We start from the raw sequence: 461,373 nt of genomic DNA on the forward strand, positions 1-461,373 counted from the left end.
TATTGTCCATCGCTAAGGTACGCTCGTTCGTTTGTGGAACGACATTTTGTTGCTTAGCGATATCTGCGAAATTATCTTTGTTCACTGCCGTAAAGAATGTGTTTGCTTTTGCATAAGCAGCATCCGTGGTTTCTTTACCTGCAACAATAGCTTTATCAACGATCGCTAATTTAGCAATCTTTGAGTTGCCTACTTGCTTCTCAATTTTTAATACGTGTACTCCGTAGCTTGAATTGACAACAACAACATCACCAGCTTTACCGCCAAATGCAGCTTCCTCAAATTCAGGAATCATTCTTCCACGTGTGAAAGTACCTAGCTCGCCACCGTTGTTTTTGCTTCCTGGATCTACACTGAATTCAACCGCTAATGCAGCCATATTGCCACCATTAACGATTAAGTTTTTGATAGAGTCTGCTTTCTTTAATGCCTTGTCAACTCCACCTTCAGTAGCTGGGTTCAATAAGATATGGCTTGCAGTTACGGAATCAGGACTGAATTTTGTGTCAATGACTTTCGCAATTTCGTAAACGCCCTGAGACAAGTATGGACCAATAGTAGTACCTGCAGCTACATTAAATGCCGTAGAATCTAAAGCAGGGCTCAATTGACCTTTGCTGTAATATTTAACGGGGTATTTGTTGTCTGAGTTTAAAGAAACAAATGATGAATCCATCGTCGACGCCTGCAACTCTGTTTTCAATTTCTGAATGTTCGCTAACACCGTTGCTGTATCTGCAGCATTCGGACTTGCATTGAATAATACGTATTCAATCGATCTTGTCTCTTCTGCGTTTTTGAACGCTTTTTTGTTCTTATCGTAGTACTCTTTATAATCTGCGTCTGTCAATTTGATCTCCGCATCGTTTACTGAAGCGTAGTCTAACATCACATATTTGAAATTCGCTAATTTATTACGTGAGTTGTAATCGTACTCCGCTTCTAACGAAGTCGTGTAAATACTGTTGTTTACAAGATTAGAATATTTCTCGTTCAAACGCTCGTTTTTAACCGACTCAAGCAAGGCATTCCATTGTTGGCTAACCTCAGGATTTGTCTTCGCTTGCTCAATTACCGAGTTGATATAAGCTGCATCAACTTTACCAGTCTCTGGATTCGCAAACTGTTGTAAAATCTGTTGAGATGGGTTGTTACCAAAGATTAAGCTATTTAATTCCGCTTTGCCAACTTCAATTCCAATTTTTTCAATCTCTTGTTTCAATAACTCCTGCGAAATAAACTGATTCCAAACTTGCTGAACCGCAAATCCACGCATCTGTGGAGTTACACTACCGCCCATTTGTTGTTGATACATCGCATTTGCTTGATCTACCTGCTGGTTAAACGCGTTATAATCAACACCTTCCCCATTAACACTACCTACTTCAGATTGACTGCTACGCCAAAATGGAGTACCCATGTTGATGATATCCCCTAGTAAGAACGCAACGATTGCTAAACCGATAACGAAAATGACTAAGCCCGCTCGGTTTCGCAAATAGCTCATTAATCCCATAACTGTATTCTAAATTTTATTAAATGCTTAATTTTTTGATTAATCCTGTTTTTCTAAAACAAGGCGCAAGATACAATTTTTATGAAAAAAATTGTAATAATTTATTAAACCGCGCGTTCTAATTTTTCTGTGCACAATTGCTTCAAAACCTGCTAGTTCCCAAAGCCTGGAAACTGTTGGTTCGAGTTCATGTAATATAGACCGGTTGAGCCCTGGAATTCCACATTGTTGAAATCCGCATCCGAAGTAAATGAGGTACCCTGCATATGACCACGACCATCCGTAAACTCAATGCTGATAGGAAGCGTGTTGTAGTATTTAGCGTTCTTCTCATCATAAAATAGCTCCTCCGTTTTGACTACAGAGCCGTTTTCCATCGTTAAGACCACGTTGTTGCGAAACTCAATCAACCCACTCTCCGCATATTGCTTGGCATAGTTCGAAGTGATGCGCTGATTCTCTTTGGCAAACTCGTCAAAGAAGATAATCTTGACGCCTTTTTTGAATTCATAATCCCCTTGGTTGCGTCCTGTCGTATCATGATAAACACGCATCTCTGGTGCTGTAAGCTCGGCTTTTACCCGCGCAGAGTCGCTGTAGATAACCGTTACATGTTTGGAGATATCCACAGCTTCCTCCTTCTTCATGTTGGCCATGCGGTCAATATCTTTCATGTCATTTTCGCACGCAAATGACAAGATTGCCCCTAGCAATACAATTGTTAGGGGCAAAATCCGTAATTCCTTTATCTTAATGCAAGATGTATGCATAATGTTAATCGTAACTTCTTCTTAGGAACCAAGCGTCATTGACCGTGAATCCTAAGTTAATATTGATATATCGTTCGCGAATAAGGTTATGTTGCAAGGTGCCTTGCTGCCCAAACTCGGCAGAAATATTGACGCTGGAAAACGTCCGACCAAAGTTGGTCTCCGACAAAGGTAAGCCAAGGCCCACAGTTACCGCCATATCTGTTAAACGATGATTGTCAACCGAGATATGACTCTTATTATATCGGAATCCTAAGCGGTAATCAATAACATTCCAGTATTTTAAAGATGTTGCATCAGGCTTGAACTGACCACCAACCGCAACGCCGATATTTTTTCCTAACTTCTGTTCGCCATCACGCGTCTGGAAGTCAGACCAGTCTGCATATTTAAAATCAGCACCTACCATCCAGTTTACCCCTTTGGAGAAAGTGAAACCAACATTATGCTTCATCGGTAAGTTAAGTTTGCCATCCCGAATCACATTGAATGCAGAGGTGTCGATTGCAACCTGTTCGCCATCGGAAGACTGATCTGTTTGGGTCAAGGTTACCATTCGTGTGGTCTTATTGCTAATCTGATTATTCAAGGAACCCGAATAACCAATCGTGAAATTCATCTTATTACCTAAGGCTTTGAAGTATTGAGCACCGTAGTCAATAGAAGCACCGCGAATACGACGCGTATCCGTTTGTACTGTATTGTAGTAATCCGCCCCATATGGGAACTCGATCATCGCTTTATCATATAAATTTCCGAAAAGGAAACCAACGTTAGCACCAATGCTTAAGCCCTTGATCGGGGAAACTCCATACCCAAAGTAAGCCTTATTTACGCCGCCTTCACCAACCAGACTTGATTGGTAATTTACATTTTCGAACTGACGAATTGCCGATGAATTGTAGCCTACATCCGAGAAAGGCATTAACCCAAAGGATAAACCTCCGGCTTTTGCCAATGGAATACCGATAGTGATATGGCTGAAGGCAAAGTCAGCCGTATTATCTTTTGCTCCGTTTTTCTCTAATTGCGTCACATTGCCGTAAAGACCCGCGTCTAGAATCGTGCGTGTAAAGGCAGAATAACTCGCTGGGTTGGCGATGTTTAAGCTTGGAAGACCACCCACATAACGGACACCGGTAGACAGACCGCCCATGGCGCGTGTTTGTGGCAACAGGTCTTCACGCATCTGTCCAAGACCAAATTGTGAATACGGTGAATGGGAAGTGGATGACTGTGCGGAACTTTGCAAACTACACAGCAATAGTGAGCTTACGCCCAAGATACTCAGCAGTCGCGAATATGAAAAAATTGGCTTAAAATGTTTCAACATATTTATTTGATTCATCGATTTGAAGAACACATTTCCGATCTTTTAATGGACCAAAACGATGAGGTTAATTCTTCTGTAATGGCTGTATTCTCTTGAATTTTCGCTACAAAACTATCTATTTTTTAAATATGACGTCAATTTTAGTTGTTAAAAAAGGTTAAACAACTAAACGACAACGGTTTAGAAAAACTGAAAATAGAGAATCGTTAATAAGATTACAGCATACAGTGATTCATAAAACCATCTCGTCTTGGCATGTGTAAAAAAATAGGCGAGATAGATTGATAAAGGTGGAACACAAAGTAAAAAATGATTCACCGAGCGTTCCTGATTTAAATAAAACGATCCGAATATTAAAAGGATCATGAAAAATAACAATTGGAAACTCTTACGCACCTGAACAACACTTTTGAAAAAGTTGTCCTTTAAAATAAATAAGAAACCAATTAAAGATAAAACGATAGGAATGAGTACGAAATAATCATAAACATCCATCCCTAAGCGTGTCGGGAATGGATAGGTAAAAGGAATGAAAATCTGAAAGAACTCATCCATACGCTCCAACCAATAGTAGGCAACGGCTAATAGAAAATATACCAATATGACGCCCATCAGCGGAGTAATCCACTCTCGCCATGAAAAAGGACGGAAAATAACCAAACTGATCCAGATCAGGAGCAACATCACAATGAACGGAAAGTATATGATACTACCGAGTGCAACGAGCAGGCCTAGGTCAAACATGATGCCCTTGACATCGCCTTGCTTGTAGATGTTGAAAAGCTTATACAACATCCAGATCGTAATAAAATTACAGATTAGGGTAGGCGAAAGGACCAAAAATGGAATGAAGAGACTCACCAGAGTCATGAACATCAGGGCGGTCAGGAAGTTCGGTTTGCCCAACAAATTGAAATGGTTGACAACCCTATTGAGGTTGAACGCCTGCAATACCGTCAGTAGCAAGGTGATAATGACATTGATTTGAGGAGACAGGTTTTGACCGACCTCCAAACCAATCAAATTGGCAATTGCCGGTTCAAATAAAACCGGAGTCAAACGGTCGGGCAAATGCAGATAAACTCCTAAACATAAGACCGTACCAACCAGGGAAACTAAAAAAATATTTAGCCCCGATAATGTCCTATGTTGGTTAATCAGCATCGACAGCGCGCCTACTTATCTTTTTCTAACTTGCTAACCTTACGGTCTAAAATAAATAGATAGACAGCAACAGCTGAGAAAATAACCAGGATTACCAACACCACCACATAAATCTTTCCTTCGGAGCGTAGCGTGTCGGCCATTTCCACTTTATTTTGAGCAAAAATGGTAGAGATACCCGCAAAAAGGGCCATCACAAATAGGATAAACTTTTTCATGTATTAAAACGAATTCTTTTTGTCTTCAATTATTCGAACTCTGTAGCGCAGTGTCGTAATCCACACACCAATCAGAATCCAACCAACAACAGCGGTATAGAACACCGGACGCATATAGTTGTCCATATCTAAGTCGCCAAAGGTAGAGTTGCCGCCACTTCCAGGGTGTAATGAGTCGGTCAACTTTGGCAAAATATAAATCAATACAAACATGATTGGAAACGCAAAAATGTTGTAAATCGCAGAAATTTTAGCGCGCTTTTGTTCTTCCTCTAATGCATTGCGCAATACCAGATAGGCCAGGTACATTAAGGTTGCAATTGCAGAACCATTTAGTTTAGGGTCGTTAGGCCAAGGAGCACCCCAGGTAATATTCGCCCACAACATACCTGTCAATAATCCACAAGTACAAAACAAAATACCGGTATTTACGGCCTCAACAGCAAGAAAATCATACTCACGCTTACCACTGTTCAAATACTTAATACTGTAGATAACCGAAATCAGGTACAGAGAAATCATGGTAAACCACATTGGTACGTGGAAATACACATTTCGGATAGTCTCATTAAGGATAGGGAGAACAGGAACAGGACCCAAGAGCCCGCCAACAATGGCTGCTGCTATCATAAAAACGGCAAGGATTTTCCACCAACTTTTTCGCATAGCTATATAAAAATCAATCTCGCCAAAGGTACGGAAATAACAACAAAGAAACGGCAATTGTCACTATATTAATTGCTAGCAAAACGCCTATATCCTTCCAACTGGCGTCGAATGTTCCCCCGATAACACCCTGTTGCGAAAGGTTGATCAAAACAATCAATAAGGGAATAATGACCGGGAAACTCAGGATTGCCATAATCGTACTGTTATTGCCTGCTTTTGCACTGATACCGGCTACCATCGTGAAAACGGTCGCAAAACTGATGCTGCCCAAGAATATGCTCAACATATAAATGCCCCAATGTCCAACCGCATTCGAAAAAATAAGATTATAAACAATAAAAGCTATACTGGAGAGTAAGACCATCACCAAGGTATTGTAGACAATCTTGGCTAATATAATAGCCTTGGGGCTAACGATAGAATAATAGTATAGTTGTCGAGGGCCAGTTTCCTGTAGAAAGCTGCGGCTCATGGCATTGATCGCCGCAAACAGCAAAATTATCCAGAACAAGGTGTTCCAAATAGGAGAATCCACGGATTTGAATGATTGATAACATACAAAAACCGTGGATACTACATAAAGTAAGATGCTATTGATTGCGTATTTGGAACGCCATTCCAATAAGACATCTTTGTATATTAAGGTCTTGACTTGTGTAAACAGATTCATTGTGTACAAAGATACAAATCAATCTGTTGAGGCAAGACTGTGCGCCGATTTAATTAAGCGTTTTTAATCTCTGACTTCGCTTTATCAGCAACATCTTCCGCTTTATTAGCTAAACCATGTGCCGCATCTGATGCTTTGCTCGCCCACTCGTTAGCTTTCGACGATGCTTTATCTAAAGCGCTCTTTCCTGCGTCTTTAGCGCGTTCTCTCAAACCCTCTAAATCTTCTTTCGCTGATTTCGCAAATTTCTGAGCACGCTTCGCTTCTTTCTTCGACAGATCTTTGATCGATTTCGTTAAACTTTTAATGCCGTCGTTTGCACGATCTAATTGTTTTTTGCCGTCCTCTGTTCCTAGTAAATAGTAAGCTGCAGTACCAACTGCTAATCCTAATAGGGCAAATGCCACTAGTCCGTTTCTATTTTTTTCCATGATTATATCAATTAATATCCTATTTAATAAATAAATGTATCGATTATAGACATAACAAGCAAAAAGCCAAAATGTTTAGGCTTTTTAGAAATTAACAAAAATTAACTTTCTACCGATTGTAAGGACTGCAGATTGTATAAATGATGATAAAGGCCACAGCCCCTTCCCATAAGCTCTAGGTGGGTGCCCGAATCGGAGATGATGCCGTCTTCCACGACGATAATCATATCCGCATCACGTATTGTTGAAAGTCTATGTGCAATAATGACTGAAGTACGGTTTTTCATCAATTCTTCCAAAGCGAGTTGCACAAGTCGCTCAGATTCAGAGTCTAATGACGAGGTCGCCTCGTCTAATATTAAGATCGCAGGATCTTTTAATAGTGCTCTGGCAATGGCGATCCGTTGTCTTTGTCCTCCGGAAAGCTTGACGCCGCGTTCTCCGACAACCGTATCATAACCCTCCGGGAAGTCCATGATAAACTGGTGTGCGTTGGCGCGTTGGGCCGCAGCAATGATATCATCGCCGTCAGCATGTAGGTTGCCATAGCTTATATTTTCACGAATCGTCCCTCCAAACAAAAGTACATCTTGTGGAACTATAGCTACTTGATTACGGACATCCGTCAATGCTAACTTGTTCGATGGGATGCCATCGTAATAAATAGTCCCGCCTTTTGGCTGATAGAATTGTAAAATTAAAGACGCAATAGTCGATTTCCCGGTACCACTAGGTCCAACAATCGCGAGCTTCTTGCCTGATTTCACGTGGAATGAAATATCCTTTAATATTTCAATATCTGGACGAGTCGGGTATGCAAAACTAACCTGGTCGAAAACAATGTCGCCAGTAATGACTTGCTTGATATCTTTATCGCTCTCGTCTACCCGTATATCTTCTTGTTTTTCGTTCAAAATTTCTAACACACGTTCACTAGCGCCTAATGATCGTTGTATGCTCGCATACAGTTCAGGGAATGATCCCATCGAACCTGCAACGAACATCGAATAAAGTATATAGGTCGTCAGATCACCAACAGAAATTTCTTGAGAAGCGACTAAGGATGCCCCATACCAGATCACGAGAATAACGGCTCCGAAAATACAGAAGATGATGAACGAAGCAAATAAACCCCGAAAGGTCGCGCCGCGGATAGCTAAACCCACCGCTTTATTGAGTTTATGACCGTAACGTTGTGATTCAAAATACTCGTTCACAAAAGCCTTCACATTGGATATGCCCAGAAGCGTTTCTTGAACAATCGCATTCGAATCGGCAAGCTCATCTTGCGATTCTTTCGAGAGTTTGCGAATAAACCGTCCAAAAATCAAAGCCGCAACAATGATGATCGGAAGGATGCTGAGGTTCATTAAGGCTAGTTTCGGAGAAACCAATACCAAAAGCACTACACCGAAACCTAAACTGATCGTTTGGCGAAGTATTTCCGCCAAGGTAGTGGTCATGGTATCCTGAATCTGCGAAAGGTCAGACGATAAGCGGCTATTTAGTTCTCCAACACGGCGGTTGGCGAAGAAATCAATAGGAAGCGTAATCAACTTATGGTACGTATCTTTCCGAATGTTGGCTAAAGCTTTTTCAGCAATTTCCACAAATAAACGAATGCGGAAGAACGACATAATGGATTGAAAGGCGAGGATTCCCATGGCAACCGATCCAATATACATCACGCTCGCCGGCAACCAAGGGTAAGTTTGTCGACCTTGCGCTGCATCAATCATAGCGCCCAACAAAGCCGGGAAAGTAAGCATGGTTAAACTCGAGAGAATCAAAAACACCATACCTATCAAAAATTTCCATTTGAAAGGCTTTATATAAGAAAAAATCTTGATCGCTTTTTTGAGAATTTCTTTACTTAGCTTCGGCTTGGGTAAATCCTCCGAACGCGAGTCTCCACTATTCAATCTCGGTCTGGCCATGAATATTTAAAAATTACTGTAGTGGCAAAAGTACTTATATAAATAAGTCTTCTTATCACTATTCCGTCAATTTTTCGCCTTTTCGCTTTTTGTATTGTGAAAATAGCAAAATACTCAGTACAACGACCGCCAGAATTGCGAAGTAGAGAAGCGTCGTATTGCTCGTATCGTCTTTTTGCTCACTATTCAATTCTTCCCGAAGCTTTTCATTTTCGTCTTGAAGTTTAGTAATCGTCTTCATGTAGGCAGAAACCTGATTATCGTATTGCGATGCCAACTGTTGATAACGCTCAGTTTGCGCATCTTTTAAGTCGAGGAGCTTTCGCGTTTCGATAAAGATGTTGTTATCGTTCAATACTAAAGCACGTAGAATGTCGATAGATTTTTGCATATCGCCTTTGGTTTTGAACAAACCAAAAACACCTGTTTTCTTCTCGAGTGAGGCAGAATATTCACCAAACTTTGCCGTACGCTCATCCAATAGCTTGTTGACCCGTTGTCGTTGCGACTCATAGGACAATGAGTCGGTCTTGCGAAGAATAGAATCTTGCGCGGCAAAACTGGACGAATAGGTAAAAAGATAGGCTAAAATGTAAATAAATATGTGTGTAAGTTTCATGAACTTTAATTTAAAGAGTTAAAACGCAGATTAGAACCTTTTGGTATAAAGTAAGCTATTTTCCAATCCATATCAAAGAAGACAAGGCTTCTTTTGCTTTGTGATTAATTATGTTTCAATCAAAGCCTTTTCATTCCCATATCAAAGCCGTTCCCCAGCGGTTATGATTGGGTTATATATTGGGTTTGTATTGGGTTTGAAAGGGCTTTATGCTGTAGAAGTCTAGTCTCTCCCTTCAAGTGGATCTATTTATGTTCTGTGTATTCGTTGATTGAAACTGTTAACTGTAGCGTATTCTTTTTTCGTTGCGTTCTATCATGAACTAATCAATTAATTAATCTTATGGAAATGAGAAATCTGAGGGTCTTCGTGCTTTTTATGCTCGGTACTTTACTCTGCCTGAGTTGTGATAAAATCAGAACCGAAGGCGAGTATCTCCGAAAAATACCGATCTACAGTACGCTAGGCGAGCAACGCAAAATGAATATAGAAATTCAAAAGCCTATTGAGTTTAACAGGACCGGTAAAATCTATAGCTATAAAGACTACCTTTTCATCATGGAATTGCAAAAGGGTATTCATATCTATAACAATGCGAATCCAAACAAGCCTGTAGCCATTGGTTTATTGCCGGTGTTGGGAAATATGGATATCGCGGTAAAGGATGATGTGCTCTATGCCGATAGTTATTTTGATCTATTATCCTTTGATATTAAAGATGCGACCAAGCCAAAATTGATCGATCGTCAGCGCGATCGTTTTTCACGTTCTACATTTGCTTTTGGCATCCTTTCCAGTAATGTGAATTCAGACGAGTTGAAGATTATCGTTGATTACAAAGATAGCCTGGTGACGGAAGAATATATAGGGACTTATTATCCACAACCGGGATTGGACATGGATGGGAATTCGTTTTCGGAAGGAGGTTCGGGTACGGGCGGTTCTATGGCGAGATTTACGGTTGCTAAGGACCATTTATTTTTGCTGGACGTGAAGAATCTGCATTTGTTGGATATTACCAATCCATCCAAACCAAGATACCTCAAGGACATTGAGCTTTTTCCCGGCGTGGAAACACTCTTCCCTTACAAAGACAAGCTCTTCGTGGGGTCGACAACTGGGATGGTTATTTTTGATATCAGCAATCCTGCACAACCTGAAAAATTATCGACCTACAGCCATGTGCGCGCATGTGACCCGGTCGTGGTCGACGATAATTATGCCTATGTCACCCTGCGAACGGGTAATACCTGTGGCGGATCTAATAATCAATTGGAAGTTATCGATATCAAAGACCCGAAGAAGCCGCAGCTTGTTAGCGAGCATCGCATGAGCAATCCACATGGTTTGGCATTGGTAGGGAAATACCTTTATATCTGTGATGGTTGGGACGGTTTAAAGAGTTTTGAGGCGGAAGATGTGATGAAGATTGGAGAAAAAGGGTTGGAGCAACTGAAGCTTGGCTTAGCCTATGATATTATACCGGGGCCGAAATCCTTGATCGTTGTCAACAGTACTGCGGTCGAACAATTTGACTATAGCGATCCGAAGAAGTTAAAGAAATTAAGCAGCATTAACAGATCAAATCTCAACTAATTATGAAGAAGGCAATTTTCCTTATTTGCTTTTTATTAACGCAAATCAGCTTTTCCTATGGACAGCTTCGTTATACCAATCATCATGAAGTCGGGCTATTGACTTATGCGACCTCCATAGGCGAGAGCGGATTTTCAGTATTAACCAATCATGGTGTGACCCTCAATCCTAAGGTCTCGCTGTTGTTGGGTACGGGGGTAGAATATTATCCATATGACAGATTTCGATACGACGTTTGGACTGTGCCGCTAACCGCTGGGGTCCGTTATTTAACTAATCCTGAGGAGCGCAGTTCTTTTGTCGTGGCGGCGGATCTAGGCTATGGATTTGCCTTTTCAAAAGATGATGAGTCATCCAATGAAATTAGCAGCGGCGGTATCAAAGTAAATCCTATGTTGGGTTGGCGCTGGAAATTGGGCCAAAAAAGAAGCTGGTTACAGGCGGGTATAGGCTATCAATTTCAGTCTATTAAACTGAAGGCAGGGGCTGTCACAGGGCGAACGCCCGCGTCTGATGTAATCTTAGGTTATATCCCTGATCAGACGATATCAGAGAAAACAAGTGTCGATATGCAACGTATTGTGCTGCGTGTGGGGTTTGGATTTTAAGTAATTGGATTTTTTGATAAGAAATAATTTGCACGGGCACTGATGATGAATAGATAGAGTTTTGTTAACTGATGTTTTATGACATTTTAACGATAATAAATAAGCATTTAAAGAAAAATAATTAATTTTAGAGTTTTATATTTAATAAAAAATACAAAATGAAATTATTTAAGTACTTATTTATTGTTCCCGTTACGCTGTTCCTGTCAACAGCATTTGTAGGTTGTTCAAAAGAAGTGGGGCTAAGAACCCCGCCTAGCTTTGAAAATACTAATTTGGTATTCAATTCAGCGGCAAAAGATACGATATTGCTCGCAAGCAATGATGTTGATTGGTTTTTTGCAGATTTATATGTTAACCATAAGATGCTGGATTTTTCGGAGGTCAAATCCTATACCAAGGATATCCCGAAGAAAGCAGACAATAAGCTTGATTTTGTCTATAAATTCGAGAATGATTGGTTTTCCATAGAAAAACTAGATAACCGGAAAATCCGTGTCTTACTAAAAGAAAACCAAGGCGAGCTTTCGCGCGCGATGAGTTTCGTAGCCTCTGTAGGCAATGCTACTAAGAAAATTGAGATTGTACAGAAGCCCAAATAAAGGCAACAGATTTTGTTGATCGCAGCTGGGCTAGGTTAACGTTTATCGAGAAACTCGATTAAGATCGTCTCATCCTGATGCAGACCTAATAATTGTGCTGCATGCCCTTTATTGATGGCGATCTCCAGGAAGTTGGATATTCCAAAAAGACAGAGTTTTTCCCCTTCGGAAACTTCGTTGTAATGCCAGCTCATCTTGGAGATCGTTTCATTACGTTTGAAACGCAAGATAAACTCGCGACCTTCCTGCACCTTGTTGAACAGCTCTTTACTGATATTGCTAATCACATTGCCAAAGGAGTCAATATAACTGACATGCCCTTTGATGCTGTTCTGGTTGTAGACCGGTTGGAAGGTTACTTTCTGCATCGCGTTATTGATTGGCATGCCAATGCCCGAGAGTCTACCGCCATTGGCAATATGACAAGCAGCTTTAGTCATGATATCCGCTAATGGGAAGTGCAGATAACGCAGGTCCTGCATGATATTGATTTCCACCATTTCATCAGCGCGATCTTCCCCAAGAATAATACTGAGAATGCCATTGTCGGCACCTACGAAGAATTGCCCTTTGTAGGCCATCGCTAAATAGCGTGCGCCTTCCTGAAAGACGGTGTCTACGCCGATCAGGTGAACTGTTCTATTCGGGAAATAAGGATAGGCATTATTAATAACAAAAGCGGCGTGCTGTATGCTGAATGAAGGAATATCATGAGAGATATCGACAATCCGCACATCCGGCAATTGCGATATAATACTGCCCTTTAGCGCAGCTTGGTAAAAATCGCGATGTCCTAAATCTGTGGTTAACGTAATTACTCCCATTTGTTTTTTCAGACCCTCTGAAGAGAAATGTACTAAGTTTTATTTTATTTATAAAATACAAAAGTAGGAAAAGTAAACTGATTGCTAAATCCTATTTGAATTTATCGCCGCAAATGCTTTTAATTCTGCACAATTAGTTTGTATTTTTGAGTCAATAATCGAATAGTTTGCTTGAGAAATTTGAATAATTGGTATCTTTAAGGAGATACTAACATTGGTAGACATATTTATTCTAGAACATTAATAGCGATAAAATTTGAGCGAATTAGAAATTAACTTAGATGGTGTTAATTTAGCGACACTGTGGGGAGCACAAAATGAGAATTTTGAGTTCATCAAAAAAACATTTCCAAAGTTGCGCCTCGTGGCACGTGGAGATAGCTTAAAAGTACTAGGCGAAGAAAATGAAAGGAATAAATTCCAAAAGATATTCGAATCGATCCACGCCCATGTCAATCAGTTTCAATCACTTTCCTTATTAGAATTAGAGGGGCTTTTAGGCAGCGTTGCTACGCCTAGTACGTCGGTGATTGCGACGAAAGAGGAGGGCGAGGCTACATCGGGAGCTTTTAAAGGAGAGCCTATCGTTTATGGCCCGAATGGTCTGATTGTTAGAGCGCGGACACCAAACCAACGCAGGATGGTCGATAGTATCAATAAGAACGATATCTTATTTGCAATCGGTCCGGCCGGTACGGGTAAAACCTATACAGCGGTGGCTCTAGCAGTTCGAGCGCTTCGCAACAAGGAAATCAAGCGGATTATCCTGACACGTCCGGCGGTAGAAGCAGGGGAGAATCTTGGATTTTTACCTGGTGATTTGAAGGAAAAAGTTGACCCGTATTTACGACCTTTGTACGACGCCTTGGACGATATGATTCCGGCGGAGAAATTGAAGGGCTACCTGGAGAACAGAACGATTGAGATTGCTCCTTTAGCATTTATGCGCGGACGTACCTTGGATAATTGCTTCGTGATCCTGGATGAGGCACAGAATGCGACCGAAATGCAGCTCAAGATGTTCTTGACACGTATGGGGCCTACAGCAAAATTTATCGTAACGGGTGACATGACGCAGGTCGATCTGCCGAAAAAGAACCAGTCGGGATTGGTGAATGCGGTAAAGATTTTAGATAGTATCGAGGGTATCGATATTATTTACCTAAGTGGTTCGGATGTCGTTCGCCATAAATTGGTGAAACGTATTCTGGAAGCTTATGGAGATATTTAATTTGAAGATTAGCGCGTGAAGAACGCATTTGATATGAATACAATAAAAGAAACAAATTTCAACTTTGACAAGCAGACAGCCTTTTATAGAGGCAAGGTAAGAGATGTTTACAGTATCGCCGATGATTATTTGGTGATGGTTGCATCGGATAGAATTTCGGCATTTGATGTGGTCCTTCCGAGAGCAATTCCTTATAAAGGACAGGTCTTGAACCAGATTGCGTCGAAGTTTTTACAAGCGACTTCTGATATATTACCCAACTGGGTCGTTTCTGTGCCAGATGAGAATGTGACGATTGGGAAGCGTTGTGAGCCTTTCAAAGTAGAAATGGTGATCCGTGGTTATGTTTCGGGGCATCTTTGGAGAACCTATCGCGACGGTGGGCGTGAGCTTTGTGGCGTGAAATTGCCGGAGGGACTGCGCGAGAACGATAAATTGCCGGAGCCGATTATTACGCCGACGACAAAAGCTGCCGTTGGCCATGATATGGATATTTCTAGAGAAGAAATCATCGCGCAAGGAATAGTATCCGAAGCGGATTATACGCAATTGGAAAAATACGCGCGGGCATTATTCCAACGCGGAACTGAAATCGCCAAAGAGCGTGGATTGATCTTAGTCGATACAAAATATGAATTTGGTAAGCATGATGGTGAGATCTATTTGATCGACGAAATTCATACGCCAGATTCATCGCGTTATTTCTATGCTGAAGGCTATGAGGAGCGTCAGGAAAAAGCCGAAGCACAGAAGCAGCTGTCGAAGGAGTTCGTTCGCCAATGGTTAATCGAGAATGGTTTCCAGGGGAAAGAGGGTCAAAATGTACCTGAAATGACAGATGAAATTGTAAATTCGATTTCAGAACGCTATATTGAGCTTTTTGAGCACATCACAGGCGAGAAGTTTGTTTATCCGGGACAAGGAGATGTTTTGGATCGCGTACAACGCAATGTGGAGTCGGCTCTAAAAACCTTAACATACTAACATTGAAATATTATGAAATTTACGGTAGATAAGCATGAGCGATATGTGGTGATTGAACCTCTTCAAGAAAAGTTGGATGGGAATGCTGCCGCAAGTTTAAAAGGGGAGTTTATGCTTCGCAACACTGGAGGACAGCGTAACATTGTCTTAGACATGAATCAGGTAAAGGAGACTGATGAAGCGGGTATTCGCACGGGGCTGCTAGCACGCAGACTGTGTAAATCGCTTGGCGGGCTTTTTATCTTGACGAACCTGAACGATGGTGTGAAAGAGTTTATAAAATCGCTAGGTTTGGATAAGTACTTTATCATTACGACGGACCTGGAAAAGGCCAAGGATTTGATCTTTGGAAACGAGATTCGCCTAGACCTCAAGCAGGAGCTGAATTAAGATGATCCGTTTTGAGGTTTTAATACTTGGTAACAGCTCAGCAACGCCCATTTATGAGCGTCATCCGACCTCGCAAGTCATTAATTACAACGAGCAATTGTTTTTAATTGATTGCGGTGAAGGTACGCAGATGCAGCTGACGCGTTATGGTATTAAAAGCAATCGCATCAATCATATTTTTATCAGCCATTTACATGGTGACCATTACCTGGGCTTAGTGGGGCTATTGTCCTCTATGCATTTGGTAGGCCGGAAATCGGACTTGCATATCTATGGGCCTGCGCCCTTGGAAGAAATTCTAAATCTGCATTTCAAGTATTCGGAGACGGTTATCCGTTACAATATTATTTTTCATACCACCAACCCGGAACAAGAAGAGGTAATCTATGAGTCGAGAATGCTATCGATTACCTCTTTTCCGTTGGTACATCGAATCCCTTGCACTGGTTTTCGATTTACTGAAGGTAAGCGCAATGCTATTCTTCGCGCGGATTTGGTGGAAGATTTAGGCATCCCAGCACCTTATTATTCTGCGTTGAAGCGTGGAATTGATTATGTGGATCCACAGGGGAAGGTCTACCCGGCATCTGAACTTACTTTTCCGGCACCAGCATCGCGTAGCTATGCTTTCTGTTCCGATACCATTCGACATCCTATCTACCTGAAGACCATACATGGCGTAGATCTGCTCTACCATGAGTCGACGTTCTTACATGAGATGGTCGATCGTGCAAAGGAGACCTTCCATACCACGAGCTTGGAGGCCGCGGAAATTGCCCATGAGGTGGGAGCGAAGAAATTGCTGCTCGGGCATTACTCCGCGAGATATAAAACATTGACGCCCTTGTTGGAAGAAGCACAATCAGTTTTCCCGGCAACGGAGCTTTCAACCGAAGGTAAATGGTTTTTAGTCTAGTGATTTAATTAATTTTTCCTCATATTTACAGCTCTAATTTTTTATAAACATTAACATGTCGTTCAACTTAAACGCGCTGCTTAGGGACAATATCAGAAAATTGGTTCCCTATTCATCTGCTAGAGATGAGTTTAAAGGTGAAGCCTCGGTTTGGCTTGATGCAAATGAAAATGCTTTTGGATCGCCACTACCGCATGATTACAACCGTTATCCTGACCCTTTACAACATCAACTCAAACATAAACTTTCGAAGATAAAAGGCGTTCCGACCGAGAATATATTCCTTGGAAATGGTTCCGATGAAGCGATTGATATTCTCTATCGTGCTTTTTGTACGCCGAAATTGGACAATGTGATATTGGTACCTCCGACCTATGGTATGTATGAGGTTTCTGCCAATATCAACGATGTGGAAGTTAGAAAAGTAAACTTAACGAAAGATTATCAGCTGGATCTGGACGGTATAGCAGAAGCAATCGACCAACATACAAAGTTGATCTTTATCTGCTCGCCGAATAACCCTACCGGAAACAGTATCAACGCACAGGATATTGAAACGATACTTGTGAATTTTACTGGTATCGTGGTGGTAGACGAGGCCTATATCAATTATTCTAAACAAAAGTCTTTTACAAAGGCCTTACCCGAATTTCAAAACTTAGTCATCTTGCAAACGCTATCAAAGGCTTGGGGGTTGGCGGCACTGCGTTTGGGTTTAGCCTTTGCCAGCAAAGAGATTATCGACGTTTTCAATAAAATTAAACCACCTTACAATATCAACCAAGCTACACAGGATCTAGTGTTAGAGGCGCTGGAAGGGGTAGATATCATTAACGAATGGATTAAAGCAACGGTTGCTGAACGGGAGATATTGGTATCTAAGCTGTCAGCGCTGGAACAAGTTGAACATATTACACCTTCGGATGCTAATTTTGTTTTGGTGAAATTAGCGGAACCGCGCGCTTTATACAGTAACCTGGTAGAGCAGGGCATCATTGTTCGCGATCGTTCGAAAGTGGAGTTATGTGAGGGCTGCCTACGTGTGACGGTGGGTACAAAACTAGAAAACGAACGGTTATTAGAAGCAATCCAAACCTTTTACTATAAATAATAATGGCTGATCAATTAAAGCGTGTTCTTTTTATCGATAGAGATGGAACCTTGATTCTGGAACCTGAAGATGAGCAAATCGACTCTTTTCAGAAACTAAAGTTTTATCCCGGTGCACTTCAATATTTACCTCGTATTGCTAAGGAACTTGATTTTGACCTGGTATTGGTTTCGAATCAAGACGGCTTAGGTACAGATTCACATCCGGAAGATAAGTTTCTGCCGGTACATTCTTTTGTGATCGAGACTTTTAAAGGTGAAGGTGTCGAATTCGTAAAGGAGCATATCGATAAGACTTTTCCTCATGAAAATGCAGCAACAAGAAAACCAGGAGTTGGGATGTTGACTGAATATTTCGATGAGGCTGCATACGATCTAAAAAACTCATTTGTTATTGGTGACCGCGTTAATGATGTAAAATTAGCACAGAACCTAGGGGCTAAAGCAATCTGGCTTCGTAATAATGATGAGTTGGGGAAATTAGAGAACCATGTTTTCGAGAATGATGCCATTGCCTTGGAAACGAAGGACTGGAAGTCTATCTACGAGTTTCTAAAGCTAGGTACGCGCGTTGCGGAGCATCATCGCAAAACGAATGAAACAGATATTTATATCAAAGTTAACTTAGATGGTTCGGGGAAATCGGATATTGATACCGGTTTGCCGTTCTTCGACCATATGTTAGATCAACTGGCACGTCATGGTGCGCTTGACTTAACGATCAAGGCAAAGGGAGATCTGCATATCGATGAGCACCATACCATTGAAGATACCGGTATTGCGCTTGGCGAGATTTTCTTGAAAGTACTAGGCGATAAACGTGGTATCGAGCGCTATGCTTATACATTACCGATGGATGATTGCTTGGCACAAGTAGCATTGGACTTCGGTGGTCGCAACTGGATTGTATGGGACGCGGAATTCAAACGTGAGAAAATTGGGGATATGCCGACAGAGATGTTCTTCCATTTCTTTAAGTCTTTTTCTGATGCTTCGAAGTCTAATTTGAACATTCAGGCCAGCGGTGATAATGAGCACCACAAAATTGAGGCTATTTTTAAAGCCCTTGCTAAAACAATAAAGAAAGCCGTTCGTCGCGATGCTGAGAATATGCAGCTGCCGAGCACGAAAGGCGTATTATAAGATTTTTTGAGCCGCTGAGGCTAGAGGAAAGCGTATGATTGGGATTGTAAATTACGAAGCTGGCAATATTTTTTCTATTACTGCAGCTTTAAAGCGCCTGAATATAGCGTACGGGATGGTGAATACTCCGGAGGAACTGGAGCAATATGAAAAGATTATTATTCCCGGCGTAGGTCATGCGGGTGCTGCAATGGCGAAGCTTGAGGCACGCGGAATGGTGGAGCCTATCCGACAATTGAGGAAGCCCGTCCTGGGAATTTGTGTTGGGATGCAATTGCTAACTGACTTTTCGGAAGAGGGAAACTCTAATTTAGTGGGGATTATCCCGCTCAAGACGTTACATTTTGAGGAAAGGATTCAGCAAAAAGTACCGCATATGGGCTGGAACAGCATCGAATTTGAAAATACTTGCCCTCTTTTTCAAGACATTCCGAATAATTCCTATTTTTATTTTGTGCACTCTTACTTCATAGAGTATGATGCAACCTATACCATAGCTCGATGTGATTATGGATTACCATTTTCTGCAGCAATTTCCAAGGATAATTTCTGGGCGGTACAATTTCACCCCGAAAAATCAGGGACTGCAGGAGAGCAACTTTTGATTAACTTTGCTAAGTTTTAACCGAAATTAACGAATATGTATATAATACCTGCAATTGATGTGTTGGACAAAAAGGTTGTCCGCTTAAGAGAAGGAAACTACGACGACGTAACGACATACCCTATTTCATTAGAGGAACAAATCGAGAAATACCATGCTAATGGTACCGAGATTGTTCATATTATCGACCTGAATGGCGCAAAAGGCGACTTCAGCAATCAAGCTTACTTGTTCGATATTATCCGTAGAACGGAAATGAAAGTACAGTATGGTGGTGGTGTTCGTAGCATCGAAAAGGTGAAAGAATTGGTGGATGCAGGTGTTTACCGTGTAATCGTTGGAACACAAGCAATCACTAATCCGACTTTCTTGGAAGAACTGAGCAAGTTGAATGAGGGACGCGTTAAATATGCGGATCACATCGTTATTGCAATCGACGTATTGGATGAGGTTATCAAATACTCAGGTTGGTTGGAAAGCTCACCAATCAAATTGGTAGCATACATCGACAAATGCTTAAGCCTAGGTTTCTACCGTTTCCTATGTACGGATATTTCAAAAGACGGCAAACTAGGTGGTGCAGGAGTAGAGTTATACCAAAAACTATTGGATCACTCGCCTATCATTAAATTGATCGGTTCGGGAGGTATTAGCTCGATGGCGGATATTGAAGCGCTAAATGCTTTGGGAAGAATGGAGTCTGTGGTTGTGGGTAAAGCAATTTATGAAGAACGCATTACGATTGAAGAGATCAAAGACTGGAACTTAAAAGCGCTAATTAATTTCTAGCATGCTTGCAAAGCGTATAATTCCCTGTTTAGATGTAAAGGATGGTCGCACCGTAAAAGGAGTCAACTTTGTTGATCTTCGGGATGCGGGTGACCCTGTAGAGCTCGCTTGGCAATACTCGCAACAAGGCGCGGACGAATTAGTATTCCTGGATATCACAGCAACACATGAGCGCCGGAAAACGACCGTTGATTTGGTAAGAGCGGTTGCTTCGCAGATCAATATTCCATTTACAATTGGCGGAGGTATCAACGAGCTTAAAGATGCGGACATACTATTGAACGCAGGAGCGGATAAAATCTCGATTAACTCAGCTGCGGTTAGAAATCCAAAGCTCATCGATGAGTTGGCGGCTACCTTTGGCGTACAGTTCGTTGTCGTTGCGGTGGATACACGCTTTGTAAATGATAAGAATTATGTGCATTTACGAGGGGGTAGAGACATTACCGATATAGAGACCGAAAACTGGATCAAAGAGGCTGAAAGCAGAGGGGCTGGGGAGATCTTGTTGACATCCATGGATCATGACGGCACCAAGAATGGTTTTGATATCCATTTACTTGATAAAATAAATAAGCAGATACGTATTCCTTTAATCGCTTCTGGAGGCGCAGGGAATCAACAGCATTTTGTTGATGTATTTGAAAAGGCGCAGGTGGATGCTGCACTAGCGGCTTCCGTATTCCACTACGGCGAAATACTAATTCCAGAATTGAAACAAACCTTACAGGAAAATCAAATACCTGTAAGACTATAAGCTATTTGTAGGATGACAATAGATTTTAATAAAGGCGACGGTTTAGTGCCTGTTGTAATTCAAGATGATCAAACACTGGAAGTGTTGATGTTGGGTTACATGAATGAAGAAGCTTGGAATAAGACCCAGGCAGAAAATAAAGTAACCTTTTATTCAAGAAGCAAGAATAGACTTTGGACAAAAGGTGAAGAGAGCGGCAACTTTTTGGAAGTGGTAAGCTCACATATCGATTGTGATCATGATACTTTATTAATTAAAGTCCATCCTGCAGGACCTACTTGTCATACCGGAAGCAGAAGCTGTTTCAATACCGAATACAATCAGAACTTCCTTCTTAAGCTAGAAGCTATCGTAAAGGACCGTTTTGACTTCCCTAGCGAAGAATCTTATGTAAATAGACTTCGTAGTAAAGGAATTAATAAGATCGCTCAAAAGGTCGGAGAAGAAGCCGTGGAGACCGTGATTGCTGCACTTAATGAAACCGAGCACGACTTTATCAACGAATCTTCAGATTTACTTTTCCACTTAATCGTGCTATTGCGCGAAAAAGGAATCAGCCTGAAAGATATCGCCAAGAATTTAGAAGGAAGGCATTAGGGGGTCTAGATATTAGACATTAGATTTTAGATATCAGAGTATGGAGCCGATTAGGCTCCTTTTTTTTGCTGTCCTGAAGGGGAGGTTTTTGAGTCTTTGTTTTTGCTCTTTTGTCTTGAACCAGGAAAAAAAGGATGAAAGGATGAGCAGGATCTGGCGTCATAGGTCTTTATACTAAGTACTAACTACTAGCTACTATTTTGAAAGGATGAGCAGGATCTGACATCATAGGTCTTTGTACAAAGTACTAACTACTATTTTGAAAGGATTCACAGGCTCTGGCGTCATAGGTCTTTATACTAAGTACTAAGTACTAACTACTATTTCCCGGTTCAAAGACGGTCTAATGTCTAAAATCTGATATCTACTGTCTAAAATAAAAAAAGCCCTTTTCAGGGCTGTTTTTATTTTAAATTGCTTTCGTCTTCTCAGCTAACCAAGTTTTCTCTTCTTCGGAAAGGCTTGGGCTTAGTTGATCGAATACCCAACTATTGTACTGGTTCAACCAGTCGATATGTTTTTGATCAAGAATTGTTTTATCGACTAAGTCTGTAGCGATATAACATACGGTTAATGTTTCGAAGTCCATAAACTCACCGAAGTAATTAGATTCGACTACTTTGGAGTGTACCAGGTTTTCGATACGGATTCCGTATTGTCCTTCGCGATACAAACCAGGCTCGATGGAGGTAATCATGCCTGCTTCAATAGGAATGTCGATAGCGGCGGCATTGAATACATGCGGGCCTTCGTGAACATTCAAGAAGAAACCAACGCCATGACCTGTACCGTGTCCGTAGTTGCGAAGTTTGCTCCACAATGGATGTCTTGTAATTGCATCGATTTGGTAACCGCGCGTACCTTTCGGGAAAATGGCGGTAGAACCTTCGATGGTCCCTTTTAACACCAAAGTATAGTCTATACGTTCTTCGGCTGTGATGTTACCCAGCGATACCACGCGTGTTATATCTGTTGTACCGTCAAGGTACTGACCTCCAGAATCTACCAATAATAGTCCCTCTGGTTTCAAGGTTGCATTGCTTTCATCGGTTGCTTTATAGTGTGGCAAAGCGCCGTGCTCTAAATATCCGGCAATCGTATCGAATGAAATATCCACAAAGCCGTCTAATTCTGAACGGAATTGTTGCAAGCGCTCGGCAATGGAAATTTCGCTTAAATTTCCTGAAGCGACATTCTCTTCTAACCATTTAAAGAACTTCGTTAGGGCAACACCATCTTTGCGCATTGCATTGCGCGTGTGCTCCAATTCTGTTTCGTTCTTTACAGCCTTCAATAAGGTTGAAGGGTTCATATCCTCGATAATTTTTACGCTATCCGGAACGGCATCATAGATCGCGAAACAGGTGCGCTTTGGATCCAATAATATATTCTCGCTCTTTACATGACGGATTGCTTCGAAAGCCTTTTCATAATCTTCCACTGTAACACCGGATGCATTCAAGCTGGCTGCATCGACCTCTGATAACTTACCTGATTGGATATACAATGTATTTCTATTTCCGTCGATCAAAAGGAAGCCCAATACAACAGGATTGCACTTTACGTCGTTCCCCCGGATGTTCAATATCCAAGCTAAGTCGTCTAGGGATGATACGAAATGTGTGGTCGTACGCTTTGCTTTTAGCTTTTCGCGGATTGCCGTTAATTTATCTTTTGTGCTTTGACCGGTTGTAGCGAAGTCGAGCAGGTATGCCTTGGCCGTAGGCAATTCCGGACGTCCTTCCCAGACATCTGCAAGGATATCGATATGACCATCCACTTGAATACCTAAAGGAAGCAATTCCTCTTGCACAGCTTGTGCTACAGCAACTGCTGCAAGGTTACCGTCGAAAGCGACTACTTGTCCTTTTTGCAACTTATTCGCTAGCCAGCCTACATATTCAGGTTTTCCTTGCGCTTGTAATTTAACCAATTCGAAACCTGTACCCGCTAGTTGTTCGTTTGCCTGTACAAAATAACGAGAGTCTGTCCATAGACCTGCAAAGTCTTGTGTAATCACAAGTGTGCCTGCCGAACCGGTAAAGCCGGAAGTCCATGCTATACATTTGTAACGATCTGGAAGATATTCGCTGATATGCGGGTCAGAGGAAGGAATAATATAGGCATCTACACCCTTTTCTTTCATCACTTGGCGGATGGAAGCTAATTTTTCGATGTATTTCATTATGTTATTTTTAATAATCTGTGCAAGTTATAAAAACTATAGTAATTAAAAGTTTTACTTCATCATAGAATTGAAATTTTACAAGAATTATGTACTACTTGTGGACTATAATGCGATATTTGCTTCCTATGAGAAGATTTTTTTCTTGTCTTTGTTTATCAGCACTTTTAGTAGTTGGAGGAATTGAAACTACTTTTGCGCAAGAGGCGAAGACAAAAATTCAAAATGCTTATCAGCAATTTAAAAATGGGCCCTCTTTGACCAATGGGGTTGCGGCACTAACGGTAATCAATTCCAAAACCGGACAAATTGTATTTGAGGAGAATAGCAAAATTGGTCTTCCCACCGCTTCTACCTTGAAGGTGATGACGTCCATAACGGCTTTAGACCTGCTAGGGCCCGACTATACTTTCCCGACGCACCTATATTATACCGGAGCCGTTGATTCCATCGGTACCCTGAATGGCAATCTGATCATTGAAGGCTTAGGCGACCCAACCTTGGGTAGCGAGCGCTATCCGACGCATAATGCTGAAACTGTTTTAAATAAATGGAAAGCGGCGATTAAGGCGCTCGGCATTAAACAAATCAATGGTCTTGTGATTGCAGATGATAAGTTTTACAAGGGCAATCAAGTTCCGGGGACCTGGATGTGGACGGATATGGGCAACTACTACGGTGCGGGCGTATCGGCTTTGAACTGGAAAGAAAATGCTTATGATGTTGATTTCTCTGTGAGTCGCCCAGGTGCTGCCGCAAGTATAAAATCGCATAATATTCCGCCATTCTATCAGGTTATCAACGAAGTAACTACGGGATCAAATGGCTCTGGAGATAATGTTTATGGTTATTCGGCACCTTATTCCAAGGTTATCTATCTACGTGGAACATATGGCGCTGATCTGAAAAAGACAATCGAGCTTTCTACTCCAGACCCTGCGTTAAGCTTAGTTTATGATTTATCGAAGGCATTAACAGCTGATTCTATTGTCGTAGCAGACAGTATGATTACGACAGCAACCTTGTTGAAAAACGCGGGAATTAGCAATTGGGACGCCAATAAACAGAAGATATTAACCATTCAATCGCCTAAGCTCATCGAGATTGTACATTGGTTCAACCAAAAAAGCATTAATTTATATGGCGAGGCGATATTGAAAGCGATCGGCGGAATCTCAGCAAATAAATATGAGACCGAGGATGCGGCGACATTAGTAGCTAAATATTGGGAGAATAAGTTGAAATTGCCTGTTGGTGAGATCAAAACCTACGATGGTTCGGGATTATCTCCTCAAAATCGGGTAACGAGCAACGCTCTAGCACGCGTCATGCAATATGCACAGGGCAGACCTTGGTTTGCAGATTTCAAGAAAGGTCTTCCAACGATCAATGGCATGACTATGAAAAGCGGTACCATCGGGGGGACTTTGGGCTATACCGGCTACCAAACAGCGGCCGATGGCACGAGCTATACCTTCTCCCTATTAATAAACAACTACCACGGAGGAGCCGGACGCATGCGTCAGCAGATGTTTAAATTATTGGATGTATTAAAATAGAGAACAACAACCTACTAGAATAGTAAATTTAGAAACGTTATGAACAATAACAACAGAAAAAAGGACGCTCTGCAATACCATGCGATGGGACGTCCCGGAAAGATTGCAGTCGTTCCGACAAAACCACACAGTTCACAGAGAGATTTATCATTGGCATATTCACCAGGTGTTGCTGAGCCTTGTTTAGCAATTGCAGAAAACAGTGAAGATGCATACAAATACACAGCGAAAGGTAACCTTGTTGCTGTAATCAGTAACGGTACTGCCGTTTTAGGATTAGGTGATATCGGCGCGCAAGCGGGTAAACCGGTGATGGAAGGTAAAGGTCTATTATTTAAGATCTTTGCTGATATCGACGTGTTTGACATTGAATTGGACACGAAGAATGTTGATGAATTTGTAAATATTGTAAAAGCATTGGAGCCAACATTTGGCGGTATCAACCTGGAAGATATTAAAGCTCCGGAGTGTTTTGAAATTGAGCGTCGCCTGAAGGCGGAGATGAACATTCCTGTGATGCATGATGACCAACACGGTACAGCGATCATCTCGGGCGCAGCATTGATTAATGCTTGTGAATTGCAAGGTAAGAATATTTCGGAGGTAAAGATCGTGGTAAACGGTGCTGGAGCAGCTGCTATTTCATGTACAGCGATGTATGTAGCGGTTGGGGCTAGCAAAGAAAATATTGTCATGTTGGATAGCAAAGGTGTTATCCGTACTGACAGAGAGGGCTTAGATGCTACAAAAGCAGAATGGGCAACGGACCGTGATATCCATACCTTAGAAGATGCGGTAAAAAACAGCGATGTATTTATCGGCTTATCAAAGGCAGATGTGTTGACTGCTGAGATGTTGAAATCGATGGCTCCGAAACCAATCGTATTGGCGATGGCCAATCCTAATCCGGAGATTGCTTATGAGCTAGCAGTAGAGACTCGCGATGATTTAATTATGGGTACAGGTCGTTCTGACTTCCCGAACCAAGTAAACAATGTATTGGGATTCCCTTACATCTTCCGCGGCGCCTTAGACGTACGTGCTACAGCAATCAACGAAGCGATGAAGATTGCGGCAGTAAAAGCGATTGCTGAATTAGCGAAGCAACCGGTTCCTGAAGAAGTTAACATTGCATACAATGTAAATAACATTCGCTTCGGAGCAGACTACGTTATCCCTAAGCCTACTGACCCTCGTTTGATTACAGAAGTTTCTATCGCTGTAGCAAAAGCAGCTATTGAATCTGGTGTTGCCCGCAAAGTTATTGAAGATTGGGAGGCATACCGCGAGGAGCTTCACAAACGTTTAGGAAAAGAAGACCGTTTGATCAGAAACTTGACAGCGAAAGCGAAAAACAACCCAAAAAGAGTTGTATTTGCGGAAGCAGATAATTACAAATCCTTACGTGCGGCTCAGATTGTGAAAGAAGAAGGAATCGCATTCCCTATTCTGTTGGGTAATGAGCAAAAAATTAAAGGTTTGATTGAGGAATATGCGTTCGAATTAGATGGTGTGGAGATTATCGACCCGCTAGCAGAAACTAAATCAGAGCGATTTGAGAAATATGCCGACCATCTTTACAGCAAGAGACAACGTCGCGGTATCAATAAATTGGATTCTCGTAAGTTGATGACCAACAGAAACTACTTTGCAGCGAGTATGGTAGAATTTGGCGATGCCGATACTTTAATCTCAGGATTAACGAGAAACTACGCTTCGACGATTCGTCCGGCATTGCAGGTTATTGGTGCTAAACCAGGATCTCGCGTGGCAGGTATGTATATTATGATGACCTCAAGAGGGCCATTATTCTTCGGTGATACGACGGTGAATGAGAACCCGAATGCGCAGGAGCTTGCGGAGATCAGCGTATTATTAGATGCTGCAGTAAAACGTTTCAACGTGAAACCTCGTCTAGCGATGCTATCGTATTCGAACTTTGGTTCGAATGATGGCGCTATCTCTGATAAAGTTCGTGATGCGGTAAAAATCTTACACAAAGAACATCCGGAGATTGTTGCAGATGGCGAAGTTCAAGCAAACTTTGCATTGAACAGTGAAATGCTTGCGGATAACTTCCCATTCTCGACATTGAACGGTGCGCCTGCAAATACGTTGGTATTCCCGAACTTAGAATCAGGAAACATTGCTTACAAACTATTGCAGTCTGTTGGAAATGCGGAGGCTGTGGGTCCTATCCTGTTGGGTATGAACAAACCAGTACACGTATTGCAATTAGACAGCTCGGTTCGTGAGATTGTTAATATGGTTACTATTGCTGTTGTGGATGCTATTGAGCATCAGGCAATGAACAAATAAACTTTCGAGATGTACGAATATTTTAAAGGAAAACTAGTATTCAAAGCGCCTACCCATGTTGTTATCGAGGTAGGCGGAATTGGGTACTACGTGCATATTTCATTGACCACTTTTAGCCAGATTAAGGATCAGGAAGATTGCAAGCTCTTTATCTCTTTCCAGGTTCGTGAGGACTCACAAACGCTTTTCGGATTTGCGACAGAGGCGGAGCGCCATCTCTTCCATCATTTGATATCGGTATCTGGTATCGGCCCGAATACCGGACGCATGATGTTATCTTCAATTACCCCTGAGGAAATTCAGCAAGCGATTGTTGCCGGGCAGGTTAATGTTATTCAAAAGATTAAAGGCATCGGTCCGAAGACCGCTCAGCGCGTTATTCTTGAGCTCCAAGATAAGCTTAAGAAACAAGGCCCTGATGCATTAATCCCATTGGTTGTGAGCAAACCTTCTTCAGTAGAAGAAGCATTGACAGCCTTAGTTATGTTAGGTTTTCCTAAGCAACAGGCAGAGAAGGCACTTCAGGTCATTACGACAACAGACCCTGATCTTACTGTTGAACAACTTATTAAAGCAGCTTTAAAAAGGCTGTAATACAAAGGAGGAAGTTTCTATTCCTCCTTTAATTCTATTTTCTTTTCAGCACTTCAAAAATACGTTCAGAACATGGCAGAAGATTTATCGATCGCACAGGGTAGCAAGGAGGATCAATATCTTTCCTTAATTCCACAGATAAAGGGCCTCATCAGTGGGGAAACGAATCAGGTTGCTAATATGGCCAATATTGCGGCCGCTTTAAAAGAGCAGTTTAACTTCTTTTGGGTTGGCTTTTACCTGGTGGAAGGCGAGCAGCTTGTTTTAGGTCCCTTTCAGGGTCCGGTGGCTTGTACACGTATTGCTTACAACAAAGGAGTCTGTGGTACAGCATGGGCAAAGCGAGAAACCCTGGTTGTGCCGAATGTGGAAGAGTTTCCGGGCCACATTGCATGCAGTTCTTTGTCGAAATCAGAAATTGTTGTTCCTATCCTCCGAGATGGAAATTGCATTGGCGTATTGGATGTAGATAGTGCCGAATTAAACACATTTGATGAAACGGATGTAAAATATCTTCCACAAATAATAAAATATTTCGTAGAGAACATTATTTAAGTATATTTGTTCAACAAACGTACAGACCAACACTAACTAAGTATTAACATGCATGGAGTTCGGAACCTAGCTCTATTTAACCTGATTATTGTCAGTTTGAATTTCATCTGGATTTTGATCATAGATGCGAATTCCTTTTTTGGGGTTTCACTCTTTCGTGCGTTCAATTTATTCCCGACTCATCTTACGCCTGCAGACTTTACTTTTAAAGCTTGGTTAATCATTGCCATGACGATGATCATAGTGACCGCATTGATGTATCGCGAAACGGGCAACGAACATTTAAATATGCGTACAGTTCGCAAAGTAATGCGCATAGATTATATGTTGATCCTCAACCAGGTATTCTGTGGCATGAGTATGGTGTTGAAGTTGAATCAATACATGATTCTCTCTGTACTGTTTACCATTGCTTGTATCATTAGCTTATTGATTATCAACAATCGAATGGAGATCGAGAAATTGACTGCTAACTCCTTTACCAAATATTTTATTCGATTGGCTTTCGGTATGTACACCGGCTGGTTACTGTTCGTATTTACATTTAATATTGTCTCGACCTTCGTGAAAGCCGGTGTGATTCAGTCCGAAACGCAACAGTATGTGGTCGATGTCACTATATTAACTATAACCTTCGGTATGGCGATGTATTACTCTTTTAAGAAGATGCTTCCAACCGTTTCTGTTGCTTTTACATGGGGGATTTTCGGTGTGATATACCAGAATTTAAATCAACCTGCCTATGATGAGCATAATATTCTTATTATTCTGTACATCTTGTTTGGCTTGGGGACATTAATTTCCATGTACAACTTTTACCGTTGTAATGTCAAAAGGGCATCGAATAACCTGGCAGCACAAGCTAGCTCAACTTCCATACCTTAACCAACTTATCGTCGGAGACGGTGAAAATCCTATCCTTATTCCAGATCATTGCGTTGATAGACAAATGGTGTGAATCATAGAAACGATCTCTTGACACATTTTTTAAGAGTGTGAGGTCTTTTTCTTTCCAGATTTTCCAGGTCTTATCACGACTTGCTGTAGCAAAAATATCATCATGTCCGCCGTTATCAATACTATAGACAGTAAACATATGCGGGGTAATCTGCTGTATGGTATCTAAGTTATTGGATTCCAGCTTGAAGAGTTGGGCATCGCGACCGCCGGAGATGATATGGTTATTCATATAAATTAAGCTGGTGACCGGCATGCTATGAATCTGCTTTTTAATGCGCTCTTGATAGTCATCGGCTTGGTAAACATGGATTACACCGTTTTTATCACCGAATGCGAGTTGCTGCTGATCGTTGGATACCGCAATCGTGCGAACCGTAGTTTCTGCGATTTTAAACCTGTATAAGAGTTGGTAAGTGCGCAGGTCCCAAACATAAGCGTATCCTTCCTCACCAATCGCGATCATCTCTTGCTTATCCATTAGAATCTGGATTGAGAAGACTGCGCCATGCTCCGTCTTCCAATTGGCCACTAAGGTCTGATCAGTGCTGTCCAATAGCAATACCTGTCCTGAACGCATGCCGATAGCTAATAGATTCGTATTGGGAATCGCTTTCAGTACATACACTGATGAACCGACTTTACATAGAAGCTTTTGGAATGCCATCTTTTCCAAATCCCAAATAACGACACCCTTGTCATTTCCAGCCGTGTAGAGTAGCTGGGAATTATTCGGCTGCGCAAGTGTGAAAATCGGATTTTGATGACCTGCTAAAGTGGCTTCTAAGGTGATTTCGATATTGTTCTGCATGGTACACAAAGATACATGGAATATGCTTAATAGTAGTTAGTATTTAGATATTAGACATTAGACAGTAGATTTTAGACATGATCCTGCTGATCCTTGTATCCTTCCTTTCCTGGTTCAAAGACAATACGCCTATTTAGGTCTAACTAATAACTACTCGTCTGAACCAGGAAAGGAAGGATTTTAGGATGATCATGATCCAGTATTGCGTCAGATTTCGGTATGCACAACATCATACATGATCCTGCCAATCCTCAAATCCTTTCTTTCCTGGTTCAAGACAGCAAAAAAAAGGAGACTAATCGGCTCCAATACTCTAATATCTATTGTCTAAAATCTAAACAAATAAAAACCGTCTTTGATTATCTCAAAGACGGTTCTAAAAAACTTTGTACTAAAAGCTTACTTGATGATATCACGTAAACCTAATGCTTTAATGATAGCACGGTATCTTTCGATATCTTTTTTGTACAGATAAGCTAATAATGAACGACGCTTACCTACTAATTTTTGTAGAGAACGTTGTGTGTTAAAATCTTTTCTGTTGTTTTTTAAGTGCCCAGTTAAGTGAGCAATTCTCTTAGTGAATAAAGCTACTTGTCCTTCTGCAGAACCAGTGTTTGCTGCTGCACCTGCAAATTCTGCGAAGATATCAGCTTTGTACTCTTTACTTAAATACATTTCTTGAATAATATTGAAGCGTTAAAAAATTTATTAATTGGTCGCAAAGATAGTGTCTCCAATTGGATTGTTAAAATTTATTTTCGAGAATTTATTCAAAAACAGGGTTTTAGGCCTATTAAACTTTGATATAGATTTTCTTTTTATCTAACCAGTAACAGATTACCCACATAAATACAAGGAATACTAGGGAATATGCGAAAGATCCCAATTCTGGTGGACCTGGTATTTGAGCGCATATGTTCTTATAGAACCAGGATAAAGGACTGGAGAATATCGCTTCGCCGGCTTCATTTGTACCTGCAGGTATGCGTATCAAGCCTAATGCTTTCGGGAGTAAACCACTCAACACGAAAATGAACAATGGGTTCTTTCCGAATACATCGAAGAACTGCGTGAGCTTATTTTTTACGCCCTGGACTTCAATGTACCAAATCATCCCTCCAATGGTCATGATACCTAGTCCCGTTGTGTAAAGCACATAAGAGCTAGTCCATATCTTTTTATTGATCGGAAAACCTAAAGACCAGGTCCAAGCTAAAACCACTAGGATAAAACCAGTAACGAATAAACCTGACAGCAGTTTGAAATGCGGCTCCTTGCTTGCCGGTACTTTCGTCCACAGCCAATCAACTGATCCTTGATTTTTGATAAAGACACCCGCTAAGTAGCCAAATACTACTTGAATGATCGCAGGAAGTGTACTCATTAGTCCCTCAGGGTCGAAAGGAATTCCTTCGCCTTTGTACATATGCGCAACACCTAGAATGGCTTTGTCGTAGTCCGTTCCGAACCAGGTTTCTAATGAATAAGGATCGCCCGTACCTAAGAATGCACACATGCCCCAATAAGCAAATAAAATGACCGCGGATATGTAAATCAGATTTCTAGGTTTGAAGTAATAGGCTAGGACAGAAGCGAAGAAGTAGGCAATGGCAATGCGTTGTAAAACCCCTAAAATACGTACGCCTTTTTCAGGATCCGTGCTGCTTACCCATTCTCTAAATTGTAAGGCTCCATCTGCCCATTGTACAAATGGGAACCAGTTTAATCCCAATCCGATCAGGAAAATAAGAATTGTTCTTTTAATAACCTTTTTCCAAAAAACGCCATCACCAGCTTCCTGTAAGCGAGGTATCACAAATGACATCGCATTTCCGACAGCGAATAAGAAGAAGGGGAAGACTAAATCTGTTGGTGTACAACCGTGCCAAGGCGCGTGCTTTAAGGGGGCAAACATATGGGACCATGTTCCCGGATTGTTCACCATGATCATCAGGGCGACCGTCGCACCCCGAAAGACATCTAATGAGTAGTAACGTTGTTTCATAGTAATAAATTGAAACTAAGTTACAATTTATAGCGGTATTGAAAACGCGTTAGCTAAGATATTGGAAAGGTTGGTGAATATTTCAGAAATTAGACATCCTAATCTAGCAGACTCAAAGTAAGTTATATTAACTTTTTAAATATTTTAAAAAGTATTTGTATGTTTTCTAAAAATTAATTTAACTTTACCCCAATATTACCAAGTTGGAAAAGCTTAAATTATCGATAATCAAGCGATTATATTTTGCGAAGGCGCAATCGATTGCTGAACTCAGTGCAGCAGTAGGTAAGAGTGTGCCTAACATCACCAACTCGATAAACCAATTGATCGATTCAGATTTGGTAATTCAAAACGGTCTGGCACCATCTACGGGAGGACGACGTGCGGCAAGTTTTGCGTTAAATGCCAAGGCACTGCCATTTATCTTATCGGTTGCGATTGATCAATTCTACAGCTCGGCGGTTATCCTTGATTTTGCGAATAGACCACAGACAAAAATATTGACGGAGCAAATCTTGTTACAGAACGAAGATGCCTTCATTAAAATTTGTAGCCTGATTGCTAAAACCTTACAGCAAGTTGACCAAGCCTCTGTCTTTGTTATCGGAATCACATTGCCTGGTTTCGTCGATGGATTTGAAGGACTCAACAATTCTTTCGATAAAAGTTCGCCGTTCTATAAGATTCGCGAAAATATTGAAAAAGAGTTCGGCATTCGCACGGAGGTTGAGAATGATTCCACAGCGATTGCAATCGCAGAGCATAACTTCGGCAAAGGGGTGGATGCTCGAGACGTCCTGGTCGTAAATTTGAATTGGGGTGTGGGTTTAGGGATGATTATCGACAATGATCTCTACCGTGGCCACAGTGGATATGCGGGAGAGTTTAGTCATATACCTTTATCCGATCAGGCAAAGTTGTGTTCTTGTGGCAAGAAGGGCTGTTTAGAAGTGGAAGCTTCCTTGGTGGCGGCAAGAGACTTTGCTAATGATATGTTGAAAGCAGGGGAAGAATCGGTATTGCAAGCTACTTATTTACAACAGGGCTATATTACGGGAGATGAGTTGTTGGCGGCAGCAAATGCGGGAGACCAACTAGCGATAAAAGCGGTACGGAGAATCGGTTATATGCTAGGAAAGGGTATAGCAACCCTTATCCATATCATCAATCCTGAGAAAATCATTATTTCGGGTCGCGGTGCTAAAGCAAAACGGGTCCTGTTGCCAGAGATCCAAAGCGCGCTGCATGAATTTGCGATTCCGCGACTTTCCAAAAACACGAGATTGGAGTTTTCGGACACCGCGAACGTACAATTATTAGGTGGCGGCTGTGTTGCTGTGGCCAATTTGGATAAACTTATTTTAAAAGCAATTAACAGAATTATAAATTAAAATCATCAACAATGAGCAATTTTTACTTAAAATGTTGCAGTCTATCGTTAGTAATGTTATTAAGCATTACGACGATTTTCGCACAACAAGCTGTTACAGGAAGAGTAACAGATGGTAATACAGGAGTTGCCGGCGTTAGCGTTACGGTAGTGGGAACTACACGTGGGGGACAAACCGACGCCAATGGTAACTATTCTGTAGACGCTAATAATGGCGAGAAACTACGTTTTTCTATCGTTGGTTATACCACGCAGACGATTACGGTGTCCTCGAGAACACATAATGTGACACTGCAGGCAGACGATACGTCGATTGATGAGGTTGTCGTAACGGCGATGGGTATCAAGCGTGAAAAGAAATCCCTTGGTTATTCTTTTCAGGAGGTAAAAGGCGAGCAGCTGACGGATGCGAAAGAAACAAATATCTCAAATGCTTTAGTGGGTAAAGTGGCCGGTTTACAGGTGATCAAAGGTTCGGCAGGTCCTGCTTCTTCAACAAAGATTACTTTACGCGGTAATAACTCCTTAGCAGGCGATAACCAACCATTAATTATCGTAGATGGTGTTCCGATGAACAATTTCTTAGGTTCAAAAGGTGGTAATGGTTTAGCAAATAACGACTTCTGGAACCCAGGTACCGATATGGGTAATGGTTTAGGGGATATCAACCCGGAAGACATCGAAAGCATGTCGGTGTTGAAGAGTGGTGCTGCCTCAGCGTTATACGGTTCACGTGCGGGTAACGGCGCGATTGTTATCACGACTAAATCGGGTAGAGCACAGAAAGGCACAGGAATTACTTATTCATCAACATTAGGATTAGAAACTTTGTTCACTTTGCCAAAACTGCAAAATTCCTTTGCTCAAGGTAAAGATGGTGTTTTTGATAATTTGCAATTATATAGCTGGGGTCCGGAAATGGGATCTACGTACCAAGCTTATAATAATATCGAAGATTTCTTTAAGACAGGCGTGAATCATACGCAGAATATTTCATTCCAACAACAATATGAAAATACAAGCGTGTATACCTCTGCAACGTATTTGAATGATCAAAGCAAGATTCCTGGATCTAGTTTAGAGCGTTTAAACTTGATGTCAAGAGTGACTTCTAATTTCGGCGAAAACAAACGTTGGAGCACAGATGTCAAAGTACAATACATGAACAACAATGCGGTAAACCGTCCTACATCTGGCCAGAACAATGGAAATGCCTATAGCACCTTGTTCACCATGCCTAGATCATTAAGTATTTTGGATTACAAAAACCCATTGACGAACACCGGAAAGATGTACTGGTACGGGACGACGAACTCGATCAACCCTTACTGGTTAGCGGAATACCAGCAAAATAACGACGTTAGAAATCGTTATATGATGAATGCAAATATCAAGTATAAGCTAACAGATTGGTTAGACGCGGAAGCACGTACAGGTATGGATTCATACGTGACGCGTTTTGATAACCGTACATATGGCGGTAGTCCTATGGCTGCAAACGGTAAATATGCAAACGGTAAAACAGAGTTTGCTGAGCGTAACTATACATTAGCATTACATGCTAGAAAAGATGAGTTAGGTGGTAGCAAATGGGGATTGTCAGGATCCTTATTCGGTCAGATCATGAAATCGAACGAGACGATGTTGAATGTGAATGCTGGTGAGCTTGAGGTTCCAAACTTCTTCTCCGTACAAAACGGTGTGGGTAACCCGGCGGTTGATCAGTTGAACAACAGAAAACAAATCAATTCGATTTATGCTACGGCAGAGGTTAACTACGATGGTTTCTGGTTCTTGACATTAACAGGTCGTGAAGATTGGTCATCGACATTAGCAGATCCTTTCTTCTATCCATCGGTTAGTACATCCTTAGTAATTTCTGACATGATCAGAAAAAGAGGGGGCAACCTTCCTGAATTTATCAGCTTCTTAAAAGTGAGAGGGTCTTATGCTGAGGTAGGAAATGATACAAGACCTTATCAATTATACAACAGCTATGCGGTTGGGAAAGATCCAAATGGCAATGCGGTTGGTAGCTATGACGAAGTGAAATTCAACCCTGCTTTAGTTAATGAATTGATTAAAGCGTTAGAATTTGGTTTTGATACGAGATTATTCAACAGCCGCTTAGGTTTAGATTTTGCTTGGTATAAAAACAATGCTACAAATCAAATCATTGAGGTTCCTATGGATCCAATGAGTGGTTTCAGAGCAGAATTGATCAATGCTGGTAATATTCAAAATACAGGTTTTGAGATTGCCTTAGATGGTCAAATCTTACAGTCTGACGCAGGTTTAAACTGGAATTCTTCGGTAAACTTTTCGAAGAATACAAACAAGATTATCGAGTTGACTGACGAGATTAAAAACTATACGTTAGGTGGGTTTGATAATCTTGCAGTTCGCGCAAATGCTGGCGAGCTATATGGAAATATCTACGGTACAAAATACCGTCGTGTGGAAGATACGGCAAGCCCATTTTACGGACAAAAGATTTTAGATGCTAATGGATTACCACAAACGACAGATGCCGTATTATTGGGTAACCAAGCACCGAAGGCATTAGTTGGCTGGATCAACAGCTTCTCCTACAAAAATATCGGTTTATCTTTCCAGATTGACGGTCGTTTCGGCGGTGAGTTTTTCTCAGGTACAAACCTGAATTTACAACGTAATGGTGTGGCAGATATCACTGCACCAGGTGGTAAACGCGATAATTTCGTTGTAGATGGCGTGGTTGTAGACGGCGCGAGTTATAAAGAAAATACGAAATCGGTTTCTCAACAACAATACTGGGATCGGGTGACGAATTCAGGTAATCTCGGTATCAGTGAAGAGAATATTTACGACGCGACGAATATTCGTTTAAGAAATATTACGTTGAGCTATAACCTACCATCGTCAATATTGAAAAGCAATGTCTTACAGCGTGCAAAAATTGCATTTACTGTGAACAACGCATGGATGATCAAGAGTTATGCGAATGGAATTGACCCAGAATCTGTATTCTCGATCAACTCCAATGCGACAGGATTTGAGAATTTCTCGACTCCAACGTCAAGATCATTTTTCATTAACCTAACATTAGGATTTTAATTTTAAGAGCAAAGACACATGAAAAATATTATATCAAAAGCGGGATTGTTTTTTGCACTTGCGGCAAGCGTAACGTCGTGTTCGGATTTTGAGGAGATGAACACTCCCCCTCTGAAAGTAAATGAGGATCAGGTACAAGTAGAATATTTGTTTAACGATGCATTAATTGGTGCACAACAAGATCCCAATATTGCCGAGCGAATTTTTGTGCTGTATTGGAAAACTGCGGCAAGACAACACTTGTCAAACGGTATTGCTGTCTGTACGCATAATGACGGTTGGTCCAATGAATATTGGGGCAGAGGATATGGTGCGAAATGGTTAACCAGTATCAACAAAGCTATCAAAGTCGGAGAGGAGCGCATTGCTGCAAATACGGCCGAGCCATATTTAAACAATATGGTTCAGATTTCTAGAATTTGGAGAGCTTATCTACTCAGTGAATTGTCTGACAACTTCGGTCCGGTTCCCTTAGAAGGTTTTGAAGGTACCAACCCGAAATATAATACCGTTGAAGAAGTTTATACTTTTATCTTGAATGACTTGAAAGATGCGGTGTCAAAATTAGATGCGAATAATCCGGTTCCTAATACCAAGACCAAGTTTGATAACGCTTATGGCTTTAAGGTTGATAACTGGACGAAATATGGAAACTCTTTGCGTATGCGTTTTGCGATGCGTATCGCTGAGGTCGCTCCTGAAAAAGCAAAGGCAGAATTTGAAAGTGCAGCAGCCGGTGGCAACTACATTAAAAATGCAGGCGAGATGTTCGCTATTCAAGAGAAACCAGGATGGGATCCACTTTCTGGTGTCATGAGCCGCGAATGGAACGGACAAGTGCTTTCAGCAACCTTAAATAATCTATATTTAGGTTTAGGCGGTATCAAGTCGCAAGATCAACTAGCAGCAAGCTTCCACACTGCGATTAAGCCTGCAGACTATGTAGGAAAGCGTATGTTAGAGCATTATTCGGTAAAGACGAACGACCCTTCTGCAGGATACTTTTTCGATGGACTTCCTCATACGATCGATCCACGTGCTTACAAAACATTCTACATTCCTGGAGATGTTTCTAGTAGTACTTGGTCAAACTATCCATCTTGGACCAACGATGCTAAGGAGACTGAGGTGACCATGAAACGCGCGTCTGGCGATATTAAGTTAAACACAAAAAATACGTGGAGCACAACTGCAATCGGTGATTTTGGCGCTTTGGGTACAGCAAACGGTATTCGTTCAGTGCAGATTGGCAAAATTCCTGGCTTATCTCAGGCATTTAGAGCAAGTGGTTCAAAACGTGTATTCTTTGCAGCATGGGAATCCTATTTCTTATTAGCAGAAGCGGCATTGAAAGGCTGGTCTGTAGGTACAACAGCGCAAGCTGCATATGAGAATGGAGTAAAATCAAGCTTTGAGTATTGGGGTGTTTCCCAACATGCTGCTGCTTACTTAGCATCTGAGGATTATAACCGCGTTGGTACGTCCGCTAAATTTACACATACTGCAGAGCCTGGGAATTCGCATAACATGACTTATGTTGATGGCTATACGAATGCTACAGGAACAGCGAGCATTGCTTATCCGGCCAATACGATCTATAAAAATGGTACTGTACGTAACGATGCTTTAACGAAGATTATTACGCAAAAATATATTGCTAATATGCCATGGTTGCCATTAGAGGCATGGAGCGATCACCGAAGATTGGGATTGCCGTTCTTCGAAAATCCAGCTGTTGAAAATCCATTAACAAATCTTCCGGATTTAAATAGTGGAAACTTCATGACAAACCGTGTTAGATTCTTCCCGCAACGTATTCCTTTCCCTTCGGTATTTAGAGAATCGTCGCCCGAAGGTTATGCGCAAGCAGTAACAGCGCTTGGTGCTGAAGACAAAGCATTAACACCACTTTGGTGGGCTAAGAAAAACTAATCTCAGTTTTATACCATATTGAATTCCTATAGGGCATCGCCCTATAGGAATTTATCGTTTTTAACAGTTCGCATGACTGAAATTCTAGCGATAGACTATGCGAATTATTATATTTGAACAGCTCATAAAATCCGATATTTTACACTATAATTCATGAGAAAATTAAGCCTATTTTTTTTATTTATCATTTACACGTTATTTACCCATGCACAGACGGATAAGGCTCAATGGTTAGCGGATGCCCGTTATGGTATGTTTATTCACTGGGGGCTTTATAGTGCTACCGAGGGGATTTGGAAGGGCGAGCGCTTGCGCCACCCGAATAACTATGCGGAGTGGATCCGTTATAGAAATCGGATTGGGGAGGCTGAATATGGAGCTTTAGCAAAGCGATTTGATTGGGAAAAAATCAATCCGGAAGAGTGGGTTTTGCTGGCGAAGAAGGCCGGCATGAAATATATTATCATCACGTCGAAACATCACGATGGTGTTGCGCTATGGGATACAAAGGTAGGTTCTTATTCTTTACCGAAATTGAGTGGAAGCGGGCGAGATGTGATTAAGGAAATAGCAGATGCCTGTCGAAAACACGATATGAAATTGGGATTTTATTATTCCCACTGGATCGATTGGCAACATCCGTATGCTTGGAACCATAATCAAGAAGTAACTGGGCGCGTGACTGACGCACAGTATAATCAGTACTGGCAGGAGAAAGTGATTCCCCAAGTACGTGAGCTTTTGACAAATTACGGTGATATTGCGCTGATGTGGTTTGATATGTGGATTCCCTATCAGCAGAGTATCATCAAGAAGGAACAGTTGGATCAATTGGCGAGCATGATACATCAACTGCAGCCAAAGTGCTTAATCAATTCGCGCTTAGGGCTTCCAATCAGCGATGAAAACGTGGATTTTGAGACGCTTGGAGATAATGTATTTGGGGAAGCTTATACGGATCATATTTGGGAAACGCCGGGTACTATTGCGCATTCCTGGGGTTTTAATGCTCTAGAGAACGAATGGAAATCCACCAACCAACTATTCCAATCTTTGATTAACAACGTAAGCTTGAATGGATCATATACCTTAAACATCGGGCCTCGAGCAGATGGTTCTGTGCCTTTTGAAGGTGTAGAACGTTTGGAAACGATTGGTAAGTGGTTAGCGCAATACGGCGAAGCTTTATATGCTAACAAAGGATTGAAGCTAAGAAGTTCGCAACATGATTGGGGGCGAATTACGCAAGATCAAAGTGGGACGAACTTATATCTTCATGTTTATAACTGGCCGTTAGACAAAAAACTTCGCGTTTCCGGATTGTTAGGAAAACCGGTGCGGGCAACGCTTTTGAGCTCCGCCGAGCCGCTTGATTTAAAGGTTGAGCAGTTCGGGCCTTTGATGCATATTCAGCTTCCCGAAACACAAGCAGATCCATACGTTTCGGTAGTAAAAATGAGTTTCGATGAAATCCATTTAGATGAGCAAGTTGTGGGCGAATCTACTTTTGGCGGCTTTGCATTGAATGCAAGAAATCTTGTAACTCCGGGAGTTGAAATGAAAGCATTTGATGGTACCCGACCGGATTATTTAATGTTAAAGGAGCATCAGGACATTGCATGGAAAGTTTATCTACCAAAAGCCGGGAGATATAAATTGACTTCGAACATCCATAATGGACATGGGAAGGAAAGCACGTTAAAAATCGCTGTACAACGCTTGACTTTAGAAGCGAGTGCTGCCGCTAAGCGATATCGTCAAGACTTTTCTGTTTCGGCCAAACCCAATGGAAAAGTAACAGTTGAGCCGAATGAGAATTGGTATGTTGAAGAGTTTTTGGATCAAGAGGTTGGGACTTTCAACGCGGATCGTGCTGGATATTATGAAGTGCACTTCTCTGCGAGTTCCCCTATTTGGTTTAACAAGATATGGATTGAATCGATAAAATAATATCCGATTAGGAAACTTCTCCTTTGCAGCTGTAAAAAATAAGCCACTACTAGGTTTAGGGAGGAAATTTTAATTACCTTTGTGCGATTAAAAAGGTCAAAATTAAATTGATGCATTCTATTTGAGGCAACTGCATCACAACGAAAACACAATGAGTTATAACGAACACAAAGTAACAATTGAGATGGGCGGCGGACTTGCTCCTATCGAATTGTCTACCGGAAAGTTAGCGAAGCAAGCTGACGGATCGGTGGTATTAAAGCAAGGAAACACGATGTTATTGGCAACGGTTGTTTCATCCAAAGAAGCTAAGGCGGGGGTTGATTTCCTTCCTTTATCTGTAGATTACCAAGAAAAATATGCGGCTACCGGCCGTATCCCAGGCGGTTTCTTACGCCGTGAAGCTAGACTTTCAGATTATGAAGTTTTAATTTCAAGATTAATAGATAGAGCGTTACGTCCATTATTCCCAGATACTTACCATGCAGATACACAGGTTATGGTGAGTTTGATTTCTGCGGATAAGGAGATCATGCCAGATGCATTAGCAGGATTGGCTGCTTCTGCAGCGATCGCAGTATCTGATATTCCATTCAATGGTCCTATTTCAGAAGTTCGCGTGGCGAAGGTAGATGGTCAATTAGTGATCAATCCAACGGTTTCCGTTTTGGAGAATGCGAGCTTAGAGTTTATCGTTGCGGGATCTGCACAAGATATCGTGATGGTGGAAGGCGAAGCGAAAGAGATTTCTGAAGCAGAGATGGTTGAAGCGATTGCTTTTGCGCACGAAGCAATTAAAAAGCAAGTTGCAGGACAAGTAGAATTAAGCAGATTAGTAGGTTCGGAAACCAAACGCGAGTTTGTTCATGAGCCTTCGAACCCTGAGTTAAGAGAAGCTGTTTATGCAGCGACTTATGATAAAGTTTATGAGGTAGCGAAATCAGGATCGACGAAGCACGAACGTACAGAGCGATTTGCCGAAATTGGTGAAGAGTTTTTTGCCACTCAAGGTGAGGAAATCGACGACGATACTGCTTTCTTGTTAAAGAAATACTACCACGACGTTCAATACGATGCTGTACGTAATTTAGTATTGGACGAAGGAATTCGTTTAGATGGCCGTGATGTTCGTACCGTACGTCCGATTTGGTCTGAGGTTGATTATTTGCCGGCTGCACACGGTTCTGCTGTGTTTACACGTGGTGAAACGCAATCATTAACTTCCGTAACTTTAGGAGCTAAAGATGATGAGCAAATGATTGATGGAGCATTTTTCCATGGTTATAACAAGTTCATTTTGCACTATAATTTCCCAGGATTCTCTACAGGTGAAGTAAGACCGAACAGAGGTCCAGGTCGTCGTGAAGTTGGACATGGTAACTTAGCGATGCGTTCATTGAAACAAGTATTGCCAACAGGTGAAGATAATCCTTACACAATCCGTGTAGTTTCAGATATTTTAGAATCTAATGGTTCTTCGTCTATGGCTACTGTTTGTGCTGGTACTTTAGCATTGATGGATGCAGGTGTTAAAATTGCAGCTCCAGTTTCTGGTATTGCCATGGGATTGATCACGGATGAGAAGACTGGTAAATACGCAATTTTATCAGATATCTTGGGTGATGAAGACCACTTAGGTGATATGGACTTTAAAGTTACAGGTACGCAAAAAGGTATCGTTGGATGTCAAATGGACTTGAAGATCAACGGTTTGAAATGGGAAGTGTTGACTCAAGCCTTAGATCAAGCTAAAGAGGCTCGCTTACACATCTTAGGCGAGATGGCTAAGACTATCCAAACGCCTCGTGAAGATTACAAACCTCACGCTCCACGCATTGTTCAAATTACGATCGATAAGGAATTTATCGGTGCTGTGATTGGCCCTGGTGGTAAAGTGATTCAAGAAATGCAACGTGAAACAGGTGCTACGATTTCAATCGAAGAGGTTGATAACAAAGGTATTGTTCAGTTCTTCGCAGAAAATAAAGATTCGATCGATGCAGCAATGGCGCGTGTGAAAGCGATCGTTACGAAACCTGAGATTGGTGAAGTATATGAAGGTAAAGTGAAGTCTATCATGGCATTCGGTGCTTTCGTTGAAATTTTACCAGGTAAAGATGGTTTATTGCACATCTCTGAGATTGACTGGAAGCGTCTAGAAACCATGGACGGCGTATTTAAAGAAGGGGATATGGTAACCGTTAAGTTATTAGATATTGATAAACAGGGTAAGATGAAGCTTTCTCGTAAAGCCTTATTACCTCGCCCTCCAAGAGAAGATAAGCCAAAGCAAGAGCAAAAGCCAGCGACTGATGCGTCGGCAACAGATGCTCCTCAAGCTTAATTGACTTGATAAGATAAAAAAGCCATCCAAACGGATGGCTTTTTTATTTATAAAAATGATCAGGTTTTTAATTCATTATATTTGCTTCTCCACTCGCTGGAGTACATCCCTCGCTCATTCAGGAACATTTACGTGAGTTTGAAGCGGAGGAATATTGATATAAACAATGCGGAATTAGTAGAATAGACCATTAAAGAAATATAATCGGAAAAATAAGCATAAAGAAAGGGTGCCAATTTGACACCCTTGCTTTATGCTTATTTTTATAACATCATTACACCGGGTATCTCTGCTACCTTTTTGTAATATTCTATCACCTCATCAGCAGAGTTTACAAAATTTTCTATGCTGATTGATGTGTATTTTCCACCTGAAGAACTTTTTTCGGAAAACTTCGCTGATGAATGGGTAAATAATGCTTTAACCTGTTCGCCCTGATCCGAGTCCGTTTTAACGATAAACTTAAAGGTATAGATTGAAGGAAATTGTTCAACCTCTATTAATTTTTCCCTAAAGTTTTTGTAGAAATCTTGACCGTTATTTCCGTCCTGAATATCTTTTATGTTAATGTTGTTGAAATCACTCATTATGTTTTTCTCCTTTCCCTTATTGTTATCAAAATGTGTACCTAAGGTTAAAACATGACAATTTGTGATATGTTCTAATTTTCCATCGATGTTGCTTGATCTCTACGCTTGTTGCCGAACTTTTTATTTGGCGTGGGCGACATTTCGAATACCAGGTCGCCACCTTTCATCATTTCGGAATGCGTAATATAGGATTTTGTGTATTTCTTCCCATCTAATCGGATAGACCTAATGTAGATATTCTTTTTGCTGTTGTTTTTAGCGCTTATGCGAAATAGTTTTCCACTAGGCATCTGGATTGTTGCTGCATCTAAAACAGGGCTCCCAAAGATGTATTCGCCATTGACAGGGCTTGCAGGGTATAATCCCATCATGGACCATACTGCCCACGCACTCATCTGTCCGGCATCTTCATTTCCAGCATAGCCGTCTGGTCGATCATGGTACATAGAATCTATAATAGCTCTTACTTTTTCTTGGGTCTTCCAAGGTTTGCCGATATAACTATACATATAAGCAATATGGTGGCTTGGTTCATTGCCATGGGCATATTGTCCTATAAATCCGGAAGCATCGGGCGACTGGTTTTCTCCGGTCATATGTGATGGCGCCGCAAATAGCTTATCCAACATCTTATCCAAGCCGTCCTTTTTGGGGAATAGATTTGCTAGGCCTCGCACATCGTGCGGAACAAAAAAGGAATGTTGCCAAGCATTTCCTTCTATATACTGACTTTTATCGAAATCATGTTCTGAGTAGAAAGGGTCGAATGGTTCTATGAATTTTCCATCTTTCTTTTTAGCGCGCATAAATCCAGATTGTGGGTCGAAATGATTAACATAACTTTTCGCGCGCTTCGTGAATTTTTTATAATCCTCTTGTTTACCTAATTTTTTAGCAACTAAGGAAATGCAATAATCGTCAAATGCGTATTCCAGTGTCTTAGTTACCGAGCCACCATTGACATCTTGAGGAACATAGCCATACTCGATATAAGCAGGAACCTCTCGGATAGACTGATGGGCACTTGCTAACATCGCTTGATATGCGCGTTCTTGATCAATCCCTGGCCAATCTTTCAGGATCGCATCAGCAATCACGGGAATCGCATGATAGCCAGTCATTGTATTGGTTTCGAAAGTGCTCAGATCCCAAACAGGAAGCAAACCGTTTTCATCGTAAAACGCAAGCATGCTGTTAATAATGTCGGTATATCGTTCGGGTTGCGTGATGGTAAATAGCGGTTTTAACGCTCTGAACGTATCCCATAGTGAGAATAAGGTATAACGCTGGCCGTTATTTGGCATCTTGTGTTGTTCTCCTTTATAGTTCTTGTAAGCGCCGTCCTGGTCTGAGTACAGTGTTGGGGAAATCGCTGTATGATATAACGCAGTGTAGAAAATCCTTTTCAAGCGATCGTCCTTGCTTTCCACTTCAATCTTTCCTAATTCTTTCTCCCATTTCTGTTCGGCTTGGGTTTTCACCTGCTCAAATGACCAATTCGGAATCTCGTTTAGTGCTAATAGTGCTTTCTGTTCATTGCTTGTGGATAGTGCTACCTTCAGTTCGATCTGTTTGCCGCTCGGGAATACGAACTGCGCGTTGACAGCGGGTTCTGCAAGTTTTCCTTGATTTTCTATGCGTAATTTTTTTGCATTGCTTTCTATCCCATTGAGTAGGTATTGCTTGAATGGTGAAGAAAAGCGAACGGCAAAGTAGATATGTTGCTGATTCGCCCATCCATAGGAGTATCGCTTACCGATGACCGTGCTGTCATTTAAAATTTGAATCTCCGTATCGGTTGGTTTATCCCAATTGAAGGCATGATTTAAATCTAAGCGTATTGTGGGTTCTGATGAAGCTGGAAATTGATATTGGTGATAACCAACGCGTTCGGTTGCTGTAAGCCTTGCTTGTATCTGATTGTTTAATTGTACGGCGTAATATCCAGGGCTTGCTTTTTCCTTATCGTGCGAAAATGCAACACGGGTATCGACTTTATAGTTTTTTATTGGTTTCAGCATAGGCATGATGGCGATATCCAACCAGTCGCCTATTCCAGTTCCGCTTAGATGCATATGGCTGAATCCGGCGATAGAATCTGCGGAGATATGGTATCCGCTGACCCAATCCCAACCATTTTTACCGTTGTCCGGAGATAATTGAACTAAAGAGAACGGGACTGTAGCACCAGGAAAGGTATGCCCATGCCCTCCGGTTCCGATAAATGGGTCGACATACTGTGTCAATTTTTGTGCTTCAGCATGGCTAGCTGATATCAGGATTACCGTGCTTAGGAAAATGGATTTTAGTGCCTTAGTATAATGAAAGGTCATAATCTTCGTTATAAATGTGTACTCTATACAAAAGTAGTTTTATTTCTTTAATAAATCCTTTTAGCCTATTTTTTAGCAAATAGTTTAGCAATTGTTTGCTAAACTTTAGCTGAAATTATATATTTGGTAAAATTTCCTATAATCCACTGTTGACCTAGCATGAGAAAGCGTATTTTAATTAGTGATATTGCAAAAACTCTTGGAGTTTCCGTTACGACCGTATCTTTTATTTTGAATGGAAAAGCGAAAGAGAAACGAATTAGTGAAAGTTTAACCAAACGCGTCTTAGAGTACGTCAAGAAGGTAGGGTATAAACCAAATCAATTAGCCCAAAGTTTAAGAACCGGGCAGTCCAAAATATTAGGCTTGATTGTCGAAGATATCTCAAACCCATTTTTTTCGAATATCGCAAAGTACATAGAGCGTATAGCCTATGAAAATGGCTATCACATTATCTACTGTAGTATGGATAATGATCCAACGAAAGCTAAAGAACTGATTCAATTATTTTATGACCGACAGGTCGATGGCTATATCATTACGCCCCCTGAAGGTTTGGAGGATACTTTGAGCAATTTGAACAAGAATAATGTGCCTTTGGTGTTGTTTGACCGCTATGTGGCGCAGTTGGAAACTCATTATGTGGTACTGGATAACTTCAATGGAGCTTTTGAAGCCACCAAACATTTGCTGGATAATCCCAAGAATAAAAAGGTGGGTTTTGTTTCGCTCTACTCTAATCAAACGCAGATGCGCGATCGTTTAGAGGGGTATATGAAGGCAATTGATGATTATCAGCAGCAGGCGTACATCAAGAAAGTTCGTTTAGATGAGGATGAAGAAACCGCAGTTGAGCAACTGTATGAATTTATTCATGATAATAACCTAGATGCTGTTTTGTTTGCGACCAATTATTTGGCAATTGATGGTTTGAAAGCTGTTAAAGAGAATGGCATTAAGCTGCCTAATATGGTTGCTTTTGATGACCATACATTGTTCAAATTGCATGATCCCGATATTTCTGTGGTGACTCAGGACACCGTAGCGATAGCGAACGAGCTCATACACACTTTGTTGAATGAAATCAAAGGAAAAAATAAGGAATTACAAAAAATTGTAATCCCTTGTGAGCTTCTTGTCAGAGGTTCATCGGCTATTGTTGAGGAGCCGCAGGAACAAACTTCATTGAAATAGAGTTTACACAATGCCTCGTGTTTTTGGCGGTGAAACCTTCGCCCTCAAAAACATGACCGAGGTGTGCTCCACACTTGGCGCATAGAATTTCTGTTCTACGTCCGTCGGCATCGACCTCTCTTTTTACAGCGCCTGGTATTTCATCGTCAAAACTCGGCCAGCCACAATGTGACTCAAATTTATCTTCAGACGTGTATAAAGGGGCGTCGCAGCGTCGGCAGATATACGTTCCTTTTGCTTTGTTATCCAGAAGTTCGCCGGTAAATGGTCGCTCTGTTCCTTTATGAAGAATGACATATTCTTCTTCAGGCGTTAATTTGTTGTATTTCGTTTCGTCATTCATAGTCGTATGTGTATACTTCGATTGTGATTGGGCACAACTTGTAAATAAAAAAAAGAGAAAGAAGAAATTTATCCATTTCATAGTCATACTAAGTTAACAATAAAAAGCTGGTATAAAATCACATTATTGTTATATTTAGGGCACTTTATGACGATTCTATGATATCTATTTAGAATGATTATAAATTGATAAATTACGTCATCAGATTGTCAGGGATTGCTTAATAAGTTATACTTTTGTGCATTGTTTTGTACGCTTCTGTGTACATACTCTAAGTGTCAACAATTAATTATTACACATAAAATAGTATAAAGTGCTAAATATGAGAAATATCTCATCCGTTTTGGGAAGACTTGCGAAGTCAATATCGATCAGTTTGGTATTGTTATTTGCCGTTACAACAACCTCGCAAGCACAGGATGCCGCGAATGGTGCTGCTCTCTTCAAATCGAACGCTTGTAACTCTTGTCACGCTGTTGGTAAGAAAATTACAGGTCCAGATTTAAAGGGTTTATCTGAGCGTCGTGAAGAGGCTTGGATTGTTAAGTGGATTCATAATCCACAAGGAATGGTTGATTCAGGAGATGAGCAAGCTGTTGCATTGAAGGCTGAGTACCCGACAATGATGGCTCCTTACGCTCATTTGTCGGAGACTGATATTAAGGATATCATCGCCTTTTTGAAAGCAGAGGAAGTTAAGTTAGCTGAGAAGGCTGCGAAAGCTCCAGCTGGTGGTGCTGCTGCTAGCAGTGATGCCAGTGGAATGATGATCATTGGCTTAGTTGCATTGTTCGTTGTTGCTGTTGCGGTAATCTTTGCTTTAAACCGTGTTACAAAAACTTTAGAGAAGGTAATTGCTGCTAACCAAGCGACAATTGCTGCTGCACAAGCTCAACATGAAGAGGCTGGCGAAAGCGGTTCTGCTAAGTTTGCGAAAGCATTCTTGAAGAACAAAAAGCTAGTGTTCTTTGTGGTGTTGATGGTTGTCGGTTTGTTAGGCGTTGCGGGTTGGAAAGCGATGTGGAACGTGGGTGTACATGAAGGTTATAAGCCAGTACAACCTATTAAGTTCTCTCACCAAATTCACGCGGGTGTTAACCAAATTGAGTGTCAATATTGTCACGGTGGTGCGTTCAAATCTAAGAATGCTTCGATTCCATCAGCAAACGTTTGTATGAACTGTCACAACACAGTAACTGCATCTGATCACTACGATGGCGAGATTTCACCAGAGATTTTGAAGATCTATCGTGCGGTTGATTTTGATCCAGAGACTAAGACTTACGGAAATAATCCTCGTCCTATCGAATGGGTTAGAATTCATAACTTACCTGACTTTGCATATTTCAACCACTCACAACACGTAGTTGTTGCAGGTGTTGAGTGTCAAACATGTCACGGTCCGATCCAAGATATGGAAGAAGTTTATCAATATTCTCCTTTAACAATGAAATGGTGTGTTGACTGTCACAAAACGACAGAGGTAAATGCGGATAACGCATATTACGATCAATTGATCAAAGCACATGAGAAATTGAAAAAAGGAGAGAAGATGACTGCTGCAATGATCGGTGGATTAGAGTGTGGTAAGTGTCACTATTAATAGAGTTTAATTAGAAATACGGAATCTTATATATAGCTTAAATGGAAAGCAATAAAAAATATTGGAAAGGTTTAGAAGAGTTAAATCAGACTCCAGCTTTTGTAGAAGGAAGCAAAGGGGAGTTTGCTGAGCCTATTCCCGTAGAAGATGTGTTAAATGAAGCAGGTTTAAGTACAAAAACTCCACGTCGTGACTTTTTGAAGGCATTGGGCTTTGGGTTAGGTGCTGTAACTTTAGCGGCATGTAACCGTACGCCGATTCATAAGGCTGTACCTTATGTAATCAAGCCGGAGGAGGTTACTCCAGGTATCCCTAACTTTTACGCATCATCCTTCAATGGTCAGAGTGTAATCGTTAGAACTCGCGAGGGACGTCCAATCTCTTTAGAGGCTAATAAAAATTCAGTTGGCTTAAATCAAGGTACTGACGCGCAAACTGCAGCTTCTGTACTTGAATTATATGATATGTCCAAACTACAAAATCCGCAAATTGGCGGTAAGGATGTAGAATGGTCTCAGTTGGATAAAGCTGTTGTTGATGCTTTGAACAAAGCGCAAGGTGCTGGTAAGCAAATTACCATTGTTGCTAACACAGTAAATAGTCCTTCGACATTAGCTGCTATCGCTGCTTTAGCTGCGAAATACCCTTCAACTAACTTAGTTCAGGTTGATGCTGTTTCTTACAGCGGTATTATCGAAGCAAATAGAACAGCATTTGGTAAAGCAGTTATTCCTTCATACCACTTTGATAAAGCACAGGTTGTTGTTTCGGTAGCAGCTGACTTTTTAGGATCGTGGGTAGCAGGAGAAGAGCACACACAAGATTATATTAAAAACCGTGACCATAAATCGTTGAAAGGCGGAAAAATGTCACGTCATATTCAATTCGAATCAGGTCTATCGATGACAGGTTCGAATGCTGATGCGCGTGTTGCGATTAAGCCATCGGAAGAAGGCGCTGTTTTAATTTCGTTGTACAACGAGATTACAGGACAGTCTGTCTCTGGTGGTACAAATAATGCGAAAGCAAAAAAAGTAATTACTTTAGCTGCGAAAGAATTAGTTGCTGCTAGAGGTGCTGCTTTAGTTGTTGCGGGATCAAATGATACTAACGTTCAATTGTTAGTAAATGCGATCAACTCGGCATTAGGCGCATACGGAGCGATTATCGATTTAGATAATTACTCAAAACAATATCAAGGTTCGGATGCTGCTTTCCAACAGTTCTTAACTGCTGCTAAAGCGGGTCAAGTTGGTGTTGCTTTCTTCTTAAATAGCAACCCAGTTTATGATTATTTCAAAGTTGATGATGTAAAGGCTGCGATCGCGAAAATCGATTATTCGGTATCTTTCGCGGATAGAGCAGACGAGACAGCATCGGAGCTGAAGGCAATTGCTCCTAACTGTACTTTCTTAGAAGCATGGGGTGACTCATCTGCGAAAGAAGGTTTATTTACGATCGTTCAACCTACCATCAATCCTGTATTTAACACACGTCAAGCAGAACAGTCATTGTTAGTTTGGGCTGGTGTTAATAAGCCAATCCACGATTTCGTGAAAGAGTACTGGGAAGCTAATATCTTAGCAGGTACAGGAAAAACATGGAAAGACGTTTTACAACAAGGTTTCGTATTTAAAGGAACTACGACAGGATCATCATACAGCGCTGCTGTAGATGCAAATGCTGTAGCTGCGGCAATTGCGAACGATAGCAAACGCATCGCTGGTGGAGTAGAATTGAAATTATATGAGTCTACTACATTAAGAGACGGACGTTATGCAAATAACGCATACTTACAAGAGTTGCCAGATCCAGTTTCGAAAGTAACTTGGGATAACTATGCAGCTATCAACCCTCAGGATGCTGAAGAACTAGGTGTTAAAGAAACAGGAAAAGTGACTGTTGAAGCTAATGGTTACAAAGTAGATTTACCTGTTGTATTGCAACCTGGTCAAGCTAAAGGCACAGTTTCTATTGCTGTAGGTTATGGTCGTACGAAAGTTGGTAAAGCGGGTAATAACGTAGGTGTGAATGCTTATCCTTTCGCAAGTTTAGTGAATGGTACAGTTCAATTTACAGCTAAAGCTACTGTTTCTAAAGCATCAGGAATCTACGAATTAGCACAAACGCAAACTCACCACACGATCGAAGGTCGTAATATCATTCGCGAAACTTCATTCGCTAAATACTTAAAAGATCCAAACTCAGAATCAGGCCGTTTTGCCGATACGCACCAAACTTATGACTTATGGAACAAGTTTGAGCAACCAGGTCACCGTTGGGTGATGGCAATCGACTTGAACGCTTGTACAGGTTGTGGGTCATGTATCGTAGCATGTAACGTTGAAAACAACATTCCAGTTGTTGGTCGTGACGAGGTTCGCCGTCGTCGTGAGATGCACTGGTTGCGTATTGACCGTTACTACACGATCAACAGTGGTGAAGCGAAGCTTACAAAAGAGAAAGAAATTGCGAAAGCAGACGGTTTGGATTACGAAGATGTAACTGTTGTTCATCAACCGATGTTGTGTCAACACTGTGAGCATGCTCCATGTGAGACTGTATGTCCGGTACTAGCGACTGTTCACTCTTCAGAAGGTCTTAACCATATGGCTTACAACCGTTGTTTCGGTACTCGTTACTGTGCAAACAACTGTCCATATAAAGTACGTCGTTTTAACTGGTTTAACTACTGGAATGATTCACGCTTTGACAACTACTTGAATAATGAATTTACACAATTAGTATTGAATCCAGATGTAACGACACGTTCTCGTGGGGTTATGGAGAAATGTTCAATGTGTATCCAACGTATTCAAGCTGGTAAATTGAAAGCTAAGATCGAAAATCGTAAAGTTAAGGACGGAGATATTCAAATGGCTTGTCAAGCAGCATGTTCGGCAAATGCGATTATCTTTGGAGATGCTAACGATCCAGAATCAGAAGTTTCAAAAGCACTACGTAACGAGCGTGTTTATTACGTACTAGAAGAAATCAACGTGCAACCAAATATTGGTTACATGACTAAGGTAAGAAACACATTTGAAGCGTAATTTATTCAATACTGAAATAAAATAACTATGTCATCGCATAACGAATCAATATTAAGAGAACCATTAGTAACCGGCAAGAATATCACGTATGCAAAAGTTACAGATGATATCTTGCTACCGGTTGAAAATAAACCGAACAAAGCTTGGTGGATTGGCTTTACAGTAGCTGTCCTTGGAGCAATGTTATGGGTAGTAAGTGTTGGATACACTTTCTGGACAGGTATCGGCGCCTGGGGTTTGAACAAAACCGTAGGTTGGGCTTGGGATATCACCGACTTCGTATGGTGGGTGGGTATTGGTCACGCCGGAACCCTGATTTCCGCAGTACTATTACTTTTCCGTCAAAACTGGCGTAACTCCATTAACCGCTCGGCAGAGGCGATGACAATCTTTGCCGTGATCTGTGCCGCAACTTACGTTGTTGCTCACATGGGACGCCCTTGGTTAGCATACTGGATTTTCCCATTGCCAAACCAATTCGGATCTTTATGGGTAAACTTTAACTCACCATTGGTATGGGACGCATTTGCGATCTCTACATACTTCACAGTTTCCTTAGTGTTCTGGTACTGTGGTTTATTACCGGATATCGCGTCAGTTCGTGACCGTGCTTCTGGTTTAAAACGTAGAATTTATTCAATCCTTTCTTTTGGATGGAATGGTTCAGTAAAGACATGGCAGCGTTTTGAGATCGTTTCATTGATCTTAGCTGGTATCTCTACACCTCTTGTACTTTCAGTACACACCATCGTATCCATGGACTTTGCAACTTCGGTAATTCCAGGATGGCACACCACGATCTTCCCTCCATACTTCGTTGCTGGAGCGATTTTCTCAGGTTTCGCGATGGTACAAACTTTATTGTTAATCCTTCGTAAGGTAATGAACTTTGAGGACTACATCACGATGTTCCACATTGAAGCGATGAATAAAATCATCATGACAACAGGATCTATCGTAGGTATTGCATACTTAACAGAGTTATTTATTGCATGGTACTCAGGTTCTGAATATGAAATGTATGCATTCGCAAACCGTGTTGCTGGTCCTTATGCTTGGGCTTACTGGGCGATGATGACTTGTAACGTGATTTCACCACAATTATTCTGGTTCAAGAAAATCAGAACAAGTATTCCAATCTCTTGGGTATTATCTATTGTGGTAAACATCGGTATGTGGTTTGAGCGTTTCGTAATTATCGTTACTTCCTTACACCGTGACTACCTTCCATCATCATGGGCAATGTTCTACCCAACTTGGGTTGATGTGGGTATTTTCGTAGGATCAATTGGTTTATTCTTCACTTTATTCTTGTTGTTCCTTCGTTTCTTACCAGGTATTGCTATCGCAGAGGTTAAGTTGTTGTTGAAGAGCGCGAGTTTACAACAGAAAACTAAACTTGTTCAAGAAGGTGCATTCCCTGAGGATCAAGTTGAGTTCTTCAGAAACTCTTTGGAGAAATACGATACAGTTACAGAAGAGGATATTAAAGAATTACGTAAAAAATAGTAGCAATGAGCAATACAAAATATATACTAGGTAGTTTTGCGGATCCTGATGAAATGATGCACGGGATTGACAAGTTGCAAGCAAATAACATTAGCATTTATGATTGTTTTACACCAATGCCGATTCACGGTATTGAAGCTAAATTAGGCGTAAAACCATCACGTTTACCGATTGCTGCATTTTTATTCGGTGCAACAGGTACAATTTTAGGTTTCAGTTTATTGTTTTACACAATGGCTTACGACTGGCCGATGAACATTGGTGGTAAACCATCATTGCCATTGCCAAACTTTGTTCCGGTTACATTTGAGGTTACAATCTTAATCTGTGCGCTAGGAATGGTTGCTACATTCTTCTATCGCAATCACTTATTCCCAGGACGTGCTCCACGTGTGATGGATCTTCGTGCAACGGATGACAGATTTATTATTGCAGTTGATGCTCGTGAAAATACTGATCATGCGTTGATCGATAGTCTATTGAAAGAAGCAGGAGCAGTAGAAGTTAAATACAATGAAAGAAAATATGTTAGCTATGAATAAGAAGAATTTTCTTGGAACTGTATGTGTTGCTGCTGCTTTAGCTGCAGTAGTTTCTGCCTGCGGAGATGGTACGACACGCAGTACAGGCTTAGAATTCTCGAGAAATATGTATGATCCAATTGCATTCAATCCGGATCAGCCAAATGATAATTTTAAAAATAAGCAGACAGCGCAATTACCTCCGGCGAGTACTACGCCAATAGGTTTCGAGCGTTTTGATTATCCGAATACAGTTGAAGGGTATGAGTTAGCTGGAGCAGAGGTTAAAAACCCTTTGTTAGTTACTCAAGCGCATTTAGCTGAAGGGGAGACCTTGTTTTTAACTTACTGTGCTGTTTGTCATGGTAAGGATGGAGCAGGAGATGGCCCTATTACTAAAGATAGATCAGTTACTGATTCTAGAGGTACTAGAGCGTTAGAGAATTTCCCTCCGCCGCCATCATACCATCAGTCTGCTGGAGTTCCATCTTCAAGAGGTGGCAAAATGTCAGAATTAACGGACGGTAAGATTTACCACACCATTACTTATGGTTATAACTCAATGGGAGCACATGCTTCACAATTGACACCAGAAGAGCGTTGGAAAGTGGTTATGTACGTTCATGAATTACAAAAAAAATAATTAACATCGATATTATAAATGGGAACTCACAATCATCATCACGATTATAATTTCAGCGAGCAATTTCAATTCGCCGGCATCGCTAAGGTGTTGAGCTTGGTTGCGATCGTTGTAGGAATTGCCGCAATTGCACTTGGCTTACTTTCCAGTGACCACATCATGGTTGAGCGTACATATGCCAATTTATTATTGATGGGCTATTATTTTACGTGTGTATGTGCAGCCGGAGCATTCTTCGTTGCATTGCAATTAGTAACTCAATCAGGCTGGTCTGCTGGATTAATTCGTATCCCTCAGGCAATGGCTAGTATTTTACCTATCGCTTCAATCCTATTATTAGTGATTGTAGCTTTGGGACTAACTACACATAACCTTTATCATCACTGGCATGCAGATGGATTAACAGATCCTAGCAGCCCTAACTATGATAAGTTAGTTGCCGGTAAAGCAGCTTTCTTGAATGTTCCTGGATTTTTGATCCGTCAGATCATCTTCATGGGAAGCTACAGTATTTTCGCCTTCATCTTAGCTAAACTTTCATACAACGAAGATTTACAAGGTGGGTTAAATTCTTACAAAAAAGGATTTAAGTTATCGGCTATCTTCTTAGTAATTTTCGGTTTCACTACACCAATTTGGTCTTTTGACACGATCATGTCTTTAGAGGCTCACTGGTTCTCGACCATGTTCGGTTGGTATAATTTCGCAGCAATGTGGGTAAGTGGAATCGCTGCTATCGTTATCATCCTTGTTTTGGTTAAGAAGGCAGGTTACATGGCATGGGTTAATGAAAATCACTTACACGATTTAGGTAAGTTAATGTTCGGTTTCTCTATCTTTTGGTGTTACGTTTGGTTTGCTCAGTTCATGTTGATTTGGTATTCGAATATTCCTGAAGAGACAGTTTATTTCTATAAACGTTGGGAACCTGAGTACAAACCTTGGTTTTGGTTGAGCATTATTATTAACTTTGTGGCGCCATTATTATTATTGGTGGATAGAGATGCTAAGCGTAAAGGTAATGTGATGTTGTTCGTAGCGATCATGTTGTTATGTGGTCACTGGTTAGATTACTACATTATGATTATGCCTGGTACAGTTGAATCACACAGAGGATTTGGTTTTGTAGAGATTGGTACTGCTATTGGATTTGTTGGATTGTTTACTTTCTTAGTGATGTCTAAATTGAGTAAGCATGCATTAGCTCCGAAGCATCATCCGCTTCTTGATGAAAGTTTACATCATCAGATTTAATAAAAGATAAAGTTGGGATAACGTTCAAACGTCTTATAAAAAAATGAAGTTTACATTAAATAACAGATTCAAGTCCTTAATTGGAGGTTTATTAGCGATCAACTTGATGTTGGCTACGCCTCTATTTGCTTCCATTCAGGACACGGCTACCGTTGCTACACAAACTGAGCAAGCAGCTGTAGCTGCTCCGGCAGACTCTGCGGCAACTGCAGTTGTAGATTCGGCGGCAGCTCCGGCGGCGACTGATTCAACGACTGTAGCAGCAGCATCTAGTTCTTCATCGTCTAGCTCTGCGGCAGCAGCTCCACAAGAAGAAAAGAAAATTGATCCACAGGTTTACAAAAACTTGTTGTATTATGTTTTCATTTTATTAATTGCCTGTGCGGTTGTAGGGGTAGTTTTTAAAGTACTTTCCATTTATTCATTGACAAAGAAGGTTAATGGTAAATACAATCCATTAGCAAACAATACTTTACAAGCGGTTTTACTGTTTGTTTTCCTGATCGCCTTTTTAGCATTTACCTATTACTCATATGCAGTATGGGGAAGCTGGGCATGGAGAGAGGCAGTAACGGAACACGGTAAGGATATTGATAGAATGTTCATTATTACGACAGTTATTATTACGATCGTTTTAGTGTTAGTTCACATCTTATTATTGACATTCAGCTTAATCTATAGGATGCGTGCGAAACGTACGGCGTATTACTATCCGCACAATGATGCTATCGAAAGATTATGGACAATTGTTCCTGCTGTTGTTTTAACCATCTTAGTATTATTCGGTTTCTTCACTTGGAGATCAATTACGAATATTCCTGAGGATCTTAAGAAATCAGCTTTACAAGTTGAGGTTTTAGGAGAGCAATTCCAATGGACAGTTCGTTATCCAGGTAATGACGGTGTAATTGGTAAACGTAATTATAAATTGACGACTCCAACGAACTCTTATGGTATTGATTTCAATGATAAAAGTTCTTGGGATGATGTTAAAGGTGATGAAATCGTAATTCCGGTAAATAAGCCTGTTCGTTTCCACATCTTGTCAAAAGATATCATTCACTCTTTCTATATTCCTGATTTCCGTGTACAAATTAATGCGGTTCCAGGTATGACGAATTACTTCCAATTTACTCCAACGGTAACTACAGAAGAGATGCGTGATCGTCAGAATGATCCAGCTTACGACTATTATATGTTGTGTGCTAAGATCTGTGGAAGTAGCCATTATAACATGAAGAAAAAGGTTATCGTGGTTTCTGAAGCAGAATATAAAGAATGGTTAAGCAAACAAGCTAAGTTCTTTACAGAAGATCTTCAAAAAGAATTCGCACAAAAAGAAGACAATACAATTAAGGAGAGCCGTATTGCAGCTTCATTAAATTAATAGAACAGAGAGAATTTATATTAGAATATGTCAACTACAGTTATATCGCACGACGCAGCTCATCACGGTCATGATCACCATCATGAGACGTTCTTGACGAAGTATGTCTTCAGTCAGGATCACAAGATGATTGCAAAGCAATTTTTGATCACAGGTATTGTGATGGCAGTATTTGCCATGCTTTTGTCGATCTTATTCCGTATTCAACTTGCATGGCCAGACGCTGAATTCCCTATCTTGGAGGTTTTCTTAGGCAAATGGGCTGAAGGTGGTCGTATTAGACCCGACTTCTTCCTTTCCTTGGTTACTATCCACGGTACGATGATGGTATTCTTCGTATTAACGGCAGGTTTGTCGGGTACATTCAGTAACTTATTAATCCCTTACCAATTAGGGGCACGTGATATGGCATCGCCATTAATGAACATGCTTTCTTATTGGTTCTTCTTTGTTGCCTGTGTGATCATGGTAGCTTCTTTCTTCGTTGAAAGTGGTCCAGCATCTGCAGGATGGACAATTTATCCGCCACTATCTGCTGTTCCTACAGCGATCCCTGGTTCTGGATTGGGTATGACCTTATGGTTAATCAGTATGACCTTATTCATTGCATCTCAGGTATTAGGTGGTGTAAACTACATCAGTACGGTATTAAACATGCGTACAAAAGGAATGGAATTATGGAAAATGCCTTTAACGATTTGGGCGTTCTTCTTAACTGCAATCGTAGGTTTATTATCATTCCCAGTATTAGTATCTGCAGTAGTATTATTATTCTTTGACCGTTCGGTTGGTACTTCATTCTATTTATCAGACTTAGTAGTTGGTGGTAACATTCTTCCTAACGAAGGTGGTTCTCCAATCTTATTCCAACACTTATTCTGGTTCTTAGGTCACCCAGAAGTATATATCGTTGTTATGCCTGCATTAGGTTTAACATCAGAAGTAATTTCTACAAACTCACGTAAACCTATCTTCGGTTACCACGCGATGGTTTACTCTTTAGTAGGTATTACTGTATTGTCATTTATCGTATGGGGTCACCACATGTTCGTTACGGGTATGAGTCCTTTCTTAGGAGGGGTATTCATGATCACGACGTTGATTATTGCGGTTCCTTCGGCGGTAAAAGCATTTAACTATATCGCTACGCTATGGCGTGGTAATATCCGTTTTACTCCAGCGATGATGTTTGCTATCGGTATGGTATCATTCTTCGTATCTGGTGGTTTAACAGGTTTATACTTAGGTAATGCTGCCTTAGACATCAACTTACACGACACTTACTTCGTTGTTGCTCACTTCCACTTGGTAATGGGTTCTGCATCGATCTTCGGTATGTTGTGTGGTGTTTACCATTGGTATCCAAAAATGTTCGGTCGTATGATGGACGAGCGTTTGGGTTATTTCCACTTCTGGTTAACATTCATTGGTGCTTACTTAGTATTCTTCCCGATGCACTTTATGGGTATCGACGGTGTTCCTCGTCGTTACTACGCTTTCACTGAGTTCCCTTTCATGGAGAAATGGGTATCAGTTAATATTTTGGTTACTTGGGCTGCGATTGTTTCGGCTGTCGGTCAGATCGCTTTCTTGTGGAACTTCTTCTCATCAATCTGGTGTGGAAAACGTGCTCCTCAGAACCCTTGGAATGCAAACACATTAGAATGGACGACACCTGTAGAACATATCCACGGAAACTGGCCAGGAGAAATCCCTACAGTATACCGTTGGCCGTATGACTACAGTAAGCCAGGTCATGACGCTGACTTTATTCCTCAGAACGTTCCACATTCTCAAACGATGAGTTCTAACTTGATCCACGATTGGGAAGGTAATGAAGAAGGAATTGCTGCTCAGCGTGCTTATGACAAAGAGCATAACAGAGAAACAGAAGGGTAGGGTAAAACCTACCTCTCTTTTATACGATAAAATTTTGTAAAGGGAGGGATATTGATGTTCCCATCAGCTGAGAGGCGTTTTATTCGCACAACAAAGATCACAATCTTCGTTCTTTTTTTAGTGATTACAGCAGGCGGAATTGTTCGGAGTACAGGTTCAGGAATGGGCTGTCCGGACTGGCCGAAGTGTTTTAACCGCATTATTCCACCTACAGATATTTCTCAATTGCCTTCAGGTTATGAGCAACATTATGTAGAGGGACGCGTTAAGAAGAACACACGTTTTGCCAATATGATTGAGTTCTTTGGTTACAAGGATTTAGCAGATCAAATTCGTCATGATGAAACTATTCTTCAACATGAGGAGTTCAATCCTGTGAAGACTTGGACAGAATACATCAATCGACTGACAGGCGTTGTTGCGGGATTTTGTTTGTTGTTTTCAGCTATCTTTTCTTTTACCTATTGGAAAAAGAAAAAGTCCATCACAGTATGGAGCGTTCTTAATCTTATTGTCGTTGTTATACAAGCTTGGTTAGGCTCTATAGTAGTTTCTACTAACCTTACTCCTTGGGTAATTACGGTGCATATGTTGCTCGCTATTGTTATTGTTTGTATAAGTATTCATACTTATTTCCTTGCAGTGACGCTACGTGATAAGTCTCTTCTGCACGCTAATTCCCGAGACCGAAGTATTTTTATTCTCTCGGTTGTTTCCATCATTCTTCTGGTAGTTCAGGTTGTTTATGGAACGGAAGTAAGAGAAGCCATTGACCATTTAAACGCACAGCAAATACAACGTGATTCATGGATCGAATCGATAGGTGCTAACTATCATATTCACCGTGTGCTGGCTTACGTTACACTTGCCATTACGGCGTATTTGTTTTTCAAAACTAGATCCGTATATGTGAAAGCGACTCAGCAATATCGTTTTGCGCTGATTGCCTTTGCGTTGGTTTGTATACAAATGTTAACAGGAATTATTTTAGCAAGGTTTCATGTTCCTGCCGTTGCACAGACTGTGCATCTCGTAGTAGCGACGTTGTTCTTCGGAGCACAATATTATTTAATGCTACTCGTGAGTAAGCCAAAGCAAGATGCTATAAGCAATACCACGGTTTAGGATTTATTTTGATTATGAAGGAATTTATTTCGGATTTTAACAAACTTGTTAAGTTAAGGCTTACTTTAACTGTAGTCTTTTCAGCATCGATTTCTTTTTTGATTGGTGCAACACAACAAGGAGATATAATCTGGTTTAATTGGGCATTGCTAACTGTTGGAGGTTTTCTGGTAACTGGTGCTGCGAATGGGTTCAATGAAATCATTGAGAAAGATTTAGATAAATTGATGGAGCGCACAATGGATCGACCGTTGCCTGCTGGAAGAATGACTACAGGGCAAGCGTTGGTTTTGAGTGTGTTTATGGGAATTGCTGGTACATTGGTATTGGTGAATTTAAACTTCATCGCTGGACTGATCTCCGTTTTTTCGATTTTCTTATACGCATTTGTTTATACGCCATTAAAGCAGAAATCACCAATTGCGGTTTGGGTTGGAGCGATTCCAGGCGCATTGCCACCACTGATCGGATATTATGCCGCTTTCGAATCCTCAGGATTTGGTTTAGCATATGCCGCAGTTAGTGAGAAAGCAGTCGTTATCACACCGCTAGTTTTATTTGCTATTCAGTTTTTTTGGCAGTTTCCGCATTTTTGGGCAATTGCTTGGGTAGCAGATGACGATTATAAGCGCGCAGGCTTTAGATTGTTGCCAACAACGAGAAAAGATAAAGGATCCGCATGGATGATCTTTATTTCTGCAGCATTAATGATCCCGGTAGGCTTCTTGCCGATGTACTTCGGTTTCGGAGGATGGGTCTTTACGATAGTGTCATTAATTGGCGCATTGATGTTCACCTGGTATGGTCTCCAACATCTTAAAAAAATGGAAATTAGTACCGCTAAGCGAATTATGTTTACATCGTTTGCTTATTTACCGATCACACAATTGGTCTTATTACTAGATTTTAAACCTTTTTAAGTTTAAATGGAATTGAATTTAACGATGGATAATCAGAGTTTGTTAAGTGAAGAAGCAGTTAAGTCAAGAAAAGCCAAAAAGTTTAACTTATGGCTTGGAATGATTGGCATGTTTATGATGTTTGCAGCTCTTTCCAGCGGTTTTATAGTTTACACGGCGAGTGGAGTGGATAAAGGAATTAAAACAATTCTCCCTTACGCGTTTATCTATAGTACTGCGGCTATTGTGCTTAGTAGTTTAACTATGCACCTAGCATATAACGCAGTGAAAGCACAAAACTTCGCAAAGCAAAAGCTATTCTTAGGAATTACGATTGCATTAGGGGTAGTTTTCTTTTTCTTACAAGTAGACGCATGGTCCGCTTTAACAGAAAGAAACATCACTTTTGTGAATTCAAATGCTTCACAATCGTTTATTTATGTGTTTACAGGGTTACACCTGGCGCACATTATTGCTGGAATATTGGTATTGGTGAGATGTCTTTTTGGTGTGCTAAAAAACATCCCTTATATCAACAATCTATTCCGGATGGAAATTGCCTCGATTTTCTGGCATTTTCTAGATCTATTATGGATATATATTTATGTTTTCTTACTTTTGAATCAATAACACTAAACAATGAGTACAACAGTATCGCAATTGGATAAGGTAAAAGAGGGCCCTTGGAGCGGAGGTAAATCTCCATGGAATTTGGAGTATGGAAAAATCATGATGTGGTTTTTCTTAGTATCGGATGCATTTACATTTTCTGCATTCCTAATCTATTATGGTGCTCAAAAGTTCGCTCAACCTACTTGGATTGATGCAGATAAGATCTTCCAATCTATCCCAGGAATCGCTGAATCAGGTCAACCTTTAGTATTCGTAGGTATCATGACCTTTATCTTGATTATGTCTTCTGTGACGATGGTATTAGCTGTAGAAGCTGGACACCGTAATTCTAAACATGAAGTCGTAAAATGGATGTTATGGACTATCTTAGGTGGTTTGTGTTTCATCGGCTGTCAAGCTATTGAGTGGTCGCACTTACACCATCAAGGTTTTTGGTTCGGTCGTAACCCAGCAACAGGCTTAACAGATCCTGACGCAATTGTCAATGCATTACAGCCTTATTTCACCAAAGAGATATCTTACACCGCTGCATTGCAATTCTCTAACTTGTTCTTTACGATCACTGGTTTCCACGGATTCCACGTATCGATTGGTATCTTGTTAAATATCATCGTATTGTCGATGACATTAAACAATACTTTCGAAAGAAGAGGATCTTACTTAATGGTAGAGAAAGTTGGTCTTTACTGGCACTTTGTAGACTTAGTTTGGGTATTCGTATTTACCTTCTTCTACTTAATCTAATTTTTTGGTCTAATATTAATAACAAAGATATAATGAGTAATCACGATCATATTGCTGCACACGATGCGCACGGACATGAAGAGGGAATGGATAAAAAACGTATCTGGTCCGTATTCTTTATCTTATTAGCATTAACTGCGTTAGAATTCTTAATCGCATTAGGTTTTGTACATCACTGGGGGATTCTTCAAAAAGGAACTTTAGTAAATGTGATTTACATTGCATTAACATTAGTAAAAGCATTTTATATTGTTGCTTTCTTCATGCACTTGAAATTTGAGAAGTCCGGATTTATAGTTTGCTGTAGCATAGTGTTTTTATTTATTGTGTATTTCATCATCTTGCTTCTTACAGAAGGTGATTTCTTACACGGTGCAATGACTCACCAACCTATTTTCCCTCATAAATAAGAAAGCTTGTAATGAGTAAAAGTACTCGTTCTAAGAACATATCAAAATTAATAATCCTGGCACTTGTACTATTTGTGCCAGGATTTTTATATATACTGGTTAATAATATGGGCTCGAATGAGTACGTAAGATTACCGGTGTTTGGTGAAAAAAGCCTCTCTGGCAAAATGAACCGAGTGATGGGACGTGAAATTCCCGACACTGTTTTTCACCAAGTCAAACCACTGAATTTATTGGACTTGAATGGCAATGATGTTCCCTTTCTTCAATCGGACACCATCATCTCTGTCGCCCATCTATTCTATTCTCGTGATTCGGCACTTTCGAAACAGTTGATTCACGACTTGAGCAGTATCGCTGAGCGTTTCAAAAACAATCCTAAAGTTCGCCTTTACTCTATTAGTGTAGACCCGCGCGACACGAAGGATGATTTAGAACGTGTTATTGCGCCATATAAAAAAATTGCCAACCCGAACTGGTTCGTCGTATTCAAGCCAAAGGAAGATATCCTGAGCTATGCACGTGAGCAATTGCTGATCGAAGGGATGATCAATCCGAGCGATAGCAGCAGTTATGTCATTGGGAGTAATTTTGTTCTTTTGGATTCAAAGCGTCGTATCCGTGGTATCTATGATATCAGTTTAAAAACAGAGACTGCTCGTTTGGAAGATGAAATTAAAGTTCAGTTGGTTGAAGAAATCAGAAATAACCCCCTTAAAGTAGAAAGGAAGTAATATGGCAATGACCGAAGAAGAAAAAAAATATAAGGGAATTATCTGGACGCTGTCCATTATTATTCCTTTAGCTGTTGCAGCGTTGTTTGGTGTTAATTTAAAGCGTATGGGTTTCGATGTGGAGCCTTTAGGGTTCTTGCCTCCAATCTACGCAACCATTAACGGTATCACCGCAGTGTTTTTAGTCATTGCAGTTGCTGCCATCAAACGTGGGAATGCAAAACTTCACGAAAATTTAATCAAACTATGTATGGTTTGTTCGGCACTGTTCTTAGTGATGTATGTCGCCTATCATATGACTTCGGAGTCGACGAAATTTCTTGGCGAAGGAGCTATTCGCTATGTATATTATTTCATTCTGATTACACACATCGTTTTGTCGGTAATTATTATCCCATTCGTATTGTTTACCTTTGTGAGAGGTATAGCTGGGGCCTATGAACGCCATAAAAAGCTTGCCCGCATTACATATCCAATGTGGTTATATGTTGCTGTAACTGGTGTTATTGTCTATTTGATGATTTCACCGTATTATACACATTAAGAAAGGGGACCCTTATGAAGAAGGTTTGGATTTATCAAGCTGATCGTTTCTTTACGCAGCCAGAGCTGGAAACTGCACAGGCACAATTAAGAGACTTTGTAGCAGAATGGACTGCCCACGGTAGTCAATTGGCAGGAAATGCGGAAATAAAGCATAATCTTTTTATCATCCTGACGGTAGATGAAGAATTGGCACAGGCGACAGGCTGTTCGATCGACAAGTCTGTTCATATGCTTAAAAAGCTGGAGGCTGATCTTCAAATCGATCTTTTCAACCGCATGTTAATGGCATATCGCGATGTCGATGGCAATATTCAACTGGTTTCGCGCGATGTATTTGATGCCCTTTATAAGGAAGGTGTAATCAACGAAGATACAATTGTCTATAACAATTTAATTCAATCTGCCGATGAGCTGACAACAAAATGGGAGGTCCCGTTTAAAGATAGTTGGCATGCTACAGTTTTTAAGAAATAAAAAGAAAGCCTCTCCATTGGAGAGGCTTTCTTTTTCTATTTTTTATCGACGCTCAATCGTCCCGGCCCCATGATCGCAAAAGCAACATAAACCGCTAAGAATTCAATGGCATGTGATGCGCCAGAAAGGCCATCTCCCTTGCTCAGATGCATAATAGCAGCGATCAGCATCGTAAATGCTAACAGTGAAGAAGCAGGACGAGTCCAAAGTCCTAAAATCAATAAAAATGAACCTACAGTTTCTGTAAATCCGGCAGAAAAACCCCATACCGTAGGTAGAAAGTTAATCCCAATTGCTTGCATAGATTGACCTATCTTCGTCCATCCCTCAACACCCCCCATTAGTTTTGGAATCCCGTGAAATGCAATCATCGTTGTACCGATAACTACCCGGATAATTAATAAGCCAATGTCAGTTTTTGAATTACGCATGTTTTTACTCGTTTAATGATAAAATGTGAATCCAATATACTGATTTTTTGCAGCTAATACTGCTGGGGTGTATTAGAATAGTACATTTTGACGTATCTTTGTACGATACATAGCAGTATAATTTTTTAATCTTAATCAGCTGTTTACATTGGATATTTTTAATAAACAACGCTATACCATTACCTCGGCATTACCTTATGCTAATGGTCCATTACATATTGGCCACCTTGCAGGAGCCTACATTCCCGGAGATATTTTCGTTCGTTTCCTACGTTTAAACAATAAGGATGTTGTTTATGTCTGCGGTTCTGACGAGCACGGGGCGGCGATTACCATCAAAGCAAAAAAAGAAGGCGTAACTCCGCAGCAGATTATCGATAAGTACAATCAGCAGATTAAAGAGAGTTTTGAAGAATTCGGAATCTCTTTCAATATCTATCACCGTACATCGGAGCCAATTCACCATGAGCTTTCACAAGAGTTCTTTTTGAACCTTTATGAAAAAGGAGAGTTTATTGAGCGTTTCTCAGAGCAATACTACGATGAAGAATATCATCAATTCTTAGCCGATCGCTATATTGTAGGAACTTGTCCTCATTGTGGAAATGACGGCGCCTACGGCGACCAATGCGAGAAATGCGGTACTTCGCTTAATCCAACAGATTTAATTAATCCTAAGTCGACTTTGAGCGGTAAAACACCGATTCTAAAGGCAACTAAACACTGGTATTTGCCTTTAGACAAATATCAACCTTGGTTAGAGAAATGGTTAATCGAAGGCAAGAAAAATGTGTTGAAGTCGAATGTATTTGGTCAATGTCAATCTTGGTTGAAATCCGGCTTACAGCCACGTTCGATGACCCGCGATTTGGATTGGGGCGTTGATGTTCCGTTGGAAGAAGCAGAAGGCAAGAAACTTTACGTTTGGCTAGATGCTCCAATTGGCTATATCTCCGCAACCAAGCAATGGGCAATCGATGAAGGTAAAAACTGGGAGCTATACTGGAAAAAGCAAGCTAATCCAGCAGATGAATCGACTTTGATCCACTTTATCGGTAAAGACAATATCGTTTTCCACTGTATTATTTTCCCTGCCATCTTACATGCGCATGGGGAATACATATTGCCAGAGAATGTACCGGCAAACGAGTTCTTGAACCTAGAAGGCGATAAGCTTTCTACCTCTCGTAATCATGCCGTTTGGTTGCATGAATATTTGCAGGAATTCCCAGGAAAGCAAGATGAGCTTCGTTATATGTTGACTTCTATTCTTCCAGAAACTTCAGATAGTGAATTCACATGGAAAGACTTCCAGGCACGTGTGAATAACGAGCTAGTTGCAATCTTTGGAAACTTCGTGAACCGTGTCATGGTTCTTTCGCATAAATATTTCGACGGACAAGTTTTGATGGGATCTCCATTAACTGCTGCCGATGAAGAAGTATTGAAAGAATTGGCGACTTTCCCTGACTTGATCAAACAATCCCTTTCGCAATACCGCTTCCGCGAAGCATTAGCACAGTTTATGAATGCGGCGCGTTTAGGAAATAAATATTTAGCGGATGAAGAACCATGGAAAGTAATTAAAACTGCTGAAGAACGCGTTAAGACAGTGTTATTTGTCGCAGGACAGATCGTGGCCAACCTGGCTGTATTAGGACAACCTTTCTTGCCATTCACCAGTGCGAAGATTTTTGAAATGTTGAATCTTCCACAAAGCGACTGGGATACTGCAGGAAAAGCAAATCTACTGTCGTCCGGACATAAATTAGACGAAACACAGTTGTTGTTTGAGAAAATCACCGATGAGCAAGTGGAGTTCCAGTTGAATAAACTAGCACAAGCGAAGGCATCAAATGCGTTAGCAGCACCAAAAGCAGCTCAAAAAGCAAATGTCTCTTTTGACGACTTCGTAAAGATGGATATCCGTGTCGGCCGAATTTTGACTGCTGAAAAAGTAGCGAAAACAAAGAAATTGCTGAAATTAACCATCGATACAGGTATCGACAAACGTACTGTCGTATCAGGAATCGCAGAATTCTTCCAACCGGAAGAAATTGTCGGCAAACAAGTGTCTATTCTTGTGAACTTGGAGCCTAGAGAAATCAAAGGAATTCAGTCACAAGGAATGATCTTGATGGCAGAAGACGCAGACGGTCGTTTAGACTTTGTAAATCCAACATCAGAAATATCAGTAGGAAGCGGAATCCGTTAGAAATCCACTCTGCTGCGACATAAAAAATGGCAGTCCAAACGGACTGCCTTTTTTATGTCGCAGCAGAGTGGATAGTATTTAGTAGTTAGTACTTAGTAGTTAGACCTATGGCGGCTATTATACTAGACAATTAGATGTTAGACCTCAGATATTAGACCCGATCCTGCCAATCCTTTTATCCTTCCTTTCTTGGTTCAGAAATAGTATTTAGTAGTTAGTACTTAGTAGTTAGACCCGATCCCGCCAATCCTTAAATCCTTCCTTTCTTGTTTCATAAATAGTATTTAGTAGTTAGTACTTAGTAGTTAGACCCGATCCTGCCAATCCTTAAATCCTTCCTTTCCTGGTTCAGACAAATGCAATGCCGCCATAGGTCTTTATACTAACTACTAACTACTAACTACTACAACGTTAAATTTTGTTAATTGAATCTGCCCAAGACACGAAAGGCATAGCAATTGCGTTTATGTATTAAAGCAAAAGTAAAAGAGTAAAAATTTCATAATTTAGGTTAATAATTGGTTTGGTAAAAATCCTGAGGTTCCCCGCCTCAGGATTTTTTTATGTTATTAACCTTCTTTCGAAAGGCTTTTATCAATCGCTAGGAAGATCAGGAAGAAGATAGCCGAAGGCACTACCCAACCTAATTCGTATGCGAAAAACGGTATCTTATCCAGGATTGCTAATGTGGAGTCATTCAGCATTCCTAAGTATTTCAAAAGATTGAACGCTGCGATAATGGTGGAAGCTATTAAAGCTCCTACGTAGGGCAGTTTATGTTTAACAAATGGCCCGAAAAATACGGTATAGAGTACTAACGTAATCACGATAGGATATACGAAGATCAATACCGGATAGGCAAATGAAATAATATTGTCTACGCCTGTGATGGATAGCAAGCAGGATAAGACACAACAAGTCGTCACGAGAACTTTATAGGACAGTTTGTTGTTGGTCAGTTGTGAGAAGAATGTCCCAACCGCAGATGTCAGTGCAATGGCTGTCGTTAGACAAGCCAATGCGATACTTAATGCAATCGCAATCATGCCATAATGGCCTAAAACGGACTTGGATATATGAATCAAGAGTTCCGAACGCTTCATGTTCAGATCGGTTATTCCAGAGGTCGCGCCTAATTGTATAAGCCCACCATAGATTAGGAAGAGGCAGATTGCAGCCAATAGGCCAGCAGCAATAACCACCTGGTTTTTAGATTTTACGCTATTATATCCCTTCGTTCTTGCAGCAGCGATGATAATGCCTGCAAAAATTACTGAAGCCAGCACATCTAAAGTTTGGTAGCCTTCAGTGAATCCTAACGTAAATGACTCGCCTGTATTTAAAGACTGAACATTATAGTCTGCAATCGGCGAAAATACGCCAATGGCAATAAGCCCCAGCAAGAGCACCAGCAATACCGGTGTAAGGATATTTCCAATGATATCTACCACTTTCGAAGGTTTGATTGTTAATACCCAGGTCACGGCGAAAAATATGATAGACGTCCAGATAGGACTACTATTCGGAAACGAAGGCAATACACCGACTTCATACGTCGTTGCGGCCGTTCGTGGAATGGCAATCATCGGACCAATACAAAGCATAATAACACTCCCTAAAATAGGGGCTATTCCTTTGTTTATCCTGTTTCCTAAATCGTTGAACGTATCGCCAGAATTGACGATGGACAGGATTCCGAAAAAGGGTAGTAAAATGCCGGTTAATCCGAAGGCGAGTATGGTTATCCAAACGTGGTTTCCCACTTGTAGGCCGATAAATAGGGGTAATAAAAGATTGCCAGCTCCAAAAAACATGGCAAATAAAGCAAATCCGATGGTAATGATATCTCCGGTCTTTTTCAAAATAGGGGTTTAAGTAAAAAATAAATCAACTAATTGTCTCGCTTCCTTCACGTCATGTACCCGCAGCAGCTGAACGCCACGCTCGAGCAGGAGCGTATTTAAGGCAGTTGTACCCGTTAAAACTTGATCCGCTGTGGTATTCAGTTTTTTGTAAATCATAGATTTTCGCGAAACTCCGCCTAAGATAGGTAATCCAAAGTAATGAAGCTCATCAACGCGTAATAATAGTTCGTAATTCTGAGAAATGGTCTTTGCAAATCCATATCCAGGATCCAGAATAATGTCTTTAAGGCCTAGAGCACGGAGTGTAGCAATGCGCTCGCCAAGGAAATAGGCAACCTCATTCACAACGTCTGCATAATCTGTCAGGCTTTGCATCGTCTGAGGTGTTCCGCGCATATGCATCAGGATATACGGCACCTGCAGTCGAGCAACAGTTTCAAACATAGCCTCATCCAGCGTGCCGCCAGAAACATCATTGATGATATGGGCGCCCGCTTGAATGCAGGCTTCCGCTACGTCCGCACGGAAGGTGTCGATGGAAAGAATGGCTTCGGGGTATTTTGAAGCAATAGCCTCAATGATCGGAACAGCACGTTGTATTTCTTCAGTAGCGTCAATAGCTTTCGCTCCGGGACGCGTAGAATAGGCGCCAATATCAATAATATCGGCACCCTCATCCAATATTTGCTGCGCCCGGATCAAGGCTGCCTCGACCTGTATGTACTTTCCGCCATCATAAAAACTATCGGGCGTAAGATTCAGTATCCCCATAATTTTTGGACGATCGAAAGTCATTAAACGACCCTTGAGGTTGATGCTTTGAGCAGGAGAGGTATGGAAAATCGGCATATAGATCAGGCAAATAATGAAATAAGTGAATTCAATAAATCGCGCTTTTATAGGTATAATTGCGTAGGAGCCCTTTTGTTAAAGGGCTCCTACGATGTATTTAGAACAACTTGTTAATTGCTCATTTAGCAAATGATAAAACTGGACTCAATTATTCGAGCAGTTTATTTTACAACAAGAACGCCGTCTGCCACCACAGAGATGTCTTGTTTTGGCTTATTGATCTTGGCAATCTCTTCTTTGCTTTTTCCCATGTCTTCAGCATAGTGTTTTTGCCATTCAACAGTTGTTTCTTTTACCTTAGCTTTTCCTTCGATAACTACCGTTTTTCCGATCAAATCTTCAGGAACAAAGTATGCGTAGTCTGTGAAACGAACCATAATTGGATCTTGATCACCTTCTCTTTTCAACGTCAGAAAACATCCTTTCTTCTTACATACCTGTACCACTTGACCTTCGATCTTACCGTCGAATGTTTTGCTTTTTGCTAAGTTAGACTCCAACTTCTTCACAGAAACTGCGCCGCTTTTGTCGATTTTCTTACCATAGTTTACTCCAACTTTAGCAGGTTGGATTTTGCTTTGCGCATGGCTCATGCCAATGAACGCGAAAACACAAACTAGCAATGTAATTAACTTTTTCATATCTATTTTCGAATAAATTCAAACTTCCCGCTGGCATCAATCTTCATAATCGTAGAAGCCTGATGTTTGCTCATATCCATTTGACCATACTGTACAACGTAGTCAACCCCATCTTTGATCTCTTCAGAAATCTCCGAAAAGTTTTGCGCAGTCGCCTCGCCCGAGATATTCGCAGAGGTAGAAACGATTGGTTTTCTAAAACGTTGAATCAGCTCCTCGCAAAAGGTATGCTGAACCACCCGAATACCGATACTGCCGTCTTCAGCAACAACATTGGGCGCTAAGTTCTTCGCCTTGTTATAAATAATGGTCAATGGTTTGTCCGCAACTTCAATCAATTGATAAGCGACTTCTGGTACCTCCTGCACATAAGCCTCGAGCTGATAATCATTCCCTAAAAGAACAATCATACTCTTTCCTTTATCGCGACCTTTCAATGCGAAGATCTTCTCAACGGCTTCTGGATTCGTCGCATCGCAGCCTATACCCCAGATCGTATCAGTTGGATATAAGATGAGTCCGCCAGCCTTTAAAGTTTCTAAGGCTTGCTTCATATCATCTTTGTCGTACGGAATTCTCATTTCTTATACTCCAAATCTATTAAACTGCTACGTTGTGATCACGTAGTGCATCGTTTAACGATGTTTTCTTATCTGTTGACTCTTTACGCTGTCCGATGATCAATGCGCAAGGAACTTGATATTCGCCTGCTGGGAATTTCTTCGTATAAGAACCTGGGATGACAACCGAACGCGCCGGAACATAGCCTTTATATTCTTTCGGCTCCGGTCCAGAAACGTCGATAATTTTTGTTGATGCAGTCAACACAACGTTTGCTCCTAATACAGCTTCCTCCTCAACACGAACACCTTCGACAACAATGGCTCTGGAACCAACAAAAACGTTGTCTTCAATGATAACCGGTGCTGCTTGCACAGGTTCTAAAACACCACCAATACCAACACCGCCGCTTAAGTGTACATTCTTACCAATCTGCGCACAAGAACCTACAGTAGCCCAAGTGTCAACCATCGTTCCTTCACCGACATATGCACCAATATTAACATAGGAAGGCATCATGATTACTCCTTTAGACAAGTAAGCTCCATAACGAGCAGAAGCACCAGGAACAACGCGCACACCGAGTTCTTTGTAGTTAGTTTTTAACTTCATTTTATCGTGATACACAAAAGGCTCATTTTTGATAACCTCCATATTGCGAATCGGGAAGTATAAAATAACGGCTTTCTTGATCCAATCATTAACGAACCAAGTTTCGCCCATCGGCTCCGCAACGCGTAGTTCACCTTTATCTAAGTGTTGAATAACAAACTCAACAGCTTCATAATACTCTTTATATTCTAATAATTGTCTATTTTCCCAAGCTTCTTCAACTAGTTTCTTAAGGATTGTGCAGTCGATCATAACGATTATAAACTAAATTTTGTTAATCACAAATATGGAGATTTTTGCTGATATGTCGGCCAAAAACAGGCTAAAATTAAGAAGATATGTATATTTTTGTTAAATGGCAGAAGCAGAAAAATTAAGGATCGATAAGTATTTGTGGGCGATTCGTATTTTCAAGACACGTAGTTTAGCTACAGAGGCTTGCAAAGCTGGTCGGGTGAAATTGAATGGACAAAATGTGAAGCCTTCTTATGTCGTTAAAGTCGGTGAGACCTACCAAATACAGAAGGGCATTGAGCGCAAGGTTATCTTGGTGACAGGTTTGTTAGAACGTCGTGTGGATGCCAAGACTGCCGTGCAATTCTACGAAGACCATACACCAGTCGAGGAAACCTATGCTTTCAAATCAACTTTCCATGCCCCAGTATTGAAGCGCGATCGAGGAACAGGAAGACCAACGAAGAAAGACCGTCGTGAGATCGATGATCTGAAAAGCGATTGGTGGGATAACGAAAATGAAGAGTAGACCTAACAGATCAAACGCAATCTACTTCTATAGCTGTCTTTTGATGGTTATATGCTATTCTCATGCCTTCTCTCAAAATAGAATTCAACAGTTTCCCTTGGACTCAATCGAGCGCGAGCTCAACAAAACCTTAAGCCGGAAGACCGCCTATGATAGCGAAAAGGTTGGAAGGCTAAATGCATTAAAATTACAACTAAAGCGCGCAGAAACAGATCGCGAACGCTATGCGCTTCAGAAAACACTATTTGAGGCCTACCAGTCTTATCAGATAGATTCTGCCATTCGTTATGTATCTGCGAATGAGCAGCTTGCCCATCGTTTAAACGACTCCAAGTTACAATACGAGTCCTTAATCCAATTGGCAGGCCTTTATTCCTATGCCGGTCGTTTTATCGAGTCCAGTGATATCCTTAAAGCAATACCCCGAGCAAACCTTTCGGCTGATCAACTAAGCGACTACTTTAGAACTTATTCTGATTTCTATTCGCACTATGGTCAAAGCACTAATTTTCATGAGTACTTCTACCAGAGCGGACGATATAGAGACTCTTTGGTAACCACCCTGCCTACGGACTCTTATGAATACCGGTTGACTGCAGCAACGAAGAACCTCTTCGGAAATAACGTCGAAACCGCGGAAAAGCAGTTGAAGGGGCTCTTATCCGAATTGGACGAAACCAATAGAGAACGAGCCGTCGTTGCCTATCTGATTGGACTGATTTATAAACAGCGGAACGAACTGGATGGGCAAATCTACTATTTCGGATTGTCCGCCCTCACCGATATTAAGAATAGCATTCGCGATAATGCCTCCTTACAAAGCCTTGCTTTGGCTTATTTTGAAAAGGATAATATTGACATGGCTTATATTTTTATCCAAAAAGCCATGGAAGATGCGATATTCTGTAATGTTCGCTTCAGAACCGTTGAAAATTCCTCCTTCTATCCGATTATTAATTCGGCTTTTCAAGAGAAAGAAGCCCAGCGCAAGGATGAGCTCAAGACTTTTTTATATATCATCTCCGTACTCTCCATCTTGCTCTTCGTTGTCTTTGTAATCGTTTATCTGCAAATGAAACGCCTAAAGGTTGTCCGAAAAGATCTCAAAAAGGTAAATGAAGAGCTATTTAGCTTAAACGAACAATTATTGGGGACCAATAGAGACTTGCAGGAGGCCAATCACTTGAAAGAAGAATACATGGCTCAGTTTTTTGAGATCTGTTCTTCCTATATTGATAAGCTCGATTCCAGCCGGAAAGGTATGCTGAAGAAATTATCCAATAAACAGTATGATGAAATTAGTAAAGAACTCAAGTCGCCAAACTTTATAAAAGGAGAGCTGGAAGATTTGTATCACAACTTTGATATTATATTCTTAAACCTATACCCAACCTTTATTCAAGATTTCAATAAGTTGCTCAAAGAAGATGAAAGAATTGTGCTGAAGCAAGATGAATTACTGAATTCTGAACTTCGAATATTTGCATTAATCCGTCTTGGGATTTCCGACTCGACCAAGATTGCTCGCTTCCTTCGGTATTCTCTGCGGACGGTTTATAACTACCGCGTAAAGGTTCGGAACAAAGTCGAAGGATCAAAAGAAGACTTCGAAGAAAGCATCAAAAGCATCGGAAATCTTAACCTTTAGCCCTAAAATAGGGTTACTTTTATCCGCTTCAATTTATCGATAACTAGCTGTAATTTAACATGTTAATATTAGAACGTGTTACTTTTTTGTTTTGCCTGTTTTGAAATGGGTTAAAGTTGCACAGTTGCTTTCTACATTTGTCTTAGAGGAGACTCTACCTAAGTTATTTTAATTCAACAAACAATTATAAATCCTATGAGGCTTTTTACAAAAGTAACATTTGGTCTATTTCTGATCTTGTATGCAATGCTAGGATCCTTGGCTTTCGGTCAGGCGAGCAATACGATTCAAGGTCGAGTAATAGATGCAACAACCCAGGAGCCTATCGCTGGGGCAACGGTTGCTGTCATTGGGGGGGAAATCCGATCTTCATCAGATGCTGAGGGACGATTCTCATTGACAGGCGTACCGAACAACGCAAGACTACGCGTATCTTATATAGGATATGATAATAAGGAAGTCATTGCACAAAGCGGAAACATGACCATCAGCATGAGCGCATCGACCAATGCATTGGAAGATGTAGTCGTTATCGGTTATGGCTCTGTAAAACGTAAAGATGTCACGACTGCAATTGCATCGGTATCGTTAGAAGATATCAACGAACGCCCAATTGTTAATGCGGCACAAGCTATTCAAGGGCGTGCGGCAGGGGTTACTGTCACACAACCTAGTGGTGCACCGGGAGGCGGGACAGCAATTCGTATTCGCGGTACTACCTCTTTTAACGGTAGTAATAACCCAACTTATGTTGTAGACGGAGTGCCTGTCGACAATATAGATTTCTTAGCTCCAACGGACATTGCGGATATGCAAATCCTTAAAGATGCCTCATCTGCGGCTATTTACGGTTCGATGGGAGCTAATGGGGTGGTACTGATCACGACAAAAAAAGGTCGCGTTGGAGATGCTAAAATTGGATTAAACCTACAGACTACACAAAATAAAATTACCAGTAAGATCGATCCGCTGAATACCGCGCAATATAAAGAATTGATGGATGAGATCGGTTTAGTGGATCTCCCTGTAAATCTTACCGATCAAACAGACTGGTTTAATGAAGCGTTCCGTAAAGGTGTTACCCAGAACTATCAGGTTTCTGTATCTGATGGTACCGACAAGCTGAAATATTTTCTATCCGGAGGTTATCTGAATGAAAAAGGGATCTTAAATACCGCTTTCTTCAGACGTTATAGCTTCCGCGCGAACATTGAGAACGATATCCGTAAATGGTTAACGGTTAATGCGAACTTCTCCTATACCGACAACAACCGCAATGGGGTTTCGGAAGGATTGGGCGCTAACCGCGGTGGTACAGTATTATCGGTAATCAATACGCCAACCTACGCACCTATTTGGGACCCTTATGAACCGAATCGCTATTTCAACCAATTCTATGGTATCAATAACATCACAAGCCCATTGGAAAATATGGCTAGAAGCAAGAATAATCGCGATCGTGAAAACCGTTTATTAGCTGCTGGTAGTGCGGTAGTGAAATTTATGCCTGAATTGCAATTCAGAACTTCTTTCGCCTTCGACAGAAGAAACGGATTGAATACGCAGTTCTTAGATCCATACTCTACGGCATGGGGCAGAGAGAATCGCGGTTTAGCATTCGACGGCCGTAATATGAATACCGTGTTGACTTTTGATAATGTATTAACGTTTAACAAATCATTCAACCAACATAATCTGGAAGCTATGGTGGGAAGCTCTTGGGTAAGCTCGGACTATACCAACAGCTATATCAACGCATCACACTTCCGTGATGATATTATACAAACCTTAAACGCTGCCAACAAGATTATCTGGGACAACACCGGTTCTGGTGCGTCAGACTGGGCAACGATGTCGTACTTCAGCCGCCTGTCTTACAACTATGATGGTAAATACCTCGTGACGGCAAACTTCCGTGGAGATGGCTCATCCAAGCTAAGTCCGGAAAACAGATGGAAATATTTCCCTTCTTTCTCTGCCGCATGGCGCTTATCGTCCGAAGAGTTTATGCAGGATGTATCTTGGATCAACGACTTAAAAATTCGCGGAGGCTGGGGTAAAACGGGTAATCAATCTGGAATCGGAGATTATTCCTACCTGATGCAATACAATATACGCCGAATCGAATGGTGGTTAGAGAACCAACAAAATGCTTTGGCGACCATTAGTCCAGCAAATTTAAGAACACGCGATTTAACCTGGGAGACCACCACACAAACCAACATAGGTTTAGACTTTACGGCTTTCCAACAACGCTTGACCGTGAATATGGACTATTACTACAAGTACACGACTGATATGTTGACTTACATCAGCCTTCCTGAAGGACAATCCTTTGCTAACACAATCCGCCGTAATGAAGCAGAGATGAGCAATCGTGGTTTTGAGGTCAATGTGAATAGCAAAAATTTGGTAGGCGACTTTAAATGGAATACCAACTTCAATATTTCTTTCAACAAGAATAGATTAGAACATTTAGACTTTCAACAGATTTACGATGCTGCGAGAACATCGGACGTAGTCAATGCCAATGTGGTACGTAATACGCCGGGACGCTCAATGAGTAATTTCTACGGCTATATCAGTGATGGCGTTGATCCGGAAACTGGCGAGCTAAAATACCGCGATTTAAACAACGATGGTCGTCTTTCGGTGTCCGATCGTACTTTCATCGGCGACCCAAATCCGAAGTTTACTTACGGTTTAACGAATGACCTTTCTTACAAGGGATTCAACCTAAGTTTATTTATACAAGGTTCTCAAGGCAATGATATCTTCAACGCTTCACGTATGGAAACGGAAGGTATGTACGATGGCAAGAACCAAACGACCGCAGTTTTACAGCGTTGGAGAGTGCCCGGACAGATTACGGAAGTGCCAAAAGCAAATTTCAATATGTTGAACTCGACCTATTTTGTGGAAGACGGAAGCTACCTACGCCTGAAAAACGTGTCGCTTTCTTACAATATTAAGTCGGAGGTATTGAGCAGAGCAGGAATCAACAAGCTGCAGCCTTTCGTGTCCGCGACTAATTTATTCACCCTGACGAAATATAAAGGATTCGATCCTGAAGTAAATCAATGGGGAAATAACGGCGCGATCCAAGGTATTGATTGGGGAACATATCCGCAGAGCAAATCTTTTGTTGTAGGATTAAGCATGGAGTTTTAAGATTTAAACTGGCTAATGATGAAAAGAAATTTCAAATATATACTGTTGATGCTTGGTGCAGTAGGCTTGATGGCTAGCTGTTCATTAGACAAGGATCCCTTAGGAGACTTCTCTGATGTAACCGAAGGTATCAACGAAGAAGGGAAAACAGTCGTATTCAAGGATAAGGCTGCGGTGGATAACCAGATGACCACCATCTATAACCAATTGCGGGATAGACAAGAGCACTGGTATATGGATCAGTTACTGATTGCTGAAGCTCATTCTGATAATGCTTATGCCGGTACGACAGGGGCAGAGGTCGTTCCCTTTGAGAATAATGGCATTGAGGGTTCTAACTCGGTAATCGAGCGTGATTGGCGACGTTTTATGGAAGATATCGGTCGGGCAAATGTCTTGATCGTCAATATTGACTCAGTAACCGATCAGTCGTTAACAACGACGCTCCGCAATCAGTATAAAGCTGAGGCAAAGATATTCCGCGCAATGATCATGTTTGATATGGTGAGGTTATGGGGCAATATACCCGTAACAACGACGGTAGGAGGCGACATTACGGAGGAAACATTGGAAGATGTTTATGATGATTACTTCCCGGAACAAAAAACAGAGAAAGAAGCCTATGAGCAAATCGTGAAAGACTTGACCGAGGCAATTCCTTATGCGCCATCTAACAATAGCAGCGATAAAACAAAGCTTTCCAAATCAGTGGCAAAAGCGGTGTTAGCAAAAGTCTATGCCGAGAAGCCTCTACGTGACTATAGCAAGGTAATTCAGTATGCAGATGATCTTGCCGCGGATGGTTTCGATTTGGAAGCCGACTACACTGATTTATTTGGCGTAGTAGAGGGCTCCGCCGATCCTAAAAAGCGAAACACAAGAGAAGCAATCTTAGAAGCGCACTACTCGCAGGGTAATGGAAACTGGGTGACCTGGATGTTCGGACGTGATTTATCAAATTGGGATAGCAACTTTACCTGGGCAAAATGGGTAACTCCATCGCGCGACTTGATTAAAGCTTTCCAAACAGAGAACGATCAAATCCGTTATAGCGAATCTATCGTCTATTATCAAACCAGCTGGAGCAATTACTATCCATCGAGCAATTACCCATTTATGTACAAAACACGCTCAGCATTCAGCAATATCATTAAATACCGTTACGCCGATATTCTTTTATTGAAAGCAGAAGCTCTAATTATGGGAAGTACGGCTAATCTGGCAGCAGCAGCGGAGATTATCGACAAAGTAAGAGCACGTGTTAAGCTTCCAAAGTTGAGCAGCAGCGTTCGTGGGAACAAAGATGCTATGTTAGAAGCTTTACTGAAAGAAAGACGTTTAGAGCTAGCATTTGAAGGGCAGCGCTGGTATGATCTGGTGCGCTTGGACAAAGTAGAGTCGGTGATGAACAGTGTTTTTGCGAAAGATTCAGGTCGTAAAGCACAGGTATATCCTTTCAATGAGAACTCATATAAGATGCCTATTCCACAGGCAATTATCGATCAGAATCCTAAAATTAATCAAAACCCAGGTTATTAAAATTGTGAATTATGCTTAATATCAAGAAACTATTATTATTCGGAACCATATATAGCTCTGTGTTGACGGCTTGTGGAAATGATGCCATTAACGTAACACCCGAGCCGCCGACAGGCCCACAATCGGGAGATGTAAAAATTTACACCACAACGGCATCGCTAAGCCAGGATTTCCAAAAAACCTATGTGGACTTCAGCAAAACATCGAATATGTCGCCAAAGACAATCAAGTTAGTTGAGGGAACAAAGTTCCAAACGATGGATGGCTTTGGTTCAGCAATTACAGGGTCAACAGCCTACAACCTGTTGAAAATGACGGCAGCAGATCGTACGAAGTTCTTAACAGAGACCTTCTCTCCAACGGAGGGCATGGGACAAAGTTACATCCGTATTGCGATTGGCTGTTCAGATTTCTCATTGAGCGAGTACACCTTGAACGATAAACCAGGTATTGCGAATTTCGCATTGCAGGAAGAAGAGCTGAAATATGTGATCCCGGTACTGAAAGAGATTTTGGCAATCAACCCAAGCTTAAAGATCATGGGCTCCCCATGGACCGCTCCTTTATGGATGAAGGTGAATAACCTCGCGGATCTTGCTCCCTACGAATCATGGACCGGTGGGCACTTGAACCCGAAATATTATCAGGATTACGGAACATACTTCGTCAAATGGATTCAGGCAATGGCAGCAGAGGGTATTAAAATCTATTCGATTACGCCTCAGAACGAGCCTTTGAATCATAAGAACTCCGCTTCTATGGTTATGTTCTGGCCAGAGCAACTTGCTTTCGTTAAAACGGCATTGGGACCGAAATTAAAAGCGGCAGGATTGGAAACTAAAATTTATGCATTCGACCATAACTACAATTATGATGATATGGCCGATCAGCAGGATTATCCAGTAAAGATCTATGAAGATGCGGTAGCAGCAGCCTTCTTTGCAGGAGCGGCTTACCACAACTATGGTGGCGATAAAAAAGAATTATTGGATATCCACGCGAAAGCTCCAAATAAGGAACTGATCTTTACCGAAACATCCATCGGGACTTGGAATGATGGCAACAACCTGGCGAAGCGCCTAACAGAGGATATGCGCGAGGTTGCTTTAGGTACAGTAAACAACTGGGCTAAAGGTGTCATCGTTTGGAACTTGATGCTGGATACCGATAAGGGGCCAAACCGTGAAGGCGGATGCCAAACTTGTTATGGCGCGGTTGATATCAGCAAGCATGACTATAAAACTATACGCAAAAATTCACACTACTATATCATAGGGCATCTGTCATCAGTTGTTAAACCGGGGGCGGTTAGAATAGGAACAGAGGGATACACGGCCAATGGCCTGGTATACTCAGCGTTCAAAAACACTGATGGCAGCTATGCCTTTGTTTTGTTGAATGACACAGGCGAGGCAAGTCGCGTCACCCTGAATGATGGTAAGAATCATTTCAGCTATGAAGCACCTGCAAGCTCTGTTGTATCTTATACTTGGAAGCCATGAGAAAACTAGTCAATTATTCCTATTTATTGATGCTCCTTTCCATCCTCGTGGGATGTAAAGAAGAGTTCATTGTGCCTACTGGGGGTGGTAGTCCAACGATTGAAATTGTTTCTAAACCGAATGCCGCATTCTTTGCAGATAGCATTAGCTATAAAGTGAAGGTTGCGGATCAAGGTGTCGATCTATCGACCTTGAAAGTCGAGCTTTTATACAGCGAGGATGTGGTAGCAAGCCAGACGATCCGCACCAAAGAATATGGAGAATATCAAGGTAAGCTATTTGCCCCATTCTTAAAGAATGTGGCCAACGGTACGGCAACGTTACGTTTCACCGCGCAGAATGTGGAACTTACAAAAACGGAAGTGCTGGCCGATCTACCTTTGACGCGACCGGAATTTCCTTTCCTGAACTTAATTGTTGAAGGTAAAACCTACAAAATGCTGCGTAAGTCGGCAAATCAGTATGAGGTATCCGATAAGTTCGCAACGAAAGTAAATGGATATATCGAAGCACCTGCCTTTGGAGCGAACGGTAATACGGTGCAATTTGGCTGGGATGGCGAAGCGATCACGCAAGGCGTAACAGCTAATATTCCATTCACTAATATCATTGAGGGTGTATATCCAATAAGCTTCAATACCATGACTTATCAAGGAAGTCCATTTGTTGCCTATAAATTGAACGGCGAGGATATGACGATGGTTGCGGAAGATGTTTATAGCATCGATATGGATATGGACAAAGATCAGGAACTTGTTTTTGAAGGTCTTCAAGGCTTAGATACCTGGTGGGTTGACCGAGATTTCTTACGTAAAGAAAGCGATAAATTCCTTTTCAACGCTATCAAAGGAAGATACCGTATCACCGCAGATTTGAAGAAGAAGTACTTTATCGTCGAGGCGATGAACGGAAGTAACCTGGCTTCGCTGAATGCTGACGGCACTGGTGCAATCTGGATTATTGGTGAAGGAATCGGTAAACCGAGTGTAGCATCCAATGAAGTGGGTTGGAATACGGATAAAGCACTTTGTTTAGCGCCTATCGGTGGCAAGAAATACCGCGTAACGGTGGTTGCCGGAACATCAATCAGAGCAAACTCGATCAACTTTAAATTCTTCCATCAAAAAGGATGGGGTGGCGAGTTTAAAAATACCGATATCTCCACAAAAAGTGATATTATCTTCATCGGAAATGGCAGTAATGGACGCGACCCAGGGAACTTTGGTATTGTCAATGGCAAGCAACTCGAAGCCGGCGCAACCTATGTATTCGAAGTCGACCTATCACAGGGCAACAGCAAAGCTGTATTAACCGTAAACAAACAACAATAGTAATATATTAAACTACGGGGGTTAATTCTCCAACCAAGAAGCTGTCCGAAAGGGCAGCTTTTTTTGGGTAGTATTTAGTAGTTAGTATTTAGTAGTTAGACCTATGGCAGGAGTGAGATTTTAGACAAAATCAAACGTCTCCCATCCCCATCATAGGTCTTAATACTAACTACTAAATACTAACTACTATATACCAACTACTACTCAATCCCCTTGTAAAGCCCTTTCAAACCCAATGTAGAACCCAATCAAACCCGCTTGGGAGCGGCTTTGATTTGGGTATGCATAGGTTAAAGAAGGGTTGTCATATCATTTAGGTCCCTGCTGCTATTTATTCGTGTTTATATAAAAAAAACTACTAATTTCGAGTTAAATAAACAAGATATGAAAATACGTTCAGCCTTTTCGGCGATTTTAATCTTAGGAATTATGACCTTTTCTTCCGCTAGTTTTGCACAGCAAAAAGCAACAAAATATATCATGGTTATCCATGGTGGTGCTGGAACGATCTTAAAGAAAAACATGACCGATTCGCTTGAGAAAGCCTATATCGCAGTTTTGACGCAGGCTTTGGAGACGGGCTACAAACAATTGGCGGCAGGAAAATCGAGTTTAGATGCGGTGGAAGCCACGGTTCATGTGATGGAAGATTCGCCCTTATTTAATGCGGGGAAGGGTGCCGTATTTACGAACCAGGGCAAGAATGAAATGGACGCATCGATTATGGAAGGAGCGACCTTGAAAGCTGGTGCTGTCGCGGGGGTTACTACGATTAAGAACCCGATATCAGCGGCGCGTGCCGTGATGGAGAAGTCAGAACATGTGATGATGGTTGGCGCAGGGGCGGAGGAGTTCGCGAAGCGCGTGGGTTTGACGATTGTCGATCCTTCGTATTTCTGGACAAAATCGCGCTATGACGCTTTACAGAATATCTTGAAACGCGATGCGGAGAAGACAGAGTTAGATCATTCAAATCCACAAACATCCATCGCTCCCTTCGTCAAGGATGAGAAATTTGGCACTGTGGGTGCTGTTGCCTTGGATAAACAAGGCAATCTAGCCGCGGCGACTTCGACGGGCGGAATGACCAACAAGAAATTTGGACGCGTCGGTGACTCCCCGATTATTGGGGCGGGCACCTATGCGGATAATAATAGCGTTGCAGTGTCCTGTACAGGCTGGGGTGAGTTCTTTATTCGTGCAAATGCGGCCTATGATGTCGCTGCCAGAATGAAATATGGGAAAGCTTCGTTGAAAGATGCTTCGCAACAAGTCATCGATCGTATTGGTCAGATGGGGGGTGATGGTGGATTGATCGCCTTGGATAAAAAAGGTCAGGTGGCTATGCCATTTAATACCGAAGGCATGTATCGCGGAACGGTGACTGAAGACGGAAAGATTACTGTAGAGATTTACAAATAGAAAAAGAAATCCCTGAGTTGCTTACTCAGGGATTTTATAGTAGTTGATATAGCGAACAATACTGTTTGCTCTCCGGTTGATATAGGCCGAAGGTCTTCTTGCATCCCACTTTTGTGGACTTGGTAAAATAGCAATAATAAGCGCTGCTTCCTTTTTCGTTAAGCTTTTGCCCGATTTATGGAAGTAGTATTGTGCAGCAGCCTCAGCGCCATAAACACCTTGGCCCATCTCAATAACATTTAAATACACTTCCAGTATTCGCTTCTTACTCCAAAACAGCTCAATCAAGCCTGTAAAGTATGTTTCTAATCCCTTCCGTAGCCATGAGCGCTCCGGCCACAGAAAAACGTTTTTCGCGGTTTGCTGGCTGATGGTACTGCCGCCACGTAATTTTTTGCCTTCTTGATTTCTCTCGAATGCCTTTTTGATTGCGTCGGTATCAAAACCATTATGTGTCATGAAATGTGCATCCTCGCCAGCAATTGCTGCCCGCTTCAGGTTATCGGACATATCTTCATAAGCAAGCCATTTCCTGTCAATCTTCCATTCTTTACCGGCTTCCTTGCGCTCAAAACCGCGTTGAAGCATTAAATAGGTGATTGGCGGGTTGATAAAGCGTAGGGCAATCACCCAGAGTATGGTAATCGCAAAAAAAGCTAAAATACCTTTCAACACCCAACTTAAGATTTTCTTGGATAAGGAGGCATTGGATTTTGGTTTGCTTTGCTTTCTCTTGTTTGTATTCGTAGCTCGCTTAATAGCCATCTGCACTAATTTTGATGCAAAGCTAATAGGTATTTTTTAATTTCCATGTCATAAACAACAATCTTCCCGCATTTCCATTTACATCCGGCAACTCTTGACTCTGCCGAAAACAAGAAATATGCTTGCAACGGTGTAAAGACGTGAATCTAAAATCTAGTGTCTTACATCTAAAATCTGATATCTAATATCTCATTGTCTCACGTTTGGCAAATCGGGCTAATTCTGCTATTTTTACAGCTTAGAAAAAACAGAGAATACCTTGGCAAAAGAAAAGAAGCAAACCCCTTTAATGCAGCAATATAATACGATTAAGGCGAAGTATCCTGGCGCATTATTGTTGTTTAGAGTGGGCGATTTTTACGAGACATTTGGAGAGGATGCGATGAAAGCGGCCAAAATATTGGGAATCGTTTTAACGAAGCGTGGGAATGGCTCGGAATCGGAGACTGCTTTGGCGGGGTTTCCGCATCACTCTTTGGAGACCTATCTACCAAAGTTAGTACGTGCGGGGCAGCGCGTTGCCATTTGTGATCAATTGGAAGACCCCAAGCAGACCAAGACCATTGTGAAGCGTGGTGTGACGGAGCTGGTGACGCCTGGTGTGTCCTACAACGAAAACATCGTTCAACAGAAATCGAATAATTATTTGGCTTCGCTGTTTATCGATAAGCAGAGCATCGGTATCTCTTTTCTGGATATTTCAACGGGTGAGTTTTTAGTAGCACAGGGCAATTTCGGCTATATCGACAAGTTACTTCAAGGCTTTAAACCGACAGAGATTATCCTTCCAAAAAAACAATACAAAGAATTTGTAGAACATTTTGGCTCGAGCTATTATACTTATACGCTCGACGAATGGCCATATACTGGCGATTATGCGACGGAATGTTTGTTGAAGCATTTTGAAGTCAACTCAATGAAAGGTTTCGGAATCGATCGACTACCGGTTGGTATTGTTGCAGCGGGCGTTGCTTTACATTATCTGAATGAAACAGAGCACCGTAATCTACAGCATATATCCAATATCTCCAGGATTGAGGAGGATCGGTATATGTGGCTGGATCGCTTTACTATCCGCAATCTGGAGCTTATCGGTTCGCAGAATGAAAATGCAACTACGCTTTCGGACGTTTTAGATGAAACCTCCTCACCAATGGGGGCACGTTTGCTGAAACGTTGGATCGTAATGCCGCTCAAAGATGTGAAATCTATCAATGAGCGTCTGCAGGTGGTTGAATATTTTCATAAGCACCGCGAATTGCGGGAGCAATTGATTGGCGAGATCAAGCAGGTCGGCGATTTAGAACGATTGATCAGTAAGATTGGTTTGCAGAAAGCCAACCCACGTGAGATTAGCCAGTTGAAGCGTGCGCTGTATGCGGTAGAGAAATTAAAGACATTATGTGATGTTCCGGCATCTGAGTCCTTGCGTGTCATCTCGGAGCAATTGAATCCTTGTGTTCTGATAAGAGAGAAGATTGAGTCGACCATACAGGCAGAACCTCCTGTAGCGCTGAATAAGGGTAATGTAATCGCTGATGGCGTCGATGCAGACCTCGATAAATTGCGCAAGGTGGCTTTCGGAGGCAAGGATTATCTCCTGGAAATCCAAAAGCGCGAATCGGAAGCGACAGGAATTCCATCGTTGAAAATAGCCTTCAACAATGTGTTCGGTTATTATTTAGAAGTTACAAATACCCATAAAGACAAAGTTCCTGAGGGCTGGATCAGAAAGCAGACCTTAGTGAATGCAGAGCGATACATCACCGAGGAGCTTAAAGAATATGAAGAACAGATTCTAGGTGCGGAAGAGAAGATCCAGCAAATAGAAAATAGGTTATACGGTGAACTCTTGATTTCCATTGCGGAATATATCAAGCCGATTCAGCTGAATGCCCAATTGATTGCGAAACTGGATGTGTTATTGAACTTTGCGACCATCGCGGAGAAGAATTTCTACGTGAAACCGGAAGTCAATAATGGCAAATCCCTCGACATTAAGGGGGGAAGGCATCCCGTTATTGAGAAGAATTTGCCGATTGGCGAGGATTACATCACCAACGATACTTACCTGGATCCGGAGACACAGCAGATTATCATCATCACCGGACCTAATATGGCGGGTAAGTCTGCCTTATTGAGACAAACGGGATTAATTGTGTTGATGGCGCAAATTGGATCATTCGTTCCTGCGAAAGAAGCGGAGCTAGGAGTCGTCGATAAAATCTTTACGCGTGTTGGCGCGTCGGATAACCTGTCTTCGGGTGAGTCGACCTTTATGGTGGAGATGAACGAGACGGCTAGCATCATGAACAACCTCTCGGACCGCAGTTTGATCTTGTTGGACGAGATTGGTCGTGGAACTAGTACTTACGATGGTATTTCTATTGCCTGGGCAATTGCAGAATATTTGCATTCGCATCCGGCAGCGCGAGCAAAAACTTTGTTTGCAACGCACTATCATGAATTGAATGAGCTTTGCAATTCCATGCCTCGCATCAAGAATTACAACGTCAGCGTGAAGGAAGTGAACAATAAGGTCATCTTCTTGCGTAAGCTGATTCCGGGTGGGTCGGAGCACAGCTTCGGTATTCACGTAGCGAAGTTAGCAGGTATGCCACCGAAACTTATCGGGCGTGCGAGTGAGATTTTGAAACGTTTGGAACAGGAGCGTACCGGTGGGGAGAAGATTAAAGATAGCATGAGGAAGATTCAGAAGCAGGCTTATCAATTGCAGATGTTTGCGATTGATGATCCCGTTTTGGAGAAGATTCGCGATATGCTGAACAATCTGGATGTCAATACGCTGACACCGGTAGAAGCGTTGATGAAGTTGGATGAAATTCAGCGCTTGCTGAAAAATTAAGCAATAGATCGATGGGGAGCATTTTCCAATTCAAGCAGTTTGCGGTAGATCAGCAGGATTGCCCCATGCGAATCAATACGGATGGCGTTATCTTGGGTGCTCATGCGTATGCAGATTCCCCAAAACATATTTTAGACATCGGAACGGGAACCGGTGTGATCGCTTTGATGTTGGCGCAGCGATTCGAGCAAGCAACAGTTACCGGAGTGGAGATCGATGAACTAGCGGCGCATACCGCGCTGGAGAACTTTAAGGCTTCGCCTTTTGTCGATCGTTTGGAATTGGTGAACTCGGATATTTTCCTTTGGACTCCCGCTATATCATACGATCTGATTGTTTCGAATCCACCTTTTTATATCAATTCCCTTCATAATCCAGACGCCAGACGTAAAACGGCCAAACATACGGATGTCACTTTCTTCGAAGGACTATTGGATTTTGTTGCATTACATTTAAACTCGACCGGAAAACTGCAGATCATCGTGCCTGTGGAGCTGAAAGACTTTTTGGTCAGCATGGCAGCGTCGAAGGGATTACACTTGCTAGAGGAGCTTAAAATACGTTCATTCGACGACGCAGAGCCGATTCGCTTAATCTTAAGTTTTACCAAGATGCAGGGGGTAGACTTTGCATCGGAAGGTTTTGTGATATATAAGGATCGCGGCCAGCATTCGGAAGCATACAGACAATTGTTGAAACCTTTCTTTTTAGCCTTTTAGAAATGAAAATCGGACTGATATCGGATACCCATAACTACCTGGACCCGGCAGTATTTACCTATTTCGAGCATTGCGACGAGATATGGCATGCTGGTGATTTCGGAAGTATGGAGGTCATAGAGCAACTGCGCGGTTTCAAGCCTTTGCGTGGTGTATTCGGTAATATAGACGATAAGCCTATTCGACTGGAATATCCGGAACACTTACGCTTCATGTGTGAGGATGTTGATGTTTGGATGACGCATATTGGAGGCTATCCCGGGAAATACTCTCCTTTGGTTCGCGAAGAGATCAGGAAAAACCCACCCAAGCTTTTTATTTGTGGGCATTCGCATATCCTCAAGGTTCAATTTGATCAGAAACTTGGCTTATTGCATCTTAATCCTGGTGCCGCCGGGAAACAAGGCTGGCATCAAGTCAGAACGCTGATGCGTTTTGATATCAATGGCGATAAGATTGAGAATTTGGAAGTGATCGAGTTGAATCCGCGCTACTAAACCTATAAGCTATCGCGAACCTCAATTAAGAAGCTCTTTAGTTTTTCTAGGGAATCCACCACACGCTGGTTTTCTTTCGCCTCGTTCTTATTGCTGCGTAAGAAGTCGCGCGCACCTTGAAGGGTGTACCCTTTATCTTTTACTAAATTAAAGATGATCTTTAGGTTAGAGATATCATTCTGTGTGAACAGGCGATTTCCTTTTTTATTCTTCTTCGGTTGTAGGATATCAAACTCACGCTCATAGAATCGGATTTGTGAAGCATTAACACCGAACATTTCAGTTACCTCTCCCATTGTATAATACAATTTATTTATTTCTCGATCTTTATAAGGCATGTGTTTCCGCGTTGATGATATTAACAAATATACAACCTAGTTTTGAAATTCAAAAAAAGCAAGCCTTTTATAAAGTTGGTACCTATTTTGTAAATTTAACGGCATGAAAGGTAAGGTGATTGTCAGCAGCTTTTGGACCCGTTTTTTTTCCTTCGGAAAAGCACAGGCAATTACGATATTCCCCTTCATCTTTCTGCGATATCGTATCGATAAAGCGGATAAGATCCTTATAAACCACGAAAGGATACATCTTATCCAAGCCCTCGAGCTCCTCGTAATCCCTTTCTATATCTGGTATCTCAGCGAGTTTTTATATCGCTATATTCAACATCGAGACTTTAATACGGCTTATTTCCATATTTCCTTCGAACGCGAAGCATATAGCAATCAACATGATATGGACTACCTGAAGAATAGAAAGCGATTTGGGTTTTGGAAATATTCGTAGTAGGTAGACGATGTTAGACATTAGATGTGAGATTTTAGGCGCGTGTCTTGAACCAAGAAAAAAAGGATGCAAGGATGGTCAGGATCGGGGCGCTATAGGTCTAACTACTAAATACTAACTACTAAATACTATTTTTAATGTCTAACCTAAAACCTAAACGGCGAAACCGGTAATCCTCTGCTATTAAATAAATTAGGCATAGCCGTTTCCGAGAATCCGAACTTGACAGATACGGGATTCTTTACTTCCTTGGATTGCACGATAAGTTTGTCGCCTTTGATGGTTCCCTTTGCAGGATAGTATTTATTATCGGCTCCGGCGATTTCCAGTTCGGTGATATCACCTTTAGATTTTAGCCCGCCTTCGGCGTAATAGAAGGAGATCTCGATATTACTTCCTTTGACTTCGTGGGATTTGTAAATTGGCGATTTATAGTTTTTGATGGGTTTGTCGTAGACCTCCGCTAAGGTCATATCGGATAGGCGTTTTGCGACCTCTTTCTTTTGGTTCGGGTGGATGTTCTTGACATCGTCGACGAGGTCAGTGATCACAACCATTCCGGTTTTTTGGAGTTCTAGGGCAGTTTTTGCCTGTAGCTCGCGCAGTAGGGCACCTTTAGGTTCGTTCTTACTATTGTAAGCGTAAGGGGCGATTTGAACGAAATAAAAAGGGAAGTCCTTGTTCCACGCATTTCTCCAGGAAGTTACTAGGGCTTTCATAAGCTTATCATAGCTAGGGTAGTAGCCGACATTGCTTTCGCCCTGATACCAATAGGCTGCAGTGAGGTTGTATCCGGCATAGGGATGGATCATGCTGTTCCATAAAACGCCACCTTCGTGCGGACGATAAGGGTTTACATCCTGCATTTTTGCATATTTCAATAGGAAAGGGTCATTGATGATGAGGTGGTTTGGAGTCCACACTTCGGCACCTGTTCCTCCCCAACTTGCATTGATGACGCCAATAGGAACGTTCAATTCCTTATTGAGCTCCTTGGCGATAAAGTATCCGATGGCAGAAAAGGGTTTCAATGTTTCAGCGCTGAGGGTAGTCCAGCTATTGTTGATATCCTCTTGTGGGTAGTTTGCTGCGATGCGGCTAACCTGCAACAGACGAATATTGGGATTATTGGCTGTAGGTAGCTCATCCATTATTTCCTTGAGGTTCTGGTTTCCGCCCCATTCCATATTGGATTGTCCGGAACATAGAAATACATCGCCCAATAAAATATCGTTAAGGCTGATGGTCTCGTTGTTTGAGATGACTTTTAACTGGTATGGTCCGCCGGCTTGACCTTCCGGAAGTTTAACCGACCACTTGCCATTGTAATCTACTTTAGTGGATACGGTGTCTGTAAACCATGATCCGATGACTTTAACAGGTCGATTCGCCCCTCCCCATCCCCAGAAGTTGATTTCTGTATTACGTTGAAGGACCATATGGTCGGATAGGAAGTGCGGGAGGCGAAGTTGTGCTACAGCGGTTTGCAACATGGCAATGCTGGCAATGAAGCCCAGGCGTAGTGATTTTAGTTTCATTGGCTTTGTTATAGGTTTAAGATATAAAAGTAAGAAATGTGCTGGATTAGCTGTCCTGTGCTATCAGGATATCTTGAAGGTCGCCGATTTTTAGAAAGCGGAATTGCTGAGCAGCCTGTAGGAAGCGTTTGTTCGCTATGTTTGTAAAGCAACAAAGCCGTCTATTCAGACGGCTTTGCGATATTTTTTATAATTTTTGCTTACTTCACTAGTTTCAAGAAAGTACCAACTTTATCTTTCAATTGTCTTCTATCAACAATAAAGTCTAAGAATCCGTGTTCCAATACAAACTCTGAAGTTTGGAATCCTTTAGGAAGGTCTTTCTTAATGGTTTCTTTGATGACACGTGGTCCTGCGAAACCAATCAGCGCGCCTGGTTCTGCGATATTGATATCACCTAACATGGCATATGATGCAGTTACACCTCCTGTTGTTGGGTCTGTCAATAAACAGATGTAAGGAAGCTTTGCTTGTGCTAATAGTGCTAGTTTTGCAGATGTTTTTGCCATTTGCATCAATGAGAATGCGGCTTCCATCATACGTGCCCCACCAGATTTCGAGATCAGCATAAATGGTAATTTATGCTCGATACAGTAATCTATAGAGCGTGCAATTTTCTCACCTACTACCGATCCCATGGAACCTCCGATGAAGGAGAAGTCCATACAGGCTACAACAATTTCTTGTCCGTCCAATTTTCCTACAGCCGAGCGTAAAGCGTCATTAAGGCCAGTTTTTGCTTGGCTTTCTACAAGACGGTCTTTGTACGGTTTTGAATCGACGAAGTTCAAAGGGTCGCCCGCTTTAAGATTTGGGAAAAGCTCTGTGTATTCGTTGTTATCAAATAATATAGAGAAATAGGCGGTAGAACCTATACGGATATGGTAATCGCAGTAATGGCAGACAAACTTATTTTCTACCTGCTCAACGTTTAAAAGGGGCTTTTTGCAATTTGGACATTTGTTCCACATGCCATCAGGAGCCTCTTTTTTGTTTTCTGTAGCAGTTTGAATTCCTGCTTTGTTTCGTTTAAACCAACTCATAGACTATTGTTAATCGGATTACAAATAAACAAAAAATATCTAATATGTAGAGGGTGAAATCGAAATGAAGGATGGGGTGGGTAGGTTATAAATAAAAAATGGGCAAGCCCCCTTTATCGCACCGCTCAACCAAATACCCTTGCTTTGTTCCCAACCTGGGGGAGTCAATGGGAGCTGGTCGTAAAGGACTTACCCACGGCAAAATTAACAAATTTTTAATGTTTCCGAAAACATATTTGCATCGCCGACTTATCCTGCTGACTGTCAGTCAGGAAAATTTACATTTTATCGTTATGATATTCGCCTTTGAGGGCATAATATCCAAATATTCCCAACCCGCAGGAGATAATTGGGGTCAGAATAAAGAGGATAATGATACCGAAAACGACATCTTCCTGTTGTCCGGAAACAATTTTTGGGATGCCAAATTTGGCAATACAGAAATATGCGGTCAGAACTGCAAGGACTATCCAAACGATTCCTAATAGTTTTTTTAGTGTTTCCATGTTAATCAAGATCTTTAGCTACCATGTTTTTGTTAATATACAACGCTCCGATAATAAAGCAGACTGCCGATATAATGATCGGATACCATAACCCCTCGAGATAGAAGGTGGGGTCGTTTGATAGTTTGGCATTGCTGGCTAAGTAGGTTGAAACGGCCGGCAGGAGTCCTCCAAATATTCCGTTTCCGATGTGGTATGGCAGGGACATGGAGGTGTAGCGGATTTTCACCGGGAATATTTCGACTAAGAAAGCTGCAATGGGTCCATAGACCAAAGTAATATAGATTACCTGGATAAAGATCAGAAATATGAGATAGAAATAATTAGTGCCTTCAATATGCACGGTATTTTTCACGACTGTATTCACACCTTCACTGTTATTGCGTTCCACACCATCCTGAAAGAAATGCGCTATTTCTGTTGTTTTTAAAACGGTTCCATCGCTGTATTTTGTTACGCTTGTTGTCGTTTTATCATATCCACCTTCTGTTGGCACTTGAACCGGCTCTGAAACGGTCGCCGGGCCAAGTTCTGTTTTCGTTTTCAGGTTAGTGACTTGATACATGGCTTCGTATATGGGGCGATAAGTCAAGACCGCGAGCAACATTCCGGTTAGCATGACCCATTTTCGACCTACACGGTCTGAGAGCTTACCAAAGACCACAAAGAATGGAGTAGCAAAGAGCAGGGCAATTCCCAGTATCATGTCTGCTTGGTCTGAATCCAGGCTCATGACGGTCTTCATATAACTCATGGAGTAGAACTGTCCCGTGTACCAAACAACACCTTGACCCATCGCGGCACCAAATAACGCAAGCAATACGAATTTAAGGTTGTATTTGTTTCCAAAGCTTTCCTGAAGAGGGTTTTTAGACGTCTTTCCTTCGGATTTCGCTTTTTGGAACTCTGGCGATTCATCCATGTTTTTACGAATTAAGTAAGACACATAGACCATCAGGATGGATAAGAGGAATGGGACACGCCATCCCCAGGTGTCAAACTGTGCCTCGGTGAGGAATGCGCGGGTTACCAGGATTACGACAAGGGATATAAAGAGTCCGAAGGTTGCGGTTGTTTGAATCCAGGAAGTCCAATAGCCACGCTCTCCTTTGGGGGCATGTTCTGCAACATAGGTCGCAGCTCCTCCATATTCTCCGCCTAGAGCGAGGCCTTGTAATAGCCTCAAGACGAGTACAATGGCAGGTGCAAAGTAGCCTATGCTATCATAGCTGGGAATACAGCCGATGAGGAAAGTGGCACCACCCATCAGCACCAGAGTGACCATAAAGGTGTATTTACGGCCGATCATGTCGCCGAGCCTACCAAAGAATAATGCGCCGAATGGCCTCACGACAAAGCCGGCGGCAAAGGTCGCTAGGGTGGATAGGAACGCTGCTGTGGGATTGTCTGATGGAAAAAACTTCGTCGATATGACGATGGATAAACTTCCGAAAATGAAAAAGTCATACCATTCGATGAGGGTTCCTAAGGAGGACGCACCGATGACTTTCCAGATTCCTTTCTTACTTACTTGTTCTTGCATTTTAGTTTAGGTTTATTAGGTATTATTTGTTGTTAGTTGTTTTTGTACACTTTTCCGGGGAGAGCGACGATATGTCCGGCCATTTCCATTTCGAGGAGCACGATAGCGAGTTTGCTTTGTGGCCAATCGCTATGAAAGGCTATCTCATCGACACTGGCCTCATCGCTTTCGCGGAGAAACTCATGGACGATGCGTTGATCCTCGGAGAGATCGGGCAGTAAGGAGAGTTGTATGCCTTTGTCCTTGTTGCCTTCCTGGTTATGCCATTGCATCAGATCGAGCAGGTCCTGACTATTTCGAATGAGGTGTGCCTGGTTATTTTTGATAAGCTGGTTGCATCCTGCAGAGTACAATTGATCTACCGCGCCTGGGTAAGCACAGACATCGCGATTATAGTCGTTTGCCAGCCCTGCAGTAATCAAGGCTCCTCCTTTCTCTCCTGCCTCAACCACAACCGTGACATCCGCCAGACCTGCAATAATGCGATTGCGCATGGGGAAGTTGTTTTTATCGGGGATGGTGTTGAAGGTAAATTCGGTTAGTAATGCACCATGATGGATAATTTCACGGGAAACATCACGATGATGGGCAGGGTAGATTCTACTCAAGCCATGTCCTAATACCGCAATGTTGCAGATATTGCGATGTATGCAGCCCATATGGGCCATTACATCGACCCCCATGGCAAGACCGCTTACGACCAAAGCATCTAAATCGCTAATGCCGTCCAGTAGCTCATCGATGATGCGCTTGCCATAATGTGTGGCGTTTCGGGTTCCGACAATACTGACTATTTTTTGTTTGTTGTAATCGGCATGGCCATAGCTATAAAGCACCAATGGGGCATCCTCACAGTGCCTTAAGCGTTGCGGATAGGCTTTGTCTTCTAACCAAAGTAAATCAATGCCGTGTTTCTCGATATGATAGAGTTCATCCTCCGCCTCCTTAAAGACGGCCTTCGATTGGATCTGCTGAATTACAGCGCTACTAAGTCCGGGGATAGATTTTAGTTCTTGGGTTGAGCTGGCGAAAAGGTCTGCTACATTGCCGAAATAAGCCAACAGAAGTCGGCTATATTTAGGGCCAATGCCCTTGATTTTGGTCAAAGCAATCTTTTCTATTGCACTCATAAACGGTTAGTTCTGTTAAAGATAATTAATCAGGTTCCCTTCTGCAAGCCTCTTATTGAATTTTATAATTAACTTTGTTTTGTATTAAATAGTTGATTATGGAGTTACAAGAGCCTTTTGATATAGAAGTAGGAGAGATTACCTACTCGGTTTTCCCTGATGAGAAAGACACTTATACGGTTTTTAAAGACGGGAAAGAGTATGTGCAGATTATTAAAGATACTGACACTACTTGGCTAAAGCTGAACCCAGAGACGGGATTGCCGATGTTTGGGATGGATGAGGAGATTAACCTGATCGGAACAGCGATTAGCAAGAACTTAGGATAGTTTTTTGAGCTCAATCTTGCAGCTTTTCATAAGTTCCATTGTTCTTCCTGGAACACGGGATCTGTAGGAAACGTCTTTGATTAAATCAAGTTTCTTTTCAATATAGATCCCTGATAATAACTTCGGGGTATTATCCTGATTGCTATTGGATTTATTGTTTTTCATTTCGTTCTATATCTAAGTTTATCTAAATATGAACAAAAAGACGTTAAGTTCTTTTTAAGAAAAACTTTTATTCAGCCTCAGAAACTCTAACAGTAATTAATAGTCTTGATGGAGTTTGAAAACAGCATCTTTCATAAAAGCAGAAGTCCTAACAGGACTTACATAGGCACATAGACCACATACTTTGTATCAAAGAATTCGTCTTTAAAGTATGCAGAAAGCGGATGTAATTCGGCTTTCACCCTAGCTTCTTTGATCTCTTCTTTTAAGTCTCCACCTTTCAGGTATAATATTCCATTCGGAATACCATTCTTATCTTGTTTTTCGAACTTATTTCTAATCCAAGGAATAAATTCAGCAAGTCTTGTTACGGCTCTGGAAACCACGAAATCGTATTTGTAGTCAATCTGTTCTGCACGCATGTGGTCTGCTTCGACATTCGTTAGTCCAATAGCCTCAGCGACTTCACGTACCACCTTAATTTTCTTGCCAATCGAATCGACCAGGTGAAACTCAACATGTGGAAACATAATGGCTAAGGGGATACCCGGGAATCCACCACCTGTACCCACATCTAAAACACGCGTTCCTGGCGTAAATTCAGTGACGAACTTGGCAATGCCTAGCGAGTGCAACACATGCTTTAGGTATAAACTTTCAATATCTTTTCTGGAAACAACATTGATTTGGTCATTCCAAAATGGATATACTTCCGCGAGTTTAGCAAATTGCTCTTTCTGAGTTTCCGTAAGGTGTGGAAAATGCTGATAGATTATGTCGACTGTTGGATTCACGTTTTTTCAATTTGGTATTATTTCCAACTCACCTGCTGCTTGGAACGATTGAACAGGCCGTTGAAACATATGTAAAAATAATAATATATATCTAGTATAGGTAGCCATATCAGAATGTCCAATACGGCGAGTTTCTTATAGATTGAATAGAACACGAGGAACTGACAGATCAGGCGAAGCAGATAGGCGCTAAGGCTGATATACCACAGACTCGGAAATAAGGCAACACAGACGAATAACGCGATATAAAACAGCAGCGCCGTAATCAGTTGGGTGGCCAGCATGCGCTTGTGCCTGCCTTTGTAAAGTACTGAGGCTCCTGCGTGTCTTGCTTTCTGTTTGTAATAGCTCTTCCAAGTGAGTTTCGGAGCGGAATAAACATGCGCGTCCGGGTGTATGGCAATATCTACGTTGGATTTGGTTGCATTCTGATTGATAAATAAATCATCATCGCCCGACTTGATATGCATATGTGCATTGAAGCCTTTACCTTTGAAAAACAATGCCTTTTTATAGGCTAGGTTTCTTCCCACTCCCATATAAGCGTTCCTTTTGAGAGCATAAGACAGATAGCTCATAGCCGTATGCGTGGTTTCAAAACGAATAAGCTTGTTCAAGAAGCCTTTATGCTTAAAGTATGGGGAATAGCCCAATACGATTTCTTTATGATCCTGGAAAGCACCTGCCATCTCTTTTATCCAATTCGGACTGTTCGGCTGGCAATCCGCATCGCACATGAGTAAGGTTTCATGTTTAGCGCCTTTTATGCCCATTGTCAGAGCAAACTTCTTGCTGTGCTTCAATTGCACATGTTCCTTAATCTCCACTACCCGCAAATGTGGATACTGCGCACAGAAATCCTTTAATATCCACTTGCTATCATCTTCGGAACAATCATCAACAACGATGACCTCAAAGTCCGGGTAATCTTGCTCCAATATGCTCGGAAGGTATTCTTTGAGATTTTCTTGCTCGTTATGAGCACAGATGATAAGCGACACGGCAGGATATGCTTCTTTATCTTGATAAGATTTGACGCGATATCGCGCTAGTTTGCTGTAAACAAATAGAATGTAATAGAGCTGGAATAACAGGAGGATCGCTAAAATTCCGAGAGGAAAGTAGCTCATTATGATGTTTATGTACAATTCGGTGTCCATAGAATAGCGACAAAGATACGGTATATCCCTGCAATTCTGTCGCCTGTATGTTAATAAATGCGAATTAAATGAGGCAAATGCATCACGCTCGAAATTTTATAGTATTTTTGCGCTTGATTAAGGATTAGTATGAAATTTACGCTTCAAGCACAAGATAAACTCTCGAGAGCCAGGGCAGGAGAGATCGAGACCGCCCATGGAACAATAAAAACACCGATTTTCATGCCAGTTGGTACTGCTGGAACTGTCAAAGCGGTGCATCAGCACGAGCTTGTCAATGACATCCAAGCACAGATTATCTTGGGGAATACTTACCATTTGTATTTACGCCCGGGATTAGATGTTTTGAATAAGGCTGGCGGTTTACATAAGTTTATTAACTGGAACAGACCCATCTTAACAGATTCTGGAGGCTATCAAGTTTACTCTTTAACTGAAGTTCGTAAAATCCGCGAGGAAGGCGTGACTTTTCGATCGCATATCGACGGCTCCAAGCATTTATTCACTCCGGAGAATGTCATGGATACTCAGCGCGTCATCGGTGCTGATATTATTATGGCTTTCGATGAATGTACTCCGTATCCTTGCGACTACCGCTATGCTCGTCGTTCCTTGGATATGACACACCGTTGGTTAAAACGTTGTTGCGATCGCTTTGATTCTACAGAACCGCTATATGGTTATGATCAAACCCTTTTCCCTATTGTTCAAGGTTCGGTATATAAAGATCTTCGTGAGAAGTCTGCAGAGACCATTGCTTCTTTCAACAGAGAAGGGAATGCAATCGGTGGACTTTCGGTGGGAGAGCCTGCAGAGGAGATGTATGCCATGACGGAAGTCGTAACGAATATCCTCCCTAAAGAAAAACCACGTTATTTAATGGGTGTCGGAACTCCTGTCAATATTCTGGAGAATATTGCACTGGGTATTGACATGTTCGACTGCGTTATGCCAACTAGAAATGCGCGTAATGGGATGCTATTTACGCAGAATGGCATAATCAATATTAAAAACGAGAAGTGGAAAGACGACTTTAGTCCGATTGAAGCAGAGAGTGATCTACTAGTCGATCAGATTCATACAAAAGCATACCTTCGTCACTTAATCCGCTCTCAGGAAATCTTAGGAGCGCAGATTGCTTCGCTTCATAACTTGCATTTCTACCTCTGGTTAGTCGATCAAGCACGTGAGAAAATTATTGATGGCACGTTCTATGATTGGAAAAATAAAATGGTTAAGATCTTAGGCCAACGCTTGTAATATTGTAATGAACATCATTGATCGTTATATCATAAAGAAGTATCTGTCAACATTTGCGTTTACAGTAGCCATCTTTTGTGTGGTTATTGTGATCTTCGATGTTTCAGAGAAGATTGATGATTTCAACAAGTATAAGGCGCCGATGTCACGTGTATTTCTTGAATATTATGCACTCGGTAGCTTGCCTTTCTTTATCAATATGCTTACGCCACTGTTTAATTTCATTGCGGTAATCTTCTTTACATCGAAGATGGCAGATCAAACAGAAATTGTTCCGATCCTTAGCGGCGGTATGAGCTTCAATCGAATGCTTCGCCCGTATATGTTTTGCGCGGGACTAATCTTTGCGCTGACACTAGTTTCCAATATCTACATTATTCCCTTTACCAATACCATCAAAGTAAATTTCGAGAATGTATATGTCAAGCCGGATAAAATCAGCACCTCATCTACCTCTACCCACATGCAAATCGACTCCAATACCTATGTGTATATGGGCTCTTTCGATACGCAAGGGAAAGTAGGCTATAACTTCTCGCTGGAACGATTTGATGGAGACAAGATGGTAGAGAAGCTCATGGCGGATCGGATATCTTGGGATTCTGTTGCTAACAAATGGAGTGTACATGCTTATACCAATCGTATTATCGATGGGTTTAAGGAAACAATGGAATCTGGAGAGAAGAGAGATACCACATTAGATATGCGACCTCAGGATTTCGAAGTATATGAAAATATCTTCACCACGATGAATCAGCTCGACTTGGAAGAGCGGATCGCCAAGGAAGAGATTCGAGGAACTGGCATGATGAACGATCTGTTGTTGGAGAAGTATAAGCGTCTGATCAACCCTTTTTCAGCCTTTATTTTGACCCTTATTGGTGTTTCCTTGTCATCGAAAAAGGTTCGTGGAGGGATTGGATTAAGCTTAGGACTTGGTATCGGGCTAAGCTGCGTCTATATTGTTCTTGAGCGTTTCTCGAGTATGTTCTCCTTAAAAGGCGGGCTAGATCCACTAATTTCCGTATTAATACCAAACGTTATTTTCTTATTACTGAGCTTTTATCTTCTGAAAAAGGCCCCTAAATAATTTCTTAGGATATGTCAAAGTTGGCAATCAATCGCAATATCTTGATATTGCATTTCACTGTATTGATTTGGGGATTCACTGGTGTACTAGGTGAACTGATTTCTGTATCAGCTTTACATCTCGTTTGGTATAGAGTACTGATTGCTGCTATCTCCCTATGGGTTTACTTCCTGCTTACTAAAAAGCCAATTCTGGTCACCAAATCCCAGTTGTTTCAATACCTAGCCGTAGGAATGCTTGTAGGATTGCATTGGGTGCTGTTCTTCCATGCGATCAAGATTTCCACCGTCTCGGTTACACTGGTTACCCTGTCATCCGTTACGTTGTTTACAGCGATTCTCGAACCTATGATAAATCGAAAGAAGATATCGATCGCTGATATCCTCATCGGGCTTGTTATTATTTTCGGAATCTATCTCATCTTTAAATTCGAATTTCAATACTTTTGGGGGATAGTCTTTGGCCTTTCATGTGCCTTCTGTGCGAGTATATTCTCTATATTCAATGCGCGGATGGTAAAAAAAGGGAGCCCGACTTCGATCACCTTTTATGAAATGATCGGCGCATTGATAGGAGTTTCTATCATCATGCTCCTATCCGGACAGTTTGACGAGCAAATGATCTTAAGCCAGTCGGATTTGATGTATTTATTAGTCCTTGGGGTTGGATGCACGGCAATTGCTTATGTGCTTGGAGTTGCCGTTATGAGAGAACTATCGGCCTTTACAGTAGCACTGACAACGAATATGGAGCCTGTTTACGGAATTATCCTCGCCTTACTGATCTTTGGACAAAAAGAAGCGATGAGCACTGGGTTTTACTTCGGAGCAATTATTGTTCTTTTGGCAGTGTTCATTTATCCTTATCTGAAAACCAAGCTGAAATTTTAGAGCTTTCCCCCATTCCTTTTTTACCGATGCTATTAAGAATATCGACGAATTCGGGAGAGGTTCTTGCAAAACTAATTCCCAGCTCCGAATATTTTCTACTGCACTTTAAATTATTTAATTTTTCTTAACTCAATTCGAGTGTCGATGTAATGCTACAATTAGTTAATAATATCGTCACACCCACCCAACGAAATCGATTTCGTAATCTTTTATTCTTGGCGGGTAAGTGATTTCGCTGTATCTTTTTCAAAAAATTTACAAGAGTGGTTTTTTAGGGTTAAAAAAATAAGTAAAGACTGCCCTTGTAACTTGATATCTACTGCTGTTGCTGGATCTACGCTGGATAAATTAAATGACTTATGTCATTTTTCCACAATTAATAGTTTCGATAAATAGTTTCCAGACAATTAATAACAGTAATATTACCATTGCTCGCTAAAACTTGCACGAAAGTTGCAATTAGTTTAAGAGAGTTTTAAAATGCAAAATGTAAAAACGGTTAATTTTTAAATCAACGGTTTTTATTCGATAGAATCTCTAACTATTAATTTTCAAAACGAGAAATGAGGCTGCTTTTCACACAAGCAGCCTCTCTTTTTAAGTGCTTTTCCCGTTCTGTCATCGCCGAATAAATATTCCATTGATTTTTGTATTGTATCACCAAGATGTTTGATTAAATCGTAACTTTGTACCTTTACAAAAAGCTGAAATAATAAGTTGCCGAGAGGGTAACGAATCAATAGAATAATATGGCAAATATCGTAGCAATTGTTGGAAGACCGAATGTTGGTAAATCTACCTTATACAATCGATTAACAGAAAGTCGTAAGGCTATCGTGGATGACTTCAGTGGAGTAACCCGCGATCGTCATTATGGACAAGCCGAGTGGATCGGCAAGAAATTTACAGTAATAGATACTGGTGGTTTTGTACATGGTTCTGACGACGTATTTGAAGCGGCAATTCGTGAGCAAGTGCATATTGCTATCGAAGAAGCTTCTGTCATCTTGTTTGTCGTTGATGTAACAACGGGAATAACAGACTTGGATGATGAGATTGCCGATATCCTACGCCGTAGTAAGAAGCCGGTATACATTGTTGCTAACAAAGTAGACAGTGCAAAGCAGGCCAATGACTCGGCCGAGTTCTATTCTTTCGGTCTTGGCGAACCTTATGATATTTCATCGATGACCGGATCTGGAACAGGTGAGTTATTGGATGAGGTGGTTAGCCATTTCGAAGTGGAAGATGAAGAAGAGTCCACTCTACCTAAGTTCACCATTGTTGGTCGTCCGAACGTGGGCAAATCATCTTTAACGAATGCACTATTAGGTAAAGAGCGGAACATCGTGACGCCGATTGCAGGAACTACACGTGATGCCATCCGCATTCATTATAATCAATTCGGACATGAATTCTTATTAGTTGATACCGCTGGTCTTCGCCGTAAGTCGAAGGTGAATGAGAACATCGAGTTCTATTCCGTAATGCGCACAATTAAAGCTTTAGAGGATTCTGATGTTGTTATCTTGATGATCGATGCCAAGGATGGCATTGAAGCACAGGATATCAATATCTTCCACCTAGCAGAGAAAAACAAAAAAGGTATTGTTATTCTTGTTAACAAATGGGATACCATTGAGAAAGATCATAAAACAGCGAAGCAGTTCGAGGATACGATCCGTAAAAAGATCGCTCCTTTCTCCGATGTTCCTATCTTATTTACTTCCGTAACAGAGAAGCAACGTATCTTCAAGACCGTTGAGACTGCGATGGAAGTGTATAACAACAAGACCAAGAAAATCCCTACGTCGAAACTAAACGACGTGATGTTGGATATCATCGAGAACTTTCCTCCACCATCCACCAAAGGGAAATACATCAAGATCAAGTATGTAACACAGTTGCCAGGCAGATCTCCAATGTTTGCTTTCTTCTGTAATCTACCTCAGTATATCAAAGATCCATATAAGCGCTTTGTTGAAAACAAACTGCGCGAGAACTTTGATTTCTCAGGTGTTCCTATTCAAATATTCTTTAGACAAAAATAAGCTACCGTCAATCGCTATGCAGCACAACTTAGTATTGTACAATACCCTGACTCGTAAGAAGGAGAAATTCGAACCTATACATCCCAACTTGGTTGGTATGTATGTTTGTGGTCCAACGGTTTACAGTGATGTACATTTAGGGAACTGTAGAACCTTCGTGTCGTTTGATCTTATCTTTCGCTACCTGCTTCATCTAGGGTATAAAGTGCGTTATGTACGCAATATCACTGACGCAGGGCACTTAGAAGGTGACAATGATGAGGGCGATGATAAGTTTGCAAAGAAAGCGAAGTTAGAACAGCTGGAGCCAATGGAAATTGTACAAAAGTACACCATAGGCTTTCACGATGTCTTGCGCTTATTCAACACCTTACCTCCGAGTATTGAACCAACAGCGACCGGACATATTTCCGAGCAGATCGAAATGGTTCAACAGATCATAGCGAATGGATATGCTTATGAGGTGGATGGAACGGTTTATTTTGATGTTGAAAAATACGTTAAAGAACATAACTATACGATCCTAACGAATCGTAATCTAGAAGATCTATTAAATAATACACGCGAGCTGGGCGGACAAGACGAAAAACGTGGTCGCCTCGACTTTGCATTATGGATTAAGGCTAAACCGGAACATATTATGCGCTGGCCTTCGCCTTGGGGCGTAGGATTCCCAGGTTGGCATATCGAATGTTCGGCCATGAGCAGAAAATACTTAGGCGATCAGTTCGATATACATGGCGGTGGAATGGACTTGGCCGCTACTCACCATACCAACGAAATCGCACAATCGCAGGCTTGTAACCATACGACACCAGCGAAATACTGGATGCATACGAATATGCTTACCGTGAATGGAGCGAGAATGTCGAAATCCGCAGGCAATGGATTTCTACCGGGCGAGCTCTTTACAGGAGACCATCCTTTATTGCAAAGAGGCTATTCGCCAATGGCGGTACGCTTCTTCATGCTGCAAGCTCACTACAGAAGCACCTTAGACTTTTCAAATGAGGCTTTGGACGCTGCTGATAAAGGCTTCAAGCGCTTAATGACAGCAATTAGCTTACTCGATAAGATTACGGTATCCGCTAAATCTAACTTCGCGGATCTGAAGGCAATCAAAGAGAAATGCTACGCAGCGATGGACGATGACTTCAATAGCCCTGTGCTTATCGCGGAATTATTTGAAGTGGTTCGTATCATCAACTCGATCTATGATGGTAAACTAACAATCAATCAGGCTGATCTTGAAGACTTGAAAAGCTTTGTTCATGCCTTCGTATTCGATATCCTAGGATTGAAGGATGATCAATTAGAAAACACAGACAACGTCGATGATTTGATGCAGATCATTATTGATTTGCGTAATGACGCCAAGAAGAATAAAGACTTTGTTACCTCAGATCGAATTCGCGAACACCTAACTGCGATTGGTATTCAACTGAAAGACAGTAAGGATGGTACACTTTGGAATAAGATTTGATTACTAAGGTAAAATTTGTACAATGATTAAAAAAAAGGCCTTTACTGTATTAACAACAGCATTAATAGCCTTATCAAGTTATGGTCAGTTACCAGACAAGATAGGGGGACTGTTAACAGTAGATCGAACGGCAGCAAATCTTTCAAAAACAGTAAATCCACACACCGGATTAAAATACATGGTAGACAAAGAGTCTACTTTCTTTGTGCCATCTCCGGTAAATGCGGTTAACTATTTAGATAATCGTCCGAATATTCCAGATGTACTGACCTGGAATCCCAACTTCGTATTGGTATCCCGAAGTTTAGATTGGGGTGTAACGTCAGGTCCCTTGGAGTTTCAAAAAGTAGGGGCGATCAAACGCTATGGCCAGTACCTAACGGTATGGAGAAGAGATAAGAAAGGTAACTGGAAGGCTCATATCCGTGCGGAAGTAGAAAACTTCGGAAAAGGGAAAGCAAGTCCTTTAGAATATTACGAACCAGATGATAAAACTTATCTTAAGCATCGCTCAGATAAACGCTTAGCACAGCGTGAAGAAGTCGTATTGCAAACGGATGAGTTGTTCTCGACGATCTTAAAAGCGGATACCAGAACCGGTTACAACGAGTTTATGGCAGACGACGCTCGCTTCTACTTTCCTTGGCAAGCAGAAATCGAAGGCAGAGACAAGATTCTCGCGTTCCTGAAGAAAGAGCGCATCGAGATCGATACGGATCCTACAGGAGTCGGGCGTGCCTACAGTGGCGAATTCGCCTATACCAACGGCACGGCGACCGTCGGTATGAAAGATAAGGTTGTGAAGTTTAACTACGTACGTATCTGGCAATTGAAAGAAGACTTCCAATGGAAAGTAATTTTAGAAATGATGTTCGAAAGATAATCGACAACAGATAAAAAAAGAAAAGCGAACCAATCGGTTCGCTTTTCTTTTTTTATGCTTTCAGGCGTTTACTTCGCTGCGATATCATTATCGGTAGGAGTAAGCCATACTTTCAATTCTTCACACTGATGGAAATCATCGCTGACGTGTACAAAGGTTGCCTTGGTCTTTTTCTCGAACCATTCGCTTAGCTTTCTACGCGTCTTATCCTCTTGCGCAGCCTCTTGTATCTTCGCGAAATCTTGCTCTAAACTAGCTTTATGCGGCGGTATACGCGTCTTTAAGTAGTTGAATTTATAGGCCACTTGTCCCGTTCTATCGGTAAACTGGAAGGGCTTTGAGTATTCGCCAGGTTGTAATGGATCAATCGCTACGAATAATTCCTTCTCCAACATATCCACCGGGATTAGTGTCGTTCTGGATTGGGACTGTTCGTTGATCACCATACCACCGTTGAATTTTGTCTCTTTATTATCAGAGTATAAAGATGCAGCGGTATGGAATGGAAGCTTGCCGGACGACACTTTCTCATAGATACTGTCGATCTTCGCTTTCGTACGCTCTAAGCTCGCTGTGGTTGGCTTTGTTTTGATCAAGACGTGTCTTACATTCACCTCTTCACCACGGCGCTCTAATACCTGTAAAAAGTGAAATCCAAACTGTGTCTCAAATACGGGTGAAACTTCACCTTCTTTTAATTTGAAGGCCATTGCCGAGAATTCCTTCACATAGGCATCACGGGTTGCGAAACCTAACTCACCACCATAAGGGGCAGAACCATCTTCAGAGTAGAAACGTGCAACCGTACCGAAGTCGGTTCCATCAATTACTTGCTTTCTATAACCCTCCGCTTTCTCACGGAATACATTTTTCTCTTCTTTCGTCAATACCGGGTTTACGACGATCTCGCCAATCTCCACCTCTGTATTGAAACTTGGTAAGCTATCCTGGTTCAAGCCCTCGAAATAGCGTTTTACCTCTTGTGGTGTAATCGTGATTTTCTGAACGATCGTTCCTTGAAGCTTGTTAGCCTTCAATTGTTCAGAAAGAATTGGTCTCATCTCTTCTTTGTACTGTAACAAAGAACGTTTCAAGAAGCCTTCTAAGCGTTCCTGACTTCCCGCACGACGAACCATTTCGCGCATACGAGCATTCAATTGATCATCAACCTCCGATTCCGTCACTTCGACCGAGTCGATTACCGCTTGCTGCGCAAGCAATTTCGTCATAATCAATTGCTGCAAAGCCGTACACTTGAAATCATCATCCGGTGTCCCGCCGTTCGCAAGATACTGCATGTACTGATTGTCAATGTCGGATTGTAAGATAATGCCCGAGCCCACAGTTGCAACCACACGGTCAATAAGCCTTTCCTGAGCATTCACCCCGATGGAACAAAACGTCAGTAAAAGTGTTATTATAGTAAAAAGGTTCTTCATTCTTTTATAGTCAATCTAGATGAGATAGTCTAGGGGCAAAATTATTAAATATTATGCCTTTTTTCTACATTTATACCATAATAAATAATATAAAGTAAAAATACTATCCTCACACTGGCGCTAAAATACCTATTTGAAGATAAACTTACTGTGTTTTAACCATATTTAACAGATGAAAAAAACTTGCCTGATCCTACTCATTTCGATAATGACTGCACACTTTACATATGCACAAAATCAACTTGTTCCCCTGTTCGTAGGGACCTATACGTCGAAGGGCGGAAGCAAAGGAATCTCTTCTTATTTGTTCGATCAGGTCACTGGGAATTATGATTTGATAAGTGAAGTGGAAACACCAAACCCATCTTTTTTAGCACGCACAGATAAGTTTTTGGTAGCAGTAAACGAGTTGGGCGACGGTAACCAATCCATCTCATCTTTTAATCTTGCTGATGAGACTTTGACTTTCGAGAATAAAGTTTCCACCAAGGGAGGAGCACCCTGCCACGTGCTATTGGGAGATAAAGGACGCTATGCAGTCGTTTCCAACTACTCCGGCGGTTCTTTAGCGTTATTTAGTATCGATGAGAATGGTCATATATCTGAAATGGACGATTACCGCGAGTTTAAAGGAAGCAGCGTTGATCCGAAACGCCAGAGCAAATCGCATATCCATTCAGCGTTTATGGGGCCTGATAAATCAATCTATGTCTCCGATCTGGGTGCCGATATGATCTATGTCTTTGACGTCGTTAAAGACGGAACAAAGTATCAATTTAAAGAAAAAGAATCAATTGCTGTTACAAAGGGAGGTGGACCCAGACATATTGCATTCCATCCTAAAGGAAAAACCATGTATTCCTTGCAGGAACTGACTGGAGATATCGTGGTTTTTAAGAAAGAAAAGAAGAGCTGGAAGCAATCGCAGATCATCAATATGAATGGTGCCGATTTCAAAGGTCAACATGGCGCTGCAGACTTGAAAATATCGCCTGACGGCAAATTCCTTTACAGTACCAATCGCACTGATGCAAATACCGTCTCGGTCTTTGCCATTAAAAGAGACGGTTCCCTAGAATTGAAACAAGTGATATCTGCCTTAGGGACTGGTCCTAGAAATTTAAATATAACGCCAAACGGGAGGTATGTATTGGTTGCCAATCAATTGACAGATCAAATCGTGGTATTTGCGAGAGATTTAAAATCGGGCTTGCTGCGGGATCACGGTAGAAGAATCGAGCTGTCCAAACCGGTCTGCATTATCTTTTAATCCGTAGCATCTTCGGTATCGGCGATATTGTCTTTTTCTGTCTTATCCGCTTTGCTAGGGTCGCTTTCTAGGATATTCTTCTCATGATTATACATGCCCTGCAGTTGATCGATGACAGTACCTTTCCAAAGTGGGGTGTCCGTCGTGTAAGCTGCACGGCCAATCATATGGGCGGCGATCGGAGCAGTAAGAATCAAAAAGAAAATAATAGCGATAGACTTCGTCGTGACCGATACATCATCAGGGAACATAATGGCCGCGCAGATCAACAATAAACCTACGCCCAAAGTCGATGCCTTGACCGTGACAGACAGGCGGAGATAAAAATCAGGCATCCGAAGGACACCGATCGATGCGAAGAGGATCGACAATGCGCCCACTGTACTTAATACTGCTAAAATAATATCAATCATCGCGTTGTTTTTCTATGTAATACGAAAAGGCGATTGTACCTAAAAAGGCAATAAGCGCCAAAATAATAGCTACGTCCAACAGAACTTCCTGCTCTTGTCGGATACTGTATACCGTGATAATCCCAATACCAATAGTGATGATAAGATCCAGCGCAATCACGCGATCCACTACGGTAGGTCCTTTGAACAAACGGATAAAGACCAGCAAAACCGAAATGGTCAAGATGGGTAAAATCACAAAATCAAAATACGCTTCTAAACTCATCTTATGATCTCTAATAATCTTCGTTCAACCCCTGTTTTTAACTGTCTAATAAATTGCTGTTCATCCTTCAGATACATGACGTGGATGTAAATAGCCTTTTTATCGTCGCTAATGTCGATAATCAGCGTTCCTGGTGTCAGTGAAATAAAAGTCGACAGCAAATTGATCTCAAAATCTGTCTTGGTATTCACCGGATAACGGACGATGCCAGGTTTGAAGAAATACTTCGGTGTAACAACATCATAGGCTACCTGAATATTCGCTTTGAGCAACTCGTAAAGGAAATAGAAAAAGAAGGAAATAATCTTCGGCACCCGATAGAAGTAGCGCTGATCTGTTTCATTCCTGTTCATGATCCACAGCACGCCAAACCCTAATAAATAGCCAAACAAAAAGTTTGAATATAAAAGGGAGCCCGATAGTGCTACCCAAATAAAGGATAGCAATAAGTTCATCAAGAAAAACTTAATCATTTCTCAAAAACTTTATCACCCAATACCGTACGTACGTATGAGCTTGTATCCAACAATTCGTTACTTATGCGATCTACAGCAATGACAATGTTCTCCGCATTTAAGCCGATATATAAAGTTACCGAACATAAAAGTAGAATCGGCATCACCAATAATAGTTTCTTGAAAGGAGGTAGCTCCTTAAACTTATCTTCCATCACGCTCTCATCAGGACATTTCTTCCAAAATACATCCGCCCACATCTTTGCGATGACATACATGGTTACTAAGCTTCCTACAATCAACGCTCCAACAAAGAAATAATGCTTCCCTACGAAAGCTTCCTGAAAAAGGTAGATTTTAGGCCAGAAGCCTGATAATGGCGGAACACCAACCAAAGAAAAAAGCACCAAAGCAATAATCAATGATATCAGCGGATAGGAGGCGTATAATCCACCTAATCGATTCATGTCCATTGTCCCGCGCACCTGACGTATATACCCCGCAATCAAGAACATATTTGTTTTGACCATGATGTCATGGATTAAGTAGAATACTGCGCCCATCAATGCAGCTTTGGTAAACATCGCAATACCGCCTAACATAAAACCGATATGACAGACAATTAAATAAGAAAACAAGCGACGGATATTGGTTTTGATCAGGGCGCCAAAGGCTCCTGTCAAAATGGTTAAAACCGCCATGACCATCAGCAGATTCTTCGTAAACTCATCCGGGATGAACATCAAACTGAACACCCGTAAAATTGCGTAGACCCCGACTTTCGTTAATAAACCACCAAAGGTTGCAGCAACGGCAGAAGGAGGTGTATGATAGGAAGAAGGCAACCAATAATAAAGCGGAAATACCGCAGACTTAATACCAAAACCTAATAGAAAGAAAATCGCCGCAATATCAATTAATGACTGATTATGAAATTCACGAATGCGGATTGAAAGATCAGCCATATTCAATGAGCCGGTGATTCCGTAAAGAATACCGATGCCTGTCAAAAAGAATGTCGAGGCTAGAATATTCATCGCCATATACTTTACAGCACCTTCCAGCTGCGCTTTTCGGCCGCCCAGCGTCATCAACACAAAAGAAGAGATAATGATCACCTCAAACCAAACATACAGGTTGAAGATATCGCCTGTTAAAAACGCCCCATTCAGCCCCATCAATAGGAAATGGAAAATAGGGAAGTAGCCATACAACATCCTTTGGCGTGCAATGCCCACGGATGAAAAAATCGAAACAGCAAATCCGGCAATAGAGGTCAACAAAACCATACTGACCGCCAATAAGTCGGCAACAAAGACAATTCCAAAGGGTGCTTCCCAGTTGGAAGCATTCATGGATAAGGTGCCTTCCGTATAAACCTTCGCAAAAAGACGGATCGCAATCAATAGCCCAATAAAGGCACCTCCAACACTAATAAAGCGCTGCGTTACGGTTTTCCGCCAGGCAATAAGCTGCAGAATAGCCGTGAACAGGTGGATAAAAACAGGAGCTAAAATGTGGTTATCAATCATATATCTTCTTCTTCCGGCGTATTTAAATCATCTAAATCGTCTGAATCAACTAAGGCATAAACCCTTTTCAATAGCACGATCGCAAAAGCCGTTAAAGCGAAACTGATGACAATCGCCGTCAGAATCAAGGATTGCGGAATCGGATCTGCGTAAATATCTTCGAAAACATTGTGGTTCGGGTCAATAACTGGAGGCTTCCCCTTGGTAATGGTTCCTAAAAGGAAGATCAGGATATTCGTACCGTTGCCTAGGAGCATAATTCCTAAGAGCAATTTCACCATACTGCGGCGTAGAATTAAAAAGATTCCCGCAGCATATAAAAAGCCTAAAACAACGACTAATAATAACTCCATATGCTTAGTCCTTGGTTAGTGAAATGGTAAACAATATTGTCAATACCACACCGACAACGACCAGGTAAACTCCGAGGTCGAAGAATAGTGCCGAACCAATGGAGCCAATGACCGGAATTTTCTCCTCAAACCATAGGCCCGTCATGGGGGGGAGACCAAAAAAGGTAGGCGAGATAACAGCCAACGAGGCAACGCCAAGGCCGACAGGAATCAGTGATAAAGGTTTTCTTCCTAATAACTTCATGGTCTCTTCGGTCCCATGCGCAAAACTATGCAGCACAAAGGCAATTGATGCAACCAGGCCCCCAACGAAGCCCCCACCAGGAAAATAATGCCCTCTTAATAATAAAAAGAAAGAGAACAGCAACAAAATCGGTAGCAGATACCGCGTAGCGGTCTGTAAGATAATACTCTTCATAAATTATTCTTTCTCCGACGACTTTAATCTCAATTTTAACAAACTATAAACTCCGACCGCAGCAATACTCAATACCACCGTCTCAAACATCGTATCGATACCCCTAAAGTCTGCCAAGATCACGTTCACCACATTCTTTCCCTTCGCCAGAATATAGGCATTCTCGCCATAAAAATTCGAGGTGTCCTTGGACACAGGTTCGTAGAGCACTTTCAAGGCGATAATCGAAAGGATAGCGCCGAAACCAAGCGCAACGAACATATCTCTGATTTTTTGCCTTGGAGATGCTAGACTCAGGAAAGATGGTAATTTATAGAGAACCAATACAAAAAGTACGGTCGTCAAGGTGTCAATAGTAAATTGCGTCATGGCCAAATCGGGCGCGCTGTAGAATACAAACATCAAACAGATACAATAGCCGATGACACTCATGGAAACAACAGAGGTCAGCCTGGACGGGGTAATAATTACAATCAATAAAGCGCCAAGCAGGATGATAACAACTGCCACCTCATAGATGGTCAGCGGGGAAAGATGGTCGAAATTAATCTGTATAGGGCCGCTGAGCCATAACCTATAGATTAAAAGTGCCTCCGCAAATAAAATAATCTTTGAGTGGTACGATCGAAGATAGCCGTTGTGTATCGTATTGGTGTACCAGGTTGAGAACCTGAATAAATCGTTGCTATACCTTGTTAAGACCGTTTGTGCGGAGAACGCATTCCACTTTTCTACTCGCTTCACTTTTGCCTCACTTGGCTTGTTGATCAGGTAAATTAGCGTACCAACGACTAAGGTAATTCCGCTTAACAATAAAACGGTATTGAAACCATGCCATATCGCCAAGTGCATTGCTGTATCCTGCCCGAAAATGGCGTTGGCAGTTTGATAACTCAGCAAGTCGCCTACAATGCCCGGGAATACACCAAAAAGTACACACAAGATCCCTAGTATCAGTGGTGGAAGCCACATCGAGAGATAAGGCAAATGCAGTTTGCTATATTTCTCCGGCAGTTCGCCAAAGAAGGGTTTGAAACCCGCCATAAAACCTGCAGCGAGCAGACAGATATTCGTCACTAAGGCTAGTCCTGTCAATATCGTGCTCAAATGAGGGACGGCGTGTAAAGTAGACTCATAGATCAGGTCCTTTCCGATAAAGCCAAAAGTCAAAGGCACGCCAGCGCTGGAAAGTGCAGCTAATCCTGCAGCAATACCGACCGGCAAAAGGACCTTCCGTAGCCCCGATAAAACAGTAATATCGCGGGTCCCGGTTTCATGGTCAATAATACCCGTCACAAGGAATAATGTCGCTTTGTATAGTGCATGCACCAGGATGAAAACGCTGGCAGCAATAATCGCTTCCTTCGTCCCGATGCCCAGTAGAAAAACTAATATACCGAGCGCAGAAATCGTCGTATAGGCCAAAATCGACTTGAGGTCGATGCGGAATAAGGAATGTATTGCAGCGAAGAGCATGGTGAACCCACCGACGATCATCAATGGATAAGACCACATCTCCGTACCTCCCAAAATTGGAAAGAAACGCGCAAGCAGGTAGATGCCCGCTTTTACCATCGTCGCAGAGTGCAGATAAGCCGATACCGGCGTCGGTGCCTTCATTGCGCCCGGCAGCCAGAAATGGAATGGGAACTGCGCGGATTTGGTAAAAGCGCCAATAAAAAGAAAACCTAAAATCAAGGGATACAGCTCATGCTCTATAATCATGCTGCGCTGTTCAACCAAAGCAGAGATAGAGTAAGTCCCCGCTATATTGCCGAGCAACACTAAGCCGGCAACCAGGAAGAAACCGCCCATACCGGTTATCGTAAGTGCCGTTAATGCGCTCTTTCTAGATTCCGCCTGCTCATTGTTGAAACCGATCAGGAAAAAGGAACTGATACTCGTGAGCTCCCAAAAAATGAAAAGTAACAGCAGGTTATCCGACAGGACGAGCCCCAGCATTGCCGACATGAATAGTAACAGATAGCCAAAGAAACGATCGAAATAGGGATGTCCCTTGAGATATGTACGCGCATAAAAAAAGATGCCCGTACCGATTCCGGTAATCAGTAGACTAAAAAGCAGGGAAAGACCGTCGAGTCGAAAATCAAAATTTATGTTCAAGGACGGAACCCAGTCTATGTGTTGGATAAATGTACTCCCCGCGGATATCTTAGGAACGTAGCCCAGGTAGTACGCAAATAAACATGCCGGCACAATTGGTAGAATAATACTCCACTTCGATTTGATTTTTTTGCCAAACGGCACAAGAAATAAAGCAGTTATTAAACCAAATAAAATTGTAAAAAGCATGAATTATATTATAGTTAATTTGGGAATTGCCCTAAAAATAGTAAAAAACTACGATTTTTCCATGTAAAATTCAACCTAAAGATCAATTTAACTCGGAAAAGCTTACAATTATTATTAGCTTTAAACAATCAATTACTCGAATTGTTATGAATAATCTACCTAGACTTATGCTAGGCCTCATCCTTGGCCTATTGATTTTTGCGTTGCCAACTTTTGCACAGCAAGCCTACGTAAAACCGAAGCTTTCGAATCCCGAATCTTGGTCCTTTGTCCTCATCCCCGATCCGCAGACCTATATGAAATTCGAACGAAATCTAGGGACTTTTCACACCATGATTTCCTGGATTAAAGAAAATAAGGACTCCTTGAATACGCAGTTTGTCCTATGTACAGGTGATCTAGTCGAGCAAAACGATTTGCTGAACCCGAATGGAAAGCAAGCAAATCAAACCAGCAAACAGCAGTGGACAAGCATCAGCTCGGCTTTCCATCGCCTGAATGGTTTAGTACCTTACGTTCTTGCAACAGGAAACCATGATTACGGACATGTAAGCGCCGAATACCGCGCCACCCAATACGATAAATACTTCTCCCTAGAGCAAAATCCACTAAATGCAGCCGCAATCCGTGAGGTGGGCCCTAATCTGAATGGGGCATCAAGCGCTGTGAACGCGGTTTACGAATTTAAGACCCCACATCAGCAAAAGTTGTTGGTCATGGTTTTAGAGTTCGCTCCGCGCGATGAAGTCGTTGACTGGGCAAAAAAGACCTTAGATCAACCGAAATATGCAGACCATAGCGTTTTCCTCTTAACTCACACCTATCTTAACAGAGATAGCAAGCATATGCCTAGAGAAGGTTACAAGATTGAAGATGCAAATTACGGCGAAGCCCTATTCGAGAAACTCGTAAAACCTTCCAAAAACATTCGTATGGTATTCTCCGGGCATATCGGCGCTCCAGATAACTGGGCCGGCCACCTCGGATTCAGAGAAGACAAGAATGCCGCAGGAAAATCCGTCGTACAAATGGCATTTAACGCCCAAGCAATGGGCGGCGGATGGCATGGAAACGGTGGCGACGGCTGGCTACGCTATCTGGAATTCCTCCCGGACGGCAAAACCGTTAAAGTGAAAACATTCTCACCACTATTCGCTATTTCTCCAGCAACAAGACACCTCGCTTTCGAAAGAAGCGCAACACAGGAGTTTGAGTTTAAACTGTAATAGTATTTAGTAGTTAGTACTTAGTATAAAGACCTTTGGCGCAAATACGCTAATATCTCACATCTAATATCTAAAATCTAATCCCGCCCTAGGTCTAATTACTAACTACTAACTACTAAATACTACCCAATGCATACCCCTATCAAACCCGCTTCCAAGCGGGTTTGATAGGGGTATGCATTGGGTTTAAAAGGGGTTTGAAAGGGCTTTATGCAGAAGCAGACTCGAACAAAAAAAGAGGCTAACCCCTGGTTAGCCTCTGTACTATCTCTTTGTAATTCTTACTTAGGATTGCGATCTGAATTCTTCTGCTCCTTTGATAATCGATTCCACTACGGTTGGATCTTGTAGAGTCGAGGTATCTCCGAGGTTATTTAATTCGCCTTCGGCGATTTTTCTTAGGATTCGGCGCATAATCTTACCGGATCTTGTTTTCGGTAAATCTTGCACAAATTGGATGATATCCGGTTTTGCGATTGCTCCGATAATACGTTGAACAGTCTGCAAGATATCTTGGCGTGTTTTTTCAGCGTCGATATGGTGATTCGCAATGACATAAGCGTAGATGCCTTGTCCTTTTACAGGGTGTGGGTAGCCTACGATTGCTGACTCTACTACGTCGGCGTGCATGTTGATTGCGTTTTCCACTTCGGCGGTACCGATACGGTGTCCGGATACGTTCAATACATCATCCACACGGCCGGTAATGCGGTAATAACCTTCCGGGCTGCGGTAACAACCGTCGCCGGTGAAGTACATATTCTCGTATGTAGAGAAATAAGTTTGCTTACAACGCTCGTGGTCGCCCCATGTCGTGCGTAGCATACCTGGCCAAGGGAACTTGATACATAAGTTGCCCGACACATCATTGCCTTGAATTTCTTCACCGTTTTCATCCATCAAGGTTGGTTGAACGCCCGGCAATGGCAACATGGCATAACCTGGAATTTCAGGTGTAATTCCTGCAATTGGCGTAATTAAGTGACCGCCGTTCTCTGTCTGCCACCAGGTATCGGCAATCGGACATTTGCCCTTGCCAACTTTGTTATGATACCATTCCCACGCTTCTTGGTTGATTGGCTCACCTACGGATCCTAATACGCGAAGTGAAGAAAGGTCTTTATTTTCTACATACTCGTCACCAAATGCCATTAACGAACGTAGCGCTGTTGGTGCGGTATAAATGATATTTACTTTATGCTTATCGACGATATCCCAGTAACGACCAGCGTCAGGGAAAGTCGGGATACCTTCAAACATGAGTGAGGTTGCCCCTTGTGATAATGGACCGTAGACGATGTAACTATGTCCGGTGATCCATCCGATGTCCGCTGTACAGAAATATACTTCACCCGGTTGGTACTGGAAAGTGTTTGCGAAGGTATAGCCGGTATAAACCATATAACCTGCGGTTGTATGCACAACACCCTTTGGCTTACCCGTCGAACCCGAAGTGTACAGGATGAATAATACATCCTCTGCATCCATCTCTTCTGCCGGACAAGCAGGATTTCCTTGTGTTTCCACTTTTTTGATCTCATCTTCCCACCATACATCACGTCCTTTGATCATTGAAATTGGCGTGCGTGAGCGCGTCAATACGATTACTTTTTCTACCGACTTGCATTGCATCAATGCATCATCTACGATCGTTTTAAGTTCCAATACTTTTTTGCCGCGGAAGCCGCCGTCTGCCGTAATCACCAATTTACATTCCGCATCGTTGATACGATCGGCGATTGACTGTGCGGAGAATCCACCGAATACCACCGAGTGGATGGCACCGATACGTGCACAGGCAAGAACAGCAATCACAAGCTCAGGAACCATCGGTAGGTAGATACACACACGGTCGCCTTTGCGGATATTGTTGTTCTTTAATACATTCGCAAACTGCTCTACCTTCTGTAGCAATTGCTTGTACGATAATACACGGTGTGCTTCGCTGGGGTCGTTAGGTTCCCAAATAATAGCCGGCTTATCGCCGTTCAAATAGATATGACGATCTAAACAGTTTTCGGTGATATTTAATTTCCCACCTTCAAACCATTTTATCTTTGGCTCATCGAAATTCCAGTCAAGAACATTCGTCCATTTTCTCTTCCAAAAGAAATTGTCGGCAATCTCTGCCCAGAATGCTTCAGGTTGTTCTACACTCTTCTTATAGGCATCTTGATACGCCTCAAAAGATTTAATTTGAAAACTCATTTTTAATAAAAAAAAATTATAGGTCTACATTATCTTTGTCAGAGTTTTATTATTTTCGGTCAAATTGTTATTAAAAACGAAAAAATAATACCTCTTTAGCACTAATCTACCGATTTTTGTGAAGATTTGCTAATTTTTGTGTTCGTGAATCAAACCGCCTTTATCAATTGTTTGCAAGAAAGAACATTGAAATACGTTAGAGCAACATATCATTTTTTCGTCCATAGCAACCTTCTGATTGCCCTTGCTGCGGTGGCTCAATGCGCGCTAACCTATTACGTGCTGGACTTCGATATTAATCCGGCTATTCTATGGATTGAAGGCTCGACGACGCTCTTGCTATACAATCTCAGTTTATATCTTTCGAAACCGTCCAATCCCCAACAATCGCCATACTTAAGAACCCGTTGGGTTTTTAAATATGAATGGTTATTGTGGTTAAATAGTGTACTGGCAGTTCTGTTGCTTATTTACGCGCTTTTACAAATCCATCCCTATACCTTTTTTTATCTAGCCTTTGTCGGCTTAGTCAGTATGGCCTATGCAGTTCCTTTTGTTCGGATCAATGGGCAACGTCGGGGACTGCGATCAGTGCCCGGGCTTAAGCTCTTCTATATTGCGCTGGTATGGTCGCTCAGTAGTGTTGGTTTGCCTGTGCTGGAGCTTTACGTAGAAGGAGCGACGATTGATTGGTTTACAGCGAATTATCTGGGATTGGTCAAGATTGTCTTTCTTCTGATCTGCACCCTTCCTTTTGACATTCGCGACATGGAGCAGGATAGCTACTATAAACTCAAAACAGTGCCTACCATGCTCGGCGAGCCAGCGGCCATCAATCTTGCCTATATTCTTGGTATTGCCCATTTACTTCTTATCGCTTTCTCCCCCTACAGTATTCCGGTAAAAGCGGGGATGTTACTAACTACGCTGCTGATATTGCTGTTGATGAAATCGGTTGTTTTTACCAGAAAACGAAATTATCACACCGTCTATTTATTGGATTTAGCACTTATTGTGCAGTGGTTTTTGGTGTTTTTGTTTCGCTTAGCCTAGCGTATCCATTGTAATAATTGTTTGAACTTCTCCGAATTTTTGTAATACAAAAATATTTTCCCTTATTTTGTTAAATAATTATTAATAATATCCTAGAATACGTCTATCGTTTTAGCGAATCACTTATTAATGCGGATCTGTATCAGTTTCTAAAGCTGATATAAGCTATGTTTAGTGATTTTTTTATGAATTATGATTGAGATTGACTTATGGAATTTACTGCAGGAGGGAGATGAAGAAGCTTTCGCGCAAGTGTATCAACAGCATGTTGATGCATTATATTCTTATGGTCTCAACTTAGGATACAGTCCGGATGACGTTCAGGATAGTATTCACGATTTATTTGTTAATATATATAATAAACGTGGTCGATACACAGCCGTAAAAAATGTCAAGGTTTATCTGTTCATAGCTTTAAAAAATACCTTATTGAATCGCAGTTCCAAAATGGCGACGGTTTCTCTAAACCCGGAGGAGCATGATAGCGGTGAAGCAAGCGTTGAAGATTATTGGATCGCATCGGAAGCGGAAGGCGACTCGCGTGAACTGCTGAAACGTGGTATTGCGCAATTGAGCAGACGTCAGAAACAGGTGTTATATTTTCGATATTATAAAACCATGAGTTTTAAAGAAATTGCTGAACATCTGCACATCAACCCACAGTCTGCAAAGAACCTTGCCCAGTCTGCGGTCAAGAAATTAAGAGCATTTCTGATGATGATTTTGATTTTAGCCTTCCTCATTGCCTAATATTTTCTGAAACAGTCTGTTTTCAAAGGGCATCAAGTACTTTTCTTTAATGCTGTTCCAAGGGAAATATGATTTTTTTCTTCCTCTAAGTGCCTATCAACGCTGTTTTTAGAAAAAAGATAAAAAAATAACTTTTTTCATGAGTACCTTTTTGCAATTCTCATGTCCTTCCTATACCAGGCCGTAATGACCTTCTATTTATGAACGTTAATAACTATAATAACCATACTACTGAAGCTGATTTGCTTCGCGACGATTTCTTTATCAGGTCGATGCTCGCACCGACGGAAGAAACAGAGCGCTTTTGGCAACAGGTATTATTGGTAAATAATCTATCTGAAGAAGTTTTTGAGGGGGCAAAGCAAAAGCTATTGCAACCTGCCCATAGCATGAATCAGCATGCGAAGGATGCGCTATTTTCTCAGATCACGGAATCTACGCATACGCGCGTTCGTAAAATTTCCTACTATCGTTATGCTGCTGCAGCAATCCTCCTAGTACTCGGTATTTCATTTGCTCTTTTTCGGTATCAATCGAACGAAGTGCCTGTAAAGGAACTTGCAGAGAAGAGCCAAGCTGATACAAGCGGTATCCTATTGGTTACAGGAGATGGGGAAACCGTCAATATTGAGGGGAAAGAAGCAGTGTTAGATTTCTCTAATGCCAATGCGGTAACCGTTAATAAAAAGAAACTTGAGGTTGCGAGAATAAGTCAGGCTGTTCAACATGAAGTGCGTGTGCCGGTTGGCAAGCGTATATCGTTAATCCTTTCCGATGGGACCAAGATGTGGGTGAATGCAGGATCCATTGTTAAATTCCCAAGTCATTTTGATAAGAAGCAACGCGAGGTTTCAGTTGATGGGGAAGTATATGCGGATGTGGTGAAAAACCCGAAAAAACCTTTTGTATTCCATACGAAAGAATTCAATGTACAGGTATTGGGAACAAGTTTAAATATCCACGCCTATTCCGATGACCCGAATCAGCAGGTAACCTTAGTAGAAGGAAAGGTAAAAGTAAAGAGCTCACAAGGGGAGCATTTCTTGAAACCGGATGAGTCGTATTTCGCGGATGGTAAAACGGAAGAGGTACGCGAGGTTGACGTGACATTCTTTACCTCCTGGAAAGATGGCTTTTATCGTTTCAAAGATCAGCAGTTAAAGGATGTGATCCAAAATTTAGAACGCTACTACGGTACCGATATCGAATGCTCACCGAAGATTGCTAAAATGACCTGTTCGGGATATCTGGATCTGAAAGATGATATCAATATGGTTTTGCGTGGGGTAGCCTTTTCGATGGATATCAAATTTAAAAAAGAAGAATCATCATATAAATTATACCAATAAGCCTATGAATAGATAGTGAAATCTGATACTTAATTAACCAAAAAAAAGGCAATACATAAAATGTATTGCCCCCAAAATGCGTTTGCCGCGCATCTTATTTAAATAACTCTGATTAACAAATTTATGAAAGAATTTGAAAAGCTTCGCATTTCTCGATCAAAACAGTATTGCAGAAGCCTAGTATTAAGTTCGCTGCTTTTATTTTACGCAACGAACGAAACATTTGCCTCTCAATTCGACAAGATTGATGCAGCCACGCCGAGAATTACCGTTCATATTGGTAACACCACTCTGGTAGAGGCATTTAAGAAACTTGAAAACCATGGTGTTTTAGTTTTTTATTCTAATAATATTGATAAACCGAACAAATCGGTGAACGTTCATGCCGACAATAAAACACTAAATGAAGTGTTTGATAATTTGTTGGCCGGGACGAACAATACCTATTCTGTTGAAGGACGCCAGGTCTTTGTCAAGCGCAAAGGGGCTGCTGCTACCGGGCTCAGGCAAGGCAACGAAACGGCAAAACAAGAGCTAGAGGCTTCCGGACGTGTGTTCTCGGAGGACGGTAAACCTATTGGTGGTGCTTCGGTAACCGTAGTAGGGACCATGACTTCGGCAGCGACCGACGACAGTGGACATTTTAAAATTAAAGTTCCTAATGGCAAGGCAAAGCTTTCCATTAGTTATGTTGGCTATGAAACGCAACAAGTAAATGCCGGTCTCGACATCCGTGTTAGCTTAACGAAAAAAGAGGATGTGATCGAAGAAGTGGTGGTGACGGGTGTGACGAAGATGGATAGACGTTTATTCACAGGTGCCGCTACGAAGCTGAACGCTGAAGACATGAAGATCGACGGTATGCCCGAGATCAGCCGTTCGCTAGAAGGCCGTGTTGCCGGGGTTTCTGTACAGAACGTTTCGGGAACATTTGGTACAGCGCCAAAGATTCGTGTTCGTGGTGCTACTTCCATTTATGGTAGCTCTAAACCTTTATGGGTTGTGGACGGGGTAATCATGGAAGATGTAACAGAGGTGAGCGCGGACGATCTATCGTCTGGAGATGCGGTTACTCTGATCAGTTCGGCGGTTGCTGGACTGAATGCGGATGACATCGAGAGTTTCCAAATTCTAAAGGATGGATCAGCAACGTCGATTTATGGTGCTCGTGCTATGGCGGGGGTAATCGTTGTAACAACCAAACGTGGTAAAGCCGGCGTTAGCCGTTTAAGCTATACTGGTGAGTACACCAACCGTCAGATTCCTAGCTATGGGGAATTCAATATCATGAACTCGCAAGAGCAAATGGGCGTGTACAAGGAGATGGAAAGCAAAGGTTGGTTGAACTTCGGTGAAACGTACCGTGCACAGAACTCCGGTGTATATGGTCATATGTATAAATTACTGAATACCTACGACGTAAGGACTGGGATGTTCGGCTTAGCAAACACAGAAGAGCAAAAGCTTGCTTATTTACGTGCTGCTGAAATGCGCAATACGGACTGGTTTGATGTGTTGTTCAACAACAACTTAATGCAAAACCATTCCTTGAGTATGACAAACGGTACGGAAAAGTCTACTTACTATGCTTCTATTTCTGCGATGACCGATCCAGGATGGACCAAGCAAAGTAAGACCAACCGCTATACGGCAAACTTGAACATGAGTTATAAGATATTGCCAGATTTGACATTGAATTTAATTTCCAATGCGTCTACACGTCAGCAAAAAGCACCAGGTACTTTAAGTCAAGAGACCGACCCGGTATTTGGTGAGGTGAAGCGTAATTTTGATATCAACCCTTACAATTACGCAATGAATACATCGCGCGCATTGGAGGAAAATACATTCTATACGCGTAACTACGCGCCATTTAACATTCTTCATGAATTAGAGAACAACTACATTGATATCAATGTAACGGGTTTGAAATTCCAGGGAGAGGTGAAATGGAGAGCGATGCCTGGTTTAGAATTTACGGCTTTAGGTGCGTTCAAATATGAGAACAGTTCCCAACAGCACAATATATTGGACGATGCTAACCAAGCTTTAGCGTACCGCGCAATGGGCGACGCAACGATTCGTGATCAGAATAGCTTCTTATATACTGATCCGAATAATCCATACGCACTACCTATTTCGGTTCTTCCTGAAGGAGGTATCTATCGCCGTACGGATTATGGCATGTCGGGGCAGGATTTCCGTGTTTCCGGAGCTTACTCGAAAACTATTGCTGATAAGCACATCATCAATATGAACGTGGGCGGGGAGTACAACTCTTACGATAGAGATCGCTCTTTGTTTACGGGTTGGGGTATGCAGTATGCCCTAGGTGAAATTCCATTCTACGTTTATGAGTTCTTTAAACAAGGGATTGAAGCCGGTACTGACTATTATGCTTTGAACCATACGAGATCACGTAAGGTAGGTTTCTACGCAAACCCAACGTACTCTTATAAGCATAAATATATTCTGACCGGTACGGTTCGTTATGACGGTAGTAACCGTTTAGGATCTGCTAACTCAGCGAGATGGCTACCAACCTGGAATATTGGCGCTTCATGGAATGCGCATGAGGAAGATTTCTTTACGCGCTTGTTCGTACCAACATTTTCACATTTTACCCTTCGTACATCCTACAGTTTAACGGGGGAGAGCGGTGTTGACTTCGTGAACAATGCGAACATGATCATCAACAGTTTCAACCCATGGCGTCCATTCTCGGATATGAAAGAAAGTGGTCTGAAGATCACCGAATTCCCGAATGATAACTTGACCTATGAGAAGAAGCATGAGTTGAATATCGGTGCTGACTTAGGGTTTCTTGACAACCGCATCAACTTTGTGGTGGATGCCTATACGCGTAATAACTTTGACTTGATTGGCCCGATCTACACCGATGGTGTTGCTGGTAAATCGTTGAAGTGGGGTAACGTAGCGGCGATGAAGTCCAAAGGTATCGAGTTCACCCTATCCACACGCAACATTGTTCGTGAGGACTTCAACTGGGCATCTAGCTTTACGATGGCTTGGAACGAGACCAATATTACTCGTTTAGATGCGACATCGCGTGTGGTAGACTTAGTTAAAGGTACGGGATATGTGCAAGAAGGATATCCGGTTAGAGCGATTTTCTCTATTCCATTCGTAGGATTGGACAGAGAGGGTTTGCCGGTGTACATCAATCAAGATGGAATAGAAACCTCTTATGACATCGACTTCCAAGAGAATGCGCCGAATAAGATGAGTTTCTTGAAATACGAAGGTTCAGCCGATCCAAATACGATGGGTTCTTTTGGTAATATCTTCACATATAAAAATTTCCGCTTAAATGTGTTTATGACTTACTCGTTTGGAAATGTGATTCGTTTGGATCAGGTTTTCAGAAACAAGTATGACGATATGCGTGCGATGCCACGTGAGTTTGCGAACCGTTGGACTTTACCTGGCGATGAGGCCTATACAACCATTCCGGCTTTGGTTAACCGTCGTGATTCAGACGATAACCCAGATATGAAGATCGCTTATAATGCCTACAACTTCTCAACGGAGCGTATTGCTGACGGTGGTTTCATTCGTATGAAAGAGATTTCTCTAGGCTATGATTTCCCTAAAGACTGGCTTGGTCCGCGTATGAACAACCTTTCTGTTAAGTTACAAGCGACCAACCCATTCTTAATCTACGCAGATAAGAAGTTAAATGGTCAGGATCCAGAGTTCTTCCGTTCAGGCGGTGTTGCAGCTCCGGTACCAAGACAATACACTTTCACGGTGAGAGTTGGAATATAATCTATAATTGAATATCAAATGAAAAGAATATATAAATTATTATTAGTCTCTGTTTCTACTGTAGCATTCTTAGGTTCTTGTGATAAAACCTTAGATACACCTCCGGATTCAAGAACAGAGCTGGATACGCCCGAAAAGATTCAGAAATTACTGGTCTCTGCCTATCCCGCGGCGTCCACGTATTGGATGAACGAGATGTCTTCGGATAATGCGGATTATAACGGCGACGTATGGTTAGCTTACGACCGCTTTCATGGACAGTCTTTCTTTTGGCAAGATATTACCGAAGCCTCCAATGATAATACCTATGAGATTTGGAGCAAACACTACGGCGCTATTGGTACGGCCAATGCGGTATTAGAGGCGATCGAGAAGCTTGGAAATCCTAGTAACCTAGATGCGGCTCGAGGCGAAGCATTAATCTGTAGAGCCTACAGTCATTTTGTGTTAGTTAACACATTCTCGCATGCTTACAATAAAACGACGAGTCAAACGGATTTAGGGATCCCATATTCGGATAAGATCGAGAAGGAACTGATTACAGAACATGATCGTAGTACTGTTGCGAGAACTTACGAGTTGATTCAACAGGATATCGAAAAAGGACTGCCTTTAATCAGTGATTCGTACTATACACAACCAAAGTTCCACTTTAACATCAAAGCAGCACATGCTTTTGCTGCGCGCTTCTATTTGTATCATAGAGAATATGACAAGGCGATCGCTGCGGCGACAAAAGCTATTGGCACAGCCGGGAATGCAGATTTAAGAGATTGGAATGCGTTGCAGAAACTGAGCAACAATAATTTTATAAAACCCAATGCTTACATCAGTAAAGACGAAAAAGCAAATTACTTATTGATGGACGCGGTTTCAAGCTGGCCATATTGCCATGGTCCTTACCGAGGTGGCGGTCGTTACTCATTCAGTAAGTACATCTCTGATAATGAGGCGAGCACTTCAAATGGGCCTTGGGGCGATTATGCATTGTTGAACTTTAGAGCATTAAACTACGACGCGAATGCGAAGAAGATGGTGGCTTATAAAATCGCCGGCTACTTCGAGTATACCGATGTCATCAACAAGATTGGTTATGTGCATTCTGTACAGGCAATTTTTACAGCTGATGAAACGCTTTTGACGCGTGCAGAAGCTTATGCATTGAAGGGTGATGTGGATAATGCGGCAAAAGATATGTTGACATTTCTAGGGAATTATTCGGTAAAGCGTAATATCACGAAGCAGAGCATCCTAGATTTCTACAAAAACATTGATTATTACAAGTATGATGTTCCTACGCCTAAGAAAGCCTTCAATATTGACTTTTCTTTATCTCAAGATCAAGAGAACATGATTCACGCAATTTTACATAGCCGTCGCGTTCTAACGATGCACGAGGGGCAGCGTTGGAATGATATCAAGCGTTATGGTATCGTCATTTATAGACGCTTAGTCCAAAATAATGAGGTAGGCTTGCTGGATGAATTGAAACCAAATGACCCTCGTCGTGCTTACCAATTACCGAAAGAGATTTTAGGTGCTGGATTACCAGGAAACCCAAGATAATATTATGAAAATGAAGAAATTAAATATACTCTATTTTATTGCTGTACTGGCAGTTCTTGTAACTTCATGTCGAAAGGATGACCCTGTTGACAAAGATAACTCGATCTTCCAGCCTGCAGACCCGGCCACCGTTACGGAGTTCGATAACTGGCTAATCAAGAATATCGCCTATCCATATAACATCGATATTCTATATAAATATAACGATATCAATACCGATCCTCGTTTTATCCTGGTCCCTGCAGATGTTAAGAAGTCGCAATTAGCGATTCAAGTATTGAAGTACGCTTGGTTGGAAGCATACGACGAGGTCTTAGGTGTGGATTTCACCAGACAATATGCTCCTAAGCAATTTATGTTCGTAGGGTCTTCAGCGATTGAAAGCGATAATACGAAAGTAATGGCTACCGCAGAGGGAGGGGTTAAGATTACTATGTACGAGGTGAATACCCTGGAATTGGACGCCGCTAAATTGAATGACGGATATTTCCATATCATCCACCACGAGTTTAGCCACATTTTACACCAAACGAAAAACTACAGCACAGACTACCAAAAGATTTCGGAATCTGATTATATCAAAGATGATTGGTGGTTGACTTCGGATGCTGACGCGAGAAAGAAAGGTTTTGTTTCTGCCTATTCGATGGTGGAGCCGAACGAGGATTTTGCGGAGGTGTATTCGATTTTTATCACTTCGACAGACGCGCAATGGAAATCAATCATCGCACAAGCAGGAACAGAGGGTGCGGAAAAAATCAATAAGAAGCTGAATATCATTCGTGAATATGCGAAGAACTCTTGGGAATTTGATCTTGATGAATTACGCTCCGTAGTACTTCGTCGTTCGGAACGTGTTCCGGGTTTATCGTTTGTTGACTTTAATTAATTGAGAAAATGAAAAACATAAATAAGATATTTCTTGCTTGTGCGCTTGCATTGACCTTTAGTAGCTGTAGCCGTTTCGAAGATCCTATCTTCGATGATTCCTCAGCACAAAGAATGAACGAAGCGTTCGCCGAGTATGATAAGACACTTCAGAGTGCACCATACGGTTGGAGTTTGGATTATTACTACGGTGATTCTAAGAACCCGCTTGGCGGTTATAAGATGCTTGCAAAGTTTAAGGAAGGTAAAGTGGAATTAGCGTCTGAGCTGACTACAAATAAAGTGAACGCGGGGACTTCCCAAACTTCGACTTACAGCTTTGTTTCTGACAATGGTCCAGTTTTGAGTTTTGATAGTTATAATCCTATTCTTCATTATTATTCAGAGGCGTCGCCATCCTCTCCAGATGGATTGGGTGGAGATTATGAATTTATTATGGAGTCCGTAACGGCGGAAAAAATTGTTATGCGCGGCAAGAAATTCGGCAACACAATCGTTATGCGTCCGCTTAATGAGGAGAAGGACTTCGTAGCGTATGTGAATGAAATTAAAGAATTGAAAAATATCTTCAGTAAACTGATGCGTTTTGATGTTCAAACTGCTGCTGGAACTACTGGTGGAGCCATTAACTTGGATCAAAGTAAATGGTACAACACTGAGAATCCGGAGAAAGTAACATATTATGCAGTTTCTGACGAAGGTATTGATTTGCAATTCCCCGTGACTCTAGATGGTAAAGAATACGATAGCTTTATCTTCAATAAGGATACAAAAACCTTTCATGCTAGAGGAAATACCGCTATTACGATTAAAAGCGTCCGCTTGGAATATGCAGATATTCCAGGAAGTTACAAGTTATCTTATATCAGTAATCGTGGTTCAAAGAACGAGATTGTTACTATAAAAGCTAAAGAAGAAGGTAAGTCCTATACATTGACCTCTGAGACGTTTATTCTCCCTATTCAGTTAGATTATGAAAATGGGAACTTAATTTTCAAGCCACAAAATTTAGGTAGAACGCCTGACGGTTCTTCTGGCAACTTGTGGTTGACAGTGGGTTACGAAACGAATCTATTAGGCTATATCAGCCAAACTTACCAAAATACGCCAGAGCACATTATGGGAGGTTTATGGATGCAGGGCACGCGTGAGAAACCATCATTAACGGTTATGTCACAATACACAAAGCCAGGCATTTTTGGAGCATCGCCAATGAAATTTTTAGGCTTACATAAGATCGTTGGAACCACAAAAACATTTTACGATAATAAGGATGGGGTAAACTTCCTTTACAATATTAAACTCGTTAAGCAATAAGAATAATGACGATGAGAAATTTATTAAAATATATTTTCCTTTTAGGAGTCATGGCTACGGTCATGGTATCCTGTAAGAAGGATAATTCTGCGCCTGAATTGTCTGTTGTTGAGACAAAATTAGGAACTGGCCCCCTAGAAAATAAAGGGACCATCCAGCTAAGTTCAGCAGATTACACCGCAACTGTCGAAGATGCATGGTGTAAAATTGAGCAAGATGGAAATATCATTCACATCACAGTTGAACAGAACGATGATAAGACGAATCGCTCAACGCTGATCCACATCACATCGGGTGATGGCAAAATGCTAGTTGTTCCGATTACGCAGAGAGGGCTATTGTTTGATATAAACTCGCCCATTAAAGATTTGAATTATTCATTCAAAGGAGGAGTTAAGAAGATCAATATCATCAGTAACGTGGACTACAAGGTGGAATTTGATCAGGATTGGTTGAGCTATAAAGTAGAAGGCGATACACTCTATATCACTGCGGATAGCTATCAGCCTGCTGACAAAAACACGAAGCGAACAGCGAAAGCGACAATCATCTACGGGACTGATGAGGCGGTTTTAGATTTGACACAGCTGAATATTTTGTCTTACGAAGAATTCCTGGGGCCTGGCCGCTTATCATTTATTGATAACGCTACGGTCAATGAAACTTATCGTAAAACACTGTCAGTAAATATTGTAGAGAAAGTAAATGGTTCTGTGTTTACTGTAGTGACCGGGCCAATAGCAACACTTAGCAACAGATCCATCAAAATCGACGTCACGTATAACCCGGATGGGTCTATTCAGATTAATTCAGGACAATTGCTGTTTGAAGACTACTATGATGAAAGATCGACAGAGATTAACACGAACAAATTAGTTCGAGTTTATGGTATGATGTACAATATCGCTGCTAAGACCTATAGCTCTAATTTCGATCCTTTGTTGAAGGCAATAGCTGAATCTTCAACGACGGGTATGGTTTATAGATTTAATGCGTTTAATAAATGGAACAATGGTTCTCCGCTTGAGATTTTATACAGAGAATACGCTGCAGACGGTATGGCGTTTCCTGCTTATAAGTTGAATACAACAACAATCAGTAGGTTTACCAACATCCCTCCATATGTTTATATGCTTGGGATGCGTTTAGAAAAGTAATTTCATTGTTTAGTTAATAATTGCTTAGAAGCTGCCCCTCGGGGCAGCTTCTTTTTTTTCTGAAAGCGTTTGTTTTCAACGGCCATCAAGAATTTTCATGTTTGTTGGTTTTATGGAAGTATGAAAGATTTTGTGTCTGATTGTTACAAAGGGGCAAGCTGTTTTTCATTTCAGTTGGGTACACAAGAAAGCTGGACTCAAAGTATCATACATTTAATATTTGATTCATATTCTTTGGTATACAACTGAGTTAGTTTTGAAATATAAGAGGGATTAAATTGATGAGAAATAAAAATACACAGCATGCTGTTTGTCGTTCCGGGAGGAGTTGGCAAAACATGTTCTTTGACATCTTGATAGTGTGGGAATTAGGCTGTCTCCGTCCTTTCAAATAGACGGAGATTAAATGGGCTAGCTATAGCGGGAATCGCTTACTTTTTGATGTAAGCGATGATTTTTTCTGCCAAGAAGCTCGATAGCTTGTAATAGCTTTCGAAGGTCCAACCTGCGACATGCGGACTTAATAATACATTGTCGCGGCTAATAAGATCTTTGTACCATGCTTGTTCAGCTAGCGTGGGGAATTTTTCAATGGGCAATACATCGAATGCTGCTCCTAATATTTTGCCTTGATCTAAATATTTCAATACCGCCGGGATCTGCGCTATTCCACCTCGTGCTCCCATCAAAAAGAAGATAGGCTTACGGAAATGGAATAGGTACTCCTCGTCAACCATGCCTTTCGTTTCTCTCGTTAATGGGATGTGGAAGCTTAGTACATCGGCTAGCTTGACCACTTCTTCCATAGAGACTTCGCGGGCATACTGGTCGGAGAAGCCTGTTTTGTATTTGTCATAGGCAATGACCTTGACTTCAAAACCGGATAGTTTCTTTGCCATGGCCTGTCCGTTATGGCCATATCCTATGATCGCGACCGTACGTCCTTTGAGTTCGTAGCCACGGTTTTCTTCCCGCAACCATTTTTCCGAACGAACTTCCTGGTCGCCACGACGTAGGTTGTTCATAAGGGATAGCAACATGCCGATCATGTGCTCGCCGACCGCATCCTTATTTCCGTCGTTAGCACTGAATAAAGCGATGCCTTTGCTGTCGGCATATGCTTCGTCGATATTGTCCATTCCTGCTCCGGAGCGACCAATAAGCTTTAGCTTGCTGCCCAGGTCGATAAAATCGGAGTCCACCTGAAACTTTGAACGGATGACTAAGCCCTCGTATTCGGGAATCAACTGTTCTGCTTCTTCGCGCGTAATTTCAGGTTGATAGTTATAAGGAATCTTCGCTTGGTCTAATTTTTCTAAGAAGACTTCATGAAGGTCATCGACGATTAGAATATTCATTTGCATTAGGTGTTAAGAGTCATGAAATCTTGTTTGAAGAGCTTCTCCAAAGCTTTCTGATTTGCTTTGGCGGGAAGCATTTTCATCATCGTGTTTCGCACGCTGATCATAATGGGGTTTTCCCATTGTGACACTTGTCCGATCATCTTGGAGGTGTCGGTAATATATTTTGTTCGTGCCAGCCTTCTGTGTTCGAAAGACTTGAAGGCCGCAAGGACATCGGTTTTCTTTTTCAGTTCATCTTGCAGCACGACAACATCCTCTAGGGCTTGACATGCGCCCTGTCCCATATTTGGGGTCGTGGCGTGTCCAGCGTCGCCTATCAGCAGGATATTGCCGTAGGCGAGGTTTTTCAATGGAGCTATATCGATGATGTCGCTCCAGATGAGGTCTTCATCGCGTGTATTTGCAAGGAGGGTTGGAATAGGATCGTGGTAGTCTGCAAATTGCTTTTGCAAATCTGCCACGCGGTATTTGCTAAATGCAGGATGATTGCGCGGTCCGTTGATGCAAGCATACCAATAGATGCGGTTATTTACGAGCGGTGTCATCCCGAATCTGCCGTCTTTTCCCCAGGTCTCTGTTCCTAAGCTAAGCTGGATTTCACTGTTGTCGATCGTTGCACGCCAGCAACTGTATCCCGCATAGCGAGGGCTAGAAGTGGGCACTAGCTGTTGACGAAGTGGCGACTTGACACCATCGGCAATGATAAGGTACTTGCATTCGTGCTTGCTGCCATCGGCAAAGGATAATAAGATGCTATCGGATTTTTGTACTAGCTCGATGGCTTGTTTCCCTAGCTGCAAACGCTGAGCTTGCAATTTGCTTAATAGGTAAAGATGTAGATCTGCCCGATGTATGGCGAAGTTCTGCTGTTGATACTTATCAGAAAGCGTGCTAGTATTGGGATTGACGAGGATGTTTCCACGTTGATCTAGTATGGCAAAGGAACCTAGGTAATAGCCTATTTTCTCTACTTCGGGGCGTAGTCCAAGAATTTCGAGGGCTCGCATGGCGTTGGCGGCTAAGCCGAAGCCGGCACCTATTCCTTTTACTTCTTTGGTTTGTTCAAAAAGGCAGAAGTCGCGACCCAGTTGTTCCAGAGCAATGCCAGCCGTTAAGCCGGCCACTCCGCCTCCTACGATCGCAAACTCACTTTTTGTTAGCATATCATTTGGTATTCGAGATTTCGTTTGTTAGCAATTCAAAGTCAGCAACGCTCAGTCGCTCTGCGCGAAGCTCATATAGTGGATTATCGCTCATTTTGTCTTTCGGTACAACAGCGGATAATGCATTCCTCAAGGTCTTGCGACGTTGGTTAAAGCCTGCTTTTACTACACGCCAGAACAGTTTTTCGTCACAGTCCAGGGTTTCGCGATTGTTTCTGACCATGCGCATCACGCCCGAAAGTACTTTAGGCGGCGGGTTAAAAGCTCCTGCTTTGACCGTGAAGAGGTAGGAAACATCGTAATACGCTTGCAGAAATACGGAAAGTATGCCGTATTCTTTGTTGCCTGGCTTTGCCACGCAACGCTCGGCGACTTCTTTTTGAAACATACCCACCATTTCCACAACGCGATTGCGTTCTTCCAATATCTTGAATAGGATCTGTGAAGAGATGTTGTAAGGGAAGTTTCCGATGACAGCCATCTTTGCGTCGAAATACTTGCTGAAATCCAGTTCTAAGAAGTCCCCATGGATCAATCGATCTCCCAATTGAGGGTATTTATCAGCAAGGAATTCAATGGATTCATCATCGACATCGATTAAGAAAGTCTCGTATTGTTCGTTTTGCAGTAAGAAATCGGATAGAACGCCCATTCCTGGCCCTACTTCCAATACCTGTTTAAAGCCTAAACTCGGTGTTAGAGCATCTACAATGCGTTGGGCTGCATTCTTATCATTTAGAAAGTGTTGACCTAGGTGTTTCTTTGCGCGTACTGAACTCATACTGTAAATTTATCAACAAAGATACTATTTTATGTCGGCTACTGTGATAGGTTACAAATAAGTATTTAAATAGGAATAGAAACTGCTCTTTTAGGTTTTTTTGTTATTTTTGACATACTAAAGAGCTATTACGATGAGTGAAAAGTTAAAAATTGGTATTTCGATAGGTGATATTAATGGGATTGGTTTAGAGGTGATTATTAAGTCTTTGCTGGATAATCGCGTACTGGACTTCTTTACACCGATTGTTTATGGAAATACAAAGGTTGCTTCTTTTCACCGTAAAGCGATTGGTGTTAACGACTTTAGCTTTAATGTCATTAACTCTGCAGATCAGGCGAATGCGAAGCGTCCGAACATGATCAACTGCTGGCAGGAGGATGTAAAGATCAGTCTGGGCGAGCAGAACGAGATTGGCGGTAAATACGCGTTCCTTTCGTTGCAAAGAGCGACTGAAGATTTAAAAGCCGGCTTGATCGATGCTTTAGTAACGGCGCCTATCAATAAGCATAATATTCAGCAAGAAGGTTTCCATTTTCCTGGGCATACCGAGTATCTGCAGGCCGCTTTCGGGGCGAAGGATGTGTTGATGTTTATGGTGAGTGAAGATCTTCGCGTAGGTGTAGTGACGGGGCATATTCCGGTAAAGGATGTTGCTGCGGCGATTACGGTAGATAGCATCTTGCATAAGCTACGCATGATGAATGATAGCTTAAAGACGGACTTTTGGATTCAGAAACCGAAGATTGCTGTTCTGGGCTTGAACCCACATGCTGGCGATGACGGATTGATTGGAACAGAAGACCTGGAGATTATCCGTCCTGCGATTGAAAAAGCGAATGAAGAGGGTATTTTCTGTTTTGGACCTTATCCGGCAGATGGCTTCTTTGCGGCAGATGCTTATACGAAGTTTGATGCGGTATTAGCGATGTATCATGACCAAGGACTGATTCCATTTAAGCATATTGCTTCCCGGACGGGAATTAACTTTACTGCTGGATTGCCAGTCGTACGTACCTCTCCGGATCACGGAACCGGATATGATATTGCTGGGCAGAATCTTGCGTCGCATACTTCTTTTGTAGAGGCGATGTTTGAAGCGGTACATATTGTTAATCGCCGTAGAGAGCAGGCTATATTAACGGAGAATCCACTTTCTTTCCGTCGTTTATCGAAAGATAGAGATTAAGAGATCTTTGTTTCCTGCTTATCGCAATAAGCATTTTCTTTTATTTTTCCTTACTTTTGCACTTTGTTGCTATGAGTGAAGATTTAACACATCCCATATTTCCCATTATCAAAGATTTGGCCGAGGAACTACATGTTGCTTGCTATGTCATTGGTGGCTATGTGCGGGATAGATTGATGGGGCGTCCCTTCAAAGATGATGTCGATATATTGGTGCTGGGGAGTGGTATTGAGTTTGCTACGGCCTTGGGCGAAAAACTGCATACGAAGGTTGCTGTTTATAAATCCTTTGGCACGGCGATGTTGATCTATCAAGGGCTTCAGGTCGAGTTTGTGGGTGCTCGTAAAGAGTCTTACCGCTCGGAATCCAGAAAGCCTATTGTGGAAGATGGCACCTTGGCCGACGATCAGAATCGTCGCGACTTCACCATCAATGCGATGGCTTATTCGTTGAATGAGGCTAGCTATGGCGAGCTTGTTGATCCTTTCCAGGGACAAGAAGATATTGCGAATCGTATTATCCGAACGCCCTTAGAACCGGGGATTACCTTCTCAGACGATCCTTTAAGGATGATGCGTGCTATTCGCTTTGCGACTCAATTAAACTTTAAGATTGATGCTGTTGCCCTGAATGCTATTCATGAGCAAGTGGAACGCATTAAGATCATCTCTAAAGAACGCATTGCCGATGAGCTTAATAAGATTATTCTTGCAGAAAAACCTTCTATAGGTTTTAAGTACCTATTCGATACGGGTTTGCTGGAACACATATTTCCTGCAATGCAGCAATTGCATGGCGTTGAATACATTGATGGCAAAGGTCATAAGGACAACTTCTATCACACCTTAGAAGTGTTGGACAATGTTGCTGAACTGTCTGACGACTTGTGGCTGCGCTGGGCGGCAATTATGCATGATATTGCAAAGCCTGCGACGAAGCGTTTTGACAAGAAGAGCGGATGGACCTTCCACGGTCATGAAGATAAGGGGGCGAAAATGGTCCCTAAGCTTTTTGCCGAGCTGAAACTTCCATTGAACGAAAAGATGAAGTTTGTGCAGAAGCTTGTGCTTCTTCATCTGCGACCTATCGTATTGGCGAAGGATATCGTAACGGATTCAGCGGTTAGAAGACTCTTATTCGAGGCGGGAGACGACATCGATGCCTTGATGATGCTATGCCATGCGGACGTAACGACTAAGAACGAGTTTAAGAAAAAGAAGTATCGGGAGAACTTCGAGCTAGTAAAGCAAAAGCTAAAGGATGTGGAAGAGCGAGATCATCTCCGCAACTGGCAGCCTCCTGTCGATGGGGATGACATTATGAAAGCCTTTAATATAGGGCCAGGCAGACATGTCGGCATGATTAAGAATGCCATCCGTGAAGCGATTCTGGAAGGTGAAATCCCAAATACGAGAGACGCTGCTTTTGCGTTTATGATTGAGCGGGGCATAAGCTTAGGACTACAGCAGGTAGAGAAAGCGTAAAAGCAAAAAAATTATTAACTTTAGCGGTTGAATTTAAACCACAGACAACTTTATATAAGAAATGGCAATTTATAGATTTAGAATAACCTTTGAGGATTATGAGGATGTATATAGGGAAATAGATATGCCTTCGAAGAGCACATTCCTAGAATTACACCACGCAATACATACCGCTACAGGTTACGAAGTAGAGCGTTCATCTTCCTTCTATGTGAGTAATGATCAATGGAAAAAAGGAACGGAGATCGCTTATCTACCTAACGACCGTAAGAAAGCTGCCGGCGTATTGGAGATGGAGCTTATCAAAATGAGCAAGTTCATCGATGATCCGCATCAGAAATTCTATTATATCTATAATTTTGACCGCCCATATGATTTCCATGTGGAACTCATCAAAATCCTAAAAGAGGAAGACGGTAAATCCTATCCAGCGATCTTCAAGTCTGTTGGTGAAGTTCCTAAGAACATCACGGCAGCGAACTTCCCTGTGGCAGGTGCGGATGAGGATGACGATGAGGAGTATGTAGATGAATCTGCTGAAGAGTACGGTGTAGACGAGGAGGATGATTACGATATGTTCGACGATGAAGAAGAGGCTGGAGAGGAAGACGGACAAAGCGAAAAAGGCATGAACGACGACTATTAGTCGTAATAAAAATAAAGAACTATTTTGAGGAACTAGCGACTTTCTTTTATAGTTGCTAGTTCCTTAATTTTTAAAAAAGTATTTGTTTTCCCCTGCCAATTTGAAGTGTTCTTCGGTTGCATTTCAAATGGAAAGATAAAACATATTTATACCCCAATTAAAGCATGGAGTTTCCTAAATCCCTGATTGTCGTTGTTGGTCCTACGGCTGTCGGCAAGACGGCAATGGCTATTGCTTTAGCGAAGCATTATCAGACTTCCATTATATCAGCGGATTCCAGACAATTCTATTGGGAGATGAGTATTGGCACAGCCAAGCCCTCAGCTCAGGAACTTCAGGAAGCCACACATTACTTCATCAATTCGCATTCTATTTCAGACGATTACTCGGCTGGCGACTTCGAGAGAGAGGCGCTGTTGCAAGTAGAAAAGCTGTTCGAGGAAAGCGACAAAGTAATCGTCGTGGGAGGCTCCGGCTTATTTGTTCGAGCGCTTTGCGAAGGGTTGGACGATCTTCCGAAAGCTCCAGAAGCGATCAGAGAAGCCTTGAATGCAGCTTTAGAGCGAGATGGATTGGCTGTATTACAAGAACGCCTGCGGGCTATAGATCCAGATAACTATGAGCAGATGGATCATGATAACCCACAACGTGTGGTTCGTGCTTTAGAAGTTTATGAGGCTACTGGAAAGCCTATTTCCTATTATCAGAAAAACCAAAGAAGCAAGCGCAATTTCAATATCATTACGGTTGGATTAAATACCGACCGAGCGGTACTCTACGATAGAATCAACAAGCGTGTTGATTTGATGATGCAAGAAGGTTTGTTGGAGGAGGTGAAGAGCCTCATTCCTTATCGGGCGAAGCCTGCCTTGCTGACGGTAGGATATGCTGAACTCTTCGATTACTTAGACGGCAATATCAGCTTAGCGCAAGCTATCGATAGTATCAAGCAAAACTCGAGGCGCTATGCCAAGCGACAGATCACCTGGTTTAAAAAATATGGCGGTACTACCTGGTTTGAACCCAAGCAGCTGGAAGATATTATCGAATTTATCGATAGCAAGACGAAGAAATAGCAAAAGAGCCCAGCAAGTCTGCGCTATAATTGAACTAGCCTTTTTAGAAAACTAAGACAAACTTTAAGGATATACACAAGTGCTGTTTTATACCTAGCGGCCTGTTAAACTTCCTAAAAACAGGATGTTGATGAGGGACATGTTCTGTTAAAATACTTTATACGATTGTGTAAAAAATTAAGTGAAAAACGATTTCGTAGATTGTGCAATCGATTGAATTCCTTTAGGCTCGATTAAATGTTTATTTTAGAAGATTATAACCCAAATAATCTATGAACAAATTTACTAGCCTGTTTGCGGTCGCAACTGCACTCCTACTAGGTAATCAATGCATCGCCCAATCTCGTGTAGTACAATCTTTTAACGACGATTGGAAGTTCTATAAAGCAAATAACTCCACATTCTTTACCGATTTTGAGAATGGTCAGAAATACTTCGAAAGTCAAAGTCAATGGACGAAGCTTGAGGTGTGGGAAGATGTGACACTCCCACATACCTACAACCGTACGGATATGCAAACCGACCGTAACTTCTTCGAAGGCAAAGCGGTCTATACCAAAACCTTCTCCGTAGATGCTGCCTCGAAAGATAAACGCACATTCATTAAGTTCGAAGGCGTAGGCGCAATTGCTAAGTTATACATCAATGATAATTTTATCGGCGAGCATAAAGGTGGTTACAGCATGTTCACTTACGAGATTACAAATTCAGTGAACTACGATAAACCTAATACCATCACGGTCATTGCCGATAATGCTTCTCGTAAAGATATCATTCCCATAAACCAGTTCTTATTTCCGGTATATGGTGGAATTTACAGACCTGTCCACTTGATTACAACCAACAAAACCAGCTTTGTTGTAACCGATCGTGCTGCCCCGGGAATACAGATTCGCCAGCAGAACGTATCTGCGAAGAATGCTGATATTGAGGTTTCTGCAAAATTGGAAACCAAGGAAAAGACGGCACAAGCGGCAGAGCTATGGGTGGAGATTAGAGATTATGATGGCAAGCTTGTACAAACTGAGAAGCAACCCGTAAAGATTAGTCCTCAGGGAGTAACCTATGTGAAGCAAGCGGTAAAGATGAAATCACCACGCCTTTGGGACGGTATCCGCGATCCTTATCTGTATTCCGTAACGGCAAAAATTATGTCGGGTGGCAAAGAACTGGATGCGGTAAAACAACCCTTAGGAGTTCGTAAAGTAGAGATCAATGGAGGTCAGAATGTGTTGTTGAACGGAAAGCCTTATCCGATGTATGGTGTTTGTAGACATCAGGATCGTGAAGGTTTCGGATCAGCATTGAGTTTTGCACAACATAAAGAGGACATGTTGATGATTAAAGAAATGGGCGCCACGACGATTCGCTTAGCACATTATCAACAATCGCCGGAAATCTATTCTCTTGCTGACACATTAGGTTTCCTCACATGGGCAGAAATCCCATTCGTTAATCGTGTGTCTTACTATGAAAATGACAATGCGAAACAACAGATGACGGAGCTTGTGAAGCAGAATATGAATCACCCCTCTATTTATATCTGGGGAGTTCACAATGAAGTTTATTCTAAAACAGCAGACGAACAAGTTCCGGTGCTTTCGCGCGAACTCAATGATATCGCGAAGACCTTAGACCCTGATCGTTATACAGTAGCCGTTACAGGATACAATGTTGTTGACCGACAAGAAAATTTAACTACGGATGTTCAAGGGATCAACCATTATTTCGGTTGGTACGGTGGCAAGATCGAAGATCTTGGTCCATGGGCTAAAAAAGTACAACAAGACTTCCCGGGATACAAAATCATGCTTTCCGAATACGGAGCAGACGGTAATATGGATATCGGTCAGGAGGAATTGAAGATGCCGGATAACGTAGTTTCGGGGAAGTCATTCCCGGAAAACTATCAGACTGAGACGCATATTCAGCAATGGGCCGCTATTCAGCAGAATCCTATAATCGTGGCCTCTTATGTTTGGAATATGTTCGAATTTGCGGTACCTGCATGGAATCGCGGAGGCGTGAATGCTCGAAACCTGAAAGGGTTAGTGAGCTTCGACCGCAAGCGCAAGAAAGATTCCTTCTACTGGTATAAAGCGAATTGGAATCCAGAGCCGATGATCTACCTAGCGAACAGAAGAGATAATGAGCGGACGAAGGCACAAGGCAAAGTACAGGTGTTCTCCAATCTAAAAGATGTGAAACTAGAAGTCAATGGTAAGAGCTATACAGCTAAACAGGGCGTAAATGATAAGCACTGGGTTGTTGAACAGGTCGATCTGAAGCAAGGTCAAAACACGATCGTTGCTGTTGGAAAAGATGGTTCAAAGGAACTCAGAGATGAGATGGTTTGGAACTTAAAATAAACGAAGGAATGAACGTACTAAAATATTCAATGCTAACCCTTTTAGGAATGGGCTTAGCGTCGGGACAAGTGTCAGCGCAATGGACGGGGCCAAAGCAGAAACCTGCAGAACGTAAAGAAGTGAAATTCGGGCCGATTACTCCAAAGAATCGAACCGATGCAAATATGGAAGCCTTCCGTAATTATGGCTTAGGACAATTTATTCACTGGGGATTGTATGCTATTCCTGGTAATGAGTGGGAGGGAGTTTCTGCGCGCAAAGGAGCGGCAGCATCCGAGTGGATTCGCACATGGTCTGGTCCTAACGCGCCGAAAAATTGGAAAGAAACTTATGACAACCTTTACAAGCAGTTCGATCCAAAATCTTTCGATGCCAAAGCTTGGGCAAAACAGGCTAAAGATATGGGTGCGAAGTATATGATTTTCACCACGAAGCACCATGACGGATTTGCATTATGGCCGACACAGTATTCGGAATATGATGTTATGGCGTCGCCTTATAAAAAGGATATTGTAAAGGAAGTTGTCGATGCTTACACCGCGGAAGGTATTGATGTTTATCTATACTTCTCCGTTTTGGAATGGAATAATCCGGATTACCTGACGAAGGCACCGGTAACTGCCGAAGAAAAAGCGAAGTACAATAAGTTCTTGCAGTACACGAAGAACCAATTAATGGAATTATTGACCAATTATCCACAGATTAAGGGCTTTTGGTTCGACGGTACTTGGGATCAATCCTGGGTACAGTCCTATGAGTTCACCTATAATCTGGAGAAAGAGCTAAGAGAAAAACATCCAGGATTAATCATCGGCTCTCGTTTTCGCAATGATGAATTCGGAAAACGCCATTTTGATAGCAACGGTGATATCTTAGGCGATTACGAGCAAGGATGGGAGCGGAAGCTACCTCAGGCCTACGAATGGCTTGATGGCAACGACTGGGATGCGGTTATGACGATTCCTCCAAATGGTTGGGGCTATATGAAAGACTGGTCTGGATTATATACCAAAACAACAGACGATCTATTGGATATGTTAATGCAGTCCGTTTCGCTGAATGGAAACTTTGTATTGAACTTTGGACCTGATGGCCAAGGAAAGATGCATCCAGGAGAAGATAAGATTGCAAAAGAATTAGGCGCATGGATGAAAGTCAATGGCGAGGCTGTACATGGCGCGCGTCATGCTGACCTTCCAGTCTCGAAGTTAGGATACTATACAGCAAAGGGAAATACACTTTATCTATCCGTATTTAACCGCCCAGTCAATAATATCGCACGCATCGCTGTACCAAAGAACAGCAAACGCGTTCCTATATCTGCTCAGATTTTAGGAAATAAAGCGCAGTTGAAAGTCGTACATTCGGACATAGGCTTGGACTTGGATAAGAATACCTACTATGATGTAATAATTCCTAAAGGGTATAAAAGCGACAGAGCTTTTGTGATCAAAATGGAATTGGGCGAGCCAAGCAAAGCTACAGACAAGCTGATGGATGCTAAAATGTAATAGCTAACATTAAAAATAAACTAAAAAAGCCACCGCTCTTTTTTAGGGCGGTGGCTTTTTTTGTGCTTAAAATATTTTTTTAAGCTAGATAGGCGATGAACATCTATCCAGCTTAACGATGTCTGCGATTTTACTTTGTCACATTGACAACATACCATACTTGTAGGTTGCCCGATTTGATAACAACAGTATCCTTACCTACACTAACGCCAGTTACCAAACCAGCGTTAGAGAATGTAGCGATCTCCGGATGCTTGTTCGAATACGTTGCATCTGTTACGGTTCTGTTGCCAGGTGTAACAGCCAGATTTAATTGCAATGGTGTTCCGATCTTTACCGGAATCTGCATATTGCCTGCCGCATTCACAGCTTCTCTCGCTGTTAAACTCTCGCCAAAGTCTACCTTGTCTTTTTTACAAGAGTAAAGTAAGGACATGCCGATTCCAGCAACGAGGAACAGGCGTGTAATATATTTAGTTTTCATGATCTTTCTATTAATTGATAAACAAATTACTCACCTAACCATCCTGGGTTCTGCTTCAACTGAGTGCCTTCCAATGAAAGTTCAAATAACGGAAGCGGCCAATAGTAACGGTAGTCGGACCAAAGGGCTTTCCCTTGAACAATATTCGGACTTCTTGGATAAGCAATAATAAAGCCTTGAGCATCCACAAATACATCCTTATCAAGTTGTTCTTTTAACGCGATGATTGGCTTTTGTAGTTTGGTGCCATCGTATAATTTTTGTTTTTCGGCAGTAAACTTCATTCCGCGGTAAGGGACAGTCAGGAATTTACCTGCTTTCCATCGCATTAAATCTTCATAGCGACGGTCTTCCAATACCATTTCTACTCGACGCTCACGTCTGATTTCGCGTAGAATAGGTGTTACCTCATAATCTAAAAATTGCGCATTGAGAGCATCCATACGTGGATCTTTCGGAACATTCGCCAATTGTAGACGGCTGTTTGGATAAGCAGCGAAATCAAAACCCGCACGTTGTCTTAGCGCGTTGATCGTACGATCCAGGTCATTTTGCGTCAAGGTACCTAAGATTGCTTTTGCTTCCGCTAACATCAATAATACCTCGCCATAACGAAACTCGATAGCAGTCTGTTGTCCACTTGTGGTTGCATCGTGCTCTTTCTTATCGCCCATCCAGTTTTTAATTGCCATGTATCCGGTAACCGTTGTTCTGTCAGCAACGTTATACGACAATCTAGGATAGGTTATTCCATTCTCCGCAGCACTGGTCAAGTCGTTGTTCACATTGTAAATGGAACGGTTTTCTCCAGGAAAATTAATGGTTTGTTTTAGACGTGGATCTCTGTTCTCCAATTCTGTCCACATACCATCGTAGCCTTTGAATAGGGGATTTGCTGTGTAGCTGCCTTCCGAACCTGATAAATAGATCGGGCGTCCATCAATACATAAGTACTCATCGACTAAACTGCGTGTTGCTCCACCCGCTGGACGTGCGCCGCTGATACTGTTATTCTGCTGCCAATAACGCTGGGTAGCATGCCCAACTTTAACACCGTCATAAACACGCGCTAAAATCGCCTCTTTGTTCTGATCGGCTTCAGGATTGTTCTTAAATGTAAAGAGCTTCCAATATGGATTTGTTCCTGCACTGTACAGTTGATATTTTCCGGAGCTGATGATCTTTTCACAAGCATCAACACATGCCTCTAAGAAAGGCGCTGCGGTACTCTTCAATTGCAATTCGCTATGGTATGTTCTGAACGAACCCTCAAACAGGGCGATTCTTGCTTTCAGGAATAAGGCCATGTTCTGGTTAATACGACCGTCTGCGCGTCCGCTTACCCCCTCCAGTTTGTTGATAGACTGATTGATCGTGTACAACAATGAATCAGCTACCAAAGTCCGCTTGTCGCGCGCCTTGTACAAGTCTTCACTATCGATATTCATGGTGGAGTTGTACCATGGCACATCCCCGAATAATGTTAATTTTCTGTAGTAATCCCAGGATTTGAAAAATAAAGCCTCACCGACATATTTATCAAGCTTTTTAGAATCATTGTTAACCGACGGTAATGCATTTTTATAGTTTTCTAAGAAATAATGAACCGACCGTAGATCTTCCCATACCCAACCCACATCCGTTCCGTTAGTTGGCGTTTTGTATGTTTGGTCTTGGATACTATGTATATTTCCATACTTTACCATATTGTCGGTCATAAAATCACCGGCCAATAAGTGACTACCACCGGTAATGCTTGGACTCAATCTGGCGTCGCCCCAGCCATCAAAATGTCCTTTGATGTAACGTCCATAAAGGTTGTTCAAATACAGCGTTAACTCTGTTTCTGACTGTAAAGAATTACCTACTGAAAGTTCCGTTTCCGGATTCAGGTTCAAGAAGTCTTTCTTGCAGGACTGCAGCAAACTAACCGCCACAACTCCTGATAATATATATTTAAATGTTCTTTTCATGATGTAGAAGATTAAAAGGTAATCTGAGCACCGAAAGCAACCGAACGTTTTTGTGGGTATGTTGATGAAATTTGATCCACATCAAATACATTCGGGATTTCTGAGATTTCAAATAAATTAAATCCAGAAAGCGTAAAGCGCAGGCGGTCTATTTTTAGTTTTTCAGTAAGCGTAGAAGGGAGAGTATATCCTAATACTGCCTGTTTTAAACGTAAGTAAGCGCCATTGATCAGATATTGATCATTAACCGATGGAGCTGCGCCATACATTGGAAATTCTGCATTTGTACGCTCTGGCGTCCATGAACGCTCCAGCATCCAGCGCGATCCAGCGCCTCCGCCCCAGTATGCGGAACTACCCGTCCATACATCACGTTTAATAACCCCTTGCACCAATACATCTAAATCAAAGTTTTTGAATGCTACATTTCCAGTAATACCAAAACGATAGCGTGGCGTAGAATTTCCCAATACGACTCTGTCGCCTGTGTTACCGATCTTATTTAAGCCAGCATCAATTTTTCCGTCAGGAAGACCATCAGGTCCACCGATATCCTGATAGCGCAAGAAACCCGGGTATAAGTTGCCTTGATATGGTCCCGAATAGATCCAATTTCCGTTTGCAGGGTTCTTACCGTTGAAATCCGATTCCTGTAAAATTCCGCCGCTCTTGTAACCCCAAATCTCGCCAATCGTTTTTCCATCATACATAATCTCTCTGTTGTCGGCATTTGTGATGAGTAATCCTGAGTTTCCGGCATAATGCACCACCTTGGTTAAGTAGTCGGATAAATTAACACCGACGCGATAGCGAAGACCGTTGTCTAATGTTTCTTTCCAGCCAATAGCCAACTCCATACCTTTCGTTTCTAAAATTCCAGAGTTCACGTATGGTGCCAGCGTACCTAGCGTATTCGGGAATGTCGCATCTCCTCTCGTCAGAATATCCGTTGTTTTTCTGTTGTAGTACTCAAAAGTCACATCAAGCTTGTTCTGCAGGAATGCTGCATCCACACCAATGTTCCAGGTTCTAGCCTTCTCGAAAGTCAAATGTGGAGAAACTAAATTAGGGGGATTGATGTAGACAATTTGTTGTCCGTTGATTAGGAAAGCTGCACGACCAGATCCTAAAGTCGCTTGAAATGGATAAGCATCTCCTGGTTGGTTGCCTAATTTACCCCAGCTTCCGCGGAGTTTTAGCTCATTCACCCAGTTGCTGAGGCCATCCATAAATGATTCTTTAGAGATTCTCCATCCCGCCGAAAAAGATGGGAAGGCAACGAAACGCTCATCTTTTGTGAATTTTGCATTTCCATCATAACGTAAATTGCTCTCTAGAAAATACTTCTCCGCATAATTATATGCGATTCGACCAAACACGGCTCTTCCCGCTAAGGTCTCGGCATATCGAGTAGTTTCGTTTAAGGTAGGATCTTCTACCGCATTTGGATTCTGAATATTCGCGTTAATCAACCGGCGATACGTGTTCGTGAGCTGCTCATAAGTTGTTTGCTCTTGGTTGTAACCTAATACGGCAGAGAAATTATGCTTTTCTGCCCAGGTTTGCTGATAATCAGCATAGATATTGATCAGGTAATTATCGCGTTTATTATTGTCAAGGTAGGCTCTGTTTTCCTGTGCCTCTGTTTGGTTGGTTCCCAAGCTGCTCCAGGATTCCAGCACTTGCGCCATTTTTGGACTATATCTGTTCAAGCTATAGCTCTGTGGTTGGTAGGCCAAATCGGCTTTCACCTTCAATTTATTTGGAAGAATGATAAATTCTGGCGATGCTAATAAAGACATACGTCTATTCACCGATCTATTTCTTGCACCATAGCTAATCCACGATAGAATATTGTCGGTATACGCATTTGGAAGCGGATCATTTGGTCCGGTCATCAATGGCATATTAATGTTTCGGGCAGGATCCGTCATCATGGCTTCCCAAAGATTGCCTTTGCCACCCACTAAATAAGGAGTTTCGTAATGTGTTTGATCGAAACTTACCTTTCCAAATAAATTAAACCAGCTGGTAATTTTTGCATTGACATTGATCAATGCATTATAACGCTTGAATTCATCGGTGTTAATCTTATACATCCCCGACTGATTTTGCAGACCTGTCGATATATAGTAATTTACCGCTTCGCCACCACCGCTGAAGTTTAAGGTATGCTTCTGCATAGGTGTCCATTTTTTTACTGCCGTTTCATAGGGATTCACATTGCCTACCCAAATAACTCTTCCGCCCTCCTCGTACCAAGCATTCTCAGGCGTCGGGTTATCCAGATATTTTTGGATCATGTTCAATTTGTTCTCTTCAGAATTGCTCACCGAACCATTTGTCCACAATGTACGATCCATCGATGCACGCTGGATTTGATACGAATTTAATACGTCAGGTAATGCAGAAGGGGTGTCAAAGTTGGCGTCGAAGTTGTAAGATATTCTTCCTTTTTGATTGAATTCACCGGTTTTCGTACGAACCAAAATAACGCCGTATGCTGCCTTCGTACCATAAATAGCACCTGCGGAAGCATCTTTGATAAACGACATGTCTTTGATATCGTTTGGATTTAGCTGGTTCAACGCGGCTGTTGTATTTTCAACACCGTCGATAATGACTAGAGGGTCACCATTAACCGTTTCGAATTCTTTTGTATTTGCATTGTAGGCCATTGAGGTTCCACCACGTAAGTTGAAACCCGGAGTCGTATTTGGTGCTCCATTTCCGAAGCTGATGTTCAAGTTGGGAACCAAACCCTGTAAGGCTTGACCAATATTGGCAACCGGACGGTTCTCGAAAGCTTCTTTACCAACGTGTGCAATCGCACCTGTTAGATTAACCTTCTTCTGCGTCCCGAAACCTACGACTACAACTTCCTCAATTTGATCTTCCGCCGCTTGCAAGCTAATGGATGAAGCCTCCATTGCTGGAACCTCTTTTTGTCCAAAACCTATCGAGCTAATAACAAGTATAGAACTGCGCGATGACACCTGTAGCGTAAATGTACCATCAGCCGCACTCTGTGTGGTCTGATTCGTGTTTTTCTCGCGAATCGTTGCTCCTGCAACAGGATTTCCCTGATCGTCAACAATCTTACCCTTGATCTCTTCTTGGAAGCGACTCAGGTAGGAATCATTTAAAAACAGCGGCGATTCCGCGATAAGACTATGACCGATTGTTCTTGTTTCGGCATAGGAGGGAAGGGAACTCATAAATGCTAGGCTATAACATAGGGGTATCCACTTCATCCTGGAATTTGTAAAGAAAATTCGCATGATTCGATGTTTTAAAAGTTATGATAGTTGTACCTATTGGTTATCGATGCGAATGTGACGAAAAAAGAGTCAGGTTGCATCTGAAAATGCAATGCAATCGTTTGAGCAATCTACGAAAACGATGTAAATTTATATACTGGGGATAATCTGTAAAAAAACTATCGGTTGAAAATTGTAACTAATAAAATGTGGGATAGAAAGGAAAGATTTTCCACAAATATTCTTCTACAAAGTAGCTTTTTATGTGTTATGTTGCTGATTTTTAGCGAAATAAAAAATACCTCGAGTATGGTTTGATGAAAATAACAAAGGGGCTTTTTTGTTAAAAAAGCCCCTTTGTTAAAATTCTTTATGACTATGGTAAATTACTTTACAATTAAGTTCCAGCCGTGTGTATCTTCGCTCTTTCCGTAGCGTAAATCGTTCAAGTAAGAAAGGACTTTTAACGAGAACTCTCTGCCTTCAACCGGAGGAAGTGTATAGTCTTGTCCTTCGAATCCGATGCGATCAATATGTGTAATTGTAGCAGCAGTTCCGGCAGCGAAAGCTTCTGTCACTGTTCCAGCTTTGATACCATCGATTAACTCTTGAACCGACACTTTACGTTGCTCAGCTTTGTAACCCCACTCTTCTGCCAATTCCATAATCGTGCGGCGGGTAACACCATGAAGAATCGTATCGCCATGTGGTGTAATAATGCTGTCGCCGATACGGAAAATTAAGTTTGCCGTACCTGCCTCTTCAATGTACTTATGCTCATTGGCATCTGTCCACATAATTTGGTCATAGCCTTCGTTGTTGGCTAATTGTGTTGGGTATAAAGATAAAGCGTAGTTACCTGCGTTTTTCGAGAAACCAACACCACCTTCAGCAGCACGTGTATAATGTGTTTCCACTTTCAAACTGATGGGCTTGCTATAGTACGCACCAACAGGGCAAGTGATGATAATAAACTTATAGGATATTGATGGGTGCACGCCTAAGGCTGCTTCTGTCGCAAACATAAAAGGACGGATGTACAATGCGGTGCCTTCTGTTGATGGGATCCACTCACGATCAACATCCAATAACTTTTTCAAACCGTCCATGAAGATCTCTTCTGGAACTTCCGGCATCTGTAGACGCGCCGCTGATTTATTAAAACGCTCCCAGTTCTTATCTGGACGGAAGATACTTACGGTGCCATCTGCAAACTTATAACCTTTAATACCTTCAAAAATTGCTTGTCCGTAATGTAATGCAGACATGGAAGGGCTCAGGGTTAAATCGCCGTAAGGGACGATAGCCACATCTGTCCATTGTCCGTTCTCATAATTTGCGACCAGCATATGGTCCGACATGATCTGTCCAAATTTTAAGTTGTTGAAATCTACTTGCGAGAGTCTTGATGTTTTTGTTGGCTCTACGCGAATTGAGATTTGTTCTGTCGCGCTCATATCAATTGATTGTTTTTATGCCCGCAAGTTAGCAAAAAAATAAAAGCTAAGCTTTATAACCCGCTAAAATTAATTAGCAAGAAGGCAAGCAAACGATAGCAAATGTTAAGTTAATGTTATGTGTTTCAACATTTAATATGAAGACTCTAACTGTGTTTTTACATTCTGTATGTTTTCCTATGCAATACTGTCTACTGTTTGCTATAGTAAAAAAAACGGGATATCAGTTAAGACCATGCTGGACGCAGATTCCGATTCTCGGTACTGTTATTGCATTCAGAGTACTGAATTTGTGGCAAGCAGTTCACAGATTTTTAACTAAAATATTGAAACAAGTCGTAGAAGTTTATTGATGATGTGGTTGGCTTTGCTGGATAAAAATTGCTTAGTAAAGCAATCCGGTTAAGAAAGAGTACTACAACTTGTCAATCAGTTTTTAAGTCAACCAAAGAAATAACTAATGGAAAGAGAATTAGCAAACATCAGTACGCAAGAGACCAAACAAGTCGGCGTTTTTAAGTTTATCATCGGTTTTATCGTATTCTTGTATAAAACTGCTATCCGCCCGTAAAAGGACGTTTACCCCGAAGAGGGCCTTCCCATCAAGATACTTTTGCGAGCGGAAAGTCTATCAACCTATGACCTGACGAGCATTTACCAATGCTCTTTGTCATCACGCTTATATTTCAAATTTCTTTTATTTGATAGGTTTTTCTTCTGAGCCTGTCCATCTCTAAATTGCAAAAAGAATTTCCTTTTTGTTGCTGTTTCCGTAGTAGCATCAATGTTTTTATCTTTGTATGAAGCTTGCTCGCGGTTTGAACAAGCACAGTTGAACTCTTGTTCAACTTAAAACCCTTTCAAAGCCCTTTCAAACCCAATGTAAAACCCAATCAAACCCGCTCTGAAAGGGCTATGATATGGTTAATAAAAGGCTTTGATTAAAGTATGTTTGCACGAAGGTAACAACGACTACCTTGTCGGTATAGCCGAATACAATAAATACAGAAATTTAGTGTCTCTTAAGAAAGAAGCTTCAAGATAGGGTCAAGGTATTCTCGACTATTTGCTAAACGCGGGACCTTATTCTGCCCGCCCAACTTACCTCTTGATTTCATCCATTGGTAGAAAGTATCTGTTGGGGCGTTGTGAATGACAGGTGCAGATAGAGCCATATTTTTATAGCGCTTGGCATCGTAGTCGGAGTTGATTTCGCGAAGGGTCTGATCTAGTATTTCACAAAACCTGTTGAAATCTTGGGGCTGTTTTTCGAATTCGATAACCCATTCATGCGCACCAGCGCCTTTGTCTTTAAAGTAGACCGGGCCGGCCGTATAGTCTTTGATACTAGCTTCAGTTGCTTTGCAGGCCGCTTCTAAAGCTTGATCGGCATTATCTACAATCACTTCCTCGCCAAATGTATTGATGTATTGTTTCGTGCGTCCGGATATTTGAAAACGATATGGCGATAAGGAAGTGAATTTGATCGTGTCGCCGATTTTGTAGCGCCATAGGCCCGCATTGGTCGTAATGATCAAGGCATAGTTCTTTCCAATCTCTACCTCATGCAGACCCAAGGTTTTTGGATGTTCTTCATGCAGGTTCTCCATCGGTAGAAATTCATAATAGATTCCATAGTCCAACATCAGCAACAGGTCATCCGAGTCTGAGCGATCCTGTAAACCGAAATAGCCTTCTGAAGCGTTATAATTCTCCAGGTAGTACATGTTGTCGGTTGGAATTAGTTTTTTGAATTGCTCACGGTATGGTTTAAAGCTAACACCACCATGGCTATAGAATTCTAGGTTAGGCCATACTTCCAATAGATTCTCCTTGCCTGTTATTTCTAGAATACGATTGGCCATAACCATGTTCCAGGTTGGAACGCCCGCAAGGCTCGTTACGTTTTCTTTCAATGTGATCTGACAGATCTGCTCGATCTTCTCCTCAAAATTAGGATTCAAGGTTACTTCAATATTCGGTGTTCTTTTGAATTCTGCCCAAAAAGGAAGGTTGCGAATCAGGATAGATGATAAATCTCCGTAATAGGAGTCCGGGCTAAAGTTGTTGATCTGCGACGAACCGCCGATTACTACTGATTTTCCTGTAAATATTTTGTTTTCGGGTTTGTTGTGGCAGTAGATGGAAAGCATGTCTTTCCCGCCTTGGTAGTGACACTCTTCGAGGGCTTCGATACTGACCGGAATAAATTTGCTGCGGTCGGCTGTCGTGCCCGAAGATTTCGCAAACCATTTGATATCCGAAGGCCATAGTACATTTTGTTCCCCTTTGATCATCCTGTCGATATATCCTTTCAGACTGTCATAATCTTGGATAGGGACTCTTTCTTTATATTGATCGGGTGTTAGTATGCTGTTGTAGTCATACTTCTTGCCCCATTCCGTTGCTTCCGCTGCAGATATTAGACTTTGGAACCACTCTTCTTGTACGTCGTGCGGATACTTCATGAAAAGGTCGATTTGGTGCATTCGCTTTTTCATAATCCACGTAAAGAGAGAATTTAGTAAGGCCATATGATTTGTAAAAACCTAAATTTAAAACTTTTTACGTCTTAATTCAAAATGTCGACCTAGATAAAACTTGCGTGCAAGCTCATTATTGGCGATTTCCTCGGGTGTTCCTGTCAACATGATCTTTCCTTCCGTCAACAAATAAGCACGATCGGTAATGGATAAGGTTTCCTGTACGTTGTGGTCGGTAATTAGGATTCCGATGTTGCGTGTTTTAAGTTTAGCCACGATGGTTTGGATTTCCTCCACCGCAATGGGGTCTACGCCGGCAAAGGGTTCATCTAAAAGGATAAAATGCGGGTTTGCCGCAAGCGCGCGTGCAATCTCAGTACGGCGTCTTTCACCTCCGGACAATAGGTCGCCTCGGTTCTTGCGAACACGGTGCAGACTAAATTCCGTTAATAGCTCTTCCAGTTTTTCTTTACGTTCTGCTTTATTCGGGTAGTGTATCTCGAGTACCGAAAGGATATTATTCTCTACGGATAACTTCCTAAAGACAGAGGCCTCCTGAGCGAGATAACCGATTCCGCGTTGAGCGCGACGATACATCGGGTCGTCCGTAATTTCTAGATCATCTAAATAGACGTTGCCCTCATTGGGTTTAATCAATCCCACGATCATATAGAAAGAAGTTGTTTTTCCGGCACCATTGGGGCCAAGCAATCCTACAATTTCTCCTTGTTCCACATAGAATGATACGTCGTTAACAACAGTACGTTGCTTATATTTCTTGATTAGATGTTCTGCTTTAAGAATCATGGGCTTAACCTTTCCTTGCAAATATATTTTTAAAATCGAATTGCTTTAATATTTAATTGCAAATTCTTCTTGCCGCGCCAGTTATTTTCCTCTATGCAATAGCATATATCGAATGGCTTTCCTTCATTTATTGCATTGACATGCTCGCCAAGACCGAAGCCAATACATTCGAAGGCGTAGGAATCTTCTTGCTTTACGCTGAACTTAAGATGCGTAGAGCCGACGATATAAGCCGTAGCTGCCGCCGTTACGCGCTTGGTCATGAAAATTGGCGCTTCGTTTTGTGGGCCGAAGGGCTCAAACTGCTTCAATATGCGGTAGAACTTACTGTCAATGTCAATCAGGTTGATGTCTTTTTCGATAAGAACCTCCTGTTGCAACATCTCTGGTTTGATTGTTTTGCTGACAACTTCTTCGAAACGCTCCTGGAATAAGGCAACGTTGCTATGTTGCATGGTGAGTCCGGCAGCATACTTGTGCCCACCGTATTGATCTAGTAGATCGCTGCATTCGCTCAAGGCTTCATATAAGTCAAAACCTATCACAGATCGCGCCGATCCGGCAATATGTCCGTTGGTTTCCGTTAAGATAATCGTCGGGCGGTAATAACGCTCCGTCAGACGCGATGCGACGATACCAATGACGCCCTTATGCCAATCTGATTTATAGAGAACGGTTGTTTTCTTGCTGTGTTGCAATACGTCATTATCCAAAATGGATAATGCTTCTTCCGTAATGCGCAGGTCGAAATCTTTGCGAACATTGTTCTGGTCGTCGATATTGACGGAAAACTCCTTCGCATCCGACAGGGATTTTGCGATCAATAGCTGTACAGCGTCTTTCGCGTGGTCAATTCGCCCGGCAGCATTGATGCGTGGGCCTATCTGAAAAACGATATCATTAACGGAGAACTGTCCTGTTTTGTGCGACGATAGGTTGATTAATGCTTGTAATCCGCAGCTCGCATTGCCATTGAGCTTAATTAAGCCGTAATGTGCAAGAATGCGGTTTTCGCCGGTAATGGGGACAATATCGGAAGCTATACTTACCGCTACGAGATCCAGGTACTGATAGGCAAGCTCCATATCCATGCTGTTCTGCTTTATAAACGCCTGTATGATTTTAAATCCGATACCACAGCCTGAAAGCTCTTTGTAAGGGTATGAGCAATCGGAACGCTTCGGGTCAAGAACAGCGACTGCCTCAGGGAGTTCATCACCCGGTAGGTGGTGGTCGCCAATGATAAAGTCAATGTTCTTGGAATTTGCATAAGCAATCTTATCGTTGGCCTTGATACCGCAGTCTAGTGCAATAATAAGCGAAAATCCGTTGTCATGGGCGTAATCAATTCCAGCGGTCGAGATTCCATACCCCTCTTTGTAACGGTCGGGGATGTAATATTCGATTCTGGAATGGAAATCGCGGAAAAAACTATAGACGACAGCTACGGCGGTTGTACCGTCCACGTCATAGTCACCATAAATCAGGATCTTTTCATTATTGCCGATTGCTTTCTCGATACGGGCAATTGCTATATCCATCCCTTTCATCAGGAACGGGTCGTGCAGATAGTCTAAAGATGGTCTAAAAAAAATGCGTGCCTGCTCAAAAGTTTCAACGTCGCGATTTAATAATAACTCTGCAATAATACTATTGACGCCCAACTCATCCCTCAATTTATTAATCTTTCCGACATCTTTTTTTGGTTTCAGCACCCACCTTTTTTGCATATCTTTGCATTAATTTTAACGTGTAAATATACATTTTATAGCGCTACTAACCTAATAGGAGGGGGGCTATATGTGGGCACACTTACTTAACTCGCAAGTAAACAAATAAATAGATATGGTTAGCGCATATTCCCTTTACGAGGGCTCTTATTCTGTAGATAAATCCAAGAAATTCATTCCGTTTGATCCGAAAAAAGACGATCCGAAGGATCGTCCGGGCTCTTTATTCATCCATGTTCACCCTTTTTTGGTAGAGACCAAAGCGGGTTTAGTTTTGTTAGATACCGGGCTCGGCCGTCGTACAGATGATGATGAATTGATGATTCACGCGAACATCAAAAAGCTGGGTTTTGATATCGAAGACGTACGTTATGTATTGATGTCGCACTTGCATAAGGATCATGCCAATGGGATGGTTGATTTTAAAGATGGGACGAAGCGAGTAGCTTTTCCGAATGCCGAATATGTAATTCAGGAGCAGGAGTGGGAAGCCGCTTTCAGCACGGAGTCGCCTTCCTATCGTACCGATGTTTTTGAAGTGTTGCAGCGTAGTGGGAATCTATTGTTTGTTAATGGTGATGGTCGTTTAAATGATGAGATCCGTTATGAGCTTTCAGGGGGACACTCGGAGTTTCATCAGGTGTTCCATATCGGAACCGGTGAGGAGCATTTCTTCTTCGGTGGGGATGAATTGCCGGAGCCTGAGGAGATTTTCCGCAACTTTATTGCAAAGTATGATTACGATGGTCGTCGTGCGAAGCAATTACGCGAGGAATACTGGGCGGCTGGTGCGCCAGAAGGCTGGGTATTCTTGTTCTATCATTCGAAAAGCATTGCTATCGGGCGTCCCGAGCAGCGCGAAGATGGAACATACAAGATCATCGATGCCACGAAATAAAAGGAGAATTCTTATATTTGGGTGAGCCGTATTTTTAGAAACTTAAGTTTTATTTAAATAGAAAGTTAACATGTCGATAGTTAGAGAAAGTGATCTAATAGGCATTGGGAAGAAATACCAGATTGAGACCGAAGCAGGTGACAATATGGTTGTGGTTATTCATGATGATGGTCGTCGCGAGTTGTATCGCCACGAAGATGAAGACAACGAAACCCACTGTGTAATGACTTTGTCCGATGAGGAATCTAGACAGGTAGCGGGTATTTTAGGGGGATTGTCCTATAAGCCGAAAGCACTTGAAACGATTGAAGTTGCTTTAGACGATTTGCGTATAGAATGGTATAAAGTAGAGTCATCGAATGATGGAGTCAACAAAAGCATCGGAGAACTGGAAGTACGACAGCGTACCGGAGCGTCAATCATTGCCGCTATTCGCGAGGATGAAACCATTATTAACCCAGGTCCAGAATACATTATCCAACCTGGAGCGACACTAGTAATCGCTGGTAAGCTAAAAAATATCAAACTTTTAAAAGAAATCCTTCTGTAATATTCGCCTATGCCTAATACCATTATTATTGAAATTGGAATTGCCGTTTTACTAGTAGCCCTTGTTGGCCTGCTCGCCAACAGACTTCGTTTTTCAGTTATTCCCTTTTTTATTGTAATAGGTATGGTCTTGGGCAATGAGTCCTATCCAGGTTTTGTTGCCGATGGATTGGCGCGTATCGGAAATGAGGGTTTTACCCAAGCGGTCAACTCGGTTTGGAAGTTCTTTACTTTTACTGAAAGTAAACCTTTCATTGATTTTATGGGTAGGCTAGGGGTGTTGTTCTTGCTGTTTTATTTGGGCTTGGAGTTTTCAGTTGGCCGATTGATCAAGTCTGGGAAGTCCATTGTGGCTGGCGGGAGCTTTTATGTGGCTTTAAACTTTGTGTCCGGCCTTTTAGTCGGCTGGATGATGGACTTGCCTTTCAAGGAGACCATGGTACTCTGCGGTATTATGACTAGTTCTTCCACAGCAATTGTCGCGAAGGTGTTAACCGATCTGAAGCGTACTGCCAATCCGGAAACAGAGGTAATCATGGGGATGATCATGTTCGATGATCTTTTCATAGCGATGCATATCTCTTTCCTATCCGGTTTAATCCTGACAGGAAGCAGTTCGTTTTGGGCTGTAGCCGGTACCTCACTATTAGCACTAGGTTTTATACTGACTTTCCTCATTCTCGGGAGAAAACTGATTCCATTTATTGATAAGATACTACAGGAGAAATCTTCTGAATTGTTCATTCTGATCATCTTCAGCTTGCTATTCACGATTGCGGGTTTTTCGGAAACTATCCATGTCGCTGAAGCCATTGGGGCACTAATGGCGGGGTTGGTATTTGCGGATTCCAAGTATTTGAAGAAGATTGAGGGGATGGTATTGCCATTTAAAGATTTCTTTGGTGCCATGTTCTTCTTTAGCTTTGGGCTTTCTATTGATATGTATTCTTTAGGTGGTGCGGTCGGCTGGGCAGCATTTGCGGCTTTGATCACCATTATCGGCAATGTCGCATCGGGTTATTTTGCAACTCGGTTCTCCAATTTGAAGCCTAAGAACTCGGTCGATATCGGATTTACTTTATCGGCGCGTGGTGAGTTTTCCATCATTATGGCAAACATCGGTAAGGCAGGTAAGCTATTGCCGGTGATACAATCCTTCGTGGTGGTCTATGTGTTGATCTTATCAATCGTTTCGCCGCTTCTAACGAAGGAATCCAGAAATATATGGAATAAGCTGTCGGGACAAAAAGAAGCTCCTAAGCGGGCTAAGAAAAAGCTTAGCGACTTAGAAGCTGCTGTGCAGGAATCGTAGGTTTCCTGTTTATCTTAATTTCGCGTTTCGCGAATGTCTTAATCGTCGTATCCGAAACGTTTCAGGTAGTTTTTCTTGCTTCGCCAATCCGGCAATACTTTGACGAACATTTCTAAGAATACTTTTCCTCCGATAAATTCTTCAATATCCTGGCGAGCGTAGGTTCCTACCTTTTTAATCATCGCACCGGCTTTACCGATAATGATGTTCTTTTGAGAGTCACGCTCTACAATAATTTCTGCAGCAATGCGCGTAATCTTTGGCTCTTCTTTAAAAGAAGTGATGATTACTTCGGTACTGTATGGAATCTCTTTGTCGTATAATTTGAATACTTTTTCACGAATAATCTCTGAAACAAAGAAACGCATAGATTTATCGGTCAATTCATCTTTTTCGTAGTAGGCCGCATGCTCCGGTAATTTTTCTTTGATGTATGCCATAACAGACTCAACGTTGTAGCCTAATAAAGCAGAGATCGGGAAGATAACATCGGGATTGATTTTCTCTTTCCAGAATTCAATCTTCGCTTTAACTTCTTCTTCGCTGGATTTATCAACCTTGTTGATGACCACTGCAACGGGTGAGTTGGTATTACGAAGTTTTTCTAAAACGTCGTTTTCATCGTATTTTTCGTTGATGTCTGTAACAAATAAAAGAATGTCGGCGTCGATAATGGATCCCATTACGAAATTCATCATCGATTCTTGTAAGGAATAGTTCGGTTTGATCACTCCGGGGGTGTCTGAAAAGACAATTTGATGGTTTTCATCGTTGACAATTCCGATAATTCGGTGTCTGGTAGTTTGTGCCTTCGGCGTGATAATTGACATCTTTTCTCCCACTAACGCGTTCATTAGGGTAGATTTACCCGCGTTAGGTTTCCCTATTATACTTACGAATCCAGCTTTATGCGACATTATTTTCTTTTTTATTTGTTTTACAAAGAAACAAATAATATCTTTGTGCTCCAATTCGGAGATAATATAATCTGCATCTACGACGCAACGAGGTCAGATTTCATAAAATATATTGCGGGGTGGAGCAGTTGGTAGCTCGTCGGGCTCATAACCCGAAGGTCATCAGTTCGAGTCTGGTCCCCGCTACTAAATGGATTAAGCGCGAGGCTTAATCCAAAGACATTCAAAAATATATTGCGGGGTGGAGCAGTTGGTAGCTCGTCGGGCTCATAACCCGAAGGTCATCAGTTCGAGTCTGGTCCCCGCTACTATTTAAGGTTTCAATCGAAAGATTGGAACCTTTTTTTATTAGATATTAGATGTGAGATATAAAATATTAGAGTATAGCGCCGCATAGGTGCCTTTTTTGTATAGTTGTTTTAGTTTTTATTGGCGACTAAGTTTTTGAAGTAGGAAAGGAAGGGGGGTGTCTTGAACCAAGAAAGGAAGGATGCAAGGATGAGCAGGATGTTTCGTCATGGGTCCTAAGACTAAGTACTGACTATTATTTCTTTCGTCGTTCAAGAAAACCTTTCATGTTTCCATTTAAACAGCAACTAGGAGTAGGTTCTTATTAGGTTTTGGAAACAGACACTTTCAGGAAAAACAGTTGTCACAATGCTTGTGGTACCACTGAGATGAACTTACAACTCGTAATAATCCGTATTTACTTTTCTAGGATAGAAATACCCCTTTATGCAATTTGGATTCCTGATACATAGCTGGATATGGTCTTTCTCACGAAATCCCGCGTTAGGGTACAACTCAGCGCCTTCCCAGAAAACACCTCGCACGCTATCAAACTCCCTTAACAACTCTTCTCTCCGCACTTGATGTATCGTTTGTATTACTGCGCAATCCAATTTGCGAACCATTAGTTCATTCAGTTTTCCAATAGCAATATTTTTAGGGAGTTTGTCCGTTGTAGCTTTTAAAAGCTCAAAACCTGCTTTTAAGATTTTAAGGTTTTCATAATCCAGTAGGTCCAAGCAATTGCCTAGATGAATAATAGCCCCTATTACACACGGATCTTTAATAGGATGTTTCGCTTGCCTAGGATTTGCCTTTAAGTTCTCAGCATACTCAAGTGCTCGCGAAGGACTGTTTTCCCAAAAATACATGCCATTTCCGAGCCAGTCATATTCATTTTTGCTATTTTTGAGTGTTAATTTTTGGTTTATTATCTTTTCAGCAATAGACCGGTCACATCCGTGAAAACCATATACTATTCCTGTTCCTGCGGAATACATAGACTTTTATAATTTTTATCCAGATTTCCGTTCTTATCAATAATTCCCACTTTAGTCAAAAAAATCTTCGAAGACTCCTCGGTTTTTGATACCTTCTTCTTATACTTTTTTAGAATCGCAACAAAAGAATTTGTATCAATTTCTTTCCTATTCACTTTATTGTTCTTCATGATCTAAAATATTATACAACAAATATATGAAAATATCGATTTAAAGCCTAATATTTAGCGTGTTACAGATTTAACCCACCTTCCTTTCCAGCCGATCCTGCCAATCCTTGCATCCTTCCTTTCCTGGTTCAAAGACTAAACGCCAATAAAAAAAGCAACTATACAAAAAAGGCGCCTAAGCGGCGCCATACTCTAATATCTAATTCTAATATCTAATCTAACCTCTAATATCTAGTTCCGATTTCCCCATCAAAAACTCATCTACTTTTCGGGCGCATTCGCGGCCTTCGGAGATTGCCCATACCACTAGGGACTGTCCTCTACGCATATCGCCGGCGGTGAATACGTTGCTGAGGTTTGTTTTATATTCTGCTTCGCTGGCAAGAACATTGCCTCTAGGGTCAAGATCGACGCCTAGTTGTTGTAATAAGCCTTCGTGTTGTGGGTTCAGGAATCCCATGGCTAATGTTACAAGTTCGCAGGGGATTTCACGTTCAGAGCCTTCCACTTCGGCAAATTTCGTAGGACGTCCATTCTCGTCAGTTTCCCAGCTTAAGTCTACCACTTTTGCGGCACGGAGGTTTCCATTTTCATCGCCTAAGAACTCTTTGGTGCTGATACTCCAATGTCTTTGACAGCCTTCCTCGTGCGAGGTTGTAGTTTTTAATAGCATCGGGTAAGTCGGCCATGGCATGGCGTCAGTTCGCGACTGTGGCGGCGTTGGCATTAGTTCAAACTGTGTTACGGATACTGCGCCATGTCGGTTGGAAGTTCCCACACAGTCGGAGCCCGTATCTCCACCTCCAATAACCAGTACGTTTTTGCCTGCCGCGTGAATCTCTTCCACTTCAATAGGCGAGTTGCCGACTCTTTTGTTCTGTTGCTTTAAGAAGTCCATTGCATAATGTACTCCCTTCAGTTCGCGACCAGGAATCTTCAGGTCGCGAGGTATAGTAGACCCTCCAGCAAGAACAATAGCATCATATGCTTTTAGCTCCTGTGCCGGCACATTGTTGCCAACTTCGGCATTGGTTCTGAATTCTATACCCGACTGCTCCATGATTTCGATTCGGCGATCAATGACCGACTTGTCTAGCTTGAAATCAGGGATGCCGTATCGTAATAATCCGCCCACCTTGTCATCACGTTCATACACGACTACATCATGTCCCGCTTTGTTGAGCTGCGCCGCTGCGGCCAAACCTGATGGTCCTGATCCAACTACGGCTACGCGTTTTCCGGTTTTTAAGTAGCTCTTATTCGGTTGTACATAGCCTTTCTTATAGGCGATTTCGATGATATGTTTCTCGATTTCCTCAATGGCAACCGGCGATTTGTTGATCCCTAGTACACATGCTGACTCGCAGGGAGCAGGGCATATACGGCCGGTAAACTCCGGGAAGTTGTTGGTGGAGGAAAGAATTTGATAGGCTTCCTCCCATTTACCATCATAAACAGCATCGTTGAATTCCGGAATTACATTTCCTAGTGGACATCCTGAATGGCAGAATGGTATTCCACAATTCATACAGCGCGCTGCCTGATTATTTAATTGTTCATCCGTGTAAGACTGGACGAACTCTTGATAATTCTGTTTTCTGCTTTCCACAGCATCTTTCTGAGGAAGCGTTCTTTCATATTCTAAAAATCCTGTTGCTTTTCCCATGATAATTTTCCTCCTTGATTATGCTATTACTAACTTTACTTGAATAACTTGTTTATACTCTCTTGGGAATACCTTGATGAACTTGCTCTTTTCCGATGCCCAGTTCGTAAGGATGGTATTCGCTCTTTCGCTCTTCGTTAGTAATATATGTTTCTTCAGCAGGTTGATGATTTCCGTTTCATCTTCTGCTTCCAATGGATCAAGGTCGACCATTTCTTTATTGCAATTTTCGCGGAAATTGCCATTTAAGTCGTATACCCATGCGATACCACCGCTCATTCCGGCAGCGAAATTTCTACCTGTTTCGCCAAGGATAAGCGCTCTTCCACCTGTCATATACTCACAGCCATGGTCTCCGATACCCTCTACGACCGCTGTTGCTCCGGAGTTTCGAACAGCGAAGCGCTCACCTGCACGACCATTAATAAATAGGTGTCCCGAGGTTGCTCCATAGAGCGCGACATTACCAATGATGATGTTCTCATCAGGTACTAAATTGCTTTCAGCAGCAGGGTAAATTGCCAATTGCGCACCAGATAAACCTTTGCCGACGTAATCATTCGCTTCGCCCTCCAACTCAAAGGAGATTCCTTTGGTGTTGAATGCGCCGAAAGATTGACCAGCGGATCCTTTAAATTTAAAGTTGATGCTGTTGTCAGGCAGACCTTCCGACCCATATATTTTTGAAATCTCATTGGATAGCAGAGTACCAATGGTTCTATCCGTATTCTTCACATGGAAGGTTCCGAACACCGGTGTTTTGCTTTCCAACGCGGGTTTTGCTTGGGTAAGTAATCCCCAGTCTAATATCATGCTCATGCCGTGGTCCTGTTCTTCTGTATTGTAAAGGGTTTGTCCACTAGCGTTTGCCGCCACATGTAGGATTCCAGAGAAATCAATTTTGGAGGCTTTCCAATGTGGTAGATCTTCTCTTTTCTTTAAGAATTGCGCTCTACCGACCATTTCATTGATGGTTCGGAATCCTAACTGCGCCATAATTTCGCGCATCTCTTCGGCAAGGAATCTAAATAAGTTCACCACATCTTCCGGTTTTCCGGAGAACAGTTTTCTCAATTCGGGATCTTGTGTTGCTACGCCTACAGGGCAGGTATTGAGGTGACACTTGCGCATCATAATACATCCCCCCGCCACTAATGCTGCTGTTGCTACGCCCCATTCTTCAGCCCCTAAGAGCGTTGCGATAACTAAATCTCTACCGGTTTTCATTTGCCCGTCAGCCTGCAATACGACACGGCTACGGAGTTTATTTTGCACTAAGGTTTGATGTGCTTCAGCGAGTCCGAGTTCCCAAGGGAGGCCTGCATGCTTGATAGAGCTGATGGGGGAAGCACCAGTCCCCCCGTCATAACCAGCGATTAGGATTACGTCAGCATGCGCCTTTGCCACACCTGCGGCAATGGTACCAACGCCGGCCTTGGAAACCAGTTTTACGTTGATACGGGCGTCTCTATTAGCATTTTTCAAATCGAAAATTAGCTGTGCTAAATCTTCGATAGAATAAATATCGTGGTGCGGAGGTGGAGAAATTAAACCCACTCCTGGAGTGGAGTGCCTTACTTTTGCGATCCAATCATCCACTTTATGTCCTGGTAATTGTCCTCCTTCTCCTGGTTTAGCCCCCTGTGCCATTTTGATCTGTATTTCATCGGCCTGGGTCAGGTAGTTTGAGGTCACACCAAAGCGTGCCGAAGCCACCTGTTTAATGGCAGAACGCATGGAATCGCCATTTGGTAATTTCGCGTATCGGATCTCGTCTTCACCACCTTCTCCAGTGTTTGATTTACCGCCGATGCGGTTCATGGCGATAGCCAAGGTGCTGTGTGCCTCATGGGAGATGGAGCCGAAAGACATGGCACCGGTTGCAAATCTTTTCATGATATCGCTTGCCGGTTCTACCTGATCGATAGAAATTGGCGTGCGATGTTTGGCGAACTCCAACAGGCCACGAAGTGTGAACATATGCTCTTTTTGGTTGTTGATTAAGCTCGCGTATTTCTTATAGGTCTCAAAGCTATCTGTGCGACAGGCTTGTTGAAGTAAATGCACGGTTTGTGGGTTCCACAGGTGTCCTTCGCCACGACGTTTCCATTGGTATAAGCCACCCTCAGGAAGTAAAGTCGGCGTCACGCGGCTATGCTCAAATCCGCGCCAGTGTTTTGCAAGCGCTTCTTTGGCGATATCGTCTAGCGTCAATCCTCCAATGCGTGAAACAGCGCCGCAGAAGTACTTATCGACAACAGAAGAGTCAATACCCAACACTTCGAAGATTTGGGCGCCATGGTAGGATTGCAAGGTGGAGATACCCATCTTCGAGAAAATCTTCAATAAACCATTGCAAACCGCTTTAACATAGTTTTTCTTTAGATCATCCCAGGTTAAATCGGTATCTAGTTGCCCTTGCTCGCGCATAGTACGGATGCTAGCCAAGGCCATATAAGGGTTAATCGCCGTAGCGCCGAAAGCCAATAGACAAGCGAAATGGTGAACTTCCCACGCATCACCCGCTTCGACAACTAATCCAACCGCACCGCGGTTTCCAGTTTTGATCAAATGGTGATGAACCGCAGACACAGCAAGTAGGGAAGGGATCGCGCAGTGCTGCGAGTCGATTGCTCGATCCGACAGGATAATAACTTCGAATCCGTCCCTTACAGCATCGTCGGCATAGCGGCAAAGTCTTTCAAGACCGGCTTCTAAAGAACCTGACTTGCCATCGGCACGAAAATAACTTTGTATAGTTTTCGCTTGGAAAACCCCTGTATCAATGGAACGTAGTTTCTCGAGTTCGCTTGAAGTAAGTATAGGATGCTCTAAGGTTACACAGTGGCAGAATTTTTTATCCTCAATCAGTATGTTGCCCGCATTTCCAATAAAGGTCGCTAAGCTCATCACTAAACGCTCGCGAATAGGGTCGATTGGTGGATTGGTCACCTGTGCGAAGAACTGCTTAAAATAGCTGGATATATGTTGCGGCTGGTCGGATAAGACGGCCAAAGGCACATCTGTACCCATAGAACCGATTGGCTCATAGCCTGTTAAAGCCATCGGTGTAAGGATGGTCTCGATATCCTCGCGAGAATAACCGAAGGATTGCTGATACTTAAATACCGATTCTTTGGATAGGTATGTGAATGTAACGCGTGGCTCTGCTAGCTCTTCTAATTTGATTTTATAATTATTGATCCATTCTCCATAGGGTTGCTGGCGAACTAAAGCGCCTTTCACCTCTTCATCTGAACGAATCTTTCCGGCCTCCATATCCACGACGAATATTTTACCAGGCTGTTGTCTTCCTTTTTTAATGATGGTAGCTTCATCGATTGGCAAGGCGCCTGCCTCCGATGCTACAACAACGCGATCGTCGTTGGTGATGGCATAGCGTAGCGGACGAAGGCCGTTGCGATCTAGTGTCGCACCGATTATATTGCCATCGGTAAAACAAAGTGCAGCAGGGCCGTCCCATGGCTCCATTAAGGTTGCATGATACTCATAAAACGCCTTTTTCAAGGGATCCATCTGATCATTTCCATCCCAAGCTTCCGGCACGAGCATCAGCATCACATGTGGAAGGCTTCTGCCACTGTGCAACAATAATTCAACAACGTTATCTAAACAGGCAGAATCCGATTGTCCGCGGTCAACGACCGGCAACAAGATCTCCATCTCCTCATCGGTAAAATATGGAGATGAAAGCGCACGGACACCTGCGTAGAACCAGTTTAAGTTTCCGGTCAAGGTATTGATTTCGCCATTATGAGCAATCATGCGGAAAGGTTGCGCGAGTGACCAAGATGGGAATGTATTGGTTGAGAAACGCGAGTGCACCAGGCCGAAAGCGGATACCACACGCGGATCATGTAAATCTTTAAAGTAAGAACCTACTTGGTAAGTGGTCAACTGACCTTTGTAGACTATTGTTTTGCAAGAAAGTGAGGCAATATAAAGTGGTAGAGGGTAGGCTTGGTGAGTTTTGATTTTCTGGATAATTAAGCGTCGTAGTACATATAATTTCCGTTCAAATTCTTCGGTGTTACCTACGCCCTCGGGTCTTGAAATAAAGAACTGCACGATTTCTGGTTCTGCACTCAAGGCTGTCGGGCCGATCCCGGCACGGTCCACCGATACAGGTCGGTAGCCCAATAGCTCCATGTTTCGTTCGGCTGCAGCTTCGGCGATTACCTGACGGCAGATCGCATTCATTTCCGCTTCCTTTGGAAGGAACAACATACCGACACCATAATAGCCCGGTTCCTGTAGTTGAATGCCCAAATTAATACACTCTTCCCAAAGAAATTCATGTGGTAATTGAATCATGATACCCGCACCGTCTCCCGACTCTGGGTCGCATCCGCATGCCCCGCGGTGCTCCATGTTCTCTAACATTGTTAGTGCATCTTGCACTTGTCGATGTGATTTTTGTCCTTTTATATGGGCTACAAAACCTACCCCACAGGCATCGTGTTCAAACGCTGGATTGTATAGTCCTTCTTGCTGCATCGTGTTGTGAATATTTTATATTTTAACAATAGGTTTGCTAATATACGAATAAAATTAACAGTTTATTGAAAAACTAATAAAAAATAAACGAAAACGTTGAGTATAATATAAAATAATCCGTTTTTATTATTGAAATTGTATTTGATTCGCTAAACTATTGTAAAAATGGAATATCATTCGCTAAATTTGGCGATATAACAAACGAAGTCATGACCATAACCGAAATTGAAATCTATAGACTTAGTATTCCGATGGAGCCCTTTGTGATTGCCACAGGGACAATGGATTACGCCCAGAATACTTTTATTCGTGTAAGAACGGATAGTGAGCACTTCGGTGTTGGGGAATGTTCTGCATTTCCAATGATTGTTGGGGAGACGCAAAATACCTGTATTGCGTTGGCGAAAGATTTTGCGAAAATATGGTTAGGCAAAGATCCTTTACAGATAGCAGAACGGATGGCGGAGCTGCATTTATATATTGCGGGCAACGCGACGATCAAATCGGCTTTTGATATGGCTTTATATGACTTGGCGGCAAAGGCTGCCGGGCTACCTCTTTATCAGTTCCTAGGCGGTAAAGTCCGTGATATCGTTACGGATATCACGTTAGGAATTGCTTCTCCGGAAGAAATGGCTGACAAAGCGTTGAAACTATATGAGGGCGGAGCCGTTGCATTAAAAGTAAAGCTTGGGAAGAAACCTCAGGATGATGTTGCGCGAATCAAAGCGATTCGACAAGCGGTGGGTTTTGATATTCCGATTCGTATCGATGCCAATCAGGGCTGGACGTATGAAGAGGCAGTGGAAGCATTACAAGGTTTAGAGCCGCTTAAAATACAGTTCTGTGAGCAACCGATGCGTACTTACAATGATCATTTGCTAGCTCAATTGCGTAGTGAAACTATAGTGCCTATTATGGCTGATGAATCGGTTTATAATCATCATGATGCGGAGCGTTTATGCCGTACGGATAGTTGTGATTATATCAATATCAAGTTTTCTAAATCATCGGGGATTACAGAGTCGCTGAAAATTCAAGCTGTAGCACAGGAATACAATATCCCATGTATGATCGGGGGGATGTTGGAAAGCCGCTTGGCATTGGCTGCCAAAGCACATTTTGCGTATGCTGCGCCAAACGTGAAGTTTTTTGATCTGGATACCTGCATGGTCGGGCATCTAGAAGATCCCGTGATTGGTGGAATTCAATATGATGGTTATCAGATTCATATTGGAGAGGGCTTAGGAATTGCAGCAGATATGGATCCCGCATTTTTGGAGACTTGTGATAAATGGGTAATCTCTTAAAAACATTCGACTGGAGACAATCTAATAAAATTGCATCATCAAAGATTGACAGATATAAAATTTCAATAAATAAAATATCCTATGTTAAATAATGATACTTGGAGTCTAGGCTTGCCGGAGATCCTCATATTGGCCATTTTGGTTATTATACTGGCGTTTTTCGCTTATATTTTCAAAAAATTGCTACGTAGAAAGTAAATCGTTAGGCTTGGACTGTTTAGGGAATAAATCAGTACCTTTGTCCCCAATATCAGATATAAAAAAACATGAGCACACAACGCGGACCTATCTCTCAATTTATCGAGAAGAATTATCTTCATTTTAACGCGGCTTCTTTAGTAGACGCGGCAAAAGGATATGAAACGCACCTTGCTGAAGGTGGTAAAATGTTGGTTTCTTTAGCAGGAGCAATGAGTACTGCTGAATTGGGTATTTCATTAGCTGAAATGATCCGTCAAGATAAAGTCGCTATCATTTCTTGTACTGGAGCGAATTTGGAAGAAGACGTGATGAATTTAGTAGCACACTCACACTACAAGCGTGTTCCTAACTACCGTGACTTAACTCCTCAGGACGAGTGGGAATTGTTAGAAAACCACTACAACCGTGTAACGGATACTTGTATTCCTGAAGAAGAGGCTTTCAGACGTTTACAATCGCACTTAGAAAAAGCTTGGAAAGACGCAGAAGCAGCAGGCGAGCGTTACTTCCCACACGAATTTTTATACAAAGTAGTATTATCTGGTGATCTAGAGCAATACTATGAAATCGATCCTAAAAACTCATGGATCCTTGCAGCGGCAGAAAAGAATATTCCAATCATCTGTCCAGGATGGGAAGATTCAACCACCGGTAATATCTTCGCATCATACGTTATCAAAGGAGAGTTAAATGTACATACCGTTAAAACGGGTATTGAGTACATGATTTACTTAACAGAATGGTACCGTGCGAACTCAGGTGGTAAAGGTGTAGGATTCTTCCAAATTGGTGGTGGTATCGCTGGTGACTTCCCTATCTGTGTTGTCCCAATGATGTACCAAGATTTAGAATGGCATGATGTTCCTTTCTGGTCATATTTCTGCCAAATCTCGGATTCGACTACTTCTTACGGTTCTTACTCGGGAGCAGTTCCAAATGAGAAAATTACTTGGGGTAAACTAGATACAGAGTCTCCTAAATTTATCGTTGAATCTGATGCAACAATCGTTGCTCCGTTGATCTTTGCTTGGGTATTAGGTCAATAAGATTTTTTACAGAATAATAGGATTATACATTGGGATCGAATTTAACCACAGATAATGTAGCGGCCTTGCAGGCATTAATGTCTGAGACCATCTTTACGATGGGCGAGGAGACCGCATTGCCTGGCGGTTCGATCCATAGCAATCCTAATCAAGATATTCCTCAGGCTGCTACTGAAACAGCAGCTGAGGAATTTATTTTTCAGGGCGATAAATCGACAGGAGTACTTTTTATCCTTCGATATCCTGACTATCCGTACTTCTCGCCAGCAGCAGAGGAGGCGTTCTTAAAAACCATCGGCGCCTTGCAACTCAATGCAAGCAATGTTGCCGTTGTGAATTTGGCCAATCCGCATAACCCGAACGATTGGACCCGTATCATGAAGTTCTTTCAACCAAAGAAGATTACCTTGCTGGGTGTCGAACCTACTTCGCTGAAGCTTCCTACAATCGCACATAACTCTTACATGAAAGGTAAGATTGCTACAGTATTCAATACCTTCAGTTTTGAAGAGATGTTTGCCGATGTACAGAAGAAGAAACTCTTCTGGGGCGAATTCAAAACCTTTATAGGCTCTTAATTTTTGTTTTTTCTGTTATTCCCTTTGCATATTGCTATTTTTGGCAATTATTGATAGACTATGGAATTAATATTCGCGACAAACAACGCACATAAACTGGAAGAGGTTCAACAGATGGTGGGGGAGCAATTCACGCTTAAATCATTGGCAGATATCGGCTGCGAGGATGATATCCCCGAAACTGGAGTTACCTTTCAAGAGAATGCTAAACAAAAGACGGACTATCTGGTTGCCAAATATGGGGTGAACTGCTTTGGAGATGATTCAGGGCTAGAAATCGACGCTCTGAATGGTGAGCCTGGCGTTTACTCCGCACGTTACTCTGGTTCTCGCGATATGGAAAAAAATATAGACTTGGTGCTAGGGCGATTGGGCGACACTGAACAGAGAACAGCGCGTTTTAAGACCGTAATTTCACTCTTCATAAATGGCGAGCAGCACTTTTTCGAAGGCACGGTTGAGGGAAGCATTATTAAAGAGCGAATTGGGACAGAAGGCTTTGGCTATGATCCTATTTTTATCCCTCAGGGTTATGAACATACCTTCGCTGAGATGAGCATGGAGGCGAAAAACAAAATTAGCCACCGAGCGCAAGCTATTGCTAAGCTAGTTGCATTTTTGAAAAGCTAGCCAAAGGCTGAGAATAGCTTTTTTTAAAGCGCGTTGTTCGCAATGTTGCTTTTCTTGGATGGGGATGAAAAAGAAAGAGAAGAACAAGATCTTCGGAAAAATAAAAAGCAACCGTTAATTTTCGGTTGCTTTTTCCAATATCTCTTCCGCCTGTTTGGCTTTCGTTGCTTCTATTGCTTTTGTTTCCTGTTTTGCTTCCCCATTCTTTTCTTCCTTTTCGTCGGCTTCGTCCGGTTCAGAAATGAGGGATTGACCGGCCCGCTTTCTATTTAGCATATCCTCAACAGACTTGGGCCGATCTTCGGGTTTCCATTGGAACCCGGGAAGCACTTCGAGTTCTTGCGTGACTAATTTGAATGGATAAATTTTCTGATCGATCTTTCGAATCGAAACATAATCGATAATCTTATTGTTCTCCATGGTGATTTTAATCCGACTGCTTCGGTCATGGAACATCTCCGTGATGGTATTGGTCTTATCGTTTGTCGAGAAGACTAGATTTTCAGCATTGCCATCGACAAACAGACGCTCGATAGCATTATTAGCAAAAAATGCCGTAATCTTTCTGCCTTTAAGCTGATTGAACTTGAGCGTATCAAGGACAGCATTCACCATAAAAGCATTCTGTTTTAAGAGCGCATTATCCATCTTGCCATTCTTGATCTGCATAAAAATGGTGTCTGCGGAAATTTGAGACCCGTCAGACCAGATCATCGGCTTGCCCATAAAACGGAACATGGAGTCGACCATGCCGTAATAAACGGAGTCTGCCACGGCTTGTAGATCCGATTTGAATACCCTAACATTATAGTTTGCCCGGACGATACGGGTTCTCGCAGTATCGGCAAAGATCTGTGTGGAATCCTTTAATAAAGTGTCCGCGGTTTGAGCGGTTTTCAGTGCATCCGACAGTAAATCATCGTGTTCTGTTCCTGTTGGCATTCCGGCTTTCTTTCGTAGGACGCTGTCGGCTTTTGTCGTGACTTCGATGTTCAGCGAGTCGGGCACTTTTGCTTTTGCAGGCGCCTTCTTCGGAGCTGCAGCCGGCTTAACAGTTTCTGTTTTCTTGAGGATTTTCGGTTCCGCGGTTTCTAGATTCTTTTCTAGAATCGGATCGCCGATACTAAGGCTGTCGGTATCATCGAAAGAGGTTGAGTCATCCACATCGCCATAGTCTACCTCTGTAGATTCCTCAATCTGTCCGCCGTTGCGGTCAAGTTTAAGGTCTAAGGGTTTATAGTCTCTTACAAAAATCACCTTGGAATAAAGTGTGTCTGCGGTCATGTAGGCCGTATCAACTTTAGGAGGCTCTTTCGTCGGGACGACGACCTTGTTTTCTGTAGAGTCAGCCGTATTCTTAACATCGACTTCCTTCAGTTGTTTCTCTTGCGCCTTGAGTTCTTTCTCCTTTTCTTTTTCGAGTTTTCTGATTTCTCGTTTCGAAAGGTTCTTATTGGCCTGTAAGCTGTCTGTATTTAGTGAGTCGGCTTCTTGTTTTGAGGTGTCATTCTGAATGACGTATTTGACTAAAGGCTTGTCCGTCATCAAGATAGATTGGTCCGCTTCGATATATTTTCCATAACCTCCATTCGAATAGAATTTATCAAGCGTGTCCACAAATACGACATTGCGGAAGGCTTCGCCAATTCCTTTGTTGCGGTCATAGAACAGACTATCGCCTTTTAAAAAGCGACTGCCTTCGGTATAAAGGTTGTTTTTATTGAATTTGGCAATCCCAAATGCGGTATTATAAGTTCCTTTTTCGGTGTAGAGGTTTTCTCCTTTACGGCCTTTGATATTCGTTGGACCGAAAAAGAAGGCATCTCTATACATGGTATTATACTGCATGGTATCGGTATAGATGATGACGTTCGGCGATCTTACGACTACTTTATTATTGAAGTAGGCGTCTTTGGAGGTTTCGAAATAATAAGCGTTTTGCGAAGTGATGGTGTCACCCTGACCTTCAATACGGCCACCATTGCGGTATGTTCCACGTTGGCTACGCATGTTGTAGGTGAGGTAATTTGTCGTAAGGGTGGTTTGGCCATCGACCATACGTACATTCTTGGTCAACACGGCTTGCTGTGAAGCCGCATCGTAGTGTAAGTGAGTTCCATAGATCACCGATCCGGAGGTCTGTGTTATTACGATATTACCATGAGCTTCAAAGAATTCACGTCCGATATCGTCTTTATACAAATCCCCGCTATCAGCAGAGAGTGTCGAGCCCTTATGCTCGTAGACAGGATGGTAACTGCGTAATATTTTTTGATTGATAAATCTACTGCTCGAAGAGGATAATAAACGCATTTCGCTGCCGGTTGGGGCAGGCGTAAGTGTTGCTTGTCCATAGCCGGAAACACAGCACAGAAGCGTTAGAAGAATAAATAGGTACCTCACAAGCGCAAAAATATATAAATAATTAGCAAAAAATTGTTAAAGGCTAAATTTTAATCTACAAATCAACATATTGTAGATATTAGCGAAAAGCAGACCAATTTCAGTGAAGAAATTAGCGCTCAAGAAATGGATTGCGTATTTTTGAAATATGGCGACCATCAATAAGTTAAAAAGCTTTATCAAAGAGAAGCAACTGCTGTCTACGGCAGACAAGGTTTTGTTGGCCGTGAGCGGGGGTAAGGACTCGATGTTGATGGCTTGCTTATTTCACGATTTAGGCTATCAGTGCATTGTTGCACATTGTAATTTCCAGTTGCGTGCGGAGGAATCTGATCTGGATGAGGCACTTGTTCGACAGTATGCTGAAGAACTTGGTTACCCTTTCTTCGTAAAGCGTTTCGATACTGAGAAATATGCTAAAAAGCATAAGGAATCAATTCAAATGGCCGCCAGGACGTTACGCTACGCCTGGTTTGAGGAACTGAAGCTTGCAGAGGGCTGTACAGTCATCTGCATAGCCCAGCATCTGAATGACCATATAGAAACAGCCTTATTGAATTTGACGCGTTCTACAGGCTTGCAAGGTTTACTTGGTATATCGCCTCGGCGCGAGGATATCGTTCGACCATTGCTCTGCTTAACGGCAGAGGAGGTGGAGAAAACGGTAGCTGAGTATAATGTTCCGTATCGGGACGATCAGTCAAACTTTTCGACTAAATATGCAAGGAACAAAGTTCGCTTGGAGATTATCCCGAAGTTTGAGGAAATCCAGCCCGAATTTAAAGCTATCATGATTCAGAATATCAAGCATTTTGAGGATAGTTACAGCTTTATTAAAAAGCAGGTCAATGCTATTCGTGAGCAGGTTTTTCAGAAAGAAGAAAATCGCATTCTCATAAACAAGGCGGCATTGGCACCTCATATTAGCGACAGCTATCTTTTGTTTGAACTTTTTAAGCCTTATGATTTCAACAGAGAGATTCTGATTGATTTGCAAGATTGCTTGGATAGAGAGATGGGGCAAGTATTTCAATCCAGTAGCCACGAGCTGCTATTGGATCGCGATAAGCTCATTCTCCGGCCAAGAGCAAGCGTTGGAAAGCTAGAAATCAAAATTGAACAGGGAACTAAGGTTGTCGATCTTGGAAATGCGGAATTGGCCTTGCAACCGGGGAGTATTGATTACCGCAATAAGGAAAAACATCAGGTCGACGTGGATGCCGAGCTTTTAATTTACCCTTTAGTGATCAGGAATTGGCGCGAAGGTGATGTCTTTGTTCCATTTGGCATGATCGGACGAAAAAAGCTGAGTGATTTCTTTATTCAGCAAAAAATAAATCGCTTCGAAAAAGAGCGTGTAGCGATATTGCTGAATGGAAATGGAGAGATCGTTTGGATTATCAACCATCGTCTAGATAATCGCTACAAAGTGACTGAAAATACAAAGAAAGTACTTACTTTAGTGTACAAATAGGAAGTATGGAGGAACAATTACTTTTTAAAGAGAAGCAATATTTAGGCAGAGATATGACATGGATCAGTGTTCGTTTGATCCTCGCCTTGTTCTGCTTCATTGCCTATTATATCAATTTAGAGCATATGCTCTCACGACAGTTATTCTTTATTGTCGGTGGAGGCATCTTAATTGTGTCCATTATTATGCTTTACATGATCAGTTATAGAACCAAGGTTTTTCCAACGCATGTATTGCTGAGTGGCTTATGGACAACGTCTGTGGTTAAAATTGATTTGAGCTCAATCGTCAAAGTGGAAAAGAGACGCTATTCCAGCTTCATCTTCAACAATCCTGTATACAACTTACATAAGAATGGTAAAATCCGTTTTTATTCCGGGGGCAAGGATGCTATCTGGTTAACTGATCGTGATGGGCTGATATATGTGATTGGTTCACAGCATCCCCAAGAGCTATTGAACGCGATTGAAGTGGCTAGAGGCAAATCCTAAAATTTTGTTAACTGATATTTGCCTGACAATAGAATTTAGTTTGAAACCAATATTTTTTTAAATTTGGTAAAAAGCATTAAAAATGACATTTATCTATTTCCTTATATCCATTATTTTATTTTATTACCTTTTTAAGTTTGGTATGCGTTTGCTGATGCCGTTCTTTATGCGTAAGCTGACAGAGCGTTTGATGAATAAACAGCAACAGTATGCTAATGAAGGCCCATTTCAACAGTCGTACGGGGATGCATTTAGAGAATACAATCAACGTGAGACACGTAATGATGGAAAAGTAAAAGTTGAGTTTACTCCTCCAAAGCAAGCTCCCAAAAAGGGTACTGCTACTGCGGGTGAGTTCATTGATTTTGAAGAGGTAAAATAAGATAGAGCAACATAAAAAGCCTATCTTTGTGTTGCTATGTGGCTTAAACACCTTTCGGTACTAAATTTTAAAAACTATACGGAATCTACCTTAGATTTTCTTCCTGATACGAATGCCTTTACAGGACAGAACGGAGCGGGGAAGACGAATCTTCTAGATGCTATACACTATCTTTCGCTCTGTAAATCCTATTTCAATCCTATTGATTCTCAACATATTAAAAAGGGTGAAGATTGGTTTATGGTGCAGGGTGAGTTCGATAGAGAGCTGATGGCCGATCAGGTTTCTTGTAGCCTAAAGCGGAACCAAAAGAAACAGTTCAAAAAGAATAAAAAAGAATATGGTCGCTTGGCAGATCATATCGGACAATTCCCATTGGTGATGATATCACCCAATGATTCGTTTATTATCATGGATGGCAGCGAAGAGCGCCGCAAGTTTATCGATAATGTCATCTCCCAAACAGATAACCATTATTTGGACTATCTAATCAACTACAATAGAATCTTGTTACAGCGAAATACCGTGTTGAAGAACATCAGGGAAACAGGTGTTTTTGACGTGGGTCTGTTGGAGGTTCTCAATCTGCAATTGGTGGAAAGTGGCGAGCGGATATTTGCAAGACGACGAGAGTTTATGGAAGCTTTCCTTCCCGAGTTCCAGCGGTATTATCAATTTCTATCCGAAGATGCCGAACAAGTCAACCTCGTCTATGAGTCCCAGTTGCTGAGCAATGATTTTCTCCATCTTCTAAATACCCAACTGGACAAAGATCGTGCACTGGAGCGCACTACTGTGGGTATCCACAAAGATGATTTGCTATTCAGTATACATGAAGGCATGCCATTGAAGAAGTTTGGTTCTCAGGGGCAGCAGAAGTCCTTCTTAATTGCACTGAAGCTTGCCCAGTATTCTTTCTTAAAGAATAAAAAGCATTTTAAACCACTATTATTATTGGATGATATCTTCGATAAATTGGATGATCATCGCACGAAGAAGCTGATGCAATTGGTATCAGAGGATGAGTTCGGACAGATTTTTCTCACGGATACGGATTCCTCAAGAATCGAGCGTATTTTTAAAGAAATTGAAAAACCTATTCGTATCTTTGAAGTAGAAGGAGGACAGGTTCATGGCGAAATATAGCGACGATGCATTTAGACGAAGTGACGATATCACGATTAAACAAGCCGTAGATAAGTTACTTGATGTATATCGTCTGCGCCGTAAATTCGACGAAACTTCTATTATTTCAGCCTGGCCCGAGTTAATAGGCTCAGCAATCGCCAACCGAACCCAACAGATTTATATTCGCGATAGAAAGTTGTTTGTCAAAGTGGAGTCTGCAGTTATCAAGAATGAGCTAGCCATTATGCGTCGTCAGATTATAGGGCGTGTTAATGAATATGTTGGTCAGGTCGTGATCGAAGAATTCGTTATCCTTTAGTTCTTTTTACACTGTTTTTCGCTAGCTATGAAGTACTATACATCAGCATTGATGGGGTTTATTATTTGGGGCACCTTTGCCTTGGTATTAAAGCCACTCAGCGCGTTCGGAGCACTTGATATCCTTATTCATCGTGTTATTTTTGCGGCAATCTCTATTGTCATTGCTTGTTTCCTATTCAGGAGAAAACAAACCCTAGCCAGTCTTCAGTATATAAAAACTCTCGATAGAAGAGGGAAATCGAAATTGCTTATCAACGTTGTATTTTCAGCCATTTTTCTTGCATTCAATTGGTTTTCATTTATCTATGTGATGAATGCAATCAGCGTCAATGCGACGTCGCTGGCATATTTAATCTGTCCCATATTGACCACAATTCTGGCCAGCATGTTTCTGAACGAAAGGTTGAATAACGGGCAATGGTTAGCTGTTGTATTAGCGGCTATCAGCTGTATTATACTAGCATATGGGCATTTCATGGATCTGTTTTACAGTATGATCATCGCATTATCCTATGCGATTTATCTCATCTTGCAAAAGAATAGCTTCCAAATTGATAAGTTCTTTTCCTTAACTATTCACATTGTCGTGAGTATGTTCCTTCTCCTGCCTTTATTGAGTGTTGTGGATACAACGACAGTCAAAACAAATGAGTTTTATTGGCTTGTGCTGATTATAGCGGTTGGTTATACCATTATCCCTTTGTTCATGAATATCTTTGCATTGAAAGGCTTAGATTCTTCTGTTGTTGGGATTCTAATGTATCTAAACCCGATTATTAGTTTCTTTTTAGCCGTTTTTTATTATCATGAACCGATTAATACACAGCAGATTATTGCATTCTCCATGATCATGTTGGCTATATTAGTATTCAATATCGCTTATATTTACGAGCGGAAGCGGAAATTAGCTGTACAAGCCATAAAACATGAACTTTAAAGAATCGTTGTTTCAAATGTTCGAAGTGTCGGATGCACAGGCCGACTTAATCTTATCTAAGTTCAAGGAGGAACACTTGAACAAGAATGATCTATTCTTATCGGAAGGTAAGCACTGTCAGAAGTTAAGCTTTATAAGCTCAGGCTATTGCCGAGTGTTTAAGATGACGCCAAATAAGGAGGTTACTCAATGGATCGGTGGCAACGGATATTTTATTACAGACTTGGCGTCTTTCCTTTTTGATCAAAAGGCTATTTGGAGTATAGACGCATTAACGCCTGTTACGCTGTGGACACTCAACAAAAAGGATTACTTAACATTAGAAAACGAAATCCCGGATTGGAACGTATTAGAGAAGCGTTTCATCGCTAAGTGCTTTATGACATTAGAGCAACGTATTTTCAATTTCATTGCACTTTCGGCAGAAGAGCGATATCTGCATTACTTTGAGCAACAAAAAGATCTATTCAATCAAGTTCCCTTACAATATATCGCTTCAGTGTTAGGTATGAGTCCTGAAACGCTATCTAGGATTCGAAATAAAAGCTTACAAACAAAACCCTAATTGAAAGAGATTAAATTCTGCACATCTGCTAACAAGACTTCTAAACGTCCAATAGTTGGGCTGCCCTCCTCATATAGGCTTCCAAATGTTTCATTAATCCGATCTTCATACTTACTCGGAGCAAATTCGAAGCGATCAATACGTTTAATCGCTTTTTTTTCGTTTAAAAAATACACTTTATTCTTTGCGAAGATCACTTGATTTAAAGCTGATACCATTCTAAAGATATGTCCGCTAAGATAATACCGATCTCCTGAGGAAATAGCTTTCTTAGCCAGCATCAATGAAAAGTCAGCTTCGAATAAGTAGAATTGAATAACCGAAGCTTGTAGCTTATCCGGATACTGCTGAGCTAATGTTTTAAGATCTCTAAAGCGATGGTCTTTGGCGTATTGTATTTTACTCGATGCTAACTCCCCACGATACATAAAACTTAGGTAAGCGTGTGGATGACCTAAATGATAATTGTTAGAAAATATACCTGCATTTGTTTGATCGATTACATTTTCTACCCGACCTAAATCTCTAAAAATAAGATCTACCGCTTTTCCATCTATTTGCAACCAACCGCCAAAATTTACCCATTGCCCCCAATCGCCTTCTTTTCCTATTAAATGATCTCGATGTTGATCATCGAGTGATTTTGCTATACTATTCAGCTCGTCATAGTCAAGACAATGTGGTCTGTAATATAAACCGATATCAATATCGGAGTCTTGATTAAAGCTCGCTGTTGCTCTGGAACCACCGAGCACTATCCCCTCGATGCAGGCTAAACTTGAAAAGGCTGTAGTTACTTTTCGTAGAATTTTATCTTCCATAGAAATCCTATATTACTATCTAGCATTAATTTACAAAAAAATCTTCTTGATAAATGTCAAGTGGCTTTGGAGATCCTGCCACTAACTTTGAGGTATGAGAGAAATATTAGAAACTCAAGTGATAATCAATGCTCCGGCGGCAGCTGTATGGAAAGTGTTGAGCGATTTTGCAGCGTATCCGCAATGGAGCCCCAGCGTTCGCCAATTTGAAGGAACTCCAGTTGTAGGGAAAAGGACGAAGGTTCTTCTGCAACAACCCGGAGGCACTTCCATCAAGATGAATCCTGTTTTCTTGAAAATAGAGAAAGATAAAGAGTTGCGTTGGAAAGGTAAATTGGGAATCAGCGGAATCTTTGATGGTGAACATTATTTTGTCCTACAAGTCATTTCCGCAGAGCAAACTAAACTAATACAAGGCGAGATATTTTCGGGTATCCTTGTTCCATTCCTAAAGAAGATGATTCATGGAAATACATTAGCAGGCTTTGAGGCCTTCAATGCAGCTTTAAAACAACGAGTAGAGGAGCAGGGACTATAGATATAAATCCAGGTCTCCCTTTCCTTCCCTGATGACCTCAAATTCGCCAGAAGTCACATCAACGACCGTTGAAGCTACGTTGTCACCGAATCCACCATCGATAACTAGATCAACTTTCTCCTGATACTTCTCGTAAATCAGTTCTGGATCCGTTGAGTATTCGATGATTTCATCTTCATCGTGGATGGATGTCGTTACGATCGGATTGCCCAATGCTTTCACGATGTCCCTTACGATATTATTATCAGGGATACGAATACCCACCGTCTTTTTCTTCGAGCTCAAAAGTTTTGGAACCTGCGAGCTGGCATTGAAAATAAAGGTAAATGGACCGGGAAGAGCTTTCTTCAATACACGGAATACTGCTGTATCAAAAGGCTTCGTGTATTGCGAAATATCGGTTAGGTCATAACAAATGAATGAAAGGTTAGACTTATCAGGCTTCAAACCGCGGATAGCACAAACTCTTTCAATAGCTTTCTGATTCGTTATATCGCAGCCCATACCATAAACCGTATCCGTAGGATAGATAATTACTCCACCTTTGCGTAGAATTTCTACCGCCTGATCGATTGATTTGGGATTCGGGTTGTCGTTGTATATTTTTACTAGCATAGCCTTGTCTAATCGTAATGTATTTCTTAGGATAAACAAAAACCGTCAAAATTAGTTTTTTGACGGTTTTTGTGTTTATATACCATGCGGCTTAAAACTCCGCATTATTAGGTGTTCTTGGGAAAGGAATTACGTCACGTATGTTCGTCATTCCCGTTGTAAATAGTACTAAGCGTTCAAAGCCTACTCCAAAACCAGAGTGTGGTACTGAACCAAAGCGACGTGTATCTAAGAACCATTCCATTTCTTCTGTTGGAATACCAACTTCGCCCATTCTGGTGATCAGTTTTTCCAGGTTTTCCTCACGCTGTGATCCACCTACCATCTCTCCGATTCCTGGGAACAAGATATCCATCGCGCGAACGGTATTTCTACCTTCCGCATCTACTGGATTCTGTTTCATATAGAAAGACTTAATTTCTCTAGGATAATCCGTAAGAATTACCGGCTTCTTAAAGTGTTTCTCCACCAAATAACGCTCATGCTCAGACTGTAAGTCTGCTCCCCATCCTTCAATTAAGTATTTAAATTGTTTCTTTTGGTTAGGCTTGCTCTTTTGCAAGATCTCTACCGCTTCTGTATAAGTTACACGTTCGAAATCATTGTCGATGACAAAGTTTAACTTCTCGACTAAGTTTAACTCAGAACGCTCTGCTTGAGGTTTTGATTTCTCTTCTTCCAATAAACGGTTCTTCAAGAATTCAATCTCCTCAGGACAAGTGTCAAGGGCATAACGGATTACATATTTCAATAAGTCTTCCGCTAAATCCATATTATCTTCCAACTCGTAGAATGCCATCTCCGGCTCAATCATCCAGAACTCCGCTAGGTGGCGCGTCGTATTCGAATTCTCAGCACGGAACGTAGGACCGAAGGTGTAGATATTACCGAAGGCCATAGCCGCCAATTCTCCCTCTAACTGGCCAGATACGGTTAAGTTCGTTGCTTTTCCAAAGAAATCTTCTTTAAAATCTATTGCACCAGATTCTGTGCGCGGAGGATTGTTTAAGTCTAGCGTAGTCACTTGGAACATTTCACCAGCACCTTCTGCATCCGAACCTGTAATAATAGGCGTATGCATATAAACGAAATCTCTTTCGTTGAAGAATTTGTGCACAGCGAATGCTAAGGCATTACGAACTTTAAAAACCGCATTGAATGTTCCTGTGCGGAAGCGCAAGTGCGCAATCTCACGTAAGAATTCCAGGCTGTGTTTTTTAGGTTGCAAAGGATATTTCTCTGGATCAGAATCGCCAATAATAGAAACTTCCGTAGCCTTTACCTCTACGCGCTGTCCTTTTCCTTGCGACTCCACTAAAATCCCTTTCACACGTACCGCTGCACCTGTAGTAATACGTTTTAAAATCTCATCTGCTGTATTTTCAAAGTCAACAACAGCTTGTATATTATTGATGGTCGAACCATCGTTGATAGCAATAAATTGATTGTTACGGAAAGTACGAACCCAACCTTTTACGATTACTTCTTTTCCGAATTCCTCCGATTTTAATAAGTCTTTAATTCTAGTATGTTCCATTGTATTGAAAAGAATGATAGTAGGCTAATTTGTAAGCCCTACAAAAATAGCCATTTAATTGATTTATCAGCTATTTCACCCAGCCTTTTTCGATCACTTCCTTCGCATGATAGGTTAGGATCGACGTTGCTCCGGCGCGCTTAAAGCTCAATAGCGTTTCTAAAATAACCTGCTCACTTAGCCAGCCATTAGCGATAGCAGCCTTTAGCATGGCATATTCACCAGAAACGTTATATGCAGCAATTGGCAAATCAAAGTTATCGTGAAGTAGTTTGATGACATCCAAATAGGGAAGACCAGGTTTAACCATTAAGAAGTCTGCACCCTCTTCCATATCCAATTGCGCCTCAATGAGTGCCTCGCGGCTATTTGCCGGATTCATTTGATAAGTTTTCTTATCGCCTTTTTTCGGAGCTGACCCTAAGGCATCGCGGAATGGACCATAATATGCCGACGCATATTTCGCAGTGTAAGACATTAGCGATACATTCGTGAAACCATTCGTATCTAACACATCGCGTAAATAGCCAATACGGCCATCCATCATGTCTGAAGGGGCGATAATATCAGCACCCGACTCTGCATGTGCCAGTGCCATCTTTCCTAATACCTCTAAGGTTTCATCATTTAAGATTTCACCATTCTCCACGATTCCGTCGTGCCCATCGGAGCTGTATGGATCCATCGCCACGTCAGTAACGACACAAGCCTCCGGAAAGCGCTGTTTTACAGCCTCAATAGCGCGTAAATATAATGTTCCCTTGCGGTAACTCTCCGTTGCGTATTTGTCTTTTAAAGACTCTTCAACGGCAGGGAATAGGTCGAATGCCTTCAACCCGATATTCATACAGCTTTCAACCTCACGCAGAAGGTTGTCGACAGAATAACGGTAAATACCAGGCATGGAGGATACTTCAACCTTTTGGTTTTCTCCATCTACAATAAACAAGGGGAAAATCAAGTTGGCAGCAAACAAATGATTCTCTTGGATCATATCTCTTACAACTGCTGATTTTCTGTTTCTTCTAGGACGGTGTATCATGATAATTATTTAAAATGAAAGGGGGCATGCCCCCTTATATATTGTTTTTAATAGTCTAATCCAAATATAGCTTCTGCTAATCCAATTTCATCTGGGGAATATGGTAGGGTATAAGGCAATCCCATTTCGCTGATTACTTTCGCGGTACTGTTTCCGATACAGATGATTTTCTGTCCCGGATCGACTAAGTTTTCACGGAAATAAGCCTCCACATTGCTAGGGCTTGTGAAGATCAATACATCGGCATTGCTCTTGTCTACCTCTTCTTCAATCACCGTTTCATAGATTGGCATATCGATAATCTTCGTATTTTCAGTCAATGCCTTGCGGATCGTCTGCAAAGAGCCTTCAGCACGTGGGAATAATACGGTCTGCCCGTCAACCAATTTCGCAAACTCCGAACCTATTCCTTCCGTATTGATACCCAGGTGATCACCGGTGAAATCAGCGGTTCTATTGAATTTACGTAAGGTCTCCTCAGATCCTCTTCCTAATACCGCAATTTTTGTCTTTTTCAAAATTAGCGGCTCTAATTTGAAGAAGTGCTCAATGGCATTTCTACTGTTGAAGAAAATCCAATCTGCGCGTTTCAGGATAAATGAATCCAGTTTATTGATGGTTGGGAAAATACGGATTAACGAACGATCGTCAACCTCAATACTATGTTTCTTTAATGAACGCGCTAAGTAGGAATTCTCATCCAAATCGCGTGTGATAAAGATTGATGAAGGTAGTTTTCTATCCTTACTGTATTTCGCAAAAATCTTCTCTGCCATACCTTCCGACGTCTCCGATTCAAAGAACACGCGATCCGGGAAGTCTTCGTTATCATCCGCAATGGAAGTCCATGATTGGAATTTTCCATCTACCTTACGGCAGTAGCTGCCCAGCGGCGCATGGCATCCGGCATCAAATAGGTTCAATACCTTACGTTCAACAGCGATTGTTTCGGCAACCTCCGCATCATTGATTCCTTGGAGGATATTGAAAAGCTCTTTGTCGTCTTCACGGATTTGAATAGCCAATACCCCTTGGGCTGGCGCTGGAACTAACATAATTGGAGATAACTCCTCAATATGAAAATCAGAAAGATCCATGTTGATACGGCTGACGCCGGCTTTAGCCAACATAATCGCATCATATTTCTCATCTCTTAATTTCTGAACGCGTGTTTGTAGATTACCACGTAAATCGTCGAACTCTAGGTCAGGACGAATAGAAAGCAACTGTGCTTTACGACGGTTAGAAGAGGTTCCGATGGTCGCCGCATGCTTTACCGAAAGACGTTTGCTGATATCAACACAGTCTTTATGGATAATCAATACTTCCGAAGGATCCTCACGGTCTGATACCGCTGCGATAATCAATCCTGGAGGATTTACAGTAGGAAGATCTTTATGTGAATGCACGGCTAAATCAATTTGTCCGGATAGCAATTCTTCTTCCAATTCTTTCGTAAAGAATCCCTTTCCTTCCAGCTTATCCAAACGTAAATGTTGGATGATATCGCCTTGCGTTTTAATAATTTTTAGTTCGGCTTCAACACCAATCTCTGCTAATCGATCCTTCACAAAGTTAGCTTGCCATAATGCCAATTCACTGCCTCGAGTACCGATGGTAAGTTTTCTATTCACGTTCAAAGATTTACAAATGAATGATTCGGTTGCAAAGTTAAGGAAATAGGGAATTAGTTCCGCCCTTTTAATGTCAGAATACCGAATAATTTATGAAAATTTTAAGACTAATTGCTCTCTGATTCTGCAGATTTCACTAGGATCTCTTTCGCCATTACCATAGGTACTTTGATGTATTTTTTCTCCATGTAATTAATGACTTTATTCAGAATTTCACGAGCTTGAGGGTCAAGTTGTTCTACCTCATTTGCAAACACTTCCGTCATCGCCATCGAACGAATTTCCTTAATCTTTTCAGGAACTTGTTTCATAGCTACTTCAACGCGACGTTGCTTCAAGATAGGTAAGAACTCCTTAATATTCTGTGCGATAATCTCCTCGGCATTCTCCAACTCATCATATCGCTCTTGGATATTCTTCTCCGCAATTTGTTGTAAACTGCTGACTTCGATATAGTGAATAGGATATTTAGCAATAACTGCCGCATCGATATCGTTAGGAACCGCTAAATCTACAATGACTTTTCTATCATCCTCGCCATTCAGCAAAGAAGCGTAAAGTTCTTCGTTAATAATTGCTTCAGGCGCACCTGTACAAGTAATCATAACGTCGAAACCTTTTTTATAATTCTTCAGCTCGCTTAATGGATAAGCCTGTCCCTGCAATTCCTTAGCTAAAGGCTCTGCGTTGGCAACGGTTCTATTGAAGATGGTAAAGTTACTGTATTTATGTTTTCTAAGGTATTTCGCTAAATTTTGATTGGTCTCACCAGAACCGATAACCAGAATTCTTGGGTTTTCTGATAATTTAACCTCACGAAGCTTGCGGTATGCTAGAGAAACAACCGAAATTGGATTACGTGAGATATTGGTGTAGGTATAAACTTCTTTCGCTGTCTTTACCAAGCGATCCATCATTAAACGAAGGAAATCGCCGGTGAAACCTGCAGCTCTGCAGCGATCGTAAGCACGACGGATCTGCGCTAAGATTTCTTTCTCTCCAACAACTAAGCTCTCTAAAGAACATGATGTGCGGAACAAGTGGTTCAATGCATCCAAGCCTTCATATTTATCAACTTGACCCAGATAGCATTGCATACGTTCAGCAGGAACGCAGAAGTTCATTTTGTCTAGAAACTGCACTACAAAATCATCGTTCAGCTCGTGCGCACCATAGAACACAAACTCTACGCGGTTACAAGTACCGATGTAGAAAATTTCCGAGATGTCTAAACTGTTTTTAAGGTTAATAAGGCGGCTATCCAACTCCTCATTGCATATAACCAAATTCCCCAAATCTTTTAGATCGACATGTTTATGGGTAAACGCTATAACTTTTAAATTCTTCAAAGCCTAATATTTCGCCAATAATTTTGTTATGCAAATGTAGATTAAAACAACATGCTAAATGTCAAAAATCTGTCAATACAGTGAATTTAGAACGATTATAAATAGTGTTAAGAAAATGTTAAAATGCTGAAATAAAGCCTATTCTGAATAGTTTTCCTGAAAAATGTGATTACAATCATAAACACGAAAGACAATAAATGACGAACAACACAGTTTTAAACTAAGGATTTGCAACAATTATAGCAGCTAAACCCCTAATAACGGTACTTATTCCCACAGATTTTTCTTATTAAATAAGCTTTAAATGCTCATATTTGTTTAAAATTAGCTTATGAAAGTTCTATTGAAACCACTTGCACTAGTAGGATTCGTCGTTGTTTTCCTATCCTCTATATTTTGTCCATTCTTAAACATTCCGTTGAAGAAAGATTGGAACCTATATCAGGTCGATACCGCTCTGTTTTTAATTACCATGGGTATCCTAGGATTAAATGTGTTACTATTCTTTATGCGCAAATTAAAAGCTTTCCAAATTTCCAGCATTGCTTTGCTTGCCTGGCTGGCATTAGCGCTCGCAGCAGTGTACTTCCAAATTAATAACTATTTCGGGATGAAACTCATCGACGGCTTAATCTCCAAAGCAGTTACGCTAAGCTGGGGATGGATAGTGATCTTTGTAGGGGCAGTCTTGATTTTGCTTAGTGTAAGAACGAAGGATTAGTTTAGACATAAGATATTAGACATCAGATATTAGAGCATGGCGCCGCATAGGCGCCTTTTTTATTGGCGATTATTTCTTTGAGTCAATCAAGGAAGGGTTAAAAGATAGACAGGATGTGGCGTCATAGGTCTTTATACTAAGTACTAACTACTAACTACTATTTCCGATTCATAACATGATAGCTTGGGGATAATAGCTCGATCTGTTCGCGATGGAAGACCTCCTGAATATTTTCTAATAGGTTGCTGTAGATGACAGCCTGCTTGCTTGGCTGTTTGGTGTATGCATTGATGGTATAAGAAATATTATTGTCATTTAGGTTTGTTTGCAAAACAAAGGGTTCCGGTTGCTGTTCAATGTGGACGGTCATAGATGCGGCTTCTATCAATAGGCTATATACTTTTTGCCAAGGTACATCATAACCTATCGTCACACTATAGTGGACAATCAATCCAGGGTTTTCTTTTTTCGCTTGATTTGAATAATTGACGGTTGTGCTGGAAAGTACCATGGAGTTAGGTACCGTAATTTCCTCATTCTTGATGGTCTTGATACGGGTTACGAGCATGGACTTCTCTAAAACATCCCCAACCGCTTCTCCGATCTTCACCCGATCGCCGATCTGAAAGGGACGCATATAAGTGATGACCAAGCCGGCAACAACATTGGCGATGGCGTTGGAGGAACCCAAAGATACCAGTATGCCGATGAATACGGTAACCCCTTGAAATGCTGGTGAGCTTGAACCCGGCAAATAAGGGAAGATCAGTACCAACATAAATGCATAAAGCACAAAACGCAGAATATTAAAGGTTGGTAAGGCCCAATCCGAATGGAAACCATTTAAATGTATGTTTCCTCGCTGCAATTCATGAAAAACATAGCGTGTAAATTTTACCAGATACTTAAAGATAAAGAATATCACTGCTACCCGGAACAGGTTTGGCAGATAATCAATGACAGAGAGCAGAACAATTTTAAGTGGGTTAAGAATCCAGCCTAGAAGCATATCTGTCCAAGACTCTGTTTCTGGAAATATGCTGAAGAGTAATGGTAGCGTGAGATAGATACTGAGCAATAAAATGATGATGTGCAGAATTGCATTTACGCGCAATAAAGCCTGTTCTATGTGCTCTGCTTTTATAATTTTTAGTTTGCGCATTCGGCGGGCAGAAAGCAAACGTTCTTTCCCCATGCTGATCTTGCTTGCCACAAATCTGAAAAAGCGATTGATGAGAAGGACCATGCCGATCATCAGCAGAAGAACAAGCGCCGCAAGGCCGATACGCTTAGCAAGATTAAGGAAGCTGTGTGCCTCGCGCTGCTTGACCACGCTTTCCTTTATTTTACTGATATAAGATTCTGCGAGCTCACTGCTGCTTTTGTTCACCCAAAGGGCATCCAATAGCCCAACACTTATAATGATGTTTTGGCCATTATAAACAATATCATAGCTCTCTTCGTTCTCCAAAACGGTTAATAATTCGGGGTCGAAATTGGGCGCGTCGAATAGCTGATAAATCTTCTGCGATATAGCGGCTGCACGATCTTTCGCGTCGAAAGAGCCTATTCTGGTATATATTGAAAATAAAGTGTCTTGATACAGCATGACCGGATAGCCAGGCGTGGTGCTCTTCAATTTATTAATTTTTGACAAGAGCGATGCTCGCTTTAAGGAGTCCGACTTTCTGGCTCGGCTGTCCATCGTCGGTTCCTCCTTAGCTAATGCTGCTTGCGCACGAATGTCTGCAATGGCTTTTAATAGCTCTGCCTGTGCTGTCGAGTCGCGATCCGATTGTATTTTCGCTTCCTTCAATAGCAGGTCTTCACTGCTCGTATTTAAAGCGATAGAATCCGCAGACTGCGCAAGCGTAGCAAACGAGAAGATGATTATTTGTAAGACACAAAAAGAGATAAAGGTTAATATTCGCATTGTTTTGGCAATAATGAACTGCTAAAATAATGAAAAATATTTCCTATAACGAGTTTTAAAGAAATAATAAGAAAATTATCGCTATTCTATGCTATTTTGGACGATGCGAAATAAAATGTGCTTTCAATTTATCCAAGCCGATATTCTCTTCAATCTTATCCAACTCCCATAACCAGGCTTTATCTGGCAGTACCTCGGATCGTTCTTTCGAGTTGATCAGATCTAAAGCCTTCACTTTGATTGTTTTTTCAATCGGTGGGACTTCGTTGTGCTGACGTCTAGACGTGCGCAAGATCTGAAATTCCAGATTTGGCCATTTATGAATATTAGCGAAATTCGCAGTATAGATCTGATGATATTCGCGGGCGGGAATAATATTGTTGTAGATACCTGTGCATTTATTGCCATTGACCTCCTTCACGGCAACTAAAAGTTCATAGCTTGTTTCATTGGCGATAAAAAACTTCACTAAGCCTTCTTTTTGTTCGCCCGTCAAGGCTAGGAAGATACCTTTGTCAATAAACTTTGTAGTCGTATTGACCTGCTGCGGTTCCTCATCTTCCTCCATACGCATATTGCCATGCACTAAAGTGATCTTATCTTGCATAACGGGTATCTCAAAGCCTGTATCGTCCGTTACCCCGACTAAGCCGTTCGCCATAAAAGCGGTAATATGTCCTTCAATTGGTTCGTCTACGAACCGTACTAAATCGCCTATTTTAAAATTCATCTCAATTTATCTATAGTAGCTATTAATCTGTGTATGTCTTCGAGCTTATTGTATAAATGTAGCCCAATTCGAATGCCTGTTCCACGTGGGAAGCATTTTATGCCTTCTGCCAATAGTTTTGGGTAGAGTGCTTGATCGAGTTGAATATTGATCAAAGCAGAGCGCAGTGGTCGGCGTGCAATTTCCGGTAATAGTAGGTCGCGCTCAGCAAGTAAACTATAGGCCTCATCGCAAAGTGTCGTTATATGTTCGCCGATTGCGTCAAACCCTAATTCTTCGAATAGCAGCAAGGATTCTTTCAGCGTACCTTGGCTCACGGTGTCCACATGTCCTGGCTCGAAAAAAGTGTCCAAAACGCTTTTATTGCTCCAGAAATCAGTGCTGGGTCTGGGAATACCTTTTAGTCCTAGCTCCAATGCCGCTTGTAGTTTTTGGTTCAACAACAAAAAACCGTTACCAAATCCCGAACATAACCATTTATAACCGCTGCAGGATAAGGCATCGATGCCTGAACGGTCGAATGCGAAATCCTCTGTGCCCAAATATTGCGAACCGTCAGCAATGATCCAGATATCAGGATATTCCTCTTTCAAGCGCCTAAAAAATCGTGGGTCTATCTTTAATCCGCTGATATATTGAACGATGCTGATCAATAATACATTGGGTTTATAATCCTCGATTGCTTTCAGGATATTTTCTTCGACCTGCTCATCCGCTTTAACGGTTTTATAGGCTAAGTTTCGTGAAATGATCGGGTAGAGGATTGATGGATACTCGCCCTCCAATGCCAAATAACGGTAATCTTTCGGCAATAAGTCGATGAGCGTAGAATAGCCGAACGAGAAATTTGGCGTCAAATAGACTTTATGTTCAGCGGTGTGAAAAACCCTTGCAATGGTATCCTTTACGGTGCTCAGAAAAGCAGTTTGCTGATCGCGTAGATCCGTATCCACCCGGAAGAATTGCTCTTCCCAAGTTCGTCGCCAGTGCAAGCTGCGTTTCGGAATTAAACCATTCCCCGAACTATTGACATAGCAAATATCTGCAGAAAGGTTAAAGTGTTCGCTGAAAGTCATAGGCATTGATTTCTTGATGTTGTATGATTGCTAAAAACTCTTCCTGCGGAATAAGGGTTGCGCCCATGCTTTCCAAATGTGCTGAATGAACCTGACAGTCGATCAGGGAGATTCCAAAATCTTCCGCTAGACTTATCAAGGCTACCTTCGACGCATTGGACACTTTGGAAAACATGCTTTCGCCGCCAAAAACATTCCCAACTTTAACGCCGTATAAGCCACCTACAAGCTGATCTTGTTCCCATACCTCGACACTATGCGCATAACCATGTTCGTGGAGCGAGATATAGGCGGCTTTCATCTCCGGTAAGATCCATGTTCCTTGCTGACCTTCGCGTACAATCCGAGCGCATTGATCGATCACCTGTTCAAATGCCTAATTATAGGTTACCTGAAATCTCTTGGATCGTAGTACTTGGCGCATACTTTTGGAAATTTTCAAATTTCCCTTCAGTATCACAAAGCGCTCATGTGGCGAATACCAAAGAATGGGTGTGTCTTCGTCATACCAAGGGAAAATACCGTTTTGATAGGCTAATAACAAGCGCTCTTCCGATAAGTCGCCTCCGATGGCTAATAAGCCGTCTTCGTCCGCCAAGCGCGGATGTGGAAAAGCCAATTGTGCTTCATCCAATAAATAAGGCATGCGTTAGGCTAAACTATTCTTCCGGTTGACGAGGCTCCTTGCTGATTTCCTCAAATATTTTGTCCATATGTTCCACGTACTCGTTAGTGTCGTCTAAGAAGAACTCCAAGTTCGGAACAATGCGCGCTTGATTTTTGATGCGTGCGCCAAGTTTATAACGTATCTCGCTAGTTTTTGAACGAATGCTATCAATATCAGCTTTCGCAGTATTTGTGTTCAAAAAACTGAGAAATACGCGAGCAATGGAGAGGTCAGGCGTTACACGCACTTTTGTTACGGTAATAAAGGCACCAGGAGCCCACGAATTCCCCTCTCTCTGAAACATCTCTGCTAAATCTTGCTGAATTACGCCGGCAAATCGTTGCTGTCTTTTACTTTCTGTTCCCATAATGATATTGAATCTGAAAACGTTTCATTACGTTTACAATTACACAAATATAGGGATTTAAAAAAAATGCTTTGTTATCTCCTTTCAATATTATGTAGAGTTTGCCGTAAAGAGACTGGAAGGACAAGGCTTGGTTAGGCTTAGGCAAGAGCTTGATTTGGTCTTGCTTTTAGTAGAGCTAATGTATAACCAAATCATAGCCCTTTCAGAGCGGCTTTGATTGGGTTATACATTGGGTTTACATTGGGTTTGAAAGGGGAGTGAGATGAAGAAGGTAGTATGGAGTGTCGTTGGATATAAGGCGTTAGATTTTTGAGTGTTGTCTGAACCAGGAAAGGAAGGGTTTTTAGGATTATCAGGATCGGATATGCTGTGTGATGAAGGACAGGATCAGCGGTCAGGTAATGTGACATATGATGCATTGTGTTTTTTCTAGGAGATGTTTAGTGAAACGTCTCTACACATTGGCGTCCATTTGGCGCCTATGCAGTTTTGAACTATATAGGCGGGAATCAGATTGGAAAGGAATCAATCCGATGAAATATTATCGTAAGATTATATCTGCACAGGGAGAGGTCACAAAAAAAGTTAATCTATCTATCTATCTATCCAAACAGCGGAAAGTGTTTGGGGTTATATCAATACCCGTAACAAGTCTACTATTGGTTGGGAATGTGAAAAAACAACTATTTGATGAATGTAGCAAGTTTCGGGTTTTCAGACATCTGCTATCTACCGTTTTAATTGGATATTTACTTTTCTTTACTCAACTGGATTTCCAATTGTTTAACCGTAGGCAATTGGCTTTTGAATTCTTTAGGTAATGCCTGTGTAAGTTTGTATTCGCTAATGCCGATCGGTTTTTGAATATCACGCAAAGAATATTCTGCATCCACCTTGTTTTTGTGCTTGCAAAGGATTAATCCGATACTTGGATTGTCCTGCTCGTTCTTAAGTTGGCTATCAATTGCCGAAAGATAGAAATTCAATTTACCTGCATATTCAGGTTTGAATTTGCCCGATTTGAGCTCTACCACGATATAGCTACGTAAATGTAAGTGATAAAAAAGCAAATCAATAAAGTATTCATTGTCGCTAACAATAATTGAATATTGTCTGCCAACAAATGCAAAGCCTTTACCTAATTCCAGTAAAAACTGCGTAATATGTTGCATCATTGCATTTTCGATTTCTCGCTCTAACGCATCATCTTCTAAACCTAAAAAATCGAAATTATAGGGGTTTTTCAGTGTTTCGACCGCCAACTCCGATTGTAGCAGGGGTAAAGTGTTCTGAAAGTTGGTAGTTGCTTTTCCCTTAGTCTGATAATACTTGTTTTTGATCGAAATCTCCAATTGTTCTCTACTCCATCCATTTTCGGCAGTTGCTTTACAATAAAATAATGCTTCTTTGGTGTTTTTGATTTTTGAGATAATAAGACGGTTATGCCCCCACGGAATTTGTGCCACAGGTTGTGGCACAAATTCGGAAACTGTATTATAAAACAAATGCCACTGTCTGATAGCATACAAATTTCGCCTTGAAAAACCGTTGATATCAGGGAAACTCAATTTAAGATCAGTTGATAATTGTTCCAAGACACCATCGCCCCAATTTGCTTCCTGTTGTTTGCTTACAATATCTTTTGCCAAATCCCAATACAACTCGATTAGCTGTGTATTTACACTTACAGCAGCTTTTAGCTGTGCCGATTTGATTTTCCGCTTAATAGCTTCAAGCCATTTGTTGTATTGGTTTGTCTTGATTGCTTGTGACCTAGGCATTTTGAAATAATATATTTTGCTTAAGTAAATTTAACAATAATAGGGATTGCAGGGATCATTGTATTCCCATTAACTTCCTCGTTTTCTGTTTTTCTTATTTTTCTTTATTCGGCCGGCAAATTCCTGTTTTCTGTAGTCTTCGCCATGTGGTTCCGGCAGTAACCCACCCATCGGTCTATCCATAAATCATCGGTTTTAAAAAGAGTATGGGACTCCTCAACTTGATCCTCCCTATTATTTACTAAAATAAAAAAGCAACTCCAAAAGGTTTGCATTTTTTGTGCTCCCGCTGGTACAAAACTCCTAAATAATCCCAGCCTCGTTTATCTAAAAATTAGCGCATAAAAAAAGACTTGTCGTGGGCATAGTGACAAGTCTTCAAATCAAAATTAGTTTATAATTGGATAGAATAATATTTTTCAAGTTTTAAGACTTTTTGGGTCTATCATGTTTAGTATTTCTAGGTGGTTATTAACGTGAGTAGTAACTCACTATTTGTTTTTTCATTCCCCTTTACATCACAAACATAGGGCTTTAATTCAGACCCTACAAGATGTTTTTTAAAAAAAAGTAAGTGGTTACTTAATTTGATTTAACATTTTTTAACTCTAGTTGATTAGTAGATTTTAGGCGAATTCTCTGTTTCATCTTATTAAGTTTTTGTTGTTTTTAGATTAAAAAACGGCGTTTTTGAATATCTCAATGCGATATGTTAAACCTGGGCAGTGTATGGGATTAATTGAAAAACAATGCGAAAAACTACCTGTTTTTGTCTGTTTAATTGGTATTTTTGTTTCTCAAATTATTGATGATGAAGATTTGGCAGAAAAATATTGACGTGGATTCTTTTGTAGAATCCTTTACAGTTGGGCGCGATCGTGAGATGGACTTGCAACTTGCGGGTGCTGATGTTTTGGGTTCTTTGGCGCATACAAAAATGCTAGCAAGCATTGGATTGATGAGCGCGGAGGATCTTGCTGCGGTTCAGCGAGAACTGAAAAATATTTATCAAGAGGTATTGGACGCGGAGTTTCAGATTGAGGATTCGGTAGAGGATGTTCACTCGCAAGTGGAGATGATGCTGACGCAGCGCATCGGTGAGGCGGGGAAGAAAATTCACTCCGGCAGATCGAGAAATGATCAGGTTTTAGTGGACCTTAAGCTGTATTTCCGTTCAGAGATTGAAAGCATCTTTAAGAACACAGAAATTTTGTTTGAGCAATTAATAAGCTTGAGCAATCAATATAAGTCGGTTTTAATGCCAGGATATACGCACTTGCAGATTGCCATGCCGTCCTCTTTTGGATTATGGTTTGGAGCATATGCAGAGAGCTTAGTAGACGATTTACAATTGTTGAAGGCTGCTTGGGCAGTCTGCAATAAAAATCCGCTAGGCTCGGCGGCGGGCTATGGTTCTTCGTTTCCGTTGAACCGCACCATGACCACCCAATTATTAGGGTTCGAGGATTTGAACTATAATGTGGTCTATGCACAAATGGGACGAGGCAAGACGGAAAGGATCTTAGCGCAGGCGATGAGTTCCATTGCAGCGACATTAGCGAAGTTTGCAATGGATGTAACCTTATTCATCAATCAAAACTTTGGCTTTATTTCCTTCCCGGCCCATCTAACAACGGGATCCAGCATTATGCCGCACAAGAAGAACCCGGATGTTTTTGAATTGATTCGCTCTCGCTGCAATAAGATTCAGGCATTGCCAAATGAAATTGCTATGATGACGACCAACCTTCCGGTTGGCTATCATCGCGACTTGCAGTTGTTGAAGGAAAATCTTTTCCCAGCATTCCAATCTTTGAACGATTGCTTGGCGATTGCGACTTACATGCTACAGAATATTACGATCAAGGATAATATATTGGATGACCCAAAATACGATTACCTGTTCAGTGTAGAAGTGGTAAACAATGAGGTATTAAAAGGAGTACCGTTTCGCGAGGCTTATAAGAATATTGGCTTAGCGATTGAAGAGGGTAATTTTAATCCTTCGAAAGAGGTGCAGCATACGCATGAAGGCAGTATCGGCAATCTATGCAATGATCAGATCGAAAGAATGTTTTCGGAAGTCAAGCAGTCCTTCGGTTTTGAGAAGGTTCATCAGGCTTTAGAGGATTTGCTGAAAGCTTAACGGCTTGATAATCTGATAGTGATAATTTATTCTTATTTTTGATTCTAATTGAAAATCGTAATGGGAATAGTTGAGACATCGAGCAAAAAGTTTAAAAAAAATCAGAAGGAATTTTTTGAACTAGCGGATCTTGGGCAACAGATAATTATTAAGCGTGGGAAAAAGCAAGCTTACCTTTTAACTCCTGTTTCTGAAGAAGAGTTATCTTTCGGCCGAGAAATGAGTGAAAGACTCCAATTGTCTGAACAGCAATTTAAAGATGGTGATTTCGTGAGAATAAAATCTCAAAATGAATTGAAAGCTTTTTTAGAAAACCTCTAGATGTACGATCTCATCTTCACCTCTTCGGCAATCTCTGATATTAAATTTTTAAAAAAGACAGATCAAGCGGCGTAAAGGAAGGTTGAGAATTAGAAGAATTGAGGATTCATCCAAGGAGTGGAACTGGTAAACCGAAAATTAAGAAGCATAACCTTGCTAGACTTTATTCAAGGCGAATTACTAAAAAACACAGATTAGTGTATTTAATCAATGATTTAGAAATTTTTGTCCATATAATATCCGCAAAAGGCCATTATGGCGATAAATAAAACTTTCATGTTTCCATTGAAACACCAACAGCGATGAAAGTTCTTGATGGCCTTTGAAAACAGACGCTTTCAAAAAAAAAGGAGGTTTTTAAACCTCCTTTTTTATGCTGAATTTATATCTAATGGTGCTTTGAAATTCCTCACCTGGCTGTAAAATAACAGAAGGGAAGTTGGCATGGTTCGGGCTATCCGGATAATGTTGCGCTTCGAAACAAAGTCCGCCATATCTTAAATACTTGTGCCCTGTTTTTCCTACATCGTCGGCTAAGAAATTCCCTGCATAAAGATGTATTCCCGGTTCTGTCGTAAATACTTCCAATAGTACACCACTTTCTTTCGAATAAGCCGATGCTACGGCAACCGTTGGTGGTTGATTGTTGACAAAGGTGTGGTCAAAGCCGCCTGCATAGCGCAACTGTGCTTCATTACTATCGATATAGTCAACAATTTTTTTGGCTTGTCTAAAATCTAACGCCGTTCCTTCTACCGGGAATATTTCGCCGGTTGGCACCTGGTTTTCATCAATAGGGACAAATTCTTCCGAATTGATGAATATTTCATGGTTCAGGACATCGCCATTCCCTTCTCCGTTGAGGTTGAAGTAGGCATGGTTAGTAAAGTTGATGATCGTCGGGGCGTCAGTTGAAGCTCTGAAATGGATAACTATCTCATTTTCGTTGGTCAGCTCATACGAAACCATGGTTTTTAATTCGCCTGGAAATCCTTCTTCACCATCAGGGGAGATATAATAGAAATCCACCACCTTTTTAAAGCTGACCTGTCTGTCCCACACGCGGTTATGGAAGCCTCCCGGTCCTCCATGTAAACTATTGCTGCCATTATTCTTCGCTAAAGTATATTCCTGCTCATTGAGCGTGAACTTTCCATTTGCAATTCTGTTACAAAAGCGGCCTACGGTAGCACCGTGATAAGGTTCTTGCGCGTTCAGATAGCCGTCCATACTCGAGAATCCGAGCACGACATCGATTAAGTTGCCGAACTTATCGGGCACCAAAGCACTTACCAGTCTGGCACCGTAGTCTGTGAGGGCTACCTGCATGCCTGCTCGGTTGGTAAGTGTGATCAGATGGGTATTCTTACCCTGGATACGGCTTTCAAAATCTTTTTTCTCGGGGAGTTTATAAACAGTCATTTTACGAAGGATTTCTATCCCTAAAGATAGCAATAAAGCGATGTTTAGCCAAAAGAAAAACTTGAGCATTCGCTGTGTATTTCGTAAATTAATGGAAAATAAGCGTAATGAAACCCATATATACTTATTTCATCACGATAGCCATTCTCTTAATGCTGATTGGCTTTTTTTCCGTCTCGCCGGATTCGGCATTTATCATCGAGCCGAAGGTTGGTTGGGTACTTACGGTTCCGTTGAAGGAGACCGTCTTTGCACTTGCATTCTTTGCGATATTATTCAGCGTGCTTTATCGCTATACGGAGCATTTGCTCTATTCACACCGCTGGTCGATTATGCATTTCATCTGTTTTGTATGCCTGTCGCTTAATTTCTATACCTGGAATGCGCTGTCTAATCGTTTTGTTATGCGCTTTGAAGAGCTAAAAGAGAATGCCCAACAGGTGAAGCAATTAGGCGAGATGTTTATGCGTGTCGAGGGTTTTTACAGCATTTCATTTTTCGTTCTTATTTTGATGCAAGGGCTGTATTTGTTGAATTTATCTGTGGGGATGATTTATCAAAAAAGGGGCGATCTGTCCTAAGCTCCCGTTTTTAAAATGTATATTTGCCTAGCAAAATCTGATATTTTTAATGAATTGGAATCAGTTAATATCGGCAAAGCGCTGGGGATATGAGCATCGGGAGCCAAGCGAACATTTTGACGCCCGCTCGGAATTTCAACGCGATTACGATCGCCTAATCTTTTCCTCACCTTTTCGTCGTTTACAAAATAAAACCCAGGTTTTTCCACTTCCTGGTGTGGTGTTCGTTCATAACCGATTGACCCATAGTTTGGAGGTTGCCTCGGTTGGGCGCTCGCTTGGTCGTTTGGTCTACAATCTTTTGAAGAAGAAGCATCCGAACATTGATCAGGAAGCACCATTCTTACAGGAGGTGGGCAATATCATTTCAGCAGCCTGTCTATCGCACGACTTGGGCAATCCTGCCTTCGGTCACTCCGGCGAAGCAGCGATTTCTACGTTCTTCACCGATGGGAAGGGCGTAAAATATCAGGAGATGGTTTCTAAGGAGCAGTGGGCAGACCTGACACATTTTGAAGGGAATGCGAATGCTTTGCGCATTTTGACGCATGCCTTCAACGGGAAGGACCCGAAAGGTTTTGCCTTGACTTATACCAGTCTTGCTTCCATCGTAAAATATCCTTGCGCGGCAATTGATGGCCATGTTAAAGGATCGCATCATCGTAAGAAGTATGGTTTTTTTGATTCAGAGAAAGCAGCTTTCGAGCAGATTGCGGCAGAACTTGGCATCGCCAAAGATCCGCAGAATCCGAAGGGCTATATGCGCCATCCCTTGGTTTATTTGGTAGAAGCGGCAGATGATATCTGTTATAATATCATTGATTTGGAGGATGCACACCATCTGAAGATTTTAGCTTATCAGGAGGTTGAAGATTTGTTGTTGCCTTTATGTGCAGGCGAGGATCTGCGTGCGCGTTTGGATAGCTTAGCCGACACGGCCAGTAAGGTTTCCCTATTGCGAGCAAAAGCAATCAATACATTAATCAATGGCTGTGCGCAAGTATTTGTCGACCGCGAGGAGGATTTTCTCGCCGGCACATTCGACAAAGCTTTGATGGACGCCTTGAATCCGGATATCGTTGCTCATATGCAGAAGATATCTGATATTTCGGTGAAGCGTATTTATAACGCGCCAACCGTCGTACAAATTGAAATAGCAGGTTTTAAAGTGATGAACGCTCTTTTGGAAGAGTTTGTTCCCGCTTACCTTAAAACAAATAAATCCATGTTCGATAAAAAGTTGGTCGCGATGATGCCCGAGCAGTTCCACTCCGAAAAAGAGGATACCTACTCGAAAATCAGAGCAGTGCTCGACTTTGTATCCGGCATGACGGATGTCTATGCCGTAGACTTATATAGGAAGATAAAGGGGATTTCTATAGCCTCGTTGGACTAGTATTTAGTAGTTAGTATTTAGTAGTTAGACCTATGCTGGCTACTATTTCGTTAGCATTTGGTGATTAGTAGTTCTGGGTCTTAATACTAAATACTAACTACTAAATACTACCAAAGTTTCTACAGTAAAATGAAAGTAGTAATAGCAGAGAAACCCTCCGTTGCGCGCGATTTGGCGAGAGTTATGGGCGCCAAGGAGGTTAAAGATGGATATATTGCCGGGAATGGGTATGCTTTTACCTATGCTTTTGGGCATTTGGTGCAGTTGTGTACTCCGCAGGCCTATGGATTTCACAATTGGTCGATGAAGAATCTGCCGATTATTCCGGCGCAGTTTGCGTTGGAGGTGAAGAAGGTCCGTAAGGATGGGAAGCAGATGGATGATGCGGGTGCTTTGAAGCAGCTGAACACCATCAAATGGTTATTGGAGCAGGCAGAAGAGATTATTGTGGCGACGGATGCCGGGCGCGAAGGGGAGTTGATCTTTCGCAATATCTATTATTATTTAAAATCGAATATACCGTTCAAGCGTTTGTGGATTTCTTCGCAAACGGATAAGGCCATTAAGGAAGGTTTTGCCAACCTGAAGGAGGGCACGGAGTACGACAGCTTATATATGTCGGCTCGCTCGCGCTCGGAATCGGATTGGTTGATTGGGATCAATGCTACACAAGCGTTGACCTTAGCTGCTGGCAATAAGGGATTGCTGTCTTTAGGTCGGGTGCAGACGCCTACATTGGCGATGATCTGCTCTCGGTATTTAGAGAACAAGGATTTTAAGCCGCAGGCTTTTTATAAGATACAGGCGGGCTTCGAGAAGGAGGGCATACAGTTTAAGGCGACTTCCAACAAAATCGATAAGAAGGATCTTGCTGAGGAGACGATTGCGAAGATTCAGGTGGGGAGCACTGCGAAGGTCGTAAATGTGGAAGCGAAGGAGACCAAGGAACAGCCACCTTTACTTTTCGATTTGACCTCCTTGCAACAGGACGCGAATAAGAAGTGGGGCTATTCTGCCGATCAGACCTTGAGCATCGCGCAGACCTTGTATGAGAAGAAAGTCATTACTTATCCGCGTACGGGTTCTCGCTATATCGGTGAAGACGTTTTCGAGAAGATCGACGAATTATTCCAGCATCTAGCAGATACCGCGCAGGAGAGCATTGCACTAATCTCTAAGAATTTGATTGGAGCTAGGCTAAACAAGCGTTCTGTGGATGATAAGAAGGTAACAGATCACCATGCGCTATTGGTTACGGATGAGAAACCCGGGCCGATGCCTATGGATCAGCAGAACATCTATAATATGATCGCCAAGCGGATGGTGGAGAGCTTTTCGGAGGTCTGCTTGAAAGATATTACAACGGTGACCATCGATGCTGCCGGCGTGGAATTGATTGCGAAGGGGACTGTTATCCGACAATATGGCTGGCGCTTATCTGCCGATCAGATCGAAGCGCCCGATGAGGATAAGAATACCGATGATCAGGATAATGAGAATGCGCAATTACCAAAGCTTACGGCGGAAGAATTGTTGGAAATATTGACCTTGGAGCTGGCCGAGCGTTTTACGAAAGCAAGGCCAATTCATACGGAGGCTTCCTTGCTGAAGGCGATGGAAACCTCAGGCAAGGAGATTGAAGACGATGAGATGCGTCAGGCGATGAAAGACTGCGGTTTGGGAACTCCTGCAACTCGCGCAGCGACGATCGAGACTTTATTTCAACGGGATTACATCAAGCGGGATAAAAAGAAGCTGATCCCGACGGAGAAAGGATTGGCGGTTTATTACTTAGTGAAAGATCGTTCGATTGCGAAAGTTACGCTGACCGGTAAGTGGGAGCAGAAGCTGGAAGAGATGCGCGCTAATAAGGTGAGCTACGATGTGTTTATGAAGCACATCAAAGATTATACAGTGAAGATTACTTCGGAGTTGATGCAGTTGCGGGTAGCGATAGCGCATGAGGAGTTGAAGCCACAGCAAAAGGGGAAGATTAAATGTCCGAAGTGTTCGGCGGGTCAGGTGCAATTGTATGATAAGGTGGCACAATGCGACCATTATGCTAGAGGCTGTGATTTTAAGATATGGAGAACATTGCACGGGGTATTCCTGGATGAGAAAGAGATGAAGAGTCTTTTGGAGAAGGGGAAGACTTCCGAACTGAAGGGCTTGAAGAATACGGATGGCTCCATGGTGAATGCTTCTTTATTGTTGGAAAATTTTAAAGCGGTTATTGGCTAAGGTCATTCGACCGTAATATGTTTTTTCCTATACTTTTCCAATAATCATTTCTATTAACTTTGCGGGCTATGGCAACAAAACTTTACAATCCTTTTTTAGATTTTAAGTTCGATAATAAAACCTGTTTCTTGACAGGGGAGACATTGCAATCTGAGGATGAGCAGATTCAGGTGTTCCCGATGTGGATGATGCGTGCTTTTGATCTGGAGGAGAAGCCTTTCAAGATGCTTGATGAGAGCTTTAGTACCTATAAAAAGCTGCAGCTTCCCTGTTCTACAAGGGCTGCCGCGGCTATCGCAGCGGTGGATCGTTTGGTTGAGCATGCTGTAGAGCAGGGCTATGAAGCTGTTCGCCAACTCGATCAGGAAGTTTTGTTTCAGTGGATTGGAAAGATACTCTATGGGGTAGTTTTTAATGAAATACAGGCGGGTATCCGTCAGGCAGTAATGACCGGTGAGGAGCTGAATTTCTCGCAAGCCTTAGTTCTGAAATTCAGGAACCTGCATGCCATGCTGCAGTCTATGGTAATCCCAATGGAGTTTGAGCATAAGAATCCATTTACTATTGAGGTTTTCCATGTTGATAATGCCGAAGATACCTTCCTATACCGTGATGAAATCAATACCCTGATTTTCTCCTTGCGGATGAAAGACTTTGGCTTGATTGCTACGCTTCAGGATAACGGAACAAATGCGATTTACCATGAAGAGGCCTTGGCTTTAACAAAGGGTAAGAAGTTGCATCCGGTTCAATTTGAAGAGATCGGTGCCAAGTATTTTTATACGGCCTACTTATTTAACCGATTGCCTGAATACACCTATATGGAGGTTGGCGACAAGGTATATGTAGAGCCGATGCCACTGAACGACTGGACGATGAAGCCGATATTTGATAACTGGCAAGCGAAGACCTATGGTCAGGTTTTGGAGAACTTCTGGAAACCTTGGGGCTATACCTTGTTTGAGATTATAAAGGATCCTGAAAATCCGATGAGTTTTATTAAGGACGGTGAGGGGAAGTTTAATACCGTTGATGATCTTCCTCGTTAATTTTTCGTAAATTTAAAAATGATACATATTATTCTCACTTCCATTGCCTTATTATTTGTTTCCTTGGCATTCGCTCAGGAGCGTGTGGAAAGTGTGGAGATCGACACAAGTATTGTCCGCAATGTGGACAAGGTTCCGGAGTTTGTTGGTGGCGTTTCGGCATGGTCGAGTTTCATAAGCCGAAGCTTTGATGCTTATGACGTTATATCGCAGCTAGACAGCACGGACTATGTTGATTTCGGGATTCGACAAACGGCGATTATGGAATTTACGGTTTGCGAGGATGGATCTATTTGTGATATCCGCGTAGCGAATGAAGATAAAATAAGTCCTGCTTTCGCAAAGGAAGTCTTAAGAGTCATGAAGCGCTCGCCGAAGTGGCATCCAGGATTAAAAAATGAAAAGGCCGTGAGGACAAGAATTCGGCAGAATATCGTTGGAGATTTTGAATTAAAATAAAAAATATACCCTTAGTGATTAGCTAAGGGTATATTTTTTTGTATAGTTGGGATGTTATCCTTTCATTTCCAATTTAAGGAATCTTCCGGTTTCAGAGTTCTTCTGCTTGATCAATCCTTCTGGCGTACCTTGGAACAATACTGTTCCACCGTTCTTTCCACCTTCCGGTCCCATATCGATTACCCAGTCTGCCGCTTTGATGACATCTAGGTTGTGCTCAATGATGAGAATGGAGTTTCCACGGTCTACCAGACGATTAATAACACCCAATAGAACATTGACATCTTCAAAATGCAGCCCCGTAGTAGGTTCGTCCAGGATGTAGAATGTCTTTCCGGTATCTTTCTTCGATAGTTCTGTCGCAAGCTTTACACGCTGCGCTTCACCACCCGATAGGGTTGTAGACGACTGTCCTAAGGTGATATATCCTAATCCGACATCCTGCAAGGTTTTGATCTTGCGGTAAATGGAAGGGATGTTCTCAAAGAAGGTCACGGCGTCGTCTATGCTCATGTCTAATACATCAGCAATCGATTTTCCGCGATAGCGAACTTCTAGGGTTTCCCGGTTATAGCGTTTGCCATGGCAGGTTTCACAAGGAACTTGAACGTCTGGTAGGAAGTTCATTTCAATAATCTTCATACCGGCTCCCTGACAGGTTTCGCAACGTCCGCCTTTCACATTGAAGGAGAAGCGCCCTGGCTTATATCCTCTAATCTTCGATTCAGGAAGCTGCACATATAGTGCTCTGATGTCTGAGAATACGCCGGTATAAGTCGAAGGGTTGGAACGTGGCGTACGTCCAATTGGCGATTGGTCGATTTCAATCACCTTATCGATATGTTCTAATCCTTCAATTTTCTTGTATGGCAGCGGCTTTGCCTTTGCTCTGAAGAAATGATGGTTTAAGATCGGGTAGAGTGTATTGGTGATAACCGATGACTTTCCGGAGCCTGATACGCCTGTTACAAGCACTAATTTGCCTAAAGGTATATCAATATCCACATTCTTTAAGTTGTGCCCTGTGGCGCCCTTTAAAGTCAGGCTATGTCCATTACCTTCGCGACGTTTCTCTGGAACTGTTACTTCTTTCTTGCCATTTAGGTAGGCTGCGGTCAAGGAGTCTGCTTTCAGGATATCTTCGGCAGTACCCTCTGCTACGACTTTACCTCCGTAAAGTCCTGCTGCAGGCCCCATATCGATTACATAATCCGCATTGAGGATCATGTCTTTGTCATGCTCCACAACCAATACCGAGTTTCCGATATCACGTAAGTTCTTTAAAGCATTAATGAGTCTTTCGTTGTCTCTTTGGTGTAAACCGATACTCGGCTCATCGAGGATATACAATACATTCACCAACTGCGAACCAATCTGTGTTGCCAGTCGAATACGCTGGGCTTCACCACCGGATAGACTTTTGGAACTGCGATTAAGTGTCAAGTAGTTCAAGCCTACATCTAACAAGAAGCCTAATCGGGTTCTGATTTCTTTGATGATCTCTGTCGCAATGACGACCTGACGCTCATTTAGTCTTTCTTCTAAGCCATCAAACCAGTCATTTAGGGCAACGATATCTAATGCTGAAAGCTCAGCGATGTTTTTGTTGTCAATCTTAAAATGCAATGATTCCACTTTCAACCGATCGCCATGGCAGGACGGACAAACCACCTGCGTACGGAAGTCTTCTAAAGCGGGACTCTCATCGGAGTATTTTCCGCTCATCTCTTCGAGAAGCTTGAAGATGCCGGCGAATTGAATCTTATACTCACGTGCTCCGTAAGAGCCATAAGACACCGTTAGGGAGATAGGTTCTTCCTCTCCAAAGAGCAACATATCGATGATTTCATCCGACAGCTTTTCTACCGGCGTGGTTAATGAGAAGTCGTATTTCTTAGCCACGGCCTTGAGTACCGCGAAGTTCCAGGACTCACGAAGTGGTCCCAGCGGCACAATAGCACCTTTTTGTATGCTTAATGACTTATCTGGAATGACGATGTTCTTGTCGATCTCGAAGATATAGCCGAGGCCATCGCACTTCGGACAAGCCCCATAGGGAGAGTTGAAGGAGAAGGTATTGGGCTGCGGTTCATCATAAGAGATACCGGATTCCGCATCCATTAAATATCGGCTGAAGAACTGTTCTTTGTTCTCTTTATTGGCAATCTTGATAATACCTTTGGCGGTCTTCAAGGCTTGACCAATCGAGGTGTATAGACGCTTTCTGGAATCTTTTTCAACCAGGATGCGGTCAACGACGATCTCAATATCGTGTATCTTGTAGCGGTCAACCTGCATCTTAGCAACTAAGTCTAAGATTTCTCCATCTACTCGAACCTTCGTATAGCCTTGTTTTCTGATCTGCTCAAAGAGTTCGCGATAATGTCCTTTACGTCCTTTTACCACAGGCGCAAGAATGTAGATTCCTTCGCCATCAAATTCCTTAAGAATACGGTCTGTGATTTCATCGTCAGACATCCGTTCCATCTTCTTCCCCGATACGTAGGAGAATGCCTCACTGACGCGCGCATAGAATAGACGTAGAAAGTCGTAGATCTCCGTAATAGTGCCTACAGTAGAGCGCGGGTTCTTGGAAGTTGTCTTTTGCTCGATCGAGATAACGGGGCTTAAACCAGATATCTTATCGACATCCGGGCGCTCCATTCCTCCTAAGAACTGTCGGCTATATGCAGAGAATGTCTCCATATAACGACGCTGCCCCTCCGCATAGATGGTATCAAAGGCTAGGGATGATTTACCACTGCCACTTAATCCCGTAATTACAACAAGTTGATTTCTCGGAAAGGATACATCTATGTTTTTTAGGTTGTGCTCGCGTGCTCCAAATACTTCAACTTCGCTCTGATCTCCTAGGTCTACTACTTTATGTTGGGCCATTAATATCTCCGTGTTTTGCAAGATGCAAAGTTACAGATTTTTATAGGAAGATTATTAGCAGCCTCCCTTAAATATGAGTTATAAGTGGTTCCCAAAAAAGTATTACCTTTATTTAACAAAACGAAAATACACTTTCAGAAAAATAGAGCCACTTGAAGAAACTAGATGTAAGCAAAAATGAACGCGAGATTATTGAAGATGCTTTGTCACATTGGCAATCGCAGTCGCTGTTGGATGATGATAAAGTTAATCAACTAAAAGATAATCTGGATGATAAGGGATTTGAATGGGGGGTATTGGCGCGTTATGCGTTTTGGGTGGCACTTGCTTCGCTCATATTCTCGGTAGTTTCGCTCTTCTCGGATGATTATCTGAATACCCTCATAGAGAAATTCTATGATACGCCGAATGTTGTTTTTTGCATCGTATTTGCTGGACTGGCGGTGCTTTTCTATATGCTTGGCTTCCGGAATAAGCAAAAGAATCCGGAAAAGACCTTTTCCAATGAAACGCTGATGTTGGCTGGTTCTTTTTCTACAGCAGCCTGTATTGGTTTCCTCGGCCAGATCTTAGACCGGACAGACCATTACTTTACGATTCTTTTCTTGCTCTCTATATTAATTTATGGCTTTCTTTCTGTTAAACTCGGCTCCAAGCTTATTTGGGTTTTCACCCTAGTGGCTCTCGGAATTTGGTTTGCAACAGAAACAGCGCTGCATAGCAATTGGGGATTCAAGTTCTGGGGAATGAACTATCCCCTGCGCTTCACGATCTTCGGGGCGCTACTTACCGCCTTCGCTGTCTTGGCGCAGGATAAGATAAAACCTCTAGCCATGTTTCGTTCTACATCTTATGTGATTGGACTTTTATACACGATGATCGCGCTTTGGCTGCTTTCCATCTTCGGGAATTATAGTGATCTGGAGAAATGGTCTTCCGTTCGACAGTATGAGATCTTCTACTGGGGATTGCTTGGGATAGGAGTGTCCCTAGGGCTCGCGCTATACGGGATGAAAGCAAAGGATAATACATCCAGAGATATTGGATTCGTGTTCTTTATCCTGAACCTTTACACGCGTTTCGTTGAGTATCTATGGGATAACATCAACCGAACAGTATTCTTCTTAATCCTAGCGGTGTCCTTTTGGTTCGTGGGAAGATGGGCGGAGAAAATCTGGAAGAAGAAAGATAGCCGATAAAAAATAAGACGCCATATAGGCGTCTTATTTTTAAAATCTTATGTCTATTGTCTAACGACTATAGGTGGATTACTTCGCCGTAAGCATCAGCTACAGCTTCCATAATCGCTTCACTCATTGTTGGGTGAGGGTGAACCGCCTTCAGTACTTCATGTCCAGTAGTCTCTAATTTACGAGCAACTACAACTTCAGCAATCATTTCAGTCACATTCGCACCGATTAAGTGTGCTCCTAAGAACTCTCCGTATTTCGCGTCGAAGATAACTTTCACAAAGCCATCTTTCGCACCTGCAGCAGATGCTTTACCCGATGCAGAGAATGGGAATTTACCAACTTTAACTTCGTATCCTGCGTCTTTAGCCGCTTTCTCAGTGAAACCAACTGAAGCAATCTCTGGTGAACAGTATGTACATCCAGGGATGTTATTGTAGTCGATTGGGTCTACATGTAGACCTTTGATCTTCTCAACGCAAGTAATACCTTCCGCAGAAGCAACGTGTGCAAGAGCCTGACCTTTTACGATATCACCAATAGCATAAACGCCATCAATGTTTGTTTTATAATAATCATCAACCAGAACACGACCTTTGTCAGTTTTCACACCAACTTCTTCAAGTCCTAGGTTTTCGATGTTAGGCGTAATACCAACAGCAGATAAAACAACCTCAGCTTCGATTACCTCTTCGCCTTTTGCAGTTTTAATATGCACCTTAGAAAGTTCTCCTTTGGTATCTACCGAAGTAACTTCTGATTTAGTTAAGATATTGATACCCGCTTTTTTCAAAGATTTCTCTAATTGTTTTGAGATTTCTTCGTCCTCTACCGGAACAATACGATCCATGAATTCAACAATAGTAACTTGTGTTCCGATTGCATTATAGAAATAAGCAAACTCGACACCAATAGCACCAGAACCAACAACTACGATTGATTTAGGTTGCTTCGGAAGATTCATTGCTTGACGGTAGCCAATGATCTTAGTTCCGTCTTGTGGTAAGTTAGGTAATTCTCTTGAACGAGCACCGGTAGCTAAGATGGTGTGTTTTGCTGTATATTCTTTGGTTGTACCATCCGCAGCTTTAACATCAATTTTACCACCTTTTTTAATTTTAGCAGTACCCATAATCACATCGATTTTGTTCTTTTTCATCAAGAACTGGATACCCTTGCTCATACCGTCAGCGACGCCACGACTTCTTTTAACGATAGCACCAAAATCAGCTTCTCCGCCATTTACTTTGATACCGTATTCTTCTGCATGATTTAAATATTCGAATACTTGCGCACTCTTTAGAAGTGCCTTTGTAGGAATACAACCCCAGTTAAGGCAAATTCCTCCTAATGCTTCACGTTCGATAATGGCCGTTTTGAACCCCAATTGAGAGGCTCTGATGGCAGCTACATATCCACCAGGTCCACTACCAATAACAATAATGTCGTAATTCATAAATATTAAGTGTCGTTATGTTATGCTTATACAATTATCCAAAAATACATATTTTTTATTTAGTCTTTCGTTTTCTTTAGCTTAAATGGTTGGAAAAAGGCATAGAAGTGTCATAAACCAGAAAGATAGGACAGCGCGCTTCGAAAACTCCGCTAAATCAATTAATTTGCGCCAAATTAAGAATTACACTATGTTACGTATCTTTCAACAAGTTGCTCTCTGGGAAGCTATTTCTACTATTTTACTTTTCTTCGTTGCCATGCCTCTAAAATATTTCGCAGGAATTCCTGAAGCTGTACGCGTGGCAGGGTCGATACATGGATTCTTAGTAGTCATCTTTGTTGTTCTTCTAGTAGCTTGTTGGCAGACCTATAACTGGTCATTTGGACGCGTTGTAAAGTACTTCTTCTTAAGCTTAATCCCTATTGTTTCTTTCTGGGTAGAGAAAGATCTTAAGCGTGAAATTCAAGCGCAGAAAGCCGCTTAATCACGTCGATTCACGTCTCTATCAACCCCCATATAAGCATAAGTAATCTCCGTTCTACCATGTGGAACAGGATTTCCCTGTGGGTCAAGATTTACAAAGACCAACTTATCGATTGATAAGATTGTCTTTCTGCTAATCTTATTTCTAACCTCGCAACGCATGGTCAAAGAAGTATTCCCGAAGTTAATTGCTTCGATTCCCAATTCGATGATATCTCCTTGTTTCGCGGAGGATACGAAGTTGATTTCTGAGATAAACTTAGTCACCACATGTGGATTGCCCAACTGTACGATGGCATAAATAACAGCCTCTTCGTCTATCCAACGGAGCAGAGTCCCTCCGAATAGCGATCCGTTAGGGTTTAGGTCTTCAGGTTTAACCCATTTTCTAGTATAAAAGTTCATAGGGCAAATTTAAAACAAAACTTTCATGTCTTCATTGAATAGCGTCAGAAATGAAAGCTCTTGATGGCCATTGAAAACAGACGCTTTCACAAAAAAAGGCAAACCGAAGTTTGCCTTTTCTAAATATTTATTTTCTGCTTAAGCGTGGATCGCTCTATTTGCAGTTGCTGCTAATGCAGCTTCTTTTAATGCCTCTGTAAATGTTGGGTGAGCATGACAGATTCTACCGATATCTTCTGCAGAAGCACGGTATTCCATAGCTACTACCGCTTCAGCGATCATGTCTGCTGCGCGAGGGCCAATCATATGTACACCTAAGATTTCATCTGTATCGGCATCTGCTAATACCTTGATAAATCCATCTGTGTCACCAGATGCTTTCGCACGTCCTGATGCTTTGAATGAGAAGCTTCCTGATTTATATTTCTTACCCGCTTCTTTTAATTGCTCTTCAGTCTGACCAACAGATGCAACTTCTGGCCATGTATAAACGACACCAGGAATTAAGTTGTAATCGATATGAGGTTTTTGACCAACGATGCGCTCTGCAACATAGATACCTTCGTCTTCCGCTTTGTGAGCTAACATCGCACCGCGAACAACATCACCAATTGCATAAACACCTTCTACTGAAGTTTCCATATGCTCATTAACAGTGATTTTATTTCCGCGCTCTTCCGTTTTGATACCGATATTTTCTAAGCCTAAGCCTTCAGTGTAAGCAGTTCTACCAACAGCTACGATGCAGTAATCGCCTTCCAAAACAACCTCTTGGCCTTTGGAATCTTCAGCAGTCACCGTTACTTTCTTGCCTTTTGCAACAGCACCAGTAACTTTGTGGCTCATGAAGAACTCCATACCTAAGTTTTTCTTCAATACGCGTTGTAATTCTTTACCTAATCCGCCATCCATCGTTGCGATGATTGATTTAGCATATTCTACAACGGAAACCTTAGCACCTAGACGCGCATAAACTGATCCTAACTCCAAACCGATTACACCACCACCGATAACGATAAGGTGCTTAGGTACTTCTGTTAAATTCAATGCTTCTGTTGAAGTGATGATACGACTTTTGTCAACTGGCAAGAAAGGTAATGCTGTAGGTTTAGAACCTGTAGCGATAATGATGTTTTTACCTTTGATTTCCTCCGTAGAACCGTCATTCTTTGTAATTTTGATCGTGTTCTTATCCACAAATGAACCAACGCCTTCGAAGCTGTCGATTTTGTTTTTCTTGAATAAGAAAGTAATACCAGCAGTATTTTGAGCAATGACGTCGTTTTTACGAGCAATCATTTTCTTCATATCAATTTTTAGGTTGCTCAAAGAGATACCATGTTGGTCAAAGTTATGAGCCGCATTATGATAGTGCTCCGAAGAGTCTAACAAGGCTTTTGAAGGAATACAACCTACATTTAAACAGGTACCACCAAATGTGCTATATTTTTCGATAACAGCAGTTTTCAAACCAAGTTGAGCACAACGGATAGCGGCAACATATCCACCTGGACCACTACCGATTACAATTACGTCGTATTGCATAGAGTTTTTATTTGTTTAACGGCCTCAAATTTACTATTTATCTATGGAACAAACGAACGTAAATCAATATTTACTATAGCAATCGTATGCATAAACTACGTAGAAATGACAGGCCTACCGAATCCTTAGCTATGGAAATAAAAAAGCCCCGAATAATTCGAGGCTAATTTTATGAATTGCGCTAAATAAGATTATTCAGCTACGATTTTTCCTTGCATGATACCGAAGTGACCAGGGAAACTACATAGGAAAGGATAAACTCCCTTTTCCAACGTGAAAGTGATTTTGTCAGATTCACCTGGACCTAATAATTTCGTGTGTGCTACGATAGAAGTAAGTGATGATTTAGGGATGTACTCACTGTCAGCAGCTGCTGCAGCTTCTCCACCAAACGTAGGGATATCAACACCTGGTTTCAATACGACAAAGTTGTGTCCCATAGACTCTTTAGGCATCGATCCAACGTTTTTCAACGTCAATTCAACAGGCTCACCCGCTTTTACGCGAATTAAGTTAATGTTGTACTGCATTTGATCATTTCCCTCAACTGTCCAAGTTTGTGAAGAGGTTACATTTTCAATTCCTGGTACTGTTTCTTCTGTTGTTGAAGCTGGAGCCTCAGTAGTCGGAGTAGATTCCGTAGAAGTAGCCTCCTCTTTCTTCTCTGCATTATTTCCGCAAGAAGAAACCGCGATAGCTAGAGCTAGTGCAGGAGCTAAAATTAATTTTTTCATAACTAAACATTAAATTTAATATCCCCGAATTTACTATAAATAATTCATACTAACGAGTATAACGTTAGGAAATGAAAGATAATTTAAGAATTAATCTTTGCTGTGACAGAAACAATCTTTTGATACAGTTCAATCGGGTCAAAAGGTTTTCCAATCACTCCATCAGCACCGGCTTGGAAAGCGGCAGCCTGCTCATGCTCCAATACCGAAGCCGAGATCGTGATAATAGGAATACCATGCTTTTCCGGTATGATGTGATTCTTGATTTCTTTAATTGCTTCAAAACCGCTCATAATAGGCATATGGGTATCCATAAGAATCAAGTCATAATGATTTGCCTCTACGTTTTCCAACGCCAAACGGCCATTACGAACGATATCCACCTCACAGTTCCAACTACGTAGCATATGCGCAAGCATAAAGGAGTTCAAATCGTTGTCCTCCGCTACTAGAACGCGCATGTTGCTAAACTTCGGAAAGGTGTTGTAAGAAGGTGCATTGGTCTCACTTTTCTGCTCGTCGTGATCCGATGCCTCAAACCAGCCTTCAAAATAAAACTCCGAACCCTGCCCATACTCGCTCTTCGCGCCAACCTGACCATTTAACAGCTTCGCCAAACGTTTCACAATCGCAAGACCTAGCCCAGTACCGCCGAATTTCTTCGTGATACCATCATCAGCCTGTTCAAACGCCATAAAGATCTTTTCCACAGAATCGGCCTTGATACCAATCCCCGTATCCTTGACGATAAAGCGCAACAAAAAGTTATCTGCATGCTGCTCTAACAGGTTTACCGTGAGTGTAATAGAACCCGTTTCAGTGAATTTTAAACTGTTTGAAATAAAATTGCTGATGATTTGCTGCAAGCGCAGGGAATCGTAGCGAATATATTGAGGAACCCCTTCGTCCACTTCAATCTCGAAATTTAGATTCTTATGGGTCGCTTTTATTTTGAATATTCGATCGATATCCTCAATCATCTTCAGTAAGCTAAAGTCCTCAAATTCGATCTTCAACATTCCCGAGTCAATCTTTGAAAGATCCAGGATATCATTGATAATCAGTAGCAGCGATTGCGAAGCATTATCCAAACGCTTTAGCCAATCACGTTGCTCTGCCGTAAGCTCCGAACTTTTGAACATATGCATGATTCCCATAATGCCGTTGATAGGCGTGCGGATCTCATGACTCATGTTTGCTAGAAAAATCTCTTTCGATTTCCTCGCTTGTACGGCTTCTTCTTTTGTTTTTAATAGCTCTTGCCGAGATAGTTCCAATTCACGGTTCTTCTCCTTCAGCTCTTGTTGTACCAAAATCTGCTGTACAAAAGAACGAACCTTCGCCACGGTAATTTCCGGGTTCAACGGTTTGTAGAGGTAATCAACAGCGCCACTTTCTAGGCCCTGCAATAGGTATTTATCTTCCTTGGAAATCGCAGTAACCATAATAGCCATGATATGGCTCGTCTTGGGGTTGGACTTCAGAATAGAAACAAATTCAAATCCATTGATCTTTGGCATTTGGACATCTACTAGTGCAATAGAGATATCCTCTTTCCAGCAGATTTTCAATGCATCATTGGGGTCGGTTGAGGAGATAAGATTAACATGGTCAACATCTTCCAGTAATGCACTCAAACTGATGATATTTTCTTCCTTATCATCAAGGAGCAAAATGTTGATAGTCTTCATTTTAGCAATCAAGTTAATTTACTAAAATAGTCAATTATTTTAGCATTAGTAAGTGTTATAACATTTTTTGAAACTTTTTGACCGCTGGTCGGCATCGTATCGATTTTTGCCTCTTCTGGCGACTGAACATAACAGGTCGCGCCCAGCTCAGCCAGTCGTTTCAAACCTGCGGCACCGTCGGTATTTGCTCCAGACAACAAGAACGCGGTGCTATTTGTTTTATAGATATCAGCGACCGATTCAAAAAATACATCAATAGAGGGTCTGGAGAATTGAACAGGATCCGAAATATCTAATGAAAACCGAAAATCCGGCTCTACCATTAAATGATAACCCGGGGGCGCGAAATAGATATTGTCGGCCAGGATCGGGAGTTTATCTTTTACGGATGTGACACTCCTGTTCAAGCGGCGCGATAAGCTAGATTCTACTTTCGTTTCGTATTTTGAATTACGATGTAAAACCACCACGATTGCCGACGAAAAGTATGTTGGAAGGTGGTCTAGAATATCCACGATGACTTCGTAAGCCCCCGCAGACCCACCAATCACAATAATATTTTTTGCCAATTCATCCATTCTATTTAATCTTCTGGTAGATGTTAAACTCTTTATCTACCACTTTGAAATTCTTCATAACCTCATGCCGCAACAATGTTTCTTTGGTGCCCAAGCATAGAAAGCCAAACAAGGCGAGCGATTCGTAAAACAAATTCATAACGCGCTCTTGAAGCTTTAAGTCAAAGTAGATCAGTACATTACGGCAGGTAATTAGGTGAAACTCGTTGAATACCTGATCCGTAGCTAGGTTATGTGTCGAAAACAAAATATTTTGTCTAAGATCATGATTGATAATTGCCGCATCATAGCGAGCTGTATAATAAGAAGCAAAATGCTCTTTCGAATCAAACGCATTGAAGTTCTCCGTGTATTCTTTGAATTTCTTCAATGGATAGATTCCTTTTTTCGCAACGTCAAGGACCTTGCTATTGATGTCGGTCCCGTAGATAAACGAGCGATCGCTAAGCCCATGCTCGCGCAACAAGATTGCCAGGGAATAGACCTCCTCACCCGTCGAGCATCCAGCACTCCAAATCTTAATTCTGGGAAAGGTAGATAAATAGGGGATGATGTCGCTGCTCAGTTTATTGTAGAAGCCCGGGTCGCGAAACATCTCCGTCACATTCACCGTCACTTCTTCAATAAAATAGGTTTGAAAGCCCGGCACATTCACCAACGCATTCTTTAAATCGACAATATCCATGTTCTCCAAACCCATAATCCGCTGGATTCTACGCTTCAAGGAGGAACGCGTATAGCCCGATAGATCAAAATCTGAGATGTTTTTCAGTAAGAATATCAGATCTTCAATCTCTGAAAAGCTTATTTCGTGAGAATCCTCTAGCTTAGCCATACTTGCATTAATGATACCAATTTGTCGATATCGATTGGTTTGCTCACGTAATCACTAGCCCCCAAATCAATAGACTTCTCTCTGTCCCCCTTCATTGCCTTCGCAGTAACAGCTATAATCGGTAGATTACTATTCTTTTTCTCTTTTCGTATCAACTGGATCGCCTCATAACCATCCATCTCCGGCATCATGACGTCCATGAGTACAATATCAATATGATTCGCCGGATCGTTCACCATCTCCACAGCTTCGCGACCGTTATTGGCAATCTCAATTTGCATATTGTATTCCTGAAGCGAAGAAGTCAGCGCAAATACATTCCGCATATCGTCGTCCGCAATCAACACACATTTACCCTCCAAATTACTAGCACCATAGTGTTCCGTGTTGGCGATCTTATCCAGATTCCTAACCGGATTGTAAGTCGGTTCTGTCAGTTTGTTTAAGAATAAATTAACTTCATCTGTTAATCGGGTATTCGACTTGCTGGATTTTAAAACCATCGATTGCGTATGGCGCATGATACGCTCCGTCTGTTCCGTCGAAAGATCGTATGCCGTATTGATAATTACCGGAAGTTTCTCGTATTTTTTGTCTGCTTTAATCTTATCAAGCATCTCTAAACCACTTCCGTCCGGCAGCTTGATATCCAGGATAATACAATCGAAGTTCGATTCCTGCTCTAATTTTTTCAGACCCGACTCGATGGTAAACGCTTGGATCACATTGATCTGCTGTTCCGCAAAGGCTTTCTTGATCAGATCGCTTTGGAACTCCTGATCCTCGATCAACAAGATTTTTTTAACCCCTTTGTTCAGGTTTAAATTAATGTTCTCAAAGGCAGATTCTATGCTCGCTTCGCTCACTGGTTTAGACATAAAGCCGATAGCGCCATCTTCTAAAAACTCTTTTTTATCAAAGCTCGCTGCAGACATCATGTGTATAGGGATGTGCTTGGTTTCCTCAGCATTCTTTAACGTGCGCAACACTTCCCAACCATCGGCAATAGGAAGCATGACGTCGAGGATAATAGCATCCGGAAGTTTCGACTTCGCCAGTTGAATACCTGTTTCACCATCATACGCTTGAAGGGTGGTGAAACCATATCCCTCTGCAAAGCTTTTTAATATCTCGGAGAAATTGATGTCGTCTTCAATAATCAAAATAGCCTTTTCGCCGCTAGGCTCCGCATTGCTCGCAGTTTTTTCTTCCGCTGGTTCTGGGATAATCGCTGCCTTTGGCATCTCCACCTCACGAACAGGAACTTCTTCATCTTGAGCTTTAACGGGCTCCTCCGAAGATAGGGAAGAAGGGGCGACATAAGGAATAATCAATGTGAATTTACTTCCTTTATTTGGTTCGCTTTCTAGGACGATACGGCCACCTAAAAGCGAGGCAATTTCTTTAGAAATTGATAATCCTAAGCCGGTGCCACCATACTTGCGACTCGTCGATCCATCCTCCTGACGGAAAGCTTCAAAAATCAAGGTTTGTTTCTCCGCCGAAATACCAATACCAGAGTCGGTAACTGCGAAATATAAGTTATTCTGATTCAAACTGATCTTCAAACTAACCTGTCCATCCCTTTCGGTAAACTTGAAAGCATTGGAAAGGAAATTCTTCGTCACCTGTTCTAAGCGGTATTCATCAGTCACAAATTCAGCAGGTGCTTCCGATATATCCACTACAAAGTCAATCTTCTTATTCTCCGCAATCTCTTTGAACAAGGACTCGATATTATGGGCAAATCCGGAAACCGGTATGATTTCATTGTTCAAATCAACTTTACCCGACTCGATTTTAGCTAAATCGAGCAACTCATTGATTAGTTGGAGCAGGTCAGACCCTGCATTGTAAATAACGGATGAATATTTTATCTGATCTTCCGACAGGTTCTTTTGCTTGTTATCCTGAAGCAACTTTGCCAATATCAGTATACTGTTCAACGGCGTTCTTAATTCATGGCTCATGTTGGCCATAAACTCCGATTTATATTTGCTGGCTTGTTCTACTTCAGAAATTTTCTGCTCCACAACCTGTTGGGCATGCTTCAAATCGACATTACGCTTTTCTAGTTCTGCGGCTTTATCGTTCAGCTCTTTATTTGCTTGCGAAAGCTCTTCCTGCTGTACGCGAAGTTCCTCTTCCGAAGCCTCTAATAAGTTGGTCTTATAAACTAATTCCTCATTTGTTATACGTAGTTCCTCTTGCTGCGCCTCCAGCTCTTCCGTCTGGTGCTGCGTCTCGGCAAGTAAGTCTTCTACGAGACTTTGATCTTGTCTAGATTTGATTGCCGAACCAATCGCACGCCCCGCACGGGTTAGGAAGTTTAGAATATTTTCTTGACGCTCATTGCTGAAGGAACCGAAAACTTCAAGTACACCGATGCAGTACTCTTCAAAGACGATGGGGAAAATGATTACTTTCGCAGGAAGTGCCGAAACGATCCCCGTACCTAATCTAACCTGATTGAGGTCATTAATATCTAATACCTTTGGGTTTTTTGTTTCCGCCACGCTACCCACGATTCCTTCGCCAATCAAGATGTTGTTCAGGAGTTGCTTAGAGTCTAAGCCATATGAATCCTTTAAACTGAGCTCGTAAGAATCAATTTTTCGAATATATATCGCTGCAGCATGTCCTCCCAATACGTCTCTCACGATGGATAAAGCATTGTTGGCAATCTGATGTTCGGAGAGATTTCCATTGACTATATTGTATACTTTTGCCGAATTCTGTAGAACCCAGTTCAGCTCTTCCAATTTGTCTGTCGTCCGTTGAAATTCATCGTTGAGCTTACGCTCTGCCGCCGATGTTTTGCTGAGGTAAGCAGATAGTTTCATGATCTGATAGATCACAAATAGGATAACAATCAGGGAAATAATCCCAAGCACCAAGGTAATGGTACGTGTCGTTTCCAGGTATTGTAATTTCTGCTCTGTCTTTTTGGAGCGTATCGCGATGATTTCATTGGTCAGCATATTGCTTGCCGCCGTAATCATTTCTTGTTCATCTGCCAGATTAATAGAAATCGTGTTTAAGCTATTGCTTGATTTCATCGCACTGCGGCTCAGAATGCTATCGCTCACGGTTTGAATTTTCGCAATACTGTGCGGAACAGTATCAATTAATATGTTTCTGGCAGCCAGCTTGGCGATGGTTGCATTAATGTTCGAGCGCGCACGTTCTCTGGAATAAGCATCGACATGGTGCTCGAGGGAGTTGAATTTTGAAATCTGCTGTATCTCAACTTCCCATTGCTGAAGCAAATAGAATTTCTCCTGCGCCAAGTCCATATATTCTTTCATCGCACCGGTATATTCCTTCTGCTTCGCAGTAAAATACCAATAAGAAAAAATAATGACTAAAGTTGCCACGATGATGCTGATCATAGCTTGTAGTCGGGCAGACCTAAGTTTCAACATGTCTAAAGACATAATATTGTTGTTAAAATGTTAATCGATAAGTACAATGTGTTTTATAGCGTTCTGCTCCAAGGGATTCGACAACTGCAATCATTTTCGTATTGAAGCTTCCAATCCAATTCATTTGTATCTCCTGATATGCATGGGGACCTAATTTAGAAACAGAATTTGCAAAATTCACTATTAAGGCGCTTTCAACACCTCTCCCTTGGTAGTCCGGATGTATTCCAAAAACCATCCCTACCATTGTTGTACACTTTCTTGTTGTTTTTCGGTACAAAAATCGAATTTTTTGGCATATGTTTAAACTTCCCTGGCGTAAAAATTTCACTAACAGTTGGTTTAGGTCGGGTAAATTGATGAAAAAACCTATTGGTTGATCTTTAAAGTAAGAAAACCAAATAATTTTCTTGTCTATAGCCGGACGCATATGCGTAATCAATTGGGCGACTTCAGCTCTGCTCAACGCATTGACGCCGTCAAAGTCCCTCCAAGCGGCATTATAAACTTCCATAAAGTAAGTAACGAGTTCATTCTCCGAAAGTCCGCTGATATCTTCAAAGCGGTAGTTCGGATCTTGTTGAATTCTGCCTGCACGCCGCAGAACTGCAGGGCTAAATGCTGCCGATATTTTCCGGCGATAGGTATATTGCTCGAATAAAACTTCGAAAGAATACTGTTTGAAAAGTAGCTGATAATAAGGAGGATGGTAGAACATGCCATAGACTGGAGGGTAGAACCCCTCAATCAGTAATCCCCACCACTGATCTCTGGTGCCAAAATTAATCGGTCCTTCCATGTGGTTCAAACCATTTGCCTGAAGCCAGGTCTTCGCCTGATCAAAGAGTAAATTGGCAGCTTCCTGCTCATCAATACATTCGAAAAATCCAAAGCCCCCACGGTTCTCTCCTCGTTTCTCATCGAAATGGTAAAATGCAGCAATGCGGCCAATTATATCCCCTTTCGCGTCATATAAATTCCAACGATTGCCGTCGCCCTTCTTAAAAAAGGCATTTTTCGATCGGTCAAAAACCGACTCTATATCGCTATTCAGCGGATGAATATAGTTTTGGTTACCTCGGTTGATAAAGGCCGGTAATTCAAGGAATTGTTTCGAATCAGCGGAATTTATCACCTCCTTTAAATGCATCATCTAAAATCATGATATAACAACTAAATATAGGGAATAAACTGGCATTAAAGCGCGAAAAGCAGAAATAAGAGCCTATTCTTCTAAATAAAATTTATATCTTTAGTAAATTGAAACTTTTATTAATCGACAATTAAATGGATCCAGCAATTCAACTTGTACTCATCATTATCGGAGCGGTAATCGCCATATTCTTCCTTCTTTATTTGCTTCCTGTCAACCTATGGTTTACAGCGCAATTATCCAATGTAAAGATCAGCTTACTGAATCTTGTATTGATGCGCTTAAGGAAAGTGTCACCAGCATTGGTTACCAATGCCATGATTACTTCGACAAAAGCAGGTTTAAAGATTAGCTCCAATGAAATTGAAACCCACTACTTAGCCGGTGGAAATGTAAATAAAGTTATCAAAGCACTCATCTCCGCAGACAAAGCGAATATCCCGCTAGACTTTAAATTAGCGACGGCGATTGACTTAGCTGGTCGTGATGTGTTCGATGCGGTTCAGCTTTCTGTAAACCCGCAGGTTATCAATACGCCTCCAGTAGCCGCAGTAGCCAAGGATGGTATTCAGTTGATCGCAAAAGCGCGTGTTACGGTTCGTGCAAACATCAATCAATTAGTAGGTGGTGCAGGTGAAGAAACAATTCTTGCTCGTGTGGGTGAAGGTATCGTAACGACTATTGGTTCTTCAAGCAATCACAAAGAAGTATTAGAGAACCCAGATAGAATCTCGAAAACAGTACTTTCTAAAGGGCTGGACTCGGGAACAGCGTTCGAAATCCTTTCTATTGATATCGCAGATATCGATATCGGTGAAAACGTAGGAGCAAAACTACAAACCGACCAAGCGGAGGCTGACTTGAAAGTCGCCAATGCAAGGGCAGAAGAGCGCCGTGCGATGGCAGTAGCAACAGAACAAGAGATGCGCGCCAAAGCCCAAGAGGCGAAAGCAAAGGTAATCGAAGCAGAATCGCAAGTACCGATGGCCTTAGCAGAAGCATTTAGAAATGGTAATCTAGGGATCATGGATTATTATAAAATGCAAAACATCCAGGCGGATACCGATATGAGAACCTCAATCGCTAAACCAAACGGTCCAGAGAAAAAATAAGAAATCAAGGAATTCGTTTAAATAATAGCAAGGGCTGTACATTGTAATATGATACAGCCCTCGTTGTTTCTAAAAATATCTACTTTCAAATACCAGCAGGAAATACCTCACTTTGGCTTTTTTTTACCGCTGTTTAGCGTAGTTTGAGTGGGTTTATACAAAAAAATAAACCCTGACGATGGGCGCCAGGGTTTGATACTAACCAATTATAAACCTAAATTATGAAAAGACAATTTTAACTAACAATTCTACTATTCCTTCGAATTGTGATACACAAGGTAAAGCAAGAATTTAATTCCGCAAAGACTTTCCTAAAAAAAGTTTCCCCTGCAACTACTTTCTGACAATTCTCTGATTTATGTGTTTTAACAAATAAAGTTTTGGCATTATTTGATTAATCTTACTTATTAATAACTCTTAAAGTTTGTCTAATTTTGGGGATAAATTAAAAATATGATCTTTCAGAAGTTTACACAGATAAAGGCCGTTGTTTTAGATGTTGATGGTGTATTGACCGATGGCACCTTGCAAGTTACCGAGTCGGGCGAACAGTTACGGACCTTCTATGTGAAGGATGGATATGCCATGCAATTAGCGGAAAAAATGGGACTGATGCTATGGGTGATTTCCGGTGGAAGATCGGAGGGCGTACGATTGCGCCTTCAGGGACTCGGGGTGAAGGAAATACATTTAGGCGTCAGCCAAAAGATGGACGTCTTGAACGAGCTCCTTAGCAAATATGAATTAACAGCCGATCAGCTAATGTACGTTGGAGATGATATGCCAGACTACGAGGTGATGCAAGTTGTCGGAATTGCCGCATGCCCGGTTGATGCTATAGAGGATATTAAAACCATCTCGCATTATATGTCGCCATTTAAGGGTGGGCGAGGAGTGGTACGAGATATCTTAGAGAAGATATTGAAGCTGCAAGGAAAATGGGGCGTTCAAACACATATAAAGAGCGTCTAATGGTACAAGATAAATTAAAAGATATTTCGATCATCTTAGGGTCGAAATCGCCCAGAAGAAAAGAGTTGCTAGCTTCGATGGATATTGCTTTTGAGGTCGAGATCAAGGAAACGGACGAATCCTACGACCCAACACTTTCAGCTGTAGAAATCGTTAAGTATATCGCAGAAACTAAGCTAAGCGCATTTGATCGCGAGCTCTATTTTGATAAGCTTTTAATCTGCGCCGATACCATTGTCGTAGACGAGCAGGGCGATGTCCTCGGAAAACCTGCCGATTTGGAAGAAGCAAAAGCTGTAATTAAACGGCTAGCTGGTAAATCACACCTTGTTTATACGGCAGTAGCCTTAGCCTACCAAGATCAAAAAGTAAGCTTTGTCGAAGAAACAACCGTTTGGTTGAATCAACTCTCCAATGAAGAGGTCGACTATTACGTCGAGCGTTATAAACCGCTAGATAAGGCCGGTTCTTACGGCATCCAAGAATGGATTGGCAGAGTCGGGATCAATAAAATCATTGGCTCCTATGAAAATGTAATCGGACTCCCAACCGCACGGTTACAGCAAGAATTAGCGATAGTATTAGCTTAGACATTAGATATAAGACATTAGATTTTAGACGTTTGAATTGTCTTTGAACCAAGAAAGGAAGGATATAAGGATAAGCAGGATCCTGTTAATCCTAAAATCCTTCCTTTCTTGGTTTAAAGGCAAGATATCCTGCCCATCATCAAGCGCTATAACCCATCCGGCCCACCTTTTTATTGCAAAACGCTAGCAAATCATACATCTAAAGTCTAAAATCTAATACCTAAAAGTCTAATACCTAACGACTACGGCTCACTTCCCTTTCAAACCCAATGTAAACCCAATACAAACCCGTATCAAAGCCGCTCTGGAAGGGCTTTGATACGGGTTAAAATGGGGTGATGAAAGTTTTTAATTGCTTTCAGGTCAGTCGCATTCCTATTTGATATGGTAACGGATACCGGTGTAGAACATACGACCGGTAATTGGTCCCCATACGAGATTGGTATCGAAGTTTTGACCAAAAGGATTGTCGAATGCTAAGATTGGATCTTTCTGGTAGAAGTTTGTTAAGTTCTCTCCTCCGATATAGATATCAAAGTTTTTGTTCTTACCGAATGTGCGGCTAACTTGAGCATTCATCGTTACATAAGCATCTGAGCGTGTGCCGAGTTGGTATTCAACCGGATTGCTTGCGGTACTTGGAAGACGTTTTTTTCCTACCACGTTTAAGGTATAGTCAAATGCCCATCCCGAGTGCAGGTTATAAGCTAAGTTCAAGAACCCACGGTGCTTCGCGTTCATTGGTTTCTCCAGTCTTCCAGACTGATAATCTGTTTGTACGTCTAGTAAACGGTAAGCCATGCGTGCTTCAAAATGTTGAAGTGGCATAAAACGGAACTCCGCTTGAATACTATTGGAGAATGACTTGCCATCTAGGTTATAGAAACTAACCTGACGTGGATCTTCATAGTCGATGACTACTTGGTTTTGGAAACGGTTGTGGAATAACTCTACCGAAATACCCGACTCTCTGCCAAATAATTGAAAATTCTGGTCGAACGTGAATCCGGTATTCCAGGATACCTCAGGCTTTAAGCCATACGCATTGGCGCCGTTGATCAGCCCTGCCATATTGTTGATGCTACGGCTGGAAGCGAAAATACCTAAGTTTTCCGCAAAGATATTCGCTGTGCGCTGTCCTCTTCCCGAGCTTAAGCGAAGGGTTGTGTTAAGAGTCGGCTGATAGCGTAATACGGCGCGTGGCGTAGTAAACCAACCATATAGGTTGTTGTAATCTTGGCGAAGGCCTAAAACAGCGTCGAAATTTTCAGACGGGCTAAAGGTATATTCTGCAAATGCCCCTGCCGTGGTTTCTTTGCGGCCGAAATCGTATTGATAAGCAGTTTGTCCTGCCTGATAGCGCGCCAAATCCTCGTCATAGTTATCATGCTGTACCGACGCTCCGACTTTGTATTTATGGGCAACAGAGCCTAAGATGTCTTGGAACAAAAGGTTAGCATATAGGGATTTCTGCTCATTATCGTATGCGTTTAATCCAAAGAAGCTTTCTTGTTTGAAGCGGCTTGCGGACAACTGAAGCCCGATACTACGGTGTTTGTTTGTCGGGAAAACATAACCCAGTTTACCGAAACCTTCAATACGCTGGTTCTTGAAACCTAGTCCGTATAGGTCCGTACCGTATTTATCGGTCTTCTCGTTGAAATCGATCTGTCCACCGATGCGATCATCATGAAGGAATTTAACGCCGAATTGAGCGATTATACCTTTTCCATTCTCATAATGCCATCTGTTGATTCCGGAGAATAAATTACCAACAGGCATATCACGGAAACCATTATCACTGAAGTTCATGGATTTGTTGTACATGAAGTTGTCATGTAATAATAGGCCAACCGACCATTTCTCATTGATATGATGCGATACATTTAAGTTTACATCCGTACGGCCCATGTTATTCGCATAAGCATTGAAAAATAACTTGTCGGAGTTATGTGGCTTCTTAAGTTCCACATTGATTTGTCCGGCCATATTTTCGAAACCGTTCGCTACAGAACCGATTCCTTTACTGATATTGATGGCTTCGATCCAGGTTCCGGCAATAGAGTTCAAGCCTAGAGGCGCGGAAAATCCGCGAGGTCCTGGTAGACCTTCTACCGTAATTTGCGTATAGATACCGCTAAGACCCAACATCTGGATTTGCTTACTCCCTGTCACCGCATCACTGCTAACGACATCCACCGATGCTGTAGTCGTAAAACTTTCGCTTAGATCACAACATGCGGCCTTGAAAAGTTCCTTGGCGGTCAATGTCTCTATTCTGTTCGGGGTAAGCTTCGAGATGTAGTTAGACTTCTGTTTTCTGGAGATTACGATTTCCTTTAGTACATTGTTTTTCGCTTGGATTACGATAACCTCATGCAGGTTTTTTACCTCTACCGTATCACTTTGCATGCTTGCATGGGAAATAACGAGATGACGGAATGGCTTTTTGTGCATAATTTTAAATACGCCATTCTCATTTGTTTTAACCTTTTTCGCAGGCTCGTCTGCCCAGAATACCGTAACTTCGATAATAGGATTCAGATCACCTTTGTCGTTTTCATTCACTACCACTCCGGTCACTTCGTGATCATGGTCGTGATTATGTCCTCCGTCTTCTTCGGGTTTCATTGCGTGCTCATGCCCTTCATGGTCATGGCCCTCATGATCGTGATCAGCATGGTCGTGTCCTTCATGGCTTTCCTCTTCGTCTTCTCCTAAGCGGTCATACAAACAACACTCGTGGAGTTCCTCATAAACCTTATCATCGGCTTTAAACTCTCCGGCATCATGACCAACGGCCGCAATCTGCTTCTTAATATGGTCGACTTTAACCTTGTTGGTATCTAATTTAACGGTTGCGAGATGGCTGTTTTGGCTCCACTCAATCTCTGTTGCACCAGCATCTTTTCCTGCTTTCTCGATGCGCTTTTTACACATGCCGCAATTGCCGGCAACTTCAAAACTTACAGTCGTAAGTTGGCTTTGAGCAACTAAAATTTGCCCACAAAATAATAGTATGATTAATGGTAATAATCTTCGTAAATGCATAATAAATTTAATATTGAATCAATTTTCCTAATAAATAATCTGGATTGAAATCAATATTAAATCAAATTCTGAAGTTGCAGTTTAGTAGATAAACGGGATTGACATAGGCGAGTTGAGTCCGCTCGCTAGGGATATTCCAATTCAAATCCTGCTCTAGCCATTGTTCTAAATATGGCAATAACCATGGAATGACTACTACTGCGGGTGTGAAGTTGAAAAGTTGTTGAATGGAGGATTGTTGCTGTTCCGACTCGCTTTTTAATTCGACTTGTACGTCCTGACACAGGTCTTTGTCCTTACAACAGCTGGCGTCTTTTTCGCTATGTTCCTGATTGTGATGGTGTTCAATACACATTGGGCACTGATCATGTGATACTTTTTCCTCATCTAATACGGAGATCAAAGTACGTTTTCCACAATGATGCATATAGATTGTTGCTCCTGTACTGCATACAGAATAAATCGTCAAAAGCAATATGGCAACAATTTTCCTCATGTGATGTTTCAAATATAGAAACAAATAAAACATTTGTGGATAAAAAAAATTAAAAATTACTTGCGAAAGAGGAAGTGCGGTTTTATATTAGTCTTACTTTATAGTATAAACCTAATAATATTATGGAACAATTAGCTGCACATCCAAGCTTGCTGTTTATTGGCGTCGGAGGACTTACCTTGGCGGCAGGTGCGGTAATTTTTCTATTTAACAAAGTTCTTAACCGAGTTAACTAGATAAAGAAGGGGATATGCTGAATCCCCTTCTTTTTTGTTCTAATTTATCCCTTTAATAGATTGTATAAATGCGGGTATACGGTCTAAATAATCATCTTCCGCCAATAATTTCACGAAAGCTGTTCCTACAATAGCGCCATTGGCATAACTTGTAGCTTTTGAGAACGTATGTTGATCGTGTATTCCAAAGCCTATGATGAATGGGTTTTTCAAGTCCATATCTTTGATTCGTTGGAAATAGTTTGCTGCTTGATCTTGAATATCCAATTGTTTGCCCGTTGTAGCATTGGAGGATAAAAGATAAATGAAGCTGGTCGATAAATCATCGATCTTTCGGATTCTAGATTCTGAGGTTTGTGGAGTAACTAAAAAGATGTTGCTGATGCCATTCTCCTCAAAAATAGGTCGATAGAGTTCCTCATATTCATACATCGGTAAATCTGGAATGATCGTTCCATTCACACCAACTTCCTTGCATGCCTTACAGAATGCTTCAACGCCAAACTGTATAACGGGATTGACATAGCCCATTAGGAATACCGGGATCTGCACATGCTTTCGCAGGTCTTTGAGCTGCTCGAATAGAACCTTTAAGGTCATTCCGTTTTTTAATGCGACCTCCGAACTATGCTGGATGGTAGGTCCATCCGCAACCGGGTCGGAATAGGGGAATCCAATTTCCAGAAAATCAGCACCTGCAGATTCTAAAGCCTTTGCGATTTCTAGTGTGCTATTTATATGTGGGTATCCTGCTGTAAAGTAAATGGACAATAATCCATTTGCGTGTTTTGTTATTTGCATGGTGTTAAAATCCAAAATATTTCATGTAATTGTCTAAATCCTTGTCGCCGCGGCCCGATAGACAGATAACGACGGTCTCATCACCTTTAAAGTTCATCTTCTCCAGATGGGCGAGTGCGTGCGAGCTTTCGATTGCCGGGATGATACCTTCGAGTTTCGTTAATTGCAGGCCGGCCTGCATCGCTTCATCGTCTGTTGCACTGACGTATGTTCCACGGCCCGACTTGAATAACCAGGCATGCTGCGGGCCTATGCCAGGGTAGTCTAAGCCCGCGGAAATAGAATAAGGTTCGATTACCTGTCCATCCTCCGTTTGCATCAGGATGGAACGGCTACCGTGTAGTACGCCTTCCTGACCAAGAATAGTAGTCGCAGCCGATTCACCACTTTCTACACCATGTCCCGCTGCTTCAACGGCGATCAACTGAACATCTTCGTCGTCCAAGAAATGATAGAACATACCTGCGGCATTGGAACCACCGCCAACACAGGCCATCACAATATCAGGGGTTTCTTTGCCCGTTTTCTCTAATAATTGCTTTTTTGTTTCTTCGGAAATGATGGATTGAAAGCGTGCGACCATATCCGGATAGGGATGCGGTCCGACCACAGACCCAATAATGTAATGCGTATCGACTGGATTGTTTATCCAATCTCTTAAAGCCTCGTTCGTTGCATCTTTCAAGGTTCTGCTCCCCGACTTAGCCGCTACAACAGTAGCTCCCATCATCTTCATGCGGGCAACGTTAGGTGCCTGACGCTCAATATCGATCTCGCCCATGTAAACAACACATTCTAATCCTTTCAACGCACATACCGTCGCGGTAGCAACGCCATGTTGTCCAGCACCCGTTTCGGCGATAATTCGTTTCTTACCGAGCTTTTCTGCTAATAGGATCTGCCCAATCGTGTTATTGATCTTATGCGCGCCGGTATGATTTAGATCTTCGCGTTTTAAAAAGATATTAGCGTTGTATTTTTCCGATAAGCGATTTGCACGGTAAAGAGGAGAGGGACGTCCTACGTAATCTTTTAATAATTGTTCAAACTCCGCTTTAAAACTTGGATCCTCAAGAATCGCTAGGTATTGCTCCTGTAACTCTTCCACATTTGGGTACAGCATCTCCGGGATGTATGCACCACCAAAAGGTCCGTAATATCCTTTGTTATTTACTTGATATTTGCTCATGTTCAATTATTTTCAATGCTTTATTTATTTTATCTAAGTCTTTAAGTCCTGCAGATACTTCAAATTTTGAGTTTAGATCCAGTCCGACCAGTCTTTCATCATCGAATTGGTAGGCCTCAGCCAGGTTTTCTAACGATAACCCCCCACTAAGGAAGTAAGGCTTAGCATAAGGATAAGATTTCAGTTTATCCCAATTGAATGTTTTTCCAGTGCCACCATAGGCCTCGCTCTTGCTGTCAAATAAGAAATAGTCGACAACATCGACGTATTCTTGCGGCTTATCCCATTGGAAGTCATCGTCTACAGCAAAGGCTTTGATCAGTTCTACGCCTAATTTCTTTACGTTTTGACACAACGCCACGGATTCACCGCCATGCAATTGAATAGCATTTAGCTGATGATCATGAATGGTCTGCTTGATTATAGCTAGATCTGCATTAACGAAGACGCCTGTCTTTTTAATAGCCTCTGGAATGGGAAGATCTATAATTTCCGAAACATAGCGTGGCGACTTCTCATAAAAGATATGCCCAATATAGTTTATGGGAAGTTTTACCAGTCCCGCAATATTCTCAGGCTCGCGCATACCGCATACTTTGATGAGGATTTCCTTAGCCATTGATCAGCTGATTAAAACTGTTTAATGCTTTTAACCCCAATAAGGAGGACTCCGCTTCGTAGTAACAATCGCCAAAGCTTTTCTCCGGATGGAAGGTTTTGATTCCGAATGCTGCATTCGCCAATACGGTATTGTTCTGTTCGTCGGTACCTTCGCCTTGGATTATTTTTCTGAAGATCTTCGCAGCATCCTCTACCGTATCGCCGCCCGCAAGATCTGCAGCGTTGATTGGGCTAAAGCCGATTTCCTCGGGGGTATAATAGTTCTCTCCGGCGTTGGTAATGATCTTGAAATCTCCGGTCAACGATATTTCATCATAGCCATCCAAGGCATGCATAATGCTGTATTGCTTGTCGGTTCCTTGATATAGGTATGCATATAAGCGCGCTAATTCTAAGCTAAAGACACCTACCGATTGGAATTTCGGATTGGCAGGGTTTGTCAATGGACCAAGCATATTAAAGAACGTCTTCACGGAGAGTGCCCTGCGGATAGGTGCTACGGTTTTCATTGCCGGATGGAATAATGGTGCATGTAGAAAGCAGATGTTCGATCGCTCCAGTTGCGCTTGCAACTCGTTCTGGTCGTTGGTGAACTGATACCCCAAGTATTCCATCACATTGGACGAGCCACAGCCCGATGAAACCCCGACATTTCCATGCTTTGCAACATGGTAGCCTGCACCTGCTACTACGAAAGATGCCAGGGTGGATATATTGAAAGTGTTTTTTCCATCACCTCCGGTGCCACACATATCAATCAAATCGTATCCTTTGAACTCCACTTTATTGCACAGATCGTACATGGCGTCGCGAAAACCACCCAGCTCCTCCACGCGTATGCTACGCATGCCATAGATTGTCATAAAGGCAGCTATCTGATGGCTATCGTACTTGCCGGTAGCAATATTGGTTAAGATGTCGTATGCTTCCTTTCTTGTAAAGGACTTGTATTCAAATAAATGTGCTAGTATCTCTTTCATAAAATTCAATAAAAAGGGCTTGCCGAAAAGGCAAGCCCGCTATTTTTTGTTTCGCTAAATTAAACTAATAGGTTATTGCCACAACATTATATGCTGTGCCACCACCAAGTTTTATTTGCTACTGCTGTATTCATTAGTTATTGAACAAATATCAACGATACTTTTGAGAATTGCAAGAATTCTATTAAAAAAATGTCTTTTTGTTAATAGGTGACGAAATGAGCCATCTCATTGCCTTTTGATACTAGGGTAAAGGACGCTATTTTTCCGTTTTCAACGTAGATGGAAGTCAACAATCTGTTTTTGTAATAGAGAAAAACCATGTTGTTAATGTTCATGCCTTCCGGGTCGATGTCGCGGACTTCTTTTCGCGGCAGCTCATGGAAAGTTTTATATTGGATCTCATCAACATTCTTCAGCGATAAGTTGATTCTGATTTCCTGTAGGCTAGCCTCCAGGTAGTCATAAAGTTCGTCGTTAGGATGGTTAACAATAACCCTTTCACTAAGGATTACATCCAAAGGGGTGTCAAAGTCGGCTAATTCGTTTATAAAGGTTCTTGCGACATCCATACTCTTGCCGTCGCCAGTGGAGCCTTTAGCCGTTTGTGCCATTGACATAAATGGAAGAATGATTGTTAGTAAAAAAAGTAATTGCTTTCCCATATTCATATTGTTTAAGCTTTGACGACGATTTCTAGAAAAGGATTAAATAAAAAGCGCCCTTTTTGTAAAGGCGCTTTCTATGATGATGTTAATATTCGTCTTCGTTGAAAAAGAAGTCATCTTTAGTAGGATAATCTGGCCAAATCTCCTCGATGTTCTCGTAAGGTTCACCGTCGTCTTCTAAAGCTTGAAGGTTTTCAATTACTTCAACAGGTGCTCCTGAACGAATAGCATAGTCAATTAATTCATCTTTTGTCGCTGGCCATGGAGCGTCTTCTAAATGCGAAGCTAATTCAAGTGTCCAATACATATCTCTTTAATTAAGTTTTACATTTTCGCAAAAATAATATTTAATTTAACTAATGCAAGTAAAATATGTGTAAATCTTTTATTAATAATGTAAACAGCAGGTTGTCAGATAATTAAATACTTAAATAGGAGGTTGAACATTAATATTTGGCGAGATTTTCCAACCAGACTTTATTCATTTTTTCATATACCTCGTTTTCTACCGTGTTAAATTTTGTGTTTTCCGATTCTACATACTGTATGGGCTTCAGTACGGAAATATGAATAGTACCGGGAGCTGATCCGAACGCTCTGCCATCATCCCACATAATCTTCCATGCGTTGTGGATAATCACCGGCAGAATAGCTGTCCGGTTTTCTTGTGCCATTTTAAAGGCGCCGGCCTTGAACTTATGGAGCTTTGGAGGATACTCATCTTCAATCGCACCTTCGGGAAATATCACTAGCGATTTTCCTAAACCCAATAATTCCAAGCCACGCTTAAATGCTTTGAATGAGGATATCTTACTTTCTCGCTTCACAGGAATGTCGATCGACTTAAAGAAGATTCGTGTCACGGGATTCTTCAGCAACTCGATCTTTCCCATAAAAGAGAACTGCTGCGGACAGAGATAGGTAAGTGCTGTAATGTCTAATATAGAGGTATGGTTAGGGCAAAGGATATACGGCCGTGACCAATCGATGGGCTCTTCGTAGTGTATATGAAAACGGATGCCTACTAAATGAACGCTGAGAATGGAGATCCATTTGCGGAACCAAACAATAGCAGCATAGTTTTTAAGTGGATTTCTAGCAAGTAAAAATAGAAGGGGATAAGAGAGGATAAAAAAGAATAATACAGCAAAGAAATAAAGAAGTCTGTGTATTTTTCTGAATAGTAATAACATTATCTGCGATCAGTTAGCCGAAGATAAAAAAAATGCTTCACAAGCGTGAAGCATTTTTATGTTATTTGCTTAACTCAGCATAATATTTATGGAAAAGCGGAATTGTCTCTATACCTTTCAGGTAGTTTTCAATGCCATACTTCTCGTTCGGAGAGTGTAAGTTGTCACTATCTAATCCGAAACCTAATAATACAGTCTTGATTCCTAATTCTTGTTCGAATAATGCGACGATTGGAATAGAACCACCACCACGCGTAGGAACTGGTTTCTTATTGAACGTTTCTTCCAAGGCTTTCTCAGCTGCTTTGTAAGCAATGCTGTCTGTAGGAGTGACTACCGGCTCGCCACCATGATGCGGTTTAACTTCGACTTTAATGTACTCAGGAGCCATGCCTTCGAAGTGCTTTTTGAATAATTCAGTAATACGCTCTGAGTTCTGGTTAGGAACTAGGCGCATAGAAATCTTAGCAAATGCTTTAGAAGGTAATACCGTCTTCGCTCCTTCGCCAATATATCCACCCCAAATACCGTTCACCTCTAAAGTAGGGCGAATACCTGTACGTTCTATTGTTGTATATCCTTTTTCACCCCAAACATCAGCAACGCCTAAGTCTGTTTTGTATTCTTCGATATCGAAAGGAGCTTCATTTAACGCTTTGCGTTCTTCTGCTGTCAATTCAATAACATCATCATAGAATCCTGGGATAGCGATATGGTTGTTCTCATCGTGCAATGAAGCAATCATCTTGGCTAAGATCGTAGCAGGGTTTGCTACAGCACCACCATAAACACCCGAGTGTAAATCGCGGTTAGGGCCTGTTACTTCTACTTCAACATAAGAAAGACCACGTAAGCCTGTTTCTAATGAAGGAGTCTCCAAGCTGATCATCGATGTATCCGAAATAACGATTACATCTGCTTTCAAACGCTCTTTATTCTCGCGAACAAAAATTCCTAAGTTAGCTGAACCTACTTCTTCCTCGCCTTCGATCATGAATTTGATGTTACAAGCTAGCTCATTGTTTTTAACCATGTATTCAAATGCCTTCACGTGCATATAGAATTGGCCTTTATCATCAGCGGCACCACGTGCATAGATTTTACCATCGCGAACCGTAGGTTCGAATGGAGGTGTATCCCACAATTCCAACGGATCTGCGGGCTGCACATCGTAGTGGCCATAAACTAATACAGTTGGTAAAGATGGATCGAAGATCTTCTCTCCATATACAATTGGGTAGCCAGCAGTAGGGCAGACTTCAACATTATCCGCGCCAGCATCTTTTAATTTTTGAGCGACAAACTCTGCAGTGTTTAAGACACCTTCTTTAAATTGTGGATCTGCACTTACAGAGGGAAAGCGCAATAATTCAAATAATTCATCCAAGAAGCGATCCTTATTCGCCTCTACATAGTCTTTGATTTTTTGCATTTCAAATGGTTTTTACAAAGGTAGTGAAATAAAATTTACTAAACCTGTAACTTTTCACTCCGTTATGCTACCAATAGTTGGTGCTAGTGAAGTCTCTTGCTTAGTTACAAACATCTGTTAATCTATGTTAAACTCAAGCAATTGTATGCTATATATCACGTAATTGTGATATTTTCGTAGAACCTAACGAATCACATTATTTTTTTAATATAACTTATGAAATTACTAACCACTGCCTTGCTAACCTTAGTCCTCGGTTTCTTTTCGCTACAGTCGTCGGCTCAAAGCAAAATCTCAGGATCTATTGTGGATGAGTCTGATAAGGCTAAGCTAGCCAACGCTACGGTCATGCTCCTTCAAGCTAAAGACTCCATCCTCGTTGATTTTACCCGGGTAAATGCCGACGGTAAATTCTCCATCAACAATCCTGATAATCAAGATCACTTATTGATTGTGAGTTACCCCAAGTTTGGGGATTACTTCCAGACGATTAAAAAGGGAGCCGGCAATGTTTCGCTAGGGGAAATTGAGCTGCAAAGTGCCGCGAATCTTATTGAGGAAGTCCTGATTAAAGGGAAAATACCGGTGGTAATAAAAGGAGATACGACGGAATATGATGCTTCGAGTTTCGTGACAGAGAAGAATGCCAAGGTGGAAGATTTGCTGAAAGTATTACCAGGTATCTCGGTCGATGCTTCCGGAAAGATTACAGCACAGGGAAAGACGGTGGAAAAAGTGTTAGTCGACGGGGAAGAGTTCTTTGGCGATGATCCAACCTTAGTGACACGTAATATCCGTTCGGATATGGTGGATAAAGTTCAGGTTTATGAGAAGAAATCGGAGCAGGCGGAACGAACGGGCGTAGATGATGGAACCCGCATCCAGACCATCAATGTGAAGCTGAAGGAAGATGCAAAGAACGGCTCTTTCGGGAAGGCGGAACTTGCCGGCGGAGTGGGTGATAAAAAAGAGTATTACATGGGTAAGCTGGCCTACAATAAATTTAAAGGTAGTTTTAAGTTGGGTGCTTATTTAATGGGCTCTACCGACGGAAAATTTAGCCTCAGTTGGCAAGAGCAGGAGAAGTTTAATATGTCGGATACCGAATCAGGAATGACAAGTGATGGTGGATTCTATATGGTGCAGAATGCTGATGAATTTTCGAATTGGGACGGCAAGGGGCATCCGAAGGCCATATCCCTTGGCGCTTCGGTGATGGACGCCTGGAAGGATAAGAAACATAAGCTGAACGCGAGCTACAAATTTGCTAGGATCGAAAATGATGTCTTTGAAAATACTTTAATCCAGAATGCGACCAATGAAGGTATAATTAATACAGATAAAAACCAGAATAGCGGTTCAGATGCAAATAAACACCGTATGAATGCTAAGTACGACTTTGCAATCGACTCCCTTTCCACCTTAACGCTTAAAGTGTCGGCCGATCGCACACACGCGGATCGCTCGACGAATGTCGATGCAAATACTTGGAGAGATGGCACCCTGGCATCTGATAATACAAGTAGTCAGCAAGAATTGTCGAATCGAACGAATTTAACCTACAATGCCTTCTTCACAAGGAAACTCAAGAAAGAAGGACGTTCAATTGCCTTGACTTTTGCGGGCAGCAATGCGGAAAGGAATAACGAATTGCAAGTAATGTCTGAACTTAATAATCGTATTACTTCCCGACGCGATACGGTAGATCAATTTAAAGATGGCAATTCGAAAACAGATAATTTAAACGCATCAATCGTGTATTCAGAGCCGCTATCGAAACGCTGGAGATCCTCGATAGGATACGACTACAGCCAGTCGAAAGCTCACTCCGTATTAAGCTCATTCAACAAGAATGCTGCCGGTGAATACAAGGTGTTTGATAGGGAGTTTAGTAATGATTTCAACTTTGACACGAGGACAAGCGCTGCAAACTTGACCTTCGGTTATAAATCGGATAAGATTGATTTCAATGTCACGAACGTTCTTCGTCATGACGATATGAATATGTTCAATAACTTGGATAATATCGACCTGAAGCGTGATTATTTAAACTATACGCCGAACGCGCGCTTACGTTATGCTTTTACAAAGACCAAAGCATTGGGCTTAAGCTATAGACGCAATACGCAACTGCCTTCTTTGACGCAGATTCAGCCATTGCGCCAGAATACCGATCAGTTGAATCAGACCATTGGTAATGAAAATCTGAAGCCTTCTATCAACAACTCGTTTTCATTAGATGGAGGCACATACGAAATGATGAAAGGTAGATATATGTATCTGGGATCTGGTGTTACGCAGACAAAAAGAGCGATACAGTTGAATGAGACGGTTTTCCCGGATGGATCTAGAATCATGATGTATGATAATTCCGACAAGGATGCTTACTCTGCATATCTATATGGAGGAAGTGGATTTAACGTGATTGCCAAGCAGCAAATTAAAGCAGATATCCATCTAGGGGCTAACTATAGCAGTTCTTATAACTTAATCAGAGATGTTCCGCGTGAAAATTATGAAGGCATTCCTTACGCCGAAAACAAATCAACAACGTATGATTATAATATCCGCTTTGGCTTAGAAAAGAATACCACCAAGGGCGTTGATTTTAGAGTGGGCGCACGACCAGGTTGGCGCGTGATGAAATCTACATTCACACCGGATCGTAATTCGGAAGGTTTCACACTTGAGGGCGACGCAGAAGTGCGCGCGTATTTACCTGGGAAATTCCAACTCTATGCTGATTTAGCTTATACCTATGAGGCACCAACTAAAACTTACGCAGAGAAATTCGAACGCACCATTTTTACACCAGGCGTAAGCAAGAAATTCTTAAAAGGGGAGAACTTGGTTGTCGACTTCTATGTCAACGATATTTTGAACCAAAACAAAGGATTTAGCCGTAGACAAACGGTAAACTCATTTACCCAACAAACGTTTAATACCATTTCCAGATATTTTATGCTAAAAGTAAGCTGGGATTTTACATCAATGAAAGGAGCTGAATAATCATGAAAATGAAACTATATATTGCCATACTATTATTTTTTGTCCTAGGTTTTCAACAAGCGAATGCCCAACATGTTTTCTTCCCGGAACAGGGCGTGATCACCTACGATAAGACAGTACACGTCAAAAATATGATGAAGCGACAAATCAGTATGATGAAAGAATCTGATTTCCAGCGCAAATTTTTCGAAGATATGTTGACAAAGGTGCCGGAAACAGCGGTTCTACAACGCAAGCTTACCTTTTCGGGAAGTGAATCGATGCTGGAGCCTTTGCCAAAGGATCAGCCTGCCATGGTCGCACAGCTATTACGTTTCGGATTCTTGGACTACGGAACGAAAATCTATCAAAACCTCGCGACGAAGCAGACCTCCATGTCGCTGGAAGTAGGAGGCTCCCCAATAGCTATTTCAGACTCCCTAACGAATGTTAAATGGAAGATCACTAATGAGTATCGCAATATCGCGGGATACGATTGTAGGCGCGCAAATGGCGTTACACTAGATTCAGTGTATGTAGTTGCATTCTATACTGATCAAATTCCATTGGCGAGCAGCCCTAGTACGCTGCACGGTCTGCCAGGAATGATCCTGGGACTTGTCGTGCCAGAACAAAATTTCAATATTTATGCTTCCAAAGTCGAAATGACCGGAACCACAGTGACGGACAATCTAATCAAGAAAAAAGGTTCTGCGCTGACCAGAGAACAGACCCGCAGCAAAATGCGCGAGGTACTTGGTCAATGGTTGTCGGAAAAGCAGTTCGGACTATTCTTTGCGGCTATGATGCTGTAGGAGTACTTAGTACTTAGTATTAAGACCTAGGGTGGGATAGATATTAGACAGTAGATTTTAGACATTAGAGTATGGCGCCGATTAGGCGCCTTTTTTTTGCAACGAGAAGTAGTACTTAGTATGCAGATAGTAGATAAAAAAAAACCTGGACCGTATGGATCCAGGTTTTTATTTTGTAAACGGGGTTACTTATTTTTTACCGTCGTTTTTCTTAGCAGTGATCTCGTTACGGATATCTTGTGCTAAAGTTTTGATGTCTTGTAAGCCTTTACGAACGCGAGTTCCTGCAGCTGAATTTCCGTTGTTGAAGAATTTTTCTGCGTCAGCTTCGATTGAAGCTACTAGCTCTTTTAATTTAGTGTAGTTTTCCATTTTTTTAATTAATATAATTTTAGTTTTTCTTAATTAACTCTCTAAGATATCATAAATATACAAAAGGAATGCAAACAAAGCTAATTTCAGCGCTTTTTTTTGTGTTTAAAACCCTTTTGGATAGATATTACTCTACAATTTTTAACTCGTCAATAATGTTTTGCGCACCGGCAAATTTATCGATTACGAACAGAACGTAGCGGATGTCTACAGAGATGGTTCTTTGCAATTTCGGATCAAAGATCACATCTCCAGCCATCGCCTCGATGTTACCATCAAAAGCCAAGCCAATTAATTCGCCTTTTCCATTTAAAACCGGCGATCCTGAGTTACCACCCGTGATATCTTGGTCGCTTAAGAAGTTCACAGGAAGGTACCCTGCTTTATCCGCATAGCGTCCGTAATCCTTCGCTTCGTACAATTCCATTAAGCGTTTTGGAAGATCAAACTCCTCATCGTTTGGTTTGTATTTCGCAATTGTACCTTGCAAAGTCGTGTAGTTATTCACTTTCGCATCGTTATGTTTGTCTTTAGGTAATGCTCTGATTGTACCGTAAGTTAAACGTAATGTGGAGTTTGCGTCTGGATAGTATTTGCCGTTAGGATCCATTTCCAATACTCCTGCGATGTATTTGCGTGAAGCTGCTTGGAAGTCATTTACTAATTTTTCATGCGCTGGAGTGGTCTCGCGGTACTTGTTCATCAGTGCTGTTGAAATCGCTAATAATGGGTCGTTTTCTACCACTTTCGCTTTCGGGTTGGCTAAATAAGCCTCAATTTTTTCTTTTGAAGCGAATACGCTGTTATCGAATGCTTTTTGGATGTCAGCTTGGAAATTACCTCCGTTTTTATCAGCCATCTGACGGATATAAGTAGCAATCTGTCCGCCTTTCGCTGCATAAAGATTCAGCTCATCAGCCAATACATCAACTTCCAATGGCGTGTATACACCTTCGTAGTTATCATTGATATAAGCTTCTAAGCGAGGTTTCATCTCTTTGCGTTTTGCCTCGTTCTCATTTGCATATTGAATTAATGCGCCTCCTAGGCTATATGGTAATGCAGCAAACGTCGATGAACGTAACATCCCCGTCAAATAATTATCATGTCTAGCCTTTTCATTGGTCGCTGCATAATATGCATTGATTGTTGAAATCACATCGCCATATTGCGCTTTATTTGCGGCCTTGTTAGCCCATTTGTTGAATTTCTTCTCTTGTTTTGCTTTAGCGTTTGCTGTTTTGTGCTTGGTCAAAGCATCGATCATCCCTTGTCTGTTTTTCCAATAGTTGGCAACGCCTGAGTATTTCGAAGCATAATTGATGCGAACAGCCGGATCTTGGTCCATGTGTTTTTTCATGGCATCCATACCAGTTTTAGAAGCTTCAACCCATGCTGGGTATGCGTATTTCACGTTTTGATCAATACCCGCAGCATTCATCCAACGATTTGTGCGGCCAGGGTATCCTAAGATCATGGAGAAATCACCTTCTTTAACTCCTTTAATACTGATTGGAAGGAAGTATTTTGGTTTCAACGGAACGTTGTTTTTTGAGTATTCCGCAGGGTTTCCGTCTTTGTCGCCATATACGCGGAAGATCGAGAAGTCCCCAGTATGACGAGGCCATTCCCAGTTATCTGTATCTCCACCGAATTTACCAATGCTGTTTGGAGGCGTACCTACTAAACGAACGTCTGTATAGTCTTGATAAACGAAGTAGTAATACTCATTACCATTGTAGAAAGGTCGAACAGAAACTACGTATTTGCCATTCTCGCTGTTCTCCGCTTGAATCTTAGCAATCTCTTGGTTGATTACTTTTTCACGTTCTTTTTCTGACATCTTATCGTTTACTAAACCTAAGATACGTTTAGAAACATCGTCCATACGAACAAAGAAACGAACAGAAAGCGACTTTGGCTTCAGCTCTTCAGCGTAGTTTTTCGCCCAGAATCCGTTGGTTAAGTAATCGTGCTCCGGAGTAGATAACTCAGCGATAGCATCATAACCACAGTGGTGGTTGGTGAATACTAAGCCCGATCCTGAAACGATTTCTGCGGTACATCCGCCGTTGAATTGCACGATAGCATCTTTTAAGCTGGAGTTATTGATGCTGTAAATTTCTTCTGCAGTAAGTTGTAGACCTTTCTTCTGCATGTCGGCCTCGTTAAGTCGCTTCAGGTGCATTAAAAACCACATGCCCTCGTCAGCGAACGAGAAAGTACTGACGAACGCCAGTACGATTAGTAATCCTATTTTTTTCATATCAACCTTGTTTGTAATTGACAAATTTGCTGGAATTTGCTCGCAAATCAAAATGATTTGTCAGGAAATCCATACATAAGCATGTGCTAGCTTTTACCTATCTTTGCGGTAATGGCATCATTCGAGGACTTTAAATTAAACAGACAGCTATTAAATGCGATAGCAGAAGCTGGCTATACCACAGCTACCGAAATACAGCAAAAAGCAATTACCCCTATCCTTGCCGGGCAAGATGTGATGGGTATTGCACAAACTGGTACCGGGAAAACGGCTGCCTTTGTATTGCCGATGCTGATGAAGCTGAAGTATGCACAAGGCAATGATCCTAGAGCGCTGATTTTGAGCCCAACACGCGAGTTGGCCATGCAGATTGAAGAGCATATCCGTCTTTTTTCGACCTATCTAGATCTACGCACCGTTTTATTGTATGGAGGATTAGGGCCTAAGACACAAAAAGAGCTTCTTGCAAAGGGATGCGATATTATTGTGGCTACACCTGGTCGCTTTCTTGACCTCTACTTGGAGGGCGATATCAATGTGAAATCGTTGAAGTTCTTGGTGCTTGATGAGGCGGATAAGATGATGGATATGGGGTTCATCGGAAAGATTCACCGAATCTTGGAAGTAGTGCCTCGCAAACGTCAAAACCTGTTATTCTCAGCTACAATGAGCGAATTGGTCAGAAAAATTGCCGGAGACTTCTTAGCCTTTCCGACAGTTATTGAAGTCAGCGAGCAGGCAACACCTGCGGCAACCGTTGCTCAGTCTTTGTACTTTGTGCCCAATCTTAAAACTAAGTTAAATCTACTGCAGCACTTCTTCAAAGACGATGAGGCATTTAGCCGTGTCATTGTTTTTTGTAAGACCAAGGTGGTTGCAGACCGTATATTTTCATTCCTCGAGCGTAAGTATGCTCAGGATGAGGTTCGCGTGATCCATGCCAATAAAGGGCAGAATACACGTATCAATTCCATCAATGCATTCAAAGAAGGGAATGTCCGTATTCTCGTGGCTACCGACGTGGCGGCTCGCGGATTGGACGTCTCGCAGGTTTCGCATGTAATCAACTTTGATGTGCCTATTGTTATTGAGGATTATGTACACCGTATCGGTCGTACTGGTCGTGCATTCAATACCGGCGATGCAATTACTTTCTGCAATCCTGCGGAGGAACATAACATCAGAAAGATTGAAAAGCTAATTCGTCAATCTATTCCTGTCTATGATATTCCAGAAGATGTAGTGATCGAAAAGACGCCATTTGATGAGAAACAGGCAATCGCCAGGGAAATTGACAATCAGAAGAAAAAGGATGATCCTGATTTCAAAGGAGCATTCCACGAAAAGAAATACGCTATAAAGGCGGCAAATGCACGTGCTTCGGGCGCTAGACCTAGTAATAGGGGCAAGGCAAAGCCGGGAAAGAAAAGCACGGGTAAACCAGGGAAGAGAAAATGAAACTAACGCCACTCAATATCGCGCTGGCTTGCGTGCTGGTATGGGCGATCTCCGAATTGGGAAATGAAGGGGAGCCTTTATTTTCATGGGTATGGCTTGTCGTACTATCGGTATTGTTGGTGTTTGTAGATATTTTATTCCGCGTTTGGGTTAGAGATATACAACGGTTGTGGGTGATGCAGATAGGCTTCATGATCATCGTTGGCATAGTGACAGTTTTGATAAAAATACAGTTTTAGATATGAAAACAGCAGAAATAAAGCTTAATGTGACGTTGGATGATGCAAACGTGCCTGAGAGTATTCAATGGACCTCTTCAGATGGCGAGAACTCGGAAGAGCTGCCAGCAAAGGCCATGTTCTTAGCATTGTGGGACGCACAATATAAAAATACGCTACGTATTGATTTATGGACCAAAGACATGCCTTACGACGAGATGAAGCGTTTCTTTTATGAGACCTTACAAACTATGGCAGACTCATTTATCCGCTCTTCTGGAGGCGATCCAATGGCAGAAAAAGTAATTGCAGACCTACGCGATTACTGTGCGCATTATGCCGATAAAATGGAAATCTTAGAGCAACAAAACTAAATCTTATAAGCTTCATGAACTATTTTTTAGTAAAATCTGAACCCTTCAAATACAGCTGGGAACAATTTAATAAAGATGGGGAAACCTTCTGGGATGGCGTGCGAAACTATCAGGCTAGAAATAACCTGAAAGCGATGAAAAAAGGCGACTTAGTTCTTTTTTACCATAGCAATGAAGGCAAAGAGGTGGTGGGAATCGCCAAAGTAGTTAAAGAATTCTACCAAGATCCTACAACAGACGATGAACGTTGGGTAGTCGTAGACCTAGCACCCGTAGAAACTTTTAAGAACCCAGTAACCCTGGAAACCGTAAAAGCAGATCCATTACTGCAGGATATTGCCTTAGTAAAACAAGGCCGCTTATCTGTTATGCCGCTAAAAGCTGAAGAGTTCGACCGCTTGGTGGAGCTGGGACAGTAGATATTAGGCATTAGATTTTAGACAGTAGATTTTAGATATTAGAGCATTGTCTGAACCAGGAAAGGAAGGATTTTAGGATATTCAGGATCCTGACAATCCTTACATCCTTCCTTTCTTGGTTCAAGACAATCCAATCATCCTGCCAATCCTTACATCCTTCCTTTCCTGGTATTCAAGAAGATCCAATCATCCTGCCAATCCTTAAATCTTTCCTTTCCTGGGTCAAGACAATCCAATCATCCTGCCAATCCTTAAATCCTTCCTTTTCTGGTTCAAGACAATCCAATCATCCTGACAATCCTTACATCCTTCCTTTCTTGGTTCAAGACAATCCAATCATCCCGCCAATCCTTACATTCTTCCTTTCCTGGTTCAAGACAATCCAATCATCCTGTCAATCCTTAAATCCTTCCCTTCCTGGTTCAAGCCATACGTCTAAAATCTCACATCTAAAATCTCACATCTAATCACTAATCCCCAATATCTGTTTACACATTCAAAACCCTTTCTCGCTCATTGAAAACATTTTATTCTCGTGATTGATTTATCTTTAGGATTAGGTATTTTTAAATGAACTAACTAACCGATTATGATAAGGGCCGCCATATTGGACGATGAAGTAAAGGGCAGCAGCCTTTTACAACACAAGCTTCAGGCGTTTTCTGATGTTTTGGAGGTGGTTTGCATCTTTAATGATCCTAAGCTGGCCTTACTTCAAATACAAGAGTTGAATGCGGACGTCCTATTCCTGGATGTGGAGATGCCAATGATGAATGGCTTTCAGTTCCTGGAGGCAGTAGGACAGTTTGATTTTGAAGTAATTTTCGTAACGGCATACAATATCTATACCTTGGATGCGCTTCGCGCCAATGCCTTAGACTATCTGCTGAAACCTGTTGACCCGGAGGAGCTGACGAAAGCAATCCAAAAATTGCGAAAGCGGATTCAAGGGAAGGAAGCCATGCGGAAGATGGATATACAGGAAGTAAGAAGCGGCTGCTCCCGTATTGCTTTGCCGACCGCCGAGGGTATACATCTTATTAAACGAGAAGATATCCTGAGGATCGAGGCCATGAGCAACTATTCGATATTTTACCTGACTAACCAACCTAAGATCATTGTCTCAAAGACCCTGAAGGAATACGAAAACCTATTAGAAGAAAGGAATTTCCTACGGATCAATCGCAGTGTTATTGTCAATCTGGATTACGTCGTTAAATATAAAAAAGGCGATGGTGGACAGGTGGAGACGATAGACGGTGCTGAACTGGAGGTGTCACCGACTAAAAAGCAAGTATTAATGGAGCGTTTATTTTCATAATAACCTGTATGCGCACAGTAAGACTTATTTTCGGAATAATTTGTTTTGCTGTGCTAACGGCTGGCGACAGCATCGCTCAACAGCGTATCTATAATTATATCCAATTTACAGAGAAGGAGGGGCTACCTAGCGATGTCATTAATGGCCTGGCGCTGGATAGTGCTGGTTTACTTTGGCTGACCAGTAAGCAGGGCTTGTCATACTTCGATGGGGCTCGCTTCACCCATGTTCCTTTCCAACAGGGCACCAGTACCTATTCCAATTACTTGGGGAAAATAGCGATCGATCATAAGAATAGGATATGGATAACAACCAATGATAGAGGCTTGCTGTGCTATGACCGCTCGAAGCCAGTAAACAATTCCTTAAAACAATTTCACGCCCTTGTGGGGCCCGATAGCCTGATTAAAACAAATCTTTATGAGGTCATCCGATCATCGTCAGGCCTAATTTACTTTGCTGGTCAGGAAACCGACTTACAGGTTTTAAACCCAGAGACGGGCAAGGTCACTCAAATCAAGATGTCCGGGATCAACAGCAAGGAACCACTAAGTATTTATAATATTCAGGAAGATCGGCAGGGAAACCTTTGGATAGGGACTCGATATCATGGATTTATCCGTTATAATCCCAAAACGAAGAGTGCAAAGCAGATTGACTTCAAAAATATTGGAGAGAATGGAGCAACAGGTATTTCATTTGTCAATAACAAGGTCTTTTTGGGTTATTATGATTACGATTTGGTTTCTTACGATTCTGAGTCGGGAGCTGTTGAGCATTCGATTTTAGGATTGGGGAAAAACAAAGACTATTACGATAATTTTATTTCTTCCATAGCCTACTGGCCAGAAGAAAATAGCCTGTTGATCGGACATAATATCAAAGGACTGTGGAGTATGAATTTAGATTCGAACAAAGCAGAGCTGATCGCTTGGGATAATTTGATGCCCATCCTTCCTCAGCCCTCACGTATACAAGCTTTGCTACCATCGAAAGATGGTTATTGGGTGGCTACAGGCTCTGGTTTGTTCTATTATGCCAAGCCTTGGAACCGCGTAAATACCTTAATTCCGCTAAAAGCGAATGAAGAACCAATCCTGAAACTCATGCAATGGGATAATGAAGTATGGTATAGAACGGAGCATTCTTTTGGACAGCTCAATGCGGAGTATCACAGGATTTCGAAATACCCAATCCAAAATATACGCGTCAGCATGATGACCGTTCATGCCGATAATCTATATTTCTCTACTTTCGAAGATGGGGTTTATGTGTTTAATCGAGCAACGCGAAAACTGCAAGCCCTCCCGATTCAAGGCGAGCAGAAGAACTTCCGTATTGCCGACTGTAATAATATCATTCCCGATACGATCAACGGCGAGGCTGTACTCTGGATTGGCTCGTGGAATTCCGGCCTTTATAAGTATTCCCTAAAGAACAGGCAGATCGAGCTATTCGACAGAAATGATGGATTGCCAGACCGTAAAGTAACGACGATCGGCAAAGATGCGAAAGGGCGTATTTGGCTGGGAATGGACGGTTTTGGTATACTGCGTTTGCTAAATAAGCAAAGGCCAAGCTTTCAATCTTATGTACAGGGAGATCATGCAGGAGACTTAATGTCCAATACAATATTTGCATTTTACACAGCTCAGAATGGCGATTTCTGGTTTACCAGCGCCAGCTCTGGCATAGGTCGTATTATGGAGAAGGATGGTGAGAAGTTTGAATTTGCGCAGTTCTACGACCGCAATCCTTTCCCTTGGCTATTTGCTGTGGAAATAAAGGAAGATGGCAAGGGATTTATGTGGGTTAAAGCGCTAGACGGCGTCATGCTGTTCGATCAGCAAAAACAGGTATTCCGGCATTTGCTGGAAGGGAAGGGCATATATCCGGCAAAGAACTATCAAACAACGGGCTATTTCCTGGATGCTGAGAAGCTAATCTGGACGACCAACAAAGGGCTTATACTCGGTAATTTGGGCGAAGTACATCAAAACAGCCCTATCCAAGTGAGCCCCATCATCAGTAAGTTCAGTGTGCATAATATCGATCAAAGCTTCCGATTAAACAAGAAGGAGCTGTTGCTCGGTGCAAAAGAGAGCAGTTTCTCCTTTGCATTTTCATCCGATCGCCAAGTATTAGGCTATCCGCTACAATACGCATATCAACTCGTTGGATTCGATCAAGATTGGGTGATAGCAGGATCGGATCTGCAAGCTTTTTACAGCAATCTGCCAGGTGGTCAATACACATTCCGCCTCAAAGTCGCAGACGATTTGGGGAATTGGTCTCCACACATAGCAGAGATTCCCATAACATTAAAATCTTATTGGTATGCCACTTGGTGGTTTAAAACGCTTGTCGCATTGGCGCTGTTAGCTGCCATTACTTTCTTTTTCCTTTACAGGATCCGACAGCAGAAAATAGTAAACAAAATACAGCTCTCCTATAATGAGAAATTGGAAGCGGAATTGGCATTAAAAATCAAGACCATACAGGAGCAAGCGGCAGACATTGAACGCGAGAAGCAGGAGAAGGTCGCCAAAGATTTTAAACAAAAACTCTATGAGAGCGAATTGAAAGCCATACGCTCGCAGATGAATCCACACTTTATCTTTAATGTGCTGAATTCCATTGAGGCCTATGTCGTAGAGAATGATAGTGAGAATGCATCCAAGCTGATACAGAAATTTTCTAGGCTCAGTCGAATTGTTTTAGAGAATTCTCAGTTCTCCATCGTCAGTATCCAATCCGAATTGCAGCTTGTCAAGTTGTACCTGGAGTTGGAAAGATCGCGCTTTGATAATGCATTCGACTTTCGGGTTGATGTCGATCAACAGATCAACGTGGAGGAAACGAAGGTGCCTTCCTTATTAATTCAGCCACTTGTGGAGAATGCCGTGCATCATGGTGTCCGGCATCTGGAAAATCGAAAGGGGAAAATACAGATTAACGTATTTGAAAGCGATAGCGAAGTGATCATCGATATAGTGGATAACGGAATTGGTTTTTCTGAATCAGATCAGCAAAACAAATCCACTTTCAAGAACAGTTCCTTCGGAATTAAAGGCATCGAAGAACGCCTGAAGATGATCAACGATCATTATAGTTCGCCTATCGCGCAACTCCACATCAGCGATCTAAATGTAGAAGAGACAGGCTTCAGAACCTTATTGCATATTATTTTGCCGAAAAGAGGGATAATAGGAGGGGGCTAGCCCCTCTATATCGCATGGTTAAAGAGCTTCACTAAAGTTTTGATTCCTTTCGCATTCTCAGGCTTCAGTTTGCCGCCTAATAATAAGCGAAGTTCGCGACGTTGCAGTGCTTCTTCAAATAGTTTTTTCTCGCTATCCGATTCCGGAATAAGTCCGGGAATAGGTTTTGGTTTACCTTCTTCGTCAATCGACACGAACGTGTAGTATGCTTCGTTAGATTTTACTTTAGTTCCCTCCGGCAGATTCTGAGCGAATATTTCCATACGAACCTCCACCGATGTATTGAAGGCGCGAGTAACCTGTGCTTGTATAGTCACCACTTCGCCTAACTTAATCGAGCGTTTGAAAGATACGTTGTCTACAGATACTGTAACGACCTGGTTTTTGCAATGCTTTTGTGCCGCCATTGCCGAGCAAATGTCCATCCAATAGAGTAGACGACCGCCCATTAAGTTACCAAATGTATTTGTATCGTTGGGAAGCACCAACTCATTCATCTCCGTGTAGGATTCTTTTGCGAATTTATCGTTCATCTTGTTTTTCTAGTTCTTTTATTTGTTGTTCGATACGCTCAAATGTGGCGTGCAAAGGCGTCGGCTGATAACCCAATTCTGCTTTTGCTTTATCTAATACAAACCCAGTTTTACGCGGGCGGTTTGCTGCCTGTCCAATTTCTCCGGCAGTTACTGACCCTACGAGGGTTTTGTCGAGGTTCCAGAAGTCCGCCACTTGCTCTACGACTTCCTTTACCGAGAATAATGTATCGCTCGAAATATGATAAATGCCGGTAGCATTTTTTTCTATAGCTAATAAGCAGGCTGTCGCCAGGTCGTCTACCCAGGTGGGCATCCGCCATTGATCAGAAACAGCTTTGATTGCCTCTCCCGCGGATAATTTGTTCTTCGCCCATAAGACCAGGTTCGAACGTTTTTTATCCGCAATAACACCATAGACTAATATGGTGCGGAGTATTGCGGCTGAACAGCCGGACGCGATGATCTTTTGTTCGGCATCCAGTTTACTTTGCCCATATGCGTTGACCGGGTTGCATGCGTCATCTTCGCTATAAGGACCATGCTGTCCGTCAAAAACAAAATCGGTAGAAAGAAAAGTCAGGTGAATATCCTGCTCCTTGCAATGAGATGCGAGATAGGCAGCAGAGTCCACATTGACCGCTTTACATAAAACAGGATCGCTTTCGCATACCTCAACACTGCTCAATGCGGCGCTGTGAATAATGTGCGTAGGTTGAAATTCATCGATCAAACGGCCTAAGCCTTCCAGATCTGTTAAATTTAATTGCTGAAATCTATAGCCTTCATTTTGCGGATTTCTATTGACAGAAGCGGACGTACAGCAAAGTTCGTAATCCGGATTCTTAAGAATAAACTCCGTTAACTTATGGCCTAAGAAACCATTTGACCCAGTAACTAATATGCGTTTCTTCTCCATCTAGTTTGTCCATTGAAAGTCCATCTTTGGCTGTTTCATCGAATTATCGATCACTTCGATCTCTAATTGCAGGATTGCTTCCAATGATTTATAATCGATCTTAAACTCATCGTCTGTCGGTTTGTGGTAATCCTCATGTCCGCCGGTGTGGAAGAACAATACCGGTATATTCTTACGATAAAAAGAGGTTTGATCGGAACCGCCATTTCCATCTTTGCTCAGGTGGAACTTAATGCTGCTTGTCAATCCGTCGAATATCTTCGGAAAAGCACTGCTCGTGCCGTAACCAATGATTGCCAGCCCGTTCTGTTGCTGATATCTGCCGATCATATCCATGTTCAGCATCCAGTGAATATTGGATAAGGGGATGGTCGGATTTTCCGTAAAATAACGCGAACCGACTAAGCCAAGTTCTTCGGCACCGAAGCCAATAAATAGCATATTGAACGCTTCTTTCTCCTTATTGGTAGCATAATGCCTAGCCAATTCCAATAGCCCGGCCACGCCGGAAGCGTTGTCATCTGCGCCGTTGTGCAATTTGCCAACACCCAATGAGTCGCGACTACCGCCGAACTCCCCATAGCCTAAATGGTCGTAATGTGCACCAACAACGATGGTGTAGGGAGCATCATTATCAAGATATCCGATAATGTTGTCAGACTTCCGGATGGAGTCAGCGAGTTTAACGCGTCTTATCTTCGCATCAAAAGACTGTCGGTATCCATGCTCGCCTTTTGCCTGCAGACCATATTTCTTAAAGTATTTCTCTACATAATCTGCAGCCTTGTGCGATCCGGCACGACCCGTCTCACGCCCCTTCATCTTATCTGATGCCAGAAACTTAATATGTTTTTTCAGATTTTTTGAGTTGACCTGAGCTAGCGCATGCTGCGGTAGACTACAAAAACATAGGCAGATCAATGTAGCATATAGAATTCCAAACATTCTCATGCCGCAAATATACATTAAATGGTAAAACTGTTCGCCCGGATTGGGTTAACTTTCAATTATTTTAACGCTTTTAGTCTTCTACTACTTCGTCGTTAACATCATGTTTTTCAACGTGTTCTTCTTTGAAGTAGCGATTATTGAAGATTAAAATCAAAAATACACCGATAGAGATTGCCGAGTCAGCAACGTTGAAAATCGGACGGAAGAATACAAACTCTTCGCCTGACCATATCGGGAACCAAGTCGGGAATGTCCCTTTCCAAATCGGAAGATGGAACATATCGACTACATAACCATGAAGGAAGGTCGCGTAGCCACCGCCTTCTGGAAATAGCACAGCCTTTTGGTAGGGTGTGCTCTCGCTAAAGATCATTCCGTAAAAAGCACTATCAATAATATTTCCCAAAGCACCCGCAAATATTAATGCAACATTGAGGATAAAACCTCTATTGTATTTATTCTTGACCATATAAACCAAGCCATAACCAATTCCGGCAACAGCGATAATACGGAAAACGCTTAAAAACAATTTGCCATATTCACCGCCAAACTCCATGCCGTAAGCCATGCCTGGATTCTCAATGAATTGGATCATCACTTTATCACCTATGACTTTAAAGCTTTGACCGATAGTCATGTTTAACTTTACCCAAATCTTTGAGATTTGGTCCACTAATAAAATAATCGTAATGAGTAATAAGGGCTTGGAATATCCTTTCATAATGCATAAAAATGGTCTTTGTGAATACAAAGACCATTGGAGCTAATCTTTTGCTTAATATTGTTTGTTCTTTGCCTCAATACTCAATGTTGTATGAGGTACTGCTTTTAATCTTTCTTTCTGGATAAGCTTTCCAGTTTCTCTACAAACCCCGTAAGTCTTGTTCTCAATGCGCACTAATGCCGCCTCCAGGTTGTCCATGAATTTTTTCTGACGTGCAGCTAATTGGTTGATTTGCTCTTTCTCCAAAGTTGCCGAACCGTCCTCTAATGTTTTGTAAGTACCTGCTGTATCGTCCGTTCCGTTTGCATTGCTATTACTTAACGATTTTGTCAATGATGACAACTCCTCACGTGCAATACGTAACTTCTCAAGAATTATTGCTTTGAACTCTTGTAATTCAGCATCGCTGTACCTAGTTTTTTCTGTGTTTCCCATACTTTAAATTTTTTCGATTAATAGCAATAAATTCTTACCATCGATTTCAATAGGTTCCCCTATTGCCAGCGAATTATCGATTTTAAGGGTGTCAGCCAAAATTTCCGTACAAATATACGAGAAATTATTGTCTACAGCTTGTTGAATTTCAGTATTTTGACTTAAGGTAACTGCAATACGGTCGGTAACTTCAAATCCCTTGTCTTTACGCAAGTTTTGAATGCGGTTAATTAGTTCGCGAGCCAAACCTTCGTCTTTCAACTCCGGTGTGATATGAACGTCTAACGCCACTGTTAAACGACCTAAATTGGCCACCTGCCACCCCTCAACATCCTCTGCGATGATTTCGACATCTGCACTGCTAATAACATATTCCGTGCCAGTTAACGCAATATTTCCATTTATTTCAAGCTCGCTAATCTGCTCAGCACTCATCGCCTGAATCGCGGCTGCAACAGTTTTCATGTCTTTACCAACTTTCGCTCCCAGCACCTTGAAATTAGGCTTGATTTTCTTTTTGATGATACCCGTTGTATCGGTAATAAACTCAATATCCTTGATGTTGGTTTCCGAGAGTATCAAATCTTTTACCTTCTCTACCTTCTCTTGGAAAGAACTGTCTAACACTGGAACCATGATTTTGCTTAAGGGTTGACGAACATTGATGCCCGACTTCTTACGCAATGATAACGCTAAAGAAGAGATATCCTGCGCCAATGCCATGCGTTCTTCCAATGCCTTGTCGACTAATTCACTGTGGTAAACAGGAAAGTCTGCCAAGTGTACCGATTCAAACTGCTCTTTGTTGGTTGCTGCATTTAAATCTAAATACAATTGATCGGCAAAGAACGGAGAGATCGGAGAGATCAATTTCGCGATCGTATCCAAACAGGTATATAGCGTTTGGTAGGCCGAAATCTTATCCGTTGAGTATTCACCTTTCCAGAAACGACGGCGACATAGGCGAACATACCAGTTACTCAAATGCTCATCCACAAAATTCTGGATTGCACGTGCAGCCTTCGTCGGTTCGTAGTCCGCGTAATATTCATCCACCTCTTTGCTCAAGCTATTCAACAAGGAGATAATCCATCTATCGATTTCCGGACGCTCGTCAATAGCGATGTCTGGCTCTGCATAGCTGAACTTGTCGATATTCGCATAAAGAGCGAAGAAAGCATAGGTGTTGTATAATGTACCGAAGAACTTACGACGAACTTCGTCTAAGCCTTCTTCGTTAAATTTCAAGTTATCCCATGGTGCAGCATTGCTGATCATATACCAACGCGTCGCATCAGCGGAGTATTTTTCAATCGTTGCAAACGGATCCACACCATTGCCCAAACGTTTGGACATCTTGTTACCATTCTTGTCTAATACCAGACCGTTAGAAACAACGTTTTTGAAGGCTACAGAACCGCGAACCATCGTAGAGATGGCATGCAAGGTGAAGAACCAACCACGTGTTTGATCTACGCCCTCAGCAATAAAATCTGCCGGGAATGCAGAGAAGTATTCTTCTTTGAATGGTAATGCTTCGCCGCGCTCTAATTTATCGTAGTCTAAGCCCCATTGCGCATATGGCATGGCGCCCGAATCGAACCAAACGTCAATCAAATCAGGCTCGCGATAAAGCTTCTGACCACCCTCAGATACCAAGATGATATCATCTACATACGGACGGTGAAGATCTAGCTGATCTGTTCCGAACTTATCCAGATAAGACTGATTCACTGCTTTTTCTTCTGCTGTTAAGGCGTCTGATTGAACGGCAGCTTCTAATAATGCTTTTAATTCTGGCATCGAGCCCACACAGATTTCCTCGTTTTCGTCTTCTGAACGCCAGATTGGAAGCGGAGTACCCCAGTAGCGAGAACGCGAAAGGTTCCAGTCTACGAGGTTTTCAAGCCAGTTTCCAAAACGGCCTGAACCTGTAGCTTCAGGTTTCCAGTTGATTGTTTTATTTAAGGCTACCAACTCGTCTTTCAACGCTGTTGTGCGGATAAACCAGCTATCTAATGGATAGTATAATACCGGTTTGTCCGTACGCCAACAGTGTGGGTAGGTGTGTTCGTATTTCTTAACGTCAAACGCTTTGTTCTCTTCTTTTAGTTTGATAGCGATCAATACATCGGTCGGACGGAAATCCTTATCTGCGCGCTCTTCGGCAGAGTAGTATTCCTCTTTCACAAAACGTCCTGCGAAATCAGTAATCTCTTTCACAAAACGACCGGTACGGTCTACTGTTGGAACATCTTTACCGTTTTCGTCTTTTACCAAAATTGCCGGTACGCCGTTTTCACGCGCAACTTTAAAGTCATCTCCACCATAGGTTGGAGCCGCATGCACGATACCTGTACCGTCCTCCGTAGTCACGAAATCGCCGATAATCACGCGGAATGCTTTGTCCATCAATTCATCTGAAGTGATGTAAGGCATTAACTGATGATAGCGTAATCCTGCTAATTCCTCACCTTTGAACTCTGCAGCAACTTCCCAAGGGATGACTTTATCGCCAAGTTTGTAATCTTGGAAAGAAACCTGCTGTCCTTCAGCTTTGAAATGCTTCGAGATTAGGGCTTTCGCTAAAACAACAGAAACCGGAGCTCCCGTATATTGGTTGAAAGTTTTTATTTTAACATAGTCGATGTTCTTGCCAACAACTAATGCCGTGTTGCTCGGAAGCGTCCATGGTGTCGTTGTCCAAGCGATAAAGGCTACATCCTCGTTCTCGTTATCGACAAGTCGATCCATGATCGGATGGATCTGCGCTTTATCCACGCGGAACTCAGCCACAATAGTGGTGTCCTTTACATCTTTGTATGTGCCGGGTTGGTTCAATTCGTGCGAACTTAAACCTGTTCCTGCAGCAGGCGAATAAGGTTGGATTGTATAGCCCTTGTAAAGTAAGCCTTTTTTGTAAAGGTCTTTCAAAAGGAACCATAAGGTTTCGATGTACTCGTTTTCGTAGGTGATGTAAGGATGCTCCAGGTCAACCCAGTAACCCATCTTTTCAGTAAGGTCGTTCCACACATCGGTGTACTTCATTACCTCCTTGCGGCAGGCATCATTGTACTCCTCAACCGAGATTTTCTTGCCAATATCCTCTTTGGTAATGCCCAAGGTTTTTTCAACAGCCAACTCAATCGGCAGGCCGTGGGTATCCCAACCGCCCTTACGTTTTACCTGAAATCCCTTTAAGGTTTTGTAGCGACAAAAAATATCTTTAATAGCACGCGCCATAACGTGGTGAATGCCTGGCATACCGTTCGCCGAAGGCGGGCCTTCGTAAAATGTGTATGGCTTACTCGCCGGACGGTTCACAATACTTTTCTCAAAGATGTTCTCCGCACCCCAACGTTTCAATACTTCTTTGCCGATTTCTGGTAAGTTTAACTGCTTATATTCCTTGTACATCACGAGTTCTTATTCTATTTTTAAAGGTCGCTAATTTAGTCATTTTAAAGGAAAGGAAAAATAGCAATGAGTAACTCCTGTGTAGTATTTTTTTGCAATAAACATAGATTACGTGTTTTTTAAGCTTTTTCATCTAAGAATTCTAAACGAATGCTCAGTTCGTCGAGACTGCATGCTACTTTGCTCAACTCATAACCCTTACATAACCCTTTCAAAGCCCTTTCATAACCCAATCAAACCCGCTCCCGAGCGGGTTTGATTGGGTTGTACATTGGGTTATTATAGTAGTTGGTATTTAGTAGGTAGTATAAAGACCTATGTCGGAATTAGATGTTATACGGTTGTCTTGTTAAAAACAAAGGTTCAAAACTTCCTTGCATCCGTCCCTTTCTATTTCAAGACAGGGTCTAACTACTAAATACTTACTACTAACCACTAATAAAAAAAGGGCATCCTTTCGGTGCCCTCTAGTTCTAATATCTAAAATCTAATGTCTAATATCTAACGTAGTTACGCAGAGAAGCTGCTTCCGCATCCGCAAGTGCTGGTTGCATTGGGGTTATTGAATGTAAATCCTCTTGCGTCTAGACCGTTTTTAAAGTCGATTTCCATACCGGCAAGGTATAGACCATGTGCTTTGTTCATAAACAAACGGATGCCATGGATTTCATATTCGGTGTCGCCTTCTTTCTTTTGGTCGAAGCCTAATATATAGCTCATTCCCGAACAGCCACCACCTTCAACGCCAACACGAAGTCCGAAATCTTCACTAATTTCTTGTTGGTCGATCAACTTTTTTAGTTCTTTTAGCGCCCCTTCCGTAAGCGTTACTGGCGCTACTGCTGTTAAATTATCTGATGCCATATCCTTTCCTCGTATAAATTGTTTAACAAAATTACATATTTTTAGGCATTATTTAACATTTAGGACATTTTTGACAATCAGGTAACAGTATGAGTTTGAGCCCGGAATTAGTTGATTTTTTTAAATCATTGTTTGTTGTTGCATTTGGTGTTTTCGCAGGTCTGTTGCTTGCTTTTCGGCTAGCCTGGCCTAAAGTGGAGCGCTTTTTTGTGCGACTGAACGTAATGAAACGGCCAAAGGCGGTTGGCAAGGAAACCTTAAGAACCTCGGCTTACGAAAGACTATTGTTATTGGTGCACCGTATGGATGTGCAACAGGTGATGCAGCGTAATTATTCGAATGGATTGTCGGTGGAGCAGTTTCAACAGACTTTAATTGCAGATATTGAGGCGGAGTTTGAACATAACTATACCCAACAACTTTATGTGAGCGATTCGGCTTGGTTAGCGGTTCTGCAATTGAAGAAGTACACGTTGGATTTGATTCGGAATACGGGTGGGAAAGTGAGCTCGGTTGACGCTTTTGTGGAGGAAGTGTTGGCTTATACGAAGCAGAAGGGCGAAAATGTGAACCTGCAAACGCAAGTTTTATTGAAAAAAGAGCTAAATGCTTAGCAATATCATAATAAAGCAAAATATCTGATAAAAGTTAAGTAATTGATAGTCCAATTCTTTGAGATTATCTATATTTGCCGATAATTCTAAATTTGTAAAAATTCCCAAACATGGAAAGAGATCAATCCATTTTTAATCTTATCAACGAGGAACTTAAACGCCAAGAAGAAGGTATTGAGTTAATCGCGTCGGAAAACTTTGTAAGTAAGCAGGTTATGGAAGCTGCTGGTTCAGTATTAACGAACAAATATGCGGAAGGACTTCCAGGAAAACGTTACTATGGTGGTTGTGAAGTTGTCGATAAAATCGAGACTATCGCAATCGATCGCGCTAAAGAATTATTTGGTGCTGAATGGGTAAACGTTCAACCACACTCAGGAGCGCAAGCGAATGCGGCCGTATTCTTAGCAATCTTGAAACCTGGCGATAAGATTTTAGGATTCGACCTTTCTCATGGTGGTCACTTAACGCATGGTTCTCCAGCAAACTTCTCCGGTAAACTTTACCAACCTTTATTCTACGGAGTAAAAGAAGATACTGGATTAATCGATTACGAAAAATTAGAAGAAACTGCGCGCGCAGAAAAACCAAAGGTTATCATCTGTGGTGCGTCAGCATATTCTCGCGATTGGGATTACGCTCGTATCCGTAAGGTAGCTGATGAAATCGGTGCACTGGTTGTTGCTGATATTTCACACCCTGCAGGTTTAATCGCTCGCGGACTATTGAACGATCCAATTCCTCACTGTCATATCGTGACGACTACAACGCACAAGACTTTACGTGGTCCTCGTGGTGGTATGATCATGGTAGGTAAGGACTTCGAAAACCCTTGGGGCATCAAAACTCCAAAAGGTGAGATCCGTACAATTACACAGTTATTAGACTTAGCGGTATTCCCAGGTACGCAAGGTGGTCCATTGGAGCATACGATTGCTGCGAAAGCTATTGCTTATGGTGAAGCGCTTTCTGATGACTATTTGACATACATCAAACAAGTAAAACAAAATGCTGCAACATTAGCGCAGTTCTTTGTAGAGAAAGATTACAAGATTATCTCTGGCGGAACAGACAACCACTTGATGTTGGTTGACCTACGCAATAAAGATATTTCGGGTAAAGAGGCAGAAGCTGTATTGGGCTTAGCTGGTATTACGACGAACAAAAACATGGTTCCATTCGATACACGTTCGCCGTTTGTTACATCGGGTGTTCGTTTCGGAACAGCTGCTATCACGACTCGTGGTATCGGTGAGACTGAAATTGTACAGATTGGTGAACTTATCGATGAGGCCCTAACTAGTAGAAACGATGAAGCTGCGCTAAATCGTATACATGGAAAGGTTAAAGAGATGATGGCTCAATTCCCTTTATATAAATAGTATAAAGCATATTTTACAAGAAAATGGCTCCAAATGATAAATTTGGAGCCATTTTTGTTGATTAGTATAATGTGAAGAAATGTTAAAATCAACCGTAACTTTTTGAATACTCGGAATTTTTAATTCTCTTTGATTTAGTATAAATAATAACAAATCGCCTATCGAAACACGAATACGCTTTATAAAATCATTACAAGTACATAGCAGATACTCTAGCATTTTTGTGGAGGAATAATTATGAAACTATTGAATAAGAAGAGTGACCAACAATTGGTTCAAGCGTACGTTAAAGGCGAAGAAAGAGCAATACAGGTTTTATTAGAACGATATAAAACTAAAATCTATACCTCTATTTACCACCAGGTAAAGGATCAATACCTTGCAGAGGATATCTTTCAAGAGACTTTTATTAAAGTGATCAATACCTTAAAGGCTGGTCGCTACAATGATGAAGGTAAATTCTTGCCTTGGGTGATGCGTATTGCACATAATATGGTGATCGACCATTTCCGCCGCGAGAAAAGAGCCCCTAATATTGTCAATAACGATGGATTCGATATCTTCGAGGTCCTGCAGTTTTCGGATGATAGCGTGGAGACCAAAATGCTGAAAACCCAGCGGGACATTGATCTCAAGAAAATCATACAATTGCTTCCTGATGATCAGAAAGAGGTGTTAATTATGCGCCTGTTCTGTGATATGAGCTTCAAAGATATCGCCGATATCACCGAAGTAAGCATCAATACCGCCTTAGGCAGAATGCGCTACGCATTAACCAACCTACGAAAAATGATCGAAGAGAATAATTTGATGTTTCAATTGAATTAGATACTAGACATAAGATGTTAGATATAAGATTTTAGACTTGGGCGGGTTAACAAGTAGTATTTTGTGGTCTTGTTAATATCATATATGCAGAGTCTAATGTCTTATGTCTAATGTCTCACATCTATTGAAATGCCATTTTGTCTTTATATTCTCTAAAATCAAGGTTTGGAATCAGATTTGATGTGTATTAGTAAATTAGAAAATTAAAGAAATACAATAGATGTACTGGATTATTTTTATTGGAATTATGTTGGTGAGCTGGATAGTCCAGTTCCGTTTCAAGAGTAAGTTTAAGAAGTATTCGGAGATGCCGTTATCGTCGGGATTATCTGGTGCGGAGATCGCGCAAAAGATGTTGAACGAGAATGGTATCAACGATGTGCAGATTATTTCTGTGGAAGGTCAATTAACTGACCACTATAATCCGGGAAATAGAACGGTTAACTTAAGTCCTGAGGTTTATCATGGACGTTCTGTTGCTGCGGCAGCGGTTGCTGCACACGAGTGTGGACATGCCGTGCAACACGCGACAGCCTATAACTGGTTACAGTTCCGTTCGGCAATGGTGCCAATGGTAAGCGTGGCTTCGCGCCTGACTTCATGGGTGTTATTGATCGGTGTGATGATGTTGGCATTTTCAGGTAATTACATTGTGCTTGCCGTTGGGGTAGGAGCATTGTTCTTAACGACGCTATTTAGTTTTATTACACTTCCGGTAGAGTTTGATGCTTCCGCAAGAGCTTTAGCGTGGTTGGATCGTTCGGGTGTAACGCACAATACTGCAGAGCATGATGGCGCAAAAGATGCATTAAAATGGGCAGCGATGACCTATGTGGTGGCAGCTTTGTCAGCTTTAGTGACTCTGTTGTACTACGCTTCAATTTTGTTCGGAAGAAGAGACTAATCCGGTTAGTCAAAGAATATAGCGATGGGATGAAAGCAATTTCATCCCATTTTTTTCGGAATGCTCTGTTTTCATTGGCCCCCGAGGACTTTCGTGCCTGTTGGTGTTTCAATAGAAACATGAAAGTTTTTCTGAACGAGCGGTAAGGGGAGCTCTTCGACAGCATTGCCCTCCATTTCAGGGATTGATGTAACATTAAAGTTTATAGCAGATGGATTTCCTTTCAATAGGATTTTGTACATTTGCACAATTAGCAACAGGATTTCAAGAGATTAAACGATGTTTTCAAATCTACAGGATAAACTAGACAGAGCCTTTAAAGTACTTAAAGGGCAAGGTAATATTACGGAAATTAACGTAGCAGAGACGATGAAGGAAATTCGCAAGGCATTATTGGATGCCGATGTGAATTACAAGACTGCTAAGACTTTTACAGATGACGTTAAACAAAAGGCTTTAGGGCAAAACGTATTAACGAGTATCTCGCCGGGTCAGTTATTGACGAAGATCATGAACGACGAGCTGACCGAATTAATGGGCGGTACAGTTACGGAGCTTGAGATTACAAAGAATCCTACTGTCATTTTGATCGCTGGTTTGAACGGTGCGGGTAAAACAACCTTCTCCGGGAAATTGGCGAACTTCCTGAAAACGCAGAAGAACAAGAAACCTTTATTAGTTGCGGGCGACGTTTATCGTCCTGCCGCTATCGACCAATTGGAGGTGTTAGGCCAACAAGTTGGCGTTCCGGTTTTTGTGAATAGAGAATCTACCGATCCAATCGGTATTGCCGTTGCGGGTGTTGAAGAAGCAAAACGCAATGGACATAATGTAGTCATCATCGATACGGCGGGTCGTTTAGCTATTGACGAAGCGTTAATGCAAGAGATCACAGCGGTTAAGGATGCTACACAACCTCATGAGATTTTATTCGTTGTTGACTCGATGACGGGTCAGGATGCGGTGAATACAGCTAAAGCATTTAACGATCGCTTAGACTTTACGGGTGTTGTATTAACAAAATTAGACGGTGATACGCGTGGTGGTGCTGCGCTTTCGATTAAGTCGGTTGTTAACAAGCCTATTAAGTTTATCGGTACGGGTGAGAAGATGGAAGCATTGGATGTTTTCCACCCAGATCGTATGGCTTCTCGTATTTTAGGGATGGGTGACGTTGTTTCCCTTGTGGAGCGCGCTCAACAGCAATTTGACGAGAAACAAGCAGCTGAGTTACAAAAGAAAATCCGTAAGAATAAATTTGACTTCAACGACTTCAAGTCTCAGATTCAACAGATCAAGAAGATGGGTAATATGAAGGATTTGATGGGAATGATTCCTGGAGTTGGTAAAGCGATCAAAGATGTAGAGATTGATGATGATGCCTTCAAACCTATTGAGGCGATCATCGATTCAATGACTCCTTTTGAGCGTGAAAATCCGGATGCAATCGATCAACGCAGAAGAATGCGTATTGCGAAAGGTTCCGGAACAGACGTTAATGAGGTTAACAAGTTGATGAAGCAATTTGGCGATATGCGTAAGGTGATGAAACAAATGTCGAACCCTGCTATGGCTGCCAAAATGATGAGAAACATGCCTAAGATGCCTGGAAAGCCATTCTAGAAAAAGATAAAAAAGGAGATGCAAGTTTAGGCTCGCTCTCCAGATACAAAAAAGGGCATTCAGCAGGATGCCCTTTTTTATGTTTCTAAAGCCTTCAGGCTACTAAATGCTAGAATTAATTCTTAGTTTTGTAAAATGGACGACCCCGCACAGATATCGGAATATGGCAAAATCCTACTCATGGCAATAGTAGGGATGCTATTGGTATGTGCTACAATCTTTCTGGCGTTCGTCCTTTCGCCTAAAAACCCTAATCCCGTAAAATTAAGTACCTACGAATGTGGAGAGGAAAGTGTTGGAACTTCCTGGATTCAGTTCAATCCTCGTTTCTACGTCATTGCGCTCATCTTTTTGCTTTTTGATGTGGAGCTGATCTTCATATTTCCTTGGGCTACCGTGTTTGGCAATGCGGACTTTATTGTTGCCGATGCACGTTGGGGCTGGTTTACTTTGATCGAGATGGCCATCTTTATTGGTATCTTAATCGTAGGCTTAATCTACGTATGGAAGAGTGGGGATATCAGCTGGATCAAGCCACAGCATAAAACGCCGAGCGTTGCTGTTAATATCCCAAGTGCTGCCTACGACAAGCTGAATCAGCAAACTTATGCTGTGAGGGATTATAAAGAGCCTTTAATTGAAGAAGTAGAAACCGTTGTGAGCACTACAGCTGCAGCGCCTAAAATAGGATTTAAACCTAAATTCAAGAAACCAAGTTCAGAATCATGAGTCTAGACCAACGTCTGCAACAAAATAATGGCGTCATTATCGCTAAGATGGATGATCTATTGAATTGGGCCAGGTTGTCATCCATGTGGCCTATCAGTTTCGGTATTGCATGCTGTGCAATCGAAATGATGGGGGCTATGGCGGCTACTTATGATTTAGACCGCTTAGGCGTTTTTCCACGCCCTTCGCCTAGACAGTCGGATGTGATGATTATCGCAGGAACCGTAACGTTCAAGATGGCAGATCGCATTAGGAAGCTTTATGAGCAGATGCCCGATCCGAAGTATGTGATTTCGATGGGTTCTTGCTCTAACTGTGGAGGACCTTACTGGCAGCATGGTTATCATGTGGTTAAAGGTGTGGATAAGATTATTCCTGTTGATGTGTATGTGCAGGGCTGTCCGCCTAGACCGGAGGCTTTGATTGGAGCGTTCTTAGAATTACAAAAGAAAATTGATGAACAGTCTTTACTGAAAGGGGATATTTTTCCCGTGGCAGTAGAGCAATAGAATAAAATATGGCAAAAGATTTTTATGGGGATTTACGCTTAGGGATTCTAGGTGGCGGACAATTGGGCCGTATGTTGATCCAAGAAGCAATAAATTTTAATGTAAACATCCATGTGCTAGATCCAGATCCTAATGCACCATGTAAGCGTCTTTGCAACCAATTTGAGGTTGGTTCGCTAGCTGACTATGATACTGTGTACAACTTCGGTAAGGATTTGGACATGATTACAATAGAGATCGAGAAAGTTAATGTTGATGCCCTAGAGGCATTGGAATCGGAAGGAGTGATTGTTTATCCGCAAGCGCGTGTAATCCGTTTGATCCAAGATAAGGGATTACAGAAGCAGTTCTTCAAACAGAACGATATCCCGACCTCAGCATTTCAGTTTATATCGAATAAAGATGGCTTAGCGCAATCACATATTCCTCTGCCTTTTATCCAAAAGCTTAGAAAAGATGGATATGACGGAAAAGGCGTAAAGAGAATCAACTCTTCCGCTGATTTTGAAACTGCATTCGAGGAGCCAAGCATCGTAGAAGAGCTGGTTGACTTCGAAAAGGAGATCGCTGTGATTGTTGCTAGAAACGACCGTGGTGATATTTCTACCTTTCCAATGGTGGAGATGGAGTTCAACCCGCAAGCTAATCTCGTGGAGTTCTTGATTTCACCGTCGACTTATTCGGCAGATATCCAGGAAAGGGCAGAGCAAATCGCGAAGAAAATTGCTAATGATTTACAGATTGTCGGCTTGTTAGCTGTAGAGATGTTCTTGACGAAAGAAGGAGAGATTCTTGTGAATGAACTAGCGCCAAGACCTCACAACTCGGGACACCAAACGATTGAAGGGAACTATGTTTCTCAATTCGGGCAGCACTTGCGTGCAATCTTCAATCTTCCTTTAGCCAATACAGGTGCTCGAGGAAATGCCATCATGATTAATCTTCTAGGTGAAGAGGGCTACGAGGGGTTGGCAGAATATGAAGGATTGGAAGAGGCATTGGCAATCGACGGAGTCTATATTCACTTATACGGTAAGAAATATACTAAACCTTTCCGTAAGATGGGACACGTGACGATTGTGCATGAAGATCGTGCAACGGCCATTGATAATGCTCGTAAAGTTCAGAATTTAATTAAAGTTATTGCTTAAAAATAAGATATAATGAGTAATCCAAAGATTGGTATTATCATGGGCAGCAAGTCGGACTTGCCTGTGATGCAAGATGCGGTTGAAGTATTAAAATATTTAGGAGTAGATGCTGAAGTAACGATTGTATCGGCACATCGTACGCCAAAGCGTATGTTTGATTATGCGGAACAAGCAGCGAGTAGAGGCCTTAAAGTTATTATTGCTGGAGCTGGCGGTGCTGCACATCTGCCAGGTATGGTGGCTTCGATTACACACCTTCCAGTTATTGGTGTACCGGTAAAATCATCAAATTCTATTGATGGCTGGGACTCGGTGTTATCTATCCTTCAAATGCCCAACGGTATCCCTGTTGCGACAGTTGCTTTGAATGCTGCAAAGAATGCAGGTATTCTTGCCGCACAGATATTAGGAACGCAGGACGACACAGTTGCGCAGGCGCTCATTAAGTTTAAAGAAGAGTTGAGAGATAAAGTCGAGGAGACTGCGAGGGAAGTAGAACAATTAAAATTTTAAATAGAAAAAGGCGGGTTATCCCGCCTTTTTCTATTTAAATGTCTTTTGCATATAGTCAAAACTCTTCTTGATACTAGCATACTTATCATCCGAGTAAATGTCGTCTTGCTCTATGAAAGCATACTTGAGTCCGCTTTCATTGGCGAAGGATGCTAAGTTCGGAAAGTTAATACTACCTGAACCAACCTCTGTATATCGAATCGTCTTCATAACCTCTTCGAAGTTTAAGGTGTCACGCTTGCCAGTTTTTGCATCGAATTTATTCTGCTCAATAGGATTCGAGAATTGTCTATCCATATCTTTAACATGCCACAGTGGGAAGCGTCCCGGGTACTTTGAAAAATACGTTTGCGGGTTTTCTCCCGCTTTATTAATCCAGTATAAGTCGAGCTCGAAGCATACGAGATCAGGTTCTGTGAAGGCTAGGATAATATCCAATCCTTTCGTGCCATTTCCGAATTCTTTGAATTCCCAGAAGTGGTTGTGATATCCAATTTTAATACCTGCTTTCTTTGCCATCTCGCCTGCCTTATTCAGCTGTTCAGCGATATATTGATAAGCAGCAACATCCAGTTTGTTCAGGTTGTCCATTGGCGGAACTGGAGCTATTACATACTCCTGTCCGAGGTTATGTGCAATCTCGATGTATTTCTCGATATTCTCTTTGTCGTTATGATCTTTACTTAGGTATTTACCCATATCGTAATGACCACTATGTGTGATGAGGTTATTATCATTTAACACCTTCTTGAAATCATCAATGGAGAGCCCCCAGAAGGAGTTGTTCGCGAGATCTACTCCAAAGGTTTCTACATGGGTATATCCAAGCTTAGAAACGTTCTTAAGGACCTCTTTCGGGTCTTTCGCTAGTAAGTCACGAAGTGTAAAAAGTTGAAGTCCTATGTTCTTAAGTGGCGATCCTGGTGCAGTGTTGGTTCCTTTGCAGGAAAAAAGATGAGGGGCAAGAAGTCCTCCCATGACTCCTAAGCTAGCTTGCTTAAGGAAATTACGTCTTGACTGTGTCATACTTACAATAAGTTTGTTGATTGAAGATAAGTATTATTTTAATAAAAACTTCATCTTTCTGTGTAAAGAGGGGTAGGCAGGGTAGTTGTAGTTGGCGATTTAAACCGTACTTTCCATAAAAAAAGAGGGATTCCTTTTTCGGAACCCCTCTTCATATGTGTTAAAGGTGTATCTTAAGACTATACAGTCATGATATCTTTTTCTTTTAATTCAGCAAGTTGATCAACTTTTACAATATATGCATCCGTTAATTTTTGCACTTCGCCTTCACCAGCTTTGATTTCGTCTTCAGAAGCACCGTCATTTTTCAATTTCTTGATTGCTTCGTTCGATTCTTTACGGATGTTACGAACTGTAACACGACCTTTCTCAGCTTCTTCTTTTACTTTTTTCACTAGATCGCGACGACGTTCTTCTGTCAATGGAGGTACCACTAAACGAATGATATTACCGTCGTTTTGAGGATTCAAGCCGATGTTTGAGTCCATAATTGCTTTCTCGATCGCAGAAAGTAAAGATTTTTCCCATGGCTGAATAACGATTGTTCTAGCATCAGTAGTATTGATGTTACTAACTTGCGACAAGGCTGTTGCAGATCCGTAGTAATCTACGAAGATACCATCAAGCATGCCTGGGCTAGCTTTTCCAGCACGTATTTTTGTAAGTTCAGACTCGGTATGCGCGACTGCTTTAATCATTCCTTCTTTGCAATCGTCCAACTGAAGTGAAATTAATTCGTTCATATCTTGAATATAATTTATCGTAAAAAATAGATTAGCTTACAATGGTACCAACGTGCTCGCCATTTGCTAGCTTCATTAGGTTGCCAGGCTTATTCATGTCGAATACGATGATAGGTAAGTTGTTTTCTTGACATAATGTGAAAGCGGTCATGTCCATAACGTTTAATCCTTTTTCATACACTTCTGTGAATGAAATATGATCAAATTTCTGAGCATTTGGGTCTTTCTCAGGATCCGCGGTGTAGATTCCATCGACGCGTGTTCCTTTTAATACAGCATCCGCGTTGATTTCAATAGCGCGTAATGAAGCTGCTGTATCTGTAGTGAAATAAGGGTTACCAGTTCCGGCACCGAAGATAACAATACGTCCTTTTTCTAAGTGACGAACTGCTCTTCTACGAATAAATGGTTCACAAATCTGCTCCATTTTAATCGCCGTTAGTAGACGGGTCTTCATTCCTTCTTTTTCCAAAGCATCTTGCAAAGCCATGCTATTGATAACGGTTGCTAACATGCCCATGTAATCAGCTTGTACACGGTCCATTCCCGCTTTTTCAGCGCTTAAGCCACGGTAAATATTACCACCACCGATTACGATAGCGATTTCCATGCCTAGACTGTGAAGTTCTTGAATGTCTTTTGCGTATTGCTGAACGCGATTAATGTCGATTCCGTAGCTTTGTTCACCCATCAAAGCTTCTCCGCTGAGTTTTAGTAGGATGCGTTTGTATTTCATATTTGATTTTTGGAGTATTTCCAAAAGCCAAAGATAGGATTTTTTAACATCGGTTAAACAGTTTTATTCTGATTTTTTAACGATTTGATTACTTGACGGTAAAACTCCTCGTACTTAGGAACTATTTTACTCAGTTCAAAATCCTGTGCCCTGACTAGAGCATTGGCCTTAAATTCAGCGAGTGTTGCATCGTTTTCAAGAATATGGATCGCATTTTTAGCCATATCATCAATATCGCCGATATCGCTCAGGAAACCGCTGAATCCTTGTTTATTTAACTCCGGCAAACCGCCAGTATTGGATGAAATAACAGGCACTTTACAGGCCATCGCTTCCAATGCCGCGAGTCCGAAGCTCTCCGAACCGGAAGGCATCAGAAACAAATCGGAGATCGATAAGATCTCTTCGATAGCGTCCTGTTTCCCTAAGAAACGGATCACATCGCAGATACCTAGATCGCGGGCTAATTCCTCCGCATTCCGACGCTCCGGGCCATCCCCAACCATCAATAGTTTACTTGGAATAACCTTGTTGACTTTTTCAAAAATTCGCACGACATCTTCCACACGTTTTACTTTCCGGAAATTGGATGTATGGACCAATATACGTTCGTTATTCGGTGCTATCGCTTTCTTGAAATGCTCATGATTCTTATTGCTGAAGCGTTGAAGATCGATAAAGTTAGGTATGACTTGAATATCTTTCGTAACATCAAAGTACTGCAGGGTTTGCTCTTTCAGGTTGTCCGAAACAGTCGTTACACCATCCGATTGATTGATCGAGAAAGTCACCACCGGGCTAAAGCTCTTGTCTTTACCTACTAACGTGATATCCGTACCGTGTAAGGTTGTTACGACGGGAATATCAATCCCATAAGTCTTCAGAATCTGTTTTGCAAGGAAAGCAACCGAGGCATGTGGAATCGCATAATGCACATGCAGAAGATCTAATTTTTCAAAACGAACAACATCCACCATTTTGCTGGCTAGGGCTGTTTCGTAAGGGGGGAAGTCGAACAATGGGTATTGCGCCATAGAGACTTCGTGATAAAAAAGGTTTTCGGAAAAAAAATCCAAGCGGGCAGGTTGGCTATATGTGATGAAATGTACCTGATGCCCTTCGTTGGCTAATGCTTTTCCTAATTCTGTGGCAACCACCCCACTTCCACCAAATGTTGGATAACAGACAATTCCTATCTTCATACGTTTCGTTTTCTTCCATAAAGATAATGATGCTTTTATAAATCCGCAGGAATATTTTCCTGTGAGGTAGAAATATTCTATTTTTATTACAAATGAATGAACAAACAACAAAACTGATCGAAGAGCTTCAATTTAAAACTTCAAGAGCGGGCGGAAAAGGAGGGCAGCATGTCAATAAAGTTTCTTCTAAGGTGATGCTTATCTGGAATGTTGATGCTTCTTCTATTTTTACCGACGAACAAAAGACCTTGCTCAAAGAGCGCCTAGCGAATAGAATCAATAAAGAAGGCGAACTATTGCTCGACTCTTCAAGTGATCGAAGCCAGATTAAGAACAAAGAAATTGTTATTGAACGTTTTCTAAACATCCTAGACGATGCATTAAAGCTCGATAAACCCCGTATTCCGACCAAGATTCCCAAATCGAAAATTATTGCCCGGCTAGATCGTAAAAAGATGCAGTCTGATAAAAAAGCTGATCGGCGCTGGCGGCATGAATAGCATTTTCCACTCTTTCCATATTAAAATTACCCCGCTTGATATAAGCTGTTACAAGCTTAGTGCACCTGTCCTGTGATTTTATAAACCTGACACATAGGTTGTTGCGTGTTTAAACCATTTTTATAACTAATAATTTAGTTGTATAACTAAATTATTAGTTATACCTTAGTCTTATAATCGATTATAGGCAATATTGTCTTTTTATATTTTATCAATACCATTATGAACGAATTAAAAGAACTTACGAAGGCTGAGGAGCAAATCATGCAAGCGCTTTGGGACCGTGACGGGGGATTTGTGAAAGAGATCATCGATATGCTTCCCGAGCCGAAACCTGCTTATAATACTGTTTCAACCATTATTCGGATTCTTGAAACCAAGGGTTTTGTGGATCACGAGTCTTTCGGAAAGAGCCATCGCTACTTCCCGAAGATCCAGAAAGAAGAATACAAGAAGTTAATCACCGGAAAACTCTTGCAAGGCTATTTTGAGAATTCTGCCAGCAGCATGTTGTCTTTTTTTCTAGAAGAAAACGAGCTGGATGTCAAAGACATGGACGAAATCTTGAAATTAATACAAAAGCATAAATCTTAAACCCAACTATTGGAGCCATGCTATACCTAATCCTTTCAAATATAGCGCTGATCGTATTTTTCCTAATCTATTGGTTAGGACTGCGAAAGCTTACATTTTTCCAATGGAACAGATGGTTCCTATTGGGCAGCTTAATCATTGCATATTTAATTCCTTTGGGACTTTATATACAAGTGCCTATGCCGGAAATGATGATTATGGAGATCCCGGAAATCGCGATCGGCACCAATCAGCAAGCTATTGATGCTAATCAGGTATGGGCTAATCATTGGGAAATTCTGAGTATCCAGACCTTACATGCCATGTATTGGCTTGGAGTGGCTATATTCAGCGTTTGGTTCCTCTACCGAGTCGTGGCATTATTGAGGACGATCAGGGAAGGGGCTGCTAAGGGTAGCTTTTCTTTCTTTGGAAAGATTGTGCTGAGCAAGGAACTACAAGATGAGGATTTAAGGCAAGTACGAAATCATGAGCTCGAGCACGTCAAACAGGGACATTCGCTGGATATTATCTTATTAGAAATCTTTAGGCTTTTTAATTGGTTTAATCCAATCTATCCCATATTGATTCGGGAGATGAAATTTGTGCATGAATGTATTGTCGACGAGAAACATGCGGACAATAAAGTTGCCTACGCCGAGCTCTTGCTGGCGCAGGCCATGAATACCAAAAGCGCCTTGTTGCAACACGAGTTTTCCAATAATTCATTATTGAAAAATAGAATCACTATGTTATTTAAAGAAAAAACAGCCTATAAATTTAAGGCAACATACCTTTTAACCCTTCCTGCCAGTTTATTTATGCTTTTCCTTGTGGTAAATTGTAAACAGGAAGAACAGAAAGCAGAGCCAAAAGTGGAAAAGATTACTTTACAGGATGTACCAGAGGAACGGAAATATGAGGGGACACTTATTGACAATCCCGAAATACTAGCGGATTATCCCGGTGGCATCGATAATTTCCGAAAATTTGTACAAGAAACCTATACTTATCCGCAAGCTGCAATTGATGCCGGTGTAAGAGGAAAAGTAGTCGCAAATTTTATCATTGGTTCAGATGGTGAGATCTCTAATATCCTTATTACGGAGGATTTAGGGCATGGAACGGGCGAGGCATTGATCGCTGCGATCGAGAAAGCGGAGAAATGGAAACCTGCTATTCAAGATGGAAAGGCCGTAGCCTCACGCTTTATGATTCCGTTGAGATTAGACCTTTCCCAACAATAAAACTTTATTGGCTTTGCAAATGGTACCTTTTGGTAGGACTTCTTTGCAAAGCCTTTTTAATTTTAAGATCCTCCCTTCAAGAATCTTAGCTCTTGTTGCAATTTCTCGATACGATCGATCAAATTCTGTACGATTTCGATGCCCTGCACATTAAGTTCTAACTCATAATGCCAGTTAGAGAAGCGCTGTATCTGCTGTATTTGCTCCTCTTCAATAAACTCCGTTTCCTCTTCGATGATAATCTCAATCAGGCCATTCTGATGTAATTCCTGAATAAAAGTCCGTTCAATCTTATTCGATCGGCAGATATCAATCACCTTAAATAATGTCTTTTCCATAGCTTACTTTGTTGAGTCTGCAAATTGTTGAACAAGTTTCTTTTGCTCATCCGTCAAATTTGTTGGAAGTTTCACGTGAACCTCAGCGTATAGATCGCCAAACTCACCTTCCTTCTTATAAACAGGATATCCCTTACCCTTTAACCGAATCTTTGCGCCGTTTTGTGTTTCCGCCTTGATCTTTACATTTATCTTGCCGGTCAGCGTATTGACGATAGTCTCTCCACCGAGTAGCGCCGTTGCTAAATCAATCGAGATATTAGTATAAAGATCGTTTCCTCTGCGCTGGAAGTTCGGGTCCCCCTTAATGCTAAACGTAATATACAGGTCGCCATTTGGCCCGCCATTCATTCCCTCGCCGCCTTGCCCTTTCAATCGGATCTTCTGTCCATCTTCTACTCCCGCGGGAATAGTGATACGAATATTTTTTCCGTTGACAGTGAAAGTTTGCTGATGCGTCTGAGAGGCTTGTAGAAGGGTCAATTCTAAGCTTGTGTTATAGTCTTGCCCTCTAAAGCCGGCACTTCTGCGGTTGGAGCCGCGCCCTGAAAAACGGCTACCAAAAAGTTCTTCAAAGAAATCCGAATATTCACCTGTATCATAATTACCGTCGTAGTTGAAATCATAGCCCTGGAAAGGGTTCTGTCTCCCAGCTCCGGCATTAGAACGTCCATATTGCTGCTGCGCCTTTTCATACTCTTCGCCATGTTTCCAGTTTTCACCGTACTGATCATATTTCTTACGCTTTTCTGGATCAGTCAGCACCTCGTTGGCCTCGTTGATTTCTTGGAATTTCTTCTTAGCCTCCTCGTCGTTCGGATTCAAATCAGGATGAAACTTGCGGGCAAGTTTTCTATACGCTTTTTTGATATCGTCCTGGCTGGCTGTTTTATCCAATCCTAATACTTTATAGTAATCTAAAAACGCCATATATCTTTTTGATTTATTTTAAAACTTTCACGATCCCCTAGAAACAGCAACAAGAACAAATCTTCTTGATAGCCATTGAAAACAAACACTTATCAAAACCTTTCATTTTTCCATTGAAACACAAACAAGAATGAAAGCTCTTGATAGCCATTAAAACAAACACTTATCAAAACCTTTCATTTTTCCATTGAAACATAAACAAGAATGAAAGCTCTTGATAGCCATTAAAACAAGCACTTATCAAAAAACAAGCAGTCTGCACAATTGTTTCTATGGGGTCCTATCAAATTTACAACCTTCGTGGGGATTAAAAAAGTCTAAAAATTGAAACAATATAAGATAGCTACTGTTCAATAATAAAAAGCTGAAGCTATGAACACGAATAGACTTTCAAAGGCGATGGAAACATCCCTGATCAAACAGATGACAAAAGAAAACCAAGCCTCACAGATTTATTTGGCGTTGGGGATTTGGGCCGATACAAAAGGTTATGGTGGTATTGCAAATTTTCTTTTCCGTCACGCGCAGGAAGAGCGAAATCATATGATCAAGATTATGATGTACATTTTGGAGCGTGGGGGAGAGCCCAAGGTGGAAGCCGTCGAGGCACCGAGCAAACTGCCGAAAACGATTACCGAGTGTTTTAACATGGTGTTCGAACATGAAGTGGATAATACCAACGCAATTTACAATTTGGTGAATCAGTCGATGGACGAGAAAGATTGGGCGACTTGGAACTTCGCGCAGTGGTTCGTGAAGGAGCAGATTGAAGAAGAAAAACTGGCGCTTCAATTAATCGATAAATTGAAGATTGCCGGTGGTGATCGCGCTTCGGATGAGTCTCTTTTCAATTTGGACAAATTCCTAGAAAATGCACCCGATGAGGTAACATTGGCTAGAGAATCAACTGCTGAAAACCCAGAATAAAAAAGTTCTCTATTAATCTTAATAATGTAGGGTTGGGCGCTTGCGTCCAACCCTATGCTTTTTAAAGACTTTTAAACAAATTTATCAATCTACTGATAAGCTGGATGATAAGATGAGGGTTCATAGCTATTGTTTTTTAACGTTTCGCTCGTTGTAGTAATCCGTATTTCCGGTCAATATAAGTTTCCCGAAGGTTTTTAATCCTAGAGGATGAATAATATTACTGCGACCCTGTAGTTTGATGTTCGCCGTATCGGCAACATAGGATTCTAAGAAATCCAATCGTGCGTTGTTAAGTGTCGCGTCGAAGTGGGCAAATGAAAAGGTTACTAAACGAATGACGGATTCTTCCTTTCCAACCAGTTGGAACTTCGGGTCTAAATACTCTTGAGCGCCTACTTCTCCCCATAATTGGAGATTGCTGCCTTTTCCTACAATTACTTTGTTGAGCCCCTGGAATACGCTGTCTGCCGAAATGATTGACATGGTGCCCTGGATATTGTTAAGCGTAATGGTCTTGCTGGATAAGCTGTCCAAATCAATATCATAATGTTGTGTACTTAGACCGCTTAAGGTGATCGTCATCGTATTTCCTTTGATAACCGGGTTTACGTCTTTTTTATAATAATAATTTGATCTGCTAATCTCGTTCTTCCCTTTGTTCGTGACGCGAACATTAGCGTGGTTGGCCTTATCAGTGCCGTTGATCACAATATGTTCAATATGGTTAAGGGAAACTGGTTTTGCCGTTTCAGGCTCGCTAAAGCGCATCATAAAGGAAGAGATCGGGTCCGCAGGTTCCTTTGATATCTCGTCTTTAATAAGGATAGTACCCGTCAAGGGGCGAAGAACAAAAAAGCAAAGGAATAAGGTTAACCCCGTGGCGATAATTATAATGGTGGACTTTTTCATAATTCTATAGCGTTATATAAGTCGGTTATTTCATCGATTGATATGTTTAACAATTTCGCTGTCTGCAAAAATCGCGGCGCTTCTTGTTCCAAAAAGCTTTCCTTGCGCAGGCGGATAATTCGATCCTGAGCATCCTCTGCAACAAAGAAACCTAAGCCTCTTTTATTGAAGATGATTTCATCCTGTTGCAGTTTTTCATAAGAGCGCATAATGGTATTCGGGTTTACCTCCAAGGTTGCACCCAGGTCACGAACCGATAGGATTTTCTCTCCGGCTACCCATTCCTTTTTCAGGATCTTCTCCATCACCAGATCGATGATCTGTTGATAAATGGGTTTGTCATTTGTAAACTGCATTTAAACCTCCTTCTCTTTTAATAAAAAATAAAAACCCACGTAACAGGCTAATGACGCTAGTAATAAGGCGACAAGCGGGAATAGCTCCACATAAGATTCGTTGTTGATGTAGTAGGTAGTACCCGACCATACCTTTTCGAGAATTAAGGCGCCAATAATAACAGCCAGCGTATAGATGCCGATAAACTTTAAAAGACTATATTTTCTGAAATAAAGCAGCGCATACAGATATATAGGTAATAAGGCAAAAAAGAACCCTCCGAACTTCAATAAGGAATAGTTGATGTTAGCATTGTTTAGAATGCTGTTTTCGCGTATTCCTTCATATAAATAGCCCAATTTATCGAACGCTTCCGTACATACCTCCATATAACGAGTTTGCAAATAAACTTGCATCAAATAGTTCAGCAACATGATGATTAAGAGATTGGACACATAAATGATTGCCGCTGTGAACAAATAGGCTAAATAACGTTGAGCTGGACTCACCGGAAGGGTGAGTTCGTAGGACTTATAGTACAATTTGGATAAGAAAAGTAAATGTATTAGAGGTAAAACCCCTACAAGGATAAGGCTGAGATCATAAAAAGTGTATTTAGCCAACTCCATAGCAGCATTATAGTCTACCGCTCCAGATGGGCTGATCGTATTGTCCAATAAACCGAAAATCTCATTTTCGGATAAGAGGAATACACCAACAAATCCAATCGTCGCTAGTAGCGGAATCGAGAATAATAAATAACGATTTCCTAACAAGATGCTCTTTGTGTATAAAAGGGAGGTTCTCATAATTCTACAGTTTGGTTAGATTGGGTAAAGGCATTAAACAGGAATTCAATATCTAGTTTAGCCTCGCTTGGTATGCTGGTTTTCACCAGATGGACTGCTCCATCAAACTCCTGTTGGCTATAGACAATTTCATCATCCGGCTCTGGCGTTCTTGTGATGCTATATTCTTTTGCTAGGTCAAATAGGCTCGTATCGATAAGAAGCTTTCCTTTATTCAAAATCAGCAGATGATCGAATAGATTATCGACGTCTCTAATTTGGTGAGTAGCGATGACAAAGATCTTATCTGCCGACATTGACTTGGCTAGCAGTTTTCTGAATATTCCCTTCGATGGGATATCCAGCCCATTGCTTGGCTCGTCCATCAGCAGGGCCGACGTATTGCAGGCCAGGGCAAAGGCAAGATGCACTTTGCGATGCTGACCTAGAGACAGTCCTCTTAAACCATTTTCCATCGGAATATTAAAGGACCTCAGGTTGTTGATATATTCCTGATGCTCATATCTTGAATAGAAAGCTCCGTATATCTTTCCGAAAGCTTCTATATTCATATCGGGCAGTTTGCTGCTGTCCGACAAGTAGAATACCTCGTTATAATACGCTGCGGAGCGATCCGAGCTCTTCAAATTGCCGTAAAACACATTCCCCTCTTTCGGCAGTAGTAAACCTACCATCAGCTTTAATAAGGTTGTTTTCCCTTCGCCGTTCAAACCTAAGAGCCCGTAAATATGGCCGGGTTGTAGTGTTGTGCTGATTTCCTCTAGCACCCGCTTCCTCTTTTTATAGGAATAAGATAGTGATTTGATGATTAGCATAATTTAAGTTTTAGTGTATTAATGAACTAATACACTGCAAATGTAGAAATTGATTTTGAAAATACAAGAAGAAGTAGAAAAAAAATGTAGCGAAACAGCTTGTGTTTCAGGATGAAAGGACAGCTCAACGCATCGGCGTCCAGTTAATGCCCTTTAAAGACCATTGTAAAACCAATTCAAACCCAATCCCGAGCGCTTCTGATATGGGTTTGTATTGGGTTTGAAAGGGCTTTGAAAGGGTTTTATGTCGAAGAAGTTTAAAGGAGGTCTTGAACAAAATAAGTTCAATGTATAGACAAAAAAAAGTCCAGCATGTACGCATGCTGGACTTTATAAGATGATAAGAATTTAGCTATCGAGAGTCTAAAGACAATCCAACTGGTGTGGATGCACCATTGCGATAAGAGAATTCGCTATCGGGTTTGTCGTCTCCATTTGCTGTTTTTAAGAAACGAAATACTTTCTTAGCTCCCGGATCGGCAACATAGAGGTATTTGGAGTTTTCTTTAAAATCTAGCGCAACGTCAGATGGGCGTATCAGTCCGGTATTTGCTCCGCTGATGACACGAGTAGGGGTGATATTTCCGCCATTTTTTGCAAGTTCAGAAAAGTTTTCAAATAGCAGGATTCTTCCGCTTGTTGTATTTCCTGACGTTGTATAGTCTGTTAATGCAAGAACATTGTTCACGGTGTCGAGTGACATGCCTTGAATGTTGTGCGTATCTGCGATGCGAAGGGATCTTGTAGGTTTGACATCGTTGAAGAGTGTGTCTGTTCTCCGCGAAATAAGGCCTTCATAGATATCGACACCGCCGTTGTTTCCATTTCTGGATACATAAATAATATTTTTATGTATCGCGATTGCCCATGGTAGTAGATCATCCTTAATTACGAACCTGCGCGATACTTTCATATAGCCAGATCGGTTCTTTGGAATGTCGTATGATATGATGGTCGATGAAGAAACATCTACACCGAATAGTACATCTACGCTTGGGTAATAGACTAAGCCAGTCACTTTATTGGCATGTTTGTTATCGATTTTTCCATTATTCGCTAAGTTGCCTTCGCGGCCGACGGTAAAGATTTGTAAGCTGGTGTCTGAAACAACTTGATTAATGGAGCTCATGAACACGCGTTGCGCAGCGGGGCTGAAAGTAATGGCGTTGCCACCGAACGTCCGCGATTGGAAATCCTGAAAGTTACCATTGACATCGCCAAAATTTGTTGAGTCTGCGCGTTTGATTACGCCAAGGTTAGGTGGGCTGGCAACTTGTGGATTCGTCGTATAATCTGAGAATGAGATATACAGTCTGGAAAAATCTCTATTGACAAAAGGCTCGTCATCATCACGCTCGCAAGCAACAATTCCGATTAGTGTTGTTATCATAGCTAGCGCGAAAATCCATCTTAAGTTCATGTTTCTTTATTTTATTACAAATGTAAAAATTTATCGCTATTCAGGCGCAGTTGGAAGCGTCAAGAAATGTTAATTTGATTAAATAAAGGTATTTATGTAACATTGCATGATTGAATTGAATGCAATGGAGAATAATGAATTTGTAAGGGAGAAGTTGGAATTGCCCAACGAAGGGAAGAAACTATTGCTACATTCCTGCTGTGCACCATGTTCGGGGGAAGTGATGGAAGCGCTGATTGCGTCAGACATCGAATTTACGATCTATTTTTACAACCCCAACATCCATCCACGCAAGGAATATGATTTACGCAAAGACGAGAATATCCGATTTGCGGAGAAGCATAACATTCCCTTTATCGACGCGGACTATGACGTCGACCATTGGTTTGAACTTGCTAAAGGAATGGAAAATGAGCCCGAGCGTGGTATTCGTTGCACGATGTGCTTTGATATGCGCTTTGAGAAGACTGCAGAATATGCGGCAGCGAACGGCTTCGACGTTATTTCAAGTTCCTTAGGAATTTCGCGTTGGAAAACGATGAGTCAAATCAATGACTGCGGTGTTCGTGCAGCATCGCGTTATCCCGATATGGAATACTGGACATTGAACTGGCGTAAAAAGGGAGGTTCGGCACGTATGCTGGAGATCAGCAAGCGCGAACGCTTTTACATGCAGGAATACTGTGGTTGCGCTTATTCCCTTCGCGATACAAATAAGTGGCGTATGGCGAATAATCGCGAGAAAATAGAATTAGGAAAAAACTATTACGAGTAGGGATAAGGATTTTTTAAAATAAATTTCATTTATACTTAATTAATCGTTATTTTTGCAGGCTCAAATGCAGGATTGTGAAGTATCTAAAACAATATAGAATACCATTTTCAGGTCTTTCGACAGGTAAACACAGTTTTGACTTTGAAGTAGATGAGAAGTTCTTTGCTTGTTACGAACATTCCTTAGTGAAGGAAGGAGACCTAAAAGTTGTAGTTGAACTACAGAAACAGGAGAATATGCTGATTGCTAATTTTGATATCAAAGGCAGCATGAAGCTTACTTGTGACGTTTGTTTATCTCAATTTGATGCTCCGATTCATATTCAAGAGCGCGCTCTGATCAAGTTTTCGGAAGAAGATTGGCAAGATGATACCGAAGAGGTTGTTATGCTGTCTAAAAACGACTACGAACTGGATATCGCTCCTTTGCTTTATGAATATATCAATGTTGCTGTTCCGCCTTACACGAAATGTAGTGAGCAGGGCGAAAACATAAACTGCGATCCGGAGATGTTAAATATGATTCAAAACGAGCAAGACGAAGAATCATCAATAGCGGACGATGAGCACATCGATCCACGTTGGGAAGCATTAAAAAATATTAAGAATAACTAAAACGAGAAATACGAGATGGCACATCCAAAACGTAAAACTTCTAAATCTAGAAGAGACAAAAGAAGAACACACTATAAAGCTGAGTTACCTAGCTTAACAGTTTGTAAAGAAACTGGCGCGGTTCATACACCACACCGTGCTTACACAGTAGACGGTAATTTATACTACAACGGTAAATTGATTATCGAAAATACTGCTACTGTCTAACGACATCATTCAGAATAAACATCCCAAAAAAGTGTAATATTTTATATTATTCACTTTACTTTGGGATGTTTTTTGCGTATTATTGAATATTCTAAATAATTACGAATGAAGATTGGATTAGACGTATTGGGGGGAGATTATGCACCGGACTCAAATATTAAAGGTGCTATCGAAGCTCAACAATTGCTAGACGAATCTCAGCGCATAGTGTTATTTGGCGACGAAGAAGCCACCAAAAAAGCTATTGAAGCAGCGGGATCCGACCCCTCAAAATTTGATTATGTTCATGCTCCTGAAAATATCAGCATGCACGAACATCCAACCAAAGCTATCACACAAAAACCCGATTCATCCATTGCAAAGGGCTTTGAACTATTAAAGAACGGTGAGATAGACTCTTTCTCTTCAGCTGGAAATACCGGAGCGATGTTAGTTGGCGCTATGTTCAGTGTCAAGACTATTCCGGGGGTTTTACGCCCCGCAATTGCCACCAACGTTCCTAAATTAAAAGAAGGATTTGGAATCCTGCTTGATGTTGGTGCAAATGCAGACTGCAAACCTGAAATGTTGAACCAATTTGCGCTGCTTGGTAGCTTGTATGCTGAGCATGTATATGGCATCCCGAGCCCCAAAGTTGGATTATTGAACATTGGCGAAGAAGAAGAAAAAGGAAATAACCTAACTGTTGCAACCTACCCATTATTAAAAGCAAACAATAAGATCAATTTTATTGGAAACGCTGAAGGCCGTGACTTGTTCACTGACCATGCAGACGTTGTCGTTTGTGATGGCTATACTGGAAATGTGGTTCTAAAACTTGCGGAGTCGTTTTATGTGGTTACCTTGAAAAAAGGAATGAAAGATCCTTTTTTCGATCGCTTTAACTATGAGCAATATGGAGGAAGCCCTATTTTAGGTGTAAATGCTCCAGTTATTATTGGCCATGGTATATCAACTCCTGAGGCTATTAAAAATATGGTTTTATTGTCAAGAGATATGATTGCTTCTCAATTTATTGAGAAGATCAGATCAGCTTTTAATTAATTGATATGTCGAAAATTCATGCGGCGATAACCGCTGTAAATGGTTATGTTCCGGATTATATCCTTACCAACAAAGAGTTGGAAACCATGGTTGATACCAACGACGAGTGGATTGTAAGCCGCACGGGTATCAGCGAAAGAAGAATTCTTAAAGATCCCAATAAAGCAACTTCTGATTTGGCCGTTCCTGCGGTAAAGGGTCTTTTAGAAAAAAGAGGAATCTCGGCAGAAGATATCGAATTGATTATTTTCTGTACAAGTACACCAGATATGTTATTTCCTGCTACGGCGAATATTCTTGCAGACAAGATTGGAGCAAAGAATGCTTGGGGATATGATCTTCAGGCCGCATGTTCGGGTTTCTTATTTGGATTAACGACCGGTGCTCAGTTCATCGAGTCGGGGAAGCATAAAAAAGTTTTAGTTGTTGGTGGTGATAAGATGTCATCAGTTGTCAACTATGCGGATAGAAATACATGTATCTTATTTGGTGACGGGTGCGGATGCGTGCTTTTAGAACCCGATACGGAAGGAAATGGCATACAGGATTCTATCCTGCGCACGGATGGTTCGGGCGGACAATACCTGAATATCAAGGGTGGTGGTTCCCTACATCCGGCTAGCCACGAAACGGTGGATGCAGGCTTGCACTATGCTTACCAAGAGGGACGCACAGTATTTAAGTTTGCCGTTACAAATATGGCGGATGTTGCTGCCGAAATTATGGATCGTAACAACCTAACTGCGAACGACGTAGCATGGTTAGTTCCACATCAAGCGAACAAGCGTATTATTGATGCGACAGCAGAGCGCGCTGGATTGCCAGAAGAAAAAGTGATGGTGAATATCCAGAAATACGGAAATACAACAAGCGCGACGATTCCTATGTGTTTATGGGAGTGGGAGAGCCAGTTGAAAAAAGGCGATAATTTGATCCTTGCGGCGTTTGGCGGCGGGTTTACTTGGGGCTCCGTTTATTTAAAATGGGCATACTAATCTCCGAGTTTTTATTACCTTTACAGTTAACAATTTTTTTACATTAAATAAACTAACCTACTAGCATATGAGTATGGATATTAAACAAATTCAAGATTTAATCAAATTTGTTTCTAAATCTGGTGTTAATGAAGTTTCTATCGAAGAGAAAGATTTCAAGATCACAATTAAAACAAATCAAGAGCCAACTTACGTTACAGCTTCAGTTCCTGCAGTAGCAGCAGCGGCTCCAGTAGCGGCAGCCCCTGCGGCAGCAGCTCCGATAGCGGCGGCGCCAGTTGCAGCAGCACCAGCAGCAGATGATGAATCGAAGTATATCACGGTTAAATCTCCAATCATTGGTACATTCTACCGTTCTCCAGGTCCAGATAAAGGGGTGTTTGTGAATGTGGGTGATGAAATCGCTCCGGGTAAAGTATTGTGTATTGTCGAAGCAATGAAACTTTTCAACGAGATTGAATCTGAGGTTTCTGGAAAAATCGTGAAAATCTTAGTTAATGATGCACAGCCTGTGGAATACGATCAACCATTATTTTTGGTAGATCCTAGCTAATCGTTAGTCTGCTGTATAGCAGACATTGTTGCTCAGGAAAAAGTATTACATCATTCAGAACTATGTTTAAAAAAATATTAATTGCCAATAGAGGTGAGATCGCATTAAGAATTATCCGTACTTGTAAAGAAATGGGTATTCAGAGTGTTGCGGTATATTCTACTGCAGATCGCGATAGTCTGCACGTTCGCTTTGCAGACGAAGCAGTTTGTATCGGTCCGCCAGCAAGTAAAGATTCCTATTTAAATATCCCTAATATCATTGCAGCTGCAGAATTAACCAATGCAGATGCGATTCACCCAGGCTACGGTTTCCTTTCGGAAAATGCCAAGTTCTCTGCGATCTGTGCAGAATATGGTATCAAGTTTATTGGTGCTACAGCAGAGCAGATTGAGAAAATGGGTGATAAAGCTTCAGCAAAAGAGACGATGAAGCAGGCAGGCGTTCCAACGGTTCCGGGTTCGGATGGTTTGGTGCCTGATGTGAAAACGGGTCTGAAGCTTGCCAACGAAATGACGTATCCAATTATTTTAAAAGCTACTGCCGGTGGTGGTGGTCGTGGTATGCGTATCGTTTGGAAAGATGAAGAGTTTGAACCAGCATGGGATTCGGCTCGTCAAGAAGCTGGTGCCGCATTCGGAAACGACGGCATCTATTTAGAGAAATATGTGGAAGATCCACGTCATATTGAGATCCAGGTCATCGGTGATCAGTATGGTACAGTATGTCACCTTTCTGAGCGTGACTGTTCTATCCAACGTCGTCACCAGAAATTGGTAGAGGAAGCTCCATCTCCATTTATTACGCCAGAGTTGCGTGCTAAAATGGGTGAAGCAGCTATCAAAGGTGCGATGGCAGTAAAATATGAGGGCGCGGGTACTATCGAGTTTTTGGTAGACAAACACCGTAACTTCTACTTTATGGAGATGAATACGCGTATTCAGGTAGAGCACCCTGTAACGGAGGAAGTAATCAACTTCGATTTAATTAAAGAACAAATTAAAGTAGCAGCAGGTATTCCAATTTCAGGAAAGAGCTATGAGCCAACCATGCATGCTATCGAGTGTCGTATCAATGCGGAAGATCCTTTCAATAATTTCCGCCCGTCGCCAGGGAAGATTACGAACTTCCACTCTCCAGGAGGTCATGGCGTTCGTGTAGATACGCACGTATATTCTGGATATACCATCCCTCCGAACTATGATTCGATGATTGCGAAATTAATTTGTGTTGCGCAGACTCGTGAAGAGGCGCTTAACACGATGGAACGCGCATTGAGCGAATTTGTAATCGAGGGTGTGAAAACAACCATTCCACTTCACCTACGTCTAATGCGTGATCCTAACTTTAGAGCTGGTAATTTTACCACTAAATTTATGGAGACTTTCGACCTGACGCAGTATCCTGATGAGGAAGTTGTATAAAATTTATTTTACATAAGCAAAACATGCCATTCTTCTTACGAAGAATGGTATTTTTGTTTTCTTACGAACAATTTACACGTACATAAACTTACATGTCCAAGAATCTAAAATTAATTGAAGCGATAAAGAACAAAGGCAAGAATCTTGAATCCGAGATGTCCTTTTTCGATCATCTTGAGGTGCTTCGTTGGCATATTATCCGTGCAGTAATCGCTGTTACTATTTTTGCGATCTTATCTTTTACCTTTTATGATTTTGTTTTCAACGAAATTATTATGGGTCCAAAGAACCTGGATTTCTGGACGTATCGTATGATGTGTAAAGTGGGGGATGCGTTGAATTTAGCAGGTTTCTGCGTAGAGAAGATTCCGTTCAATATTATCAATACAGAATTGGCCGGGCAGTTTATGCTTCAGATTAACTCCTGTTTATTGATGGCAGTAGCTTTGGGCTTTCCGTATTTGTTATTTGAGGTTTGGCTCTTTATCAAACCGGCATTAACGGATATTGAACGCAAATCGGCTCGTGGTTTCGTATTCTATGCGACTGTTCTGTTTATTATCGGTGCTTTATTTGGTTACTATATCGTTGTTCCTTTATCGGTAAATTTCCTAGCGAACGTATCCTTAAGTGAGGAAATTACGAATCAGATTACGATCGATTCGTACTTGTCGACAATTGCGACATTAACTTTGGGCTGTGGAATTATCTTCCTTCTTCCCATCTTAATATTTATTTTATCGAAGATTGGTATCATGACGCCCGAGTTTATGCGTGCGAGTCGTCGATACGCTATCGTTATCATTTTAGTCATTGCAGCAATCATTACTCCAACGGCAGATATTATTACCCTATTGACGGTAAGTGCGCCGATGTTCATTTTATATGAATTGAGTATTATGGTTTCAGCAAATGTAAAGCGAGCGAAAGAACAAGCAGAAAAAGAATTCTATAACAGTTAATAACATATCATGTCAAAAAAAATTGCAATTGGTGGAGATCATGCTGGTTTTGAATATAAAGCAGCGATCATTGAATTTTTACAGGAATTAGGTTATACCGTTCAAGACTTCGGTACCTATTCTACAGATTCAGTTGATTACCCTGATTTTGCTCACCCAGTAGCGAGCAGCGTAGAGGATCAATCGAATGATATGGGGATCCTGATTTGTGGATCAGCGAACGGGGTTGCTATTACAGCAAACAAACACCAAGGGATTCGTGCAGCGATCTGTTGGTTAGAGGAAATCTCGGCACTAGCACGCCAGCATAACAATGCGAATGTTGTTTGTATCCCAGCACGTTTTATTGACTTGGATCTTGCAAAACGCATTGTAAAAACATTCTTAACGACCGACTTTGAAGGCGGTCGCCATGAGAACCGAGTGAACAAGATTGCTTGTTCTTAACCCATTATTTTAAACGATAGATTATGAGGAAATATTTAGTATTGTCATTCTTGCTACCTGCAATGTTCAGTTGCACGATGGCACAGAATCCTACACAAAGTAAATATGCGGAGCTATTGACCGTGGAGTCAGCGAAAGCACATTTGACGACTTTAACGTCTAAAGAATATGCAGGACGTGGGACGGGTCAAGAGGGAGGTCAAAAAGCAGCAGAATATATCGCCAATACATTTAAAGAACTGGGTTTAAAACCCGCAGTAAATGGTTCATACTTTCAGCCCGTAGCTTTAGAGAAATCGTCGTATGTTGTTGAGCAATTTAAAATCAACAAGCATGAGTTTACAAATGGCAAGGATTTCTTTGTTCAGGGCTCGAATGATTTAGCAAGCTTTGATGCGAACGAGATTGTATTCGTAGGCTATGGTATACAATCGGAGACATACAATGATTTAAAAGGTCTAGATATTGCCGGAAAAGTAGTGATGTTCATCAGCGATGGAGAGCCTACCGATAACAACGGAAACTCGTTGATTACGGGCACCAAGACGCTGTCGGACTGGTCTACGAGCCGCTTTAAGAAGGCTCAAGAATTGATGAAGTTAAAGCCGAAGCTTATTATTGCTACCGGCAAGCAGACATCAGATATGATCGCTCGTTTCGGAGGTCGCTTAACTGGCGGACGCTTTATGTTGCGTTCGGAAGAGAAGAAAAGTCCGTCGACCGGCAACACCGGAACTCCTGTGGTTAACATGACGCTGGAGACTGCCAACGAGGTATTAGCGGCTAAGAAAACTACGGTTGATAAGGCGCTTGCTAAAATCAACAGTACGAAGAAACCGAATTCTTTCGTAGTCAAAGCGGATGTGAAAGCGAAGATGGGCGTGAAGGCGGAAGAGTTCAATGATCCAAACGTATTGGGCGTAATTGAAGGAACAGATAAAAAGGACGAGATCGTTATTATCTCGGGACACTATGATCACGACGGAATTCTTCCTGACGGAACATACTTCCCTGGTGCAGATGATAATGGATCGGGTACTGTGGGGGTATTGGAATTAGCAAAAGCATTCGCTGCAGCTAAGAAAGACGGTCATGGACCTAGAAGAACAATCCTTTTCATGGGCTTTGCAGCTGAAGAAAAAGGCTTATTAGGCTCTAGCTACTATTCAGAACATCCTGTATTCCCATTAGCAAATACGGTTACTTGTTTGAATATGGATATGATCGGTCGTATCGATGACAAGCACTTGGCCGGAAATCATAACTATATCCATGCAATCGGTTCGGATATGTTGAGTAGCGAGTTAAAAGCTATCAACGAGGAAGCCAATAAGACCTATACGCAAATGGAATTAGACTATATGTATGATGATCCGAAGGATCCGATGCGTATTTACTACCGCTCAGATCAATATAACTTAGCGAAGCATGGCATCCCGGTAATCTTCTTTTTCTCAGGCTTGCACCCAGATTACCATACTCCAAACGACACAGTTGACCGTATCGACTTCAATATGATGACGAAACGCGAGAAACTGGTGTTCCACACAGCATGGGAAATCGCAAACCGTGATAATAAGCTTGTCGTTGATAAAAAGCCGGAAGCTTTGTAGTTTTAGATTTTAGATATAAGACATTAGATATTAGAGTAGGGCGCCGATAAGGCGCCTTTTTTTTGAAATAGTAGTAAGTACTAACTACTAGTCAAGCAGTCCCAGCAGCAATTCGATGTCCATACGTTTTTCGGCATTATCGATATGTTCGTATGCAGCGACGAGGTTCCGTAGCACGCGCTTAACGATAGCGAGGTTATCGCAGGGTAGGGTGTATTCTTCGGATAGGGGAAGATTGAGCTGCCTCAGGAAGGCGAATATATCTTCCTCGCGCATAATTTGTCCGCGGTTAAATACATTGATATAAAAGGCAACCTTATCGTTGTCTTGGCTATCCATGAACGCGAGGACAAAATGCTTTGGCAGGTTTACTCCGTAAATTGGGATATCTAATTTTTGGGCGACAAGCGCATAGATACAAGCTATGCTAATTGGATTGCCTTTTTTTGTTTCCAATACCTTGTGGATAAAGGAATTCTGGGGGTCGTGGTAATTGGACGTATTGCCCGACAGTCCGAATTCGCGGAAGATGATATTATTCAGGAGCTTCACCTGTTCCAATGGACTCATGTCGTACATCAAGTGATACCATGCGTTGCGGCGTAGTTCTGCCAGCTGATAGTAAACCTGATCTTCGTTGAGATTGGGATATTGATAGCGGTTTATAATCAGCAGACCCTCTAAAAGATCTTCCTGATTATTTAATTTCCAGAGCTGTAAATCGTTCTTAACCTGATCGAATTGGATCTTATGGATGATATTTTCGATTCGGCTTTGCGAGAGCGGGTCGAACGAGGATTCCCATGAGCTTTCCAATAAAGGAATTACTTCCGGTCCACAGGTGATGAGTTTATGTTCAATTTCCTGAAAGATTCCTTTATCCGGGTCATCCAATAAGGATATAAGTGCCTTTATTTCCTTTTCATTCACAATTAAATTTAAGGAAATAAAGACATATATACAAGAATGGGTTAACGCTTTACGATTTGTCCATCGAGCAGGTCGATTATTCTTTTGCCATATTCGGCATTTTTCTCCGAATGTGTCACCTGAATTATCGTCACACCTTCGTCGTTCAATTGTTTGAACAGTTCCATAATCTCTTCGCCTTGTTTGGAGTTTAGATTCCCTGTAGGCTCATCCGCCAAAAGCAATTTTGGTGATCCTGCTAAGGCACGTGCAATCCCTACAATCTGTTGCTGTCCGCCAGATAGCTGCGCTGGAAACAAGTCTTTCTTGCCAACGATGTTGAAGCGATCCAACATGTCGCTTACTACGGCTTTGCGTTCCGAAGAGGACATGTTTTTATAGATCAGCGGGGTTTCTATGTTTTCATAGACAGTCAGTTCATCGATCAGATGGTAGGACTGGAATACATAGCCTATATGGGATTGAAATAGCTGACTACGCTTCTTAGTTTTCATTGCCAAGACATCTTCACCCATGAAGTAGTAGTTACCTTCATCAGGTTCGTCAAGCATGCCAATCACATTTAAAAGCGTCGATTTCCCCGATCCTGAAGGCCCCATAATCGAGATAAAGTCGCCCTCCTCGATTTCTAGATTGATGTCTTTGAGGACAAAGGATTTTGTACTTCCTAGGTTATACCATTTGAATATATTTTCTAGACGAATCATTTTTTAGTAGTTAGTATTTAGTAATTAGTAGTTAGACCTATGTTTGTTAGTTTGTTTGTATTCTGTTCCCTTTATTCATCGATTTTCGAACATTTGATACTTGCACTTCCACTCTGCTCTAATATCTTATGTCTTAGATCTGACGTCTAAATTATTATTCATCCCTCAGACTATCTACAGGGTTTGCTTTTGCGGCTTTTACCGCGTGGGATCCTATCGTCAGGAAGGACACCAAGAGAGTCATGAGACCTGCTAAAAGGAATACCCACCAGTCCATATTGGTATGATAAGCGAAGTTTCCTAACCATTTATTCATAGCTAGAAACCCTAAAGGTACGGCCAATAGAAACGCAATGCAGATTAAGCCGATAAAATCGCGGGTCAGTATGCCGACAATTTTACCAATGGAGGCTCCCAGAACCTTGCGGATACCGATCTCTTTCACACGTTTCTGGGTTGCATAGGCAGATAATGCGAACAAGCCGATACAAGCAATACTGATGGTGATCAACGCGAAGAGCTGCATGATCTTGGTGGTTTGCTGCTCCTGCTGATATAATTTAGCATAATCATCGTCTAAGAAATGGGACTCGAACGTGCTATTAGGTTTCATTGATTTCCAAACTGCTTCCATATCTGCTAAGGCTTGTTTGGTATCGGCTTGATCCTGTATTTTTACGAATATATTTCCAAAATAGTTGTATTCGGGGAATAATACGACAGGCTTTACCTCATCGCGTAGTGATGCGAAGTTGAAGTTGTCGACCACTGTTTTGATATTTCCCTTGCGACCGTTGAGGACTAGTCTTTTTCCGATTGCCTGTTCTGGCGTCCAGCCTAGGTTCTGTGCTGCAAGCTTATTGATTACAAAGGCTACCGAGCGATTGTCGGATGTATCCCTCGCCTTCAATATATCGGCATCTGTTAAAGTTTCTCCTGCTAACACCGGTATCTCGAACACCGATAAGAAGTCCTTTTCAATGGGAATGGCGGTGATACTCAGTGAGAAATCAGCGGCTTTTCCTTCGGCTTCGGTAATGGTATATCCACCCTGAATATTCACGGGGGAGTCGTAGGACGCCGATACCGATTTTATGGTATTCTTTCCGAGCAACATCGTCTTCAATGTTTCTCTCTCTTGCTGGTTCCACACGTCTCCGTCTAACACGACAATACGTTCTCTGTTCAAACCGGTGTTGGTATTTTGCAGGAACTGCATCTGTTTATAGGCGAAGAAAGTACAGATTACTAAAAAGATAGAAACGGTGTATTGAACGGTTATCAGAATATTTCCGATGTTGAATTTAGATGACCGCGTTGATAGTTTTGCTTTCAGGACTTTTATCGGTCTGTATTGGGCGATCAACCATGCTGGCCAGCCGCTCGCTAATATCGATAGCGTGATGAAGAAAATAATGATTGCGACAAAGAATAGGGGTTCCTTCCATACTTTCAGCTGCATTTCGGAGCCTAGGTATTTAGCGAAAAATGGGAATAAGAAATAGGCAAGTACAAAACCAATCAATAGACTGATAAATACCATTAAACTGCCTTCAAATAGAAACTGTTTGAAGATTGTGTCTTTACGCGCACCTAATACTTTTTTAACTCCGATTTCTTTAGCTCGTTCAGCTGCTTGTGCAAGCGAAAGGTTCATGAAGTTGATGCAGGAGATCAGCAATAGTGCTAGCGCAAGACAGGCGAATACGTAGATGTAGACTATCTGTCCGGAACCCGCAGCCTTAGAATGCAAATGTAGCCTCGGTAGACTTTCCATGCTCATTTTGATGGAATAGCCGTTTGCAAAAGCATCTTTGAACATTTCTTCGATGCGGGTGTTGAATTTCTTTTCTAAGGCGCCAAGTTGACTAGGATCTTTCAATAGCATAAATGTCATATCATTTGCCGATCCCCAGTTTTCTTCTTTATAGCGTTGTAATCCTACATTTGATAAAAGTGCAGAGAATTGGATTTCCGAGTAGGTGGGAGGGTTGTCGATCACTGCCGTTACGATACGATCGGTATCATCAATACGCAGCGTTTTGCCAATGGGATCTGCTTCCTGGAAATATTTGAGGACAAGATCCTTTGTTAGAACAATAGTATTCGGGTTAGCGAGCGCGTTATGAGCGTCTCCAGCGATGATTGGATAATCGAATACCTCTAGGAACTCCCTGTCAACAAACTTCAGCTTGCTTTCCTTCACCCAGTCATTTCCTTTTCTAATCAATGCTGCATCATTATATTGGTATGCCCGTACAGCCTTTTCTACCTCCGGAAACTCACGTATCAATAATGGCGCAACGGCTGTAGGAGTGACGCTGCTTTCTTGGAACTCATTACTTTCTCCCGATTTAAATGCCGCACTCACCAAGGCTATCCGCTCAGAGTTTCCCAAGAACCTGTCGTAGTTAGCCTCATGATAGATATACCCTGCTAATAATAAGAAGCATGTTATGCCTAAGCTAAATCCAAGGATGTTGATCAACGAAAAACCTCTGTTCTTCCTGATGTTTCGGAATGCTGTTTTTAGATACATATTGTTAGATATTAGACATTAGATTATAGACATAAGACACTTGAAGATGGCATTATCAGATTTCAGATAATGCGTATAGTAAATTTTCGCATCAACTTTAAAAACTTAAGTACAATGGCTTTGCCGATATTGTAAAGAATTGGTTCATAGTATTTTTTGTTTTATTCTGTTCCCTTTATTCGTTCAGTTTCGAACAGTCTCAGTCCAATTTCGAACATTTGATACGTGCTCTTCCACTTTGCTCTAATGTCTGATGTCTTAGATCTAAAGTCTATATTATTCATCCCTCAGGCTATCCACCGGATTGACGCGGGCGGCCCTGTAGGTCTGCCAAGCGATGGTAATCATGGCGAACGTCAGTGCGATTAGCCCTGCTAAGGCGGGCATCCACCATTTGATTTCAATACGGAAGGCAAAGCTTTGCAACCATTTGTTCATCGCAATCCAAGCGATTGGTGCAGCGATGAGGAAGGCGATACTGATCAGTATGATAAAGTTTTTGGAGAGCAACAGGATGATATTGCTGATCGATGATCCAAGCACTTTGCGTATGCCGATCTCTTTGATCTTTCCGTTAATCAGGAGCACTGTTAGTGCGAATAGACCCAGACAAGAGATAACGATAGCTACGGACGCTCCTGTAATCACTATTTTTCCAAAGCGGCGATCGTTCTTATAAAGATTCTGTGTATTCTCGTCGAGATAACTTGCCGCAATATTGGCGCGGGGATTTACTTTTTTCCAGATGGATTCTACATTTTCCAGTGTCTTGGTAAGATTATTCGTCTCTACCCTGACAAAGATATATTGCAGGGGAAATATATTGGGATTGACAGACATGGTTAATGGGCCAACTTGTTGTTTTAAGTCTTGGAAGTTGAAGTTGTCGACAATGCCGATGACGGTCGGCGAACCGTCCATTCCCAGTGGTTTCCCTAAAATAGCATCCTCGCTCCCAACAGCTAATGCCATTTCTTTGTTAATAAGCACCGCGTTTGTGTCAGTTCCAAAGCTCTTATCGAAGTCTCTGCCGGCAATTAGCTGTATATCTAAAGTCTTCAAATAATCATAATCTATCCTGAGGAAGTTCGTGATAATCTCTTTCCCTTCATGGTCGAATCCGAACCTACTGGTGGATGTACTGTTATCTCGGCCTTGTCCAAGGTTGATATCCGAGCCGCTGACGCTCTTTGCCCATGGTTGTGCAGCAAGTTCAACCCGCATGCGTTCTAAAGCTTGTTGACCCTCTATACCTCTGCCTATAGGAATGCTGATTACCTCACTCTTGTTAAAACCCAAAGGCTTGTTTGCGAGGTAGTGAAGCTGAAAGCTGATGACAATGGTCGCTATACAAAGGATGATTGCGATGGAAAACTGCAATACCGTCAAGCTGTTTTGCATCGTAGTTGATTTTAATTTCCCGGTGCCTTTAAGACTTTGGATAATATTGGCGCGCGCCATGCGGAGGGCAGGATAGCCGCCCGTAATTAACGTTAATACAAGAAATGCAGCAAGGAATACAGCGACGTTTAATGGGTCGAAGAGCTGTGTAATTTTAAAGTGGTATCCCAGAGTCGCATTGTACTCCGGTAATATAAGTGCTGCCAATAAGATTCCAAGCACTAATCCGATAACACAAATAATAAAAGATTCTACCCATAGCTGTTTGAAAAGTTGGAAGGTAGTTCCTCCGATAGTTTTTCGAGTGCCAATTTCCTTAATACGGCTTAGTGAATTTGCTAAGGAGAGATTGACAAAGTTGGAACCGGCGATAAACAGGATGAGTCCGGATATTAACAGGAGTATCCAGGGAAATGTTGAAGTTTCCACCGATCCATAGGCAACATCGGTCAAGTGCAGATCTGATAGCGGGAGCAAGTGTATATTGATATAGGCGCCGTGTGCATCAGGCTTTGCGCCATCTCTTTTTAGTTTGCTGATTTCATCGCTATAATGTGCTTGGGCAAATCCTCTAGACGCGTCTACGAAATGCTGCTCATCCAGTTTGGAAGATTTAACTTTCACCAATAAGGAATGATCCTTGTGTCCCCACTCATTCATCCGCTCTTGATATTGAGGCGACTTCTCAAAGCGGGCTAAGCTGTTGAATTGTATACTGGAATTTGCCGGAACAGATTTTACCACTGCAGTGACCACGGTGTTTTCCCAAGTGCCGGTTTGGTTAAATTCCAATGATTTACCAAGAACGTCGGTGCTGCCGAACAATGCTGTTGCGGTATTTTCATCTATAACCAAACCATCGAGATGATCGAGAGCCGTTTTATTTCCGTACAACAACTCGAAATCGAACATCGAAAGGAAGGGTTGATCGACATATTTATTGTTGCTTCGGACTTCCTTATCCGCAACTCGCAATAAGATGTTCCCATTGTATAGTCTGCTAACTTCTGCGACCTCAGGAAGCTCCTTTTTCATCAAGGGAGCCAAAGGAGCAGCCACACTTGTGTTATAGTTAGTTCCATTGGCAGTATTTGTCTCCATGTAGACCAGGCCAATTCGGTCAATATCTTTGTGGAAGTTGTCGAAGGATAGCTCGAACATGGCCGTTAAAAACAGAATGGTCGCTGTTGCTATCGCGATAGAGAACCCGAAGATTTGAACAAAAGTCAAAGACTTTGTTTTTAGTATCGTGCGAAAGGCTATTTTTAACATTTGGTTAGTATTTAGTAGTTAGTATTTAGTATTAAGACCTATAGTTGACATCGATTTATTTGAAACTTATTCTTTGTTAACCAGCATAATACCCCGCAGAGGTCTAACGTCTCAAATCTAATATCTCATATCTAAAACATTATTCATCTCTCAAGCTACTCACCGGATTCGCAATCGCCGCTTTGATGGATTGCCAGCTGACGGTCACTATGGTAATTAGGACTGCTAATCCTCCTGTTATGGCGAATACCCACCAGGAAATCCCCGTTCTATAGCTGTAGTCGGCAAGCCAGTTGTTCATGGCATACCAAGCAATAGGAGAAGCGATAAGGAAGGCGATGCTGACTAAGACAATAAACTCTTTTGACAACAGGCTTGTCACTTGCAGAACCGAGGCTCCCAACACTTTGCGGATACCGATCTCTTTCGTTCTGTTCTCTGCCATATATGCCGCGAGCCCAAATAAACCAAGACAAGAAATCAGGATAGTAAGTCCCGCAAAGAGGGTTACTAATTTTCCGGTACGCTCGGCAGAAGCCACTTTGTAAGCATAATCCTCATCCGTGAAATCATAAACAAACTCATAATCCGGATTCAATTTCTTTAAGACCTGTTCAATCTTGTTCAGACTTTCCTTCGTCTCAAATCGATCTGAAAGTTTCATATGTATGGTCGTTGCATAATAAGCACGTGGCCCACAGATCATCATGGGTTCAATCTTATCAACAAAAGGTGATTCAAAGACAAAGTCATTTACAACGCCGACGATCTTATAGTTGGCTTCTTTATAGCCTACGTGGTTGATCAATTTGCCGATCGGATCTTTAATTCGCATCGCTTTAATGGCTGCCTCATTCAATAGAATGGCACTAGTATCTGTTGGGAATTTGTTGACATCAATATCGCGACCTTCGAGGATCTTCAAGCCCATCGTCTTCGCAAAGTCGGCATCCGTTCCAAACTTTACAAATACGGTTTGCTCGTCCTGCTTCGTGCTGCCGTCCCATTCTAAACCCCATTGATCGCTCCATCTTTGTGTTATTGGGCTCAGACTCTTCGTCATCGAACTAACGGCTCCTGTGTTTAATATTTCATTTTTAATCAAGTCATAATTCGAGCGTATCTTTCCTTCAATCGGTACAGCAATCAACTGTTCCCTGTCATATCCCGCATCTCGATCCAAAGCATAGCGTATTTGATTGTAAATAATGATGGTCGAAATAATTAACGTGATAGCGAAGGTGAATTGAATAACAACCAAGACTTTGCGAGCTGAAATTGCACTTCTTGCGGACTTAAACGTTCCTTTCAATACTTTAACCGGATTAAATGAGGATAGGAAAAAGGCTGGATAGCTTCCGGCCAATAGTCCTGTAAACAGGATAAAGGCAATGCTAAATATCCAAAATCCAGGTTCATGTATAGGAACGATCAGTTTCCCGCCGACTAATTGGCTATAGTATGGAATTGCTAAATAAACCATGCCCAATGCGATGATAAAGGACAGAAAACTCAAGAAGACGCTTTCGAAGATAAACTGTGCAATTAAGCCGGTCTTCGTCACGCCTACCACCTTTCGGATTCCCACTTCCTTCGCACGCTTTTCGCTCTTCGCCGTGCTCAAGTTCATAAAGTTGATACAGGCGATCAATAAAATGAAGCCTGCGATGGCTGTAAACATGCGTATCTTATTAATTTCGCCAGCAACGAGCTGCCCATTCACATCCTTATTGTACAAATACTTCTTGTCTATTCGATGCAGGAATGGCTCCGCTGTAATCGGCAGCCCAGCACTTTTGGTGTTGTCCTTTGCCAGGTTCTTAATCTTGCTTTCGAAAGCAGTCTGTGAGGCACCTTCCTTTAATAATACATAGCTTGTTGTTGAAAATGAACCCCAGCTATCATCCTCTGGATTTATGCGCTTGGCGTAAGAACGAGGAATAAGGTATTTGAAACCAAACTTGGTGTTGTTTGGAAGATCTTGGAGCACAGCGGTTACAGTAAACTGCGATGCAGAGTCGACCGTAAGGGTTTTTCCCACTGGGTTCTCATTCCCAAATAAGGTTTTCGCAAAAGAGGCTGTCAGCACGATATCACTAGGGTTTACCAATGCTGTATTCGCGTCGCCTTCCAGTACCGGAAAGCTGAACATGTTCAAAAACACGCTGTCAACAACGGCGCCATATCCTTTTATCTTCTTATCAGCAATAGTGAAAAGATTAGAGCTCCCGTTATAGATAGTTGCCGCTTCGACCTCCGGGTAATCCGATTGCAAAGTCTTGGTCAACACTTTCTGTGTATTGTTGTTAACCCAAGTTTCAATACCATCCGTATCACGATTGTAGACTACATATAGACGATCAGATTTCTCATGGAACTTATCCATGCTGTATTCACGCTGAATCCAAAGTGTGATTAGGATGGCTGCTGCCATACCAATAGAGAGTCCAATAATATTGATTAAAGAGAAGGCTTTGTTCTTTGCGAGATTACGGGCGAGTATTTTAAAGTAATTGCGAATCATCTTTTAGTAGTTAGTATTTAGTACTTAGTATTTAGACCCATATGCCTTATTTTAATTCGGCAACTATTAGATAGCCACTAGGATGCCATTGTTTTAATCTTTTGATAATAAACCGATTAAAGCTTGTGGGGGACTCTGTTAATGTTCGAATTCGAACAGTCTTTGTGCGTATGCGAACAATGTTCTAGCAACCTAAATTTACAGACTTAGAGGTAAAATAATATCTCCTCTTTTGAAATCTCCTCTTGCAAGTCTTCTATAGAATGGCAGGATAATTGCGTTCCACCATTGATACACAACTATAAATAAAACCCTATGAAATCAACAATTAAACTTGCTGTCCTAGCTTTGCTAGCAGTCAGCACGACAGCACTATCGTCATGTAGTAAAGATGAAGAATCAGGACCATCGATTGATGTGGCGACAGGATCATTCAAAGGGACGCTAAAGTCCCGACTTCCAGGAAAAGCATACAACACAACAGCGAATGCTATCGTAACGGTAAGTAAGCAAAATGGTTCAGAGATGAAGATTACCATGCCGTTTCCCGAAGGAGCTTATACGCGCGTAATCAAAGTGGCTAGTATGGATGGAGACATCATGAGCGAAGATCCTCAAGACCCTGCAGGTATTTTTATCTATTATACTGGAACTTCCCAGCTGTCTATAAGCAGTCAACCCTTGGCTGCAGATGCGGTACAGTTTAGCTTTCAAGGGCCGAAGCAGTAGGGGAGAAATTAGATTTAGATATAAGACATTAGATTTAAGACATTAGACGTGTGGCGGTTTTTGAACGAGGAAAGGAAGGGTCAGCGTATTGTTTTGGAAATAAAGAATGCAAGGAAGGGCGGTTGTTTTGAACCAGGAAGGGAAGGATTTTTGGATAAGCAGGATCCTGTCAATCCTTGCATCCTTCCTTTCCTGGTTCAAGACGAATTGTCCCGGTTCAGATGATACCTCAAACAGCAAAAGGCGCTTAATCGGCGCCCTCCTCTAATATCTAAAATCTTATATCTCATCTCTCTACCCGCCCTAGGTCTAAATACTAAGTACTAACTACTAAATACTAACTTACTCATCCCTCAAACTATCTACCGGATTGGTCTTTGCGGCCTTGATTGCCTGATAGCTCACTGTCAGTAGGGCTGCGATTAGGGCGAAGAGTCCACCTAATACAAATGGAATCCATGATAGCTCGATGCGGTAGACAAAGTCTTCCAGCCATTTGTTGCAGGCCCACCAGATGATCGGACTAGCGATGAGGATAGCAAGGATTACCATTTTTACAAAGTCTTTCGACAGCATGCCTACAATTCCCGATACCGTAGCGCCCAAAACTTTGCGGATCCCGATTTCTTTGCTGCGTTGAAAGGCCGTGATAGTCGCAAGTCCGAATAAGCCCAAGCAGCTGATGATAATCGCGATGCCTGTACTGATGTTCGTTAGTTTGTATAGGTTTTGTTCTTTTTTGTACATCGCGAGAATAGACTCGTCGTAGAACTTATAGGCAAAAGTATCTTCAGGGAAAAACTTTGACCAGGTAGACTTCACTTGTTCGATGATTTGCGGCCAATCCTTCCTATTCGACGCGTTTAGTCGGATACCGTAATCCCCTAACCTTTGCTTCGAGTAGAGAAGTGCCAGAGGCTCAATGTTCGTGTAAAAGTCTCTCGTATGGAAGTCTTTCATTACCCCTACAATTCGCTGCTCATAGCCTTTCTGACCAATTATCTCACCTATCGCATCTTGTGGATTCTTAAATCCATATCCTCTAGCTGCGCTTTCATTAATAATATAGCCGTTGGTGGTATCCGATGGTAAAAGGGGAGTTCCTGCAATCAGCTTTAAGTCGTAAAATGAGAGGTACTCCTGATCGATTACTTTCGTGAATATGTTTTGTGAAATAGACTCCAGCTGTCCCTTCGGATAGTAGTTCATGTGAGAAGAACTATAGTCGGGCGATAGCGGAGCAGTTCCCATGGTTACCGCCTCAACACCTGGTATCTGACGTAGTTCATTGCTGAGCGTTATCTTCTTCGTTTCGAAGTTAGGATCTTGGAAAAGCTTGTAAGGTATTTCAGAAAGAATCACAGCGTCTTTGTTGAAACCCATATCTTTCTCCACCAGATATTTCAATTGCTGCCCGACAATCAATGCTCCAACAATAAAAATTTGGGCAATGATAAATTGGAAAACAATAAGTGCCTTCCGAAGATTTATCTTGTTTTGTCCGACAGTAACGGATCCTTTATTTCGAAAAATATCAACAGCATTGACCTTGCTGATAATCCATGAAGGATAAAATCCCGCCAGTACACTTGTCGTTAATAATACGAAAGCAATGAAGGCTATAAAAAGTAAAGGATTGGAGTGGGTCTTGATGTTCTCGGATAGTAAGTCGCCAAGGAATAGCATAGCTAATTGGACCACAAAGGCCGACAAAATGGTCGCTAATCCAACGATAATCGCGGTTTCCGTCATCATCTGCCGCACTAGCGATTTACTGGATCCTCCAAGTGTTTTGCGAATCCCAATTTCTTTGTATCGTTGGGGTAGCTGCGCTGTTGTCAGGTTGATGTAGTTTATACATGCCAACAGAAGCAAGAAAATCCCAATGCCAATCAGACCATAGATCACTTGCAAGCTCGTTTTATCAGCATCCCGTTCGTTCATGTGCGACGCAAAATGCGACTCTTCGATCGGCATGAAGTTGATGCTTCTCGAATATTCATAAGTAGGGTTGGTCTCTGCTTTAAACTCTTCCCATTTATTCTTCACTGTCGCTTGTATCTCCGTTAATGCTTTATCAGCTGCAGCCTTATCCTTAACCAAAATATACACTTTATCCGCGCCGTTGCTGTTTGTCCAATTGGCTAGTCTTTTATCTTCCGCCCTTTCCTGTAAAAGGAGAAATTCTTGACCATTAAATTCAGATGGGAATGGAAGATTCTCTACAATGCCTGAAATCGTTTTCTTCAGGGAATCATTATACACGATGGTCTTCCCTACAATCTCCTGTGGGCTTAAATTGGGGAAGTAATACTTCGCGCGTTTCTCCGTCAAGACCAGTTGAAAAGGGTCGTTCAACGCTGTTCGCTTATCTCCGGCAAGCCACTTGTAAGGTAGCATGTCAAAATAACTGGGAACCGTATTGATTACTGCGGTTTCCATATATTCAGGCTCTTCCTGCTTAGCGTCCTGACCAGCCACAGCAGGTATATCTACCTTCGCAACAAACATCCGAAAGCTAGGAACAACATTTTCAAGATCATCCATTTCCTTCTTCATATGGAAATAGATCGGTCGCGATAAGCCCCCAAACAGTTCATCCTTACCATCTTTCTTAAAATTTGATAACACGCGATAAACATTTTCCTTGTTGGGAATGCCCTGCTCATAACTCAGCTCATAACTTACAAACCGGTAGATTAACCAGCAGGAGCTAATCCCAATCGTTAACCCAAGTATATTCAGAAAACTGAATAGCTTATTTCTTTTTAAGTGGCGAAGAGAGTTAAACATTTTAGTGGTTCTTTTAGTATTAAGTATTTAGTAGTTCTTTTAGTATTAAGTATTTAGTAGTTAGTATTTAGACCTATGGCGGAATATCAGATATTAGACGTCAGACATTAGATATTAGACCCGATCCTGTCAATCCATCATTCATCCCTCAAACTATTCACCGGATTTGCTATGGCGGCTTTTATCGATTGATAGCTAACGGTAAGTATGGCGATTAGAACAGCGCTTATTGCAGTTATTAAAAATATCTCCCAGCTGACGGATATACGGTATGCATAAGTACTCAGGTAGCTGTTCATTGCCCAGTAGGCCAAGGGGAAGGCGACTATGCAAGCGATGATAACGAGCAGCACAAATTCCTTGGAAAGCATGCGTGTTACTGAAAATACCGATGCACCCAATACCTTGCGGATACCGATTTCTTTCGTTCTGTTCTCTGCCATGAAAGCCGATAGCCCGAATAATCCCAAGCAAGAGATAAAGATGGTTAGCCCGGCGAATAATGACGCCAGCTGTCCGGTCTTTTCCGACTCGTTAAACTTTTTCGCATAGTCGTCATCAACGAAGGTATATTCGAAAGGGTAGAGCGGATTGTATTTCTTTAGAATGGCTTCCGTTTTATCTAAGGCCTCACGCGTATGTAAATTCGCTTGGAACTTAATATGCGTGGTTGCTAAATAGCCATTGGCTCCCTCGATGATCAACGGTGCTATAGGATCATAAGGCGACTCTTGTATAAAGTCTTTAATCACACCGATGATTTGGTAAGACTGACTGCCGTCCTTAATAATCTGTCCGATAGGATCCGCAAACCCAATTTCGTTTGCTGCTGCTTCATTGATAATAGCCGCTGCCGAGTCCGTTGGGAATTTGCTGAGGTCAAAATCACGACCTTTCACTAACTCCAGACCGGTTGTTTCTATCAGCTTATCGTCGGCGGCCGTACGATTAAAGATTACTGTATTGTCTTTTGATTTCCCTGCCCACTCAAAACCGTTGCTATTGCTCCAGCGTAAGGTAATGGGCGACATTGTCCGGGTCACACTGCTAGCAATACCTTGTTCCAGTAATTCCTGTTTAATCGATTTGAAATTCTTCTCAAAATCCCCATTTTCGTAGATGAAAATTAAACGCTCTTTATTATAACCAACCTCCCGATCTTGCGCATGTTGTATTTGCTTACGAATCGTGATCGTACTGACGATTAATACAATAGCGATAATAAACTGACTCACGACTAATACCTTTCTTGTACTAAAGCTATTCACCTTGAATACAAACTTGCCTTTAAGTACACGGATTGGTTTGAACGAGGATAAAAAGAAAGCCGGATAGCTGCCTGCTATTAAGCCCGTAAAGATGATGAATGCCACAAAGGCAACCCAGAAAACAATGCTATCATATGGCAATGTTAGTTCCCGATCGACTAATTTCGAATAACTTGGTAGTGCGACGATCACAATAAGCAGCGCGGCAAGTCCTGCAAAAAATGCCAGCAAAATGGACTCCGACAGAAACTGTCTGATCAGGGATGATTTTCCGGCACCCACTACCTTTCGGATACCAACTTCTTTCGCTCTCTTTTCGCTCTGCGCTGTACTCAGATTCATAAAGTTGATACAGGCGATGAGTAGAATAAAGCAAGCAATCAAAAGGAAAATACGCACGGTATCAATTCTACCGCCGGCATTCACACCGTTCTCATATTTATCATACAGATGCATATCTGCCAAAGGTTTGATCAGATTGTCGGCGTTTGTTTCGGTATGCCGTTTCACCAGCCCTTTAATATTCTTGCTTAACAAGTCAACATTCGCTCCTTCTTTCAGTAAGATATAGGTCTGTAATGTATTATTGTTCCATTGCGTGTCGCCAGGGTTCTTGCGGTCATGATATTTCATCGGAAGCAAATAGCTCGTTTTACTGTAGGTGCTATTGGCTGGAAGATCTTTCAATACGGCAGATACGGCGAACTGCTCTTCATTATTGCGTTGAACGAATTTCCCGACAACATCAGTCGAATTGAATAATTTCTTTGCTAATGACTCCGTCAGGACGATGCTGTTCACGTTAGAGAGTGCAGTCTTCGTATCACCAGCGAGAACCTCGAAATCAAAGATGTCAAAGAAGTGCTCATCTGCAAAAACGCCAGCTTCCTTATTCAACTTGTTCTCTCCAACGGAAAGTAAATCATTGCCACCACTTTCTACACGCACGGCATGCTCGATTTCCGGAAATTCCGTTTCCAACGTCCTTGCCATTACGCGAGGGGTCCAAAACCATACTTGTAGCTTATCGCCCCAGTTTGCTCGGTTCCCCACAACATAGGTCCGATCGAGATTACTATATTGACGGTCAAAAGTCACTTCACTCCGAATCCATAACATAATCAGTATCGCGGCCGCCATACCAATAGCTAAACCAATAATATTGATCGCCGTGAATCCTTTATTCTTCTTGAGGTTGCGAAAGGCTATTTTAAACATGGTTTTTAGTATTTGTTTTTTTAGATTTTAGACATTAGATATTAGACATTAGATTGTTGCCTCGTCTTTGAACCAGGAAAGGAAGGATGCAAGTATTGACAGGATCCTGCTAATCCTTAAATCCTTTTTTTCCTGGTTCAGACTAGATATTAGACATCAGACATTAGATATTAGACCCGATCCTGCTAATCCTTAAATCCTTTCTTTCCTGGTTCAGACTAGACATTAGATATTAGACCCGATCCTGTTAATCTTAAAATCCTTCCTTTCCTGGTTCAAGACAACTCTCCTTGCTAGTTTAAATCCAAGGTTTAAGACGCCATTCTAATGTCTAAAATCTTATATCTAAAATCTAACATCTCATATCTAACATCTAATTTCTTACATCTTCCAATATCACTTGTCCGTCGAGCATTCTGATTACGCGATCGGCGAACTTGGCGTCGTATTCCGAGTGTGTTACCATAACGATGGTTGTTCCGGCTTCGTTCAGTTCGGTTAGTAGTTGCATAACGTCATTACCGTTGCTGGAGTCCAGGTTACCTGTGGGCTCATCGGCTAGGATTAGCTTGGGGTTGTTGACTACGGCACGGGCTACGGCAACACGTTGTTGCTGACCGCCGGATAGCTGCTGTGGAAAGTGATTGCGACGGTGCATGATCTGCACTTTTTCCAATACTTCTTCCACACGCTTCTTGCGCTCGGCTGCCGGTACATTGGTGTAAACCAGCGGAAGTTCCACGTTTTCAAAAACCGTCAGCTCGTCGATCAGGTTGAACGACTGGAAGACAAAGCCGATGTTATGCTTGCGTAAATCGGAGCGCTTATTCTCCTTAAATTTTGCGACTTCAATATTGTTAAACAGATAACTGCCTTCGTCTAAATCGTCCAACAGGCCTACTATATTTAAAAGGGTCGACTTTCCACATCCGGAGGGACCCATTACGGCAACAAACTCTCCCTCTTTCACATGTATATTAACATCGTTGAGCGCAATAGTCTCCACCTCTTCGGTGCGATAGAATTTCTGTAGGTTGCTTATCTTGATCATATGGTATCTATAATTTCTTTGTTTATCTTGCATCATTTGCGACCTACTACTTCCATTAGGATGAAGCAGCAGGCACAATGATCTCTACTGTTTTATGCTCAATTCTTGTATCTTATCGTAAGTTTCATAGCTTGAAATAACAACTTTGTCCCCAGGCTTCAAGCCGCCTAGTACCTCGTAATATTCCGGGTTCTGACGACCCAATTGAATATCGGTACGGTATGCTGTATTTCCAGATTTATCCAACTTGAATATCCAGTTTCCGCCAGTCTGCTGGTTAAAGCCACCTTTCGCCAATAACACCGCTTTGGTCTTATCGCTTAATGCCAAACGTATCGGCAGGGTCTGTCCGCGGCGGATACTCTCAGGTCTCGCACCAACAAACTCCATATCGACTAAGAAGCGACCATCTTTTACCTGTGTGTACACTTTTTTGATGCGCAGCTCGTAAGTCTTGTCATCAATGCTAAACTGTCCTTTCAAATCCGGAAAGATGCGGTTGATGTAATGCTCGTCGATTTCTGCACGTACTTTAAAACCTGTCAAGACATCAATCTGCCCTAAGCGCTCGCCTGCAGATTTATTCTGGCCGATCTCCGCATCGAAGGAGGTCAGTTGTCCATCAACCGGAGCCCTTAAAATCAGATCGCCCACTTTCTGGCGCATCAACTGCAAAGCACTCTGCGTACGCTTATACGTCTCGCGATCCTGATTCAGTTTCTGTGCATTCGAAACCTCGTCCTGTCTTACAATCTGATTGGTTAATCCGATACGCTCTTTCTGGTAATTATACTCATTCAACGATTTTTGATATTCTTGCGACCCGATTGCCTTCTCTGCCAATAATTTTTTGTTCAAGGTATAAACACGCTCCGCTTCCTTTAGCGCCTGCTCCACATCCGCCATCTGATTGCGGTTGTTGATGGTAGCCTGCTGTGCGCTAGTCTGCGCAATTTGAGCCTGTGTCAAGAGGTTTAAAACCTGCGTTTCCTGATTGATAAGACTTAATTCCAAATCCGTATTCGAAAGACGCATAATAGGATCTCCTTTTCTCAAATGTGCCCCATCTTCCACATATTTCTCCTCCACACGACCACCAACCGAAGCATCCAGATAAATACTGCTGATAGGCAGTACCGTACCATTAATAGGTATAAACTCTTGAAAGGTATCTTCTTTTACTTCAAAGATAGAAATACGCTCCGCTTCCACATTGAGTTTGCTATTGCCGCTCGTAAAGTAATAACTCGCGCCTATCAAGCCAACCAATGCAACCACGCCACCAACCGTTAAGATCCGCTTCGTATTCCATGTCTTTTGTTTAATTGGTCTGTCCATTTATTTTATTCTTTACGATAAATGCATAGATAAGGTTGTGCCAAAGTTGTAATATGCTGTAAATCAGTATTGTTTTGTGCATGCGCACTTTGCTACTGTTCGCTAGCGAACAGTAGATGTTCGCTTATGTCCAGTTTAGACATTAGATGTAAGATTTTAGATATTAGAGCAGGGCGCCGATTAGGCGCTTATCTTTTTAATGGTTCAAACATAGTATTTAGTAGTTAGTAGTTAGTAGTTAGACCCAAAACGCCAGATCCTGCTCATCCTTAAATCCTTCGTTTCCCGATTCAAAACAATCTCACATCTCGCACCTCATACCACCCACCCATACTGTCCATCCCTGAAATAGGTTGACCACAAAATGGAGGTACTAAATGCAAACAAATTTGCGGTTAATCAGGAAATCACGGGTTTATTCTGATGATTTTAAGCGGGAAATAGTTTCCCTATTTGAGAGTGGGAAGTTGAGTGTTCTACAGTTAGAGCGGCTTTATGGAATAAGTAATCCCACGATCTATAATTGGATCTATAAATTTTCTAACTTTAATGAGAAAGGACAACGTATAATGGAGATGAAATCAAGTAGCACCCACAAAGTAAAAGCCATGGAACAGCGTATCCGTGAACTGGAGCGGATGATCGGCCAGAAGCAGATCAAGATCGATTTCTTGGAGAAGATGATCGACATCGCTGGAGAGGATCTTAAGGTCGATATCAGAAAAAATTTCAACACCCCACCATCGGATGGTTCCGGGAACACGCAGGAAAAATAGATTATTCCCTCAATCAGCTTTATAGAACCGTTGGTATGAGCAAACAGGCGGTGCATCAGCGCGCTGTTCGCCATTCCCGTTATCAGGTTCAATTCGCTGAGCTGATCGAAAAAGCGGATAAAGTGCGTAAGGAACATCCCGGTTGTGGGGTGGAAAAACTGTATTATATGCTCCGTCCGGATTTTGTGGGGAGAGATCGTTTCATAGAGACCATGATGTCTTTAGGATATCGATTGAAGGTCAAGAAGAACTATCGCAGGACGACTCGCGGGCTTTCCACAGCCTACCCTAATCTGATCAATGGCTTGGTTGTAGGGACTCCCAATCAGGTTTGGCAATCGGACATCACCTACTTCTACGTGGGCGATAGGTTCTACTATGGAGTGTTCATTATCGACGTTTACACCAAAAAGATCGTTGGATATCAAGTATCCAATCATATGCAGTCAACAGCTAATCTTAAGGCACTACGAATGGCCCTTAAGAATAACGGGGCACCCCAATATCATCATTCAGACCGAGGTGCCCAATATCATGCGACAGCTTATCTGCAGCTGTTGAAAGAGAATAATTGCAGGGTGAGCATGGGCAAGAGTGCCCAGGACAATGCATACGCTGAGCGGATCAATGGAACCATCAAGAATGAGTATCTGGATTATTGGAAGCCCAAGACGTTCGAAAGCTTAAAAAAAATGGTCAATAGAGCTGTCAAACAGTACAATAAACGAAGACTGCACAACTCATTACATAGGATGTCGCCAGAGAGTTTCGAAGAAAAGTGGTTTAGGGAGATATTGTCTCCTAAACCACTAATAACTATATTTGATCAAGTTGATAAATTGTAAAAACGGTCAACACTATTCAGGGACAGACAATAGACAAGAGTCTAATATCTAATATCTAATGTCTTAAATCTAAAAAAGCCGGCATTATTGCCGGCTTTCAGTATCTAAAATCTAATATCTAAAATCTAATGTCTAGTTCAAAATAGACCATGTAGACCATGGAATTCTAGATAGGATAAACACCAAACCGATGATATAGAAAATCAGAACCGTTTGGTTCGCTTTCTTTTGATCAACAATTTTCTTAGCTTTAGAATATCCCATTGTAATTAATACAACGGCGATAATCATCATCAAAGGGTGTTCTAGAAAGTAAAGTCTAGAAACGCTGTTTTTCATGTTCTCTCCTGAGAAACTCTGTAGGCCAAGCGGGGAAGTAAAATACAATACTGCACCGATAACCAGTTGTAGGTGGGCTGAAATTAGACCGATTAAAGCGATTTTACGGTTGTAAGCTTTGTTTCCAGCGTAGTTTACAAGTGTAATAACGATCGCAATGATCAGTGCTATCAAAAGCACCACGGCTAGTGTTGAGTGTAAATGTTTCATTCCTGTAAGCATAGTGTCGTGATTAATGATTTGCAAATATACTATTTTGAAAGACGTTTGTCGCCTAATTCTTTAAACTCAGATTTGGCTTTAAAGTTTGGAAATGTTTTCTCCATACTGAGCATATAACCGATGTCGAAGAACAAACGGGTGTCGGCAAGTGGGCCTTCAAAGTTCCAATGCTCGTCAAGCTCATCGCTGACTGCATGATAACGTCCTGCTAAGGCTTGCTGGCGCTTTTTCAAAGCGACGGTATCTTGATCTAGATAATCGCCTCCACTGCCCATATACAATCCAGGAACACCAACTTTAACAAAGTTGAAGTGGTCTGAACGGTAGAATCCTCCGGATGTCGGACTTCCTTCCGGCTGCAATTCACGATTGAATTTGGCACCGGATTTAATCGCATAATCCTCTAACTCCGTCTGTCCGGTTCCTACAACACGGAAACCTTTCATAGCTCCAACAGGATTAAATGAGTCCATATTTAAGTTAGCAACGGTTTTTGCTAAAGGATAGATTGGATGTTCCGCATAATATTGAGATCCTAGCAAACCTTGCTCTTCGGCAGTAACCGCCAAGAAAACAATGCTGCGCTCCGGTTTTACCTTCGCCGCTTTGAAAGCCTTTGCAATTTCAAATAAAGCGGCAACACCCGTCGCGTTATCAATGGCTCCATTGAAGATCGAGTCGCCTTCTACGGCCTCTCCGATGCCTAAGTGATCCCAATGTGCCGAATAGATAATCGTCTCGTCCGGACGTTTGCTGCCTTTGATCGTCGCAATGACGTTGTTCGATTTAGACTCACGGAAGGTTGTTTTCAATGCAATCGAGGTCTTCACATTCATAGGGACAGCCTTAAATCCAGGCTTCTTCGCTTGTTCGATAATATTTGGATTTAAACCACCTAATTGGAACAGCTTGTTCGCCGTTTCTGTCGTTACCCATCCTTGGAAGTTTACCAGGTTTGCGCCTTTATTTTCAGGTACTAAAGATAATTGCGGGCCGGTCCAGCCACTACGTACGACATTCCATCCGTAGGATGCTGCTGCAGTTTCATGGATGATCAATACGCCCGCAGCTCCCTGTCTGGAAGCCTCTTCGAACTTGTAGGTCCATCGGCCATAGTAGGTCATCGTATCGGCTTTAAATAATGTTTTATCATATCGTCCCGGGTCAGAGACCATCACGACTACGGTTTTACCTTTTACATCAAGCCCTTCATAATCATTCCATTTATATTCCGGAGCCACAATGCCAAAGCCGGCAAAAACAAGTTCGGTGTCTTTGATGTCAATATTGTTGGACATGCGCGGCGTGCCGACAACATAATCGTCTAGATAGTTAATGGAAAGATTGGAGTTTTTTCCGGTGAAAGTTAGTTTGGGTGCTACAGGCTCAGACTTAATCTCGACCATTGGCACTTCCTGAAAATAGGAGTTCCCATTTCCTGGTTCCAATCCCAGTGCTTTGAATTGCTCTTCCAGATAGTTTACCGTCAGAGTATCGCCCTTTGTGAAAGGCATACGACCCATAAACTCGTCGGAAGCTAGCTTCTCCACATAGGCACGATATCCGGCTTCTGTGATCGCGTTGATAGCACCCGAATCCAAGAGGGTTGGATCATAGGAAGATCCGGTATCTCCAGATTTACAAGACGCCAGTCCAATTAAAAAGGCAGTTCCAATAAATAGTTTTGTCTTCATAATAAATGATGTTGTTCTTGGTTTTATGATTGAAAATAAAGCTTATGCCTGTACGGGAGCCTCGATAGGGAATACCTCCGCTATCGGGTGGAATAAGTAGATACGCTTGGTAGCTACTTCCATACATTTATATCGCTTTCTTAATTTTTCTTGTTTCTGAAACACTCTTCCCGATTTAATGGAGAAATAACCGTCAAATTCAATGGATTCTATGGTGATGATTTCCGTTTGCTTGGTATCATGCAGCCGTAGGATACGGAAGAGATTTAAGTCGGTGCAGGATGAGGCCGCGGGATTATTCATGTACTTCACCAAGGCATGCGTAACATCGACAGGAAAGATGTCGAGCCTTAGAAAAGGATCCATCAGTGCCTTGAAGTTTTGTTTCCACTCCGTGCCATGTGGCTTGACCTTGTTCTTAAATTGTTGCCATGTTTTCAAATGGGCAAACTCATGAACGGTGGTGATCAAGAAGGAGTATGGATTCAAATCATGGTTTACCGTAATCTGATGGGGTTCGTTACGATGCGGTGAGCGGTAGTCTCCTAGTTTTGATGCCCTGGATTTAGTTACCTTAAATCTACAACCAGTATCATTGATCCATTGGGAGATGATAGGGGCGGCAGATAGGGGAATATACTTGCTTAATTGTTTGCTGAAATCCGGCATGTATACAAACATATTATATAATTGGCAGATTTCAGAATACAAAAACCAATATTTCGAGGAGGGTTTAGAAATAACTATATTTGATATCTGAACATTGATCGGGCATGCTAAGTAAATTACAGATTAAAAACTATGCATTAATTGATGCATTAGATATAGAATTCGACAGGAAACTGAACATCATTACGGGTGAAACCGGGGCGGGTAAATCCATTATTATGGGAGCTCTGGGATTGATTCTTGGAAATCGTGCCGAGAGCAAACATTTCTTTGATGAATCTTCCAAATGTATTATCGAAGGGCATTTTGAAGTTGCCCAGTACGACCTGAGCGATCTGTTCAGCCAATTGGATCTGGACTATGAAGACACAACGATCATCCGTCGTGAACTGCATGCTGATGGTAAATCCAGAGCCTTTGTCAATGATACGCCTGTAACATTGCAAACCTTAAAGACCTTGGGCGAACGCCTGATTGATATTCACTCGCAACATGCGACTTTGCAGATCAATACAGAGTCTTTCCAGCTCTTGGTGCTTGATACCGTTGCGCAGCAGCAAGCTTTGTTAAAGGAGTACAAATCGACCTACCAGTCCTATAAAAAGACTATCGCTAGTTTAGAGGCATTAGAAGAGGAATTAGCAAAATCGAGGGCGGAGTATGATTTTAATCAATTTGTTTTCAATGAATTGGAACAAGCGAATCTGCAAGCGGATGAGCAAGGAACATTGGAAGCTGAGCAAAATCAATTGGAGAATGCGGAGGAGATTAAAAGACATTTCCATGGAGCAGCAAGCTTAATGCAGTCGGAAGAGGTCAATGTATTGGATGGTCTAAAGTCGGTGCTATCCTTTGTACAGAATGGCACGAAATATCTTCCTTCAGCAGAAGCATTACAGGAGCGTCTGCAAAGTGCCTTGATTGAACTGAAAGATATCGCAGCCGAATTGGAGCAAGTCGCTGATGGGGTAACCATGGATGAAGAACGATTAAATATTGTCAATGACCGCCTTTCGGTTCTTTATTCACTGCAGAAGAAACATCGGGTAGAAACGATTCAGGACCTGTTGCAATTGCAAGAAGATCTTGAACAGAAACTTCAGGCTTCTGACTCGCAAGAGGAACAAATAGAAGTCTTAAAGGAAAATATAGAAAAACTAAGAAGTAATTTGACCCAATTAGCTGATCAAATCACTGCCAATAGAACGAAAGTTAAACAAACAATCGAGCAAGAGGTGCAAGATGTACTTGCGAAAGTCGGTATGCCGAACGCGCAATTACAGATTCAATTAAAGAAAAAAGAAGATTTTAAATCTACAGGACAGGATGAGGTAGCATTTTTATTCTCTGCCAACAAGGGACAAACTTTACAGCCTATCCATAAAGTAGCGTCCGGGGGAGAACTTTCTAGGGTTATGCTCGCAATCAAATCATTGGTAGCAAAATCCTCTTCTTTGCCAACTATTATTTTTGATGAGATTGATACGGGTATCTCGGGAGAGGTTGCCTTACGAGTAGGGGAGATCATGGAGCAGCTTGCTGAACATATGCAGGTGATCAGCATCACGCATCTTCCACAGATTGCTTCGCAGGGAACTGCGCATTTCAAAGTGTATAAAGAAGATCTCGGTGAAAAGACAAAGTCGAATATTGTGCTCTTAAAGAAAGAGGACCGTGTCTTAGAAATAGCACAAATGCTGAGTGGAGCGAATCCCGAAGCGACAGCGATCAAACATGCAGAAGAGATGTTGAAATAAAAAAAGGAGCTTAAAGCTCCTTATTTTATTTCTTAATTGTTGATTAATCGCCAATTTCTGCATCGCTCAGAACGATCTTAACTAGCATACCTTCAGGAGCTTTAATGTTTGCCATAGCGCCTTTATAAACCGCGTAGATATGAACAACGCCTTTTCCATAACGTGCCGAGTAAGAGTAGTCTCCAACCTCTGCAGGTATGTTTTCATAATATTCTGGTGCACTATCTAAAGAGATAGAAACATCCACGTGGCCATCTTGGAAGTAACGATCATCCAATTCTGGCATGCTAATACTTGTCGCATATTCCGTTCCGTTACGATTCCAGTCCGCTGGAGCCACATCGATAACATAACTTACCCCTGGTAAATAGTTGTTAGTGATATATTCTTTTGTACATCCAGTGAAACTTACTAATGAAGCGGTTCCAATTGCAAATGCTAATAACAGTTTTTTCATGTTTGGTAAGATTATGTTGTTAAAAATATGTTTCTTGTAGATAAAGACAATTGAAAGACTCAATAGTTTAACGGAACTAAACAAAAATGTTGCCATAAAAAAAGCGGTTGCTATGCAACCGCCTTTTTAAGTATTCAATTTTATGTGAAATTAATCTTTCTTTTTGTTGTCTTTTACATCAGAAGCTAAGTTGGAGTCATCACTTTCATCCTTCTTTGCTGCGGCAACTTTAATCTCGCTCTTCGCCTCATCAAAGTCTACTAAGATGGCTTCGCCAGATTTCAACTCCCCTTTCAGAATCTCTTCCGCAATCGGATCTTCCAAGTATTTTTGGAGCGCACGCTTCAACGGGCGAGCGCCAAAGTTGCTGTCATATCCTTTCTCAGCAATGTAGTTCTTCGCTTTCTCTGTAAGGGTGATCTTGTGTCCTAATCCCTCGATTCTTGTGAATAAAGATTTAAGTTCAATATCAATAATCTTAAAGATATGCTCTTTGTTCAATGAGTTGAATACAATCACATCATCCACACGGTTTAAAAACTCAGGAGCAAACGCACGCTTCAACGCGGTTTCAATTACTCCACGAGAATGTGAGTCGGCCTGATCTGCTTTCGCTGCAGTCGTAAATCCAACACCTTGTCCGAATTCTTTCAACTGGCGTGCGCCGATATTCGAAGTCATGATGATGATCGTGTTTCTGAAGTCAACCTTACGGCCAAGACTGTCGGTCAACTGTCCTTCGTCCAATACCTGTAGCAATAAGTTGAACACATCAGGGTGAGCTTTTTCAATCTCATCTAATAAAACCACTGCATAAGGCTTACGACGAACTTTCTCTGTCAACTGTCCACCTTCTTCATATCCTACGTATCCTGGAGGCGCACCTACTAATCTAGATACCGCGAATTTCTCCATGTACTCACTCATGTCAATCTGAATCAATGCATCTTCAGAATCAAACATAAAGCGAGCAAGCTCTTTCGCTAATTCCGTTTTACCAACACCTGTAGGACCTAAGAAGATAAATGAACCTATCGGCTTCTTTGGATCTTTCAAGCCGGCACGCGTACGTTGAATAGCTTTTACAAGCTTCTGAACAGCATCGTCCTGACCGATGATACGGCCTTTCATCGATTCGCCCATATTCAATAGCTTTTGGCTATCGGATTGGCTAACACGTTGAACAGGAATACCCGTCATCATCGAAACAACCTCAGCAACATTATCTTCCGTAACAGTATAACGCGTTGTCTTCGTTTCTGCTTCCCAAACTGCCTTCTCTTTTTCCAGCTCTTCGATCAGCTTCTTCTCTGTATCACGTAGTTTCGCTGCCTCTTCGTATTTCTGACTGCGAACAACTTTGTTCTTCTCAACCTTTACCTCTTCGATTTTCTCTTCAATATCGATGATGCTTTGTGGCACATGGATATTGTTCAAGTGAACCCGAGAACCCGACTCATCTAACGCATCAATAGCTTTATCTGGTAAGAATCTGTCTGTGATATAACGTGTGGTCAAAGACACACAAGCTTCGATCGCTTCCGGTGTATAAGTTACATTGTGGTGTTCCTCATATTTATCCTTAATGCGGTTTAAAATCTCGATCGTATCATCATACGTAGTCGGTTCTACCGTTACTTTTTGGAATCGACGATCTAAAGCACCGTCTTTCTCAATATACTGACGGTATTCATCTAAAGTCGTTGCACCGATACATTGGATTTCTCCACGTGCCAATGCTGGCTTGAACATATTGGATGCATCCAATGAACCTGAAGCACCCCCTGCACCAACGATGGTGTGGATCTCATCAATAAATAAGATAACATCCGGAGATTTCTCCAATTCGTTCATAACCGCTTTCATACGCTCTTCGAACTGTCCACGGTATTTCGTTCCTGCCACTAATGACGCCAAGTCAAGCGTAACGACACGCTTGTTGAACAATACACGTGAAACCTTACGTTGTATGATGCGTAATGCTAATCCTTCCGCGATAGCAGATTTACCAACCCCTGGTTCACCGATTAGAATAGGGTTATTCTTCTTTCTACGCGATAAGATCTGCGACACACGCTCAATCTCTTTCTCACGTCCTACAATAGGATCTAACTTACCTTCTTCCGCAGCTTTTGTTAAGTCGCGCCCGAAGTTATCCAATACCGGGGTTTTAGATTTGATATCAGAAACCTTCTTCGGTGCTGAGAACTGCGAATCATCTTCCGCGTAATCGTCGTCGCCACTTGGCGGTGTGCTCGACGCTTCGTCTGTAATACCCGAAGCATTTTGCTCAACCTCAGATTTAAACGTATTATAAGATACTTTGTACTGTTGCAATATCTGCGAGGCAATGTTTTCCTCATCACGCAGAATCGCTAATAACAGATGCTCTGTACCAATAATATCACTCTTAAAAATCTTAGCTTCTAAATAAGTTATCTTTAAAACCTTTTCGGCTTGTTTCGTCAGTGGCATGTTGTTGTTCACTGGAGAACGCGAAACGGAAGAACCTTTCACAGCATCCTCCACAGACTGGCGAACTGCCGCCATGTCTATTCCGATATTCTTCAATATCTTGATCGCAACCCCATCGCCCTCACGTATTAATCCGAGTAAAAGGTGCTCTGTCCCGATATAATCGTGGCGCAAGCGTAATGCTTCCTCACGACTGTAGGAAATGACATCTTTTACGCGGGGTGAAAATTTTGCTTCCATTTAAATTACCTTTCTCAATTAGTGGATGTACCAAACATTATAAATGTAATAAAAATACATGGTACCGCCTTTTGTTATAGATATTATTTATCAACAATTAGACCATACCCGTAAAACTACCAATTTGTCAGTATTTCCATTATCTTTGTGTAAAAAGTTACATTTCTCTTATGTCTGACGAAAAAATTATTTTTTCGATGGCTGGTGTTAATAAAATACACCCACCATCCAAACAAGTTCTAAAAAATATCTATCTATCTTTTTTCTACGGAGCAAAAATCGGGGTTATCGGTTTAAATGGTTCCGGGAAATCATCCCTATTGAAGATTATTGCAGGAATTGATAAATCCTACCAAGGTGAAGTTGTGTTCTCACCAGGATATTCTGTTGGATACCTTGCGCAAGAACCCGAACTAGACCTTACTAAAACCGTAAAGCAAGTTGTTGAAGAAGGCGTAGCAGAAACAACAGCCATCCTTCAGGAATATGAAGAGATCAACGAGAAATTCGGATTGCCGGAGGTTTATGAGGATGCTGATGCGATGGATAAATTGTTAGCCAGACAAGGGGAATTGCAAGATATCATCGATGCAACGAACGCTTGGGAATTAGATGCAAAACTAGAAAGAGCGATGGACGCATTGCGTTGTCCGGAGCCTGATGCGCTGATTGCCAATTTGTCAGGTGGTGAGCGAAGAAGGGTGGCATTGTGTCGATTATTATTGCAAGAACCAGATGTTTTATTGCTAGATGAGCCTACCAACCACTTGGATGCTGAGTCTATTGATTGGTTAGAGCAGCACTTGCAACAATACAAAGGAACAGTAATCGCTGTAACCCACGACCGTTATTTCCTTGATAATGTTGCCGGTTGGATCTTAGAGCTTGATCGTGGTGAAGGTATTCCTTGGAAAGGAAATTACTCTTCTTGGTTGGATCAAAAAGCGAAACGCTTAGCACAAGAAGAAAAGCAAGAAACTAAACGTCAAAAAACCTTAGAACGTGAGTTAGAATGGGTGAAGATGGCCCCTAAAGCTCGCCATGCGAAGTCAAAAGCACGTTTACATAATTACGAAAAATTAGCTTCTGAGGAAACGAAAGAACGCGAAGAAAAACTTGAGTTATTCATCCCACCGGGACCTAGATTAGGGAATGTGGTTATTGAGGCTGACAATGTCTCTAAATCGTACGGCGATCGCATTTTATTCGAAAACCTGAGTTTCTCTTTGCCTCCAGCAGGAATCGTCGGTATTATCGGTCCTAACGGGGTCGGTAAAACAACACTTTTCCGACTAATTACCGGCCAGGAGCAACCTGATTCAGGAACGTTTAAAGTAGGTGAGACCGTTGTGTTAGGTTATGTCGACCAAATGCATGATGACCTTGATCCGAACAAAACAGTATGGGAGAATATTACAGGTGGCAATGAAAACATCTTGTTAGGAAATAAGCAGGTCAACTCAAGAGCCTATGTGTCAAAATTCAACTTCAACGGTGGAGATCAGCAGAAGAAAATATCCGTATTATCCGGAGGTGAGAGAAATCGTGTACATTTGGCAATTACATTGAAGAAAGGTTCAAACGTATTATTACTGGATGAGCCTACCAACGATATTGACGTAAATACCCTTCGTGCATTGGAGGAAGGATTGGACAACTTCGGTGGATGTGCTGTGGTTATATCCCACGATCGCTGGTTCTTAAATCGAATTTGTACACATATTCTGGCATTCGAAGGCGATTCACAAGTATATTTCTTCGAAGGTAACTATACGGAATATGAAGAAAATCGTAAAAAACGCTTAGGCGATGTCGCTCCGAAAAGAGTGAAATATAAAAAATTAGTAAAATAGTACAGTACCATTGGATTCATCAAAACTACTCAAAGCAATCATTGAAAATGCGATTGATGGCATTATAACTATCGATCCGCATGGCATTGTGGAGAGTATAAACCCCTCCGCATTAGTGCTATTCGGCTACAAGGCCGAAGAAGTTATTGGAAATAATATTTCCATGCTAATGCCAGAGCCTGATCGCTCTAATCATGATCGGTATATCTCAACCTATGAGCAGACCGGACATAAAAAAATCATCGGGATTGGCCGTGAAGTACGCGGCCTCAAGAAAGATGGCTCCACTTTCCCCTTCCGTCTGTCGGTAAGTGAGGTGTTCTACAAAGATGGAAAAATCTTTACCGGCTTTGTTCATGATCTTACGAAAGAAAAGCAAGCCGAGGACGAACTGAAGAAACATGCCCTAGAACTCGAAACGAAAATTAGAGAGAGAACGAAAGACTTGATAAAACTGGTTTCTGAACTTGAAAAAGCCAAAGCAGATGTCAGCGTTTCGTTGGAAAAGGAAAAAGAATTGAACCAGTTGAAGTCGCGCTTCGTGTCGATGGCTTCACATGAATTCAGAACGCCTTTAAGCTCCGTACAACTATCTGCGTCCTTGATCGACCGCTATGTAGAGAAGTCAGAATATGGACCTATTGAAAAGCATACGGCGCGTATCAAAGGTTCGGTTCAATTGTTGAATACCATACTGAATGACTTCCTTTCTCTGGAAAAACTGGAGGCTGGCGTCGTAGTCGTGAATAAAGCGGATACTAATATTGTGCAGCTAGGTGAGGAAATAGCGGAAGAGATGCAGCTGATTTGTAAAAAGAACCAGCATATTGTTTATCAGCATACGGGCGAAGTTTCGAACTTCTATGTGGATCCGAATCTATTGAAAAACAGTATCATCAATCTGGTCTCTAATGCCATCAAATACTCCGGCGAAGATACCTTTATTGAATTCAGTACGGAAATCGATAAGGATAATCTACTAGTGACCGTTAAAGATAATGGTATTGGAATTCCGAAAGACGAACAAGCAAATCTAACGGAACCATTCTTTAGAGCAAATAATACAGGAAATATACCAGGTACCGGCTTGGGGCTAAATATCGTAAAACGTTATGTAGGATTGATGGGAGGACAGATGGATTATTGGTCCGAAGTAAACCAAGGTGCTATTTTTAAAATGAGTTTTACCCAACTATAATGGAAAAAAGAAAAATCTTAATCATCGAAGATAATAGTGATATCCGAGAGAGCACAGCAGAGATTTTAGAATTAACAGGTGAATATACCGTCATTGTTGCGGAAGAAGGAAAGACAGGGGTGGAGATGGCAATGAAACATCACCCAGACTTAATTCTTTGTGATATAATGATGCCTGAACTGGATGGTTATGGCGTGTTGTACATGTTAGGAAAGCACGAGGAAACTCAACACATTCCTTTCATTTTCTTAACAGCGAAAACAGAGAAAGCCGACGTCCGTAAAGCCATGGAGATGGGGGCAGACGATTATCTGACCAAGCCTTTTGACGACTTGGAACTATTGAATGCCATAGAAAGCCGTTTTAAAAAACGCCAGCAATTACAGGCAAAAGCAAGTCCCAATATCGATAGCCTACGCCTGGACGAATCAGAACAAGCATATCTATTGCAGGACCTGGCAAGTAATGGACGCGTAAAATCAATCAAGAAAAAACAAACAATTTATGAAGCTGGAGATACGCCAGTATATGTCTATTACATCAAAAAAGGAAAAGTACGTAGTTTCTTGAACTATAAAGATGGGCGCGAATTGTCTACCAATATTTATATCGAGGATCAATTCTTCGGATTAGAATCTGTGTTGCTGAATATCAAATATGGCGATAATACAGCGACCCTAGAAGATGCCGAAATCGCCTTGATTCACAAGGATGCTTTCTTCGAATTGATGTACAAGAAACCGGCAATAGCGACCAAGCTGATCAAATTGTTATCTCAAAATATTCGTGACAAAGAAGAACAGATGCTAGGATTCGCATACGACTCCGTAAGGAAGCGGGTCGCAAATGCTCTAGTTAATGTAGCAGAGAAGTCCGAAGCGGATATGGACGAGGTAACCATTAAAATATCGCGTGATGATCTGGCGGCATTAGCTGGAACAGCAAACGAAACTATTTCTAGAATGCTTGCCGATTTTAAAGATGAACGTCTTTTAACAAAAGAAGGCAATGCAATCAAAATATTCTCGATCGCAAAGCTGAAGAACATTAAACAATAAAACCTTGGCAGCTTAAAGGTAATTCGTAATGTTGCTTTCATGCGCATGCCAAAAAATGAATAAATAGGAAGAGCCCGGATAAGGGCTCTTTTCTTTTGCTGAAATTCTAACGAATAAACAAGTATTAGGCCTGTAATCTTGATGATTAGTAAATGCTAAATATGCCTGTTACAATCATCAATTTTATCCGCTGATCCCAATTAAACCACATCTAATTTTTTTTCCTTCTTCCAACAATGCTATTCTTAAAATAATAAAATATATATCATGGTTATTGGATTGATAACTAGCTGGTTAAATTATCAATAAATCCATCCAACTAGGAGTTGATTCAAATGATATTGAAGGTAATAGATACCACTCAATATCGAATTAACACCATGCTAATGGAGTGATATATATCACTTCTTTACATGATGCCATTCACTAGTTCATCCTCCATTTAAGCCTACCTTTGGGCTAATTAGCTACAAATTTAGGAATGAGAGTGATTGCATACAATATATTAGATCAAGAGAAGGAAATCTTGGCTAAGGCAAATGCCAAAGTCCATGATCTGACTTTGATATCGAACGAGCTAAATTTCAGTACGATCCACTTTGCAATGGGCAAAGAGGCCGTATTGATTTCGGATCGCGATATTCTCGATCGTGTAATGTTATTTGAATTGTACAAAATGGGGGTTAAAAGCGTGATTACTCGTTCTAGAACAACCGATCATATAGACCTTGATTATGCTGGTGAATTAAAAATGCACGTGGCAAATGTTCCGTTCGACTCTTCAATGGAAAGTATAGCCAAACAAACAATTCAAAATCTAACCCAATGGATGGTGGGGGGATGTGCCGGAGAAGCGTGCCAATGTCGAATGGACTGTGCTAACAGGACTAAACAAAGTTAAGATGGAAAATCCAGATTTAAATCAATTAATCAGCAAATATAATGTTGCTGCACCTCGTTATACGAGCTACCCAACTGTCCCTTTTTGGGAAAATAATGCTTTCAACGAAGAAGATTGGCGCTTTCGAGTGGCACAAAATTTTAAGAGCTCGAAGCACAATGGGATAAGCATTTACATCCATCTTCCATACTGTGAAAGCCTATGCACGTATTGCGGCTGCAATACCCGAATCACCAAGAACCATAATGTAGAAACACCATACATTGAGTCGCTGCTAAAAGAGTGGAATATGTACAAACGAATCCTGGGAGATGAATCATTGTTAATTAGCGAGATTCACTTAGGAGGCGGTACACCAACATTCTTTAAGGCAGAAAACTTAAGAAGACTGATCAACGGATTGCTGTCAGGAAATAGAAAAGCTGCAGAAGCATCATTCTCCTTCGAAGCACATCCAGCAAATACTACATACGATCATTTGAAAACCCTTTATGATTTAGGGTTCAAAAGATTAAGTTTAGGAATCCAGGACTTCGATGAGAAGGTACAGTTCATCATCAACCGCCACCAAACGGTAGAGGACGTCGATCGGGTGATGAAAGATGCACGTGAAATCGGATACGACTCCATCAATTTTGATTTAATATACGGACTGCCATTGCAGACAGCCGAGTCGGTAAAGATGACAATTGAACATTCTTTGCGCTTAAATCCAGACCGTATTTCTTTCTATAGCTATGCGCATGTGCCATGGATTAAACCTGGACAACGCCGATTTACAGAGCATGACCTTCCGGTTGGCGAAGAAAAATTGAACTTATATAAATTAGGAAAAGAAATGATCCAGGCCGCAGGATTCAAAGATGTCGGAATGGACCACTTCTCCAAAGTAGAAGATGCGTTATATTTAGCGCTGAAAAGTGGTGGCTTACATCGTAACTTTATGGGCTATGCCGATCGTTATACACCGCTATTGCTTGGATTGGGCGTCTCGTCCATCAGTGATGCTTGGACGGGCTTTGCACAAAATGTTAAAACAGTAGAAGAGTACCATGCGTTAATAGGAGAAGGAAAACTTCCGGTAGTGAAAGGACACCTGTTGACAGACCTTGATACACATATTCGTCAATATATTCTCGACATGATGTGCCGCGGAAAAGTTATATTGAAAGATAACGTGAAAGAAAACGAGGATATACTGAAGCGTTTGCAACCCATGATAGCCGATGGCTTAGTCACCGTAACGAACAATAAGGTCGAGATAACACAAGTGGGGAAATCCTTCCTGCGCAATGTCTGCATGGCATTTGACGTCAGATTACACGAAACTCAGGAAAGAGAAAACCTCTTCAGCCAAGCAATATAGTCGTAATGCCATGGATGTAAGGAATGAATTAAAGCTGGATACCAATTGTTACCACTGTGGTGATACAATTGAAGATACTTCATATATTTTAGATAAACATAGTTTTTGCTGCTTGGGCTGTCAAACAGTCTACCAAATTCTTAATGAAAATAACTTAGCGAGCTACTACAGATATAACACCCATCCGGGAAAATCGCAGAAAGCGCAAAAAGAAGACTTATCCTACCTGGATGAACCCAATATTATTGCCAAGTTGGTCGATTACCAAGATGACAGTATGGCTATCATCACATTCTATGTGCCTGCTATACACTGTTCTTCTTGTATCTGGTTGCTAGAAAATCTTTATAAGTTAAACCCTGGAGTGAAAACTTCTCAGGTCGACTTCATGAAGAAGCAAGCCAGCATAACCTTCTTTAAAAACGAAATATCACTCCGCGAATTAGTCGAACTTTTACATCAAATAGGCTACGACCCGAAAATTACATTGCAGGATGTTATCAAGGAAAGTAAAAAGGTAAATCAAAATAAACTGATCGCCAAGATTACTGTTGCAGGATTCTGCTTTGGTAACTCCATGATGATCTCCTTTCCCGAGTATTTCGGAATGGCAGAGTTCGAGCGGCAATATACCAACTTCTTTGGCTATATGAACCTTGCTTTCGGACTGCCGGTCCTACTATTCAGTGCTTCAGACTATTTTAAGTCGGCCTGGTACAGTCTGAAACAAAAGCGCCTCAACTTAGACGTGCCTTTAGCTTTAGGTATTTTCGTCTTGTTTTTCCGCTCCGCGTTTGAAATTATTTCCCAAACAGGAGCAGGCTTTATGGATACTCTCTGTAGTTTGGTATTCTTTATCCTGATCGGTAAATGGGTGCAACAACGTACCTACTACCACATATCCTTCGAGCGTGATTATCGATCTTATTTTCCGGTCGCTGTAACGGTCATTGAAAATGAGATCAATAAACCAACGCAGATTGCAGATTTGAAAGTCGGCGATCGCATTATGGTGCGCAATAACGAGATTATCCCTGCCGACGCCATCCTGTTAAAAGGGAATGCAGCCGTAGACTTCAGCTTTGTAACTGGCGAAAGTAAGCCCGTGGAAAAAGTACTCGGTGAAGTCGTGTATGCTGGGGGTAGACAGATCGGTGAAGCAATTGAACTAGAGGTCGTAAAGGCTGTTTCCCAAAGCTACCTGACTAAACTATGGAACAACGAAAGTTTTAAACAGGTAGAAAAGAAATTTGAAACCTTCATTGGGTACATCAGTAAATACTTTACCATCGGATTGCTATTGATTGCTTTTTCCGCAGCCATATATTGGGGCGTTACTGGAAATGCAGAGAAGGCCTGGGCAGCATTCACCGCCGTATTGATTATTGCTTGTCCATGTGCATTAGCATTAAGTTCGCCTTTCACGCTCTCCGCAGCGCTCAGTATATTCGATAAGAATAAATTATACATCAAAAATACAGCAGCGATTGAACAGATGGCGGCTATTGATACCGTTGTTTTTGATAAGACAGGAACAATATCTTCGCCTAACGTGTCTAGCATGTATTTTGAAGGCGAGCTGACAGCACAGGAAAGAAGCCTTTTGTTTTCTATCTGTCGAAACTCCAACCACCCTTTGAGTCGAGAGATTATTAAATGGTTGGGCGAAGTGCCTGTATTACCAATTTCAAATTACATCGAAACGGTAGGGAAGGGACAAGAGGCTGTATATCAGGATTGGGAAATGAAAGTCGGTTCGGCAAGTTTTGTCGGAACAGAGAAAAAAGATTTTGAGGGTTCCGTAGTTTATATTAGTGTTAATGGTCAAGTAAAAGGCTTATTTACCTTAGAGCAGTCCTGGCGCGAAGGGCTGACCGATGTAATCAATAACCTCAAAGGAGATCATTATCAACTGCATTTGATATCAGGGGATAATGAGCGTCGCGCAGATGCCCTTAAACTGATTTTCCCAACACAAGCAAGCTTGTTGTTCAATCAGACACCGTCGGATAAGCTAAACAAGATTGACCATTGGCAAAAAGATAACCATAAAGTCTGTATGTTGGGCGATGGATTGAACGATGCCGGCGCCTTACGTAAGGCCGACCTGGGAATAGCCGTGTCAGATGACATTAATAATTTCTCGCCGGGTTGCGATGCTATTTTGGATGGCGCATCCTTCAGCAAGCTTCCCAAGTTCTTTAAGTTTAGTAAAGACGCCGTGAAGGTAATCAAGATGAGTTTTATGATCTCGCTGGCATATAATACGATCGGTTTGAGTTTTGCCGTACAAGGAACAATGTCGCCTTTGTTTGCCGCGATATTGATGCCGATAAGTACCGTAACGATTATATCCTTTACAAGTTTGATGACGCGTGCATACGCAAAACGTAGAAAATTAATTTAAATTTGTCCTTATGAACATCATATTTATGCTGATCGGATGTAGTGTTTTTATCGCGTTGTTCTTCTTGGGCGCTTTCTTTTGGGCCTCTAAAAACGGACAACACGAGGACACCTATACACCCTCTGTTCGAATTCTATTCGATGACGAACCAGTAGATAACGACACAGAAATGACAGAAAAGAAGGGTTAAACGCCATTCTATCACATTTTTTTTACAATAGGCATAGTCATGCCCTAACGCTGTTGTGTATCTTTGCAGCGTATGTTCAGATTTCTACATTTCCTGGCATTGTTTGGCTACCTCAACATCCTATGTTACGAGGTTAAGCAAACTGACTACTTCGGTCTGGCCTCGAAACAGTCGAACGAAACCTTGGTGGAAGTCGTACTCGAAGAAGTCTTAAATATCAACCATTCCGAATTGCCGGAGTCTCTACCGGGAATTATCTTTGACGATTATCGCATATTTTCATTATTTGTAGGCTTCCTGCCGATGGTAATGGTCTTTACTTGGCTGTTATCGCGATTAATCAATCGAATCAAAGAGCTAGATCACCCATTTTATCTCTCAAAAACGCAATGCCTCCCTGGCTATTACAGCTTTTTGTATAGATACCGCCCATTCTAATTTCTGCCCTTTAACTCGCTTTTAGGGATTGCTACAGGTGCGCCGAAAGGTGGACACCCTTAGCCCTCTTGTATTCTATTTTATTTATATATACCACATTTTATATTGCTATGAAAAATAATCGTATGCTACTGCCTGTTTTAGGCTGGGCATTGCTCGCCGCGTCTTGTACGGCAAACAGTAATGAAAAAGTATCTACCGCGCAACCTAAGGTAGTTCCCGTTACGAATCTAATCCAAATGGATACCGTTATTTACAAAGAGTATATCGCCGACATACAGTCTCAAAGAAATGTCGAACTGCGTTCGCGCTTAACGGGATTCTTAAATAAGATATATGTCGACGAAGGTGCACATGTTCGTAAAGGACAAGTGCTGTTCTCGTTGAATAATGAAGAATATAAAGCCGACTTCGCACAGGCACAGGCTGCCGTAAATAGTGCTGAAGCCGAAGTGAAGAAGGTCGAGCTGGAAATGGAACGCACGAAAAAATTAGTAGACAAAAATATTGTCAGCGGAACTGAATACGAGTTGCTACGCGTGCAGTTACGTGCGGCACATGCGAAAGCCAGAGAGGCAGAAGCTGTGTTGAATCAAAACCGCACAAGATTAGCGAATACCCAAATACGCGCACCGTTTGACGGAAGGATTGACCGCATTCTTCTAAAAGAAGGCTCCTTGCTGAATGAAGGCGCTCTTATTACATCAATCTCCGATTTGAATAATGTCAATGTCTATTTTGATATCTCGGAGCCTGAGTACTTAGCAATCGTTACAGATCCTGAAGCACAAGGAAAGAAATTCAGCAAAGAAGTTCAATTAATCTTGGCAAATGGACAGTTATATCCACACCGCGGACAAGCCGAAATTGTAGAGTCGGAATTTGAAGCAAGTACAGGATCGATTTCACTTCGTGCCAAATTCCCAAACCCGAACGGAATTTTGAAGCATGGTGCAACGGGTAGAATTGGCGTGCCTACGCAGACAGGCAACTTGACCATGGTTCATCAAAAGTCGGTTGTAGAGATTCAGGATAAAGCCTATGTCTATACCTTAAAAGGTGATACCGTAAAAATGACGCCTTTCCAAAATGGACAACGTGTCGGACATTATTATGTAGTGGAAAATGGCTTGCCAAAAGATTCGAAGATTGTATTTGAAGGGGTAAACTCACTGCGTGATGGAATGATCGTGAAACCAAAAATGGTAAATAACTAAAGGAGAAAGGTAATTTCATGTTCGAAAAATTTATTAAACGACCAGTTTTATCATTGGTCATATCCATTTTTATTACCTTATTGGGACTATTGGCGCTCTTTACCTTGCCAATTACCCAGTTCCCGGATATCGTTCCGCCCTCGGTCGTAGTAACCGCCAATTATACCGGTGCAAACGCCGAAGTGAGTACCAACGCGGTGGCTATTCCGCTGGAAAAGGCCATCAATGGGGTGGCGGGTATGACCTATATGAATACCGTATCTACCAATAATGGTACGACCTTAATTCAAGTATTCTTTAAAGTAGGTACGGACCCCGACATCGCTGCGGTAAACGTGCAGAACAGGGTGACAACGGTGCTCGATGAATTGCCCGAAGAGGTAATCAAAGCCGGGGTAACCACCGAAAAAGAGGTGAATAGTATGTTGATGTACTTAAATCTCTATACGGATGACGAGACCGCTGATGAACGCTTTATCTACAACTTTACAGATATCAATATCCTGAAAGAGTTAAAGCGTATCGAAGGTGTTGGTTTCGCGCAGATTATGGGAATGAAGGATTATGCCATGCGTATTTGGGTGCGTCCCGACCGTATGTCTGCATATTCCATATCGACCGATGAATTAGTAACCGCCCTGCGTAGACAAAATATCGAAGCGGCACCTGGACAAACAGGTATCAGTTCGGATAAAACAGTCAATATGCAGCAGTATGTACTTCGCTATCCCGGTAAATTTACAGAGGTTTCGGAGTATGAAAATATCCCCATCCGTGCGAATGTGGATGGTTCAATCATTCGGGTGAAGGATATCGCAGATGTCGAATTTGGATCCCTGGACTATGAAATGGTATCCGAAACGGACGGCCGCCCATCGGCTTCGATCATGTTAAAGCAGCTTCCGGGATCTAATGCGCAGGAAGTAATCCAACGCGTAAAAGATAGAATGGAAGAACTGAAGGGCGCCACATTCCCGCCGGGAATGACTTATACCATGGGATACGACGTATCTCGTTTCTTGAATGCGTCTATTTCCAGTGTATTGATTACGCTTGTTGAAGCATTTATCCTCGTGTTTTTAGTGGTATTTATCTTCCTTCAAGATTTCAGAGCAACCGTCATCCCAATTTTAGCAGTGCCTGTCTGTTTGATCGGATCGCTCTTCTTTATGCAGATGATGGGATTCTCCATCAATCTACTAACGCTCTTTGCGCTCGTATTAGCAATTGGTATTGTCGTCGACAACGGTATTGTCGTCGTCGAGGCCGTCTATGCGAAGATGGAAGAAGAACATCTCTCGCCAATGGACGCTACCCTAGCAGCTATGAACGAAGTGGGATCGGCAGTAATTGCGATTACGCTTGTAATGTCAGCGGTATTCGTGCCAGTGGCCTTTCTCGATGGACCGGTCGGGATCTTCTATCGTCAGTTCTCGCTAACCTTAGCAGCCGCAATTGTTATTTCGGGTATCAATGCCTTAACCTTAACGCCGGCTCTTTGTGCAATTATTCTAAAATCACCACACGATAAAAAACCAAGCAATAATTGGTTAGATAAATTCTTTAAAGGCTTTAACCGTGTTTACGACCGTATTAGCGGGGGTTATAAAGGTACTTTAAGCAAAATCGCAGGACGGCGTGTAATTACCCTCGCATCTTTAGCAATCATGTTCGTATTGACTTGGGGATCTGCAGCGATTCTTCCATCTGGATTTATTCCGACGGAGGATCAGGGTATGATTTACGTTGCGGTTACTACGCCGCCGGGAGCGACCGTGGATAGAACCGAAGCCGTATTGAACGAGGTCGATGCTTTGGCCCGAGAAATGGATGTCGTAGAAACGGTTTCTATTCTTGCCGGCTATAGTATCGTAACGGAAGTGTCCGGAGCGTCTTATGGTATGGGGATGATCAACTTAAAGGAATGGAAAGAAAGAGATCAGACGGTGGACGATGTGATGCGCGTGCTTCGTGAGAAAACGGCGCATATCGCCGACGCAGAAGTTGAGTTCTTCCCGCCGCCTACAGTGCCTGGTTTCGGTAACTCATCGGGTTTCGAGCTTCGCGTTCTGGATAGAACGGGTAATGAAGACCTCGCTGCGACCGATAAAGTGGTAAAAGATTTCATGACGAAGTTAACGGAAGACGAGGTGATTGAAAGCGTAAGCTCAACCTTCGACGTGAACTTCCCTCAGTATATGCTGGAAATTGACTACGATTTAGCCGCTAAAAAGGGTATTTCTGTAGAAAATTCCATGAATACTTTGCAGACCTTATTAGGTAGCCAGTATGCAACAAACTTTATCCGCTACGGACAGATGTATAAGGTAATGGTACAGTCGGACGCATTCTCCCGAAAGCGCCCCGAGGATATCTTGAACCTTTACGTGAAAACCGCAGATGGCGAGATGGTGCCTTATTCCTCATTCATGACGATGAAGCGTATCTACGGTCCTGAGCAGATTACACGCTATAATATGTTTACATCTGCGATGGTCACCGGTCAAGCGGCACCAGGCTTTAGTTCCGGACAAGCGATTGAAGCGGTGGAGCGTATTGCTGCTGAATTGCCTCAAGGTTATGTAATCGAATGGTCGGGAATGACGCGTGAGCAAAAGATTTCCGGTAATCAAGCGGCTTATATTTTCTTGCTCTGTTTAGTATTCGTGTATTTATTGCTATGTGCGCAATACGAGAGTTTCTTGCTGCCATTGCCGGTAATTCTCTGTTTACCTGCGGGTATCTTCGGTGCCTTCATTTTCTTAAAATTATTCGGATTGGAAAACAATATCTACGCCCAGGTTTCCCTAGTCATGCTAATCGGATTATTGGGTAAGAATGCTATTCTGATTGTAGAATATGCAAACTTGAAGCGCAAGCAAGGGATGGATGTTTTGGAAGCGTCAATCGAAGGTGCCGTAGCTCGTCTGCGCCCAATCTTGATGACTTCCTTCGCATTTGCTGCCGGACTAATCCCATTGATGTTAGCGTCTGGTGCCGGTGCCATCGGTAACCGTACAATCGGTACGGCTGCGGTAGGAGGAATGGTAATCGGAACCGTCATAGGTGTATTGGTAATACCTGGCTTAATCGTTCTTTTCTCCCGTAGAAAAAAGAAAGCTGAGAAGCAGAAAACAAAGCGTCTGACAGAAGCGACCGTGGCGATTCTTATTTTGTTATTCGTTTCTTCATGCTCGGTTCCAAAGCAAACGAGCAGTCCGGAAATCGACCAAAAAATGAATACTGAAGCAAAACAGCTCTTAACAGATTCGTCGAATGTTGCCAATCTGCCTTGGCGTGAGGTATTCACGGATGCAAACCTGATCGCATTGGTAGATTCTGCATTATTGAACAATAGGGATCTGCGACAAGCGGTCTTGCGTATCGAAAAAGCACAGGCGAATTTCAGATTCCGCAAGTCATCGCTCTATCCGTCAATTGATGCAGCGGTCGAAGCGGGCCTAAGAAAATATGGGCATTATACGGAGTCGGGAATCGGTAACTACGATTCCAATTTCTCCGAAAACCTAACGGACGATGAGAAGCTTCCTGAACCTTTTATCCCCGATTACTTCGTAGGAGTGCGCTCTTCTTGGGAAATTGACCTTTGGGGAAAGCTGAGAAATAGGAGAGAGGCAGCTTTTATGCAACTCATGTCGGAAAGTGAGCTGAAACGTTTGATGGAGACTGAACTAATTAGCAGTATTGCTTCGGCCTATTTTGAACTGATGAGCTTAGACCAAAAGATTAAGGTTTACGAAGAGAATATCAATCTTCACGAACGTGCTTTGGAGATTGTGCAAGCGCAAAAGGAAGCGGGACGTGCAGATGAATTAGCCGTGCAGCAGTTTAAATCCATTCTAGCGGAGTCAAAAGCAGGGCGTGAGAACGCCATGCAGGAGATCCTGGCGTATGAGCATCAGATCAATTCCCTAATTGGTAGAGTATATCAGCCTATCGTCCGCTCGAATAATCAATTGCGTGAGAATTTGCTCTTTGCTGATCTTTCCGTTGGAAATTTGGAAGACCTATTCAATAACAGGATCGATATCCGAAAAGCAGGATTGGATTTGAAAGCTGACTTCCATGAATTGGAAAGTACGCGCTTGTCATTCTTGCCGTCGGTCGCTATTAGTCCTTATTTAGGTTTGCAAAGCTTTAGCTTAGACAAATTGTTTAGTATCGATAAATCGGTGACTTACGGCTTGTTTGGAGGCGTGACCCTGCCAATATTCAGACAGCGCGAATTGAAATCCCAATACGAAACCATGAAAGCATCCTACGGAATCAGCTTCCTGGAATACGAGAAAGTGGTATTGAATGCGGTAAACGAAGTGTCGCTAGCGTTGAAAACCCATGGCGCAATTCAGAATCGTGAAGATTTCGTTCAAGAACAGGTACTGGCATTGGAATCATCGATCCAAGCCGCCGAAGAACTTTTCATAGCAGGCCGGGTAACCTACCTGGACATCATCACCGCACAAAAAGGACTGGTTGTCGCTCAGGTTGCAGAAGTCGACATCCTAAAAGAGAAAATGCTTAATCAAGTAGTGCTCTATAAAGCCTTAGGTGGTGGATGGAAATAAATAGGTAAATTAAAATAGATGGTTGGAGGTAATTTAGGTTTCTCCAAAAAATGAGGAAGCTGCCCAATCGGGTAGCTTCCTTTTTTTATAGACCCTTCTGACAGCCTCTTTTTTTTATACTTACGCAATAAACATGTATGGCAATATGCTGATTTTTCTTCCTAAAAAGGGTTGCTGTTGTTGTTGTTGTTGTTTCTTGTATTGCACATTTGTTTTAAAAGTAATTTGGTCTTGAACCAGGAAAGGAAGGATTTAAAGATGAGCAGGATCATGTATTGTCGCGGATATTACGCCATAGGTCTTAGTACTAAGTACTAAATACTAACTACTAACTACTATTCGATAGCTTAAAGCCCTTTCAAACCCAATGTAAACCCAATACATAACCCAATCAAACCCGCTTGGGGAGGGCTATGAAAGGGGAGTGCATGAGGTCTGCATTAGGTTTGCCCTGACGCGTACCCCATCTTCTCTCGAAGAAAGCCTCATTTCTTTCTGCCCTAAGCCCGTCATTTTCCCCTTCCAGCCCCCAAAACAGCCCAAAACAAGTCTATCCCAATATTTCTCTGATAAATTATTGTTCACATTGCTAGCGAGTTACGACATCGGCCTAAAAATATTCGTTTGCAGGTCTTGGAAGTATGGGTTATTTGTCACTATCTTTGCACCACTCCGCAAGGGAGGGACGGCCGAAACGGCCATGACATCGGGAAGGAAAGAGCGAGATATCCGCTGCTAATAAGCAAGAGATTTCGACCTCAAAAAAGAGCTTCAAAAAATATTTTAAAATAAATTTTGGAGATTCAAAAAAACCTTCTACCTTTGCAGTCCCAACTACGGGGAACGGCTGAGAGCGCAAGGCTCGAAGCTTGAAAAACTGAAAGCTTGAGCGCCACGGAAACAAGGCGCACAACATAAGAAAAGCGGAAGCGAGATGCGGAAGCGAAAAGTTCTTTAAGAAATAATGATCATGTAGCGCAGCGAGTAGACGCAAGTCGAAAGTTGAACAAGAAGATTTTAATAAATCAATTCAACCAGATCGGAACCAGGGAAACAGATATTTAAATAAAGACAATTCTATTTATTATAAATAGTCTTGATCTTACACTTCATTTTACAATGGAGAGTTTGATCCTGGCTCAGGACGAACGCTGGCGGCGTGCCTAATACATGCAAGTCGAACGGGATCCAAGTGTTAGCTTGCTAACATTTGGTGAGAGTGGCGCACGGGTGCGTAACGCGTGAGCAACCTACCCATATCAGGGGGATAGCCCGAAGAAATTCGGATTAACACCGCATAAGACTACGAGATGGCATCATCAAGTAGTTAAATATTTATAGGATATGGATGGGCCCGCGCTGCATTAGCTAGTTGGTGGGGTAACGGCTCACCAAGGCCATGATGCATAGCCGACCTGAGAGGGTGATCGGCCACACTGGGACTGAGACACGGCCCAGACTCCTACGGGAGGCAGCAGTAGGGAATCTTCGGCAATGGACGAAAGTCTGACCGAGCAACGCCGCGTGCAGGATGACTGCCCTATGGGTTGTAAACTGCTTTTGTCGAGGAATAAACCTATCTACGTGTAGATAGCTGAATGTACTCGAAGAATAAGGATCGGCTAACTACGTGCCAGCAGCCGCGGTAATACGTAGGTGGCAAGCGTTGTCCGGATTTATTGGGCGTAAAGCGAGCGCAGGCGGTTCCTTAAGTCTGATGTGAAAGCCCCCGGCTCAACCGGGGAAGGTCATTGGAAACTGGGGAACTTGAGTGCAGAAGAGGAGAGTGGAATTCCATGTGTAGCGGTGAAATGCGTAGATATATGGAGGAACACCAGTGGCGAAGGCGACTCTCTGGTCTGTAACTGACGCTGAGGCTCGAAAGCGTGGGGAGCAAACAGGATTAGATACCCTGGTAGTCCACGCCGTAAACGATGAGTGCTAAGTGTTGGAGGGTTTCCGCCCTTCAGTGCTGCAGTAAACGCATTAAGCACTCCGCCTGGGGAGTACGGCCGCAAGGCTGAAACTCAAAGGAATTGACGGGGGCCCGCACAAGCGGTGGAGCATGTGGTTTAATTCGAAGCAACGCGAAGAACCTTACCAGGTCTTGACATCCTTTGACCACTCTAGAGATAGAGCTTTCCCTTCGGGGACAAAGTGACAGGTGGTGCATGGTTGTCGTCAGCTCGTGTCGTGAGATGTTGGGTTAAGTCCCGCAACGAGCGCAACCCTTATTGTTAGTTGCCATCATTCAGTTGGGCACTCTAGCGAGACTGCCGGTGACAAACCGGAGGAAGGTGGGGATGACGTCAAATCATCATGCCCCTTATGACCTGGGCTACACACGTGCTACAATGGACAGTACAATGAGTTGCGAGACCGCGAGGTTTAGCTAATCTCTTAAAGCTGTTCTCAGTTCGGATTGCAGGCTGCAACTCGCCTGCATGAAGCCGGAATCGCTAGTAATCGCGGATCAGAACGCCGCGGTGAATACGTTCCCGGGCCTTGTACACACCGCCCGTCAAGCCATGAAAGCTGGGGGTACCTAAAGCATGTAACCGCAAGGAGCGTGTTAGGGTAAAACCGGTAATTGGGGTGAAGTCGTAACAAGGTAGCCGTATCGGAAGGTGCGGCTGGATCACCTCCTTTCTAGAGCCTGATTCCGGCTCGTCTGCGCAACATTTGATCGTTAAAATAAGAAACACATTAGAAGAAAGTACCTGCCCAGCGTAAGTTGGCATGGTATCTTGAGAAGATGAGGAATTTAAGCTAGTCCCGTAGCTCAGTTGGTTAGAGCACTACACTGATAATGTAGGGGTCAGCAGTTCAAATCTGCTCGGGACTACCATAATGACACGATGGGGAATTAGCTCAGCTGGCTAGAGCACCTGCCTTGCACGCAGGGGGTCAACGGTTCGAATCCGTTATTCTCCACAAGTCATCGAAGATGACAGATGTGAGACATCAGACAACAGACATTAGAGCCTATATGGCGCACTAGGGTCTACCATCTAATATCTACCATCTATTATCTAAAGAAGACAAAGAGTTCTTTGACATATTGGAAGAAAAGAGACACAAGAGAAGACAACAGAAGCTTTTTCTACTTGTAGAATAAGCGAAAGCAACCTATCACTTAGCAAAAGGGGTGATAGCGTGAAGAAAGTAAATAAGGGCACACGGGGGATGCCTAGGCTCTCAGAGGCGATGAAGGACGTGATAAGCTGCGATAAGCTACGGGGATTGGCAAATGCGATTCGATCCGTAGATTTCCGAATGGGGCAACCTAATATACTGAAGGTATATTGTATAATACGCGAACGCGCCGAACTGAAACATCTAAGTAAGCGTAGGAGGAGAAAATAATAATGATTTCCCAAGTAGTGGCGAGCGAACGGGAAAGAGCCCAAACCCATATTGTTACGGCAATATGGGGGTTGTAGGACCACGACATTGTACTGTGCTATGAACTGGAAGCAGGTGGGAAACTGCGCGATATGGGTGATAGCCCCGTACAGGTAAAGAATACAGGCATAGTGGTATCCTGAGTACCGCGGGACCGGAGAAATCCTGTGGGAATCTGCCAGCACCATCTGGTAAGGCTAAATACTCCTGAGAGACCGATAGTGAACCAGTACCGTGAGGGAAAGGTGAAAAGAACCTCGAACAGAGGAGTGAAAAGAACCTGAAACCGTGTGCTTACAAGCGGTCGGAGCGGAGCGATTCCGTGACGGCGTGCCTTTTGCATAATGAGCCTACGAGTTACTCTTGTCCGGCAAGGTTAATTGATTAAGTCAAGGAGCCGAAGCGAAAGCGAGTCTGAATAGGGCGCATAGTCGGATGAGGTAGACGCGAAACCTTGTGATCTACCCTTGGGCAGGTTGAAGGTGCGGTAACACGTACTGGAGGACCGAACCGATAAACGTTGAAAAGTTTCCGGATGACCTGAGGGTAGGGGTGAAAGGCCAATCAAACTGGGAAATAGCTCGTACTCCCCGAAATGTTTTTAGGAACAGCGTCGGCATTGAGTCTAGCAGAGGTAGAGCTACCGATTGGGTGCGGGGGAGTCAAATCCTACCAAATCCAGACGAACTCCGAATGCTGTTAGATATGGCCGGCAGTGAGGCTTTGGGTGCTAAGGTCCAAGGCCGAGAGGGAAAGAACCCAGACCATCAGCTAAGGTCCCTAAATGTAGTCTAAGTTGAACTAACGAGGTCCGGTTGCCCAGACAGCTAGGATGTTGGCTTGGAAGCAGCCATTCATTTAAAGAGTGCGTAACAGCTCACTAGTCGAGCGACCGGGCGTGGATAATAAACGGGCATCAAGATTACTACCGAAGCTATGGATTGCAATTTATTGCACTGGTAGGGGAGCATTCTATAGGGGGTGAATCTGCAAGGTGACTTGTGGTGGACTTTATAGAAAAGCAAATGTAGGCATAAGTAACGATAAGGCGGGTGAGAAACCCGCCCACCGAAAGACCCAGGTTTCCTGATCAACGCTAATCGGATCAGGGTTAGTCGGGGCCTAAGGCTCATCCGAAAGGAGAACGCCGATGGACAACGGGTTAATATTCCCGTACTGTTGATAACTGCGATGTGGTGACGGAGTAGTGACACTGCCGCGAACTGACGGAATAGTTCGTTGAAGGACGTAGGTATTGGACTGGTAGGCAAATCCGCCGGTCTAGCTGAAATCTGATAGTACAGCAAACCCTCGGGGGCGCTGATAGTGCAGGTAAGCAGACTTCCAAGAAAACCCGCTAAGCTTCAGGTTATCAACACCCGTACCGCAAACCGACACAGGTAGTCGAGGAGAGCATCCTAAGGTGAGCGAGCGAACTCTCGTTAAGGAACTCGGCAAAATGACCCCGTAACTTCGGGAGAAGGGGTGCTGACGCAAGTCAGCCGCAGTGAATAGGCCCAGGCGACTGTTTATCAAAAACACAGGTCTCTGCAAAATCGAAAGATGACGTATAGGGGCTGACGCCTGCCCGGTGCTGGAAGGTTAAGAGGATGGGTTAGCTTCGGCGAAGCTCAGAATTGAAGCCCCAGTAAACGGCGGCCGTAACTATAACGGTCCTAAGGTAGCGAAATTCCTTGTCGGGTAAGTTCCGACCCGCACGAAAGGCGTAACGATCTGGGCACTGTCTCAACGAGAGACTCGGTGAAATTTTAGTACCTGTGAAGATGCAGGTTACCCGCGACAGGACGGAAAGACCCCATGGAGCTTTACTGTAATTTGATTTTGATTGTTTGTGACACATGTACAGGATAGGTAGGAGCCTAAGAAGACGGTACGCTAGTATCGTGTGAGGCGCTGGTGGGATACTACCCTTGTGTTATGACCAATCTAACCCGCAGCACTTATCGTGCTGGGAGACATAGTCAGATGGGCAGTTTGACTGGGGCGGTCGCCTCCTAAAAGGTAACGGAGGCGCCCAAAGGTTCCCTCAGAATGGTTGGAAATCATTCGAAGAGTGCAAAGGCAGAAGGGAGCTTGACTGCGAGACCAACAAGTCGAGCAGGGACGAAAGTCGGGCTTAGTGATCCGGTGGTTCCGCATGGAAGGGCCATCGCTCAACGGATAAAAGCTACCCTGGGGATAACAGGCTTATCTCCCCCAAGAGTCCACATCGACGGGGAGGTTTGGCACCTCGATGTCGGCTCGTCGCATCCTGGGGCTGTAGTCGGTCCCAAGGGTTGGGCTGTTCGCCCATTAAAGCGGCACGCGAGCTGGGTTCAGAACGTCGTGAGACAGTTCGGTCCCTATCCGTCGCGGGCGTTGGAAATTTGAGAGGAGCTGTCCTTAGTACGAGAGGACCGGGATGGACACACCGCTGGTGTACCAGTTGTTCTGCCAAGAGCATCGCTGGGTAGCTACGTGTGGCCGGGATAAACGCTGAAAGCATCTAAGTGCGAAACTAGCCACGAGATGAGACTTCCTTATAGGGTCGTTGTAGATGACGACGTTGATAGGTCATAGGTGTAAAGGTTGAAAGACCAAAGCCAAGTGATACTAATAGCCCGAAGCTTTCCAATGCAGATAGTCTGTTGTCCTCTCTCTTTTTGAATCTTTTCTTCCAATAACATGTCAATGTTGGTACTTGCAAGAGTAGGTATTTCAACAAAAAGATATTCAGGTGCCTATATCGGCGGTGTCCACCTCTTCCCATTCCGAACAGAGAAGTTAAGCCCGCCAGAGCCGATGGTATTGCCGTAACAGGTGGGAGAGTAGGTCGGCGCCTATTTTTATACGAAAAGCTCGTTATCGAAAGATGACGGGCTTTTTTGGTATTTAGACTTTTAGATGTGAGATATAAGATAGTAGAGTAGGGCGCTGATTAGGCGCCTTTTTTTATGGATTGTTTTTGCGTGAAAGGGAAGGATTAGAAAGGAAAGATGAGCTTTTGATTTTTAGTTGTTTGTCTTGCAGCGGGGAAGAAAGGAAAGTTTGTCTGAACAGGAAAGAAAGGATTTGAGGATTAGCAGGATCAAGCACACTTACCGTTTTTCTATGAAGTTTGTCTGAACCGGTAAAGGAAGGATTTGAGGATTTGCAGGATCAAGCACACTTACGGTTTTTCTATGAAGTTTGTCTGAACCAGGAAAGGAAGGATTTGAGGATTTGCAGGATCATGGTAATCTTTAAATCCTTTCTTTCCTGGTTCAGACAATACTCTAACGTCTTATGTCTCATATCTAACGTCTAGCGACGTCATACTCTAATGTCTTATGTCTGATATCTTATATCTAGTAGACGCCATACACTAATGTCTGAAGTCTGATATCTAATATCTTATATCTAATTTTTAACATCTAATGCTTACCTTTGTACCCTTATGGCGACGCAACTAGACAATGGAGTTAAACCTTATAATCACTATGGTGCTTATTTGAAGGAGAAGTATAACGGGCAGCGAGTGTTCAAGGTTATTGTGGATGGTAATTTCACCTGTCCTAATCGGGATGGTTCTAAAGGATATGGTGGATGTACATACTGCAATGTAGACTCTTTTACACCGGATACGGCCCGTAAGATTCCATCGATTCGAAAGCAAGTGGAGAATGGGATTGAACGCGCTCGTAATAGTTATGGTGCGGAAAAGTTTATCATTTACTTTCAGCCGAACACCAATACGTATGCTCCTACGCATCTACTCAAGATGATGTATGATGAGGCATTGAGCATATGTCCGGAACATACGCTGGGTCTATCCGTTGGTACCCGTCCGGATTGTTTGGACTTTGAAAAGATTGCTTTATTGGAGAGTTATACGGATCGCTACGATGTAGACTTAGAGATGGGCATGGAGTCTATCTATAACGATACATTGGAGCGAATTAATCGCGGATGCTCTCACGATGAATTTCTATCGACTATGAAGATGCTCGAGAACACGTCGCTTGAGCTCTGCGTGCATACAATCTTCGGATTCCCTTGGGAGACGGAAGAGATGATGCTTAAATACGCAGAAGAAATCAATAAACATCCGAAGATTAAGTTTGTAAAGCTGCATCATCTACATATCGTCGAAGGATCTATTATGGGCGTTAAATATAAGCGTGAGCCATTCCACTTATTCAGCATCGAAGAATATACCGAATTCCTGAGTAAGTTTATTCCATTGCTACGCCCCGATATCATTATTCAACGTATTTTCGGAATTGCAGACAAGGAACTGTTGATTGCTCCGAACTGGGGATTCCCCAAATCAGGTATTCAAACGAAAATTGATAAGGGCTTAGAAGAAAGAGGCGTCAAGCAGGGCTCGGCTTATTCCTTTGCGTAAAAGCATTTAGGTTTCCATGGGAATAGCACTTGAGTAGAAGATTTTGGAGATCTTAGAAAGAAGATAATTGTATAAAAAAGAAGAGGATGGTCAAACCATCCTCTTCTTTTTTATACTATTGCCCGCTATAAGCTGGTCATTTAATATGCTATACCTAATAACCCATCGAAATCATCAGGATATCAAACTTTATTTTTTATTTATCGCTCAATGATCGACTTTAAATCAGCTGGCGAGTAAGCAACAGATTTTAAGGTCTTGTCATCGCCTTCGCGAAATACAAGGAACTTACCATCTATTTCCTTATAATAAGACTCAACGCCTTTCGCGCGGTAGTGCTCTTGTGTCGCAAGGGCTTCCTCGACTGTCTTACAAGCTTTGCTCATATTCGAGCGTTGCACTTCATTAAATAGATCGTTAAATTTCTCGGCAAGTCCAAACTCTAGGATGGCACCCGATAATACATATTGAATATCAGCCAGGGCATCTGCAATTTCTACGATATCTTTATCATCGATAGCCTCTTGAAGTTCTTTCAATTCCTCTGCTATCAAGGATACGCGAAGTTTACATCTTGTTTCTGAGGGAATAGTTGGAGAATCTAAAATCGGATGTTGAAATGTTTTATGAAATTCTGCAACCGATGTTAAACACTTAGGATCTGTCATAATGTTTTTTATTTTGTTAAAAATACGAAAAGTGGGGAATAAAAAAGACGCCATTTGGCGTCTTCTTCTTATTTCATCAAATGTTTCAATTGAACAACTTCTTTTTCTTCCAGATATCTCCAGCGACCACGCGGAAGATCCTTTTTCGTTAAGTTCGCATAAACGACACGGTCCAATTTTACAACCTCGTATCCTAATGATTCAAAGATACGACGTACGATTCTGTTCTTACCGCTATGGATCTGAATACCGATCTCACGTTTCGAAGCTCCTACAACGAAGCTAAGATCGTCTGGTTTGATAAATCCATCCTCCAATTCGATACCGAACTGGATCTTATTGAAATCTCCTTGTGTTAAGTTTTTGCTTAACTCAACTTGGTATATTTTACTGATGTTATTTCTAGGGTGTGAAAGTTTTTCCGCCAGGTTGCCATCGTTAGTCAGTAACAATAGGCCTGTCGTATTTCTATCTAAACGTCCAACCGGATAGATACGCTCTTTGGTCGCTTTGGACACTAAGTGCATGACCGTTTTACGTTCTTGAGGATCGTCGGTAGTCGTGATGTAGTCTTTTGGCTTGTTTAAAAGCACATAAACCATTTTCTCACGTTTCAAACGCTCATCATTATATCTGATTTCGTCTTTTGCCGGGTCAACTTTTGAGCCTAATTCAGTAACGACTTCACCATTCACGCTAATTACTCCCGCTTCAATCAACTCGTCAGCTTTACGACGAGAACAGATTCCTGAGTTCGCGATGTAACGGTTCAAACGGATTAGTCCGTCGTCGTTAGCATCTGCCTGGAACTTTCTGTCAGGAGAAGCAGATCTTCTTGCTCTTCCATCGTTACGATCATCTCTGCGGTCGTCTCTACGATCGCGAGAGTCTCTATTCTGATCGCCATCTTCGAATCGTCTCGAAGGGCGTCTGTCGCCGTAGCCTTTATCGTCGCTGCCAAAACGAGGTTTCCCGAATTTACGGTCGCCCGACGGTTTGCTGAACTTGCCATCGCGAGATGGTCTGTCAAATTTATTATCTCTAGACGATCTGTCGAACTTATTGTCTCTAGCTGGTCTATCGAACTTATTGTCTCTCGACGGTCTATCGAAGTTTCCTTCTCTACTTGGACGGTCGTATTTGTTATCGCGAGCAGGTCTGTCGAAGTTTCCCTCTCTGCTTGGACGGTCATATCTGTTGTCGCGAGAAGAACGGTCGAAATTGCCATCTCTGCTCGGACGGTCGAATTTATTATCTCTGTTCGGTCTTTCGAATTTGTTGTCTCTATTCGAGCGGTCGAATTTATCATCGCGATTTCCTTTTTCGAATTTATTGTCGCGTGATCCTGATTTGTCGAATTTGTTGAATTTGCGGTCTTGGTCTGGTCTACCAGATTTAGAATCTTTTGAGGAGTTAAAAGATGATCTTTTATCCCCGCGGAAGCTATCTGAGTTGCTTCTTGGTTTTTTGGAGTTGTCCTCTCGACTGTTCCTGTTGCTACTGAATGGCATAATTTTAAAAAAATTGAGCCACAAAGATAGCTATTTTTTTAATACCGTCGAAGTATTATATTCATTGCCCTGTGAATGTTAGATTGAAACGACATTTCAGGCATTGACAACCTTATAAGATACGGAATTATCGCTAATAAAAATAATTTATAATCCAAATTTTTCGAAAAATGTTACAATTTATTAATATACAATAAATATGCTTTAAGTTGTCTAAACAATGATTTTTGAGCGTTTTAACTTTTCTTAACTTGTTATGAGATTGTAACTATTTGGTGCATAGTGCTCTTTTGCCTTATCTTTGAGGCTGTTTTTTTAACCAAGCTATTTTTTGATCGATTTAATATCGTGGATAGGGTAGCAGTAAGGGAATAAATGATAAAAAAAAGAGTATTATGTAGTAGTGTTCTTTTGACGGTGATGTTGCTGTCGAAATTATACTCAAACCCCCAACCAGAATCCATGACTGATCCTTTCAGAAAGGCACTAGATCAGTCTTTGATGTCCCAGGCCGCTGCGGCAAAGGACTTATCAGAAAAGAATTCTAAGGATGATTTTTATAGCCAAATCTCCTTTGCAAACGAAACTATCCCTCATGAGGAAAGCTTTTTCAGAAAAAGAATAGACAAATATCTCAGTAAATTTGCCTACCTCAAAAAGCCCTCAAATCAAATTCACAAAAAGGCGGATAAATTGCTCCCACGCATCGCAAAAATCCTTAAAAGCTACGGCATACCCGAAGACTTCAAGTATATTGCTGTTGTTGAGAGCAGCTTAAGTCCATCTACAACCTCGCATAAAGGTGCTGGTGGTTACTGGCAGTTTATGCCTGCGACGGCAAGACTTTACGGATTGCGTGTAGATGCTAACGTCGATGAGCGTCTTGACCTCGTTAAATCAACGCACGCTGCTGCCAAATATCTGAAATCTCTACATGCGGAATTCGGAGATTGGACATTGGCTGCTGCTGCTTATAACGTTGGAGGAGGTAGTCTTCGCGCTTCACTTAGAAGACAAAAGAAAGATAATTACTACGAGCTGAAGCTGAATGCTGAAACAGCAGCGTATATTTATAAAATCATCTCGATGAAGACTATTCTAGAGAATAGTTAGTGAGGGATATATAATACAAGATCATATTATGCCAAGAAGCTGTCCAGTTCGGACAGCTTCTTTTGGTTTACAAATATCTGTTTGATTCCTTCTTCAACAACGCAACTAGACTCGAACAGTACTTAACCCTTTCAAAGCCCTTTCAGAACCAATGCATACCCCAATCATACCCGTTCCAGATGGGCTTTGATATGGGTTTGATTAGGGTTTGAATAGGTTGTCATTTATCTTAGATTGCTCACTGCCTCAACCTGCTTATATACTCTTCTTTGATGGTCAGTTTTGCTTCGCTCGCTCCGGTTTACAGCAAGATAAACCATTGGGCCTAATATATCTTCTATTGCTTAACATTTTAATAACCTTTCACAAAAACATATCTTAAATTTCTTTGTTACATTCGTTAAAAATGAGACACTTGTCTCATGTGCTACCCAATTGAAAAATATAGAGTAACGACATAAATGGCGAACTAATGTTCCATTTCTTTCATGATTTTATGGCTGCAGGACAAAATGTGATGTATATCACATTTTAGTGCTTCGGTTTATCATTAGAATGTCATGTAGTTACCGGTACCTTTGAATCAGGTTAACTTAATTTAATAGAATAATGCAGGTAGAGCAATTTAATTATGACAACAAGATTGTCAGAGATTTTGGAATCGCAACTGTAACATGGGGAATCATCGGAATGACGGTGGGTCTATTAATAGCCTTACAGCTAATATGGCCCGAACTGAATTTCGGTACCCAATTTACTACATTCGGTCGTATCCGACCTTTGCACACCAATGCCGTAATTTTTGCCTTTGTTGGTAATGCCATCTTTATGGGGGCTTACTACTCAATGCAGCGGGTATTGAAAGCAAGGATGTTCAGCGATGTACTCAGTAAGATCCACTTTTGGGGTTGGCAATTAATCATTGTAGCCGCAGCGATTACGCTTCCATTAGGTATCACTTCTTCGCACGAGTATGCGGAATTGGAGTTACCGATCGATATCGCGATCGCCGTAATTTGGGTCGTTTTCGGAATCAATATGTTTGGTACTATTATCAAACGTAGAGAGCGTCACATGTATGTGGCTATTTGGTTTTATATCGCAACCTTCGTAACTGTTGCTGTGTTGCACATTGTTAACGCAATTCAGATTCCTGTAAGTTTCTGGAAAAGTTACTATGTGTATTCAGGAGTTCAAGATGCTTTAGTACAATGGTGGTATGGACACAACGCTGTAGCGTTCTTCCTAACTACTCCTTTCTTAGGAATGATGTATTACTTCTTACCTAAGATGGCTAATCGTCCTGTTTATTCCTATAAATTAAGTATTCTACACTTCTGGTCCTTAATTTTCATCTACATTTGGGCCGGACCGCACCACTTATTATATACTTCATTACCAAGCTGGGTTCAGTCATTAGGAGTTGTATTCTCTATCATGTTGATCGCACCAAGTTGGGGAGGTATGATCAACGGTCTATTGACTTTGCGCGGTGCTTGGGATAAAGTACGTACAGAACCGATGTTGAAATTCATGGTCGTAGCATTAACATGTTACGGTATGGCTACATTGGAAGGACCATTATTATCATTAAAACAAGTAAACGCCATTGCCCACTTTACGGACTGGATTCCAGCACACGTACATATTGGAGCATTAGGATGGAACGGTTTCATGACTTTCGCAATCCTTTATTGGTTGTTCCCTAGAATTTATAGAACAAATCTATACTCTAAGAAATTAGCAAATACGCACTTCTGGATCGGTACATTAGGTATCTTGTTCTACGCAATCCCTATGTATTGGGCTGCTGTGGTGCAAGGTTTAATGTGGAAAGACTTTACTCCAGAAGGTGTATTGAAATACCCTAACTTCTTAGCTACTACATTAGAGATCTTACCTATGCACATGATGCGTGCAGCAGGTGGAGCCTTGTATTTGGCAGGTGTGGTATTGATGACCTACAACTTAATCAAAACTGTAAAACAAGGTAAACTTGTGGCTAACGAAGCTGCTGAAGCTCCAGCATTAGAGCCGGTGCATAAATCAGAACGCTCAGCACACCGTCGTTTAGAACGTAAGCCTATCCTTTTCTTAGTGATGGCGTTGATCGCGATCTTAATCGGTGGTATCGTCGAGATGATTCCAACGTTTACAGTAAGTAGCAACGTGCCTAAAATAAGCTCGGTAAAACCATATACCGCATTAGAATTGCAAGGTCGCGACTTATATATTCGCGAGGGTTGTGTGAACTGTCACTCGCAAACTATTCGTCCATTCCGTTCAGAAACTGCTCGTTACGGTGAGTACAGTAAAGCGGGTGAGTTCGTTTATGACCGTCCATTCTTATGGGGATCAAAACGTACAGGACCAGATTTGCACCGTATCGGTGGTAAATATCCTCACAAATGGCACTATGACCACATGTTAGATCCAACAATCACTTCACCAGGTAGTATTATGCCTCAATATCCATGGTTAATCAGCCAAGATATCGAAACGAAATACTTAACTGGAAAGATGAAGGTGATGCGTAATCTAGGCGTTCCATACACGGATGCAGAGATCAATAACGCAGTTGCAGATGCTGAAAAACAAGCACTAGAGATTGTGAAAGATCTAGCTGCCAACCAAGTGGAAGTAGCACCGAATAAAGAGATCGTTGCGATGATTGCTTACTTACAGCGCCTAGGTACTGATATTAAATCTGCACCAAAAGCTGAAAACGAAGCTGCAGCGATAGATAACAATAACTAATAGCTAACATAGAAAAAGAAAGATTATGTTTAAGCAGATAACAAATTTACATGGAGACGAGATTTACTTGATCGTCTCCCTATGTATCTTCCTTGGCTTTTTTATCCTCGTAACTATCATGTTGTTCGCCATGAAGAAAAACTTTGTCGACTACATGAAGGGATTGCCGTTGGAGGATACTGAGCGCGAATTAGATAAATTACCCGAATAGACAAGACCTATGATTTCTATGATATTACAAGATACTGTTGCTACAGAAGTTGCAGCAGCAGCACCACAAACATTTGGAACGGGAAATTTATATAATGATATTTTCTATATCGTCGTGTTCCTCGTACTGATTGCGGTTCTATTCGCAGCCATTACGATCAACAAGGCCCTGCGCACGATGTTGAAAGTGACGATGCCAGATGTTGTACAAGAAGAAGCTCGTTTAAAAGCCGAGCGAAAAGCTTCAAGTCAATCCGCTTGGGCTAGAAGATGGAATACCTTTATAGGTTTAAAACCTATTGAGCAAGAGGAGTCATTGAAAATTGAAGACCATGAATATGATGGTATTGCCGAACTAAATAACCCTATTCCACTATGGTTTAATGCTTTATTCTACTCCACCGTAGTATTTGCGGTAGTCTACATTTTGATTTACCACGTATTCGGAGGATTGAACCAGGATCAGGAGTACGAACGTGAGATGGCACAAGCAGAAATCGAGAAAGCAGAGTTTCTATCCAAATCGGCGAATGCATTTGACGAGAATACCGTGGAGATTGATGCGACCGGTACGTTAGCCGCGAACGGTAAGGCGATTTTTGCAGCAAACTGTCAGGCTTGTCACGGACAGGCAGGTGAAGGGACCATTGGTCCGAACTTAACCGATAGATTCTGGCTGCACGGCGGTGAGATTAAGGATATCTTTAAAACTGTAAAATACGGTGTGCCAGATAAAGGGATGGTTCCTTGGGAACAAACATTAACTCCAGCTCAGATTGCTGAGGTAAGTAACTACATCGTCACATTGCGTGATACCAAGCCTGCAAATCCAAAAGCAGCGGAAGGTGTTGAGGTAGCAAGTTACCAAGCAGAAGGTGGAGCAGCTGAACCTGCAGCCGCTACAGATAGCACTGCAACAGCAACAAATTAAATTAAATAAAACAATACCATGGAAGTAGCAGCAAAGGGAAATGAGAATACTAACCAACCAGAAAAATCTAAAAGAAAGTGGGTTTATGCGAAAAAGCCTGCCGGAAAGCTTTATAATTATCGACAGGTTGTTGGTTACTCTTTGCTGCTCTTTCTTTTTGCGGCACCATTTATCAAGATAGATGGCAACCCGTTCTTGATGTTTAACATTATTGAACGTAAATTCTCCATCTTTGGCAATATATTCTTGCCGCAGGATATGCACATTTTCCTATTCGGGATGCTGATCATTATGGTCTGCATTGTGCTATTCACTGCTGTTTACGGTCGTGTTTGGTGTGGTTGGACATGTCCGCAGACGATCTTTATGGAACTCATCTTCCGGAAGATCGAATACTTTATCGAAGGCGATTGGAATCAGCAGAAGAAAAGAGATCAAGGTCCGGACACGGATGCAAAAGCATGGCGTAAAATTCTGAAACATGCTGTCTTTATAGCCATCTCCTTTCTTATCGCGAACCTATTCCTGGCTTACATCATCGGAGTAGACGCGCTGTTTAAGATCATCACTGATCCTATTGATCAACATATCGCTGGTTTTATCTCCATTTGGGCATTTACCTTTGTTTTCTACTTTGTGTTCGCTTATGTTCGCGAGATCGTGTGTACACGTATTTGTCCTTACGGACGTTTGCAAGGGGTTCTTTTGGATGAAAACTCCGTTACTGTAGCGTATAATGTAGCAAGAGGGGAGCCTAGAGGGAAGATACGTAAGAATAGTGATGTGGTTACCGGAGATTGTATCGATTGTAACCTATGTGTACATGTTTGTCCTACGGGTATAGACATACGTAAGGGGACACAGTTGGAATGTGTTTCATGTACGGCTTGTATCGATGCTTGTGACGCTGTTATGGATAAAATCCATAAGCCTAAACGCCTGATTGGTTTCTACACACAGGCCGAAGCAGACGGGAAAGCAACGCTGCAGGATGGCAAAAAGAGGAATACGAGAGCCATTGTATATTCATGTATATTGCTCGTATTAATGGGTATCTTTACGGCGATGATCTTTAGTCGCACCGATGTCGACGGGCGGTTATTGAGAGCAAAGGGAAGCACCTATCAGTTCCGTGATGATGGAACAGTAACGAATCTATATTCTTTAGAATTGATCAATAAAACAACGAAAGATATTGATTATGAGCTTGTGAGCGAGGATAAGGATATAGAGATTCAAATTGTAAATCCTATTTCGCATTTGCCGCGCGAGGGCAATGCCAAATTAAGCTTGTTCTTGATTGCAAAGAAAGCGAATATTAAGGAATACAAAACGAATATAAAATTGAATGTTGTGGCAGACGGTAAAGTGATTGAAACCATGAAGACAACCTTTATTGCGCCGCCAGGAAAATAAAATATGCATGTTTCCGATGGTCAAATCACAAGAATGAGAATCCTTGTTGACCATTGAAGACAAACACACACACTTACAAAAAAGGAATGAACTGGGGATATAAAATAGTATTTGGATTGGGCGCCTTTGTGCTCTTCATCGTAGGTTTAGCCATTTACATGGTTTCTAACGATACAGATACGCTGGAAGATGATGATTATTACGAACGTAGCTTGAATTACGATGAAACTTATCGTAAGAAAGAGAACTTAAATCATAATCATGCAAAACCGACGATACGAATTAGTCAAGATACCATGTTGATCAAATTCATATCGGCGGATAATAAAGGACAGCTTCATTTTAAGCGTCCTGATGATAATAAGCTGGATGTTTCGCTTCCTTTCGCGACGCCTACTGACCAGTTCAAACTACCGCTTAGTACCTTTAAGAAAGGTAATTGGAATTTGGAAATCGATTGGAAAAGTGGTGCTGATAGCTATTTAGTCGATCAACACGTTTACTATTAGGAAATGACTTACCATTATCTTGCATTCTTTATGGGCCTTTTGGGCAGTATCCACTGCGCAGTAATGTGCGGTCCGTTATTGATTGCAATTCAAGGAGGTCATCAAATTTCCTGGAAAACTACTTTTAACAAGCTGATTTACCAATTAGGGCGCATCCTGACCTATGGCATGCTCGGTCTGATTTTAGGCTTATTGGGAAATGCTGCTGCAATACAGGGCTGGCAGCAAATCTTCAGTTTGGTTACAGGTGTGATTTTAACAGCATTGGGCTTGTTCTATATTTTTGGAAAGAGTTCAAAGCAATTAGCAAGCTTTCAAACCAAGGCAATTCAGCCTTTCGCCAAGTTTATGGGAAAATGGTTGTACCGTCCGGGAGGCAGTTTTGTTGCTGGTGTGCTAAACGGTCTTTTGCCCTGCGGAATGGTGTATATGGCTTTAGCATCTGCTGTTAATGCGAGTTCGCTAGAAAATAGTTTTCTGTTTATGGTTCTGTTCGGATTAGGAACTTTACCACTATTATTACTATTCTCCTTCGTGGGGAATTTCCCGAGAAAAATCTTTAAGAAGGGATTTACGACGGTCTTGCCAATACTTTTTATCCTGATGGGTGTTTGGTTTATTTTACGCGGTGCCAATCTGGATATTCCCTATCTTTCGCCCTTATTGCATGTCGATGGCGCAATGAATTGCGCTTAACCCATACTGCTTTCCTACATCTTTACTCTTCAAAATAGTGTATATCGGGCGTTTATTTCCGCTATTGCTAATTCTTTTCTATCTTGCTCTTGTTCCTCAAACTTTTGGTTAGAAGTATGGTTGTATTAAGAGGACAACTTTTAAAGTACTTTTTCTATCGATATGACTGAATATTTGCAGCCTATAATACAGTTTTTTGAACAATGGGGATGGATACCCACGACGATTATTTACCTAGGTGTTATTATAACGATTCTTATCGAAAATAGAAACCCGACGAAGACCATTTCTTGGGTCATGGTAATCGTCTTTCTTCCACTTGTCGGTGTTATTCTATATTATCTTTTCGGTCAAAAGTTTTCTAAAGTCAAGAAGCTCAAGCGTATTAATCAAGAACAATCTCTTCGATTGAAGAAAGAGTTTAAGCGATTGGAGCCGTTGATGGCCTGGTCCATACAGAATATCCACAATAAGATTGGCGATTTCGCACGCGTTTATTCGTATTTAAAAAATGAACGGCTTTCGTCGCCTACGCTGAATAACGAAGTAACGCTATTGGTTAATGGGGAAGAAAAATTTAAGTATTTCTTGGAGTCATTAGAGGGTGCAACGCATTCGATTCACATGGAATACTACATCTTCGACCTGGATGATATCGGAACCAAAGTTCTGAATATCCTTGAACGCAAGGCAACCGAAGGTTTGAAGGTGCGCCTCATTGTGGATAGCTTTGGCTCGCCGCGACTGGTTCGGCATATGCGGAAGATGCGCGGTAAAACTAATATTGAATTTCAGGCATTTCTGCCTGTGACTTTTACTTCGTTGGCCAACAGCAATTATCGTAATCATCGGAAGATTGCAGTAATCGATGGTTATACAGCCTATATCGGCGGGATAAACATTTCCGACCGGTACATCAATCCAAATGAATTTGGGCTATACTGGCGCGATACTTCCGTGAAAGTTGTAGGAAATGCGGGTACCATGTTCCAAATCAGCTTTTGGAATTCCTGGAACCAAACCGATGGGGAACCCTTCGATTTGGAAGATGGATATTTGCGGGATATGCCAGTCGTTGCTGAGCAGCTGAGTGCCGTAGCATTAGTATCGAGCGATCCGGGATCTTTGGGTCCTTTTAATATGGAGGCTTTATTGCTGAGCATTGGCGAAGCAAATGAAAGCATCAAATTATGTACACCCTATTTTATCCCGTCGGAGGAATTAGCGACAGCATTAAAGACCGCCGCTGGCGCTGGAGTTGATGTAGAATTGATGATTCCGGCAAGTGGCGACTCCTGGATAGTACAACATGCGACTTTTTCGTTCTTAAAGCCTCTGTTAGAGCGCGGAGTCAAGGTTTACCTGTATGAAAAAGGCTTCTTACATGCTAAGACGGCAGTAATCGATGGCAAGATCGCTTATGTTGGGACTGTTAATCTAGATTTTCGAAGTTTCTATATTAACTACGAGGTAGCGACAGTAATTTCTAATAAGTCATTTTGTGCTCAAATGGATAATCAGTTTGAAATTGATAAGAAAGAATGTTCTATAGTGACCTTAAAGGATTGGAAACAAAGAAAGGCATGGAAGCGTGGTATTGACTCCTTATGCCGTTTGCTAGCGCCTTTATTATAGTTTAAGCATTGTTAAATTTCCGGTTTCATGGCATTCTTCTCCAAAAATTAGATATATTTAGCTTTTTGAAAAACTGAAGAATCGATGAGGAAAATAAATCGCATACTTTTCATAATTCTAACACTTTTAGCTGTCTCTAATTTCTCGAATGCCCAAGAAAAACCCGCCATCCCAATTAATACTGCGGTGGAGAATGTGCAAAAGTTCTTTACAGTCTATCCAGTAGAAAAAATACACCTACATTTCGATAAACCTTATTATGCAGTAGGGGATACGCTATGGTTCAAAACTTATTTGAACACCAATCTCTTCAATTATGACCCAAGTAAGGTCGCCTATGTGGAGATATTGAATAGTCGTGATTCCTTAATGCAAACGCTTCGTGTACCGTTAAAGGATGGTGCCGGAAAAGGACAGTTAGTATTAGATCCTCAGTTCTGGTCGCAGGATAATTATAGAGTCCGCGCCTATACCAAATGGATGATGAACTTCGATATGGGATACTTCTTTAATAAGGTAATTCCAATCGGAGATGCAATTAATAAGAAGCTAGGATCAGATGTAAGCTTTGAACCGGATGGCAATAAGACCAAAGCCATACTCCAATTCCGCAATCGACAGGGTGAGTTATTGAGCCGTAAAAAGCTAACGTGGGAAGCTAACGATGGCTGGGATCCTTTCGATAAAGGCAAAGGCGAAACCGATGCTTTAGGTCGTGTTATTGTTAGTTTATCTAATAAAGAAAAAGAGAAGTTCAAGAACGGACGCTTAGTTATTAAGCTTGAAGATGGGGAAACCTTAGTGGGACAATATCCACTACGCAATGCAATATGGGAGGCTGATGTACAGTTCTTCCCAGAAGGAGGTGATTTAATATCGGGTATCTCTAAGAAAGTAGCCTTTAAAGCAGTCAATTCTACTGGTCTTGGCCTGAAAGTAAAAGGAAAGATTATCGATAGCAAAAAGCAAGAGGTAGCAAGTTTTGAGGACTTAGGATTGGGTATGGGTTCTTTCAATTTAGTACCTATTAGCGGAGAAACATATAAAGCTGTTGTTACCTTCGACAATGGCGAACAGAAGACATATGATTTACCGGCCGTTGTTGATAATAAAGTTAATGTCGTTTTTGCGAAACAAGAAGGTGAGTTTATCAACCTAGGTATTGTTACGAATGACAGCCATTTCCAAACTGTACAGAATAAACCTTTCTATGTCTTCGGACAGCTGAATGGTCATTTAGTATATGCTGCACAGGCTTCGATGAAGAGCGCAGCGGTATCTATCCGTATCCCCATTAAGGAACTTCCGAACGGGATAGTACAGATAACGCTTCTTTCTCCGGATGGCGAGCCACTTTCAGAGCGCCTTGTATTCATTCAACCGCAGAAGTTGATCGATATTCAAGTAAAAACCGATAAGGACAGTTACGCTCGTAAAGACTTGGTGAAAATGAAATTGAATGTGAATAGTCCGGTAGATAGCTTAATCGGGAACTACTCAGTCTCGGTTATTGACGAATCGAAAGTGCCATTTAATGATGACAACGACAGAACCATCGTTAGTAGTATGTTGCTTACGTCGGATTTAAAAGGTTATGTGGAGAAGCCGAACTATTACTTCAATGAGAAGAATACCAACCGTTTAGAAGCCTTAGACGCTTTGATGATGACACAAGGATTCAGACGCTTTGATTATAAACAATTAGTGCAAGGGAAGCTTCCTCAGGTGCGTTTTATGCCAGAGCAAGGTATCACCTTGAGCGGGATATTACGCTTAAATACAGGTCGTCCGCAACCTAATGGTGGCTTACTTTTGACTATTCCAGGCGCAGCCATTAAGAAAGATACTTACACAGATAACAATGGTGTATTCAAGTTCGAGAATCTGGTGTTCCAAGATTCGTTGAAAGCGACTATCAACGCTAGAGGAAACGACAATTTCCGCAATCTTGTCATCAATATGGATCAAACATTCTATCCGGAAATTGATCAAAATAGTCCTTATTTCAGTGCGGGTATTCAGAATATTGACCAAAATATGTCTGCATATTTAGATAACAGTAAAAAGGAATTCCGTACCTCAATTTTGATTGATGAGGTCGTTGTGACAGCGACTCAAGAGAAGAAACAGTCGAGTAAGGACTTCTCTGCGCTATCTGGATTATCTATGCCGGATCACCGTATTGAAGGTAGTCGTCTGCAAGGGTGTAATGTATTGAGCATGTGTTTAAATACCTTGCTAACGGGCATTACATATGATGTTAATACCTTGAAATACTATGTAACACGTAACTACAACCAGGGAAGCCGCGTTCCGGTGCAGTTCTTCTTAAACGGTATGCCGATTGATGAGCCTTCTTTGAATTCCATCACGATAGCTGAAATCGAAGGCATTGAAATCTTCTTGAGAGATGATTTAGGAACTGTTCGCAATATCTATCAGAATGATGGTGTTGTGTCTATCATCACGAAGAAAGAGAAAAAGCAACCGCGTATGACGGCGGCGCAGATTGAAGCCATGCTACCGAAGTCCAATGTCGTTGAGTTACACCCATTAGGATACGTGAAACAACGTGCATTTTATACGCCGAAATATGCTACCCCTGAGAGCAAGAATACGAACGACTACAGAACAACCGTATATTGGAATCCAGAAATCAGGGTAGAAAAGAATGGTGAAATAGACCTAGAATTCTACAATGCTGATGGAACCGGTAAATATAAAGTGGTCGTTGAAGGTAATGATGTACAGGGTAATGTAGGCCGGAAGGTTTACTATTACAATGTTAAGTAGGATTAGATATAAGATATCAGACATTAGATATTAGACATTGCAAGAAAGGTTCGAAGGCTACTTCGGACCTTTTTACATTTCTCATTAACACGTTATCGAGGGTTATTACTGTTGTGTTAGCAGCAAGTTCTGCTACTTTCGAATATTCAAGATAACTGCTGTTAGAATCACCGCAATCCCCAATAGGGCATACTCGCTAAATGTTTCCTGAAACAGGAAATATCCAAAAACTAACGCATAGATTACACCCAAATAGTTTAAACTGGCGACTTTGGCAAGATTGGCTCGCTGGTAGGAAAGCGTCATGTAGTATTGTGCAATCTGCGTGAAGATTCCGATTAGCAATAAAACAGCCCAATCCCAACCTTGTGGGTTTTCCCAATGCATTAACGTATATACGCCGACAAAAGGAAGGGTGATGAGCGGAAAATAGAAGATGATAACCAAGGGATGCTCGGAGGTCTTCAATTTGGAGATGATATTATACGCTAGCCCAGCGAATAGTGCCGCCGTTAATCCAATAACCAAGTCTAAGGTCGAAATCCGAGGATCGAAGCCTTTCAACATAATGACACCGGCAATTGCCAATCCGAAATATAAATAGCGAATAGGCTTAACAGGCTGTTTTACAATAAAGATTCCCAATATCGCTGTAAAGAAAGGAGAGAGGTAATTTATAGTAACTGCAGAGGCCAGCGGAATATGCTGCAAGGTGTAAAAAGAGCCGACTAATCCGATACAGCCCGCTACGCCACGCAAGATTAACAAAGGCTTGTTGTTCCCAAATACGGGGATCTTATCACGCTTGAGAATAACGTAGGAAGCGACTAAGCTGAAGACCGATCGAAAGAAAACCACTTCGACCGTCGGGATGTGAGAGACATATTTCACACATACGTTCATCAAGGCAAAGAACAGCCCTGCTAAAAGCATGTACTTGATACTATCTTTTTCTTCCACTATTGCACAGGGTCATTATGTTTCTTAACCACCTCGCGGATACCCGTTTCCGGGTCTATTTCCAGTTCTGTCTGCTTCACCAGCACCGCAAATGATGAAGGTTGGATGCCCTTTCCATATTTGATGGCGTATTCCTTCGTAAACTCTGCTCCGAAGTACAGAATTGCCGAAGAGTAATAAACCCAAGCCAACAAGATAATAATCGATCCTGCAGCTCCGTATGACGAAGCAGTCATGTTCTGACTTAAGTATACCGAAATGCCATACTTGCCGAGCATGAATAGAAAAGAAGTAAACAAAGCTCCTCCCAAAATATCCTTAAATCGAACTTTCGCATCCGGCAGGAAGGCATAGATGGTACCAAATAGGGTCGTGATGACTAAGAATGTAATGCTCGTATTCACCATGTCGATGAGGCTGATATCCCAATGTTGGATAAATTGGTTGAAGTAATCAGTCATAATCCCGATCAAACTACTCACGATCAGCGACGCCATTAAGAGGAAAACAAGTCCTAAAATCATTGAGAACGAAATCAGCCGGTTGATGATCAGCTTCAGCCAACCTTTCTTGGGCTTCGGTTTTACTTTCCAGATTGTATTGATGGAGTTTTGAATATCCACAAAGATGGTCGTCGAAGTGAACATTAAAGTAGCCGAACCGATGATGATGCCGATGTTCGACTTACTGTCCAATGAAATCTTGGATACCGTCGATTCCAAGGTAGAGGCTATTTCTCGTCCGAAGAGCTCGCTCAGTTCGTCCATCACCTGTTCGCGCGCACCAACTGTGCCGTCCAAATGCTCCCCATAGAAAAAACCTAAGGTCCACGTCAATATCAATAACAGTGGACCTATAGAAAATACAGTATAATAAGCTAATGAAGCACTGAGCTTCATGCAATTGTCCTCGATAAAACCATTTACAGCATTGACTAATAGTCCCCAAAATTCCTTTAGTTTGGTCCAAACAGTAATTATCATAGGCAGCTCTTATTCCTTATAAATATTTTTGATTAGTTCTTCGTTTTTCTGTAGAATGACCTTGCGCTTCAGGCTCAACTTCGGCGTTAGCTCTCCGTTGTCGATGGTCCATTCCTTGGAAAGCAATTTAAATTTCTTCACTTGTTCCCAATGTCCAAAGTTAGCCATTGCTTGTGAAATTATTTGCTCATATTTTGTTAAAACTTCACCTTGCTTAATTGCTTCTTCTTTAGAGCTATAGGGGATACCTTTATGTTTGCAATATTTTTCTAACTCTTCAAACGCAGGAACTATCAATGCTGCAGGGAATCGCTGGTTTTCGCCAATTACCATCACTTGCGCAATCAGTGTAGACTCCATCAACTTATTCTCCAACACCTGCGGTGCAACGTATTTACCACCTGCTGTTTTGAACATTTCTTTCTTCCGATCCGTAATCCGTAGGAAACCGTCTGGGGTCAGCTCGCCAATATCGCCCGTATGAAAGTAACCATTACTATCAAAGGCCTCTTTCGTCGCTTCATCATTTTTGTAGTAACCCTTAGTGATGCTAGGACCCTTAACCATAATCTCGCCGTCCTCGGCAATTTTTACATCCAGGTTATTTAAGACACGACCTACCGTACCGAATTTTACGTCATCTTCATCCCAGGAATTAACAGCGATAACAGGAGATGTCTCAGTAAGACCATAGCCTTCCAGGACCTTGATACCAGCAGCCCAAAATACACGTGCTAACCGCTCCTGCAGCGCCGCTCCTCCAGAAATAATAATCTTGATGTTGCCACCCAAGGCCTCTTTCCATTTCGAGAAGATTAATTTGCGCGCAATACCCAGCTTAAAGTTATAGAATGCTGAGTTCGTCTTTGGCTCCTGATATTTTAGCCCCAAATCCAAAGCCCAGAAGAATAGCGATTTCTTAATCCCGGTCAGATCCTTGCCCTTCGCAACAACCTTATCATACACCTTTTCCAGTACACGAGGCACTGTGGTAAATAAATCCGGTTTTACATCGTTGATATCAACTACGATATTATCCAGATTTTCAGCATAGTAAATCTGTACCCCCCGAGAGAAATACATGTAAACAACCATGCGCTCAAATATATGGCAGAGTGGTAAAAAGCTTAGCGCCTTCTTATATTCAGTGGTAATCAAGTGATTACAAGCTTGGACATTGCTCAGTAAATTTTCGTGTGAAAGGTAAACCCCTTTTGGCTTTCCGGTAGTTCCGGAAGTATAGATTAACGTCAATAGATCATCCGCCACAACAGCATCGTTATAAGGCGTTAAATCTACATCATTCGCTTTGCCTAAGTCGGCAACCTCCATATAATACTTTCTACCCTCGAGCTTGTCGAACGTATAAGTTTCTATATTGATGTCGTTTTCCTTCATCGCCAAATCAGCCTTTGTTGCTAGTTCTTCGTTACTAACAAACACCATTTTTACATCCGCGTCATTGATGATGTATATCAAATCCTGATTGGAAAGGGTAGGGTATAAAGGCACCGTGGCAACACCCAACTGGTTACAGGCGAAATCAATAAAGTTCCATTCCGGACGATTTCCCGACATGATCGCTACGCGATCGCCTTTCTTGATCCCCCGTGCAATCAATCCTTTACTTAAATTATTAACTATATCGACGAATTCCGCCGTAGAAAAGGTACGCCATTGATCTCCCGCACGACCAGCAACCATGATGTCCTTGGCATACTCCGTCTTGTAATTTATAATGATATCGAATAATCTACTGAACTTGTTCATATGTTGTTCCCTTTTATTAAATAACAGTTTATAATTCTCAAAATTTAGGTCTGACTAATATATTGTTTTTTTGACTAAAAACTATGCTGGCAGAGTAATAATTATGCTATCTATGTATGCATCTTGGTTAAAATCAATGATATGGATAAATTGTTCCATGGTATTAACCAATGTGGTGAAACGATTGTTGAAAATTAACTGATACCTAATTTCAGTTCATTGAAAATCTTCAATATCCTTTTAATTCCTTTTAACACAACATTAATCGTCACATTTATAAGATAATAAAAATTATGGATAATCACCTTATCTTTCCGGGTGTAGGTAGAATTGTACTAGTTGCGAACTTCGACTGCTCATTCACATTCCATTCCCCTTATATAAGCCAATCAAACCCCTTCGGAAGCGGGTTTGATTGCGCTATTCATTGCGTTTGAATTGGGAGAGTAAGTGTTTTATCTAGTACTTAGTATTGAGTAGTTGGTATTTAGACCTGATCCTGGCGATCCTTTCATCTTTCCTTTCTTGGTTCAGACCAATTACCATAGGTCTAACTACTAAGTACTAACTACTATAAACACTTCACGATATACTTTAGTCGCATTTTTACCGTTTAAAAATTAATGTTACATTTGGACGTTTAGATAGATAAATAATTTATGAGGAAAACATTACAATTAACTTTCATTCTGGTTTTGACCGTATTTGCGGGTATTAACATCGCGCAGGCACAATTGCCATCGACACATGCTATTGGGGCTCGCTTCGGATCTGCGACAGGTGTTACATACCGTTATAGCTTAAACCAAACAAATGCTATCGAGGGAATCTTAAGCGTGCAAAGTAATTCGAAATACAGTAGATTTCGCTTGGTAGGATTGTATGAGTATCACATGCCTATCGCGAACGACTTCTCTTGGTTTTGGGGATTTGGTGGTAGTGTTGGTTCGTATTCCGGTAAAGCATATACTGATGACAAAGGGAATCGCTTTGACAAATATTCGGAACTTGCGTTAAGCGTGGATGGTATTGCAGGGGTAGAATACAAAATCCCTTCCGCACCGATCGCTCTTTCCTTGGATATCAAGCCGCACTTTGACTTCTTGCAAAGCTCAGGCTTTAAAATATTTGATACCTTCGGATTTTCTGTTAGGTATACTTTCTAAGAAAATTAAAAGGCTCGCGATTGCGAGCCTTTTTTGTTATATCTTATTGTTATCAATTTTCTCTATCAATATTTTCAGTGCTTTTGTCGGGTTTCTCGAGAAGTATTTCGAAAGCGAATAAGCATTGATGGATCGATTCAAATGTTTAATTGCATTGTCCTTGGCGCCTACCTTGACTAATATAGGGCTAGCGCTTATCGTAATGTCAGTTTGGAAAGGATTTAGCGTGCAGGCGTAATTTAACCAGTTGCCGACTCTTTTCTTTGTGCTCAGTTTATTATCAGAAATACGCCAATAATAATCAATCCATGCCAGCATGTTTCTACTGCTCAAATTCCCTCGGCCTAGCGCCTGCTCCAAATGCCGATTGGCATTGGTCTCGTTATTTGCTATAGAAGGGTTCAGCTTGAGTTTTTTGTTAGCTTGGGCCTCAACCTCTTCCAATGGATGCGTTAAAATGAGTTGAGTCATGTAGCGCTCCAGTAAGGGTTTGAATTTTGAACGATTGTTGTCATTTACAGATAAATACTGCAGTTGAAGAAAATCTTCAGATGCAAAAAAGATTCCTCGACCGCTGGAAATGGAAAGATCTTGATCATTACTTGCGGTACTTACTTTTGATTCCTTAAAGCGTTTATGAAATTCTAGAGCCTGCTGGAAGGTTTTGTCATCTCCAATGTAAATCAGATTATCCATTATTTTGCCCATAGTCAATTCAATAGAAAAGACAATATTTGTTCTGAATTTTCTTGAAAAGTTTTCCTCCTTCTGTTTCTTTTTTACGATCAATTCCAGCATCCTGTTGAAGACCCTGTGGTTATAGGTCGAAATTTGTCGAATCATTTCTTCATTCGTATAGATTTGATCACCTTCTTCTGCTAGGAAATCCGTCTCAGGCAGATTGAGAAGATATCGTGCAGCAATATCAGACTTGAGGTATGGATCGTTAACCGTGGCATAGAAATCTGTTAGAAATTCTAGATCTTTCTTGCCATCTCTAAAATCAGATTCCATGTTTTTGAGACCGCCATGTTTAAATGTAAATCTTGTTTTTTCTGCCTCTTGAATTAGCTGTTCTGCCGTTTTCGATCCAACAAGACTGTGCATTAATACGCCATCATAAGTAATAAAAGCCATAGTTGGGTAGGCTCTTACGCCATATTTTTTTGCTAGTTCAGGCCCTTCACCTTTTTCAGCGTCGATTTTTAGGTTTATAAAATTCGCATTAAAAACTTCACCTACTTCCGGCCTAGTAAATACATTCGCTGCCATGCGCTTGCATGGGCCGCACCAGTCGGTGAGAAAGTCGACAAAGATTATTTTTTTCTCCGTTTTGGCTTTATCCAGAGCGCTTCGAAAATTTGCTGATTCTTCAAAATTTATTCCCTGTGCAAAAACTTTATGATGAACAGATTGAAAAAAGAAAAGGATAATTAAAAATATAGATAGATTAAGTTTCATTTGAGTTTTTATTTAAATGATGTATTTCTTTATTATTTATCAATCGGTCGGATGGCGTAGTCATTTTTCCACATCTGCCTGCCTATCGCATTATTTAACGACCATTCTATACGTCTTGCCTGGTCCTGAGTGATGACGCTTTGAAAAGACCCTTGCTCGCCGGTATTGGAAGAGAAATACTCAATCCAAGGAAATCCTGGCACTCCTCCGGTTTTGTTTGTGTTGATTCTAACCGTATACTTTATTCTAGAGCTACCAATTTCAGTACCTGCCAGCCCTCCTTTGCTTGCCGAGGCGTAATAAGGATTATATATGAAAGTGTCTTCGCAATAATCGTCAACCCATGTTTTAGGGCTACCGAAATAGAATTTTGTTTCACTAACAGAACCGTTTGGAATGACACCGAGGAAAGCAGACATTTGTGAAACATAATCAGGATATAATTGCGCGAAACCATCGCTTTTCTTGTGGAACACCAAGCCTACATTTTCGAGATAGGTCGGTTTTTTCTTCCATGAATCGATAGCTGCCTGCCCTTCAAGTTCCAATAAGCTGACAGATGCGGGCAAAGGAAACTTTTGGGCATCATAACTGCCTTTTGCGAAGGCGGAGGGGATCGATCGAATATACCTGTTCGCTTCGGTGGTGTTTGCCCATCCACTTGCCGTTACAATCCAAATGTTTAAATATTGTTCGCAGTCCCAATAAAGGCGAGGATTTTCCAATACATAGTTGATACTAAAGTCTTGTTTGTTCTGCGATTCTGTGAGATAGATTCGATTGATCCCAGCCTCTTGCAATATCCTTCCGTTTGGATCTCGAACGGCTGGAACAAATTCTATATTCGGATTTGCTCCATTCGATGCCACGCTGTTCTTTCGACCAAATACTTTGTTGTATAAGTCGATTACGAAATACACGGCATCAGCGTTTAATTCCTGCATCTGTTCCTTTGCCTTATCGACGTCGACAAGATGAAATACGACAGGAATCCTTTTTTTTGAAGGCATCGGATCTGCCTGCCTCACGTGCATGCGAAAATATGTCGGGTCATCGACGACCTCTATTCCCTGGCCGGTTTCGGGAAATTCAGCTAATAGTTGCAATACGGGTTTGGTTGATCTTATCCCATCAACTTCGGCGTAGAAGTCAATAAAGGGTTCGCTGATATCCTTAGTGGAGAAGTCGGCAGGATATTCCTTTCCACTTCGGTCGAAAAACTTGATTGTATGCGTCTTCCAACGATTTACAGGAATCTCTTTGTATTTCGCTTGTGTATTTCCATAGATATCGGTATAAGTTCCAGCTTTCGTATAGAGCTTAACTTCTAACCCTAATTTCGAAACTCCGTCAGCAACAAAAAAATTGCTGTTTGCTTGACAAACAACTTTGTCAATGTGGTATGTTAATTCGCGTATGTCTTCTTTATCAGGCTTACATCCCTGAATGAAGAATATAAGGCCGAACAGGTAATATATAATTCTGTTGTTCATTTCTTTTCTTATTGATTAGTAAAACAGTGATGACCAGCCAGGATTTGAAATCATGTCAGGGTTGTATTTAATTTCATTCGAAGGAATATAAAACTGGAATCGGAAGTCGTCCGCCTGTAACGTTGCGGTGAAATCTTGAACAGTTCTTGTTTCTGTTACGTGAAATCGCTTCATATCAAGCCAAATGATGTCGGATTCGCCGAGAAACTCTCTTTTTCGTTCTAAGTACACCTCCTTTTGTATCGCTTCGGCTGTTTGCGGCATATCAAGGGTTGGTATTACCTCTTGTTTATACCGTAGGGTTCGCCATTGGATTAAGGCCTGTTGTGCTTCTGGAATTTGCCCCGTCATGGCTAGGGCTTCGACATATATTAACCATTGCTCCGCTAAGCGAAATATGATGTAGACTTGGTTTCCTTTGATTTTTCTACTAGGGTCGATTTCATCTTCAACGATGTCCGCAGCGTTTTTCTCATAATTGCTGGGGTCTAAAAACCATTCAGTCTTTCGGAGGTCGCCATCGTGATACAATGTGTTCCACACGGAGATACTATAGGTGAACTTATTTGTCAAAAAAGCATAAGTATTGCTTCCCTGAGCCAGACTTTCTGGATATCCGTTTTGATGTAAGCCAGAGCTACCATTGTCGTCTTGATAGGCCATCACCTTTTGATCAAGCGTTTCCATATCAAAGGGCATGGTTTTGGTCGTTGTATGAAGAGAAGGGTTGTCAATGGCTTTTTTTGCATATCGTGCGGCCATTTCCCAGTCTTTTACTTCTCCTAATGCGGAACTTGCTTTCCATAAATAGGCTTGTGAAGCGATCCGATAAATCCAATCCCGATTATACATAACACTATATCCTTTTTTCGGCTCCGTTCTGTTAATCCTTAGTTCCGCGGCATCGATATCCGCTATGATTTGATCAAATACGATAGATTGCGGCTTCCTCGACAGGTCGGCCTCTTCGATGGATTGATTTATTTGAAGATGAACTGGTATTCCAATCGTTGGATCATCAATCGGTGCATAGTACTGTAAAAGTTTTAAAAAGTAATAAGCACGTTGAATGTATGCTTCTCCCAAAACGTAGTCTCTCGTAATCTCATCGCCTTTGGCGGTGCTACCTTCGACGATTACTAAATTCATCAGTCCAATAAGCTCATAGTAACATGACCAGTCGCCCCTGAACGTACCTCTATCGATCGTCATTTTTTGAGAGGCGGACAGATTTTCTAAACTCTGATCCCATTTCGCGAATGACCAAACGTCGACAGCTGATGTAAATGAATTGTTTTCGCTAAATTGATATCCCGTCCATGGAGTTGGCGCGTGGGCGACGGAACTTGCCTTACCATTTCTAGTCAGATTATACATCCATGCGCCCAGGGTGTTTTTTACAGCGTCAAGATCGGTGAGGAACTGTGCCCCGATGGGTTTGATATCCAGGAACTTTTTACAACCGATGATGAAAAAGCAGGATATTAGAATTAGTATTGCGTATTTTTTCATTGGTTTTTACTTAGAATGAGAATTGTAGATTGAAGGCGTACTTACGTGCTCTCGGATATCCAAAAGCATTCCCACTACGGATATCCGTACTTCGGAATTTGGTAAATACATGAATATTGTTTGCGATGAATCCTGCTTTGAGAAATTTCACGCCCAACTTTTTGGTTATTTCTGTTGGGAAGGAATAGGACAGGGATATATCATTTAAACTTAAATAATCAGAGCGCTGAAAGCGGTCGTCGGTAAACATCATGACGTATCGAGATGCATTTTTAGTGATTGCAGGAACATCCGTTTGATCGCCAGGTACTTGCCATCGCTCAATTGCTGTTTTCAGCACATTAAACTGGGGTCCGTAAATCTCTGAATTGCTTCCGGTCGTGCTGTATACGAAGTTACGCGAATCGAATGTGCGAATTGTTTGCCCCGCGATATAGCTGAAAGAGGCTCTTAGTTCTAAAGATTTCCATCCAAAGGTAGTAGAGAATCCGCCATGATATTGGGGTTGTTCATTTCCAATTTCAACAAGCGATTGCATGTACCAATTTACATAACTAATTCCGCCGCCTGGAGCTGTGTTATTTGCTTCCCAGGTCAGTGGGGCATCTTCAAGGTTGATACCAAAGGCATTTGCATAGGTTCGGCGTGCTCGCTCGGATAGGTAAAACATCGCTTCGCCATTATCAGGATTAACTCCAGCAAAGCGATATCCGAACGTTGTGCCAGTCGCATATTGTTCGATATCGTTCGCTGTAAATCCAATCCATTTGTTTAGATAATCTGGGTCATTGAAGCCCAACGGGTCTTTTACTTTAGAGTTTTCAACACGGTTGGTATTATGGCCAATATTGAATGATGACATCCAGCGGAAATTGCTTTTAGTCATCAGACGCAGGTTGAAGTTTAGTTCCCAACCTTTGTTTGACAGATTATAGCCATTCATGACTAAACGCGGGTTTCCGAAAGAGGGCGGAGATTCTTGCGGCCCCAGCAAATCGAACACCATATTGTCATAGTAGTTGAAGCTTCCCCCAAATTTGTTATTGAAGAAACCGAAGTCAACACCGATGTTTCGATCTTGCTTTCTTTCCCATTTGATGCTTGGATTTGGATAGTTTATATACCTTGCTGCATAGTTTTCATCATATTTTGTCGGAGAAAGTATGATCCAGGAATAGGGGAGTGCGCTACGATCAATATTTCCGGTATATCCAAACCCTCCGCGGATGCCTAGCTCTGAAATAAAAGGCAAATACTCTTGTATCAATGGTTCGTTATGCAAATTCCATTTTGCACTAATAGAACCCAATGGCGTAAATCTGTTTTTCGGATCAATGGTTCCGGCGCCATCGAATCGCGCATTTCCATTGACAACATATCGATCTTTGTAGCTGTAGGAAAGCGTCCCGAAAAAGCTAGCCGCTCTGTTTTTATTGCCGTAGGTATAATTCGCGATACCCGCTAATGCCGCTTGTATGTCGCTGGTTATAGGGGGATTCCACGGAAATTCTGGGAAAGTTCCAAAAGCATATTCAGGATCGTAGTTCACTAATCTGGATCGATTACTCCTGGCTTCTGAACTGCGGATTTCCGTTCCCAAATAAGCCGCTACGTAATGGTCTTCTTTGATTGTCGTATTGTAGGCTAAGGAAGCACGTCCGGAAAAGGATAAGGATTGACCGTTACTGACATTCAGAAAACCGTCGTTGTATTTTGCAGGTACTTCAACTGGGTTCGTTCCTGCGTCAAATATTTTTGGTGCCCAATAGTTAACCAATGACGTATAGGTTCCGGGGTAGGCGCCATTTTCAGAATTATTGGTGGCATATCCTACGCGTCCTAGTGTTTCCAATCGCAGTGATTTTAAGATATTCCAGCGAACACTTAGGGTGGAAGTAATATCCGCAGCCTTTTGTGTAGAGAAGGTTTCGTCCATTTCTCTTAAAATATTGAACTCAGGATATTTATAGCCGATGCTCAATACGCTCTTATCACTCAGCCAGGATTGATCAGCTGCATAGCTGCCGTCATCGTTATATGGTTTCTCATAAGGGTTCGCAAAAACCGCATATTTGAATGGATCAACAGCTGAGCCATGGTTTTTCGACTGCCGGTATGATCCGTTGATATCTAAATCGATGGTCAGATTTTCTTTTGGCTTAAATCCTATATTTGATTTCGAGGATACTGAATTAAAATTGTTAGTTTTCAAAGATCCTTTTTCATCCGATGCACGTAGCGAGGTATAATACCAGAACTTGGGTGATCCTGCTCTTATGGAAACCGTATGATTTTGGGAAAGCGAGGGGCGATAAAGTTCATCGAACCAATTGACATTAACTTTACTCAAGTCTTCGATGGTCTTATAATAGGTTGCATCATCCATTAATCCTTTGGTCCAATCGTCGTAAAGCCGAGCGCCACGACCACCAATTTGATCGCGTTGCTGAAATTCTCGCATCAACTCCGTCTCGAAGTTGATTTTTTCAGCGGCATTCATGAATTCGAAGGTGTTCATGCTAGGAGCAAGGGTATAAGCCTGATTGGTTTGGTAGTTAATAGACAGTGGGCCCTCCGAGCCTCTTTTCGTAGTGACGACGATAACACCATTGGCCGCCATTGCTCCATAAATCGCTGTTGCAGCGGCGTCTTTTAACACCGTAATCGATTCTATGTCTGAGGGAGCGATATTGCCTACCCCATGATTGAGGATGGACTGTTGGATGACGCCATAGGTTAAATCGTGTATGGACGATACCCCTTCCTGAAGAGGTAAGCCATCAACAACCCACAGGGGCTCGTTGTTTCCATTGATGGAGTTGTTGCCTCGGATGCGAATTTCCGCCTGCGCCCCTGGTTCACCACTCGGCGAAGCTGAATAAAGCCCGGCAATCTTACCTTCTAATGCTTGGTCGATCGAAGAGAACATGCTATTTTCAATGTCCTTGGCAGTAACCGAAGAAAAAGACCCGGTCATTCTATCCTTGTTAATTTGTTGGTATCCGGTATTAACAATAGACACTTCATCGATCTCGTGCTGCACTGCTGTCAACCGGACTCTAAAGGTTCCTGCGCTTACCTGTTGTTCTGTTATGGTCAGGGTCCGGGAAGTGTATCCCACAGAAGAAATATTGATTTTATTGCCAGCGTTTGCTCTTAATAATACCATTCCTTTATCGTCTGATTTCCCAATGAAGGATGGTTTCGATTGCCCATTGGATACGAGATTAACATTGGCGCCTGATATCGGGTGATTTAAACTATCGACAATGATGAGTCTAATATCACTTTGAAAGATGTTGTTATTCTGTTGATCCTGAGTATCGCTCTTGACCGTTTTTTTCGCTACAAAAATAGTACGATCGATAATTTTGTAGTCAAAAGAATTCTTCTCCGATAATCGTGTTAATAAGTCGGATAACTCAATCTTTTTGAGCCGAAGCAATACTTTATCCTCGCTCGTTACAATAGTTTTATTCCCGAATACAACATAGCCCGTTTGCTTTTTAATTTCTTTGAAATATTCTTTTAAAGTAAGATTGTCCTTTTCGAATAGTAGCGATTGTGCTTTCCCATTCGAAAACGCAACTGAGAAGCAGGTAGTAAGAATTAAGATGGTTAGTTTCATGACTTTAAGTGAGAAACTGAAGTGTCGAATTACATGGCAATTCGAATCAATTATTCCGGTATACTTTAAAAGTTTGGGATACCAGAAATACTTTCCACTTCTAGTGGTTTTTTTCATAACTTGTAATAAGTTTTAGGTACAGAAATTAATAAAGGGTTTCTTCTAAAGCTGATTTACGGGAGTGTTGCAAGCACTTCCGTTTTTTTGTTTAAGGTGGTTTGGATTTCATAATTGTAGGCTGGTAATTTTAGTTTTTATTGATGTATAGCGTCCTGTTTTTTAGGTGGCATGGAATTCCTAACTTGTTAAGTGCGACGATGAGTTCTTCAATAGAAACATCGCTGGTAATCTCACCTTTAAGATCTACATGGGGAAGCGTTTCTTCTTGGAATATCACTTCTATGTTGTACCAGCGTTCAATTTGTTTCATTAACTGAGCTATGCTGGCGCCGTCGAAACTAAAAAGTCCATCGACCCAAGCTTTTTCTACCGATGGATCTTCTAGCATCTCAATTTTGAATTCATTGTTTTCTTTCGTTCGAAATGTTGCTCGTTCGCCCGGCTTTAAGATATGTTGATTCATTTTATAGCCATTAGGGGATGAAAAACGGAGAGATCCAGTTAATAGTGTGGTGGTTACAAGGTCATCATCTAAATAAGACCTCACATTAAACGAAGTCCCTAACACTTCAATTTGATTGTCGTTGGGAAGAAATACACGAAATGGATGTTTTTTATTTTTTGCGACATCGAAAAATACCTCTCCCGTAATCGATATATCTCTATTATGTTCAGCGTAGTTGCTTTGAAACGCTAAACTGCTCGAGGCATTCAGCCAAGCGACGGATCCATCGGGGAGTATCACTTTATATTGCCTGCCTCTTGGCGTGCTGATACGATGAATGTTGTTTTCTGTATAGTTTTCATTTGCTCTAGGGAATACTATCTGATTTTTTTGAAGTGTTGCAAAACTTCCATCCTCTAGTGCTATACGTTTGTTCTCCAAAGAATCCAATACGATCTGCCGTCCATCCGCTAGTGTTAATATCGCACCGTCGGTTCCGGGTTCAATTTTTTCATTTAGTGCTTTCGATGCTCTAGGCTCTTCAACAATAACAATAAAGTGATTCCAAGCATAATATGAAAGGCTGATGAAAAGTAAAAGAACAGCTGCGATTTTTAACCAATGTGCATATTTGGATGCCGAACCGTTCTTTTTTAGTGGGCGTACTTTTGGAGATAATCCAATCTCATTACAAATCCGCAAATATAGATCTTGCTTTATTTGCATACGATCAGATTGGAACATGTATATGGTTTCTTCGGCGAAAGATTCGTTAGCATTTAACTGGTTAAACCAATCCTTCCTTTCCGGAGACTCTTCCAACCATTGCAGCAATAGTTCTTGTTCGGTCTCACTGAGATCCGATTGTAGAGATTTTATGATAAGTTTTGCGATGTCTTTATGCTGATACATCATCTTGGTTATAATCTGAGTTTCTCAGTTAAGACAAGCGAGATCTAAAACATACCATGGATTCAGCATTATTTTTTAAATTTTGCTTCAATGGGCGATGTTAGTTTTTAGTGATGGAGGAAACGAAAAAGGATGGGCTGTTGAGAAGCAGTAGAATGTAGGAGAGTATGCTATCTCCAAATATCGCTCTTAAACGTTGTAAGGCACTGTGCTTTTGGTTTCGCACGGTTTGAACGCTCAACTGTAGTCTTTGCGCAATGCTAGCTGGTTTTATTCCGTCTCTATAAGTCAGAAGAAAAACTTCTCTCATTTTAGGAGGTAGGCTCTCTATTTCTAGCCAAATTTGATTAATCAATTCAGCATGCATCAGTTCCATTTCATTTTGGGAACTTTGCAGTGTTTCTAACTCAATTAACAGTTTAGATTGATGTTCCGTTCGAACACTTGTGCGCTTTAATACGTTTATACAACGATTCTTAACTGAAACATATAGGTAACTCTTCACGTCATCCAGATTGCCAAAGTCGCAACGTCTTTGCCATAAGCTGATGAATAGATCGGCAAGGACATCTTGAGCGTCGACCTCACTTACATATTTTAGGGCGTAGATGGATAAAGGAATATAATACTGATCGTATATTCTTGAAAAAGCTGCTTCATTTCCATTTTGAAATTCCCGGAAAAGCAGATTTAGTTCATTCGGTAGAGTCATTGTTTAAAGCCAAAGGCAGTTTACTTACATAATGCTTACCAAATGTATCAAAATATTAAATAATAAATAAAAATTTAACTAACAAATAGATGTAATTAGCGTAACTCTTACGTTACGCCAAAGACAACCATATATCTCCCAACGCGCGTTGTTCCGCTGTGGCATTCGGATTTCTTTCAATATAATAGGAAACTCGATCACTAGCCTTCAACGTAACAGGGATTTCGCGAATTAATCCTTCACGCGCGATCATGATATTCAACGTATTTCCAATGGCTGAGCTGCTGATCGCTAGATCGAGCTCACGACCCTGCGGGTCGATTCTCGTGCCGTTTACTGCTACGATTTCATCGTCTACATTAAGCCCATCATCCCAGGCCGAAGAGTAGCGATCAATATTCTTGATTACCGTTCTACCGTCGTGATGAGATACCTTAATTCCCAAACTAGGAACAATATTCGCTTTATTTTGATCGATGAACTGATAGCCTACTAAGTTAAAGTAAGCATTATAGTCAAGCTCTTCACAAGTATGCGCTGCATCGAAAATTTGACCAAGGCTTGTGCCCGTTACTTCCTCTGCGAGCTTTCTGAATTCCGCTTCCTCAATCCCTCTGCCTTCAATTAGGTAAAACTGTTTGTAGGCCGCCTGCAATACCTGATCCAACCGCTTCTCCCCATTAGTTTGCGCGAGGATACTGATATCGAGCATACATGCTAACATAGCACCTTTATTATAATAGGAAATGCTTGAGTTTTGCGAATTCTCATCCGGTCGGTACTGCTTTATCCAGGTGTCGAAGCTTGATAATCCTACCGATTGTACGAGATGGCCAGGCTTATTCAATACCATATTGAACTCGCTTACTAAAGCCTGCAGGTAATCCACCTCATCTCTGAAGCCACATCTACGGGTAATAAGATTGTCATAGTACGCTGTAAAACCTTCAAATATCCATAGAAGATGCGTGTAGTTCTCTTCGTCATAATTAAATGGCCCTAATGCTTTCGGACGCAAACGTTTCACGTGCCACAAGTGGAAATATTCATGTGCCACAAGGCTCAAAAAGTTCGTATACCCGATTGCATTGGAGTAAGCATTGCGTCCCGACGCTAAAACTGTCGAATTCAAATGTTCCAAGCCGCCGTGAGCACTCTGGTAGTTATGTGTAATAAATACGTATCGGTCATTTGGATTGGAACCCCATAACTTCGTTTCCTCTTCCACGATTTTCTTAATGTCGTAAGACAGGATGTCTTTATCATAGCTTCCGACTCCAACCATCGCAAATTCGTGTGGTATACCCGCCGCTTCAAAGCTCCATACATCCTGGTTGCCAATTTCTAATGGCGAATCAAAAAGGATATCAAAGTTCTCTGCGTAGAATGTATTTTCGGCGTTATCAACCTTTGGTAAACCCGTTGATATCTTTGACCAATAGCTTGGTAGATTTACATGGACAGTGGCGTCGTGATGGAGTTGCCCTGCGATATAAAAGAAAGTGCCTGCAGGGCTTAGGAATGCATGTTCAGCATCCACAAAATTAGTACGAACAGACTTTTCGAAGCTATAGATGCGGTATTTGATCAGCACACTATCGCTTGGATTATCGATACGCCAGGTATTTTTGGATACTTTATAGATTTTCAAATCCTCACCATTCTCTTTAATCGCGGAAACTTGCTCGATGTTCTTCGAGAATTCGCGTACAAGATAAGAGCCGGGAGTCCATACTGGCATTTTAATATCTAGGAATGTATTGGCGAAACCTTGAATATGCATCTCCATTTCCACGTAATGGGCTTGTGGCTCAATGAAAGAGATTTGAAAATCGATACTACTGTTCATGCTTTTTTTATTTATGAGAAAAGGGAAGCTAGTTAAGCATTCCCTTTATTTTTTAATTCTGTTATAAACTTCGAAAGTGTAGTCAAACTGATGTTTTTCATCTTTTGAATGAGCTTCAGACGATACAAGCTCCCAATCTTCTGCTGGTAATACAGGGAAGTAGGCATCCGCATCATCAATTTCAGTATGTACACGCGTTAGAAGAACTTTAGAAGCAAGGGGAAGCGCCTGTTGATAGATTTGGGCACCACCAATGATGAAGACCTCTCGCTCATCACGGCAATAAGTCATGACCTCCTGCAGGCTGTTTGCAACATCTACGTCCTCAGCCTGAAAAGTTGGCTGTCGAGTAATAACAATGTTTCTACGGCCGGGAAGAGCTTTGCCAATAGACTCAAAAGTCTTTCTGCCCATAACAATGGAGTGATCCATTGTGTTGTTTTTAAAGTATTTAAAGTCGTTCGGAAGGTGCCATAACATCTGATTGTTCTTTCCTATGGCATTGTTTTCCGACGCTGCAACGATTAATGTGAATGTTGGATAACTCATGTAATGATTTAATAAGATTATACGGCAACAGGTGCTTTAATATGCGGATGGAATTCGTAGTCTTCCAGTTCAAAATCCGAGAATTTGAAATCAAAGATATCTTTGACATCCGGGTTGATAATCATTTTCGGAAGTGGTTTCGGATCTCTGGATAGCTGTAATTCCGTCTGCTCGAAGTGATTGCTATAAATATGGGCATCCCCTAGCGTATGTACAAACTCAGCGGCTTCCATGTCGCAAACCTGAGCAACCATCATGGTCAATAGCGCATAAGATGCGATATTGAAAGGTACTCCTAAGAAGATATCAGCACTGCGTTGGTATAGTTGGCAAGATAGCTGCGGCTTATGAATCCCTTTTTCAGGTTCTGCCGGAGCAACATAAAATTGAAAAAAGGCATGACATGGAGGTAAAGCCATGTTTTCGACCTCAGCAACATTCCATGCTGAAACAATAATGCGTCTGGAATCAGGAGTATTTTTTAATTGATTGATCACCTGTGTGATTTGATCGATGTGGCCCCCATCAGGTTTAGGCCAGGAACGCCATTGCGACCCATAAACCGGACCCAGATTGCCATTTTCGTCAGCCCATTCGTCCCAAATACTCACACCGTTCTCTTTCAAATATTGAATATTGGTTTCCCCTTTCAGGAACCAGATTAATTCATGAATGATGGAGCGTAGGTGTAGCTTCTTGGTTGTTACCAACGGAAACCCTTCCTTCAGGTTGAAACGCATCTGATATCCAAAAACACTTTTCGTTCCGGTGCCTGTTCTATCGGTCTTAACAACACCATTTTGATAAACATGCTCCAATAACTCCAAATACTGTCTCATAGCTCGGTTTCCTTTTATATTAGCTACGAAGATACCGTTTTTTTCTGAAAGTGTGAGCTTTCATTGGCCATCAAGAACTTTCATTCCTATTGAATTTTAAAAGAAAAGATGAAAGTTTTTTCTGAAAAGGTCTGTTTTTAATGGCCATTAAGAACTTTCATTCCTGCTGCTGTTTCAATAGAAACATGAAAGTTTTTAAATCATCAGAATATCAGATTTTATCATCAACTCACATTTTGCGTCTTTTTGTGTATTTTTGCAAAATATCATGGGAAAAAAAGTTGCTTTCTATACACTGGGCTGTAAGCTGAATTTTTCAGAAACATCGTCCATCGGTCGAATCTTTAAGGATGCAGGCTACGAGACTACGCCATTTAATAGTCGAGCGGACGTGTATGTCATCAATACATGTTCGGTAACGGATCATGCAGACCGTAAGTGTAGAAAGGTTGTTAAAGAAGCATTAAAATACTCGCCAAACGCCTATATCACAATTGTAGGTTGCTATGCGCAATTGAAACCGAAGGAAATCTCCGATATCCCAGGTGTGGATATGGTATTAGGTGCGGCAGAGAAATTCAATATTCTAGAGCATATTAATGACCTGACGAAGAACGAAAAGGCAGTTGTGCACAATGCCCCAATTGATGAAACCAACCAATTTGTTTCGGCCTTCTCGATAGGTGACAGAACGCGCACCTTCCTGAAGGTTCAAGACGGTTGCGACTATTCTTGTACCTTCTGTACCATTCCATTGGCTCGTGGTGCTAGTCGTTCGGGTAAGATCGAAGATATCGTCAAGCAAGCGGAAGAAATAGCTGCGTCCGGGGTTAAAGAAATCGTGCTAACAGGCGTCAATATTGGCGACTTTGGTGTCCGCGATGGCAAGCGTCAAGATCGTTTCGTCGACCTAGTAAAAGCGTTAGACGAGGTGGAAGGCATCGACAGAATTCGTATTTCCTCCATAGAGCCTAACTTATTGACGAATGAGATCATCGAATTTGTCGCTCAATCGAAGCGCTTCGTTCCACATTTCCACATGCCATTGCAATCTGGAAACAATGCGGTGTTAGCGAAGATGCGACGTCGCTATAAGCGTGAGCTCTACAATGAGCGCGTAGCAAAGATTAAGTCTTTGATGCCTGATTGCTGCATAGGGGTAGACGTAATTGTCGGTTTCCCAGGCGAAACGCGCGAGGATTTCATCGATACGTATAACTTTCTGAATGAAATGGATATCTCTTATCTCCATGTTTTCACGTATTCAGAAAGAGAGAACACCATTGCTGCGCAGATGGAAGGTGCTGTACCTGGCGCACAGCGTAGCGACCGCAGTAAGATGTTACATATCTTATCTGAGAAAAAACGTCGTGCATTCTACGAGTCTCAGTTAGGTAAGACCGATATGGTGCTATTTGAAGGCGATGAGAAAGAGGGTTATATGCATGCTTTCTCGAGAAACTATGTGAAAGTGCGTACGCCTTATGACCCCTTATTGGTCAATGAAGTTGTGCCTGTCAAGTTTATCAGCATCGCAGAAAACGGGGATGTAGATATCGAAGAAATCCCAGAACTATTGCTGCATTAAGCAATTAAGACATATAAAAAAAAGGCGATCAAATTCTGATCGCCTTTTTCATTTCAACGCTTTATTGCTGATTCCGTCTACGGAACGACGCAAATTCCTTATGAAGTCTCAATAATTTATAAGTCGAACTTAGAAGCTCGTTTGTTTCTAAAAGTATGGAGAAGTATAATCTACTGTTTTTAGGGCTGCTCTCCGATGTTCTGATACGGTCGATTTGCTTGTCCAGCAAGTTGTTGATGTATTCTTGAATGTCTTCTCTCGCATCAATCAAGGAGTCTATCTTGCTGAAATCTTGACGCTTATAGGCCATGTTGATTTTTGAAAACCAATCGCCCAAGCGTTCAACCACATATTTCAAATCTTTAGCCTGACTGATTCGCAGCGTTTTATGATTGTTATCCACATGGTTTAGCGCATTCGAGTTGATGACCGCTACATTCTCAATCATATCTTGAAGATAACCAAGCGAAATAATGTAGTAGCGACTTCCTTTAACCGAACTATCGTCTAGATTACGGATAAAATTATACATGGAATTATTCGTCGAATTCAGATCATTCATCAACTTCTTCACCAACTTCTTGTTCATGCTTAGAGCCTCGAGATCTTCTTTGATCAGCGAGTCGATCGCATCTTTATAGAAGATGTTTGCTTTCGAGAACGTCTCTGAAATCTGATTCGCACTGGTTTCCATCACTTGTTGAAGTGATAGGATATCTGATTTGTCCAAGTTAAGCTCTTGCAGTGCTTTAGCCTTGATTTTCTTATCGTGACTTTTTGCGTTGCGGTACAATAGCAATGCTAACACCACTAAAGCGATTACCAACGTCACGATGCCGCCAACTTTTAAGAAGTAAGCAATAACGAAGGCACCGGCAAATGCGCAACCTGCCGTTACAAACCAACCGCCAATAACATGGAACACGCCCGAAACGCGATATACAGCGCTCTCACGACCCCAAGCGCGATCCGCAAATGCCGTACCCATAGCCACCATAAACGTTACGTAGGTAGTGGATAAAGGTAACTTCATGGAAGTTCCTAATGCGATAAGACTACTCGCAACCATCAGGTTGACTGAAGCACGAATCATATCAAACATCGGCTCGTCTTTACTTTTTGGCTTTTTCTGGCCAACAGCAATCATTGGTGTTTCAAATTTCTTGTCTATGTTCGATTGCAACGTCTTTGGCATAACGTAAGTTAGCACCGAACCCATGCGGATAAAGCCGCGTACAATCGTTCTGGAAAGAAAGTTAGATTCGAACTTTTCATTTCCATCGCCTTGGCTCGACAAGCTCATCTCTGTTTCGATCACCGTCTTTGCTTTCTTTGATGTCCATAGCGTAATCACCATCACAATCCCTGCCGCAAGAAGTATCCATAACGGAGCAACGATTTCTGAGGATGCTAATGCGTCCATCGTAAAAGTATCAGGATTGGCTCCCGGTACACTTTGGAATATTTCAATAGACTGTATAGCAGCAACTGGAACACCGATAAAGTTAACCAGGTCGTTTCCCGCAAATGAAAGCGCTAAGGCGAATGTTCCGATACCAATAATGACTTTCAGGATGTTGATGCCTAATTGGGTGATAATAAAGCTGATGATGGTACAAACCACAAAGCTACCGCCTAAAAGCAACAACTCATGCGTTTTGATCCAGTTTTTGACGTCCGAGCCTAAGAAAGACACCTCTTTCAATCCTTTAATCAGAATGAAATAACTGATCGCAGCCATAGCGATCCCGCCAAATACCACACCCACAGTCTTTAGTTTCTTCTCAAATTGGAAGGTGAAAAGCACTCTGGAAATGTATTGCACCAGCATACCGATGCTGAAGGAAATGACCACCGAAAGAAGGATACTGTAGACAATTTCGGAGGCTTTCTCGGTATTGATATAGGATGAAAGGGTAGACCAGCTACCGTCGGTCATCACGATTTTAAACACGGCTAAACTGATCGCGGCACCCAATAATTCGAATACAATAGAAACCGTGGTCGATGTTGGGAGGCCGAAATAATTAAAAATATCCAACAGAATAATGTCGGTTATCATGACCGCTAGAAATATAGCGATGACATCGTCGAAAGTAAATTTACTGGGGACATAGATACCGCTTCGCGCAATCTCCATCATCCCGCTAGAAAATACCGATCCAATGAGAATACCTAAACTGGCAATAATCATAATGGTCTTGAAAGGGATTGCTTTCGAACCAATCGCCGAGTTGAGGAAGTTAACAGCGTCATTACTGACACCAACCATTAAATCAATAATTGCTAGGACGGCAAGGGTAATAAGAACTAGGTAAAGATAGTTTTCCATAAGACATTATCTGTTGATACTGTTGTTCGGATTTGTGTGAATTGAAATAAATAAATTCACGAAATTATTAATTTAAAGTCGGATTTGAGGATTTTTGTTTTGGAATATTCTTCCATACGATTATCATCAGGATAAAAACAACCCCCAACCACTTCATCCAGGAAACAGATTCGTGCAATACCAGATAAGACATACATACCGCGACGGGTAGTTCTACGGCGCTCAATACCGCTCCCAAGGAATAGCCTACGCTAGGCATACCATAAGCAAAAAGCAAAGGTGGTATCACTGTGCCGAATAGCGCGAGCAGAAGTCCGTACGGTAAAATTCCTAAAAAGGTTTCGCTCTGTAATAAACTGATCGGCTGCAGCGTAATCGCAATCAGTAGAAAAGCTCCGCTAATCATCAGCGCCGATTTATGGATCGGAGGGTAGTCATTTCCAACTCTGCCATTAACAATCATAAAGACCGAATAGGCGGTTGCGGCTAATACGCCGTAGATTAAACCAGGAATGGAAAAGGAAGATAGGGGCTCCTCGATCAACCCTGTTGCGAAGACCGTACCGATCAATATGCAGACGATACCAATAATCTGGGTTCCACTCGGCCTAACCTTGAAAAAGATGAATTCGATGAGTTGTCCTATCCATATATACTGCATCAGCAACACGATTGCCAAGGATGCTGGAACTAACTGTACACATTTATAGTATAAAATACTAACTGTCCCTGTACTGACCCCCGCCAAGACGATCTTCCACTTCGAAGATTTAGAAGGATATTTTTTCTGTGATTTATTTCTCCCTACCGCTCCCCACAATAGCCAAAGAATTAACGCGCCTAAAAACGCTTGTATACCTGTTACTTCGCCTAAAGAATAACCCTGCTCGTATGCTTTTTTTACAAATGTGGAGAGAATTCCAAAGCTCGCAGCACCTAGAAAAACTGCAATTGCTCCCTGAGTTTTGTTCATATCCTGCAAAGTAAGGGAATATTTGATTTAGATTTCAGATGTAAGACATTAGATTTTAGAACTGCAGCAAGGAATAGTAGTTAGTATTTAGTACTTAGTATAAAGACCTACAGCGTAATATCCTGTCAATCCTTGCATCCTTCCTTTCCTAGAATAGTATTTAGTAGTTAGTACTTAGTGTTAGACCAGATCCTGTCAATCCTTGCAACCTTCCTTTCCTGGGTCAAGACACAGGTGCTCAACCCCAAAACTTCAACACAAAAGCTACAACCCTTCTTCGGCTTACAGCCCTTTCATAACCAATGTAAAACCCTTTCATAACCAATGTAAAATCCTTTCATACCCATATCAAACCCGCTCCGAAAGGGTTGATCATTGGGACTGGAAGGGATCTGCATAAAAATAGAGTTGTCGAAGCTTTCGTTAGCTTTACGCTAATGTCTCACTTCTCAAATTTAATATCTATTCCCAACAGATGTTGAAAAAAAATGATTTGAATATGAGTTGATTTTCAGATACTTTTGAATATGCGATTCGATATGAAAGTTAATTTTGCCGTACTGTTTTTATTATTAGGTGCTTTACTGTTCAGTTCATGTGGTGCTAAGAAGAAGTCCGCCAGCGGGCCATTGGTCGGAGGGGGGCGCCCGAGTAAGAATGCGCCGATCAGTGATGCGAGTGATGCTCGTGGGATGGAATACTCCAAGGATAAGTTGGAGAATTATGCTGCACTTTTAGGGGTCAAACAAAAAGAACTCGATAATAAAAGTCTGTATTACGTAATTGACGAGTGGATGGGTACACCACATCGAATGGGAGGCTTGGACAAGCGCGGTGTGGATTGCTCTGGGTTTGTAGGGATGTTGTATCGCAAAGCATATGGGAAGGATTTGCCACGCAGCTCACGCGATATGGCAGAGGTTATCAAACGTAAATATGACAGGCAGCTAAAGGAGGGCGATTTGGTGTTTTTCTCTTTCGGCGGTCGCAATATAGACCATGTGGGAATCTATTTGCATAACGATAAGTTTGTGCATGTATCGACCAGAAAAGGCGTTATCATCTCCAGTTTGAAAGACGCATGGTACTCGAAATATTTCACGCGTTGCGGCACACCAACGATTTAATGGTAAGTTCGATCTACTCGATTGCAAGTAATGGAATTCTCATATTAGAAATAAAGGTCGCTTTAATGCCTGCAAATCTTTACTTTTGTCCAAATTTTTAAAGACTTGTCATGCAAGATAGAACAAAACGAATTTTTATTGCCCTTTGTATCATTATCCCATTCTTGATTTACTGTGTTTATTATTATGCAGGGATGATTAAGAATGCGCCCTACCGTTTTTCTGATTTTGAATCGATAGAATTGGTTTATGGTTATCCTGATTCCATGTTAAATCAGTACAACTCTAAAACGCATAAATATCAATATTTGACGAAACAAGGCGAGGTCGTTAAGGATACGCTGAAGCTGCGCGATGATGATTTATTATACTTGCACCGGAAGGCAATGGAGCTGGGGTATTGGAATGTTGCAGATGATATGACTACGCCGGAAGACAAAAGAACGACCGGAGCGCGCGTTCCACGTTATAAATTGACGTTCAATTACAAAGAGAAATCTAAGTCAGTGACGCTAGATGCGGATTATGAAGGCGTGCAGAAGATGAAAGACGCTGCCAAGACTACCATTGATGAGGTTTTAAACATGATTGCGACAGCAAAGGCAAGATAATAAGCGAAACTTTATTATTTAATTTTCGCTTAACTATAACTTTACAACATAGCGATACCTTTGAGTCAAGTAATTTGTTTCAATAAATTGTTTGGTGATTTAAAGGTTATTAGGTAAACAAGAAAGAGGTCGACCCCCCATCGGCCTCTTTTATTTTTTCTCTTCCACTGTTTTTAGATTTTCCTCTCTCTAAATTTACTTATTACATTTCTCAATAATTTTTCTTACTAAAACCCATTAGGAAAAAGAATTGCCGTGTTTCAATAATTTTAGCGTTGTATGTTTAGAATATTTCCATAACTTTCCTTTAAAAATTAAATTATGGAAACAAAAATCTCTTCGAAATTCATTGCTGAGCTGATTGGGACTTTCGGTTTAGTATTATTTGGATGTGGTGCCGCAGCGATCGCTGGTGGCGACACACTGGCACAAACATCTGGGTTAGGCTTATTGGGGATCTCGTTAGCTTTCGGGTTCTCGGTTGTTGTTTTTGCGTATGCGATTGGTGGTATTTCTGGCTGCCATATTAATCCAGCCGTAACAATCGGGGTGCTGGTATCCGGCCGCATGTCATTCAAAGACGCAATTGTTTACATTATCGCACAATTAATAGGAGCGTTAATTGGAGCCTTTGTATTAAAGACTGTTCTTTCCGGACAACTTGCAGGTTTTACTGCTGGCGAATGGGCCTTTGGATCAAACGGATGGGGTAAAGGATATCAGAATGAATACAATATGACCGCTGCATTTATCACAGAGACTGTATTGACCGCTGTATTCCTATTTGTTATTTTGGCGACCACCTCAAAAGTGGGTAATGGAACAATGGCTGGTCTAGCGATTGGTTTCACATTAGTTTTAATCCACCTTTTCGCAATTCCAATCACCGGAACATCGGTAAATCCTGCGCGTAGCTTTGGTCCAGCATTGTTGGCTGGGGGGCAAGCGCTATCGCAACTCTGGTTGTTTTTTGCCGCTCCAATCTTAGGAGCAATTATTGGTGCTATGCTTTGGAAAGTTACTTACGCGGAACCTAAAGAAGCATAATTTCGAATTCTTAAAAGATTAACAATAATGCGAAGCCTCCAGATGGGGGCTTCTTCTGTTATTTCTCGCTCGCAAGCTCTATGCTGTAGGCAAGCTTCAGGTTCCTAAGTCGTTCAAGGTATTGCACCTGTTTTTGTACTTATTCTAGTTTGCATCTTGTTGTTCATCCCCTCAAAAATGATTATCTTCGCACATGGATAATTTTATTGTTTCTGCACGAAAATACAGGCCGGTTACTTTCGACTCGGTAGTAGGTCAGCAACACATTACCGGAACTCTTAAAAATGCGATTCGCAACAATCAATTGGCGCAGGCATTTTTGTTTTGTGGACCGCGTGGTGTGGGTAAAACGACTTGCGCACGTATTTTGGCAAAAACAATAAATTGTGAACAGATTACAGCAGAGAACGAAGCCTGTGGCGAATGTGATAGCTGTAAATCCTTTCAGAATGGCAATTCCTTTAGTATTCACGAACTGGATGCGGCCTCGAACAACTCGGTAGATGATATACGATCGTTAATTGATCAAGTTCGTATCCCACCTCAGACTGGTAAGTATAAAATCTATATCATCGATGAGGTGCACATGCTATCGCAACAAGCTTTCAATGCATTCTTAAAGACGCTAGAAGAACCACCATCCTATGCTATATTTATTTTAGCAACAACCGAGAAACACAAGATTCTTCCAACCATTCTATCGCGTTGTCAAATCTTCGACTTCAATAGGATTAAGGTGGAGGATATGGCGAACCATTTAGCTTCCATCGCTGCGAAAGAGGGGATAAGTTTCGAGTCAGACGGTCTGCATGTGATTGCCCAAAAAGCCGATGGTGGATTGCGTGATGCCTTATCTATGTTCGACCAAATTGTAAGTTTCTCGAACAAGCAATTGACTTATAAAGCGGTTATCGATAACCTCAATATCCTTGACTACGATTATTACTTCCAATTGCTGGATGCAATTTATAAGCAGGATGCAGCAAATGCTCTATTAGTATTTGATTCCATTTTGAATAAGGGTTTCGATGGCGGACATTTTATATCCGGTCTATCGAGCCATATCAGAAATTTACTTGTGACCAAGGATCCCTCAACATTAAAGTTGTTAGAGGTTAGCGAGAATGTGAAAAAACGCTACTTGGAGCAGGCGCAGCAATTGTCTAGCGGACTACTATTATCCGCATTAAATATTGCGAACCAATGCGAGATAAACTACCGTACCAGCAAGAATCAACGCTTGCAGGTAGAACTGGCCTTGCTGAAGATGTGTCATATTGCGAGTGCTATCGCATTAGCCCAAAACGGTATACCAGCGCAAGCTGAAGTAAAAAAAAAACTCCCTGAGTCTGGGATAGCTGCGGCGCCGCAAACAGCGTCGTCTGCCAATAACTCCAGTCAGTTTACCAGTCCTGTTGCCAAACAGATCGAAAACTCTGCTACAACAACAGCGACACCGAATACAGCTCCTGCTAAGGCAGCAGTTACTAGTCCGGTAGTAGATGCAGCAACAACAAAAGCAAACGAGACGGCTGCCAAGCCAGCGTTCAAGGGCTGGGGGAACTTCAAACCTGCGAATTCTCTACCGAACCTGAATACCATTTTTGACGAAAAGAAAACGAGTGATTCGGAAGGTCCGGAATTGGTTGAAGGTTCTGAATACTTAGAAGTTACCCAGAATGCTTTTCTTTCCAAGTGGAATATCTTCGCCGAGAAATTAAAGGCTGATAACAAGATTACCCTATTTACGATCATGACGGCCAGTACGCCTACCTTGAATGGCGTAACGATCGAGGTGGAAGTTGAAAATGCTGTGCAATCAGATCAACTGAAATTAGGTAAGATCGATATATTAAACTTTCTTCGGGTGGAGCTTCGCAATTTTGCCTTAGACTTGAATGTCTCGATGGTCGAGAAAACGAAAGATCGAAAGCCCTACACTGCGCAGGAGAAATATCAGGCGATGGTTGCCAAGAACCCGCTGCTGGAAGAATTGCGAAAAACCTTTGATTTAGGACTAAGTTAATCGATATCTTTTCTACTTTTGTACTTTCCTAACTTATCAACGTATAAGCTAGGTTTCTATATTTTAAATAATTCAGCACATGCAACAATTTCAACGCAGGGAAAGACCCGAAAAGAGAGAGACTAACCAAATGGTATTCGGTATTCGTGCCGTTATGGAAGCTATCGATAGTGGACGAGAAATCGAATCCTTGTTTGTTCAACGTGGTTTATCCGGTACTTTGTTTGCAGAATTTAAGGCGCTGATTAAAGAGCATCAAATTGCTTATCAACAGGTTCCTATTGAAAAATTGAACCGTATTACAAAAAAGAATCACCAGGGGATCATCGCTGTGATCTCTCCAATCATTTATCAGAATATTGAGGATTTACTTCCAGTCATTTATGAAAAAGGGGAGACGCCATTGTTGTTGATGTTAGATGGTGTTACCGATGTTCGGAATATGGGGGCTATTGCTCGTACAGCAGAATGTGCCGGTGTACACGCGATCATTGTCCCGAAAAAAGGTTCAGCGGAAATCAACCCCGATGCTATCAAAACCTCAGCAGGAGCGTTGTTTAAGATCCCTGTTTGTCGTCAAGATTCATTGAGCAAGACGGCTAAATTTTTGATTGATTCTGGCGTTCAACTTGTTGTCAGTACAGAGAAGACGAAAGAATCGATCTATGATGTGGATTATACAGGTCCTTCCTGTGTTATCATGGGGGCTGAAGATGTTGGTGTGTCGGATGATCTTATCCGTATCTCTGATAAATTGGCTAAGATACCGATGTTCGGTGAGATTGGTTCATTGAATGTATCCGTATCGGCTGCGGTGGTTATCTACGAGGCAATTCGCCAACGTAATATTGATTAACCTTGGTTAAAAAAATCAAAAGATCGTTCAATCGTCATTATCGGGTCTACCGTTATGTTATGTATAAGGAGACTCTGGTGGATGTGCGAGAGCATTTCTGGTCTTTTGTTGGGGCGTTTATTGGCATTGGCATCATTGCCTATCTGCAGTCCTTGCAACTTCCTGCGCTAGAAAATATTTTTCTGATAGGTTCTTTTGGTGCTTCGGCGGTTCTGGTCTACGGTGCTATTCAAAGTCCTTTAGCACAGCCAAGAAACTTAATTGGAGGGCATGTAGTCTCCGCATTGGTAGGCGTGACGGTCGGGAAGTTGCTTCCCGATGTGATTTGGCTAACCGCACCATTAGCTGTTGCTTTCTCCATTGTTTTTATGCAGATAACCAAAACGCTGCACCCTCCGGGAGGAGCTACCGCATTGATTGCCGTTAGCTCAGGAACAAAGATCGCTAGCATGGGCTATATGTACGTGTTGTCGCCCGTGTTCAGCGGCGCCATGATCTTATTCTTAGTCGCCCTTCTGTTTAACAACGTCACCAAGAAGCGACACTATCCAGTTAAAGCCTCTAGATTACGTAAATCCCGACGCATTCAATTAAGCAAGAGATTTAAAGGGAATCCTTAATTCCGAAAAGACAGTATCAGGAGATTTTATTGCTAGACAAAAAAGCTGTACCTAGTATTCCTAAATACAGCCCTTTATTATTATACTTGAGATTTATTATTCTATATTTTTGTTGCCGTTGGCTTCTTTTTCTTTTCTCAGTACAGAATTTCTGTAACCATAAGCAAAGTAAAATGCTACACCAATTGCCATCCAGATTCCTAGACGCTCCCAGCTTTCAATAGGAAGTCCAGCCATCATCAATACACATACTAAAATTCCTAAGATCGGAACCAGCGGTACCAATGGTGTTTTGAATGGACGTTCAATTTCGGGATTCGTTTTTCTTAACACCAAAATACCAATACATACGAGTGTAAATGCAAATAGCGTCCCGATACTTACCATATGGCCTAAATCGGATACGGGAACAAAACCAGCGAATATACTTACGAAAACCATAAAGACTGCATTTGTTTTCCAAGGTGTTTGGCGTTTTGAAAGATCAGAAAAGAACTTCGGTAATAGACCATCTTTACTCATCGAATAGAATACGCGGCTTTGACCTAATAGCATCACGAGGATAACCGATGTGTATCCGGCAATGATCGTCACGATCATCGCAGTATTCAAGAAGTGGTATCCTGTTTTAGCGAATGCAGTCGCAACGGGTTTCGCATCGCCACTGAAAGCCGTATAAGGTGCTAAGCCGGTCATCACGTAGGAGAAAAGCACGTATAAAATGGTACAAATCACCAATGAACCAATGATTCCGATTGGCATATCTTTCTTTGGATTTTTAGCTTCTTGTGCTGCTGTACTAACCGCGTCAAAACCGATGAATGCAAAGAACACTACACCTGCAGCCTGTAAAACGCCTGTCCAGCCGTAATGTCCTCTATAGTCGGATCCCCAGAAATCCCAAAAACTCATAGTGCCTTGTTTTACCATATCTTCCCCTTCATTTGCAGGGATAAATGGTGTATGATTAGAAGGGTCAATAAATTGCCAGCCTAATACAATAAATAAAATAACAACGCCTACTTTTAGAATAACCAGAATATTGTTAACCGCAGATGATTCTTGCGTTCCTCGCATCAATAGGAGTGATAGTAAACAGACAATAACAATAGCTGGAAGGTTGATCATTCCGCCTTCGAAAGGACCTGCAAGCAAGTCAGGGGGGATATGTATGCCTACCATGAGTAAAAGCTCATTAAAATATTGTGACCAGCTAACTGCGACGGTTGCGGCAGCTAATGCATACTCCAGCACCAGATCCCATCCGATAATCCAAGCCATAAACTCGCCCATAGTTGCATAGGAATAGGTATAGGCACTCCCTGCTACAGGAATCATGGATGCAAACTCAGCGTAGCATAAACCGGCGAAAGCACAGCCAACGGCTGCGATAATGAAAGAAAGCATAACGGCAGGGCCCGCATGATCGGCAGCGGCAATACCCGTTAAAGAAAAAAGTCCCGCTCCGATGATTGCGCCAATGCCTAAGGCGATTAATCCCGTGCTGGACAAGGTTCTCTTTAATGTTCCTTCACCGCTCTGTTCTGCTTCGGAAATTAATTTAGAAATTGATTTTTTATACCACATAAATTTAGATAAGATAATTAACGGTTCAAACGTACAAAAAAATTAAAGATTTCTACATATCATTAACAAATTATCATCAATAGCTTTGATTTGTTGAATAATCAACTATTAATCGCTTCTTCTATTGCTATTTATTTGTTTTGGATGAAAATCTTAGAATCATATTCTTTAGATATTTATTTCTGCCAAACTTTATTTTAATTGTATTTCGCAATGACAGACCCTATTCACTTAAACGTGATCTCAGTTTTTTTTGAAAACCGCTTTTAAATGGTCGTCAATGGCGTTTCTAGAGCGATGGAAAGCAATTGAATTGGTTAGTTTCCCTTGAATGTTTTGCTAAAACGACTATGCAATTAAAGGATAATCGGCTACATTTCAAATATTTATTTTCATAAAACATTGACTTTTAGGAATAACTAATTATTTTTCCTATCTTTGCACCGCCTTAGGCAATTGTGCCTATTGTATATTTTATTTCATGAACCCATTTTTAGAACTGGGGATCCGTCATGAGATTGTTAATGCCATCACTGAGTTAGGTTTTGAAAAACCTTCTCCCATCCAGGAAAAAGCCATTCCTGTGTTACTGACTGGTAACGACGATTTTGTCGGATTAGCCCAAACAGGTACTGGAAAGACTGCGGCATTTGGTCTTCCTCTATTAGAACAACTAGACTTTTCATTCAATCAACCTCAAGCATTGGTATTGTGTCCTACGCGTGAGCTATGTTTGCAAATCGCAAAAGACCTAGAGAAGTATGCCAAAAATTTAGACAATGTTCACGTAGTTGCCGTTTATGGTGGTGCGAACATTGGCGACCAACTACGTCAGATCCGTCGTGGAGTACAGATCGTAGTAGCAACACCTGGTCGTATGCTTGATATCATCGGACGTAACGCCATCGACTTCTCGCAAGTGAAGTACGTTGTGCTTGACGAAGCTGATGAGATGTTGAACATGGGATTCCAAGAAGACATCAATAATATCCTATCAGAAACTCCATCTGATAAAAAAACCTGGTTATTCTCTGCAACAATGCCTCGTGAGGTACGTCGCATTGCCCAAAACTACATGACCGATCCGGTTGAGTTGACAGTGGGTACAAAGAATACAGGTAATGAAAATATCGAACACCAGTATTTCTTAATCAAAGCAAAAGATAAGTATGCTGCTTTCAAACGTATTGTAGATTACTACCCAGAGATTTTTGGTATTGTTTTCTGTCGTACGAAGATTGAAACACAAGAGATTGCTGAGGCTTTGATTAAAGACGGTTACAACGCCGACTCATTGCACGGTGACCTTTCACAACAACAACGTGATAAGGTGATGAAACGCTATCGCGAGCGCAACTTGCAATTATTGATTGCTACTGACGTTGCAGCACGTGGTATCGACGTAAATGATGTTACGCACGTTATTAACTATTCTCTTCCTGATGAGGTGGAGAACTATACGCACCGTTCAGGTCGTACTGCTCGTGCTGGTAAAACAGGTATCTCGATCTCATTGATCAATGTGAAAGAGATGAGCAAAATTCGTCACATCGAGAAGATCATTGGTAAATCTTTCGAGCGCAAGCAAGTTCCACAAGGAACGGAAGTGTGTGAGAAACAATTGTTCGCTCTTGTTGACAAAGTACACAATGTAGAAGTTCAAGAAGATCAAATTAATGCATTCCTTCCTCAAATCTTAGAAAGTCTACAAGACTTGACAAAAGAAGAAGTAGTGAAAAGATTTGCTTCATTAGAATTCAATAGATTCTTAAACTATTACAAAGATGCTCCAGACTTGAATATCGAAGCGCGTGAATCTTCTAGAGGTGATCGTGATAGAGATAGAGATGGCGGCGGTCGTCGTACTTCTAAAGGTTTCACTCGTTTGTTTATTAACTTAGGTTCAGTAGACGAGTTCAGCCGTGGTGAAATGTTAGGTTTCATTTGTAATAACAGTAAGATCTCTGGAAAATCAATCGGTAAGATTGACCTTAAAGGCGTGTTCACTTTCTTCGAAGTAGAAGATGGCGAGGTTAATAAGGTATTCCAAGGTTTCGAAGGTGTTAATTACAACGGAAGAGGCGTACGTATTGAAGTTTCAGGTGAAGGAAGATCTGACAGAGGATCATCAAACGGTCGTAGCCGTGGCGGTAGATCTTCAGACAGAAACTCTGGAGGCGGACGTGGAGATAGAAGAGATCGTGGTAGATCGAATGGCGGAGGTGGTTTCCGCGACTTCTCTGGAAAACGTAGAGAATCTAAAAGTAGATATTAATAAAGAAAGAAGGTGCCTAAAAAGGCACCTTCTTTTTTCTGAAAGTGTCTGTTTTCAAAGGCCATCAAGAACTTTCATGCCTGTTGGTATTGCAATGGAAACATGAAAGTTTTGTTTTATAGCTTTTGCGAGTTCTTTACTGTTTTATTTTTTAAGTTTTGAGCAGTAAGCCTATATGATGATTTTAACGACCCTGCCTGCTCTGTTTAGTAAATACGGAAAATCGTCGTAATAACCTTTCTCAAATCATACATCCTTTCCCAATTTTCCCCAATTTTTTTAAGTTATGGAAAATGGCCATCAAGCCAAACTCCACAGCAACTTTATACAGTCCTTTTATGTGATGGAACGCTCTAAATTGTATGTTTTCCATGCTTTTTTGGAGCCATTTTGATACAAAATCTCCGGGGCAAAACATAGAACAATATCGGTATTTTTTAATAACCAGATTGTTGTTTTTGCATTTAGGTTTACAAAAATATCTTTTTGGATTAAAAATAGTGTTTTAAAATTAAAATTACTGCATATCGGTTTGTCATAATAATGTAATGAATGCTATCTTTTAGGATAGTTGAGGTCATATTTTTTAGTGGGTTTTTCCACTATTTTTATCCCATTAGTTAACGAAAATATAAAGAGAAAAATCTTGAAAATATGAGAGATTCTATTACATTATTTAGTATGCTGATCGGGTTTGCAATGTTCATGTCGAGTTGTAATGATTCATCGGAAACGAAATCAGTTGATACCAGCAAAATCCCTGTAAAAGGTGAAATGGTTGCTGAATTAACCTCTCCACCTTTGGTTCCAAAACCAGTGGGTAAACGTGATGCCACAAAATTAAAGGTGAGTTTGGAAATTTTGGAGTTGGAAGGCGAAATGGTTGATGGGGTGAAATATACCTATTGGACGTTTGGTGGGTCGGTACCAGGTCAGTTTATCAGAACCAGAGTGGGGGATGAGGTGGAATTCTTATTAAAGAATCACCCAGATAATAAATTGCCTCACAACATCGACTTACATGCTGTAACGGGGCCCGGTGGTGGCGCAGAGTCCTCCTTGGTTGCTCCAGGGCATGAAGTGTCGTTCTCCTTTAAATGTCTTAACCCCGGACTTTATGTATATCACTGTGCAACTGCTCCGGTGGGGATGCACGTTGCTAACGGAATGTACGGGTTAATATTGGTTGAGCCGGAAGGTGGATTGCCACCGGTGGATAGGGAATATTATGTAATGCAAGGTGACTTCTACACCGAAGGTGGTTATGGAGAAAAAGGATTGCAAGCATTTGATATGAATAAAGCGATCAGGGAAGAGGCTGACTATGTGGTTTTTAATGGGAATGTAAATGCATTGGTCAATGAAAATGCACTGCAAGCGAAAGTTGGAGAAACCATCCGCCTGTTCGTGGGAAATGGTGGTCCAAACCTGGTGTCTTCTTTCCACGTTATTGGGGAAATTTTTGACAAAGTACATGTTGAAGGTGGTGATTTGATTAACAAGAATATCCAAACAACATTGATTCCTGCCGGTGGATCTGCCATTGTTGAATTTAAGGTGGATGTGCCAGGAACGCTGGTTCTAGTTGACCATTCTATCTTTAGAGCCTTTAATAAAGGTGCATTGGGTATGCTTAAGGTAGAAGGGGAAGAAAATCATCAGATCTATTCTGGAAAGATTATGGACGGTGTTTACCTTCCTGAAGGTGGTACCATTCAACAAATGCCTAAAAAGAAAAAAGAAGATGTTGTCGTAAATAAAACTCCAGCGCAATCAATCGCAGATGGTAAGGCAATTTTTTCCAGAACTTGTGTTGCGTGTCACCAAAGTGAAGGTCAGGGAATTAAAGCGGTTTTCCCTCCATTGGCAAAATCGGATTTCTTAAACAAAAATAAAGATAAAGCGATAGACGCGGTTTTATTCGGTCTAAAAGGCGAAATTACTGTTAATGGCGAAAAATACAACTCTGTTATGCCTAGTCAATCACTATCAGATCAAGAGGTAGCTGACGTTATGAACTACGTGTATAATAATTGGGGCAATGATAAAACCATTATTACTGCAGCAGAAATCAAAAAAAGACGTGGTAATTAATTAAATAATTGGGAAGCACACATCTGTGTTTCCCAATTCAATACAATGTTAATATGTTGAAGAAGCTAAAACAGATGTTGTATATTTCCTTTGGAATTGCTGTTTCATATACAGGACATTCCCAAGAAATGGTGCTAATTAAGAAAGGGAGTTATACTCCTCTTTATGGTTCTGCTGATAAAAAACCTGTACAAGTTGCTTCATTTTATTTGGATGTTTATCCGATAACCAATCAGCAATACTTAGATTTCCTGATAAAAAATAAAGCCTACACTAAATCTCAAATCAAAAGAATATTCGCAGATAAAAGCTATCTGAACTATTGGAAATCGGATCTGGATTTTGGGAATGCAAATCCTAAGTCCCCCATAACAAATGTGTCTTGGTATGCAGCCAAGAAATATTGCGAAAGTCGAGGAAAAAGATTAGCAACAATGGATGAATGGGAGTATGCTGCGATGGCGGATGCAAGATCTTTTGATGCTAGAAATAAAAAATCATATAATCAATTCATTCTAAATTGGTATGAAACTCCAAAAACTTATAACAATGTAGTGGGCAGCACCTTCAAAAATTACTGGGGAGTCTACGACCTACATGGTTTGGTTTGGGAATGGACATCTGATTTTAACAGTATCTTTTTGACTGGTGAGTCAAGGAAGGATAAAGGTGAAGATGGGAATTTGTTCTGTGGTGGAGCATCTGTAAATGCAAGCGATTTAATGAATTATGCTGCTTTTATGCGTTATGCTTTTAGAGGAAGTATGAAGGCAGCTTATACCAGCAGAAATTTAGGGTTTCGATGTGCAAGGGATATAAAATGATTAATTATGAAGATTAACAAGTTAATAATATATGGCTGTTGTGGACTACTGATGCTAGGATGTAAGAGTAGCACAAAAGATGAAACTATAGAAAAAAAACAAGCTATTCTTACGGAAGATCTTTCCGATCTGTCGATTTATAATTTACCTTCAAATTGGACGGATCAACATGCTAATCAAATGCAATTGCAAGATCTGAGGGGAAACATTGTGGTCGTGGCCATGATTTACACGTCTTGTCAAGCGGCATGCCCTCGATTGGTTGCTGATATGCGACACATTGAAAAAACGGTAAATTCTAAAGCCAAATCGAAAATTAAATATCTCCTGGTCAGTATAGACCCTCAAGTTGATACGCCGGAAAGGTTAAAGAAGTTTTCCATTGAAAATGAAATGGATGGCGAACAATGGCTTTTTCTTCGATCAAATGAGGAGGATACGAGAGAATTTGCGGCAACATTGGCAGTCAATTATAAAAAGATTTCACCAGTTGATTTTTCGCATTCCAATATTATAAGCTTATTCAACGAAGATGGAGAGTTGATCTATCAACAGGAGGGTTTAGGCGTCGATTATGCTCCAACAATCAAAGCAATCGAAGAGGCTGCGAATAAGCTTTAAAACAAATTTTACCAATTCTAATACTTTGCTTGAGCAAAAAAGAAGGGGCTGTCTTTTGAACAGCCCCTCTCTATTTAATTTGTAGTTTTAGTTATTCCTAGTAAAGGGTAAACTCAACACGTCTGTTTTGCTGACGGCCTTCTGCAGTCTTGTTTGTAGCGATTGGTTGGTTTGGACCATAACCTGTAGCCTCAATACGAGAAGCGTTTGCACCTTTAGATACTAGGTATGATTTTACGGATTCAGCACGCTCTTTCGATAAACGCAAGTTAGTTTGCATTGAACCAGTATTGTCTGTGTGACCAGCTAATTTCAAGCTGAAGTTTTTCTCGATCAATAAAGCAGCAACTCTGTTTAATGATTCGTAAGAAGTAGAACGGATTGTCGCTTTACCTAAGTCAAATTCTAAGTTTTTGATGGCTTCATCAACTACTTTTCTATCTTCTTCAGTCACTACGATTTTCTCTACTACTTTAGTTTCGTGTTTCATCTCAGGAAGTGGACATCCAGCTCCATCAACTTTTACACCTGCAGGTGTATTTGGACATTTGTCGAATTTGTTAGCAACACCGTCGCCATCATCATCTTTCAAATCGTTGCTGATACCTGATAATTCTGATTTTAAAGCTTCGTTAGATGCTACTAATGCATCACGCTCTGCTTTTAACTCATCATATTTCTTAACCATAGTAGCTACTGGGTTACTGTTACCTAAGTAAGGTTTGCTACCATCGCCAAGCGCGATTTCTAAACCAGCGTGTGCATACGAGAACAAGTCGTTTTTGTATTGACCTCCGCGTACTCCATCGAAGTCTTGGTTAGCCCAATTCAACTGGTATCCTAAGTCGATGTTAATTCCTTTTGCTACCGCAAATTTGAAACCTGCGTCGATAGGAACGTATAATTTGGTTTGTGAATCAGCAGTTGATGCAGTTCCGTCAACCGTAGTAGTTGTTTCGAAGTTTAATGCACCAAGACCAATTGAAGCGTAAGGCTTGATAATGCTGTTGAAGAATCTCCAGTTTGTGTTCGCTAATGTGAACTCCCCTGATAAAGCAGCAGACCAAGGCATTTTCGTTTCGAATGCAGATACTGTACCTGCGGCAGCATCTTCGTTTGTACCTGAAACTTTACCGCCTAGGTATTGTGCTTTTAAACCGAAAGAAGGTGAGATTTGTTTTTTGATGTAAGCACTGTATCCTACATTGTGGTCTAACTTGTCAAATCCTGCTCTGTTGAAGCCGAAGATGTTAGATTGGTTTAACAATCCTGCGTTCACTCCAATAGACCAAGTTCTGTATTCTGATGATGATCCAAGAGGTGTAGTTCCCTCTACTGTTGTGGTGTTTTGTTGAGCAAAAGCTGTTGAGGTAATAAGTCCTGCTACAGCAAATAGGCTAGCTTTTTTTAAGTAATTTGTTTTCATGTGACTAAATTTTACACTTGCCACAAAGTAGGCAAATTTGTTGCCAAAACTTACGTCTTGGCAACACTTGATTACATATGCTGTAAAATTTGTAGCGTCAATGTAGCTGTATTAGGCTTTTTGAGGGAGTACTCGTGCGAAGAAAGTAGGCAATTTAATGTCAAACGCAAGTTTCTTAACTACATTTGCCTCAGTAAGTTGGCGGAAAACGCTCTTGCGGCTTTTTGTTAATAAAAGGATGTCTACTTGTTCATCAATTAAAACGGAAGTCACCGCTTGTGCGACGCTTTCTTTTTGGCGCATAAATAGGGATTGCGGCTTGATGATGTAGGTAATATCGGATATGCCTAGTTCGTTTTCTATACGGTTTATAAATTTTTTGAAATCCGCGTCTATATCTTTGATCTCTCTATCCTTCACATTCACGTGGATCAATACCAGTTCGAAGTCCTTTTGGAATAGCGGAAATGACTGGCTCAAACATGTTAATTCAGCGTCCTTAAAATTACATAATAAGGCTACGCGATCTTTTTTAAATTTGGTGGCCTCTAAAGGAACCGCCAGGAGTGGTGTTCTCGTGTTTAGGATCGTATCATAGGTGTTGCTGCCAATGAAGATAGCTTCCATACCTGATGCCCCTTTTGTACCCATAACCACAGCATCGTAAGACTCTGCATTGGTAATCTTCTTGATTTCATCGTATAAATTACCATCCCGGAACAGCGCTGTTGCCTGTACTCCCGGATAATTATTGTCAATCTCTGCAATGATGTTTTTCATATCGCGTTCGGCCATCGGAACGCGAGGGTCTTTCAATGAAGGGTCATTTTGAGCATTCGCGTAAATATTTGTATGGTCTGCAAACACATGGAGTAGGTCTAAGGACTGCCCTGATTGTTTGGCAATCTGGCATGCATATTTTACAGCAGCGGCTGAATATTCCGAAAAATCTATAGGTATTAATAATTTGCTCATGATTTCAATATGTTGAATGTTATATTTTGTCGAAAAATGCAGGTTTGTTTATTTCTAGCGCAATAGCCTTGGATACGGAGCTGGTAAATAAGCGCTCAAAGAATGTTTTGCGGCTTGGGGTTACCAAGATGACATCTGGATTAATATCTTGAATCAGCTTCTCCACGACCTCCGATACGCTGTCCAACTCTTCATCATCTTTCTGTACCGGTTCAGCATAACTCATGACCTCATCTACTTGCGTCATCTCTTTAATGTTGTATGCCCAGTTATTTAACGTGTCTAATACATTTTCACGCTTTTGACTTGGTTTATATACATGGATGAGCGAAAGGGAGTTCGTTTCGTCTACCAAACGCAAATATTCTTTCAAAGTATCTAACTCTTCATGCTTGAAGTTTGTCAACAATGCGATATGATTGCTTTGGAAGTGATACGCTTCATTCGGAACAACCACAACGGGGATGCTAGATTTCGCGGCAACAGCCATGGTCGTACTACCCCAATAAACAGATTTTGTTTTGCTTGCACCGGAAGCCCCCATAATGATGAGGTCGAATTTGCCGGAATTGGACATCTCCGCAAGCTTATCTACGATGAGCGCTCTGGAACATTCGATGTAGAAATCAACTGCTGGAAATTGATCTACTAACTTATCTTTTAGCTCAGCTATCAAAAGGTCTGCTTTCAAGATAGGGTCAGTCAAATCGTCCTCACTAGCATCACCTACAGATGAGGTGGTATAGCAGTGTAGCAACAAGATATCGGCATTTCTTTTTGTAGCAAGTTCACAGGCATAAAGAGCCGCAAATTCCGAGTTTTTGGAAAAATCGGTAGGGACAATAATCGTCATCTTTTTGATTTATTGAGTTGTTCTTTATTAAGAATATAAATTTACTAAAAATATCGGTGATTATGACAAAAGTTGGTTTTTAAGACTCTTTTAACGTCAATTTTGACTAAGTTTGCAAGTAAAATATTTACGAAATAGATGACTAGCAGAGAAATACGCCAGGCTTTTTTAGATTTTTTCAAGAGTAAGGGACATCAGATCGTTCCATCCGCTCCAGTGGTAGTTAAAAACGACCCTACATTAATGTTTACTAACGCTGGGATGAACCAGTTTAAGGATTTGTTTTTAGGAGAGGCCGCGATCAAATATCCGCGTGTGGCAGACACACAACGATGTCTCCGTGTTTCTGGTAAGCATAATGACTTAGAAGAGGTGGGGATTGATACTTACCACCACACCTTGTTTGAGATGCTTGGAAACTGGTCATTTGGTGACTATTTTAAAAAGGAAGCAATTGAATGGGCGTGGGAACTTCTGACAGAGGTTTTTAAACTTGACAAAACGCGTCTTTATGTGACTATTTTTGAAGGGGATGCGACGGAAGGTTTGCAACGTGACTTGGAAGCTTTTGATCTATGGAAGGCATTGATTGCTGAGGATAGAATTTTGCTAGGAAATAAAAAGGATAATTTCTGGGAAATGGGCGACACAGGTCCTTGTGGACCATGTTCCGAAATTCACTACGATATGCGTTCGGACGAAGAACGTGCGAAAGTAAAAGGTCAGGACTTGGTGAATGCGGACGATCCGCAGGTAATCGAAATCTGGAACCTGGTATTTATGCAATTCAACCGTCTGAAAGATAAATCTTTGAAGTCACTTCCTGCGAAGCATGTGGATACAGGAATGGGCTTTGAGCGTTTGGTTCGTTGTATTCAAGGGAAGACTTCTAACTACGACACGGATGTGTTCCAACCATTAATCCAATACATCGCGGAAAAATCAGGCATTGCTTATGGCGCTGATGAGAAAACAGATATTGCCATGCGTGTGCTGTCGGATCATATTCGTGCAGTAAGTTTCGCTATTGCCGACGGACAATTACCATCGAATAATAAAGCGGGCTATGTAATCCGCCGTATTCTAAGAAGAGCGGTGCGTTATGCTTATACATTCTTGAATTTTAAATCACCATTTATCCATGAGTTGGTTCCGGTATTAGCGGAGCAATTTAAAGGCGTATTTGATGAACTATATAGCCAACAAGATTTCGTAGAGAAGGTGGTGTTGGAAGAGGAAGTTTCCTTCCTACGTACTTTGACGACGGGTATTCAGCGATTTGAAAACTATGTTGTTAATCAACCTTCAATCGATGGCAACTTCGCATTCGAATTGTTTGATACTTATGGTTTCCCAATCGACTTAACGGAATTGCTGGCTCGTGAGCAAGGATTGACAGTGGATATGACCGGATTTGAGCAGGCATTGTTAGCTCAAAAAGAGCGCTCGCGTGCAGCTACTGCCATTGATACAGGTGACTGGGTCATTGTATCTGATAATCAAGATACCGAATTCGTAGGTTATGATGTACTCACAGCTCAGACAGAGATCGTGAAATATCGCAAGGTTTCTGCGAAAGGTAAAGATCAGTTCCAATTGGTGTTATCCGAAACTCCGTTCTATGCTGAGGGAGGTGGTCAGGTTGGAGATACCGGCTATCTACGTTCTTTAGATACAAACGAGAAGATTTCCATTGTTGATACCAAGAAAGAGAATGGACTTATTATTCATTTCGTTAATCAATTGCCAACGCTGTTGACAGGTGAGTTTGAAGCGGTCGTAAATGCCGCGAAGCGTAAAGATACCGAAGCGAATCACTCCGCAACCCACTTATTGCATGCTGCTTTGAAGCAGGTTTTAGGTGAGCATGTGAATCAAAAAGGTTCATTAGTATCGCCGGATGTGCTGCGTTTTGATATCTCTCATTTTGCAAAGATGACCTATGAAGAAATCAAGGCAGTAGAGGATATCGTTAATGCGAAGATCCGCGAGGATATTTCGCTGAAGGAAGAGCGTAATGTTCCTTATCAACAAGCCATAGAGTCTGGTGTAACGGCATTATTTGGAGAGAAATATGGTGATCATGTACGTGTAATTACTTTTGATGATAAATACTCCAAAGAACTTTGCGGAGGAACCCACGTTCGGGCTACTGGACAAATTGGTTTCTTTAAGATAGTTTCTGAATCGGCTGTAGCTGCTGGTGTTCGTCGTATTGAAGCGATCACAGGAACGAAAGCACAGCAGGTAATTCGTGAATACTTTGAGTTAGTAGATCACATGAGAGGAATCTTAAACAATCCTAAGGACTTTGTTTCTGCAATGAGCAAAATCATTGATGAGAATAGTGCTTTGCGTAAGGAAATCGAGAAGAGCATCACAGAAAAATCATTAAAGATGCGTGCCGAATTAGAATCGAAGTTCGAACGTATTGGAGATATCAATTACCTGTCTGCGATTGTAGATTTGCCTAACGCTGATGCGGTTAAAACTTTAGCATTCGCATTGAAAGGTGCTGTCAATAATCTTTTCTTGGTATTAGGTGCTAATTTTGACGGCAAACCAAGTTTAACAGTTATGATTTCTGACGAGTTAGCGAAGTCAAATAATTTAAACGCCGGCAACATTGTGCGCGAGCTAGCGAAAGAAATCCAAGGTGGGGGAGGTGGTCAGCCATTCTTCGCAACTGCAGGTGGAAAGAATAGTGCTGGTTTGCAAACAGCAATTGATCGTGCGAGAGAATTTGTAAAGTAAAATATAATGAGGAAGTCCGTATTACATATTTGTAGTTTGTTTTTAGCGGGAGGAATCTTTGCGTCCTGCGCTAATGATGAAAATATCCAGATAAAAGGCGTTATTGATAACCCGGGAAATGTGAAGGTGGTTAGTTTTTACGAGGGTGATCGTAAATTGGATTCTACGTTTATTGCAGACGGTAACAGATTTAAGTTCGAAAGGCCGGCTACACAAGAGCGACTACTTACTGTGGCTGTTGGCAAGAACCGTTATCCGGTTATTGTCGAACCTGGAAAAGCATTGACCTTTTCCGTGGATATGCAGCAACCTGAAAACTATACGGTGGAAGGATCAGAGTTATCGACAAAACTGAAAGACTTTGCAACTTTAAAAGGACGTATCGATTTTGTTCGCGACTCCCTGCAGCAGGTATTTACGAAAGCGACAAGTGATTTAGGTGTCAACGAGATACAGAACCTCCGTTCAGAAATGCTTCAGAAGTTTGAACCTTTCTTTAAGGAATACGTAAAAGAATCCGTTGCGTTTGCTAATAAAAATCAGGATTTAGCAGGTTTTTATGTGATGAGTACCTTAGATCCGGAGATGGCCGAGCAAGAATTGATCAGTTATGCTGATGCGATAAAGGACAAATTCACCGATAATCGTTATGTCAATGATTTCAAAACAGAGGTGAATAAGCTTCGTAAATTGGCCATTGGACAGCCGGCGCCTGCATTGCAAGCATACACCAAAGATAATAAGTTGGTGAAGCTTTCGGATTTTAAGGGTAAGACGGTATTAGTTGATTTCTGGGCTTCTTGGTGCATGCCATGCCGTGAAGAAAACCCTAACATTGTTAAGCAATACCATAAATTCAAAGACAAGAACTTTACGGTTCTTGGTGTTTCACTAGATAATAATCCGGGTCCCTGGATGCGCGCCATCGCAGGCGATAAGCTAGAGTGGACAAATATTTCCGACTTGCAAGCCTGGAGCTCGCCTTTGGTAATCGACTATCAAATCAAAGGGATTCCAACGTCTTATATCGTTGATGGTACAGGAAAGATAATTGCGAAGAACTTAAGAGGTCAGGAATTAGAAGATTTTTTAACGAAAACCTTAAATTAAGAATAATGCATTGTTAAGTTATATTTAAGTGTTAACAATTATATAATATTTGATTAACTTTATCTTATGATTAAGTACATAACTTAGCAAAAAAAATACATTATATGGCTAGTAAGCAGAAAATTCTAGTGGTTGACGATGAGGCAGACATTGTTGAATTGATTTCTTATAATTTAACCAAAGAGGGATACCAAGTTTACACCGCTGCTAACGGTAAAGAAGGAATAAAAGTTGCAAAGGAAGTTTATCCAGATTTAATCATCTTGGATGTGATGATGCCAGAAATGGATGGTATCGAAGCTTGTCGTTTAATGCGTTCTATGCCTGAATTCAAACAAACGTTCATGGTTTTCTTAACAGCAAGAAGTGAGGAATATTCAGAGATTGCTGGATTCCATGTTGGTGCGGATGATTATATTGCAAAACCTATCAAGCCACGTGCGTTAATGAGCCGTATCAATGCCATCCTGCGTAGAAATACTTCGGAAGTTATTGATGATCAAACGAGCGATAAGCTAGAGATATCGGATTTAGTAATCGATCGCGACTCATTCTTAGTTTATCGCGGAGAAGAAAAGTTCGTTTTAGCGAAAAAGGAATTTGAGCTTTTATATCTCTTGGCTTCCAAACCGAATAAAGTTTTTACGCGAGAGCAAATCCTGAAGGCGATATGGGAAGACTCGGTAGTGGTGACCAACCGTACAATCGACGTTCATATTCGTAAGCTACGTGAAAAGATTGGCGATAGCTACGTCACAACCGTCAAAGGCGTGGGTTATAAATTCGAATTAAATTAACACAAACTTAATTATTATAAAGCCGGACTTGGTCCGGTTTTTGTTTTTTATGGCAGTCAATCGATTGCGTTGATTGTTATTATCTCTATATTTGAAAAAAAATTATAACGAAAACTTAAATTAAACGAGAAGAATTATGTGTGGAATCGTCGGATACACCGGAAAACGTCAAGCTTATCCAATAGTTATTGATGGCTTGAAAAAACTTGAGTACCGTGGCTATGATAGCGCTGGAGTCGCTTTGCAAACGGGCGATGCTGTTAAAGTTTACAAAAAGGAGGGGAAGGTAGCAGCGCTGGAGGAATTTGTTGGAGAGCAATCAACGGCAGGTACGACTGGCATCGGCCACACCCGTTGGGCCACTCATGGTGAGCCTTCCGATAGAAATGCGCATCCACATGTCTCCAAATCTGGCAATTTGGCGATGATCCACAATGGAATTATCGAGAACTATGCCTCCCTTAAAAATGAGCTGATAAAAGATGGATATGAGTTCCACAGCGATACAGACTCTGAAGTATTGCTGAATTTTATCGAAGATATCCAACTTAATAATAACTGTAGTCTAGAGGAGGCCATTCGTATTGTATTAAAGCGCGTTACGGGGGCTTACGTAATTCTGATTGTTTCGGCAGATCAGCCCGATACCATTATTGCCGCAAGAAAGGGTAGTCCCTTAGTAATCGGAATTGGTAATAATGAGCATTTCCTGGGTTCTGATGCATCACCGATGCTTGCATACACCAAGGAAGTGGTTTATATCAATGATTATGAACTGGCTATCGTTCGTCCGGACGAGTTGATTCTAAAGAATTTAGGCAACGAAACGATCACACCTTTTGTTCAGAAACTTGATATGGAATTAGCTGCCATTGAAAAGGGTGGCTATGATCATTTTATGTTGAAAGAGATCTTTGAACAGCCAACGACTATCGCGGACTCTCTTCGCGGACGTTTGGTCTTAAACGAATCTAACATTATCCTAAGCGGTATTGATCTCATCCAGGACAAGCTATTGAATGCGCGACGGATTATTATCGTTGCTTGTGGAACAAGCTGGCATGCGGGGTTAGTTGCTGAGTATGTAATTGAAGAGTTGTGCCGCATCAATGTCGAAGTGGAGTACGCATCGGAATTCCGTTATAGAAACCCGATTATTACGGATGAGGATGTGATTATCGCCATTTCACAAAGTGGTGAAACTGCTGATACTCTAGTTGCTCTAGAGCGAGCGAAGGAGCATGGAGCAACCATCTTTGGTATTGTCAATGTCGTTGGTTCATCGATCGCACGTATTTCACATGCCGGATGTTATACTCATGCCGGTCCTGAAATTGGTGTAGCAAGTACCAAAGCATATACTGCGCAATTAGCCGTATTGATGCTATTGGCATTAAAGGTTGCGAAAATGAAAGGCACCATCTCTGAAGAACGTTTCGTCGAACTATCACAGGAATTAAATAGTGTGCCCGAGAAAGTAGAATGGGTATTGAAAAACGAAGTCGACAATATTAAAGCCATCGCCTTTAAATACAAAGATGCACATGATGTACTCTATTTAGGTCGCGGGTACAATTTCCCGACCGCACTCGAAGGCGCGTTGAAGCTTAAAGAGATTTCCTATATCCATGCAGAAGGCTATCCAGCTGCAGAGATGAAGCATGGTCCGATAGCGCTTGTGGATGAGACGCTTCCGGTTGTATTTGTAGCGACAAAAGATGTATACCATGAGAAGGTAATCAGCAATATGCAAGAAATTAAGGCGCGCAAGGGAAAAGTGATTGCAGTCGTGTCTGAAGGCGATGAGGTTACTCATAGCATTGCGGATGATATCATGACTGTGCCAATTTTGGATGAGGTATTGGCACCTATCTTGACCGTTGTGCCTTTGCAGCTACTATCTTATTACATTGGTGTTTATCGTGGCTTAGATGTAGACAAACCACGTAATTTAGCGAAGTCTGTCACAGTAGAATAGTTAAACTTATGGGTTATGTCAATAAGATTCCTTTGAGTCGCATCGGTTATGATTTTATTCCTGCCGAGTACTTGAAGGAGGGTAGAGACGAATATTACTTTCGTTTTCAACAACAGAAGTCCGATAAGACCTACAGAAATCTTACCGAAGAAGAAATCCAAATATTAGAGGCTAATGCCAACGAGTCTACCAATTGGAATGATGTTCTTGTGACGGATAGATTTCTTCCCAATCAGATCAAGCGCTCCAAATTTTATGGCTTGGTGCGTATTGGTGATATGGAAGAGGTTTATTTAGAGTATCGTGATATTCGATTGGCTTGCGGTATCTATAACTCGCACATCATCAGCTGCGATTTGGGAGATTGTATAGCCTTGCATCAGGTCCGTTATATTGCTCATTTCATCGTTGGTAATGAGGTCATCCTACTAAACGTGAATGAGATGGAGACGAGCTCCAGCGCGAAGTTTGGAAACGGCATTCTAAAAGAAGGCGATCAAGAAGAGAGCCGTATCTACCTGGAAGTCTGCAACGAGAATGGGAATCGCAAAGTTCTTCCTTTCGATGGGATGCAAGCGGCGGATGTTTATCTGTGGACTAGAAATCGACAGGATAAAGTCCTTCAGGAACGCTTCTTTGAAATGACCAACAAATGCTTTACATCGGAACGCGGTTTTTATAGTGAGATCGGTGACCGGACGGTTATCAAAAACTCACATACCATCAAGAATGTCAAGATTGGTTCGGATGCCTACATCAAAGGCGTGAATAAGCTTAAGAATATCACCGTCAATTCGACTTCAGAAGCTTATACACAGATTGGTGAGGGCTGTGAATTAGTTAATGGAATTATTGGTTATGGTTGTCGTGTATTCTACGGTGTGAAAGCGGTACGCTTTATATTATCATCCTATTCCCAATTAAAATACGGAGCACGTCTGATCAACTCCTTTTTAGGAGATAACTCCACAATTTCCTGTTGTGAAGTGTTGAATTCACTGATCTTTCCTGCGCATGAACAACATCACAATAACTCTTTCCTTTGTGCCAGCTTAATTATGGGACAGTCGAATATGGCTGCTGGTGCAACCGTAGGGTCAAATCATAATTCCAGAGGAGCCGACGGAGAGATAATTGCAGGGCGTGGTTTTTGGCCAGGCCTATGTGTCAGCTTAAAACATAATTCACGTTTTGCATCTTATAGCCTAATCGTTAAAGGCGATTTCCAACATGAGATGGATGTTCGTATTCCGTTTTCTTTGATCAGTAATGATGTGAAGAACGATCAGTTAGTAATTGTGCCTGGCTATTGGTTTATGTATAATATGTATGCGCTTATGCGCAATACCAACAAGTTTTTAAGTCGCGACAAACGTCAATTTAAGAATCAATATTTTGAGTACGATATCCTTGCGCCTGATACAATCAACGAATTGTTTGATTCCTTGAAGGAAATAGAATCGGCCGTTGCTTTAGCCTTATCAAAAGGAGGGGAGGGGAATGGTATTGACGCTAGATCTTGGCTAAACAGTCCTTCGGGACCAGTATTGGAGGTTCTTTTGCAAAATACAGAATTTTCGAAGCGAAAAGTTGCTTTGTTGAAACCGAAAGAGTCATACGCGCTTTTCAAGAAATTGATTCGCTATTATGCGGTTTGCCAGGTATTAGAACTTTTAAGCCCTGATGATTTTGATAAGATATTATTGCATAACAATTTGTCGATTTCCGTAAGAGCATCCTTTGTTAATGTGGGCGGACAATTGATGCCTTCATATAAGATGGAGCGCCTATTAGATGCTATTCGCTCTGAAGAAGTCGCAAGTTGGAAAGACGTGCATGCACAATACAGGGAATTAAGTGGTGAATACTTGGAGGATAAGCTTGCTCATGCTTTGATTTCTCTAGCCGAAGTAACAGAAAGACAGTCAAACACTTGGGACTTGGACTTTTGGCATGAACTCTTTGACGAGGCATTAGAGACAAAGAAGTGGATATGTGATGAGATCCGGAAAACTCGCGAGAAAGACTACAGCAATCCGTTCCGCATGATGGTGTACAATTCACCGGAGGAAATGGACGAAGTTGTGGGGAAATTGAGCAATAATTCCTTTATCAATCTTCAGGATGAAGAACTGCGAATTTTTAAGGAAAAGCTCTTAAGGTTTTCAACGGTCCTAAAATAATATAGCAATATAAAAGGGCGATGTATTCAATGACATCGCCCTTTTTCTTGTTTCTAAATCTTGATAAACAAGATTTACTATTTCAATTCTTTGATTTTTATACTTCTAAAAGAAACAGCATCGCCGTGGTCTTGCAAAAGAATATGTCCTTGTTCGGCTTCGCCAAAGTTCTTCCAATCTTTGTATTTACTGCCTGCGACTAATTTTCTAAATTCCTCCGAACCTCTCACAAATTCTAACATCTTAAAGCCGTTTAACCAGTAAGTTACTTTGTTATTGGGTTCAACAACAAGGCGTCCTCGGTTCCATTCGCCAATTGGTTTTCTCGCACGCTTATTTTTGTCCGATGTAATCAGATCGTATAAAGACGCTAAAGTTCTGTTTCCATCTTTTCCAAGTTTAGCATCGGGATGCAATTCATCATCTAAAATCTGATACTCCGGTCCAATGGCAGAGCCTTTTGTTTCCTCATTCAACGTAACAAAATATTTAACACCTGAATTTGCACCAGGCGTTAGCTTAAAATCGAAAGAAAGGTCAAATGCTTTGTACTGTTTTTCAGTGACAATATCACCGCCATTGGTGGACTCTCCACCATCAGATTTTTGTACAGAAATGATTCCGTTCTCAATCTTCCAGCCTTGCTGTGGAAAACCACCACCTCGGGCGCTTCTCCATCCTGTGGCGTCTTTCCCGTTGAACAATAAGCTGTATCCAGCTTTCTTTTCTTCTTCTGTCAAACCGTTCGCATTGGTGTTGACGATGTAGACATCACTTGGGAAATCTGCTGGTTTTAAATCCTTTGTTTGGATCCTGATGTTCTTGAAATACACTTTTTTGCCATCAAGCGAATCTGGGATGGCATGCACCTGCAAAGCAATAAATCCAGAAGCATCGATGCTATCCACTAAATGCGCGGATGGCACACCATTTACCCAGGTTTTCATTTCATTTCCTATAGCTTCGATGCGGATCTTATTGTATTCATTGGGCTTATAAGCTGTTTTCGCTGTAGGATTTAAATCTAAAGGGTAAAGCCACTGCCTTCTTCCCTCGTCATAGATGCCCCCAGTCCAAGCTCTCGGAGTAGGGTCTACATCTACCTGTCGGCCGTAAACTCTACCTTTTCCATTATTTGCATACGCATCAAAATGGCTGCGGGTCTGTATACCGGAATTTGTCGTTGAACCTTCGAGTTTTATATCGAGTTCTAAAATAAAATCGCCATATTCTTTTTCTGTTACCAAGAAACTATTCGGAGTGCCTTTAACCATGGTCCCGACGATTGCGTCGTCTTCAATGCTGTAAGGCGCTTTGCCAGCAAGCGTTTTCCATCCGGACAGATCTTTTCCATTAAAGAGATTCTCCCAATCGCCATCACTGCTGATTTTATTGACGCTTTGGCAGGATGCTGATAGTAAAAGGAGGGAGAGGGCAAAAGAGGATAGGGAATAAATGGATTTGTTTATGAATCTTCTCATCTTAAGTTTTTGTTGATTTTGTAACAGGTTTAATGATAATCAGCGATTATCATGTTGAAATTAATATTTTTTTTTAATTTTAACATACGATCATTAATAAATTTAAACCTAAACACGATTTCATGGATCATTTTTTTTCTCGTAGAAGCTTCATCAAGAAGTCTGTCATGGCAGGAGGAGCAGTGGCATTGGCAAACAGTAGCCTGGCGAATGTAGTGATGGCAAAACCCAACGAGCGTGTAAATCTTGCGGCTGTAGGAATAGGAAACCGCGCTGCGGAGATTCTGTTAGAGTTTCATAAAACTGGACTTTGTAATATTGTTGCGCTATGCGATGTAGACATGGGCGCGAAACATACCGAAGCTATCCTGAAGAAATTTCCAGATGTTCCACGCTTCCATGATTTCCGCCAAATGTTCGATAAGATGGGCAATCAAATAGATGCGGTGTCTGTTGGTGTTCCCGACTTCTCCCATTTCCCGATTACCATGATGGCATTGGACTTGGGCAAGCACGTCTATGTGGAAAAACCGATGGCTCGTACTTACTTAGAGGTGGAGCTGATGATGGCGAAAGCAAAGAAAAATCCGAAGCTGGCGACCCAAATGGGTAACCAAGGACACTCCGATGCGAACTATTTCCAATTTAAAGCATGGAAAGATGCTGGTATCATCAAAGATGTAACGCAGATTGTCGGGCACATGAATATGCCGCGCAGGTGGCATGGTTGGGATGTGAACATAAAGAGCTTCCCTCCGGCGGAGAAGATTCCTGAAACGCTAGATTGGGACTTATGGCAGATGCAGACGCTGGGTCATAACTATAATAAAGACTTTGTCAATGGTCAATGGCGTTGTTGGTATGACTTCGGAATGGGAGCTCTAGGCGACTGGGGTGCTCATATCCTAGATACAGCGCATGAGTTTCTAGAATTAGGTCTTCCAACTCGTATGGAAGCTGTGCGTCTGGATGGACATAATTCCTTCTTCTTCCCGATGTCATCAACCTTGAAATTTAGCTTTCCAAAGCGCAAGCGTATGCCTGCTGTCGATATCATGTGGTATGATGGTTTAGATAATTTACCTCCAATACCGGCGGGTTATGGTATTTCGGGCTTAGATCCGAATATTCCGCCACCAAGCACAGGTAAATTGGAACCAGCCAAACTCAATCCAGGTAAAATTATTTACAGTAAAGATTTAACCTTTAAGGGCGGCTCACATGGCAGCACGCTGAGCATTATTCCTGAGGAAAAAGCGAAAGACTTAGCCAACAAACTGCCGGAGGTTCCGCAATCTCCTTCAAATCACTTTGCGAATTTCTTAAAAGCATGTAAGGGCCAAGAGAAAACACGCTCATCCTTTGATGTGGCAGGTCCGTTAAGTCAAATCTTCTGTCTTGGCGTGATTGCGCAACGATTGAATACAAAGTTTGACTTCGACCCTGTGAAAAAAGAAATCGTAAATGATAAATTTGCGAATGCCCTATTGGTAGGGCCTCCACCTAAAAAGGGATGGGAGCAATATTATGTTGTGTAAATAGAACCAAAAAAAGAGAAATAAAATGATTAAACAATTTGCAACTGGTCTGGCCTTCACCACGATCTTAAGTCTGAGCTTGAGCTCTTGTAATAACAGTTCGACTCAGGAAAAAAAGGAAGAGGAAGTACATAATCCTGCTTCGCAAACTATTCCTGAAGAATCAAAGGATTTATTGGGGCGTTGGGATTTGACGGTTGATAAAAAAGGAACATCGGTACCTTCGTGGATTGAAATCAAGTTGTCGGGATTCACGACATTGGTTGGTTCATGGGTAGGAGATAGCGGTAGTAGCCGCCCGATTTCGCATATTAAATTAACAAATGGCAAATTCTCTTTCGCAATTCCACCCCAATGGGAAGGCGGCGAAGGCGATTTTGTGATCGAAGGTGAATTGGCAGGAGGAGCACTTAAAGGAACAATTACCTCCAACACGGGCGAAAAATATACTTTTACCGGTGTTAAAGCGCCATATTTAGTTCGTGAGAAAGCAGCAGAATGGGGAACTCCAGTCGAGCTATTCAACGGAAAAGATCTTACAGGATGGAAGCCTTCTTCAGATAAGAATAAATGGGTCGTGAAAGACGGCGTATTAACGAATCAAGAGGCCGGTGCCAACTTAATCTCTGAACAAAGTTTCGAAGACTTTAAGTTGAGCTTGGAGTTCCGTTATCCCGAGGGTAGCAACTCCGGCGTTTATTTGAGAGGACGCTATGAAGTGCAAATTGAGGACTCTCCGAAGGACAAACACCCCGGAGCGCTTTATTTTGGAGGAGTATATGGCTTCTTAGCACCAAATGAAATGGCGACCCTAGGCGCTAATGAATGGCAAAAATTTGATATCACGCTAGTCGGCCGTTTGGTTACTATCGTAGCGAATGGAAAGACTATCATCAGCAACCAAGAGATACCAGGAATTACTGGCGGTGCGCTAGATAGCAAAGAAGGCGAACCAGGACCACTTTATATTCAAGGCGATCATGGACCAATCGAGTTCAGAAAAATCACTGTGACGCCAGCAAAATAGGGCGTAGGGCATAGAAAAGAAAAGGGACTGTTAATATGCAGTCCCTCTTTTAAACCTGTTCGGATCTTAATAATAGTTTACCTTATCCAATTCCTCCTCATCGGCAGGAACCTCCTGTAAATAGCGTTCTAAACTATCATCCATTTCCTTCATCCATGGGGTATGATGCGGTTCAGCTTGTGTCCCATCCATAACCGAATGATAAACCTGATCGCGGTAATTGAGGATGTTTACCTCCTTATCGTTGAGCCAACTTTTAAACATATCGGCGACTTTATCTAGATCAAAGGTCGGATAGTCAGTCATGCTGATCAGGTCTTTGATATAATCTGTTTGAAAATCCACATGGTCCGGACCCGTAACGGTCGTCGCTTCGTAGTCCATCCATTTCTTGATATCGGCGTCGCGCTCCGCTTTGCTCGGCAGTTCAATTCTTCCCAGCATGTAGTCACGTGCAAACCAGGCCTGCGTATCGAACATGTTGAACGTATAATATTGATCCTGCATACCTAAAAATAGCAGGCGTTCATTATCATTGAACACAACCCCTTTGTAAAGATTATCCGGGTATAGGCAGTTCTTTGTTTTCAAACGCAGTTCATCCGGAAGGAAAGGGAATTTATGCTGATAACCCGTACATAAGATCACAGCATCAAAATCTTCCGACGTGCCGTCTTTGAAAAATGCAGTGCTTCCCTCAAAATGCGTCACTAAAGGTTTTTCTTTAATGCCTTCAGGCCATTTGGATCCTATCGGGTTGCTGCGATAGGAAATCGTCACGCCTTGGCTACCATGCTTATAACATTGCACGCCAATATCCTCCGCAGAATAACTACTGCCGATCAAGAGCAGTTTTTGATCAACAAATTGATCAGCACCACGGAAATCATGCGCATGCATCACGGCACCCGGAAAATTATCAATACCCTTAAAGTAAGGCATGTTTGGAGTCGAGAAGTGCCCCGTTCCAACAACGAGATAGTCGAAAAATTCCTCAAAGGTTTCATTCTTTTGCAGATCATCAAAGACCACACGGAATTGCTTCTTATCTTCTAAATAATCTACCCAGCGTGCTACGGTATTGAATTTGATATAGTCTCGGGCATTACTTTTCTTAATTCTACCTTGTATATAGTCGAATAGCACTTCGCGGGGAGGGTAAGATGAAATGGCTTGCCCAAAATGCTCGCTAAACGTATAATCAGCAAACTCTAGACATTCTTTTGGACCGTTAGACCAGAGGTATTTGTACATACTTCCATGCAGGGGCTCGCCGTATTTGCCGACGCCCGTACGCCATGTATAGTTCCACATACCTCCCCAATTGTCCTGTTTTTCATAACATTTAATTTCTGGGATGGGATTACCTTTTTTCTGTTCCGATTCAAATGCTCTTAACATAGCCAAACCACTTGGGCCAGCTCCAATAATTCCAACTTTAAAATTTGTCATATATTCTTTATTTGTGTTTAAGCGGCTCTCGATCTTAGCATCAAGAACCTTGTTTTTCATGTCTGATGTATCAAGAAGAATTGATTTCTCCTCCATAGAAGAAAAATGGACGCACTGCTGAGACGCAATACCATCATACTGCTGATTCAGCTTATTTGCGAAAGGAAAATTTGGTGTTTCTTGATGTAGAAAACGAATAATTTCGCACAGTTTTCCTATGTTTTAATCACCGTTGTTAGCGAATATATAAAAAATAATTGATATTTTGAAATATCTTGTCGGAATAGTTATAAACTTTCAAGAAAGTAGGGGTCTGAAAACTGAATTATAAAAAACGAATTATCTGTTTTGTTTGTTTATAATGTATCATGAAAAAAGTATTATCAGGTTTTATTTTTTGTTTATTCAGTATGAATTCGGGAATTGCACAAAACAGTACTGGGCAGGGGAATTTAGAGGTCGTGGCTTCATTCGGTAAGTCTCAGCCCATCGGTGTATCCGTGTCTTCAACAAATCGTGTGTTCGTCTCTTTTCCGCATCGCGAACCTTACTTGTTTGGGTTGACCGAAATTGTGGAAGGCAAGATGAAACCATACCCCAATCATAAATGGCAGTTGACCATGGGGAATGAGCAGGAGCATTATGTCAGTGTTCAGGATATCTATGTCGATACAGCGGATCAATTGTGGGTGTTGGACAGTAAGCCAGCTCCTAAAAGTTCCATCTTTGGCGGTAGCAGCGCGGAGACAGAGCAGGAAGGAAAATTCAAATTAATACAGTTTGATCTGAGCAACAATAAACTTGTGCGCATTTATAATTTCGAAGATCTTAATAAAGGCAGCGCAGCGTTGAACGATGTTCGCGTCGATACGGAAAAAGGTTTAGCTTATCTTTCTGATCCCGGACAAGCGGCTATTGTCGTGCTCAACCTCGAAACTGGAAAGACAAGAACAGTGCTCGGCAATTCAAAGTTCACCCTTTCTGATCGAAATATTGTATTGAGTTATGAGGGGAGAGCGATGCGTGATAAGGATGGCAATCCATTTTCCTCCAATGTCAATGGAATTGCTTTAACCAAGGATAATAAATGGTTTTATTTCAAGCCAATCAATGGAGTCAATCTTTATCGCATAGAAACGAAATACTTAGCCGATGAAAGCCTCCGCGATATCGATTTGGTCGAAAAGGTCGAAAATGTCGCTGAGGTAGGCGTAACACATGGTCTGGTTGCAGATAAGGGAGGAAATATCTATCTCACAAACTCTTTGGATTACTCCATCCGCCGAGTCACACCCGATGGGAAAATTGAATTAGTCGTTCAAGATCCACGTTTATTATGGCCGGATTCCTTGGGTGTTGGTGCTGATGGCTATCTTTATTTCTCATGTGCGCAGATGCACTTATTGCCACAATGGAACGGGGGAGATGATAAGGTCAAATATCCATTCGAAGTTAACCGGGTTAAGCTGTTATAAACCGATTAAGACAACCACGATATCTTCATTATGGTAGGCTGGGTAGAAGTTAGCGATCGCTCCAGACTGTTTGTAATATCTCAGTTCATCGTAGACTGCCTGTTTGAGAATGCCTTTTCCCTTACCATGAATAAATCTAATCTCGGGATAGCCCCAATAAATAGCGGCATCTAACTGCTCACGGAGGTATTCTATGGCTTCGCCCAAGAGCTCGTCGCGCTCGTAGCGATCCAAGTCTTCCATAAATGCATCCGAATGGAGGTCGACAGTTTTTGGAGGTTTCCCTAATGATCGTGCCATGCTACAAAAGTACGCTTTGTAGCATCCTCGTCAAAATAGGATTAATGTTTTAAGAGGCCTTCGACTAACTCTTTCGCCTCATCAATCTTTCCTTGTTCCAACAGATCGATATATGGCTTAAGTTGCTGGTAGCTGTCAGATGAAGGTGCAAAGTCTTTCATATAGCTATATGCTTCTTGAAAATAGGGCGCTATTTGTTGGCTTTCAATAGCAGGAGTATTATCCATCCCTATGGTCAGTGCATTGAAGTACTTGCCATATTGTTCCTGTGCAAGCGGGGTATAGGCTTTGTTGCTATTATTCTTTAAGAAATCCTCCCACCATATCACGCGCTGAACAAGACTTTGGAACGGAATGATGATAGCCGCATCTTCGGCATAGCCTTCCAAATTCTCCTTGGCAATCTGTTGCAGCATAATCTCCATATTAGAGGATATATATGGATAGAACTCTTTCTGAATATAGAAAGGATTAATCTGCAAGCTATACATACCTTCAGACTGCCTTACGCGATAGCCATTGCTATTGATTCTTTTATACGCATCTTCTAATTCTGCAGGAGCTTTGCCGCCATTAACTTCGATATCAACTAAGGCACTATAATCTACTTCATCGTCAATCGCCGACTGATGTCCATATAGCGATACCTTATGCATAAAATCGACCATGTCGACTACACCTTGGTCATTATTGATGCTGTCGCCGGCATTAAAGATTTCCTTAAATTTTTTATTTGCTTTGGCGATACTATTGACGTCTGTCGTATCTAATGCATCTAAATAGTCTTGAAACATTTCAGCTTTCGAAAGGGCATATTCTGAAGTAGAACTAGAGTCGGAATAATTTGCGCCGGAACCCCCTTCATTATTACCAGAGTTACAAGCAGCGAGGAATGTGATAAGGCCCAAATATAGATACCTGAATTTCATATGTACTTTTTAGTATTAACGAATAAAAGCGCTTGATGTTTTTCATAGGTTAAAACATCTATGCTCTATTTGCAGCAATTAATAAATTAGCAAAGCAATATAGCAGATAAACCTTAGATTTTTCCCTTTATTATGGAATTTTAGTCTTGCTATAAAGGAAATGTTAAATTATTTCTCAAATAATCAGGATGTTATTGAAATACGTGAAAAATACGCTTTGCATGTAATTGTAAAGGTTGTATATTTGTGCCACAATAAAGGTGATACCTAATCGGGGTGTAGCGTAGCCCGGTATCGCGCCACATTTGGGATGTGGAGGTCGTAGGTTCGAATCCTGCCACCCCGACAAAAGCCACTGATAATCAGTGGCTTTTTCTTTTTTCGGACACATTTCGGACAAATTATATCTGAATATTGATTATTCAATAACCTAAGCAAAGTTAAGTTAAGCTAGAAGAATAACCCTTCTTAAAGAATGATTGGAACATAATGCTTGTTTCTATAGAGCGTGAAAAGTTCATCTTATTCTTATAAAAAATCAAGAGGGCTAGGAGTCTTTTGCTTGTCTATGTCAGTGATATGAGTGTAGATCATAGTCGTTTTTATATTTTCATGACCCAATAACTCTTTTACAATTCGGATATCGATACCTGATTGGATTAAATGTGTGGCATAAGAATGTCGCAATGTATGTACAGAGCCTTCCGACTGAACATTTGCTTTGATCAATGCTTTTTTCAGAATCAACTGTACACTTCGTTCGCTATACTTGCCACCCTTCTCACCTTCGAAGAGGTACTCCTTTGGCTTGAATGCTTGATAATAATGTCTCAAAGTCGCCAGCAATTTGTCTGGTAATGATACAATCCGATCTTTATTACCTTTGCTTTGATGGATTCTGATAATTCCATCGGAAGATTTTATGTCTTTGATTTTGAGATTCAACAGTTCGCTAAGACGTAGTCCACAACTATAGATTGTCATCAGAATAGCCTTGTGTTTTAGATTTTGAGTGTTATCGAGAATATTTCTTACTTCTTCTTTTGAAAAGAATTTAGGTAATTTAGAAAATGAGCGTTTCGGGTATAAGTAATCCAGTTGGATTTTTTTGTCCAATATCAGTTCGTACATCTTCTTGATTGCGCCCACTAATCCTTTTTGATAGGAAACACTAATTTTCCCATTTTGAACTTTTTCGTTTATAAACGCCTCAATATCTGACAGTGGAATTTCTTCAAGGGAGGGATATTTGCTAACATGTTTAAGAAATATACTAGCGTAATCCTTGTACGATCTAATGGTATTGCCAGCATATCTCTGCATCAGCAATCTCTTTTCGAAGGTTTCAAGTATGATTTCGCTATTCATATCAGGGAAATAATATTTTATAATATTTTGTTTCGCTATTTGTGCGGTTTTATTTTTTAAATACAAATATATCAATATCTTATGTAGAAAGAAAAGTCAAATAACGAAACACGTATATAGGGTTGGTTAAGCGAAATTTTCCGTATATTCGTTTCGTTAAAACAGATGTTATGTGAAAGAATAAAACGGCACCTCCAAAAAGAAAGTGCCGTTTCGAAATTAAATTTATAAATTCTCAATCCACTACTTCTGAAACAGTTGATTTTTCTATTAGAAAAATTCCGTCAAAAGCTTCTTCTATTTCAGTTTTTAGGCACATCGAATCAAATCGAATCTTATTACAATTTTTTAATTCCGTACTTCTGTTCATTAGTAAACAGCATTCTTTTCCTCCAAATTCTTGCATAATAAATTCAACAGAATCCGACTCTGGAAAATCAAGTGGAAATTTATCAACCCTAAAGCCAAATTGATAATCATTATCAGGATACAATGCCGCAGTTTCTCCACGTAGATTAGTTATTGCAAATGCTTTATATTTTTCTCCAAAAGTCATCGAAAGTCTTTGCCCCATTGGATAACAACTAATAAATCCATCAAAATCTACCGGAGTTTTTTGAATGTGAGCATTGTGGGCAACCAAAATAATCTTTTTACCAAGTGAATTTTTCAAAAACCAATCAATGCTTTCTGCCATATACTGGTCTTTTGCTCCCATATCTCCTTCAATTCCCCTTTCAGTAATGAAACTTTCCATAGCATCAGCATTATAATTCATATAAATCAAGCCTTTAACTTGATGAACTATCGATTGAAATTCTAAACTTTCTAATTTTGGTTGAAGAGTAATCAAACGAATGTAAACTTTTAATAGCAATGCTTTTAATTCATTATGTTCAGCTTCATCAAAAAGCGATAAATTTAACGCAAGCTGAGAAGTCGAATAGAAATCAAATTTCTCAGCAAGATTTAAAATCTTCTGTAAGACATCAGAAGAAACGATTGAAAGTCTTTGCAAATAATCAGATACAATACGAAAGTTTGGAAAATAAGAACCTCCATTTTTAGGAATATCCACACCTAAAAAGGTAATTTGATTATTATTGTCTTGATTATACCGACGAAGCCATAGCAAAGTATCTTTAAACTCATTTGGATAATAAAAGTGTGACAGTAACTTATCCAAATCGTCGAATGGAATTTGTGATTTTATCCACTTATCAACTTCTAATCCTTCAGAAAAACCAAACTCAAATGCCAAGGTGTCAAAATCACATTCAGTTACTAAAAACTCAATAACTTGATGCCTGAATGTAAAAAACTCTTTTATGAAATGTGCGTTTTCGCCTAAACCAACAATTGTAGAAGAATCAAAATATTCTCGAAATCGAAAAAGACTTTGTTTTATGGATGTATTATTTTCCGAATTAAACGGAAAAGTTAAGGGTTTTATATTTTTCATTATTACCTTATTTTAAATTAAAAATTAACGTACCAAATAGCAACCGTCTCAAAAAGACGATTTAATAATTTACTTTAATTTTTAATTACCAAGGCTTGCTGAAATACATAAAATGTGAATTATTTGAATACAAAGATACTAAAAATTCCTTCACATAACATCGCATTGGCAAAATGGCAGGTTAAGTGCTAAATTGAAAGTTTCTGCATTTTATTCCGCCGAATGTGTTCCACATTCGCTTTTTATTTGTAAGTTAGCTCTGTGGAAACACATCGGCTACGTTCTCGCTAAATTGAACTTTTTGTCCAATTTATCCGCCACTTCGCCAATGCGTTTCCCGTTATGTGCCATTTTTGAATGACAATGCGAATAGATACAGACAAACAAATGAATTTACTTAGTGATAAGAACGTTGCAATAATTGGTGGTGGACCCGTTGGACTGACTATGGCAAAATTATTACAGCAAAACGGCATAGACGTTTCAGTTTACGAAAGAGACAACGACCGAGAGGCAAGAATTTTTGGTGGAACCCTTGACCTACACAAAGGTTCAGGTCAGGAAGCAATGAAAAAAGCGGGATTGTTACAAACTTATTATGACTTAGCCTTACCAATGGGTGTAAATATTGCTGATGAAAAAGGCAATATTTTATCCACAAAAAATGTAAAGCCCGAAAATCGATTTGACAATCCTGAAATAAACAGAAATGACTTAAGGGCTATCTTGTTGAATAGTTTAGAAAACGACACGGTTATTTGGGATAGAAAACTTGTTATGCTTGAACCTGGTAAGAAGAAGTGGACACTAACTTTTGAGAATAAACCGAGTGAAACAGCAGATTTGGTTATTCTTGCCAATGGCGGGATGTCCAAGGTAAGAAAATTTGTTACCGACACGGAAGTTGAAGAAACAGGTACTTTCAATATACAAGCCGATATTCATCAACCAGAGATAAACTGTCCTGGATTTTTTCAGCTATGCAATGGAAACCGGCTAATGGCATCTCACCAAGGTAATTTATTATTTGCTAACCCCAATAATAATGGTGCATTGCATTTTGGAATAAGTTTTAAAACACCTGATGAATGGAAAAACCAAACGCAGGTAGATTTTCAAAACAGAAATAGTGTCGTTGATTTTCTTCTGAAAGAATTTTCCGATTGGGACGAACGCTACAAAGAATTGATTCATACGACGTTGTCATTTGTAGGATTGGCTACACGGATATTTCCTTTAGAAAAGCCTTGGAAAAGCAAGCGCCCATTACCCATAACAATGATTGGGGATGCCGCACATTTGATGCCGCCTTTTGCAGGGCAGGGAGTAAATAGTGGGTTGGTGGATGCCTTGATATTGTCTGATAATCTAGCCGATGGAAAATTTAATAGCATTGAAGAGGCTGTTAAAAATTATGAACAGCAAATGTTTATCTATGGCAAAGAAGCACAAGAAGAATCAACTCAAAACGAAATTGAAATGTTTAAACCCGACTTTACGTTTCAGCAATTGTTAAATGTATAAAATGGAATAAAACGGCACATAACAAACAAATTGGCAATAGAGCCGGTGAAGTACTTCTATTGAACTTTTGTGCAATGTTGAAGATTAGTAATTCTATTCAACATTTGTGCTAAAAGTCGGCTCCATCGCCAATTTGCCAAACGTTAGCGGGCATTGTGAAAGATACCAGCATAACAGTTAAACATTGATAAATGAAAAAAAAACTACTTTGGATATTAATTTTAGGACTGATAATAATCAGTTGCAAACAAAGGAAAACAGAAATGAAAGAGAAAATAATTAAAACAAACGGCATTGAACTCTGTACGGAAAGTTTTGGAAATAAGAAAAATCCAGCAATCCTTTTGGTAGCAGGTGCAACCGTATCAATGCTGTATTGGGACACTGAATTTTGCCAACAATTATCTGAAAAAGGATTTTTTGTTATTCGTTACGACAACAGAGATGTAGGAAAATCCACTAATTATGAACCAGGTTCTACTCCATACGATATTGTTGACTTAACTAATGACGCTATTTCAATATTGGATGGCTACAAGATTGACAAAGCACATTTTGTGGGGATTTCTTTGGGCGGACTAATTTCTCAAATAGCATCAATAAAGTTTGCCGACAGAGTTAACTCCTTAACTCTTATGTCATCAGGCCCTTGGGGAGACTCAGACCCAACTATACCTGAAATGGACACGAGTATTTTAGATTTCCATAGTAAAGCAGGTACAGTCAATTGGACAAATGAAGACAGTGTGGTAAACTATTTAATTCAGGGTGCAGAATTAATGAGTGGCAAGAAACAATTTGACAAACAAAGAAGTGAAAAACTGATAAGAGCTGAGTTCAATAGAGCCAACAATTATATAAGTATGTTCAATCACGCTGCATTGCAAGGTGGTGAAGAATATTGGAACAGATTAAACGAAATCAAACAACCCACCTTAATTATCCACGGAACAGACGACAAAATTTGGCATTATAAGAATGCAGGTTTTTTACAAGAAAAAATAAAAGGTTCAAATCTAATCACCCTTGAAGGTACAGGACACGAATTACACGTTGATGATTGGAAATCAATTATTGATGGAATAGAAAAACACATAAATGACTGATAAACAAAAACAACGCCCCGCGTGGGCCTATACGCTGCCGGCAGCACTGCTGCTGATGGCTCCTTTCGACATCCTCGCTTCACTGGCGATGGATATTTATCTCCCTGTCGTTCCAGCGATGCCCGGCATCCTGAACACGACGCCCGCTATGATCCAACTCACGTTGAGCCTCTATATGGTGATGCTCGGCGTGGGCCAGGTGATTTTTGGTCCGCTCTCAGACAGAATCGGGCGACGGCCAATTCTACTTGCGGGCGCAACGGCTTTCGTCATTGCGTCTCTGGGAGCAGCTTGGTCTTCAACTGCACCGGCCTTTGTCGCTTTCCGTCTACTTCAAGCAGTGGGCGCGTCGGCCATGCTGGTGGCGACGTTCGCGACGGTTCGCGACGTTTATGCCAACCGTCCTGAGGGTGTCGTCATCTACGGCCTTTTCAGTTCGATGCTGGCGTTCGTGCCTGCGCTCGGCCCTATCGCCGGAGCATTGATCGGCGAGTTCTTGGGATGGCAGGCGATATTCATTACTTTGGCTATACTGGCGATGCTCGCACTCCTAAATGCGGGTTTCAGGTGGCACGAAACCCGCCCTCTGGATCAAGTCAAGACGCGCCGATCTGTCTTGCCGATCTTCGCGAGTCCGGCTTTTTGGGTTTACACTGTCGGCTTTAGCGCCGGTATGGGCACCTTCTTCGTCTTCTTCTCGACGGCTCCCCGTGTGCTCATAGGCCAAGCGGAATATTCCGAGATCGGATTCAGCTTTGCCTTCGCCACTGTCGGGCTTGTAATGATCGTGACAACCCGTTTCGCGAAGTCCTTTGTCGCCAGATGGGGCATCGCAGGATGCGTGGCGCGTGGGATGGCGTTGCTTGTTTGCGGAGCGGTCCTGTTGGGGATCGGCGAACTTTACGGCTCGCCGTCATTCCTCACCTTCATCCTACCGATGTGGGTTGTCGCGGTCGGTATTGTCTTCACGGTGTCCGTTACCGCGAACGGCGCTTTGGCAGAGTTCGACGACATCGCGGGATCAGCGGTCGCGTTCTACTTCTGCGTTCAAAGCCTGATAGTCAGCATTGTCGGGACATTGGCGGTGGCACTTTTAAACGGTGACACAGCGTGGCCCGTGATCTGTTACGCCACGGCGATGGCGGTACTGGTTTCGTTGGGGCTGGTGCTCCTTCGGCTCCGTGGGGCTGCCACCGAGAAGTCGCCAGTCGTCTAACCGACGACTGGTAGCAGGCCCGCTCCGATGCGGCGCACTAACCATCGAAACCTCGTGAATGTCGGTATCCTGTCTGGCAGGATACCGCTCATTTCCCTTGTTCAGTTCAACATCGCATTGGCAAAATGGCGGGTTAAGTTCAAAATTCAACTTTTGTGCTTTTTATTCCGCCGAATGTGTCCCACATTCAGCTTTTTTTTAATAATTTAGCTTCTGTGGAAACACATCGGCTACGTCACTGCTAAATTGAACTTTCGGTTCAATTTATCCGCCACTTCGCCAATGCGTTTCCCGTTATGCGGCAGCTTAAAAGACGACACCAAACCAAAAAAATCATCTTGACAACCACCCGACTTTGAACTACGAAGGATGAAATTTTTCAGGGACAACTTCCAGCATTTCCAAAAAACAGTTTACCCATTGACTTGGAGACAAACAAACAATTTGAGCATTAAGGTTTAAACCGAATTTTTCCGAAATTGACCTGACCTGACTTTTCCTGAAAATCGACTTTAAAGCTGTTTTTACAGATAAATCAGGTTTCTCTAACAGACAGGAAATAAATGCTAAGTATTTGGCTTTAAACTTAAAATCAAAAAATAAGTGTTTTCTTTTAATGTTTAACAGGGCTGATTTGACAGTTGGCGGTGGCAAGAAACTTTCAGGACCTACCTCATAGACAAGTTTCAAATCAAAAAAAGTATGATAGAAAACGGTATATGGATTGTAAAGCTTCCTCGAAAATAACTTTTGTGTAGGTTCTAACTGAAGGATAATGGAACCTCCCAGAAAATTTCCAAGACTCTCAAACATCAGGATTTTGAAAATATCGGAAGTAATGCCATAAGGAATATTTGACACCACTTTGAAAGGAAATTTCGGAACTGCAAAATTCCTAAAATCACAACCGACAACTTGAACATTTCGGGCATCAGAAAATAATTTTCGTAAATGTTCAACCAAAGCTGTGTCGTTTTCAATAGCAACAACATTGTTGGCGATTTTTAATAAATGAACAGTAAAAAACCCCTTGCCTGCCCCAATATCTAAAACCGTATCCTGATTACTTATATTTGCTTGTCTTATTGCATCTTTTATTAGCACTTTATCAATAGTAAAGTGCTGACCCGTAAAACGAACGGGCAATTTCTTTTTTGTCATTACTGCAAATTTAGTAACTTTGCTTGACAAATTAACGAGAAAGAAGAGAAAATGAAAGCCGACCGCATAACATCACCTATACGCAAGCAGGGGGTTCGTGCTTCGAAAGACAGGAAAGTGGTAAATTTGAAGTTCAGTTCTTCGTAGGAAGTTCAGTGGTTAAAATCCCTGCCTGCGTATAGCTGAGAACCGTTACCTGCAAGCATAAAACAAAACCGTCAAACAAAAAATGAAATCAAGAAATCTAATCTTTTTTATTGCAATACTATCTTTTATTAACGGATGTTCGTCAAGTAAAGAAGCAGACAAAAAATCAAATAATTTACATCTAAACGATATGACTGTACGGAACGACTTCAAAGGCTACTTTGACAGTTGTGGAGTTGATGGCTCAATAGCTATTTATGACGTAGAAGGTCAAAAATGGATTGTATCAGACACGGTTGGAATAGAGATTGAAACGCTTCCAGCTTCTACATTCAAGATTATAAATTTATTGATTGCCCTTGAAACTAATACAATCAAAGATGAAAACGAAATAATTAAATGGGTCGGAAGTACAGATACAATTAAATATGGGTACAGACCTGAGATTTATCACGATATGCCAGTTAAAGAAGCTTTTGAATCATCAGCAGGTTGGGTTTTTGTTGAACTTGCAAAGAAAATTGGAAAGGATACTTACAAAAAATACCTAACTGAGAGCAAGTATGGGAACAATAATTTGTCTCAAACAGAAGCCGATTTTTGGAATTTTGGAAACTTTGGAATTTCACCTAAAAATCAGGTTGAATTTCTAAAATCTTTATATGAAGAAAAACTTCCCTTTTCTAAGCGTAATACTGACATCGTGAAAAATGTAATGATTACAGAGCAAACAGACGACTATACTATAAGAGCTAAGACAGGTTGGACAAGAGAAAACAATACCAATACAGGATGGTGGACAGGGTATGTTGAAGCCAAAAAGGGGACTTATATTTTTGCAACAAGAATTCTTCAAAATAGAAAAATGAATAGGTCAGATTTCGGTAATTGCAGAAAAGAAATCACCAAAAAAGTATTTAAAGACTTGAATATAATTTAAAAGAATGCCAGCAGGTAACAGCACCTACCCAAAAGTGGCGGTTCAGTGGTTAAATCAAGCTTTCTGCATCTATCAAAGTTTGTGCTTGGTTGACAGTGAACCGCTTCGAAATCGCCACCTTCGGGTAGCTGCAAAACGTTGTACGACATAGTAAAACCGAACCAAACAAAATGAAAGTCAGAGAAGAAAAGTTAAGAACAATTATAGAATGGTCGGAGAAAAACGAAGATGTAAGAGTTCTTCTTCTGACAAGTTCACTTGTAAATCCTTTAGCACTTGTTGACGAATTTAGTGATTTAGACATTGAATTTGTTTTTGAGGATAATACAAATTACATTTCAGACAAAAGCTGGACGCTTAAATTCGGAAATCCAATTGCTATGATTGAAGAAGACGAAAGTTGTTTTAACCATAAACACGCAATGAAAATGCTACTTTATGAAGACGGTGTGAAAGTAGATTTTAAACTTTACAGCAAATCAAAATTTATAAAGGAAACGCAAGAGAAAGAATTACCAGAAGATTGGGATATTGGTTATAAAATTTTAATTGATAAAGATGGTATTACAAAGCAAATGCTGAAACCAACTTATCAAATTTCCATTATCAAAAAACCGTCTGAAAAAGAGTTTCAAAATCTAATAAACGATTTTTGGTGGGACACAACTTACGTGGCAAAGTGTCTTGTGAGAGATGAAATATTCTATGCGAAATTTATGTCGGAAACCGTTATTCGCACAGAATATCTAATTCCTTTAATTGAATGGCACATTGCAAGTGAACACAATTGGAACATAACGACCAATAAATATGGACGACTTTTCAAAAAGTATCTTAACCAGGAAATGTGGGCTAAAACAGAACAAACATTTTCAGGGAGCGATATAAAGGAAAATTGGACTGCTCTATTTTCAATGACTGATTTAGTTTCAGAAATAGGAACTGAATTGTCAAAAAAATTAGAGTACAAATACCCGGATAAATTAGAAAATGACATACGAAAATATTTAGCTGGACTAAAACCCAAAACATAACTACGTCGTACAACATCGTATTGGCAATAGGCGGGCTGAACGGCTTCGTATCAACGGAAGTGCAAAATTCAACTTCTGTTCTTCGATTAAAGTTCAGTGCTAAAAATCCCGCCCATCGCCAATACGCGGCACGTTATGTGGTCTTTGATTATTTTTCCTTTAAAAGGACTTTCGAAGTAATTTTTCATTATTTAACATATTTAATTTACAATAAGAGACAATAAGGAAACGAAGAATAATACTAAACTATTCTCTTCCTATACGTTGCGTAAAGTAAATTTGCTAATCTGATAATTTCATCTGACAAAGATACTAAAAAACTACACATAACATCGCATTGGCAAAATGGCGGGTTAAGTTCAAAATTCAACTTTTGTGCTTTTTATTCCGCCGAATGTGTCCCACATTCAGCTTTTTTTTAATAATTTAGCTTCTGTGGAAACACATCGGCTACGTCACTGCTAAATTGAACTTTCGGTTCAATTTATCCGCCACTTCGCCAATGCGTTTCCCGTTGGTGGCAAGGCTAAAAGACACAGCAAATGGACATCAGTAAAGACGTAAAAAATCAACTTGACAAATATTTTGGAAATTATACTACCACACAAATTTCAGGTGGTTCAACAAATGCTGAATTGTTCAGGGTTACGACAGATGAATCAAAGAGTTTTATTCTCAAAAAACAAATTTATAGTAACCATAATGTAAACCTCAAATACGATTATCAAAATTATTTATGGCTTGACGGAAAAATTCCAGTTCCTAAGATTATTTTTTATGAACAATTAAGCGACTTTGAATTGTTATGTATGACGGAACTGCAAGGAAAAACTCTTGAATATTATTTTGATAAAATAGAAACTGAAGAAATTATTAAGCAATATGCAATATCATTGAAAAAACTTCATTCTTTGAAAATTGACAATACTGCGTTGGTTCAACACCTTGACTTGAAAATTTCAAAAGCAAGATTTAATTTAGATAGTGGGTTAATTGATTTTACAGACTTACAACCCGAAAATCAAACTTACAGCCCCGAAGAACTATTTGTGAAATTATTAAGCATAAAGCCATCAGACTATGAATTAGTGTTTACACACGGAGATTACTGTTTTGACAACTTAATTTTTGACAATCATAACTTAAGTGGTTTTATAGACATTGGCAATGGAGGTATAACAGATAAATATCAAGATATTGCACTTGCTGTTAGAAACATACGAGATAATTTTAGACCAGAAATGGTTGACATATTTTACAAGGTATATGGACTTGATAAGCCAAACAAAAATAAAATAGAGTTTTATATATTATTAGACGAGTTCTTTTGAAAGAAGCCCAGCCACCAACATCGTATTGGCAATAGTGGGGCTGATAGTTATAAATTCAACATTTGTGCTTCTATCGGGCATTAGTGCAAATGTTGGGCTGACGTTTTTCAAATGCCCCACCATCGCCAATACGTAACCGTTGTTAGCAATCCGCTGCGCTCCTTGCTAACAATGGCTCGGCGACTTACGTCGCTTGCCGTAAGCCGCCGCTTCGCGGACTGCTTACAACAAGCGACTTGGCTAAATAGCTCCGCTTTTGTATCTTCGATACAGCTTCGCTACTTCGCCAATTCGCCGAGCCATTACCTGCAAGCTGAAACCAAAAATCCGACAAAATAAAATGGTTGAAACATTGATAAAAACATTGCAACAAAAATATCTTATCAAAACAAACACAATTTCTAAACAAAAAGGTGGTTGGGCTTCTTTGGCTTATAAAATAGAAGATGAAAACGAGCATTTTTATTTTTTAAAAGTTTATGAAAAAAGTCGAAAATCAACTTCTTATTTAACGGAACACATCGACCTTTATCTTCCCATTGTGGATTGGCTTGATAATCAAACTCTGCTGAAAGGAAAAATCATTCGATTGATTAAAACGCAATCTGATGATTTTAGGTGCGAAGATGAAAATTATATATATGTTTTGTTTGATTACATTAAAGGAGAAACAGTTGGAGAAAAAAATTTAACCAAAGAACAAATAACTCAATTAGCCGAAATTGTCAGTCAGTTACATCATTTAAAAAAAACTCCTTTTGACCTTTCGCAGATTTCTGAAACATTTGACCTTTCGTTTATTTCTAAACTAAACAATTGGATAGACAAAAACCTTGACCAACTAAAAACGGAAATCAAAACGGTACTGCAACCTAATCTTTCAATTATAAAAAATCAAATCAACGAATGGTATAATTTATCAAATGCTTTAAAGGAAAAAGATTTAAAATATTGTTTATGTCATACAGATATTCATCATTGGAATCTTATCACAGACAAACAAAAATTATATCTTTTGGATTGGGAAGGAATAAAGTTTGCACCACCCGAAGCCGATATTTTCAGCATTTATCAGCAACCTTATTTTGATTTGTTTATCAAAAGATATTATGAACTCAATCCTGATTATCAAATCAATGAAACGGTTTTACAATATTATCTGACAAGTAGAAAACTTCAAGATATTTTTGAGTTTATCGAACAATTACAATTTGACGAACTCAATTCGGAAGAATACAAAATCAACTTAAACTATCTGAAAAAAGAAGTTGATAACATAATATCCAAACCTAAAAACACAGCCAGCAGGTAACAAGGGTTTTGCAAGAGCGGGGCGAAAATACTCCGTTGGAGATTTTCGCTATATTTGTAGCTTAGTGCTTCGGTCGAGATTTTCTGCTGAAAATCCCCGCCCTCGCAAAGCCCCAAACCGTTGTTATGCGGCAGCTTAAAAGACGACACCAAACCAGAAAAATCATCTTGACAACCACCCGACTTTGAACTACGAAGGATGAAATTTTTCAGGGACAACTTCCAGCATTTCCAAAAAACAGTTTACCCATTGACTTGGAGACAAACAAACAATTTGAGCATTAAGGTTTAAACCGAATTTTTCCGAAATTGACCTGACCTGACTTTTCCTGAAAATCGACTTTAAAGCTGTTTTTACAGATAAATCAGGTTTCTCTAACAGACAGGAAATAAATGCTAAGTATTTGGCTTTAAACTTAAAATCAAAAAATAACTGTTTTCTTTTAATGTTTAACAGGGCTGATTTGACAGTTGGCGGTGGAAAGAAACTTTCAGGACCTACCTCATAGACAAGTTTCAAATCAAAAAAAGTATGATAGAAAACGGTATATGGATTGTAAAGCTTCCTCGAAAATAACTTTTGTGTAGGTTCTAACTGAAGGACAATGGAACCTCCCAGAAAATTTCCAAGACTCTCAAACATCAGGATTTTGAAAATATCGGAAGTAATGCCATAAGGAATATTTGACACCACTTTGAAAGGAAATTTCGGAACTGCAAAATTCCTAAAATCACAACCGACAACTTGAACATTTCGGGCATCAGAAAATAATTTTCGTAAATGTTCAACCAAAGCTGTGTCGTTTTCAATAGCAACAACATTGTTGGCGATTTTTAATAAATGAACAGTAAGAAACCCCTTGCCTGCCCCAATATCTAAAACCGTATCCTGATTACTTATATTTGCTTGTCTTATTGCATCTTTTATTAGCACTTTATCAATAGTAAAGTGCTGACCCGTAAAACGAACGGGCAATTTCTTTTTTGTCATTAGTAACTTACAGGTGAATACTTGAATTCAAATCGTGGAGAAGTGAATAGACAGTATTACCCGACAGAGCAACTATGACAACGTAACGCCTTTACAAAAAAGTCGGTACACGAAACCCATAGACTAATTGTCTTGACCTAAAAGAGATTGGAATTTTCAGGACTGCCTATCACTTAGATAGAAGTCCAAGGTCTGCTGAAATACATAATTCAAAAATTGAAATTGCTTGACTGCAAATTTAGTAACTTTGCTTGACAAATTAACGAGAAAGAAGAGAAAATGAAAACCGACCGCATAACATCACCTATACGCAAGCAGGGGTTTCGTGCTTCGTAGGACAGTTAAGTGGTAAATTTAAAGTTCAGTTCTTCGTAGGAAGTTCAGTGGTTAAAATCCCTGCCTGCGTATAGCTGAGAACCGTTAGCGGGCATTGTGAAAGATACCAGCATAACAGTTAAACATTGATAAATGAAAAAAAAACTACTTTGGATATTAATTTTAGGACTGATAATAATCAGTTGCAAACAAAGGAAAACAGAAATGAAAGAGAAAATAATTAAAACAAACGGCATTGAACTCTGTACGGAAAGTTTTGGAAATAAGAAAAATCCAGCAATCCTTTTGGTAGCAGGTGCAACCGTATCAATGCTGTATTGGGACACTGAATTTTGCCAACAATTATCTGAAAAAGGATTTTTTGTTATTCGTTACGACAACAGAGATGTAGGAAAATCCACTAATTATGAACCAGGTTCTACTCCATACGATATTGTTGACTTAACTAATGACGCTATTTCAATATTGGATGGCTACAAGATTGACAAAGCACATTTTGTGGGGATTTCTTTGGGCGGACTAATTTCTCAAATAGCATCAATAAAGTTTGCCGACAGAGTTAACTCCTTAACTCTTATGTCATCAGGCCCTTGGGGAGACTCAGACCCAACTATACCTGAAATGGACACGAGTATTTTAGATTTCCATAGTAAAGCAGGTACAGTCAATTGGACAAATGAAGACAGTGTGGTAAACTATTTAATTCAGGGTGCAGAATTAATGAGTGGCAAGAAACAATTTGACAAACAAAGAAGTGAAAAACTGATAAGAGCTGAGTTCAATAGAGCCAACAATTATATAAGTATGTTCAATCACGCTGCATTGCAAGGTGGTGAAGAATATTGGAACAGATTAAACGAAATCAAACAACCCACCTTAATTATCCACGGAACAGACGACAAAATTTGGCATTATAAGAATGCAGGTTTATTACTAGAAAAAATAAAAGGTTCAAATCTAATCACCCTTGAAGGTACAGGACACGAATTACACGTTGATGATTGGAAATCAATAATTGATGGAATAGAAAAACACATAAATGACTGATAAACAAAAACAACGACCCGCTAACAATGTATATAAAAAATAGGCGAAACAGCAGTAAATTCAAGGCTTTTGGCTCGTATTATACTTTGTGCTTAACCGAAAATTTGGCACTTCGAAATCGCCTACTTTTCATATACTAACCGTTGTTAGCAATCCGCTGCGCTCCTTGCTAACAATGGCTCGGCGACTTACGTCGCTTGCCGTAAGCCGCCGCTTCGCGGACTGCTTACAACAAGCGACTTGGCTAAATAGCTCCGCTTTTGTATCTTCGATACAGCTTCGCTACTTCGCCAATTCGCCGAGCCATTATGTGTAATTTTAGCCGCAAACGCAGTTAAAACAAAAAGGCTCCGAATTTCGGAACCTTCTTTTTATCATTTCATTTTTCTAAAAAACTTGTACAACAAATCGATTTTATTTGAACAAAGAATTGGCATTGCTTCAAAAAGGGTTTCTTCATCCCATTCCCACCATTTCATTTCCTGCAATTTTTGGATGTCATCATCACTAAATCTCTTTTTTATCAATTTGGCTGGATTTCCCCCTACAATTGAATAAGGTTCAACATCTTTTGTAACCAAAGCACGACTGCCAATAACAGCTCCATCTCCTATCTGAACTCCTGGCATTATCATAGCTTCACTACCAATCCAAACATCATTCCCAACAACTGTATCTCCTGCTTTTTGAAATCCATCTTGGCTTTTACTGAAAACATCAAATTCAGACATATAAAAAAATGGAAAACTGGAAATCCAATCATATTTATGACCTTGATTACCTGCCATTATGAAACTTGCACCGCTCCCTATTGAACAATAAGAACCGATAATTAGTTTATCGACATCATTCCTGTCCGGAAACAGATAACGAGCACAATCGTCAAATGAATGACCGTGATAATAACCAGAATAATAAGAATATTTACCCGAAATTATATTGGGATTAGTTATGTGGTCTTTGATTATTTTTCCTTTAAAAGGACTTTCGAAGTAATTTTTCATTATTTAACATATTTAATTTACAATAAGAGACAATAAGGAAACGAAGAATAATACTAAACTATTCTCTTCCTATACGTTGCGTAAAGTAAATTTGCTAATCTGATAATTTCATCTGACAAAGATACTAAAAAACTACACATAACATCGCATTGGCAAAATGGCGGGTTAAGTTCAAAATTCAACTTTTGTGCTTTTTATTCCGCCGAATGTGTCCCACATTCAGCTTTTTTTTAATAATTTAGCTTCTGTGGAAACACATCGGCTACGTCACTGCTAAATTGAACTTTCGGTTCAATTTATCCGCCACTTCGCCAATGCGTTTCCCGTTATGGGCCATTTTTGAATGACAATGCGAATAGATACAGACAAACAAATGAATTTACTTAGTGATAAGAACGTTGCAATAATTGGTGGTGGACCCGTTGGACTGACTATGGCAAAATTATTACAGCAAAACGGCATAGACGTTTCAGTTTACGAAAGAGACAACGACCGAGAGGCAAGAATTTTTGGTGGAACCCTTGACCTACACAAAGGTTCAGGTCAGGAAGCAATGAAAAAAGCGGGATTGTTACAAACTTATTATGACTTAGCCTTACCAATGGGTGTAAATATTGCTGATAAAAAAGGCAATATTTTATCCACAAAAAATGTAAAGCCCGAAAATCGATTTGACAATCCTGAAATAAACAGAAATGACTTAAGGGCTATCTTGTTGAATAGTTTAGAAAACGACACGGTTATTTGGGATAGAAAACTTGTTATGCTTGAACCTGGTAAGAAGAAGTGGACACTAACTTTTGAGAATAAACCGAGTGAAACAGCAGATTTGGTTATTCTTGCCAATGGCGGGATGTCCAAGGTAAGAAAATTTGTTACCGACACGGAAGTTGAAGAAACAGGTACTTTCAATATACAAGCCGATATTCATCAACCAGAGATAAACTGTCCTGGATTTTTTCAGCTATGCAATGGAAACCGGCTAATGGCATCTCACCAAGGTAATTTATTATTTGCTAACCCCAATAATAATGGTGCATTGCATTTTGGAATAAGTTTTAAAACACCTGATGAATGGAAAAACCAAACGCAGGTAGATTTTCAAAACAGAAATAGTGTCGTTGATTTTCTTCTGAAAGAATTTTCCGATTGGGACGAACGCTACAAAGAATTGATTCATACGACGTTGTCATTTGTAGGATTGGCTACACGGATATTTCCTTTAGAAAAGCCTTGGAAAAGCAAGCGCCCATTACCCATAACAATGATTGGGGATGCCGCACATTTGATGCCGCCTTTTGCAGGGCAGGGAGTAAATAGTGGGTTGGTGGATGCCTTGATATTGTCTGATAATCTAGCCGATGGAAAATTTAATAGCATTGAAGAGGCTGTTAAAAATTATGAACAGCAAATGTTTATCTATGGCAAAGAAGCACAAGAAGAATCAACTCAAAACGAAATTGAAATGTTTAAACCCGACTTTACGTTTCAGCAATTGTTAAATGTATAAAATGGAATAAAACGGCACATAACAAACAAATTGGCAATAGAGCCGGTGAAGTACTTCTATTGAACTTTTGTGCAATGTTGAAGATTAGTAATTCTATTCAACATTTGTGCTAAAAGTCGGCTCCATCGCCAATTTGCCAGCCGTTGTTAGCAATCCGCTGCGCTCCTTGCTAACAATGGCTCGGCGACTTACGTCGCTTGCCGTAAGCCGCCGCTTCGCGGACTGCTTACAACAAGCGACTTGGCTAAATAGCTCCGCTTTTGTATCTTCGATACAGCTTCGCTACTTCGCCAAGTCGCCGAGCCATTGGTGGCAATTGTAAAACGACACCGCAATAAACTTGACAATGACAGACAAACCAATTCCTGCAAAAATTCTTTTAACTCTTGCTGACAACAAGTTGACAGGCGAAGATTTTATCGGTTTATCGAACACACTTTACAGACAAAATTTAATTTTTTCAGAACCACGAGAATTAAGACGAAACGAAAATGTTTTAGAACTAACTATTATTTTTAGAGACCTTTTTTCGTATAGGCATTGGTCTAAAAATGCGGAAATAAAAGAATATTGGACTTCCAAGTTTGACAAATTGCTTGCAGGCAAACCGAAGACAATTAAAGAAATGGACATTATTGTTGAAGTAGACAATGTCCAAAATTGTACTTGCGACAAGTCTGATTTTTATATATTGCAAGGACGTTCTTTACAATTCACAGACGAGTTGATTTGCAACAACTGTTTAGGACAAGTTCCTTATTCAAAAATACCTTTACAAATTAAACTTGAGGACTGGCAAACAAAACACGAAAGAGTTTATTTGAACTGGCTTGAAAGTGGGCTTTTTGAAAAAGAGGCTTATAAAGAACTGACAAACTACAAAAAAGGCAAACTGAACTTAGCAGGCGAAAAAATTAGACAACAACTTTCTGACTTTTTCAAAATTCCTGTTTACATAAGTTACTTTGTTGAGCAACCAGACGACAATCATCCTTGCTTAATTTGTGGACAACAAGGAACTAAATCTGGACTTAAAAAACCAAACAGAATTTGTAAATCTTGCAATACAATTTTTGGCTATGACACCGAGTAGACAAACAACTGCCACCAACAAGGGTTTTGCAATAGTGGGGAGAAACTGCAAAGTTCAACGATAGTTCTTCGGTTCAACTTTTGTACAAAATTGAAGATTTGTGCTTCGATTGCCCCACCATCGCAAAGCCCCAAAACGTTATGGGCCATTTTTGAATGACAATGCGAATAGATACAGACAAACAAATGAATTTACTTAGTGATAAGAACGTTGCAATAATTGGTGGTGGACCCGTTGGACTGACTATGGCAAAATTATTACAGCAAAACGGCATAGACGTTTCAGTTTACGAAAGAGACAACGACCGAGAGGCAAGAATTTTTGGTGGAACCCTTGACCTACACAAAGGTTCAGGTCAGGAAGCAATGAAAAAAGCGGGATTGTTACAAACTTATTATGACTTAGCCTTACCAATGGGTGTAAATATTGCTGATAAAAAAGGCAATATTTTATCCACAAAAAATGTAAAGCCCGAAAATCGATTTGACAATCCTGAAATAAACAGAAATGACTTAAGGGCTATCTTGTTGAATAGTTTAGAAAACGACACGGTTATTTGGGATAGAAAACTTGTTATGCTTGAACCTGGTAAGAAGAAGTGGACACTAACTTTTGAGAATAAACCGAGTGAAACAGCAGATTTGGTTATTCTTGCCAATGGCGGGATGTCCAAGGTAAGAAAATTTGTTACCGACACGGAAGTTGAAGAAACAGGTACTTTCAATATACAAGCCGATATTCATCAACCAGAGATAAACTGTCCTGGATTTTTTCAGCTATGCAATGGAAACCGGCTAATGGCATCTCACCAAGGTAATTTATTATTTGCTAACCCCAATAATAATGGTGCATTGCATTTTGGAATAAGTTTTAAAACACCTGATGAATGGAAAAACCAAACGCAGGTAGATTTTCAAAACAGAAATAGTGTCGTTGATTTTCTTCTGAAAGAATTTTCCGATTGGGACGAACGCTACAAAGAATTGATTCATACGACGTTGTCATTTGTAGGATTGGCTACACGGATATTTCCTTTAGAAAAGCCTTGGAAAAGCAAGCGCCCATTACCCATAACAATGATTGGGGATGCCGCACATTTGATGCCGCCTTTTGCAGGGCAGGGAGTAAATAGTGGGTTGGTGGATGCCTTGATATTGTCTGATAATCTAGCCGATGGAAAATTTAATAGCATTGAAGAGGCTGTTAAAAATTATGAACAGCAAATGTTTATCTATGGCAAAGAAGCACAAGAAGAATCAACTCAAAACGAAATTGAAATGTTTAAACCCGACTTTACGTTTCAGCAATTGTTAAATGTATAAAATGGAATAAAACGGCACATAACAAACAAATTGGCAATAGAGCCGGTGAAGTACTTCTATTGAACTTTTGTGCAATGTTGAAGATTAGTAATTCTATTCAACATTTGTGCTAAAAGTCGGCTCCATCGCCAATTTGCCAGCCGTTGGGCAACATGCTAAAAAAGACGACAAACCATTGAAAAGTAGTGAAACTGAAATAAGAAACATATGGAGCAACTGGACAGACAACCGAACTGAGCCGTGCTTTTATCATTCGACTGAGAATGACAGATTTTCTATTTCCTTCGCTTCGCATTTTTTAAAATTTCTCTGCCAACGCACATTTGGCACATTTGCAAAGCCGCTCAAGCCAACTCACAACCCAAGCTTTGCAAAAGAGCCAAATTTTCCTCCCTGCACTACCCATGATAATTATCGTTTTATATCTTACTTTTTGAGATATTATTGTAATTTAGACCCGAATAATTTGACAGCAATGAATCGAATCAAAGAAGTGCTTGATGACAAAGGAATAAAACAGACTTGGTTGGCTGAAAAACTTGGAAAGAGTTACAACATGGTGAACTCCTATGTGCAGAACCGACAACAACCCAGACTTGAAATACTTTTTGAGATTGCAAAATTACTTGAAGTCGATCCTAAGGATTTAATAAAGAGTACTAATGACTGATAAGGAAAAAAAAGAACTAAGCGAAAGCGACATATGTGATCTCTTCATCACACCTGCAATCAAGGATGCTGGTTGGGATCCATATACGCAGATTCGGAGAGAGGTTACACTTACACCTGGACCAGTTATCGTTCGCGGTGAAATGTCAGCTCGTAACAAGAACAAGAAAAAGTTTGCTGACTATGTTCTTGCATGGAAGCCAGGGACAAGGATTGCAGTAATAGAAGCAAAGGAAAATAACCACTCTGTTAGTCATGGAATGCAACAGGCTTTAGGCTATGCCAACATACTAGGCATACCAAGTGCTTTCAGTTCAAATGGAGATGCATTTGCTTCTCATAATAAGGTTGCTGCTGACGGAGAAGATATTGAAACTGAATTTCCTTTAGAGGGTTTTCCAAATCCTAAAGAGTTGTGGGAACGCTATAAAAAAATGCACAACATAAAGGACAAAGAAGAAGAATTGGTTTTACAGCCATACTACACGGACGGCTCAAACAAAGAACCTAGATACTATCAAATTGAAGCAATAAACAGAACCATTGAAGCAGTTGCAAGAGGTGAAAAGAGAATTCTGCTTGTTATGGCAACTGGTACAGGAAAAACATACACGACTTTTCAAATCATTTGGAGATTATGGAAAGCTAAGGCAGTTAGAAGAATTCTCTTCCTTGTTGACAGAAACATCTTGGCTGACCAAACATTAGTGAATGATTTCAAGCCTTTCGGTTCAGTAATGACCAAAATCAAAAACCGAAAAATTGACCCTTCATACGAAATTCATTTAGGCTTATATCAAGCTTTGACTGGCCCTGATGAATCTGATAAAATTTACAAAAGCGTTTCACCAGACTTTTTTGACCTGATTGTTATAGACGAGTGCCACAGAGGAAGTGCAGCAGATGATTCAGCTTGGAGAGAGATTTTGAAGTATTTTGAAAATGCAATACAGATTGGTTTAACTGCTACACCAAAGGAAACGGAATACGTTTCAAACATGACCTACTTTGGAAAACCAGTTTACACATACAGTCTTAAACAAGGAATTCAAGATGGTTTCCTTGCCCCTTATAAAGTTGTAAAAATCGACATTGATAAAGACGTTGATGGTTGGACACCTCCAAAAGGAATGACAGACGATTTGGGTGATGAAATTGAACAACGCACCTACAACCAATCTGACATGGACAGAATTTTGGTTCTAAATCAACGAACCAAATTGGTGGCAAAGCGAGTAATGCAATTACTAAACGCCACAGACCCATATTCAAAAACAATAATTTTCTGCGAAGACATTGACCATGCAGAAAGAATGCGCAAAGCAATTGTAAACGCAGCTGGAAAAATAGCGGTGGACAACCCAAAATATGTAATGCGAATTACAGGCGATAGTGTTGAAGGGAAAAATGAATTGGACAACTTCATTGACCCTGAAAGCAAGTTTCCTGTAATAGCAACTACTTCAGATTTAATGACAACCGGAGTTGATGCTAAAACGTGCAAGTTGATAGTTTTGGACAAGACCATAAACTCAATGACCACTTTCAAACAAATTATTGGACGTGGAACTCGAATAGATGAAGACAACAAGAAGTTTTTCTTCACCATCATGGACTTTAAAAAGGCAACTGAGCATTTCAGCGATCCTGAATTTGACGGAGAGCCAGTAGTAATTTATAATCCAGGTCCTGATGACGACCCCGTTCCGCCAGACCCTGAGGGTGGTGAAGATGACGATACAGGAGAAGATGATGGAGAAACGGGAGGCGAAGGAAGAAGGAAAATCTTTGTCAGTGGAGTTCCTGCCAAAATTAAGAGTGAACGAATTGAATACTTAGGTGAAGATGGTCAACTAATTACTGAATCATACAAAGATTTCAGTGCGAAAAGAGTGCAGGAAGAATTCGCATCACTAGATGATTTTCTTAGAAAGTGGAATGATGCTGACAAGAAGAAAATCATCATTGAATTATTGGAAGAGCATGGCGTGGTTTTAGAAAACCTTGCTGACCTAGTAGGAAGAGATTTTGGTGATTTTGATTTGATCTGCCATGTAGCCTTTGGACAAAAACCACTGACTAGAAAGGAAAGAGCAAACAATGTGAAGAAACGAGATTATTTCACGAAATATGGTGAACAAGCTCGAGCAGTTTTACAAGGCATGCTCGAATTGTACGCAGATAAAGGAGTAGTAAGCATTGAAAATCCAAAAGTTCTAAAACTTAAACCATTCAGTGATATTGGAACTCCTTTAGAAATTATCAAAGACATTTTTGGTGGTAAAGACCAATATGAACAGGCTATAAAAGAATTAGAAAACGAACTATTTAAAGAAGATAAAGTAGCATGAGTAATGTATCAGGCGTAATAAAATCCATTCAAGATATAATGCGTAAAGATGTTGGCGTTGATGGAGACGCACAACGCATCAGCCAATTAGTTTGGCTGTTTTTCTTGAAAATATTGGATGATCGAGAAGACGAATTAGAAGTAACAGAAGACGATTACAAGTCGCCTTTACCAGAGAAACTTCGTTGGCGTAATTGGGCAAAAGATTCAGAAGGTATGACCGGTGATGAACTTTTGAATTTTGTAAATGACCAGCTATTCCCTACCCTGAAAAACGAATTGAAAGTTGAAGGTGAAGATAACAAGAGAGCACTAGTCGTAAAAAACGTATTTGAAGATGCCTACAACTACATGAAGTCAGGTACGCTTCTTCGTCAGGTTATCAATAAGATTTGTGAAATTAATTTCAACGCATCAAGCGATAGGCACACCTTTGGAAGCATCTATGAGCAAATTCTGAAAGATTTACAAAGTGCTGGAAACGCAGGTGAATTCTATACCCCTCGTGCAGTTACAACCTTTATTGTGGACAGAGTTGCTCCAAAGTTGGATGAAACAGTTCTTGACCCTGCATGCGGAACAGGTGGTTTCCTGACCAATGTTATTGAATACAAAAGACAGCATTTTGTAAAGTCAGCGGCTGATGAAGAAGTTTTGCAAAGCACCATTTTCGGAGTGGAGAAAAAAGCATTACCACATATGCTTTGCACCACCAACATGATATTGCATGGAATTGATGTACCGATTAATGTAGTACACGACAATACACTTTCCCGCCCTTTGCGAGATTATTCCAATGCCGACAGAGTAAATGTTGTGATAACCAATCCGCCATTTGGAGGCATGGAAGAAGATGGTATTGAAAACAACTTTCCCTCTGCTTTCCGCACAAGAGAAACAGCAAACCTTTTCATGGCTCTTATCATGCATATATTGAAAAATGAAGGACGGGCAGCAGTTGTTTTACCTGATGGCTTCTTGTTTGGAGAAGGTATTCAAACCCGCTTAAAAGAAAAGCTTTTAACCGAGTGCAATCTTCACACAATTGTTAGACTTCCCAATGGAGTTTTCAATCCATACACTAGTATTAGAACAAACATTCTATTCTTCACTAAAGGCAAACCAACAGAGCACGTTTGGTTCTATGAGCATCCCTATCCTGAAGGTGTATCGAATTATAACAAAACTAAACCCATGCGTTTCGAAGAGTTTGAAACTGAAATTAAATGGTGGGGAAAGGAAGAAGACGATTTTGCAGCCAGGGTTGAGAATGAACAGGCTTGGAAAGTTTCAGTTGATGACATAATTAATCGAAACTATAACCTCGATATCAAAAACCCTCATGTTGGTGAGCAGATAAGCCATGATCCTGACGAGTTGCTTGCACAATATCAGAGTGAGCAAAAAGCTATTTCAGATTTACGAAATGAGTTAAAAGCAATTCTAACAGAAGCCCTTACAAAATAGTCTCGAATTATGATTGAAAGTATTTTACAAGGCTTTGAAGTTTGGACTGATGCTCAAGGATTAAAATCCAAAGGCAGGGTTAAAAGCATCGATAATATTAGTCTGGAGGGTATAGCTAAATTAAAGGAGCTCATTCTGGATTTAGCAATAAGAGGAAAACTGGTTAATCAAGATGAAAATGAGGAAACCGCTAATGTTCTATTAAGGAATATCAGAATAGAAAAAGACAGATTAAATAATGAAAGCGGCATTGGTAAAACTGGAATCTTTATTGAAGTTGATGACGATATTAAACCTTTTGAGCTACCCATAAATTGGGAATGGACCTTTATTCGAAATATAGGACATGATTGGGGTCAAAAAACACCAGATAAGAGTTTTACTTACATTGATGTTTCATCAATAAATAATGAAATTGGCGAAATAACCAATCCTTCAATATTAAAAGCTAATGAAGCTCCTTCAAGGGCTCGAAAAATTGTTAAACAGGGAACAGTAATTTATTCAACGGTTCGTCCATACCTAAAGAATATCTGTGTTATAAATGAAGAGTATAGTCCTGAGCCTATAGCAAGTACAGCATTTGCAATTATTCATCCTTATCTGCAAATGCCTGGAAAATATTTTTATTATTTTTTCAGAAGCCCTTTTTTTATCAAATACGTTGAATCCGTTCAAACTGGTATCGCTTACCCTGCGATCAATGACAAGCAATTCTTTAATGCATTAATCCCACTGCCACCTTTGGAGGAGCAAAAAAGAATTGTCCATAAGATTGATGAGTTAATGGCTTTATGCAACAAGCTTGAAGAACGACAAACAACCAACCTAACGACACATCACAATCTTGTAAAGAGTCTTTTAGAAACCCTTACCAATGCTGCTGATGCAGATGAATTACAAGTTGCATGGGAAAAACTTTCCGAACACTTTGACACGCTGTTTAGCACAGAAGATAGTATTGATCAATTAAGACAAACCTTACTGGAATTAGTGATTGCAGGACGATTTAAAACCCAGCGGGAAAATGATACACCTGCACATGAATTGTATAAATTGATTGAGGCTGAACTAACTGAAAAATTTGGTAAACAATATTCAACCGAGTTAAAAAGAGATGCATCTACAATAGACCCAAGTGAATTGCATTTTCCAATTCCTGCCACATGGTTGTGGTGTGAATTACAGGATTTAGCAATTCTATTCAATGGTAAAGCTCATGAGCAATTCGTTGACGAGAAAGGCGACTATATTTTAGTGAATTCAAGCTTTGTTTCAAGTGAAGGTAGATCTGCTAAATACGTTACTAGTCAACTGACACCACTAAATAAAGGAAACATTGCTATGGTTATGAGTGACGTCCCTGGAGGTAAAGCTCTCGTAAAATGCTTCTTGGTTGAGGAGGATGATAAATACTCATTAAATCAAAGGATAGGTGGTATCGAAACATCAAGTCACATAGATATAAACTATTTGTTTTTAGTGCTAAACAGAAATAGGTATTATCTGCAATATGATGATGGTAGAAAGCAGACAAACCTCAAGAAAATACAAATTCTGTCATGTCCAATTCCTCTACCTCCAATTGAAGAACAAGGCAGAATTGTTGAAAAAGCTAAAGAGCTACTTGAATTATGTGACAGGTTAAGCGACAGGATAGTCAGAGCAAATGAAATAAATCAGGCACTTTCAAAAACAATTGTTGAAGTGATTTCATGAGTGTTTTAGATAAGATATATTCAGACAAAGCAACGAGTACTCCACCAACACTGAAAAACGTGACTTGGTGTGAGAAAGACAATCATAGTTTGTATGAGTACTTTGTTGATTTCAATGAATGGATAGATGGAGATGATGGTTTAGATATCCGTTTGAGATTTGGCATTGATGGTTTATCTAATCCCAGTAAAGCCTTCTTTGCAAGTGACTTGGAAGCTTATAATCAAGTTTTCAAAGTCTTCCGCAATGAAAGGAAAAGTGAAGTTTTAAGCGAAGAATATATTTCTGAGAATTTCATTGACGGCCATTGGTACGAAAGAAACAATGCACATTTCGAACAATTAGTAGATTGTTTATGCGAGGATGCCGTTGTACCATTTATTGGCGCTGGTCTTTCAGTTGAATGTGAATTTCCTACCTGGCGAGGACATCTTATACAACAAGGCAGAACGTCTGGGTTAGATGGGGACCATGTTTTAGACCTTTTGAATAAAGGGCAATACGAGACGGTAATTGAAGAGATTGAAGCGAAAGGTTTTAAAGATGCATTTATTCAGGAACTTAAGGATGTTTTTTCAAAGACGGGTAAAATTACTCAAACTACACTGCGCCTAACCGAACTGTTTACTGATACTTTAATTACGACAAACTACGATTACATTCTTCAACAGGCTTATGATACAGGCGAAAATGATAGAATTCAATTACTTGACAGTACCAATATTCAGGAAATTCCAGATAATGATAAACTAACCATCATCAAACTTCACGGAGATATTAGACAGCCAAAAAGCTGCATCATAAGCAAAAATCAATATGATGATGCTTACGGAAATGGAGATCTTGATATAGCTAAGCCTATTCCGAAAGTCCTGAGCTATCATTATCGCACAAGCAATTTATTGTTTTTAGGTTGTAGCCTTAACCGAGACAGGACTATGGAGGTTTTTCAGGCTGTAAAAGATGAATTAGAGAAAAAGGGAGACATTGACAGACCGCAACATTTTTCATTGGAATCAATGCCAGAATCAGAGGCTGAATTAGCAGCACGTAATGCATATTTATTACGATTTGGGATTACGCCAATTTGGTTTCCTAAAGGAAGCTACGACTGTATAGAACAAATCTTAAGGTTGGCTAGAAATGAAATGAGGTATCGAGGACACATACCAGGAATAAAGAAACAAGAAGCAGAAGAGCCAGTTCAAGTATTAGAAGAACAAGTTCATTCTAGTGGATGGTCAATGATAAAGAATGGTATTTCTAGATTATTTGGAAGAACTAAAGCCATAGCACACTTGTAAGCACATTTGCAGGTCGCACAATGCCAACGCACGACCAAAACCTGCAAAAGAGCTTCCAAGTCCCTGCCCGAAAAAAAGGAAATTTAAAAAATGCCCCACCGCACAGGAGGACATTGTAAATGAGGACTAAAACGAAAAGAAAAAAAAAGCACGATTGCCCAACATCACCTATACGCAAGCAGGGCTTTGGTGCTTCGTAGAATAGGAAAGTGGTAAATTTAAAGTTCAGTTCTTCGTAGGAAGTTTAGTGGTAAAAATCCCTGCCTGCGTATAGCTGAGAACCGTTGTTAGCAATCCGCTGCGCTCCTTGCTAACAATGGCTCGGCGACTTACGTCGCTTGCCGTAAGCCGCCGCTTCGCGGACTGCTTACAACAAGCGACTTGGCTAAATAGCTCCGCTTTTGTATCTTCGATACAGCTTCGCTACTTCGCCAAGTCGCCGAGCGGTTGTGTGTCAGCATACCAAACGACACGCTAAAAAACGAACACTAAAACAACGAATTATATGAAGACATTTTTTTTGACACTGACTTTTGCGTTAACGACAATGCTAACTTTTGCTCAGACATCGGAACATCTTTCTTTCAAAGGCGTTCCTATTGACGGAACACTTGACGAGTATGTTTCTAAAATGAAAAAAAGCGGTTTTTCTCATTTAGCAACAGAAGACGGAATTGCAATACTAAAAGGAGATTTCGCAGGTTATAAAGATTGTACTGTCGGAGTATCTACATTAAAACAACAGGATTTAGTCCATAAGATAGCCGTAATATTTCCTGACAAAGACACTTGGTCAAGACTTTCAACAAATTATTTTGACTTAAAGCAAATGCTAACCGAAAAATACGGCAAACCTTCTGATGTAGTAGAAAAATTTGATGGTAATTCACAACCAAGAGATGATAATTCAAAAATGTATGAAGTTAAATTTGACCGTTGTAAATATTACTCAATTTGGGAAACGGATGCAGGTGAAATTCAATTGTCAATAGACCATAATAGCGTAACAAGTTGCTTTGTTAAATTAGCATACTTTGACAAAATAAATTCTGCGAAAATAAAAGCGAAAGCAATAGATGATTTATAATACAACTCAATAAAATGCAAAATATAACAACTAAATTTTTAAAACTAAATGTAGTTATTATGACGTTAGCTCTACTAACGTCTTGTGCAACTTCAATGACCCCAATGCAAGTAAATAACACTTTACCTACCTTGACCAAATCTAAATTTATATCTCAAGCTCAAGCCGAAGAAGCTGTGAAGTCAAATGGCTGTAAATATTTGGTTAAAGGAAGAAATTATACCGCACCGATTGGATTAACTACAAAAGATGATTTAAGGAACGGAGCAAAAGGGATAGATGAATGGGTAAAATTGGACGGTGGTAACGCATACGTTCTTAACAATTATAAATGGGTTACAGTTGACCATAATGGTTCAACACAACTTCACATAGAGTTTGATACAATGTTATGCGAATAATGCCGAACACACAACAAGGGTTTGGCGTCAGGCGGGCTGACGTTCAAGCGTGAAAGTTCCTTCGGACTTTCCCGCCCGAACGCCAAGCCCCGAACCGTTATTCAGGACTGTTTAAGTTTTTGATCTCCTGACGTTTTTGGTCTATACTGTTTAATAGTTTATTTTCTTCCTCTCTTTTAATCACCAAATTATGGAATTTCTTAGGGTTAAGAGAATAAGTAGAATCGATATGCGATGTTACATGCGGTAGCTCCAATTCTATCATTCGGTAACGCATTTCATACGATTTTCTATCGTCTAATTGTTTGTTCTTCTCGTATAGAACACCGAGACCTAGCGAAATAATGGTAGATAATGCTATCATAACAATGATCAGAGGTGTTGATTTGAGATCAATGCCGTAATGATGTTTTACAATGACCTGATCAGGAATTTCAGCTATCTTTGAAACAATGTCTTTTTCTTTGATTGTTAATACAGCTAATTCCTGTCTAGTTATTGTGGAGATTTCATTAGCTACATCCTGAAGTGTCCCATAATCGTTAATGATCTTAGATAGTACATCGTTTTCTCTTTTAATAAATTGCTTGATCTGTTGTAGTAGTTCCTGATCCTTTGCTCGCATTTCATGAAATTCCTGCATTTTCTTTTCATTTTCAGAAAGTTGGGAGACAATTGTAGGCATTATTCGTACAATATCCTGCGTGATCAAGTCTGTGTTTTCCTGCAATGCGCTTACCTGTTGCTGTATATTTTCTAATTCTGTGTTCATGGTATTAACGTTTTAGTCCGTAATTCTCTTTCTTTTTTCTTTTCTTGATCAACGGATCATCTTGCTCTGGTGTAATTTCGGGGTTCGAAAATAAAGCTGATGTTATGTGACCAAGTGTTTCTCCGATATTTCTGTCTATAGAATGATCCTTCGAAACATAGCTTCCAGAAATTTGATTTAGTTCAATAGAATTATCTATGCTATTTAAAGCCTTGTCGATCTGTCCGAAGCTCAATGAGCGGTCTATGGCAGAACCCCGAAATGTCTGTTCATCTTTGATGAACGAAATACCTTGAACCTCATCCGACCCCAATCTATATTTAAACTGCATTTCCACACCTCTGTAACGGATATAATTTTGTAGTTCCTTCCAGTTTTTACTGTGTCGTATGCCTGCCTTGACGGTGTCGTAAATTTGGTATTTCGTTAGATCATTACCTTTCAGTCTACCTCTGTTGACATTTCGTTTTCCTTCGGACTGCTTAAAGCCATATAATGCATTTAATTCTTTACAAGCTTTAAAGCTCTTATACCGCTGATTGCTATTGGAGATAGTTTTGCCATGATCGTTTACCCGATTAAAAATAATATGGATATGATCATGTTGGCGGTCGTGGTGGCGCACCATTAAGCATTGGGTATCCCTAATATCTAATTTTGATAAATAACGCTTAGCTGCGGATAGCATGATGTCATTATTCAGCTTGTTTTTATCTTCTGTATTCCACGAAAGAATAATGTGTCCGACTGCCTTGCCCAATCTTGGATTCAGCATCCGCTGAAAATTAAAGTCCTGTGTGATGGTCTTTGCCGAATCCGTCCGTAATCCATTTACATGGATAATCTCACTATCTTTTTTCAGGGCGTATCCAACGCATCCGCCGAAAGATCGGCCCTCAATTATCTTCGCTATCATGGTGCAGTAGTTTATTGATACAATGGTCAATGTGATGGATCGTATTTTTGCATTCCTGTGCCACCTCAATCAGTCCAGACTGGTGTGCTTTTTTAGTTAGCTGATTTAGATTGTTCGAAGCCCCAGTAATCGCCCTAAAAGCTTTCAATTGTTCTTCGGTAAACCTAGGTGTAATTTTTCGTAGGATCGCAGATTTGCGTACCCATTCCGATTTGCTCATACCTGCAATTTTTGCATTATGCAAAACTCTGTTATGTTCGCTTTCATCAAAACGGACATTGATCCTGAACTGTTTTTTATTTTCGAGTGCGGGTCTTCCGCCTTTTTTCTTGTTATTTTTCATCTTGTTTCTTTTTAGCTGTGACCATCGGGAGCCAATCGGTTTTGGGGTCACCAAAACACAACCTTGCTTCCTACCTATTCGATAGTTTTCTTCCCGATTGGATATTGTAGGTTTGTTCTTTGGATGATTTGAAAATCAGGTAATCATTTACATCTTTTATTTCATTATACCGTTTCTGCAATTCTTCCATTCCATTTTTTACGTTTTGCGTCTTCTTAAAATGGCTTCGTAAGGTATGGTACGATTTTAAGCCACTGTTATCTGTGTCCAGATAGCATGTAATTCCGTTATGTCGTTCTAAGAATGGATATGATTTTTGGAGGTTCGCTGTCGTATTCAGGATACAGTAATTAGTGTCTAAATACGGCTTACTAGCGTTCTTTTTTAAAGTCATATAGGAAAGCCAGTCGGTAAAGCCTTCAAGCAATACAACGTCCTTATTACCATTGTTGATTGTGGTAATATCCTTAGTTAGTAGCGAACGTTTGTCGTAACTGTTGCGCAGTTCGAATCCCCCTGAATCATTTTTAAAGCATACGGCAAAAAATGTCTGTCCTTTTGCAGTACGGTAATAGATTTCCTGACAATAGATTGTGGCAATTTCTAAATCTATTTTGCGAACATTAGTCAGGTAATCCGTTAATGCTTTGTTTTTGAGAGGTTTTATAGCGAGTATGGTGTAACTCCGATCATTTTCATCTTGGATGATCGGAGTTTTGTCTAATACAGTTTGCTGGTGAAATGAAAGGATATTTTTTCTTTCATCAGCCCAATCGAGTATTGTTGATAGGTTATCTGTATTGAAAAATTTCATAAGAAAATCGACGTTGTTACCACCGTAACCTTCTGAATGAGAATACCAGATATTTCTACGAATATCAATTTTTGTTGAAGGTGTTTTTTCTTTACCTCCATTGAATGGATTTTTAAGCCATGCTTCACGACTGTTTAATTTAGAGCATGGAATTTGTAGGTACTGTAAAATAGATATTAGCGGTATACGCTTTAATTCATCACATGTCATAATCATAATTTTTATATAGGTTTAGTTTAGTCTATTACTATATAGGGGCAGACTAAACTAAACCTGTTTTTAATAGTAAAATTCAGGGTTGAATCTGTAGGTCTTGTCATTCTTGACGACCATCCTTTTGTTTTCCAAAAAAGTTTTTAATTGTTTGGCTTTGTTGATTCCGAAATTGAATCCTTTTGATAAATAAGCATCCCTTAATTTGGTTATATACTCTTCGTAGGTACAGTTTATCTCGCTATCCTTGAACATTTCCTGCAGTACTTCGCGGTGATTTTCTTCGGAAAGCTCCTGATAACTGAATCCTTTTCTAGATTTGAGATTTGTTGTGTCAAAATTCTCGTCCAGTACGGGTATTCCATCATCTATAAAAAAGGTGAAAGGTTCAAATTCTATATCCCTGATAAATTTTGGTGCTACTGTACTATAATTTGCATCTAGATCACTTTTAGTTATCTGGAGAATTGATTCGGCTTTGTTATTCAATTCTGTTCCTAAATGCCCTCTAGTGTTATCATCTCCCTTGTTTAAGTGTAATACGGTGTGAATATGGATATTGAGTTCCTGTGACCACTTCATAAGTTTATTAGTGATTTCAGTCGCTTCGGTAGCGTTATTGATATCGTAAACCAAATCCCTAATTCCATCTATGATGACCAGTCCGATCCTATCTGCATATTTGAAAAGTGCATATTCGATGATATTTATACGTTCCTTCGTCGGGTATTCCCTTAAGGAGATGAACTTTAAATTATCGTGGACTTCTGTGGTAGGGTAGTCGATGAGCTTGTATATTCTTGAAAGTAGCCTGTGGCAATGGAATTTACTCTGCTCTGTATCACAATACAGTATAACTGGACGGGTTGGAGGAACTTTAACTTTATATTGTAATATCTGCTTTCCACTCAATGCGGCTGCGACCAATGAAATTACATTGAATGTTTTTCTGCTTTTTGCCTTCCCAGTGGACGCACTGAAATTGCCCAGTGTACCAATGACAGAGTCGGATTTGTTGATGGTTATCATGATAGGTGGTTCTAAGAAATTATCTGTTATCTCTACTATGGCTTTTCCGAGTGCGTTTACCGTTTCTTGATTGAATGGGATCATTATTTACCTCCTTTTTTATGATTGAAGTTTGCCATAGAATTAACAACTTCATTTTTTTTGAAATAAATGCGTTTACCCATACGCATGTAAGGAATTTTACCTTGTTTCATCCAATCTGTCAAACTAACAAGAGAAATGTCAAGTTCGTCCGCCATTTCTTTTTTGGTTAGTAGTTTTTCAGATGATGTACTTTCTGTATTATCTACAGTATTTCGGATGCCTGAAATAAAAATGTGAAGTTCTTCCTTAATTGCATCTCGGATACAATCTCTAAGGGCATTTTGGTCTAATTGAATCATACTTTATTCATGTTTACACGTTTAATGATCCGAAGTCGTGGCCACTTTCTTCGAGTGAATTAACATGAGCAAAGTTGGATAAGAAATACAATAAAAAATGCCGTTCAGAATTCTGAACGGCATTTTGAAATAGGTCTTAGATGTTTATAAGGACTATTCTATAGGAGTTATTTTAAATTTATGGTCTGATTCCTCAATGTTTGTACTTTTCCCATCATTGTAATAATTTTCTACGGTACCAAACGGGATTGGTTTTCCATTTTCAGTAAAATGATTTGAAATAATTTTCGCCCATGTAAGAGAAGCACGATTGGCTAAAAAATATCTTGGTTTTCCATTGATAATAATATCTGTATTAACAAGAGTTTGAAATACTGCAATTAGATTTTTTTTTGTTCCATGAACAATATCAATTTTGTGTTGATCTAAAGTACTGAGTTTGGATTTCTCTTTTTTAAGCGTTTTTATCTGTTCTTTAAATTCATCTAATTCTTTTAGTGTAGAATTATACTGTATTAATAAACGATCGAGATTTTGTTTCTCGATAAAATTCTTTTTCAATTCTTCCTTTTCTTTTTTATTGGAATTTAGATAGTTGTTCAAAATAGTTTTTATATTCTCTATATTGCTTTCCGTACTCGCATTGGATGAATTAACAAGTTTCGTAAATGCTGCATCGATTAGCTCCTGTGTTCGCTGGAATTCTATTTGAGTTTTACTTCTTACCTCCTGCAATATCTTTTCACTGACTAAATCATACTTTTTTGACAAGTTTATTGTAAGATTCCATCGATCGTATTTGGGTAATACATTTTCGATAAAGTATTGGAATTTCTGTACTCTAATATCATTTCTTTTTTTTTGTTTGGGTGAAAGTTTTTCCAACAACTTGTTGCGTTCTTTTTTTAGTTCATAGTTTATTGTTTCCCATAATTCTTTAAAAAATACTTTACCATCAGTATCATTAAATTCCTTTTTATAGTAATTGAAATGTCTTAAAAAAAGATCTTCTAACTCACTTTCAGGAAGTTCTTGAATCTTTATTAGGAAATGGACATCTGCATGTGTATTATTGTTGGAAAAAAGAACTCCAACATCCAGAGGGTGTGGATTAAAATCGAAGAATTTCCTCCTGCTGAAATATTTACTATTCATAATATTAAAATTTATTAAGTGCATCGATTAACGAATCTGTGCTTGCTGATTCGTATTTCATTAAAGTGCGTATATCGGAGTGGGCAGTAAGTTTCTGTACAAGTGTGATAGGTACGTTTCTACTTAATAGATTTGTAACCATTGATCGCCTGCCGACATGACTTGACAGGAAATCATACTTCTTTTTTTCTATCACCAGTTTTTGTTTGCCAGAATACCTCGTAATCTTTATAATTTCGTTCATACCTACCAATTTACCTACTGTTTTTATGTATTCATTAAATTTTTGATTCGATATTTTAGGTACACAGTATCCAATACGTTCTAAAATATCTTTTGCAGGTGCTATATATCCCTCAAAGGGAACGATTACTCTTTTCTTTACCTTTACCGAAATAAAATCCCATGAATTGTTCTTTATGTCCTTTGGATCAAAATTTATCAGGTCTTCAAAACGTTGCCCAGTGTAGCATAATAGACAGAATAGGTCTCTGACCCTTTCAAGACTAGGTTTGTCTGAAAGATCATGATTTAGTATTTTTTCGATTTCCTTTTCGGACAGCGCAATGATCTCATTGTATGCTTTCTTTTTAAAGTTTGTTTTTTGTGTTTTGAAGACATCAGGGTGTACTAGATAGTCATTGTCGTTACACCATTTTAGAAAGACCTTTAAGGTGGATATATATTTATGAATAGTGTCGTTTAGTAATCCAACTTTATCCTCATTATTTGTGTTTTTCTTTTTGCTGAGGAAGACCTCAAATTGGTCTAAAAATTTACTGTCCAATTCTCTAAGAATAAGTTTTGTGTTTTTGTATTTCTCAAAGTCTTCTAAGCCTTTAAATACAGTTCTATATTCTTTAAGTGTACCTTCTTTTACAAAATTTGATTTATAGGATAGAAATAGCGTTTTCAGATGCGATATGGATATTTCGTTGTTTACGGCATTATCTTTATCGATACAGTTCTGAATGATTTGCCGATAATCATCTTTGGAAAGAAATTCATTTTTATCCTTTTTACTCATTGCTTCTCGAGTGCAAAGGTTTGCTAGGTCATTAAGTTCAATATTTAATTCCAATGCTCCATTGGTGCTTGGTTTAAGTCTCTCTTTTTCGAAATCCCAATTTTTGGGTAATATTCTGTAGTTCGTTCTGTATTTTATTCGGCAGGATTTGTCTGGTGTAAAAAATAAATACAGTGCTGTAGGGGAGGGGTTCCAGAATCGTGTTGCGAGATTTTTCTTTTTTCCTTCCACTTTGTTAAGTTCTAGCTTGATCTTCTCAGGCTTTATTTCTGGGTTATAGGGTTTGTCTAAATAAAAATTTACTTTCATAATTCTCGGACATATTTCGGACAAAAAAGCTTAATAATACTATATATTACCTTTGTAAGGTTAAGTAAAGTTATGAAATTATTTTTGTAATTACTTAATAATCAGTATTAAGTATAATAATTTGTATTAATCTGTAAATATAGTTCGAATCCTGCCACCCCGACACAAAAAAGCTCGACGAAAGTCGAGCTTTTTCTGTGTTCGGGTGTGGCAGATTCGAACCGTGGTTCGATCCGAAGGAGCTTCAGGGCATGCGTCTGGGCCTGTGGGGCTAAAGCAATCCTGCCACCCCCGTACAACCGCTCACCAGTCCAACCCACACGCCCTGCCACACCCCCGAACAACCGCCCACACTCCCCTCCAACCCACGCTCGTCCAACTCATCCCCCCCTCAAAACCAACCTCTCCCAACAACCTTTTTCGCCCCTTTCAACTCATAAACATACCATTGCCTCACGACCTGATTCCCTCGCTTCTGTTCCAGCACTTTACACAACCTAACCTCCCGAAAAAGCTCTCCATACAAGGCTTTCGGGGCTTCATAAACATTAGAAGGTGCGATAAAATAAGCATCTCCTCCAACCGCTACCGGCTTCTGCATCCCATTCAGCCAGGCAAACTTATGTATATCCTGTAGTTCGCCCTCGGCAAGCAATTCCATTCCCAGCGGCCTAGCAACATAATACAAGAGATGACCACCTGGAAACCAATTATGCACAACAATAGGAGCGTCAGCAGACATCTCGCCCCGCTCGATCGCTTGTTGTCGAATCGACGCAAACTGCACTTGAAAATCTTTCCAGCCCCACATATCCAGGGTCACATCCTCGCGCCCTAGCTTTATGCCTTCCGATCTACCGGTCAGATTACCCGGATAATACCGGATTAAGAGCACCGCTAGGATCATAATTCCCAAGGTGAAAGATAATAGCGTATTTAAGATCTTTCTGCATCGCGGAATACTATTCAGTTCCAACCTTTTTTCCATCCAAAGCGCCGTCAATAGCATCAGGCTAAAAAAGCCCGGGCCGCTCCAATGCGGAAGTGTCTGCCGGAAGAGCGATAATCCACTCGTCATCAAGATGATCGGCAAACCACAGTACAGCAGCAATAGAACAACATGCCGCGACAAGCTCGTTATCTGCCCCCGATGCTTATACAACTGAAGCAGCATAACAGCATATAAATAAACTAGTAGCGGGTTGTTATAAAAAATCTGCCCGAAGAACGTCTGAAAGAAGAAATCCAAACGCAGCCCAGACTCCAGAATACTGACCCGCTCACTATGGAATTTCCAGGTAATAAAATCATGCTGATAATTCCAGTATAAAATCGGAAGTATACAGATTAAACTAATCGCTAACCCCAAATAGAGCGCTTTACGCCGCAAAAGAACGCGCTGATGGAAGACGATATAAGCAAGAAAGCCGAACCATAAGAAAACAGCATGTACCTTGCTCAAGCAGGCCAATCCTATACTTAGGCCAAGAAGCAAAAAGTAATTCGTATTGGCGCTAGTTGGATCCTTCAGGATCTGCAACATGAAGTACAGTGCCGCTAACCAAAAGGTATTGGCAATCGAGTCGGGGAGGATAAGAATTCCCGAAATAATACTAGCAAATATCGAAGTCGTAAAAATGATGGCGGCAATAAGCCCCGCTCTAGCATTAATCAGGCTCGTAGCAATTTTCGCAATCAGCCAGGTGTTCACGGACGCTAAAAAGATCGGACCCAAGCGCATGGAGAAATCATTCACCCAATTCAGGTTGAGGGTGAAGAATCGGACGAGCAGGCCTAGCAAAGGAGGATGTTCAAAATGATTCCAGTCGAGCTGCAGCGCATAGGTATAGTAATAGGTCTCATCAGTGCCGAGTTCGATCAGCAAGGCGAAGATACAGCGCAGGACTGTTGCAACGAAGATAAGCCAACGCAGCTTAACTCTATAGTTATGTTCCATTGTTAAAGGTGATTAATAGATTGGCGGTGAAATTCCAAAGAAAGACAATGCCAATAGCGAAAACTTTGCTGAGGTAGAAATTCATTCTCAGCTTTTGGTGAAAGAAATAGACCAGCGCCGTGTTCAGGGCCAATCCGACGCAGCTGATTAGTAGAAAAGTGAAAAACTGCTGTACCACTTGGCTGTTCCGGCTGGAAAAAGTCCAGATACGATTCAATGCATAATTATTGACCACAGCAAGGCTGAAACCTAAACCATTTGCCACGAACTTGTTGATCCGTAATTTTTCCTTGCACAGCCAGGTTACCAGGAAATCTATTCCCATACCCAATAGACCGACCGCGCCAAACTTGAGCAGGCTATAAAATAGCGACCACATGTTTAGATGCGGAAGCTAGGGGGGGAGAACGTTCGTATGGATACGCTATTTTCACGAAAATAAGTGATTACTAAATAATAGCAACAGCTGAACCCCATACCGAGCATCGTACCGAACCAGACATCATCCCAATAATGCTGTCCCAGATAAACCCGAGAATACCCCGTTAGACAGGCCAGTAAAAGCGCAATCAACGCTAATCTGATATCCTTTCCAAAGAGCGCCAATGCTGCCGCCAAGGCAAAGGTAGAGGTACTGTGACCAGAAGGGAAGGCGTTATGCTGCGCGAGGGATAACCAAGGGACGCTATGGAAATCCGGATGATCCTGTAAACTAAAGCCCGGGCGATAGGTCTGGAAAGAACGCTTCAATAGAGAACAGATCAATCCGGAGCCTATATAAGTCGCCACTACAGCAATACCCAATTTACGCGAGCGAAAAAAGAAATAAACTAAGCCGACCAATACTACAAATAGGCCATCCCCAAAAAGGGTTACGACCGTAAAAAAATAGTCTAAGAATGGATGATGTGCCGAGTTGAATAGTAAAAAAGCTTCCTCTTTCGGAAAGAAGAATATCAGGATACTCAGCAAAAAGTACCATAGAAAAAAGCAGTTGAAAAATATGCTATTATCTAGATAAAACCGTGTTAATCGCGTCATAAGGTTAATATTTAGGATAATATCTTATCGTTGCTAAAATTAACCTTTATGTGTTATTTTAATGTTATCAGGTAATTGATTGCTATTAATTGTATGTTATGATTGTAGATTGTGCTTCATAGGAAATTAAACTTAAATTTCGGTAATCCCAATCTGCGATTTAGGCTCTTACTTCCATTTTACATCATCCCTCCAGAATAAAAAAAACTCCGACGTCATCGCAGATTGACGCCGGAGCAATATACTTTAGAAGGCCAGCAAATACCTCCTAAAGACCATAGCCCTGATTCTGTTCGCCGAAGTTCTTGTTCAAGTCAAGCTCCGACTGCGGAATCGGGAAGTACAATTGTTCATTTTTAGTGATATGAGGGCGTATCTCCGAAATCAACGCTAAAGGCATACGGATTAAGGTGAACCACTCGACCGCATCCTCGCCAGCGAAGCTCTTCAGCACTTCCCTTGTGTAGAATTTCCAAAGCGCCTCTTTGCTCGTGATTTGATCTAGCGCGTTGAAGTCGCTGATACCTGCTTTTTCCATTAGCAACTTCAAAGTCGATTTCGCTTCGGAATAATCGCTCTTCGAACGAATGATAGCCTCTGCTTTTAACAAATAGACCTCCGATAATCGAATAGCATACTGCGTTTCCGAGGTCTGCGTAGGTTCTGTTCCGGCAGCAATAAACTTATGGAAATAGTACGTATCGGGACTGTACATCTGAAATGGCGCATCCGCACCGATCATCCAGTCCTGCCTAGGATCATCATTCAGCATCTCCTTAAACTTCAGGTTCGTCGTAAATAAGCGATCAGCCATCGGGAAATAAAAACGACTTAAGTTGTTGTAATAAACCTCTTGCCCAGGCTGCGGTTTAACGCCCAATATTACCTCCTTGCTTTGCAAGCCTTTCAACTGAAAGATATCTCTGACATTATCCTCTAACGTGTAAGGACTGTGTTGAATTACGTCATCGGCCAGAAGGAGCAGGGCATTCAAATCGGCGTCGAGTCCGCGACAGGCAAGCACGCGCATCTTCAGTACTTTAGCCGCCCATTGGTTCGCATAATAATTAGGGGTTTCCAATTTCGCATGCTCAATTGCATAGTCCAGGTCCGCTAAGATATGCGAGTAAGAATCCTTTACGCTGCTGCGTTTCTTGGGCATATTGCTCAAGCTGCTGAACTCATCGCGTATCAATACCCCATTGATCGAATTAAGGTCTTTCCATTCCGCAAAGTACATTAACAATTTGAAGTGTCCGTATGCGCGCAGAAAGCGCGCTTCAGCAGATAGTTCTGTTTTCGCGGTGCCAGGAAGCTTAGCTTCCGGCAAAGCCTCCACGCCTCGTAACAACCCATTTGCCGCAAGGACTATTTTGTAGGCATATTCCCATTGATAGATTGGGGAGTTGGAGTTCACATTATCATTTTCCTCCTCAGGAAGCGGACCTAGTCCATGGCTTAAGGTGCCCGATAGTAGACCTCCTGTGGTATTGTTATACACCCAGTTGGCAATATTATCATTGTCAACATTCGCAAAGCGATAATACACACCGTTCAAGGCCATTTTTGCTGAGGCTAAATCCGTAATGGCCGTTTCGCCAACCCGATCGTTAGCCGGCAATTTACTCAATTCTTTATCGCAGGAACTATTTAACAGTGCTACTAGCATGCATGCTGCGATATGGTATCGTTTAAAAGTCTTTAACATGTTCGTTCCTTTTTAAAATCGCCATAAACCTGAAAGTTACTGGACGGATGCGAAACGCACAGCAAGTGGTATTGCCGCGCATCATCGCAACACGCCGACCATGCAGAATGTATGGACATTAGAGGGGCATCTCTTCCATGATGGCCGGGCAAAGACTTTCCGGGAGCAGATTGCGGAAGCGATTGAATCGCCCATCGAGATGGGGGGCAATACCTATACCTTGCCTGCAAAATTGCAGGCGGTTCCTGGCTATGTGCGTATGTATGAGGAGGCCTATGGTACGCGCGAATTGACACGTGAGGGTTTACTGGATGCCATCGCTGCCTACTCTAAAACCATTAGCAGCGGTATCACCGCTTTTGATCGCTTCGTGGCAGGAGATTACCAAAGCCTCAACGATGAGCAGATCGAAGGCTTGCACCTGTTCCGTACCAAGGGACAGTGCATCAACTGCCATAATGGTCCCTTCTTTACGGATTTAAATTACCATAACCTGGGTTATGCGGTAGATGTTTTCGGGAAATTGGACGATGGACGTTATATCGCTACGAAGAATAAGGACGATTTGGGAAAAATCCGTACGCCGGGTCTGCGCAATGTGGTACATACGCCGCCTTATATGCACAATGGCTCCATAGCAACATTGACGGAGATTATTTCGCTGTTGAGCCAAAAGATGCCTCAATCTCCGGGACAGCAGATTCATGGGGAATTATCACCACATATCAAGAGTTTAAAACTAAGTCGTAAGGAGCAGGATGCGATTCTCGCTTTCCTGAATGCCTTGAGCAGCGAGCGACCTAATGTAACGCCGCCCGAATTGCCTTATGCTTTAGACAGTATAGAATGAGTGCCATCATCAGATCAGTCGGTAGAATTCGGCTATTATGCTTATGCATGCTGCTATGGATAGCTTGTAAAAAAGACAATCCTCCATCGCCGGGAGGGGAGGAGATTGTTACACCGAAGCACGGCAGCCGAAAGGAGATGAGCCTGGACTCGATTTACCTCTACGCGAAGCACTGTTATTATTGGAATGAGGCTTTGCCTTCTTATACGGATTTCGATCCCCGAGGGAAGTTCGCTGGCATCAGTCCTGAGGAGACTGCCTTGAGCAAGTCATTGTATCGCTTAAGTCAGTTTTCTATGCATCCTGGGGGAAAGCCCTATGAGTGGACCCGCATGGAAGGACGTGCGAAGTATTCCTTCCTGGAGGTTCGTGCGCAGGGTTCCGCTAGTGCTAAAAGGCTGGCATCTATAATCAACACAAGTGCTTCAGTGCATTTGGAAAGCGACACTGATATCGGCTACCTGCGGCTCCATTCCTTTCCACGATTGGCGGCAGTTCAGGGCGATCTAGATCGCGCTTTCGCAGCAATGGCAAGCCAGAACATCAGTACGCTGATTATCGATCTGCGCTTCAACGGAGGCGGATATATCGAAACGGCCGGCTATGTGGCAGACCTTATTGCGCCGAAGGAGCTGGAAGGAAAGGTAAAATATACGGAGCATTTCAATACCTTGATGCAGAACGGCCGCGCAAGCATGCTGAAGCAGCAAGCCTACCTGGACAAGGATGGCAGAACCATGACCTATAAAGGGCGTCTGGCTACGATGGCAGATATTGATTTCTCCGTCGCCGCAAATACGAAGAAATTCCACAAAAAAGGCGACCTCCATAGCATCAAACGCCTGTACTTTATCAGCAATTCGATGACAGCCTCCGCAAGTGAGCTATTGATCAGTTGCTTCAAACCTTATTTACCGATCCGCTTGATCGGCGAACGAACCTACGGTAAGCCCGTAGGTTCGTTCGCTATTCGTATTGACCGCTACAACCTGTACCTCGCGACATTGCAGCTCCGAAATGCGAATGGCTGGGGCGACTACTTCGATGGCATTCCCCCGGATGTTGAAGTACTCCCCGGAACAACTGACTACCAGATCGGAAGCCCGAAAGATCCCTTTCTGCAGGCCGTATATAAGGATTTAGGGATAGAATTTGTCGGGGAGGGAAAAGAAGCACAATACAAAGACCTCAAGCGTGTTAAGGCAAAAACTTTAGACCTTTCCAGCATTGCCGCAGGCAAAGTGGAAGCCCTGATGATTAAGGAACAGTTTAAGTTAAAGGAATAGAATTAGTATTTAGACTCTAAAATCTTATGTCTAAAATCTAATATCTAATCGTCACTCATTTGTTCTTCCTTGCAGCGGATTATCGTTTTTCTTTTTATATGTCTTTATGCCTAATAAGCTGTAAAGTGGGCAGAAGCCCATCATGCTGGTTAATATGAGTATTCCAGCAAATACCATCAGAACGATTGATATGGTTCCGGTGATTCGTTCGGTGAAGAATAGTACGGCAATTACGATTGCAACAAAAACACGTATTCCTCGATCTATGTTTCCTATATTTTGTCTCATAGCTGTGTGTGTTAGTGTGATTGTATAGACAAAGATGGCTAATGAAGGCGCGGTTTGTCAGTGACTTTTATCACACAAGGGAAATTATTTCTACTTTATTACGAAAAAGTTTGAGCATGTCGCGCTGTTCGAGTTGCTTCAATAGTCGGGAGATCACCTCGCGGGAGGTGGATAGCTCTTTGGCAATTTCCTGGTGGGTGATGTTGAGGATATTGCTTTGTAGACTTTCCGACTTTGTTGCTAGGTAGCTGATCAGGCGTTCGTCGATCTTTTTGAAAGCGACGTTGTCCAAAGTGCTCAGTATTTCGTCGTAGCGGAAGTCGAGGGTGCTCAATACAAACCATCGCCAAGCGGGATAGGTTTCATACCATCGTCGGGCAACCGCGGAGGGGATTCCGATAAGCTCGATATCCTCTTCGGCAATTGCCTTAATATTGGATATTTTATCCATCATCATTGTCGATAGCGAAATAGCACAGGACTGACCTTCCTTGATGTAATAAATAAATAATTCCTGACCGTCTTCATTCTGTCGGATGACGCGAATGTTTCCTCGTAGGACCAGAGGGACGATTTTGATGTACTTGTGAGGTTCGACGAGTATGTCGCCCGCTTTGAATTCGAGCCGAATACCCTCCCTCTCAAACTCCGCCCGCAATTGTGGCTGGAGTAAGAAGTCAAATTTCTCCGTAATCATATTAAATAGTGTAGTGTGTAACCTAAATATACGAAAAGGAGCGCTAAAAAGTATTAGCTGAAATGTTAAATTCTAGGGTATGCTTTTAGGGATGGCTAGACTGTCAATATATTTAGCATTCCGATCCCAGCCTGCGTCTATCCGCATCTTCAGGCTGTCCGGCAGATCTCGAAAAACTTCCTTGTAGTAGGTTTCAAAATCTTTCAAACCGTCAAAATATAGATCCTCCGGACGCGGGGTCTTCGGTTGGAGTTTGGTTTTGCTAATGATGTGATCCTTGGTCGCCGTGCGTAGCCATACAATGATATTACCGGCATTGGCGATACCAACTAGGAAGGTGAGTCCCTTGGCATTACTACTATAATGATAAATGTTTTGCATATCTCCGGTTTTTGCTGCTTCCTTGAAGTACTTTCGAATTTCGGCAGTTGGAAGAGCGATGCTGTCTCTATAGTAGTTTTTAGAGCGGTAATCCACATATTGTATGACAAGACGCTTAGGCAGAAGCTCGGAGGAGTAGGTTTCTGGGAAATAATACTCCTCGCCCCACTTTGCCCGATAGAATCCGGTGTTTTCGGTATTGATGCTAATGAAATCATCCGGGTTCTCGGTGTCGAAGTGTAATTCACTCAAATGGACAGGGTATGACTCGGGCAGCATGGCGCTAGCAAAATAATAAAAGCGATCCCAAGGTTTGAAGACGATGGTTTTATAGCCTGCGTAACAAGCAAGTAGCACGGCTAGAAGGATATAAATCTTATTGACCGTATTGATTTTCATGGCTTAGTGATTAAATCCTTTTCCCAATTCGGACGCATACCAAAATAGTGCGGACAATAATAGCGTAATGAGCAGCAGAATGCCGAACAGCCATTTCACCCATCGGTATTTCTTATCGTGATAAGCGAATGCGAAGATTCCGGTAAGAATAGTGATGCTAATGAAGAAGGCGAAAAAGCTGAGTATGTTATCAGGGTCGTGATGATAGGCTCCGCCAAAACATATGATAGCAAGCGTGCAATTGAGGAAGATGAGTCCAACCGATAGGTTGACATTCTTACTTTGCTCGCTCTCTTTACTTAATTGCTCCCTCATAGCTGATAATTTACTGTTGAATATAAGATTTTTCTTGTGTAATAAAGCTATGGGAATCCGAAGAAGATTTGACATCTATGAATAAATGCCCTAACTTCGTAGCGATATGGATAAAAAAGCAATATATCTAACGAGGTCATTTCCGCAGCTCATCATGCTGATGGCGGTGATGCTGTTCGTATTATTGACCTCATGTCCTATCAAAAGTAGCATTAAGAGCCTTGCGGGTTTTCCCGTGAATACCGAGCAGGGTGCTGCAAAGAAGAATAGCTATACGTCACGCGTGCTTGTCGAGCAGTGCAGCGTATTTGAAAGCAGCTTGACACAACAAGTGAGCAAGCTGTCGCCGGATGCGAAGCAAATGATACCGATGATGTTGTTTGCCGTTGCTTTTCTTTTCTTGCTTGCTATATCCGATAGGACCACAAAGAGCCATTACTCCAATGGCGATTTTCCAAATTCAGGACCTATACCCATTTTCCTGAAGTACCGCAAACTGCTTATTTAGTACCCTTTCATCTTTTTTAGGGTTAGCACTTCTGCTAACCGAGCATTCGTATTTATTTTTTAATCGAAAATAACCGTGCATTGCTTTGCAATGCCGTTTAATCAGGTTTATATGAGAAAAAAGATGGTACTGAGCGGGTTCTACTACTTAGTCGCATGGAGCAGTACGGCAATCGCTGCTCAGGATACCTTGGGAAATTCGAACACCCTGGGTACAATTTGGCCGCAAATAGAATCAAGTTTTCCGGGTTTTGCGGCAAAGGATGCCGCTATTGCGGTTGCTTTGCAAAAGGAACGTGCGTTGCGAAGCAGTATGCTTCCACAGGTGAAGATGCAGGCGCAGCATAGCTACGGCACGTTTGAGGGTAGCTCGGGAGGTTTTTTTCCGCAACCCGGCTTCTTTAACGTCAGTGGCAATGCGGGCCTTCGTGGAAGTGAGCTAGCAGCCAATAACTTCGGATCAGCAACAGTTGAGTGGGATCTGATCACATTTGGAAAACAAGGCAAAGAAAAAGAAGCAGCGAGGACGGCTGTTCTGCGTACGGAGACGGATAAGGCTGCTTATCTGTTGGATTTAAAGAAGCTGAGTATCGAGCGTTATATCGCATTGCTGTACGACGAGTCTAAATGGCGCTGGTCTGCAAAAAACGCACAGCGGCTAGATGATATCCGTAGGATTACGGCAGGTTTATCGTCCGCAGGATTAAGGCCGGCAGCCGACAGTTTGCTGGCATCCTCGTCCTACGTGCAAGCGTTGGGCGAACAACAGCGATGGACTGGCGCGAAGGAGGCTTCGCTAATCAAGTTCTTAGCTTTGTTTCAGGGGCAGTCGCTGGATTATCAGGCCTCCTTGGATCGCTTTTTAGGTTTGACAGCAGCAAAGAACGGCGGTGTTTCGCAAGCACTTACTGATCATCCTTTTTTGGAAAACTTAGCTCAGGCATCGACCTATCATCAATTGGAAGCTGAAGTGCATAAGCGATCTTCGCTGCCTACGGTCCGCCTGTTAGGGGGCTATGCCTATCGAAGTTCCGGAATAGGGCAAGATGGTATGGTATCGGGTGCTTGGTCGGATGGTTTCAAGAACAGCACAAACAATGTGCTGGCGGGCGTAGGTTTAGTTTGGAATCTAAGCAGCTTGCAAACCAACAAATACAAGGCCGAAGCGAGCAGACAAGAAGGGGAAGCGGCTAAAGCCTTGCATGAGCAATATAGGCAAGGTATGGAGGCCAACCTATCGGCGGTGCATCAGGAAATCACGATGCAGTTTGCACGCTTAAAGAACAGCAAACTTGCTGTACAGCATGCACAAGATGCTTATCAGATGTACCTTGCACGCTATAAGAGCGGTTTGATTGCTTTAAGCGAACTGCTTCAAATTTCGAAGCTATTGGAGGAAGCCGAGCAGAAGCATATCGATGCAGCAAAATCCTATTGGATTCTCCTGGCCGAGGAAGCCTCCTTGAACAGCAATTTTGATTTCGTCTTTAATAACCTTTAATCCACAGCTATGAGTTTAATTAGATTTGCCTTAAGAAAGCCTATCGCTATCATGGTTGCGGTAATGGCTATTGCCTTTTTTTCCTATACGACGATCAAGAAGATCAATGTAGATATTTTTCCGGAGGTGGAGCTTCCGGCGATTTATATCGCTATGCCCTATGGGGGCTTATCGCCCGCCTATATGGACGGCTTTATGTCCAATGAGTTTCAAAAAGTACTCCTATTTGTTTCCGGGGTTAAGAATATAGATTTTAAGAGTATACAAGGTTTATCGCTGATGAAGCTAACCTTCTATCCAGGGACGAATATGGCGCAGGCGGCGGGGGAGGTGTCGACCTCGGTATCCCGGGCGATGGGATTCCTTCCGGCGGGCGCTGTACCACCGATGGTGGTTCGTTTTGACGGGAGTTCTCTGCCGGTTGGTCAACTGGTGTTTGAAAGTGAGCAGCGATCGGTGAATGAGATTCAGACTTTGGTAATCACCAAAGTGCGGCCTATGTTCGTCGAGATCCCGGGTATTACAGCACCAGCACCCTTTGGTGGGAATATTCGTTCCATCGTGGTCAACATCGATCCGGAAGCGATGCAGGCGAATGGCCTGAGTCCGGAAGAGATTACGCTTGCTATCAGCAAAAATAGCTTGCCCTCTCCGGCGGGCAATATTCGCATTGGCGATGAGAATCTGATGGCACCCATTAATTCGATTGCCAAGGGTGCCGAGGAGTTCTTAAATACGCCGATTAAAACGGGAGAGAACCGGACGATTTATGTTCGGGACGTCGCTCGCGTAGAAGATGGCGCCGACCAGACGGTGGGTTATGCTTTGGTGAATGGGAAGCGCTCGGTCTACCTGCCGATTATCAAGAAGGCCGATGCGTCTACGCTGACCGCCGTGGATAACTTAAAGTCTTCTTTGGGGAAAATAAAAGAACAGCTGCCTGAAGATGTGGAGGTACGATATGAGTTTGACCAGTCGAAATACATCGAGCGGGCGCTGACGAAGCTGATCCACGAGGGCATATTGGGCGCCATATTTACAGGCTTGATGATTCTTCTATTCCTGGGGGATTCGCGTGGCGCTTTGATCGTCGTATTGACTATCCCGATTGCGATATTAACGGCAGTCATGGTCTTGTATCTGTTTGGACAGACCATAAATATCATGACCTTAAGTGGGCTAGCCTTGTCGATCGGTATTCTCGTGGATGAAGCGACGGTTACCATCGAGAATATACATCAGCATATGGAGCAAGGAAAAGCAAAGCCGCGCGCAATCGTCGATGCGCTTTTGGAGATCTCTATTCCAAAGCTTTTGATATTATTATGTATCCTGGCGGTATTAACGCCCGCATTTATTATGACCGGTATTCCGAAGGATATGTTTATGCCGCTTTCTATGGCCGTTGCCTTTGCAATGATTGCCTCTTTTATTGCTTCACAGACCTTTGTGCCTATTCTGGCGAATTGGATGATGAAATCGAAAAAGCATGATAAGCAACAAGGGAAGCGGAAGCGCAAGTTGTTCGAGCGCTTCAATCTACACTATTCTTCGCGCATGCGTCGCTGGTCGGGTCGGGTATTGCCCTTGTTCTTAGTTTACCTGGTGCTTGCTGGCGGTCTATCAGCCTTGTTGCTTACGCAGGTAGGGATGGATGTAATGCCGGTTTCGAACTCCGGGGATTTCCAGCTGCGGATTCAGGCGCCCCAAGGTAGCCGATTGGAAAAAACGCAGGCGCTGGTACAGGGGGTGACTGAGGAAATAAAAGCGCAGTTGCCAGATAACGCTGTGAATCTGACTTCAGCTTATGTTGGTCTGCAGCCTCCAGGCAACCCAATCAACCCGATCTTCCTTTTTACCAATGCCTCGCATGAGGCTGTTCTGCAGGTTTCCGTCAATCAGGGAATTTATAAGGGATCAGTTGAAGCACTTAAGGAGGGTATTCGAATTGCTTTAGCGGCTAAGTTTCCTGATGCGCAGTTCAATTATGAGCCGATGGAATTGACGGAAAAGATTATGGGGCAGGGGGCAATGACGCCAATTGAGGTGAAAGTAGGGGCTAATCAGGTGAAGGCAGCCTATACACATGCAGCTAAGATTGAAAAGGAGTTGAAGGAAGTGCCTTATTTACGGGATATCCGCATTGCGGAGCCTATCAACTATCCGACGTTAGAGATCGAAGTCAACCGGGATTTAGCGGGGCAGTATGGATTGACGATGCAGGATATTACGAAGAGCTTAGTAACAGCGACTTCGTCTACTCGCTTTACCGATAAGAATTTGTGGGTGGATCCTCGCTCGGGTCTGGTGTTTCAGGTGCAGGTGCAGATTCCGGAGGCGTTGATGTCGTCGGAGGAGGCTTTGCGCGCTATGCCCTTGAAAAAAGGGAGTTTGCGTCCTGTGCTGGAGGACGTTGCAACGGTGAAACGAGTAACAGCGCCCGCACAGGTCAATCGGAAGGGACCAAATCGCTATGTGACGCTTATTGCGAACATTTATGATAAGGACCTGGGGACAGCATCGCGGGCAGTGAAGCAGGCTATTGCAAATGCGGGGGATGCTCCTCGTGGAACCTCGGTCTGGACGGAAGGAACCTTGCAGTTATTGGACGATACGCTGGATAGCTTATTGGCAGGATTGGGCTTAGCAATAATTGCAATCTTCCTGATGCTTTCGGCTTATTATCAATCATTCAAAGTACCCCTGATTATTTTGTCGGTTCTTCCTGCCGTAATTGCCGGTGCTTTGTTGCTGTTGTTCTTAACCGGAAGCACGCTAAACCTGCAATCTTATATGGGGATCATTATGTCTTTAGGGGTTTCTGTTTCGAATGCAGTGTTGCTGATCAATCAGGCGGAGTATTTTAGGAAGCAAGTAGGCTTGAGTCCCGCAAATGCGGCGCGCATGGCGGCTTCCTCGCGCTTGCGCCCTGTACTGATGACTGCGGCAGCCATGCTTGCCGGTATGTTGCCGATGGCCATTGGAATTGGTGATGGTGCGGAACAGATTGCGCCTTTAGGAAGAGCGGTAATCGGTGGATTGATTGCATCGACTTTCAGCATTCTGCTTTTATTGCCGCACTTCTTTAGTGCCTTGTTGGCTAAATCGTCAATTGCGGATCCCTCGCTGGACCCTGATGATACCGCGAGTCCTTATTTTCAAAAACAAATACATTCTTAATAGTGAGACTATGAAAACTGCATATCAACATATAATCAAGCAAGCTTTGGCGGTATCCGCCCTGCTTGCACTTTTTACCGCCTGCTCTTCGGAAGCAAAGCATGAGCAAGCGACAAAGGAAAAGCAGCCTGTGGCTGCTTCCTATCCGACGGCAGAAATACAGCTGATGAATCCGGAGTATCAGCTATCGATTCCTGCGGAATTGAAGCCATACGAGCAAGTCGCGGTATATGCGAAAGTCAGTGGCTTCGTGCAGCGCATGTTGGTGGATCGAGGCGACCGCGTGCGTAAAGGACAGCTCCTGGCAGTCTTGGAAGCGCCGGAGATGAACCAGCAACATCTTTCGGATAAGTCGACGGAGCAGAAGCTCTACAACGATTACCTGTATTCGCAACAGGCCTATGAACGATTGAAACAAGCGTCGGCCACTAGCGGCGCCGTGGCAGCGATTGAATTGGACCATGCAAAGAGTGCGATGGAGAGTGCGAAGTCGGCCTATGAATCTTCGAAGGCAGGATCTGCTCATTCTTCGCAACTTCAGAAATATCTACGAATAACGGCACCTTTTGATGGTATTATCACAGAGCGAAATGTGTCTGTGGGTGCATTGGCAGGTGCGAATGTCGCGCAGCCCATGTTTATGATGGCGCAGGGGAACAAACTACGTCTGACTTTAGCACTGCCGGAGAAACATGCCTCATCCGTACAGGAAGGGATGAAGGCTAGCTTTCAGGTCAGCTCCCAACCGGGCAAGAGCTTCGATGCGGTGCTCTCGCGTTCGGCAGGGATGCTGAATCAGCAGGATCGATCATTAACGTTGGAATTCGATGTCAACAATGCCGACGGAGCGCTACAGGGTGGTGACTATGCGCAGGCTAAATTGCGACTTCAACGCAGAAGTAGTACCTTTTGGGTGCCAATGAAGAGTGTACTTCAAACGCAAATGGGTACATTTGTAATGACCTTGAACAATCAGGAGATAAAAAAGGTGCCTGTCAAGGAGGGAATCCACCAGGACAGCTTAGTGGAAGTGTTCGGTGATTTAGCAGCGACAGACCTTATTTTGCTGAAACCATCGGACGAGATTAAAGAAGGGAAAGTGCAGCTTTAAGCAAAACGGGAACATTAAATTAAAGTATTAGAAAAACATCATATCTTATTTAAAATGAAAAGAACATGGCTATCTGCTTTCTTCGGATTAGCAGTATTAGGATTAACGGCTTGCGGAAACAGCAACGAGAAGAAGGCAGACACACAGGATAGCGCTGTTGTAAACAGTGATACTACACAACAAACAGCACAGACCACGAATCATAACATTTCCTTCCTTGATGAAAAAGGAAATGCTGTCGATCTGAACTCCTTAAAAGGAAAAGTAGTATTCATCAACTTTTGGGCGACATGGTGTCCTCCGTGTATCGAGGAGTTACCTTCTATCGACAATTTGCGCAAGGAATTCAAAGGGAACGACAATGTTGTTTTCTTGATGGTGGATGTTGACTCAGAGATTGAGCAGTCTACTGCCTTTATGAAAGATAATCAATATGACCTACCGGTCTTTATTCCAAATAGTGAGATTCCTTCGGATTTCCTTGCAGGCGCGATTCCTACAACCGTAATCCTCGATAAGCAGGGTAATATGGTCGATCGAATGGAAGGCGGGCGTGATTATAATACGCCGGAAATGAAAGAGAAGTTGAGCAGCTTAGCCAATAAGTAGGTATATCTTATGTCGAAATCATCGAATAAAACCCGCACGTTTTTCAAGGAGCATGGCTTCAGTATTTTCTTGGGCCTTGTTGTTATAATCATGCTGGTTTCTCCCGATGCTAAAGCTTGGGCAATTCGTCAGCTGATGAAGACGGGAATTTTCAACGCCAAGATTGAAGAAACGGCGCCAGCGGACAAGTTGGTTCACGATTTCTCTTTTTCGGATCTGGACGGCAACATCGTTTCGACGAATCAACTAAGAGGAAAAGTATTATTTATTAATTTCTGGGCTTCTTGGTGTCCCCCTTGCCGGGCAGAGTTTCCGTCGATCGAAGAACTATATCAGAAGTTTAAGGATCATCCGGATGTTGTTTTCATCATGATCAATCAGGACGATGAAGCGGCGATGGGGAAGTCATACCTTGATAAAGAAGGTTTTACTTTTCCTATGCATAGGCTGCACGGGCCCTTGGCGAATGAAATCTATACCGGTTCGCTGCCGACGACTTTAGTTATGGATAAAGCGGGGAGCATCCGTTTTAAACATGAAGGCTTCGCAAATTATGGGTCTTCTAAGTTTATTGCGCAGTTGGAAGAATTGCTTAATAAGAATTAAAGTCAACTAAAAGTGATAGGCCGTTTCGCTTTTTGTTTCGGACAATACGAAATAGGTCTGTACAGTGTTGACATGCGGTAATACAGCGAGCTTATGTCGCAGGAACTGATGGTAGGCTTCCATGTCTTTGGTTGCAATACGCAGCATAAAGTCATAGGAGCCAGCCATTTGGTAACATTCCATGACCTCCGGGAATTTGGACACTTCTTTTTCAAATTCGCCTAAAACTTCAAAGGTATGTGCCTTTAAGAATACTTGCGAGAAAGAGATGAGTCCGATTCCGACCATATGTCGATCGAGGATAGCTACAGTTTTTTTGATATAACCTGCTGATTTGAGCTTCTTTACGCGTTCGTGGATTGCAGCGATAGATTTGTGCAGCTTCAATGATAGCTCTTTATTGCTTAACGTTGCATCTTCTTGGAGAAGCTTGAGCAGCTTCACATCCGTTTGGTCTAAATCCATCTTCTTTATATTTTTCGGACTTCTGAATTGATATGGGTAAATATCTGAAAATTTAATTGAATAATACCATAGAAACGATAAAATTTACTGAATATCTACTCAGGTGTTGAATAATATCTTGTTTTGAATCACTTTTGTATTATTGACAAATAACGAATAATACCTAATACAATTAACTTTTAATGATGATCGAGGAAGCAACAGTTAGCAAATGTTTATCTCCTGAATTGGATAGTCGCTTTAAGCACTTATGGTGTTTAGTGGGCAACACACCGATGTTAGAACTTCAATACACTTACCAAGGTAAGCCAGGGAAGATTTATGTAAAGTGTGAGAACTATAACCTAACGGGAAGTATCAAAGATCGTATGGCTCTATACATTTTGTATAAAGCATATGCTGACTGCCAGATTCGCCCAACGGACATGATTGTTGAGGCGACAAGTGGAAATACTGGGATTGCATTTTCGGCAATCGGAAAAGCCTTAGGACATACGGTGAAAATCATTATGCCGAACTGGTTGAGCAAAGAGCGTATCGACATCATCAAGTCTATGGGTGCGGATATTCAATTGATCAGCAAGGAAGAAGGTGGTTTCTTGGGAAGTATCAAACTTAGTGAAGAATTAGCGGCACAGGGCGGTGTATTTTTGCCTAGACAGTTTGAGAATCTTTTCAATGCAGAAGCACATGAATTGACAACGGGTAAAGAGATTGCTTTGCAATTGCAATCTCAAGGATTAGTTGCAGACGCTTTCGTTGCTGGAGTTGGTACAGGTGGTACAGTAATGGGTGTAGGCAAGCAATTGAAGAACTACAATCCTAACGTACGAATCCATCCTTTAGAGCCGCAAGAAAGTCCTACTTTAACTACAGGATATAAAGTTGGAGCTCACCGTATTCAAGGTATCTCTGATGAGTTTATTCCTGCTATTGTTAAGTTGAACGAGCTTGATCCGGTAATTTGTGCTTCTGATGGTGATTCTATCATTATGGCGCAAAAATTAGCACAGCAATTAGGTTTGGCGGTTGGAATCTCTTCCGGTGCTAACGTGATTGGTGCGATCAAATTAAAGCAAGAGTTGGGTGATGATGCTGTTGTAGTGACATTATTATGCGACGATAATAAGAAATACTTAACTACAGATTTAGTTAAGGAGCAACCAGTTAAAGAGGGTTATATTTCTACTGATCTTGATTTTACGGGATTCCATCCGATTGCAAGATTAGAAAAACCATTAATTGGTTTCAATAAATAGTCTTTTGTTTCATACAGCTGTTGTTGGCTGTTAAGTTTTCTAGTAGAAGTTAGCCGAGTTCCAGCTCGGTTAACTTAATTTCAATAGAACCGAATTATGAAGTATATTTTTCATGTTTTATTAATATTGACGCTTTTCTTTGCGGGAACTGTGCAAGCACAAGAGGCTGATAGTTTGATCAGCTTAGACGATGTCGAGTTCTCCTCGGGAGCAGATACGCAAGTATTGGATACTTCCCTAACGGAGGATGTTGTATTCACCGATGGCCAGGATTCAGTTGCTCAAGATACGACGGCTGCAAGCGCTGTTGCTGCTACTGCGGCTCCGGAAGAGTCTAAATCCCTATGGGGAATCTTTATCGCCGGTCTGATCGGCGGATTCGCGGCCTTCCTGATGCCTTGTATTTTCCCGATGGTGCCTCTCACGGTATCTTTCTTTACCAAGAAATCAGGCAGCAAAGGGAAGGCGGTATCTCAAGCCTTTTTATATGGCTTATTCATTATTGTAATCTATGTTGCATTAGGAATGTTGATCACCATCGCTTTTGGCGCAGAGGCATTGAATGCCCTGTCTACCAATGGTATCTTCAACTTCCTATTCTTCCTGTTATTGGTGGTGTTCGCAGCTTCTTTCTTTGGAGCTTTCGAAATCACTTTGCCAAGTTCATTCGTGAACAAGATCGACTCCAACTCGGATAAGAGTGGTCTGATTGGCTTGTTCTTTATGTCGGCTAGTTTAGCCGTGGTTTCCTTCTCTTGTACAGGACCTATCATCGGTACCTTATTAGTAGAAGCAGCAACAAAAGGCGAGCGCTTAGGCCCTGCCGTAGGGATGTTCGGATTCTCTTTAGCATTGGCTATCCCATTCGTACTGTTCGCCATGTTCCCTTCTTTATTGAAGTCATTGCCAAAATCAGGCGGATGGTTGAACAGCGTAAAAGTAGTATTGGGTTTCTTGGAGCTTGCGCTAGCAATGAAATTCCTTTCCAACGTGGATTTAGCTTACAATTGGCAGCTATTGGACCGCGAGGTCTTCTTAGCGCTATGGATCGTTATATTCGGTTTAATGGGCTTATACCTATTAGGAAAGATCAAGTTCTCGCATGATAGCGACCTGCCTTATCTTTCTGTTCCGCGTACGGTTTTGACCATCATTGTATTCTCTTTTGTAGTCTACATGATCCCGGGGATGTGGGGAGCACCATTGAAATCGATCGCAGCCTTCCTTCCTCCAATCGGTACACAAGACTTTGATTTAAGTTCTGCGACACATGCAGCACCAGCGGCTTCAGCAGATGCTAGCAGCAGAAAGCATTACACACATTTCCACAGCCGTGCGACCATCAAAGGATTCGATCCTTACTATGATTATGATGAAGCATTGGCAGCCGCGAAAGCGCAGAATAAACCCCTGATGATCGACTTTACAGGTTGGACCTGTGTCAATTGTCGTAAGATGGAAGCTTCGGTTTGGTCGGATCCGAAAGTACGGAACCTGATCAATGAGAACTTTATTCTGGTGGAGCTATATGTAGATGAGCATGATTTGAAATTGCCGGAAGCAGAACAATATGTTTCCAAAGAAACCGGCAAGAAGATCAATACCGTTGGTAAGAAGAATACCGACTTCCAGATTACCCGTTTCCAGAGCAACTCGCAACCTTTGTATGCAATCGTAGGTGCTGATGAGCAGCTACTCGTTACGGCAAGCGGTGCAAACTATGATATCGATAGCTACGCAGCTTACCTGCAGAGCGCTATAGACGCTTATAAGGCGAAGTAAAGCGATTTTATTTTTTCGTAAGAAAGGCGCATTGTCTGAGGATAATGCGCCTTTCTTTTTGCATCGAGCTACGAACGAAGGTCTTAGCTACCTTCAATCTGTCTCTCCTTTTCTTAATCCATTGTATAACCTAATCATAACCCTTTCCGAGCGGTTATGATTGGGTTATACATTGGGTTTGAAAGGGCTTTGCATTGGGTTTAAGCAATCTCAGTCCTGGTTTATTATTGAAGAATTTCCCTCTGCATTCCCTCGTTCTTTTCCTGATTTTGATGTATTTTTACGCAGCAACCAAGACGAAATTCACGTACTTTAGCCAATTAAAAGAGACTACCAAGCGCTAAGAAAGCTAATAGATAATTAGATGTACCCAGAGGCAAGAACACTTACACAGGAGCAACATGGACACACGATGCATCATAACGGTGCCATTTCCAGCGATGGAAACTGGATTGTGTTTGATTACAGAAATGACGATACACATATTGGCCGAACAGGGACCATCGCGGTATTAGACCGGCGAACAGGCAAGCAGTTTCCGATTTATCAAACGCTCGGGCAGTCAATCTATGGACCTGGTGTTGGGGCGGCGTCCTTTAATCCCTGTACCAATCAGATTGTTTTTATTCATGGCATGCTCGATGCAAATAAAGAGAAACCCTATGATATCACCCGTCGCACGGCGGTGATTGTCGACTTAGAACACGAGATGAAGGCTTCCTATGCCGACAGTCGTGATTTGCTAGCTCCTTACGCTGCTGGTAGCCTGCGAGGAGGAACGCATTCTCATATGTGGAGTCCTGATGGGAAGATGTTAAGTTTTACCTATAATGATGAGCTTGTTGATCCCCACTTGCGGATGGTTGGATTTATGTTTCCTGTGGAACAGCCAGTTAAGGTGAGAGATAAGCGTGGAAATGTTCAAGGAAATTATTACGCTGTGATTGTTTCCAATGTAACGGACAGTCCCAAGCCAGGGTCTGACGAAATTAATAAGGCGTTCGATGAATGTTGGGTAAAGTGTTCATCGAAAGATGGCGCTCGTTACAGTATAGCTTTTCAAGGTAATACCCTAAATGCATCTGCTGAAACAGTCACTGAAATCTTTGTAGTTGATGTTGATTTGGATCTTGCGTTAGCGGATAAGTTGGCTGTCGGTAAGGAAGGTGAGCGTCCTAGAGCTCCACATGGGATACAACAGAGACGGCTCAGTCGAACTATTCATGGCTTGTCTAACCTTCGACACTGGCTGAGAGCGAGTCCCGACGGAGCGTATATTTATGCTTTAGCAAAAGATCAATTCGATAGAAATCAAATCGTCCGGTGCAATACTACTACGGGGGAATTAACTTTTGTTTCTGATTTCAACTTTTCGATTGCATCTCCAATTAATATAGATACATCCGGTGATTGGATGACGTTCATTGCAGATAATAAATTATACGTCTTTCATATTCATTCGAAAGCTTTGATGGAATTAACGACTCACGAGGTAGAAGAGGGTGAGCTCGTCGGAGCACCATTATTTGATGTGGATGGGAGAACGGTTTTTTATAATCAATTTGTAACAGGAACCGATGGAGAATTTATCCAAATAAAATCCGTGAATTATTGAAAAGTGTAACGATTTGTTAACAAATAATTTACGTTAGGCCTTTTCTTTTTTCAGTATTTTTATGCTTTAACCTAAGCATAATATTACCATGAAAATTACAACTATTAAGAACGCCTTCAGGCTTTCGACTTTAGGAATTTCGTTAAGTGTATCGTCCATCTCAGCCTCTTTTGCTCAGTTGAACGAGGTGAAAATATTTGCTCATCGCGCTGGAGCATATGAATATGATGAAAATACTTTGTCGGCATTTAAAACAACTTATGAGCAAGGAATGCGTGGCTATGAAACCGATGTTCGTATCACCAAAGACGGACAGCTCGTTATTTTTCATGACGATAATCTAAAACGAATCGTCGGAAAGGAAGGAGCGATCGAAGATCTGACCTTATCGGAAATAAAGAAGCTTAAAACGTTAAAAGGGAATGAAATACCAACCTTAGACGAAGTTGTTGCGTACTTTAAGGATAAACCTGGAGTTTACATTGAATTTGAAATGAAAACCAACAAACCTTTGTATGATGAGGCAAAGCTTCATAAATATTGCGACATGCTCTACAACAAGGTGTATTCGAATCGTCCGCAAAATTCAGATTATCTTCTTACATCCTTCGATAAGCGCCCGTTGCGCTATTTGAAGGCTAAATATCCGAATGCAGACCTCATGTTTATCAAAGGCGAGGCTTTATCACAGGCATTAATCGACGAAACGAAAGAGCTTGGAATCAAGCGTATTGCTGCTAATATTTCACAGACTACGCGTACTATGGTGAAAGATGCTAAAAAGCAAGGTATGACCGTAAGCTTGTGGCCGGGGCGTTCGGTGGATGATTTCCTGCTAGGATTATCGCTGGGATCTGATTATTTATGCACCGATGTGCCTATTGAAGTATCCAATTGGGTAAAGAACAATGCAAGTTGGATCAAACTAAAATAAAAGTAAAGCCGGCAAGATGGCCGGCTTAATTTTAAAAAAGAAGTTTGCTGATCATATCTTGATATATAAGATGAGTTCGAGGATGTTTTATCCGGAAACAGGCTGTTTTTTGCCAATAAACTAGCTAAGCCACTCAGCGAATGAATAGTTGATGGTTTAGGTAGATTGGTTTTTCCTTAGATAGTTGTCTGATACTTCGAAAGCATATGCGCTTGCCATTTCTTAATAATAGCGCATACCTCATAAGCTTCTTGTTGTTCAAAAGAATGAAGAAGCGATTCTAAGGTCAATGTAATTTCAGAAATATGAATAAAGTTTCCTTCTTCATCCCGATAATCGCTCAGGATATCCAAGAGGACACAATGGGTTTCAAATTCTCGGAATTTACGCTGATAATTACGGTCAGCATTTAACCAAAGATTTTCAAATTGGAAGCCAGACTCAATGTGTTTATGACAAGCTTGCTCGTATTGATTACGACGTGTTTGTAGCTCTTCTTTCATTTTCTCGACACTGTCCTGCAGAGAATCATACATGTGGGAGAGGTGGAGTTGCACTTCCTTGTGTTGTGAAATAAGTGGCATAACATTATTTTTTGATGCTCGTAAGTGTTTTAACAAATAATTAGCCGATTGGTTTGCAGTAGATGATTGGTTTTGTGATTATTATACTAATTTAATACATATTCATCGTAAAAGAAATATATTTGACAATATGATAGAAAAAAGTATTAACGGCATTCACCTAGAAATTTGTGCGAATTCGTTATTCTCAGCAAAAGAAGCGCAGCGGGGAGGAGCTAGCCGCGTTGAACTGTGTCAAAATCTGGAGAACGGTGGGACAACTCCCTCGTACGGACAAATAAAGCTCGTACGCGAAGCATTAGAAATTGGCGTGCATGTATTAATCAGACCACGCGGAGGCGACTTCCTTTACTCTGAAGAGGAATTCTCGGAAATGAAGGAA

The 461,373-nt window shown here is 41.5% G+C and carries 380 protein-coding genes, 5 tRNA genes, 3 rRNA genes, 1 other RNA gene and 3 pseudogenes (2 of these 392 running past the window's edge); 219 read left to right on the forward strand and 173 right to left on the reverse strand.

The features are described from left to right. The 10 genes from QYC40_RS01740 to QYC40_RS01785 form a co-directional block, all read right to left on the reverse strand. Nucleotides 1–1,507, reverse strand: partial view of a peptidylprolyl isomerase gene (locus QYC40_RS01740; RefSeq protein WP_301992053.1) — the 5' portion only. The gene continues 587 nt to the left of window position 1, outside the view; 1,507 of the gene's 2,094 nt are visible here — the first part of the coding sequence; it begins with the start codon at nucleotides 1,505–1,507; its stop codon lies off the left edge, out of view. A 161-nt stretch (nucleotides 1,508–1,668) separates the two neighbouring features. Then, nucleotides 1,669–2,286 (reverse strand): LPS export ABC transporter periplasmic protein LptC, encoded by a 618-nt coding sequence (lptC, locus tag QYC40_RS01745; RefSeq protein WP_301992054.1) that lies wholly within the window; start codon nucleotides 2,284–2,286, stop codon nucleotides 1,669–1,671. 4 nt (nucleotides 2,287–2,290) lie between these two features. After that, nucleotides 2,291–3,634 (reverse strand): hypothetical protein, encoded by a 1,344-nt coding sequence (locus tag QYC40_RS01750; protein ID WP_301992055.1) that lies wholly within the window; start codon nucleotides 3,632–3,634, stop codon nucleotides 2,291–2,293. Between the two features lie 165 nt (nucleotides 3,635–3,799). After that, nucleotides 3,800–4,783: a DUF6427 family protein gene (locus tag QYC40_RS01755; protein WP_301992056.1), complete on the reverse strand. Its 984-nt coding sequence runs from the start codon at nucleotides 4,781–4,783 to the stop codon at nucleotides 3,800–3,802. 11 nt (nucleotides 4,784–4,794) lie between these two features. Next, entirely contained in the window at nucleotides 4,795–5,001 is a 207-nt protein-coding gene (locus QYC40_RS01760) for a CcmD family protein (RefSeq protein WP_301992057.1), read from the reverse strand. A 3-nt stretch (nucleotides 5,002–5,004) separates the two neighbouring features. Continuing rightward, nucleotides 5,005–5,667, reverse strand: coding sequence for a cytochrome c biogenesis protein CcsA (ccsA, locus tag QYC40_RS01765; protein WP_301992058.1), 663 nt, complete (start codon nucleotides 5,665–5,667; stop codon nucleotides 5,005–5,007). Between the two features lie 13 nt (nucleotides 5,668–5,680). Next, a complete protein-coding gene (locus QYC40_RS01770) occupies nucleotides 5,681–6,340 on the reverse strand; it encodes a heme exporter protein CcmB (protein ID WP_301992059.1) in 660 nt (219 codons plus the stop codon). Between the two features lie 53 nt (nucleotides 6,341–6,393). Then, nucleotides 6,394–6,771 (reverse strand): YtxH domain-containing protein, encoded by a 378-nt coding sequence (locus tag QYC40_RS01775; protein ID WP_301992060.1) that lies wholly within the window; start codon nucleotides 6,769–6,771, stop codon nucleotides 6,394–6,396. A 101-nt stretch (nucleotides 6,772–6,872) separates the two neighbouring features. Beyond that, nucleotides 6,873–8,708, reverse strand: a complete 1,836-nt coding sequence (locus QYC40_RS01780) for an ABC transporter ATP-binding protein (protein ID WP_301992061.1) — start codon at nucleotides 8,706–8,708, stop codon at nucleotides 6,873–6,875. Between the two features lie 58 nt (nucleotides 8,709–8,766). Continuing rightward, nucleotides 8,767–9,327: a hypothetical protein gene (locus QYC40_RS01785; protein WP_301992062.1), complete on the reverse strand. Its 561-nt coding sequence runs from the start codon at nucleotides 9,325–9,327 to the stop codon at nucleotides 8,767–8,769. Nucleotides 9,328–9,675: 348 nt separating this feature from the next. Between QYC40_RS01785 and QYC40_RS01790 the strand changes: the two genes are divergently transcribed. The 3 genes from QYC40_RS01790 to QYC40_RS01800 all read left to right on the forward strand — a co-directional run bounded on the left by QYC40_RS01790 (nucleotide 9,676) and on the right by QYC40_RS01800 (nucleotide 12,133). Beyond that, nucleotides 9,676–10,923: an LVIVD repeat-containing protein gene (locus QYC40_RS01790; RefSeq protein WP_301992063.1), complete on the forward strand. Its 1,248-nt coding sequence runs from the start codon at nucleotides 9,676–9,678 to the stop codon at nucleotides 10,921–10,923. A gap of 2 nt (nucleotides 10,924–10,925) precedes the next feature. Beyond that, complete coding sequence (locus QYC40_RS01795) at nucleotides 10,926–11,531, forward strand: hypothetical protein (protein WP_301992064.1); 606 nt, start codon at nucleotides 10,926–10,928, stop codon at nucleotides 11,529–11,531. A gap of 158 nt (nucleotides 11,532–11,689) precedes the next feature. Next, entirely contained in the window at nucleotides 11,690–12,133 is a 444-nt protein-coding gene (locus tag QYC40_RS01800) for a hypothetical protein (RefSeq protein WP_301992066.1), read from the forward strand. A gap of 35 nt (nucleotides 12,134–12,168) precedes the next feature. Here the strand turns inward: QYC40_RS01800 and QYC40_RS01805 are convergent, their stop codons facing one another. After that, nucleotides 12,169–12,957, reverse strand: a complete 789-nt coding sequence (locus tag QYC40_RS01805; RefSeq protein WP_301992067.1) for an S-adenosyl-l-methionine hydroxide adenosyltransferase family protein — start codon at nucleotides 12,955–12,957, stop codon at nucleotides 12,169–12,171. Between the two features lie 256 nt (nucleotides 12,958–13,213). Here QYC40_RS01805 and QYC40_RS01810 point away from each other — a divergent pair, with 256 nt between their 5' ends. The 10 genes from QYC40_RS01810 to hisIE are packed head-to-tail and all read left to right on the forward strand — an operon-like array spanning nucleotide 13,214 to nucleotide 21,478. Beyond that, the gene (locus QYC40_RS01810; RefSeq protein ID WP_301992068.1) at nucleotides 13,214–14,188 is read left to right on the forward strand and encodes a PhoH family protein; all 975 of its coding nucleotides are present in this window, start codon (nucleotides 13,214–13,216) and stop codon (nucleotides 14,186–14,188) included. Between the two features lie 33 nt (nucleotides 14,189–14,221). Beyond that, a complete protein-coding gene (locus QYC40_RS01815) occupies nucleotides 14,222–15,172 on the forward strand; it encodes a phosphoribosylaminoimidazolesuccinocarboxamide synthase (protein WP_301992069.1) in 951 nt (316 codons plus the stop codon). 12 nt (nucleotides 15,173–15,184) lie between these two features. Next, nucleotides 15,185–15,562, forward strand: a complete 378-nt coding sequence (locus QYC40_RS01820; RefSeq protein ID WP_301992070.1) for an STAS domain-containing protein — start codon at nucleotides 15,185–15,187, stop codon at nucleotides 15,560–15,562. A 4-nt stretch (nucleotides 15,563–15,566) separates the two neighbouring features. Next, nucleotides 15,567–16,478, forward strand: coding sequence for a ribonuclease Z (locus QYC40_RS01825; protein WP_301993726.1), 912 nt, complete (start codon nucleotides 15,567–15,569; stop codon nucleotides 16,476–16,478). Between the two features lie 55 nt (nucleotides 16,479–16,533). Beyond that, entirely contained in the window at nucleotides 16,534–17,589 is a 1,056-nt protein-coding gene (hisC, locus tag QYC40_RS01830; protein ID WP_301992071.1) for a histidinol-phosphate transaminase, read from the forward strand. 2 nt (nucleotides 17,590–17,591) lie between these two features. Beyond that, on the forward strand, nucleotides 17,592–18,731 hold the full coding sequence (hisB, locus tag QYC40_RS01835; protein ID WP_301992072.1) for a bifunctional histidinol-phosphatase/imidazoleglycerol-phosphate dehydratase HisB: 1,140 nt from the start codon (nucleotides 17,592–17,594) through the stop codon (nucleotides 18,729–18,731). A 34-nt stretch (nucleotides 18,732–18,765) separates the two neighbouring features. Beyond that, on the forward strand, nucleotides 18,766–19,356 hold the full coding sequence (gene hisH / locus QYC40_RS01840) for an imidazole glycerol phosphate synthase subunit HisH (RefSeq protein WP_301992074.1): 591 nt from the start codon (nucleotides 18,766–18,768) through the stop codon (nucleotides 19,354–19,356). A 15-nt stretch (nucleotides 19,357–19,371) separates the two neighbouring features. After that, the gene (locus QYC40_RS01845) at nucleotides 19,372–20,124 is read left to right on the forward strand and encodes a HisA/HisF-related TIM barrel protein (protein ID WP_301992075.1); all 753 of its coding nucleotides are present in this window, start codon (nucleotides 19,372–19,374) and stop codon (nucleotides 20,122–20,124) included. 1 nt (nucleotide 20,125) lies between these two features. Then, nucleotides 20,126–20,881 carry an imidazole glycerol phosphate synthase subunit HisF gene (gene hisF, locus QYC40_RS01850; protein ID WP_301992076.1) on the forward strand — a complete coding sequence of 252 codons (756 nt, stop codon included), beginning with the start codon at nucleotides 20,126–20,128 and terminating at the stop codon, nucleotides 20,879–20,881. Nucleotides 20,882–20,893: 12 nt separating this feature from the next. Then, complete coding sequence (gene hisIE, locus QYC40_RS01855; RefSeq protein WP_301992077.1) at nucleotides 20,894–21,478, forward strand: bifunctional phosphoribosyl-AMP cyclohydrolase/phosphoribosyl-ATP diphosphatase HisIE; 585 nt, start codon at nucleotides 20,894–20,896, stop codon at nucleotides 21,476–21,478. 409 nt (nucleotides 21,479–21,887) lie between these two features. Here the strand turns inward: hisIE and QYC40_RS01860 are convergent, their stop codons facing one another. Next, nucleotides 21,888–23,663 carry an aminopeptidase P family protein gene (locus tag QYC40_RS01860; RefSeq protein WP_301992078.1) on the reverse strand — a complete coding sequence of 592 codons (1,776 nt, stop codon included), beginning with the start codon at nucleotides 23,661–23,663 and terminating at the stop codon, nucleotides 21,888–21,890. A gap of 128 nt (nucleotides 23,664–23,791) precedes the next feature. Between QYC40_RS01860 and dacB the strand changes: the two genes are divergently transcribed. From dacB to QYC40_RS01885, 5 genes are all read left to right on the forward strand, one after another. Next, nucleotides 23,792–25,222 (forward strand): D-alanyl-D-alanine carboxypeptidase/D-alanyl-D-alanine-endopeptidase, encoded by a 1,431-nt coding sequence (gene dacB / locus QYC40_RS01865; protein ID WP_301992080.1) that lies wholly within the window; start codon nucleotides 23,792–23,794, stop codon nucleotides 25,220–25,222. Nucleotides 25,223–25,261: 39 nt separating this feature from the next. After that, nucleotides 25,262–27,541 carry an NADP-dependent malic enzyme gene (locus QYC40_RS01870; RefSeq protein WP_301992082.1) on the forward strand — a complete coding sequence of 760 codons (2,280 nt, stop codon included), beginning with the start codon at nucleotides 25,262–25,264 and terminating at the stop codon, nucleotides 27,539–27,541. Between the two features lie 9 nt (nucleotides 27,542–27,550). Then, complete coding sequence (gene ruvA, locus QYC40_RS01875) at nucleotides 27,551–28,135, forward strand: Holliday junction branch migration protein RuvA (RefSeq protein ID WP_301992084.1); 585 nt, start codon at nucleotides 27,551–27,553, stop codon at nucleotides 28,133–28,135. A 72-nt stretch (nucleotides 28,136–28,207) separates the two neighbouring features. Beyond that, nucleotides 28,208–28,690 carry a GAF domain-containing protein gene (locus tag QYC40_RS01880; RefSeq protein ID WP_301992085.1) on the forward strand — a complete coding sequence of 161 codons (483 nt, stop codon included), beginning with the start codon at nucleotides 28,208–28,210 and terminating at the stop codon, nucleotides 28,688–28,690. A 96-nt stretch (nucleotides 28,691–28,786) separates the two neighbouring features. Continuing rightward, a complete protein-coding gene (locus QYC40_RS01885; RefSeq protein ID WP_301992087.1) occupies nucleotides 28,787–29,575 on the forward strand; it encodes a hypothetical protein in 789 nt (262 codons plus the stop codon). Here the strand turns inward: QYC40_RS01885 and QYC40_RS01890 are convergent. The 3 genes from QYC40_RS01890 to QYC40_RS01900 all read right to left on the reverse strand — a co-directional run bounded on the left by QYC40_RS01890 (nucleotide 29,553) and on the right by QYC40_RS01900 (nucleotide 32,466). Continuing rightward, a complete protein-coding gene (locus QYC40_RS01890) occupies nucleotides 29,553–30,458 on the reverse strand; it encodes a WD40 repeat domain-containing protein (RefSeq protein WP_301992088.1) in 906 nt (301 codons plus the stop codon). The genes QYC40_RS01885 and QYC40_RS01890 overlap by 23 nt on opposite strands. Before the next feature lie 399 nt (nucleotides 30,459–30,857). Further along, complete coding sequence (gene rpsO, locus QYC40_RS01895; RefSeq protein ID WP_149527210.1) at nucleotides 30,858–31,136, reverse strand: 30S ribosomal protein S15; 279 nt, start codon at nucleotides 31,134–31,136, stop codon at nucleotides 30,858–30,860. 118 nt (nucleotides 31,137–31,254) lie between these two features. Further along, entirely contained in the window at nucleotides 31,255–32,466 is a 1,212-nt protein-coding gene (locus QYC40_RS01900; protein ID WP_301992089.1) for an acyltransferase family protein, read from the reverse strand. 203 nt (nucleotides 32,467–32,669) lie between these two features. Here QYC40_RS01900 and QYC40_RS01905 point away from each other — a divergent pair, with 203 nt between their 5' ends. The 5 genes from QYC40_RS01905 (at nucleotide 32,670) to pnp (ending at nucleotide 43,178) form a co-directional block, all read left to right on the forward strand. Then, a complete protein-coding gene (locus tag QYC40_RS01905) occupies nucleotides 32,670–33,857 on the forward strand; it encodes an ROK family protein (RefSeq protein ID WP_301992090.1) in 1,188 nt (395 codons plus the stop codon). A gap of 11 nt (nucleotides 33,858–33,868) precedes the next feature. Further along, nucleotides 33,869–36,952 (forward strand): SusC/RagA family TonB-linked outer membrane protein, encoded by a 3,084-nt coding sequence (locus tag QYC40_RS01910; RefSeq protein ID WP_301992091.1) that lies wholly within the window; start codon nucleotides 33,869–33,871, stop codon nucleotides 36,950–36,952. A gap of 18 nt (nucleotides 36,953–36,970) precedes the next feature. Next, a complete protein-coding gene (locus tag QYC40_RS01915) occupies nucleotides 36,971–38,884 on the forward strand; it encodes a SusD/RagB family nutrient-binding outer membrane lipoprotein (RefSeq protein WP_301992092.1) in 1,914 nt (637 codons plus the stop codon). 153 nt (nucleotides 38,885–39,037) lie between these two features. After that, nucleotides 39,038–40,834 carry an alpha-L-fucosidase gene (locus tag QYC40_RS01920; RefSeq protein WP_301992093.1) on the forward strand — a complete coding sequence of 599 codons (1,797 nt, stop codon included), beginning with the start codon at nucleotides 39,038–39,040 and terminating at the stop codon, nucleotides 40,832–40,834. Between the two features lie 151 nt (nucleotides 40,835–40,985). Then, on the forward strand, nucleotides 40,986–43,178 hold the full coding sequence (pnp, locus tag QYC40_RS01925; protein WP_301992094.1) for a polyribonucleotide nucleotidyltransferase: 2,193 nt from the start codon (nucleotides 40,986–40,988) through the stop codon (nucleotides 43,176–43,178). A 263-nt stretch (nucleotides 43,179–43,441) separates the two neighbouring features. On the opposite strand, the gene QYC40_RS01930 is transcribed toward pnp, so the two are convergent. Then, nucleotides 43,442–43,765, reverse strand: a complete 324-nt coding sequence (locus tag QYC40_RS01930) for a DUF493 domain-containing protein (RefSeq protein WP_301992095.1) — start codon at nucleotides 43,763–43,765, stop codon at nucleotides 43,442–43,444. Between the two features lie 74 nt (nucleotides 43,766–43,839). Then, nucleotides 43,840–46,101 carry a GH92 family glycosyl hydrolase gene (locus tag QYC40_RS01935; RefSeq protein WP_301992096.1) on the reverse strand — a complete coding sequence of 754 codons (2,262 nt, stop codon included), beginning with the start codon at nucleotides 46,099–46,101 and terminating at the stop codon, nucleotides 43,840–43,842. A 159-nt stretch (nucleotides 46,102–46,260) separates the two neighbouring features. Between QYC40_RS01935 and QYC40_RS01940 the strand changes: the two genes are divergently transcribed. Beyond that, the gene (locus QYC40_RS01940; RefSeq protein WP_301992097.1) at nucleotides 46,261–47,295 is read left to right on the forward strand and encodes a LacI family DNA-binding transcriptional regulator; all 1,035 of its coding nucleotides are present in this window, start codon (nucleotides 46,261–46,263) and stop codon (nucleotides 47,293–47,295) included. Here QYC40_RS01940 and QYC40_RS01945 read toward each other — a convergent pair. Next, nucleotides 47,255–47,638 carry a methionine-R-sulfoxide reductase gene (locus QYC40_RS01945; RefSeq protein WP_301992098.1) on the reverse strand — a complete coding sequence of 128 codons (384 nt, stop codon included), beginning with the start codon at nucleotides 47,636–47,638 and terminating at the stop codon, nucleotides 47,255–47,257. The genes QYC40_RS01940 and QYC40_RS01945 overlap by 41 nt on opposite strands. 322 nt (nucleotides 47,639–47,960) lie before the next feature. Here QYC40_RS01945 and QYC40_RS01950 point away from each other — a divergent pair, with 322 nt between their 5' ends. The 16 genes from QYC40_RS01950 to QYC40_RS02025 are packed head-to-tail and all read left to right on the forward strand — an operon-like array spanning nucleotide 47,961 to nucleotide 65,072. Continuing rightward, nucleotides 47,961–49,241 carry a cytochrome c3 family protein gene (locus QYC40_RS01950; protein WP_301992099.1) on the forward strand — a complete coding sequence of 427 codons (1,281 nt, stop codon included), beginning with the start codon at nucleotides 47,961–47,963 and terminating at the stop codon, nucleotides 49,239–49,241. A 41-nt stretch (nucleotides 49,242–49,282) separates the two neighbouring features. Continuing rightward, nucleotides 49,283–52,294: a TAT-variant-translocated molybdopterin oxidoreductase gene (locus QYC40_RS01955; RefSeq protein ID WP_301992100.1), complete on the forward strand. Its 3,012-nt coding sequence runs from the start codon at nucleotides 49,283–49,285 to the stop codon at nucleotides 52,292–52,294. A 27-nt stretch (nucleotides 52,295–52,321) separates the two neighbouring features. Beyond that, on the forward strand, nucleotides 52,322–53,803 hold the full coding sequence (gene nrfD / locus QYC40_RS01960) for an NrfD/PsrC family molybdoenzyme membrane anchor subunit (protein ID WP_149527197.1): 1,482 nt from the start codon (nucleotides 52,322–52,324) through the stop codon (nucleotides 53,801–53,803). Nucleotides 53,804–53,808: 5 nt separating this feature from the next. After that, on the forward strand, nucleotides 53,809–54,345 hold the full coding sequence (locus QYC40_RS01965) for a DUF3341 domain-containing protein (protein ID WP_149527196.1): 537 nt from the start codon (nucleotides 53,809–53,811) through the stop codon (nucleotides 54,343–54,345). Then, a complete protein-coding gene (locus tag QYC40_RS01970) occupies nucleotides 54,317–54,967 on the forward strand; it encodes a cytochrome c (protein ID WP_301992103.1) in 651 nt (216 codons plus the stop codon). Before QYC40_RS01965 ends, QYC40_RS01970 begins: the two co-directional genes overlap by 29 nt. Nucleotides 54,968–54,985: 18 nt before the next feature. Further along, complete coding sequence (locus tag QYC40_RS01975; protein ID WP_149527194.1) at nucleotides 54,986–56,221, forward strand: quinol:cytochrome C oxidoreductase; 1,236 nt, start codon at nucleotides 54,986–54,988, stop codon at nucleotides 56,219–56,221. Nucleotides 56,222–56,264: 43 nt separating this feature from the next. Beyond that, the gene (locus QYC40_RS01980) at nucleotides 56,265–57,608 is read left to right on the forward strand and encodes a cytochrome c oxidase subunit II (RefSeq protein ID WP_301992105.1); all 1,344 of its coding nucleotides are present in this window, start codon (nucleotides 56,265–56,267) and stop codon (nucleotides 57,606–57,608) included. A gap of 27 nt (nucleotides 57,609–57,635) precedes the next feature. Further along, nucleotides 57,636–59,507: a cbb3-type cytochrome c oxidase subunit I gene (locus tag QYC40_RS01985; protein WP_301992107.1), complete on the forward strand. Its 1,872-nt coding sequence runs from the start codon at nucleotides 57,636–57,638 to the stop codon at nucleotides 59,505–59,507. A 54-nt stretch (nucleotides 59,508–59,561) separates the two neighbouring features. Next, a complete protein-coding gene (locus QYC40_RS01990; RefSeq protein ID WP_301992108.1) occupies nucleotides 59,562–60,632 on the forward strand; it encodes a heme A synthase in 1,071 nt (356 codons plus the stop codon). Between the two features lie 14 nt (nucleotides 60,633–60,646). Further along, nucleotides 60,647–61,552 (forward strand): heme o synthase, encoded by a 906-nt coding sequence (gene cyoE, locus QYC40_RS01995; RefSeq protein ID WP_301992109.1) that lies wholly within the window; start codon nucleotides 60,647–60,649, stop codon nucleotides 61,550–61,552. A 6-nt stretch (nucleotides 61,553–61,558) separates the two neighbouring features. Then, nucleotides 61,559–62,161, forward strand: coding sequence for a cytochrome c oxidase subunit 3 (locus QYC40_RS02000; protein ID WP_301992110.1), 603 nt, complete (start codon nucleotides 61,559–61,561; stop codon nucleotides 62,159–62,161). Nucleotides 62,162–62,170: 9 nt separating this feature from the next. After that, complete coding sequence (locus QYC40_RS02005) at nucleotides 62,171–62,908, forward strand: cytochrome c oxidase subunit 3 (RefSeq protein ID WP_301992111.1); 738 nt, start codon at nucleotides 62,171–62,173, stop codon at nucleotides 62,906–62,908. Between the two features lie 32 nt (nucleotides 62,909–62,940). Further along, a complete protein-coding gene (locus tag QYC40_RS02010; protein ID WP_301992112.1) occupies nucleotides 62,941–63,318 on the forward strand; it encodes a cytochrome C oxidase subunit IV family protein in 378 nt (125 codons plus the stop codon). Between the two features lie 11 nt (nucleotides 63,319–63,329). Beyond that, on the forward strand, nucleotides 63,330–64,052 hold the full coding sequence (locus QYC40_RS02015) for an SCO family protein (RefSeq protein WP_301992113.1): 723 nt from the start codon (nucleotides 63,330–63,332) through the stop codon (nucleotides 64,050–64,052). 1 nt (nucleotide 64,053) lies between these two features. Next, on the forward strand, nucleotides 64,054–64,596 hold the full coding sequence (locus tag QYC40_RS02020; RefSeq protein ID WP_301992114.1) for a DUF420 domain-containing protein: 543 nt from the start codon (nucleotides 64,054–64,056) through the stop codon (nucleotides 64,594–64,596). A 14-nt stretch (nucleotides 64,597–64,610) separates the two neighbouring features. Next, on the forward strand, nucleotides 64,611–65,072 hold the full coding sequence (locus QYC40_RS02025; RefSeq protein WP_301992116.1) for an ABC transporter ATPase: 462 nt from the start codon (nucleotides 64,611–64,613) through the stop codon (nucleotides 65,070–65,072). Nucleotides 65,073–65,107: 35 nt separating this feature from the next. Here QYC40_RS02025 and QYC40_RS02030 read toward each other — a convergent pair whose 3' ends face one another. After that, the gene (locus QYC40_RS02030; protein WP_301992118.1) at nucleotides 65,108–65,503 is read right to left on the reverse strand and encodes a DoxX family protein; all 396 of its coding nucleotides are present in this window, start codon (nucleotides 65,501–65,503) and stop codon (nucleotides 65,108–65,110) included. A gap of 148 nt (nucleotides 65,504–65,651) precedes the next feature. On the opposite strand from QYC40_RS02030, the gene metG reads away from it, so the two are divergent. Further along, complete coding sequence (metG, locus tag QYC40_RS02035) at nucleotides 65,652–67,718, forward strand: methionine--tRNA ligase (RefSeq protein ID WP_301992120.1); 2,067 nt, start codon at nucleotides 65,652–65,654, stop codon at nucleotides 67,716–67,718. Between the two features lie 569 nt (nucleotides 67,719–68,287). Here metG and brnQ read toward each other — a convergent pair. From brnQ to QYC40_RS02060, 5 genes are all read right to left on the reverse strand, one after another. Then, complete coding sequence (gene brnQ, locus QYC40_RS02040) at nucleotides 68,288–69,580, reverse strand: branched-chain amino acid transport system II carrier protein (protein WP_301992121.1); 1,293 nt, start codon at nucleotides 69,578–69,580, stop codon at nucleotides 68,288–68,290. A 9-nt stretch (nucleotides 69,581–69,589) separates the two neighbouring features. Further along, nucleotides 69,590–70,432 carry a dihydropteroate synthase gene (folP, locus tag QYC40_RS02045; RefSeq protein ID WP_301992122.1) on the reverse strand — a complete coding sequence of 281 codons (843 nt, stop codon included), beginning with the start codon at nucleotides 70,430–70,432 and terminating at the stop codon, nucleotides 69,590–69,592. 164 nt (nucleotides 70,433–70,596) lie between these two features. Next, nucleotides 70,597–71,076 (reverse strand): DUF4920 domain-containing protein, encoded by a 480-nt coding sequence (locus tag QYC40_RS02050; protein ID WP_301992124.1) that lies wholly within the window; start codon nucleotides 71,074–71,076, stop codon nucleotides 70,597–70,599. Nucleotides 71,077–71,078: 2 nt separating this feature from the next. Continuing rightward, the gene (locus QYC40_RS02055) at nucleotides 71,079–71,657 is read right to left on the reverse strand and encodes an L-threonylcarbamoyladenylate synthase (RefSeq protein WP_301992126.1); all 579 of its coding nucleotides are present in this window, start codon (nucleotides 71,655–71,657) and stop codon (nucleotides 71,079–71,081) included. Nucleotides 71,658–71,676: 19 nt separating this feature from the next. Further along, nucleotides 71,677–72,501, reverse strand: coding sequence for a 2,3,4,5-tetrahydropyridine-2,6-dicarboxylate N-succinyltransferase (locus QYC40_RS02060; protein ID WP_187773893.1), 825 nt, complete (start codon nucleotides 72,499–72,501; stop codon nucleotides 71,677–71,679). 103 nt (nucleotides 72,502–72,604) lie between these two features. Between QYC40_RS02060 and QYC40_RS02065 the strand changes: the two genes are divergently transcribed. From QYC40_RS02065 to QYC40_RS02095, 7 genes are all read left to right on the forward strand, one after another. Further along, on the forward strand, nucleotides 72,605–73,012 hold the full coding sequence (locus QYC40_RS02065) for an RNA-binding S4 domain-containing protein (RefSeq protein ID WP_260040637.1): 408 nt from the start codon (nucleotides 72,605–72,607) through the stop codon (nucleotides 73,010–73,012). Then, nucleotides 73,002–74,660, forward strand: a complete 1,659-nt coding sequence (locus QYC40_RS02070) for a DUF6377 domain-containing protein (RefSeq protein ID WP_301992129.1) — start codon at nucleotides 73,002–73,004, stop codon at nucleotides 74,658–74,660. Before QYC40_RS02065 ends, QYC40_RS02070 begins: the two co-directional genes overlap by 11 nt. A gap of 195 nt (nucleotides 74,661–74,855) precedes the next feature. Beyond that, a complete protein-coding gene (locus QYC40_RS02075) occupies nucleotides 74,856–77,831 on the forward strand; it encodes a TonB-dependent receptor (protein WP_301992132.1) in 2,976 nt (991 codons plus the stop codon). Between the two features lie 15 nt (nucleotides 77,832–77,846). Beyond that, nucleotides 77,847–79,370: a RagB/SusD family nutrient uptake outer membrane protein gene (locus QYC40_RS02080; RefSeq protein ID WP_301992133.1), complete on the forward strand. Its 1,524-nt coding sequence runs from the start codon at nucleotides 77,847–77,849 to the stop codon at nucleotides 79,368–79,370. An 11-nt stretch (nucleotides 79,371–79,381) separates the two neighbouring features. Beyond that, nucleotides 79,382–80,872 carry a glycoside hydrolase family 30 beta sandwich domain-containing protein gene (locus QYC40_RS02085; RefSeq protein ID WP_301992134.1) on the forward strand — a complete coding sequence of 497 codons (1,491 nt, stop codon included), beginning with the start codon at nucleotides 79,382–79,384 and terminating at the stop codon, nucleotides 80,870–80,872. After that, complete coding sequence (locus QYC40_RS02090) at nucleotides 80,869–82,203, forward strand: DUF5125 domain-containing protein (protein WP_301992135.1); 1,335 nt, start codon at nucleotides 80,869–80,871, stop codon at nucleotides 82,201–82,203. The genes QYC40_RS02085 and QYC40_RS02090 overlap by 4 nt, the downstream gene beginning before the upstream one ends. Nucleotides 82,204–82,587: 384 nt before the next feature. Beyond that, nucleotides 82,588–83,625 carry an isoaspartyl peptidase/L-asparaginase family protein gene (locus QYC40_RS02095; RefSeq protein ID WP_301992137.1) on the forward strand — a complete coding sequence of 346 codons (1,038 nt, stop codon included), beginning with the start codon at nucleotides 82,588–82,590 and terminating at the stop codon, nucleotides 83,623–83,625. A 21-nt stretch (nucleotides 83,626–83,646) separates the two neighbouring features. On the opposite strand, the gene mtgA is transcribed toward QYC40_RS02095, so the two are convergent. Continuing rightward, nucleotides 83,647–84,390: a monofunctional biosynthetic peptidoglycan transglycosylase gene (gene mtgA, locus QYC40_RS02100; RefSeq protein WP_301992138.1), complete on the reverse strand. Its 744-nt coding sequence runs from the start codon at nucleotides 84,388–84,390 to the stop codon at nucleotides 83,647–83,649. 259 nt (nucleotides 84,391–84,649) lie between these two features. Between mtgA and mutS the strand changes: the two genes are divergently transcribed. From mutS to QYC40_RS02115, 3 genes are read left to right on the forward strand one after another with little or no spacing between them, the layout of a single operon-like run. Beyond that, nucleotides 84,650–87,256 carry a DNA mismatch repair protein MutS gene (mutS, locus tag QYC40_RS02105; protein WP_301992139.1) on the forward strand — a complete coding sequence of 869 codons (2,607 nt, stop codon included), beginning with the start codon at nucleotides 84,650–84,652 and terminating at the stop codon, nucleotides 87,254–87,256. Nucleotides 87,257–87,267: 11 nt separating this feature from the next. Continuing rightward, on the forward strand, nucleotides 87,268–87,975 hold the full coding sequence (locus tag QYC40_RS02110; RefSeq protein ID WP_301992140.1) for a tRNA1(Val) (adenine(37)-N6)-methyltransferase: 708 nt from the start codon (nucleotides 87,268–87,270) through the stop codon (nucleotides 87,973–87,975). A gap of 2 nt (nucleotides 87,976–87,977) precedes the next feature. Beyond that, nucleotides 87,978–88,472, forward strand: a complete 495-nt coding sequence (locus QYC40_RS02115) for a metallophosphoesterase (RefSeq protein WP_301992141.1) — start codon at nucleotides 87,978–87,980, stop codon at nucleotides 88,470–88,472. Between the two features lie 2 nt (nucleotides 88,473–88,474). On the opposite strand, the gene QYC40_RS02120 is transcribed toward QYC40_RS02115, so the two are convergent. Beyond that, the gene (locus QYC40_RS02120) at nucleotides 88,475–88,810 is read right to left on the reverse strand and encodes a MerR family transcriptional regulator (RefSeq protein ID WP_149527169.1); all 336 of its coding nucleotides are present in this window, start codon (nucleotides 88,808–88,810) and stop codon (nucleotides 88,475–88,477) included. A 103-nt stretch (nucleotides 88,811–88,913) separates the two neighbouring features. Here QYC40_RS02120 and QYC40_RS02125 point away from each other — a divergent pair, with 103 nt between their 5' ends. Then, nucleotides 88,914–89,258, forward strand: coding sequence for a hypothetical protein (locus QYC40_RS02125; protein ID WP_301992142.1), 345 nt, complete (start codon nucleotides 88,914–88,916; stop codon nucleotides 89,256–89,258). A gap of 146 nt (nucleotides 89,259–89,404) precedes the next feature. Here QYC40_RS02125 and QYC40_RS02130 read toward each other — a convergent pair whose 3' ends face one another. The 6 genes from QYC40_RS02130 to dprA all read right to left on the reverse strand — a co-directional run bounded on the left by QYC40_RS02130 (nucleotide 89,405) and on the right by dprA (nucleotide 95,018). After that, on the reverse strand, nucleotides 89,405–90,796 hold the full coding sequence (locus QYC40_RS02130; RefSeq protein WP_301992144.1) for a sialate O-acetylesterase: 1,392 nt from the start codon (nucleotides 90,794–90,796) through the stop codon (nucleotides 89,405–89,407). A 200-nt stretch (nucleotides 90,797–90,996) separates the two neighbouring features. Then, nucleotides 90,997–91,839: an acetyl-CoA carboxylase, carboxyltransferase subunit beta gene (accD, locus tag QYC40_RS02135; RefSeq protein ID WP_301992145.1), complete on the reverse strand. Its 843-nt coding sequence runs from the start codon at nucleotides 91,837–91,839 to the stop codon at nucleotides 90,997–90,999. A gap of 97 nt (nucleotides 91,840–91,936) precedes the next feature. Then, nucleotides 91,937–92,034: signal recognition particle sRNA small type (gene ffs, locus QYC40_RS02140), an RNA gene on the reverse strand. Nucleotides 92,035–92,117: 83 nt separating this feature from the next. After that, on the reverse strand, nucleotides 92,118–92,345 hold the full coding sequence (locus tag QYC40_RS02145; protein ID WP_301992146.1) for a DUF6814 family protein: 228 nt from the start codon (nucleotides 92,343–92,345) through the stop codon (nucleotides 92,118–92,120). Nucleotide 92,346: 1 nt separating this feature from the next. After that, nucleotides 92,347–93,888, reverse strand: a complete 1,542-nt coding sequence (locus tag QYC40_RS02150) for an MFS transporter (RefSeq protein ID WP_301992147.1) — start codon at nucleotides 93,886–93,888, stop codon at nucleotides 92,347–92,349. 32 nt (nucleotides 93,889–93,920) lie between these two features. Beyond that, nucleotides 93,921–95,018 (reverse strand): DNA-processing protein DprA, encoded by a 1,098-nt coding sequence (gene dprA, locus QYC40_RS02155; protein ID WP_301992148.1) that lies wholly within the window; start codon nucleotides 95,016–95,018, stop codon nucleotides 93,921–93,923. Nucleotides 95,019–95,116: 98 nt separating this feature from the next. Here dprA and QYC40_RS02160 point away from each other — a divergent pair, with 98 nt between their 5' ends. Then, nucleotides 95,117–95,347, forward strand: a complete 231-nt coding sequence (locus QYC40_RS02160) for a hypothetical protein (RefSeq protein ID WP_149527163.1) — start codon at nucleotides 95,117–95,119, stop codon at nucleotides 95,345–95,347. Between the two features lie 323 nt (nucleotides 95,348–95,670). On the opposite strand, the gene rsmG is transcribed toward QYC40_RS02160, so the two are convergent. Both rsmG and QYC40_RS02170 read right to left on the reverse strand, forming a co-directional pair. Next, nucleotides 95,671–96,306 carry a 16S rRNA (guanine(527)-N(7))-methyltransferase RsmG gene (gene rsmG, locus QYC40_RS02165; protein ID WP_301992149.1) on the reverse strand — a complete coding sequence of 212 codons (636 nt, stop codon included), beginning with the start codon at nucleotides 96,304–96,306 and terminating at the stop codon, nucleotides 95,671–95,673. A gap of 17 nt (nucleotides 96,307–96,323) precedes the next feature. Beyond that, entirely contained in the window at nucleotides 96,324–97,436 is a 1,113-nt protein-coding gene (locus tag QYC40_RS02170; protein ID WP_301992150.1) for a glycosyltransferase, read from the reverse strand. Nucleotides 97,437–97,595: 159 nt separating this feature from the next. Between QYC40_RS02170 and tgt the strand changes: the two genes are divergently transcribed. The 6 genes from tgt to QYC40_RS02200 all read left to right on the forward strand — a co-directional run bounded on the left by tgt (nucleotide 97,596) and on the right by QYC40_RS02200 (nucleotide 105,123). Beyond that, entirely contained in the window at nucleotides 97,596–98,726 is a 1,131-nt protein-coding gene (gene tgt, locus QYC40_RS02175) for a tRNA guanosine(34) transglycosylase Tgt (protein WP_301992151.1), read from the forward strand. Nucleotides 98,727–98,733: 7 nt separating this feature from the next. Next, nucleotides 98,734–99,816 carry an LptF/LptG family permease gene (locus tag QYC40_RS02180; protein ID WP_301992152.1) on the forward strand — a complete coding sequence of 361 codons (1,083 nt, stop codon included), beginning with the start codon at nucleotides 98,734–98,736 and terminating at the stop codon, nucleotides 99,814–99,816. A gap of 11 nt (nucleotides 99,817–99,827) precedes the next feature. After that, nucleotides 99,828–100,706, forward strand: a complete 879-nt coding sequence (locus tag QYC40_RS02185; RefSeq protein ID WP_301992153.1) for a DMT family transporter — start codon at nucleotides 99,828–99,830, stop codon at nucleotides 100,704–100,706. Nucleotides 100,707–101,455: 749 nt separating this feature from the next. After that, nucleotides 101,456–102,757 (forward strand): ribosome biogenesis GTPase Der, encoded by a 1,302-nt coding sequence (der, locus tag QYC40_RS02190; RefSeq protein ID WP_260040607.1) that lies wholly within the window; start codon nucleotides 101,456–101,458, stop codon nucleotides 102,755–102,757. A 16-nt stretch (nucleotides 102,758–102,773) separates the two neighbouring features. Continuing rightward, nucleotides 102,774–104,240, forward strand: coding sequence for a cysteine--tRNA ligase (gene cysS, locus QYC40_RS02195; protein ID WP_301992154.1), 1,467 nt, complete (start codon nucleotides 102,774–102,776; stop codon nucleotides 104,238–104,240). Between the two features lie 22 nt (nucleotides 104,241–104,262). Beyond that, nucleotides 104,263–105,123 carry a DUF4440 domain-containing protein gene (locus QYC40_RS02200; protein ID WP_301992155.1) on the forward strand — a complete coding sequence of 287 codons (861 nt, stop codon included), beginning with the start codon at nucleotides 104,263–104,265 and terminating at the stop codon, nucleotides 105,121–105,123. A 68-nt stretch (nucleotides 105,124–105,191) separates the two neighbouring features. Here QYC40_RS02200 and QYC40_RS02205 read toward each other — a convergent pair whose 3' ends face one another. After that, nucleotides 105,192–106,562, reverse strand: a complete 1,371-nt coding sequence (locus tag QYC40_RS02205; RefSeq protein WP_301992156.1) for a peptidylprolyl isomerase — start codon at nucleotides 106,560–106,562, stop codon at nucleotides 105,192–105,194. 172 nt (nucleotides 106,563–106,734) lie between these two features. Between QYC40_RS02205 and QYC40_RS02210 the strand changes: the two genes are divergently transcribed. After that, the gene (locus tag QYC40_RS02210; RefSeq protein ID WP_301992157.1) at nucleotides 106,735–107,832 is read left to right on the forward strand and encodes a lactonase family protein; all 1,098 of its coding nucleotides are present in this window, start codon (nucleotides 106,735–106,737) and stop codon (nucleotides 107,830–107,832) included. Here the strand turns inward: QYC40_RS02210 and mnhG are convergent. From mnhG to QYC40_RS02245, 7 genes are read right to left on the reverse strand one after another with little or no spacing between them, the layout of a single operon-like run. Then, nucleotides 107,829–108,245, reverse strand: coding sequence for a monovalent cation/H(+) antiporter subunit G (gene mnhG, locus QYC40_RS02215; protein ID WP_301992158.1), 417 nt, complete (start codon nucleotides 108,243–108,245; stop codon nucleotides 107,829–107,831). The genes QYC40_RS02210 and mnhG overlap by 4 nt on opposite strands. Then, the gene (locus tag QYC40_RS02220; protein WP_149527151.1) at nucleotides 108,238–108,510 is read right to left on the reverse strand and encodes a monovalent cation/H+ antiporter complex subunit F; all 273 of its coding nucleotides are present in this window, start codon (nucleotides 108,508–108,510) and stop codon (nucleotides 108,238–108,240) included. Before QYC40_RS02220 ends, mnhG begins: the two co-directional genes overlap by 8 nt. Further along, entirely contained in the window at nucleotides 108,507–108,983 is a 477-nt protein-coding gene (locus QYC40_RS02225) for a Na+/H+ antiporter subunit E (protein ID WP_149527150.1), read from the reverse strand. Before QYC40_RS02225 ends, QYC40_RS02220 begins: the two co-directional genes overlap by 4 nt. Beyond that, nucleotides 108,980–110,497 carry a proton-conducting transporter membrane subunit gene (locus QYC40_RS02230; RefSeq protein ID WP_301992159.1) on the reverse strand — a complete coding sequence of 506 codons (1,518 nt, stop codon included), beginning with the start codon at nucleotides 110,495–110,497 and terminating at the stop codon, nucleotides 108,980–108,982. The genes QYC40_RS02225 and QYC40_RS02230 overlap by 4 nt, the downstream gene beginning before the upstream one ends. Next, nucleotides 110,494–110,850, reverse strand: coding sequence for a Na+/H+ antiporter subunit C (locus tag QYC40_RS02235; protein WP_149527148.1), 357 nt, complete (start codon nucleotides 110,848–110,850; stop codon nucleotides 110,494–110,496). Before QYC40_RS02235 ends, QYC40_RS02230 begins: the two co-directional genes overlap by 4 nt. Before the next feature lie 4 nt (nucleotides 110,851–110,854). Next, nucleotides 110,855–111,268: a Na+/H+ antiporter subunit B gene (locus QYC40_RS02240; protein ID WP_301992160.1), complete on the reverse strand. Its 414-nt coding sequence runs from the start codon at nucleotides 111,266–111,268 to the stop codon at nucleotides 110,855–110,857. Between the two features lie 3 nt (nucleotides 111,269–111,271). Next, complete coding sequence (locus QYC40_RS02245; protein WP_301992161.1) at nucleotides 111,272–113,581, reverse strand: putative monovalent cation/H+ antiporter subunit A; 2,310 nt, start codon at nucleotides 113,579–113,581, stop codon at nucleotides 111,272–111,274. Between the two features lie 146 nt (nucleotides 113,582–113,727). Here QYC40_RS02245 and QYC40_RS02250 point away from each other — a divergent pair, with 146 nt between their 5' ends. After that, nucleotides 113,728–114,807: a metallophosphoesterase gene (locus QYC40_RS02250; protein WP_301992162.1), complete on the forward strand. Its 1,080-nt coding sequence runs from the start codon at nucleotides 113,728–113,730 to the stop codon at nucleotides 114,805–114,807. A gap of 285 nt (nucleotides 114,808–115,092) precedes the next feature. Here the strand turns inward: QYC40_RS02250 and acs are convergent, their stop codons facing one another. Further along, nucleotides 115,093–117,015, reverse strand: a complete 1,923-nt coding sequence (acs, locus tag QYC40_RS02255) for an acetate--CoA ligase (protein WP_301992163.1) — start codon at nucleotides 117,013–117,015, stop codon at nucleotides 115,093–115,095. A gap of 186 nt (nucleotides 117,016–117,201) precedes the next feature. Between acs and QYC40_RS02260 the strand changes: the two genes are divergently transcribed. The 8 genes from QYC40_RS02260 to QYC40_RS02295 all read left to right on the forward strand — a co-directional run bounded on the left by QYC40_RS02260 (nucleotide 117,202) and on the right by QYC40_RS02295 (nucleotide 128,884). Continuing rightward, nucleotides 117,202–118,068 carry a hypothetical protein gene (locus tag QYC40_RS02260; protein WP_301992164.1) on the forward strand — a complete coding sequence of 289 codons (867 nt, stop codon included), beginning with the start codon at nucleotides 117,202–117,204 and terminating at the stop codon, nucleotides 118,066–118,068. Nucleotides 118,069–118,260: 192 nt separating this feature from the next. After that, nucleotides 118,261–118,818, forward strand: a complete 558-nt coding sequence (locus QYC40_RS02265) for an RNA polymerase sigma factor (protein ID WP_301992165.1) — start codon at nucleotides 118,261–118,263, stop codon at nucleotides 118,816–118,818. 200 nt (nucleotides 118,819–119,018) lie between these two features. Further along, complete coding sequence (locus QYC40_RS02270; protein WP_301992166.1) at nucleotides 119,019–120,167, forward strand: FecR family protein; 1,149 nt, start codon at nucleotides 119,019–119,021, stop codon at nucleotides 120,165–120,167. Nucleotides 120,168–120,290: 123 nt separating this feature from the next. Then, nucleotides 120,291–123,956 carry a SusC/RagA family TonB-linked outer membrane protein gene (locus tag QYC40_RS02275; protein ID WP_301992167.1) on the forward strand — a complete coding sequence of 1,222 codons (3,666 nt, stop codon included), beginning with the start codon at nucleotides 120,291–120,293 and terminating at the stop codon, nucleotides 123,954–123,956. Nucleotides 123,957–123,974: 18 nt separating this feature from the next. After that, complete coding sequence (locus QYC40_RS02280; RefSeq protein ID WP_301992168.1) at nucleotides 123,975–125,522, forward strand: RagB/SusD family nutrient uptake outer membrane protein; 1,548 nt, start codon at nucleotides 123,975–123,977, stop codon at nucleotides 125,520–125,522. A 10-nt stretch (nucleotides 125,523–125,532) separates the two neighbouring features. After that, nucleotides 125,533–126,411: a putative zinc-binding metallopeptidase gene (locus tag QYC40_RS02285; RefSeq protein ID WP_301992170.1), complete on the forward strand. Its 879-nt coding sequence runs from the start codon at nucleotides 125,533–125,535 to the stop codon at nucleotides 126,409–126,411. A gap of 8 nt (nucleotides 126,412–126,419) precedes the next feature. Next, nucleotides 126,420–127,727 carry a DUF4302 domain-containing protein gene (locus QYC40_RS02290; protein WP_301992172.1) on the forward strand — a complete coding sequence of 436 codons (1,308 nt, stop codon included), beginning with the start codon at nucleotides 126,420–126,422 and terminating at the stop codon, nucleotides 127,725–127,727. An 11-nt stretch (nucleotides 127,728–127,738) separates the two neighbouring features. Next, a complete protein-coding gene (locus QYC40_RS02295; protein ID WP_301992173.1) occupies nucleotides 127,739–128,884 on the forward strand; it encodes a BACON domain-containing carbohydrate-binding protein in 1,146 nt (381 codons plus the stop codon). Nucleotides 128,885–129,315: 431 nt separating this feature from the next. Here QYC40_RS02295 and QYC40_RS02300 read toward each other — a convergent pair whose 3' ends face one another. From QYC40_RS02300 to rsmA, 3 genes are read right to left on the reverse strand one after another with little or no spacing between them, the layout of a single operon-like run. After that, nucleotides 129,316–130,248, reverse strand: coding sequence for an NAD(P)-dependent oxidoreductase (locus QYC40_RS02300; RefSeq protein ID WP_301992174.1), 933 nt, complete (start codon nucleotides 130,246–130,248; stop codon nucleotides 129,316–129,318). Then, complete coding sequence (locus tag QYC40_RS02305; RefSeq protein ID WP_301992175.1) at nucleotides 130,248–131,411, reverse strand: FAD-dependent monooxygenase; 1,164 nt, start codon at nucleotides 131,409–131,411, stop codon at nucleotides 130,248–130,250. The genes QYC40_RS02300 and QYC40_RS02305 overlap by 1 nt, the downstream gene beginning before the upstream one ends. A gap of 1 nt (nucleotide 131,412) precedes the next feature. Then, nucleotides 131,413–132,192 (reverse strand): 16S rRNA (adenine(1518)-N(6)/adenine(1519)-N(6))-dimethyltransferase RsmA, encoded by a 780-nt coding sequence (gene rsmA, locus QYC40_RS02310; protein WP_301992176.1) that lies wholly within the window; start codon nucleotides 132,190–132,192, stop codon nucleotides 131,413–131,415. 133 nt (nucleotides 132,193–132,325) lie between these two features. On the opposite strand from rsmA, the gene pdxA reads away from it, so the two are divergent. The 6 genes from pdxA to QYC40_RS02340 all read left to right on the forward strand — a co-directional run bounded on the left by pdxA (nucleotide 132,326) and on the right by QYC40_RS02340 (nucleotide 140,467). Then, nucleotides 132,326–133,381, forward strand: coding sequence for a 4-hydroxythreonine-4-phosphate dehydrogenase PdxA (gene pdxA, locus QYC40_RS02315; RefSeq protein ID WP_301992177.1), 1,056 nt, complete (start codon nucleotides 132,326–132,328; stop codon nucleotides 133,379–133,381). A gap of 71 nt (nucleotides 133,382–133,452) precedes the next feature. Next, nucleotides 133,453–134,865, forward strand: coding sequence for a CCA tRNA nucleotidyltransferase (locus tag QYC40_RS02320; protein ID WP_301992178.1), 1,413 nt, complete (start codon nucleotides 133,453–133,455; stop codon nucleotides 134,863–134,865). A gap of 61 nt (nucleotides 134,866–134,926) precedes the next feature. Continuing rightward, nucleotides 134,927–135,511, forward strand: coding sequence for a hypothetical protein (locus QYC40_RS02325; RefSeq protein WP_301992179.1), 585 nt, complete (start codon nucleotides 134,927–134,929; stop codon nucleotides 135,509–135,511). Nucleotides 135,512–135,675: 164 nt separating this feature from the next. Beyond that, a complete protein-coding gene (gene miaA / locus QYC40_RS02330) occupies nucleotides 135,676–136,587 on the forward strand; it encodes a tRNA (adenosine(37)-N6)-dimethylallyltransferase MiaA (RefSeq protein ID WP_301992182.1) in 912 nt (303 codons plus the stop codon). A gap of 272 nt (nucleotides 136,588–136,859) precedes the next feature. Next, nucleotides 136,860–138,956, forward strand: coding sequence for a glycoside hydrolase family 2 protein (locus tag QYC40_RS02335; RefSeq protein WP_301992183.1), 2,097 nt, complete (start codon nucleotides 136,860–136,862; stop codon nucleotides 138,954–138,956). Between the two features lie 8 nt (nucleotides 138,957–138,964). Then, nucleotides 138,965–140,467 carry an alpha-L-fucosidase gene (locus QYC40_RS02340; RefSeq protein WP_301992185.1) on the forward strand — a complete coding sequence of 501 codons (1,503 nt, stop codon included), beginning with the start codon at nucleotides 138,965–138,967 and terminating at the stop codon, nucleotides 140,465–140,467. A gap of 130 nt (nucleotides 140,468–140,597) precedes the next feature. Here QYC40_RS02340 and QYC40_RS02345 read toward each other — a convergent pair whose 3' ends face one another. The 7 genes from QYC40_RS02345 to recJ form a co-directional block, all read right to left on the reverse strand. Then, on the reverse strand, nucleotides 140,598–140,951 hold the full coding sequence (locus QYC40_RS02345) for an Ig-like domain-containing protein (protein WP_301992186.1): 354 nt from the start codon (nucleotides 140,949–140,951) through the stop codon (nucleotides 140,598–140,600). Between the two features lie 26 nt (nucleotides 140,952–140,977). Next, nucleotides 140,978–142,924, reverse strand: coding sequence for a RagB/SusD family nutrient uptake outer membrane protein (locus QYC40_RS02350; RefSeq protein WP_301992187.1), 1,947 nt, complete (start codon nucleotides 142,922–142,924; stop codon nucleotides 140,978–140,980). 11 nt (nucleotides 142,925–142,935) lie between these two features. Continuing rightward, the gene (locus tag QYC40_RS02355; RefSeq protein ID WP_301992188.1) at nucleotides 142,936–146,142 is read right to left on the reverse strand and encodes a SusC/RagA family TonB-linked outer membrane protein; all 3,207 of its coding nucleotides are present in this window, start codon (nucleotides 146,140–146,142) and stop codon (nucleotides 142,936–142,938) included. Between the two features lie 428 nt (nucleotides 146,143–146,570). Further along, the gene (locus tag QYC40_RS02360; protein WP_301992190.1) at nucleotides 146,571–147,641 is read right to left on the reverse strand and encodes a branched-chain amino acid aminotransferase; all 1,071 of its coding nucleotides are present in this window, start codon (nucleotides 147,639–147,641) and stop codon (nucleotides 146,571–146,573) included. 1,022 nt (nucleotides 147,642–148,663) lie between these two features. Next, nucleotides 148,664–150,175: a GH3 auxin-responsive promoter family protein gene (locus QYC40_RS02365; RefSeq protein WP_301992191.1), complete on the reverse strand. Its 1,512-nt coding sequence runs from the start codon at nucleotides 150,173–150,175 to the stop codon at nucleotides 148,664–148,666. A gap of 21 nt (nucleotides 150,176–150,196) precedes the next feature. Beyond that, nucleotides 150,197–150,931 carry an LPS export ABC transporter ATP-binding protein gene (gene lptB, locus QYC40_RS02370; RefSeq protein WP_301992192.1) on the reverse strand — a complete coding sequence of 245 codons (735 nt, stop codon included), beginning with the start codon at nucleotides 150,929–150,931 and terminating at the stop codon, nucleotides 150,197–150,199. A gap of 29 nt (nucleotides 150,932–150,960) precedes the next feature. Then, entirely contained in the window at nucleotides 150,961–152,661 is a 1,701-nt protein-coding gene (recJ, locus tag QYC40_RS02375; RefSeq protein ID WP_301992193.1) for a single-stranded-DNA-specific exonuclease RecJ, read from the reverse strand. A gap of 115 nt (nucleotides 152,662–152,776) precedes the next feature. Between recJ and QYC40_RS02380 the strand changes: the two genes are divergently transcribed. The 3 genes from QYC40_RS02380 to QYC40_RS02390 all read left to right on the forward strand — a co-directional run bounded on the left by QYC40_RS02380 (nucleotide 152,777) and on the right by QYC40_RS02390 (nucleotide 155,420). Further along, nucleotides 152,777–153,559, forward strand: a complete 783-nt coding sequence (locus tag QYC40_RS02380) for an MBL fold metallo-hydrolase (protein ID WP_301992195.1) — start codon at nucleotides 152,777–152,779, stop codon at nucleotides 153,557–153,559. A gap of 70 nt (nucleotides 153,560–153,629) precedes the next feature. Continuing rightward, nucleotides 153,630–154,109 carry a cation:proton antiporter regulatory subunit gene (locus QYC40_RS02385; protein WP_301992196.1) on the forward strand — a complete coding sequence of 160 codons (480 nt, stop codon included), beginning with the start codon at nucleotides 153,630–153,632 and terminating at the stop codon, nucleotides 154,107–154,109. Nucleotides 154,110–154,118: 9 nt separating this feature from the next. Then, nucleotides 154,119–155,420, forward strand: a complete 1,302-nt coding sequence (locus tag QYC40_RS02390) for a cation:proton antiporter (protein WP_301992198.1) — start codon at nucleotides 154,119–154,121, stop codon at nucleotides 155,418–155,420. A 38-nt stretch (nucleotides 155,421–155,458) separates the two neighbouring features. Here QYC40_RS02390 and era read toward each other — a convergent pair whose 3' ends face one another. Further along, nucleotides 155,459–156,337 carry a GTPase Era gene (gene era / locus QYC40_RS02395; protein ID WP_301992200.1) on the reverse strand — a complete coding sequence of 293 codons (879 nt, stop codon included), beginning with the start codon at nucleotides 156,335–156,337 and terminating at the stop codon, nucleotides 155,459–155,461. Between the two features lie 113 nt (nucleotides 156,338–156,450). On the opposite strand from era, the gene QYC40_RS02400 reads away from it, so the two are divergent. Further along, a tRNA-Met gene (locus QYC40_RS02400) sits at nucleotides 156,451–156,523 on the forward strand. Between the two features lie 49 nt (nucleotides 156,524–156,572). Continuing rightward, nucleotides 156,573–156,645, forward strand: a tRNA-Met gene (locus tag QYC40_RS02405). Nucleotides 156,646–157,020: 375 nt separating this feature from the next. Here the strand turns inward: QYC40_RS02405 and QYC40_RS02410 are convergent. From QYC40_RS02410 to gltB, 4 genes are all read right to left on the reverse strand, one after another. Further along, nucleotides 157,021–157,626: a hypothetical protein gene (locus QYC40_RS02410; protein ID WP_301992201.1), complete on the reverse strand. Its 606-nt coding sequence runs from the start codon at nucleotides 157,624–157,626 to the stop codon at nucleotides 157,021–157,023. Next, the gene (locus QYC40_RS02415) at nucleotides 157,602–157,796 is read right to left on the reverse strand and encodes a hypothetical protein (RefSeq protein WP_301992202.1); all 195 of its coding nucleotides are present in this window, start codon (nucleotides 157,794–157,796) and stop codon (nucleotides 157,602–157,604) included. Before QYC40_RS02415 ends, QYC40_RS02410 begins: the two co-directional genes overlap by 25 nt. Nucleotides 157,797–158,013: 217 nt before the next feature. Beyond that, nucleotides 158,014–159,462 (reverse strand): glutamate synthase subunit beta, encoded by a 1,449-nt coding sequence (locus QYC40_RS02420; protein ID WP_301992203.1) that lies wholly within the window; start codon nucleotides 159,460–159,462, stop codon nucleotides 158,014–158,016. An 18-nt stretch (nucleotides 159,463–159,480) separates the two neighbouring features. Next, on the reverse strand, nucleotides 159,481–163,980 hold the full coding sequence (gltB, locus tag QYC40_RS02425; RefSeq protein WP_301992204.1) for a glutamate synthase large subunit: 4,500 nt from the start codon (nucleotides 163,978–163,980) through the stop codon (nucleotides 159,481–159,483). 209 nt (nucleotides 163,981–164,189) lie between these two features. Between gltB and QYC40_RS02430 the strand changes: the two genes are divergently transcribed. From QYC40_RS02430 to QYC40_RS02445, 4 genes are all read left to right on the forward strand, one after another. Further along, nucleotides 164,190–165,290, forward strand: a complete 1,101-nt coding sequence (locus QYC40_RS02430; protein WP_301992205.1) for a mandelate racemase/muconate lactonizing enzyme family protein — start codon at nucleotides 164,190–164,192, stop codon at nucleotides 165,288–165,290. Nucleotides 165,291–165,556: 266 nt separating this feature from the next. Then, complete coding sequence (locus tag QYC40_RS02435) at nucleotides 165,557–166,537, forward strand: deoxyhypusine synthase family protein (protein WP_099371506.1); 981 nt, start codon at nucleotides 165,557–165,559, stop codon at nucleotides 166,535–166,537. 29 nt (nucleotides 166,538–166,566) lie between these two features. Then, nucleotides 166,567–167,115 carry a hypothetical protein gene (locus QYC40_RS02440; protein WP_301992206.1) on the forward strand — a complete coding sequence of 183 codons (549 nt, stop codon included), beginning with the start codon at nucleotides 166,567–166,569 and terminating at the stop codon, nucleotides 167,113–167,115. Nucleotides 167,116–167,175: 60 nt separating this feature from the next. After that, nucleotides 167,176–167,745: a non-canonical purine NTP diphosphatase gene (locus QYC40_RS02445; RefSeq protein WP_301992207.1), complete on the forward strand. Its 570-nt coding sequence runs from the start codon at nucleotides 167,176–167,178 to the stop codon at nucleotides 167,743–167,745. Between the two features lie 114 nt (nucleotides 167,746–167,859). Here QYC40_RS02445 and QYC40_RS02450 read toward each other — a convergent pair whose 3' ends face one another. After that, complete coding sequence (locus tag QYC40_RS02450; RefSeq protein WP_301992208.1) at nucleotides 167,860–170,148, reverse strand: OstA-like protein; 2,289 nt, start codon at nucleotides 170,146–170,148, stop codon at nucleotides 167,860–167,862. A 148-nt stretch (nucleotides 170,149–170,296) separates the two neighbouring features. On the opposite strand from QYC40_RS02450, the gene tilS reads away from it, so the two are divergent. The 7 genes from tilS to QYC40_RS02485 all read left to right on the forward strand — a co-directional run bounded on the left by tilS (nucleotide 170,297) and on the right by QYC40_RS02485 (nucleotide 175,446). After that, nucleotides 170,297–171,622 carry a tRNA lysidine(34) synthetase TilS gene (gene tilS, locus QYC40_RS02455; RefSeq protein ID WP_301992209.1) on the forward strand — a complete coding sequence of 442 codons (1,326 nt, stop codon included), beginning with the start codon at nucleotides 170,297–170,299 and terminating at the stop codon, nucleotides 171,620–171,622. Nucleotides 171,623–171,627: 5 nt separating this feature from the next. Then, a complete protein-coding gene (locus tag QYC40_RS02460) occupies nucleotides 171,628–172,113 on the forward strand; it encodes a hypothetical protein (RefSeq protein WP_301992210.1) in 486 nt (161 codons plus the stop codon). An 82-nt stretch (nucleotides 172,114–172,195) separates the two neighbouring features. Continuing rightward, nucleotides 172,196–172,495 carry a DUF4834 family protein gene (locus QYC40_RS02465; RefSeq protein WP_301992211.1) on the forward strand — a complete coding sequence of 100 codons (300 nt, stop codon included), beginning with the start codon at nucleotides 172,196–172,198 and terminating at the stop codon, nucleotides 172,493–172,495. Between the two features lie 36 nt (nucleotides 172,496–172,531). Next, a complete protein-coding gene (locus QYC40_RS02470; protein ID WP_301992213.1) occupies nucleotides 172,532–173,641 on the forward strand; it encodes a DNA replication/repair protein RecF in 1,110 nt (369 codons plus the stop codon). Further along, a complete protein-coding gene (locus QYC40_RS02475; RefSeq protein ID WP_149527111.1) occupies nucleotides 173,628–173,942 on the forward strand; it encodes a DUF721 domain-containing protein in 315 nt (104 codons plus the stop codon). The genes QYC40_RS02470 and QYC40_RS02475 overlap by 14 nt, the downstream gene beginning before the upstream one ends. Nucleotides 173,943–173,969: 27 nt before the next feature. Then, nucleotides 173,970–174,881, forward strand: coding sequence for an EamA family transporter (locus QYC40_RS02480; RefSeq protein WP_301992215.1), 912 nt, complete (start codon nucleotides 173,970–173,972; stop codon nucleotides 174,879–174,881). Then, the gene (locus QYC40_RS02485) at nucleotides 174,871–175,446 is read left to right on the forward strand and encodes a Crp/Fnr family transcriptional regulator (protein WP_301992216.1); all 576 of its coding nucleotides are present in this window, start codon (nucleotides 174,871–174,873) and stop codon (nucleotides 175,444–175,446) included. Before QYC40_RS02480 ends, QYC40_RS02485 begins: the two co-directional genes overlap by 11 nt. On the opposite strand, the gene QYC40_RS02490 is transcribed toward QYC40_RS02485, so the two are convergent. Beyond that, complete coding sequence (locus QYC40_RS02490; protein WP_301992217.1) at nucleotides 175,443–176,267, reverse strand: nucleotidyltransferase domain-containing protein; 825 nt, start codon at nucleotides 176,265–176,267, stop codon at nucleotides 175,443–175,445. The genes QYC40_RS02485 and QYC40_RS02490 overlap by 4 nt on opposite strands. A gap of 94 nt (nucleotides 176,268–176,361) precedes the next feature. Between QYC40_RS02490 and QYC40_RS02495 the strand changes: the two genes are divergently transcribed. Then, nucleotides 176,362–176,805, forward strand: coding sequence for an SRPBCC domain-containing protein (locus tag QYC40_RS02495; protein ID WP_301992218.1), 444 nt, complete (start codon nucleotides 176,362–176,364; stop codon nucleotides 176,803–176,805). Here the strand turns inward: QYC40_RS02495 and QYC40_RS02500 are convergent. From QYC40_RS02500 to hemA, 5 genes are all read right to left on the reverse strand, one after another. Then, entirely contained in the window at nucleotides 176,800–177,420 is a 621-nt protein-coding gene (locus QYC40_RS02500) for an L-threonylcarbamoyladenylate synthase (RefSeq protein WP_301992220.1), read from the reverse strand. The genes QYC40_RS02495 and QYC40_RS02500 overlap by 6 nt on opposite strands. A gap of 91 nt (nucleotides 177,421–177,511) precedes the next feature. Next, nucleotides 177,512–178,957: an asparagine--tRNA ligase gene (gene asnS / locus QYC40_RS02505; protein WP_301992221.1), complete on the reverse strand. Its 1,446-nt coding sequence runs from the start codon at nucleotides 178,955–178,957 to the stop codon at nucleotides 177,512–177,514. A 70-nt stretch (nucleotides 178,958–179,027) separates the two neighbouring features. Further along, nucleotides 179,028–179,999: a porphobilinogen synthase gene (gene hemB, locus QYC40_RS02510; RefSeq protein WP_301992222.1), complete on the reverse strand. Its 972-nt coding sequence runs from the start codon at nucleotides 179,997–179,999 to the stop codon at nucleotides 179,028–179,030. Nucleotides 180,000–180,046: 47 nt separating this feature from the next. Further along, entirely contained in the window at nucleotides 180,047–181,633 is a 1,587-nt protein-coding gene (gene hemC, locus QYC40_RS02515; RefSeq protein ID WP_301992224.1) for a hydroxymethylbilane synthase, read from the reverse strand. Between the two features lie 107 nt (nucleotides 181,634–181,740). Further along, complete coding sequence (gene hemA, locus QYC40_RS02520) at nucleotides 181,741–182,982, reverse strand: glutamyl-tRNA reductase (protein ID WP_301992226.1); 1,242 nt, start codon at nucleotides 182,980–182,982, stop codon at nucleotides 181,741–181,743. 331 nt (nucleotides 182,983–183,313) lie between these two features. Here hemA and QYC40_RS02525 point away from each other — a divergent pair, with 331 nt between their 5' ends. Next, a complete protein-coding gene (locus QYC40_RS02525) occupies nucleotides 183,314–183,703 on the forward strand; it encodes a hypothetical protein (protein ID WP_301992227.1) in 390 nt (129 codons plus the stop codon). A gap of 157 nt (nucleotides 183,704–183,860) precedes the next feature. On the opposite strand, the gene QYC40_RS02530 is transcribed toward QYC40_RS02525, so the two are convergent. From QYC40_RS02530 to QYC40_RS02555, 6 genes and pseudogenes are all read right to left on the reverse strand, one after another. Then, a complete protein-coding gene (locus QYC40_RS02530; RefSeq protein ID WP_301992228.1) occupies nucleotides 183,861–185,636 on the reverse strand; it encodes a mechanosensitive ion channel family protein in 1,776 nt (591 codons plus the stop codon). Between the two features lie 91 nt (nucleotides 185,637–185,727). Next, nucleotides 185,728–186,366, reverse strand: coding sequence for a hypothetical protein (locus QYC40_RS02535; protein WP_301992229.1), 639 nt, complete (start codon nucleotides 186,364–186,366; stop codon nucleotides 185,728–185,730). After that, nucleotides 186,363–187,442: an aminotransferase class V-fold PLP-dependent enzyme gene (locus QYC40_RS02540; RefSeq protein ID WP_301992230.1), complete on the reverse strand. Its 1,080-nt coding sequence runs from the start codon at nucleotides 187,440–187,442 to the stop codon at nucleotides 186,363–186,365. The genes QYC40_RS02535 and QYC40_RS02540 overlap by 4 nt, the downstream gene beginning before the upstream one ends. Further along, nucleotides 187,420–188,088, reverse strand: a pseudogene (aat, locus tag QYC40_RS02545) (leucyl/phenylalanyl-tRNA--protein transferase). Before aat ends, QYC40_RS02540 begins: the two are co-directional and overlap by 23 nt. A gap of 13 nt (nucleotides 188,089–188,101) precedes the next feature. Next, complete coding sequence (gene rbfA / locus QYC40_RS02550; protein ID WP_301992231.1) at nucleotides 188,102–188,476, reverse strand: 30S ribosome-binding factor RbfA; 375 nt, start codon at nucleotides 188,474–188,476, stop codon at nucleotides 188,102–188,104. A gap of 752 nt (nucleotides 188,477–189,228) precedes the next feature. Then, nucleotides 189,229–190,260, reverse strand: coding sequence for a YhcG family protein (locus QYC40_RS02555; protein ID WP_301992233.1), 1,032 nt, complete (start codon nucleotides 190,258–190,260; stop codon nucleotides 189,229–189,231). Between the two features lie 811 nt (nucleotides 190,261–191,071). On the opposite strand from QYC40_RS02555, the gene argH reads away from it, so the two are divergent. The 3 genes from argH to QYC40_RS18560 all read left to right on the forward strand — a co-directional run bounded on the left by argH (nucleotide 191,072) and on the right by QYC40_RS18560 (nucleotide 192,996). After that, on the forward strand, nucleotides 191,072–192,406 hold the full coding sequence (gene argH, locus QYC40_RS02560) for an argininosuccinate lyase (protein WP_301993686.1): 1,335 nt from the start codon (nucleotides 191,072–191,074) through the stop codon (nucleotides 192,404–192,406). 60 nt (nucleotides 192,407–192,466) lie between these two features. After that, on the forward strand, nucleotides 192,467–192,727 hold the full coding sequence (locus QYC40_RS02565) for a hypothetical protein (RefSeq protein ID WP_301992235.1): 261 nt from the start codon (nucleotides 192,467–192,469) through the stop codon (nucleotides 192,725–192,727). A 98-nt stretch (nucleotides 192,728–192,825) separates the two neighbouring features. Continuing rightward, entirely contained in the window at nucleotides 192,826–192,996 is a 171-nt protein-coding gene (locus QYC40_RS18560; RefSeq protein WP_367652314.1) for a type II toxin-antitoxin system YoeB family toxin, read from the forward strand. An 88-nt stretch (nucleotides 192,997–193,084) separates the two neighbouring features. Here QYC40_RS18560 and QYC40_RS02570 read toward each other — a convergent pair whose 3' ends face one another. Then, nucleotides 193,085–194,149: an aldose epimerase family protein gene (locus QYC40_RS02570; protein WP_301992237.1), complete on the reverse strand. Its 1,065-nt coding sequence runs from the start codon at nucleotides 194,147–194,149 to the stop codon at nucleotides 193,085–193,087. 107 nt (nucleotides 194,150–194,256) lie between these two features. On the opposite strand from QYC40_RS02570, the gene QYC40_RS02575 reads away from it, so the two are divergent. From QYC40_RS02575 to QYC40_RS02595, 5 genes are all read left to right on the forward strand, one after another. Next, nucleotides 194,257–194,730, forward strand: a complete 474-nt coding sequence (locus tag QYC40_RS02575; protein WP_301992238.1) for a hypothetical protein — start codon at nucleotides 194,257–194,259, stop codon at nucleotides 194,728–194,730. A 49-nt stretch (nucleotides 194,731–194,779) separates the two neighbouring features. Continuing rightward, nucleotides 194,780–196,126: a deoxyguanosinetriphosphate triphosphohydrolase gene (locus QYC40_RS02580; RefSeq protein ID WP_149527092.1), complete on the forward strand. Its 1,347-nt coding sequence runs from the start codon at nucleotides 194,780–194,782 to the stop codon at nucleotides 196,124–196,126. 129 nt (nucleotides 196,127–196,255) lie between these two features. Next, entirely contained in the window at nucleotides 196,256–198,367 is a 2,112-nt protein-coding gene (locus QYC40_RS02585; protein WP_301992240.1) for a type IA DNA topoisomerase, read from the forward strand. A 68-nt stretch (nucleotides 198,368–198,435) separates the two neighbouring features. Beyond that, the gene (locus tag QYC40_RS02590) at nucleotides 198,436–199,416 is read left to right on the forward strand and encodes a hypothetical protein (protein WP_301992241.1); all 981 of its coding nucleotides are present in this window, start codon (nucleotides 198,436–198,438) and stop codon (nucleotides 199,414–199,416) included. 18 nt (nucleotides 199,417–199,434) lie between these two features. Then, nucleotides 199,435–199,875 carry an energy transducer TonB gene (locus QYC40_RS02595; protein WP_301992244.1) on the forward strand — a complete coding sequence of 147 codons (441 nt, stop codon included), beginning with the start codon at nucleotides 199,435–199,437 and terminating at the stop codon, nucleotides 199,873–199,875. 54 nt (nucleotides 199,876–199,929) lie between these two features. Here the strand turns inward: QYC40_RS02595 and uvrA are convergent, their stop codons facing one another. Next, a complete protein-coding gene (uvrA, locus tag QYC40_RS02600) occupies nucleotides 199,930–202,773 on the reverse strand; it encodes an excinuclease ABC subunit UvrA (protein WP_301992245.1) in 2,844 nt (947 codons plus the stop codon). 152 nt (nucleotides 202,774–202,925) lie between these two features. On the opposite strand from uvrA, the gene QYC40_RS02605 reads away from it, so the two are divergent. Then, on the forward strand, nucleotides 202,926–203,972 hold the full coding sequence (locus QYC40_RS02605; RefSeq protein WP_301992246.1) for a DUF2157 domain-containing protein: 1,047 nt from the start codon (nucleotides 202,926–202,928) through the stop codon (nucleotides 203,970–203,972). A 58-nt stretch (nucleotides 203,973–204,030) separates the two neighbouring features. On the opposite strand, the gene lpdA (QYC40_RS02610) is transcribed toward QYC40_RS02605, so the two are convergent. Continuing rightward, on the reverse strand, nucleotides 204,031–205,419 hold the full coding sequence (lpdA, locus tag QYC40_RS02610) for a dihydrolipoyl dehydrogenase (RefSeq protein WP_301992247.1): 1,389 nt from the start codon (nucleotides 205,417–205,419) through the stop codon (nucleotides 204,031–204,033). A gap of 190 nt (nucleotides 205,420–205,609) precedes the next feature. On the opposite strand from lpdA (QYC40_RS02610), the gene QYC40_RS02615 reads away from it, so the two are divergent. Further along, nucleotides 205,610–205,906, forward strand: coding sequence for a DUF3817 domain-containing protein (locus QYC40_RS02615; RefSeq protein WP_301992248.1), 297 nt, complete (start codon nucleotides 205,610–205,612; stop codon nucleotides 205,904–205,906). Here QYC40_RS02615 and QYC40_RS02620 read toward each other — a convergent pair. From QYC40_RS02620 to QYC40_RS02655, 8 genes are all read right to left on the reverse strand, one after another. Further along, nucleotides 205,903–206,310, reverse strand: a complete 408-nt coding sequence (locus QYC40_RS02620) for an acyl-CoA thioesterase (protein WP_149527083.1) — start codon at nucleotides 206,308–206,310, stop codon at nucleotides 205,903–205,905. The genes QYC40_RS02615 and QYC40_RS02620 overlap by 4 nt on opposite strands. A gap of 138 nt (nucleotides 206,311–206,448) precedes the next feature. Then, on the reverse strand, nucleotides 206,449–207,855 hold the full coding sequence (gene lpdA / locus QYC40_RS02625; RefSeq protein ID WP_301992249.1) for a dihydrolipoyl dehydrogenase: 1,407 nt from the start codon (nucleotides 207,853–207,855) through the stop codon (nucleotides 206,449–206,451). Nucleotides 207,856–208,046: 191 nt separating this feature from the next. Continuing rightward, nucleotides 208,047–208,589: an azurin gene (locus tag QYC40_RS02630; RefSeq protein ID WP_301992250.1), complete on the reverse strand. Its 543-nt coding sequence runs from the start codon at nucleotides 208,587–208,589 to the stop codon at nucleotides 208,047–208,049. A gap of 83 nt (nucleotides 208,590–208,672) precedes the next feature. Next, nucleotides 208,673–210,280 carry a response regulator gene (locus QYC40_RS02635; RefSeq protein ID WP_301992251.1) on the reverse strand — a complete coding sequence of 536 codons (1,608 nt, stop codon included), beginning with the start codon at nucleotides 210,278–210,280 and terminating at the stop codon, nucleotides 208,673–208,675. Nucleotides 210,281–210,288: 8 nt separating this feature from the next. Further along, nucleotides 210,289–210,858, reverse strand: a complete 570-nt coding sequence (locus QYC40_RS02640; protein WP_301992252.1) for a chemotaxis protein CheB — start codon at nucleotides 210,856–210,858, stop codon at nucleotides 210,289–210,291. A 1-nt stretch (nucleotide 210,859) separates the two neighbouring features. Continuing rightward, nucleotides 210,860–211,693, reverse strand: a complete 834-nt coding sequence (locus QYC40_RS02645; protein ID WP_301992253.1) for a protein-glutamate O-methyltransferase CheR — start codon at nucleotides 211,691–211,693, stop codon at nucleotides 210,860–210,862. Beyond that, a complete protein-coding gene (locus tag QYC40_RS02650; protein ID WP_301992254.1) occupies nucleotides 211,681–215,130 on the reverse strand; it encodes a response regulator in 3,450 nt (1,149 codons plus the stop codon). Before QYC40_RS02650 ends, QYC40_RS02645 begins: the two co-directional genes overlap by 13 nt. A gap of 10 nt (nucleotides 215,131–215,140) precedes the next feature. Next, complete coding sequence (locus QYC40_RS02655; protein ID WP_301992255.1) at nucleotides 215,141–216,271, reverse strand: hypothetical protein; 1,131 nt, start codon at nucleotides 216,269–216,271, stop codon at nucleotides 215,141–215,143. A 134-nt stretch (nucleotides 216,272–216,405) separates the two neighbouring features. Between QYC40_RS02655 and floA the strand changes: the two genes are divergently transcribed. The 3 genes from floA to QYC40_RS02670 all read left to right on the forward strand — a co-directional run bounded on the left by floA (nucleotide 216,406) and on the right by QYC40_RS02670 (nucleotide 218,945). Next, entirely contained in the window at nucleotides 216,406–217,383 is a 978-nt protein-coding gene (floA, locus tag QYC40_RS02660; RefSeq protein ID WP_149527075.1) for a flotillin-like protein FloA, read from the forward strand. 453 nt (nucleotides 217,384–217,836) lie between these two features. Then, complete coding sequence (locus QYC40_RS02665) at nucleotides 217,837–218,355, forward strand: HAD family hydrolase (protein WP_301992256.1); 519 nt, start codon at nucleotides 217,837–217,839, stop codon at nucleotides 218,353–218,355. Beyond that, nucleotides 218,355–218,945: a nucleoside triphosphate pyrophosphatase gene (locus tag QYC40_RS02670; RefSeq protein ID WP_301992257.1), complete on the forward strand. Its 591-nt coding sequence runs from the start codon at nucleotides 218,355–218,357 to the stop codon at nucleotides 218,943–218,945. Before QYC40_RS02665 ends, QYC40_RS02670 begins: the two co-directional genes overlap by 1 nt. 375 nt (nucleotides 218,946–219,320) lie before the next feature. On the opposite strand, the gene QYC40_RS02675 is transcribed toward QYC40_RS02670, so the two are convergent. From QYC40_RS02675 to QYC40_RS02720, 10 genes are all read right to left on the reverse strand, one after another. After that, complete coding sequence (locus QYC40_RS02675) at nucleotides 219,321–221,996, reverse strand: TonB-dependent receptor (protein WP_301992258.1); 2,676 nt, start codon at nucleotides 221,994–221,996, stop codon at nucleotides 219,321–219,323. A 61-nt stretch (nucleotides 221,997–222,057) separates the two neighbouring features. After that, a complete protein-coding gene (locus QYC40_RS02680; RefSeq protein WP_301992260.1) occupies nucleotides 222,058–222,492 on the reverse strand; it encodes a hypothetical protein in 435 nt (144 codons plus the stop codon). 275 nt (nucleotides 222,493–222,767) lie between these two features. Then, on the reverse strand, nucleotides 222,768–223,529 hold the full coding sequence (gene trpA, locus QYC40_RS02685) for a tryptophan synthase subunit alpha (RefSeq protein ID WP_301992261.1): 762 nt from the start codon (nucleotides 223,527–223,529) through the stop codon (nucleotides 222,768–222,770). Between the two features lie 4 nt (nucleotides 223,530–223,533). Continuing rightward, the gene (gene trpB, locus QYC40_RS02690; RefSeq protein WP_301992262.1) at nucleotides 223,534–224,718 is read right to left on the reverse strand and encodes a tryptophan synthase subunit beta; all 1,185 of its coding nucleotides are present in this window, start codon (nucleotides 224,716–224,718) and stop codon (nucleotides 223,534–223,536) included. Further along, nucleotides 224,696–225,337, reverse strand: coding sequence for a phosphoribosylanthranilate isomerase (locus tag QYC40_RS02695; RefSeq protein ID WP_301992263.1), 642 nt, complete (start codon nucleotides 225,335–225,337; stop codon nucleotides 224,696–224,698). The genes trpB and QYC40_RS02695 overlap by 23 nt, the downstream gene beginning before the upstream one ends. Beyond that, nucleotides 225,330–226,319, reverse strand: coding sequence for an anthranilate phosphoribosyltransferase (gene trpD, locus QYC40_RS02700; protein WP_301992264.1), 990 nt, complete (start codon nucleotides 226,317–226,319; stop codon nucleotides 225,330–225,332). Before trpD ends, QYC40_RS02695 begins: the two co-directional genes overlap by 8 nt. A 203-nt stretch (nucleotides 226,320–226,522) precedes the next feature. Beyond that, nucleotides 226,523–226,984, reverse strand: coding sequence for a hypothetical protein (locus tag QYC40_RS02705; RefSeq protein ID WP_301992266.1), 462 nt, complete (start codon nucleotides 226,982–226,984; stop codon nucleotides 226,523–226,525). An 88-nt stretch (nucleotides 226,985–227,072) separates the two neighbouring features. Beyond that, nucleotides 227,073–227,294, reverse strand: a complete 222-nt coding sequence (locus QYC40_RS02710; RefSeq protein ID WP_002996718.1) for a DUF2795 domain-containing protein — start codon at nucleotides 227,292–227,294, stop codon at nucleotides 227,073–227,075. A gap of 139 nt (nucleotides 227,295–227,433) precedes the next feature. Continuing rightward, the gene (locus tag QYC40_RS02715; RefSeq protein WP_301992276.1) at nucleotides 227,434–228,180 is read right to left on the reverse strand and encodes a 1-acyl-sn-glycerol-3-phosphate acyltransferase; all 747 of its coding nucleotides are present in this window, start codon (nucleotides 228,178–228,180) and stop codon (nucleotides 227,434–227,436) included. 61 nt (nucleotides 228,181–228,241) lie between these two features. Further along, nucleotides 228,242–229,612, reverse strand: a complete 1,371-nt coding sequence (locus QYC40_RS02720; RefSeq protein ID WP_301992277.1) for a dipeptidase — start codon at nucleotides 229,610–229,612, stop codon at nucleotides 228,242–228,244. Nucleotides 229,613–229,828: 216 nt separating this feature from the next. On the opposite strand from QYC40_RS02720, the gene QYC40_RS02725 reads away from it, so the two are divergent. Together QYC40_RS02725 and QYC40_RS02730 are read left to right on the forward strand one after the other, a co-directional pair. Next, nucleotides 229,829–232,621 (forward strand): outer membrane beta-barrel protein, encoded by a 2,793-nt coding sequence (locus QYC40_RS02725; RefSeq protein WP_301992279.1) that lies wholly within the window; start codon nucleotides 229,829–229,831, stop codon nucleotides 232,619–232,621. A 2-nt stretch (nucleotides 232,622–232,623) separates the two neighbouring features. Beyond that, nucleotides 232,624–233,415: a GLPGLI family protein gene (locus tag QYC40_RS02730; RefSeq protein WP_301992280.1), complete on the forward strand. Its 792-nt coding sequence runs from the start codon at nucleotides 232,624–232,626 to the stop codon at nucleotides 233,413–233,415. Nucleotides 233,416–233,604: 189 nt separating this feature from the next. Here QYC40_RS02730 and QYC40_RS02735 read toward each other — a convergent pair whose 3' ends face one another. Both QYC40_RS02735 and QYC40_RS02740 read right to left on the reverse strand, forming a co-directional pair. Then, nucleotides 233,605–233,787, reverse strand: a complete 183-nt coding sequence (locus QYC40_RS02735; protein WP_149527062.1) for a histone H1 — start codon at nucleotides 233,785–233,787, stop codon at nucleotides 233,605–233,607. A 127-nt stretch (nucleotides 233,788–233,914) separates the two neighbouring features. Further along, entirely contained in the window at nucleotides 233,915–236,053 is a 2,139-nt protein-coding gene (locus QYC40_RS02740) for a S46 family peptidase (RefSeq protein WP_301992282.1), read from the reverse strand. 111 nt (nucleotides 236,054–236,164) lie between these two features. On the opposite strand from QYC40_RS02740, the gene QYC40_RS02745 reads away from it, so the two are divergent. From QYC40_RS02745 to QYC40_RS02770, 6 genes are all read left to right on the forward strand, one after another. Next, nucleotides 236,165–237,511: a DEAD/DEAH box helicase gene (locus tag QYC40_RS02745; RefSeq protein ID WP_301992283.1), complete on the forward strand. Its 1,347-nt coding sequence runs from the start codon at nucleotides 236,165–236,167 to the stop codon at nucleotides 237,509–237,511. Continuing rightward, nucleotides 237,508–237,750, forward strand: a complete 243-nt coding sequence (locus tag QYC40_RS02750; protein WP_301992284.1) for a hypothetical protein — start codon at nucleotides 237,508–237,510, stop codon at nucleotides 237,748–237,750. Before QYC40_RS02745 ends, QYC40_RS02750 begins: the two co-directional genes overlap by 4 nt. A gap of 2 nt (nucleotides 237,751–237,752) precedes the next feature. Next, on the forward strand, nucleotides 237,753–238,103 hold the full coding sequence (gldC, locus tag QYC40_RS02755) for a gliding motility protein GldC (protein WP_301992285.1): 351 nt from the start codon (nucleotides 237,753–237,755) through the stop codon (nucleotides 238,101–238,103). 14 nt (nucleotides 238,104–238,117) lie between these two features. After that, nucleotides 238,118–238,522, forward strand: a complete 405-nt coding sequence (locus QYC40_RS02760; protein ID WP_301992286.1) for an EVE domain-containing protein — start codon at nucleotides 238,118–238,120, stop codon at nucleotides 238,520–238,522. A gap of 589 nt (nucleotides 238,523–239,111) precedes the next feature. Further along, on the forward strand, nucleotides 239,112–239,843 hold the full coding sequence (locus tag QYC40_RS02765; protein ID WP_301992287.1) for a LytTR family DNA-binding domain-containing protein: 732 nt from the start codon (nucleotides 239,112–239,114) through the stop codon (nucleotides 239,841–239,843). Nucleotides 239,844–239,851: 8 nt separating this feature from the next. Next, a complete protein-coding gene (locus QYC40_RS02770; protein WP_301992288.1) occupies nucleotides 239,852–243,064 on the forward strand; it encodes a sensor histidine kinase in 3,213 nt (1,070 codons plus the stop codon). A 5-nt stretch (nucleotides 243,065–243,069) separates the two neighbouring features. On the opposite strand, the gene QYC40_RS02775 is transcribed toward QYC40_RS02770, so the two are convergent. The 7 genes from QYC40_RS02775 to QYC40_RS02805 form a co-directional block, all read right to left on the reverse strand. After that, entirely contained in the window at nucleotides 243,070–243,597 is a 528-nt protein-coding gene (locus QYC40_RS02775; protein WP_301992289.1) for an acyl-CoA thioesterase, read from the reverse strand. Beyond that, a complete protein-coding gene (locus QYC40_RS02780; protein ID WP_301992290.1) occupies nucleotides 243,587–244,516 on the reverse strand; it encodes an SDR family oxidoreductase in 930 nt (309 codons plus the stop codon). The genes QYC40_RS02775 and QYC40_RS02780 overlap by 11 nt, the downstream gene beginning before the upstream one ends. Continuing rightward, nucleotides 244,517–245,467 carry a M20/M25/M40 family metallo-hydrolase gene (locus QYC40_RS02785; RefSeq protein WP_301992291.1) on the reverse strand — a complete coding sequence of 317 codons (951 nt, stop codon included), beginning with the start codon at nucleotides 245,465–245,467 and terminating at the stop codon, nucleotides 244,517–244,519. Between the two features lie 70 nt (nucleotides 245,468–245,537). After that, on the reverse strand, nucleotides 245,538–246,188 hold the full coding sequence (locus tag QYC40_RS02790) for a lipoprotein signal peptidase (RefSeq protein ID WP_301992292.1): 651 nt from the start codon (nucleotides 246,186–246,188) through the stop codon (nucleotides 245,538–245,540). Nucleotides 246,189–246,242: 54 nt separating this feature from the next. After that, nucleotides 246,243–246,626 carry a TraR/DksA C4-type zinc finger protein gene (locus tag QYC40_RS02795; RefSeq protein WP_149527051.1) on the reverse strand — a complete coding sequence of 128 codons (384 nt, stop codon included), beginning with the start codon at nucleotides 246,624–246,626 and terminating at the stop codon, nucleotides 246,243–246,245. 3 nt (nucleotides 246,627–246,629) lie between these two features. Next, nucleotides 246,630–250,043, reverse strand: coding sequence for an isoleucine--tRNA ligase (gene ileS / locus QYC40_RS02800; protein ID WP_301992293.1), 3,414 nt, complete (start codon nucleotides 250,041–250,043; stop codon nucleotides 246,630–246,632). Nucleotides 250,044–250,553: 510 nt separating this feature from the next. Next, the gene (locus QYC40_RS02805; protein WP_301992294.1) at nucleotides 250,554–250,907 is read right to left on the reverse strand and encodes an iron-sulfur cluster assembly accessory protein; all 354 of its coding nucleotides are present in this window, start codon (nucleotides 250,905–250,907) and stop codon (nucleotides 250,554–250,556) included. Between the two features lie 89 nt (nucleotides 250,908–250,996). Between QYC40_RS02805 and QYC40_RS02810 the strand changes: the two genes are divergently transcribed. The 9 genes from QYC40_RS02810 to purE all read left to right on the forward strand — a co-directional run bounded on the left by QYC40_RS02810 (nucleotide 250,997) and on the right by purE (nucleotide 259,160). After that, nucleotides 250,997–251,521: a hypothetical protein gene (locus QYC40_RS02810; protein WP_301992295.1), complete on the forward strand. Its 525-nt coding sequence runs from the start codon at nucleotides 250,997–250,999 to the stop codon at nucleotides 251,519–251,521. A 110-nt stretch (nucleotides 251,522–251,631) separates the two neighbouring features. Then, entirely contained in the window at nucleotides 251,632–252,903 is a 1,272-nt protein-coding gene (gene glyA / locus QYC40_RS02815) for a serine hydroxymethyltransferase (protein WP_301992297.1), read from the forward strand. A 237-nt stretch (nucleotides 252,904–253,140) separates the two neighbouring features. Continuing rightward, nucleotides 253,141–253,731, forward strand: a complete 591-nt coding sequence (locus QYC40_RS02820) for an RNA polymerase sigma factor (protein WP_149527045.1) — start codon at nucleotides 253,141–253,143, stop codon at nucleotides 253,729–253,731. Nucleotides 253,732–253,951: 220 nt separating this feature from the next. Next, complete coding sequence (locus tag QYC40_RS02825) at nucleotides 253,952–254,635, forward strand: zinc metallopeptidase (RefSeq protein ID WP_301992298.1); 684 nt, start codon at nucleotides 253,952–253,954, stop codon at nucleotides 254,633–254,635. 279 nt (nucleotides 254,636–254,914) lie between these two features. Continuing rightward, complete coding sequence (gene ffh, locus QYC40_RS02830) at nucleotides 254,915–256,258, forward strand: signal recognition particle protein (RefSeq protein ID WP_260041028.1); 1,344 nt, start codon at nucleotides 254,915–254,917, stop codon at nucleotides 256,256–256,258. Nucleotides 256,259–256,393: 135 nt separating this feature from the next. Beyond that, nucleotides 256,394–256,987 (forward strand): NADH-quinone oxidoreductase subunit A, encoded by a 594-nt coding sequence (locus QYC40_RS02835; RefSeq protein WP_301992299.1) that lies wholly within the window; start codon nucleotides 256,394–256,396, stop codon nucleotides 256,985–256,987. Then, nucleotides 256,984–257,496 (forward strand): NADH-quinone oxidoreductase subunit B, encoded by a 513-nt coding sequence (locus QYC40_RS02840; RefSeq protein ID WP_301992300.1) that lies wholly within the window; start codon nucleotides 256,984–256,986, stop codon nucleotides 257,494–257,496. The genes QYC40_RS02835 and QYC40_RS02840 overlap by 4 nt, the downstream gene beginning before the upstream one ends. Nucleotides 257,497–257,504: 8 nt before the next feature. Next, nucleotides 257,505–258,647 carry a 5-(carboxyamino)imidazole ribonucleotide synthase gene (locus QYC40_RS02845; protein WP_301992302.1) on the forward strand — a complete coding sequence of 381 codons (1,143 nt, stop codon included), beginning with the start codon at nucleotides 257,505–257,507 and terminating at the stop codon, nucleotides 258,645–258,647. A 12-nt stretch (nucleotides 258,648–258,659) separates the two neighbouring features. Continuing rightward, nucleotides 258,660–259,160: a 5-(carboxyamino)imidazole ribonucleotide mutase gene (gene purE, locus QYC40_RS02850; protein ID WP_149527039.1), complete on the forward strand. Its 501-nt coding sequence runs from the start codon at nucleotides 258,660–258,662 to the stop codon at nucleotides 259,158–259,160. Nucleotides 259,161–259,190: 30 nt separating this feature from the next. Here purE and QYC40_RS02855 read toward each other — a convergent pair whose 3' ends face one another. The 4 genes from QYC40_RS02855 to bshA form a co-directional block, all read right to left on the reverse strand. Further along, a complete protein-coding gene (locus tag QYC40_RS02855) occupies nucleotides 259,191–260,186 on the reverse strand; it encodes a sugar phosphate isomerase/epimerase (RefSeq protein ID WP_301992304.1) in 996 nt (331 codons plus the stop codon). Between the two features lie 179 nt (nucleotides 260,187–260,365). After that, on the reverse strand, nucleotides 260,366–260,929 hold the full coding sequence (gene frr, locus QYC40_RS02860) for a ribosome recycling factor (RefSeq protein WP_149527037.1): 564 nt from the start codon (nucleotides 260,927–260,929) through the stop codon (nucleotides 260,366–260,368). Between the two features lie 31 nt (nucleotides 260,930–260,960). Then, on the reverse strand, nucleotides 260,961–261,665 hold the full coding sequence (pyrH, locus tag QYC40_RS02865; protein ID WP_149527036.1) for a UMP kinase: 705 nt from the start codon (nucleotides 261,663–261,665) through the stop codon (nucleotides 260,961–260,963). A 53-nt stretch (nucleotides 261,666–261,718) separates the two neighbouring features. Beyond that, complete coding sequence (gene bshA / locus QYC40_RS02870) at nucleotides 261,719–262,867, reverse strand: N-acetyl-alpha-D-glucosaminyl L-malate synthase BshA (protein ID WP_301992305.1); 1,149 nt, start codon at nucleotides 262,865–262,867, stop codon at nucleotides 261,719–261,721. Between the two features lie 92 nt (nucleotides 262,868–262,959). On the opposite strand from bshA, the gene arfB reads away from it, so the two are divergent. The 3 genes from arfB (at nucleotide 262,960) to QYC40_RS02885 (ending at nucleotide 265,187) form a co-directional block, all read left to right on the forward strand. Next, entirely contained in the window at nucleotides 262,960–263,367 is a 408-nt protein-coding gene (gene arfB / locus QYC40_RS02875; RefSeq protein ID WP_301992306.1) for an alternative ribosome rescue aminoacyl-tRNA hydrolase ArfB, read from the forward strand. A 222-nt stretch (nucleotides 263,368–263,589) separates the two neighbouring features. Continuing rightward, nucleotides 263,590–263,961, forward strand: coding sequence for a BlaI/MecI/CopY family transcriptional regulator (locus tag QYC40_RS02880; RefSeq protein WP_301992307.1), 372 nt, complete (start codon nucleotides 263,590–263,592; stop codon nucleotides 263,959–263,961). Between the two features lie 17 nt (nucleotides 263,962–263,978). Continuing rightward, nucleotides 263,979–265,187 carry a M56 family metallopeptidase gene (locus QYC40_RS02885; protein WP_301992308.1) on the forward strand — a complete coding sequence of 403 codons (1,209 nt, stop codon included), beginning with the start codon at nucleotides 263,979–263,981 and terminating at the stop codon, nucleotides 265,185–265,187. A 62-nt stretch (nucleotides 265,188–265,249) separates the two neighbouring features. On the opposite strand, the gene QYC40_RS02890 is transcribed toward QYC40_RS02885, so the two are convergent. Together QYC40_RS02890 and QYC40_RS02895 are read right to left on the reverse strand one after the other, a co-directional pair. After that, entirely contained in the window at nucleotides 265,250–265,525 is a 276-nt protein-coding gene (locus QYC40_RS02890) for a chaperone modulator CbpM (protein WP_301992309.1), read from the reverse strand. 3 nt (nucleotides 265,526–265,528) lie between these two features. Beyond that, nucleotides 265,529–266,455, reverse strand: a complete 927-nt coding sequence (locus tag QYC40_RS02895) for a J domain-containing protein (RefSeq protein WP_301992310.1) — start codon at nucleotides 266,453–266,455, stop codon at nucleotides 265,529–265,531. A 372-nt stretch (nucleotides 266,456–266,827) separates the two neighbouring features. On the opposite strand from QYC40_RS02895, the gene QYC40_RS02900 reads away from it, so the two are divergent. Further along, nucleotides 266,828–267,382, forward strand: coding sequence for a ferritin (locus QYC40_RS02900; RefSeq protein WP_301992311.1), 555 nt, complete (start codon nucleotides 266,828–266,830; stop codon nucleotides 267,380–267,382). Nucleotides 267,383–267,508: 126 nt separating this feature from the next. On the opposite strand, the gene QYC40_RS02905 is transcribed toward QYC40_RS02900, so the two are convergent. The 5 genes from QYC40_RS02905 to QYC40_RS02925 form a co-directional block, all read right to left on the reverse strand. Next, nucleotides 267,509–268,294 (reverse strand): hypothetical protein, encoded by a 786-nt coding sequence (locus QYC40_RS02905; RefSeq protein ID WP_301992312.1) that lies wholly within the window; start codon nucleotides 268,292–268,294, stop codon nucleotides 267,509–267,511. Further along, nucleotides 268,291–268,650, reverse strand: coding sequence for a GntR family transcriptional regulator (locus QYC40_RS02910; protein ID WP_219646050.1), 360 nt, complete (start codon nucleotides 268,648–268,650; stop codon nucleotides 268,291–268,293). Before QYC40_RS02910 ends, QYC40_RS02905 begins: the two co-directional genes overlap by 4 nt. After that, on the reverse strand, nucleotides 268,651–269,439 hold the full coding sequence (locus tag QYC40_RS02915; protein ID WP_301992313.1) for a hypothetical protein: 789 nt from the start codon (nucleotides 269,437–269,439) through the stop codon (nucleotides 268,651–268,653). Beyond that, on the reverse strand, nucleotides 269,436–270,254 hold the full coding sequence (locus QYC40_RS02920) for an ATP-binding cassette domain-containing protein (RefSeq protein WP_301992314.1): 819 nt from the start codon (nucleotides 270,252–270,254) through the stop codon (nucleotides 269,436–269,438). Before QYC40_RS02920 ends, QYC40_RS02915 begins: the two co-directional genes overlap by 4 nt. A 352-nt stretch (nucleotides 270,255–270,606) precedes the next feature. Further along, nucleotides 270,607–271,644 (reverse strand): hypothetical protein, encoded by a 1,038-nt coding sequence (locus QYC40_RS02925; protein WP_301992315.1) that lies wholly within the window; start codon nucleotides 271,642–271,644, stop codon nucleotides 270,607–270,609. A 154-nt stretch (nucleotides 271,645–271,798) separates the two neighbouring features. Here QYC40_RS02925 and QYC40_RS02930 point away from each other — a divergent pair, with 154 nt between their 5' ends. The 10 genes from QYC40_RS02930 to QYC40_RS02975 all read left to right on the forward strand — a co-directional run bounded on the left by QYC40_RS02930 (nucleotide 271,799) and on the right by QYC40_RS02975 (nucleotide 280,308). Then, entirely contained in the window at nucleotides 271,799–272,449 is a 651-nt protein-coding gene (locus QYC40_RS02930) for an epoxyqueuosine reductase QueH (protein WP_367652323.1), read from the forward strand. A gap of 74 nt (nucleotides 272,450–272,523) precedes the next feature. Beyond that, the gene (locus tag QYC40_RS02935; protein ID WP_301992318.1) at nucleotides 272,524–273,063 is read left to right on the forward strand and encodes a DUF177 domain-containing protein; all 540 of its coding nucleotides are present in this window, start codon (nucleotides 272,524–272,526) and stop codon (nucleotides 273,061–273,063) included. 15 nt (nucleotides 273,064–273,078) lie between these two features. Then, nucleotides 273,079–273,270 carry a 50S ribosomal protein L32 gene (gene rpmF, locus QYC40_RS02940; RefSeq protein ID WP_149527021.1) on the forward strand — a complete coding sequence of 64 codons (192 nt, stop codon included), beginning with the start codon at nucleotides 273,079–273,081 and terminating at the stop codon, nucleotides 273,268–273,270. 105 nt (nucleotides 273,271–273,375) lie between these two features. Continuing rightward, complete coding sequence (gene plsX / locus QYC40_RS02945; protein WP_149527020.1) at nucleotides 273,376–274,314, forward strand: phosphate acyltransferase PlsX; 939 nt, start codon at nucleotides 273,376–273,378, stop codon at nucleotides 274,312–274,314. Nucleotides 274,315–274,319: 5 nt separating this feature from the next. Further along, complete coding sequence (locus tag QYC40_RS02950) at nucleotides 274,320–275,309, forward strand: beta-ketoacyl-ACP synthase III (protein WP_301992320.1); 990 nt, start codon at nucleotides 274,320–274,322, stop codon at nucleotides 275,307–275,309. Between the two features lie 67 nt (nucleotides 275,310–275,376). Then, complete coding sequence (gene accB / locus QYC40_RS02955) at nucleotides 275,377–275,862, forward strand: acetyl-CoA carboxylase biotin carboxyl carrier protein (protein ID WP_301992321.1); 486 nt, start codon at nucleotides 275,377–275,379, stop codon at nucleotides 275,860–275,862. Nucleotides 275,863–275,924: 62 nt separating this feature from the next. Beyond that, nucleotides 275,925–277,286 (forward strand): acetyl-CoA carboxylase biotin carboxylase subunit, encoded by a 1,362-nt coding sequence (accC, locus tag QYC40_RS02960; RefSeq protein WP_301992323.1) that lies wholly within the window; start codon nucleotides 275,925–275,927, stop codon nucleotides 277,284–277,286. 92 nt (nucleotides 277,287–277,378) lie between these two features. Then, on the forward strand, nucleotides 277,379–278,248 hold the full coding sequence (gene tatC, locus QYC40_RS02965) for a twin-arginine translocase subunit TatC (protein WP_301992325.1): 870 nt from the start codon (nucleotides 277,379–277,381) through the stop codon (nucleotides 278,246–278,248). A 9-nt stretch (nucleotides 278,249–278,257) separates the two neighbouring features. Beyond that, complete coding sequence (gene rpiB / locus QYC40_RS02970) at nucleotides 278,258–278,695, forward strand: ribose 5-phosphate isomerase B (RefSeq protein WP_260041052.1); 438 nt, start codon at nucleotides 278,258–278,260, stop codon at nucleotides 278,693–278,695. A 23-nt stretch (nucleotides 278,696–278,718) separates the two neighbouring features. Further along, on the forward strand, nucleotides 278,719–280,308 hold the full coding sequence (locus QYC40_RS02975; RefSeq protein ID WP_301992326.1) for a M28 family peptidase: 1,590 nt from the start codon (nucleotides 278,719–278,721) through the stop codon (nucleotides 280,306–280,308). Nucleotides 280,309–280,395: 87 nt separating this feature from the next. Here QYC40_RS02975 and QYC40_RS02980 read toward each other — a convergent pair whose 3' ends face one another. The 5 genes from QYC40_RS02980 to QYC40_RS03000 form a co-directional block, all read right to left on the reverse strand. Beyond that, nucleotides 280,396–281,238 carry a transglutaminase-like domain-containing protein gene (locus QYC40_RS02980; protein ID WP_301992327.1) on the reverse strand — a complete coding sequence of 281 codons (843 nt, stop codon included), beginning with the start codon at nucleotides 281,236–281,238 and terminating at the stop codon, nucleotides 280,396–280,398. Nucleotides 281,239–281,279: 41 nt separating this feature from the next. Next, nucleotides 281,280–281,945, reverse strand: a complete 666-nt coding sequence (locus QYC40_RS02985; RefSeq protein WP_301992328.1) for an ABC transporter ATP-binding protein — start codon at nucleotides 281,943–281,945, stop codon at nucleotides 281,280–281,282. Between the two features lie 154 nt (nucleotides 281,946–282,099). Beyond that, nucleotides 282,100–284,484, reverse strand: a complete 2,385-nt coding sequence (locus QYC40_RS02990; protein ID WP_301992329.1) for an ABC transporter permease — start codon at nucleotides 284,482–284,484, stop codon at nucleotides 282,100–282,102. A 276-nt stretch (nucleotides 284,485–284,760) separates the two neighbouring features. Then, on the reverse strand, nucleotides 284,761–287,115 hold the full coding sequence (locus QYC40_RS02995) for an ABC transporter permease (RefSeq protein ID WP_301992330.1): 2,355 nt from the start codon (nucleotides 287,113–287,115) through the stop codon (nucleotides 284,761–284,763). 181 nt (nucleotides 287,116–287,296) lie between these two features. Continuing rightward, the gene (locus QYC40_RS03000; RefSeq protein WP_301992333.1) at nucleotides 287,297–289,681 is read right to left on the reverse strand and encodes an ABC transporter permease; all 2,385 of its coding nucleotides are present in this window, start codon (nucleotides 289,679–289,681) and stop codon (nucleotides 287,297–287,299) included. A 315-nt stretch (nucleotides 289,682–289,996) separates the two neighbouring features. On the opposite strand from QYC40_RS03000, the gene QYC40_RS03005 reads away from it, so the two are divergent. Continuing rightward, entirely contained in the window at nucleotides 289,997–290,410 is a 414-nt protein-coding gene (locus QYC40_RS03005) for a hypothetical protein (protein WP_301992334.1), read from the forward strand. Between the two features lie 342 nt (nucleotides 290,411–290,752). Here the strand turns inward: QYC40_RS03005 and QYC40_RS03010 are convergent, their stop codons facing one another. From QYC40_RS03010 to QYC40_RS03025, 4 genes are all read right to left on the reverse strand, one after another. Beyond that, complete coding sequence (locus QYC40_RS03010) at nucleotides 290,753–293,203, reverse strand: ABC transporter permease (protein ID WP_301992336.1); 2,451 nt, start codon at nucleotides 293,201–293,203, stop codon at nucleotides 290,753–290,755. 137 nt (nucleotides 293,204–293,340) lie between these two features. Beyond that, nucleotides 293,341–295,689: an ABC transporter permease gene (locus QYC40_RS03015; protein WP_301992337.1), complete on the reverse strand. Its 2,349-nt coding sequence runs from the start codon at nucleotides 295,687–295,689 to the stop codon at nucleotides 293,341–293,343. A gap of 373 nt (nucleotides 295,690–296,062) precedes the next feature. Continuing rightward, nucleotides 296,063–296,740, reverse strand: a complete 678-nt coding sequence (locus QYC40_RS03020) for an ABC transporter ATP-binding protein (RefSeq protein WP_301992338.1) — start codon at nucleotides 296,738–296,740, stop codon at nucleotides 296,063–296,065. Between the two features lie 84 nt (nucleotides 296,741–296,824). Beyond that, nucleotides 296,825–298,078 (reverse strand): efflux RND transporter periplasmic adaptor subunit, encoded by a 1,254-nt coding sequence (locus QYC40_RS03025; RefSeq protein ID WP_301992339.1) that lies wholly within the window; start codon nucleotides 298,076–298,078, stop codon nucleotides 296,825–296,827. Between the two features lie 377 nt (nucleotides 298,079–298,455). Here QYC40_RS03025 and QYC40_RS03030 point away from each other — a divergent pair, with 377 nt between their 5' ends. After that, nucleotides 298,456–298,854, forward strand: coding sequence for a transposase (locus QYC40_RS03030; RefSeq protein WP_301990012.1), 399 nt, complete (start codon nucleotides 298,456–298,458; stop codon nucleotides 298,852–298,854). 35 nt (nucleotides 298,855–298,889) lie between these two features. Beyond that, nucleotides 298,890–299,699: an IS3 family transposase gene (locus QYC40_RS03035; RefSeq protein ID WP_301990011.1), complete on the forward strand. Its 810-nt coding sequence runs from the start codon at nucleotides 298,890–298,892 to the stop codon at nucleotides 299,697–299,699. Nucleotides 299,700–299,831: 132 nt separating this feature from the next. Here QYC40_RS03035 and QYC40_RS03040 read toward each other — a convergent pair whose 3' ends face one another. Genes QYC40_RS03040 through QYC40_RS03050 form a run of 3 tightly spaced genes read right to left on the reverse strand, consistent with a single transcriptional unit; the run spans nucleotide 299,832 to nucleotide 302,635 of the window. Further along, nucleotides 299,832–300,248: a hypothetical protein gene (locus QYC40_RS03040; RefSeq protein WP_301992340.1), complete on the reverse strand. Its 417-nt coding sequence runs from the start codon at nucleotides 300,246–300,248 to the stop codon at nucleotides 299,832–299,834. A gap of 41 nt (nucleotides 300,249–300,289) precedes the next feature. Continuing rightward, nucleotides 300,290–301,954 carry a M28 family metallopeptidase gene (locus tag QYC40_RS03045; protein ID WP_301992341.1) on the reverse strand — a complete coding sequence of 555 codons (1,665 nt, stop codon included), beginning with the start codon at nucleotides 301,952–301,954 and terminating at the stop codon, nucleotides 300,290–300,292. 42 nt (nucleotides 301,955–301,996) lie between these two features. Next, the gene (locus QYC40_RS03050) at nucleotides 301,997–302,635 is read right to left on the reverse strand and encodes a SprT-like domain-containing protein (RefSeq protein WP_301992342.1); all 639 of its coding nucleotides are present in this window, start codon (nucleotides 302,633–302,635) and stop codon (nucleotides 301,997–301,999) included. Between the two features lie 92 nt (nucleotides 302,636–302,727). Between QYC40_RS03050 and recN the strand changes: the two genes are divergently transcribed. Next, a complete protein-coding gene (gene recN, locus QYC40_RS03055) occupies nucleotides 302,728–304,380 on the forward strand; it encodes a DNA repair protein RecN (protein ID WP_301992343.1) in 1,653 nt (550 codons plus the stop codon). Between the two features lie 43 nt (nucleotides 304,381–304,423). Here recN and QYC40_RS03060 read toward each other — a convergent pair whose 3' ends face one another. Together QYC40_RS03060 and QYC40_RS03065 are read right to left on the reverse strand one after the other, a co-directional pair. Continuing rightward, nucleotides 304,424–304,837, reverse strand: a complete 414-nt coding sequence (locus QYC40_RS03060) for a hypothetical protein (protein ID WP_301992344.1) — start codon at nucleotides 304,835–304,837, stop codon at nucleotides 304,424–304,426. 150 nt (nucleotides 304,838–304,987) lie between these two features. After that, on the reverse strand, nucleotides 304,988–307,552 hold the full coding sequence (locus QYC40_RS03065; RefSeq protein ID WP_301992345.1) for an ATP-dependent Clp protease ATP-binding subunit: 2,565 nt from the start codon (nucleotides 307,550–307,552) through the stop codon (nucleotides 304,988–304,990). A gap of 170 nt (nucleotides 307,553–307,722) precedes the next feature. Here QYC40_RS03065 and ettA point away from each other — a divergent pair, with 170 nt between their 5' ends. The 16 genes from ettA to QYC40_RS03145 all read left to right on the forward strand — a co-directional run bounded on the left by ettA (nucleotide 307,723) and on the right by QYC40_RS03145 (nucleotide 330,558). Next, nucleotides 307,723–309,405 (forward strand): energy-dependent translational throttle protein EttA, encoded by a 1,683-nt coding sequence (ettA, locus tag QYC40_RS03070; protein WP_260042680.1) that lies wholly within the window; start codon nucleotides 307,723–307,725, stop codon nucleotides 309,403–309,405. A gap of 10 nt (nucleotides 309,406–309,415) precedes the next feature. Next, nucleotides 309,416–310,603 (forward strand): PAS domain-containing sensor histidine kinase, encoded by a 1,188-nt coding sequence (locus tag QYC40_RS03075; RefSeq protein WP_301992346.1) that lies wholly within the window; start codon nucleotides 309,416–309,418, stop codon nucleotides 310,601–310,603. After that, complete coding sequence (locus QYC40_RS03080) at nucleotides 310,603–311,661, forward strand: response regulator (protein WP_301992347.1); 1,059 nt, start codon at nucleotides 310,603–310,605, stop codon at nucleotides 311,659–311,661. Before QYC40_RS03075 ends, QYC40_RS03080 begins: the two co-directional genes overlap by 1 nt. Before the next feature lie 481 nt (nucleotides 311,662–312,142). Then, nucleotides 312,143–312,562, forward strand: coding sequence for a lactate dehydrogenase (locus QYC40_RS03085; RefSeq protein ID WP_301992348.1), 420 nt, complete (start codon nucleotides 312,143–312,145; stop codon nucleotides 312,560–312,562). A gap of 1 nt (nucleotide 312,563) precedes the next feature. Further along, the gene (gene hemN / locus QYC40_RS03090) at nucleotides 312,564–313,928 is read left to right on the forward strand and encodes an oxygen-independent coproporphyrinogen III oxidase (RefSeq protein WP_301992349.1); all 1,365 of its coding nucleotides are present in this window, start codon (nucleotides 312,564–312,566) and stop codon (nucleotides 313,926–313,928) included. 10 nt (nucleotides 313,929–313,938) lie between these two features. Next, the gene (locus QYC40_RS03095; protein ID WP_301992350.1) at nucleotides 313,939–316,335 is read left to right on the forward strand and encodes a heavy metal translocating P-type ATPase metal-binding domain-containing protein; all 2,397 of its coding nucleotides are present in this window, start codon (nucleotides 313,939–313,941) and stop codon (nucleotides 316,333–316,335) included. Between the two features lie 10 nt (nucleotides 316,336–316,345). Beyond that, nucleotides 316,346–316,525, forward strand: a complete 180-nt coding sequence (gene ccoS / locus QYC40_RS03100; protein ID WP_301992351.1) for a cbb3-type cytochrome oxidase assembly protein CcoS — start codon at nucleotides 316,346–316,348, stop codon at nucleotides 316,523–316,525. Nucleotides 316,526–316,597: 72 nt separating this feature from the next. Further along, nucleotides 316,598–316,963: a hypothetical protein gene (locus tag QYC40_RS03105; RefSeq protein WP_301992352.1), complete on the forward strand. Its 366-nt coding sequence runs from the start codon at nucleotides 316,598–316,600 to the stop codon at nucleotides 316,961–316,963. A gap of 110 nt (nucleotides 316,964–317,073) precedes the next feature. After that, a complete protein-coding gene (locus tag QYC40_RS03110) occupies nucleotides 317,074–318,180 on the forward strand; it encodes an efflux RND transporter periplasmic adaptor subunit (RefSeq protein WP_301992353.1) in 1,107 nt (368 codons plus the stop codon). Nucleotides 318,181–318,197: 17 nt separating this feature from the next. Then, nucleotides 318,198–322,766, forward strand: coding sequence for an efflux RND transporter permease subunit (locus QYC40_RS03115; protein ID WP_301992355.1), 4,569 nt, complete (start codon nucleotides 318,198–318,200; stop codon nucleotides 322,764–322,766). Nucleotides 322,767–323,882: 1,116 nt separating this feature from the next. After that, nucleotides 323,883–325,415: ribosomal RNA gene (locus tag QYC40_RS03120) — 16S ribosomal RNA — on the forward strand. A 122-nt stretch (nucleotides 325,416–325,537) separates the two neighbouring features. Continuing rightward, nucleotides 325,538–325,614 (forward strand) — tRNA-Ile (locus QYC40_RS03125). A 12-nt stretch (nucleotides 325,615–325,626) separates the two neighbouring features. After that, a tRNA-Ala gene (locus QYC40_RS03130) sits at nucleotides 325,627–325,700 on the forward strand. A 225-nt stretch (nucleotides 325,701–325,925) separates the two neighbouring features. Next, nucleotides 325,926–328,807, forward strand: a 23S ribosomal RNA gene (locus tag QYC40_RS03135). 97 nt (nucleotides 328,808–328,904) lie between these two features. Further along, a 5S ribosomal RNA gene (rrf, locus tag QYC40_RS03140) occupies nucleotides 328,905–329,016 on the forward strand. The 16S, 23S and 5S rRNA genes sit together here with 2 tRNA genes alongside, the layout of an rRNA operon. Before the next feature lie 591 nt (nucleotides 329,017–329,607). Beyond that, the gene (locus QYC40_RS03145; RefSeq protein ID WP_301992356.1) at nucleotides 329,608–330,558 is read left to right on the forward strand and encodes a TIGR01212 family radical SAM protein; all 951 of its coding nucleotides are present in this window, start codon (nucleotides 329,608–329,610) and stop codon (nucleotides 330,556–330,558) included. Between the two features lie 200 nt (nucleotides 330,559–330,758). Here QYC40_RS03145 and QYC40_RS03150 read toward each other — a convergent pair whose 3' ends face one another. Then, on the reverse strand, nucleotides 330,759–331,226 hold the full coding sequence (locus QYC40_RS03150) for a nucleoside triphosphate pyrophosphohydrolase family protein (RefSeq protein ID WP_301992357.1): 468 nt from the start codon (nucleotides 331,224–331,226) through the stop codon (nucleotides 330,759–330,761). Between the two features lie 68 nt (nucleotides 331,227–331,294). Further along, on the reverse strand, nucleotides 331,295–332,737 hold the full coding sequence (locus tag QYC40_RS03155) for a pseudouridine synthase (RefSeq protein WP_301992359.1): 1,443 nt from the start codon (nucleotides 332,735–332,737) through the stop codon (nucleotides 331,295–331,297). A gap of 375 nt (nucleotides 332,738–333,112) precedes the next feature. Between QYC40_RS03155 and QYC40_RS03160 the strand changes: the two genes are divergently transcribed. From QYC40_RS03160 to QYC40_RS03200, 9 genes are all read left to right on the forward strand, one after another. Beyond that, entirely contained in the window at nucleotides 333,113–333,850 is a 738-nt protein-coding gene (locus tag QYC40_RS03160) for a lytic transglycosylase domain-containing protein (RefSeq protein ID WP_301992360.1), read from the forward strand. 609 nt (nucleotides 333,851–334,459) lie between these two features. Continuing rightward, the gene (gene ccoN / locus QYC40_RS03165) at nucleotides 334,460–336,607 is read left to right on the forward strand and encodes a cytochrome-c oxidase, cbb3-type subunit I (RefSeq protein ID WP_301992361.1); all 2,148 of its coding nucleotides are present in this window, start codon (nucleotides 334,460–334,462) and stop codon (nucleotides 336,605–336,607) included. Nucleotides 336,608–336,632: 25 nt separating this feature from the next. Continuing rightward, on the forward strand, nucleotides 336,633–336,818 hold the full coding sequence (locus QYC40_RS03170) for a hypothetical protein (protein ID WP_301992363.1): 186 nt from the start codon (nucleotides 336,633–336,635) through the stop codon (nucleotides 336,816–336,818). An 18-nt stretch (nucleotides 336,819–336,836) separates the two neighbouring features. Then, the gene (locus QYC40_RS03175; RefSeq protein ID WP_301992364.1) at nucleotides 336,837–337,748 is read left to right on the forward strand and encodes a cbb3-type cytochrome c oxidase N-terminal domain-containing protein; all 912 of its coding nucleotides are present in this window, start codon (nucleotides 336,837–336,839) and stop codon (nucleotides 337,746–337,748) included. 18 nt (nucleotides 337,749–337,766) lie between these two features. After that, a complete protein-coding gene (ccoG, locus tag QYC40_RS03180; RefSeq protein ID WP_301992366.1) occupies nucleotides 337,767–339,164 on the forward strand; it encodes a cytochrome c oxidase accessory protein CcoG in 1,398 nt (465 codons plus the stop codon). A gap of 86 nt (nucleotides 339,165–339,250) precedes the next feature. Then, nucleotides 339,251–339,673 (forward strand): FixH family protein, encoded by a 423-nt coding sequence (locus QYC40_RS03185; RefSeq protein WP_301992367.1) that lies wholly within the window; start codon nucleotides 339,251–339,253, stop codon nucleotides 339,671–339,673. A 3-nt stretch (nucleotides 339,674–339,676) separates the two neighbouring features. Next, nucleotides 339,677–340,369 (forward strand): sulfite exporter TauE/SafE family protein, encoded by a 693-nt coding sequence (locus QYC40_RS03190; RefSeq protein WP_301992368.1) that lies wholly within the window; start codon nucleotides 339,677–339,679, stop codon nucleotides 340,367–340,369. Between the two features lie 162 nt (nucleotides 340,370–340,531). After that, nucleotides 340,532–342,004 (forward strand): cardiolipin synthase, encoded by a 1,473-nt coding sequence (gene cls, locus QYC40_RS03195; protein ID WP_301992369.1) that lies wholly within the window; start codon nucleotides 340,532–340,534, stop codon nucleotides 342,002–342,004. 84 nt (nucleotides 342,005–342,088) lie between these two features. After that, nucleotides 342,089–344,797, forward strand: a complete 2,709-nt coding sequence (locus QYC40_RS03200) for a carboxypeptidase regulatory-like domain-containing protein (protein WP_301992370.1) — start codon at nucleotides 342,089–342,091, stop codon at nucleotides 344,795–344,797. Between the two features lie 132 nt (nucleotides 344,798–344,929). On the opposite strand, the gene QYC40_RS03205 is transcribed toward QYC40_RS03200, so the two are convergent. From QYC40_RS03205 to QYC40_RS03215, 3 genes are read right to left on the reverse strand one after another with little or no spacing between them, the layout of a single operon-like run. After that, nucleotides 344,930–345,757: a DMT family transporter gene (locus QYC40_RS03205; RefSeq protein ID WP_301992371.1), complete on the reverse strand. Its 828-nt coding sequence runs from the start codon at nucleotides 345,755–345,757 to the stop codon at nucleotides 344,930–344,932. Then, a complete protein-coding gene (locus tag QYC40_RS03210; RefSeq protein ID WP_301992372.1) occupies nucleotides 345,757–346,740 on the reverse strand; it encodes a YihY/virulence factor BrkB family protein in 984 nt (327 codons plus the stop codon). Before QYC40_RS03210 ends, QYC40_RS03205 begins: the two co-directional genes overlap by 1 nt. A gap of 9 nt (nucleotides 346,741–346,749) precedes the next feature. After that, nucleotides 346,750–348,510 carry a long-chain fatty acid--CoA ligase gene (locus tag QYC40_RS03215; protein WP_301992374.1) on the reverse strand — a complete coding sequence of 587 codons (1,761 nt, stop codon included), beginning with the start codon at nucleotides 348,508–348,510 and terminating at the stop codon, nucleotides 346,750–346,752. Nucleotides 348,511–349,169: 659 nt separating this feature from the next. On the opposite strand from QYC40_RS03215, the gene QYC40_RS03220 reads away from it, so the two are divergent. Beyond that, on the forward strand, nucleotides 349,170–349,676 hold the full coding sequence (locus QYC40_RS03220; RefSeq protein WP_301992375.1) for a hypothetical protein: 507 nt from the start codon (nucleotides 349,170–349,172) through the stop codon (nucleotides 349,674–349,676). A gap of 36 nt (nucleotides 349,677–349,712) precedes the next feature. Here QYC40_RS03220 and QYC40_RS03225 read toward each other — a convergent pair whose 3' ends face one another. The 9 genes from QYC40_RS03225 to QYC40_RS03265 form a co-directional block, all read right to left on the reverse strand. Beyond that, on the reverse strand, nucleotides 349,713–351,137 hold the full coding sequence (locus QYC40_RS03225; protein ID WP_301992376.1) for a thioredoxin domain-containing protein: 1,425 nt from the start codon (nucleotides 351,135–351,137) through the stop codon (nucleotides 349,713–349,715). Between the two features lie 32 nt (nucleotides 351,138–351,169). Further along, nucleotides 351,170–352,630, reverse strand: a complete 1,461-nt coding sequence (locus QYC40_RS03230) for a hypothetical protein (RefSeq protein ID WP_301992377.1) — start codon at nucleotides 352,628–352,630, stop codon at nucleotides 351,170–351,172. A 15-nt stretch (nucleotides 352,631–352,645) separates the two neighbouring features. Next, nucleotides 352,646–354,142, reverse strand: coding sequence for a RagB/SusD family nutrient uptake outer membrane protein (locus QYC40_RS03235; protein ID WP_301992378.1), 1,497 nt, complete (start codon nucleotides 354,140–354,142; stop codon nucleotides 352,646–352,648). Between the two features lie 10 nt (nucleotides 354,143–354,152). Further along, nucleotides 354,153–357,887, reverse strand: coding sequence for a SusC/RagA family TonB-linked outer membrane protein (locus tag QYC40_RS03240; RefSeq protein WP_301992380.1), 3,735 nt, complete (start codon nucleotides 357,885–357,887; stop codon nucleotides 354,153–354,155). Between the two features lie 130 nt (nucleotides 357,888–358,017). Continuing rightward, a complete protein-coding gene (locus QYC40_RS03245; protein WP_301992381.1) occupies nucleotides 358,018–359,250 on the reverse strand; it encodes a FecR family protein in 1,233 nt (410 codons plus the stop codon). A 97-nt stretch (nucleotides 359,251–359,347) separates the two neighbouring features. Further along, nucleotides 359,348–359,959 carry an RNA polymerase sigma factor gene (locus tag QYC40_RS03250; RefSeq protein WP_301992382.1) on the reverse strand — a complete coding sequence of 204 codons (612 nt, stop codon included), beginning with the start codon at nucleotides 359,957–359,959 and terminating at the stop codon, nucleotides 359,348–359,350. Between the two features lie 112 nt (nucleotides 359,960–360,071). Beyond that, entirely contained in the window at nucleotides 360,072–361,808 is a 1,737-nt protein-coding gene (locus QYC40_RS03255) for a M61 family metallopeptidase (protein ID WP_301992383.1), read from the reverse strand. A 45-nt stretch (nucleotides 361,809–361,853) separates the two neighbouring features. Continuing rightward, entirely contained in the window at nucleotides 361,854–362,357 is a 504-nt protein-coding gene (locus QYC40_RS03260) for a dihydrofolate reductase (protein WP_301992386.1), read from the reverse strand. Between the two features lie 17 nt (nucleotides 362,358–362,374). Beyond that, nucleotides 362,375–363,196: a thymidylate synthase gene (locus QYC40_RS03265; RefSeq protein ID WP_301992387.1), complete on the reverse strand. Its 822-nt coding sequence runs from the start codon at nucleotides 363,194–363,196 to the stop codon at nucleotides 362,375–362,377. A gap of 268 nt (nucleotides 363,197–363,464) precedes the next feature. On the opposite strand from QYC40_RS03265, the gene mtaB reads away from it, so the two are divergent. After that, the gene (gene mtaB, locus QYC40_RS03270; RefSeq protein WP_301992388.1) at nucleotides 363,465–364,784 is read left to right on the forward strand and encodes a tRNA (N(6)-L-threonylcarbamoyladenosine(37)-C(2))-methylthiotransferase MtaB; all 1,320 of its coding nucleotides are present in this window, start codon (nucleotides 363,465–363,467) and stop codon (nucleotides 364,782–364,784) included. 61 nt (nucleotides 364,785–364,845) lie between these two features. Here mtaB and QYC40_RS03275 read toward each other — a convergent pair whose 3' ends face one another. Continuing rightward, entirely contained in the window at nucleotides 364,846–367,116 is a 2,271-nt protein-coding gene (locus QYC40_RS03275; protein ID WP_301992389.1) for an inorganic phosphate transporter, read from the reverse strand. Between the two features lie 67 nt (nucleotides 367,117–367,183). Further along, entirely contained in the window at nucleotides 367,184–368,089 is a 906-nt protein-coding gene (locus tag QYC40_RS03280; RefSeq protein ID WP_301992390.1) for a DMT family transporter, read from the reverse strand. 539 nt (nucleotides 368,090–368,628) lie between these two features. Between QYC40_RS03280 and QYC40_RS03285 the strand changes: the two genes are divergently transcribed. From QYC40_RS03285 to QYC40_RS03310, 6 genes are all read left to right on the forward strand, one after another. After that, nucleotides 368,629–369,216 (forward strand): C40 family peptidase, encoded by a 588-nt coding sequence (locus tag QYC40_RS03285; RefSeq protein ID WP_301992391.1) that lies wholly within the window; start codon nucleotides 368,629–368,631, stop codon nucleotides 369,214–369,216. A gap of 110 nt (nucleotides 369,217–369,326) precedes the next feature. Further along, the gene (locus tag QYC40_RS03290) at nucleotides 369,327–369,827 is read left to right on the forward strand and encodes a hypothetical protein (RefSeq protein WP_301992392.1); all 501 of its coding nucleotides are present in this window, start codon (nucleotides 369,327–369,329) and stop codon (nucleotides 369,825–369,827) included. Nucleotides 369,828–370,148: 321 nt separating this feature from the next. Continuing rightward, complete coding sequence (locus tag QYC40_RS03295; protein WP_312139617.1) at nucleotides 370,149–370,874, forward strand: MIP family channel protein; 726 nt, start codon at nucleotides 370,149–370,151, stop codon at nucleotides 370,872–370,874. Nucleotides 370,875–371,067: 193 nt separating this feature from the next. Next, nucleotides 371,068–372,900, forward strand: a complete 1,833-nt coding sequence (locus QYC40_RS03300; RefSeq protein ID WP_301992393.1) for a DNA polymerase III subunit gamma/tau — start codon at nucleotides 371,068–371,070, stop codon at nucleotides 372,898–372,900. A gap of 79 nt (nucleotides 372,901–372,979) precedes the next feature. Then, nucleotides 372,980–373,756, forward strand: a complete 777-nt coding sequence (rlmB, locus tag QYC40_RS03305; protein WP_301992394.1) for a 23S rRNA (guanosine(2251)-2'-O)-methyltransferase RlmB — start codon at nucleotides 372,980–372,982, stop codon at nucleotides 373,754–373,756. Nucleotides 373,757–373,815: 59 nt separating this feature from the next. Further along, the gene (locus QYC40_RS03310; protein WP_301992395.1) at nucleotides 373,816–374,376 is read left to right on the forward strand and encodes an HPP family protein; all 561 of its coding nucleotides are present in this window, start codon (nucleotides 373,816–373,818) and stop codon (nucleotides 374,374–374,376) included. 96 nt (nucleotides 374,377–374,472) lie between these two features. Here the strand turns inward: QYC40_RS03310 and QYC40_RS03315 are convergent, their stop codons facing one another. After that, nucleotides 374,473–375,963, reverse strand: a complete 1,491-nt coding sequence (locus tag QYC40_RS03315) for an amino acid permease (protein WP_301992396.1) — start codon at nucleotides 375,961–375,963, stop codon at nucleotides 374,473–374,475. Between the two features lie 481 nt (nucleotides 375,964–376,444). Here QYC40_RS03315 and QYC40_RS03320 point away from each other — a divergent pair, with 481 nt between their 5' ends. The 4 genes from QYC40_RS03320 (at nucleotide 376,445) to QYC40_RS03335 (ending at nucleotide 381,777) form a co-directional block, all read left to right on the forward strand. After that, on the forward strand, nucleotides 376,445–378,238 hold the full coding sequence (locus QYC40_RS03320) for a DEAD/DEAH box helicase (RefSeq protein WP_301992397.1): 1,794 nt from the start codon (nucleotides 376,445–376,447) through the stop codon (nucleotides 378,236–378,238). 654 nt (nucleotides 378,239–378,892) lie between these two features. Beyond that, nucleotides 378,893–380,332, forward strand: a complete 1,440-nt coding sequence (nirK, locus tag QYC40_RS03325) for a copper-containing nitrite reductase (protein ID WP_301992398.1) — start codon at nucleotides 378,893–378,895, stop codon at nucleotides 380,330–380,332. Nucleotides 380,333–380,385: 53 nt separating this feature from the next. Continuing rightward, nucleotides 380,386–381,156 (forward strand): formylglycine-generating enzyme family protein, encoded by a 771-nt coding sequence (locus QYC40_RS03330; RefSeq protein ID WP_301992399.1) that lies wholly within the window; start codon nucleotides 380,386–380,388, stop codon nucleotides 381,154–381,156. Nucleotides 381,157–381,162: 6 nt separating this feature from the next. Beyond that, nucleotides 381,163–381,777: an SCO family protein gene (locus QYC40_RS03335; RefSeq protein WP_301992400.1), complete on the forward strand. Its 615-nt coding sequence runs from the start codon at nucleotides 381,163–381,165 to the stop codon at nucleotides 381,775–381,777. Nucleotides 381,778–381,874: 97 nt separating this feature from the next. On the opposite strand, the gene QYC40_RS03340 is transcribed toward QYC40_RS03335, so the two are convergent. The 3 genes from QYC40_RS03340 to QYC40_RS03350 form a co-directional block, all read right to left on the reverse strand. Then, nucleotides 381,875–383,203: an OmpA family protein gene (locus tag QYC40_RS03340; protein WP_301992401.1), complete on the reverse strand. Its 1,329-nt coding sequence runs from the start codon at nucleotides 383,201–383,203 to the stop codon at nucleotides 381,875–381,877. Between the two features lie 111 nt (nucleotides 383,204–383,314). Then, the gene (locus tag QYC40_RS03345) at nucleotides 383,315–384,178 is read right to left on the reverse strand and encodes a universal stress protein (RefSeq protein ID WP_301992402.1); all 864 of its coding nucleotides are present in this window, start codon (nucleotides 384,176–384,178) and stop codon (nucleotides 383,315–383,317) included. A gap of 19 nt (nucleotides 384,179–384,197) precedes the next feature. Further along, nucleotides 384,198–385,031 carry a universal stress protein gene (locus QYC40_RS03350; protein ID WP_301992403.1) on the reverse strand — a complete coding sequence of 278 codons (834 nt, stop codon included), beginning with the start codon at nucleotides 385,029–385,031 and terminating at the stop codon, nucleotides 384,198–384,200. A 138-nt stretch (nucleotides 385,032–385,169) separates the two neighbouring features. Between QYC40_RS03350 and alaS the strand changes: the two genes are divergently transcribed. The 5 genes from alaS (at nucleotide 385,170) to QYC40_RS03375 (ending at nucleotide 393,853) form a co-directional block, all read left to right on the forward strand. Then, complete coding sequence (gene alaS / locus QYC40_RS03355; protein ID WP_301992404.1) at nucleotides 385,170–387,785, forward strand: alanine--tRNA ligase; 2,616 nt, start codon at nucleotides 385,170–385,172, stop codon at nucleotides 387,783–387,785. A gap of 6 nt (nucleotides 387,786–387,791) precedes the next feature. Beyond that, a complete protein-coding gene (locus QYC40_RS03360) occupies nucleotides 387,792–388,895 on the forward strand; it encodes a TlpA disulfide reductase family protein (protein ID WP_301992405.1) in 1,104 nt (367 codons plus the stop codon). Nucleotides 388,896–388,999: 104 nt separating this feature from the next. Beyond that, nucleotides 389,000–389,692, forward strand: a complete 693-nt coding sequence (locus tag QYC40_RS03365) for a response regulator transcription factor (RefSeq protein ID WP_301992406.1) — start codon at nucleotides 389,000–389,002, stop codon at nucleotides 389,690–389,692. A gap of 136 nt (nucleotides 389,693–389,828) precedes the next feature. Next, complete coding sequence (gene glmS / locus QYC40_RS03370; RefSeq protein WP_301992407.1) at nucleotides 389,829–391,670, forward strand: glutamine--fructose-6-phosphate transaminase (isomerizing); 1,842 nt, start codon at nucleotides 389,829–389,831, stop codon at nucleotides 391,668–391,670. Nucleotides 391,671–391,678: 8 nt separating this feature from the next. Continuing rightward, nucleotides 391,679–393,853: a DUF4954 family protein gene (locus tag QYC40_RS03375; RefSeq protein WP_301992408.1), complete on the forward strand. Its 2,175-nt coding sequence runs from the start codon at nucleotides 391,679–391,681 to the stop codon at nucleotides 393,851–393,853. Between the two features lie 77 nt (nucleotides 393,854–393,930). Here the strand turns inward: QYC40_RS03375 and QYC40_RS03380 are convergent, their stop codons facing one another. Then, nucleotides 393,931–395,334: a DUF1080 domain-containing protein gene (locus QYC40_RS03380; RefSeq protein ID WP_301992409.1), complete on the reverse strand. Its 1,404-nt coding sequence runs from the start codon at nucleotides 395,332–395,334 to the stop codon at nucleotides 393,931–393,933. A 122-nt stretch (nucleotides 395,335–395,456) separates the two neighbouring features. Here QYC40_RS03380 and QYC40_RS03385 point away from each other — a divergent pair, with 122 nt between their 5' ends. Both QYC40_RS03385 and QYC40_RS03390 read left to right on the forward strand, forming a co-directional pair. Further along, a complete protein-coding gene (locus tag QYC40_RS03385) occupies nucleotides 395,457–396,872 on the forward strand; it encodes a Gfo/Idh/MocA family oxidoreductase (RefSeq protein WP_301992410.1) in 1,416 nt (471 codons plus the stop codon). 25 nt (nucleotides 396,873–396,897) lie between these two features. Then, nucleotides 396,898–397,899: a DUF1080 domain-containing protein gene (locus tag QYC40_RS03390; RefSeq protein ID WP_301992411.1), complete on the forward strand. Its 1,002-nt coding sequence runs from the start codon at nucleotides 396,898–396,900 to the stop codon at nucleotides 397,897–397,899. 66 nt (nucleotides 397,900–397,965) lie between these two features. Here the strand turns inward: QYC40_RS03390 and QYC40_RS03395 are convergent, their stop codons facing one another. After that, the gene (locus tag QYC40_RS03395; RefSeq protein ID WP_301992412.1) at nucleotides 397,966–399,351 is read right to left on the reverse strand and encodes an NAD(P)-binding domain-containing protein; all 1,386 of its coding nucleotides are present in this window, start codon (nucleotides 399,349–399,351) and stop codon (nucleotides 397,966–397,968) included. A gap of 368 nt (nucleotides 399,352–399,719) precedes the next feature. Between QYC40_RS03395 and QYC40_RS03400 the strand changes: the two genes are divergently transcribed. Further along, nucleotides 399,720–400,826, forward strand: a complete 1,107-nt coding sequence (locus QYC40_RS03400; RefSeq protein ID WP_301992413.1) for an L-dopachrome tautomerase-related protein — start codon at nucleotides 399,720–399,722, stop codon at nucleotides 400,824–400,826. On the opposite strand, the gene QYC40_RS03405 is transcribed toward QYC40_RS03400, so the two are convergent. Further along, nucleotides 400,821–401,126, reverse strand: a complete 306-nt coding sequence (locus QYC40_RS03405; RefSeq protein ID WP_301992414.1) for a Smr/MutS family protein — start codon at nucleotides 401,124–401,126, stop codon at nucleotides 400,821–400,823. The two genes, QYC40_RS03400 and QYC40_RS03405, sit on opposite strands and share 6 nt — an antisense overlap. Before the next feature lie 41 nt (nucleotides 401,127–401,167). After that, the gene (locus QYC40_RS03410; protein WP_301992415.1) at nucleotides 401,168–402,055 is read right to left on the reverse strand and encodes a hypothetical protein; all 888 of its coding nucleotides are present in this window, start codon (nucleotides 402,053–402,055) and stop codon (nucleotides 401,168–401,170) included. A 272-nt stretch (nucleotides 402,056–402,327) separates the two neighbouring features. On the opposite strand from QYC40_RS03410, the gene QYC40_RS03415 reads away from it, so the two are divergent. Then, nucleotides 402,328–402,401, forward strand: a tRNA-Pro gene (locus tag QYC40_RS03415). Nucleotides 402,402–402,583: 182 nt separating this feature from the next. Here QYC40_RS03415 and QYC40_RS03420 read toward each other — a convergent pair. Next, entirely contained in the window at nucleotides 402,584–403,423 is an 840-nt protein-coding gene (locus QYC40_RS03420; RefSeq protein ID WP_026357444.1) for a tyrosine-type recombinase/integrase, read from the reverse strand. A gap of 235 nt (nucleotides 403,424–403,658) precedes the next feature. Further along, entirely contained in the window at nucleotides 403,659–404,885 is a 1,227-nt protein-coding gene (ere(D), locus tag QYC40_RS03425; RefSeq protein ID WP_009040233.1) for an EreD family erythromycin esterase, read from the reverse strand. A gap of 357 nt (nucleotides 404,886–405,242) precedes the next feature. Here ere(D) and QYC40_RS03430 point away from each other — a divergent pair, with 357 nt between their 5' ends. The 4 genes and pseudogenes from QYC40_RS03430 to QYC40_RS03445 form a co-directional block, all read left to right on the forward strand. Continuing rightward, a complete protein-coding gene (locus QYC40_RS03430) occupies nucleotides 405,243–406,409 on the forward strand; it encodes a tetracycline-inactivating monooxygenase Tet(X2) (protein ID WP_008651082.1) in 1,167 nt (388 codons plus the stop codon). Between the two features lie 191 nt (nucleotides 406,410–406,600). Beyond that, a complete protein-coding gene (gene estT / locus QYC40_RS03435) occupies nucleotides 406,601–407,515 on the forward strand; it encodes a macrolide hydrolase EstT (RefSeq protein ID WP_005842214.1) in 915 nt (304 codons plus the stop codon). Continuing rightward, nucleotides 407,508–408,731, forward strand: a complete 1,224-nt coding sequence (gene floR, locus QYC40_RS03440; RefSeq protein ID WP_243548490.1) for a chloramphenicol/florfenicol efflux MFS transporter FloR — start codon at nucleotides 407,508–407,510, stop codon at nucleotides 408,729–408,731. Before estT (QYC40_RS03435) ends, floR begins: the two co-directional genes overlap by 8 nt. Nucleotides 408,732–408,758: 27 nt before the next feature. Continuing rightward, nucleotides 408,759–408,857: pseudogene (locus QYC40_RS03445) on the forward strand (LysR family transcriptional regulator); the annotation flags it as partial. 234 nt (nucleotides 408,858–409,091) lie between these two features. Here the strand turns inward: QYC40_RS03445 and erm(F) (QYC40_RS03450) are convergent. Continuing rightward, the gene (erm(F), locus tag QYC40_RS03450) at nucleotides 409,092–409,892 is read right to left on the reverse strand and encodes a 23S rRNA (adenine(2058)-N(6))-methyltransferase Erm(F) (protein ID WP_182650836.1); all 801 of its coding nucleotides are present in this window, start codon (nucleotides 409,890–409,892) and stop codon (nucleotides 409,092–409,094) included. Nucleotides 409,893–410,121: 229 nt separating this feature from the next. On the opposite strand from erm(F) (QYC40_RS03450), the gene QYC40_RS03455 reads away from it, so the two are divergent. From QYC40_RS03455 to QYC40_RS03470, 4 genes are all read left to right on the forward strand, one after another. Further along, on the forward strand, nucleotides 410,122–410,979 hold the full coding sequence (locus QYC40_RS03455; RefSeq protein WP_077564355.1) for a penicillin-binding transpeptidase domain-containing protein: 858 nt from the start codon (nucleotides 410,122–410,124) through the stop codon (nucleotides 410,977–410,979). Nucleotides 410,980–411,149: 170 nt separating this feature from the next. Further along, complete coding sequence (locus tag QYC40_RS03460; protein WP_003013318.1) at nucleotides 411,150–412,013, forward strand: aminoglycoside 6-adenylyltransferase AadS; 864 nt, start codon at nucleotides 411,150–411,152, stop codon at nucleotides 412,011–412,013. A gap of 542 nt (nucleotides 412,014–412,555) precedes the next feature. Then, a complete protein-coding gene (locus QYC40_RS03465) occupies nucleotides 412,556–413,344 on the forward strand; it encodes an APH(3') family aminoglycoside O-phosphotransferase (RefSeq protein WP_154138269.1) in 789 nt (262 codons plus the stop codon). 340 nt (nucleotides 413,345–413,684) lie between these two features. Then, on the forward strand, nucleotides 413,685–414,656 hold the full coding sequence (locus QYC40_RS03470) for an aminoglycoside phosphotransferase family protein (RefSeq protein ID WP_015431540.1): 972 nt from the start codon (nucleotides 413,685–413,687) through the stop codon (nucleotides 414,654–414,656). Between the two features lie 189 nt (nucleotides 414,657–414,845). On the opposite strand, the gene erm(F) (QYC40_RS03475) is transcribed toward QYC40_RS03470, so the two are convergent. After that, complete coding sequence (gene erm(F) / locus QYC40_RS03475) at nucleotides 414,846–415,646, reverse strand: 23S rRNA (adenine(2058)-N(6))-methyltransferase Erm(F) (protein WP_004295323.1); 801 nt, start codon at nucleotides 415,644–415,646, stop codon at nucleotides 414,846–414,848. Nucleotides 415,647–416,114: 468 nt separating this feature from the next. Here erm(F) (QYC40_RS03475) and estT (QYC40_RS03480) point away from each other — a divergent pair, with 468 nt between their 5' ends. Continuing rightward, nucleotides 416,115–417,029, forward strand: coding sequence for a macrolide hydrolase EstT (gene estT / locus QYC40_RS03480; protein ID WP_154469528.1), 915 nt, complete (start codon nucleotides 416,115–416,117; stop codon nucleotides 417,027–417,029). 374 nt (nucleotides 417,030–417,403) lie between these two features. On the opposite strand, the gene catB is transcribed toward estT (QYC40_RS03480), so the two are convergent. Next, nucleotides 417,404–418,033, reverse strand: coding sequence for a type B chloramphenicol O-acetyltransferase (gene catB, locus QYC40_RS03485; RefSeq protein WP_010256763.1), 630 nt, complete (start codon nucleotides 418,031–418,033; stop codon nucleotides 417,404–417,406). 343 nt (nucleotides 418,034–418,376) lie between these two features. Here catB and tet(X) (QYC40_RS03490) point away from each other — a divergent pair, with 343 nt between their 5' ends. The 10 genes from tet(X) (QYC40_RS03490) (at nucleotide 418,377) to QYC40_RS03535 (ending at nucleotide 430,955) form a co-directional block, all read left to right on the forward strand. Further along, nucleotides 418,377–419,543, forward strand: a complete 1,167-nt coding sequence (gene tet(X) / locus QYC40_RS03490; RefSeq protein WP_005783159.1) for a tetracycline-inactivating monooxygenase Tet(X) — start codon at nucleotides 418,377–418,379, stop codon at nucleotides 419,541–419,543. Between the two features lie 346 nt (nucleotides 419,544–419,889). Beyond that, nucleotides 419,890–420,636 (forward strand): DUF2310 family Zn-ribbon-containing protein, encoded by a 747-nt coding sequence (locus QYC40_RS03495; RefSeq protein ID WP_055042253.1) that lies wholly within the window; start codon nucleotides 419,890–419,892, stop codon nucleotides 420,634–420,636. A gap of 155 nt (nucleotides 420,637–420,791) precedes the next feature. After that, nucleotides 420,792–421,958 carry a tetracycline-inactivating monooxygenase Tet(X) gene (gene tet(X) / locus QYC40_RS03500; protein WP_005783159.1) on the forward strand — a complete coding sequence of 389 codons (1,167 nt, stop codon included), beginning with the start codon at nucleotides 420,792–420,794 and terminating at the stop codon, nucleotides 421,956–421,958. Nucleotides 421,959–422,064: 106 nt separating this feature from the next. Next, nucleotides 422,065–422,628: a helix-turn-helix transcriptional regulator gene (locus QYC40_RS03505; protein WP_301992420.1), complete on the forward strand. Its 564-nt coding sequence runs from the start codon at nucleotides 422,065–422,067 to the stop codon at nucleotides 422,626–422,628. Then, nucleotides 422,621–424,978, forward strand: coding sequence for an EcoAI/FtnUII family type I restriction enzme subunit R (gene hsdR, locus QYC40_RS03510; protein ID WP_301992421.1), 2,358 nt, complete (start codon nucleotides 422,621–422,623; stop codon nucleotides 424,976–424,978). Before QYC40_RS03505 ends, hsdR begins: the two co-directional genes overlap by 8 nt. Then, a complete protein-coding gene (locus QYC40_RS03515) occupies nucleotides 424,975–426,444 on the forward strand; it encodes a class I SAM-dependent DNA methyltransferase (protein WP_301992422.1) in 1,470 nt (489 codons plus the stop codon). The genes hsdR and QYC40_RS03515 overlap by 4 nt, the downstream gene beginning before the upstream one ends. A gap of 9 nt (nucleotides 426,445–426,453) precedes the next feature. Then, nucleotides 426,454–428,163, forward strand: a complete 1,710-nt coding sequence (locus QYC40_RS03520; RefSeq protein WP_301992423.1) for a restriction endonuclease subunit S — start codon at nucleotides 426,454–426,456, stop codon at nucleotides 428,161–428,163. Further along, entirely contained in the window at nucleotides 428,160–429,467 is a 1,308-nt protein-coding gene (locus QYC40_RS03525; RefSeq protein ID WP_301992424.1) for an SIR2 family protein, read from the forward strand. The genes QYC40_RS03520 and QYC40_RS03525 overlap by 4 nt, the downstream gene beginning before the upstream one ends. Before the next feature lie 505 nt (nucleotides 429,468–429,972). Then, a complete protein-coding gene (locus QYC40_RS03530; RefSeq protein WP_301992425.1) occupies nucleotides 429,973–430,554 on the forward strand; it encodes a hypothetical protein in 582 nt (193 codons plus the stop codon). Nucleotides 430,555–430,568: 14 nt separating this feature from the next. Then, nucleotides 430,569–430,955 carry a hypothetical protein gene (locus tag QYC40_RS03535; RefSeq protein ID WP_301992426.1) on the forward strand — a complete coding sequence of 129 codons (387 nt, stop codon included), beginning with the start codon at nucleotides 430,569–430,571 and terminating at the stop codon, nucleotides 430,953–430,955. Between the two features lie 97 nt (nucleotides 430,956–431,052). Here the strand turns inward: QYC40_RS03535 and QYC40_RS03540 are convergent, their stop codons facing one another. From QYC40_RS03540 to QYC40_RS03595, 12 genes are all read right to left on the reverse strand, one after another. Continuing rightward, entirely contained in the window at nucleotides 431,053–431,727 is a 675-nt protein-coding gene (locus QYC40_RS03540; protein ID WP_301992427.1) for a hypothetical protein, read from the reverse strand. A gap of 4 nt (nucleotides 431,728–431,731) precedes the next feature. Beyond that, nucleotides 431,732–432,643, reverse strand: coding sequence for a relaxase/mobilization nuclease domain-containing protein (locus tag QYC40_RS03545; protein WP_150452507.1), 912 nt, complete (start codon nucleotides 432,641–432,643; stop codon nucleotides 431,732–431,734). Beyond that, nucleotides 432,624–432,986, reverse strand: coding sequence for a plasmid mobilization relaxosome protein MobC (gene mobC / locus QYC40_RS03550; protein WP_150452508.1), 363 nt, complete (start codon nucleotides 432,984–432,986; stop codon nucleotides 432,624–432,626). The genes QYC40_RS03545 and mobC overlap by 20 nt, the downstream gene beginning before the upstream one ends. 70 nt (nucleotides 432,987–433,056) lie before the next feature. Continuing rightward, the gene (locus QYC40_RS03555) at nucleotides 433,057–433,800 is read right to left on the reverse strand and encodes a toprim domain-containing protein (protein ID WP_301992428.1); all 744 of its coding nucleotides are present in this window, start codon (nucleotides 433,798–433,800) and stop codon (nucleotides 433,057–433,059) included. 279 nt (nucleotides 433,801–434,079) lie between these two features. Next, complete coding sequence (locus tag QYC40_RS03560) at nucleotides 434,080–435,126, reverse strand: AAA family ATPase (protein ID WP_068840808.1); 1,047 nt, start codon at nucleotides 435,124–435,126, stop codon at nucleotides 434,080–434,082. Further along, on the reverse strand, nucleotides 435,126–435,425 hold the full coding sequence (locus QYC40_RS03565; protein WP_301992429.1) for a helix-turn-helix domain-containing protein: 300 nt from the start codon (nucleotides 435,423–435,425) through the stop codon (nucleotides 435,126–435,128). Before QYC40_RS03565 ends, QYC40_RS03560 begins: the two co-directional genes overlap by 1 nt. 153 nt (nucleotides 435,426–435,578) lie before the next feature. Further along, nucleotides 435,579–436,580 carry a hypothetical protein gene (locus QYC40_RS03570; protein WP_068841432.1) on the reverse strand — a complete coding sequence of 334 codons (1,002 nt, stop codon included), beginning with the start codon at nucleotides 436,578–436,580 and terminating at the stop codon, nucleotides 435,579–435,581. Between the two features lie 4 nt (nucleotides 436,581–436,584). After that, nucleotides 436,585–437,916, reverse strand: a complete 1,332-nt coding sequence (locus QYC40_RS03575) for a site-specific integrase (protein ID WP_068840810.1) — start codon at nucleotides 437,914–437,916, stop codon at nucleotides 436,585–436,587. A gap of 391 nt (nucleotides 437,917–438,307) precedes the next feature. Next, nucleotides 438,308–439,873, reverse strand: coding sequence for a glycosyltransferase family 39 protein (locus tag QYC40_RS03580; RefSeq protein WP_301992430.1), 1,566 nt, complete (start codon nucleotides 439,871–439,873; stop codon nucleotides 438,308–438,310). Continuing rightward, nucleotides 439,863–440,252: a GtrA family protein gene (locus QYC40_RS03585; protein ID WP_301992431.1), complete on the reverse strand. Its 390-nt coding sequence runs from the start codon at nucleotides 440,250–440,252 to the stop codon at nucleotides 439,863–439,865. The genes QYC40_RS03580 and QYC40_RS03585 overlap by 11 nt, the downstream gene beginning before the upstream one ends. Nucleotides 440,253–440,254: 2 nt before the next feature. Next, entirely contained in the window at nucleotides 440,255–440,914 is a 660-nt protein-coding gene (locus tag QYC40_RS03590; RefSeq protein ID WP_301992432.1) for a phosphatase PAP2 family protein, read from the reverse strand. Nucleotides 440,915–441,182: 268 nt separating this feature from the next. Next, complete coding sequence (locus tag QYC40_RS03595; protein ID WP_301992433.1) at nucleotides 441,183–442,622, reverse strand: RagB/SusD family nutrient uptake outer membrane protein; 1,440 nt, start codon at nucleotides 442,620–442,622, stop codon at nucleotides 441,183–441,185. A gap of 34 nt (nucleotides 442,623–442,656) precedes the next feature. On the opposite strand from QYC40_RS03595, the pseudogene QYC40_RS03600 reads away from it, so the two are divergent. Together QYC40_RS03600 and QYC40_RS03605 are read left to right on the forward strand one after the other, a co-directional pair. Next, nucleotides 442,657–443,472, forward strand: a pseudogene (locus QYC40_RS03600) (cytochrome-c peroxidase); the annotation flags it as partial. Beyond that, nucleotides 443,469–444,758, forward strand: a complete 1,290-nt coding sequence (locus tag QYC40_RS03605; protein ID WP_301992434.1) for a S41 family peptidase — start codon at nucleotides 443,469–443,471, stop codon at nucleotides 444,756–444,758. The pseudogene QYC40_RS03600 and the gene QYC40_RS03605, both read left to right, overlap by 4 nt. A gap of 51 nt (nucleotides 444,759–444,809) precedes the next feature. Here the strand turns inward: QYC40_RS03605 and QYC40_RS03610 are convergent, their stop codons facing one another. The 4 genes from QYC40_RS03610 to QYC40_RS03625 form a co-directional block, all read right to left on the reverse strand. Beyond that, nucleotides 444,810–445,046, reverse strand: a complete 237-nt coding sequence (locus tag QYC40_RS03610) for a DUF2892 domain-containing protein (RefSeq protein WP_301992435.1) — start codon at nucleotides 445,044–445,046, stop codon at nucleotides 444,810–444,812. Between the two features lie 70 nt (nucleotides 445,047–445,116). After that, on the reverse strand, nucleotides 445,117–445,743 hold the full coding sequence (locus tag QYC40_RS03615; RefSeq protein WP_301992436.1) for a Crp/Fnr family transcriptional regulator: 627 nt from the start codon (nucleotides 445,741–445,743) through the stop codon (nucleotides 445,117–445,119). 72 nt (nucleotides 445,744–445,815) lie between these two features. Continuing rightward, nucleotides 445,816–446,523: a DUF2931 family protein gene (locus QYC40_RS03620; RefSeq protein ID WP_301992437.1), complete on the reverse strand. Its 708-nt coding sequence runs from the start codon at nucleotides 446,521–446,523 to the stop codon at nucleotides 445,816–445,818. 3 nt (nucleotides 446,524–446,526) lie between these two features. Further along, entirely contained in the window at nucleotides 446,527–446,838 is a 312-nt protein-coding gene (locus QYC40_RS03625; RefSeq protein WP_301992438.1) for a hypothetical protein, read from the reverse strand. A 106-nt stretch (nucleotides 446,839–446,944) separates the two neighbouring features. Between QYC40_RS03625 and QYC40_RS03630 the strand changes: the two genes are divergently transcribed. From QYC40_RS03630 to QYC40_RS03655, 6 genes are all read left to right on the forward strand, one after another. Beyond that, nucleotides 446,945–447,346, forward strand: a complete 402-nt coding sequence (locus tag QYC40_RS03630; RefSeq protein ID WP_301992439.1) for a hypothetical protein — start codon at nucleotides 446,945–446,947, stop codon at nucleotides 447,344–447,346. Between the two features lie 111 nt (nucleotides 447,347–447,457). After that, nucleotides 447,458–448,846 carry a TolC family protein gene (locus QYC40_RS03635; RefSeq protein ID WP_301992440.1) on the forward strand — a complete coding sequence of 463 codons (1,389 nt, stop codon included), beginning with the start codon at nucleotides 447,458–447,460 and terminating at the stop codon, nucleotides 448,844–448,846. 9 nt (nucleotides 448,847–448,855) lie between these two features. Beyond that, nucleotides 448,856–452,026 carry an efflux RND transporter permease subunit gene (locus QYC40_RS03640; protein ID WP_301992442.1) on the forward strand — a complete coding sequence of 1,057 codons (3,171 nt, stop codon included), beginning with the start codon at nucleotides 448,856–448,858 and terminating at the stop codon, nucleotides 452,024–452,026. Between the two features lie 10 nt (nucleotides 452,027–452,036). After that, on the forward strand, nucleotides 452,037–453,137 hold the full coding sequence (locus QYC40_RS03645; protein WP_301992444.1) for an efflux RND transporter periplasmic adaptor subunit: 1,101 nt from the start codon (nucleotides 452,037–452,039) through the stop codon (nucleotides 453,135–453,137). 54 nt (nucleotides 453,138–453,191) lie between these two features. Further along, entirely contained in the window at nucleotides 453,192–453,746 is a 555-nt protein-coding gene (locus tag QYC40_RS03650) for a TlpA disulfide reductase family protein (protein ID WP_301992445.1), read from the forward strand. A 9-nt stretch (nucleotides 453,747–453,755) separates the two neighbouring features. Continuing rightward, complete coding sequence (locus QYC40_RS03655; RefSeq protein WP_301992446.1) at nucleotides 453,756–454,352, forward strand: TlpA disulfide reductase family protein; 597 nt, start codon at nucleotides 453,756–453,758, stop codon at nucleotides 454,350–454,352. A gap of 6 nt (nucleotides 454,353–454,358) precedes the next feature. On the opposite strand, the gene QYC40_RS03660 is transcribed toward QYC40_RS03655, so the two are convergent. Further along, nucleotides 454,359–454,817 carry an Lrp/AsnC family transcriptional regulator gene (locus QYC40_RS03660; protein ID WP_301992448.1) on the reverse strand — a complete coding sequence of 153 codons (459 nt, stop codon included), beginning with the start codon at nucleotides 454,815–454,817 and terminating at the stop codon, nucleotides 454,359–454,361. A 182-nt stretch (nucleotides 454,818–454,999) separates the two neighbouring features. Here QYC40_RS03660 and QYC40_RS03665 point away from each other — a divergent pair, with 182 nt between their 5' ends. The 4 genes from QYC40_RS03665 (at nucleotide 455,000) to QYC40_RS03680 (ending at nucleotide 460,407) form a co-directional block, all read left to right on the forward strand. Beyond that, entirely contained in the window at nucleotides 455,000–456,076 is a 1,077-nt protein-coding gene (locus QYC40_RS03665; RefSeq protein ID WP_301992449.1) for a PLP-dependent cysteine synthase family protein, read from the forward strand. Nucleotides 456,077–456,172: 96 nt separating this feature from the next. Then, complete coding sequence (locus QYC40_RS03670) at nucleotides 456,173–457,858, forward strand: protein-disulfide reductase DsbD (RefSeq protein WP_301992451.1); 1,686 nt, start codon at nucleotides 456,173–456,175, stop codon at nucleotides 457,856–457,858. 364 nt (nucleotides 457,859–458,222) lie between these two features. Then, nucleotides 458,223–459,473 carry a DUF3748 domain-containing protein gene (locus tag QYC40_RS03675; protein ID WP_301992453.1) on the forward strand — a complete coding sequence of 417 codons (1,251 nt, stop codon included), beginning with the start codon at nucleotides 458,223–458,225 and terminating at the stop codon, nucleotides 459,471–459,473. 88 nt (nucleotides 459,474–459,561) lie between these two features. Then, on the forward strand, nucleotides 459,562–460,407 hold the full coding sequence (locus QYC40_RS03680) for a glycerophosphodiester phosphodiesterase (protein WP_301992454.1): 846 nt from the start codon (nucleotides 459,562–459,564) through the stop codon (nucleotides 460,405–460,407). Between the two features lie 176 nt (nucleotides 460,408–460,583). Here QYC40_RS03680 and QYC40_RS03685 read toward each other — a convergent pair whose 3' ends face one another. Then, nucleotides 460,584–460,991, reverse strand: a complete 408-nt coding sequence (locus QYC40_RS03685) for a hypothetical protein (RefSeq protein WP_301992455.1) — start codon at nucleotides 460,989–460,991, stop codon at nucleotides 460,584–460,586. 130 nt (nucleotides 460,992–461,121) lie between these two features. Between QYC40_RS03685 and QYC40_RS03690 the strand changes: the two genes are divergently transcribed. Continuing rightward, on the forward strand, nucleotides 461,122–461,373 hold the start of the coding sequence (locus QYC40_RS03690; protein ID WP_301992456.1) for a copper homeostasis protein CutC. The gene runs 495 nt beyond the window's last position; 252 of the gene's 747 nt are visible here — the first part of the coding sequence; its start codon is at nucleotides 461,122–461,124; its stop codon lies beyond the right edge, outside the window.

Source organism: Sphingobacterium sp. BN32 (assembly GCF_030503615.1).
Lineage (GTDB): Bacteria > Bacteroidota > Bacteroidia > Sphingobacteriales > Sphingobacteriaceae > Sphingobacterium.

Coding starts and splice junctions, on each gene's coding strand:
- lptC (WP_301992054.1), bottom strand. CDS start 2,286: ATGCATACATCTTGCATTAAGATAAAGGAATTACGGATTTTGCCCCTA.
- QYC40_RS01750 (WP_301992055.1), bottom strand. CDS start 3,634: ATGAATCAAATAAATATGTTGAAACATTTTAAGCCAATTTTTTCATAT.
- QYC40_RS01755 (WP_301992056.1), bottom strand. CDS start 4,783: ATGCTGATTAACCAACATAGGACATTATCGGGGCTAAATATTTTTTTA.
- QYC40_RS01760 (WP_301992057.1), bottom strand. CDS start 5,001: ATGAAAAAGTTTATCCTATTTGTGATGGCCCTTTTTGCGGGTATCTCT.
- ccsA (WP_301992058.1), bottom strand. CDS start 5,667: ATGCGAAAAAGTTGGTGGAAAATCCTTGCCGTTTTTATGATAGCAGCA.
- QYC40_RS01770 (WP_301992059.1), bottom strand. CDS start 6,340: ATGAATCTGTTTACACAAGTCAAGACCTTAATATACAAAGATGTCTTA.
- QYC40_RS01775 (WP_301992060.1), bottom strand. CDS start 6,771: ATGGAAAAAAATAGAAACGGACTAGTGGCATTTGCCCTATTAGGATTA.
- QYC40_RS01780 (WP_301992061.1), bottom strand. CDS start 8,708: ATGGCCAGACCGAGATTGAATAGTGGAGACTCGCGTTCGGAGGATTTA.
- QYC40_RS01785 (WP_301992062.1), bottom strand. CDS start 9,327: ATGAAACTTACACACATATTTATTTACATTTTAGCCTATCTTTTTACC.
- QYC40_RS01790 (WP_301992063.1), top strand. CDS start 9,676: ATGAGAAATCTGAGGGTCTTCGTGCTTTTTATGCTCGGTACTTTACTC.
- QYC40_RS01795 (WP_301992064.1), top strand. CDS start 10,926: ATGAAGAAGGCAATTTTCCTTATTTGCTTTTTATTAACGCAAATCAGC.
- QYC40_RS01800 (WP_301992066.1), top strand. CDS start 11,690: ATGAAATTATTTAAGTACTTATTTATTGTTCCCGTTACGCTGTTCCTG.
- QYC40_RS01805 (WP_301992067.1), bottom strand. CDS start 12,957: ATGGGAGTAATTACGTTAACCACAGATTTAGGACATCGCGATTTTTAC.
- QYC40_RS01815 (WP_301992069.1), top strand. CDS start 14,222: ATGAATACAATAAAAGAAACAAATTTCAACTTTGACAAGCAGACAGCC.
- QYC40_RS01820 (WP_301992070.1), top strand. CDS start 15,185: ATGAAATTTACGGTAGATAAGCATGAGCGATATGTGGTGATTGAACCT.
- hisC (WP_301992071.1), top strand. CDS start 16,534: ATGTCGTTCAACTTAAACGCGCTGCTTAGGGACAATATCAGAAAATTG.
- hisB (WP_301992072.1), top strand. CDS start 17,592: ATGGCTGATCAATTAAAGCGTGTTCTTTTTATCGATAGAGATGGAACC.
- hisH (WP_301992074.1), top strand. CDS start 18,766: ATGATTGGGATTGTAAATTACGAAGCTGGCAATATTTTTTCTATTACT.
- QYC40_RS01845 (WP_301992075.1), top strand. CDS start 19,372: ATGTATATAATACCTGCAATTGATGTGTTGGACAAAAAGGTTGTCCGC.
- hisF (WP_301992076.1), top strand. CDS start 20,126: ATGCTTGCAAAGCGTATAATTCCCTGTTTAGATGTAAAGGATGGTCGC.
- hisIE (WP_301992077.1), top strand. CDS start 20,894: ATGACAATAGATTTTAATAAAGGCGACGGTTTAGTGCCTGTTGTAATT.
- QYC40_RS01860 (WP_301992078.1), bottom strand. CDS start 23,663: ATGAAATACATCGAAAAATTAGCTTCCATCCGCCAAGTGATGAAAGAA.
- dacB (WP_301992080.1), top strand. CDS start 23,792: ATGAGAAGATTTTTTTCTTGTCTTTGTTTATCAGCACTTTTAGTAGTT.
- QYC40_RS01870 (WP_301992082.1), top strand. CDS start 25,262: ATGAACAATAACAACAGAAAAAAGGACGCTCTGCAATACCATGCGATG.
- ruvA (WP_301992084.1), top strand. CDS start 27,551: ATGTACGAATATTTTAAAGGAAAACTAGTATTCAAAGCGCCTACCCAT.
- QYC40_RS01880 (WP_301992085.1), top strand. CDS start 28,208: ATGGCAGAAGATTTATCGATCGCACAGGGTAGCAAGGAGGATCAATAT.
- QYC40_RS01890 (WP_301992088.1), bottom strand. CDS start 30,458: ATGCAGAACAATATCGAAATCACCTTAGAAGCCACTTTAGCAGGTCAT.
- rpsO (WP_149527210.1), bottom strand. CDS start 31,136: ATGTATTTAAGTAAAGAGTACAAAGCTGATATCTTCGCAGAATTTGCA.
- QYC40_RS01900 (WP_301992089.1), bottom strand. CDS start 32,466: ATGAAACAACGTTACTACTCATTAGATGTCTTTCGGGGTGCGACGGTC.
- QYC40_RS01910 (WP_301992091.1), top strand. CDS start 33,869: ATGAGCAATTTTTACTTAAAATGTTGCAGTCTATCGTTAGTAATGTTA.
- QYC40_RS01915 (WP_301992092.1), top strand. CDS start 36,971: ATGAAAAATATTATATCAAAAGCGGGATTGTTTTTTGCACTTGCGGCA.
- QYC40_RS01920 (WP_301992093.1), top strand. CDS start 39,038: ATGAGAAAATTAAGCCTATTTTTTTTATTTATCATTTACACGTTATTT.
- pnp (WP_301992094.1), top strand. CDS start 40,986: ATGAGTTATAACGAACACAAAGTAACAATTGAGATGGGCGGCGGACTT.
- QYC40_RS01930 (WP_301992095.1), bottom strand. CDS start 43,765: ATGAGTGATTTCAACAACATTAACATAAAAGATATTCAGGACGGAAAT.
- QYC40_RS01935 (WP_301992096.1), bottom strand. CDS start 46,101: ATGACCTTTCATTATACTAAGGCACTAAAATCCATTTTCCTAAGCACG.
- QYC40_RS01940 (WP_301992097.1), top strand. CDS start 46,261: ATGAGAAAGCGTATTTTAATTAGTGATATTGCAAAAACTCTTGGAGTT.
- QYC40_RS01945 (WP_301992098.1), bottom strand. CDS start 47,638: ATGAATGACGAAACGAAATACAACAAATTAACGCCTGAAGAAGAATAT.
- QYC40_RS01950 (WP_301992099.1), top strand. CDS start 47,961: ATGAGAAATATCTCATCCGTTTTGGGAAGACTTGCGAAGTCAATATCG.
- QYC40_RS01955 (WP_301992100.1), top strand. CDS start 49,283: ATGGAAAGCAATAAAAAATATTGGAAAGGTTTAGAAGAGTTAAATCAG.
- nrfD (WP_149527197.1), top strand. CDS start 52,322: ATGTCATCGCATAACGAATCAATATTAAGAGAACCATTAGTAACCGGC.
- QYC40_RS01965 (WP_149527196.1), top strand. CDS start 53,809: ATGAGCAATACAAAATATATACTAGGTAGTTTTGCGGATCCTGATGAA.
- QYC40_RS01970 (WP_301992103.1), top strand. CDS start 54,317: ATGAAAGAAAATATGTTAGCTATGAATAAGAAGAATTTTCTTGGAACT.
- QYC40_RS01975 (WP_149527194.1), top strand. CDS start 54,986: ATGGGAACTCACAATCATCATCACGATTATAATTTCAGCGAGCAATTT.
- QYC40_RS01980 (WP_301992105.1), top strand. CDS start 56,265: ATGAAGTTTACATTAAATAACAGATTCAAGTCCTTAATTGGAGGTTTA.
- QYC40_RS01985 (WP_301992107.1), top strand. CDS start 57,636: ATGTCAACTACAGTTATATCGCACGACGCAGCTCATCACGGTCATGAT.
- QYC40_RS01990 (WP_301992108.1), top strand. CDS start 59,562: ATGTTCCCATCAGCTGAGAGGCGTTTTATTCGCACAACAAAGATCACA.
- cyoE (WP_301992109.1), top strand. CDS start 60,647: ATGAAGGAATTTATTTCGGATTTTAACAAACTTGTTAAGTTAAGGCTT.
- QYC40_RS02000 (WP_301992110.1), top strand. CDS start 61,559: ATGGAATTGAATTTAACGATGGATAATCAGAGTTTGTTAAGTGAAGAA.
- QYC40_RS02005 (WP_301992111.1), top strand. CDS start 62,171: ATGAGTACAACAGTATCGCAATTGGATAAGGTAAAAGAGGGCCCTTGG.
- QYC40_RS02010 (WP_301992112.1), top strand. CDS start 62,941: ATGAGTAATCACGATCATATTGCTGCACACGATGCGCACGGACATGAA.
- QYC40_RS02015 (WP_301992113.1), top strand. CDS start 63,330: ATGAGTAAAAGTACTCGTTCTAAGAACATATCAAAATTAATAATCCTG.
- QYC40_RS02020 (WP_301992114.1), top strand. CDS start 64,054: ATGGCAATGACCGAAGAAGAAAAAAAATATAAGGGAATTATCTGGACG.
- QYC40_RS02025 (WP_301992116.1), top strand. CDS start 64,611: ATGAAGAAGGTTTGGATTTATCAAGCTGATCGTTTCTTTACGCAGCCA.
- QYC40_RS02030 (WP_301992118.1), bottom strand. CDS start 65,503: ATGCGTAATTCAAAAACTGACATTGGCTTATTAATTATCCGGGTAGTT.
- folP (WP_301992122.1), bottom strand. CDS start 70,432: ATGCCGATTTTCCATACCTCTCCTGCTCAAAGCATCAACCTCAAGGGT.
- QYC40_RS02050 (WP_301992124.1), bottom strand. CDS start 71,076: ATGAAAAAGTTAATTACATTGCTAGTTTGTGTTTTCGCGTTCATTGGC.
- QYC40_RS02055 (WP_301992126.1), bottom strand. CDS start 71,657: ATGAGAATTCCGTACGACAAAGATGATATGAAGCAAGCCTTAGAAACT.
- QYC40_RS02060 (WP_187773893.1), bottom strand. CDS start 72,501: ATGATCGACTGCACAATCCTTAAGAAACTAGTTGAAGAAGCTTGGGAA.
- QYC40_RS02065 (WP_260040637.1), top strand. CDS start 72,605: ATGGCAGAAGCAGAAAAATTAAGGATCGATAAGTATTTGTGGGCGATT.
- QYC40_RS02070 (WP_301992129.1), top strand. CDS start 73,002: ATGAAGAGTAGACCTAACAGATCAAACGCAATCTACTTCTATAGCTGT.
- QYC40_RS02075 (WP_301992132.1), top strand. CDS start 74,856: ATGAGGCTTTTTACAAAAGTAACATTTGGTCTATTTCTGATCTTGTAT.
- QYC40_RS02080 (WP_301992133.1), top strand. CDS start 77,847: ATGATGAAAAGAAATTTCAAATATATACTGTTGATGCTTGGTGCAGTA.
- QYC40_RS02085 (WP_301992134.1), top strand. CDS start 79,382: ATGCTTAATATCAAGAAACTATTATTATTCGGAACCATATATAGCTCT.
- QYC40_RS02090 (WP_301992135.1), top strand. CDS start 80,869: ATGAGAAAACTAGTCAATTATTCCTATTTATTGATGCTCCTTTCCATC.
- QYC40_RS02095 (WP_301992137.1), top strand. CDS start 82,588: ATGAAAATACGTTCAGCCTTTTCGGCGATTTTAATCTTAGGAATTATG.
- mtgA (WP_301992138.1), bottom strand. CDS start 84,390: ATGGCTATTAAGCGAGCTACGAATACAAACAAGAGAAAGCAAAGCAAA.
- QYC40_RS02110 (WP_301992140.1), top strand. CDS start 87,268: ATGGGGAGCATTTTCCAATTCAAGCAGTTTGCGGTAGATCAGCAGGAT.
- QYC40_RS02115 (WP_301992141.1), top strand. CDS start 87,978: ATGAAAATCGGACTGATATCGGATACCCATAACTACCTGGACCCGGCA.
- QYC40_RS02120 (WP_149527169.1), bottom strand. CDS start 88,810: ATGCCTTATAAAGATCGAGAAATAAATAAATTGTATTATACAATGGGA.
- QYC40_RS02125 (WP_301992142.1), top strand. CDS start 88,914: ATGAAAGGTAAGGTGATTGTCAGCAGCTTTTGGACCCGTTTTTTTTCC.
- QYC40_RS02130 (WP_301992144.1), bottom strand. CDS start 90,796: ATGAAACTAAAATCACTACGCCTGGGCTTCATTGCCAGCATTGCCATG.
- accD (WP_301992145.1), bottom strand. CDS start 91,839: ATGAGTTGGTTTAAACGAAACAAAGCAGGAATTCAAACTGCTACAGAA.
- QYC40_RS02145 (WP_301992146.1), bottom strand. CDS start 92,345: ATGGAAACACTAAAAAAACTATTAGGAATCGTTTGGATAGTCCTTGCA.
- QYC40_RS02150 (WP_301992147.1), bottom strand. CDS start 93,888: ATGCAAGAACAAGTAAGTAAGAAAGGAATCTGGAAAGTCATCGGTGCG.
- dprA (WP_301992148.1), bottom strand. CDS start 95,018: ATGAGTGCAATAGAAAAGATTGCTTTGACCAAAATCAAGGGCATTGGC.
- QYC40_RS02160 (WP_149527163.1), top strand. CDS start 95,117: ATGGAGTTACAAGAGCCTTTTGATATAGAAGTAGGAGAGATTACCTAC.
- QYC40_RS02170 (WP_301992150.1), bottom strand. CDS start 97,436: ATGAGCTACTTTCCTCTCGGAATTTTAGCGATCCTCCTGTTATTCCAG.
- tgt (WP_301992151.1), top strand. CDS start 97,596: ATGAAATTTACGCTTCAAGCACAAGATAAACTCTCGAGAGCCAGGGCA.
- QYC40_RS02180 (WP_301992152.1), top strand. CDS start 98,734: ATGAACATCATTGATCGTTATATCATAAAGAAGTATCTGTCAACATTT.
- QYC40_RS02185 (WP_301992153.1), top strand. CDS start 99,828: ATGTCAAAGTTGGCAATCAATCGCAATATCTTGATATTGCATTTCACT.
- der (WP_260040607.1), top strand. CDS start 101,456: ATGGCAAATATCGTAGCAATTGTTGGAAGACCGAATGTTGGTAAATCT.
- cysS (WP_301992154.1), top strand. CDS start 102,774: ATGCAGCACAACTTAGTATTGTACAATACCCTGACTCGTAAGAAGGAG.
- QYC40_RS02200 (WP_301992155.1), top strand. CDS start 104,263: ATGATTAAAAAAAAGGCCTTTACTGTATTAACAACAGCATTAATAGCC.
- QYC40_RS02205 (WP_301992156.1), bottom strand. CDS start 106,562: ATGAAGAACCTTTTTACTATAATAACACTTTTACTGACGTTTTGTTCC.
- QYC40_RS02210 (WP_301992157.1), top strand. CDS start 106,735: ATGAAAAAAACTTGCCTGATCCTACTCATTTCGATAATGACTGCACAC.
- mnhG (WP_301992158.1), bottom strand. CDS start 108,245: ATGATTGATATTATTTTAGCAGTATTAAGTACAGTGGGCGCATTGTCG.
- QYC40_RS02220 (WP_149527151.1), bottom strand. CDS start 108,510: ATGAGTTTAGAAGCGTATTTTGATTTTGTGATTTTACCCATCTTGACC.
- QYC40_RS02225 (WP_149527150.1), bottom strand. CDS start 108,983: ATGATTAAGTTTTTCTTGATGAACTTATTGCTATCCTTTATTTGGGTA.
- QYC40_RS02230 (WP_301992159.1), bottom strand. CDS start 110,497: ATGATTGATAACCACATTTTAGCTCCTGTTTTTATCCACCTGTTCACG.
- QYC40_RS02235 (WP_149527148.1), bottom strand. CDS start 110,850: ATGGAGTTATTATTAGTCGTTGTTTTAGGCTTTTTATATGCTGCGGGA.
- QYC40_RS02240 (WP_301992160.1), bottom strand. CDS start 111,268: ATGAAGAGTATTATCTTACAGACCGCTACGCGGTATCTGCTACCGATT.
- QYC40_RS02245 (WP_301992161.1), bottom strand. CDS start 113,581: ATGCTTTTTACAATTTTATTTGGTTTAATAACTGCTTTATTTCTTGTG.
- QYC40_RS02250 (WP_301992162.1), top strand. CDS start 113,728: ATGAATAATCTACCTAGACTTATGCTAGGCCTCATCCTTGGCCTATTG.
- acs (WP_301992163.1), bottom strand. CDS start 117,015: ATGAGTTTTCAAATTAAATCTTTTGAGGCGTATCAAGATGCCTATAAG.
- QYC40_RS02265 (WP_301992165.1), top strand. CDS start 118,261: ATGATTGAGATTGACTTATGGAATTTACTGCAGGAGGGAGATGAAGAA.
- QYC40_RS02270 (WP_301992166.1), top strand. CDS start 119,019: ATGAACGTTAATAACTATAATAACCATACTACTGAAGCTGATTTGCTT.
- QYC40_RS02275 (WP_301992167.1), top strand. CDS start 120,291: ATGAAAGAATTTGAAAAGCTTCGCATTTCTCGATCAAAACAGTATTGC.
- QYC40_RS02280 (WP_301992168.1), top strand. CDS start 123,975: ATGAAAAGAATATATAAATTATTATTAGTCTCTGTTTCTACTGTAGCA.
- QYC40_RS02285 (WP_301992170.1), top strand. CDS start 125,533: ATGAAGAAATTAAATATACTCTATTTTATTGCTGTACTGGCAGTTCTT.
- QYC40_RS02290 (WP_301992172.1), top strand. CDS start 126,420: ATGAAAAACATAAATAAGATATTTCTTGCTTGTGCGCTTGCATTGACC.
- QYC40_RS02295 (WP_301992173.1), top strand. CDS start 127,739: ATGAGAAATTTATTAAAATATATTTTCCTTTTAGGAGTCATGGCTACG.
- QYC40_RS02300 (WP_301992174.1), bottom strand. CDS start 130,248: ATGCAAATGAATATTCTAATCGTCGATGACCTTCATGAAGTCTTCTTA.
- QYC40_RS02305 (WP_301992175.1), bottom strand. CDS start 131,411: ATGCTAACAAAAAGTGAGTTTGCGATCGTAGGAGGCGGAGTGGCCGGC.
- rsmA (WP_301992176.1), bottom strand. CDS start 132,192: ATGAGTTCAGTACGCGCAAAGAAACACCTAGGTCAACACTTTCTAAAT.
- pdxA (WP_301992177.1), top strand. CDS start 132,326: ATGAGTGAAAAGTTAAAAATTGGTATTTCGATAGGTGATATTAATGGG.
- QYC40_RS02320 (WP_301992178.1), top strand. CDS start 133,453: ATGAGTGAAGATTTAACACATCCCATATTTCCCATTATCAAAGATTTG.
- QYC40_RS02325 (WP_301992179.1), top strand. CDS start 134,927: ATGGCAATTTATAGATTTAGAATAACCTTTGAGGATTATGAGGATGTA.
- miaA (WP_301992182.1), top strand. CDS start 135,676: ATGGAGTTTCCTAAATCCCTGATTGTCGTTGTTGGTCCTACGGCTGTC.
- QYC40_RS02335 (WP_301992183.1), top strand. CDS start 136,860: ATGAACAAATTTACTAGCCTGTTTGCGGTCGCAACTGCACTCCTACTA.
- QYC40_RS02340 (WP_301992185.1), top strand. CDS start 138,965: ATGAACGTACTAAAATATTCAATGCTAACCCTTTTAGGAATGGGCTTA.
- QYC40_RS02345 (WP_301992186.1), bottom strand. CDS start 140,951: ATGAAAACTAAATATATTACACGCCTGTTCCTCGTTGCTGGAATCGGC.
- QYC40_RS02350 (WP_301992187.1), bottom strand. CDS start 142,924: ATGAAAAGAACATTTAAATATATATTATCAGGAGTTGTGGCGGTTAGT.
- QYC40_RS02355 (WP_301992188.1), bottom strand. CDS start 146,142: ATGAGTTCCCTTCCCTCCTATGCCGAAACAAGAACAATCGGTCATAGT.
- QYC40_RS02360 (WP_301992190.1), bottom strand. CDS start 147,641: ATGAGCGCGACAGAACAAATCTCAATTCGCGTAGAGCCAACAAAAACA.
- QYC40_RS02365 (WP_301992191.1), bottom strand. CDS start 150,175: ATGGCCTTACTAAATTCTCTCTTTACGTGGATTATGAAAAAGCGAATG.
- lptB (WP_301992192.1), bottom strand. CDS start 150,931: ATGATTCTTAAAGCAGAACATCTAATCAAGAAATATAAGCAACGTACT.
- recJ (WP_301992193.1), bottom strand. CDS start 152,661: ATGCAAAAAAGGTGGGTGCTGAAACCAAAAAAAGATGTCGGAAAGATT.
- QYC40_RS02380 (WP_301992195.1), top strand. CDS start 152,777: ATGGTTAGCGCATATTCCCTTTACGAGGGCTCTTATTCTGTAGATAAA.
- QYC40_RS02385 (WP_301992196.1), top strand. CDS start 153,630: ATGTCGATAGTTAGAGAAAGTGATCTAATAGGCATTGGGAAGAAATAC.
- QYC40_RS02390 (WP_301992198.1), top strand. CDS start 154,119: ATGCCTAATACCATTATTATTGAAATTGGAATTGCCGTTTTACTAGTA.
- era (WP_301992200.1), bottom strand. CDS start 156,337: ATGTCGCATAAAGCTGGATTCGTAAGTATAATAGGGAAACCTAACGCG.
- QYC40_RS02410 (WP_301992201.1), bottom strand. CDS start 157,626: ATGTATTCCGCAGGAACAGGAATAGTATATGGTTTTCACGGATGTGAC.
- QYC40_RS02415 (WP_301992202.1), bottom strand. CDS start 157,796: ATGAAGAACAATAAAGTGAATAGGAAAGAAATTGATACAAATTCTTTT.
- QYC40_RS02420 (WP_301992203.1), bottom strand. CDS start 159,462: ATGGGAAAAGCAACAGGATTTTTAGAATATGAAAGAACGCTTCCTCAG.
- gltB (WP_301992204.1), bottom strand. CDS start 163,980: ATGCAGCAAGAAGGACTATACAATCCAGCGTTTGAACACGATGCCTGT.
- QYC40_RS02430 (WP_301992205.1), top strand. CDS start 164,190: ATGACCATAACCGAAATTGAAATCTATAGACTTAGTATTCCGATGGAG.
- QYC40_RS02435 (WP_099371506.1), top strand. CDS start 165,557: ATGAGCACACAACGCGGACCTATCTCTCAATTTATCGAGAAGAATTAT.
- QYC40_RS02445 (WP_301992207.1), top strand. CDS start 167,176: ATGGAATTAATATTCGCGACAAACAACGCACATAAACTGGAAGAGGTT.
- tilS (WP_301992209.1), top strand. CDS start 170,297: ATGGCGACCATCAATAAGTTAAAAAGCTTTATCAAAGAGAAGCAACTG.
- QYC40_RS02460 (WP_301992210.1), top strand. CDS start 171,628: ATGGAGGAACAATTACTTTTTAAAGAGAAGCAATATTTAGGCAGAGAT.
- QYC40_RS02465 (WP_301992211.1), top strand. CDS start 172,196: ATGACATTTATCTATTTCCTTATATCCATTATTTTATTTTATTACCTT.
- QYC40_RS02470 (WP_301992213.1), top strand. CDS start 172,532: ATGTGGCTTAAACACCTTTCGGTACTAAATTTTAAAAACTATACGGAA.
- QYC40_RS02475 (WP_149527111.1), top strand. CDS start 173,628: ATGGCGAAATATAGCGACGATGCATTTAGACGAAGTGACGATATCACG.
- QYC40_RS02480 (WP_301992215.1), top strand. CDS start 173,970: ATGAAGTACTATACATCAGCATTGATGGGGTTTATTATTTGGGGCACC.
- QYC40_RS02485 (WP_301992216.1), top strand. CDS start 174,871: ATGAACTTTAAAGAATCGTTGTTTCAAATGTTCGAAGTGTCGGATGCA.
- QYC40_RS02490 (WP_301992217.1), bottom strand. CDS start 176,267: ATGGAAGATAAAATTCTACGAAAAGTAACTACAGCCTTTTCAAGTTTA.
- QYC40_RS02495 (WP_301992218.1), top strand. CDS start 176,362: ATGAGAGAAATATTAGAAACTCAAGTGATAATCAATGCTCCGGCGGCA.
- QYC40_RS02500 (WP_301992220.1), bottom strand. CDS start 177,420: ATGCTAGTAAAAATATACAACGACAACCCGAATCCCAAATCAATCGAT.
- asnS (WP_301992221.1), bottom strand. CDS start 178,957: ATGGAACATACTAGAATTAAAGACTTATTAAAATCGGAGGAATTCGGA.
- hemB (WP_301992222.1), bottom strand. CDS start 179,999: ATGATACACCGTCCTAGAAGAAACAGAAAATCAGCAGTTGTAAGAGAT.
- QYC40_RS02525 (WP_301992227.1), top strand. CDS start 183,314: ATGAAAGTTCTATTGAAACCACTTGCACTAGTAGGATTCGTCGTTGTT.
- QYC40_RS02530 (WP_301992228.1), bottom strand. CDS start 185,636: ATGCGAATATTAACCTTTATCTCTTTTTGTGTCTTACAAATAATCATC.
- QYC40_RS02535 (WP_301992229.1), bottom strand. CDS start 186,366: ATGAATTTTAAAATAGGCGATTTAGTACGGTTCGTAGACGAACCAATT.
- QYC40_RS02540 (WP_301992230.1), bottom strand. CDS start 187,442: ATGACTTTCAGCGAACACTTTAACCTTTCTGCAGATATTTGCTATGTC.
- rbfA (WP_301992231.1), bottom strand. CDS start 188,476: ATGGGAACAGAAAGTAAAAGACAGCAACGATTTGCCGGCGTAATTCAG.
- QYC40_RS02555 (WP_301992233.1), bottom strand. CDS start 190,260: ATGCCTAGGTCACAAGCAATCAAGACAAACCAATACAACAAATGGCTT.
- argH (WP_301993686.1), top strand. CDS start 191,072: ATGAAGATTTGGCAGAAAAATATTGACGTGGATTCTTTTGTAGAATCC.
- QYC40_RS02565 (WP_301992235.1), top strand. CDS start 192,467: ATGGGAATAGTTGAGACATCGAGCAAAAAGTTTAAAAAAAATCAGAAG.
- QYC40_RS02570 (WP_301992237.1), bottom strand. CDS start 194,149: ATGACTGTTTATAAACTCCCCGAGAAAAAAGATTTTGAAAGCCGTATC.
- QYC40_RS02575 (WP_301992238.1), top strand. CDS start 194,257: ATGAAACCCATATATACTTATTTCATCACGATAGCCATTCTCTTAATG.
- QYC40_RS02580 (WP_149527092.1), top strand. CDS start 194,780: ATGAATTGGAATCAGTTAATATCGGCAAAGCGCTGGGGATATGAGCAT.
- QYC40_RS02585 (WP_301992240.1), top strand. CDS start 196,256: ATGAAAGTAGTAATAGCAGAGAAACCCTCCGTTGCGCGCGATTTGGCG.
- QYC40_RS02590 (WP_301992241.1), top strand. CDS start 198,436: ATGGCAACAAAACTTTACAATCCTTTTTTAGATTTTAAGTTCGATAAT.
- QYC40_RS02595 (WP_301992244.1), top strand. CDS start 199,435: ATGATACATATTATTCTCACTTCCATTGCCTTATTATTTGTTTCCTTG.
- uvrA (WP_301992245.1), bottom strand. CDS start 202,773: ATGGCCCAACATAAAGTAGTAGACCTAGGAGATCAGAGCGAAGTTGAA.
- lpdA (WP_301992247.1), bottom strand. CDS start 205,419: ATGAATTACGACATTATTGTTATTGGTAGTGGACCTGGTGGATATGTA.
- QYC40_RS02615 (WP_301992248.1), top strand. CDS start 205,610: ATGTTACGTATCTTTCAACAAGTTGCTCTCTGGGAAGCTATTTCTACT.
- QYC40_RS02620 (WP_149527083.1), bottom strand. CDS start 206,310: ATGAACTTTTATACTAGAAAATGGGTTAAACCTGAAGACCTAAACCCT.
- lpdA (WP_301992249.1), bottom strand. CDS start 207,855: ATGCAATACGACGTAATTGTAATCGGTAGTGGTCCAGGTGGATATGTT.
- QYC40_RS02630 (WP_301992250.1), bottom strand. CDS start 208,589: ATGAAAAAATTAATTTTAGCTCCTGCACTAGCTCTAGCTATCGCGGTT.
- QYC40_RS02635 (WP_301992251.1), bottom strand. CDS start 210,280: ATGAAGACTATCAACATTTTGCTCCTTGATGATAAGGAAGAAAATATC.
- QYC40_RS02640 (WP_301992252.1), bottom strand. CDS start 210,858: ATGGATGAATTGGCAAAAAATATTATTGTGATTGGTGGGTCTGCGGGG.
- QYC40_RS02645 (WP_301992253.1), bottom strand. CDS start 211,693: ATGGCTAAGCTAGAGGATTCTCACGAAATAAGCTTTTCAGAGATTGAA.
- QYC40_RS02650 (WP_301992254.1), bottom strand. CDS start 215,130: ATGTCTTTAGACATGTTGAAACTTAGGTCTGCCCGACTACAAGCTATG.
- QYC40_RS02655 (WP_301992255.1), bottom strand. CDS start 216,271: ATGATGCATTTAAAGGAGGTGATAAATTCCGCTGATTCGAAACAATTC.
- floA (WP_149527075.1), top strand. CDS start 216,406: ATGGATCCAGCAATTCAACTTGTACTCATCATTATCGGAGCGGTAATC.
- QYC40_RS02665 (WP_301992256.1), top strand. CDS start 217,837: ATGATCTTTCAGAAGTTTACACAGATAAAGGCCGTTGTTTTAGATGTT.
- QYC40_RS02670 (WP_301992257.1), top strand. CDS start 218,355: ATGGTACAAGATAAATTAAAAGATATTTCGATCATCTTAGGGTCGAAA.
- QYC40_RS02675 (WP_301992258.1), bottom strand. CDS start 221,996: ATGCATTTACGAAGATTATTACCATTAATCATACTATTATTTTGTGGG.
- QYC40_RS02680 (WP_301992260.1), bottom strand. CDS start 222,492: ATGAGGAAAATTGTTGCCATATTGCTTTTGACGATTTATTCTGTATGC.
- trpA (WP_301992261.1), bottom strand. CDS start 223,529: ATGCAAATAACAAAACACGCAAATGGATTATTGTCCATTTACTTTACA.
- trpB (WP_301992262.1), bottom strand. CDS start 224,718: ATGAGCAAATATCAAGTAAATAACAAAGGATATTACGGACCTTTTGGT.
- QYC40_RS02695 (WP_301992263.1), bottom strand. CDS start 225,337: ATGGCTAAGGAAATCCTCATCAAAGTATGCGGTATGCGCGAGCCTGAG.
- trpD (WP_301992264.1), bottom strand. CDS start 226,319: ATGAAAGAGATACTAGCACATTTATTTGAATACAAGTCCTTTACAAGA.
- QYC40_RS02705 (WP_301992266.1), bottom strand. CDS start 226,984: ATGGGAAAGCAATTACTTTTTTTACTAACAATCATTCTTCCATTTATG.
- QYC40_RS02710 (WP_002996718.1), bottom strand. CDS start 227,294: ATGTATTGGACACTTGAATTAGCTTCGCATTTAGAAGACGCTCCATGG.
- QYC40_RS02715 (WP_301992276.1), bottom strand. CDS start 228,180: ATGTTATTACTATTCAGAAAAATACACAGACTTCTTTATTTCTTTGCT.
- QYC40_RS02720 (WP_301992277.1), bottom strand. CDS start 229,612: ATGCAAAAAATCAAAGACTATGTAGAGGCGAATAAGGATCGCTTCTTG.
- QYC40_RS02725 (WP_301992279.1), top strand. CDS start 229,829: ATGAAATTACTAACCACTGCCTTGCTAACCTTAGTCCTCGGTTTCTTT.
- QYC40_RS02730 (WP_301992280.1), top strand. CDS start 232,624: ATGAAAATGAAACTATATATTGCCATACTATTATTTTTTGTCCTAGGT.
- QYC40_RS02735 (WP_149527062.1), bottom strand. CDS start 233,787: ATGGAAAACTACACTAAATTAAAAGAGCTAGTAGCTTCAATCGAAGCT.
- QYC40_RS02740 (WP_301992282.1), bottom strand. CDS start 236,053: ATGAAAAAAATAGGATTACTAATCGTACTGGCGTTCGTCAGTACTTTC.
- QYC40_RS02745 (WP_301992283.1), top strand. CDS start 236,165: ATGGCATCATTCGAGGACTTTAAATTAAACAGACAGCTATTAAATGCG.
- QYC40_RS02750 (WP_301992284.1), top strand. CDS start 237,508: ATGAAACTAACGCCACTCAATATCGCGCTGGCTTGCGTGCTGGTATGG.
- gldC (WP_301992285.1), top strand. CDS start 237,753: ATGAAAACAGCAGAAATAAAGCTTAATGTGACGTTGGATGATGCAAAC.
- QYC40_RS02760 (WP_301992286.1), top strand. CDS start 238,118: ATGAACTATTTTTTAGTAAAATCTGAACCCTTCAAATACAGCTGGGAA.
- QYC40_RS02765 (WP_301992287.1), top strand. CDS start 239,112: ATGATAAGGGCCGCCATATTGGACGATGAAGTAAAGGGCAGCAGCCTT.
- QYC40_RS02770 (WP_301992288.1), top strand. CDS start 239,852: ATGCGCACAGTAAGACTTATTTTCGGAATAATTTGTTTTGCTGTGCTA.
- QYC40_RS02775 (WP_301992289.1), bottom strand. CDS start 243,597: ATGAACGATAAATTCGCAAAAGAATCCTACACGGAGATGAATGAGTTG.
- QYC40_RS02780 (WP_301992290.1), bottom strand. CDS start 244,516: ATGGAGAAGAAACGCATATTAGTTACTGGGTCAAATGGTTTCTTAGGC.
- QYC40_RS02785 (WP_301992291.1), bottom strand. CDS start 245,467: ATGAGAATGTTTGGAATTCTATATGCTACATTGATCTGCCTATGTTTT.
- QYC40_RS02790 (WP_301992292.1), bottom strand. CDS start 246,188: ATGAAAGGATATTCCAAGCCCTTATTACTCATTACGATTATTTTATTA.
- QYC40_RS02795 (WP_149527051.1), bottom strand. CDS start 246,626: ATGGGAAACACAGAAAAAACTAGGTACAGCGATGCTGAATTACAAGAG.
- ileS (WP_301992293.1), bottom strand. CDS start 250,043: ATGTACAAGGAATATAAGCAGTTAAACTTACCAGAAATCGGCAAAGAA.
- QYC40_RS02805 (WP_301992294.1), bottom strand. CDS start 250,907: ATGGCATCAGATAATTTAACAGCAGTAGCGCCAGTAACGCTTACGGAA.
- QYC40_RS02810 (WP_301992295.1), top strand. CDS start 250,997: ATGAGTTTGAGCCCGGAATTAGTTGATTTTTTTAAATCATTGTTTGTT.
- glyA (WP_301992297.1), top strand. CDS start 251,632: ATGGAAAGAGATCAATCCATTTTTAATCTTATCAACGAGGAACTTAAA.
- QYC40_RS02820 (WP_149527045.1), top strand. CDS start 253,141: ATGAAACTATTGAATAAGAAGAGTGACCAACAATTGGTTCAAGCGTAC.
- QYC40_RS02825 (WP_301992298.1), top strand. CDS start 253,952: ATGTACTGGATTATTTTTATTGGAATTATGTTGGTGAGCTGGATAGTC.
- ffh (WP_260041028.1), top strand. CDS start 254,915: ATGTTTTCAAATCTACAGGATAAACTAGACAGAGCCTTTAAAGTACTT.
- QYC40_RS02835 (WP_301992299.1), top strand. CDS start 256,394: ATGGACGACCCCGCACAGATATCGGAATATGGCAAAATCCTACTCATG.
- QYC40_RS02840 (WP_301992300.1), top strand. CDS start 256,984: ATGAGTCTAGACCAACGTCTGCAACAAAATAATGGCGTCATTATCGCT.
- QYC40_RS02845 (WP_301992302.1), top strand. CDS start 257,505: ATGGCAAAAGATTTTTATGGGGATTTACGCTTAGGGATTCTAGGTGGC.
- purE (WP_149527039.1), top strand. CDS start 258,660: ATGAGTAATCCAAAGATTGGTATTATCATGGGCAGCAAGTCGGACTTG.
- QYC40_RS02855 (WP_301992304.1), bottom strand. CDS start 260,186: ATGACACAGTCAAGACGTAATTTCCTTAAGCAAGCTAGCTTAGGAGTC.
- frr (WP_149527037.1), bottom strand. CDS start 260,929: ATGAACGAATTAATTTCACTTCAGTTGGACGATTGCAAAGAAGGAATG.
- pyrH (WP_149527036.1), bottom strand. CDS start 261,665: ATGAAATACAAACGCATCCTACTAAAACTCAGCGGAGAAGCTTTGATG.
- bshA (WP_301992305.1), bottom strand. CDS start 262,867: ATGAAGATAGGAATTGTCTGTTATCCAACATTTGGTGGAAGTGGGGTG.
- arfB (WP_301992306.1), top strand. CDS start 262,960: ATGAATGAACAAACAACAAAACTGATCGAAGAGCTTCAATTTAAAACT.
- QYC40_RS02880 (WP_301992307.1), top strand. CDS start 263,590: ATGAACGAATTAAAAGAACTTACGAAGGCTGAGGAGCAAATCATGCAA.
- QYC40_RS02885 (WP_301992308.1), top strand. CDS start 263,979: ATGCTATACCTAATCCTTTCAAATATAGCGCTGATCGTATTTTTCCTA.
- QYC40_RS02890 (WP_301992309.1), bottom strand. CDS start 265,525: ATGGAAAAGACATTATTTAAGGTGATTGATATCTGCCGATCGAATAAG.
- QYC40_RS02895 (WP_301992310.1), bottom strand. CDS start 266,455: ATGGCGTTTTTAGATTACTATAAAGTATTAGGATTGGATAAAACAGCC.
- QYC40_RS02900 (WP_301992311.1), top strand. CDS start 266,828: ATGAACACGAATAGACTTTCAAAGGCGATGGAAACATCCCTGATCAAA.
- QYC40_RS02905 (WP_301992312.1), bottom strand. CDS start 268,294: ATGAAAAAGTCCACCATTATAATTATCGCCACGGGGTTAACCTTATTC.
- QYC40_RS02910 (WP_219646050.1), bottom strand. CDS start 268,650: ATGCAGTTTACAAATGACAAACCCATTTATCAACAGATCATCGATCTG.
- QYC40_RS02915 (WP_301992313.1), bottom strand. CDS start 269,439: ATGAGAACCTCCCTTTTATACACAAAGAGCATCTTGTTAGGAAATCGT.
- QYC40_RS02920 (WP_301992314.1), bottom strand. CDS start 270,254: ATGCTAATCATCAAATCACTATCTTATTCCTATAAAAAGAGGAAGCGG.
- QYC40_RS02925 (WP_301992315.1), bottom strand. CDS start 271,644: ATGATAACAACACTAATCGGAATTGTTGCTTGCGAGCGTGATGATGAC.
- QYC40_RS02930 (WP_367652323.1), top strand. CDS start 271,799: ATGGAGAATAATGAATTTGTAAGGGAGAAGTTGGAATTGCCCAACGAA.
- rpmF (WP_149527021.1), top strand. CDS start 273,079: ATGGCACATCCAAAACGTAAAACTTCTAAATCTAGAAGAGACAAAAGA.
- plsX (WP_149527020.1), top strand. CDS start 273,376: ATGAAGATTGGATTAGACGTATTGGGGGGAGATTATGCACCGGACTCA.
- QYC40_RS02950 (WP_301992320.1), top strand. CDS start 274,320: ATGTCGAAAATTCATGCGGCGATAACCGCTGTAAATGGTTATGTTCCG.
- accB (WP_301992321.1), top strand. CDS start 275,377: ATGAGTATGGATATTAAACAAATTCAAGATTTAATCAAATTTGTTTCT.
- accC (WP_301992323.1), top strand. CDS start 275,925: ATGTTTAAAAAAATATTAATTGCCAATAGAGGTGAGATCGCATTAAGA.
- tatC (WP_301992325.1), top strand. CDS start 277,379: ATGTCCAAGAATCTAAAATTAATTGAAGCGATAAAGAACAAAGGCAAG.
- rpiB (WP_260041052.1), top strand. CDS start 278,258: ATGTCAAAAAAAATTGCAATTGGTGGAGATCATGCTGGTTTTGAATAT.
- QYC40_RS02975 (WP_301992326.1), top strand. CDS start 278,719: ATGAGGAAATATTTAGTATTGTCATTCTTGCTACCTGCAATGTTCAGT.
- QYC40_RS02985 (WP_301992328.1), bottom strand. CDS start 281,945: ATGATTCGTCTAGAAAATATATTCAAATGGTATAACCTAGGAAGTACA.
- QYC40_RS02990 (WP_301992329.1), bottom strand. CDS start 284,484: ATGTATCTAAAAACAGCATTCCGAAACATCAGGAAGAACAGAGGTTTT.
- QYC40_RS03000 (WP_301992333.1), bottom strand. CDS start 289,681: ATGATTCGCAATTACTTTAAAATACTCGCCCGTAATCTCGCAAAGAAC.
- QYC40_RS03005 (WP_301992334.1), top strand. CDS start 289,997: ATGAAATCAACAATTAAACTTGCTGTCCTAGCTTTGCTAGCAGTCAGC.
- QYC40_RS03010 (WP_301992336.1), bottom strand. CDS start 293,203: ATGTTTAACTCTCTTCGCCACTTAAAAAGAAATAAGCTATTCAGTTTT.
- QYC40_RS03015 (WP_301992337.1), bottom strand. CDS start 295,689: ATGTTTAAAATAGCCTTTCGCAACCTCAAGAAGAATAAAGGATTCACG.
- QYC40_RS03020 (WP_301992338.1), bottom strand. CDS start 296,740: ATGATCAAGATAAGCAACCTACAGAAATTCTATCGCACCGAAGAGGTG.
- QYC40_RS03025 (WP_301992339.1), bottom strand. CDS start 298,078: ATGGACAGACCAATTAAACAAAAGACATGGAATACGAAGCGGATCTTA.
- QYC40_RS03030 (WP_301990012.1), top strand. CDS start 298,456: ATGCAAACAAATTTGCGGTTAATCAGGAAATCACGGGTTTATTCTGAT.
- QYC40_RS03035 (WP_301990011.1), top strand. CDS start 298,890: ATGAGCAAACAGGCGGTGCATCAGCGCGCTGTTCGCCATTCCCGTTAT.
- QYC40_RS03040 (WP_301992340.1), bottom strand. CDS start 300,248: ATGAAACATTTACACTCAACACTAGCCGTGGTGCTTTTGATAGCACTG.
- QYC40_RS03045 (WP_301992341.1), bottom strand. CDS start 301,954: ATGAAGACAAAACTATTTATTGGAACTGCCTTTTTAATTGGACTGGCG.
- QYC40_RS03050 (WP_301992342.1), bottom strand. CDS start 302,635: ATGTTTGTATACATGCCGGATTTCAGCAAACAATTAAGCAAGTATATT.
- recN (WP_301992343.1), top strand. CDS start 302,728: ATGCTAAGTAAATTACAGATTAAAAACTATGCATTAATTGATGCATTA.
- QYC40_RS03060 (WP_301992344.1), bottom strand. CDS start 304,837: ATGAAAAAACTGTTATTAGCATTTGCAATTGGAACCGCTTCATTAGTA.
- QYC40_RS03065 (WP_301992345.1), bottom strand. CDS start 307,552: ATGGAAGCAAAATTTTCACCCCGCGTAAAAGATGTCATTTCCTACAGT.
- ettA (WP_260042680.1), top strand. CDS start 307,723: ATGTCTGACGAAAAAATTATTTTTTCGATGGCTGGTGTTAATAAAATA.
- QYC40_RS03080 (WP_301992347.1), top strand. CDS start 310,603: ATGGAAAAAAGAAAAATCTTAATCATCGAAGATAATAGTGATATCCGA.
- QYC40_RS03085 (WP_301992348.1), top strand. CDS start 312,143: ATGAGAGTGATTGCATACAATATATTAGATCAAGAGAAGGAAATCTTG.
- hemN (WP_301992349.1), top strand. CDS start 312,564: ATGGAAAATCCAGATTTAAATCAATTAATCAGCAAATATAATGTTGCT.
- QYC40_RS03095 (WP_301992350.1), top strand. CDS start 313,939: ATGGATGTAAGGAATGAATTAAAGCTGGATACCAATTGTTACCACTGT.
- ccoS (WP_301992351.1), top strand. CDS start 316,346: ATGAACATCATATTTATGCTGATCGGATGTAGTGTTTTTATCGCGTTG.
- QYC40_RS03105 (WP_301992352.1), top strand. CDS start 316,598: ATGTTCAGATTTCTACATTTCCTGGCATTGTTTGGCTACCTCAACATC.
- QYC40_RS03110 (WP_301992353.1), top strand. CDS start 317,074: ATGAAAAATAATCGTATGCTACTGCCTGTTTTAGGCTGGGCATTGCTC.
- QYC40_RS03115 (WP_301992355.1), top strand. CDS start 318,198: ATGTTCGAAAAATTTATTAAACGACCAGTTTTATCATTGGTCATATCC.
- QYC40_RS03145 (WP_301992356.1), top strand. CDS start 329,608: ATGGCGACGCAACTAGACAATGGAGTTAAACCTTATAATCACTATGGT.
- QYC40_RS03150 (WP_301992357.1), bottom strand. CDS start 331,226: ATGACAGATCCTAAGTGTTTAACATCGGTTGCAGAATTTCATAAAACA.
- QYC40_RS03155 (WP_301992359.1), bottom strand. CDS start 332,737: ATGCCATTCAGTAGCAACAGGAACAGTCGAGAGGACAACTCCAAAAAA.
- QYC40_RS03160 (WP_301992360.1), top strand. CDS start 333,113: ATGATAAAAAAAAGAGTATTATGTAGTAGTGTTCTTTTGACGGTGATG.
- ccoN (WP_301992361.1), top strand. CDS start 334,460: ATGCAGGTAGAGCAATTTAATTATGACAACAAGATTGTCAGAGATTTT.
- QYC40_RS03170 (WP_301992363.1), top strand. CDS start 336,633: ATGTTTAAGCAGATAACAAATTTACATGGAGACGAGATTTACTTGATC.
- QYC40_RS03175 (WP_301992364.1), top strand. CDS start 336,837: ATGATATTACAAGATACTGTTGCTACAGAAGTTGCAGCAGCAGCACCA.
- ccoG (WP_301992366.1), top strand. CDS start 337,767: ATGGAAGTAGCAGCAAAGGGAAATGAGAATACTAACCAACCAGAAAAA.
- QYC40_RS03185 (WP_301992367.1), top strand. CDS start 339,251: ATGAACTGGGGATATAAAATAGTATTTGGATTGGGCGCCTTTGTGCTC.
- QYC40_RS03190 (WP_301992368.1), top strand. CDS start 339,677: ATGACTTACCATTATCTTGCATTCTTTATGGGCCTTTTGGGCAGTATC.
- cls (WP_301992369.1), top strand. CDS start 340,532: ATGACTGAATATTTGCAGCCTATAATACAGTTTTTTGAACAATGGGGA.
- QYC40_RS03200 (WP_301992370.1), top strand. CDS start 342,089: ATGAGGAAAATAAATCGCATACTTTTCATAATTCTAACACTTTTAGCT.
- QYC40_RS03210 (WP_301992372.1), bottom strand. CDS start 346,740: ATGATAATTACTGTTTGGACCAAACTAAAGGAATTTTGGGGACTATTA.
- QYC40_RS03215 (WP_301992374.1), bottom strand. CDS start 348,510: ATGAACAAGTTCAGTAGATTATTCGATATCATTATAAATTACAAGACG.
- QYC40_RS03220 (WP_301992375.1), top strand. CDS start 349,170: ATGAGGAAAACATTACAATTAACTTTCATTCTGGTTTTGACCGTATTT.
- QYC40_RS03225 (WP_301992376.1), bottom strand. CDS start 351,137: ATGAAACTTAATCTATCTATATTTTTAATTATCCTTTTCTTTTTTCAA.
- QYC40_RS03230 (WP_301992377.1), bottom strand. CDS start 352,630: ATGAACAACAGAATTATATATTACCTGTTCGGCCTTATATTCTTCATT.
- QYC40_RS03235 (WP_301992378.1), bottom strand. CDS start 354,142: ATGAAAAAATACGCAATACTAATTCTAATATCCTGCTTTTTCATCATC.
- QYC40_RS03240 (WP_301992380.1), bottom strand. CDS start 357,887: ATGAAAAAAACCACTAGAAGTGGAAAGTATTTCTGGTATCCCAAACTT.
- QYC40_RS03245 (WP_301992381.1), bottom strand. CDS start 359,250: ATGATGTATCAGCATAAAGACATCGCAAAACTTATCATAAAATCTCTA.
- QYC40_RS03250 (WP_301992382.1), bottom strand. CDS start 359,959: ATGACTCTACCGAATGAACTAAATCTGCTTTTCCGGGAATTTCAAAAT.
- QYC40_RS03255 (WP_301992383.1), bottom strand. CDS start 361,808: ATGAACAGTAGTATCGATTTTCAAATCTCTTTCATTGAGCCACAAGCC.
- QYC40_RS03260 (WP_301992386.1), bottom strand. CDS start 362,357: ATGAGTTATCCAACATTCACATTAATCGTTGCAGCGTCGGAAAACAAT.
- QYC40_RS03265 (WP_301992387.1), bottom strand. CDS start 363,196: ATGAGACAGTATTTGGAGTTATTGGAGCATGTTTATCAAAATGGTGTT.
- mtaB (WP_301992388.1), top strand. CDS start 363,465: ATGGGAAAAAAAGTTGCTTTCTATACACTGGGCTGTAAGCTGAATTTT.
- QYC40_RS03275 (WP_301992389.1), bottom strand. CDS start 367,116: ATGGAAAACTATCTTTACCTAGTTCTTATTACCCTTGCCGTCCTAGCA.
- QYC40_RS03280 (WP_301992390.1), bottom strand. CDS start 368,089: ATGAACAAAACTCAGGGAGCAATTGCAGTTTTTCTAGGTGCTGCGAGC.
- QYC40_RS03285 (WP_301992391.1), top strand. CDS start 368,629: ATGAAAGTTAATTTTGCCGTACTGTTTTTATTATTAGGTGCTTTACTG.
- QYC40_RS03290 (WP_301992392.1), top strand. CDS start 369,327: ATGCAAGATAGAACAAAACGAATTTTTATTGCCCTTTGTATCATTATC.
- QYC40_RS03295 (WP_312139617.1), top strand. CDS start 370,149: ATGGAAACAAAAATCTCTTCGAAATTCATTGCTGAGCTGATTGGGACT.
- QYC40_RS03300 (WP_301992393.1), top strand. CDS start 371,068: ATGGATAATTTTATTGTTTCTGCACGAAAATACAGGCCGGTTACTTTC.
- rlmB (WP_301992394.1), top strand. CDS start 372,980: ATGCAACAATTTCAACGCAGGGAAAGACCCGAAAAGAGAGAGACTAAC.
- QYC40_RS03310 (WP_301992395.1), top strand. CDS start 373,816: ATGTATAAGGAGACTCTGGTGGATGTGCGAGAGCATTTCTGGTCTTTT.
- QYC40_RS03315 (WP_301992396.1), bottom strand. CDS start 375,963: ATGTGGTATAAAAAATCAATTTCTAAATTAATTTCCGAAGCAGAACAG.
- QYC40_RS03320 (WP_301992397.1), top strand. CDS start 376,445: ATGAACCCATTTTTAGAACTGGGGATCCGTCATGAGATTGTTAATGCC.
- nirK (WP_301992398.1), top strand. CDS start 378,893: ATGAGAGATTCTATTACATTATTTAGTATGCTGATCGGGTTTGCAATG.
- QYC40_RS03330 (WP_301992399.1), top strand. CDS start 380,386: ATGTTGAAGAAGCTAAAACAGATGTTGTATATTTCCTTTGGAATTGCT.
- QYC40_RS03335 (WP_301992400.1), top strand. CDS start 381,163: ATGAAGATTAACAAGTTAATAATATATGGCTGTTGTGGACTACTGATG.
- QYC40_RS03340 (WP_301992401.1), bottom strand. CDS start 383,203: ATGAAAACAAATTACTTAAAAAAAGCTAGCCTATTTGCTGTAGCAGGA.
- QYC40_RS03345 (WP_301992402.1), bottom strand. CDS start 384,178: ATGAGCAAATTATTAATACCTATAGATTTTTCGGAATATTCAGCCGCT.
- QYC40_RS03350 (WP_301992403.1), bottom strand. CDS start 385,031: ATGACGATTATTGTCCCTACCGATTTTTCCAAAAACTCGGAATTTGCG.
- alaS (WP_301992404.1), top strand. CDS start 385,170: ATGACTAGCAGAGAAATACGCCAGGCTTTTTTAGATTTTTTCAAGAGT.
- QYC40_RS03360 (WP_301992405.1), top strand. CDS start 387,792: ATGAGGAAGTCCGTATTACATATTTGTAGTTTGTTTTTAGCGGGAGGA.
- QYC40_RS03365 (WP_301992406.1), top strand. CDS start 389,000: ATGGCTAGTAAGCAGAAAATTCTAGTGGTTGACGATGAGGCAGACATT.
- glmS (WP_301992407.1), top strand. CDS start 389,829: ATGTGTGGAATCGTCGGATACACCGGAAAACGTCAAGCTTATCCAATA.
- QYC40_RS03375 (WP_301992408.1), top strand. CDS start 391,679: ATGGGTTATGTCAATAAGATTCCTTTGAGTCGCATCGGTTATGATTTT.
- QYC40_RS03380 (WP_301992409.1), bottom strand. CDS start 395,334: ATGAGAAGATTCATAAACAAATCCATTTATTCCCTATCCTCTTTTGCC.
- QYC40_RS03385 (WP_301992410.1), top strand. CDS start 395,457: ATGGATCATTTTTTTTCTCGTAGAAGCTTCATCAAGAAGTCTGTCATG.
- QYC40_RS03390 (WP_301992411.1), top strand. CDS start 396,898: ATGATTAAACAATTTGCAACTGGTCTGGCCTTCACCACGATCTTAAGT.
- QYC40_RS03395 (WP_301992412.1), bottom strand. CDS start 399,351: ATGACAAATTTTAAAGTTGGAATTATTGGAGCTGGCCCAAGTGGTTTG.
- QYC40_RS03400 (WP_301992413.1), top strand. CDS start 399,720: ATGAAAAAAGTATTATCAGGTTTTATTTTTTGTTTATTCAGTATGAAT.
- QYC40_RS03405 (WP_301992414.1), bottom strand. CDS start 401,126: ATGGCACGATCATTAGGGAAACCTCCAAAAACTGTCGACCTCCATTCG.
- QYC40_RS03410 (WP_301992415.1), bottom strand. CDS start 402,055: ATGAAATTCAGGTATCTATATTTGGGCCTTATCACATTCCTCGCTGCT.
- QYC40_RS03420 (WP_026357444.1), bottom strand. CDS start 403,423: ATGAATAGCGAAATCATACTTGAAACCTTCGAAAAGAGATTGCTGATG.
- QYC40_RS03430 (WP_008651082.1), top strand. CDS start 405,243: ATGACAATGCGAATAGATACAGACAAACAAATGAATTTACTTAGTGAT.
- estT (WP_005842214.1), top strand. CDS start 406,601: ATGAAAAAAAAACTACTTTGGATATTAATTTTAGGACTGATAATAATC.
- floR (WP_243548490.1), top strand. CDS start 407,508: ATGACTGATAAACAAAAACAACGCCCCGCGTGGGCCTATACGCTGCCG.
- QYC40_RS03455 (WP_077564355.1), top strand. CDS start 410,122: ATGAAATCAAGAAATCTAATCTTTTTTATTGCAATACTATCTTTTATT.
- QYC40_RS03460 (WP_003013318.1), top strand. CDS start 411,150: ATGAAAGTCAGAGAAGAAAAGTTAAGAACAATTATAGAATGGTCGGAG.
- QYC40_RS03465 (WP_154138269.1), top strand. CDS start 412,556: ATGGACATCAGTAAAGACGTAAAAAATCAACTTGACAAATATTTTGGA.
- QYC40_RS03470 (WP_015431540.1), top strand. CDS start 413,685: ATGGTTGAAACATTGATAAAAACATTGCAACAAAAATATCTTATCAAA.
- estT (WP_154469528.1), top strand. CDS start 416,115: ATGAAAAAAAAACTACTTTGGATATTAATTTTAGGACTGATAATAATC.
- catB (WP_010256763.1), bottom strand. CDS start 418,033: ATGAAAAATTACTTCGAAAGTCCTTTTAAAGGAAAAATAATCAAAGAC.
- QYC40_RS03495 (WP_055042253.1), top strand. CDS start 419,890: ATGACAGACAAACCAATTCCTGCAAAAATTCTTTTAACTCTTGCTGAC.
- hsdR (WP_301992421.1), top strand. CDS start 422,621: ATGACTGATAAGGAAAAAAAAGAACTAAGCGAAAGCGACATATGTGAT.
- QYC40_RS03515 (WP_301992422.1), top strand. CDS start 424,975: ATGAGTAATGTATCAGGCGTAATAAAATCCATTCAAGATATAATGCGT.
- QYC40_RS03520 (WP_301992423.1), top strand. CDS start 426,454: ATGATTGAAAGTATTTTACAAGGCTTTGAAGTTTGGACTGATGCTCAA.
- QYC40_RS03525 (WP_301992424.1), top strand. CDS start 428,160: ATGAGTGTTTTAGATAAGATATATTCAGACAAAGCAACGAGTACTCCA.
- QYC40_RS03530 (WP_301992425.1), top strand. CDS start 429,973: ATGAAGACATTTTTTTTGACACTGACTTTTGCGTTAACGACAATGCTA.
- QYC40_RS03535 (WP_301992426.1), top strand. CDS start 430,569: ATGCAAAATATAACAACTAAATTTTTAAAACTAAATGTAGTTATTATG.
- QYC40_RS03540 (WP_301992427.1), bottom strand. CDS start 431,727: ATGAACACAGAATTAGAAAATATACAGCAACAGGTAAGCGCATTGCAG.
- QYC40_RS03545 (WP_150452507.1), bottom strand. CDS start 432,643: ATGATAGCGAAGATAATTGAGGGCCGATCTTTCGGCGGATGCGTTGGA.
- mobC (WP_150452508.1), bottom strand. CDS start 432,986: ATGAAAAATAACAAGAAAAAAGGCGGAAGACCCGCACTCGAAAATAAA.
- QYC40_RS03555 (WP_301992428.1), bottom strand. CDS start 433,800: ATGAAATTTTTCAATACAGATAACCTATCAACAATACTCGATTGGGCT.
- QYC40_RS03560 (WP_068840808.1), bottom strand. CDS start 435,126: ATGATCCCATTCAATCAAGAAACGGTAAACGCACTCGGAAAAGCCATA.
- QYC40_RS03565 (WP_301992429.1), bottom strand. CDS start 435,425: ATGATTCAATTAGACCAAAATGCCCTTAGAGATTGTATCCGAGATGCA.
- QYC40_RS03570 (WP_068841432.1), bottom strand. CDS start 436,580: ATGAATAGTAAATATTTCAGCAGGAGGAAATTCTTCGATTTTAATCCA.
- QYC40_RS03575 (WP_068840810.1), bottom strand. CDS start 437,916: ATGAAAGTAAATTTTTATTTAGACAAACCCTATAACCCAGAAATAAAG.
- QYC40_RS03580 (WP_301992430.1), bottom strand. CDS start 439,873: ATGGAACATAACTATAGAGTTAAGCTGCGTTGGCTTATCTTCGTTGCA.
- QYC40_RS03585 (WP_301992431.1), bottom strand. CDS start 440,252: ATGTGGTCGCTATTTTATAGCCTGCTCAAGTTTGGCGCGGTCGGTCTA.
- QYC40_RS03590 (WP_301992432.1), bottom strand. CDS start 440,914: ATGACGCGATTAACACGGTTTTATCTAGATAATAGCATATTTTTCAAC.
- QYC40_RS03595 (WP_301992433.1), bottom strand. CDS start 442,622: ATGTTAAAGACTTTTAAACGATACCATATCGCAGCATGCATGCTAGTA.
- QYC40_RS03605 (WP_301992434.1), top strand. CDS start 443,469: ATGAGTGCCATCATCAGATCAGTCGGTAGAATTCGGCTATTATGCTTA.
- QYC40_RS03610 (WP_301992435.1), bottom strand. CDS start 445,046: ATGAGACAAAATATAGGAAACATAGATCGAGGAATACGTGTTTTTGTT.
- QYC40_RS03615 (WP_301992436.1), bottom strand. CDS start 445,743: ATGATTACGGAGAAATTTGACTTCTTACTCCAGCCACAATTGCGGGCG.
- QYC40_RS03620 (WP_301992437.1), bottom strand. CDS start 446,523: ATGAAAATCAATACGGTCAATAAGATTTATATCCTTCTAGCCGTGCTA.
- QYC40_RS03625 (WP_301992438.1), bottom strand. CDS start 446,838: ATGAGGGAGCAATTAAGTAAAGAGAGCGAGCAAAGTAAGAATGTCAAC.
- QYC40_RS03630 (WP_301992439.1), top strand. CDS start 446,945: ATGGATAAAAAAGCAATATATCTAACGAGGTCATTTCCGCAGCTCATC.
- QYC40_RS03635 (WP_301992440.1), top strand. CDS start 447,458: ATGAGAAAAAAGATGGTACTGAGCGGGTTCTACTACTTAGTCGCATGG.
- QYC40_RS03640 (WP_301992442.1), top strand. CDS start 448,856: ATGAGTTTAATTAGATTTGCCTTAAGAAAGCCTATCGCTATCATGGTT.
- QYC40_RS03645 (WP_301992444.1), top strand. CDS start 452,037: ATGAAAACTGCATATCAACATATAATCAAGCAAGCTTTGGCGGTATCC.
- QYC40_RS03650 (WP_301992445.1), top strand. CDS start 453,192: ATGAAAAGAACATGGCTATCTGCTTTCTTCGGATTAGCAGTATTAGGA.
- QYC40_RS03655 (WP_301992446.1), top strand. CDS start 453,756: ATGTCGAAATCATCGAATAAAACCCGCACGTTTTTCAAGGAGCATGGC.
- QYC40_RS03660 (WP_301992448.1), bottom strand. CDS start 454,817: ATGGATTTAGACCAAACGGATGTGAAGCTGCTCAAGCTTCTCCAAGAA.
- QYC40_RS03665 (WP_301992449.1), top strand. CDS start 455,000: ATGATGATCGAGGAAGCAACAGTTAGCAAATGTTTATCTCCTGAATTG.
- QYC40_RS03670 (WP_301992451.1), top strand. CDS start 456,173: ATGAAGTATATTTTTCATGTTTTATTAATATTGACGCTTTTCTTTGCG.
- QYC40_RS03675 (WP_301992453.1), top strand. CDS start 458,223: ATGTACCCAGAGGCAAGAACACTTACACAGGAGCAACATGGACACACG.
- QYC40_RS03680 (WP_301992454.1), top strand. CDS start 459,562: ATGAAAATTACAACTATTAAGAACGCCTTCAGGCTTTCGACTTTAGGA.
- QYC40_RS03685 (WP_301992455.1), bottom strand. CDS start 460,991: ATGCCACTTATTTCACAACACAAGGAAGTGCAACTCCACCTCTCCCAC.